369 protein-coding genes, 8 tRNA genes, 6 rRNA genes, 4 pseudogenes and 2 riboswitches (1 of these 389 only partly in view) are annotated in these 461,373 nt (G+C 42.1%); of the genes and pseudogenes, 225 read left to right on the top strand and 162 right to left on the bottom strand.

The genetic code is table 11. From position 1 onward, the window contains the following. The 12 genes from K6V30_RS02345 to K6V30_RS02290 form a co-directional block, all read left to right on the top strand. On the top strand, positions 1-2,380 hold the 3' portion of the coding sequence (locus K6V30_RS02345; protein ID WP_055269539.1) for an efflux RND transporter permease subunit. It extends 779 nt beyond the left edge of the window; the window shows 2,380 of its 3,159 coding nt (coding positions 780-3,159); its start codon lies beyond the left edge, outside the window; it ends in the stop codon at positions 2,378-2,380. 12 nt (positions 2,381-2,392) lie between these two features. Further along, positions 2,393-2,686, top strand: coding sequence for a PG0541 family transporter-associated protein (locus K6V30_RS02340; RefSeq protein ID WP_008762066.1), 294 nt, complete (start codon positions 2,393-2,395; stop codon positions 2,684-2,686). A gap of 222 nt (positions 2,687-2,908) precedes the next feature. Next, complete coding sequence (locus K6V30_RS02335) at positions 2,909-4,303, top strand: SGNH/GDSL hydrolase family protein (protein WP_055269538.1); 1,395 nt, start codon at positions 2,909-2,911, stop codon at positions 4,301-4,303. Next, a complete protein-coding gene (locus K6V30_RS02330) occupies positions 4,290-5,198 on the top strand; it encodes an SGNH/GDSL hydrolase family protein (protein ID WP_055269588.1) in 909 nt (302 codons plus the stop codon). Before K6V30_RS02335 ends, K6V30_RS02330 begins: the two co-directional genes overlap by 14 nt. Continuing rightward, complete coding sequence (locus tag K6V30_RS02325) at positions 5,185-6,672, top strand: MBOAT family O-acyltransferase (protein WP_055269537.1); 1,488 nt, start codon at positions 5,185-5,187, stop codon at positions 6,670-6,672. The genes K6V30_RS02330 and K6V30_RS02325 overlap by 14 nt, the downstream gene beginning before the upstream one ends. Before the next feature lie 186 nt (positions 6,673-6,858). Beyond that, positions 6,859-9,864, top strand: a complete 3,006-nt coding sequence (locus K6V30_RS02320; RefSeq protein ID WP_055269536.1) for a glycoside hydrolase family 2 protein — start codon at positions 6,859-6,861, stop codon at positions 9,862-9,864. A 167-nt stretch (positions 9,865-10,031) separates the two neighbouring features. Further along, positions 10,032-11,045 (top strand): aldo/keto reductase, encoded by a 1,014-nt coding sequence (locus K6V30_RS02315; RefSeq protein WP_055269535.1) that lies wholly within the window; start codon positions 10,032-10,034, stop codon positions 11,043-11,045. A 232-nt stretch (positions 11,046-11,277) separates the two neighbouring features. Next, positions 11,278-11,724: a lipocalin-like domain-containing protein gene (locus K6V30_RS02310; RefSeq protein WP_010535540.1), complete on the top strand. Its 447-nt coding sequence runs from the start codon at positions 11,278-11,280 to the stop codon at positions 11,722-11,724. Between the two features lie 139 nt (positions 11,725-11,863). Continuing rightward, on the top strand, positions 11,864-12,094 hold the full coding sequence (locus K6V30_RS02305) for a hypothetical protein (protein ID WP_074759626.1): 231 nt from the start codon (positions 11,864-11,866) through the stop codon (positions 12,092-12,094). Between the two features lie 98 nt (positions 12,095-12,192). Further along, on the top strand, positions 12,193-12,678 hold the full coding sequence (locus K6V30_RS02300) for a hypothetical protein (RefSeq protein ID WP_029425050.1): 486 nt from the start codon (positions 12,193-12,195) through the stop codon (positions 12,676-12,678). A 21-nt stretch (positions 12,679-12,699) separates the two neighbouring features. Further along, positions 12,700-13,335, top strand: a complete 636-nt coding sequence (locus K6V30_RS02295) for an outer membrane beta-barrel protein (RefSeq protein ID WP_010535537.1) — start codon at positions 12,700-12,702, stop codon at positions 13,333-13,335. 95 nt (positions 13,336-13,430) lie between these two features. Beyond that, a complete protein-coding gene (locus K6V30_RS02290; protein WP_010535536.1) occupies positions 13,431-14,156 on the top strand; it encodes a hypothetical protein in 726 nt (241 codons plus the stop codon). Positions 14,157-14,445: 289 nt separating this feature from the next. On the opposite strand, the gene K6V30_RS25170 is transcribed toward K6V30_RS02290, so the two are convergent. Beyond that, a complete protein-coding gene (locus K6V30_RS25170) occupies positions 14,446-14,574 on the bottom strand; it encodes a hypothetical protein (RefSeq protein WP_255323165.1) in 129 nt (42 codons plus the stop codon). Between the two features lie 821 nt (positions 14,575-15,395). Further along, a complete protein-coding gene (locus K6V30_RS25165; protein WP_258902871.1) occupies positions 15,396-15,530 on the bottom strand; it encodes a hypothetical protein in 135 nt (44 codons plus the stop codon). A gap of 598 nt (positions 15,531-16,128) precedes the next feature. On the opposite strand from K6V30_RS25165, the gene K6V30_RS02285 reads away from it, so the two are divergent. The 12 genes from K6V30_RS02285 (at position 16,129) to K6V30_RS02230 (ending at position 27,539) form a co-directional block, all read left to right on the top strand. Beyond that, positions 16,129-17,657 (top strand): 16S ribosomal RNA (locus tag K6V30_RS02285). A 163-nt stretch (positions 17,658-17,820) separates the two neighbouring features. Continuing rightward, positions 17,821-17,894 (top strand) — tRNA-Ile (locus tag K6V30_RS02280). Positions 17,895-17,972: 78 nt separating this feature from the next. After that, positions 17,973-18,049 (top strand) — tRNA-Ala (locus K6V30_RS02275). 167 nt (positions 18,050-18,216) lie between these two features. Beyond that, a 23S ribosomal RNA gene (locus K6V30_RS02270) occupies positions 18,217-21,096 on the top strand. Between the two features lie 96 nt (positions 21,097-21,192). After that, positions 21,193-21,303: ribosomal RNA gene (gene rrf / locus K6V30_RS02265) — 5S ribosomal RNA — on the top strand. The 16S, 23S and 5S rRNA genes sit together here with 2 tRNA genes alongside, the layout of an rRNA operon. Positions 21,304-21,561: 258 nt before the next feature. After that, a complete protein-coding gene (locus K6V30_RS02260; protein ID WP_010535535.1) occupies positions 21,562-22,005 on the top strand; it encodes a hypothetical protein in 444 nt (147 codons plus the stop codon). A 156-nt stretch (positions 22,006-22,161) separates the two neighbouring features. Then, entirely contained in the window at positions 22,162-22,959 is a 798-nt protein-coding gene (locus K6V30_RS02255) for a MotA/TolQ/ExbB proton channel family protein (RefSeq protein WP_010535534.1), read from the top strand. A gap of 29 nt (positions 22,960-22,988) precedes the next feature. Beyond that, entirely contained in the window at positions 22,989-23,594 is a 606-nt protein-coding gene (locus K6V30_RS02250) for an ExbD/TolR family protein (RefSeq protein WP_010535533.1), read from the top strand. Between the two features lie 15 nt (positions 23,595-23,609). Then, on the top strand, positions 23,610-24,266 hold the full coding sequence (locus K6V30_RS02245; RefSeq protein ID WP_010535532.1) for an ExbD/TolR family protein: 657 nt from the start codon (positions 23,610-23,612) through the stop codon (positions 24,264-24,266). A gap of 26 nt (positions 24,267-24,292) precedes the next feature. After that, positions 24,293-25,105, top strand: coding sequence for an energy transducer TonB (locus K6V30_RS02240; RefSeq protein WP_055268933.1), 813 nt, complete (start codon positions 24,293-24,295; stop codon positions 25,103-25,105). A 1-nt stretch (position 25,106) separates the two neighbouring features. Next, positions 25,107-26,051 carry a PstS family phosphate ABC transporter substrate-binding protein gene (locus K6V30_RS02235; RefSeq protein ID WP_032836523.1) on the top strand — a complete coding sequence of 315 codons (945 nt, stop codon included), beginning with the start codon at positions 25,107-25,109 and terminating at the stop codon, positions 26,049-26,051. A 21-nt stretch (positions 26,052-26,072) separates the two neighbouring features. Next, positions 26,073-27,539, top strand: coding sequence for a tetratricopeptide repeat protein (locus K6V30_RS02230; protein ID WP_055268932.1), 1,467 nt, complete (start codon positions 26,073-26,075; stop codon positions 27,537-27,539). Between the two features lie 91 nt (positions 27,540-27,630). On the opposite strand, the gene K6V30_RS02225 is transcribed toward K6V30_RS02230, so the two are convergent. From K6V30_RS02225 to K6V30_RS02215, 3 genes are all read right to left on the bottom strand, one after another. Next, on the bottom strand, positions 27,631-29,268 hold the full coding sequence (locus tag K6V30_RS02225; RefSeq protein ID WP_055268931.1) for an alpha-galactosidase: 1,638 nt from the start codon (positions 29,266-29,268) through the stop codon (positions 27,631-27,633). A gap of 214 nt (positions 29,269-29,482) precedes the next feature. Continuing rightward, a tRNA-Pro gene (locus K6V30_RS02220) sits at positions 29,483-29,555 on the bottom strand. Between the two features lie 10 nt (positions 29,556-29,565). After that, a tRNA-Phe gene (locus K6V30_RS02215) sits at positions 29,566-29,638 on the bottom strand. A gap of 285 nt (positions 29,639-29,923) precedes the next feature. Between K6V30_RS02215 and K6V30_RS02210 the strand changes: the two genes are divergently transcribed. Next, positions 29,924-31,093: a sensor histidine kinase gene (locus tag K6V30_RS02210; protein ID WP_371441494.1), complete on the top strand. Its 1,170-nt coding sequence runs from the start codon at positions 29,924-29,926 to the stop codon at positions 31,091-31,093. A 193-nt stretch (positions 31,094-31,286) separates the two neighbouring features. Here the strand turns inward: K6V30_RS02210 and gadC are convergent, their stop codons facing one another. Beyond that, positions 31,287-32,987 (bottom strand): glutamine/gamma-aminobutyrate antiporter GadC, encoded by a 1,701-nt coding sequence (gene gadC / locus K6V30_RS02205; protein WP_055268929.1) that lies wholly within the window; start codon positions 32,985-32,987, stop codon positions 31,287-31,289. A 216-nt stretch (positions 32,988-33,203) separates the two neighbouring features. Here gadC and K6V30_RS02200 point away from each other — a divergent pair, with 216 nt between their 5' ends. Continuing rightward, on the top strand, positions 33,204-33,947 hold the full coding sequence (locus K6V30_RS02200) for a potassium channel family protein (RefSeq protein ID WP_010535525.1): 744 nt from the start codon (positions 33,204-33,206) through the stop codon (positions 33,945-33,947). A gap of 66 nt (positions 33,948-34,013) precedes the next feature. On the opposite strand, the gene glsA is transcribed toward K6V30_RS02200, so the two are convergent. The 3 genes from glsA to K6V30_RS02185 all read right to left on the bottom strand — a co-directional run bounded on the left by glsA (position 34,014) and on the right by K6V30_RS02185 (position 37,199). Continuing rightward, positions 34,014-34,979, bottom strand: a complete 966-nt coding sequence (gene glsA / locus K6V30_RS02195; RefSeq protein WP_010535524.1) for a glutaminase A — start codon at positions 34,977-34,979, stop codon at positions 34,014-34,016. Positions 34,980-34,987: 8 nt separating this feature from the next. After that, positions 34,988-36,433, bottom strand: coding sequence for a glutamate decarboxylase (gene gad / locus K6V30_RS02190; RefSeq protein ID WP_010535523.1), 1,446 nt, complete (start codon positions 36,431-36,433; stop codon positions 34,988-34,990). A 262-nt stretch (positions 36,434-36,695) separates the two neighbouring features. After that, the gene (locus K6V30_RS02185) at positions 36,696-37,199 is read right to left on the bottom strand and encodes an RNA polymerase sigma factor (RefSeq protein WP_055268928.1); all 504 of its coding nucleotides are present in this window, start codon (positions 37,197-37,199) and stop codon (positions 36,696-36,698) included. Positions 37,200-37,452: 253 nt separating this feature from the next. Between K6V30_RS02185 and K6V30_RS02180 the strand changes: the two genes are divergently transcribed. Together K6V30_RS02180 and K6V30_RS02175 are read left to right on the top strand one after the other, a co-directional pair. Further along, complete coding sequence (locus K6V30_RS02180; RefSeq protein WP_055268927.1) at positions 37,453-38,685, top strand: MFS transporter; 1,233 nt, start codon at positions 37,453-37,455, stop codon at positions 38,683-38,685. 5 nt (positions 38,686-38,690) lie between these two features. Then, positions 38,691-39,611, top strand: a complete 921-nt coding sequence (locus K6V30_RS02175) for a DMT family transporter (RefSeq protein WP_055268926.1) — start codon at positions 38,691-38,693, stop codon at positions 39,609-39,611. An 88-nt stretch (positions 39,612-39,699) separates the two neighbouring features. On the opposite strand, the gene K6V30_RS02170 is transcribed toward K6V30_RS02175, so the two are convergent. The 3 genes from K6V30_RS02170 to K6V30_RS02160 form a co-directional block, all read right to left on the bottom strand. Further along, positions 39,700-40,092: an HIT family protein gene (locus tag K6V30_RS02170; RefSeq protein WP_010535518.1), complete on the bottom strand. Its 393-nt coding sequence runs from the start codon at positions 40,090-40,092 to the stop codon at positions 39,700-39,702. Between the two features lie 52 nt (positions 40,093-40,144). Then, positions 40,145-40,609 (bottom strand): transcription elongation factor GreA, encoded by a 465-nt coding sequence (gene greA / locus K6V30_RS02165; protein WP_010535517.1) that lies wholly within the window; start codon positions 40,607-40,609, stop codon positions 40,145-40,147. 181 nt (positions 40,610-40,790) lie between these two features. Continuing rightward, positions 40,791-41,942 (bottom strand): TlpA disulfide reductase family protein, encoded by a 1,152-nt coding sequence (locus K6V30_RS02160; RefSeq protein ID WP_055268925.1) that lies wholly within the window; start codon positions 41,940-41,942, stop codon positions 40,791-40,793. A 195-nt stretch (positions 41,943-42,137) separates the two neighbouring features. Here K6V30_RS02160 and pnp point away from each other — a divergent pair, with 195 nt between their 5' ends. Continuing rightward, positions 42,138-44,264 (top strand): polyribonucleotide nucleotidyltransferase, encoded by a 2,127-nt coding sequence (gene pnp, locus K6V30_RS02155; protein ID WP_010535515.1) that lies wholly within the window; start codon positions 42,138-42,140, stop codon positions 44,262-44,264. Between the two features lie 1,566 nt (positions 44,265-45,830). Here pnp and K6V30_RS02145 read toward each other — a convergent pair. The 3 genes and pseudogenes from K6V30_RS02145 to K6V30_RS02135 all read right to left on the bottom strand — a co-directional run. Next, positions 45,831-45,938, bottom strand: a pseudogene (locus K6V30_RS02145) (VOC family protein); the annotation flags it as partial. 41 nt (positions 45,939-45,979) lie between these two features. Continuing rightward, a complete protein-coding gene (gene buk / locus K6V30_RS02140; protein ID WP_055268923.1) occupies positions 45,980-47,041 on the bottom strand; it encodes a butyrate kinase in 1,062 nt (353 codons plus the stop codon). A gap of 18 nt (positions 47,042-47,059) precedes the next feature. Then, positions 47,060-48,013, bottom strand: a complete 954-nt coding sequence (locus K6V30_RS02135; protein WP_010535511.1) for a phosphate acyltransferase — start codon at positions 48,011-48,013, stop codon at positions 47,060-47,062. A gap of 179 nt (positions 48,014-48,192) precedes the next feature. Here K6V30_RS02135 and K6V30_RS02130 point away from each other — a divergent pair, with 179 nt between their 5' ends. From K6V30_RS02130 to K6V30_RS02115, 4 genes are all read left to right on the top strand, one after another. Then, positions 48,193-48,999 carry a glycoside hydrolase family 16 protein gene (locus tag K6V30_RS02130; RefSeq protein ID WP_010535510.1) on the top strand — a complete coding sequence of 269 codons (807 nt, stop codon included), beginning with the start codon at positions 48,193-48,195 and terminating at the stop codon, positions 48,997-48,999. Between the two features lie 9 nt (positions 49,000-49,008). Then, on the top strand, positions 49,009-49,917 hold the full coding sequence (locus tag K6V30_RS02125) for a S66 peptidase family protein (protein ID WP_010535509.1): 909 nt from the start codon (positions 49,009-49,011) through the stop codon (positions 49,915-49,917). Between the two features lie 70 nt (positions 49,918-49,987). Then, positions 49,988-50,983, top strand: a complete 996-nt coding sequence (locus K6V30_RS02120; RefSeq protein WP_055268922.1) for a M20 family metallopeptidase — start codon at positions 49,988-49,990, stop codon at positions 50,981-50,983. Positions 50,984-51,073: 90 nt separating this feature from the next. Beyond that, positions 51,074-51,499 (top strand): SufE family protein, encoded by a 426-nt coding sequence (locus tag K6V30_RS02115; protein ID WP_010535507.1) that lies wholly within the window; start codon positions 51,074-51,076, stop codon positions 51,497-51,499. A 130-nt stretch (positions 51,500-51,629) separates the two neighbouring features. Here the strand turns inward: K6V30_RS02115 and K6V30_RS02110 are convergent, their stop codons facing one another. The 7 genes from K6V30_RS02110 to K6V30_RS02080 form a co-directional block, all read right to left on the bottom strand. After that, entirely contained in the window at positions 51,630-51,845 is a 216-nt protein-coding gene (locus K6V30_RS02110) for a helix-turn-helix domain-containing protein (protein WP_010535506.1), read from the bottom strand. A 22-nt stretch (positions 51,846-51,867) separates the two neighbouring features. Then, positions 51,868-52,524 carry a DUF2975 domain-containing protein gene (locus tag K6V30_RS02105; protein WP_010535505.1) on the bottom strand — a complete coding sequence of 219 codons (657 nt, stop codon included), beginning with the start codon at positions 52,522-52,524 and terminating at the stop codon, positions 51,868-51,870. Positions 52,525-52,542: 18 nt separating this feature from the next. After that, a complete protein-coding gene (locus tag K6V30_RS02100) occupies positions 52,543-53,346 on the bottom strand; it encodes a CPBP family intramembrane glutamic endopeptidase (RefSeq protein WP_055268921.1) in 804 nt (267 codons plus the stop codon). 326 nt (positions 53,347-53,672) lie between these two features. Continuing rightward, positions 53,673-54,632: a bifunctional riboflavin kinase/FAD synthetase gene (locus tag K6V30_RS02095; RefSeq protein WP_055269031.1), complete on the bottom strand. Its 960-nt coding sequence runs from the start codon at positions 54,630-54,632 to the stop codon at positions 53,673-53,675. A gap of 10 nt (positions 54,633-54,642) precedes the next feature. After that, a complete protein-coding gene (locus tag K6V30_RS02090) occupies positions 54,643-55,266 on the bottom strand; it encodes an HAD family hydrolase (protein ID WP_010535502.1) in 624 nt (207 codons plus the stop codon). Further along, positions 55,256-57,964, bottom strand: a complete 2,709-nt coding sequence (locus K6V30_RS02085) for a calcium-translocating P-type ATPase, PMCA-type (RefSeq protein ID WP_010535501.1) — start codon at positions 57,962-57,964, stop codon at positions 55,256-55,258. The genes K6V30_RS02090 and K6V30_RS02085 overlap by 11 nt, the downstream gene beginning before the upstream one ends. A gap of 86 nt (positions 57,965-58,050) precedes the next feature. Beyond that, the gene (locus tag K6V30_RS02080) at positions 58,051-59,226 is read right to left on the bottom strand and encodes a sensor histidine kinase (RefSeq protein ID WP_010535500.1); all 1,176 of its coding nucleotides are present in this window, start codon (positions 59,224-59,226) and stop codon (positions 58,051-58,053) included. A 219-nt stretch (positions 59,227-59,445) separates the two neighbouring features. Between K6V30_RS02080 and rd the strand changes: the two genes are divergently transcribed. Further along, a complete protein-coding gene (gene rd / locus K6V30_RS02075) occupies positions 59,446-59,610 on the top strand; it encodes a rubredoxin (protein WP_010535499.1) in 165 nt (54 codons plus the stop codon). Between the two features lie 423 nt (positions 59,611-60,033). Here rd and K6V30_RS02070 read toward each other — a convergent pair whose 3' ends face one another. The 5 genes from K6V30_RS02070 to K6V30_RS02050 form a co-directional block, all read right to left on the bottom strand. Continuing rightward, positions 60,034-60,936 (bottom strand): BT_3044 domain-containing protein, encoded by a 903-nt coding sequence (locus K6V30_RS02070; protein WP_055268920.1) that lies wholly within the window; start codon positions 60,934-60,936, stop codon positions 60,034-60,036. A 20-nt stretch (positions 60,937-60,956) separates the two neighbouring features. Next, positions 60,957-62,984 (bottom strand): RagB/SusD family nutrient uptake outer membrane protein, encoded by a 2,028-nt coding sequence (locus K6V30_RS02065; protein ID WP_022301527.1) that lies wholly within the window; start codon positions 62,982-62,984, stop codon positions 60,957-60,959. Between the two features lie 20 nt (positions 62,985-63,004). Next, the gene (locus tag K6V30_RS02060) at positions 63,005-66,133 is read right to left on the bottom strand and encodes a SusC/RagA family TonB-linked outer membrane protein (RefSeq protein ID WP_081030760.1); all 3,129 of its coding nucleotides are present in this window, start codon (positions 66,131-66,133) and stop codon (positions 63,005-63,007) included. A gap of 15 nt (positions 66,134-66,148) precedes the next feature. Beyond that, positions 66,149-67,474 (bottom strand): IPT/TIG domain-containing protein, encoded by a 1,326-nt coding sequence (locus K6V30_RS02055; RefSeq protein WP_010535495.1) that lies wholly within the window; start codon positions 67,472-67,474, stop codon positions 66,149-66,151. Positions 67,475-67,600: 126 nt separating this feature from the next. Beyond that, on the bottom strand, positions 67,601-68,692 hold the full coding sequence (locus K6V30_RS02050) for an Sb-PDE family phosphodiesterase (RefSeq protein ID WP_010535494.1): 1,092 nt from the start codon (positions 68,690-68,692) through the stop codon (positions 67,601-67,603). 214 nt (positions 68,693-68,906) lie between these two features. Here K6V30_RS02050 and K6V30_RS02045 point away from each other — a divergent pair, with 214 nt between their 5' ends. Further along, positions 68,907-69,068 (top strand): hypothetical protein, encoded by a 162-nt coding sequence (locus K6V30_RS02045; RefSeq protein WP_022301526.1) that lies wholly within the window; start codon positions 68,907-68,909, stop codon positions 69,066-69,068. Positions 69,069-69,079: 11 nt separating this feature from the next. On the opposite strand, the gene K6V30_RS02040 is transcribed toward K6V30_RS02045, so the two are convergent. Then, on the bottom strand, positions 69,080-70,777 hold the full coding sequence (locus tag K6V30_RS02040; RefSeq protein WP_010535493.1) for a Na/Pi cotransporter family protein: 1,698 nt from the start codon (positions 70,775-70,777) through the stop codon (positions 69,080-69,082). Positions 70,778-70,862: 85 nt separating this feature from the next. On the opposite strand from K6V30_RS02040, the gene K6V30_RS02035 reads away from it, so the two are divergent. Further along, positions 70,863-72,536, top strand: a complete 1,674-nt coding sequence (locus K6V30_RS02035) for a nucleoside kinase (protein ID WP_029425039.1) — start codon at positions 70,863-70,865, stop codon at positions 72,534-72,536. Between the two features lie 201 nt (positions 72,537-72,737). Beyond that, positions 72,738-73,136 carry a hypothetical protein gene (locus tag K6V30_RS02030; RefSeq protein ID WP_010535491.1) on the top strand — a complete coding sequence of 133 codons (399 nt, stop codon included), beginning with the start codon at positions 72,738-72,740 and terminating at the stop codon, positions 73,134-73,136. A gap of 143 nt (positions 73,137-73,279) precedes the next feature. Here the strand turns inward: K6V30_RS02030 and K6V30_RS02025 are convergent, their stop codons facing one another. The 4 genes from K6V30_RS02025 to K6V30_RS02010 form a co-directional block, all read right to left on the bottom strand. Further along, entirely contained in the window at positions 73,280-74,584 is a 1,305-nt protein-coding gene (locus K6V30_RS02025; protein WP_162097083.1) for an acetylxylan esterase, read from the bottom strand. Between the two features lie 149 nt (positions 74,585-74,733). Then, entirely contained in the window at positions 74,734-77,379 is a 2,646-nt protein-coding gene (locus tag K6V30_RS02020; protein ID WP_022301524.1) for a glycoside hydrolase family 78 protein, read from the bottom strand. A gap of 10 nt (positions 77,380-77,389) precedes the next feature. Beyond that, a complete protein-coding gene (locus K6V30_RS02015) occupies positions 77,390-80,845 on the bottom strand; it encodes a glycoside hydrolase family 78 protein (protein ID WP_055268919.1) in 3,456 nt (1,151 codons plus the stop codon). A gap of 204 nt (positions 80,846-81,049) precedes the next feature. Then, positions 81,050-82,423 carry an aminopeptidase P family protein gene (locus K6V30_RS02010; RefSeq protein WP_022301523.1) on the bottom strand — a complete coding sequence of 458 codons (1,374 nt, stop codon included), beginning with the start codon at positions 82,421-82,423 and terminating at the stop codon, positions 81,050-81,052. Between the two features lie 138 nt (positions 82,424-82,561). Between K6V30_RS02010 and rpoN the strand changes: the two genes are divergently transcribed. The 10 genes from rpoN to K6V30_RS01960 all read left to right on the top strand — a co-directional run bounded on the left by rpoN (position 82,562) and on the right by K6V30_RS01960 (position 94,544). Further along, positions 82,562-84,046, top strand: a complete 1,485-nt coding sequence (rpoN, locus tag K6V30_RS02005) for an RNA polymerase factor sigma-54 (RefSeq protein WP_010535486.1) — start codon at positions 82,562-82,564, stop codon at positions 84,044-84,046. A 42-nt stretch (positions 84,047-84,088) separates the two neighbouring features. Beyond that, positions 84,089-84,760 carry a membrane protein gene (locus K6V30_RS02000; protein WP_010535485.1) on the top strand — a complete coding sequence of 224 codons (672 nt, stop codon included), beginning with the start codon at positions 84,089-84,091 and terminating at the stop codon, positions 84,758-84,760. 30 nt (positions 84,761-84,790) lie between these two features. Beyond that, complete coding sequence (gene gcvH, locus K6V30_RS01995; protein WP_010535484.1) at positions 84,791-85,171, top strand: glycine cleavage system protein GcvH; 381 nt, start codon at positions 84,791-84,793, stop codon at positions 85,169-85,171. Between the two features lie 112 nt (positions 85,172-85,283). Next, complete coding sequence (purE, locus tag K6V30_RS01990) at positions 85,284-85,793, top strand: 5-(carboxyamino)imidazole ribonucleotide mutase (protein ID WP_055268918.1); 510 nt, start codon at positions 85,284-85,286, stop codon at positions 85,791-85,793. A gap of 118 nt (positions 85,794-85,911) precedes the next feature. After that, positions 85,912-87,753, top strand: coding sequence for a 4-hydroxy-3-methylbut-2-en-1-yl diphosphate synthase (locus K6V30_RS01985; protein WP_055268917.1), 1,842 nt, complete (start codon positions 85,912-85,914; stop codon positions 87,751-87,753). Between the two features lie 104 nt (positions 87,754-87,857). Continuing rightward, complete coding sequence (locus K6V30_RS01980) at positions 87,858-88,292, top strand: DUF6078 family protein (protein ID WP_010535482.1); 435 nt, start codon at positions 87,858-87,860, stop codon at positions 88,290-88,292. A 706-nt stretch (positions 88,293-88,998) separates the two neighbouring features. Then, complete coding sequence (locus K6V30_RS01975) at positions 88,999-89,556, top strand: YdeI/OmpD-associated family protein (RefSeq protein ID WP_171033344.1); 558 nt, start codon at positions 88,999-89,001, stop codon at positions 89,554-89,556. Between the two features lie 137 nt (positions 89,557-89,693). Continuing rightward, on the top strand, positions 89,694-92,009 hold the full coding sequence (locus K6V30_RS01970; RefSeq protein WP_010535480.1) for a GH92 family glycosyl hydrolase: 2,316 nt from the start codon (positions 89,694-89,696) through the stop codon (positions 92,007-92,009). A gap of 147 nt (positions 92,010-92,156) precedes the next feature. Then, entirely contained in the window at positions 92,157-94,112 is a 1,956-nt protein-coding gene (locus tag K6V30_RS01965) for a heavy metal translocating P-type ATPase (protein WP_055269029.1), read from the top strand. 6 nt (positions 94,113-94,118) lie between these two features. Next, positions 94,119-94,544: a Fur family transcriptional regulator gene (locus tag K6V30_RS01960; RefSeq protein WP_010535478.1), complete on the top strand. Its 426-nt coding sequence runs from the start codon at positions 94,119-94,121 to the stop codon at positions 94,542-94,544. A gap of 93 nt (positions 94,545-94,637) precedes the next feature. On the opposite strand, the gene K6V30_RS01955 is transcribed toward K6V30_RS01960, so the two are convergent. Next, positions 94,638-95,639, bottom strand: coding sequence for a malate dehydrogenase (locus K6V30_RS01955; RefSeq protein WP_010535477.1), 1,002 nt, complete (start codon positions 95,637-95,639; stop codon positions 94,638-94,640). Positions 95,640-95,835: 196 nt separating this feature from the next. On the opposite strand from K6V30_RS01955, the gene K6V30_RS01950 reads away from it, so the two are divergent. The 4 genes from K6V30_RS01950 to K6V30_RS01935 all read left to right on the top strand — a co-directional run bounded on the left by K6V30_RS01950 (position 95,836) and on the right by K6V30_RS01935 (position 99,779). Further along, the gene (locus tag K6V30_RS01950) at positions 95,836-96,675 is read left to right on the top strand and encodes a CvfB family protein (RefSeq protein ID WP_055268915.1); all 840 of its coding nucleotides are present in this window, start codon (positions 95,836-95,838) and stop codon (positions 96,673-96,675) included. A 113-nt stretch (positions 96,676-96,788) separates the two neighbouring features. After that, on the top strand, positions 96,789-97,469 hold the full coding sequence (locus K6V30_RS01945; protein WP_010535475.1) for a proline and serine-rich protein 1 family protein: 681 nt from the start codon (positions 96,789-96,791) through the stop codon (positions 97,467-97,469). 26 nt (positions 97,470-97,495) lie between these two features. Continuing rightward, positions 97,496-98,509, top strand: a complete 1,014-nt coding sequence (locus tag K6V30_RS01940; RefSeq protein WP_010535474.1) for a DUF4476 domain-containing protein — start codon at positions 97,496-97,498, stop codon at positions 98,507-98,509. Positions 98,510-98,522: 13 nt separating this feature from the next. Continuing rightward, positions 98,523-99,779, top strand: a complete 1,257-nt coding sequence (locus K6V30_RS01935; protein WP_010535473.1) for a hypothetical protein — start codon at positions 98,523-98,525, stop codon at positions 99,777-99,779. A gap of 22 nt (positions 99,780-99,801) precedes the next feature. Here K6V30_RS01935 and K6V30_RS01930 read toward each other — a convergent pair whose 3' ends face one another. Then, entirely contained in the window at positions 99,802-101,757 is a 1,956-nt protein-coding gene (locus K6V30_RS01930; protein WP_029425035.1) for a transglycosylase domain-containing protein, read from the bottom strand. A 313-nt stretch (positions 101,758-102,070) separates the two neighbouring features. Here K6V30_RS01930 and K6V30_RS01925 point away from each other — a divergent pair, with 313 nt between their 5' ends. Then, positions 102,071-102,589 carry a DUF3836 domain-containing protein gene (locus tag K6V30_RS01925; RefSeq protein WP_010535471.1) on the top strand — a complete coding sequence of 173 codons (519 nt, stop codon included), beginning with the start codon at positions 102,071-102,073 and terminating at the stop codon, positions 102,587-102,589. A gap of 123 nt (positions 102,590-102,712) precedes the next feature. Here the strand turns inward: K6V30_RS01925 and msrB are convergent, their stop codons facing one another. From msrB to K6V30_RS01895, 6 genes are all read right to left on the bottom strand, one after another. After that, positions 102,713-103,741, bottom strand: coding sequence for a peptide-methionine (R)-S-oxide reductase MsrB (msrB, locus tag K6V30_RS01920; RefSeq protein ID WP_010535470.1), 1,029 nt, complete (start codon positions 103,739-103,741; stop codon positions 102,713-102,715). 83 nt (positions 103,742-103,824) lie between these two features. Further along, complete coding sequence (locus tag K6V30_RS01915; RefSeq protein ID WP_010535469.1) at positions 103,825-105,162, bottom strand: TolC family protein; 1,338 nt, start codon at positions 105,160-105,162, stop codon at positions 103,825-103,827. 10 nt (positions 105,163-105,172) lie between these two features. Then, complete coding sequence (locus K6V30_RS01910) at positions 105,173-106,273, bottom strand: efflux RND transporter periplasmic adaptor subunit (protein ID WP_010535468.1); 1,101 nt, start codon at positions 106,271-106,273, stop codon at positions 105,173-105,175. Positions 106,274-106,328: 55 nt separating this feature from the next. Next, positions 106,329-107,570, bottom strand: a complete 1,242-nt coding sequence (locus K6V30_RS01905) for an ABC transporter permease (RefSeq protein ID WP_010535467.1) — start codon at positions 107,568-107,570, stop codon at positions 106,329-106,331. Positions 107,571-107,575: 5 nt separating this feature from the next. Next, positions 107,576-108,835, bottom strand: a complete 1,260-nt coding sequence (locus K6V30_RS01900) for an ABC transporter permease (protein ID WP_010535466.1) — start codon at positions 108,833-108,835, stop codon at positions 107,576-107,578. A 105-nt stretch (positions 108,836-108,940) separates the two neighbouring features. After that, entirely contained in the window at positions 108,941-109,657 is a 717-nt protein-coding gene (locus K6V30_RS01895) for an ABC transporter ATP-binding protein (protein ID WP_010535465.1), read from the bottom strand. Between the two features lie 178 nt (positions 109,658-109,835). Here K6V30_RS01895 and K6V30_RS01890 point away from each other — a divergent pair, with 178 nt between their 5' ends. Next, entirely contained in the window at positions 109,836-110,816 is a 981-nt protein-coding gene (locus K6V30_RS01890; protein WP_010535464.1) for an ROK family protein, read from the top strand. 99 nt (positions 110,817-110,915) lie between these two features. On the opposite strand, the gene K6V30_RS01885 is transcribed toward K6V30_RS01890, so the two are convergent. The 3 genes from K6V30_RS01885 to rplS all read right to left on the bottom strand — a co-directional run bounded on the left by K6V30_RS01885 (position 110,916) and on the right by rplS (position 112,503). Further along, a complete protein-coding gene (locus K6V30_RS01885) occupies positions 110,916-111,281 on the bottom strand; it encodes a helix-turn-helix domain-containing protein (protein WP_010535463.1) in 366 nt (121 codons plus the stop codon). A gap of 2 nt (positions 111,282-111,283) precedes the next feature. Continuing rightward, entirely contained in the window at positions 111,284-111,577 is a 294-nt protein-coding gene (locus K6V30_RS01880; RefSeq protein ID WP_010535462.1) for a type II toxin-antitoxin system HigB family toxin, read from the bottom strand. Between the two features lie 572 nt (positions 111,578-112,149). After that, the gene (gene rplS, locus K6V30_RS01875; protein WP_005675578.1) at positions 112,150-112,503 is read right to left on the bottom strand and encodes a 50S ribosomal protein L19; all 354 of its coding nucleotides are present in this window, start codon (positions 112,501-112,503) and stop codon (positions 112,150-112,152) included. A gap of 301 nt (positions 112,504-112,804) precedes the next feature. Here rplS and K6V30_RS01870 point away from each other — a divergent pair, with 301 nt between their 5' ends. From K6V30_RS01870 to K6V30_RS01830, 9 genes are all read left to right on the top strand, one after another. Then, the gene (locus tag K6V30_RS01870) at positions 112,805-113,752 is read left to right on the top strand and encodes a tyrosine-type recombinase/integrase (RefSeq protein ID WP_055268914.1); all 948 of its coding nucleotides are present in this window, start codon (positions 112,805-112,807) and stop codon (positions 113,750-113,752) included. Between the two features lie 368 nt (positions 113,753-114,120). Beyond that, the gene (locus K6V30_RS01865; protein WP_050544890.1) at positions 114,121-117,330 is read left to right on the top strand and encodes a collagen-like triple helix repeat-containing protein; all 3,210 of its coding nucleotides are present in this window, start codon (positions 114,121-114,123) and stop codon (positions 117,328-117,330) included. 115 nt (positions 117,331-117,445) lie between these two features. Continuing rightward, positions 117,446-118,540, top strand: coding sequence for an OmpA family protein (locus tag K6V30_RS01860; RefSeq protein ID WP_010535460.1), 1,095 nt, complete (start codon positions 117,446-117,448; stop codon positions 118,538-118,540). A gap of 480 nt (positions 118,541-119,020) precedes the next feature. Next, positions 119,021-119,962: a tyrosine-type recombinase/integrase gene (locus K6V30_RS01855; RefSeq protein ID WP_029425032.1), complete on the top strand. Its 942-nt coding sequence runs from the start codon at positions 119,021-119,023 to the stop codon at positions 119,960-119,962. A gap of 371 nt (positions 119,963-120,333) precedes the next feature. After that, the gene (locus tag K6V30_RS01850) at positions 120,334-123,234 is read left to right on the top strand and encodes a hypothetical protein (protein WP_224207243.1); all 2,901 of its coding nucleotides are present in this window, start codon (positions 120,334-120,336) and stop codon (positions 123,232-123,234) included. Between the two features lie 119 nt (positions 123,235-123,353). After that, the gene (locus K6V30_RS01845) at positions 123,354-124,451 is read left to right on the top strand and encodes an OmpA family protein (protein WP_055271708.1); all 1,098 of its coding nucleotides are present in this window, start codon (positions 123,354-123,356) and stop codon (positions 124,449-124,451) included. 475 nt (positions 124,452-124,926) lie between these two features. After that, positions 124,927-125,730 (top strand): 5'-nucleotidase C-terminal domain-containing protein, encoded by an 804-nt coding sequence (locus K6V30_RS01840; RefSeq protein ID WP_022301642.1) that lies wholly within the window; start codon positions 124,927-124,929, stop codon positions 125,728-125,730. Between the two features lie 118 nt (positions 125,731-125,848). Beyond that, the gene (locus K6V30_RS01835) at positions 125,849-126,652 is read left to right on the top strand and encodes a bifunctional metallophosphatase/5'-nucleotidase (RefSeq protein WP_055271714.1); all 804 of its coding nucleotides are present in this window, start codon (positions 125,849-125,851) and stop codon (positions 126,650-126,652) included. Continuing rightward, positions 126,649-129,654 (top strand): serine hydrolase domain-containing protein, encoded by a 3,006-nt coding sequence (locus K6V30_RS01830; protein WP_055271705.1) that lies wholly within the window; start codon positions 126,649-126,651, stop codon positions 129,652-129,654. The genes K6V30_RS01835 and K6V30_RS01830 overlap by 4 nt, the downstream gene beginning before the upstream one ends. A 71-nt stretch (positions 129,655-129,725) precedes the next feature. On the opposite strand, the gene K6V30_RS01825 is transcribed toward K6V30_RS01830, so the two are convergent. Next, the gene (locus K6V30_RS01825) at positions 129,726-130,352 is read right to left on the bottom strand and encodes a porin family protein (protein ID WP_010535453.1); all 627 of its coding nucleotides are present in this window, start codon (positions 130,350-130,352) and stop codon (positions 129,726-129,728) included. 15 nt (positions 130,353-130,367) lie between these two features. Further along, positions 130,368-131,000 carry a DUF4136 domain-containing protein gene (locus K6V30_RS01820; RefSeq protein ID WP_022301640.1) on the bottom strand — a complete coding sequence of 211 codons (633 nt, stop codon included), beginning with the start codon at positions 130,998-131,000 and terminating at the stop codon, positions 130,368-130,370. Positions 131,001-131,133: 133 nt separating this feature from the next. On the opposite strand from K6V30_RS01820, the gene K6V30_RS01815 reads away from it, so the two are divergent. After that, the gene (locus tag K6V30_RS01815) at positions 131,134-132,438 is read left to right on the top strand and encodes a S28 family serine protease (RefSeq protein WP_055271712.1); all 1,305 of its coding nucleotides are present in this window, start codon (positions 131,134-131,136) and stop codon (positions 132,436-132,438) included. A gap of 138 nt (positions 132,439-132,576) precedes the next feature. Here K6V30_RS01815 and K6V30_RS01810 read toward each other — a convergent pair whose 3' ends face one another. Both K6V30_RS01810 and K6V30_RS01805 read right to left on the bottom strand, forming a co-directional pair. Continuing rightward, positions 132,577-132,942 carry a MarR family transcriptional regulator gene (locus K6V30_RS01810; RefSeq protein ID WP_010535450.1) on the bottom strand — a complete coding sequence of 122 codons (366 nt, stop codon included), beginning with the start codon at positions 132,940-132,942 and terminating at the stop codon, positions 132,577-132,579. 29 nt (positions 132,943-132,971) lie between these two features. Beyond that, positions 132,972-135,446 (bottom strand): FAD-dependent oxidoreductase, encoded by a 2,475-nt coding sequence (locus tag K6V30_RS01805; RefSeq protein ID WP_055271703.1) that lies wholly within the window; start codon positions 135,444-135,446, stop codon positions 132,972-132,974. Positions 135,447-135,573: 127 nt separating this feature from the next. On the opposite strand from K6V30_RS01805, the gene K6V30_RS01800 reads away from it, so the two are divergent. Then, positions 135,574-136,914 (top strand): sigma-54-dependent transcriptional regulator, encoded by a 1,341-nt coding sequence (locus K6V30_RS01800; protein WP_010535448.1) that lies wholly within the window; start codon positions 135,574-135,576, stop codon positions 136,912-136,914. A 24-nt stretch (positions 136,915-136,938) separates the two neighbouring features. On the opposite strand, the gene K6V30_RS01795 is transcribed toward K6V30_RS01800, so the two are convergent. Continuing rightward, positions 136,939-138,252 carry an amino acid kinase family protein gene (locus K6V30_RS01795; RefSeq protein WP_055271701.1) on the bottom strand — a complete coding sequence of 438 codons (1,314 nt, stop codon included), beginning with the start codon at positions 138,250-138,252 and terminating at the stop codon, positions 136,939-136,941. Positions 138,253-138,557: 305 nt separating this feature from the next. Here K6V30_RS01795 and K6V30_RS01790 point away from each other — a divergent pair, with 305 nt between their 5' ends. Next, positions 138,558-141,500 (top strand): discoidin domain-containing protein, encoded by a 2,943-nt coding sequence (locus tag K6V30_RS01790; protein WP_070612891.1) that lies wholly within the window; start codon positions 138,558-138,560, stop codon positions 141,498-141,500. 246 nt (positions 141,501-141,746) lie between these two features. On the opposite strand, the gene K6V30_RS01785 is transcribed toward K6V30_RS01790, so the two are convergent. The 3 genes from K6V30_RS01785 to K6V30_RS25160 form a co-directional block, all read right to left on the bottom strand. Further along, positions 141,747-142,955 (bottom strand): hexokinase family protein, encoded by a 1,209-nt coding sequence (locus K6V30_RS01785; protein WP_055271697.1) that lies wholly within the window; start codon positions 142,953-142,955, stop codon positions 141,747-141,749. 533 nt (positions 142,956-143,488) lie between these two features. Beyond that, the gene (locus tag K6V30_RS01780; protein ID WP_224207242.1) at positions 143,489-143,833 is read right to left on the bottom strand and encodes a hypothetical protein; all 345 of its coding nucleotides are present in this window, start codon (positions 143,831-143,833) and stop codon (positions 143,489-143,491) included. Positions 143,834-143,975: 142 nt separating this feature from the next. After that, complete coding sequence (locus K6V30_RS25160; RefSeq protein ID WP_258902871.1) at positions 143,976-144,110, bottom strand: hypothetical protein; 135 nt, start codon at positions 144,108-144,110, stop codon at positions 143,976-143,978. Positions 144,111-144,709: 599 nt separating this feature from the next. Here K6V30_RS25160 and K6V30_RS01775 point away from each other — a divergent pair. The 5 genes from K6V30_RS01775 to rrf (K6V30_RS01755) all read left to right on the top strand — a co-directional run bounded on the left by K6V30_RS01775 (position 144,710) and on the right by rrf (K6V30_RS01755) (position 149,858). After that, positions 144,710-146,238 (top strand): 16S ribosomal RNA (locus K6V30_RS01775). 163 nt (positions 146,239-146,401) lie between these two features. After that, positions 146,402-146,475: transfer RNA gene (locus tag K6V30_RS01770), tRNA-Ile, on the top strand. A 61-nt stretch (positions 146,476-146,536) separates the two neighbouring features. Then, positions 146,537-146,613, top strand: a tRNA-Ala gene (locus K6V30_RS01765). A 160-nt stretch (positions 146,614-146,773) separates the two neighbouring features. Further along, positions 146,774-149,653 (top strand): 23S ribosomal RNA (locus tag K6V30_RS01760). Positions 149,654-149,747: 94 nt separating this feature from the next. Next, positions 149,748-149,858, top strand: a 5S ribosomal RNA gene (gene rrf, locus K6V30_RS01755). A 112-nt stretch (positions 149,859-149,970) separates the two neighbouring features. Here rrf (K6V30_RS01755) and K6V30_RS01750 read toward each other — a convergent pair. Both K6V30_RS01750 and K6V30_RS01745 read right to left on the bottom strand, forming a co-directional pair. Continuing rightward, entirely contained in the window at positions 149,971-151,761 is a 1,791-nt protein-coding gene (locus K6V30_RS01750; protein ID WP_055271648.1) for a glycoside hydrolase family 15 protein, read from the bottom strand. A gap of 10 nt (positions 151,762-151,771) precedes the next feature. After that, positions 151,772-154,030, bottom strand: coding sequence for a bifunctional alpha,alpha-trehalose-phosphate synthase (UDP-forming)/trehalose-phosphatase (locus tag K6V30_RS01745; RefSeq protein ID WP_010535443.1), 2,259 nt, complete (start codon positions 154,028-154,030; stop codon positions 151,772-151,774). Between the two features lie 453 nt (positions 154,031-154,483). Here K6V30_RS01745 and kdpF point away from each other — a divergent pair, with 453 nt between their 5' ends. From kdpF to guaA, 8 genes are all read left to right on the top strand, one after another. After that, entirely contained in the window at positions 154,484-154,564 is an 81-nt protein-coding gene (gene kdpF, locus K6V30_RS25335) for a K(+)-transporting ATPase subunit F (protein WP_050581211.1), read from the top strand. 24 nt (positions 154,565-154,588) lie between these two features. After that, positions 154,589-156,295, top strand: coding sequence for a potassium-transporting ATPase subunit KdpA (gene kdpA, locus K6V30_RS01735; RefSeq protein ID WP_055271650.1), 1,707 nt, complete (start codon positions 154,589-154,591; stop codon positions 156,293-156,295). 17 nt (positions 156,296-156,312) lie between these two features. Then, on the top strand, positions 156,313-158,346 hold the full coding sequence (gene kdpB, locus K6V30_RS01730; protein ID WP_055271652.1) for a potassium-transporting ATPase subunit KdpB: 2,034 nt from the start codon (positions 156,313-156,315) through the stop codon (positions 158,344-158,346). 16 nt (positions 158,347-158,362) lie between these two features. Continuing rightward, entirely contained in the window at positions 158,363-158,932 is a 570-nt protein-coding gene (locus tag K6V30_RS01725; protein WP_010535440.1) for a K(+)-transporting ATPase subunit C, read from the top strand. A gap of 119 nt (positions 158,933-159,051) precedes the next feature. Next, the gene (locus K6V30_RS01720; RefSeq protein WP_055271654.1) at positions 159,052-159,798 is read left to right on the top strand and encodes a hypothetical protein; all 747 of its coding nucleotides are present in this window, start codon (positions 159,052-159,054) and stop codon (positions 159,796-159,798) included. 98 nt (positions 159,799-159,896) lie between these two features. Then, the gene (locus tag K6V30_RS01715; RefSeq protein ID WP_032836491.1) at positions 159,897-161,024 is read left to right on the top strand and encodes a sensor protein KdpD; all 1,128 of its coding nucleotides are present in this window, start codon (positions 159,897-159,899) and stop codon (positions 161,022-161,024) included. Positions 161,025-161,043: 19 nt separating this feature from the next. Further along, on the top strand, positions 161,044-162,483 hold the full coding sequence (locus K6V30_RS01710) for a HAMP domain-containing sensor histidine kinase (protein WP_055271666.1): 1,440 nt from the start codon (positions 161,044-161,046) through the stop codon (positions 162,481-162,483). Positions 162,484-162,669: 186 nt separating this feature from the next. Then, a complete protein-coding gene (gene guaA / locus K6V30_RS01705; protein ID WP_055271656.1) occupies positions 162,670-163,977 on the top strand; it encodes a glutamine-hydrolyzing GMP synthase in 1,308 nt (435 codons plus the stop codon). A 158-nt stretch (positions 163,978-164,135) separates the two neighbouring features. On the opposite strand, the gene K6V30_RS01700 is transcribed toward guaA, so the two are convergent. Beyond that, a tRNA-Met gene (locus K6V30_RS01700) sits at positions 164,136-164,209 on the bottom strand. A gap of 224 nt (positions 164,210-164,433) precedes the next feature. Here K6V30_RS01700 and K6V30_RS01695 point away from each other — a divergent pair. From K6V30_RS01695 to K6V30_RS01675, 5 genes are all read left to right on the top strand, one after another. Continuing rightward, a complete protein-coding gene (locus K6V30_RS01695; RefSeq protein ID WP_010535430.1) occupies positions 164,434-164,820 on the top strand; it encodes an START-like domain-containing protein in 387 nt (128 codons plus the stop codon). A 76-nt stretch (positions 164,821-164,896) separates the two neighbouring features. After that, entirely contained in the window at positions 164,897-166,795 is a 1,899-nt protein-coding gene (locus tag K6V30_RS01690) for an LptF/LptG family permease (RefSeq protein ID WP_029425015.1), read from the top strand. 5 nt (positions 166,796-166,800) lie between these two features. Further along, positions 166,801-168,015 (top strand): bifunctional 3,4-dihydroxy-2-butanone-4-phosphate synthase/GTP cyclohydrolase II, encoded by a 1,215-nt coding sequence (locus K6V30_RS01685; protein WP_055271664.1) that lies wholly within the window; start codon positions 166,801-166,803, stop codon positions 168,013-168,015. An 82-nt stretch (positions 168,016-168,097) separates the two neighbouring features. Next, complete coding sequence (locus tag K6V30_RS01680) at positions 168,098-169,291, top strand: pyridoxal phosphate-dependent aminotransferase (RefSeq protein ID WP_010535427.1); 1,194 nt, start codon at positions 168,098-168,100, stop codon at positions 169,289-169,291. A 219-nt stretch (positions 169,292-169,510) separates the two neighbouring features. After that, positions 169,511-171,172, top strand: coding sequence for an IS1182-like element ISBthe2 family transposase (locus tag K6V30_RS01675; protein WP_224207241.1), 1,662 nt, complete (start codon positions 169,511-169,513; stop codon positions 171,170-171,172). 89 nt (positions 171,173-171,261) lie between these two features. Here K6V30_RS01675 and K6V30_RS01670 read toward each other — a convergent pair whose 3' ends face one another. Continuing rightward, the gene (locus K6V30_RS01670) at positions 171,262-171,432 is read right to left on the bottom strand and encodes a DUF362 domain-containing protein (protein ID WP_002559159.1); all 171 of its coding nucleotides are present in this window, start codon (positions 171,430-171,432) and stop codon (positions 171,262-171,264) included. Positions 171,433-171,612: 180 nt separating this feature from the next. On the opposite strand from K6V30_RS01670, the gene metA reads away from it, so the two are divergent. From metA to K6V30_RS01645, 5 genes are all read left to right on the top strand, one after another. Beyond that, a complete protein-coding gene (gene metA / locus K6V30_RS01665; protein WP_010535426.1) occupies positions 171,613-172,530 on the top strand; it encodes a homoserine O-acetyltransferase MetA in 918 nt (305 codons plus the stop codon). Further along, positions 172,527-174,356, top strand: a complete 1,830-nt coding sequence (locus tag K6V30_RS01660; RefSeq protein WP_055270490.1) for a peptidase U32 family protein — start codon at positions 172,527-172,529, stop codon at positions 174,354-174,356. The genes metA and K6V30_RS01660 overlap by 4 nt, the downstream gene beginning before the upstream one ends. Then, positions 174,353-175,387: a zinc ribbon domain-containing protein gene (locus K6V30_RS01655; RefSeq protein WP_055270488.1), complete on the top strand. Its 1,035-nt coding sequence runs from the start codon at positions 174,353-174,355 to the stop codon at positions 175,385-175,387. The genes K6V30_RS01660 and K6V30_RS01655 overlap by 4 nt, the downstream gene beginning before the upstream one ends. 44 nt (positions 175,388-175,431) lie before the next feature. After that, the gene (locus K6V30_RS01650) at positions 175,432-175,926 is read left to right on the top strand and encodes a GNAT family N-acetyltransferase (protein ID WP_029425011.1); all 495 of its coding nucleotides are present in this window, start codon (positions 175,432-175,434) and stop codon (positions 175,924-175,926) included. A gap of 373 nt (positions 175,927-176,299) precedes the next feature. Then, positions 176,300-177,199, top strand: coding sequence for a helix-turn-helix domain-containing protein (locus K6V30_RS01645; RefSeq protein ID WP_010535422.1), 900 nt, complete (start codon positions 176,300-176,302; stop codon positions 177,197-177,199). 15 nt (positions 177,200-177,214) lie between these two features. On the opposite strand, the gene K6V30_RS01640 is transcribed toward K6V30_RS01645, so the two are convergent. The 5 genes from K6V30_RS01640 to K6V30_RS01620 form a co-directional block, all read right to left on the bottom strand. After that, the gene (locus K6V30_RS01640) at positions 177,215-179,620 is read right to left on the bottom strand and encodes a TonB-dependent receptor (RefSeq protein ID WP_055270486.1); all 2,406 of its coding nucleotides are present in this window, start codon (positions 179,618-179,620) and stop codon (positions 177,215-177,217) included. Positions 179,621-179,710: 90 nt separating this feature from the next. Next, positions 179,711-180,313, bottom strand: coding sequence for a response regulator transcription factor (locus K6V30_RS01635; protein ID WP_055270484.1), 603 nt, complete (start codon positions 180,311-180,313; stop codon positions 179,711-179,713). A gap of 18 nt (positions 180,314-180,331) precedes the next feature. Next, complete coding sequence (locus K6V30_RS01630; protein WP_055270482.1) at positions 180,332-181,981, bottom strand: NAD(P)/FAD-dependent oxidoreductase; 1,650 nt, start codon at positions 181,979-181,981, stop codon at positions 180,332-180,334. Between the two features lie 65 nt (positions 181,982-182,046). Further along, positions 182,047-183,414 (bottom strand): DNA repair protein RadA, encoded by a 1,368-nt coding sequence (gene radA, locus K6V30_RS01625; protein ID WP_010535418.1) that lies wholly within the window; start codon positions 183,412-183,414, stop codon positions 182,047-182,049. 86 nt (positions 183,415-183,500) lie between these two features. Beyond that, a complete protein-coding gene (locus K6V30_RS01620) occupies positions 183,501-184,538 on the bottom strand; it encodes an asparaginase (RefSeq protein ID WP_055270480.1) in 1,038 nt (345 codons plus the stop codon). 401 nt (positions 184,539-184,939) lie between these two features. Between K6V30_RS01620 and thrA the strand changes: the two genes are divergently transcribed. The 5 genes from thrA (at position 184,940) to K6V30_RS01595 (ending at position 191,897) form a co-directional block, all read left to right on the top strand. Continuing rightward, positions 184,940-187,375, top strand: a complete 2,436-nt coding sequence (gene thrA / locus K6V30_RS01615; RefSeq protein ID WP_010535416.1) for a bifunctional aspartate kinase/homoserine dehydrogenase I — start codon at positions 184,940-184,942, stop codon at positions 187,373-187,375. Between the two features lie 94 nt (positions 187,376-187,469). Beyond that, positions 187,470-188,678: a cofactor-independent phosphoglycerate mutase gene (locus K6V30_RS01610; protein ID WP_055270478.1), complete on the top strand. Its 1,209-nt coding sequence runs from the start codon at positions 187,470-187,472 to the stop codon at positions 188,676-188,678. A gap of 88 nt (positions 188,679-188,766) precedes the next feature. After that, entirely contained in the window at positions 188,767-190,068 is a 1,302-nt protein-coding gene (gene thrC, locus K6V30_RS01605) for a threonine synthase (protein ID WP_010535414.1), read from the top strand. 602 nt (positions 190,069-190,670) lie between these two features. After that, a complete protein-coding gene (locus K6V30_RS01600; RefSeq protein ID WP_055270476.1) occupies positions 190,671-191,381 on the top strand; it encodes a hypothetical protein in 711 nt (236 codons plus the stop codon). 6 nt (positions 191,382-191,387) lie between these two features. Then, positions 191,388-191,897, top strand: coding sequence for a WG repeat-containing protein (locus K6V30_RS01595; protein ID WP_010535412.1), 510 nt, complete (start codon positions 191,388-191,390; stop codon positions 191,895-191,897). Between the two features lie 34 nt (positions 191,898-191,931). On the opposite strand, the gene K6V30_RS01590 is transcribed toward K6V30_RS01595, so the two are convergent. The 6 genes from K6V30_RS01590 to K6V30_RS01565 form a co-directional block, all read right to left on the bottom strand. Continuing rightward, positions 191,932-192,567: a thiamine diphosphokinase gene (locus K6V30_RS01590; protein ID WP_010535411.1), complete on the bottom strand. Its 636-nt coding sequence runs from the start codon at positions 192,565-192,567 to the stop codon at positions 191,932-191,934. Further along, the gene (gene pnuC / locus K6V30_RS01585) at positions 192,564-193,172 is read right to left on the bottom strand and encodes a nicotinamide riboside transporter PnuC (RefSeq protein ID WP_055270474.1); all 609 of its coding nucleotides are present in this window, start codon (positions 193,170-193,172) and stop codon (positions 192,564-192,566) included. Before pnuC ends, K6V30_RS01590 begins: the two co-directional genes overlap by 4 nt. 1 nt (position 193,173) lies before the next feature. Further along, positions 193,174-193,270: riboswitch (TPP riboswitch) on the bottom strand. 140 nt (positions 193,271-193,410) lie between these two features. Then, positions 193,411-194,307, bottom strand: coding sequence for a BT_3044 domain-containing protein (locus tag K6V30_RS01580; protein WP_055270472.1), 897 nt, complete (start codon positions 194,305-194,307; stop codon positions 193,411-193,413). Between the two features lie 54 nt (positions 194,308-194,361). Beyond that, entirely contained in the window at positions 194,362-196,341 is a 1,980-nt protein-coding gene (locus K6V30_RS01575) for a RagB/SusD family nutrient uptake outer membrane protein (RefSeq protein WP_055270470.1), read from the bottom strand. Between the two features lie 12 nt (positions 196,342-196,353). Beyond that, positions 196,354-199,437, bottom strand: a complete 3,084-nt coding sequence (locus K6V30_RS01570) for a SusC/RagA family TonB-linked outer membrane protein (protein ID WP_010535407.1) — start codon at positions 199,435-199,437, stop codon at positions 196,354-196,356. A gap of 16 nt (positions 199,438-199,453) precedes the next feature. Continuing rightward, positions 199,454-200,773: an NHL domain-containing protein gene (locus tag K6V30_RS01565; RefSeq protein WP_016268789.1), complete on the bottom strand. Its 1,320-nt coding sequence runs from the start codon at positions 200,771-200,773 to the stop codon at positions 199,454-199,456. A gap of 361 nt (positions 200,774-201,134) precedes the next feature. Here K6V30_RS01565 and K6V30_RS01560 point away from each other — a divergent pair, with 361 nt between their 5' ends. After that, entirely contained in the window at positions 201,135-205,268 is a 4,134-nt protein-coding gene (locus K6V30_RS01560) for a hybrid sensor histidine kinase/response regulator transcription factor (RefSeq protein WP_055270468.1), read from the top strand. Positions 205,269-205,321: 53 nt separating this feature from the next. On the opposite strand, the gene K6V30_RS01555 is transcribed toward K6V30_RS01560, so the two are convergent. After that, positions 205,322-207,559 carry a TonB-dependent receptor gene (locus K6V30_RS01555; protein WP_055270466.1) on the bottom strand — a complete coding sequence of 746 codons (2,238 nt, stop codon included), beginning with the start codon at positions 207,557-207,559 and terminating at the stop codon, positions 205,322-205,324. Next, positions 207,560-207,656: riboswitch (TPP riboswitch) on the bottom strand. Between the two features lie 131 nt (positions 207,657-207,787). Between K6V30_RS01555 and K6V30_RS01550 the strand changes: the two genes are divergently transcribed. Beyond that, the gene (locus K6V30_RS01550; RefSeq protein WP_022301675.1) at positions 207,788-208,699 is read left to right on the top strand and encodes a mechanosensitive ion channel family protein; all 912 of its coding nucleotides are present in this window, start codon (positions 207,788-207,790) and stop codon (positions 208,697-208,699) included. Positions 208,700-208,796: 97 nt separating this feature from the next. On the opposite strand, the gene K6V30_RS01545 is transcribed toward K6V30_RS01550, so the two are convergent. Next, positions 208,797-209,036 (bottom strand): hypothetical protein, encoded by a 240-nt coding sequence (locus K6V30_RS01545; RefSeq protein WP_008763772.1) that lies wholly within the window; start codon positions 209,034-209,036, stop codon positions 208,797-208,799. A gap of 60 nt (positions 209,037-209,096) precedes the next feature. Next, positions 209,097-210,383, bottom strand: coding sequence for an O-acetylhomoserine aminocarboxypropyltransferase/cysteine synthase family protein (locus K6V30_RS01540; RefSeq protein ID WP_055270464.1), 1,287 nt, complete (start codon positions 210,381-210,383; stop codon positions 209,097-209,099). 178 nt (positions 210,384-210,561) lie between these two features. On the opposite strand from K6V30_RS01540, the gene K6V30_RS01535 reads away from it, so the two are divergent. Further along, positions 210,562-211,032 carry an Lrp/AsnC family transcriptional regulator gene (locus K6V30_RS01535; RefSeq protein WP_010535401.1) on the top strand — a complete coding sequence of 157 codons (471 nt, stop codon included), beginning with the start codon at positions 210,562-210,564 and terminating at the stop codon, positions 211,030-211,032. On the opposite strand, the gene K6V30_RS01530 is transcribed toward K6V30_RS01535, so the two are convergent. Together K6V30_RS01530 and K6V30_RS01525 are read right to left on the bottom strand one after the other, a co-directional pair. Beyond that, positions 211,029-211,886, bottom strand: coding sequence for a 23S rRNA (adenine(2030)-N(6))-methyltransferase RlmJ (locus K6V30_RS01530; protein WP_055270462.1), 858 nt, complete (start codon positions 211,884-211,886; stop codon positions 211,029-211,031). The two genes, K6V30_RS01535 and K6V30_RS01530, sit on opposite strands and share 4 nt — an antisense overlap. Before the next feature lie 77 nt (positions 211,887-211,963). Beyond that, positions 211,964-212,536, bottom strand: coding sequence for a Crp/Fnr family transcriptional regulator (locus K6V30_RS01525; protein ID WP_070751572.1), 573 nt, complete (start codon positions 212,534-212,536; stop codon positions 211,964-211,966). Positions 212,537-212,796: 260 nt separating this feature from the next. Between K6V30_RS01525 and K6V30_RS01520 the strand changes: the two genes are divergently transcribed. From K6V30_RS01520 to K6V30_RS01505, 4 genes are all read left to right on the top strand, one after another. Next, positions 212,797-213,420, top strand: coding sequence for a CatB-related O-acetyltransferase (locus K6V30_RS01520; protein ID WP_010535398.1), 624 nt, complete (start codon positions 212,797-212,799; stop codon positions 213,418-213,420). A gap of 175 nt (positions 213,421-213,595) precedes the next feature. Then, positions 213,596-214,969: an MATE family efflux transporter gene (locus K6V30_RS01515; protein ID WP_055270460.1), complete on the top strand. Its 1,374-nt coding sequence runs from the start codon at positions 213,596-213,598 to the stop codon at positions 214,967-214,969. Positions 214,970-215,270: 301 nt separating this feature from the next. Further along, positions 215,271-216,227 (top strand): bifunctional helix-turn-helix transcriptional regulator/GNAT family N-acetyltransferase, encoded by a 957-nt coding sequence (locus tag K6V30_RS01510; RefSeq protein WP_055270458.1) that lies wholly within the window; start codon positions 215,271-215,273, stop codon positions 216,225-216,227. Continuing rightward, positions 216,224-216,685 carry a DUF3795 domain-containing protein gene (locus K6V30_RS01505; protein ID WP_010535396.1) on the top strand — a complete coding sequence of 154 codons (462 nt, stop codon included), beginning with the start codon at positions 216,224-216,226 and terminating at the stop codon, positions 216,683-216,685. Before K6V30_RS01510 ends, K6V30_RS01505 begins: the two co-directional genes overlap by 4 nt. A gap of 22 nt (positions 216,686-216,707) precedes the next feature. Here K6V30_RS01505 and K6V30_RS01500 read toward each other — a convergent pair whose 3' ends face one another. Both K6V30_RS01500 and K6V30_RS01495 read right to left on the bottom strand, forming a co-directional pair. Next, positions 216,708-216,911 carry a hypothetical protein gene (locus K6V30_RS01500; RefSeq protein WP_029425004.1) on the bottom strand — a complete coding sequence of 68 codons (204 nt, stop codon included), beginning with the start codon at positions 216,909-216,911 and terminating at the stop codon, positions 216,708-216,710. A gap of 77 nt (positions 216,912-216,988) precedes the next feature. After that, complete coding sequence (locus tag K6V30_RS01495; protein WP_055270456.1) at positions 216,989-217,417, bottom strand: DUF3788 domain-containing protein; 429 nt, start codon at positions 217,415-217,417, stop codon at positions 216,989-216,991. A 147-nt stretch (positions 217,418-217,564) separates the two neighbouring features. Between K6V30_RS01495 and K6V30_RS01490 the strand changes: the two genes are divergently transcribed. Continuing rightward, a complete protein-coding gene (locus K6V30_RS01490; RefSeq protein WP_010535393.1) occupies positions 217,565-219,520 on the top strand; it encodes a DUF3857 domain-containing protein in 1,956 nt (651 codons plus the stop codon). Between the two features lie 6 nt (positions 219,521-219,526). After that, positions 219,527-221,089, top strand: a complete 1,563-nt coding sequence (locus K6V30_RS01485) for a DUF3858 domain-containing protein (protein ID WP_010535392.1) — start codon at positions 219,527-219,529, stop codon at positions 221,087-221,089. A 181-nt stretch (positions 221,090-221,270) separates the two neighbouring features. Here K6V30_RS01485 and K6V30_RS01480 read toward each other — a convergent pair. After that, a pseudogene (locus K6V30_RS01480) lies at positions 221,271-221,553 on the bottom strand (AraC family transcriptional regulator); the annotation flags it as partial. A gap of 122 nt (positions 221,554-221,675) precedes the next feature. Between K6V30_RS01480 and K6V30_RS01475 the strand changes: the two are divergent. Beyond that, the gene (locus K6V30_RS01475; RefSeq protein WP_010535390.1) at positions 221,676-222,299 is read left to right on the top strand and encodes a hypothetical protein; all 624 of its coding nucleotides are present in this window, start codon (positions 221,676-221,678) and stop codon (positions 222,297-222,299) included. Positions 222,300-222,319: 20 nt separating this feature from the next. Here K6V30_RS01475 and K6V30_RS01470 read toward each other — a convergent pair whose 3' ends face one another. Together K6V30_RS01470 and K6V30_RS01465 are read right to left on the bottom strand one after the other, a co-directional pair. Continuing rightward, positions 222,320-222,721, bottom strand: a complete 402-nt coding sequence (locus tag K6V30_RS01470) for a GNAT family N-acetyltransferase (protein ID WP_010535389.1) — start codon at positions 222,719-222,721, stop codon at positions 222,320-222,322. A 12-nt stretch (positions 222,722-222,733) separates the two neighbouring features. Further along, on the bottom strand, positions 222,734-223,609 hold the full coding sequence (locus K6V30_RS01465) for a helix-turn-helix domain-containing protein (protein ID WP_010535388.1): 876 nt from the start codon (positions 223,607-223,609) through the stop codon (positions 222,734-222,736). A gap of 231 nt (positions 223,610-223,840) precedes the next feature. Between K6V30_RS01465 and K6V30_RS01460 the strand changes: the two genes are divergently transcribed. Further along, positions 223,841-224,146 (top strand): hypothetical protein, encoded by a 306-nt coding sequence (locus K6V30_RS01460; protein ID WP_010535387.1) that lies wholly within the window; start codon positions 223,841-223,843, stop codon positions 224,144-224,146. A 551-nt stretch (positions 224,147-224,697) separates the two neighbouring features. Next, positions 224,698-224,922, top strand: a complete 225-nt coding sequence (locus K6V30_RS01455) for a winged helix-turn-helix domain-containing protein (protein WP_010535386.1) — start codon at positions 224,698-224,700, stop codon at positions 224,920-224,922. 210 nt (positions 224,923-225,132) lie between these two features. Here K6V30_RS01455 and K6V30_RS01450 read toward each other — a convergent pair whose 3' ends face one another. From K6V30_RS01450 to K6V30_RS01425, 6 genes are all read right to left on the bottom strand, one after another. After that, a complete protein-coding gene (locus tag K6V30_RS01450; RefSeq protein WP_010535385.1) occupies positions 225,133-226,281 on the bottom strand; it encodes an acyltransferase family protein in 1,149 nt (382 codons plus the stop codon). A 109-nt stretch (positions 226,282-226,390) separates the two neighbouring features. After that, entirely contained in the window at positions 226,391-226,954 is a 564-nt protein-coding gene (locus tag K6V30_RS01445; RefSeq protein WP_010535384.1) for a Crp/Fnr family transcriptional regulator, read from the bottom strand. A 263-nt stretch (positions 226,955-227,217) separates the two neighbouring features. After that, entirely contained in the window at positions 227,218-228,711 is a 1,494-nt protein-coding gene (locus K6V30_RS01440) for a RagB/SusD family nutrient uptake outer membrane protein (RefSeq protein WP_010535383.1), read from the bottom strand. Positions 228,712-228,744: 33 nt separating this feature from the next. After that, on the bottom strand, positions 228,745-231,822 hold the full coding sequence (locus K6V30_RS01435) for a SusC/RagA family TonB-linked outer membrane protein (protein ID WP_055270454.1): 3,078 nt from the start codon (positions 231,820-231,822) through the stop codon (positions 228,745-228,747). Positions 231,823-232,064: 242 nt separating this feature from the next. Further along, positions 232,065-233,897, bottom strand: a complete 1,833-nt coding sequence (locus K6V30_RS01430) for a RagB/SusD family nutrient uptake outer membrane protein (RefSeq protein WP_055270502.1) — start codon at positions 233,895-233,897, stop codon at positions 232,065-232,067. 18 nt (positions 233,898-233,915) lie between these two features. Continuing rightward, on the bottom strand, positions 233,916-237,002 hold the full coding sequence (locus tag K6V30_RS01425; RefSeq protein ID WP_055270452.1) for a SusC/RagA family TonB-linked outer membrane protein: 3,087 nt from the start codon (positions 237,000-237,002) through the stop codon (positions 233,916-233,918). A gap of 329 nt (positions 237,003-237,331) precedes the next feature. Between K6V30_RS01425 and K6V30_RS01420 the strand changes: the two genes are divergently transcribed. The 3 genes from K6V30_RS01420 (at position 237,332) to K6V30_RS01410 (ending at position 240,685) form a co-directional block, all read left to right on the top strand. Next, positions 237,332-237,721, top strand: a complete 390-nt coding sequence (locus tag K6V30_RS01420; RefSeq protein ID WP_010535380.1) for a helix-turn-helix domain-containing protein — start codon at positions 237,332-237,334, stop codon at positions 237,719-237,721. 43 nt (positions 237,722-237,764) lie between these two features. Then, positions 237,765-238,175: a helix-turn-helix domain-containing protein gene (locus K6V30_RS01415; RefSeq protein WP_011108252.1), complete on the top strand. Its 411-nt coding sequence runs from the start codon at positions 237,765-237,767 to the stop codon at positions 238,173-238,175. A gap of 1,112 nt (positions 238,176-239,287) precedes the next feature. After that, the gene (locus K6V30_RS01410) at positions 239,288-240,685 is read left to right on the top strand and encodes a bacteriophage abortive infection AbiH family protein (RefSeq protein WP_055270450.1); all 1,398 of its coding nucleotides are present in this window, start codon (positions 239,288-239,290) and stop codon (positions 240,683-240,685) included. Between the two features lie 230 nt (positions 240,686-240,915). Here the strand turns inward: K6V30_RS01410 and K6V30_RS01405 are convergent, their stop codons facing one another. The 12 genes and pseudogenes from K6V30_RS01405 to K6V30_RS01350 form a co-directional block, all read right to left on the bottom strand. Further along, positions 240,916-241,284, bottom strand: coding sequence for a DUF6463 family protein (locus tag K6V30_RS01405; RefSeq protein ID WP_010535377.1), 369 nt, complete (start codon positions 241,282-241,284; stop codon positions 240,916-240,918). Positions 241,285-241,365: 81 nt separating this feature from the next. Then, on the bottom strand, positions 241,366-242,169 hold the full coding sequence (locus K6V30_RS01400; protein WP_029424999.1) for an AraC family transcriptional regulator: 804 nt from the start codon (positions 242,167-242,169) through the stop codon (positions 241,366-241,368). Positions 242,170-242,617: 448 nt separating this feature from the next. Continuing rightward, positions 242,618-243,235 carry a hypothetical protein gene (locus K6V30_RS01395; protein ID WP_010535375.1) on the bottom strand — a complete coding sequence of 206 codons (618 nt, stop codon included), beginning with the start codon at positions 243,233-243,235 and terminating at the stop codon, positions 242,618-242,620. Further along, entirely contained in the window at positions 243,226-244,728 is a 1,503-nt protein-coding gene (locus K6V30_RS01390; protein ID WP_055270448.1) for a transglycosylase domain-containing protein, read from the bottom strand. Before K6V30_RS01390 ends, K6V30_RS01395 begins: the two co-directional genes overlap by 10 nt. Before the next feature lie 297 nt (positions 244,729-245,025). Beyond that, a pseudogene (locus tag K6V30_RS01385) lies at positions 245,026-245,749 on the bottom strand (DUF5712 family protein); the annotation flags it as partial. A 4-nt stretch (positions 245,750-245,753) separates the two neighbouring features. Then, on the bottom strand, positions 245,754-246,338 hold the full coding sequence (locus tag K6V30_RS01380; protein ID WP_010535373.1) for a BfmA/BtgA family mobilization protein: 585 nt from the start codon (positions 246,336-246,338) through the stop codon (positions 245,754-245,756). Between the two features lie 284 nt (positions 246,339-246,622). Then, positions 246,623-246,955, bottom strand: coding sequence for a helix-turn-helix domain-containing protein (locus tag K6V30_RS01375; RefSeq protein WP_010535372.1), 333 nt, complete (start codon positions 246,953-246,955; stop codon positions 246,623-246,625). Positions 246,956-247,084: 129 nt separating this feature from the next. Then, on the bottom strand, positions 247,085-247,429 hold the full coding sequence (locus tag K6V30_RS01370) for an RteC domain-containing protein (protein WP_010535371.1): 345 nt from the start codon (positions 247,427-247,429) through the stop codon (positions 247,085-247,087). A gap of 43 nt (positions 247,430-247,472) precedes the next feature. Then, complete coding sequence (locus K6V30_RS01365) at positions 247,473-247,700, bottom strand: hypothetical protein (protein WP_022302429.1); 228 nt, start codon at positions 247,698-247,700, stop codon at positions 247,473-247,475. Between the two features lie 120 nt (positions 247,701-247,820). Beyond that, complete coding sequence (locus K6V30_RS01360; protein WP_010535369.1) at positions 247,821-248,471, bottom strand: HAD family hydrolase; 651 nt, start codon at positions 248,469-248,471, stop codon at positions 247,821-247,823. Continuing rightward, positions 248,468-249,073, bottom strand: coding sequence for a sugar O-acetyltransferase (locus K6V30_RS01355; RefSeq protein WP_007485298.1), 606 nt, complete (start codon positions 249,071-249,073; stop codon positions 248,468-248,470). Before K6V30_RS01355 ends, K6V30_RS01360 begins: the two co-directional genes overlap by 4 nt. An 11-nt stretch (positions 249,074-249,084) precedes the next feature. Then, positions 249,085-249,594 carry a nitroreductase family protein gene (locus tag K6V30_RS01350; RefSeq protein ID WP_022302430.1) on the bottom strand — a complete coding sequence of 170 codons (510 nt, stop codon included), beginning with the start codon at positions 249,592-249,594 and terminating at the stop codon, positions 249,085-249,087. A 109-nt stretch (positions 249,595-249,703) separates the two neighbouring features. Here K6V30_RS01350 and K6V30_RS01345 point away from each other — a divergent pair, with 109 nt between their 5' ends. The 8 genes from K6V30_RS01345 to K6V30_RS01310 all read left to right on the top strand — a co-directional run bounded on the left by K6V30_RS01345 (position 249,704) and on the right by K6V30_RS01310 (position 257,965). Beyond that, positions 249,704-250,546, top strand: a complete 843-nt coding sequence (locus tag K6V30_RS01345) for a helix-turn-helix domain-containing protein (RefSeq protein ID WP_010535367.1) — start codon at positions 249,704-249,706, stop codon at positions 250,544-250,546. Positions 250,547-250,742: 196 nt separating this feature from the next. Continuing rightward, positions 250,743-251,057 carry a helix-turn-helix domain-containing protein gene (locus tag K6V30_RS01340; protein WP_010535366.1) on the top strand — a complete coding sequence of 105 codons (315 nt, stop codon included), beginning with the start codon at positions 250,743-250,745 and terminating at the stop codon, positions 251,055-251,057. Continuing rightward, positions 251,044-251,247: a DUF3876 domain-containing protein gene (locus tag K6V30_RS01335; protein WP_010535365.1), complete on the top strand. Its 204-nt coding sequence runs from the start codon at positions 251,044-251,046 to the stop codon at positions 251,245-251,247. Before K6V30_RS01340 ends, K6V30_RS01335 begins: the two co-directional genes overlap by 14 nt. Positions 251,248-251,373: 126 nt before the next feature. After that, entirely contained in the window at positions 251,374-251,712 is a 339-nt protein-coding gene (locus K6V30_RS01330; RefSeq protein WP_010535364.1) for a helix-turn-helix domain-containing protein, read from the top strand. Further along, entirely contained in the window at positions 251,693-253,771 is a 2,079-nt protein-coding gene (locus K6V30_RS01325) for a toprim domain-containing protein (RefSeq protein WP_055270446.1), read from the top strand. Before K6V30_RS01330 ends, K6V30_RS01325 begins: the two co-directional genes overlap by 20 nt. Beyond that, positions 253,768-254,151, top strand: a complete 384-nt coding sequence (locus K6V30_RS01320; RefSeq protein ID WP_010535362.1) for a helix-turn-helix domain-containing protein — start codon at positions 253,768-253,770, stop codon at positions 254,149-254,151. The genes K6V30_RS01325 and K6V30_RS01320 overlap by 4 nt, the downstream gene beginning before the upstream one ends. A gap of 368 nt (positions 254,152-254,519) precedes the next feature. Next, positions 254,520-256,271: an SIR2 family protein gene (locus K6V30_RS01315; RefSeq protein ID WP_010535361.1), complete on the top strand. Its 1,752-nt coding sequence runs from the start codon at positions 254,520-254,522 to the stop codon at positions 256,269-256,271. Between the two features lie 38 nt (positions 256,272-256,309). After that, positions 256,310-257,965: an ATP-binding protein gene (locus tag K6V30_RS01310; protein ID WP_010535360.1), complete on the top strand. Its 1,656-nt coding sequence runs from the start codon at positions 256,310-256,312 to the stop codon at positions 257,963-257,965. Positions 257,966-258,172: 207 nt separating this feature from the next. Here the strand turns inward: K6V30_RS01310 and K6V30_RS01305 are convergent, their stop codons facing one another. Then, entirely contained in the window at positions 258,173-258,802 is a 630-nt protein-coding gene (locus K6V30_RS01305) for a hypothetical protein (RefSeq protein ID WP_022302434.1), read from the bottom strand. 473 nt (positions 258,803-259,275) lie between these two features. On the opposite strand from K6V30_RS01305, the gene K6V30_RS01300 reads away from it, so the two are divergent. Further along, complete coding sequence (locus K6V30_RS01300) at positions 259,276-259,506, top strand: hypothetical protein (protein ID WP_010535359.1); 231 nt, start codon at positions 259,276-259,278, stop codon at positions 259,504-259,506. 871 nt (positions 259,507-260,377) lie between these two features. Here K6V30_RS01300 and K6V30_RS01295 read toward each other — a convergent pair. Next, positions 260,378-260,854 carry a hypothetical protein gene (locus K6V30_RS01295; protein WP_055270444.1) on the bottom strand — a complete coding sequence of 159 codons (477 nt, stop codon included), beginning with the start codon at positions 260,852-260,854 and terminating at the stop codon, positions 260,378-260,380. A gap of 123 nt (positions 260,855-260,977) precedes the next feature. Beyond that, complete coding sequence (locus K6V30_RS01290) at positions 260,978-261,499, bottom strand: hypothetical protein (protein ID WP_055270442.1); 522 nt, start codon at positions 261,497-261,499, stop codon at positions 260,978-260,980. A gap of 80 nt (positions 261,500-261,579) precedes the next feature. On the opposite strand from K6V30_RS01290, the gene K6V30_RS01285 reads away from it, so the two are divergent. The 19 genes from K6V30_RS01285 to K6V30_RS25265 all read left to right on the top strand — a co-directional run bounded on the left by K6V30_RS01285 (position 261,580) and on the right by K6V30_RS25265 (position 272,051). After that, a complete protein-coding gene (locus K6V30_RS01285; protein ID WP_055270440.1) occupies positions 261,580-261,840 on the top strand; it encodes a hypothetical protein in 261 nt (86 codons plus the stop codon). A gap of 10 nt (positions 261,841-261,850) precedes the next feature. Next, the gene (locus K6V30_RS01280; protein ID WP_055270438.1) at positions 261,851-262,033 is read left to right on the top strand and encodes a hypothetical protein; all 183 of its coding nucleotides are present in this window, start codon (positions 261,851-261,853) and stop codon (positions 262,031-262,033) included. Between the two features lie 594 nt (positions 262,034-262,627). Next, positions 262,628-264,718: a DDE-type integrase/transposase/recombinase gene (locus K6V30_RS01275; RefSeq protein WP_055270500.1), complete on the top strand. Its 2,091-nt coding sequence runs from the start codon at positions 262,628-262,630 to the stop codon at positions 264,716-264,718. A 38-nt stretch (positions 264,719-264,756) separates the two neighbouring features. Continuing rightward, positions 264,757-265,650, top strand: a complete 894-nt coding sequence (locus K6V30_RS01270; protein WP_055270434.1) for an AAA family ATPase — start codon at positions 264,757-264,759, stop codon at positions 265,648-265,650. Further along, complete coding sequence (locus K6V30_RS01265; protein WP_055270432.1) at positions 265,650-266,276, top strand: DNA repair protein RadA family protein; 627 nt, start codon at positions 265,650-265,652, stop codon at positions 266,274-266,276. The genes K6V30_RS01270 and K6V30_RS01265 overlap by 1 nt, the downstream gene beginning before the upstream one ends. Positions 266,277-266,290: 14 nt before the next feature. Continuing rightward, entirely contained in the window at positions 266,291-266,755 is a 465-nt protein-coding gene (locus K6V30_RS01260; RefSeq protein ID WP_055256286.1) for a hypothetical protein, read from the top strand. Beyond that, positions 266,752-267,342 carry a helix-turn-helix domain-containing protein gene (locus K6V30_RS01255; RefSeq protein WP_055270430.1) on the top strand — a complete coding sequence of 197 codons (591 nt, stop codon included), beginning with the start codon at positions 266,752-266,754 and terminating at the stop codon, positions 267,340-267,342. Before K6V30_RS01260 ends, K6V30_RS01255 begins: the two co-directional genes overlap by 4 nt. Beyond that, positions 267,335-267,637, top strand: coding sequence for a hypothetical protein (locus tag K6V30_RS01250; protein WP_224207240.1), 303 nt, complete (start codon positions 267,335-267,337; stop codon positions 267,635-267,637). Before K6V30_RS01255 ends, K6V30_RS01250 begins: the two co-directional genes overlap by 8 nt. Positions 267,638-267,672: 35 nt before the next feature. Then, positions 267,673-268,197 (top strand): host-nuclease inhibitor Gam family protein, encoded by a 525-nt coding sequence (locus tag K6V30_RS01245; RefSeq protein WP_055270428.1) that lies wholly within the window; start codon positions 267,673-267,675, stop codon positions 268,195-268,197. Then, positions 268,163-268,381: a hypothetical protein gene (locus K6V30_RS01240; protein ID WP_055270426.1), complete on the top strand. Its 219-nt coding sequence runs from the start codon at positions 268,163-268,165 to the stop codon at positions 268,379-268,381. Before K6V30_RS01245 ends, K6V30_RS01240 begins: the two co-directional genes overlap by 35 nt. 20 nt (positions 268,382-268,401) lie before the next feature. After that, positions 268,402-268,881, top strand: a complete 480-nt coding sequence (locus K6V30_RS01235; protein ID WP_055270424.1) for a DUF4494 domain-containing protein — start codon at positions 268,402-268,404, stop codon at positions 268,879-268,881. A gap of 4 nt (positions 268,882-268,885) precedes the next feature. Continuing rightward, the gene (locus K6V30_RS01230; protein WP_224207239.1) at positions 268,886-269,077 is read left to right on the top strand and encodes a hypothetical protein; all 192 of its coding nucleotides are present in this window, start codon (positions 268,886-268,888) and stop codon (positions 269,075-269,077) included. Next, positions 269,074-269,310: a hypothetical protein gene (locus K6V30_RS01225; protein WP_055270420.1), complete on the top strand. Its 237-nt coding sequence runs from the start codon at positions 269,074-269,076 to the stop codon at positions 269,308-269,310. The genes K6V30_RS01230 and K6V30_RS01225 overlap by 4 nt, the downstream gene beginning before the upstream one ends. Positions 269,311-269,358: 48 nt before the next feature. Continuing rightward, positions 269,359-270,336, top strand: a complete 978-nt coding sequence (locus K6V30_RS01220; protein WP_055270418.1) for a site-specific integrase — start codon at positions 269,359-269,361, stop codon at positions 270,334-270,336. 49 nt (positions 270,337-270,385) lie between these two features. Continuing rightward, positions 270,386-270,682, top strand: a complete 297-nt coding sequence (locus K6V30_RS01215; RefSeq protein ID WP_055270416.1) for a hypothetical protein — start codon at positions 270,386-270,388, stop codon at positions 270,680-270,682. Between the two features lie 13 nt (positions 270,683-270,695). Then, positions 270,696-270,968, top strand: a complete 273-nt coding sequence (locus K6V30_RS01210) for a DUF7352 domain-containing protein (protein ID WP_070101326.1) — start codon at positions 270,696-270,698, stop codon at positions 270,966-270,968. Positions 270,969-270,996: 28 nt separating this feature from the next. Further along, positions 270,997-271,428 carry a hypothetical protein gene (locus K6V30_RS01205; protein ID WP_055270411.1) on the top strand — a complete coding sequence of 144 codons (432 nt, stop codon included), beginning with the start codon at positions 270,997-270,999 and terminating at the stop codon, positions 271,426-271,428. 10 nt (positions 271,429-271,438) lie between these two features. Then, positions 271,439-271,807 carry a hypothetical protein gene (locus K6V30_RS01200; RefSeq protein WP_055270409.1) on the top strand — a complete coding sequence of 123 codons (369 nt, stop codon included), beginning with the start codon at positions 271,439-271,441 and terminating at the stop codon, positions 271,805-271,807. A gap of 10 nt (positions 271,808-271,817) precedes the next feature. Continuing rightward, on the top strand, positions 271,818-272,051 hold the full coding sequence (locus K6V30_RS25265; protein WP_081030892.1) for a hypothetical protein: 234 nt from the start codon (positions 271,818-271,820) through the stop codon (positions 272,049-272,051). A gap of 77 nt (positions 272,052-272,128) precedes the next feature. On the opposite strand, the gene K6V30_RS01195 is transcribed toward K6V30_RS25265, so the two are convergent. Next, on the bottom strand, positions 272,129-272,323 hold the full coding sequence (locus tag K6V30_RS01195; protein ID WP_055270407.1) for a hypothetical protein: 195 nt from the start codon (positions 272,321-272,323) through the stop codon (positions 272,129-272,131). A gap of 181 nt (positions 272,324-272,504) precedes the next feature. Here K6V30_RS01195 and K6V30_RS01190 point away from each other — a divergent pair, with 181 nt between their 5' ends. Then, positions 272,505-272,744 (top strand): hypothetical protein, encoded by a 240-nt coding sequence (locus tag K6V30_RS01190; RefSeq protein ID WP_055270405.1) that lies wholly within the window; start codon positions 272,505-272,507, stop codon positions 272,742-272,744. Here K6V30_RS01190 and K6V30_RS01185 read toward each other — a convergent pair. The 7 genes from K6V30_RS01185 to K6V30_RS01155 form a co-directional block, all read right to left on the bottom strand. After that, positions 272,726-273,184, bottom strand: coding sequence for a hypothetical protein (locus K6V30_RS01185; protein WP_055270403.1), 459 nt, complete (start codon positions 273,182-273,184; stop codon positions 272,726-272,728). The genes K6V30_RS01190 and K6V30_RS01185 overlap by 19 nt on opposite strands. 11 nt (positions 273,185-273,195) lie before the next feature. Next, complete coding sequence (locus K6V30_RS01180) at positions 273,196-273,768, bottom strand: phage virion morphogenesis protein (RefSeq protein ID WP_055270401.1); 573 nt, start codon at positions 273,766-273,768, stop codon at positions 273,196-273,198. A gap of 87 nt (positions 273,769-273,855) precedes the next feature. Next, positions 273,856-275,082 carry an LPD3 domain-containing protein gene (locus K6V30_RS01175; protein WP_055270399.1) on the bottom strand — a complete coding sequence of 409 codons (1,227 nt, stop codon included), beginning with the start codon at positions 275,080-275,082 and terminating at the stop codon, positions 273,856-273,858. Next, positions 275,082-276,410 carry a phage portal protein family protein gene (locus K6V30_RS01170; protein ID WP_055270397.1) on the bottom strand — a complete coding sequence of 443 codons (1,329 nt, stop codon included), beginning with the start codon at positions 276,408-276,410 and terminating at the stop codon, positions 275,082-275,084. The genes K6V30_RS01175 and K6V30_RS01170 overlap by 1 nt, the downstream gene beginning before the upstream one ends. After that, positions 276,407-276,832, bottom strand: coding sequence for a DUF1320 domain-containing protein (locus tag K6V30_RS01165; RefSeq protein WP_055270395.1), 426 nt, complete (start codon positions 276,830-276,832; stop codon positions 276,407-276,409). Before K6V30_RS01165 ends, K6V30_RS01170 begins: the two co-directional genes overlap by 4 nt. 2 nt (positions 276,833-276,834) lie before the next feature. Continuing rightward, entirely contained in the window at positions 276,835-278,364 is a 1,530-nt protein-coding gene (locus tag K6V30_RS01160; protein ID WP_055270393.1) for a hypothetical protein, read from the bottom strand. Then, positions 278,361-278,804: a helix-turn-helix domain-containing protein gene (locus K6V30_RS01155; RefSeq protein ID WP_055256302.1), complete on the bottom strand. Its 444-nt coding sequence runs from the start codon at positions 278,802-278,804 to the stop codon at positions 278,361-278,363. Before K6V30_RS01155 ends, K6V30_RS01160 begins: the two co-directional genes overlap by 4 nt. A 221-nt stretch (positions 278,805-279,025) precedes the next feature. Here K6V30_RS01155 and K6V30_RS01150 point away from each other — a divergent pair, with 221 nt between their 5' ends. The 10 genes from K6V30_RS01150 to K6V30_RS01110 are packed head-to-tail and all read left to right on the top strand — an operon-like array spanning position 279,026 to position 283,761. Next, positions 279,026-280,057: a head maturation protease, ClpP-related gene (locus K6V30_RS01150; RefSeq protein WP_055270391.1), complete on the top strand. Its 1,032-nt coding sequence runs from the start codon at positions 279,026-279,028 to the stop codon at positions 280,055-280,057. Between the two features lie 18 nt (positions 280,058-280,075). Further along, positions 280,076-280,207, top strand: coding sequence for a hypothetical protein (locus K6V30_RS25155; protein ID WP_256375777.1), 132 nt, complete (start codon positions 280,076-280,078; stop codon positions 280,205-280,207). Between the two features lie 22 nt (positions 280,208-280,229). Next, positions 280,230-281,189: a hypothetical protein gene (locus K6V30_RS01145; RefSeq protein ID WP_055270389.1), complete on the top strand. Its 960-nt coding sequence runs from the start codon at positions 280,230-280,232 to the stop codon at positions 281,187-281,189. Positions 281,190-281,201: 12 nt separating this feature from the next. After that, positions 281,202-281,495: a hypothetical protein gene (locus K6V30_RS01140; protein ID WP_055270387.1), complete on the top strand. Its 294-nt coding sequence runs from the start codon at positions 281,202-281,204 to the stop codon at positions 281,493-281,495. Then, the gene (locus K6V30_RS01135) at positions 281,473-281,871 is read left to right on the top strand and encodes a hypothetical protein (RefSeq protein ID WP_055270496.1); all 399 of its coding nucleotides are present in this window, start codon (positions 281,473-281,475) and stop codon (positions 281,869-281,871) included. Before K6V30_RS01140 ends, K6V30_RS01135 begins: the two co-directional genes overlap by 23 nt. Before the next feature lie 16 nt (positions 281,872-281,887). After that, positions 281,888-282,370, top strand: a complete 483-nt coding sequence (locus K6V30_RS01130; protein ID WP_055270384.1) for a hypothetical protein — start codon at positions 281,888-281,890, stop codon at positions 282,368-282,370. Then, the gene (locus K6V30_RS01125) at positions 282,321-282,644 is read left to right on the top strand and encodes a hypothetical protein (RefSeq protein ID WP_224207238.1); all 324 of its coding nucleotides are present in this window, start codon (positions 282,321-282,323) and stop codon (positions 282,642-282,644) included. Before K6V30_RS01130 ends, K6V30_RS01125 begins: the two co-directional genes overlap by 50 nt. 15 nt (positions 282,645-282,659) lie before the next feature. Continuing rightward, on the top strand, positions 282,660-283,124 hold the full coding sequence (locus K6V30_RS01120) for a phage tail tube protein (RefSeq protein ID WP_055270382.1): 465 nt from the start codon (positions 282,660-282,662) through the stop codon (positions 283,122-283,124). 27 nt (positions 283,125-283,151) lie between these two features. After that, positions 283,152-283,454 carry a hypothetical protein gene (locus K6V30_RS01115; protein WP_055270380.1) on the top strand — a complete coding sequence of 101 codons (303 nt, stop codon included), beginning with the start codon at positions 283,152-283,154 and terminating at the stop codon, positions 283,452-283,454. Then, on the top strand, positions 283,414-283,761 hold the full coding sequence (locus K6V30_RS01110) for a hypothetical protein (RefSeq protein ID WP_055270378.1): 348 nt from the start codon (positions 283,414-283,416) through the stop codon (positions 283,759-283,761). The genes K6V30_RS01115 and K6V30_RS01110 overlap by 41 nt, the downstream gene beginning before the upstream one ends. On the opposite strand, the gene K6V30_RS01105 is transcribed toward K6V30_RS01110, so the two are convergent. After that, the gene (locus K6V30_RS01105; protein ID WP_168166744.1) at positions 283,736-283,897 is read right to left on the bottom strand and encodes a hypothetical protein; all 162 of its coding nucleotides are present in this window, start codon (positions 283,895-283,897) and stop codon (positions 283,736-283,738) included. The genes K6V30_RS01110 and K6V30_RS01105 overlap by 26 nt on opposite strands. 28 nt (positions 283,898-283,925) lie before the next feature. On the opposite strand from K6V30_RS01105, the gene K6V30_RS01100 reads away from it, so the two are divergent. The 7 genes from K6V30_RS01100 to K6V30_RS01070 are packed head-to-tail and all read left to right on the top strand — an operon-like array spanning position 283,926 to position 299,791. Further along, complete coding sequence (locus tag K6V30_RS01100; protein ID WP_055270376.1) at positions 283,926-287,081, top strand: phage tail tape measure protein; 3,156 nt, start codon at positions 283,926-283,928, stop codon at positions 287,079-287,081. Next, a complete protein-coding gene (locus tag K6V30_RS01095; protein WP_055270374.1) occupies positions 287,081-289,261 on the top strand; it encodes a hypothetical protein in 2,181 nt (726 codons plus the stop codon). The genes K6V30_RS01100 and K6V30_RS01095 overlap by 1 nt, the downstream gene beginning before the upstream one ends. A gap of 14 nt (positions 289,262-289,275) precedes the next feature. Then, a complete protein-coding gene (locus K6V30_RS01090; protein WP_055270372.1) occupies positions 289,276-290,187 on the top strand; it encodes a hypothetical protein in 912 nt (303 codons plus the stop codon). Between the two features lie 4 nt (positions 290,188-290,191). Then, positions 290,192-296,680 carry a CotH family protein gene (locus K6V30_RS01085; RefSeq protein ID WP_055270370.1) on the top strand — a complete coding sequence of 2,163 codons (6,489 nt, stop codon included), beginning with the start codon at positions 290,192-290,194 and terminating at the stop codon, positions 296,678-296,680. Next, complete coding sequence (locus K6V30_RS01080; RefSeq protein WP_070101325.1) at positions 296,677-297,060, top strand: hypothetical protein; 384 nt, start codon at positions 296,677-296,679, stop codon at positions 297,058-297,060. Before K6V30_RS01085 ends, K6V30_RS01080 begins: the two co-directional genes overlap by 4 nt. After that, positions 297,048-299,324: a hypothetical protein gene (locus K6V30_RS01075; RefSeq protein ID WP_055270368.1), complete on the top strand. Its 2,277-nt coding sequence runs from the start codon at positions 297,048-297,050 to the stop codon at positions 299,322-299,324. The genes K6V30_RS01080 and K6V30_RS01075 overlap by 13 nt, the downstream gene beginning before the upstream one ends. 35 nt (positions 299,325-299,359) lie before the next feature. Then, positions 299,360-299,791: a hypothetical protein gene (locus tag K6V30_RS01070; protein ID WP_055270366.1), complete on the top strand. Its 432-nt coding sequence runs from the start codon at positions 299,360-299,362 to the stop codon at positions 299,789-299,791. 471 nt (positions 299,792-300,262) lie between these two features. On the opposite strand, the gene K6V30_RS01065 is transcribed toward K6V30_RS01070, so the two are convergent. From K6V30_RS01065 to K6V30_RS01055, 3 genes are all read right to left on the bottom strand, one after another. Then, positions 300,263-300,335: transfer RNA gene (locus tag K6V30_RS01065), tRNA-Lys, on the bottom strand. Positions 300,336-300,429: 94 nt separating this feature from the next. Next, the gene (locus K6V30_RS01060; RefSeq protein WP_008763838.1) at positions 300,430-301,563 is read right to left on the bottom strand and encodes an AI-2E family transporter; all 1,134 of its coding nucleotides are present in this window, start codon (positions 301,561-301,563) and stop codon (positions 300,430-300,432) included. An 18-nt stretch (positions 301,564-301,581) separates the two neighbouring features. After that, positions 301,582-302,181: a thymidine kinase gene (locus tag K6V30_RS01055; RefSeq protein ID WP_008763837.1), complete on the bottom strand. Its 600-nt coding sequence runs from the start codon at positions 302,179-302,181 to the stop codon at positions 301,582-301,584. A gap of 141 nt (positions 302,182-302,322) precedes the next feature. Here K6V30_RS01055 and K6V30_RS01050 point away from each other — a divergent pair, with 141 nt between their 5' ends. The 6 genes and pseudogenes from K6V30_RS01050 to K6V30_RS01025 all read left to right on the top strand — a co-directional run bounded on the left by K6V30_RS01050 (position 302,323) and on the right by K6V30_RS01025 (position 307,980). After that, on the top strand, positions 302,323-303,042 hold the full coding sequence (locus tag K6V30_RS01050; protein ID WP_055270492.1) for a hypothetical protein: 720 nt from the start codon (positions 302,323-302,325) through the stop codon (positions 303,040-303,042). A gap of 6 nt (positions 303,043-303,048) precedes the next feature. Next, entirely contained in the window at positions 303,049-303,723 is a 675-nt protein-coding gene (gene rsmI, locus K6V30_RS01045; RefSeq protein WP_008763835.1) for a 16S rRNA (cytidine(1402)-2'-O)-methyltransferase, read from the top strand. A 34-nt stretch (positions 303,724-303,757) separates the two neighbouring features. Next, a complete protein-coding gene (locus tag K6V30_RS01040; protein ID WP_008763834.1) occupies positions 303,758-304,612 on the top strand; it encodes a Cbp1 family collagen-binding glycoprotein adhesin in 855 nt (284 codons plus the stop codon). Between the two features lie 102 nt (positions 304,613-304,714). Beyond that, a complete protein-coding gene (locus tag K6V30_RS01035) occupies positions 304,715-305,407 on the top strand; it encodes a YjjG family noncanonical pyrimidine nucleotidase (RefSeq protein WP_055270364.1) in 693 nt (230 codons plus the stop codon). Positions 305,408-305,468: 61 nt separating this feature from the next. Further along, positions 305,469-306,128: a MarC family protein gene (locus K6V30_RS01030; RefSeq protein WP_010535335.1), complete on the top strand. Its 660-nt coding sequence runs from the start codon at positions 305,469-305,471 to the stop codon at positions 306,126-306,128. Between the two features lie 190 nt (positions 306,129-306,318). Beyond that, positions 306,319-307,980 (top strand): annotated as a pseudogene (locus tag K6V30_RS01025) (IS1182-like element ISBthe2 family transposase). Positions 307,981-308,074: 94 nt separating this feature from the next. Here K6V30_RS01025 and K6V30_RS01020 read toward each other — a convergent pair. From K6V30_RS01020 to K6V30_RS01010, 3 genes are all read right to left on the bottom strand, one after another. Further along, complete coding sequence (locus K6V30_RS01020) at positions 308,075-309,484, bottom strand: RagB/SusD family nutrient uptake outer membrane protein (RefSeq protein ID WP_055270601.1); 1,410 nt, start codon at positions 309,482-309,484, stop codon at positions 308,075-308,077. 19 nt (positions 309,485-309,503) lie between these two features. Further along, positions 309,504-312,410, bottom strand: a complete 2,907-nt coding sequence (locus K6V30_RS01015) for a SusC/RagA family TonB-linked outer membrane protein (protein ID WP_262903700.1) — start codon at positions 312,408-312,410, stop codon at positions 309,504-309,506. 821 nt (positions 312,411-313,231) lie between these two features. Beyond that, positions 313,232-314,422, bottom strand: coding sequence for a site-specific integrase (locus K6V30_RS01010; protein WP_010539501.1), 1,191 nt, complete (start codon positions 314,420-314,422; stop codon positions 313,232-313,234). A 451-nt stretch (positions 314,423-314,873) separates the two neighbouring features. Here K6V30_RS01010 and K6V30_RS01005 point away from each other — a divergent pair, with 451 nt between their 5' ends. The 10 genes from K6V30_RS01005 (at position 314,874) to K6V30_RS00960 (ending at position 332,307) form a co-directional block, all read left to right on the top strand. After that, positions 314,874-318,065 carry a SusC/RagA family TonB-linked outer membrane protein gene (locus K6V30_RS01005; RefSeq protein ID WP_224207237.1) on the top strand — a complete coding sequence of 1,064 codons (3,192 nt, stop codon included), beginning with the start codon at positions 314,874-314,876 and terminating at the stop codon, positions 318,063-318,065. A 12-nt stretch (positions 318,066-318,077) separates the two neighbouring features. Then, positions 318,078-319,574 carry a SusD/RagB family nutrient-binding outer membrane lipoprotein gene (locus K6V30_RS01000; protein WP_055270593.1) on the top strand — a complete coding sequence of 499 codons (1,497 nt, stop codon included), beginning with the start codon at positions 318,078-318,080 and terminating at the stop codon, positions 319,572-319,574. Between the two features lie 27 nt (positions 319,575-319,601). Beyond that, entirely contained in the window at positions 319,602-320,294 is a 693-nt protein-coding gene (locus K6V30_RS00995) for a BT_2262 family domain-containing protein (RefSeq protein ID WP_022301463.1), read from the top strand. A gap of 10 nt (positions 320,295-320,304) precedes the next feature. Further along, positions 320,305-320,805, top strand: coding sequence for a lipid-binding protein (locus K6V30_RS00990; RefSeq protein WP_055270591.1), 501 nt, complete (start codon positions 320,305-320,307; stop codon positions 320,803-320,805). A gap of 467 nt (positions 320,806-321,272) precedes the next feature. Beyond that, positions 321,273-324,173 carry a SusC/RagA family TonB-linked outer membrane protein gene (locus K6V30_RS00985; protein ID WP_055270589.1) on the top strand — a complete coding sequence of 967 codons (2,901 nt, stop codon included), beginning with the start codon at positions 321,273-321,275 and terminating at the stop codon, positions 324,171-324,173. Between the two features lie 19 nt (positions 324,174-324,192). Then, positions 324,193-325,653 (top strand): SusD/RagB family nutrient-binding outer membrane lipoprotein, encoded by a 1,461-nt coding sequence (locus tag K6V30_RS00980; protein WP_022301465.1) that lies wholly within the window; start codon positions 324,193-324,195, stop codon positions 325,651-325,653. Between the two features lie 105 nt (positions 325,654-325,758). Beyond that, a complete protein-coding gene (hflX, locus tag K6V30_RS00975) occupies positions 325,759-327,018 on the top strand; it encodes a GTPase HflX (protein WP_055270586.1) in 1,260 nt (419 codons plus the stop codon). Positions 327,019-327,075: 57 nt separating this feature from the next. Next, complete coding sequence (locus tag K6V30_RS00970) at positions 327,076-329,067, top strand: DUF4954 family protein (protein WP_029425720.1); 1,992 nt, start codon at positions 327,076-327,078, stop codon at positions 329,065-329,067. A gap of 311 nt (positions 329,068-329,378) precedes the next feature. After that, the gene (locus K6V30_RS00965; protein WP_055270584.1) at positions 329,379-331,013 is read left to right on the top strand and encodes a fumarate hydratase; all 1,635 of its coding nucleotides are present in this window, start codon (positions 329,379-329,381) and stop codon (positions 331,011-331,013) included. A gap of 133 nt (positions 331,014-331,146) precedes the next feature. After that, entirely contained in the window at positions 331,147-332,307 is a 1,161-nt protein-coding gene (locus tag K6V30_RS00960) for an acyltransferase (RefSeq protein ID WP_055270581.1), read from the top strand. A gap of 132 nt (positions 332,308-332,439) precedes the next feature. Here the strand turns inward: K6V30_RS00960 and pelA are convergent, their stop codons facing one another. From pelA to K6V30_RS00940, 4 genes are all read right to left on the bottom strand, one after another. After that, positions 332,440-333,534 carry a pectate lyase gene (pelA, locus tag K6V30_RS00955; protein WP_055270579.1) on the bottom strand — a complete coding sequence of 365 codons (1,095 nt, stop codon included), beginning with the start codon at positions 333,532-333,534 and terminating at the stop codon, positions 332,440-332,442. Between the two features lie 150 nt (positions 333,535-333,684). Further along, positions 333,685-335,031, bottom strand: a complete 1,347-nt coding sequence (locus K6V30_RS00950) for a TolC family protein (protein ID WP_010539462.1) — start codon at positions 335,029-335,031, stop codon at positions 333,685-333,687. After that, positions 335,028-338,060, bottom strand: a complete 3,033-nt coding sequence (locus K6V30_RS00945; protein ID WP_008759587.1) for an efflux RND transporter permease subunit — start codon at positions 338,058-338,060, stop codon at positions 335,028-335,030. The genes K6V30_RS00950 and K6V30_RS00945 overlap by 4 nt, the downstream gene beginning before the upstream one ends. Before the next feature lie 15 nt (positions 338,061-338,075). After that, complete coding sequence (locus tag K6V30_RS00940; protein WP_010539461.1) at positions 338,076-339,158, bottom strand: efflux RND transporter periplasmic adaptor subunit; 1,083 nt, start codon at positions 339,156-339,158, stop codon at positions 338,076-338,078. A gap of 551 nt (positions 339,159-339,709) precedes the next feature. Here K6V30_RS00940 and K6V30_RS00935 point away from each other — a divergent pair. From K6V30_RS00935 to K6V30_RS00900, 8 genes are read left to right on the top strand one after another with little or no spacing between them, the layout of a single operon-like run. After that, a complete protein-coding gene (locus K6V30_RS00935; RefSeq protein WP_022300904.1) occupies positions 339,710-340,648 on the top strand; it encodes an ABC transporter ATP-binding protein in 939 nt (312 codons plus the stop codon). Between the two features lie 25 nt (positions 340,649-340,673). Then, positions 340,674-342,968 carry a Gldg family protein gene (locus K6V30_RS00930; RefSeq protein ID WP_055270577.1) on the top strand — a complete coding sequence of 765 codons (2,295 nt, stop codon included), beginning with the start codon at positions 340,674-340,676 and terminating at the stop codon, positions 342,966-342,968. A gap of 32 nt (positions 342,969-343,000) precedes the next feature. Further along, positions 343,001-343,924, top strand: coding sequence for an ABC transporter ATP-binding protein (locus K6V30_RS00925; protein ID WP_010539458.1), 924 nt, complete (start codon positions 343,001-343,003; stop codon positions 343,922-343,924). A gap of 28 nt (positions 343,925-343,952) precedes the next feature. Then, on the top strand, positions 343,953-346,277 hold the full coding sequence (locus tag K6V30_RS00920) for a Gldg family protein (protein WP_055270575.1): 2,325 nt from the start codon (positions 343,953-343,955) through the stop codon (positions 346,275-346,277). A gap of 56 nt (positions 346,278-346,333) precedes the next feature. Further along, positions 346,334-349,459: a SusC/RagA family TonB-linked outer membrane protein gene (locus tag K6V30_RS00915; RefSeq protein WP_022300901.1), complete on the top strand. Its 3,126-nt coding sequence runs from the start codon at positions 346,334-346,336 to the stop codon at positions 349,457-349,459. 6 nt (positions 349,460-349,465) lie between these two features. Continuing rightward, on the top strand, positions 349,466-350,896 hold the full coding sequence (locus tag K6V30_RS00910; RefSeq protein WP_010539455.1) for a RagB/SusD family nutrient uptake outer membrane protein: 1,431 nt from the start codon (positions 349,466-349,468) through the stop codon (positions 350,894-350,896). 24 nt (positions 350,897-350,920) lie between these two features. Beyond that, a complete protein-coding gene (locus K6V30_RS00905; RefSeq protein ID WP_010539454.1) occupies positions 350,921-351,631 on the top strand; it encodes a DUF4843 domain-containing protein in 711 nt (236 codons plus the stop codon). Positions 351,632-351,643: 12 nt separating this feature from the next. Beyond that, positions 351,644-353,266 carry a PKD-like family lipoprotein gene (locus K6V30_RS00900; RefSeq protein ID WP_010539453.1) on the top strand — a complete coding sequence of 541 codons (1,623 nt, stop codon included), beginning with the start codon at positions 351,644-351,646 and terminating at the stop codon, positions 353,264-353,266. A 120-nt stretch (positions 353,267-353,386) separates the two neighbouring features. Here the strand turns inward: K6V30_RS00900 and rsgA are convergent, their stop codons facing one another. The 4 genes from rsgA to K6V30_RS00880 all read right to left on the bottom strand — a co-directional run bounded on the left by rsgA (position 353,387) and on the right by K6V30_RS00880 (position 357,172). Beyond that, positions 353,387-354,319, bottom strand: coding sequence for a ribosome small subunit-dependent GTPase A (gene rsgA, locus K6V30_RS00895; RefSeq protein ID WP_010539452.1), 933 nt, complete (start codon positions 354,317-354,319; stop codon positions 353,387-353,389). A gap of 17 nt (positions 354,320-354,336) precedes the next feature. Continuing rightward, a complete protein-coding gene (gene frr / locus K6V30_RS00890; RefSeq protein WP_055270571.1) occupies positions 354,337-354,897 on the bottom strand; it encodes a ribosome recycling factor in 561 nt (186 codons plus the stop codon). A 50-nt stretch (positions 354,898-354,947) separates the two neighbouring features. Further along, positions 354,948-355,859, bottom strand: a complete 912-nt coding sequence (locus K6V30_RS00885; RefSeq protein ID WP_010539450.1) for a DMT family transporter — start codon at positions 355,857-355,859, stop codon at positions 354,948-354,950. Between the two features lie 221 nt (positions 355,860-356,080). Then, positions 356,081-357,172 carry a GntR family transcriptional regulator gene (locus K6V30_RS00880; protein ID WP_055270569.1) on the bottom strand — a complete coding sequence of 364 codons (1,092 nt, stop codon included), beginning with the start codon at positions 357,170-357,172 and terminating at the stop codon, positions 356,081-356,083. A gap of 284 nt (positions 357,173-357,456) precedes the next feature. Here K6V30_RS00880 and K6V30_RS00875 point away from each other — a divergent pair, with 284 nt between their 5' ends. From K6V30_RS00875 to K6V30_RS00845, 7 genes are all read left to right on the top strand, one after another. Beyond that, positions 357,457-358,944, top strand: a complete 1,488-nt coding sequence (locus K6V30_RS00875; protein WP_055270567.1) for a family 43 glycosylhydrolase — start codon at positions 357,457-357,459, stop codon at positions 358,942-358,944. A gap of 319 nt (positions 358,945-359,263) precedes the next feature. Then, positions 359,264-362,398 (top strand): SusC/RagA family TonB-linked outer membrane protein, encoded by a 3,135-nt coding sequence (locus K6V30_RS00870; protein WP_070101332.1) that lies wholly within the window; start codon positions 359,264-359,266, stop codon positions 362,396-362,398. A 12-nt stretch (positions 362,399-362,410) separates the two neighbouring features. After that, positions 362,411-364,387, top strand: coding sequence for a RagB/SusD family nutrient uptake outer membrane protein (locus K6V30_RS00865; protein ID WP_055270562.1), 1,977 nt, complete (start codon positions 362,411-362,413; stop codon positions 364,385-364,387). A 30-nt stretch (positions 364,388-364,417) separates the two neighbouring features. Then, positions 364,418-365,692 carry a DUF4959 domain-containing protein gene (locus tag K6V30_RS00860; RefSeq protein ID WP_081030898.1) on the top strand — a complete coding sequence of 425 codons (1,275 nt, stop codon included), beginning with the start codon at positions 364,418-364,420 and terminating at the stop codon, positions 365,690-365,692. A 21-nt stretch (positions 365,693-365,713) separates the two neighbouring features. Then, positions 365,714-366,442 carry a DUF4998 domain-containing protein gene (locus K6V30_RS00855; protein ID WP_055270558.1) on the top strand — a complete coding sequence of 243 codons (729 nt, stop codon included), beginning with the start codon at positions 365,714-365,716 and terminating at the stop codon, positions 366,440-366,442. Positions 366,443-366,525: 83 nt separating this feature from the next. Continuing rightward, positions 366,526-368,145, top strand: a complete 1,620-nt coding sequence (locus K6V30_RS00850; protein WP_055270556.1) for a glycoside hydrolase family 172 protein — start codon at positions 366,526-366,528, stop codon at positions 368,143-368,145. A gap of 63 nt (positions 368,146-368,208) precedes the next feature. Further along, positions 368,209-370,272, top strand: coding sequence for a glycoside hydrolase family protein (locus tag K6V30_RS00845; RefSeq protein WP_055270608.1), 2,064 nt, complete (start codon positions 368,209-368,211; stop codon positions 370,270-370,272). A 590-nt stretch (positions 370,273-370,862) separates the two neighbouring features. Here the strand turns inward: K6V30_RS00845 and K6V30_RS00840 are convergent. The 6 genes from K6V30_RS00840 to K6V30_RS00815 all read right to left on the bottom strand — a co-directional run bounded on the left by K6V30_RS00840 (position 370,863) and on the right by K6V30_RS00815 (position 379,761). Continuing rightward, a complete protein-coding gene (locus K6V30_RS00840) occupies positions 370,863-372,464 on the bottom strand; it encodes a glycoside hydrolase family 172 protein (protein ID WP_055270554.1) in 1,602 nt (533 codons plus the stop codon). Further along, positions 372,465-373,775, bottom strand: a complete 1,311-nt coding sequence (locus K6V30_RS00835; protein ID WP_055270552.1) for a sedoheptulokinase — start codon at positions 373,773-373,775, stop codon at positions 372,465-372,467. It lies immediately after the preceding gene. Between the two features lie 10 nt (positions 373,776-373,785). Further along, a complete protein-coding gene (locus K6V30_RS00830; protein ID WP_055270550.1) occupies positions 373,786-374,946 on the bottom strand; it encodes an MFS transporter in 1,161 nt (386 codons plus the stop codon). 39 nt (positions 374,947-374,985) lie between these two features. Beyond that, a complete protein-coding gene (locus K6V30_RS00825) occupies positions 374,986-377,058 on the bottom strand; it encodes a glycoside hydrolase family 32 protein (RefSeq protein WP_168166739.1) in 2,073 nt (690 codons plus the stop codon). 598 nt (positions 377,059-377,656) lie between these two features. Continuing rightward, positions 377,657-378,367, bottom strand: coding sequence for a UMP kinase (pyrH, locus tag K6V30_RS00820; RefSeq protein ID WP_010539449.1), 711 nt, complete (start codon positions 378,365-378,367; stop codon positions 377,657-377,659). Between the two features lie 74 nt (positions 378,368-378,441). Next, on the bottom strand, positions 378,442-379,761 hold the full coding sequence (locus K6V30_RS00815; protein ID WP_055270546.1) for an MATE family efflux transporter: 1,320 nt from the start codon (positions 379,759-379,761) through the stop codon (positions 378,442-378,444). A gap of 111 nt (positions 379,762-379,872) precedes the next feature. Between K6V30_RS00815 and K6V30_RS00810 the strand changes: the two genes are divergently transcribed. After that, complete coding sequence (locus K6V30_RS00810) at positions 379,873-380,556, top strand: tetratricopeptide repeat protein (protein ID WP_010539447.1); 684 nt, start codon at positions 379,873-379,875, stop codon at positions 380,554-380,556. Positions 380,557-380,596: 40 nt separating this feature from the next. Here K6V30_RS00810 and K6V30_RS00805 read toward each other — a convergent pair whose 3' ends face one another. The 4 genes from K6V30_RS00805 to K6V30_RS00790 all read right to left on the bottom strand — a co-directional run bounded on the left by K6V30_RS00805 (position 380,597) and on the right by K6V30_RS00790 (position 383,886). Next, the gene (locus K6V30_RS00805; protein ID WP_055270544.1) at positions 380,597-382,300 is read right to left on the bottom strand and encodes a S41 family peptidase; all 1,704 of its coding nucleotides are present in this window, start codon (positions 382,298-382,300) and stop codon (positions 380,597-380,599) included. A 65-nt stretch (positions 382,301-382,365) separates the two neighbouring features. Next, positions 382,366-383,130: a biotin--[acetyl-CoA-carboxylase] ligase gene (locus tag K6V30_RS00800; protein ID WP_055270542.1), complete on the bottom strand. Its 765-nt coding sequence runs from the start codon at positions 383,128-383,130 to the stop codon at positions 382,366-382,368. After that, on the bottom strand, positions 383,114-383,470 hold the full coding sequence (locus K6V30_RS00795) for an MmcQ/YjbR family DNA-binding protein (protein ID WP_010539444.1): 357 nt from the start codon (positions 383,468-383,470) through the stop codon (positions 383,114-383,116). Before K6V30_RS00795 ends, K6V30_RS00800 begins: the two co-directional genes overlap by 17 nt. Before the next feature lie 50 nt (positions 383,471-383,520). Further along, positions 383,521-383,886, bottom strand: a complete 366-nt coding sequence (locus tag K6V30_RS00790) for a YraN family protein (protein WP_055270540.1) — start codon at positions 383,884-383,886, stop codon at positions 383,521-383,523. Between the two features lie 67 nt (positions 383,887-383,953). On the opposite strand from K6V30_RS00790, the gene K6V30_RS00785 reads away from it, so the two are divergent. Together K6V30_RS00785 and K6V30_RS00780 are read left to right on the top strand one after the other, a co-directional pair. Beyond that, the gene (locus tag K6V30_RS00785; RefSeq protein ID WP_008759602.1) at positions 383,954-384,187 is read left to right on the top strand and encodes a hypothetical protein; all 234 of its coding nucleotides are present in this window, start codon (positions 383,954-383,956) and stop codon (positions 384,185-384,187) included. A 2-nt stretch (positions 384,188-384,189) separates the two neighbouring features. Then, positions 384,190-384,630 carry a nucleoside deaminase gene (locus tag K6V30_RS00780; RefSeq protein WP_055270539.1) on the top strand — a complete coding sequence of 147 codons (441 nt, stop codon included), beginning with the start codon at positions 384,190-384,192 and terminating at the stop codon, positions 384,628-384,630. Between the two features lie 6 nt (positions 384,631-384,636). Here the strand turns inward: K6V30_RS00780 and K6V30_RS00775 are convergent, their stop codons facing one another. The 3 genes from K6V30_RS00775 to K6V30_RS00765 form a co-directional block, all read right to left on the bottom strand. Continuing rightward, complete coding sequence (locus K6V30_RS00775; RefSeq protein ID WP_010539440.1) at positions 384,637-384,936, bottom strand: DUF4834 family protein; 300 nt, start codon at positions 384,934-384,936, stop codon at positions 384,637-384,639. A 66-nt stretch (positions 384,937-385,002) separates the two neighbouring features. Continuing rightward, positions 385,003-385,710 (bottom strand): CDP-diacylglycerol--serine O-phosphatidyltransferase, encoded by a 708-nt coding sequence (pssA, locus tag K6V30_RS00770; RefSeq protein ID WP_010539439.1) that lies wholly within the window; start codon positions 385,708-385,710, stop codon positions 385,003-385,005. Between the two features lie 10 nt (positions 385,711-385,720). Further along, positions 385,721-386,407: a phosphatidylserine decarboxylase family protein gene (locus K6V30_RS00765; RefSeq protein ID WP_008759606.1), complete on the bottom strand. Its 687-nt coding sequence runs from the start codon at positions 386,405-386,407 to the stop codon at positions 385,721-385,723. A 161-nt stretch (positions 386,408-386,568) separates the two neighbouring features. Here K6V30_RS00765 and dnaE point away from each other — a divergent pair, with 161 nt between their 5' ends. The 4 genes from dnaE (at position 386,569) to K6V30_RS00745 (ending at position 393,652) form a co-directional block, all read left to right on the top strand. Next, positions 386,569-390,372, top strand: a complete 3,804-nt coding sequence (gene dnaE / locus K6V30_RS00760) for a DNA polymerase III subunit alpha (protein WP_010539438.1) — start codon at positions 386,569-386,571, stop codon at positions 390,370-390,372. Positions 390,373-390,440: 68 nt separating this feature from the next. Beyond that, positions 390,441-390,755 carry a thioredoxin gene (trxA, locus tag K6V30_RS00755; protein ID WP_008759608.1) on the top strand — a complete coding sequence of 105 codons (315 nt, stop codon included), beginning with the start codon at positions 390,441-390,443 and terminating at the stop codon, positions 390,753-390,755. Between the two features lie 43 nt (positions 390,756-390,798). Then, the gene (locus K6V30_RS00750; RefSeq protein WP_010539437.1) at positions 390,799-391,134 is read left to right on the top strand and encodes a hypothetical protein; all 336 of its coding nucleotides are present in this window, start codon (positions 390,799-390,801) and stop codon (positions 391,132-391,134) included. Between the two features lie 181 nt (positions 391,135-391,315). Then, a complete protein-coding gene (locus tag K6V30_RS00745; RefSeq protein ID WP_070101330.1) occupies positions 391,316-393,652 on the top strand; it encodes a right-handed parallel beta-helix repeat-containing protein in 2,337 nt (778 codons plus the stop codon). Between the two features lie 103 nt (positions 393,653-393,755). On the opposite strand, the gene K6V30_RS00740 is transcribed toward K6V30_RS00745, so the two are convergent. Next, positions 393,756-394,481: an RDD family protein gene (locus tag K6V30_RS00740; protein ID WP_010539435.1), complete on the bottom strand. Its 726-nt coding sequence runs from the start codon at positions 394,479-394,481 to the stop codon at positions 393,756-393,758. A 100-nt stretch (positions 394,482-394,581) separates the two neighbouring features. On the opposite strand from K6V30_RS00740, the gene K6V30_RS00735 reads away from it, so the two are divergent. Genes K6V30_RS00735 through K6V30_RS00710 form a run of 6 tightly spaced genes read left to right on the top strand, consistent with a single transcriptional unit; the run spans position 394,582 to position 400,706 of the window. Next, entirely contained in the window at positions 394,582-395,544 is a 963-nt protein-coding gene (locus tag K6V30_RS00735; protein ID WP_055270607.1) for a stage II sporulation protein M, read from the top strand. After that, positions 395,525-396,460 (top strand): hypothetical protein, encoded by a 936-nt coding sequence (locus K6V30_RS00730; RefSeq protein ID WP_055270535.1) that lies wholly within the window; start codon positions 395,525-395,527, stop codon positions 396,458-396,460. Before K6V30_RS00735 ends, K6V30_RS00730 begins: the two co-directional genes overlap by 20 nt. An 18-nt stretch (positions 396,461-396,478) precedes the next feature. Beyond that, complete coding sequence (locus K6V30_RS00725; RefSeq protein ID WP_055270534.1) at positions 396,479-397,093, top strand: DUF4129 domain-containing protein; 615 nt, start codon at positions 396,479-396,481, stop codon at positions 397,091-397,093. Beyond that, complete coding sequence (locus tag K6V30_RS00720; protein WP_055270532.1) at positions 397,090-398,364, top strand: DUF4350 domain-containing protein; 1,275 nt, start codon at positions 397,090-397,092, stop codon at positions 398,362-398,364. Before K6V30_RS00725 ends, K6V30_RS00720 begins: the two co-directional genes overlap by 4 nt. A gap of 11 nt (positions 398,365-398,375) precedes the next feature. Then, positions 398,376-399,350 carry an AAA family ATPase gene (locus K6V30_RS00715; RefSeq protein ID WP_055270530.1) on the top strand — a complete coding sequence of 325 codons (975 nt, stop codon included), beginning with the start codon at positions 398,376-398,378 and terminating at the stop codon, positions 399,348-399,350. Between the two features lie 45 nt (positions 399,351-399,395). After that, positions 399,396-400,706 (top strand): DUF58 domain-containing protein, encoded by a 1,311-nt coding sequence (locus K6V30_RS00710; RefSeq protein ID WP_055270528.1) that lies wholly within the window; start codon positions 399,396-399,398, stop codon positions 400,704-400,706. Between the two features lie 35 nt (positions 400,707-400,741). Here K6V30_RS00710 and K6V30_RS00705 read toward each other — a convergent pair whose 3' ends face one another. The 4 genes from K6V30_RS00705 to K6V30_RS00690 all read right to left on the bottom strand — a co-directional run bounded on the left by K6V30_RS00705 (position 400,742) and on the right by K6V30_RS00690 (position 402,733). Next, positions 400,742-400,978: an immunity 17 family protein gene (locus K6V30_RS00705; protein ID WP_010539428.1), complete on the bottom strand. Its 237-nt coding sequence runs from the start codon at positions 400,976-400,978 to the stop codon at positions 400,742-400,744. After that, positions 400,975-401,388, bottom strand: a complete 414-nt coding sequence (gene tsaE, locus K6V30_RS00700) for a tRNA (adenosine(37)-N6)-threonylcarbamoyltransferase complex ATPase subunit type 1 TsaE (RefSeq protein WP_008759702.1) — start codon at positions 401,386-401,388, stop codon at positions 400,975-400,977. The genes K6V30_RS00705 and tsaE overlap by 4 nt, the downstream gene beginning before the upstream one ends. A 14-nt stretch (positions 401,389-401,402) precedes the next feature. Then, a complete protein-coding gene (locus tag K6V30_RS00695; RefSeq protein ID WP_055270526.1) occupies positions 401,403-402,212 on the bottom strand; it encodes a metal ABC transporter permease in 810 nt (269 codons plus the stop codon). A gap of 86 nt (positions 402,213-402,298) precedes the next feature. Continuing rightward, complete coding sequence (locus K6V30_RS00690; RefSeq protein ID WP_010539425.1) at positions 402,299-402,733, bottom strand: YidH family protein; 435 nt, start codon at positions 402,731-402,733, stop codon at positions 402,299-402,301. 111 nt (positions 402,734-402,844) lie between these two features. On the opposite strand from K6V30_RS00690, the gene K6V30_RS00685 reads away from it, so the two are divergent. The 3 genes from K6V30_RS00685 to K6V30_RS00675 all read left to right on the top strand — a co-directional run bounded on the left by K6V30_RS00685 (position 402,845) and on the right by K6V30_RS00675 (position 406,207). Beyond that, complete coding sequence (locus K6V30_RS00685; RefSeq protein ID WP_181950779.1) at positions 402,845-403,948, top strand: leucine-rich repeat domain-containing protein; 1,104 nt, start codon at positions 402,845-402,847, stop codon at positions 403,946-403,948. Positions 403,949-404,020: 72 nt separating this feature from the next. Next, positions 404,021-405,166: a leucine-rich repeat domain-containing protein gene (locus K6V30_RS00680; RefSeq protein ID WP_010539423.1), complete on the top strand. Its 1,146-nt coding sequence runs from the start codon at positions 404,021-404,023 to the stop codon at positions 405,164-405,166. A 39-nt stretch (positions 405,167-405,205) separates the two neighbouring features. Further along, positions 405,206-406,207 (top strand): M28 family metallopeptidase, encoded by a 1,002-nt coding sequence (locus K6V30_RS00675; RefSeq protein WP_010539422.1) that lies wholly within the window; start codon positions 405,206-405,208, stop codon positions 406,205-406,207. A gap of 202 nt (positions 406,208-406,409) precedes the next feature. Here K6V30_RS00675 and K6V30_RS00670 read toward each other — a convergent pair whose 3' ends face one another. Continuing rightward, complete coding sequence (locus K6V30_RS00670) at positions 406,410-406,838, bottom strand: hypothetical protein (RefSeq protein ID WP_010539421.1); 429 nt, start codon at positions 406,836-406,838, stop codon at positions 406,410-406,412. Between the two features lie 1,657 nt (positions 406,839-408,495). Between K6V30_RS00670 and K6V30_RS00665 the strand changes: the two genes are divergently transcribed. The 5 genes from K6V30_RS00665 to K6V30_RS00645 all read left to right on the top strand — a co-directional run bounded on the left by K6V30_RS00665 (position 408,496) and on the right by K6V30_RS00645 (position 414,994). Continuing rightward, positions 408,496-410,295, top strand: coding sequence for a transglutaminase domain-containing protein (locus K6V30_RS00665; protein ID WP_010539420.1), 1,800 nt, complete (start codon positions 408,496-408,498; stop codon positions 410,293-410,295). A gap of 30 nt (positions 410,296-410,325) precedes the next feature. Beyond that, entirely contained in the window at positions 410,326-411,381 is a 1,056-nt protein-coding gene (locus tag K6V30_RS00660) for a hypothetical protein (RefSeq protein WP_010539419.1), read from the top strand. Positions 411,382-411,388: 7 nt separating this feature from the next. Further along, positions 411,389-412,873 (top strand): hypothetical protein, encoded by a 1,485-nt coding sequence (locus tag K6V30_RS00655; protein WP_055270520.1) that lies wholly within the window; start codon positions 411,389-411,391, stop codon positions 412,871-412,873. A 4-nt stretch (positions 412,874-412,877) separates the two neighbouring features. After that, positions 412,878-413,321 carry a hypothetical protein gene (locus tag K6V30_RS00650; RefSeq protein WP_010539417.1) on the top strand — a complete coding sequence of 148 codons (444 nt, stop codon included), beginning with the start codon at positions 412,878-412,880 and terminating at the stop codon, positions 413,319-413,321. Between the two features lie 311 nt (positions 413,322-413,632). Then, entirely contained in the window at positions 413,633-414,994 is a 1,362-nt protein-coding gene (locus K6V30_RS00645; protein WP_010539416.1) for an O-antigen ligase family protein, read from the top strand. A gap of 64 nt (positions 414,995-415,058) precedes the next feature. Here K6V30_RS00645 and K6V30_RS00640 read toward each other — a convergent pair whose 3' ends face one another. The 3 genes from K6V30_RS00640 to aroA form a co-directional block, all read right to left on the bottom strand. Continuing rightward, positions 415,059-415,775: an SDR family NAD(P)-dependent oxidoreductase gene (locus K6V30_RS00640; protein ID WP_055270518.1), complete on the bottom strand. Its 717-nt coding sequence runs from the start codon at positions 415,773-415,775 to the stop codon at positions 415,059-415,061. 73 nt (positions 415,776-415,848) lie between these two features. Beyond that, the gene (locus K6V30_RS00635; RefSeq protein WP_022301578.1) at positions 415,849-416,418 is read right to left on the bottom strand and encodes a Crp/Fnr family transcriptional regulator; all 570 of its coding nucleotides are present in this window, start codon (positions 416,416-416,418) and stop codon (positions 415,849-415,851) included. Positions 416,419-416,431: 13 nt separating this feature from the next. Next, positions 416,432-417,661, bottom strand: a complete 1,230-nt coding sequence (gene aroA / locus K6V30_RS00630; protein ID WP_055270605.1) for a 3-phosphoshikimate 1-carboxyvinyltransferase — start codon at positions 417,659-417,661, stop codon at positions 416,432-416,434. A gap of 199 nt (positions 417,662-417,860) precedes the next feature. On the opposite strand from aroA, the gene K6V30_RS00625 reads away from it, so the two are divergent. Then, positions 417,861-418,916 (top strand): winged helix DNA-binding domain-containing protein, encoded by a 1,056-nt coding sequence (locus K6V30_RS00625; protein ID WP_010539412.1) that lies wholly within the window; start codon positions 417,861-417,863, stop codon positions 418,914-418,916. A 140-nt stretch (positions 418,917-419,056) separates the two neighbouring features. Here K6V30_RS00625 and K6V30_RS00620 read toward each other — a convergent pair whose 3' ends face one another. Further along, positions 419,057-419,722, bottom strand: coding sequence for a DUF1349 domain-containing protein (locus tag K6V30_RS00620; protein WP_010539411.1), 666 nt, complete (start codon positions 419,720-419,722; stop codon positions 419,057-419,059). An 87-nt stretch (positions 419,723-419,809) separates the two neighbouring features. On the opposite strand from K6V30_RS00620, the gene K6V30_RS00615 reads away from it, so the two are divergent. Continuing rightward, positions 419,810-420,583 (top strand): response regulator transcription factor, encoded by a 774-nt coding sequence (locus K6V30_RS00615; RefSeq protein WP_022301581.1) that lies wholly within the window; start codon positions 419,810-419,812, stop codon positions 420,581-420,583. A 35-nt stretch (positions 420,584-420,618) separates the two neighbouring features. Here K6V30_RS00615 and K6V30_RS00610 read toward each other — a convergent pair whose 3' ends face one another. Continuing rightward, positions 420,619-421,314 carry an HAD family hydrolase gene (locus K6V30_RS00610; RefSeq protein WP_055270516.1) on the bottom strand — a complete coding sequence of 232 codons (696 nt, stop codon included), beginning with the start codon at positions 421,312-421,314 and terminating at the stop codon, positions 420,619-420,621. Positions 421,315-421,504: 190 nt separating this feature from the next. Here K6V30_RS00610 and K6V30_RS00605 point away from each other — a divergent pair, with 190 nt between their 5' ends. Next, complete coding sequence (locus K6V30_RS00605) at positions 421,505-422,569, top strand: DUF2027 domain-containing protein (protein ID WP_010539408.1); 1,065 nt, start codon at positions 421,505-421,507, stop codon at positions 422,567-422,569. A 123-nt stretch (positions 422,570-422,692) separates the two neighbouring features. On the opposite strand, the gene K6V30_RS00600 is transcribed toward K6V30_RS00605, so the two are convergent. The 8 genes from K6V30_RS00600 to hemW form a co-directional block, all read right to left on the bottom strand. Then, positions 422,693-423,301 carry a LysO family transporter gene (locus K6V30_RS00600; RefSeq protein ID WP_055270514.1) on the bottom strand — a complete coding sequence of 203 codons (609 nt, stop codon included), beginning with the start codon at positions 423,299-423,301 and terminating at the stop codon, positions 422,693-422,695. Next, a complete protein-coding gene (locus K6V30_RS00595) occupies positions 423,298-423,585 on the bottom strand; it encodes a LysO family transporter (protein ID WP_010539406.1) in 288 nt (95 codons plus the stop codon). Before K6V30_RS00595 ends, K6V30_RS00600 begins: the two co-directional genes overlap by 4 nt. Before the next feature lie 45 nt (positions 423,586-423,630). Then, the gene (locus K6V30_RS00590; protein WP_055270512.1) at positions 423,631-424,647 is read right to left on the bottom strand and encodes a DUF4249 domain-containing protein; all 1,017 of its coding nucleotides are present in this window, start codon (positions 424,645-424,647) and stop codon (positions 423,631-423,633) included. A 6-nt stretch (positions 424,648-424,653) separates the two neighbouring features. After that, positions 424,654-427,347 carry a TonB-dependent receptor gene (locus K6V30_RS00585; RefSeq protein ID WP_055270510.1) on the bottom strand — a complete coding sequence of 898 codons (2,694 nt, stop codon included), beginning with the start codon at positions 427,345-427,347 and terminating at the stop codon, positions 424,654-424,656. Then, positions 427,348-428,226 (bottom strand): FecR family protein, encoded by an 879-nt coding sequence (locus K6V30_RS00580; protein ID WP_055270508.1) that lies wholly within the window; start codon positions 428,224-428,226, stop codon positions 427,348-427,350. It abuts the gene before it with no gap. A gap of 23 nt (positions 428,227-428,249) precedes the next feature. Next, positions 428,250-428,684 (bottom strand): hypothetical protein, encoded by a 435-nt coding sequence (locus K6V30_RS00575; protein ID WP_022301588.1) that lies wholly within the window; start codon positions 428,682-428,684, stop codon positions 428,250-428,252. Positions 428,685-428,833: 149 nt separating this feature from the next. Then, entirely contained in the window at positions 428,834-429,382 is a 549-nt protein-coding gene (locus K6V30_RS00570; RefSeq protein WP_055270506.1) for an RNA polymerase sigma-70 factor, read from the bottom strand. Positions 429,383-429,400: 18 nt separating this feature from the next. After that, entirely contained in the window at positions 429,401-430,531 is a 1,131-nt protein-coding gene (gene hemW / locus K6V30_RS00565; RefSeq protein WP_010539400.1) for a radical SAM family heme chaperone HemW, read from the bottom strand. 388 nt (positions 430,532-430,919) lie between these two features. Here hemW and K6V30_RS00560 point away from each other — a divergent pair, with 388 nt between their 5' ends. The 3 genes from K6V30_RS00560 to rprY all read left to right on the top strand — a co-directional run bounded on the left by K6V30_RS00560 (position 430,920) and on the right by rprY (position 435,601). Beyond that, the gene (locus K6V30_RS00560; RefSeq protein ID WP_010539399.1) at positions 430,920-433,076 is read left to right on the top strand and encodes an elongation factor G; all 2,157 of its coding nucleotides are present in this window, start codon (positions 430,920-430,922) and stop codon (positions 433,074-433,076) included. A 265-nt stretch (positions 433,077-433,341) separates the two neighbouring features. Further along, the gene (locus tag K6V30_RS00555) at positions 433,342-434,898 is read left to right on the top strand and encodes a sensor histidine kinase (protein ID WP_010539398.1); all 1,557 of its coding nucleotides are present in this window, start codon (positions 433,342-433,344) and stop codon (positions 434,896-434,898) included. A gap of 1 nt (position 434,899) precedes the next feature. Next, positions 434,900-435,601, top strand: coding sequence for a response regulator transcription factor RprY (gene rprY / locus K6V30_RS00550; protein WP_005678712.1), 702 nt, complete (start codon positions 434,900-434,902; stop codon positions 435,599-435,601). 75 nt (positions 435,602-435,676) lie between these two features. On the opposite strand, the gene K6V30_RS00545 is transcribed toward rprY, so the two are convergent. Next, positions 435,677-435,853 (bottom strand): hypothetical protein, encoded by a 177-nt coding sequence (locus tag K6V30_RS00545; protein ID WP_010539397.1) that lies wholly within the window; start codon positions 435,851-435,853, stop codon positions 435,677-435,679. A 139-nt stretch (positions 435,854-435,992) separates the two neighbouring features. Next, a complete protein-coding gene (locus tag K6V30_RS00540) occupies positions 435,993-436,439 on the bottom strand; it encodes a MarR family winged helix-turn-helix transcriptional regulator (RefSeq protein WP_008759738.1) in 447 nt (148 codons plus the stop codon). 160 nt (positions 436,440-436,599) lie between these two features. Here K6V30_RS00540 and rpsF point away from each other — a divergent pair, with 160 nt between their 5' ends. From rpsF to K6V30_RS00500, 8 genes are all read left to right on the top strand, one after another. Continuing rightward, a complete protein-coding gene (gene rpsF, locus K6V30_RS00535) occupies positions 436,600-436,944 on the top strand; it encodes a 30S ribosomal protein S6 (RefSeq protein ID WP_055270504.1) in 345 nt (114 codons plus the stop codon). 2 nt (positions 436,945-436,946) lie between these two features. Next, positions 436,947-437,219 (top strand): 30S ribosomal protein S18, encoded by a 273-nt coding sequence (rpsR, locus tag K6V30_RS00530; protein ID WP_008759740.1) that lies wholly within the window; start codon positions 436,947-436,949, stop codon positions 437,217-437,219. A gap of 14 nt (positions 437,220-437,233) precedes the next feature. Continuing rightward, on the top strand, positions 437,234-437,677 hold the full coding sequence (gene rplI, locus K6V30_RS00525; RefSeq protein WP_010539395.1) for a 50S ribosomal protein L9: 444 nt from the start codon (positions 437,234-437,236) through the stop codon (positions 437,675-437,677). Positions 437,678-437,756: 79 nt separating this feature from the next. Further along, positions 437,757-439,403, top strand: coding sequence for a DUF6377 domain-containing protein (locus K6V30_RS00520; RefSeq protein ID WP_055270603.1), 1,647 nt, complete (start codon positions 437,757-437,759; stop codon positions 439,401-439,403). A 252-nt stretch (positions 439,404-439,655) separates the two neighbouring features. Next, positions 439,656-440,774: a Gfo/Idh/MocA family protein gene (locus K6V30_RS00515; RefSeq protein ID WP_022301592.1), complete on the top strand. Its 1,119-nt coding sequence runs from the start codon at positions 439,656-439,658 to the stop codon at positions 440,772-440,774. Positions 440,775-440,781: 7 nt separating this feature from the next. Beyond that, positions 440,782-442,257 carry a Gfo/Idh/MocA family protein gene (locus K6V30_RS00510; protein WP_010539392.1) on the top strand — a complete coding sequence of 492 codons (1,476 nt, stop codon included), beginning with the start codon at positions 440,782-440,784 and terminating at the stop codon, positions 442,255-442,257. 52 nt (positions 442,258-442,309) lie between these two features. Continuing rightward, positions 442,310-443,182 (top strand): 3-keto-disaccharide hydrolase, encoded by an 873-nt coding sequence (locus K6V30_RS00505; protein ID WP_055269526.1) that lies wholly within the window; start codon positions 442,310-442,312, stop codon positions 443,180-443,182. A gap of 138 nt (positions 443,183-443,320) precedes the next feature. After that, the gene (locus K6V30_RS00500) at positions 443,321-444,241 is read left to right on the top strand and encodes a sugar phosphate isomerase/epimerase family protein (protein ID WP_029425709.1); all 921 of its coding nucleotides are present in this window, start codon (positions 443,321-443,323) and stop codon (positions 444,239-444,241) included. Positions 444,242-444,355: 114 nt separating this feature from the next. Here the strand turns inward: K6V30_RS00500 and K6V30_RS00495 are convergent, their stop codons facing one another. Together K6V30_RS00495 and K6V30_RS00490 are read right to left on the bottom strand one after the other, a co-directional pair. Then, positions 444,356-444,577, bottom strand: a complete 222-nt coding sequence (locus K6V30_RS00495; protein WP_008763944.1) for a hypothetical protein — start codon at positions 444,575-444,577, stop codon at positions 444,356-444,358. A gap of 159 nt (positions 444,578-444,736) precedes the next feature. Beyond that, positions 444,737-446,410: a long-chain fatty acid--CoA ligase gene (locus K6V30_RS00490; RefSeq protein ID WP_055271540.1), complete on the bottom strand. Its 1,674-nt coding sequence runs from the start codon at positions 446,408-446,410 to the stop codon at positions 444,737-444,739. Between the two features lie 109 nt (positions 446,411-446,519). Here K6V30_RS00490 and mtaB point away from each other — a divergent pair, with 109 nt between their 5' ends. The 4 genes from mtaB to K6V30_RS00470 are packed head-to-tail and all read left to right on the top strand — an operon-like array spanning position 446,520 to position 450,294. Continuing rightward, entirely contained in the window at positions 446,520-447,851 is a 1,332-nt protein-coding gene (gene mtaB, locus K6V30_RS00485; RefSeq protein ID WP_055271539.1) for a tRNA (N(6)-L-threonylcarbamoyladenosine(37)-C(2))-methylthiotransferase MtaB, read from the top strand. Next, positions 447,841-448,734 carry a lysophospholipid acyltransferase family protein gene (locus K6V30_RS00480; protein WP_055271542.1) on the top strand — a complete coding sequence of 298 codons (894 nt, stop codon included), beginning with the start codon at positions 447,841-447,843 and terminating at the stop codon, positions 448,732-448,734. The genes mtaB and K6V30_RS00480 overlap by 11 nt, the downstream gene beginning before the upstream one ends. 2 nt (positions 448,735-448,736) lie before the next feature. Beyond that, positions 448,737-449,765, top strand: coding sequence for a glycosyltransferase family 2 protein (locus tag K6V30_RS00475; RefSeq protein ID WP_081030962.1), 1,029 nt, complete (start codon positions 448,737-448,739; stop codon positions 449,763-449,765). A gap of 4 nt (positions 449,766-449,769) precedes the next feature. Beyond that, complete coding sequence (locus K6V30_RS00470) at positions 449,770-450,294, top strand: methylglyoxal synthase (protein WP_010539386.1); 525 nt, start codon at positions 449,770-449,772, stop codon at positions 450,292-450,294. Positions 450,295-450,679: 385 nt separating this feature from the next. Here the strand turns inward: K6V30_RS00470 and folB are convergent, their stop codons facing one another. The 5 genes from folB to K6V30_RS00445 all read right to left on the bottom strand — a co-directional run bounded on the left by folB (position 450,680) and on the right by K6V30_RS00445 (position 458,835). Beyond that, positions 450,680-451,048, bottom strand: a complete 369-nt coding sequence (gene folB / locus K6V30_RS00465) for a dihydroneopterin aldolase (RefSeq protein ID WP_022302028.1) — start codon at positions 451,046-451,048, stop codon at positions 450,680-450,682. 82 nt (positions 451,049-451,130) lie between these two features. Then, on the bottom strand, positions 451,131-452,102 hold the full coding sequence (locus K6V30_RS00460; RefSeq protein ID WP_055271534.1) for a glycosyltransferase family 4 protein: 972 nt from the start codon (positions 452,100-452,102) through the stop codon (positions 451,131-451,133). Between the two features lie 94 nt (positions 452,103-452,196). After that, entirely contained in the window at positions 452,197-453,210 is a 1,014-nt protein-coding gene (locus K6V30_RS00455) for an acyltransferase family protein (RefSeq protein ID WP_010539383.1), read from the bottom strand. 274 nt (positions 453,211-453,484) lie between these two features. Then, positions 453,485-456,166, bottom strand: coding sequence for a 4-alpha-glucanotransferase (locus K6V30_RS00450; protein WP_010539382.1), 2,682 nt, complete (start codon positions 456,164-456,166; stop codon positions 453,485-453,487). A 131-nt stretch (positions 456,167-456,297) separates the two neighbouring features. Beyond that, complete coding sequence (locus K6V30_RS00445) at positions 456,298-458,835, bottom strand: adenosylcobalamin-dependent ribonucleoside-diphosphate reductase (protein ID WP_055271532.1); 2,538 nt, start codon at positions 458,833-458,835, stop codon at positions 456,298-456,300. Between the two features lie 285 nt (positions 458,836-459,120). On the opposite strand from K6V30_RS00445, the gene K6V30_RS00440 reads away from it, so the two are divergent. Beyond that, positions 459,121-459,861, top strand: a complete 741-nt coding sequence (locus K6V30_RS00440; RefSeq protein ID WP_010539380.1) for an NADPH-dependent oxidoreductase — start codon at positions 459,121-459,123, stop codon at positions 459,859-459,861. Positions 459,862-459,963: 102 nt separating this feature from the next. Here K6V30_RS00440 and dnaA read toward each other — a convergent pair whose 3' ends face one another. Next, on the bottom strand, positions 459,964-461,373 hold the full coding sequence (dnaA, locus tag K6V30_RS00435; protein WP_010539379.1) for a chromosomal replication initiator protein DnaA: 1,410 nt from the start codon (positions 461,371-461,373) through the stop codon (positions 459,964-459,966).

The raw sequence follows: 461,373 nt of genomic DNA, 5'->3' as shown, positions 1-461,373 counted from the left end.
TGTTGACACAGTAGAAGAACGTGCGCAGGAGACTTACAATAATGGTGTGCAGGGGGCAATGATTGTAGTTCAGAAGCAGTCGGGAGCCAATTCTGTAGAAATCTCCCGTAAAGTAGAAGAAGCCCTTCCGCGCTTGCAGAAGAATCTGCCGAGTGACGTGAAGCTGGGAGTGATTGTAGATACTTCCGATAACATCCTGAACACGATTGACAGTTTGGCAGAAACTGTAATGTACGCTCTGTTGTTCGTTGTGATTGTCGTGTTCCTTTTCTTAGGACGCTGGCGCGCGACGTTGATTATCTGTATCACGATTCCGCTTTCATTGATTGCCTCTTTCATATATCTGGCAATTACCGGAAATACGATTAATATTATTTCGCTTTCGTCTCTGTCTATTGCCATCGGTATGGTGGTGGATGATGCGATTGTGGTACTTGAGAATGTGACGACGCATATTGAGCGTGGCTCGGACCCGAAACAGGCTGCAGTGCATGGAACGAATGAGGTGGCGATTTCCGTAATCGCTTCTACACTGACCATGATTGCCGTGTTCTTCCCGTTGACAATGGTAAGCGGTATGTCCGGTGTACTTTTCAAGCAGTTGGGCTGGATGATGTGTGCCATCATGTTTGTGTCTACTGTGGCGGCATTGTCACTGACCCCGATGCTCTGTTCGCAATTACTCCGCCTGCAAAAGAGACCGTCGAAAATGTTCAAGCTCTTCTTTACTCCGATTGAGAAGGCGTTAGACGGACTCGATACCGGGTATGCGAAGATGCTGAACTGGGCAGTTCGTCATCGTCCGATTGTGATTGTGAGCTGTATCGCTTTCTTTGTTGTCAGTTTGCTTTGTGCAAAAGGCATTGGTACGGAGTTCTTCCCTGCACAGGATAATGCCCGTATCGCTGTTCAGCTTGAGTTGCCGATCGGTACACGAAAGGAAATAGCGCAGGAACTTTCAGAGAAACTGACTAATCAGTGGCTGACGAAGTATAAGGACATCATGAAGGTATGTAACTATACTGTAGGTCAGGCAGATTCCGATAATACTTGGGCTTCTATGCAGGACAACGGTTCGCATATCATTTCCTTCAACATCAGTCTGGTGGACCCGGGCGACCGTGATATTTCGCTGGAAACAGTCTGCGATGAGATGCGTCAGGACTTGAAAGCTTATCCGGAGTTCAGTAAAGCACAGGTTATTCTGGGAGGTAGCAATACCGGTATGTCTGCTCAGGCAAGTGCCGATTTTGAGATATACGGATATGATATGACGACGACCGATAGCGTGGCCGCCCGTTTGAAACGTGAATTGCTGAACGTGAAAGGTGTAACTGAGGTTAACATCAGCCGTAGCGATTACCAGCCTGAATATCAGGTTGATTTCGACCGCGAGAAACTGGCGATGCACGGACTGAACCTGGCTACTGCAGGTAATTATTTGCGTAATCGTATCAATGGTGCCGTTGCTTCCAAATATCGTGAGGATGGAGATGAGTATGATATCAAAGTGCGTTATGCACCCGAATATCGTACCAGTCTGGAAAGCCTCGAGAATATCCTTATTTATAATGCAAAAGGAGAATCAGTACGCGTGAAGGATGTCGGAAAGGTAGTAGAACGTTTCGCGCCCCCTACCATCGAACGTAAAGACCGTGAACGTATCGTTACTGTGTCCGCCGTTATTTCGGGAGCTCCGTTGGGTGACGTAGTAGCAGCCGGAAATAAGATTATCGATAAGATGGAACTTCCGGGGGAAGTGACCATTCAGATTTCCGGTTCGTTCGAGGACCAGCAGGATTCGTTCCGTGATTTGGGAACACTGGGTATTCTGATTGTCATTCTTGTGTTCATCGTAATGGCAGCACAGTTTGAGTCACTGACTTATCCGTTCATTATCATGTTCTCTCTGCCGTTTGCATTTAGTGGAGTCTTGATGGCATTGTTCTTCACAGGCAGTACGTTGAGTGTAATGAGTTTGCTGGGAGGTATCATGTTGATTGGTATTGTGGTGAAGAATGGTATTGTGCTCATTGACTATATCACCCTCTGTCGAGAGCGGGGTATGGCAGTCATCAACTCTGTGGTGACATCCGGCAAGAGCCGTCTGCGTCCGGTATTGATGACGACAGCCACTACGGTTTTGGGTATGATCCCGATGGCTATCGGTGGCGGACAAGGTTCTGAAATGTGGAGTCCGATGGCGATTGCCGTTATCGGTGGTCTGACAATATCGACTATTCTTACTTTGATTCTGATTCCTACCTTGTACTGTGTATTTGCCGGAACCGGTATCAAGAACCGACGTCGTAAACTTCATCGTCAGCGCGAGTTGGATGTTTACTTCCAGGAACATAAAGACGAAATTATTAAGAAATAACAGAAAAGAAATATGAAATCAGTATTGATAACATTCGACCAGGCTTATTACGAACGGATTATGGCATTGCTCGACCGTCTGAACTGCCGTGGCTTTACATATTTGGAAAAGGTGCAGGGACGTGGTTCAAAGACAGGTGATCCGCACTTCGGCAGCCATGCCTGGCCTAGCATGTGTTCTGCTATCCTTACGGTAGTTGATGACAATAAAGTTGACCCGTTGCTGGATACACTGCACAAGATGGACTTGCAGACCGAACAGTTGGGCTTGCGTGCATTTGTATGGAACATTGAACGGACGATCTAGCGCTCGTACTGTGAATAAATAATCAGAAGGGAGAATCTATAAATAATGTAGATTCTCCCTTCTTTATTCTCTCTTTTGTCTATCTTTGTAGCCCGAAAACGTTTGGCACCGATGAACTTGTGCTCCGGCACCGATGAAGACCTCCTCCGGCACCGATGAAGGGGTGGTTCGGCACCGGGTAAAAAACAAGAACGAAAAGGAGAGCCTATATCTATTTATAAGATGAAGATTATCAAAAACTACCTGAAATATTCGTTATGGTTTGTACTGACAGTGTTTGCAGCGCTGCTCGGACTTTATTGGCTTCCGGCTATAACAATCGACGGACACACGATGAGGCGTGTCGATATTTTAAGTGATCTTCGCTATCCGAAGCAAGAAGTGGCGGCAGCCGATTCTGACAGTATACCTTTACCTCCGGTTGTAAAGCCGGCTTTTGTTGATACATGTCGTGCAGGCATGACTTGTATTGAAGATTACGGTGACTCCACCCGTTGTGGTATGGCTTCTTTTTATGAAGCACTCGATCGTACTTCTTCTTCGAATCCGGAGGATGACGGACTGGTGCGTATAGCCGTTTTCGGTGATTCTTTCATAGAGGCGGATATATTCACGGCTGATTTGCGCGAAATGCTTCAGAAACGTTTTGGAGGTTGTGGTGTGGGATTTGTCACGATTACTTCGATGACGAGTGGCTATCGTCCTACTGTGCGCCATACCTTCGGGGGATGGTCCAGCCATGCGGTGACGGACAGTGTCTATTTCGATAAAAAGAAGCAAGGTATTTCCGGACATTACTTTATTCCCCGTGAAGGGGCATACGTCGAGTTGAGAGGGCAAAGCAAATATGCTTCGCTTCTTGACACTTGCCAGCGAGCTTCGATTTTCTTCTACAATAAAGATTCCGTTTATCTTACTGCACGTGTGAACCGGGGAGAGAATAAGAACTACTCTTTAGCACCTTCCGGTGATTTGCAAAAGATTTCTGTAGAGGGGCGTATCGGCTCTGTACGGTGGACGGTAGATCGTGCCGACTCCACCCTTTTCTACGGATTGGCCATGGATGGAAAGAAAGGAATCATTCTCGATAACTTTTCTTTGCGCGGTAGTTCCGGCTTGTCATTGCGTGGTATTCCGCAACAAATGCTCCGTCAGTTTAACGAGCAACGTCCTTATGACCTGATTATTCTTGAATACGGATTGAACGTGGCTACCGAGCGTGGACGCAATTATGATAACTATCAGAAAGGGCTGCTTACTTCTATCGAGCATCTGAAGAACTGTTTTCCACAGGCGAGTATTTTGCTGTTAAGTGTCGGTGACCGTGATTATAAGACTGAAGACGGTGAACTTCGTACTATGCCGGGAGTCAAGAACCTGATTCGCTATCAGCAGAACATTGCTGCCGAGAGCGGCATTGCTTTTTGGAATATGTTCGAAGCGATGGGCGGCGAGGGCAGTATGGCGAATTTGGTACATGCCAAACCTTCGATGGCGAACTATGATTATACGCATATCAACTTTCGCGGAGGCAAGCATCTGGCCGGATTGCTTTATGAAACATTGATATACGGTAAGGAACAATATGACAGGAGGCGTGCTTATGAACAAAAGTAGCCTGTTGCGTATCTTTATCTTAGTCTTTTCCGGAGTTTTCTCTTTTCTTCCGGAGGGAATGGCGCAAGACCGTATCCCTGCTTGTCCTTCATTGGGGAAGACCTTGAAGCACATAAAGCCTTTGCGGGAAATGAACTGGGCAAATGACACGATCCCGGTGCAGACATCTTTTCCCTCCGCTTTCCGCGAAACCGGTAGGAATGAGATTATCGACAGCATTGCTTTGTTGACACCCGTATTTGAACGGCTTCGTCAGGTGCGTGCCGGCCTTTCCGAAGATACGGTGCGTATTCTTCATATTGGTGACAGCCATATTCGGGGGCATATCTATCCGCAAACTACGGGAACGCTGCTGAAAGAAACGTTTGGGGCTGTCTCTTATACGGATATGGGAGTGAACGGAGCCACTTGTCTGACGTTTACCCATCCGGGACGTATTGCGGATATTGTAGCCTTGAAGCCCGAATTGCTGATTCTCTCTTTTGGAACAAACGAGAGTCACAATCGCCGGTATAATGTCAATCTGCATTATAACCAGATGGACGAGTTTATCAAACTGTTGCGTGACAGCCTTCCCAATACCCCCATTCTCCTGACCACTCCTCCGGGTTCTTACGAAAGTTTCCGGCAGAGACGGCGGAAACGGACATACGCCATCAATCCCCGCACAGTTACAGCGGCAGAAACGATTCGTCGCTACGCTAAAGACCACCGCCTGCTCGTTTGGGATATGTACGATGTAGTAGGGGGCAAGCGACGTGCCTGCACCAACTGGACGGAAGCGAAACTGATGCGTCCCGATCATGTACATTATTTACCCGAAGGATACATCCTGCAGGGAAATTTATTATACCAGGCCTTTATCCAAGCTTATAACGATTATGTTTCCCATTGATATTGACTTCAGCCGTTTAAAAGATGTGCTTGCCTACGATCCGCAGGCACCGATGATATTCAGTAGTGGTATCTTCCTCTGGCTGTTTGCTGCCTTTATGGTAGTATATGCACTGTTGCAGCGTAAGTATACAGCCCGTATCCTGTTTGTAACGCTTTTCTCTTATTATTTCTATTATAAGAGTAGTGGTACATACTTTTTTCTGTTGGCTTTGGTCACGGTTTGCGACTTTCTGCTGGCGCAATGGATGGACCGTACCGAAGGGCGTTGGAAGCGTAAGGGGCTGGTAACGTTGAGTCTGGGAGTCAATCTGGGACTTCTTGCTTATTTTAAATACACTAATTTCCTGGGAGGGGTGATTGCCTCGCTGATGGGAGGAGAGTTTACCGCACTCGATATATTCTTGCCTGTGGGTATCTCATTCTTCACTTTCCAGTCATTGAGCTATACTATCGATGTTTACCGGAAAGACATCAAGCCTTTGACAAACATACTGGATTATGCGTTTTATGTATCTTTCTTCCCGCAGTTGGTGGCAGGGCCTATCGTACGCGCCCGTGACTTTATCCCGCAAATCAGGAAACCGCTTTTCGTCTCTCAGGAAATGTTCGGGCGAGGAATCTTCCTCATTCTTTCCGGCTTGTTCAAGAAAGCTATTATTTCCGATTATATCAGTGTCAATTTTGTAGAGCGTATCTTTGACAATCCCACCCTTTATTCCGGTGTTGAGAATCTGATGGGAGTATATGGTTATGCTTTGCAGATTTACTGTGACTTCTCCGGATATAGTGATATGGCTATCGGTATTGCTCTATTACTGGGCTTTCATTTCAATCTCAACTTTAATTCTCCTTATAAGTCTGCTTCTATCACCGAATTCTGGCGGCGGTGGCATATTTCATTGTCCAGCTGGTTGCGCGATTACCTGTACATCTCCTTGGGAGGAAACCGGAAAGGCAAGTTTCGCCAATATCTGAATCTGATTATTACCATGTTTTTGGGTGGACTGTGGCACGGTGCTTCCTGGAACTTTGTGCTTTGGGGGACCTTTCACGGCATCGCTTTGGCGTTGCATAAAATGTGGATGTCCATCACCGGTCGTAAGAAAGGAGAGCAAAGTCATGGCTGGCGTCGTGTATTCGGAGTCATTATCACTTTCCACTTTGTCTGTCTCTGCTGGATTTTCTTCCGTAATGCCGATTTTCAGAACTCGATGGACATGCTGAGGCAGATATTCACCACCTTCCGTCCGCAACTTTTCCCACAGTTGATTGAGGGTTACTGGCGTGTGTTTGCTTTGATGCTACTCGGCTTTTTACTCCATTTCACCCCGGATAGTTGGGAAAATGCTGCTTGTCGTGGAGTCATTCGTCTGTCGTTTTTAGGGAAAGCCCTGCTGATGGTAGCTTTGATCTATCTGGTTATCCAGATGAAGAGTTCGGAGATTCAGCCGTTTATTTATTTCCAGTTTTAAATGAATGAAGAATGATGAATGAAGAATTACTTTGCAGCGTGATAGCGCAGCCAATTCTTCATTCTTCATTCATCATTCTTCATTTCTATGCTTTCTGAACAAATCTCTATGCAATCTGTATTTTAGTCTATGGACAGGTGTGGTATTTTGCGCTAGCTTTGCCACGAACAGATAAATAGACATACTATGAGACATAGAATCCTCTTTTTCTTTTTGGCTTTTATTGGAATAAGCCAGTTCGTGACATCGTCCGATGTCCGTAATAAATATAATTTCAATTCAGACTGGTTGCTTTATGTGGGTGATACTCCGGAAGCAAAGCAAATACGTTTTTCTGATTCGGACTGGAAGAAAGTGACTTTGCCGCATGCTTTCAATGAAGATGAGGCTTTTCGCTTAAGTATTGATGAACTGACCGATACGATTATGTGGTATCGGAAGCATTTTCGTCTGCCGGGCGATAGTAAAAACAAGAAGGTCTTTGTAGAGTTCGAAGGAGTTCGTCAAGGGGCGGATTTTTATATCAATGGTCATCATATCGGTCTGCACGAAAATGGCGTGATGGCTGTCGGCTTCGACCTGACTCCTTACATTAAGTATGGACAGGAAAATGTAATAGCACTTCGCATCGACAATGACTGGAATTATAAAGAACGGGCAACAGGTACGAAATATCAGTGGAGCAATAAGAATTTTAATGCCAATTATGGAGGCATTCCGAAAAATGTATGGTTGCATGTCACCGACCGTCTGTATCAGACCTTACCTTTATATAGTAATCTCAAAACGACCGGAGTCTACGTCTATGCTGAAGATATTCGTGTGAAATCACAGAAAGCTGTCATTCATGCGGAGTCGGAAATCAAGAACGAATATAATCGTGATAAGCAAGTATCTTATCAAGTGGAACTGATAGACCGTGACGGGACATCCGTCAAGACATTCGGAGGAACACAAGCGGTGGTGAAACCGGGTGAAACAATCACACTGAAAGCGGCATCTGAGGTAGACAACCTGCATTTCTGGAGTTGGGGATACGGTTATCTGTATACGGTAAAGACAAGTCTGTGGGTAGATGGCAGGAAAGTAGACGAAGTCGCTACCCGTACCGGATTCCGTAAAACGCGTTTCGGTAAAGGAATGATCTGGCTGAATGATCGCGTTATTCAGATGAAGGGCTTTGCACAGCGGACGAGCAATGAATGGCCGGGAGTCGGGATGAGCGTGCCTGCCTGGTTGAGCGATTATAGCAATCATCTGATGGTAGAGGGCAATGCGAATCTTGTGCGCTGGATGCATGTCACTCCGTGGAAACAGGATATCGAGTCGTGTGACCGTGTAGGATTGATTCAGGCTATGCAGGCCGGTGATGCCGAGAAAGATTGTGAAGGACGTCAGTGGGAACAGCGTACGGAATTGATGCGTGACGCTATCATTTATAACCGCAATAATCCGAGTATCCTGTTTTATGAATGTGGCAATGAGTCTATCAGTCGTGAGCACATGATAGAAATGAAAGGAATCCGTGATCTGTATGATCCTCATGGCGGCCGTGCAATCGGTTCCCGCGAAATGCTGGATATCCGTGAAGCGGAATATGGCGGCGAAATGCTTTATATCAATAAAAGTGCGCATCATCCGATGTGGGCTATGGAGTATTGCCGTGACGAGGGGTTACGTAAATATTGGGATGACTATTCTTATCCTTATCACAAGGATGGAGAGGGCAGTAGTTCTTATAAATCTACTGTCACCAATAAGGTACAGAAGAAGGTGGATGCGCGTGTCTACAACCGTAATCAGGATTCCTTTACTGTCGAGAATATCATTCGCTGGTTCGATTATTGGCGGGAACGTCCGGGAACGGGAGATCGTGTCAGTTCGGGTGGTGTGAAGATTATCTTTTCCGATACCAATACGCATTATCGTGGAGTCGAAAATTATCGTCGTAGCGGGGTGACTGATGCCATGCGTATCCCTAAAGATCCTTTCTTTGCACATCAGGTGATGTGGGACGGCTGGGTAGATACGGAATGTCCCCGTATTTATATTGTCGGCCATTGGAACTATGATGATACGGTAGTGAAACCTGTATATGTCGTATCGAGTGCCGATAAGGTAGAGTTGTTCCTGAATGGGAAATCGTTGGGGAATGGCGAACGGGGCTACCATTTTCTGTATACTTTCAGAGATATCGCTTTTGTGCCGGGCAAGTTGGAAGCTGTGGGATATGACGAAAACGGAAAAGAATGCTGCCGCACTCAATTGCAGACGGCAGGTAAGCCGGAACAAATCCGGTTGAGCCTGATTCAGAGTCCTGAAGGATGGAAAGCGGATGGTGCGGATATGGTATTGCTTCAGGTGGAAGTGATGGATAAAGAAGGGAACCGTTGTCCGCTGGCAAATGACTTGATCCACTTTGAGGTGGAAGGGCCTGCCGAATGGCGAGGCGGTATCGCACAAGGAGAAAATAATTATATTCTTTCAAAAGATTTGCCGGTAGAGTGTGGCATCAATCGTGCGTTGATCCGTTCGCTCACCACTGCCGGAACAGTTCGTATCACGGCGAAGGCTACCGGATTGAAACCGGCAGAAATTAGCTTCGCTTCTATGCCTGTTGAAGTAAAGAACGGTTTGAGCGATTATATCCCCGGTGATGAGCTGGAAGGCAGGCTGACTCGTGGGGAGACTCCGCAAACTCCTTCATACAAGGTGTCAAAGGTCGATGTCGGCATTGTCTCTGCCATAGCAGGTGCCAATAGCGAGTGTGCGGTTAACAGCTTTGATGATAATGAACTGAGTGAATGGCGGAATGACGGGAAAGCGGGTACTGCATGGATAACCTATCAGTTGGAACGTGCCGCACGTGTGGATGAAGTCTGTCTGAAGTTGACCGGATGGCGTATGCGCAGCTATCCGCTGGAAATTTATGCGGGTAAAGAATTGATTTGGAGCGGAGATACAGACAAGAGTCTGGGATATGTCCACTTAGATGTGAAGCCTGTGTTGACGAATGAAATCACTATCCGGCTCAAGGGTACAAGTAAGGAAGGAGATGCTTTCGGGCAAATAGTAGAAGTAGCTGTCCCTGTTGCTAATGAACTGGATTTGTTTAAAGCAAAGGATGGCGATAAAACCGGGCACGAATTACGCATTGTAGAAATAGAATTCAAAGAGAATTTGTTGGAGTAAGTTTCTTTAGGGGTTGTTTCTTGAACTGTTGGAGGATGTATCTCTGTGTGAGACATACATTCTCCAATATTTTACGGTTATCTTGAAGAATGAAATTTAGAGTGAATAGAATAATCGTTATTGAAATATTTTCTTTTTCTTTGTAGAAAGAAAAATCATTGACTCTTATGGACAATTATCAACCGGCTACTGGTCGTTATGATCAGATGAAATATAAGTATTGTGGTAAAAGCGGATTGCAACTGCCTCTTATTTCTTTAGGATTATGGCACAACTTCGGTAGTGTTGATGACTTTGCCGTGGCAACGGATATGATTAAGTATGCCTTTGATCATGGGATCACCCATTTTGATCTGGCAAACAACTACGGTCCTGTTCCGGGGAGTGCCGAAGCAAACTTCGGGCGAATTCTGAAGGAGAATTTTCACGGTTACCGGGATGAAATGATAATTTCCTCCAAGGCCGGACATGATATGTGGGCGGGGCCTTATGGCGGAAACAGTTCCCGTAAGAACCTGATGGCAAGTATCGATCAGAGCCTCCGTCGTACGGGGCTGGAGTATTTTGATATTTTCTATAGCCATCGCTATGACGGAGTCACTCCGGTAGAAGAAACGATTCAGACCTTGATCGATATTGTCAGACAAGGAAAAGCACTGTATATCGGAATCTCTAAATATCCTCCTCAGCAGGCACGGTTTGCTTATGAAATGATGGCAAAAGCGGGTGTTCCCTGTCTTATCAGCCAGTATCGTTATAGTATGTTCGACCGTGCAGTTGAGGCTGAAAATCTTCCGCTGGCTGCCGAATATGGTTCCGGCTTTATAGCCTTTTCTCCTTTGGCACAAGGATTACTCACGGATAGGTATTTGAATGGTGTCCCCGAAGGTTCGCGTGCGGCACGTTCTTCTACTTTTCTCCAACGTTCGCAGGTGACACCTGAAAAAGTGGAGGTCGCCCGGCAATTGAATGAAATCGCCCGTCGTCGTGGGCAAACACTGGCAGAGATGGCATTGGCATGGGTGTTGAGAGACGAACGGATGACATCGGTGATTGTAGGAGCTAGTTCAGTAAATCAGCTGGCTGATAATTTGCAAGCTTTAAACCATCTGGAGTTTACTGCTGAAGAATTAAATGAGATAGAGCAAATACTTTCATCGTACAAATCTTACATAAAATAATATGTTCTGACATTCTTGAAGAGAAAAACAATAAATAGGGAAATATTTATCAATGCTCTCCGGTTTTGCGCTTAAAAAATATGCATAATAAACATCTTTTTAAATAGAATGATCATCCCTTTTAGCCGTTTAATCATAAACAGATATTTTGCGTAAAAACGCCAATAATAATTTTATATATATTTGTGACCTATATCTTAATAGATAAGAATATTAACTAAAATTATTGTGTATGAAAAAGTTTATAATGAGGTCCAGTTTTGCGCTGGTCATGTGTTGTCTGCTTTTTGCAGCGTGCAGTAAGGATGATAATACGGATGTAAACACCGCATCCGTCACTGGATATTGGGTTTGTTATTATCAGTGTTGGAGTGAGGATGGCGAAACATGGGAGAGTAACTATAATGGTGATGACTATTACATTAACTTCAGTAGTCACTTGGCAGATGGTAAGTATGAGGGGGATATAGACAGTGGTAGCGACCAACTTTTGGAACTGATGGGACATTACTCTTTTGCCTGGACTATATCTGGTAACAAAATCAAAGTTGCATTGAGTGATAGTTGGACTGAAGAATGGCAGGTCAAATCTCTCAAAGGTGATGAGATGACACTTCAATGGAAAGACGAAGAAGTTGACTATACAATTATTGCTAAATTTAAAAAACAACCTGAGTAGTTAATATGAATTTGGTTAATAATGGGAAGAAATAGAAAAAATAGAGAAAGTATGATTGCATCGGTGTTCTTGCCATTCGTGCAAAGAGCATAAGACCAGATAGTTATTTGTTCTTGAGATGTGTATAGATAAAAATAGTATGATTCATGCAGGACGACTTATTGAACGCACACTTCACGACCAAGGGCGTACGGTCACTTGGTTCGCTGAACAATTGTGTTGTACACGTCCAAATGTCTATAAAATATTTCAGAAAGAAAATATTGACATTCATCTCCTTTGGCGTATCTCCTGTATTCTCGAACATGATTTTTTTCGTGACCTCTCTGATAGCATTGATGTTCGGGTTTCTTTGAGTGTCTCCAAATAGGACACAGTTTTGTATCGCTCTTGGAACTATGTTTTTCTCTACAAGTATACTCCTTTAGCATATCTTTGCGCTGTATTAACATATAATCACAAAAGAAAATGAAAAAGCTATTTCTAATTATCATGCTGGCTTTTGGTTGTGCAATCGGGACATATGCACAAAAGACTGTCTTCAAATTTCGTGATGCACAGGCACGTGCAGGAGATGCAGTGACTGAGGTTTGTGTGAAACCCACAGTTGTTGAGGTGAAAATACTCGAAGAAAAAGGGCGTATAAAGGATGAATGGACACTGAGCAAAGAAGAAGTGGAAGTTGCCATGAAAGGGGAACTTGATAATATCCGTGCATGGGGAACTTATTTGTCCACTATCAAGAATGACTGTGATGTGATCATGGGAGCTACTTTTAAGATAGAAGACGATGAAAAATCGGGAGGATATACGGTTACGGTCGTAGGTTATCCGGGAGTGTTCACAAACTGGCATACTGCTACGACAGAAGACTACGAATGGATACGCATTCAAAAACTTTCGGGTGCTGATGATAGAACGAAAATAGCCCCCGTTATAAAGAATAAGAATTAATAACTAAAAACATAGACAATAATGAAAAAAGTATTATCAATTGTTGCTGCGCTTTTGTTGTGCGTAGGAACACAGGCACAGATTGTATCATCCAGAAGCACAATCGTTAAGACTCAAAAGCAAGCTAGTAATACACAATGGTTCTTGCGTGCAGGCGTGAACATGATGAACCTTAGTGGTGACGGAATTGATGGAACAGATTCAAACATCGGTTATAATGCGACATTAGGCTATCAGAAGTCATTGGGTGGTGCAGGAGCTTATTGGGGAATGGAGTTCGCTCTTGGTTCTCGTGGATTTAAAGTTGACGACATGAAATGTATCGCACACAATGTTCAATATTCACCGTTTACTTTCGGATGGAAAATCGGAGTAGCAGATAATATTAGTATTGATCCGCACTTAGGAGTTTTTGCAAGTTATGACTATACCAGCAAAATGAAAGAAGATGGAGAAAGCATTAGCTGGGGAGATTTTGCTGATGCTCTTGAAGTAGATTATAATCATTTCGATGCAGGTATGAATATTGGTGTAGGCGTATGGTACGACCGTTTCAATCTGGATCTTACTTATCAGCGTGGATTCATTGATGTATTTACCGATGCTGATGGCATTAAGACTAGCAACTTTATGATTCGTCTGGGTATCGCTTTTTAATTGAAACAACCTTTTTAAGCATATAAATTTCAGCATTCACGTCTTTTCTATAAAAAGAAAAGAAAGTGAATGCTGTTTTCTTAAAATAACAGAATATGATAACAAGACTGAGACTTTTGGCAATTGTATTTTTATTGGGTGGGATATTACCCTCTTTGATTGCACAAACTTTTACAGAACAAAAGAAAACTTATCCGGTCAGTGCAGATGGTAGTAAATATGTAGTCAATGGATTCATTCCTTTCAGTCCGATGAGTGATGAAAATATTTATGCCAATGCTCTGTTATGGACTATCAAAAACGTCTGTTCCGTACAGCGTGAGGGAATAACGGAAGTAAGCGTTCCTGCCAAGAGTTTTAGTTGCAACCTGGTGCTTACTTCTCAAGCGGATGCAAAACAAAAGAATACATATTATTGTACAGCTCAGTTTCAGGTAAAAGACGGAAAATTGGTTTACTATCTTTCCAATATTCAGATAGAATCATTGGTTGTTGTAATGAAGAAATTGACTCCGATGGAAAAACTACAGCCGGAGAAGAGGACTTCTCATAAGGAAACAATGGATGATTTTGTGCATATAGAATCGCAAATGCTGAATAAGATGTTTGACTTTGTTAGTACTAACCAACTTTCTCCTATCAGCCACTGGAATGAGATAAGCATCGGAAAACCGGTAAAGGGCATGACAGAAGATGAATGTTTGCTGGCTTTTGGTAAACCACAGACAGTTTCAGAATCAAATGGAGAGGTGCAGTGGATGTATTCTAGTTCTTTTTATCTTTTTTTCAAGAATGGACATGTAGAAACAATCATAAAGTAAAATTGATACTCCTTTCCGGCTCTCGCATTCTTTTGTTTGTAAAGAGGGGGGAAGGAGTTTCTTTTAGAATTGTGATTTTTACTCTGTGAAATCTCACTTTTGTTTATTCCGTAATAATTCGAAATAGCTACATAGACCCGTTATCTGGAATTAGATATATACCTAATTCTTTTGGACTGTCTCATTTATAACTTGAATTCAGCGAAAGATGAGTTTTTTCATCTTCTTCTCTCTAAAATTATATTTCTACACGATATTCTCAATCAACTGTCTCATTTATGACTTGAACTTAGGATTTCTCTCCAAGTGAATTAAACATAGATTTTGCTCCCATGCTCTCACTTTTTGCTTGTATCGGTTTATTCATCGTTGTTACAGCTGTGATAGCAGCTGTGGTAGCAAGTGTGGTAGCAGGCATTTGCTCTCACTCTATATTCATGCTTTAATACACATTTTTCTTGATGTTGTAATCTTGTATTCAGTATGTTAACCTCTTATCTGTCAACTATTAATAATTGACGTCCCATCTGTTAATAATTGATATATCAGGTATTAAGATCTGATACTCCCTCTATTATTGTGTGATAAATGCTTTTTTCGCTTATGTCCATACTCCTGTTCTTCCTAAGAGAACAGGTTAATCGGGACATTGTTATGGTCGGGTTGGTTGAATCGTGCGGTACTTTTACTCCACTCGTGCGTTCATTTCACTCCAATCATGCGTTCCTCCTTATCCACTCATGCGGTCCTCTGCTCCCGTCTCCGGTTGTTTCCTGAAGTTTCTTGCCTCTTGAAACTCCAGTTCCAGATGGTTTGAAACTTTAGTTTCCCCTGCTTGAAACAACAGTTTCCTCCGCTTGAAACTTTTAGTTTCAAGGTATGAAACTATTGTTTCCAATGCTTGAAACTAGAGTTTCTCCTATATGAAACCTTTGTTTTCCCCGCATGAAACTAATCCCTTGCCTGCATCCCCGTATTTCTTTATCGCTATCAGTATACTTTCGGAGTTTCTTCTTTCCTTTCAGCCGCCACTTTCCCATGAACACCCCTTGAATATCTGCGGTAATCTGTTCCCCAAAAAGTGACAATACGCTCACATGCTTTTCCTATTGTCACCCTGTTATCACCTCTATTATCACCTTATTGTCACTCTTAATCCATTGATAAATAACAGTTTGACTTGAAAAGTGACAAGTGACAATAGAAAAACCCTTTTCCATGAGAGTTTCTTCTCCGCTTTTAGTCCATCCATACTGTCTTCATGAATGACTCACCGCTATCCTTCCCTTCCTTCCTGTTGAAATCTGTTCCCTTCGCGCCCGCATCCGCGTGTGTGAATATAATAAGGTGTGTCCCTTTCCCCCTTTCTGCCATCCCCGGTAAATTTATGTTCTACAACATCCTTCTGAATCAGCCCCTTAGCATGGATATCCAAAAATAATTCAAAAAAACAGTCCGATAAGTTTGGAGCATAAACTGAAAGCTACTACTTTTGCACCCGCTTTCCAAGAGAAGAAAGCCTTGATAAGTTGACTTAGTGTAAAAGCGTACGGCAGCTTAAAATAAGAACAAAAAAACTTCCGGAAAGTTTTGGATGTTATTGAATAAAGTTCTTATCTTTACAGTCCGATTCGCAAAGAAACGCGGTTTGTTTTTCTTCTTTACCTTCTTTCCCTTTCGCAAGAGAGCCTGAGAAACGATATAAAAAGAAAAATTAAAAAAAACTTCCGAAAACGTTTGGCAATTAAAATAAAACCCCTTACCTTTGCACCCGCTTTTGAAACGAAAGCAACCAAGTTCTTTGAAATATTGATAAACAATACAAGTAGTACAAGAAAAAATAGAACCGTCAATGCTTGTTGGATGCATAGCAGTATGTATCTGATGACAGGTATTAATGAAGTCAATAAATTGTACGGCATCCTGAACAGAGCAAATACCATTCTTTCATAGGAATGATAACAATACTTTTACAATGAAGAGTTTGATCCTGGCTCAGGATGAACGCTAGCTACAGGCTTAACACATGCAAGTCGAGGGGCAGCATTCCAGTTTGCTTGCAAACTGGAGATGGCGACCGGCGCACGGGTGAGTAACACGTATCCAACCTGCCGATAACTCGGGGATAGCCTTTCGAAAGAAAGATTAATACCCGATGGCATAATAGAACCGCATGGTTTGATTATTAAAGAATTTCGGTTATCGATGGGGATGCGTTCCATTAGGCAGTTGGTGGGGTAACGGCCCACCAAACCTTCGATGGATAGGGGTTCTGAGAGGAAGGTCCCCCACATTGGAACTGAGACACGGTCCAAACTCCTACGGGAGGCAGCAGTGAGGAATATTGGTCAATGGACGAGAGTCTGAACCAGCCAAGTAGCGTGAAGGATGACTGCCCTATGGGTTGTAAACTTCTTTTATATGGGAATAAAGTGGTCCACGTGTGGATTTTTGTATGTACCATATGAATAAGGATCGGCTAACTCCGTGCCAGCAGCCGCGGTAATACGGAGGATCCGAGCGTTATCCGGATTTATTGGGTTTAAAGGGAGCGTAGGTGGACAGTTAAGTCAGTTGTGAAAGTTTGCGGCTCAACCGTAAAATTGCAGTTGATACTGGCTGTCTTGAGTACAGTAGAGGTGGGCGGAATTCGTGGTGTAGCGGTGAAATGCTTAGATATCACGAAGAACTCCGATTGCGAAGGCAGCTCACTGGACTGCAACTGACACTGATGCTCGAAAGTGTGGGTATCAAACAGGATTAGATACCCTGGTAGTCCACACAGTAAACGATGAATACTCGCTGTTTGCGATATACAGTAAGCGGCCAAGCGAAAGCATTAAGTATTCCACCTGGGGAGTACGCCGGCAACGGTGAAACTCAAAGGAATTGACGGGGGCCCGCACAAGCGGAGGAACATGTGGTTTAATTCGATGATACGCGAGGAACCTTACCCGGGCTTAAATTGCATTTGAATAATCAAGAAATTGGTTAGTCGTAAGACAAATGTGAAGGTGCTGCATGGTTGTCGTCAGCTCGTGCCGTGAGGTGTCGGCTTAAGTGCCATAACGAGCGCAACCCTTATCTTCAGTTACTAACAGGTCATGCTGAGGACTCTGGAGAGACTGCCGTCGTAAGATGTGAGGAAGGTGGGGATGACGTCAAATCAGCACGGCCCTTACGTCCGGGGCTACACACGTGTTACAATGGGGGGTACAGAAGGCCGCTACCTGGTGACAGGATGCTAATCCCAAAAGCCTCTCTCAGTTCGGATCGAAGTCTGCAACCCGACTTCGTGAAGCTGGATTCGCTAGTAATCGCGCATCAGCCATGGCGCGGTGAATACGTTCCCGGGCCTTGTACACACCGCCCGTCAAGCCATGAAAGCCGGGGGTACCTGAAGTACGTAACCGCAAGGAGCGTCCTAGGGTAAAACTGGTAATTGGGGCTAAGTCGTAACAAGGTAGCCGTACCGGAAGGTGCGGCTGGAACACCTCCTTTCTGGAGTGATGCCGTTACAATGACTTTCATCGGTTCTATAATTGTACTACTGGTACTTGTTTATTTATAACATATAGATCAACCATCTATAGAAGTATAGATAGAGATAAACAAGAGAAATAAAGAAGCCGAGTCTAACATATCAGGTAGACAAGGTTGAACTAGTCCTATAGCTCAGTTGGTTAGAGCGCTACACTGATAATGTAGAGGTCGGCAGTTCAACTCTGCCTGGGACTACTTCGAGAAAGAAAATGAAAACTGCAGTGATCGGCATATATCCTTTTCCTGCGTCCTTGTTCATTCTTCTTTATCTTCGGGGGATTAGCTCAGCTGGCTAGAGCATCTGCCTTGCACGCAGAGGGTCAACGGTTCGAATCCGTTATTCTCCACCATCTCTGAACATAGAGAAACGATCTTTGACATGATGTACAAAAAGTAAAATTTAGTAAAGAGCTAAAAGTATATATCGAACCGTACGTAACAGATATGGTACATGGCTGTTGAGAATGCAGAAGCATTTTCGAAATTCCATTCTCCATCATCGGTTAAGTAAGTTTGAAAGAAAGTAAGCAAGGGCGCATGGCGGATGCCTTGGCTCTCGGAGGCGATGAAGGACGTGATAAGCTGCGATAAGCTCTGGGTAGGTGCAAATAACCTTTGATCCAGAGATTTCCGAATGGGACAACCCGGCATTCTGAAGGAATGTCATCCATCTTTGATGGAGGCTAACGCAGGGAACTGAAACATCTTAGTACCTGTAGGAAAAGAAAATAATAATGATTCCCCTAGTAGTGGCGAGCGAACGGGGAATAGCCCAAACCACCCATGTTACGGCATGTGTGGGGTTGTAGGACCACGATATCGCAAGACATCTGATGAATAGAATCCTCTGGAAAGTGGAACCATAGACGGTGATAGTCCTGTATATGAAGTCAGATTAAGCGTAGTGGTATCCTGAGTAGCGCGGGACACGAGAAATCTTGCGTGAATCTGCCGGGACCATCCGGTAAGGCTAAATACTCCCGAGAGACCGATAGCGAACCAGTACTGTGAAGGAAAGGTGAAAAGCACTTCGAACAGAAGAGTGAAATAGTCCCTGAAACCGTGCGCCTACAAGCGGTCGGAGCTGCGTAAGCAGTGACGGCGTGCCTTTTGCATAATGAACCTACGAGTTACTTTTTCCGGCAAGGTTAAGCATCTTGAGATGCGCAGCCGAAGCGAAAGCGAGTCTGAACAGGGCGTCGAGTCGGAAGGAGTAGACGCGAAACCAAGTGATCTACCCTTGGTCAGGTTGAAGGTTAGGTAACACTAACTGGAGGACCGAACCGATAAGCGTTGAAAAGCTTCCGGATGAACTGAGGGTGGGGGTGAAAGGCTAATCAAACTTGGAGATAGCTCGTACTCCCCGAAATGCATTTAGGTGCAGCCTTGTGAGTTACTAATGTGAGGTAGAGCGACTGATAAGATGCGAGGGCTTCACCGCCTATCAAGTCTTGATAAACTCCGAATGCGCATTAGTTCTATCACAGGAGTGAGGGCATGGGTGCTAAGGTCCATGTCCTAAAGGAGAAGAATCCAGACCATCAGCTAAGGTCCCGAAATAAACACTAAGTTGAACTAACGAAGTCAGATTGCTAAGACAGCTAGGATGTTGGCTTGGAAGCAGCCATTCATTTAAAGAGTGCGTAACAGCTCACTAGTCGAGGAGTTTGGCGTGGATAATAATCGGGCATCAAGTGTTTTACCGAAGCTATGGGATCCGTAAGGATCGGTAGGGGAGCATTCCACTCAGCGTCGAAGGTGAAGCGTGAGCTTTGCTGGAGCGTGTGGAAAAGCAAATGTAGGTATAAGTAACGATAAAGGGGGTGAGAAACCCCCTCGCCGAAAGACTAAGGTTTCCTGATCAACGCTAATCGGATCAGGGTTAGTCGGGTCCTAAGGCTCAGCCGAACGGTGAGGCCGATGGCAGAACAGGTTAATATTCCTGTACTACCTTAAGGAGTGACGTGGAGACGGAGGCGTGACAGCGCCGCGGACTGACGGAATAGTCCGTTGAAGGGTGTAGATGTTGATTATCCCAGGCAAATCCGGGATAAGAGTCGAACCTGATAGTATGGAGCGTTCTTCGGAACAATCCAATAGTGCGTGTAATCATACTCCCAAGAAAATCCGCTAAACTTAATCCTTAAGGTACCCGTACCGCAAACGGACACACGTAGTCGGGTTGAATATACTAAGGCGCTTGAGTGATTCACGGTTAAGGAACTAGGCAAATTGACCCTGTAACTTCGGGATAAAGGGTCCCAACGAGAGTTGGGCGCAGAGAATAGGTCCAGGCAACTGTTTAACAAAAACACAGGGCTGTGCGAAATTGAAAGATAATGTATACAGCCTGACACCTGCCCGGTGCTGGAAGGTTAAGAGGAGATGTCATCGCAAGAGAAGCATTGAATTGAAGCCCCAGTAAACGGCGGCCGTAACTATAACGGTCCTAAGGTAGCGAAATTCCTTGTCGGGTAAGTTCCGACCTGCACGAATGGTGTAATGATCTGGACACTGTCTCAACCGTGAGCTCAGTGAAATTGTAGTATCGGTGAAGATGCCGATTACCCGCGATGGGACGAAAAGACCCCGTGAACCTTTACTATAGCTTAACATTGAATTTGGGTAATTGATGTGTAGGATAGGCCGGAGACTTTGAAGCGCAGACGCCAGTTTGTGTGGAGTCGCTGTTGAAATACGGCCCTTTGATTATTTGAGTTCTAACTCGTTGATACGAGGACACTGTTTGGTGGGTAGTTTGACTGGGGTGGTCGCCTCCAAAATAGTAACGGAGGCTTCTAAAGGTGCCCTCAGGACGATTGGTAACCGTCCGCAGAGTGTAATGGCATAAGGGCGCTTGACTGGGAGACTTACAAGTCGATCAGGTAGGAAACTAGAGCATAGTGATCCGGTGTTTCCGTATGGAAGGGACATCGCTCAAAGGATAAAAGGTACTCCGGGGATAACAGGCTGATCCCTCCCAAGAGCTCATATCGACGGAGGGGTTTGGCACCTCGATGTCGGCTCGTCACATCCTGGGGCTGGAGAAGGTCCCAAGGGTTGGGCTGTTCGCCCATTAAAGTGGCACGCGAGCTGGGTTCAGAACGTCGTGAGACAGTTCGGTCTCTATCTATCGTGGGCGTATGAAATTTGCGTGGCTCTGACACTAGTACGAGAGGACCGTGTTGGACTGACCGCTGGTTTACCAGTTGTGCCGCCAGGTGCATTGCTGGGTATCTAAGTCGGGATTGGATAAGTGCTGAAAGCATCTAAGTACGAAGCCAGCCACAAGATTAGATTTCTTAGGGTCGTTAAAGACGATGACGTTGATAGGATGCAGGTGTAAAGGTGGTAACATCAAAGCCGAGCATTACTAATTGCCCGTCCACTTTCTTCCGGCTTTGTACGGATTGGATATATACGTTTAGCGTATCATTAATATGATATTACTTGAATTTTACTTTTCATCATGTCATAACCTTATTGAATTCATTCAGGTGGTTATAGCACGAGGGTTCCACCTCTTCCCATTCCGAACAGAGAAGTTAAGCCTCGTCACGCCGATGGTACTGCGTAACAGTGGGAGAGTAGGTAGCCGCCGTTTTTAAAGAAGCCCTTCCGGTAGAAATACCTGGAGGGCTTTCTTGTTTTTGATACCTTAGGAATATCCCTTATTTATCTATAAACGTCTTTTAACACATAAAACTCCAAAACATGGGAACAAAACACTTTGTACATTGTTTCAATAATAGAGTCAAAGTTTTATGCTTAAATGATGTGAATAACGACAAACGAATATATTTAATTACTAAATTTGTCGCCGAAATGCGAGAATTCGATATAAACAACTGAAATAAATATCATGAAAGGTTCTGTGAGATTCATATTAGCGCTTGTTCTGCTGATGCTATCATATAGTATGGGTGGAAATGCTATGGATATCACTTCATGTGTTTCTAAGAGTGAAAGCTCTTGCCAGTTGTCGGAATCGAACGCCGATACCAACTCTAATTCTTCATTTAAGACCCGTTCGTTGGGTTTTGACAGATCATCCCAGTCTTTGTCTATTTCCGACGTAGAATTGGGCTTTAAATCAGTTACAGAAACATCTTCTAATAATTATCGTCTGCGTAGAATCATCGAAGCGAATGATTCTCTTAAAGACGTTATGCATAAGTTTTTCTTGTTAAGAGAAAACTCACTTGTATTAGATCAAAGTAAATCCTATTACTCGGATAAGGATCCACATTACTCCATTATCTGTAGCGACTACTATGTGTTCGCTCTAAGACGTATCCTTATTTAGTTTATTACTATTCCCATCTTATTTACTTTTCGTACCCTGTATGAAGCTGTGTGACTTTCATTCTCTTGAAAAGTCACAGGGTCTATAGCGCAGTGTATCTAATCATTTGAAATTTTCTAAATAACTAAAATTAATATCTTAACAAAAAAACTTATTATGGAAACTACTAAAAAGTCTCAGATCGTAGGCATAAAGAATGCCGGTATTGTAATCATCTGCTGTTTCATCGTGGCAGTGTGTATTTATCAGTTCCTGTTGGGAAATCCGTCTAACTTTATGAACAATGATCCTAACAACCATCCATTGAACATGTTGGGTACTATTTACAAAGGTGGTGTTATTGTGCCTGTTATTCAGACACTGTTGTTAACTGTACTCGCTTTGAGTATTGAACGCTATTTTGCGCTTCGTTCTGCTTTCGGTAAAGGTTCGTTGGCTAAATTTGTAGCTAACATCAAGGAAGCCCTGGCTACCGGTGACCTCAAAAAAGCACAAGAAATCTGTGACCAACAACGCGGTTCTGTTGCCAATGTAGTTACTGCTACTTTGCGCAAGTATGAAGAAATGGAAAAGAACACAGCTCTTCCTAAAGAACAAAAGCTGCTGGCTATCCAGAAAGAACTGGAAGAAGCAACTGCTCTGGAAATGCCTATGATGCAGCAGAATCTTCCGATTATCGCTACTATCACCACTTTGGGAACATTGATGGGATTGCTCGGTACTGTAATTGGTATGATCCGTTCATTTGCCGCATTGTCTGCCGGTGGTGGTGCTGACTCTATGGCTTTGTCACAAGGTATCTCTGAAGCCTTGATCAATACGGCTTTCGGTATCTTGACAGGTGCGCTGGCTGTTATTTCTTACAACTACTACACTAACAAAATTGATAAATTGACTTACGGACTCGATGAAGTCGGATTCTCTATCGTGCAGACTTTTGCAGCTACTCATTAATTTGGCGAACCCTTTAAAATCTATTAATCATGGGTAGAGCGAAAATTAAAAAGAAAGATACGTTCATAGATATGACAGCTATGAGTGACGTAACTGTATTGCTTCTGACTTTCTTTATGTTGACATCAACATTTGTGAAGAAGGAACCTGTACAAGTTACTACTCCGGCCTCCGTATCGGAAATCAAGATTCCGGAGACGAATGTACTCCAGATTCTGGTTGATCCGGAAGGAAAAATATTTATGAGCCTCGACAAGCAGCAGGATATGCAGGCTGTATTGGAGAGCATGGGTGAAGAGTATGGCATAAAGTTTACTCCGGAGCAGGAAAAGCGTTTTACACTGGCTACTACTTTTGGAGTGCCCATTAGAAGTATGCAGCAATTCCTTGACCTCCCGGAAGACCAGCGGGACAAAGTTCTGAAGAATGAAGGAATTCCGTGCGATAGCACCGATAATCAGTTTAAGTCGTGGGTGCGCAATGCACGTAACGCTAACGCTGATCTCCGAATTGCTATTAAGGCAGATGCTTCCACTCCATACTCAGTGATAAAGAACGTAATGAACTCACTTCAGGATTTGCGGGAGAATCGGTACAATCTGATTACTTCTCTCAAAGCAGAATCTGAAAATTAAAAGGGAGGAAAGACAATGAGTGCTGAAGTACAAGAGAGCAGCGGAAAGAAAAGAGGTAAGGGCAAGCAAAAGAAAATGACTGTCCGGGTAGACTTTACTCCGATGGTGGATATGAACATGTTGCTGATTACTTTCTTTATGCTTTGTACCACGTTGAGCAAGCCTCAGACGATGGAAATAAGCATGCCGAGTAATGACAAAGATATAACTGAACAACAAAAGAGTATGGTGAAAGCCTCTCAGGCAATTACATTATTGCTGGGAGCTGATAATAAGCTCTATTACTATGAGGGAGAACCTAACTATAGGGATTATACTTCATTGAAAGAGACTACTTACGGAGCAAATGGGCTGCGTGCCGTACTTCTTCAGAAAAATGCTGCGGCTGTTAATCAGGTGAGAGCCTTGAAGCAGCAGAAGCTCGATCTGGAGATTACAGATGACGAATACAAAAAGAAGGTTTCCGAAATTAAGAGCGGAAAGGATACACCGACCGTTATTATCAAGGCGACGGATGATGCTTCTTATATGAATCTGATTGACGCATTGGATGAGATGCAGATATGTAACATAGGTAAATATGTGATAACGGATATTGTCGAAGCCGATGAATTCTTGATTAAGAATTACGATGCTAAGGGAGAGCTGTCACAGAACCTGGCTGATAAATGATGTAACACCTAAAAAAAGAAAGTAAAATGGCAAAATTAGATTTAGCTTCTTCGGAATGGTGTCAACAGATTTTTGAAGGCAAGAATCAAGCGTATGGCGCATACAGAATGCGTGCCAATTCACCTAAACGGCATACGGTTGCGATGCTGATTGTGGTGGCGATAGCAATCGTCGGATTTACTATCCCTACGCTGCTTAAGTTGGCAACTCCCGAGCAAAAGGAAGTGATGACAGAGGTTACGACTTTGTCAAAATTGGCAGAACCGGAAATCAAACAGGAAGAGATGAAACGGGTGGAACCGGTTGCACCTCCCCCTCCTGCATTGAAAAGTTCTATTAAGTTTACGGCTCCTGTCATCAAGAAGGATGAAGAGGTGAGCGAAGACGATGAAATCAAGAGTCAGGAAGAATTGACTTCTACCAAAGTGGCTATCTCCATTGCCGACGTAAAAGGTAATGATGAAGTTAACGGAGCTGATATCGCTGACTTGAAACAGGTAGTGACACAAGCAGCCGAACCGGAAAAAGTATTTGATATGGTAGAACAGATGCCGACGTTCCCCGGCGGACAGCAGGAACTGATGGCATATCTGGGAAAAAATATCAAGTATCCGACGATTGCACAGGAGAATGGAACACAAGGTCGCGTTATTATACAGTTTGTGGTAGAGCGTGACGGTACTATTAGCGATGTGCACATAGCTCGTGGCGTTGATCCTTATCTGGATAAAGAAGCTGTGCGTGTGGTACAAAGCATGCCGAAATGGATTCCGGGTAAACAAAATGGTAAAGCGGTACGTGTGAAATTCACCGTTCCGGTAATGTTTAGATTACAGTAAGATGATGAAGAGACAATTTTGGCTGATAGGAATCGTTTTGTTGGCAGTGTTGAGTGCTTGCCGTTCCAAATCGGATGGACCGACGGATACGTATTCGTCTGGGGTGATATCTATTGCGGCGGATGAAAGTTTTGAGCCTATTATACAGGAAGAAATAGATGTGTTTGAGAGTCTGTATCCTTTGGCTGGAATTGTCCCTCGCTACACGACGGAAGTCGAAGCAATTAATTTACTTCTGAAAGACAGTGTCCGGTTGGCTATTGCGACCCGGACATTGACTGAGGAAGAAATGAATTCCTTCCACAGCCGCAAGTTCTTTCCCCGTGAGATTAAACTGGCCACGGATGGTCTGGCATTGATCGTCAACCGGGGTAATCCGGATTCTTTGTTGAGTGTACGAGATTTCAGCCGTATCCTGACTGGTGAGGCGAAAAACTGGAAAGAGATAAATCCGAATTCGCCACTGAAGAGTATTCAGGTGGTATTCGATAACAAGAACTCCAGCACCGTACGCTATACAATGGATTCCATCTGCGATGGAAAACCACTGGCTACTGACAATGTCAGTGCCTTGAAGACCAATCAGCAGGTGATAAAGTATGTAGCAGAGAACCCCGGAGCAATGGGAGTCATTGGTGTAAACTGGCTGGGTAACCGCAGTGACACCACCAATCTTTCTTTCACCGAGGAAATCAGAGTAATGGCAGTGAGTGCGGAGGATGTAGCTACTCCTGCTAACAGTTATAAGCCTTATCAGGCTTATCTGTATTACGGTAACTATCCATTGGCACGACCAATTTATGCATTACTGAATGATCCTCGCAGTGGGCTGCCTTGGGGATTCGCTTCTTTTATGACATCCGATAAAGGGCAGCGGATTATATTAAAATCTGGACTTGTGCCGGCTACTCAGCCAGTGCGTATTGTCCACGTGAAAGACGAATAATAACTAAAATTAGTGACTATCATGAAAAGAATACAAATGTTTTTAGCTGGAGCGTTTATAGCAGTTGGGTCGCTCTATGCGCAATCATCTGATGCCGAATGGCAGGCAGGAGTTGCCAAATTGAAAGAAATCATTCAGACGAATCCGGCTCAGGCCAATGAGGAAGCTGAACAGTTGATAAAAGGAAAGAATAAAAAGAATGTGGAACTTCTGGTGGCGATCGGTGAGGTATATCTGAAAGCCGGCAAACTTCCGGAAGCACAGGAGTATGCTGCTCTTGCCAAAAAAGCGAATGGTAAATCGGCTCTTGCTTCTGTATTGGAAGGAGATATCGCTTTTGAACAGAAAAATGCAGGTCTGGCATCTCAGAAATATGAAGAGGCTATTTATTTCGATCCGCATTGCACGGAAGCATATCTGAAATATGCAGATACTTATAAATCTGCAAATGCAGACCTTGCTATCGAGAAACTGAATCAGTTGAAAGCACAGGAACCGTCCAACATAGCCGTAGATAAAAAACTAGCCGAAATTTATTACTTAAAGAATGATTTTAGTAAAGCTGTCGAAGCTTATTCGAATTTTGCAATGGGACCGACAGCTACAGAAGAGGATTTGGTGAAGTATGCATTCGCTCTCTTCCTGAATCATGACTTTGAGAAGTCGCTTGAAGTGGCGAATATGGGATTGAAAAAGAATGCTCGTCATGCAGCGTTCAATCGTTTGGCAATGTATAACTATACAGACCTGAAACGCTTTGATGAAGCAATAAAGGCGGCAGACGCTTTCTTTACCCAGTCAGACAAAGCTGATTATTCTTATCTGGACTATATGTATTACGGTCATTTGCTTGATGCTCTGAAGAGATATGACGAAGCTGTAGGCCAATATGAGAAAGCTATACAATTAGATCCGACAAAGACGGACTTATACAAGAATATTTCTACTGCTTACGAGCAGAAGAACGATTATAAAAAGGCAATCAGTGCTTACCAGAAATATTATTCATCCCTTGATAAGGAACACCAGACTCCGGATTTGCAATTCCAGTTTGGCAGACTTTATTACGGTGCAGGTACGCAGACTGATTCGCTGACAATCAATGCTGAAGAGCGCAAACAGGCGCTGATGGCTGCTGATTCTGTTTTTCATACTATTGCAGAAGCAGCACCGGAGAGCTATCTGGGCAATTTTTGGAGAGCACGTGCCAATTCTGCACTTGACCCCGAAACGACTCTTGGATTAGCGAAACCTTTCTATGAGGAAGTTGCTGCTTTGCTGGAAAGCAAGAATGATCCTCATTACAATTCAGCTTTGATTGAGTGCTACAGTTATCTTGGATATTACTATTTGTTGGCTATTGAAAATCCGGCACTGAAAGCGGAAGCGATGGCTAATAAGGAAAAATCCAAAGAATATTGGAGCAAAATTCTGGCTATAGACTCCACTAATGCTACTGCTAAAAGGGCATTGGATGGCATCAAATAGTGAATAATTTTAGTTGTTTGTCGTGACAGGAGGAGTGGAGAGTGATCTTAGCTCCTCCTTTTTTATAGTCACGTTTTACATGATGGGGCTGTTACATTGCTTTGGCTAGTGTGAAGCAGTCGATATCCGGTGCCCAGTTGTAGCTGTTACCCATACGGATATGATTATAACCGGCTTTCAGATCTACAGGAATTGTGATCTGGTTGTGTTTGTCGTCTTCTCCCAGTGAATCCACTTTGGTAACAATGCCATTGACATCTATTTCCAGTTGGCGTCCTTTGCCGAATGAGTAATGAATGGTCATCTCGTAACGTCCGCCGTCTGCGCTATATACTTCCGGCCATTCTGCATAGTTTTCCGGGTGTCCGCCCAAAAATCCTACCTTCATTTTTCCGGAAGCTTCCTGATCGGCAGCATATAGGATGCCTTTCGGGTTTTTGCCGAGATCATTGAACATGGGGAGATAAGCCCATTCCGCTTCATACAATGTCGGTTCCAGACGTGTTTCTCCTTCCATGCGGAGGAACATAGCACTGTGTGCGGGGAGTGTCTGCTCAAAGACATTGGAGAAACTTCCCAGATCACTGCGTTTTGCCAGATCGCGTACTTTCACATTTCCGCTAAATTCAAGTGCCGAGAAAGGTACGGAGAAGCTGCACACGGTGTCCGATGGATTATAAAGTGCGACAGCACGTACGTTACCACGTTTTTGTTCGATGTCTTTTACCAGTACATAGCCTTCGTTTTCATGCTGCACTACGTATGCCTGCAAGCCCAGCGGGTCTTGATTAAGAGCGATTAATTCTTTGTTGGTCAGCAGTTGAAGGGAAGATTCGGGCAGGCTTTCCAGATTACATCCGATCAACAGAGGCGAACTCATGATACACCACAGGCCGAAGTGGGCTTCTTCTTCTGTCGGGGTAAGTCCGTTTCCGCCTACTTTGCTGTTATTACGGAAACCGATGACCATCATATCCATATCATTATAATGTCCGTCTTTGGCGTAAGCGGACAGATATAGGTTTTTGCCGACTACATATTTCAATGAGCCCCAATGCGCATTGATGTCACCGCTGATACGCCATGAAGTTGCTACATCTTTAGCCCACGTACCGGGGAAAGCCCAGCGGCAGATATTGACAGAGACGTCCTTGTTTACTTTGTCGATACTGTTTCGGATAGAAGTATAGCGTTCTTCTTCATCCAAGCCCAGCAGGTCTCCGCCACAATAGTCTATCTTGATGAAGTCGAATCCCCATTCGTCGAAATAGAGTTGGGCATCCTGTTGTTCATGTCCATGAATGCCGGCTCCTACTCCTGCGTGATCGTTGTCCGCGATAGAGCCGCAGGTGTTGTTACCCGCATCTGTATAAATACCGGCTTTCATGCCAAGGCTATGTATATGGTCGGCGACAGGTTTCATACCGTTCGGAAAGCGACTCTTGTTGGCCTGCATTTTTCCATTGCCGTCCCGTTCGCCAAAATATCCGTCGTCAATGTTGATATAGCGGTATCCCACGTCTTTCAGACCTTTTTTGACCATAAGGTCAGCCTGATTTTTAATAATATCTTCACTGATATCTACCCGGAAAGCATTCCATGAGCTCCAACCCATAATAGGAGGGTTGACCGCTTCTTTACTACCGGACTGGGAAACCTGAGTTTCTGCACAACTAACACATAATAGGGAAACTATCGCTGTGGTTAAGAGGTGGAATCTGTTTTTCATGATGTAATTAGGTTGATGAATAAATGAGATTAAATAAATTTTTGGTAACAAAGATATAAATGAATCTATTGGCGTGCAAATAAATTGAACAAAAATGGCTGGGTATCGAATGAAAAAGAAATATAACTTCTTGAATTACCCACTGGATTATCAACGTATTATAAAGGCGTATAAAGCAAAAAGCGACAAATGATAAAATCATTTGTCGCTTTTGTCGGAATGAGGCGACTCGAACGCCCGACCCCTACGTCCCGAACGTAGTGCGCTACCAACTGCGCTACATTCCGCTCTCGAAAGTGGTGCCACCAGGAATCGAACCGGGGACACAAGGATTTTCAGTCCTTTGCTCTACCAACTGAGCTATGGCACCTTTCTCGTTTGCGGGTGCAAAGATAAGTATATTTTTTAATACTGCAATAACTTGAAGGGAATTTTTCGTCTACTTATGAGGAAAGAGAGAAACTTTTCTTTTGGGGAAGAATAAATAGGCAATGCGGCATCACTTATTCAGTATATTTTATACTTTTACGAGTCTAAACAATCCGGACACTACAAACAATATAATATGATTCCTATGGCATTACAGTTTATTACAATTATTTTGTTAGCTGCATTCATTTATGTACTGGTTAAATATCAGACGGTGAAGAAAGATATGAATTCGATGGCAGCTGTAATGTTGCATGAATCTAATGAGTTAACTTCCATATTGCAGAACATAAACGTCTACTATCTGCTGATTGACAGGGACTTTGTCGTTCACAATACCAACTATTATGCTTTGAACCATTTGACACCTGTGGAGGGAGAAAGGAAAAAAGTGGGAGATTTATTGCATTGCAGAAATGCGATAGCTGCCGGAGAATGTGGAAAGCATGAACAATGTAAATTGTGCTGCATACGTACATTTATCGGCAAGGCTTTTTATGAAAAGAGAGGTTTTAAGAAACTGGATGCTTCTATGAAACTTTTAAGTGACGATGGAAAGTCCATTATTTCCTGTGATGTTTCTGTTTCGGGCGCTTATCTGCTGCATATCAATGGTGAAGAGCGTATGGTGCTGACAGTCTACGATGTAACGGAACTTCGGAATATACAGCGATTATTAGATGTAGAAAGAGAAAATGCGATTTCCGCCGATAAACTCAAGTCTGCCTTTATAGCCAATATGAGCCATGAAGTTCGCACTCCGTTAAACGCTATTGTCGGATTTTCCGGCCTGATGGCTACAGCTACCAGCGAAGAAGAAAAGAAGATGTATACCGATATAATCTCAGAAAATAATGAGCGGTTATTACGGCTGGTAAATGATATTTTTGATCTTTCGCAAATAGATGCAGGCGTGTTGAACTTTGTATATTCAGAGTTTGATGCCAATGATTTGCTGAGGGAACTGGAAGGTGTTTTCGGAATGAAGCTGAATGAGAATCCTTTGGTGGCATTAATATGTGAGGCACATCTGGAACCGATTATGATGCATTCGGAGAAACAGCGCATTATTCAGGTATTGACCAATCTGCTTCATAATGCGATGAAATTTACTAAAACAGGGGAAATCCGTTTTGGATGTCGTATGGAGGGTACAGATGAAGTCTGTTTTTATGTCTCTGATACTGGCATTGGTATTCCGGAAGAGGAGCAGGAGAAGATATTCTCCCACTTTACGAAACTTGACCGGGAGGTGCAGGGAACAGGACTCGGATTGACGCTTTCGGAAACAATTATTCATAATCTGGGAGGAAGAGTCGGAGTAAAATCGGAACTTGGAAAGGGCGGTACTTTTTGGTTTATATTACCTTTAATCACGAAGAAAGGAGTTGCTTGATTGAAAAATAAAACTGTCAGATAAAGCAAGAATTGATTTACTGAAGGAGAAAAAAGAAGAAAAGAGAAGTGTGAAAAAGAAATGCCCTGAAAGAAATAATAGGGAATGAATAATAAGAAATGAATAATCCCACCCTGGATACTGATTGGTTCAAGGTGGGATTATTGATAGATGTTAACTATATGTTTAGCTTTTAAGATTTAGGTATACCTTCATCTTTATTTCCGGAATTTGGCGATCCGTTACTTGCAGTGGTATTTCCACCAGAAGAAGCCGGATTGCTTGTCGGAGCAGAGCTGGAGGTTGCAGAGCCGGCACTTGCGGGGTTTGCAGTGGCGGGACTAGCCGGATTGGCAGACGATGTTGAAGCAGAAGTCGGACGAGCAGTACTTGAGCTGTTGGCAGTAGCACCGGCAGTAACACCGGCAGTAGCAGCCTGTGGTTGTACTTCCCAATGGAACGGCTCGAAATTGGAATTAGGATCTACCCAAGACGGTTTTTTGGATGCGTAGATGATAAACGGAGCAATGACTACGATCAATGCGCCGATAATCAATACAGAGAACCATACAGTATTACTACCGGTAGAAATCTGGCTGGGCGGGATGAAGCTCAGGATGAATGCGAGCAATGATCCGCAGAAGCCAAGACCTCCGATGAACCACATCAAACCGTTACCGGATTTACCGATACGGAACGGGCGGTTCAGTTTCTTCATCTTATAACGTAGTGCGATAGCTCCGGAGAACATCAACAAGTACATGATAAGGTAAAGAATAACTGTCAACTGTGACAGAATCTGATAGAAACTCTGTACGGAAGGCATGACAACGAACAACAAACTCAATACTGTAACAGCGATACCTTGTACGAACAGGATATTCTTCTGTACACCCAGCTTGTTTGTTTTCTGGAAGAATGGAGGCATATAACCAGCTTTACCTACAGCAAAGATACCTTTGGACGGACCTGCTACCCATGTCAGTACGCCGGCCAATACTCCGAATGCAAGAGCGATAGCGATGATCGGTGACAACCAGGAGGCGTGAATGTATCTGAAGTAATTGTCGAAACCAACGAGCAAACTTTGAGTCAAGTTAATATCTTTGGCAGGGATGATAACACCCAGTGCGAATGTTCCCAATACGAAGATAAGAACAGTGATAAGTGCACCGATAAATACGGCTTTCGGGTAGTTCTTAGATGGATTTTCTACGTCCTTCACGTGGATACCACCCATTTCCATACCGGCATAAAACAAGAAGATACTGGCCGCAAGAACAACATTATCGAAGTTGGTAAAATCAGGGAAGAAGCTGCTGTGGAAATCCATGTTGGATTGTCCGCCGGTTGCCAGATAAATGATGCCCAGGATAATCAGCAGGGCAGCCGGGATAATTGTACCGACCATACCACCGACCTTGGCTACCTTACCTACCCAGCTCATACCTTTCAGCGAAATGAAAGTTGCCAGCCAGTAAATGATAAGAACTACGACGAGGGTGTAATACTTGTTGTTTGCTAACGACATGTCATGTACATCGTTCATACCGATGAAGGCAATGGATACGGCACCGAATGTCAATACGGTCGGATACCAGATGGTACTTTCAATCCATTGTACCCAGATGGCGAGGAATCCCAGTTTCTTGCCGTAAGCTTCGCCTACCCACCGGAACACACCACCTTGCTTATCCTGAAACATAGCTGCCAGTTCGGCTGCTACGAGCGATGTCGGAATCAGGAAGACGATAGCTGCGAAAAGATAATAGAAAGCCGAACTCATTCCGTATACGGCCTCGGCTGGTAGTCCACGCAATGATACTACTGCCGTAACGTTCATGATAGCCAGGGTGAACACGCCCAGCTTCACTGCATTTTTAATATTTGCCATAAGTTAAGGTTTTAAGTGAAAAATATTTTAAAGTCAGTGTTATAACAACATTTTGCGCGAGATGTTTCCGCAATCTCTTTCAAAGTTCGTTAATTAACATCGCTAAATTGATAGATTGTATATCTCAATCCCCTTGTTCCGAAACAATCGCTTTATCAGATTGTTTCTAAGCATTATAAATTACATAAGAATCATTTTATTATAAATTAAGCAGTTATGAAATCAGCACTTTCCGATTTTATCTTAGGGAAAAAAGGGATTTATGGTATTCTCCACATTATTATATTATTGATGTCCCTTTTTCTGGTCATTAGTATTTCGATAGATACATTCAAAGGGATTCCTTTTTATACGCAGTCTTCGTACATGAAAATCCAGTTGTGGATTTGCCTCTGGTTTCTGTTTGATTTCGTATTGGAGTTTTTTCTGGCAAAGCATAAATGGCGTTATATACGGACGCACTTTATCTTTCTGCTGGTGGCAATCCCTTACCAGAACATTATTGCCTATTATGGGTGGACATTCTCTCCGGAGGTCACTTATCTGCTTCGGTTTATTCCTTTGTTGCGGGGAGGATATGCACTTGCTATCGTAGTAGGATGGCTTACTTACAACCGGGCTTCGAGTTTGTTCGTCTCTTATCTGACGATGTTGCTGGCAACGGTCTATTTCGCCAGTCTTGCCTTCTTTGTACTTGAGCATAAAGTGAATCCGCTGGTGACTGACTACGGAGACGCTTTGTGGTGGGCATTTATGGATGTGACTACCGTCGGATCGAATATAGTTGCGATGACGACTACCGGTAGGGTACTCTCTGTGCTGCTGGCAGCTTTGGGAATGATGATGTTTCCTATCTTTACAGTCTATATTACGAATCTGATTCAGCAGTCTAATGAAAAGAAAAAGCAGTATTATGCGGAAGAAGAAGAGAAGAAAGCGCCGGCACAGGGGACAACATAGTCTACAAATAGAAAAGGTTACTATCCGCGGATAGTAACCTTTTGTTTTTCTCATAGAGCGAATAAACTAGTCGGCTACGATCAAGTGATTATCACTGAATACGTTCAATCCTAGTTTATTCATAACATATTGGATAGCCAATTGTGCCTTTACAGAATTGCCGGCACCATCCAAAGGAGGAGCAAATGCGGCAATACCGAACTGTCCGGGCAATACACCCATCACACCACCACCTACACCGGTTTTAGCCGGGATACCGGAGGTGTACATCCAGTCGCCTGTATGTTCGTAGAAACCTACGGCGGCAATCATGGCAGTTATTTTAGGAGCCAGGCTGGCATCGAAAACTTCTTTCTTGGTCACCGGGTTCACACCGCCATTGGCGATAGTTCCGGCTGCAACAGAAAGCTGTAATGCGGTTACTCCCAAGGAGCACTGACGGGTATAAAGGTCTAACGCCATATCCGGATCATCATAGATACGGTTGTAGTTTTTCAGCAACCATGCAATAGAACGGTTGTTAAAGTTCGTATCCGATTCAGACTTATATAATTCGTCAATCAGTTGGGGAGCGCTGCCGCACAAATCAGTCACGTTCTCTACGATGGCATCCCATTTCTTGGCAGAGTCACCGATCGGTTTTACCATACTACAGGCAGAAATGGCACCGGCATTTACCAATGGAGTAGATGGGTGGTCATTTTCCAGCAAGATAGCGATGATTGAGTTGAAAGGCAATCCTGTTGCGTCAGCTCCGATTTTTTCTAATATTTCCTTAGCACCATATTGGCGCAGAGCAAGGATAGCCGTATGCACTTTGGATACGGATTCGATGCCGAAGCGGTAGTCGGTATCTCCCACATGGATGGTCTGCCCGTTGAGCAGGCAGACACTGATTCCAAAGAGATCTTTATTGACATTTGCCAGGTAAGGGATATAGTCGGCGTTCTTGCCGCCTGTATTTGTCTTTACCTGATCGTATGCCTCCTGTACCACTTCTTTCAATTGAGCGAGTGTTACTTTTTTATCCATAGATCAATTTATTTTTTTACGGTTTTATGACGACGACCACCGTGATTGAACATCTTGGCTTCTACCGGAAGATTCTTTTCCTGAGCCATGCGGGTAGGAGTCGGGAAGTCCAGTTTTTCCAGTTCGGCAATTGCGTTCTTGATGTCGCCCAGCAACATGTCTGCCATGTCGCGGCTGAATCCCTGACGCACAACCACACGCATCACTACATAATCTTCCAGTTTAGAAGGCAATGTATAAGCCGGAACCATCCAGCCGTGTTGAGACAGCTTATCCTGCAAATCGTACAATGTCCATTTGGCTGTTTTTGCATATTCCGGTTTCAGATACCAGATGAACAGTGGGTTCACTACATTTTCGGAGTAGTTAACGAACGGAGCCATCTTGGCGATTTCATCATGAATGTATTTAGCAATCATCAAAGAGTTGTACTGAACTTCTTTGTAACCTTGGAATCCTAAACGGATGAATTGATAATACTGTCCCAGAATCTGGGCAGCCGGACGAGAGAAGTTCAAACCTACCTGAGTAATGTTAGCACCCAGATAATTGACGCTGAATGCCATTTCTTCGGGCAGATATTCTTTGCCTTTCCAGCAAACCCAGCCAAGACCCGGATATACCAGACCGAACTTGTGACCGGATACACTGATAGACAATACCCATTTCAGACGGAAATCCCACTTCGTATCCGGATAAAGGAATGGAAGAATGAAACCACCGCTGGCGGCGTCTACGTGGATAGGAATGTCATAGCCTGTTTTTGCATTGTAAGCGTCGAGCGCTTTATCCAATGCTTCAACGTCGTCGTTCAGTCCTGTCCATGTAACACCTTGGATAGGTACTACGCAGATGGTGTTTTCGTCACACATCTTCAAAGCTTCTTCGGGGTCGAGAGTGGTTTTATCGAGAGTCAAAGGTACTTCACGCATTTCGATCTGCCATAACTGTGCAAACTTTTCCCATACAACCTGAAAACCTGTTGAAATAACGAAGTTTGGTTTATCAAACGGTTTGCCCTGAGCTTGTCTTTTTTTACGCCAGCGCAGCCATGCAGCTACACCGCCCAGCATACAAGCTTCTGAAGAACCGATAGCCAGCGCACCTGTTTTCCATGTGTCTTTCTCCGGAGAGTTCCACAAGTTGGCAACGATATTGATACATTTACCATTCATTACAGCGATACGAGGATATTCAGTTTCATCAATATAGTTGATGTTGATTGCTTCGTTCATCAGTTTGGTAGCGTAATCGTCCATATAAGTGGTAACGAAAGTTGCTAGGTTCAAACGTGGCTGAGTTTGGGCAAAGGTTTCATCTTTAACCATTTGGTAAGCGATTTCAGGAGTCGTTGGTCCTTCAGGGATTTTTTCTACCGGAGAGGGTTGTAACATTCTGTCTGAACCGAATACGTCGGTTTTTGCATCACCTTTTCTGAAATTTAAATCTTCCATACTAATTTGTTTTTTTAAAGGTTTAGGGCGATGGGGATTTTCCCCGTCGAATTTCCCTCAACAACAGCAGATAGTTTTGAAAGTTTTCAGGTTTTACATTATTTGGCGTTTATTAAGGGGGCGGACTTTTTGCCAATGGAAGGCGGGCGGAATATAAATAACCAAAGGCAAGAAATAAATAAATCCTTCTTGCCTTTGGTTGTGTGAATAGTAGCCGGTTGCTATCGTTATCTTGATACCTATTGAAATGTGTCGTTAAAGTCTAGCGGAAGTCTTTCAGTTCTTCCTGCAGTTTTTGGCGAGTGAAGAAAATGCGGCTCTTTATAGTACCTAGCGGAAGGTTCAGCTTTTCTGCTATTTCACGATACTTGAAGCCGGAAACATGCATGGCGAAAGGTACTCTGTACTCTTTGGGTAATGCATTGACTACCCGATGCATTTCTTTCAGGTCGTAGGCGTTCTCCGTACTTTCAAAACCTGCGTCCTGCGGTAAATTCAAATGGTAAAGATTGTCCGTACGGTCAATAAATGTCTGGTCGCGAACTACCTTGCGGTAGTTGTTGATAAAGATGTTGCGCATAATCGTGTACATCCATCCTTTAAAATTTGTGTCAGGTGTGTATTTATCTTCATTATCTAATGCTTTTAATGATGTTTCCTGCAACAAATCGTTTGCTTCTTCGCGGTCGGTTGTCAGCTTATAAGCGAAACGGAGCAGTTCTTCCTGTACTCCTACTAAATCTTTTCTGAAGCTTAAACTTTTCATATACGTTGCTTTTTAAATTGTGAGTATTCTTTGTTAAATTTCGATGATGCAAGTTTACGGGATTTTTTTAAGTTCGTTGGGGGAGAAACTGACGGAATTTGACCTAAAAACTGTCCACGGATAGTTTTTAGGTCATAAACTGATAGTTTATGGGTGTTTTTCACTCAGTTTTGGAGTATTCAATAATGCCTCATTTGAACTTTATAAGGTCATTGTTGTTTTCATCAGACCTAAACTTTTAACGAACCGGTATATGAAAATACAGACGGGAAGGGGTACCATACCTCTCATCACTTTACTAGCTATCTGGTCTATTTCGGCACTGACCTCTCTGCCGGGGCTGGCTGTTTCTCCCATATTGGGCGACCTTACTAAAATATTTCCGGAAGCGACGGACTTGGATATTCAGATGTTGACTTCGTTGCCGTCGTTGCTGATTATCCCTTTTATCCTTCTGGGCGGTAAACTGACGGAAAAAGTAGATTTGGTCCGTATCCTGAAGATCGGACTCTGGCTTTTTGCGGCAAGCGGCATTTTATATTTGATTTCCAACAGAATGTGGCAACTGATCGTGGTGAGTGCCATGCTGGGCATCGGAGCCGGATTAATCATTCCCTTATCTACCGGACTGGTGTCGAAATACTTTGTGGGCGCTTACCGGGTGAAACAGTTCGGACTGAGTTCCGCTATCACCAATTTTACATTGGTAATAGCTACAGCCGTCACGGGTTATCTGGCGGAAGTTAGCTGGCATTTGCCGTTTTTGGTTTATCTGCTTCCTCTGCTTTCGATTCTGCTGGTCGGCCATCTGAAGGATCGTCAGGATGAATCGGTTGTCCGGCAGCCTGAATCAGAAACTTCCTCTCCCGAACAATCAGCTTCTGTAGATACAGGAGGGAGTAAATATGGAATCCATGCTAAGCACTTGTTTCAGATTATGCTTTTCTACGGGGTGACCACCTATATTGTGCTGGCAGTTATCTTCAATCTGCCCTTCCTGATGGAGAAGCACCATTTTACCAGCGGTGATTCGGGACTGATGATATCGCTTTTCTTTTTGGCGATTATGGCTCCGGGATTTTGTCTGGATAAGATTGTGGACGAGCTGAAAGAGCGTACCAAAGCTTACAGCTTACTATCTATGGCTGTGGGGCTGGCTCTGATCTGGATTGCCCCGATCGAATGGATGATTATTCCGGGGTGTCTTTTTGTCGGGTTGGGATATGGAGTTATCCAGCCTATGCTTTATGATAAAACGACACATACGGCACTTCCTCAGAAGACGACCCTGGCGCTGGCTTTTGTGATGATGATGAATTATCTTGCCATACTGCTATATCCTTTTATTGTCGATTTTCTCCAGAAGTTGTTTCACACTCAGTCGCAGGAGTTTCCTTTTATTTTCAATTTATTGATAACGGTCGTTACTTTCTTCTGGGCCTATCTGAGACGCGATTCCTTTTTGTTTAATGATCAATTGAAATAATAAAGATGAAGAATAAGAAACTGGAAGCCAATCTGAGTATGGCTGTATCAAAAATATTCAGCGGTTTAAATATGAATGCCTTGAAGTATCTGCTTCCCTTATGGATGAGCCCGTTGACGGGTGCGACGCTTCGTTGCACCTTTGCCGCCGTTGCATTCTGGGTGATCGGATGGTTCATGCCGCCGGAGAAGTCATCTACTAAAGATAAATGGTTGCTTTTCCTGTTGGGAGCATTCGGACTGTATGGCTTTATGTTTCTTTATCTGGCCGGACTGAGTAAAACAACTCCGGTGTCCAGTTCCATTTTTACCAGTCTTCAGCCTATCTGGGTATTTCTGATTATGATCTTCTTTTATAAAGAGAAAGCGACATGGAAGAAGATTCTCGGGATTTCGATCGGTTTGATCGGTGCGCTGGTCTGTATCCTGACACAGCAGAGTGATGATCTGGCATCCGATGCTTTCATGGGGAATATGCTTTGTCTGGTCAGTTCTGTCGTTTATGCAGTTTATCTGATACTTAGCCAGCGTATCCTTTCTTCCATCGGGGCGATGACCATGTTGAGATATACATTTTCCGGTGCGGCAGTCTCTGCTATTATAGTTACATTTATTACGGGATTCGATGCACCGGTGTTTTCTATGCCGTTCCATTGGACACCTTTCCTGATTCTGATGTTTGTACTTGTATTTCCAACAACGATCAGCTATATGTTGCTTCCGGTCGGTTTGAAATATCTGAAAACGACAGTTGTGGCAATATACGGTTATCTGATTCTGATTGTTGCGACGATTGCTTCTCTGGCTTTGGGGCAGGACCGTTTTAGCTGGACGCAGACAGCCGCTATTATTTTTATCTGTATTGGTGTATATCTAGTTGAGGTAGCCGAAAGTAAAGATAAGTCGCCGGACCCTTTGAAGAAGTAGTTGTATATACATCAGAAAATGACGGTTATGATACAAAAAAGCGGGCGCCTTTCTCAAGGTGCCCGCTTGCTTATGTCATCATCATGTTTTATAGAGAGGAGTTGATTGCTTGCGCAATGGATTTGAATTCTTCATCCGATAGTTTCAGTTTCGGATTGGAGAACAACATATCCGATTCCTTCTGAATAGGAATTAAGTGGATATGAGCGTGCGGTACTTCCAGACCGATAACCGCTTCGCCTACCTTTTTGCAAGGGAAAGCTTTTTCGATGGCACGGGCTATCTGTTTGGCAAATACGTGCATGGCTGCGAGGTCTTCGTCACTTAAATCGAAGATATAGTCTACTTCCTGTTTGGGGACTACCAGTGTATGTCCCTTTACCAACGGATTGATATCAAGAAAAGCAAAAAAACGATCGTTCTCCGCTATCTTGTAGCAAGGAATTTCGCCTGCGATGATTCTACTGAATATGGTTGCCATAACTTTTGATAGATAAAAGAAGGCAAGCCTCACACGGAGACCTGCCTTACTGTTAAATGGATATGTTTACTACTTCTAATGCAATTTTACCCTGCGGTACGGTAATTTCTGCAACATCACCCACCTTCTTGCCAAGCAAACCTTGTGCGATCGGGGTGTTAACGGAAATCTTGCCTTCCTTCAGGTTGGCTTCACTTTCGGAAACGATGGTATAAGTCATCTTCATACCATTCTTTACGTTCTTCAGTTCCACCTTGTTCAGAATCTGTACAGAATCTGTCTTTAGTTTGGATTCATCTATGATTTTTGCATCTGCGATGACCGCTTTCAATTTGTTGATGCGCATTTCCAGCATCCCCTGTGCTTCTTTGGCTGCATCATATTCTGCATTTTCCGACAAGTCGCCTTTATCTCTGGCTTCGGCGATGGCCGCAGAGATCTTAGGGCGTTCCACTGTTTCCAGTTCTTTCAATTCTGCCATTAACTTTTTGTAACCTTCTTCTGACATATAAGCCATGATGTTTTTCCTCCTTTTTATTTAAAATGGTCATATAAACAAAAAAGAATTCCAACATGGCACATGTTGGAACCCTCTTCTCAATTATTTCTTTGCAAAGATAGCCTTTTAAGTGATATCTGTCAAGTGAAAAAAGATGCTATGTAACATATTTAAATGAAATATGCTAAATTATAACAACTTAGAGCAGTGACTTGACGGATGCTTCAAGGTCTTTGATATCTTCGCCACGAAGCTTCAATTCGTTGTTTCTGTTGATCAGGAAGATGGACGGTACCTGACGAACATTATATACAGCTACGTTGGTAGAATAGACACCGTTTCCGTCGCGCACACAAACCCAGGGCAGGTTGCCGGCAGCTGTTTTCCAGTAGTGTTCGTCTGCGTCGAGAGATACCTGATAAATTTCCAGTCCTTGCGAAGCATACTTGTTATATAGTTCACGAAGCATCATATTATGCGGTGCTCCTGCCGGTGACTGGAACACGGAGAAATCCAGCAATACTACTTTTCCTTTCAGGTCAGTCAGTTTGCGGGTATTTCCTTTTACGTCACGCAGAGCAATGTCGATGATGCCTGTTTCTATGATCTTGTCTTGTGGAATTTCCAGAGACTTGCTTTGTGGCTGGCGGGTATTCTTCATACCTTTGATCACGATGTTATACAAATTTTTCGAACGTACGGCGTTCGGATATGCATTGTTGAGGCTGGTAGCAACAGCCGCAAAACATTTCACGTCCTCTTTATTGTTCAGCGGATCGAAAATCAGATAATCATTCAATTTCTGGAACAGGGCGAAGTAAGCAGCTGACGTGTTGGGAGCGGCGAATATATAATTCACTTTTACGTCCTCTTTATAATTTTTCAGTAACGTTGCCAGGTTTTCTTCGAACGTGTCGTGTCCCAGTTTATTGGCACGCAACGCATTCAGTTGGTCGTTTACGTTCTTTTGAAGATTGATTTGTTTCAGTGTCAGTTCCTTAATCTTGTTGCTGTTGTCAGATCCTTCTACCGTGTAGGCAGTAGAGAAATCGACGTACGGAGCTTTGATCTGTATCGTTTCGATAGAATCCACAGAAAAGTTGATGACTTTGTCGTCTACCCGCAAGCGGTAAAACTCAGGCGATTCGGGGCGGGGCTGTTTGAATTTGAATGTACCTTCTCCTTTCAATTTTACCGAATCAAGCGGGACAATACCTTCCAGACCGGAAGCTTCGAGATAAAGCATTTTCCCGTCGGCTCCTGATACGTCTCCGTTCACTTCAAACTCAGGACCGGAACTACAAGCTGTAATGGTAAGTGCGGCAAGCGCTACAAAAGTTATCTTTTTCATATCTCGTGTGTTTTTTAAGAGTTGCAAATATACGTCTTTTCGAGATTACTCAAAGCTTTTTGCCTGCTTCTTCACCTCTATTTTGCAAAAAAAACATATAGTATCTAACTTTTTAGCTCATTTCCACCTGATTACAACGATAAATGTATATCTTTGCAGGAATTTTGAAAGAAAAGTATAGATAAAACAATTTTTATGATTAACCCAATTGTTAAGACGATCGAGTTACCTGATGGAAGAACCATCACACTCGAGACGGGAAAGTTGGCAAAACAGGCAGACGGTTCTGTAATGCTACGCATGGGAAACACCATGTTATTAGCTACTGTTTGTGCCGCTAAAGATGCAGTTCCCGGAACAGATTTCATGCCTTTACAGGTAGAGTACAAAGAAAAATTTGCGGCATTCGGCCGTTTTCCTGGTGGTTTCACCAAGAGAGAGGGTAGAGCTTCTGATTATGAGATTCTGACTTGCCGTCTCGTAGACCGTGCTCTCCGTCCACTATTCCCTGATAATTATCACGCAGAAGTATATGTAAACATCATCCTTTTTTCTGCTGACGGTATAGACATGCCGGATGCACTGGCCGGACTTGCAGCTTCTGCAGCACTCGCTGTTTCAGATATTCCTTTCAACGGACCGATTTCTGAGGTACGTGTAGCACGTATCGATGGTCAATTTGTAATTAATCCTACTTTTGATCAACTGGAAAAAGCTGATATGGACCTGATGGTAGCCGCTACTTATGATAACATCATGATGGTAGAAGGTGAAATGCACGAGGTATCCGAAGCTGAATTGCTGGAAGCAATGAAGGTGGCTCACGAAGCTATCAAGGTTCATTGCAAGGCTCAGGTGGAGTTGATGGAAGAAGTAGGAAAGACGGTGAAACGTGAATATAATCATGAAGTAAACGACGAAGAATTGCGCAAGGCAGTTCGTGAGGCTTGCTATGACAAGGCTTATGCCGTTGCTGCTTCTGGAAATAATAATAAGCACGAACGTTTCGAAGCTTTTGATGCTATCCGCGAAGAGTTCAAGGCTCAGTTCTCTGAAGAAGAACTCGAAGAGAAAGCTGCGCTGATCGACCGTTACTATCATGATGTAGAGAAAGAAGCTATGCGTCGTTCTATTTTGGATGAAGGCAAGCGTCTGGATGGTCGTAAGACTACGGAAATTCGCCCGATCTGGTGCGAAGTTGGCCCTCTGCCTGGTCCTCACGGATCTGCTATCTTTACTCGTGGTGAAACTCAATCTCTGACTTCTGTCACTCTGGGTACCAAGCTCGACGAAAAGATTATCGACAATGTATTGGAACATGGAAAAGAACGTTTCCTGTTGCATTATAACTTCCCTCCTTTCTCTACAGGTGAAGCAAAGGCACAACGTGGTGTAGGCCGTCGTGAAGTTGGTCACGGTCATTTGGCTTGGCGTGCTTTGAAAGGACAGATTCCTGCTGACTATCCGTACGTAGTACGTGTTGTTTCAGAAATCCTCGAATCTAACGGTTCTTCTTCTATGGCTACCGTATGTGCCGGAACACTGGCATTGATGGATGCCGGTGTGAAGATCAAAAAACCGGTATCAGGTATCGCTATGGGATTGATCAAGAATCCGGGCGAAGAAAAATATGCAGTATTGTCTGACATCCTCGGTGACGAAGACCACCTCGGAGATATGGACTTCAAAGTAACCGGAACAAGAGACGGTATCACAGCTACTCAGATGGACATCAAGGTAGACGGTCTTTCTTATGATATTCTGGAACGCGCTTTGAATCAAGCTAAAGAAGGACGTATGCACATCCTCGATAAGATCACTGAGACTATCGCCGAACCGCGTGCTGACCTGAAAGACCATGCTCCCCGCATTGAAACAATGACTATTCCTAAAGAATTTATCGGAGCTGTAATCGGCCCTGGTGGAAAAATCATTCAAGGTATGCAGGAAGAAACCGGTGCAGTGATCACTATCGAAGAAACAGATGGTGTAGGACGCATCGAAGTTTCCGGAACAAACAAGAAATGCATTGAAGACGCTATGCGCATGATCAAGGCAATCGTTGCTGTTCCCGAAGTAGGTGAGGTATATAAAGGTAAAGTTCGCTCTATCATGCCTTACGGTGCATTCATCGAATTCCTGCCGGGCAAAGACGGTTTGTTGCACATTTCCGAGATCGACTGGAAACGTCTGGAAACAGTAGAAGAAGCCGGAATTAAGGAAGGTGATGAGATTGAAGTGAAACTGATCGACATCGATCCGAAGACAGGAAAATTCAAACTTTCAAGAAAAGTGTTGATGCCAAGACCGGAAAAGAAGTAAAAAAGCAGATCGCTTTTAGATAATGGAATAGCCCGATTACTAAGTATTCGGGCTATTTTTTTGTCTGTTATTTTGCTTTTCTGCGAAAAGATGTGTTCTTTAAATACATTTTGCAGGGGAAGTATAAAAAGTCTATTCTGCCTTTCTATGATTATCTGCGTTGGTGGGAAGGCTTATATTCTTTCGACGGTTCTTCTTTCAACTGCACTCTTACTAAATTGGAGAAATGTATAATGTGAAGATTACAGTAGAGAATCTAAAAGTACTGAATGATCGTTGCACGGGTAAGTTCAAAATCTTTAAAAACATAATGATTATGAATATGATAGTTTACCCATACAAAAAAGAATCGGAAAGTACCCCCATACTTCCCGATTCGAAACAGTCAAAAATCGACCTTAATCAATTTATTAACTTAACACGTTGCAAAGATATGAGAAAAATTTCTTTGAAAGGGCTTTTTTGCCCAAAAAGTTTAGAATCTAAGCAAATAATACTGGCTATGAGGATTATATTATTCTTTTTTTTGTTCGTAACTGATAAGGAATGAATGTACAATCAGCCATTGAGAGGGGTATAACATCCAATACACAAGCTATATATACCCTGTACATTGGATCTATATATCCTGTACATTGGATTTATATCTCCTGCGCGCTGGAACTATATCCCCAACTACTATTCATTCTTGAGGCTCCTTGGAGTCAAATCTGGGCTGAACACAGCCCTCTCCAATAAAGTGTTGACATTTCGCATTCAGCCCTTTCAGCCTTGCTCGCAAACGCTTTGATGGAAGGCGATAGCGGCTGAAAGCACTATTTTATACCCCGTCTCTGGTGTATGCTGAGAGGGGTAAGTAACTTCAGCCCTTTCAGCCGGAAAAAGAATTGATTCAAACGCTAATAATTTCCGATTCAACAGAGCCTGTATTTATTCCAAACAGAGTCTCTGTTCGGAACAAACAAAGGCTCTGTCCGAGGTAAACCGACCCTCTGTTTTTTTCTGAACTATTGATCCATTGATTGATTTGAATAAGCCGGTATTCCACCAGCTTTCATCTCGGTGGTGAGTCGTTTTCATCTCGGTAGTGAGTAACCTTTATCTCGGTGGTAAGTGAAGGCCATCTCCGGGCTTACAGAATTCAGTCCGTGTGTTGAGTAACTATAACTTGTCAGCAGAATAGCTATAACCAATCAGCTTTGGGGTTTATGTACGACCGAGGCTGAAAGGACTGAAACTACCCCTCCCCACTCAGAATGCCCTTACACTAGGGTGTAAAATAGTGCCTTCAGCCGCTATCGCCTTCTATCAAGGCGTTTGCGAGCAAGGCTGAAAGGGCTGAATGCTGAGAATACCCATAGAATAGTGTGAACTATAAAGGTGGTACATCTTTCACTCAGATGTTGTACATCTTTTACTCAAATGTAGTACTAGAGTCAGGCAACTTAAGTACTTGTCAGAAGCAAGTCTTGTACTTATAGGGAAGTTTTCTAATATAAGATTGAATCATTCAATGTCGTTTCCCCGGTTCACTTGTGTGAACTCATTTCTTCTTGGCAATATTCCTTATTGAAATTTCTTATCTTCTTCGAGAAGTTCCTGGCTACATTGTTCCGGTGCCAGAGGGGTAAAGAACTCTATCAGATTTTTTTCAGGATCGCGCAGGTACAAGGTGGCATTCTATCGGATGAAAAGAATACGGATGCTTCCGGCAATTACTTATAAATTTGCACCGGCAGTTCTCCTTTTAACGCGCCTAAAGCATTATAAGCCAACGATTCCATTTCTCCTTCCCCGGGATAGACATGTATGGGAGCTAAAAAAGAAATTCGTTTTTTCAATCTTGAGATAATATAATCCGAATAGGCAATACCTCCTGTCAGCAGAATGGCATCCACTTTTCCGCAAAGTACGGTAGCGGCTCCGCCGATTGCTTTTGCCACGTTGTAGATCATGGCGTCCAATATTAGTTCCGCTTTCTTGTCGCCTTCTTCTATAGATTTAATGATGGCGGGCACATCGGTTGTCCCCAGATGGGCTGTCAATCCGGCACGACCGGAAATACGCTTTTTCAATTCGTCTTTGGTAAGCTGCCCGCTATAGCAAAGGTCGATCAGCTGTCCGGCAGGGAGCGTTCCTGCACGTTCCGGTGAGAAAGGACCTTCACCGTCCAATGCATTGTTGGCGTCAATGGCCCGTCCGTGCTGATGGACTGCTACGGAAATACCACCTCCCAAATGGCAGATAATCAGATCCAGCTCTTCATACTTCGTATCTTGCTCTTTGGCAAAACGACGTGCGATGGCTTTCTGATTCAAGGCGTGCCAGATCGTGATTTTCGGCATGAGCGGCGAGCCTGTGATGCGTGCTACCTCTTCCAGTTCATCCACTACTCCGGGATCGGCGATATAGGCGGGACAATGGGGAAGGGAACTGGCGAGTTCTTCTGCAATCAGTCCGCCTAAGTTACAGGCATGGGTTCGCATGGCGTGTAGCGTATCACGTTTCATTGCTTCGTTGACCTCATACACTCCTCCGGGAATAGGCTTCACCAATCCGCCGCGTCCGATGACGGCATCGAACTCGAAGGGTATCCCGTTTGCTTCCAGCTCCTGAAGGACCAGGTTCTTCCGAAATTCAAACTGGTCTATCACCTGCGGATAAACGGATAATTCTTCCACCGAATGTTTGATATTGCGAACCAGTAACGGGGTTTCATTCTCGTAGACTGCTATTTTCGTTGATGTGGAGCCGGGGTTGATGACCAGTATTTTCATAGAATCTATTTTTAGGAATTACGAGTTACGACTTTTGTTAAATTCTTCCCTGCATTTGCAGTCTCCTGCTACTTGCAGGCAGGCCATTGCGATGCTGTAATATTTCGACAATCCGGAATCGCTTCGTGAAGGAAGAACCACCGGGCAGATAGGGCCTTGCAACAATCCTGCCATTTCCGCATTGGCAAACAGGGAGACGGATTTGTAGAAAGCGTTTCCTGATTCGATATTCGGGAATATCAGCACGTCTGCCTGTCCGTTGATAGGGGAAACAATGCCTTTGATGTCTCCGCTTGCCTGTTCGCAGGAAGTGCGTACGTCCAGCGGACCGTCAATGATTACATTCCCGAATTCTCCGGCTTCGGCCAGCTCTACGATATTCACATAGTCCAAAGAGTGCGGAAACTTGGCGCTGACTTTCTCGGTGCAGTGTATCAGTGCGACACGGGGCTGTTCAATGCCGAAATGACGGCAGGTGCAGATGGCATACCAGATCATTTCTATGCGTTGTTGCAACGTTGGACGTGGAATCACTGCGGCATCGGAGAAGAACAGCAGTTTATGGTAAGTCGGAATTTCCATCACGGCCAAGTGTGTGAGGATTTTCCCTTTGGGAAGCAGTCCTTTCTCTTTGTCGAGGATGGCGTGTAGCAGATTGTCCGTGTTGATGATGCCTTTCATTAAAATATCCGCTCCTCCTTCACGCACGATGCGGACGGCTTCGCGTGCCGCTTCGTCCGAATCTTCGATGTGAATGGTTTTCACATAGTCAGGGTATTGTTTCAGTGCGGGATATTTTTCCAGAATAGCCGAGTCTCCAATCATAAGGAACTCTGCAATTCCTTCCTCCAAAGCACGGGTGATAGCATATTCCGTATTGGGATCGTTGGCGCAGACTACGGCAATGCGTTTTCTGCGATTCTGTTCTTTAAGATGGGCTGTTAGCTGGGCAAAGTTCTGAATAGGTTCCATAACGTTAGATTTTTAGCAAATATCAGAAAAATCATTGAGAAAATAATACTTGCAACCCGAAAAGTTACGCCTGTTATGTAACATTTTGTTATATTTCAGTTGTTTTACTGTGTAGATATACACCGAACCGTTTTTTCCTGTATTTTTGCAAATAAATCCCCCTTAAACTTTAAAACAAAATGAAACAGTTCAAAAACCTATTGTTTATTAGCACATTACTCCTTTGTTGGATGCTCGTTTCCTGTAAAACGACGGCTAGAATTCCTGCCGGCTGGTCGCTGGTGTGGGAAGAAAACTTTAATCAAAGGAAGGACTTTGACTCGCAGGTCTGGAGTAAGATTCCGCGAGGGAAATCCGACTGGAATAATTATATGACGGACTTTGATTCCTGCTATGCCATGCGTAAAGGCAAACTGGTACTGAGGGGTATTGTCAATCAGACACTGCCCAATGATACGGCACCTTATCTGACAGGAGGCGTTTATACCAAAGGTAAAAAGGCTTTTTCTGACGGACGGATCGAGATCTGTGCCAGGCTGAATGCCGCAAAAGGTGCCTGGCCTGCTATCTGGATGTTGCCCGAAAATGCCAAATGGCCGTCGGGAGGCGAGATAGATGTGATGGAGCGTCTGAATGATGACTCTATCGCTTACCAAACGGTTCATTCTCATTATACGTATACTTTAGGTATCAAGAATCATCCCAAGTCGCACTCCACAGGAGTGATCCATCCCGATCGTTACAATGTTTTCGCTGTCGAAATGTATCCGGATAGTCTTTCGTTCTTTGTCAACGATGTACATACGTTTACTTATCCCCGCATACGGACGCAGAAGGAGGGGCAATTCCCGTTCAATCAGCCGTTCTATTTACTGATTGATATGCAGTTGGGCGGTTCATGGGTCGGAGCAGTCAATCCCAAAGACCTTCCGGTAGAAATGGAGGTGGACTGGGTACGTTTTTATCAACGGAAATCATTCAAATAGAGCATAAATATGAAAATTCAACTTCCTCCTTTTTTACAGAAGGGCGATAAAGTAGTCATAATATCACCTTCCAGCAAGATCGACAAACAGTTTCTGAAAGGTGCAAAGAAACGGATTGAATCGTGGGGCTTGAAAGTCGCCATAGGAAAACATGCCGGAGGGTCTTCCGGACGCTATGCGGGGACGGTCAAACAGCGGTTGAGCGATTTGCAGGATGCGATGAATGATCCGAAGGTGAAAGCCATTTTTTGCAGTCGTGGCGGATACGGTGTTGTACATTTAATTGATAAGATAGATTTCACTGCCTTTCGCGAACATCCGAAATGGTTGTTGGGGTTCAGTGACATCACTGCCTTGCATAACCTGTTTCAGAAGAATGGTTATGCCTCTTTGCATTCGCTGATGGCACGCCATCTGACTGTGGAACCGGAAGATGATCCTTGCGTGGCCTATCTGAAAGATATCCTGTTCGGTAATCTGCCCGCTTATACATGCGAAAAGCATAAACTGAATAAACAAGGTACTGCACAGGGAACTCTGCGAGGCGGAAACATGGCAGTGGCCTATGGACTGCGGGGAACTCCTTATGATCTTCCGGCAGAAGGAACGGTCTTGTTTATCGAAGATGTGAGCGAACGCCCTCATGCGATTGAGCGTATGATGTACAACCTGAAGCTGGGCGGTGTACTTGAAAAGTTATCCGGACTCATTATCGGGCAGTTTACCGAATATGAAGAAGATTGTTCGCTGGGTAAGGAGCTTTATGCAGCATTGGCAGACCTGGTGAAAGAGTATGATTATCCGGTTTGTTTTAACTTCCCGGTGGGGCACGTGACGTATAACCTGCCGCTTATCAATGGCGCAAAAGTGGAATTTACCGTCGGAAAGAAGAATGTCGAGTTAAAGTTTATTTGTTAATAATCTATTCTATCTGAACGATACTGTGCTGAAAATGACTAATTTTGGAGCCTCAATAGATAAAAGGACGATGAAAAAGAAACCTATGATAGTATTGGCAAGTGTCTTTATGATGTTTTCTGCCTTTTCTTGTGGTGGAGGCAGTAAGACAAGTAGTGCGAACGAGCAAAATGAAAAAGTGGTGGTCAATGTACCTCAATTTGACGCTGACAGCGCTTATCTGTATGTGAAGAATCAGGTCGATTTCGGTCCCCGTGTTCCGAATACGAAAGAGCATGTCGCTTGTGGAAATTATTTAGCGGAGCAACTGGAAGCCTTTGGTGCTCAGGTTACTAATCAATATGCGGACCTCATAGCTTATGACGGTACCCTGCTGAAAGCGAGAAATATTATCGGTTCTTATAAGCCGGAAAGTAAAAAGAGGATAGCATTGTTCGCGCATTGGGATACTCGTCCGTGGGCGGATAATGATGCTGACTCAAAGAATCATCATACTCCTATTTTGGGGGCAAACGACGGTGCCAGCGGGGTAGGTGCTTTGTTGGAGATTGCCCGTCTGGTCAATAAGCAGCAGCCGGAACTGGGTATAGATATTATCCTGCTGGATGCAGAAGATTATGGTGCTCCCCAATTCTATGAAGGAAAGCATAAAGAAGAATTCTGGTGTCTCGGTTCCCAATATTGGGCACGTCATCCTCATGTGCAGGGATATAATGCACGTTTCGGCATCTTGCTGGATATGGTAGGTGGCGAAGGCAGCGTATTTATGAAAGAAGGTTATTCCGAAGATTTTGCACCGGATATTAATAAGAAAGTATGGAAAGCTGCCAAGAAACTGGGTTACGGAAAAACTTTCATGGACGGTAACGGCGGATTGGTAACGGATGATCATCTGTTCATCAACCGTCTGGCGCGTATCAAGACGATTGATATCATTCCCACCAGTCCGGATGGTGATTTCACCCCGACTTGGCATACTGTCAATGATACTATGGATCATATCGACAAGAATACCCTGAAGGCTGTCGGACAGACGGTATTGGAAGTAATCTATAATGAAAAGTGATCTTGTTAGTCCGCTTCTTTGTTACTTCAAAGACCTGACAGCTTTGTGCTGAATTAATAAATTGTTAAACAGTAAATCGTAAATATCATCATGTCAATTAATGAATTACAAGACGAAGTAATTGCTGAATTCAGCGACTTCGATGACTGGATGGATCGATACCAGCTGCTCATAGACTTAGGAAATGAACAGGAACCACTCGATGAAAAATATAAAACCGAACAGAATCTGATCGAAGGCTGCCAGAGCCGTGTGTGGCTTCAGGCGGACGAGGTGGATGGAAAGATCGTATTTAATGCGGAAAGTGATGCTTTGATTGTAAAAGGAATTATTGCTTTATTAATCAAAGTCCTTTCAGGACATACACCTGATGAAATTCTGAATGCTGATCTTTATTTTATAGATAAGATAGGGCTGAGAGAACATCTGTCTCCTACACGTAGCAACGGTTTGCTGTCGATGGTAAAGCAGATACGTATGTATGCGCTGGCATTTAAGGCGAAAGAAGGAAAATAATAAGCATATCATTTTAGGCACGGATAACACGGATTTACGCGGTTTTAAGAGATTATAAGCAACTAAAAACAGCGTAAATCCGTGTTATCCGTGCCTAAAATCAAGTAAACAGCTGTCTTTCGTACTCCTTTCATTTACTAATTTCTTCCTGATACTCCAATATATCTGCCGGTTGGCAGTCAAGTACTTTGCAGATGGCCTCCAGCGTGGAGAAGCGGATTGCCTTTGCTTTTCCGGTTTTTAATATAGAAAGGTTGGCGGGAGTGATATCGATTTTCTCCGCCAGTTCGCCCAGAGAGATTTTTCTGCGCGCCATCATGATGTCAAGGTTTACTATAATTGCCATAATTCTATTTTCTCGGTTTGAGTTAAATCGTGAGCTCCTGTTCTTCTTTCATTTTCAGTCCGATAGCGAATGTCTCTGCTACAATCAGACAGCCAAGTCCCAATAATAAATCAGTCGCTTGTAGCGCCAGGGGAGCAATGATGTATTTGTCGAGTGCGAATACTTCTTTTAATCCCCAGTAATTGACAACTTGAGGAATCAGGTAAAATAGAAAGGAAATGATCAGCAAACTGCCCAGCCAGCGCAGGCGGCGTACATTCTTCCATTCAAATATCTGTGATTTGTTGATGCTCAGAATCAGCATGACAAAGATGATGAGTGCTGAAATGGTGAGCAATGTATTCATTAATGAGCAGGAACTACTGATAATCAGGTAACTGTAATTCACGTCTTTCCCAATGCGCACAGCCATTTGCGTATACATGACGGGCACTTTCTCTTTGCTTTGGGCATTGATGATCGTGTCCGGTTTGATCATAGCGATTGTAGGTACGACATCTACAAACCGGAAATCACCTGCCAGCATGGTACCGTCGCATTGCTTCGGCTCTTTGTGCTGTTCTTTGGCCAGACTCATGCCGGCTTTCATACCTGTTCCAAACTGGTATCCTGTGGTATATAGGGAAAGTCCCAAAACTATGAATACCAATATGCAGAGAATGTTCAAACGTTTTTTCATCGCTGTCTTTTTATTATTTTAGTCTGTGATATTTGTTTCTTCTTTCCAGGGGTAGGGGATGGTTGTTCGGCGCATTCCCCAGATTACTCCTGCAAGTATCAAAACTGCTGCAAAAATAACCATTAGATAAGTGCTGGTATTCATCAGGTCACTCATGTTTTCAGCTTCCGGATATTTTATACTGAGAAATACGGATAAAGAATTGTTCAGTACGTGCATCAGTATACAAGGGATGAGGCTGGCAGTCTTATAATAAGTCCATGCAAACAGGATACCGATCAGAAATGCCGGAAGGATCTGGGCAGGATTGATATGAAAAACGCCGAACAGAAGTGCTGAAAGCAGAATTGCTTTCGTCGGGCTGTACTGTTGCAGCAGTGCCTTGGTGATGGCTCCGCGGAACAACAACTCTTCGAGTACGGGACCTATGATGGCTATGGCAAGAATGCCGCCCCAGCCGGACTGGAGAATATCGAAAGATTGTTCCATGATATTGGGAATCCAGTCCATCAGTTCTGTTAACGCAGATACCACAAAACCGCAGGTAAGGACGGCCAGTGCACTGAAAAAGAGATAAGAGGACGAAACAGGCGACCAGGTTGTTTTCTTTGTGCTGATGTAGCCGGCCTTCCATAAATAGACACCCATCATCAATTGCCCGGCCAGTTGCGCCGGAATCATGAGCATGGTGATAAGCGCATCTTTGTCTAAATTTCCGGTAGTGGCTACCAGATAAATCACACAGGGAATCATGACCAGGATAGGAGCAATGATTTGTGCAATAAGTAGATTCAGTAATATCAGTTTAATAGCAGTTCTCATATTCGTAGTGTTCTTAGCTGAGATACAAAGATAATCGTTTGTTATTTACTGGCAATAAAGCTGCACAGAAACATGGCAATCATTGAGACGGATACTACCAGTATCGATATGCTCATTAGTGACTTTTTCATAAAGTGTTATTTTTTAATAGATGATTGAATGGAAAATAGTTGTTTTTCGATGATTATTTATCGTTTATCGATATGCAAATGTAGAGGTAAGTTTTGAGTTAACAAAGAAAAAGGAGAAAATATTTATCGAAAAACAATAAAAAAGATATGTTTTTCGATATTATTTGTGCTGATGATGGAGGAAGGAAGGGTTATTTACCTCCGTTTGGCAGCAAAGAGGATCGTTTCTGTTTCTTCTGCATCTTTGTGGAGTTGGGTGATTAGCTGGTCGATGCTATCGTATTTTAGTTCGGGCCGTGTCCGCTTCACGAAAGTAAGCCGGATAAATTTGTCATAAATGTCGGAGTGGAAATGAAGGATATTCACTTCGATGGTACGGTTGGGACCATTGTTGATAGTGGGGCGGACACCTATATTCAGCATGCCCATATAAGTTTTTCCGTCGAATGTAACCCATACGGCGTAGACTCCGTCTGCGGGAATCAGTTTGTCCGGATCGTCCACGCTTAAATTGGCAGTGGGGAAACCGATTTTTCTGCCTACCTGATAACCTCCTACTACGGTTCCGTCCAGAAAATATTCGTATCCCAGACAGCGGGCAGCTATATCCACGTCTCCCTGATGTAGTAATTTCCGGATTAAAGAAGAACTGACCGGAACGCTTTGGGAAGCATCTATCCGGATATCGTTTGTGTAAGCTTGTGCACGGATAACATCGATGCCGATAGATTGTCCGTAGCGTACATAATCCTCAAACCCTTCGCTGCGGTTATGGCCGAAACGGTGGTCGTAGCCTATCACCAGATACCTGACCTGATAACGTTCCTTCAGCACCTGAGTCATGAATTCTTTGGCTGTCAGCCGGGAAATGTCGGGCGTAAAATCGAGCATCAGGCAATAATCTACTCCCGTACCTGCCAGCAGGTTTATTTTCTCTTCGGGGGTAGTCAATAATTCCGGATGATAAGTGGCGTTCATCACTTTGCGCGGATGAACAGGGAAGGTTACTAATGCAGAACGCAGACCTTTGGCTGCCGCTATCTCTTTCACTTGTTGAATCAGATAGCGGTGCCCCGTGTGTACACCGTCGAAGAAGCCGATGGTAGCTACACATGGTTCGGGGATCATAGCCGATGTATCATTTATAATCTGCATGTTTGCCATCTTATTTTTTTCTGAAAAGATGGCTCCAGTCTTCACCGGCTTTCGGTGTATAGGTCGAGATACCCAGTTCCTGAGCTACTTTACAGTTTATTTCGGAATCATCAATAAAAAAGGTCTCCTTCGGATCGATACCCGCATCTTCAGTCACTGCTTTGAATATCTCCGGTTCGGGTTTGGCCATTTTCATTTCATAAGAAAGATAAGTCTTTTCGAAGTAGTCCTCTACTTTGAATGTGCGATAGGGGAAAGCGTTTTGGCAAACCCATTGCCAGTGGATGTCATTCGTATTGCTGAGCAGATAGACTACGTATTTCTCGCGTAGTTTGAGCAGCAGATCGAGTTTATATGCAGGGATATCTACTAAAAAACTGTTCCAGGCTGCATCAATCTGCTCATCGCTTACTGCTTTTCCCATCATATCCCTGATGCCGTCGCGGAATTCAGCAGGAGTGATCAGTCCTTTCTCCTGCTGCAAGAAGATTCCGTCTAACTGGTGGGTGCAGAATTTTTCTTCTACATGCTGGAACCCAATCTTTTTAAAGTTCTCAATACAGCGTTCGCGGTCCAGATTTATCAATACACCGCCTAAATCAATAAGTAAGTTTTTAATTCCTTTACTTTTCATTATTTTCTCTTTTGTGAATGATACGTTGAACAAGGCGAATAAGTTCTCCAACCCATAACACCATGGACGAAACGCCTATAATCAGAAGCCACGTCTGCCAGTCGAGCGGCACCGTGCGGAATACAGCTCCACCGAACTGTACGATCAGAAATTGGCCGATCAGGATAGCCAGCACAATTAACTCCATGCCATACGATTTGGAAAGTCCCTTGAATGCTGAGTCGGTAGTGCCGAATACGCGGGCATTGAACAGGTTCCAGAATTGCAACATGACAAAGAAAGTGAAGAAAATGGTGAGGTTGTGTACGTCCATACCTTGCGCGCTGTGGTCGAAATAATAAATCATTCCGAGCAATACGACAAGGAAGAGAGTGCCTACACCTATTATATTAGTACGCATCGCTTTGCTGATGATGAAATCAGTGCTGCGGCGCGGTTTCTCCTGCATGACGGTTTCGCTGGGAGGAATGGAAGCCAGAGCCAGAGCGGCAAAGGTGTCCATGATCAGGTTAACCCACAACATTTGTGTCACGGTCAATGGAAGTTCTGTTCCGATCATTGAACCTAACAGTACGATCAGCAGAGCAACAAAGTTGATTGTTAACTGAAATACGATGAAACGCTGGATATTCTTATACAGAGAACGTCCCCACATAACGGCAGTGCCGATACTGTTGAATGAGTCGTCGAGCAACGTGATGTCACTGGCTTCTTTGGCAACGGAAGTACCTGTACCCATTGACAAACCTACTTGCGCATGGTTCAGAGCAGGTGCGTCATTCGTACCGTCTCCGGTTACAGCGACTACGGCTCCTTTCTGCTGGAGTAGCTGCACAAGACGTTGCTTGTCCGTCGGACGGGCACGCGACATGATTTTGAGATCCATTACGCGGTCCAGTGCTTCTTCGTCACTAAGTTCGGCAAAGGCAACACCGGTGATACGGTTCCGTTCGGTATCTGTTTCCGGTTGCCACAGTCCGATCTGACGGGCAATCTCCGTAGCTGTTCCCGGAGTGTCACCGGTAACAATCTTAATACCGATACCTGCCGACTGGCATTTGGCTACAGCAGCGGGTACATCCGGACGAATCGGATCTGAGATAGCTACGACCCCTAAGAAATTCAGGTCGTTGGCAGATACCAGTTCCGCACAGTCGTTCGGTTCGTTTTCTCCTACTATTTTGAAGGCGAATCCGAGAGTACGCATCGCCATATTCTGATAATTCAGTAACTGCGCTTCTACCGTCGAACGATATTCGACTGCATCCACCCGTCTTCCGTCCAGCACGACTTCCTTACATTTGCCGAGTACGATTTCGGGTGCTCCCTTGATATAGAGTACTTTCTTTCCGATGATCGGAGACTCGACGAGAGTCGCCATGAATTTGCGTTCGGTCGAGAATGTAAGCTGGTCGAGGATATGAGCCTGTTCACGCAGTTCGAGGTAATTTTTGCCTTGACTGTTGAGCCATAATAACAAGGCGACTTCTGTTGGATTGCCCACCCCTTTGGGTTTTTCCCCGGTGGCTGCTTCTTCGAGGAAAGCGGTGGAGTTGGCACTGATTCCCTCTGCGACGAGAGCACTGATATCATCATCGGCCAGATGACCGCCATTTTTGATTCCGTAGAAATTAGGTTCGTGTACCTGCATCAGGTTTTGCGTCAGTGTACCCGTTTTGTCGGTACAAATCACGGTGATAGCTCCCATGGTTTCACAGGCGTGCATTTTTCGTACCAGGTTGTTGGTCGAGAGCATGCGGCGCATATTCAGAGCCAGACTGAGCGTTACACTCATCGGTAATCCTTCGGGGACGGCTACTACAATCAAGGTTACTGCCATCATGAAATATTTGAGGGTCCGCTCGAAAACCGGAAGCCACTCGTGCCAACCGTTCAGCGAACTGAAATCGTAGAACAGCAGTACATCTTTTACAAAGAAAATAAGGAAGGCAAGTCCGGCAACGGTAAATCCTATCTTTCCGATCAGGTTTGCAAGCTTGGTCAGCTGTATATTCAGAGGGGTCGGCTCCAGATTTTCTTCGGTGCTCTGACGGGCTACCTTACCGATCTCCGTAGCGTCTCCTACATGCAGTACGCGCATGGTGCCGTGTCCGTCTACTACTGTCGTACCACGCATCACCAGATTGGAGGCATAGGTTGCTTCTTCATCAAAATCCGCTTCGATTACGGTCTTATTGATCACCGGTTCTCCGGTCAGGTTGGACTCGTTTACTTGCAGTGAGATAGCTTCCAGTAACTGTCCGTCGGCGGGAATCTCTTCGCCTGTTTCCAATATGATAATGTCGTCTACAACGACGTCTTTGCGTGGAATTTCCTGTACATGTCCGTTACGAATCACCTTTACGAGTGTTTCTTCGTTGACAGCGTTCAGTAAGTCGAATTTCTTATTGGCATCGTATTCGAAAAAGAAACCGATACCGGTAGCCAGCAGGATAGCTGCTATAATTCCGATCGTCTCGGCATATTCATTCTCGATAATGGAAATGACTAGTGAGAATATGGCTGCTACCAATAATACGCGTACAACCGGGTCTTCGAATTTTTCGAGGTAAAGCTTCCAAAGGGAAGGGCGCTTGGGGGGTGTTAACAGATTGACACCGTTCTTTTCTCTGCTTTGCAGGACTTCATTGTCCGTAAGGCCTGAATGATAATAATCGTCTTTTTTTGTAGTACTCATGCAGATACATGCGTTTGGTTAGGACCGCAAAAATACAACATAAAATTGTGATAAAATGTTTAATTAAAACTTTTTATGAAGTAACTTTATTCAGGACGGCCACAAGTGCGATAGGGAATCGTAAACCAGAACGTTGATCCTTTGCCCTCTACAGAGTCTGCGCCAATTTGTCCCTCCAGTTTGTTTACGATGGTTTTGGAGATAGAGAGTCCCAGTCCTGTCCCTTTCTTTTCCTTGTTCAGTTTCACAAAGCGACCGAAAACTTCCGGTAGTTTGTCAGCGGGAATTCCGGTTCCGGTGTCTGTGACATAAAAATAAAGTTCGGTGTCTCTTGCCTTGTAGCCTATACGGACATTTCCTTCTTGAGTGAATTTAATGGCATTGGTCGTAAAATTGGAGAGTACCTGTGCAACCCGGTTCCGGTCTGTCTCTATGGTACAGGAGGGAAGCCCCGGCTCTGCTATTATTTGAATATTTCCTCCTGCCTCGTTGACTCTCATTTGGAAAAGTTGTTGCAAGTCGGATAGCAACAGATTGATATCTACTTTGGTATATACAAATTCCAGTGTACCTGCTTCTATTTTCGACATATCGAGAATATCATTCACCAGTTGCAGCAGCAAGTCGGCATTCATTTTGATAATTTCCTGATATTGCGCCTTCTCTTCTTCTGTGTTGGCACTGGCCAGTATTTCAGCAAATCCGGTAATGGCATTGAGGGGAGTGCGGATTTCATGGCTCATGTTAGCCAGAAATGCTGACTTTGAAATATCGGCATTTTCAGCTTTCTCTTTAGCCAGTGTCAGTTCCTTTTCAGCTTGTTTGAGTTGGGTGATATCATGAACGGTGAGGACCATGTTTTCTTCTTCATTAAGGAGAAAATAGGAGCCGGATATGACGGCGTCACATGCTACGGATTTTTTTTCGGCAGTCAGTACGTTCAGGGTTGCTTCCAAGTCAGTGAAGCCTCTTCTTTGCTCGAAAGCCTGACGGATGGCGCAACGTATGGGGCAGGAACCGCAGTAAGCATGTGTACCACAACCGCCCTCTGCTGATAATGCATTGCGGCACTGCAACAAGTCGCCTACTCTCTTTTCTTCCAGGCTCTTTTGTGTTCCTGTCAGTTGGTAGTAATTGGTTTTTAATACTTTGAAGTCGTTATCTATTAATAGAATATAGGCATGAACATTTTTCAGAATAGCACTGGCGATGTGACTGGTATGTTCCAGTTTTCTGGATTCCCGGAATAGTCGCTTTTGCATCCGAAGACATTTTCTCCGTTCCCATAGGTAACTGAGCAGGAGAACTGCGCATAAAATGATCAGAATAGATAGCAATGCTATTAGCATGATGTAACTTGTTGGCTTTGTTCTACAAATATGCTACAAAGATAACTTTTTTACTTGGGATGAAAAAGAAGTTTGAACAATTTGCAGCTATTTACGTTATATTATTTAGTAAACCAATAAAAAGCGAACATTATGAAGAAGTACATTTGCACAGTCTGTGAATACATTTACGACCCCGCACAAGGAGATCCTGATAGCGGTATTGAACCGGGAACAGCTTTTGAAGACATTCCAGATGATTGGACTTGTCCACTTTGTGGAGTCGGAAAAGAAGACTTTGAACCGTACGAAGGATAAAAACTAAAAGAGAGAAGAGATTATTACGAGATGACCGGGTGCATTGCATCCCGGTCTTTTTTGATTTCAGCTCATGCTGAGCTTTGTTTTGTCAGTTTATATATTATATATTACTCAGATGGTCTCCTCGTCGTATCAAAATACTAATCCGAACAGATTAATAAAGGTGTGAATTTAAAGCTGTATTTATCATGACCGGTCATCATATCGGGAGTTTCGTAAAGATCATACAGTACGCTCATAAGTTTAGTTTTTTTGTTGTGTATTTAAAGCTTTCATTCCCGTAAACTATGGGATCGGCTTGAATATTAATTTATTCTACTATAACTTACCTTTCGTACCACCAAGATGGTACGAAAGGTAGATAGTACGCAAAAGTAATGATTTAATGGAGAAAAGGGTTAATTTTACAAGTTTTTTGCGTTAACTATTTATTTCCAGACGCAACTCCTCTTGCATAACTCTGCTTTTCCCGTTGATCGTGTATCGGTATGACAATAGAAATACATTATAAGTGTGTCCGTAAGATTCCTCTACCCTGAATATATTGGGATATTTAGAATCACCTTCTATTGGAGTGACATCAATATCCTTGTATGGCTTTATCTTGACGTGGTTGTTTTCTTCTACTTGCAGTATGATGGCGGTTTTGTTGATGTGATCCACATTGCTTTCAAAAGACTCCGTTCCGGCTATCACGCGTACGCTGTTGTGGGTGAGTGGAAACATCTTCTTGTTGCCTGCGGTTGCCATTCCGTCTGCCAGACCGGTCATTGAATAGTAAACGTTTTCGCCCTGAGTTGCATAATCGTTCTTGATAAGTATCTGATATAGAATGGTGTTCTTGCTTTCATTAATCTCGACGCCGGAGATATCCGTAGCTTTTAATCCTACGAAGTAGGTAGAATCCGGTGACAATCCTTCGGGACGTATCTTGATCATGGTTCTGCCTGTCCGTTCACCTGCATTAATCTGAATCTTGTAATCCAGAATCTCGTATTTGTCACTGGGCAGGAATTTAGCATAACAAGCTTCATCGATGTCATAAAGGGACCGGTTGTAGAATTCTAATGAAGTCAGGTCTTCTTCCAGCCTGATGACCATATTCTTTTTCGGAGCATGCGTACCTCCCGTGCAGGCTGCAATATATCCTGTCGCCTCCTCTCCCGTAGGAGATAAGGTGACTACTTCTTCGAAGGTGTTGTAATAGTCACTGCTGATCAGTGCTACAACATTCTTGTACATTTCCTTTTCAAACAGTGCGTCGTCATTGCATGACGAAAGCGCTATAATAAGTGCGAGTATCGTTATAAGATTTCGTTTCATCTTCTTCTTTATCGTTTAATTTAATAACCCGGATTCTGGTCGAGAGAAGGTAATCTTCTCATTTCGTCACGTGGGATAGGTACCCAGACAGACCTTTTATCAACGACTCTTGTCAGGAAAGAGGAGGAACTCGGGATGACACGCTGGTAGTAAGTCTCTTTGGTGGCGCCGTCGGGGTTCATCCCGCGGATAGGTTCCTGTTCCGTTTCTTCATAGATACCCCAGCGGCGGACATCATAGAAACGTCTGTTTTCCCATAAGAATTCTACCATACGTTCACGTTCTATCTGTTTTTGTATTTCAGACGTATTGTCAAGCTGGCTGGTGGTTAACCCCGGCAGTCCGGCTCTATAACGGACTTGATTAAATGCCTTTTTGATTTCTTCTTTATTCCGGTCTACAGTATAGGACTGCCCGTCCAGTTCTACAGTATGGGCACTGGTCAGGTTGTTGAGTGCCTCTGCATAAGACAACAGGATTTCTGCATAGCGGATAATCGGGTAGGCTTTTTGGATATGTCGGGCTCCTGTTCCGGTCCAGGCATCCATCGGATTATTGTACTTTTTGATGACGTATCCGGTGATAGGGTAGTTGGGAGAGGTGGCTGTTACTCCACCCCGACCGTCTTCATCCTGATAGTAGTACTTTGCCGTGTGGTTGTTGAGGGTCGAACTGGACAATGCCTGCCATACTGCCTCGTTGAATCCTACCGATGCATAGAATCGCATTTCGCGATTGGCATACATCTTATATATGCCGGCGTTGAGAGGATAACCGGAAAAGTTACGCGGTTCGGAAGTGAAACCTGTTTCCGAGTAATATCCGTCGGCTGTGGCTTCTTCCTTTGTACGGCCATCGTCCATCAGATAGGCGTCTACCACTTTCTGAGTGACACAGAAACGTCCCCATCCACCCATGGAGGGGGGGAAAGAACCTTTACTGATGGTTTCGTTGATGTATGTCGTGTTTCTTCCCCAGATTAGCTCCGGATTGATGGCTGCCACAGCTTCACCGGTAAAGATGTCCGAATAGGATTTAAAAGGGTCTATTCCGTTGGCTCCGTCCGGATAGTTGTCGTAGAAATGAGGGTCGGAAGTGACTCCGGCAGGAAGTTCCGGGGTGTTGTCGTCTTTCGCATACGTATAGAGCTTGTATGCTCCCATATCCATTACTCGCTTGGCTGCTGCTGCAGCCACTGCCCAGCGGCTTTCGTCATATTGTTGAGATACATAGTGTACACCATCAGTCTTGCGCTTCCAGTTGCCGAAGTAGGCACTGGCAACAGGTCCTCCGTTGAACAACGGGCTGGCATGTATCAATCGCAGGCGGGCTACCAGACCGAGTGCAGCCCCTTTGGTGGGCCGTCCGAAGTCCAGAGTAGAAACATCCTGAGGCAAAGGCAGCAAACGGGCTGCTTTTTCAAACTCTTCACAAGTATAGTTCATTGTTTCGTCATAGGTGGCTCTGGGGCGGTCGTAGTATTCGATAGGCTCATTCGTATTGACTACCTCATCTCCCAATAAGATTGCCGGACCGTAATCGACTAAGATGTTGTAGTAGGCGAAGGCACGGATAAAACGTGTATAGCCTTCCAGTCTGAGCCGGTCTGAGTTCGTCAGGTCCTTCGGGCGGTCCAGATTTTGCAGGATGCTGTTACATTTACGGATGATTTTATAGTATTTGCCCCATTGGTTCAGGTTGGGTGAACCGGAACCCAAGAAATCCTGCGTGATCTTTCCATTGGCGAAATCCATGCCATGATATATATTGGCTGTTCCGCTTCCGGTCAGTCCGTTAAATCCTTCATCGGTGGCCATGGGGCCCGGTGTATACCCGTTTCGGATGGTCTGTGCCTCATCCGGAAACATCGCTGCTGCTCCCCACATATACGCTTCCATATATCGGGCATTGGTAAAAACCGAATCGATGTTGAATTCATCATCAAAATAATTATCTATGTTTAAGAAATTGCTGCAGGATGTTGTTATCATGACTGCCTGAACCAGGACAAACGCTCTGGTTATTATTTTTATTATTGACCTTTTCATTCTATCGGGTGATGTATTTATTAGAAATTGACATATAATTGCAGGGAATAGGTGGATGGTATGGGATATACACGACCGTTCCAACGAGCTTGTTCCGGGTCGAAGAGTTTCACTTTGTCCCAGACATAGAGATTGTTTCCCACAAATTGGATATCCAGTGAAGAGACTCCTATGCGTCTCAGAAATGCCCAGGCAAGATGGTAATTCAGCGTGATTTCCTGCAGGCGTATGTATCGTGAATCGCCTTGCCAGAAGGTAGACAGTTGGCTGTTGTTGCTATTGTTACCGTATTGCAGGCGGGGAAAGCGTGCGTTCGGGTTTTCAGCCAAAGACGGATCGATTCCATGTGCAAGGGCATAATCTCTGGGAATCCATCGGTTGGCGGGATCGGCAGCTAAAGTAAGTACATTGCCTGTGTTACCTTCGAAGAACGGCATATATCCCATTCCGTTCAGGCGGCTTTCGTCGTTTACCGTGGTCTTTTGTCCTACATAGAAAAAGGAAGTCTTGCCGGTTCCCTTGAACAATACACCTAAAGTCAGGTTTTTGTAACGGATTTCCGCCCCCAGACCGTACATCAGTAACGGGTAGGTGCTGTGTGTCAGCGGCACCATATCCAGCTTGTCTACTATACCGTCTCCATTGATATCTTTATACTTGATATCACCGGGCATTACCTCTCCGAAGGTTTGTTTAGGACTGTATTTGATGTCATCTTCGTCCTTAAACAGTCCGATTGCCTGATAGCCGCGGATAGAATTGTACGGGAAGTTATTATACTCCAGATATGGATACTCCAGATAAGCCTGCTCCCAGTTTTGTACTTTATTTTTTGAATACGTGAAATTTCCTCGTAGCGTGAAGCCGAAATCTGGCGTGATGTCCTGCGTGAAGCTGATATTTCCGTCAGCACCGTAACTTTTCATTTTACCCACATTCGCATACGGATTAGAGACAACTCCTACGTATTCGGGCACTTGTACGCGTTGTTGGAAAATTCCGTTGCGCTGGTCGTGGAAGATGTCGACAACGAAATCGAGCTTGTTATTAAACAGCTTCCCTTCAATACCCAGATTGGACTTGATGGCTTTTTCCCAAGCCAGATTGTCGGCTCCGATACGTGTCTCGTTGATGATTTCGATATTCGTGACTCCCCAGGTCGATCCTGTACCCTCATTCACTTTAGTAAGATAAGGGAACCGGACATCGGTAATCCGGTCGTTACCTACCGAACCGTACGAAGCCCTGATTTTAAGATAGTCGAGCCATGGGAATGTTTCTTGTATAAACTTGTAGCCTGTAGGTACCCAGCCTAATGCAACGGACGGGAAGAAACCATATTGTCTGCCGGGCTGAAAGTTTTCTGAGCCGGTATATCCGAAGTTGACGTCGAGCAGGTAAGTGTCTTTGTAACCGTAAGTAAACCGGCTGGATACCCCCTGATAACGCAATGGAATGGCTGATAGATTGCTTGTAGCGTCATCTGTGTCTTTGGAATCACTGATGTAGTAATAGACCAGTGCGGATGTCCGGTGAACTGTGCCGAAAAGACGGTCGTAATTGAGCGTAGCTTCGAAGTGGTATTTGCGGTACTGACGGGTAGACTTGCTGTATGAGGCTTTTTTCTCCTGTACTGTCTCCTGCATGATAAGTGATCCGTCGCTGGCTCTGCCTAAAGCATTGTAGAGGGCAGGTTGCACGCTTCTCCGCTCACTGAAATAGCTATGGATATCGTAAGCTCCCTGAATACGCAATTTAAGTCCGCTGACTAATTCGGAAAAGTCCTGATTGATAGCTAAAGTTGATTTGCCTTTGTATACTTCGTTGGCAGCCTTTCCCGTATGGTTAATCATGACATAGGGTGATGATAGCTCTCCGGCTCCGCGACCGGGCAGCAAACCATTGGAATATTGGGTCGGGATGGACAATGGAGTGAGTCGTGACTGTGCTCCCCATATATATTCGGTATTGGCTACACCGGGCTGATTCAACTGAGACAGGAATCCGTCGGAACCTAAATAAACTTTCGTCGATTTGGTCAGATTTACGTCGAGATTGATACGGTAATTATAAGTGTTATAGCTTACATTCGAGCTATAAATACTATTCTTGTCTACCTTATAAGCTGCACTTTCATTTTTACCGCCTAAGCTCAGGAAATAACGCGCCACATCACTACCGCCACGACCGCTTACATAATAAGTGTGACGCCAGAAGGTTTTGTTAAGTATCTCATCCTGCCAGTTCACATTGGGATACAGGTCCGGGTCCAGACCATCGCGGATGATTCCCATCTCAGTCTCGTCGTACAAGGGAGTTTCATTTCGTATCGTTCTGGCCTCGTTGGCTAACTGAGCATATTCATAAGCTCCTAAATATTCCGGTAAGCGATTGAGGACGGATAGTGTAGTATTGAAACGTCCGGTAATCTGAATTTTACCCGAAAGACCTTTCTTGGTGTTGACCAGTACTACTCCGTTGGCTCCTCTTACCCCATACACGGCAGTTGCCGACGCATCTTTCAGAATGGAGAAACTTTCTACATCGGCGGGATCAATGGTGTTAAGGTCACCTTCCAGACCGTCAATCAGTACAAGAGCACTGCTGTTGGCACCGAAAGTACCGATACCGCGCACCCAGAAATCGGCTATGTTTTGACCGGGCTCACCGCTGCTTTGCAACGAAATGACACCGGCTGCCCGGCCTCCCAGCAGGTTACTGATGGAGGGGGAGGGAGACTGAATATCTTTGGTGCTGACCGTTGTGATGGCACCTACCGAACTGATTTTTCGCTGAACGTTTCCCAGCCCGACAACGACCACTTCGTCAAGTGAATTGTTGTCTTCAAGCAGTGTGATCGTTAAACCAGTTTTGGGCTCGATGGCCACATGCTCCGACGGCTTGAAGCCGATAAAGGAAAATATCATTTTGTCTCCATAAACTACTTTCAGCTTGAAATTGCCGTCGTTGTCGGTCGTTGTACCTTTGGAGGGTTTGTCTTTGATGTATACCGACACACCGGGCATGGATAGCTTATCCTTATCCACTACAGTTCCGGAAATGGTAAATTCCTGAACTTGTTGTGCGAAAGTTGTTGCCGAAAGCAATAAGCAGAACGACATTAAGTATAAAATCTGTTTGATTTTCATTGTAAATTGACTTTGTTATTCAATAACTAATTTGCGAATGCGTGCATTACCCCAGTCTGCGATGTAAATGTCACCTTGTTCATTAACAGCCACTCCCCAAGGATTTTTGAATAATGATTCTAACGGCCCTCCGTCCTTGTATCCGGCAACACCGGGCTGTCCGGCAACTGTCGTAACTATGTTGTCGGCAGAGACCATACGGATGCAATGGTTCCCGTAGTCGGCTACGAACATGTTACCATCGTTGTCGAACTTGATGTCTTTGGGATAATTAAACAGAGCATCTTCAATCGGACCATCACGAAAGGCACTGCCGCCGGGAGCATTGAGCCGTTTGAATCCGCCTGTTCCATCCGGATCACGGAGGTCGAGTACCGAAATTCCTTGTCTGTAGGCGGTAGGAGCATTGGAGTGAAGTGTTATGTACAAAAGCCAGGGTTTGGCAGGGTTGATAGCTTGTCCGTATTGTGATCCGCTGGGTCCTTGATGAATAATATGGCCTTCAAATGTCTCCGGATCAATCTTGGCGACCTTTCCATCACGGTATCGCGTATACAAATATCCGTCGTAGGGACAAAAAGTGATAAAGTTCTTGTACTTATCGGCATCTACTATTGAATTTAAATCGGACTGTGAGTATTTTATGTTGCGCTGGCGCGGATACCAAGCCTCCCGGGGATCGAAGGTAAACGTTACTTCTTTCACTGATTCGTGTGCAGCAGTCAGCATTCCGGTGGCACGGTCCACTGTCAAACCGTTGGCATAAAGTATACGGTCAGCAGAACCTGCTTCAATCAGCGGAGTCACTATGTTTTGCTGCTCGTTTATTCGGGCGATTCCAAATGTACCGCCATCGCGCCACGACATGAAAAGATTACCTTCGGCGTCCAGATCCAGATATTTACCATACACCTGAGCCGTGGAAAGCGTTCCGGCAAGAAAGCTTGTTTCACCGTTTCCGGTAACTGTACTAACTAATGTCTGAGTATGATAAGCATATGTTTCTTCGTAAGTAACGGAGTCTGCATCGACTACCACGGAAATACGGGGATTATCGCCCGGAAGGCGGGGGACAATAGCATAAATGCGGCTTCCACTGGATGAAACGACGGAGGCTCTGGCGTTGTTGAAATACACCTTGATTTTGCTTACGTCGTTTCCGAAATTTTCTCCATCCAGGAGAATTTTATCACGTGCTCCTCCTTCTTTGGGATAGAAGGAGGTCAGTACAATCGGTTTATCGGATTTGTGGATTTTCTCCGTGGACTCATTGTAGCTTTCACAACTGGAGAAATAGAAGAAAGCTCCCAGAAAATAGACTAGTGATAAGTATCGATTCATAAAGTAATAATTTAAAATTAAATGATTGTCTGCATACTGTCCGTTAAGTCTCTGACATTACACAGCTAAATTTGTATATATATTTATTTCGTGTTTCTGATTGTTTACGCTTGGGGTAGTTGGACTTTACAGCTTAATGGTGTAATTCAAGCCTTTGTCGGGGGCTACAATGAAGTTTGTTACCTCAAAATTGCAGTCTCCTCCTTTGATACCATTCTCAAATTTCACAGAAATTGTATGTTGGGTATGTGGCTTTAGTGTCATTTCGCGGAAGTAAACCAGAGAAGTATCATGCGCAGTCTTTTTCAGCTTCAGTACCAGATCGGTAGAATTGGTAACAGAGAGTGTCACTTCTTTATCGGTGCGCTTCACCTCTTTTATTTCTATACATTTTTCAAAGAATGGCCGGAGGATTTCTTCACGCCCAATCACCAATTCGCGGTAGTAAGCGGCAGTACGGCGATTGTCAAGTGCTTCACGGATACCTTCTACAGTACGTTCTTTGGCAAAAACAAATGTCATCGTGCGGTGTTCGCCTTTGGCAAAATCATAATCAGTCTGAATAGGCTGATGGATATCGGAAGTTCCTATCATCGTCAGATTTTTGTCCAGACACCATTGAATGGCTTCGGGCATAAAAAGTCCCCCGTTGGCTACCTCGATGCCGTGCATGCAACCGTCATTGTAAAGTTGTGTATGCTCAGGCCACCACAGTGTAGAATCCGGTTGTTGACGTGCCCAACCCGGGTGATTCCAGAAGATAAACGCATTTTGTTTTTTGGCCTCATTGAAAGCGTCTTTATACCCTTTCTGTTCTAATGGATTAGAGTCGGACAGGAAGATGGCATTAAAATGTCCCGGGGGCATGGAACGGGTAATCTCGCTACCTCTGATTAAAAGTATTCCTAACTTTTTGGCTTGTTTCTGGGAAAGTTCGTAGGAACGGTTATGATCTGCCACAATATCTTTCTTGTGCGGACGGTATTCAATGTGTTCCGTCAAAGAAATGGCGTCCAGTCCTTCCCTGTACGCTTCGTCTACGCGTACGGTAGGCCATACCAGGCCATCGGAAAAAACGGTGTGCATGTGAAAGTCACATTTTAGTGTAGTATACCCATCCGGATTGGGCACTTGAATCTCATGGCGGCGTTGCGCTTGTGCACTCATTAAACATGTTACTGCTAGTGCAACTCCAATCAATACTTTTTTAAATTTCATCTTTTTTGCTTTAAATTAGATAATTGGTTTTCTTAAAAAAGCCTTTGCTTTGTCATTGAAGAATGGTAGTAAACATAGGCTCCTGTGTATTTTGGTGCAAATGTATATGCAAAAACAAGACTTACAATAGGAGCAGTAAAAGCTTAACGGGAACTTCATGGAAAAGAAATGTAATCGTTAATGTCTGTAAAAAAACGTAATACCTTTGTAAACTATGGATGCTTGTATAGACGGGGAGTTGTTTCACTTGTGTGAAGAAGATATTCAGAATGGTATGTTAGGATGGGGGACGAACGGTTCGCCTAAAAACAAAAAGAAATGGATGGTCTGTTTTATGCGTTATAGCATAAAACAGACCATCCATTTCTTAGGTTAGATTTTTCTTTTTCAGGAAGCTTTCTTCTCTTTTACATCACTGCTGGCTTCTACCACATTCACTACATAGTCACCCAATTTTTCGCATTCGGCGATGATATCCATGTAATAGACTCCCATCTGATAATCATATTCCTTGTTGTTAACATCCAGAATATTCTGATTCTTCAATTGGTTGCGGTAGTTATTGATTTCATTTTCAATGTTGAAAGACTTATTGATATCAATGCTTTGATGTTCCGGTTTCTCTACCACCACAATCATTTGTGCAAGAGCATCATCGGTCAGTTTCATCATGAAGTGGATGTGCTCGTATTGCTTTTCGGTAAAGTCCTGATTTGTCTGGCGTTTCCGGTTGATGGTGCGTGCCAGATTATAACAGCTGTCTCCGATGCTTTCAATTTCCGTTACTTCGCGCAGCATGGCACGTATCTGCAACTTACTTTCAGAACTCAAACGACCTTCGGATACTTGATTCAGGTAGTTGGCTATTTCCAGTTCCATGTTGTCGCTGATGTTCTCGTATTTCTCTACCCGGCTAAACAGTTTGTTGAAGTCATCATCCTTGTCGGTATGCAGCAAGTCCTGCACCATCCCGAACATACGATGCGTACGTTCGGCAAACAAGTGAATTTCTTTGCGTGCCTGCAAGATCGAAAGTTCCGCAGTAGAAAGCATACCACCGGTGATAAACCGCAGGCGAGGTTCCTCGTCTTCCTCCTTTGGACGGATTAATGCACATACAGTACGTTCGATCAGTTTCACACCCCATATCAAAAGACATACGTTACAGATATTGAAAATAGAGTGGAAAGCGGAGAGTTTATAGGAAATAGCAACTTCCGGATTATTAGTTTGGAAGAAGGTATCTACCACCCAATTGACAAGTTGTATGAAAGGGTGGAAGATGATTAATACCCAAATAACACCGAATACATTAAAAACAAAATGGGCCAATGCTGCTCGCTTAGCCTGTGTGTTGGCTGTTAATGCGGCAAGATTGGCCGTGATGGTAGTTCCGATATTTTCACCCAATACGAGTGCTGCTCCTAGTTCCAGGCTGATCCAGCCATTGGCGCACATAATTAATGTTATTGCCATGGTGGCAGCTGATGCCTGTACGATCATTGTCAGTATGGTACCGATGAATAAGAACAGGAGGATGGAGAAGAATCCCATATCCGTGTAGTTCTGAACAAAGGCGAGCATTTCCGGGTTGGCGTTCAGGTCGGGAGCGTTTGCTTTCAGGTAAGAAAGTCCCATGAAGAGGAAGGAAAAACCGAAAATGAATTCACCGATGGATTTACGGTTGCTCTTGCCGGAGAAGATGAGCGGAAGGGCGATGGCCAGAAGTGGGAGAGCGAAAGCGGCCATGTCAACCTTAAATCCGAAAATAGAAATAATCCATGCGGTAACTGTCGTTCCGATATTGGCACCCATGATGACACTAATGGATTCGGCGAGAGTTAACAGTCCTGCATTAACGAAACTGACGACCATCACTGTTGTCGCCGAAGAGGACTGGATAAGGGCTGTGATTAACACTCCTGTTAATACCCCCGTTACCCGATTGGTGGTCATAGCTGTCAGGATACTTCGTAACCTGTCACCTGCGACCTTTTGTAAGCCCTCGCTCATTATCTTCATGCCATAAAGGAAGAGCCCCAACGAGCCTATGAGCTTTAAAAAATCATAAAAAGAATATTCCATCTATAATAATTTTAGTGGTTGTTTGTTCTCTATCTGATTACTAAGTATATTTAGTCCCATGTATTCACCTTATAAACAGACTACGATGAAACAGATGTTACAAATATGTTGCAAAAATAATAATATTTATAAAGAATTCCCTATCGGAAGCTCACTTTTGGATATTTATTACGGTTTTAATCTTAATTTTCCTTATCAGGTAGTCAGTGCCAAGGTGAATAACCGCTCCGAAGGACTCAATTTCAAGGTTTATAATAATAAGGATGTAGAGTTCCTCGATGTACGTGATTCGTCAGGGATGCGCACTTATGTACGGTCGCTCTGCTTCGTCTTGTTTAAGGCTGTCAGCGAACTTTTTCCGGAAGGAAAACTGTATGTGGAGCATCCGGTATCTAAAGGTTATTTCTGTAATTTGAGAATTGGACGTCCTATTACCTTGGAAGATGTGACGCGTATCAAGCAGCGCATGCAGGAAATCATAGCCGAAAATATTTCTTATCATCGGATCGAATGCCATACGACTGAGGCTGTACGTGTGTTCAGTGAACGGGGAATGAATGATAAAGTGAAACTGCTCGAAACTTCGGGTTCACTATATACCTATTATTATACGTTAGGGGATACCATTGATTATTATTATGGTAATCTGTTGCCCAGCACCGGGTATCTAAAGTTGTTCGACATCGTGAAATATTACGATGGCTTGCTTTTGCGTATTCCGAATAAGGACAATCCGGATGTATTGGAAGAAGTGGTGAAGCAGGAAAAGATGCTGGATGTATTTAAGGAGTATCTGAACTGGAGTTACATTACAGGCCTTAACAATGCCGGAGATTTTAATATCGCTTGCGAAGAGGGGCATGCTACGGATTTGATTAATGTGGGAGAAGCATTGCAGGAAAAGAAAATAGCCCAGATAGCCGATACTATTTTCCACCGGGGAGAAAACGGTAATCGTGTGAAACTGGTACTGATTTCCGGTCCGTCGTCTTCAGGAAAGACAACGTTCAGTAAACGGCTCTCCATACAGTTGATGACAAACGGGCTCAAACCGTTCCCGATATCATTAGATAATTATTTTGTAGACCGTGAGGAAACTCCTTTGGATGAAAACGGCAACTATGATTACGAGTCTCTTTATGCGCTCGATCTGGAACTGTTTAATCAGCAGTTACAGGCTTTGCTGCGTGGTGAAGAGGTGGAACTTCCCCGCTTTAACTTTTCTCTTGGAAAGAAAGAGTATAAAGGTGATAAACTGAAAATAGAAGATAATACCATTTTGATATTGGAAGGTATTCATGCGTTGAATCCGGAATTGACACCACATATTCCCGAGGAAAAGAAGTTTAAGATTTATGTTTCGGCATTGACTACTATTTCTTTGGATGACCACAACTGGATACCTACGACTGATAATCGTCTGCTCCGCCGCATTATTCGTGATTTTAATTATCGGGGATATTCGGCTCGCGAGACTATTTCCCGTTGGCCCAGTGTGCGTGCCGGTGAAGATAAATGGATTTTTCCTTATCAGGAAAATGCTGATGTCATGTTCAATTCTGCTTTGCTGTATGAATTTGCGGTTCTTCGTTTACATGCGGAACCCATTCTGATGGGAGTACCGCGCAATTGTCCGGAATATTGTGAGGCATATCGGTTACTGAAATTTATTAAATATTTCGTTCCGGTGCAGGATAAAGAAATCCCCCCGACATCTTTGCTCAGAGAGTTTTTGGGAGGAAGTAGCTTCAAATATTAGATAATAATTTTATTTAAGATATTTATTTTGGAATTTATAGTCATTGTATAAATATAAGTTCGTAACTTCGCGCCGCAAAAAACAAGCGTGGCAATAATGTTGTTGTATTCCAGGGAAAGGAAATAACTGTTAGATTAGACTTACTTAGTGAACATTTGTATGTTTTTTCCGTTTATGTTATTACACAACAAAAAAGGGTATATGATATTTTACAACAATTTTTTAGCGAAATGCTTTTTAGGGAAAAAGAAGCATTATTTTATGATAGGAGGGTTATTCTTCACTCGGTATAAGTATCTGGAAGTCTGGGAGGAAATGGAGTTGAGAATACATGCGCGGCAATTCTGGGAATGTTTTTTATTGACTTTAATCCCGGCATTGGCCTTATCACTGTGGTTATCATGGTGGTGGATGATACTTCCGTTCATAGCATATCATCTGTTTTACTGGTTTGAGAAAATGTTTTTTCCTCATTCAGTTTTCGATTGGGAAGCTTTGACTTTCTGTGGGGATGCTATGTATCTGCGAAAGAGGAAGTCTTTTGCCTGGATGAAGTGGTATGGCAAGAAAACTCTTCCTGCGTCGGAGTGGGATGATTAATGGCTAAAACATTTTGTTTTCCTGGAAGCTAATATTTAAGTTATTTACCCCTGTAACAAATTATAGTTGTAACAGGGGCTTTTTATGTTTGGAAGATATCTATGAGTAATCTTGTCTGTTGGTAATCTTGTGATTATTCTGTTTTATCTCAGATGTTTTTTTATCCATAGTAAATGTCCATACTCCGTATCACTGGAAGTCCAGTGCTCGTTGATGGGCGTAATCAGTGATTCCTTCGGACAGTTCAGCATATTGTATACAATATAGCTGGTGGTTGGCGGACATACATTGTCGTTGAATCCCCATGTCATATAGGTATCAGCTTTAATTAGTTTAGCAAAGTTCACGACATCATAATAAGCCATTGTTTTTATTTTTTCGGGCGTATCCATATCTACGGAATTTCTGAAGAAGTGTGGATAACCTCCTGCACGGCCGGCTTTATATCCTGCCATATCACTTAATGCCGGATGATTGGCGACACATGCTGTTACCCGTTGGTCCAGTCCGGCGGTAACCAATGCCAAAGCACCTCCCTGGCTGCCTCCCTGAACAACCACATTCTTTTCGTCCCATTCCGGCAGGGAAGTGAGAAAGTCGATACTACGGACACATGCCAGATATACACGTTTCATATAATAATTGTCGCGGCTGTCCAGACCATTGGACAAATATCCATTCTCTCTGCCGTTGAAAGCTGCGCTGATTTCCCGGAACTCTTCCTCGCTCATTTCCGGATTCAGTCCGTGAATTTCAATTTCGAAACGGATACAACCTTGTTCTGCGTAGTATTTATGGCGTAAAGGCTCTTTGATGGTCTTGATTCCGGCTCCCGGAGGGCATAGCACAACAGGAAATTTGCCTTCCTTTTTCGGATAAAACAAATAACCGTAGATGCTTTGCCCGCGTTGGTTTATCTGGAGTTTAATGAGATAGCAGTCTATTTTATCCGTAGAATACTTTTTCACATGTTCTTTGGTGTATACCAGTGGACATTTAGCCAGTTCAGTTTTTTCTTTCTTCCAGAATTCCTGAAAATCAGCAGGCATAGTAGTGTATGGACGCAGCTTTTCAGGAGAGAAGCCTACTTTTACATGATGAGAATAAGTCTTACCGTCTACTGTGGCTGTCAGGCGACAGTCACGGAAGCCCGGTTCTTTCATGGTACCTATGGGGATTACTGCTTTCCCTTTCTGTAGAGTTACTGTTCCTTTACTGTCGGCGGGCATCATCTCTCCACCTGTTTCATAGTTAACAATGATGTTGTCTCCCGGAATGCCATATTTATAAAATTGCACTTCTACACTTGCCTGTTCTCCGGTTTTGTAAAGCCAGTCGGAGTGGTTGGGGACTGTCACCCAGAATACGTCACTCCGATAGGGGTTGTTCTCGGCTACAGCCAGCAGAGTCGTTAACAATACTCCGACAGACAAACAAAATCTTCTCATATTCATTTTACTATTCAAAATAGATGTCATTAAATGTGTTGTCCTACTTTTCATATTATTAGTTCATTAATTACGATGCAATATTAGGAAAGATTAGAAAGACAGAGGTAGACTAAATGTTCTATTACGGGTAAAAATTAGTTTTGAGGTTAGAATAACTTCCATTCAAACTGATGCTGCCCCGCTTCTAGTTCTATCATACGTTCTCCTTTTACATGATCCGGCAAATATAAAGTAGCACTACTGTTAGCTGGAATAGTAACCACATATACAACACTTTTTTTCTTGCGTTCCCATTTTGAAATGATTTCTCCATAGGGAGAGTGATGTCTGGCTTCAAATTGCTTCAAATCACTCGGGAAATTGGGGCGCAGAATAATGTGTTTAAAACCGGGCTGTTGCGGATCGGGGAAGATACCCCCCAAACCTTTATAGAACCATCCGCCGATTTCTCCGAACATCATGTGATTGTCGGAGATATCACGTGTGGCATTCAAATCCCAATTTTCCAATAGGGTAGTGGCACCGTTGGCTATCCAGCATCCCCATGAAGGATATGTATCTTGTGCAGCTACTTTATAAGCAGTCTCCGCTTCTCCGTTTTCACTCAGAGCGTTCAGTATGGCTTTGGCTCCCAATACCCCTACATCCAGATGGAAACCGGCTTCTTCCACTTTCTTTGCCAGATTCCTGGCTACTTTTGTTTTCATATCTTCGGGAACAACTCCCCACATCAAAGGTACGCTTAACTCTGTCTGGACACCGCTGGCATAGATTCCGGTTTCTCTATTCAGATATTTAGCGTTGATTGCATTCTTTATTTTCTCGGCAAGAGCCTGGTAGTGTTCGTAATCTTCTTGCTTGTTGAACAGTTTTGCCGCGTTTGCCAGTATCTTTGTGTCTACATAGAAGTATACTGATGAAGTCAACTCTTTCGATGAATGGGATTTTACAGGAACCCAGTCGCCTCTTCCCCATGAAGTCAAACCGTTCGGGCTGGTACGATCTACATAATTCACATATCGTTTTATATTTTCATAGCAGTCTGACAATAATTTGCTGTCTCCGTAGAACAGGTAGATATTCCATGGAATGATTGCGATGGTACTTGTCCAGTCCAGACCATTATCCGTGCCATATCCCCAGCCTCCTGTAGGGATGATGTCAGGCAATACTCCATTCGGCTGTTGTTCATCCCGGTGGTCTGCCAGCCATTTTTCATAAACGGTGATTCCATCGTAATTGTATAAGGCGGTTTCAATCGCAAAGTGTCCGTCGCCCGTCCAGCCGTTCTTCTCACGTTGAGGACAGTCTGTGGGATATCCCATCAAGTTAGATAGATAGGCATTGTTAGTAGCCCACCACAAACGGTTGACAAGTGGATTCGACGTACTTATCTCCCCTTTTTGAGGAACGTCACTGTGAACAAAGTAGGCAGTCAGGCTATTTTGCTGTAATTCAATTGGTTTACTGCTTGTCACTTCCACATATCTGAAGCCTTTGTAATTGAACCGAGCCATAAATTCATCTTCCCCTTTTCCGCTAAGGATAAGGATATCTGTCTGGAATGGGTCCGAATCATCTACCGGACGGTGGTATACATCTATATTCGATGTGTTTACCCGTCCGTTGTCATAGAGGCGTTCGCCGTGTTTGAGTTTTACGACCGTTCCCTCTTCTCCGGATACTTTAATGCGGGTAACTCCGGACATATTTCTGGCAAAGTCGAATATATAGGTGGAATCATTTATTTTCTTCCATGTATTTGCAGGTATTGTTTCTACGATACGGATTGGCTGAACCTGTTGGGATACCACATTTTGAGAAGGGGCTCCTCGGTAACCTACTCCGTTCCATTTGGAGTCGTCAAAATCTGCAGTACTCCAGTCTTTCTGCTCCAGACGGACATCATAATGCTCTGCTGTGTAGATGCTGTTGAATATCAATGCGCCAGATGATGTTTTCCAGTCTCTTTCGGAAGGGATAACTTCGACGCTGCCGTCTTCGTATGTAATTCTCAGATCCATGCAGAAGGCAGGACGGTTACGCCACGGTGCACGGTCAAAGTCCCATACTGCCTTTGACTGGTGGTTATACCAGCCATTTCCTAGCAATACTCCAATTGCGTTTTTGCCTTTTTGCAATTGCCGGGTCACATCATAAGTCACATAAAAGTTCCTTCTGTCAAAACGGGTATATAGTGGGTCTAACCGGTGATTACCGATCTTTTCTCCATTTATATACAATTCGTACAAACCAGCCACTGCAATATAGGCTCTGGCTGATTTTATCTTCTTTTGGGTATTGAATGTTTTTCTGAAATACGGAGCCGGCTTATAATTGATATCTCTGTTGTCGCCAATCCAGGCACCCTGCCAGTTTTGCATTCCCATCATTCCTGTTTCAAAGCTGTTGATGTCCGAAGAGACTTTAACTCCGTCCTTGTCCCATACATTTACTTTCCAGTAATATTTCGTAAAAGGCCGGAGATTCTTTTCCGGATAAGTCACAAGAATCTCGTCCGATTCTTTCTTTCCCGAATTCCAGATATCTCCTTTCTCATCGTTTACTTTCAGTGAGTCTGTACTGACTAATAGTTGATAAGCGGTCTGGCGTGCTCCTTGTCGTGTATCGTTCAGCATCCATGACAATCTGGGATTGGCATGATCGATACCTAAAGGATTGACAAGGTGGTCACATTGAAGATTCGCAGGCTTGCACGCTTCTTGCTTTTGGGCAGATATTGATTGCAGGGTACAAAACGCAAGTGCGGTAACTAAATATATATTTTTCATCCTGTTCTATTTATTTTCCTTTTTTAACTACAAACTGATAACTACCGGACTGTAACTCCAATACAGCTTTCCCGTTCATGAAGGTAATCGAAGAAACGCCTTCTGCTTTTACAGCAGCTTTTCCGCTTTCTTCTACCACGTAGTCGAGGGTGGGCAATTGTAAGTGAAGAGTTGCGGTGGTGTTGGCCGGTATGCTTATTTGATAAGAAACCGCTCCGTCATTTTCTTTTTTCCAGCTGCTCTTGATGTCTCCATAACAGGAAGGGAAAGATGCATTGACCCAGTTAATCCGTTCCTGACCGGCGGGAATTTCCGTACGGTTGTCCGGAACCGGCTGTAATACGATGTGTTTGAATCCCGGACGTGTTTCGTCAATATCGATACCACCCATTGTACGGTACATCCATTCGGAAACTGCCCCGTATGAATAATGATTGAACGAGTTCATGGATACAGGGCCAAAGCCTTTCTCCTTAGTATATGAATCCCAGCGCTCCCAGATAGTCGTTGCTCCTTGGTCTATGCTATATAGCCAGGAAGGATTGCCTCGTTGGAGCAATAGGTTATAAGCTGTATCCGATTCTCCGAACTGGCTTAATGTCTGGTTCAGGATGGCTGTGCCCACGAATCCTGTGCTCAGGCGATTGCCGTTACCGGCAATTTTGCGGGTCAGTGTTTCCAGTCCTTTCTTCCTGGCTTCTTCTGTTGGAAACAAATCCTGTTTCAGGGCAAGCAGGTAGGCTGTCTGGCTCTTTTGCTTTAAGTCTCCGTCTGCGTCCACATAGCGTGTCTGGAATTCTTCCTTGATCTCCTGTGCCAGATTTCTATAGGCTTTCGCTTTAGCGGCATAGGCATCACAGTCATCTGTTTTCAGCGCTTCCGAAATTTTGGCCATCAATTGTGCCGTATATGCGTAATAGCATACGCTGACAAAACGGCGTTCAGTATCTTCGTATGATAACCAGTCACCGTAATTTGTTCCGGCACCGTTATAGTTATATCCGTCTCCTTTTTGATGTGACAGGAATTCCATGTATTTTTCCATAGATGCATAGTTGTCCTGCAATATCTTTTTATTGTCGTACATCAGATAGATTGTCCAGGGAACGATGATGCCGGCATCTGCCCAGGCTGCCTGCCCATAACCTACCCATGAGTGAGGGGCTACATCCGGATAGGCACCGTCACTTCTTTGACCGTCGCGCATATCTCTCATCCATTTTTCAAAGAAGGCGGATACGTTTGCATTATAAGAAGCGGCACGACAGAATACTTGCGTATCTCCGGTCCATCCCAAACGCTCGTCTCTTTGCGGACAGTCGGTAGGGATGCTCAGATAGTTACCTCTCTGTCCCCACATGACGTTGCTATACAGCTGATTGATCGAACTGCTGCTGGTGACGAACGAAGCTCCCTCTTCTGTAGCAGAGCCAACTACTTCACCTGTCAGGGAAAGCACCTCGATATCTTCACTAGCCGTTATCTCACAATATTGAAAGCCGAAGAAAGTCATGGACGGATGGAAGGACTCGCCTTCTTTGCTTCCTTTCAGAATATATTTCAATGTTGCTTTCGCACTTCTGAGGTTGGCGGTATATATACTTCCGGCAGGACCATCATCACCGCGTGATTTGTCTCCTGTATCATTCAGCATTTCTCCGAAACGGAGTTTCATCTCCGTGCCCGAAGTACCTTTTACTTTGAACCGAACCCAGCCGACCATGTTCTGACCTAAGTTGTAGATAGCCGTTTCACCTTTCTTTAACCGAATGGGAGCCGGTTTGTCCGTAACACTCAGCACATTGATTTTTCCATCTTTCTCACCTCGGTAAATGGTAGTAGACAGAGGGGTACGGTTCAAATGCGGGCGCACTTGAACGGTTGGTCCGGCAAAGGCGATTAATTCTCCTTTAAAGTGAGGGTTGACAGCTGTTTTATTCCAATTGGCGGTATTATATCCGGGCTTTGTCCATGCACTTTCTTTTCGGGCGTCATACGTTTCTCCGTGGTAGATGTCTCCCATTCGTATGGCACCATCCATGGATGATAGCCAGGAAAGGTCCGTCACTACTGTTTCCGAAGTAGCATCTGTATATTTCAGCAGTATCTTTGCGATGAATCCTACTTCATGACCGCCATATTCTCCGTGACAGACATCGCTGTTCCACCAACCGGAGGATACTTGCGCACCGACCGCATTAGTCCCTTTTTGGAGCAGATGGGTGATGTCATAGGTCAGGTAATGTGCTGTTTTGCTGAAATCTGTCCACTCCGGTTTCAGCTCGTCATAGCGTATGCTGCCATCTTCCAGCTTATTTCCTACCCGCTGTCCATTGATAAATAAATCATAAACTCCCAGAGCCGAACTGTAGATGCGGGCAGATGCGATTTTCTTTTTTGCTTTAAATTCTTTACGGAACATAGGTACTCCGCTCATGGCACCCTGTAACACCCGATAATCACCGGAGCCGGAAACCATATTCAGTTTGTGATTATTTCCCACTGAAACGATTTCGCCTCCTTCAAACAGGGACTGAGGTTTCTCAAAATCTTCTTTCAAAACGACTTTGGCTTCTTCTTTGCCGTCTTTCAACTCATACTCTGTCAGTACAATATTATCGAACATAGCCGTTTCATTGGTATTATTACCTCTGAATGCCCGGAAACCGATATATCCATTCGATAGTTTTGAGTCAGTATCCGTATAAGTATCTACCAGTACTCCGTCAATAGAAGTCTTAATCACTCCCTCTTTCGCTTCAATTGCCAGATGATGTTCTTTATTCAGTAAATCGGATTTGGAAAAGAACTTGCCTATGGGGGTGTCTGAGCTTTGCAGCCGTCCTCCTTCGTAAATATGTCTTCTGATTAGAGGCTCTTTTTCGTTATCCAGTGTATTGACAGACCACATGAATACATTGGAAGCATCACGTGCGCCAAAAAGAACGGATGCGTTACCGGAAGTCAGTGTAACATCCATTTCCAGTAACATGCGTGCTTTGGCCTGTTTTTTGTCTTCCGGATTGATTTTAGAGTTTTTGTTTATTTGAGTAGCTTTGATCCATTGTGCTCCCGACCATCCGTCGGATAATAATCCTGTTTCGAAAAAAGCCTTTTCTGTTGAGGCTTCTTCACCGGTTTTATTGTTCCATACGGTTACTTTCCAATAATAACGGGTGGAAGGTGCGAGAGCCGGTCCTGCATAGCAGATGTTCAGTGATTTGTCGGATGCTACCTTTCCGGAAGTCCAGACTGTATTTGAACAGGCTGCATCAGTTGCTACGGTAATTTGATAAGCTATTTGTTTCACTCCTCTTTCTGCTGATTCCAATTGCCAGCTGAATCGGGGAACTGTAATGTCCAGCCCGATAGGATTGGTAAGGTATTCGACCTGCAATTTTTTGACAGATGCGTTTACAGGCAGTAGAAAAAGAATAGACAAAAGTAATAAAGTAGTTCGTGCCATTAGTTTAAAGTATTAATAGTTTGTTATGATGGGGATATTGGCAAATATAGTGCCTATTGTCGTGTATAAGGATAAGAATTATGACACTAATACTTAAAAAAATGACCGTCCCCCTGAAATGATAAATGCCTATACTTGATTATAGTACAGGCATTTATCGTTTTCTTATGTGATTTTTAGTGCCTTGTTGAGTAAAGCAGCCGGTTATCTTAAAGCTTCCACTTCTTCCGGAGTCAGCGGAATCTTTTTGCCGAGCCGGCGGGCGCCTGTCTCCGTGATGAGATAATCCTCTTCGTTGCGGATACCGCCGAAGTCTTTGTAAGTGACTACTTTATCGTAATTGATGAAATCGGCGAACTTATTTTCCGCTTTCCACATTTCGATCAGTTCGGGGATGAAGTAGATACCCGGTTCCACTGTATGTACAAATCCCGGTTCCAGTGGGATGGCGAGGCGTTGAGACTTGCGTCCGAACTGTGTACTCTTCGGCTGACCGTTATAACCTACCCATACTTCACCCAGGTTCTCCATATCATGAACGTCCAGTCCCATCATGTGGCCTAATCCGTGCGGGTAGAACAAAGCGTGTGCTCCTTCACGAACAGCATCTTCCGTATTTCCCTTCATCAGTCCGAGAGCTTTCATTCCGTCTACCATGACACGGGCGGACAAATCGTATACATCCATATAAGGGATGCCCGGACGAAGTGCCTTGACAGATTCCAGATGCATTGCATTCTGGATTTCGTAGACTTCGCGCTGGCGGGTTGTGAATTTCTTATCCGCAGGAATGGTGGACGACATGTCACCGGCATAGCCCGATTCCACTTCCGCACCTGCATCAATCAGGAACAAATCGCCCGGTTTTACTTTATTCCCGTGATAATGGTTATGCAGGGTCTGCCCGTTGATAGTGGCAATCGTAGCGAAAGACAGCTCGCAGTTATTAGACTCTGCCACCCGGTTCATTTCCGCTACTACTTCATATTCATACATTCCCGGACGAAGAACTTTCATGGCGGTGATGTGCATATCGGCAGTCACGTCACAGGCTTTCTCTATTTCTACGATTTCTTCTGCTGATTTATAGTTACGCTGAGCTATTACAGCACGGATGAAAGGTACGGAACCTTCCTGGCGTGCAGGCGGTATACCCAGCCAGTCCATCAATTTCAGTTTATGTTCAGGGCGGTAAGGAGGAAGATAATGAATTGCTTTACCACTCTGGACACATTTGTGCAGATAACCTACTATATCGGCGGAAGCCATCTGCTCCTTGATGCCGACACGTTCGCATTTTTCGCGTAATGTAGGTTGTGAACCCATCCACACGATGGCATCGATAGACAATTCGTCACCGAAAATAATTTCTTTATCTTCGTCAATATCAATGATAGCCGATAGTCCGGCACACGAAAGACCGAAATAATAAAGAAAGGTGGAGTCCTGACGATAACGGAACGTGTTATCCTCATAATTCAGCCCGCACTCGTCATTTCCAAGAAATAACAAAACTCCGGAGCCTAAATTCTTTTTCAGCAGGGCTCTGCGCTGCATATACGTCTCTTTGGCAAACATACTGTCCTAATTTTTAAGTTCGTGCAACAAAGATAAAGATTTTTGTGTTATAGGATTAAAAATAATCCCACTAATCTGTGTAATCTCTCGTTAAAAAGTTACTTTTGTAGCGAGAAACAGTAGAAAGCAAAAACGAATATGGCACAAGGTTCCCGTCAAATACAATCGCAGGCGCAACAGCAGATACAAACGCTCTCGCCACAGCAGATTCTGGTCGTGAAGCTGTTGGAGCTTCCCGCAGTCGAGCTGGAAGACCGTATCCATGCTGAACTATTGGAGAATCCGGCGCTTGAAGAAGGTAAAGAAGACACTGCTGCCGATGAATATGCAGAAGATGTCAACTCGGAAGAAGGCATGGATAACGATGCCAACGATTATGATTCATTAAGCGATTATCTCACCGAAGACGATATTCCCGACTATAAATTGCAGGAGAACAACCGCTCGCGGGACGAGCAGGCGGAAGATATTCCTTTCTCCGATACAACTTCTTTTTATGAAATTCTGAAAGAACAACTTCGTGAACGTAACCTGACCGAACATCAGTGCGAACTGGTAGAATACCTGATCGGTTCGCTGGACGACGACGGACTGCTTCGCAAATCGCTGGAGAGTATCTGCGATGAACTGGCTATTTATGCCGGCATCGAATCTACGGAAGAGGAACTGGAAGAGGCTCTGTGCATCTTGCAGGATTTTGATCCGGCAGGTATCGGAGCACGTAGTCTTCAGGAATGCCTGATGATACAGATCCTCCGGAAAAAGAGCGAGGAGAAAAAGCCGGCACCGATACTGGACTTGGAAGAACGTATCATCAGTGATTGTTATGAAGAATTCACCCGAAAACACTGGGAGAAGATCATCAAGAAACTGGATGTGAAAGAAGAAACTTTCAGTGAGGCGATTGCCGAGATCACCAAGTTGAATCCCCGTCCGGGTGCTTCGCTCGGAGAGGCTATCGGAAGAAGCTTTCAGCAAATAGTTCCTGATTTTCTGGTGGACACCTATGACGACGGAACCATTAACATAAGCCTGAATAACCGTAATGTTCCCGAACTCCGTATGAGTCGTGACTTTACCGAGATGGTGGAGGAACATACCAAAAATAAGGCAAACCAGTCCAAAGAGTCGAAAGAAGCCATGATGTTCCTGAAGCAGAAGATGGATGCCGCGCAGGGATTTATTGATGCGGTGAAACAGCGGCAGAATACGCTGATGACCACTATGCAGGCGATTATCGACTTGCAGCGTCCTTTCTTCCTGGAGGGTGACGAGTCACTGTTGAAACCGATGATTCTCAAAGATGTGGCAGAACGTACCGGACTGGATATTTCCACGATTTCCCGTGTCAGCAACAGCAAATATGTACAGACTAACTTCGGTATCTATCCACTTAAATTCTTTTTCAGTGATGGTTACACGACGGAGGACGGAGAAGAGATGTCCGTACGTGAGATCCGTAAGATTCTGAAAGAATGCATTGACGGGGAGGACAAAAAGAAACCGCTGACAGATGATGAACTGGCAGATATCCTGAAAGAAAAAGGCTATCCTATTGCCCGGAGGACGGTGGCAAAATACCGTCAGCAGCTGAATATACCGGTGGCAAGGCTGAGGAAATGAGTTTTAAAGTATTAACTATAAAGTATTAACTATTAGGTGCTGATGGATAAAGAAAGAGAGCATATCATAGCGGATAAAACAATGTTGCGGGTGGCACGGGTTACCTCCATCGTGTTTACTCCATTTTCTATCCCGTTTTTGGCGTTTCTGGTGTTATTCCTGTTTTCTTATCTCCGTATCATGCCGATACTCTATAAGGGGATTGTGCTGGGAATCGTTTATTGCTTCACCATACTGACGCCTACCATTACCATTTTCCTGTTCCGCAAGATTAACGGGTTTGCCCGTCAGGACCTGAGCGAACGTAAGAAACGTTATGTACCTATCTTGCTGACTATCATTTCTTACGTATTCTGTCTGTTGATGATGCGGAAACTGAATATTCCCTGGTATATGACAGGAATTATTTTTGTTTCTCTGGTAGTATCGATCATTTGCATTCTGGTCAATCTGAAATGGAAACTGAGTGAACACATGGCAGGAATGGGAGGTATTATCGGTGGACTGGTGTCGTTCAGTGCACTGTTCAGCTATAATCCGGTGGTGTGGTTGTGCCTGTTTATTCTGATTGCGGGCATATTGGGCTCTGCACGGATTGTTTTGGGACATCACACTTTAGGCGAAGTGCTTTCCGGTTTTGTTGTCGGCTTGGTATGCGCCTTTTTGGTACTCCATCCGGCGTACAACTTTATGTTCAGAGTTTTTTTATTTTAAAAACAATATAAATCCTAAAAACTAATTATTATGAACTTTCCACAGAATTTAAAGTACACGAATGAACACGAGTGGATTCGTGTAGAAGGAGACATCGCTTACGTAGGTATCACAGATTATGCACAGGAACAACTGGGCGATATCGTATTCGTTGACATCCCTACTGTAGGAGAAACGTTGGAAGCCGGAGAGACTTTCGGAACCATTGAAGTGGTAAAAACCATTTCCGATCTTTTCTTACCGCTGGCCGGCGAGATACTCGAACAGAACGAAGCTCTGGAGGAAAATCCGGAGTTGGTAAACAAAGATCCTTATGGCGAAGGCTGGCTGATCAAGATGAAACCTGCTGACGTGAAAGCTGCGGAAGACCTGTTGGATGCCGAAGCATACAAAGCAGTCATCAACGGATAAACTCCTTATCAGACAACGAGCCTCGCAGATACCGGCGTACCGGCCTTCATGCCCGAACGTCCGTATCTGAACAGTAAAATAGTAAATAGTAAATCGTAAAATTGTAAATCAAATGACTCCAATTGTAAGTATCATCATGGGTAGCACGTCCGACCTTCCTGTTATGGAGAAGGCTGCGCAACTGCTGAATGATATGCATGTACCGTTCGAAATGAACGCCCTTTCTGCTCACCGCACGCCGGAGGCTGTGGAAGAGTTTGCCAAGAATGCCCGTAGCCGTGGCATTAAAGTAATCATTGCTGCTGCCGGAATGGCTGCTGCCCTTCCCGGTGTAATTGCAGCCAATACTACGCTGCCGGTGATCGGAGTACCTGTAAAAGGGTCTGTGCTCGATGGTGTAGACGCTCTTTACTCTATTATCCAGATGCCTCCCGGAATCCCGGTAGCTACGGTTGCCATCAATGGAGCGATGAATGCAGCTATCCTTGCTATTCAGATGCTTGCTTTGAGTGATGCGGTTTTGGCTGAGGCTTTTGCTGCTTACAAGGAAGGTCTGAAAAAGAAAATCGTAAAAGCAAACGAAGAGCTGAAAGAAGTTAAGTTTGAATATAAAACTAATTAATTGACAATTGACGATTGACAATTGACAATGGGCTGGCGCTTTGGGCGTTTTATTGAGCCGGTTGTTGATGCTCGATTCTCAATTGTCAATTGTCAACTGTCAATTGTCAATTGAAAAAATGGATTTATTCAATTACTCTCGAAGAGAAACATCAGAAGTAAATATTGGGGCTGTGCCGTTGGGCGGCCCCAATTCCATTCGTGTCCAGTCGATGACAAATACGTCTACACAGGATACGGAGGCTTGTGTGGAGCAGGCCAAACGCATCGTTGATGCAGGTGGAGAATATGTCCGTCTGACTACGCAGGGCATTAAAGAAGCGGAGAATCTGATGAATATCAATATCGGACTGCGTAGCCAGGGATATATGGTTCCGTTGGTGGCCGATGTACATTTTAATCCGAAGGTTGCCGATGTCGCAGCTCAATACGCAGAGAAAGTGCGGATCAATCCGGGCAATTATGTAGATGCGGCGCGTACTTTTAAAAAACTGGAATATACCGATGAAGAGTATGCGCAGGAAATACAGAAAATTCATGATCGTTTTGTTCCGTTTCTGAATATCTGCAAAGAGAATCATACGGCTATTCGTATCGGAGTCAATCACGGCTCTCTATCAGACCGTATCATGTCCCGCTACGGAGATACTCCCGAAGGAATGGTAGAGTCTTGTATGGAGTTTCTGCGCATTTGTGTAGAAGAACATTTTACAGACGTGGTGATCTCAATCAAGGCGTCCAATACGGTGGTGATGGTGAAAACCGTTCGCCTGCTTGTTGCTGTTATGGAACAGGAAGGTATGTCATTCCCTTTACATCTTGGGGTGACAGAAGCCGGAGACGGAGAAGACGGACGCATCAAATCGGCTTTGGGTATCGGTGCCTTGCTGAGTGACGGGTTGGGAGATACTATCCGTGTGTCTTTGAGCGAAGCTCCCGAGGCTGAGATTCCGGTTGCACGTAAGTTGGTGGACTATATCTTGTTAAGGCAGGACCATCCGTTTATTCCGGGAATGGATGCGCCGGAATTCAATTATCTGTCTCCTTCACGCAGAAAGACACAAGCCGTCCGCAATATCGGAGGTGAACATCTTCCTGTAGTCATAGCCGAGCGGATGGATGGAGGCACGGAAGTAAATCCGCAGTTCACGCCGGATTACATTTATGCCGGAAGAACATTGCCCGAGCAGCGGGAAGCAGGTGTAGAGTATATCCTCGATGCGGATGTATGGCAGGGAGAAGCCGGTACATGGCCTGCTTTCAATCATGTGCAGTTGCCATTGATGGGCGGGTGTGATGCTGAACTAAAATTCCTGTTTATGCCTTACATGGCACAGACGGATGAGGTGATTGCCTGTCTGAAGGCACATCCCGAAGTAGTTATTATTTCTCAAAGCAATCATCCGAATCGTTTGGGCGAGCATCGCGCTTTAGTGCATCAGCTTATGACGGAAGGGCTGCAGAATCCCGTTGTCTTTTTCCAGCATTATGCAGAAGATAATGCCGAGGATTTGCAGATCAAGTCTGCTGCAGATATGGGTGCATTGATTTTTGATGGTCTTTGCGATGGTCTTTTCTTGTTCAATCAGGGAAGTTTGAGTCATGCGGTAGTGGATAGCATCGCTTTCGGAATCTTACAGGCGGGTCGTCTCCGTACTTCTAAAACTGAATATATTTCTTGTCCGGGCTGTGGACGTACGCTCTATGATCTGGAAAAGACGATTGCCCGTATCAAGGCAGCTACTTCGCATTTAAAAGGTCTGAAGATTGGTATCATGGGATGCATTGTGAATGGTCCCGGTGAAATGGCGGATGCAGATTACGGTTATGTAGGTGCAGGACGCGGGAAGATTAGTCTTTATAAAGGCAAGGTTTGTGTGGAGAAAAATATTCCGGAAGAAGAAGCAGTGGAAAGACTGCTGGAATTTATTCGGAATGACCGGAAAGATATAGAGCTTTAATTAGAATATTTTTTATAGTTAAGACAGGAGTTGCCTTAAGTTTGCTTAGGGCAATTTCTGTCTTTTCTTTTATCATTAACATAATATCAAACATGAATAAAATAATGGAAGATGAATTTAATTATCAGGCAGTGCCTTATGGATATACCCACTGCTTCAATGCCTGCTGTCCGAAAGGAGAGAAATGTTTGCATCGTTTGGTGGCGGTGCATAGTACTAATCAATATCCTACACTGTCAGTAGTTAATCCGAACTGTATTCCGGAGGACGCGAAAGCTTGTCCTTTCTATAAGTCTATTCGCAAGATACGTGTGGCATGGGGTGTCCGGGCTTTGCTGGATGATGTGCCTCTCAAAGATGCTGTATCCATTAAAGACCGTCTGCTCCAACATTTCGGACGGTCGCTATACTATCGCTTTTATCGTAAAGAATACTCGATTGACCCTGAACAACAGGAATTTATCCGTCGATTGTTTCGTCAGAAAGGTATCAAGAAAGAGCCGGCATTTGAGTACTACACAGAAGAATATAAGTGGTAATTATCTGCCATCTGTAACAAATCGTGTGTATTGTGTTGATGTATAATGAATTATACGGTTGCAGATAGTATTGTAGATTAAGATATCTGCAATACTGTCTGTTGTTTTAATACTACCTTATATTACACATCCTGTTTCTCCATACTTCGTCCCATATCACTGTAGGTGAAGGCTATTCACTTTGTTTGTCCTCCTTTTCTGCATAGAAGTAACGGTAAAATGAATATTTTGCTATATTGCTATAAGTCGTTGGTATATAGATGATTTCTGCCTGATATTTGTTTCAGGCAGTTTCAAAAGCTTGAAACACTTTGTTTCACCGTACGAAACACTTTGTTTCAAGGCATGAAACACTCTGTTTCAAAGCATGGAACACTTTGTTTCATCGGTTGAAACAGATATTGAAACTGTACTTCTCTAATATGTGGACGCTAACATCTACTGTCTATATCACTTTTCATTGTTTAAATAGCAATGTTTTAAGAGGTAACTTGGGGGTGTTCTTCTAAGATTTAGTACATTTGGCAGATGTAAGCCTTTGCATCGTTGGATACCAGTGTGTTCGATCGGATGTTTTTCGTAACAAAAAATATGAGTTCTATATAGCAGGGACAGATGCTGTTTATGATAAAAGGAAAATTGATGAAATGCTTCGTTATGAAAGTAAAGGCAGTAAAATTGTTCGTTTAAATGACTTGTTATGTCAATGGAAATAAAATATTTTGAAGACAGAAATGATTGGCGAAAGTGGCTGATTGACAACTTTGAGACTGCCAATGAAATTTGGTTTGTATTTCCCGGCAAATCTTCGGGAAAGAAAAGTATTACATACAATGACGCTGTGGAGGAAGCCCTTTGTTTTGAGTGGATTGACAGTACAATAAAGTCGCTTGATGAAGAACATAAAATTCAGCATTTCACACCTAGAAACCCTAAAAGCACATACTCACAAGCCAACAAAGAAAGACTTAAGTGGTTATTGGAAAATAAAATGGTGCATCCTAAGTTTGAGGATAAAATACGAAATGTTTTGTCTGATCCTTTTGTCTTTCCAGATGATATAATCGACAGATTGAAAGAAGATAAAATAATATGGGAAAATTATCAACGTTTTTCTGATGCATATAAACGTATTCGAATAGCATATATTGAAGCAGCGAGGAAACGACCTGAAGAATTTGAAAAGCGATTAAATAACTTTATCAATAAAACGAAAGACAACAAAATAATAGCAGGATTTGGTGGAATTGACAAATACTATTGATTCAGATTAGATGCCGGCGTCTAACTGACTTGTATCATAATATTTACTGTTGTTCTGTTTGAATAGCGTAAAAAATAAAAAACTCTATAATTAGGCTTGTCCAACTTGAAGGTCTTAAAGACATAATATACTTTATAATGAATAAATATATTTCTATATTCTTCTGTGTACAGATTATTGCATTAAATTTATTTGCGATGCAACCGAAAGTAACCCCTGTCGATTATGTGCGTCCTCAGATTGATACTCACAAATCGAGATGGTTCTTTTTCTCTTCGGCTTCCCGCCCGTTTGGAATGGTTAGTCTGAGCCCGGATACATGGACGGAAGGAAGCTGGAATTCAGGTTATCTGTATAACTCCAAGGAGATACGTTGTTTCAGTCACGTACATTGCTGGCAGCTTGCCGGTGTCCCGGTGATGCCTACAACCGGAGAGGTAAAGGGACACAAAGGTATGGATGCCTATAAATCAACCTACTCTCACGAGACGGAAATAGTGAAACCCGGATATCATAAAGTAGAACTTGATACTTATCAGATAAGAGTGGAACTGACCTCTACATCCAGAGTCGGTATGCATCGGTATACTTATCCTGCAGGAGAAAAAGCAAATGTACTTTTTGATGTTGGTGCTCTTCTGGCACATGGAAAAACAGAAAAGGCCGCTATTCACCGGATATCATCAAAAGAAATCGGAGGATATTCTGTTCTGGCACCTACATCACGTCGCAAAAAGCCGGTGACAGTCTATTTTGTGGCCCGGTTCAATCAGAATATGACAGCATTCGGAGGCTGGGAGAAGGAAGGCAAGGAGAAGAAACTGGTACATAAAAACTCAATTGAAGGAGCAGATATCGGAGGATACGCTTCGTTTGGAAAACTGAAAAAACAAACTTTGTTGATGAAGGTGGGCATATCCTATGTCAGTGAAGAGCAAGCTCGCATCAATCTGGAAAAGGAACTTGCCCACTGGAATTTTGACCGTGTGAAAGAGGATGCTTTTGCCGAATGGAATCGTGAACTAGGCAAGATAACCGTAGAAGGCGGTAGTGAAGAGGAAAAGATTAAGTTTTATACAGACCTTTGGCATTCTCTTCTGGGCCGTCACACGTTTTCGGATTTCAATGGAAAATATATAGATAATACAGGCGAGGAGCCTGTAGTGCGTCAAGTTCCTTTGGATAATGGTACACCGACAAGAAATACATATAATTCGGATGCTTTTTGGGGAAGTGAATTTAATCTGAATATATTGTGGTCGATAGCATATCCGAAAGTAATGAGTGAATTTGTCTCTACTTTAGTGGATTATTATACGAATGGCGGGATGATTGCTCGCGGCCCCAGTGGTGGTAATTATACTTATGTGATGGTGGGTGATCAGGCCACTCCTCTCATTGCGGCTGCCTATAATAAGGGAATCCGCGATTTTGATATAGAATCCGCTTATCAGGGTTGTTTGAAGAATTCTGAGCCGGGTGGTATCCGTGATTATGTAGGCTATAAGACAAATCCCGGTAATTTTATGCAGCAATACGTTGATAAGGGATTTGTGCCGGAGCCAACGACTAAAAGTCCTCATGCGGAGGGATGTGCGATGACTCTTTACTTCGCTTACGAGGACTGGTGCATGGCACAGTTCGCCAAAGGACTGGAAAAAGAAGATGTATACCGGAAATACTTGCAACGCTCGTTCAACTACCGCTATGTGTACGATAAACAAAGCGGATGGATGCGTCCGCGTACAACGGATGGTTCTTGGATGAGGAACTTCTCACCGATTGGGAAAGGATTCAACATGCCGGGATTTGTGGAGAGTAATGCTGCTATTTTTACCTATTATGTACCCCATAACATCAAAGATCTGATTTATTTAATAGGGGGAAATGAGGCTTTTGTCACGAAACTCAACCAACAGTTTGAACTGGCTTCACAGGATAACTTCATAAGTAAGCATGGAGAACATGCTCACAACTGGATTGATTATGAGAATCAGCCCTCTCTTCACATGGCGCATCTGTTTAGTCATGCCGGTGCACCTTGGCTTACGCAATATTGGGTGAGACGCATCAAGAAAGAAGTTTTCGGTGATATTACTCCGTTTGGAGGATACAATGGAGATGAAGATCAGGGACAGATGGGGGCATTGGGTGTATTGATGGCTATCGGTCTGTTTGATGTGCAGGGAGGTGCCTCCACTACGCCACAATATGAAATAACATCTCCGATATTCGATAAGATTACCATTCAGCTTGATAACAGATATTATCCGGGCAAGGAGGTTGTTATTGAAACGGTTAATAACTCTCCGAAGAATGTTTATATTCAGAGAGTAAGCTGGAACGGAGTGGAACACTCTTCTTTTCAGTTGGCGCATGAAGAATTAGTTAAAGGAGGACATCTGGTGATTGAGTTAGGTGATACTCCGAATAAATCATGGGGAGTTAATTGAGCAGGAAACCTGCACAAATGCTTTGATTTATTTTGTTTATACACCAAGTGTCGTTGCTGAAATAAACCGCCTTACAATTGCAACGTTTGCAACTTTGTTGCACGAATCATTCGCTACCTTTGCAACAGATAAAAAGAAAGGATGATTATGGGACATTGTAGTTGTTGCGCACATACACATGAATGTGCACCTGAAAAGCATATAGAAAAGCAAGAATCGATATTCTCTGAATATTGGAAAGTGGGACTTTCATTTATTCTGCTGATAAGTGGAATTGTAATGAATGCTTTGGACTTCACTTTTTTCCGTGAAGGATATTTTTCCTTGATATGGTATATTGTAGCATATCTCCCGGTTGGCTTACCCGTAATGAAAGAAGCATGGGAGAGTATAAAGGATAAGGATTACTTCAGTGAGTTCACACTGATGTTTATAGCTACGCTTGGAGCTTTTTATATTGGCGAATATCCCGAAGGAGTAGCAGTTATGCTGTTTTATTCCATAGGAGAACTGTTTCAGGAAAAGGCTGTTGATAGGGCAAAACGTAATATCGGGGCACTATTAGATGTCAGGCCGGAAGAGGCGGCAGTCGTCAGAGAAAATGGGGTAGTTGTCGAGAATCCTAAGAAGGTAAAAGTAGGAGAAACGATTGAAATAAAAACAGGTGGCCGTGTACCTTTGGACGGAATGATGCTGAATGATGTAGCAGCGTTCAATACGTCAGCACTGACAGGAGAAAGTGTACCCCGTAGCATACGCAAGAATGAGGAAGTACTTGCCGGAATGATTGTTACCGATAAAGTAATCCGGATAAGAGTGACCAGGCCTTTCGATAAGAGCGCCCTTGCCCGTATCCTGGAACTCGTTCAGAATGCATCGGAACGTAAAGCTCCGGCAGAATTGTTTATCCGTAAATTTGCCCGTGTCTATACACCTATTGTTACGGGTTTGGCGGTTCTGATCGTTCTGCTTCCATTCCTTTATTCATTGATAAGTCCTCCGTTTGTGTTTGCTTTTAATGACTGGTTGTACAGGGCTTTGGTTTTTCTGGTGATCTCGTGTCCGTGTGCTTTGGTAGTAAGTATTCCGCTGGGATATTTCGGTGGTATCGGAGCGGCCTCTCGGTTGGGAATCTTATTTAAAGGAGGGAATTATCTGGATGCCATTACAAAAATAAACACAGTGGTCTTTGATAAGACCGGAACCCTTACGAAAGGTACATTTGAGGTACAGTCCTGTAAATGCGAACCCGGTATTTCCGAGGAAGAGCTTGTCAGATTAGTCGCTTCGGTAGAGCGTGACAGTACGCATCCTATTGCTAAAGCTGTTGTGAACTATGCAAAGCTGCGGCATATAGAACTCTCACCACCCGTTACTGACAGCAAAGAATATGCGGGACTTGGTCTGGAAGCGACAGTGGGTGACGTCTCTGTCTTGGTAGGTAATTGCCGTCTACTTGCTAAGTTTCAGATAAAGTATCCGCCCGAACTCCTTTCTATCACAGATACGATTGTTGTCTGTGCGATAGGGAACAGTTATGCCGGTTATCTGTTGTTATCAGATACTTTGAAAGAGGATGCAACGGCAGCTGTTCAGAACTTGAAAGCGCTGGGAATCCAAAACATTCAGATATTATCCGGTGATAAACAAAGTATTGTTAGTAACTTTGCAGAGAAGCTGGGCATCTCGGAAGCTTACGGTGATCTGCTTCCTGATGGAAAGGTGAAGCATTTGGAAGAATTGCGCCGGCATGCCGAAAATCAGGTTGCCTTTGTGGGCGACGGCATGAATGATGCTCCGGTACTGGCTTTAAGCAACGTAGGTATTGCCATGGGTGGCCTGGGCAGTGATGCAGCTATTGAAACGGCTGATGTGGTAATACAGACTGACCAGCCTTCTAAGGTTGCTGAGGCGATAAAGGTAGGAAAACTGACGCGCAGGATTGTATGGCAGAATATTTCACTGGCATTTGGGGTGAAATTGCTTGTGCTGATATTGGGAGCCGGTGGACTGGCTACACTTTGGGAAGCTGTCTTTGCGGATGTCGGTGTGGCGCTGATTGCCATCATGAATGCTGTGAGGATACAGAAAATGATAAAATAAAAGAATATGGAAGAAAAAGTTTATTTGGATAAGTTGGCAAAAAGAGACATCAAGCCGACGGCAATAAGACTTCTCATATTAAAGAGTATGATGGAAGCGGGACGTGCAGTGTCTCAGCTTGATCTTGAAACGTTGCTGGATACGGTTGATAAGTCGACTATATCCCGGACAATTACACTTTTCCTGTCTCATCATCTGATACACAGTATAGATGATGGAAGCGGCTCATGGAAATATGCAGTTTGTGATGATGCTTGTAATTGTGTGCTGAAAGACCTGCATTCGCATTTTTATTGCGAAAGATGCCATCGGACATTCTGTCTTGAGAAGATTCATATTCCGGTGATCGACCTGCCGAAAGGATTTACTTTGAATAGTGTGAATTATGTAGTAAAGGGAGTTTGTGCAGGATGTTCCAGAGTGGGGGATTAATAGCAGATTGATAAGAATAAATAATAAAAAACACCGGAATCCGAACTGAAAAATATCATCGAATTCCGGTGTTTATTATTTAATGATTACTGGTTAGTCAATATTGGGATTCAAGGCATGCCAGTCTTTGATGGCTGGAATGATACCCATTTCGATCACTTCATCACGAAGCTTGCACAAGTGTTCGTAGCTCTTTTCCAGTTCTTCCTGTTCAGAAGGAGATCCGGCCACCTCTTTATAAGTAACGCCATCTTTAGTAATGGAAGTTTCCATAGCCATCATGATGTGATTGAACTTATCATTGGATACGTAGGTACCGGCAGGCCAGCGGAACGGTTGTCCGCCCATAGCGGCAGCGATCATTTCAATGGAAAGATAAGCCGGACTTTGGAAGGAAGAACGGCCGCGCAGGTCGATGATATGTTTACCACCCTGTATTACACGCACTTTCAAAGCTTCCCATTCAGCCAATGGAAGGCGGGTAGTTCCGATGAAATCAGTCAGCGGTTCTCCTTTTATTTTAGTGGTTGAAGCGAATACTGCCATCTGTTCTCCATGTCCACCATACGTACGGCAGTTCTGAATGTCGGAGGCGGGGATATGGAAATATTTCACTAGCTCATTCTGCAGACGGGTACTGTCCAATGCTGCCAGTGTAGAGACCTGCGACGGTTTCAGACCGGAATAAAGCAATGTGATCAGTCCGGTGATATCAGCAGGATTAAAAATAACAACAATGTGTTTTACGTTCGGACAATATTGGCGAACATCTTTACCGAACTGAGCAGCGATTTCAGCATTTCCTTTCAACAAGTCTTCACGAGTCATGCCTGCTTTACGGGCTGCACCACCTGAAGATACGATATAAGAGGCCCCCGTCAGTGCTTCTTTGATATCGGAGGTATAAGTTAGATTCACACCTTCGAAACCACAGTGATATAACTCTTCTGCCACACCTTCCAAAGCGGGAGCAAAAGGATCATATAGACAAATGTTCGGGGTAAGTTTCATCATCATGGCAGTTTGAGCCATATTAGAGCCGATCATTCCGGCTGCTCCTACGATCGTAAGTTTCTCGTTGGTTAAAAATTCCATAATTATATATGTTTATAAGGTGAATAATCAGTTCTGGTTTGTTGTCGCTACAAAGATAACGCCTTAATCGTCAGATTGTTCATAGAAAATAGTTTTCCTTAATAACGAAAAGTTATATCTGTGCATGAAAGGGATGTGCGTAAAATAGATTATCTTTGTTCTTTATAAAGATATGGAATATATAATAAATAGAAGTATGAATATAGAATTAGGAAAGTTCAATCAGCTCGAGGTAGTAAAGGAGGTCGATTTCGGTCTGTATCTCGATGGAGGAGAAGAAGGAGAAATTTTGTTACCTACCCGTTATGTGTCCGAAGGCTGTCAGGTAGGGGATATGCTGAATGTATTTCTCTATCTGGATATAGATGAGCGACTGATTGCCACTACATTGACCCCGTTGGTGCAGGTGGGACAGTTTGCTTGTCTGGAAGTTGCTTGGGTAAATCAGTTCGGAGCATTTCTGAATTGGGGACTGATGAAAGACTTGTTTGTTCCGTTCAGTGAGCAAAAGATGAAAATGCAGGTTGGACGGAAATATGTTATTCATGCACATCTGGATGATGAAAGCTATCGTATCGTAGCTTCGGCAAAGGTAGAACGCTATCTGTCGAAAGACATACCGGATTATGCTCCGGGTACAGAGGTGGATATATTGATATGGCAGAAGACAGATTTGGGATTTAAGGCGATTATAGATAATAAGCATAGCGGATTGCTATATGAGAATGAGATATTCTGTACGTTGGAAACAGGTATGCAGATGAGAGCTTTTGTGAAACAAGTGCGCGAAGATGGTAAGGTAGACTTGATCCTTCAGAAGCCGGGATTCGAAAAAATAGATGATTTCTCGAAGACACTGCTGGATTATATCAAAGAGCATGGTGGACGAATCCATCTGAACGATAAAAGCCCTGCGGAGGATATCTATGATACTTTTGGCGTTAGTAAGAAAACATTCAAGAAAGGGGTGGGCGACTTGTATAAGAAGCGGTTGATTTCTTTGCAGGAGAATGGCATCACTTTGGCGGAATCCTAAACAGAATAGGGAAATCCCTATACAAGAATAGAGAGAATCATTGGGGTGGGGAGTTTTCTCACCCTATTTTTGTGATATCAGTTAAAGATAATAATTTCAAAACTAGATAAGTTATGCGTAAGATAATAATAAGTTTCTGCATTTTGCTCGCTGCTCTTTCTTTAAAAGCGCAGTCTATCAGTGGAATCAGGATTGATGGAGGAGACACTCCGATTCTTGTTTATTTTGGAGGAAAACAGATGTGTTACCCTACTACCACTTGTTTCGTTGCCAATTTGAAACCGGGAAATTATACGATTGAGGTGTATGCTTCCCGTTCTACCCGTCCGGGAGAACGCGTTTGGAAAGGAGAAAGATTGTATAATGAACGTGTTTACTTTAACGGAAATGGAGTACATGATATCGTTGTAGAAGAACCTGGAGATATCCGTCCGGGAAGGCCCGGCAGACCGGGAACGGGACAAAGTGGACATCGTCCGGAGCATGATCGCTATGATAGAGTGATGAGTGATCAACTCTTTAAGAAGTTCCTTGATAGTGTGAAGAATGAGCCTTTTGATAAAGATCGTATGGGGTTGATAACTGCTGCATTGACTAATTCAGATTTTACATCAGAACAATGTCTCCAATTGGTGAAGTTCTATACTTTTGATAATGAACGATTGAAAATAATGAAAATGATGTATCCCAATATTGTGGATAAAGAGGCTTTCTTTATGGTGACCGCTACTCTTACATTCTCTAAGAACAAGACTCAAATGAACGATTTTATCAGGGAATACGAAGGACGCTGATATAATTAACTAAAAACGATACGGTTATGAAAAAGATACATATAATCCTGTTTTTTACGTTGTGGGTGATCGCCAGCAGCTGCTCTACTTATTACGTGTCCAACAAGCAAGTGATGGAAGTGCAGCAAGGAATGTCTCGCCAGAATGTGGAAAGAATATTGGGTAAACCGGATTACAGACGTTTTGATGGCAACACCGAAGAATGGGAGTTCCATCGGGTCTCTTCAGTACTTTACGGAAACTCGATTAAGATTATAGTATATTTTGCAGATGGAAGGGTGACAAGTATGGATACATTTAACGGTGATGAAATTCTGCTGCCGCCTCCGGTAATGATGCCTCCTTCTGTTGTTGTAACCAATACGCCTCCGGTCTGCCCTCCACAGTATGAAGAAACATCCCGTCGCAGAACTCTTATGATGCACGACGAATTTGATCGTTTTCTACGTGATTTCCGGATGGTGATCATGCCTACTGAACAAATTAAGTATATAGACGACGTTTTGTTGGAATGCAACTTTACTTCTGCACAGTGCGGAAAGATTATAGATCAGATTAATAGCTCAGATACTCAGATGACTGTGATGAAGCGTATGTATCCGCAAATTGTGGATAAAGAAAATTTCAGTCCGGTTGTCAATAAGCTCTTTTCTTCTTTTGACCGTGACAGCATGAAAAAATATATCCAGGCTTATCATGGTGAGCAACGACCGGGAGATGCAGGATATGTACGGCCAAGAGCTATGAGCGCAGCTGAATTTGATCGTTTTTTCAATGAATATAGAGGCAAATCATTTGAGTCTGACCGGACCCGAATGCTGGATGAAGTCGTACCTCCTTCGGGATTCACTTGCGCCCAATGTCGTAAATTGGTGGATATGTGTACCTTTCAGACAGATAAGAAGAATATGATAAAGAAGCTTTATCCGAAAATCGCAGATAAGAAGAACTTCTCGATACTAACGGATGTTTTCACTTTTGAGATGGATAAGAGGGAGATGAGAGAGTTCGCGGAATCTTACGATAGCAGACGTAACTAAAAAAAATGAAATCATGAAAAGAATTCTGTTTATATTATTAGTAGTGACTGCCAGTACCACTGTAATGGCGGGAATGAGCACCAGTAAGGTGCGTAAGGAGACACGTTTCCTTACTGATAAGATGGCATATGAGTTGGACTTGAGTAATCCGCAGTATAATGATGTGTATGAGATTAATTATGATTTCATCTACTCTCTTCGTAATATTATGGATTATGTAGTGCGGGGTGACGAATGGGCGTTGGACGATTACTATGAGGCCTTGGATATTCGTAACGATGATCTTCGCTGGGTATTGAGTGATGGGCAATATCGCAGGTTTCTGGGGGCTGATTATTTTTATCGTCCGATTTACGTGACCGGAGGAAGATGGAATTTCCGGATTTATATTAATTATCCGAATCGTAGTTTATTCTATTTTGGTGTACCTTATCATTATCGGACTTACTGTGGTGCACATTATCGTCCGCATATTCATCATGTGAGCTATTACCGGGGAAGATACAATAACGTTGTCCATTATCCTACTCCATACCGGGTAAGGGATCAGAGAGTATTCCATTCTTATCGTCGTTCGGATTTCGGTTCTGTACGCTTCCGCCCGAATACTTCTGTTCGTCCGCATAATGCACCTGCCCGTCCCGGAGTTTCGGGACGTCCGGGAACATCATCACGTCCTAATTCATCGGGACGGCCTGGAAATTCTTCCCGCCCCCGTCCGGAATCGGGACATAGACCTTCAAATTCGGGAAGACCCTCTGCTTCGGGCAGACCCTCTACAACTGAACGCCCGTCGAGTCCAAGCAGACCAACGACTCCAGGCAGACCGTCTACTCCTTCCAGAGACGATAAACCGAATAAGGAGACAACTCCGGGCAGAAATAATAACAGAGGTGAAGGAAATCATCATTCCGGAAGTCGTCCGGGAACAAGTACAGGTTCTTCGAACTCTGACCGTCGTCCGACAGGTGGCAGCACGAACCGCGAAAGTGGACGTGGCAGCAGTTCTTTCGGCAGTTCAAGTAGAACAAACGGCAGTACAACGAGCAGCCGGAATCATGATAGTTCGAACCGGGGAAGTAGTACTTCCGGCAGAAGTAGCAGTTCCGGTAGTACTTCCAATCGGGGCAGCAGTAGTTCCGGCAGCAGTTCCAGTAGGGGTAGCGTTTCCAGATCGACCGAAAGAAGCTCATCTTCAGGAAGCACGAGTAGCAGTAGCCGAGGCTCTTCTTCCCGTTCTTCAGAAAGAGGAAATAGCTCAAGAAGATAAAACCTATTCCTTTATTAATAAGTCATTGCTCCTCAGCGGTAGGAGAACTAGATTCCGGCGTATCGCCGACTAAACTATTCAGGGCGTCGCCCGTAACTTGGATATCGGGGCGGATAGTATCCGCCTCGATTTCACTTATCAGCCCCTTTTGAGCCAGACGTCCGGCAATCAGTTTATAATAGCCTTCCATATTCTTTTTCAATTGTCCGTTTTCTGCGAAGGAATTGCGGAAGTGTTTTGGTTTTGGGATAATGGAAGCCAGAAAGATACTCTCTTCGGTCGTGAGTTGGGAAGGCCGTTTATTGAAATAATAAGCAGAGGCTTCCCGGATACCGTAAATCAGAGGTCCCCATTCGGCAATATTCAAATACACTTCGTACATACGTTCTTTAGACGTCAGCCTCTCTGTCTCTATTAGCCATACGATCAAGGCTTCTTCCAGTTTGCGGGCAAAGTTTTTGTTCCGGTTGAGGAATACATTTTTCACTAGTTGCATGGTGATTGTACTGCCTCCTCTGGCAAAGCGTTTGACTTGCAGGTCGTAAATCAATGCTTCACGTATGGCATCGGGCAAGAATCCTTTGTGATAGAAAAAGGCCCCATCTTCACTTTGCATGACGGACATCCGTAGCAGGGGAGAGATACTGTCTAATGGTGTGAAATGTTCCCAAGAGGGGCCGATAGGGAATGACCTGACAGGCATGCCATTCTCATAAGCAGTGTAAGTGAACTCTTCGCTCATCTTGGAAAGAGGTGTCGCACCATATTCCATGATCCGGAAATCTTTTTCTTTTAACTCCGATTCAAATCTGAGGCTGTCTAATTGAGCGAAATCGATGTCCAGCAGAAAATGATAAGCCAACTCACCTCTTGTCTTTATTCCTTCCAGATTGCTGAATAACCCTTTGGGGAGAGAACCGAATAAATCGTCAGCCGGGAACCAGGATTTATCTATGGCAGCTGTGAAGTGCCATTGAGCTTCTTTCTTTTCTGCTCGCAGATAGGGGTGGAATTGTATTTTGTTGAATAGAACTGTAGTGGTGCTATCCAACTCCAGCGTATGATTGCCGATATTCATCTGATACGTAAGCTGTCCTCGATCCAGATGGATAACTTCCGGCGAAAGGGCTTTGTGGAATATATCAAGACCGCTGACTCTGGCTTTACCGTTCAGTCGTAGCTGATTATTTGCAAGATTTTCTTCGGTCATGCTATAATATAAGGTGTCGAAAGTAACTTCTGCCCCAAAGCGGCGGTTGATATAAGGCAGTGAGATTTTCTTTTTCCCGGTAGCGAAAAGTTCTGTTTTCAACATCCGGGCTTTTCTGTTCAGTTCGCCTGTGGCTTTCCATTGTTGTGTCAGGGTATCTTCCTTTATCTTGATGGCCGACTGAAAACGATTGTCTTCAATCGTGAAGGCGGGGATGCTTAGGGCAACAAAATTGTTGTCTTTCCGTTCGGTTATATTGAGTTGAGTCAGTTGTCCGTTTTCGGGCAGAAAGCCATATATTAAGTTCAATATCCGGTCGATACGATGGCTGTAGTTGCTTTCGGTGGCAGGTTTGGTTGTGGCTTCCGATTGGCATTGGCGTTTGGAGAATAGAAAATCATAGTTTGCTACGCTGTCCCGTTTGATAAAAGCAATCGTTAGTCCGTCCATACGGATATTGCGTACTTCAAAGTTTCCTTTCAGTAGTTTCCAGGGGGTCAGTTTGACGTTGACAGTTTGCAGCGTAAGGAGAGTATCCCTTTGCTCGGGAACTACAGAAAGTCCCTGAATGGAGACTTCATTCAGACTACACATTTCCAGATTCTCATAGTGAATGTGCAGCCCGTATGTTTGTTCGATGTGAGTAGTACGTTTATTGGCTATACTCCGTAGAAGAATGCTACGGCTTAGATAGACACCGACAAGGCAGATAAATAAGATTCCTCCAATTGATAACAGGAGAATACTTTGTTTGCTGTTCTTTTTCATCATTTGCCTTTAAATAAATTATTGGATGCAAAGGTAGATAATATTCTGTTCAACCGGATATAAGTCGTTCTTTTTTAACATGATGTCCGTTTATGAGCGAACAACTGTTCATTTTCGTACATCTGCTTATACCTTCTTTGTTCTGATTATTAGGTGTTTACTGTTTTGGCATACCCCTTGCATTTATATAATCGAAGGCGGGCAACTGAAAAATGAAAAAAAGTTCAGAAAGTTGCAACCATTCAATATAGATGTTCCGTCTAATAAACAGAAGAACAAAAAAGAAAGTTGAACAAATAAAAAATATACAATTATGAAAACTACAGTATTATTCAGAATGATGGTTTTAGTAGCAATGGTATTTGCCGGTATCGCTAATGCAGAGTTGAAAGCACAGAACAATAACTTCATTACTAATGAAGAGAAAGTGGATGATGTTGTTGTATCGAAGGTTATTTACAGACTCGATGGCTCTCTCTATCGTCACATGAAATATGATTTTACGTATGATGAACAAAAAAGAATGGCGTCCAAAGAAGCTTTCAAATGGGATTCATCCAGCGAAAAGTGGATTCCGTATTTCAAGATAGATTATACTTATTCTTCTAATGAGATCACATTGTTATACGCACGCTGGAATAAATCACATAAAGCTTATGACGACTCTGTAGAAAAGAGCGTTTATGAACTGAACGATGCTAATATGCCGATTGCATATATGAACTATAAGTGGAATGACTACAAGTGGATTGAAGAATCGGCAGGTAACTGGGCAATGAATATACAGACTCCGGTAATAGATGAAGCAGACCTGCTGCTTGCCGGAAAATAACGATACTCAGGGGATTGTGAAATTCTCTTTCTCTCTTAAGGTTAACAAACGAAAACGGTGGATTACCCGGACAAGGAATCCACCGTTTTTTATTGTATCTGTCTGGAAACAATGTAAGTTATTCTATTTAATAAGTGACAGGTATTCTTCGTATCCTTCTTCTTTCATTTTCTCTTTGGGGATGAAACGTAGTGAAGCGCTGTTGATGCAGTACCGCAGTCCGCCTTTTTCTTTCGGACCGTCAGTGAATACATGTCCCAAATGGGCATCACCTGTTTTACTGCGTACTTCCGTCCGTATCATTCCGTGAGTTGTATCTTTCTTCTCGGCAATCAGTTCTTTTTGGATAGGCTTGGAAAAACTAGGCCATCCGCAGCCGGAATCGAATTTATCAGTTGAAACAAACAAAGGTTCTCCGGTGGTGATATCTACGTAGATACCGGGTCGGTGTTCATTCCAGAATTCGTTATGGAAAGCAGGTTCTGTTGCATTCTTCTGAGTCACGGCATATTGTTCCGCAGATAATTTCTTACGGAGAGTTGCATCATCCGGCTTTTGATAGTTTTTGGTTTTAGAAGCATTGGCCTTGCGTGCCATTTCAAATAATGCCGGATTGATGTGGCAATATCCGTTCGGGTTCTTATCCAGATAATCCTGATGATAGATTTCTGCCGGGTAGAAATTTGTCAGTGGCTTTACCTCAATAGCAATTGGTTTTTGATATTGAGTGGACAATACTTGAATAGCTTTATTGATGGCAGATATATCGGCTTGGCTGATATAATATATACCTGTTCTGTACTGCGTTCCACGATCATTTCCCTGGCGGTTGAGGCTGGTGGGATCTATAGTCTGGAAATACAGGTTGAGCAATAAGTCCAGACTTACTTCTTCGGGATTATAAACGACTTTTACTGTTTCGGCAGCATTCGTTTTGCCCGAACATACTTGTTCATAACTCGGATTGGCAACATTGCTGTTGGCATATCCTACCTGGGTGCTTTCTACTCCCCTGATTTGTTTCAGAAAGTGTTCTGTTCCCCAGAAACATCCTCCTGCAAGATAGATTTCTGCTTGATTCTTCATTGGCTTGGCTATCCCTAAAAATACATTACTGATGATCAGAATGACAGCGATAATTAAATGCTTCATATCCGTTGGTTCTTTCTATAATAACGAATGAGCCAACGGATATGTTTTAAAATAACTGTTCTTTGACAGGGCAGAAACTCTTTCTATTCAATAGCCTGTCCTTTATAGAAATCCAGTATCTTGGTACGGAACAGATATTCGTATTTAGCCTGTAACTTGTCTGAAAGAGCTTTGGTCAGATTCAGTTTGGCCTCGTTGTATTCAACAAAAGTAGCTTTTCCGTTATTGAACTTTTCGCTCATCAACCGGAAAGATTCTTCATTGGATTTCACTGCGACTTCGCTGGAGTTGTATTTGCTTTCCGCAGCTACGGCATTATACCATGCCTGCTGTATTTCTTTATAAAGTACTTTCTTGGTGTTATCCAGTTGTAAGGCGAGATTTGCTTGTTGCAGGCGGGCGGTACGTACCCGGTTGCGGGTAGTAAAACGGTTGAAGATCGGAACACTTAGGTTGAAAGAAAGGGATTTGCTCAGATTGTTTTTTAATTGGCGTCCGAAACCGAATTCCGATTCACCGTTTAGTGTATAGTAGCTGCTTCCTAATCCTGCACTGAAAGAAAGTTGCGGATAGAAGTCACTTTGGGCAATACGAATATTTTTCAAGCTGCCTTGTAAGCGATATTCTGCTGCCTTAATCCCCGGCTTATATGCAAGTGCCTGAGTATAAATGTCGTCTGGTGCCGTTAGTGGTTCGAACTCCAGCTCTTCTTTAGGATTTTCAAGGATGAAACCTTCCGGTGTGGGCAATTCTAATAACTGGCTTAAGTTTAGTAATGACAATTTATAAGTATTGTCTGCTTGTACAGCTGTCATATTATCTTGTGCTACACGAGCCTGTGCTTCTGCTACTTCTGCAGGTGAGGCCTTACCTACTTCATGCAGTCCTTTAATACGTTTCAGCTGATCTTTGCTAAGGTCTACCTGACTTTGTGCTACCTTGTTCAATTCCAGATTGAAGAGAACCTGCAGATAGGCAGAGGTAACATTGATTGCAATATCCTCTTTTGCTTTATTCAAATCTTCGATAGCCGCTTGTAAATTGAGCTTGGCAAGCGAATATTGATTGGATAATTGCAAGCCCGTGAAAAGAGGTACATTGGTACTCAAGTTCAAACCTGTACTGGCACTGTTAGTGTCACTATATGAGTTATCTTTGGGAGAAGCTGTACGGCCCCAGCTCCATCCTTGGCTGACACCACCATTCAAGTTCGGGAGACGTGCCCATTTAGCAGTGTTTACACTTATTTTATTTTGTTCGGCTTCATTGGCTGTCTGACGAATGTCGATATTGTGCTCAATGGCATAGTCGATACATTGCCGTAAAGTCCAGGCCTGCGAGGTGGTATTCTGTGCTTGAATGGAACCGATACCGGTTCCGCTCAACAGAACAATTGCTATAGTTTTATAAATTGCTTTCATTCGGAATCAGTTATTTATCTTTTTTCTCAGCACCGCGTAGCTTGTCTTGAGCGGTTACACCTTTCTTTATCTCAATTTTGATACCGTTACTCATTCCGGTAGTCACCTGTGTACGTTTAAACTTCTGTTGTGGCACGGAATCCGTCATGATATATACGAACGTAGAATCACCATTGAACTCGATGGTACTTTCGGGTACTGCCAGCACTTTGTTGGCACGTTGCAATACAATTTCTGCATTTGCAGAATAACCGGAACGTATTTGTACGGTATCCGGCACCGTGATGGCTGCTTTAATCTCGAACTGGTTTGCTCCGTTGGTCTCCACTCCTTTGGGAGAGATATATTCAAGAATAGCATCGAAGGTCAGGTTCTGCAAAGCACCGATTGTCAGTTTGATCGGCATTCCCTCGTGGATACGTCCTACTTCGGTTTCGTCGATATTTCCCCGGAAAATGAGGTCGTTCATGTTTGCCACTGTAGCAATGGTAGTGCCGTCATTGAAGGTGTTACTCATGATTACGGAGTTACCGGCTTTCACAGGCACATCCAGAATAAGCCCGTCGATGGTAGAACGAATCATGGTACTACTGAATGAAGCGCTGTTTTTAGTGATTCCTTCTTTAATAATTTCCAGGTTATCTTTGGCAGTCTGATTTTCCTCACGTGCCTGTTTTACTGCCACTTCCCCTTTTTCAAAGTCTTCGCGGCTGATCAGCTGATCCTCGTACAGTTTTTTTATACGGGCAAAATCGGTTTCTGCTTGCTTTGCATTGATTTCTGCCAGACGAACACGGCTTTCTGCTGAATTTAGCTGTCCGAGTTCGGGGATTACTTTTACTTTGGCGATTACTTCCCCTTTTCTTACGCTTTGACCTGCTTCTTTAAAAACCTCGTCAACAATACCGGAAATTTGAGGCTTAATTAGAATTTCATCTCTTGGCTCCACTTTTCCGGTGGCTACTGTCGTTTTTTCAAGGTCTGTCACTTCTGCTGCCAATGTTTCATAAACTATAACCTTTGGCTTGGATTTCTGATAAAGAAATACAAATGTTCCGACAAGGATTATGGCGATAATTACCAATAACGTGATTTTCAGATACTTTTTCATCTTGAATATATATGTTTAATTTTTAATTCTTTGTTCTTCATTTATCATTCCACTGCTACTCATCTCTGATTGCTTCAATCGGCTTGATAGCCATTGCACGGTAGGCGGGTGCCAGTCCTGCCAGCATACCCAATGCGATTAGCAGTGCGCAGGTTCCGACTGCCAGACCGAAGCTGACCTGAAAATGTGCGTCTCCCCCGTCTGAGTTTGCTCCCATTTCAACCAGTTGCAATACCATGACGGCAAAAGAAATACCGAACATTCCGGCAATCGTAGTCAATACCATGCTTTCAGATAAGATTTGTTGGAGGATATCTTTGGGGCGTGCGCCGATGGCACGGCGTATACCGATTTCTGTAGTACGTTCTTTCACGGTGACCATCATGATATTCGACACTCCGATAGCTCCTGCCAGCAGAGTGCCCAGACCTACCATCCAGATCAGAATATGGATACCGTTGAATAAATTGTCTACCATGGAAAACATGGCTTCGGCATTCAGGTACATAAGCGCTTGTTTATCGTTAGGTGCAATGTAGTGTGCGGCTTTGATGATGGACTCCATTTGAGGTTGTACATCAGATACTTTCACACCATGTTTGACGGTGAAACAGATTACGTCAATTTGCCCGCCCAGATTGTAAGTCTGCTGCATGGTGGTAAATGGAAGGGTGACTGCTTCCGAGGCACGTCCCTGTATGTTCATGTTTCCTTCGGAAGAAGACATACCGATGATTTGATAGTAGATGCCGTCTACCCGTATATATTTGCCACACGGATCTTCTCCCGGTTTGAACAGGCTTTCGTAAACACGCTTGCCGATGACGCAGACTTTACGTGCTTCACGGATGTCTACGTCGTTGATAAAACGTCCGTATGCCATTTCCTGTGATTCGATGTGGAGATAGTCGGGATATAATCCTTTCACGCTACAGTCGTATTTCTTGTCTCCATATATTGCGTTGGACCCCCAGCGGGCAACAGAAGGAGTAATGACTTCCACTTCCTTCACTTGGGAGCGAAGACGTTCGATGTCAATGGCCTCCAGATCCCACCAGCGTCCTTTACGGAATCCTTTATAGGCTTCTCCCGTTTTTTGGGCGGCGAGGAAACCGGAGTTGGTGGCAAATCCTTCAAAGTTCTTTTGCATCATATCCTGCAATCCCTGTCCGCCGCCGATAAGAGCTACGAGCATGAAGATTCCCCAGAATACGCCGAATGCCGTCAACAGGCTTCTCGTTTTATTTCTTGTGATGGTGATGAGGATTTCCTCACAAGTATCTATGTCTATTCTCATAATCTTTAATCGGCTCTAAGTGCTTCAATCGGTCGGATGCTGACTGCTTTTCGGGCAGGGAACAATCCGGCTAATGTTCCGGCTATTACTAATGTGAGTGTAGCTTGAATGGCGATTCCTATATCGACCGTCGGATTCAGGAATACCGTTTCGGACCATATACCGTTATCCATAGTCTGGTTTCCGAAGGTATTGTTCATCCATTCGGTAGCACCGATGCCTGCAACCATGCCTATGTAACCGAATATGGTGGTAATCGTGACACTTTCTACGATAATCAGCCAAAGGATGGAAAGAGGTTTGGCTCCGAGTGCTTTGCGGATGCCAAATTCGCGGGTACGTTCTTTTACAGTAATCAGCATGATGTTCGAAACTCCGACAATCCCGCTTAATAAGGTAAAAATACCAATTACCCAGATAGCGATACGGAGCATTGCTGACCCCTGTTGCTGTTGCAAGTAGTTGGTGAATCGGTTCCATATCCAGATAGCACTATGGTCGGTCGGGTCAAAACGCTGGTTGGCACCGATCACTTTGCGATAGTGAGCTTCGAATTCTTCATTAGATTCTATTGTTTCCAGATTCTTGGTAGTCATAATGAGGTTGTTCAGCTTGTCTCCTTTATTATAAATGGTTTGCAGAGTTGTAAATGGAAGGTAAGCATCGCTGTCGCCGCTGTCTCCTTTGTCGTTGTACAGACCTACTACATGATAGACAACATTACCTGCATTCACGAATTGTCCGATGGGATCGGTATGTGTTTTGTCAAACAGGATTTCGGCAGTCTTTTTGTGGAGTACGATTACTTTCCGTCGTTCTTTAATATCGATTTCATTGATGAAACGCCCTTTAAAGAGTTTTACCACTTCCACTTCTGTATGATTGGGGTATACTCCGGAAAGATTCAGATTGACATATTCCGATCCGAAGCTCAGGTTTACGCCTCCCTGATATACAGTGGCTCCGGCTTTGATAACATGATCCGGGAAATTCTTATTGGTCGTATTCAGGTCTTTGTTGTCCAGTCGTATCCGTCTTCCTTCTTTCAGGCCGTCGTATGATTTGCTGGTCCATCCCGGATAGATTTTGATAGAGTTCATAGCCCGTTCGGAGGCCGACTGCTCGAATGCGTGAATTAGTCCGTTGCCGGCGCCCAACAGGACGATGAGCATGAATATTCCCCATGCGACGGCAAATCCCGTGAGAAAAGTCCTCAACTTATTGCGTTTGATGGTACTATATATTTCTTGCCAGATATCAATCATTTTTTTGAGTAATAAGTGATTAGTAATAAAATAAATAATAGGTATTAAGTATTAGGCTGCGTTGTGACCGCATGGAATTAATATTTAATACTTATTACCTAATACTTATTTCATGATTCCGTTCTGACCAAATGGAGAGGCATCGTGGTCGAGATTTTCTTCGATCCGTTCGATAATCCCATCTTTGATATGGATAATTTTGTCAGTCTGGTTGGCAACACCGCTTTCATGAGTTACGACGACGATGGTCATTCCCATTCGGTGCAAGTCTTTCAGTATCTGCATTACTTCTACAGATGTTTTGCTGTCCAGAGCACCCGTCGGTTCGTCGGCAAGGATTATTTGTGGTTTGGTGATTAATGCACGGGCAATGGCTACACGTTGTTTCTGCCCTCCACTCATTTCATTCGGCATGTGATGTGCCCACTCCTTCAGTCCCAGGCGGTCGAGATATTCCAGAGCGAGTGCATTTCGCTTTTTGCGGCTTACACCTTGGTAAAATAAGGGAAGGGCCACGTTCTCTACGGCATCCTTGAATGATATCAGATTGAATGACTGGAAGATAAATCCGATCATACGGTTTCGATACTCGGCAGCTTTCGTTTCGCTCAAGTCTTTGATAAGAACGTTGTTCAGATAATAATCTCCGGTATCGTAATTATCCAGTATCCCCAATATATTTAGTAAAGTAGATTTGCCCGAACCCGAAGCTCCCATGATGGAAACAAACTCACCTCGCTGAATGTCGAGATTGATGCCCTTGAGTACATGGAGAGGTGCTCCGTTGTTGTAGGTCTTGTTAATGCCTGTTAGTTTTATCACAATTTCCCTTATTAAGTTTCTTTTTCCTTTTAGTTTTTCACTATTAGACGCACGAAAGATACGAAAAGTTGCAAACAGAGTGAACTTTTTTGAAAAAACATTTTGTAGACTCAATCTTCTTTACGTAATTTGTGTGCAGTAAACTTTATAATTAACTAACCCTTTTAAATAAAGTATCATGAATTCAAACATGGAGAAACCCTACGTAGTAGGTATTGACATAGGCGGAACAAACACCGTCTTTGGGATTGTAGACGCACGCGGAACTATTATTGCCAGTAGCTCAATTAAAACAGCCGGCTATCCGACTGCTGCAGAATATGCGGATGAGGTATGCAAAAACTTGCTTCCGTTGATCATTGCTAATGGTGGTGTAGATAAGATCAGAGGTATCGGTGTCGGTGCTCCTAATGGTAACTATTATACCGGAACTATTGAATTTGCTCCGAACTTGCCTTGGAAAGGAATTCTTCCGTTGGCTGCTATGTTTGAAGAAAGATTGGGTATTCCTACCGCTTTGACAAATGACGCTAATGCTGCCGCTATCGGTGAAATGACTTACGGTGCTGCCCGTGGTATGAAAGACTTTATCATGATTACTCTGGGTACAGGTGTAGGTAGTGGTATCGTTATCAATGGTCAGATGGTTTATGGTCATGATGGTTTTGCCGGAGAATTAGGACACGTAATTGCACGTCGTGACGGTCGCATTTGTGGTTGCGGTCGTAAAGGTTGTCTGGAAACTTACTGTTCGGCTACCGGCGTAGCTCGTACAGCTCGTGAATTCCTGGCTGCCCGTACTGATGCAAGCTTGCTTCGTAATATTCCTGCTGAAAACATCACTTCGAAAGACGTATACGATGCAGCGGTACAAGGTGATAAGCTGGCACAGGAAATCTTTGAATTTACAGGTAATATTTTGGGTGAGGCTTTGGCAGATGCTATTGCATTCTCTAGTCCTGAAGCTATTGTTTTGTTTGGTGGTCTGGCAAAATCGGGTGATTATATCATGAAACCGATTCAGAAAGCAATCGATGACAATATTCTGAATATTTATAAAGGCAAGACTAAATTGCTTGTCTCCGAACTGAAAGATTCTGATGCTGCGGTGCTGGGTGCCAGTGCTTTGGCTTGGGAATTGAAAGATCTGAAAGAATAATATCGATTTTTTATAATAAAGGTAATTGAATCCCCGGGGGCGTTGAGTTTCCGGGGATTTTTTGTGTTTTCAGATATGCTAAAAAGATTGCATCGAATTTTATATTCCTAATACAATATTGGCATCAATATTCAACTTTTTACTGATTTCACGAGCCACTTTCAAGGTTGGCTCACTTCTGCCGGTAAAATAATCACTGATACGAGAAGGGCTCACTCCAAGCAACTCTGATAGTTTGGCTTGGCTAAGTCCCATTTCATACATACGAAGTTTCATTATATCAGCCAAAGATGGGCTTTTTATTGGATAATGCTCATCCTCATACTCCTCTACAAGCCCTGACAATAAATCTAGTTCAATAAGATTTTTGTCAGACAAAGGAGTATTATCATCAACTAATGGAAGAAGTTCTTCTATTCTTTCCATTGTAGCTTTATAAGCTGTCTCATTCTGAATCTTTGTCATATCTATATGTTTTTAACATCTATTTTATCATAATCTGCATGAGTGCCAATAAATCGAATTAAAATCGTTTTAATTGTGAACTTGATCACTACTATTAGCCTGTAATTATTACCCTTGATATTGAAAACATAATGTTGATTGCCTACATTATCGACACTATTAAATGTCTTTTTCATGTCGGCGAAGTTATTCCACTCTGTCAGTTTTGTTTTGTGATACCAATCTTCAAGGGCTATTTCAGCCTCTGGATTTTCGGTGTAATAATCAACGATTTTGCTTTTAGCTATTATTCTCATGTTTGCACTCTTTTATGCAAAGATAATTATTTCGTTTTGAAAAACAAAATAATATTTTGCTTTTCAAAACACAAGAGATGGAATAGGAGTAACTACTTTATTTTAAAAATCGATTCTTTTTTTGAAGTGGACATTCAGGACATTTTATGCATCTGGAATTGCAATAAAGTTATCAATCCTTATATTCCTTACGAATAGGCGATAAATTTTGCATTTATGATTCTCTTGATGTTTTTGTATTATGTGTTTGTTGTTGATTTAGATATGTTTTTGAGATGATTGTTAGCTTTTTACTCTAATTTATTTCTTGTTTTAAATAAAATGATATTTGAAGAATGTTGGGCATCTGAGATGAAATAGAATTTCAATCGCTTGAAAGTTGATAAAATTACGATGTTCGGTGAGCAAACTGAGCTTGGTTTTAAAGAAATACTCCGTTCCTTTAAAACCAAGCTCATATTCCTTTAAAACCAAAACTGTTTCTCATTTTTATGCTGAGAATTTGGCAATAAAAAAGAGGAAATCCCGTTACCGGAACTTCCTCTTTTTTATTTCGAATCTCAGAGTTCAGCTTAGTTGTTAACTCTTTTTTCTTTGATTCTAGCTTTCTTACCGGTAAGAGCACGCAAGTAATACAATTTAGCGCGACGAACTTTACCTACCTTGTTCACTTCGATGCTATCGATAGCCGGTGATTCGATTGGGAAAATTCTTTCTACACCTACAGTACCTGACATTTTACGTACAGTAAAACGTTTCTTGTCTCCGTGACCGGCGATTTTGATAACAACACCACGGTACAACTGTACACGTTCTTTGTTACCCTCGATGATACGATATGCTACTGTTACAGTGTCTCCTGCCTTGAAGCTCGGGTGCTGTTTACCGGTAGCAAATGCTTCTTCTGCAATTTTAATTAAATCCATTGTTGCTATTATTAAATTGTTTTATCGTTACAACGCAACATACCAAGTATCTCTTCTCTTGACAGCGATTGCGCGAAAGCGGTGCAAAGTAACGAATTATTTGTCAGATAGCCAAATGTTTTGGAGAAAATGATCGGCTGGGAGCTGGTATCGAATGTTTTTGGGGTTACATCAAACAAATGTGGCAATAGATTTGTATCTTTATGATTGGGAATAGGAAAAAAGGCGCTGCCGGGGAATGTGGAGAAGGGTTCACTTCTCTTTGGCAGCAGCCTTTATTGATCATTTTAAACAGTAAAAAATGGGGAATTTAATTTCATTTATGAAGAAGGTAGCCGACGGGCTACGGGAAAGTGGGAATTATGGGACCGCCCATATTTACAGGAGTAGCATGAGTGCTGTCGTCGCATTCAATGAAAGCAGTAATCTGCCTTTCCGAAAAGTGACTCCGGAGTTTTTGAAAAGTTTTGAAGCGTATCTGCGTGGAAGAAATTGTAGCTGGAATACGGTTTCTACTTATATGCGTACGCTGAGAGCTGTGTACAATCGGGCAGTAGACCGACGCATTGCACCTTATGTACCGCATCATTTCCGGTATGTCTATACGGGGACACGTGCCGATAAAAAGCGTGCATTGGAAAAAGAGGATATGGAACGTCTTATGAAAGATATTCCGAAACAGCTGCACTCGGGAAACAGGGAATTGCAGCGTGCCCGTGGTTTTTTCATATTAATGTTTTTGCTGCGTGGTATGCCTTTCGTCGATCTTGCTTATCTGAAAAAACATGATATAGACGGAAATGTCCTTACTTATCGTCGGAGGAAAACAGGCAGAATGCTGACTGTGACTCTTTTGCCGGAAGCGGTGAAATTGATCAAACAGCATATGAATACCGATCCTGCTTCTCCTTATCTCTTTTCGTTGATTTCCAGCAAGGAAGGAACGGAGGAGGCATATAAGGAATACCAGTTGGCATTGCGTAACTTTAATTATCAGCTGATGATTCTGAAACAAGTGCTGGGACTGACTACGGATCTGAGTTCATATACAGCGCGTCACACATGGGCTACGATGGCTTATTATTGTGAGATACATCCCGGTGTCATTTCAGAAGCAATGGGACATTCATCTATCACTGTCACAGAGACTTATCTGAAACCTTTCAAGAATAAGAAAATTGATGAAGCGAATGTAATGGTCTTCTCTTCCTTTAGGAAGTCTTTCTCGGTAGGTAATTATTTGAATTAAAGCCTGTTACTTTGTAGGTAACGGGGAGATAATACGCTGCAAAGATGAACATATTTTGGAAAACATGCAAACAAAAAAGATATTTTTTCTGATAAACTACTAAAAAAAGGAAATACACCAAACAAAACTGCGGATTTTTTGTGAAGAACACACCATGCTCTCTTATTATTGCAAAAGATTTCCCTCCCCTCTGCTGCTATTCTAAAGCAGGGGTTAAATATATTTTGATACTTATGTTTCTTGTCTACCCTTTAGACGCTTCTTCAGAAGTAGCTACAGGCTGTTTCCTGTTACCTACAAAGTAACGGGCGAATATTATTTGAACTTAGTGTTTAATAATATATTATTAATGTAATTTTTAAGTAGTTATGAAGAAAAAAATTATTAGAGTGATGTTTTTCGGAGCATTGGCGCTAACCACATTTTCATATGTAGGTTGTAAGGACTACGATGACGATATCGATCGGTTAGAGCAGAAGATAACCGAAAATGCCAACGCTATTGCGGAAATCAACAAGCTGATCGAAGGGGGATCTGTAATCACAAAAGTTGAGAACATTACCGGTGGTGTGGAAGTAACATTGAGCAACGGTAAGAGCTTTACCATTAAAAATGGTGATGCCGGAAAAGATGGTACTCAGTGGACGATTGGTGAAGACGGATACTGGTATCAAGATGGTAAGAAAACAGAGTTCAAGGCTAAAGGAGACAAGGGAGATCCGGGTGAACAAGGACCTGCCGGTGAACAAGGAAAGCCGGGTGAACAAGGAGAGCCTGGAATCGATGGTGATACTTATATCCCGGGCGAAGACGGATTCTGGTACAAGAATGAAGTGAAACCGGAGAACAAGACTGATATGACTTGGATTATCCCGGGAGTTGTTTCTGTGGCCGATATGGGAGATTACTATATTTTCAGTAATCTGAGAACTGAAACCGGCGAAGCTACTTCTGCTAAGATTTATAAGTATTCTGCTACTTTCGTATCTTCTTTAGTTCACGTAACTTCTAATATCAATGAAGATTTAGGCGATGTTGTATTCTTGCCGGTTATCGGGTATGATGAGAACTCTACAGGTATTACTAAAGTATATGAATACAACAGTGCTCTTCAGCCATTATACCGCACATTGGTCAATGGATGGGCTGAATATGAGTATAAGCTGAATCCTGCAAACGTTAATCCTAAATATTATGAGGGATTAGGTTTTATTGAACAGACTGCTACTACCACTACCAGGGCTGTTGAAATAGGACTGCCTTTGTCTAAGATTTCGGTAAACTCTCAAGGTAAGCTGGTTGTGAAAGCTTCTGCTGGTAATAATACTGATAATCCGAACGTATTTAAGATGTATAAAGCTTCTGAAGAAACAGAAGAAAATGTATATGATAATCCGGATGGCAAACCTATGGAGGAATCCAGCAAATACGGTGAAGCCGGTAAAGTCAATATGCTTGCTTATCGCGTTAAGAATACGAATGAAAACGAGAAGTTTATTAATGACGGTATTGTTGTTTCTGATTTTGTAGCCACTAAACGTATGGTGGTTGAGCAGGACGATGCAATGATCGGTATAACTATAAAAGATGGTAATTTGAATGATCAGGTTACTACATTTACGGATTTGACTCACATGTATGCTGAGGAGCTTAATGCTGCTCAAAGAAATAGTTACATTGCTAGTAATATTAACGTACCTGTAATCGCCAATGTCTTGTATACTGACCAACCGGTATTGTTAGACTATATTCGTGATTATGCTGTTAAATTCTATACGAATACCGACTTTTCTTCAAAAGACGGACAATACAGACTGGAAGATCTTGGCTTCGAAAATATTACTTTCGAATTTGAAGATGTTCATTATACTGAGGCTGAAGTAGGACAGACTGAACGTTATGTGACGTTTGACTCTAAGACAGGAAAAATGACTCCGATCTTAGTAGATGGTAAAGTTCAGACAGCTTCTATTGGCCGTGAACCGGTTGTTAAAGTTAAAATGTTTGTTGACGGTAAATGGGTAATGTCTAAACTCTTGAAAATCAAGTTGGTTGAAACAGAACAGTTGACTGATACTTGGACTAATGAAGATCTGACAGACCAGGTACTTGGCTGCACTGCACTCGTTGGTGGAGAAGATATGAAGCAGTGGGGTAATGGCGCATTTGCGAATGCTAATGTTGTTGATGGACTTAAGATTGACTTCGATCAGTACTTCAATAAGTTAGGTGTAAGTAAAGAGAAGTTTGTAGAATTGTATGGTGATGGTATTACAGGTGGTACCAACAGTGTGAAGGTATTCTTTACTGATGCACAGACCGGTGTTAGAACCGAATACACGAAGTGGGCTGCATACATAAACAGTGGTTATATCTACAAAGATCCGTCAAAGAACTGGAATCTGATGATTGACTGGGCGAACATCTTTGGAGGTCCGACAACTGAGAATAATTACCTATACTTCGGATTGACTCCGGAAGCTCATGCTGGTAAATATGAAGTGGAATTGAGCTTCTCTACTGAGAGTACGTTAGCTACTTATAAAGCATTCAAGATCAAGGCTGAGTTCAATGTAACTGATCCTGCTGCAGAATGGACTTACAACCCATCTATGTGGGCTGCTGGTAACAACCATATTGCCGGAACAGAATATATGTTGGGATATGGCTATCCGACTGAAGAAAGTAACACTGGTGAAAAACCATTCAGTGGAACGTTTAAAATGAGCTGTAATATTGAAGATGGAATGTTGACTAATAACCTTGCTAAAGTATTACCTTGCGGTACTATTTGCTTCGAATTGGTTAACCCGACTCAATATGGTGGAGATGTTACATTGGCATATAATGAAGAGACTAACAAACATGTATTGACAATCAATCAATTCGACTGTAAATGGCTTGAACAACCGCTTGAAATCAGAGCATATGTTTATGTTGGTAGCTATGGTGTCGATCGTAAGATTCCTATTGCAATACCGGGTGTTACAACTAAGAAAGAGCCTACCGGATTCTATACATTCAATGTACGTTTCGTAGATCCTGTTTCTTATGAAGTAGTAAACAATGGTTCTTGGTACTTGGTTGACGGTGCTGCTGACAATGTAAACGAAGGTCATTATTTGCCGATATATCGTCTGTTCAAGTTGTGGGATACTCACAAGACTACAACCAATGGTTTGATGTGGGATCCGGCTATTCAGAACGGTTGGTTCGTACGCAATGGTTTGAAAATAGGTGAATCATTGTACGAAGTACATAACGTAAACATTAAGTATGCGATCAATGCTGCAGATCAGGTAGAGAATAAAGAATTCGTCGTAACTCACGCATCTATTTCGGATAAGGGTGTTCTGTCATGGAGTAACTTGTCTCAGGAAGGTGGTAGCGCGGTTACTAATGATCAACCGGTTGTCGTGACAGTTACAATTACACATGACTGGAACAAGAATTGTACTTCTAAGGTACTTAAGATTACTGTTCCTGTGAAACGTGCCGACACAGAATATAAGATGCCGTCTGTTGGGTTCTTAAAGAACAACGAGGGTAAGAATGATAAGACTTTAGGATTAAATTAAAGTAAATCTTTAATGAAAATATAGTTTTAGAAGGGTATCTTCATCAAAGAGGATACCCTTCTTTAATAAAATCATCGCAATATCATACTTAACATAGAAAAGAAAGGAGATAAGCATGAATAAAAAGAATTTGTGGATAGCTGTATTTGCCTTATTATTGAGTGGAACATTTGCTTCCGCACAAGAGAGACAAATCAAGGAGGAAGGAAGAACAGAATTTAAGCGTCATTGGTTTATGCAAGTGCAAGTAGGCGCTGCCCATACAGTAGGTGAAGCTAAGTTTACTGACCTTATCTCTCCGGCTGCCGCCATAAATATAGGCTATCAGTTTGCTCCCGCATGGGGTGCCCGTGTGGGTGTCAGCGGATGGCAGGCAAAAGGTAGTTGGGTCGCTCCCCGACAAGACTACCAATATAAATATCTGCAGGGCAATGTAGATATTGTTTCGGATTTGAGTACGCTGTTTTGCGGCTTTAACCCCAAACGTGTATTGAATGGTTATGTTTTCGCCGGCGTAGGTCTCAATCGTGGCTTTGACAATGACGAGGCTGTTGCAATAGACGCAGCCGGATACGAAATGGGCCATCTCTGGACAAAAGGAAAATTCCTAGCAGCAGGGCGCTTAGGCTTAGGATGTAACCTGCGTCTGAATGACCGCCTGTCTATCAACATCGAAGGTAACGCCAACGTTCTGTCCGACAAGTTCAACTCTAAGAAAGCAGGAAATGCCGACTGGCAGTTCAATGCTCTCCTTGGTCTGAATATTAAGTTCGGCAAGGGCTACAAAGAAATTCCGCCTGTATATTACGAGCCGGAGCCTGTGGTAGTAGAACAACCGAAACCTGCACCTGTGGTGGTAGAACAGCTGAAAGAAGAAGCAGTAGTGGTGCAGCCTATGAAGCAAGACATCTTCTTTGCCTTGAATTCGGCAAAGATACAAGACGACCAGCATGCTAAAATAAATATGTTGGTAGAGTATCTTCAAAAGAATCCGTCAGCAAAGGTGAAAGTGACCGGTTATGCTGATGCCAATACAGGTAATCCCAGAATTAATAAAACTCTGTCTGAAAAACGTGCATCTAATGTTGCCGACGCTTTGAAGGCAAAAGGAATAACTGCCGACAGAATGCTTATTAATTCTAAAGGTGACACTGTTCAGCCCTACAACACACCAGAAGAGAACCGTGTGAGTATTTGTATTGCTGAGTAATCAATAAATAGAAATATCGATAAGATATAATAAAAAAGAATCTGAAGAACAGGTTGCTTCCTCGGTACAGTAAGTACCGGATGCGACTTCTTTGCGGTTATCTGTCTCTGTGAAGCGATTGATAGTCGTTTTCCCCACTAAGGATTTCCCCACTATAGTCCTTAGTTTATTTTAGTGAAAAGAGGAAAGGTCTGCACTTGCGAAAGGCCGGACTTTTCGATAACTCTATTCAAGGGACGTTCCTAATTTCCCCTTTTTCCCTGGGAACGTCCCTTTTTTATTTTCCCTGTATAAAACTTAAGATATCTGCAAAAATGTCACACGTTTAATAGTACTCTGGGATTTTGAACAAATATATCCCTATCTTTGTCTTTCAAGATTTAGGGAAATAGAAAGAAAAGGTGTTATGGAAGAAACGTGGGAAAGGGAAACGTTTTCTTCTTAAAACAGCCTTTTAAGTATCATTTAAATTCGTATAAAATGGGGAATTTAATTTCATTTATGAAAAACGTAGCTAATGGGCTGCGGGAAAGTGGGAATTATGGGACCGCTCATATTTACAGAAGTAGTATGAGAGCCGTCATTTCATTCCATGGAAGCGAGAATCTTCCTTTTCGGAAAGTAACTCAGGAGTTTCTTAAGAATTTTGAAACGTATTTGCGTGGAAGAGATTGTAGCTGGAATACAGTTTCCACCTATATGCGTACATTGCGTGCAGTGTATAATCGGGCAGTTGACCGGCATTTAGCGGTTTATGTACCTCATCATTTTCGTTATGTTTATACCGGAACGAAAGCTGACAGGAAGCGTGCATTGGATAAAGAGGATATGGAACGATTGATGGCAAGATTTCCGAACCAACTCCGTTTGAGAACAAGGGACTTGCAACGTGCACGTGCTCTGTTTTTATTAATGTTTATGCTTCGTGGCATTCCATTCGTGGACCTTGCTTATCTAAAGAAACGTGACATAGAGGGGAATGTCCTGACTTACCGCCGAAGAAAGACCGGCAGAATGCTGACCGTAACTCTTCTGCCCGAAGCTATGAAACTGATCAGGCAATACATGAATACTGATCCTGCCTCTCCTTATCTTTTTTCACTGATCGCCAGCAAGGAAGGAACAGAAGAAGCATATCGGGAATATCAGCAGGCCCTTCGTTATTTCAATAGCCAACTGGTGATTCTGAAAGGAGTGTTAGGACTGACTGCTGACTTAAGTTCATATACTGCCCGTCATACATGGGCTACGATGGCATATTATAGTGAAGTGCATCCCGGTATCATTTCGGAAGCTATGGGACATTCATCCATCACAGTAACAGAGACTTATCTGAAACCTTTTAAGAATAAGAAAATTGATGAGGCTAATGCAACGGTTTTCTCTCCCTTTAGAAAAACGTTTTTGAAGATAAGCTGCTGATTAATATGGTGTTACTTCTTAGGTAACGGCAAGAAAATACGCTGCAAATATGGACATATTTTGGAAAACATGCAAACAAAAAAGATATTATTTCTAATAAACTACTAAAAAAAGGAAACACATCGGACAAAACCGCGGATTTTTTGTGAAGCACACGCCTTGCTCTCTAATTTTTGCAAAAGCTTTCCCTCCCCTCTGCCGCCTCTCAAAAGCAGGGGTTAAAAATGTCATAACTTATTTATTGAAAATAGCCCGCAGACGCCTCTGACGGAGTGGGAAAATGCGTTATCCCGTTACCTAAGAAGTAACGGGCAGGTATTATTTGAACTTAGTGTTTAATAATATATTATTAATGTAATTTTTAAGTAGTTATGAAGAAAAAATTTATTAGAGTGATGTTTTTCGGAGCGTTGGCGCTTGCTACCGGTGCATCGTTCGTAGGTTGTAAAGACTACGATGATGACATTGACGCGGTAAATGCCAGAGTCGATGGAATTGAAAAAACTCTCTCGGAATTGCAAGCTCAAGTGGGAGGCTATGTGAAGTCTGTGGTTTACGATCCGGTTACAGGTAAGTTGACTGTGGTTGGTGCAGATACCAAAGAATACACTATTCCGATGCCAAAGGAAATGCCTGAGTACTCTCTTGAGGTCACAAAAGAGGGAAAAGTTATCTTGAAGAAGAACGGAACAGAAGTAAGTTCCGGCAATATCACTTTCCCTGATGATCCAGTAATACCAACGTATGAAGAGTTCGACCCTGCAAAACTGACAATGAATGACAAGGGCGAAGTTTTATATAATGGTAAGAAAACAGGTGTTACTATACCTGCCACACCTACTCCTACAAGCTCTATCGTAGCTATAAAAAATGCGGAAGGTGTTGTTACTGGTTATACGATTACTACCATTGAAGACGGTAAGCCTGTTAATGGTACGTTTTCTATTGTTGATGCTGTTCCCTTGAAGGGATTGACCTTTGCGCCTAGCTGTTTTGTTGGAGGCATTCCTTCATTGAAAGCCAGCAATCTTACTTATAATAAGTGGAATGCTCAGAAATATGATGCTCCTACAGAAACAGGTGAAATCTATAAGGTTGCTGATACGGAGTCTTATATTACTCCGCAGATTTGGGCATATTATCACATGAACCCGGCAAGTGCCTCAATGGATCAGATTGAAACATTGGCGTTCCTTTCAGCTGATAAAGATTATTATCCTGTATCTCGTGCAGCTGAGATGAATCCGATTGCTAACAAAGCAAAATCAAAAGTTGAGACTGAAAAGGACGGACAGCGTTATCTTAAGGTAGCAATGGATGCGGATGCAGAAAAAATACCAGCAATGAATTCGGGTAAGGTAGCTATGTATGCTTTGCAGGCTAAGACTAAGGCAATTGGTGGTGAAGAAGCTAAAGTGATTACTTCTGATTATGCTAGCGTATACAGAGTAGTTATGAAAGATTTTGTCTTGAAAACTTTGGTTGGTACTGACAATAAGGTTCTGTATGGACAGACCACGCCGCGTACTGGTACTACTCCTAATGCTTTAGCGGGTAAAGCAGAAGAAGCCATCACTGCAGCAGAAGATTATACTGTAGCTACTGATGGTAAACTAGAATTGGCTAAGTTGATCACTACTTATTATAAGGAAAATGGTGGTACTGAATTGATAAAGATGGAGAATGTGGAAGACTATGGCTTGAAGTATGTCTTTACTCCTTCTAACTACATTGGAGGTGCTAACAACGAAACAGAGCAGAATACATTCTTCAATGCTGCAGACGCTGCATTAGGTACTATCAATCCTGAATATAAAGGACAAGATTCAGAAGCTACAGAAAATCGCGAACCGCTGTTACGTGTGGAATTAGTAGATATTGCTACTAATCAGGTGGTAGCTGTAGGATGGATCAAGACGAAAATTGTGAAGGGTACAACAGATGGTTTCCCAGTAGAGTTTAATAAGGGTACTTATTACTACGGTTGTGATAACTTCGACAAATCATTGTCCTACATTGACATGAATGATGTTTATGCTAAAGCGAAGTTAAATAAAACTGAGTTCCATAATGCTTATAAATTGAAAGTTGACGGTTCAGGTAATATCGTTCTTGGAACAGGAAGTACTGGTGTAGTAACAGAAATTAAAGATGATCCGGCTACTGCCACTAATGTATTGAATTGGGTTGTAACTCCGGCACAGGCTTTGGCTCTTGTAAAAGCTTCGAAGGCTGAAATGTTCGCTAATGTAACTTACGAATCTGTAGACGGCACTCGCGGAGATATTACAATAACGATGAAAGCAGGCATTGCAATGCCTAATGGTGTGATTAAGAATGATCAGAAGATAACTCAAGCTTGGTCAGCAGATAAGTCTTATGTAAAGGCTGATGTGAAAGAGCCGGTTACTACTGCGGTAACAGACTTCAAGCTCGATCTGTTTGATGTATTTGAAGGTCGTAAGGTAGTTGTTTCTGATGTTAATGATACAAACTTCCCATCATTTGCGAAGGATAAGTTGACTGCGAAGTTTATCTTCTCAGGAGCTAATGTCGTAACTATTGGAACTGATAAGTACACATTCACTGTAACTGCTAACGGTACTCAATTGAATGCTAGCAAGAATGGTGCTGCTGCAACTAAGATTGCTACAATTGATGCTAAAGGTATTATTACTTACAATAAGGTTGACAAGAATGCACAGACATTGCTGAATAAGTCTGCTTACAACGTGGATCCGTTCACTGCAGGCATTGAAATTGTAGTAACTAATAAATGTGATGAAATCTTGCCATTGACTGGTAACAAATTTGATGTGAAGTTCTTGCGTCCTATCAACGTGGTTGACTTGAAGTCTGCTGAACTGAAGGATGCAACTACAGGAACTGCTAAGATCGATATGAGCAAACTGCTTGGTTTGACTGACTGGAGAGGCGAAGCATTTGCTGTTGAACCTATTGATTTCTACACTTATTATGGAATTGAGGGTGCTACTGCAATTTCAATTGATAAGGATAAGATCATGACAACACTGAATGCAAGTGAAGCTGCACCAAAACTGTTGAAGGACGTTGCACCTAACATGTCAATTGATTATGCATGCGATCTTAAGAAATCGGGTAATGATATAACATACGGTGATCTTGTTTATGCAAACGGTAAGTTTACTATAAACGCACCATTCAAACTGTTTATTCCTGTAACGGTTAAATACACTTTTGGTGAAGTAACCAGCACAGTAACATTAACAATTACTCCGACTCACGACTAATCTATACGATCTGTCACGATAGCAATATCGACAAAGATAAGAAGGGTATCTTTTTCAAAAGAAGGATACCCTTCTTTAATAAAGTTAATGCAATATCATATTAGAAAGGAAAGATAAGCATGAACATAAAGAAATTGTGGATGCCTGTATTCGCTTTACTATTAAGCAATACAGTTATTTTTGCACAGGAACAAAGAATAAAAGAAGCAGGTAAAACTGAGTTCAGACCTCATTGGCTTATGCAAGTACAAGTAGGTGCTGCTCATACACTTGGCGAAGCTAAGTTTAGTGATCTTATGTCTCCGGCAGCAGCACTCAACGTGGGTTATCAGTTTGCTCCGGCATGGCGGGCACGTGTTGGCGTCAGTGGATGGCAGGCAAAAGGAGGCTGGGTTTCTCCACAACAGGATTACCAGTACAAATATTTGCAAGGTAACATCGACATCGTTTCTGATCTTAGTGCACTGTTTTGTGGTTTCAATCCTAAACGTGTATTCAATGGTTATGTCTTTCTTGGAGGAGGGCTAAACCGTGGTTTTGATAACGATGAAGCGAATGCATTGGATACACGGACTTATGAGATGGAATATCTCTGGCAAGACGGAAAGTTTCTCGTTGCCGGACGCATGGGATTGGGGTGTAATTTACGGCTGAACGACCGCTTGTCGATCAACATCGAAGGTAACGCCAATGTCCTCTCTGACAAGTTCAACTCTAAGAAAGCAGGAAATGCTGACTGGCAGTTTAATGCTTTAGTAGGTTTGAATATTAAATTCGGAAAAGGCTATACAGAAACTAAACCTGTATATTACGAAACAGAGCCCGTGGCAGTGGAACAACCGAAACCTGCACCTGTGGTAGAACAGCCACAACCCAAGAAAGAAGTTGTTGTGGCACAGCCAATGAAACAGGATATCTTTTTTGCCTTGAACTCTGCACGTATTCAAGAAGATCAGAAGTCTAAGATTGAAATGCTGGTAGAGTATTTGCAGAAGAATCCGTCAGCAAAAGTAAAAGTGACTGGCTATGCAGATGTTAATACTGGTAATTCTAAAATTAATAAAACTTTGTCTGAAAAACGTGCAGCTAATGTTGCAGACGCTCTGAAAGCGAAAGGAGTAACCGTTGATAGAATCATTGTTGATTCGAAAGGTGACACGGTTCAGCCTTACAAAACACCAGAAGAAAACCGCGTGAGTATCTGCATCGCTGAATAAACAGAGATACGAACAAGATATTATAAAGAAGATATTTCGAAGAAAATAGGTTGCTTCATCGGTATGAAGGTGTTTTTGGTGATGCAAAACATCAATGACACTCTAATGCCGAATGCGACTACTTTTCGATTATACGGCTTCTGTGAAGAAGCGGATAATCGTTTTTCCCACTAAGGATTTCCCCACTATAGTCCTTAGTTTATTTTAGTGAAGAGAGGAAAGGTTCGCACTTGCGAAAGACCGGACTTTTCGATAACTCTATTCAAGGGACGTTCCTAATTTCCCCTTTTTCCCTGGGAACGTCCTTTTTTTAATTAAATCAACTCTGCCTCAGAATACTTTCAATTAACATTTTTAAGTGCATTTTGCAGCTAATTCTCCTTGAAATAGGACTAAACTTGCTATAAGTTTCTTCTTCTTCCGCATGACTTTAAAATATAAAATGTACATTTGTAGCATAAACAAAAGAAAGAAGATGAAACGAAATTACGTAAAGTTTACTTCGGGAGTCATTCTGACAGGACTATTCCTATTCACTTCCTGCCAATCTCCCCGTGAAGTTCAGGCAAATTATGAAGTTGCCCAAATAGAAGGAACCCGGATTTGCATAGATTCAATTTGGGATACTCATCCCGATGAAAAGGCTGCTGCCATACTGAAACCTTATAAAGAAAAAATAGATGAAATGATGTATGAGGTGATTGGCGTCAGCGAGGCGACGATGGACAAAGGACGTCCGGAGAGCTTACTTTCTAATTTGGTAGCCGAGGTGTTGCGACTTTCTGCAGATCGTGTACTGAAGCATTCCGCAGATATCGGAATCATGAATATGGGAGGCTTGCGTAACATTCTCCCACAAGGTGACATCACGGTCGATGCTGTTTTTGAAATACTTCCTTTTGAAAATTCTCTCTGTGTACTGACAATGAAGGGTACGGAAATGAAAAGACTGATGGAAGTAATAGCTTCTTTGCATGGCGAAGGACTGAGCGGAGCACACCTGGAAATAACCAAGGACGGAAAACTACTGAAAGCGACTGTACAGGGAAAAGAAATAGAAGATGATAAAGACTATACCGTAGCTACAATAGACTATCTGGCAGATGGAAACGACGGACTCACTCCCTTGGCAAATGCAGATAAACGTGAGTGTCCGGACGGAATGACATTGCGCGGACTCTTTCTCGATTATGTAAGACAACAAACGGCAGCGGGCAAAAAGATCACCTCTAAACTGGATGGACGTATCACCGTTGTGCCGGCATCTGACCAGAAATAAAGAAATAAAAGAGAATAAATAACGAAGGCTTACAATGAAATTTTAGTATTCTATGACAACTCATAATCATATAACTTCTATTTTGAACATATTCAAAGGAAGAACCGGAAAACGGCTGATGCTTTTCCTTTTTTTAATTCCTGCATTGGCAATCGCTCAAGAAACAAAAAAGATAATCATACTGCAAACCAGTGATGTGCACAGCCGGATTGAACCTATGACTCAGGAAGGTGACCGGAATTATGGTCAGGGCGGGTTTGTCCGCCGGGCCACTTTCCTGCAACAGTTCCGCAAAGAAAATCCGGATGTACTGCTATTCGACTGTGGCGATATCTCTCAAGGTACTCCTTATTACAATATGTTCAAGGGTGAAGTAGAAGTCAACCTGATGAATGAAATGGGATACGATGCGATGACAATCGGTAACCATGAGTTTGACTTCGGTCTGGACAACATGGCTCGTCTGTTTAAATTAGCCAAGTTTCCGGTAGTATGTGCCAACTATGATCTTGACGCTACCGTGCTTAAGGACTTAGTAAAGCCTTACGTCATTTTGGAACGTTTCGGATTGAAGGTCGGAGTTTTTGGATTGGGTGCGAAACCGGAAGGATTAATACAAGCCAATAAGTGCGAAGGAGTAATCTATCAAGACCCGATTGCCATATCCAATGAAATAGCTGAGCAACTGAAAGAAGAAGGATGTGATGTTATTGTATGTCTGTCACATCTGGGCATCCAGATGGATGAGAAGTTAGTAGCCAACACCCGTAATATTGATGTCATTTTGGGCGGTCACTCACATACCTTTATGGAAAGCCCCAAAAATTACCTGAATATAGACGGGAAGAATGTCCCCGTTATGCACACTGGAAAGAATGGAATTTATGTTGGACGACTGGACTTGACCTTGAATAAAAAATGAGATTATTGACATATATACTGGTTATTCTGCTACTTCTTCCTGTCAAGGCCAAGGGAGAAGGGGCAGATACTCCTGTAGAACCTTTACTTCTTTATAAAGCTAAACAAGATGTCCGTTGTCATCAATGGGTAGACTCCATCATGAATAAGCTGACTCTTAAAGAGAAAGTCGGTCAGCTATTTATATATACGATTGCTCCGGTAGACACCAAGCGTAACCAATTACTTCTGAAGGATGCCGTCGATACCTACAAAGTCGGAGGGCTGTTATTCTCCGGTGGGAAGATGCAGACCCAGGCGGAACTGACGAATCAGGCTCAACGCATGGCTAAGCTACCGTTAATGATAACTTTTGATGGAGAATGGGGACTGGCAATGCGTTTGCGTGGCACACCCGTTTTCCCTCGAAATATGGTACTCGGATGTATTCAGGACAATAAATTGATCTATGAATACGGGCGTGAGATGGCTCGTCAATGCGCTCAACTGGGGGTACAAGTTAATTTTGCTCCGGTAGCGGATGTAAATATCAACCCCAAGAATCCGGTGATCAATACCCGATCCTTCGGTGAAGACCCTGTGCGGGTAGCGGATAAAGTGGTAGCTTATGCTTCCGGTCTGGAAAGTGGCGGCGTGCTTTCGGTATGTAAGCACTTCCCCGGACATGGGGATACGGATGTAGACTCGCATAAGGCTCTTCCGGTACTTCCTTTCACTCGTGAACGGCTGGACACTGTAGAGCTTCATCCTTTTAAAGAAGCCATTCGTGCCGGATTGAGTGGTATGATGGTCGGACACTTGCAAGTGCCGGTTATTGAGCCGGTAGGCGGGCTTCCTTCTTCTCTGTCCCGTAATATCGTTTATGATTTGCTGATAGAAGAGTTTGCTTTCAAAGGACTGATTTTCACGGATGCACTTGCCATGAAAGGTGTTTCGGGCAATGGAAATGTCAGTCTGCAGGCACTGAAGGCGGGGAATGACATGGTGCTGGCTCCCCGCAATCTGAAGGAGGAGATATCCGCTGTACTCGAAGCTATCGACAAAGGTGAACTGACACGGGAAGATATTGAAGAAAAATGTCGCAAGGTGCTGACCTATAAATACGTGCTGGGATTAAAAAAGAAACCTTTTATTCAGCTCTCCGGGCTGGGACAACGGATTAACACTCCCCAGACGCGTGATTTAATCCGCCGGTTGAATCTGGCTGCGATTACTGTGCTGAATAATGAAAATCATGTTCTTCCTTTGCATGCGGACAAAAAAGAAGCGATGGCATTGCTTGAAGTCGGTGACGCAGGCGAAACTGATGCCCTGGCGGAACAGTTGTCAAAATATACTTCTTTGTCGCGTTTCCGTCTTCGTCCCGGCATGACAGAAGAAACAAACCAACGGCTAAGGGATTCATTGGCTGCATATAGACGGATTATTGTAGCGGTAAGCGAGCAGAAACTATCACCCTATCAGCCGTTCTTCAGCAAGTTTACTACTGACACTCCGGTGATCTATGCTTTCTTTACGCAGGGGAAAATGATGTTGCAGATACAGCGTGCGGTTGCCCGTGCTTCGGCGGTGGTGCTGGGACATAGCCCGAATGAAGATGTACAGAAACAAGTAGCGGATGTCTTATTTGCCAAAGCCTCGGCAGATGGAAAATTATCAGCCAGTCTCGGAGAACTCTTTCAGGCAGGAGACGGTATAACGATTACTCCGAAAACTCCTTTGCACTTTATCCCGGAGGAACATGGACTTTCATCTGTCGCCCTGCAACGGATTGATTCTATTGCTTTGGACGGAGTGCGTCAGGGAGCCTATCCCGGTTGTCAGGTGATTGTGATGAAAGATGGTCACGTGATGGTAGACAAATCGTTCGGCACTCACACCGGAACGGGAAGTGCACGTGTACAGCCGACTGACATTTACGATCTGGCCTCGCTCTCCAAGACTACAGGCACGGTGCTTGCTTTAATGAAGCTTTATGATAAGGGACGCTTTAACCTGACAGACAAGATTGCAGACTATCTTCCTTTCCTTCAGCGAACTAACAAGAAAGATATCACCATTCAGGAACTCCTTTATCATCAGTCCGGTTTACCGCCCGGAATTGCTTTCTATCGGGAAGCCATCGATGAAGATAGTTATGAAGGCAGACTGTTCATGTCCCGTAAAGATGCACGGCATCCGTTGCAGTTGGGAACTTCCACATGGGTGAATCCTAATTTTGCATTTAAAAAGGAATATGTTTCAAAGGTTAAAACCGGAGATTACACCTTGCAAATCTGTGATAGTCTGTGGCTGAATCCTTCTTTCTTCAAGGAAATGGAGAAGAAGATTGTAGACGCTCCGATGAAGCCAAAGACATATCGATATAGTGATGTAGGTTTTATTCTGCTGCGGCTTTTGGTGGAGAAGCTTGCAGGCATGCCGATGGATGCTTACTTACAACGTGAATTTTACGAACCGATGGGGCTGGAACGTACGGGTTATCTGCCTTTGCGCCGTTTCCCGAAGTCGGAAATCGTTCCCTCTTCTGTCGATCGCTTCTTGCGTAAGACTACGCTTCAGGGATTTGTGCACGATGAGGCGGCTGCCTTTCAGGGTGGAGTCTCGGGAAATGCCGGATTATTCTCGAATGCACGTGAAGTGGCACAAGTCTACCAGATGTTACTGAATGGTGGTGAACTGAACGGGCAACGTTATTTGAGCAAAGAAACCTGTCAGCTATTTACAGCGGAAGTCTCTAAAATCAGTCGTCGCGGGCTTGGATTTGACAAGCCGGATACCCGTAATCAGGAAAAGAGTCCTTGCGGAACGCATGCACCGGCGAAAGTATATGGTCATACTGGATTTACCGGGACGTGTGCCTGGGTAGACCCTGATAATAGATTGGTATATGTATTTCTGAGCAACCGGATTTATCCGGATGTTACGAACCGGAAATTAAGCCGTCTGGAGATTCGCGAACAGATACAGGATGCAATCTATGATGCCATTCAAAACAAATAAAAAGTGAAGAGCCCCTCTGCCGAAACAGAAGGGCTCTTGCTTATTAATGTAAAATCAAGTAGTTGCTCGGGTTAGAATGAAACACCTACGCGGAAACCGAAGTTGTTCAGTCCGTCTACACTGTAGTGCAGTACATCAGCTTTATTGGTACCATAGCTGTAGTACAGAGCAAAGTGCAGACCCGGTCCGTAAACCCAAGGGAATACATTGACACCTACTTCAGGAGAAGCGTAGAATCCCCAGCTGTTTTCTCTGGCTTCCAGCATGTTGAAGTTGGAACGGATTTTAGCATATTCAGCACCTAATTTAGCACTGACATAAGGTTGTACAGATCCACCACGATTCCACTGGTAGCGGGCAGCGGCACCGAAAGGCAACTGGAACATAGTGTGTTGCTGATCGGTAGTAACGTCACCTGCACCCAATTTGAATGTTTCACGAGGAATATATTCATGGTTGCTGTGATAGTTCAGGAAAAGACCCAGACCCAAGTTGGGAGTGACGAAATAACCACCTTCAAAGTTCATACCCCAACCGCTGGCTTTGTCTGCGAAATTGTTGCTCAATGGAACATTGAACTGCCAGTCTATATTAGCATATCCATTGTCTGATAGCTGTGCCTTAGCCGGCATGGCAAAGGCGATGGCAATGGCTGCTAACGCCACTACCTTGAAATATATATTCTTTCTTGTTTTCATAACAGTTGTAGTTGTTTATTTGTTAGTAAGATAAGGTGACTGAGTGAATGATTGGTTCACTGCTTCAATGGCAAGAGTGCGGTTGATAGCTTTAGAGCCTGTTTCAAATCCGGTCAGATAGCTTGTCCAGATTACAGGAAGTTTTTTGCCTTCACCTTCATCTGCTTTCAGGTTCACCATTTCTGTAATGAATGAGTTGGTACTATAACTGTAAGTCACAGCATACGGGTAGTACCATCCACCCCAGTTACCCCAGTAGCTAGGTCCCCAGTATCCGGGATATCCCCACCACCATTCAGGTTGAGTGTAGCCGGTGAAATAATAAGTACTTGCGATGTAGCTTACCTGAATACCAAGATCGGCACTTTCTTTATCGGCAGCCGGTTGATAACCTTTTGCTTCCATATTTTCTGTATAAGCAGCCAGAATTTGCTCAGCGCCTTCTCCTTCGAGATATTCCGGTTCTTTGCTGTCAGAGATAACCAAGATTTTGTCAGCCAGGTAGAATGTGCTGAAGTCTTTGAAGTTGGCTTGCTTGTCGTAGTTAGTGTATACCAGATAGTTGTCATCCAGCTTACCCATGTCCGGGTCTTTTTCGCAAGAAGCGAGTGCAAAGACCGCCAATAAAATAGGAATTAATTTCTTCATATCTTTTATAATGTTTAGGTTATATAAAAATCACGCCCTGGTACCTTGGGGCTTTTGTTACAAACAACAAGAAATGTGTAAAAAGGTTCGTGCAAATGATTATCTTTGCGAGAAAATTAACACTCAAATGCTTATGAAACATATTCGGATGCCTCTTTTCGTATGGTTCTCTATCGTGCTGCTGATCGCAGTTGCGCCTATCTCGTTGTCGGCACAGGAATCGTTTATTCAGAAGATCGAAAAAAATAATTCCGTCAGCGGAATAAAGTCTCTCGATACGAGCCGGTTCCCCGAAAAGTATGTAATGTACCTCACTCAACCGCTGGATCATCGGCATCCCGAAAAGGGAAGTTTCCGTCAGCGGGTGATTGTAGGGCATGTCGGTTATGACCGTCCCACAGTGATTGTTACCGAAGGATATGGGGCGGCGTATGCTCTGCGCCCCACTTACCGGGAAGAACTTTCAGACTTGTTCGATGCGAATATGATCTTTGTAGAACACCGCTACTTTCTCGAATCCACTCCCGAACCATGCGACTGGCAATATCTGACAGCTGCGAATTCTGCCGAAGATTTGCATGCCGTGAGGGAAACCTTCAAGGCCTTGTATCCGGGCAAATGGATCAGTACGGGGATTAGTAAAGGCGGGCAGACTTCCTTATTATATCGTGCTTTCTTTCCCGATGATGTGGATGTTTCCGTGCCTTATGTGGCCCCTCTCTGCTATGCCCGCGAAGACGGGCGGCACGAACCTTTCCTCCGCCGGGCAGGTACGGAAGCCGATAGGAAAAAAATAGAAGATTTCCAGTTGGAAGTATTGAAACGAAAGGCCCGTTTGTTACCCCGTTTTGAAAAAATATGTGCTGAAAAGAACTATACATTCCGGGCTCCTTTAGAGGAGATTTACGATTTCTGTGTGCTGGAATACTCTTTTTCTATCTGGCAATGGGGAACGGACATTCATAGTATCCCCGAAATATCCGCTTCTGATGATATACTTCTGGATCATTTGCTGGCAATCAGCGGCCCTTCTTATTTTATAGCAGACAGTCCGACTCTTTCTTTCTTCGTGCAGGCTGCCCGTGAATTAGGGTATTATGGATATGACATCAGTCCCTTTAAGCCTTACCTTTCTATAAAGACCAGTAAGGATTATCTGCGCCGGCTGATGCTGCCGGAAGACCTGAAGAATATGAAATTCGATAAAACACTGAGCAAACAGATTGTACGATTTCTGAAGAAGAACGATCCGAAGATGATTTTCATCTATGGCCAGAATGATCCTTGGACGGCTGCCGGAGTGACTTGGCTGAAGGATAAAAAGAATATTCATGTTTTTGTAGAGCCGGGAGGCAGTCATCTGGCACGCATCGGTACGATGCCCGAAAATCAGAAACAAAAAGTGATGTCACTTCTTAAAGGATGGCTTGAAGAATAAGGATACGCGCGTATATCCGATAAGAGTAATACGCGGTAATGGATAAATAAGAAACGGTGAACAACCTGTAACATAACTACAGAGGGTTCACCGTTTTATTATTTAGCGAGTCGATATTTAAAGTATCCGACTGCCTGATTAATCTGTCGATTCGAACAGTGGTTTCAGTAATTCCGGTATTTCCACTTTTTCGAGTTCTAATTCTCCGACTAGCTTTTTACCGTTCTGACTGAGATGGAATTGCATCAATCTTCGGTCTACTTCTCCGAGAGTTCTGACGATCAGTTCTTTTTCTTCCAGAATCCGGAGCATTTTTGAAGCGTGTGAGGGTGTCAGTTCCGTCCGTTTAGACAGGCTTGTAGCTGTCATATTCTTTGGCGAGGCTTCTTGCAGGGCACATAGGATCATCGCTTCATTTAAGGATATCTTATATACTTTTTCAAATGAATCTTCAAATCTTGCCATTGCTTTGAATACATCGCGCATTACACATATTGTTTTCATATACTGCTTGTTCTTTTTGTTTGTTCTTTTTATATAAACAGATTGATATTTGCATTATCGGCCCGTTCCATGTATGTTGCCACTCCACCTATTGTCACTTCATCCAGAAGTTCTTCCTGTTTTACTCCCATGACATCCATAGACATTTGGCAGGCGATAAATTCTACACCGTTCTCAAGAGCCTGCTGGCGTAAAGACTCCAGCGAGTCAATTCCTTTCCGGTTCATGATGTACCGCATCATTTTTCCTCCTATTCCTCCCATGCTCATTTTAGAGAGTTTCAGTTTTCGGGAGCTGGAAGGCAGCATCATTCCGAACATTTTTCCGAAGATATCTTTTTCTACGTTCGGCTTGTGCAGTTTCTTGATAACATTCAGTCCCCAGAAAGTGAAAAAGATCGTTACCTTCTGTCCGGTGGCAGCTGCTCCATTGGCGAGTACAAAGGTAGCTAAAGCTTTGTCTAAATCATCACTGAACATGATAAAAGTTTTCCCTTTGCCTTCACAGGAAGTAACAATGTTGCAGGATTTAGGTTCGCCTTTTTCTATCACGACCACAGATTTTCCTCCTGTCGCCTCTTTGGAGATCAATTGGTTTCCTGTCGAATTACACCATGCGGCGGCATCACGCGGAAATCCCGGATCGGTTGAGGTGATTTCTACCCGGTCTCCTGAAGCCAGCGTGTCCATCGTCTTTTTCATTTTCAGAATCGGACCCGGACATTGCAGTCCGCAGGCATCTACACGGATTGTTTTCACGGCTTCGACAGGCGATACGGTAGGAGTTGGCTGTTGTATGCTTGCCTTCGGCTGTGCAGGTGCTTCCTTTATTTCGTTGTCATTATCTTCCCTCAGGATGATAGGTGCTGTGGCAGCACGGTATGTTTTCAATCCTCCGGAAAGGTTGCGTACTTTTTCAAATCCATGTTGTATCAGGATACGATAGGCAAGATATCCTCTGAGGCCGACAGCACAGAATGTATAAATCATCTTGTCTTTCGGCAGTTCGTCCAGCCGGTCGCGTAGTTCGTCCAGGGGAATGTTCACTGCACCCGGCAGTGTGTTGAGCGAGAATTCGTCGTGTGTACGTACATCCAGCAAGAAATTGTTTTCCATTTCGATATCCCTTAGCTGTCTCCAATAGACGGGTTGTACTTTCCCTGTGATGATGTTTTCGGCTACATATCCTGCAACGGCTACCGGATCTTTGGCTGAAGAAAATGGAGGAGCATAAGCCTGCTCTACTTTCATCAGGTCATAGACCGTACCTTCATGCTTGATGACGAGTGCGATTTCGTCAATTCGTTTGTCTACACCGTCATAGCCGACAATCTGTCCGCCGTACAGTTTGCCTGTCTTCGGATCGAAAGTGATTTTGATACTCATCGGCATGGCATCCGGATAATATCCTGCGTGAGAGGCCGGATGAATGGTGGAAGACATATAATTGATTTCTGCCTGCCGCAATCGCTTGCCGGGGAGGCCGGTAGAGGCAACCGTCATATCGAACACTTTGGCGATAGAAGTCCCGATGGCTCCTTCATAGGGGATGTGTGCTCCCAGAATATTGTCTGCTACAATTCGCCCCTGACGGTTGGCAGGGCCGGCAAGGTAGTTAAGCCACGGTTTTCCGGTGATCGGATGGCGGAATTCGATTGCGTCACCGATGGCGTAAATCGATTCGTCCGAAGTTTGCAGATAGTCGTTGACGGCAATTCCTCCTGCTTCGCCGATTGTTAGCTCTGCTGCACGTGCCAATGTCGTTTCCGGGCGGACGCCGATGGAAAGGATGACAATGTCGGCAGAGATAGACTCTCCGTTCTTAAAGATCACTTTCAGTTCTTTTCCGTCTCTTTCGAAGGATGCCACAGCCTGTTCCAGATACAGGTTCACTCCTTTGTCCATCAAATGTTGGTGTACAAGAGATGCCATCGAGAAGTCGATGGGGGCCATCACCTGATTTCCCATTTCCACAATAGAAACTTTTGCTCCTTGCGCGTGCAGGTTCTCTGCCATTTCCAGCCCGATAAATCCGGCTCCGATGACAACAGCCTTTCGGGGAGCATGGCTGTTGATATATTCTTTGATTCGGTCTGTGTCTGTAACGTTTCTCAGTGTGAAGATTCCGTTCAGGTCGATACCCGGCAGGGGAGGTCTTACAGGAGAAGCTCCGGTTGATATCAGTAATTTGTCGTAGCTTTCTTCGTACGAGTCTTCACTGCTTTGTCTCACTGTCACTGTCTTTCTCTTCCGGTCGATGAAGATGACTTCATTTTCAGTTCTGACATCTACACGGAAGCGCGTAGAAAATGCTTCGGGTGTTTGTACAAACAACTTTTCCCGTTCTTCAATCACACCTCCTATATAATAGGGCAGCCCACAATTGGCATAAGAGATATACTTCCCTTTTTCTAAAAGGATAATTTCAGCTGTTTCATTTGTGCGTCTGATCCGGGCAGCAGTGGTAGCTCCTCCGGCAACGCCTCCAATAATAATTATCTTCATAATTTTATCACGTAAATAGTTTCCTATGGAAATAACAATAAAGTGGAGAGAATTGTTCTCGGATCATAGAAAAAAGACTTATATTTGCGCACCCTGTTTGTCTTTCTTCATTTTTTATAAATTAATTATGAGTAAAATTCTTATCATTGACGATGAGGTTCAGATTCGTAGCCTATTGGCTCGTATGCTCGAACTGGAGGGCTATGAGGTATGTCAGGCAGGTGATTGCAAGGCAGCTATCAGACAGTTGGAAATTCAACAGCCGGATGTGGCTTTGTGTGATGTCTTTCTTCCCGATGGAAATGGAGTCGACCTGGTCTTGAATATTAAAAAGACAGCCCCGAATGTAGAGGTTATTCTTCTTACTGCTCACGGTAATATACCCGACGGGGTGCAGGCAATCAAAAACGGTGCATTCGATTATATCACGAAAGGAGACGATAATAATAAGATCATTCCTTTGATCAGCCGTGCCGTCGAAAAGGCGAAGATGAATGTACGGTTGGAGAAACTGGAAAAGAAAGTCAGCCAGCTATATTCTTTTGATTCCATTCTGGGAGAATCGAAAGTACTGAAAGAGGCTGTTATGCTGGCACAGAAAGTATCGGTGACTGATGTTCCGGTTTTATTGACCGGGGAGACGGGAACCGGAAAAGAAGTATTTGCTCAGGCTATACATTATAATAGTAAGCGGAATAAGCAGAACTTTGTTGCCGTGAACTGTTCGTCTTTTAGCAAGGAACTGCTGGAGAGTGAAATGTTCGGGCATAAAGCAGGATCATTCACCGGAGCTTTGAAAGATAAAAAAGGACTGTTCGAAGAAGCTAATAATGGAACCATCTTCTTGGATGAAATCGGTGAAATGGCTTTTGAACTGCAAGCCAAGTTATTGCGTATCCTCGAAACCGGCGAATATATAAAGATAGGAGATACGAAACCTACCCGGGTGAACGTGCGCATCATAGCTGCTACCAACCGTAACCTGGCAGAGGAAATCAAAGCGGGACGTTTCCGTGAGGATTTATTTTATCGGCTTTCCGTATTCCAGGTACATCTTCCGGCTCTCCGTGAGCGTACCGGTGATATAAGAATCCTTGCTACTGCTTTTGCCAAGAGCTTTTCTGAAAAACTGTCGTATGCAATCAGCGAAATGACTCCGGCTTTTCTGCAAGCACTGGAGCAACAACCGTGGAAGGGCAATATCCGCGAATTGAGGAACGTAATTGAACGCAGCCTGATTGTTTGTGAAGGTGGACGTCTGGATGTGTGTGACTTGCCTCTTGAAATTCAGAATACTCATTATGAATGTTCGGACGATAGCATGGGCAGTTTTGAACTGGCTGCAATGGAGCGAAGGCACATTGCCCGTGTTTTGGAATATACAAAAGGCAATAAGACCGAAGCTGCCCGTTTGTTGAAGATAGGTCTCACTACTTTATATCGTAAGATCGAGGAGTATAAGATCTGACAAAGTGGGATGTCTGGATTGAAGTCAGGTAGCAAACTCGTTCTCAAAGAAATGGGCGGCCAGCAAACTGATAAGTCTGTTTTTATCCGTGGTATGTACAGATAAGGTGAAGCACTGGTCACTTCCTCCATAAGAAATCTGTGAAATGGGGATATCCTTGATAGTGTTCATTATATGACTTTCTACTTGGGTACGCTGCCAATGGAGCGAACCAATGATATGTATCACAGACATATTTTCGTCAATAACCATTTCGGCATACTTGTGGAGCTCTTTTTGCACAATCCGCAAAGTGTCAGGGCTGGCTGATATCACCATAGAAATGGATACATTCGATGATGCCATTGAAATGACATTGATCTTATATTTGTTGATTACTTCCAGCAATTTGCCCACTAGTAAATATCCGGGGAGGACATTCAATGATGTAAAACGTACAAATGTGACAGAATCCTGAAAAAGTATTGCTTTGACGCTGTTGCCCGTGTCGTGGGATGAGATATAAAGCCGTTCCGTTGTCAGGTCATGAGTGTCCGTCAGCCGGATAGTTATATTGGAATGTGCCGCTAAGCTGATGCAGTCGGCATAGAGCAAGTATACTCCGCTGTTGATCAGTTGTTCGGCCTCTGTATATGTCAGTGAGTGCTGTTCTCTCCGGCTGTTACGGTTTGCATAGATATGGTTGATCTGGGTAGATAAGAGCAGTTCGTCTGCTCCGAATGCGGTGGCGAGTACTGTGGCGTAGTAGTCGTTACGTTTTTCATTCATGAAATCTGTTTCGCCATATACATTTTTACAGAGGGAAAGTGGAGCGATGAAAATATCGGCATCCCGTTTTTCGCTGATGTACTGTTGAACAGACTCCTTGATATATGGAATATCCGGTTTCCTTTCGAGGTTGATTTGCATGAACTTTCCGGTATCCAGAGTTTGTGCACGAAGCCCTTGCTGACGTAGGCAGCAGGCAAATAATTCATTGGACAGTCCGTATACTTCGGCTTTTATTATTTTGTCGGTCAGTAAGTCTGCCTTATCTTCCACCAAGACCTGTATCTTTTCTATGCATTTCTCAATTTGGACTTTCATGTATTGATTCAGTTTCCGGTCTGAAATGAGACGGTCGGTCAGAGTACGGCAATATTCCTCAATGGCATTAACTATCGTATGAGACGTTTCATCTTCTTCATGAAACCAACTGACGGAAATAGCCTGTAACCATTCCTGCAATTGTGTCAATACAGGAATGACGGCTACGTAAGGATGCTCTTTCTGTATGCAACCGATTACTTGCTTGACTTCATCCTCATTATTCATTCTTTCAAATTTGCAAACTTTCATTGTCATCTGATAATTTATGGGTTCTTACTCTTTTCAAAATGATATGCTTTTTTCAAAAAGGAGAGGTGTGCAAAGCTTAACCTATTCCTCTGAATCTTATTATATCATTAACAATCATATTGTTAGCTTCGGTGCCTGTACTTTTAAGACAGCTCCTTACTATAAGTAATCTGCTAATACCATACCACATACAGAGGATTCGTGAGTCTATAATCAACTTTCTTTTTTTAGTAGTATTTGAGTGTTCAATCGTCCTAATACTAATTGTTTATTAGTAAAAGAAGAAATATTAATCATAGAAGAGCATGAATATTTGGAAGATTACACTGATACTTACATTACTGTTATCAAGTATCACGTCTCAAGCGCAAAAGGAAAAAATATCATTGAATAGCGAAGGAAATCTGGCTGTCTGGAGAGTGAAGGCACAGGCGGAAGTTGCCGATCCTTCGTTGATTATGTCCGTCCGGTATAATACGGAAGGCTGGGTGAAGGCAACGGTGCCGGGAACTGTTTTCGGTTCGTACGTTTCGGAAGGGTTGGAGTCCGATCCGAATTTTGGTGATAATGCGTATACGATAGATAAATCGAAGTACGACCGCAATTTTTGGTATCGCACAGAATTTCTTTCTCCCAAAGTGGAAACTGGAGAAAAAGTCTGGCTGAATTTTGAAGGAGTGAACCGCAAGGGAGAAATATTCTTCAATGGAACACGCCTGGGGTTGCTTGATGGTTTTATGCACAGAGGAAACTTTGATGTAACGGACTTATTGTCAAAAGAAGGCAAGAATGTACTGGCCGTTCTTGTACATTGGGTTGGAACGCCGGTTCCCAACTATGCAAGTCCTACTTACGTTTCGTGTGCAGGCTGGGACTGGATGCCTTATGTACCGGGACTTTTAAGTGGCATAACCGATGATGTCTATTTGACTAAGACCCGTGAAGTGTCCATGATCGATCCATGGATACGTTCGAAGGTGCCTTCCAGGGACGAAGCGACCTTAAGCCTGCAGCTGGAACTGAGAAATAATACAGCGGTCGATCAGAAAGGAATACTGAAAGGAGTGATCCGGCCCGGTAACATTGAGTTTTCGGAAGAAATGGAAATTGAAGCGGGCAAGCAACGTGACTTCCTGCTCGATAACACGAAATTGAAGCAACTGGTAGTCCGTAACCCTGCCTTGTGGTGGCCTAACGGCTACGGTGAACCGAATCTCTATACGTGTGAGCTGACATACTCTGTCGGTGGAAAAGTCTCAGACAGACAGCTGCTTACATTCGGTATAAGGGAATATGGTTATGAAATGGTGGATGGCATACTTCATCTCAAAATAAATGGTGAACCTGTATATCTTAAAGGTGGCAACTGGGGAATGAGTGAATATATGTTACGCTGTCGGGGGGAAGAATATGATTTGAAAGTGAAGCTTCATCAGGAGATGAATTTCAATATGATACGGAATTGGATAGGTTCTGTTACTGATGACGAGTTTTATCAGGCCTGCGATAAATATGGTATCATGGTTTGGGATGATTTCTGGCTGAATTCAAACTCCAATCTCCCTGATGACGTCTTTGCCTTCAATATGAATGCTGTTGAAAAGATAAAGCGTTTACGCAATCACGCCTGCATTGCTGTGTGGTGCGGAGATAATGAGGGTTATCCGTTACCCCCACTCAATAAATGGCTGGAAGAAGATGTGAATGTTTACGATGGAGGGGATAGGGCATACCATGCCAATTCGCACAGCGATGGGCTTTCCGGTAGCGGCCCCTGGATGAATTCTCATCCTAACTGGTATTTTACGAAAGCTCCTTATGGGTATGGTGCTAATATCACCCGAGGGTGGGGACTTCGTACGGAAATTGGTACGGCAGTTTTCACTACTTTTGAAAGCTTCAAGAAATTTATTCCTGAAAAGAACTGGTGGCCGCGCAATGAAATGTGGAATAAACATTTCTTTGGTAACTCCGGAGGTAATGCGGGACCTGACAAATATTTCTCTACGGTGGAGTATAATTATGGAAAAGCTAAGGGAATCGAAGATTTCTGTCGGAAAGCCCAGTTGGTGAATGTAGAAGTGAACAAGGCGATGTACGAAGGTTTCCAGCATCATATATGGGACGATGCATCCGGCATCCTGACTTGGATGGGACAGTCGGCTTATCCTTCTTTGGTGTGGCAGACCTATGATTATTATTATGATCTGACAGGAGCTTACTGGGGAATTAAGAAGGCGTGCGAACCTGTTCACATCCAGTGGAGCTATGCTGATAATAGTGTGAAGGTTATTAATACTACTTTACAAGATTTGCAGGGACTGAAAGCAACCGCCAGAGTCTACAATCTGGATGGGAAAGAAATGGGACGTTACACTCAGAATGTCACATTGAATGCAGCTGCCAATAAGGATTCTTATTGTTTCCATCTGAATTTTACTACGGACAATCTTGCTTTTGGTAAAAAAGCGTTTGCTTCTTCCGTCTCTAAAGATGCCGGTGAGCCCGGGGCCGCTATTGATGCCAGTGACGGCAGTCGCTGGGCGAGTGAGCCTCGTGATGATGAATGGATTTATGTAGATTTGGGCGAACCTGCGGAAATAGCCACCATTGCGTTGAACTGGGAAGCAGCTCATGCCAAGTCCTATAAACTGTTGATCTCTGATGATGCGGCGCATTGGAAGGAAATTTATTCCAATGAAGATTGTAAAGGCGGACTGGAAGAAATAAAGATAAAGCCTGTACGTACTCGCTATGTAAAAATGCAGGGAGTGAAATGCGCTACTATGTGGGGGTATTCACTCTATGAATTTGAACTGTATGGCAAGAAAAAGAAACCGACGGATTTGTCTCCGGTTCATTTTATAAAACTGGAATTGAACGATGCGAATGGAAATCTGCTTTCTGACAACTTCTATTGGCGTTCCAACAAGCCGGGCGACTATAAAGCATTGAATACTTTATCAAAAGCGAAGCTGAATGTGACATCTCAGCTAGTGAACCGGACGGATCATGGAGACAAGAAAGTGATAAAAGCTACGATTAAGAATGTAGGTCCATCAGTCGCTTTTGCTGTTCACGTGCAGGCCGTCCGTTCGTCAGACGGAGAACGTATATTACCTGCGCTGATGAATGATAATTATTTTACATTGCTGAAAGGTGAGTCTAAAGATATTGAAATCGAATTTGATTCGGAATTGTTGCCTGACGACAATTATCGTTTAAGCGTTATTCCATATAATAAATAGTGCCGGGCAGATAAGGGGCAAAATGAATATTGGCTTGCTAATAGACCTAATTTGGGCACAGATTATGCGGATTTCACAGTTCCAAGAGATTATATAGACTACTGGAAACCGTGTTAATCCGCATAATTCGTACCCCAAATAATGATACAGACATATTGATCCCCTTATTGCGAGTCCCGGTCTCACTTTCCTGTCGATTTCAGCACATCATGCATATACGATGTGAAGCAAACGATGCCAGGGGCATTAGGATAATGCTGCAATTCCAGTTCCTATCAGGTTCGCGTTATTCATGCTTTTGATATCCACTTCGACATCTTCCAGGTTGAACAGCTTGAAAAGTTCCCTTAATTTCTCCATAACAAGAATGTTATAGTTTTTATCTTTCCTGTTTTCACTCCAGAAAAGGCTGCCTTCGGCTACCAGACAAACTTTTCGCATGTCTTTATTGTACGATTTCAGCAGCATGACAAGTCCTGTAAGTGAGGCGGCAACCAATTGTGCAGATCTGCCATATATCCATTGTGCCACCTGCACATATACATCTTTGTATATATCCGGATAGTTCATAATGGAAGTCAGTTTCTGAGCATCGAATTTCTCTTCGAACTCTTCCAGTGGAAAAGCCGTTTTCAAAATGTCTCCCAAGTACATGCCGGATACCGCTTTCTCAAAGCGTTGCTTTCCCGGGTTACCGGAGATTGCATCGACGGTGTCATCTACTGCAGTGAGGAAGGGTGGATGGAAATTGCCTGATTCCAGATTTACCGGTATCATCCCCTGTGCGTTGTATGCCGGATTTAGTTTTTGTATTTTATCAGCAGGGATAAAAGTAGCCATATTGGTTCCTGTCCCTACGATGAGGCCGATGTATGCATCGTAACTGCTGTCCGTGAGACCGGCGAATAGACTGGCTATAGTATCGTTGAGTACTTTGATATCTGTAAACTTGATCTTATTTCTTTCATTCAGATAGTCAAGCAAAGGTTTTCCGATAAATTCTCCGATCATTTCTTTTATATCTACCCCTTTGGTCCAACGCAACAGTTTGGCGTCTCCACCCGGTACAGATTCGGCTGGATAGGAAAAACAATAACCGATGGGTATTTCTTCCTCACGCTTTATTCCTACAATCATGTCGGCCAGTTCTTTGAATAACTCTTCGCGGGTATATCCGGCAGACTTCATGATTGACATATCTTTCTTCCAGCCATTATTCGGATGAACGGTAGGGGCTGCTTTATTGAAATCTACGATCGCCACTCGATAATTGGTTCCTCCCAGGTCGAGTACCAGTGATTTACCATTGATATGATTTGTTTGGGGAGTAATGAAAGTCGGAATACATTGTATCTCTGCATTTTCTGTCTTTAACCCTTCTTCTATTTTATCACGAAATGAGCATGCAATCACTTTGAGCTGTTCATTATCTAACTTAAAAATGTTTTTTTCCATGACATTGACTTTTTATTGTATAATATATCCTTGTTTTTGAATAACAACTGGAGGTGGATTTTGCTCGGAGATGCTCAATCTTTATTTGGCTGCATCTGATTCAGCCTCCTATTGATTTAGTATAGATTTTGCTCCCATGCTCTCACTTTTTGCTTGTATCGGTTTATTCATCGTTGTTACAGCTGTGATAGCAGCTGTGGTAGCAAGTGTGGTAGCAGGCATTTGCTCTCACTCTATATTCATGCTTTAATACACATTTTCTTGATGTTGTAATCTTGTATTCAGTATGTTAACCTCCTATCTGTCAACTATTAATAATTGACGTTCCATCTGTTAATAATTGATATATCAGGTATTAAGATCTGATACTCCCTCTATTATTGTGTGATAAATGCTTTTTTCGCTTATGTCCATACTCCTGTTCTTCCTAAGAGAACAGGTTAATCGGGACATTGTTATGGTCGGGTTGGTTGAATCGTGCGGTACTTTTACTCCACTCGTGCGTTCATTTCACTCCAATCATGCGTTCCTCCTTATCCAATCATGCGGTCCTCTGCTCCCGTCTCCGGTTGTTTCCTGAAGTTTCTTGCCTCTTGAAACTCCAGTTCCAGATGGTTTGAAACTTTAGTTTCCCCTGCTTGAAACAACAGTTTCTTTCGCTTGAAACTTTTAGTTTCATTGCTTGAAACTAGAGTTTCTCCTATATGAAACCTTTGTTTTCCCCGCATGAAACTAATCCCTTGCCTGCATCCCCGTATTTCTTTATCGCTATCAGTATACTTTCGGAGTTTCTTCTTTCCTTTCAGCCGCCACTTTCCCATGAACACCCCTTGAATATCTGCGGTAATCTGTTCCCCAAAAAGTGACAATACGCTCACATGCTTTTCCTATTGTCACCCTGTTATCACCTCTATTATCACCTTATTGTCACTCTTAATCCATTGATAAATAACAGTTTGACTTGAAAAGTGACAAGTGACAATAGAAAAACCCTTTTCCAGGAGAGTTTCTTCTCCGCTTTTAGTCCATCCATACTGTCTTCATGAATGATTCACCGCTATCCTTCCCTTCCTTCCTGTTGAAATCTGTTCCCTTCGCGCCCGCATCCGCGTGTGTGAATATAATAAGGTGTGTCCCTTTCCCTCTTTCTGCCATCCCCGGTAAATTTATGTTCTACAACATCCTTCTGAATCAGCCCCTTAGCATGGATATCCAAAAATAATTCAAAAAAACAGTCCGATAATTTTGGAGCATAAGCTGAAAGCTACTACTTTTGCACCCGCTTTCCAAGAGAAGAAAGCCTTGATAAGTTGACTTAGTGTAAAAGCGTACGGCAGCTTAAAATAAGAACAAAAAAACTTCCGGAAAGTTTTGGATGTTATTGAATAAAGTTCTTATCTTTGCAGTCCGATTCGCAAAGAAACGCGGTTTGTTTTTCTTCTTTACCTTCTTTCCCTTTCGCAAGAGAGCCTGAGAAACGATATAAAAAGAAAAATTAAAAAAAAAACTTCCGAAAACGTTTGGCAGTTAAAATAAAACCCCTTACCTTTGCACCCGCTTTTGAAACGAAAGCAACCAAGTTCTTTGAAATATTGATAAACAATACAAGTAGTACAAGAAAAATAGAACCGTCAATGCTTGTTGGATACATAGCAGTATGTATCTGATGACAGGTATTAATGAAGTCAATAAATTGTACGGCATCCTGAACAGAGCAAATACCATTCTTTCATAGGAATGATAACAATACTTTTACAATGAAGAGTTTGATCCTGGCTCAGGATGAACGCTAGCTACAGGCTTAACACATGCAAGTCGAGGGGCAGCATTCCAGTTTGCTTGCAAACTGGAGATGGCGACCGGCGCACGGGTGAGTAACACGTATCCAACCTGCCGATAACTCGGGGATAGCCTTTCGAAAGAAAGATTAATACCCGATGGCATAATAGAACCGCATGGTTTGATTATTAAAGAATTTCGGTTATCGATGGGGATGCGTTCCATTAGGCAGTTGGTGGGGTAACGGCCCACCAAACCTTCGATGGATAGGGGTTCTGAGAGGAAGGTCCCCCACATTGGAACTGAGACACGGTCCAAACTCCTACGGGAGGCAGCAGTGAGGAATATTGGTCAATGGACGAGAGTCTGAACCAGCCAAGTAGCGTGAAGGATGACTGCCCTATGGGTTGTAAACTTCTTTTATATGGGAATAAAGTGATCCACGTGTGGATTTTTGTATGTACCATATGAATAAGGATCGGCTAACTCCGTGCCAGCAGCCGCGGTAATACGGAGGATCCGAGCGTTATCCGGATTTATTGGGTTTAAAGGGAGCGTAGGTGGACAGTTAAGTCAGTTGTGAAAGTTTGCGGCTCAACCGTAAAATTGCAGTTGATACTGGCTGTCTTGAGTACAGTAGAGGTGGGCGGAATTCGTGGTGTAGCGGTGAAATGCTTAGATATCACGAAGAACTCCGATTGCGAAGGCAGCTCACTGGACTGCAACTGACACTGATGCTCGAAAGTGTGGGTATCAAACAGGATTAGATACCCTGGTAGTCCACACAGTAAACGATGAATACTCGCTGTTTGCGATATACAGTAAGCGGCCAAGCGAAAGCATTAAGTATTCCACCTGGGGAGTACGCCGGCAACGGTGAAACTCAAAGGAATTGACGGGGGCCCGCACAAGCGGAGGAACATGTGGTTTAATTCGATGATACGCGAGGAACCTTACCCGGGCTTAAATTGCATTTGAATAATCAAGAAATTGGTTAGTCGTAAGACAAATGTGAAGGTGCTGCATGGTTGTCGTCAGCTCGTGCCGTGAGGTGTCGGCTTAAGTGCCATAACGAGCGCAACCCTTATCTTCAGTTACTAACAGGTCATGCTGAGGACTCTGGAGAGACTGCCGTCGTAAGATGTGAGGAAGGTGGGGATGACGTCAAATCAGCACGGCCCTTACGTCCGGGGCTACACACGTGTTACAATGGGGGGTACAGAAGGCCGCTACCTGGTGACAGGATGCTAATCCCAAAAGCCTCTCTCAGTTCGGATCGAAGTCTGCAACCCGACTTCGTGAAGCTGGATTCGCTAGTAATCGCGCATCAGCCATGGCGCGGTGAATACGTTCCCGGGCCTTGTACACACCGCCCGTCAAGCCATGAAAGCCGGGGGTACCTGAAGTACGTAACCGCAAGGAGCGTCCTAGGGTAAAACTGGTAATTGGGGCTAAGTCGTAACAAGGTAGCCGTACCGGAAGGTGCGGCTGGAACACCTCCTTTCTGGAGTGATGCCGTTACAATGACTTTCATCGGTTCTATAATTGTACTACTGGTACTTGTTTATTTATAACATATAGATCAACCATCTATAGAAGTATAGATAGAGATAAACAAGAGAAATAAAGAAGCCGAGTCTAACATATCAGGTAGACAAGGTTGAACTAGTCCTATAGCTCAGTTGGTTAGAGCGCTACACTGATAATGTAGAGGTCGGCAGTTCAACTCTGCCTGGGACTACTCCGAACAAAAGTTGTCTGTTTTCATTGTCCATTGTCAATTGTAACAGTCAATAACTCTTGGGGGATTAGCTCAGCTGGCTAGAGCATCTGCCTTGCACGCAGAGGGTCAACGGTTCGAATCCGTTATTCTCCACCATCTCTGAACAAGAGAAACGATCTTTGACATGATGTACAAAAAGTAAAATTTAGTAAAGAGCTAAAAGTATATATCGAACCGTACGTTTTAAGTACCGCGATATTAAGTGTTCGGGTTTAATACCTGACACTTGATATTTAATACTTGAAAGTAAGTTTGAAAGAAAGTAAGCAAGGGCGCATGGCGGATGCCTTGGCTCTCGGAGGCGATGAAGGACGTGATAAGCTGCGATAAGCTCTGGGTAGGTGCAAATAACCTTTGATCCAGAGATTTCCGAATGGGACAACCCGGCATTCTGAAGGAATGTCATCCATCTTTGATGGAGGCTAACGCAGGGAACTGAAACATCTTAGTACCTGCAGGAAAAGAAAATAATAATGATTCCCCTAGTAGTGGCGAGCGAACGGGGAATAGCCCAAACCACCCATGTTACGGCATGTGTGGGGTTGTAGGACCACGATATCGCAAGACATCTGATGAATAGAATCCTCTGGAAAGTGGAACCATAGACGGTGATAGTCCTGTATATGAAGTCAGATTAAGCGTAGTGGTATCCTGAGTAGCGCGGGACACGAGAAATCTTGCGTGAATCTGCCGGGACCATCCGGTAAGGCTAAATACTCCCGAGAGACCGATAGCGAACCAGTACTGTGAAGGAAAGGTGAAAAGCACTTCGAACAGAAGAGTGAAATAGTCCCTGAAACCGTGCGCCTACAAGCGGTCGGAGCTGCGTAAGCAGTGACGGCGTGCCTTTTGCATAATGAACCTACGAGTTACTTTTTCCGGCAAGGTTAAGCATCTTGAGATGCGCAGCCGAAGCGAAAGCGAGTCTGAACAGGGCGTCGAGTCGGAAGGAGTAGACGCGAAACCAAGTGATCTACCCTTGGTCAGGTTGAAGGTTAGGTAACACTAACTGGAGGACCGAACCGATAAGCGTTGAAAAGCTTCCGGATGAACTGAGGGTGGGGGTGAAAGGCTAATCAAACTTGGAGATAGCTCGTACTCCCCGAAATGCATTTAGGTGCAGCCTTGTGAGTTACTAATGTGAGGTAGAGCGACTGATAAGATGCGAGGGCTTCACCGCCTATCAAGTCTTGATAAACTCCGAATGCGCATTAGTTCTATCACAGGAGTGAGGGCATGGGTGCTAAGGTCCATGTCCTAAAGGAGAAGAATCCAGACCATCAGCTAAGGTCCCGAAATAAACACTAAGTTGAACTAACGAAGTCAGATTGCTAAGACAGCTAGGATGTTGGCTTGGAAGCAGCCATTCATTTAAAGAGTGCGTAACAGCTCACTAGTCGAGGAGTTTGGCGTGGATAATAATCGGGCATCAAGTGTTTTACCGAAGCTATGGGATCCGTAAGGATCGGTAGGGGAGCATTCCACTCAGCGTCGAAGGTGAAGCGTGAGCTTTGCTGGAGCGTGTGGAAAAGCAAATGTAGGTATAAGTAACGATAAAGGGGGTGAGAAACCCCCTCGCCGAAAGACTAAGGTTTCCTGATCAACGCTAATCGGATCAGGGTTAGTCGGGTCCTAAGGCTCAGCCGAACGGTGAGGCCGATGGCAGAACAGGTTAATATTCCTGTACTACCTTAAGGAGTGACGTGGAGACGGAGGCGTGACAGCGCCGCGGACTGACGGAATAGTCCGTTGAAGGGTGTAGATGTTGATTATCCCAGGCAAATCCGGGATAAGAGTCGAACCTGATAGTATGGAGCGTTCTTCGGAACAATCCAATAGTGCGTGTAATCATACTCCCAAGAAAATCCGCTAAACTTAATCCTTAAGGTACCCGTACCGCAAACGGACACACGTAGTCGGGTTGAATATACTAAGGCGCTTGAGTGATTCACGGTTAAGGAACTAGGCAAATTGACCCTGTAACTTCGGGATAAAGGGTCCCAACGAGAGTTGGGCGCAGAGAATAGGTCCAGGCAACTGTTTAACAAAAACACAGGGCTGTGCGAAATTGAAAGATAATGTATACAGCCTGACACCTGCCCGGTGCTGGAAGGTTAAGAGGAGATGTCATCGCAAGAGAAGCATTGAATTGAAGCCCCAGTAAACGGCGGCCGTAACTATAACGGTCCTAAGGTAGCGAAATTCCTTGTCGGGTAAGTTCCGACCTGCACGAATGGTGTAATGATCTGGACACTGTCTCAACCGTGAGCTCAGTGAAATTGTAGTATCGGTGAAGATGCCGATTACCCGCGATGGGACGAAAAGACCCCGTGAACCTTTACTATAGCTTAACATTGAATTTGGGTAATTGATGTGTAGGATAGGCCGGAGACTTTGAAGCGCAGACGCCAGTTTGTGTGGAGTCGCTGTTGAAATACGGCCCTTTGATTATTTGAGTTCTAACTCGTTGATACGAGGACACTGTTTGGTGGGTAGTTTGACTGGGGTGGTCGCCTCCAAAATAGTAACGGAGGCTTCTAAAGGTGCCCTCAGGACGATTGGTAACCGTCCGCAGAGTGTAATGGCATAAGGGCGCTTGACTGGGAGACTTACAAGTCGATCAGGTAGGAAACTAGAGCATAGTGATCCGGTGTTTCCGTATGGAAGGGACATCGCTCAAAGGATAAAAGGTACTCCGGGGATAACAGGCTGATCCCTCCCAAGAGCTCATATCGACGGAGGGGTTTGGCACCTCGATGTCGGCTCGTCACATCCTGGGGCTGGAGAAGGTCCCAAGGGTTGGGCTGTTCGCCCATTAAAGTGGCACGCGAGCTGGGTTCAGAACGTCGTGAGACAGTTCGGTCTCTATCTATCGTGGGCGTATGAAATTTGCGTGGCTCTGACACTAGTACGAGAGGACCGTGTTGGACTGACCGCTGGTTTACCAGTTGTGCCGCCAGGTGCATTGCTGGGTATCTAAGTCGGGATTGGATAAGTGCTGAAAGCATCTAAGTACGAAGCCAGCCACAAGATTAGATTTCTTAGGGTCGTTAAAGACGATGACGTTGATAGGATGCAGGTGTAAAGGTGGTAACATCAAAGCCGAGCATTACTAATTGCCCGTCCACTTTCTTCCGGCTTTGTACGGATTGGATATACGTTTAGCGTATCATTAATATGATATTACTTGAATTTTACTTTTCATCATGTCATAACCTTATTGAATTCATTCAGGTGGTTATAGCACGAGGGTTCCACCTCTTCCCATTCCGAACAGAGAAGTTAAGCCTCGTCACGCCGATGGTACTGCGTAACAGTGGGAGAGTAGGTAGCCGCCGCTTTAAAGAGTCCCCGCCGGTCTTTATTGACTGGCGGGGATTTCTGTGTTTTGGCGGTTTAGGAAATGATTTCATTGCTTTCTTCAACGCTTCTTTAGAAGAAACAGGATTTAAATTAAGGGCGGATAAAAGCCAGTCTTTTCTCTTCTTCTGCAAATAAAATAGCAGTATTCACTAATGCCAGATGTGAATAGGCTTGTGGAAAGTTTCCTAATTGCTCTTTTGTGTCGAAATCAATATCTTCACTGAATAATCCCAGATGATTGGAATATTTCAATACTTCATCGAACAAACACCGTGCTTCTTCCTTCTTTCCGGTGACGAACAAGGCTCGTACAAGCCAGAATGTGCAAATAGTAAAGGCGGAAGTGGGTAAACCGAAATCATCTTCATTATTATAGCGATACATCAGCCCTTTGTGGAAAAGTGCATTCTTTACGGACTCTACTGTTTTATGGTAGCGAATGTCATCTGCTTCAATAAATCCATAAGGTTCCATTAACAATAAAGAAGAGTCCATAGCTTGATTGTCATAAGTCTGTGTGAAGCTCTGGAGCTTCTCGTTCCAGCCGTGCTGCATCACGTCTTTTCTGATTTTGTCTGCTTCCTGTTGCCAGCGTTCGCTGTAGTTATATTTATTCAGCATACCTGCGATTTTTGCTCCACGATCTAAAGCTACCCAGCACATTATTTTCGAAGATACAAAATGTTGTTTCTCTCCTCTGATTTCCCAGATGCCTTTATCAGGCTTTTGCCAGTTCTCTATTACAGTTGCCAGAATACTTTTCACCACTTCCCACATATCTTCTATTTCATCCAGAGTGCCGGGCATCAGTCGGTAATATTGATAAATTAAGTCCATCAGATACCCGAAGGAGTCATTTTGCTTTTGGTGGTAGGCATCATTGCCTATTCTCACAGGTACGGAGTTTTTGTAGCCGGACAGATGGTTAAGCATCACTTCTGTTAATTTACGCTCGCCGCGGATGCCATACATTATCTGGTAGTCGTGCTTGGCTACGAAAGTTGCCTGAATGAATTTCATAAAACGTTTGGCTGCACCGGTATGTCCTGTCTGAAACATCGTTTCAATGGCCATAGATGCATCTCGGAGCCAGCAAAAGCGATAATCCCAGTTTCGTACGTCACCAACCGACTCCGGTAAGCTGGTTGTTATTGCAGCAAGTACTGCCCCATTATAATATGACATAAGTTTCAGCACCAACAGGCTGCGTTCAATCACATCATTGTATAAGGTGTATTTTTTCCCCCGGTTTGTCCAGTTTAACCAGTATACAAGGGTACGGCAATATTCGATTTTCTCCCGTTCAATGTCGATCGGAATTACTTTCTCATTATAAGAGAGTAACAGGAATTCATCCTTCTCAAGTATTATCTCTTTTTTTCCGGCAATATCCTGCAATGGCAGGGAGGCATATAGATATTGTCTGTCTTTATTCTCGGAAGAACAATATGTTTCTATATACTGAGAGGTGATGTTGAGAATCACTTTGCCTCGTGCATAGTCAGGAGCTGGTTGATAATTCACTTTGAATCGGGGCTTCCCTTTCAGCCAATGTATATAGCGATATAGTTCTGCCGGCAGATAGTGGCCTGTACCGTCTTTGGAACGATAGCAGGGCATATAATCGAGAACAACGAATTCTCCTTCTCTGGAGGAGAACTGTGTAGAAAGAATATTAGTATGAGGTACATAGCTTTGAGTAATCCGGTAATCATCGGATACCTCGAACCCGAAGCTTCCTCCTTTTTCGCGATCGAGCAGACTCGCGAAGATGGAAGGGGAGTCGAAATCGGGAAAGCATAACCATTCGATATTTCCTGTTTCGGAAATAAGGGCTGCCGTACGGCAGTTGCCTGTTATACCATAATTCAGAGTATTCATAACGGTTGTTTTATTTAGTTTTCAATAAATCCTTGAAGAAGTCGAGAGCGGAGGCAAGCCGTTTTTTCACCGTGCTGTTAGTATTGATACCGCTTCCCTTTTGTCTGCCTATAATGGCTTGCAGGAAAGGAAGTACATCGGTCTGAGACGGTAAATTGTAATTGGCTATTTCCGAAATACTGCCTACTTTGACAGTAACGGCATTTAAGGGCAAAGCCTGAAACATATCATCATCTGTCGTATCGTCTCCCATTGCTATCACAAAGTCGTAGCGCTTGTTGGATAACAACCGGTTTACTTCCGATCCTTTGTTGTAGTCTGGCGATTTGATTTCAATGACCTTGTTCCCCTGCAGGATTTGTAACTTTTGTCTGGTACAAATGGAAATTAGTGCATTGACCAGCTGTTGTGCTCTCAAAGTTCCCAACCAGGCATCACTTTCGCGGTAATGCCATGCCAGTGCCGTCTCTTTTACTTCCAGTCGCGAACGGGGAGTTTTGTCCACAAACATTTGCAGGATGGACTGAAGTCCGGTGCTCCATTCCAATTTCTTTATATTTTTGTGCCATACACCATTTTCCTTATAGAAAGCTCCATGTTCGGCTGCCATGCAGACAGGGAGCGAACCGAGCCATTTCTCTAATGTAAAATGATCCCGGCCACTATTGATGACAATATGGTTGGAGGGATCAGCAGTCATCTGCTGTAAAATAGAAATAAGTTCGGGAGTCGGTTTCGCATCCTCGGGGCGTGTCTTGAGCGCTGCCAGTGTTCCGTCGTAATCCAGTAAGATCAGGCGTTGTTTTGCCTGATTGTATTTCAGCTTGATTTGCGCAATGGTTGCTGCAGTGATACGTTTTTTCCGTAACGAATCGTTCTTCATACAAGTCATGTCCAGGCCATTTACAAAGTCGGCAGCCCATTTATTGACTGTTTGTACGGACAATATCTTCTGCATACGCTGCAAACGTAACTTTTGTTCCTCTGCCGGCATTTCCAGGGCCTGGCAGATAGCATTCTCTATTTGTCCCGAATCATTCGGGTTGATTTGAATAGCATCTGTCATCTCTACTGCGGCTCCTGCCATTTCACTGAGGATAAGTACACCAGTGTTATCGCATTTGGAAGCTACATATTCTTTGGCTACCAGATTCATGCCGTCGCGTAAGGGAGTTACCAGGGCAATATCGGCTACATAATACATGGCAGTAAGTTCTTCTAATGAAAAGCCATGATAGAAGTAACAGACGGGAGTCCAGTTCATCGTGGAGTAGCGCCCGTTGACAGAACCTATTTCTTCATCTATCTTCGTTTTCAGCTCTGCATAACTTCCTACGTGATCGCGGGAAGGAACGATTACCATTGCCAATGTTACTTTTCCATGATACTCTGGATGATGTTCGAGAAAACTGGAAAAGCCATGCAGCCGGTGGAGGATTCCTTTGCTATAGTCCAGCCGGTCTACGGATAAGATTAATTTGTGGTTACCGAAAAGGGTCCGGTTGCGGTCGATGGCTTGCCGCACTACAGGATTTTGGGAGGCATTGTGATAGAGCTCATAGTTGATTCCCATGGGCAGAGCATCTACCCTTACTACTCGGTTACCAATTTGTATTTCGTCCAGTTTGAAGTCGATGTGCAGTACCCGCTCTACGGCACTGATAAAGTGACGCATATAGTCGTGGGTATGGAAAGCGATAAAGTCCGCTCCCAGCAATCCTTTCAGTATTTCGGCACGTTCCGGAAGGATACGGAAAAGTTCGTAAGAAGGAAAGGGGATGTGATGGAAATAGCCGATACAGAGTTCCGGATATACTTTTCTTAGCATGCCGGGGAGTAACATCAGCTGATAATCTTGAATCCACACTTTGTCTCCGGGACGTATCAAGCGGCAAATCTCATCACAGAAAAGTTGATTGACTACTTGATAAGACTGCCAGAAACACTTCTTATATAAGGTATAAGCATAAAAGTAATGGCACATAGGCCAGATAGTACTGTTACTGTATCCTTCGTAGTAGTTTCTGATGTGTGCCTCTGATAAAAAGACCGGATGGAAATTCAGTTCCAGCAGTTTTTCGTTGATTTCCTGTTTGTCTTTTTCCTTATTAACGCATATTCCAGGCCATCCTATCCAATGCTTCTCATAAGATGTCTCAAGAGAATCTAATCCCGTTGTCACTCCGCCTTCACTGCGTGAAAAGACGAATGTGCCATTCGGGTTGGCAACCTTTACGGGTAATCTGTTTGATATAATATATAGTTTCATACCTGCTGAAGGGCAAAGTATATACCAATTAGCCTCTTTTATCCATTAAGCGTTTATTATCAGTGTGTTATCTTTTGATGACCAGTTTGTTTCACCTTTTCAAAATGGGAATACTCTTTCGTTTTGAAAATCGATCCTTACATTTTGTCTGGAAAGCAGTAACCTTTTCAAAATAGGGATGCTTTTTCAAAATGGTAGGGTCTGATGGGAACCTATGAGCAGAATGAATTATTGTATTGCTCTATCAATCAGCTTATTGTTGTTTACTCCATTGTTTTGGCACGCATTTGGCATACTGTCTACCAAGAAATTTTAAAATAATCATTTAAACGAAAAAACATGGAAGTAACACTATCATTTATTTTTTGCCTGTTAAGCGGCTTTGCCTGCTTCTGGCTGTTTTGGAAATGTGTAGACTGGTTTGAAAAGATCTAAAAAGAAGGAGAAGGAATTATGTACACAGCATTATTTGTATTAGGTATTGCAATCTTCGGTTATTTGATGTATGTACTCATCAGACCCGAGAAGTTTTAAAGTTATACAGTTTAAGGTAAAAGTATGAATACAGAAATTTTAGGTGTGGTTGCGCAGATCGCTTTGATGGTGATTCTGGCTTATCCACTGGGAAAATATATTGCCAGGGTTTATAAAGGAGAGAAAACCTGGTCGGATTTTATGGTTCCTGTTGAAAGAATCATTTATAAAGTATGCGGAATTGATCCCAAGGAAGAAATGAACTGGAAACAGTTCCTGAAAGCATTACTGATTTTGAATGCTTTCTGGTTTTTCTGGGGAATGGTATTGTTGGTTTCGCAGGGATGGTTGCCTTTGAATCCAGACGGTAACGGGCCGCAGACACCGGATCAGGCTTTCAATACCTGTATCAGTTTTATGGTCAACTGTAATTTACAGCACTATAGCGGCGAAAGCGGATTGACTTATTTCACACAGCTGTTTGTCATTATGCTCTTCCAGTTTATTACCGCTGCAACCGGTATGGCTGCTATGGCCGGTATTATGAAAAGCATGGCTGCAAAGACAACAAAAACAATCGGTAACTTCTGGCATTTTCTGGTATTGAGTTGTACCCGTATCCTGCTGCCGCTTTCTTTGATTGTAGGTTTCATCCTGATTCTTCAGGGAACCCCGATGGGATTTGACGGAAAGATGCAGGTGACTACTCTTGAAGGACAGGAGCAGATGGTTTCTCAAGGACCTACGGCTGCAATTGTACCTATCAAACAATTAGGTACAAATGGTGGCGGTTACTTTGGCGTGAACTCTTCTCATCCGTTGGAAAACCCTACTTATCTTACCAATATGGTGGAATGCTGGTCTATCTTGATTATTCCGATGGCAATGGCATTGGCATTAGGGTTCTATACTCGCAGGAAGAAACTGGCTTATAGTATTTTCGGTGTGATGCTTTTCGCCTTTTTGGTGGGTGTCTGCATCAATGTCAGTCAGGAGATGGGCGGAAATCCCCGTATCGATGCATTGGGAATTGCGCAGGATAATGGCGCGATGGAAGGTAAAGAGGTTCGTTTGGGTGCCGGAGCTACAGCCCTCTGGAGTATTGTGACTACTGTTACTTCCAACGGTTCAGTGAATGGTATGCATGATTCTACTATGCCGTTGTCTGGTATGATGGAGATGCTGAATATGCAGATTAATACTTGGTTTGGTGGTGTCGGTGTAGGCTGGATGAACTATTATACATTTATTATTATCGCGGTATTTATTAGCGGTTTGATGGTAGGGCGTACACCGGAGTTTCTGGGCAAGAAAGTAGAAGCCCGTGAAATGAAGATAGCTACGATCGTAGCATTGTTGCATCCGTTCGTCATATTGGTGTTTACTGCTATCTCAAGTTATATATATACACATCATCCGGACTTTGTAGAAAGTGAGGGTGGATGGCTGAATAATCTCGGATTCCATGGCTTGAGTGAACAACTCTATGAGTATACGTCTTCTGCCGCTAACAATGGTTCAGGTTTTGAAGGACTGGGCGATAATACTTATTTCTGGAACTGGACATGTGGTATTGTGCTTATACTTAGTCGTTTCCTTCCTATAATCGGACAGGTTGCCATTGCCGGTCTGCTGGCTCAGAAGAAGTTTATTCCCGAGAGTGCCGGAACATTGAAGACTGATACGCTGACTTTCGGTATAATGACATTTGTCGTAATCTTTATTATTGCTGCTCTGTCATTCTTCCCGGTACATGCTTTAAGTACAATCGCCGAACATTTAAGTTTGTAATTCTGAATTAGAGAGATATGAAAAATATGAAATCAGCTTCTTTGTTTCAAAAGGAGCAAGTTATAGAAAGCTTGAAACAGTCATTCGTGAAGTTAAATCCACGTCTGATGATAAAGAACCCGATCATGTATACGGTCGAAGTGGCTACGGTGGTCATGTTGTTTGTGACACTTTACTCCATCATAAACCCTTCACAAGGTTCGTTTGCTTACAACATAGCTGTGTTTATCATTCTGTTTGTCACACTGTTGTTTGCCAATTTTGCCGAAGCTATTGCCGAAGCACGGGGAAAGGCGCAAGCCGATAGTCTGCGTAAAACACGTGAGGAGACACCTGCCAAAAAGGTAGAAGGCAATAAAATAGTGACTGTCAGTTCTTCGCAATTAAAGAAAGGAGACGTGTTTGTTTGTGAAGCCGGAGATGTGATTCCGTCCGATGGTGAAATAATCGAAGGACTGGCTTCTATCGATGAAAGTGCGATTACAGGGGAGTCTGCTCCGGTAATTCGGGAAGCAGGTGGTGATAAGAGTTCGGTGACAGGCGGTACGAAAGTATTGTCAGATCATATAAAAGTAATGGTGACCACTCAGCCGGGAGAAAGTTTTCTGGATAAAATGATTGCGCTGGTAGAAGGTGCGTCTCGTCAGAAAACTCCGAATGAGATAGCACTGACTATTCTGCTGGCCGGTTTTACACTTGTCTTTGTCATTGTGTGTGTGACGTTAAAACCGTTTGCCGATTACAGCAATACTGTCATTACCATTGCTTCACTTATTTCTTTGTTTGTATGCCTGATTCCGACAACAATCGGAGGACTTCTTTCTGCTATCGGTATTGCCGGTATGGACCGTGCACTACGTGCGAATGTGATAACAAAATCGGGCAAGGCAGTGGAAACTGCCGGCGATATTGATACCTTGTTGCTGGATAAGACCGGAACTATCACCATCGGTAATCGTAAAGCTACCCATTTTCACACTGCGCCGGGCATTGATCTGCACGCTTTTGTAGAAAACTGTCTGCTTTCCTCTCTGTCCGATGAAACTCCGGAAGGCAAATCAATCGTAGAACTGGGACGTGAATCGGGCATCCGTATGCGCAGCTTGAATACGACCGGTGCGCGGATGATTAAGTTTACAGCCGAAACCAAGTGTTCGGGCGTTGATCTGCCGGATGGAACTCAGATTCGTAAAGGAGCTTTTGATGCTATCCGTAAGATAGTGGAAAGTGCCGGAAATAAATTTCCGAAAGAGGTGGAAGAGGTGATTGCTGCTATTTCAAGCAATGGTGGTACGCCCTTGGTGGTATGTGTAAACCAGAAAGTGACGGGAGTGATTGAATTGCAGGATATCATCAAGCCGGGCATTCAGGAACGTTTCGAACGCTTGCGCAAGATGGGAGTGAAAACGGTTATGGTGACCGGCGATAATCCGCTGACTGCCAAATATATTGCAGAGAAGGCAGGTGTGGATGATTTTATTGCCGAAGCCAAGCCGGAAGATAAAATGGAATATATCAAGAAGGAACAGCAGTCCGGTAAACTGGTGGCAATGATGGGGGACGGAACCAATGATGCTCCTGCTTTGGCTCAGGCAAATGTCGGAGTGGCAATGAATAGTGGTACACAGGCTGCGAAAGAGGCCGGTAATATGGTCGATCTGGATAATGATCCAACGAAACTGATTGAGATTGTGGAAATCGGTAAACAGTTGCTGATGACTCGTGGTACACTGACTACTTTCTCTATTGCCAATGATGTGGCTAAGTATTTTGCCATTGTTCCTGCTTTGTTTATGGTGGCTATCCCCGAATTGGCAGCACTGAATATTATGCAGTTGCATAGTCCTGAAAGTGCGATTCTTTCGGCAGTCATCTTCAATGCCATTATTATTCCGATTCTGATTCCATTGGCTTTGCGCGGCGTTCAGTACAAGCCGATAGGTGCAAGTGCCTTACTTCGCCGGAATCTGTTGATTTATGGGGTGGGCGGTGTGATTGCTCCTTTTATCGGAATCAAGTTGATCGATTTATTAGTAGGTTTATTCTTTTAATTAAAAAACAATAGCGATGAAAACTTTATTTAAATCACTAAAGATAACTCTCGTTTTCTGTGTCTTTTTTTCCGTGTTCTATATTCTTGTTTTGTGGTTGTTTGCACAGGTTGCAGGTCCTAATAAGGGAAATGCTGAAGTAGCCACACTGGATGGAAAAGTGGTAGGTGCGGCTAATGTAGGTCAGATGTTTACGAAAGACATTTATTTCTGGGGACGTCCTTCGTGTGCCGGAGACGGCTATGATGCCACCAGCTCTTCCGGTAGTAACAAAGGACCTACGAATCCTGAATATCTGGCTGAAGTCGAAGCACGTATCGACACTTTTCTGGTACATCACCCTTATCTGAGCCGTAAAGAAGTTCCGGCGGAGATGGTAACAGCAAGTGCTTCCGGTCTCGATCCGAATATTACTCCACAATGTGCGTACGTGCAGGTAAAGAGAGTGGCACAGGCGCGTGGACTGACGGAGAATCAGGTAAAGGAAATCGTTGATAAAAGTGTGGAGAAACCTTTTCTGGGACTTTTCGGAACGGAGAAGATTAATGTGCTGAAACTGAATATAGCACTGGAAGAGAATAAATAATCAAACAGTAGTGGGCAGCGTTCCTGTCCGAATCGTTTTAGTTATTTATTGCGGTTCAGATAAACAGGGCTGGGCAGGGCGCTGCTCTTTTTTAGAAACATAAAATAAAAAAGATAAATATGAAGACTTTTTTTAGTAAGAAGATTGTTTTGGGATCATTGGTTGCAGCAGTCGTATGCGCATTGAGTATAACAGAGGTAAAAGCACAGGAATTTACAGTGCAGGGCGATGTGGTCAGTTCCTATGTCTGGCGTGGTATGTATCAGGGGGGAGGTGCAGCTTTTCAGCCCACACTAGGTTTTGGGATCGGAAACTTTTCTGTTACCGCATGGGGATCTACTAATTTCGGTGGAGGCAACAAGGAACTGGATCTGACTCTTGCCTATAAGTTGGGTGAAGCAGGCCCTACGCTGACTGTTGCCGACCTGTGGTGGGAAGGTGAAGGAGCATACAAGTATTTTAATTTTAAAAGTCATGAAACGGGACATCATTTTGAAGCGGGATTATCTTATACGCTGCCCGTAGAGAAGTTTCCTTTGTCCGTGGCATGGTATACGATGTTTGCCGGAAAAGACAAGAAACTGAATGATAGCGGAGAACTAAAACAAAATTATTCATCCTATCTGGAACTTAATTATCCTTTCAGTGTGAAAAATGTCGATTTAAATGTAACTTGTGGCGCAGTGCCGTATAAGGCGGAGAGTATATACACGAATAGTGGTTTCGCCGTGACTAATATAGCATTAAAAGGAATGACAGAGATAAAAATTAATGATAAGTTTTCATTGCCGATATTTGCACAGGCTATATGGAATCCATGTGTTGAAGATGCTTTCTTGGTTTTTGGCGTAACTTTAAGGCCATAGATATAAACTCATGAATTTTTATTATACAGAGACCCGTGGTGATCGTGATGATTATTACGGGTTGAAATAGTTTATAAACAGGAATTAAATAAATGGATATGGATAGAGAACAGAGTGTACAACATTTTTTGGATCTGATCAAGAAGTCTCACCGAGGCAAATTCAAAGTATATATCGGCATGATAGCCGGTGTAGGTAAATCATATCGTATGCTTCAGGAGGCCCATGAATTACTGGACAACGGAGTGGATGTACAAATCGGCTATATTGAGACTCACGGACGTGCGGGAACGGAGGCACTGATGGAAGGATTGCCTGTTATCCCCCGACGTAAAATTTTCTATAAAGGAAAGGAGTTGGAGGAAATGGACGTGGATACAATAATCCGTATTCATCCTGAGATTGTGATTGTGGACGAACTGGCACATACCAATGTGGAAGGCAGTCTGAATGAGAAGCGTTGGCAGGATGTGATGACTCTGTTGGATGAGGGGATTAATGTGATTTCTGCTATCAATATCCAGCATATTGAAAGTGTGAATGAAGAAGTACAGGAGATCACGGGAATTGAAGTGAAAGAACGGGTCCCGGACAGCGTGCTTCAGGAAGCAGACGAGGTTGTGAATATCGACCTGACAGCGGAAGAGTTGATCTCACGTCTGAAAGCAGGAAAGATATACCGTCCGGAAAAGATTCAGACGGCATTGGATAATTTCTTCCGGACCGAGAATATTCTTCAATTGCGCGAACTGGCCCTGAAAGAAGTGGCGCTTCGGGTGGAGAAGAAAGTGGAGAACGAAGTGGTGATGGGTGTTGCAGTCGGCATCAGGCATGAGAAATTTATGGCTTGTATCAGTAGTCATGAGAAGACACCCAGAAGGATTATCAGGAAAGCGGCACGTCTGGCAACACGGTATAATACGACTTTTGTCGCTCTTTATGTGCAGACACCGAAAGAGAGTATGGACAGGATTGATTTGGCTAGTCAGCGTTATCTGTTGAATCATTTTAAACTGGTGGCAGAACTGGGAGGAGAGGTCGTTCAGGTACAGTCGAAGGATATTCTGGGGAGTATTGTCAAAGTTTGTCAGGAAAAACAGATATCGTCTGTCTGTATGGGAATTCCTAATCTGAGATTTCCTCGTGCTATCTGCTCTATACTTGGATATAGAAAGTTTTTAAATAATTTGTCACAAGCTAATGTAGATTTGATTATACTTGCATAATATTAACCGTATGAACGATATGAATATTAAAACCAAACTGATTCTCGGCATCGGGATGCTAGCGGGAATGATTATTTTATTGGTGACGCTTTCTGTTGTGAATCTTCAGTTGCTGACTGCCACAGAGCCCGACAGTCCTGCTGCTATGCCTGCCTTGGAGCGTGCTCTGTTGTGGATTTCCGTTACCGGCGGTATTTGTATATTGACCGGATTGACATTGCTGTATTGGTTGCCCCGAACAATCAGTAAACCCATCAAGGAACTGAAACAAGGGATTCTTGAAATAGCCAATCATAATTATGAAGAACGGCTGGATATGAGAAATAATCAGGAGTTTTGGGAAGTCGCCGAGAGTTTCAACCGTATGGCGGAACGTTTGGCCGAGTATCGGGCAAGTACGTTAGCGGATATTCTTTCTGCCAAGAAATTCATTGAGGCCATCGTGAACAGTATCGACGATCCGATAATTGGCTTGAATATGGACCGTGAGATTTTGTTTATTAATGATAAAGCATTGAATGTGCTCAATCTGAAAAGAGAAAATGTCATACGTAAATCGGCAGAAGAATTGTCTTTGAAGAATGATCTGCTCCGTCGGCTGATTCGTGAACTGGTGACACCAGGCGATCAGAAAGAGCCGCTAAAAATATATGCCGATGATAAAGAAAGCTATTTCAAGGCTTCCTATATCCCCATCATTAATACGGAAGCCGGAAAGGATGAACCCAGCAAATTAGGGGATGTTATTTTGCTGAAGAATATAACGGAATTCAAGGAACTGGATTCTGCCAAGACTACATTTATTTCGACCATTTCACACGAATTGAAAACTCCGATTGCGGCTATCATGATGAGTCTGCAACTATTGGAAGATAAACGTGTCGGTGCGCTGAATGATGAACAGGAACAGTTGTCCAAAAGCATCAAGGAAAATAGCGAACGCCTGTTGAGCATTACGGGTGAATTGCTGAATATGACTCAGGTAGAGGCAGGCAAGCTGCAATTAATGCCGAAGATAACGAAGCCCATTGAACTGATAGAATATGCGATTAAAGCTAATCAGGTACAAGCGGATAAGTTCAATATCCAGATAGAAGTAGAGTACCCGGAAGAGAAAATCGGCAAGCTCTTTGTCGATAGTGAAAAGATAGCTTGGGTATTGACTAATTTGCTCAGCAATGCGATTCGTTATTCTAAAGAAAACGGGCGTGTCGTGATTGGTGCCAGGCAGGAAGGAGATATGATCGACCTGTACGTTCAGGATTTCGGTAAAGGCATCGATCCCCGTTATCACAAGAGTATTTTCGACCGTTACTTCCGTGTTCCCGGCACCAAAGTTCAGGGAAGCGGACTCGGTTTGTCTATTTCGAGAGACTTTGTGGAAGCACATGGTGGTACACTGACGGTAGAAAGTGAATTGGGTAAAGGAAGTCGCTTTGTGATGCGGCTGAAGGCATAAAAAGAAGTGTTCGGAAAGAGTCCGGATTCTGTCGTTGCGATAAAGAAATGTGGCATTCGGTTTAATTTGAAATGAAACTTTGGGAATCAAGACATTGCAGCGTCTTTTAAAATCTTTATATTTGCAGGCTAATTGAAGGTAAAGTCAAATTTATACAATATAATAACTTAAAAGAACCAGAATCAGATGAAACAGGACATGATTGTTATCCTTGACTTGGGTAGTCACGAGAATACGGTATTGGCTCGCGCCATCCGTGCATTAGGAGTTTATAGTGAGATTTATCCTCACGATATCACAATGGAAGAACTGAAAGCATTGCCCAACGTAAAGGGTATTATTATCAATGGTGGACCTAACAATGTGATTGACGGCGTTGCTATTGACGTAGATCCGGCGATTTATACAATGGGTATCCCTGTCATGGCTGCCGGTCACGATAAAGCAACCTGTGCAGTGAAGCTTCCGGCATTTACAGATGATATCGAGGCTATTAAAGCTGCTGTAAAGTCTTTCGTATTCGATACTTGTCAAGCTGAAGCTAATTGGAACATGGCAAACTTTGTCAATGATCAGATCGAACTGGTTAAGCGTCAGGTAGGCGATAAGAAAGTATTGCTGGCATTGTCGGGTGGAGTTGACAGTTCTGTGGTAGCTGCTTTGCTTCTGAAAGCGATCGGTGACAATTTGGTATGTGTGCACGTTAATCATGGTTTGATGCGTAAAGGTGAGTCTGAAGACGTTGTCGAGGTGTTCAGTAACCAGTTAAAAGCCAATCTTATTTATGTAGATGTAACAGATCGTTTCCTGGATAAATTGGCAGGCGTGGAAGATCCCGAACAGAAACGTAAGATTATCGGTGGAGAGTTTATTCGTGTGTTCGAAGAGGAGGCACGTAAACTGGACGGTATCGATTTCTTGGGTCAGGGTACTATTTATCCGGATATTGTGGAGAGTGGAACGAAGACTGCTAAAATGGTGAAATCTCATCATAATGTAGGCGGTCTGCCCGAAGATCTTCAATTCCAGCTTGTAGAACCTTTGCGCCAGTTGTTTAAGGATGAAGTTCGTGCTTGTGGTCTGGAGTTGGGCTTGCCTTATGAGATGGTTTACCGTCAGCCTTTCCCCGGTCCCGGTTTAGGTGTACGTTGTCTGGGAGCAATTACACGTGATCGTTTAGAAGCAGTACGTGAATCTGACGCAATTTTACGTGAGGAATTCCAGATTGCCGGATTGGATAAAAAAGTATGGCAATACTTTACTGTAGTACCCGATTTTAAATCTGTTGGTGTACGTGATAATGCCCGTTCTTTCGACTGGCCGGTAATTATTCGTGCCGTCAATACGGTGGATGCCATGACAGCTACTATTGAACCGGTAGACTGGCCTATTCTGATGAAAATCACAGACCGCATTCTGAAAGAAGTGAAGAATGTGAATCGTGTTTGCTATGATATGTCACCGAAGCCTAATGCGACTATCGAATGGGAATAAAAGTGTAAAATAGAATTGCCCCCGGAAGCTTTATGGATAGCTTTCGGGGGCTTATTCGTTAATTAGCGTCACCTATAGCGTCACCTGCTACCAATTGATGTAAAAAAGAAAAAGGCACCCAGAAGTGGAAGCCTCCCAAATGCCTTATTCTTATCAAGTAGCGGGACCCGGGATTGAACCGGGGACCTCATGATTATGAATCATGCGCTCTAACCAGCTGAGCTATCCCGCCATCGTTTCTCGATTGCGGGTGCAAAGATAGATGTTTTTCTGTAATCTCCAAAACAATTCATAACTTTTTTGTGTTTTTTCTTTAGAACGAGGTTCTCTTTTTCCTATAAATAGGGAGTTTGAGGCCTTGAAAAGAAATAAGTTTTAAATAAAGTGTCTGATTTATGCCACATAATTAGAAAAAAGTATCTATCTTGGCACACGTAAAAACAATTCGAAATTGCTATGAAAAAAGAAAAGATTCATTTGGAGTATTTGTTGAATGCAACATCTAAAAATATTCTTTGGGCAGCTATTAGCACACCGACCGGGTTGGAGGACTGGTTTGCTGATAAAGTAATATCTGATGATAAAGTCGTAGAATTCCATTGGGGGAAGACGGAACAGAGAAGTGCCGAAATTATTGCAATCCGTTCTTTCTCATTTATCCGGTTCCGTTGGCAGGATGATGAAAACGAGCGCGATTATTTTGAGATCAAAATGACTTATAATGAGCTGACAAGTGATTATGTATTAGAAATTACAGATTTCGCAGAGGCGGACGAAGTAGATGATATGGAAGAATTGTGGGAGTCACAAGTGGCGAAATTGAGAAGAACGTGTGGTTTTTAGTTAACTTTCAACTAAAAATTTTCTATGCTACTTTTTTTGTGCTAATTTTGCGTCTTAATTGCACGAACCTATTAAGATGCTACGCATAAAGAAATTAGATATATTTATCGTAAAGAGCTTCCTGATGCTCTTTGTAGGTACATTCTTCATCTGTCTCTTCATCTTCATGATGCAGTTTTTGTGGAGATATGTAGACGAATTAGTCGGAAAGGGGCTGGATATGAGTGTGATAGCTCAATTCTTCTTTTATTCCGCATTGACATTGGTGCCGATATCGTTGCCGTTGGCAATATTGCTGGCTTCCTTAATAACTTTCGGCAACTTTGGCGAACGTTATGAGTTACTTGCAATGAAAGCTGCGGGTATTTCTTTGCTTAAAATTATGCGCCCGCTGGCTTTCTTTGTCTGTGGTTTGGTTGCTGTCTCTTTTTATTTCCAGAACGTCGTGGGACCTATCGCCCAGACTAAGCTATACACACTGATTATTTCGATGAAACAAAAGTCTCCGGAATTGGATATCCCGGAGGGAGTGTTTTATTCGGAAATACCGGATTATAATCTGAAAATAGCTAAGAAAAACCGAAAAACAGGTATGATGTATGATGTGATGATTTATAATCTGAAAGACGGATTTGAGAACGCACATATTATTTATGCCGATTCCGGACGAATGGAGATGACTGCTGATAAACAGCATCTCTGGCTGCATTTATATAGTGGAGATTTGTTTGAAAACCTGAGAGCACAGAATATGAAATCTCAGAATGTGCCGTATCGTCGTGAAGAATTCAGGGAAAAACATACGATTATTGAGTTTGACTCAGACTTCAATATGGCAGATGCCAGTATTATGAGTAATACATCCGCTGCCAAGGATATGTCAATGCTGCAAGCTTCTATCGACTCTATGAAAATGGTGGGAGATAGTATCGGAAGACAATATTACCGGGAGGTTTCGGAGGGGAATTTCCGTACAACTTATGGGCTGACAAAAGAGGACACGGTTAAGATTATGGAGGCGAATATTACTGAATATAATATCGATAGTCTTTATGAGGTAGCTCCTTTGATGCAAAAGCAGAAGATCATTTCAGCTGCTACAAGTCGTGCGGAAAATCTGAGCAGCGATATAAACTTTAAAAGCTACACAATGGGTAGCCATGATTATAGTATGAGGAAGCATGAGATAGAATGGCATAAAAAGATCACTATTTCGCTTTCTTGTCTGTTGTTCTTCTTCATTGGTGCTCCATTAGGCGGGATTATCCGTAAAGGTGGACTGGGGATGCCGGTTATCGTTTCGGTAATGGTTTTCATCATTTATTATATTATAGATAATACGGGCTATAAAATGGCGCGTGACGGCAGATGGGTAGTATGGATGGGAGTGTGGACCAGTAGCGCTGTGCTTGCCCCGTTGGGTGCTTTCCTGACTTATAAATCAAATAAAGACTCTGTAGTGCTCAACGCCGATGCATATATCAACTGGTTTAAGAAGATTGTCGGTATTCGTAACGTACGCCATCTATTTAAGAAAGAAGTGGTGATTCATGATCCGGATTATAATCGTATACCGGTTGACTTGCAGGTGCTTACTGATAAATGTAAAGAGTATGTGGCTAAAAACCGCTTGATGAAAGCTCCGAATTATTTTAAATTGTGGATGTCGGGTGAGAAGGACGATGAGGTGATGTATATCAATGAAAAGTTGGAAACACTGATAGAAGAGATGTCCAATACGAAGTCTGTGACTTTGTTGAATACATTAAACAATTATCCGGTTATTTCCGTTTCTGCTCATATACGCCCGTTTCATATATATTGGCTGAATCTGGCTGCCGGGGTTATTTTCCCTGTCGGACTATTTTTCTATTTCCGTATCTGGGCATTCCGTGTTCGTCTAGCTAAGGATATGGAGCGGATCATAAAAAACAATGAACAAGTTCAATTCATCATACAGAATATTAATAAATAAGTGTTATGGAAGAGATTAAAATGGATAGAATAGAAGATGCGATTGCTGATTTCAAAGAAGGCAAGTTTGTCATTGTAGTGGATGATGAAGATCGTGAGAATGAGGGTGATTTAATCATAGCTGCCGAAAAGATAACTCCTGAGAAAGTTAATTTCATGTTGAAACATGCACGTGGTGTACTTTGTGCTCCTGTCACTGTGTCTCGTTGTAAAGAACTGGATTTGCCGCATCAGGTCAGTGATAATACTTCTGTATTGGGTACTCCTTTTACGGTGACAATCGATAAGCTGGAAGGTTGCAGTACCGGAGTTTCTGCTTCCGATCGTGCTGCCACTATCCTGGCATTGGCTGACCCGGCTTCTACACCGGCCACTTTTGGACGTCCCGGACATATCAATCCGTTGTATGCACAGGAAAAAGGAGTGCTTCGTCGTGCCGGACATACGGAAGCTACCATTGACATGGCACGTCTTGCCGGACTTTACCCCGCAGGCGCTTTGATGGAAATAATGAGCGATGACGGTACAATGGCACGTCTGCCGGAACTTCGTGCAATGGCTGATGAACATGGATTGAAACTGATTTCCATTCATGATTTGATTGCTTATCGTTTGAAACAGGAATCGATTGTAGAAAAAGGTGTTGAGGTAAATATGCCGACCGAACATGGTATGTTCCGTCTGATTCCTTTCCGTCAGAAATCAAATGGTTTGGAACATGTTGCTTTATTCAAGGGAACTTGGAATGAGGACGAACCGATCTTGGTGCGTGTGCATTCTTCTTGTGCTACCGGTGATATCTTTGGTTCCAGACGCTGTGACTGTGGCGAACAGTTGCATAAAGCGATGGAAATGATAGATGCAGCGGGAAAAGGTGTGATTGTTTATCTGAATCAGGAAGGTCGTGGTATCGGCTTGATGGAGAAAATGAAAGCATATAAACTTCAGGAAGACGGAATGGATACTGTGGATGCCAATGTTTGCCTGGGACACCTGGCGGATGAGCGTGACTATGGAGTAGGAGCTCAGATTCTTCGTGAACTGGGAGTGCATAAAATGAAACTTTTGACAAATAATCCGGTGAAACGTGTAGGACTCGAAGCCTATGGATTGGAGATTGTGGAAAATGTACCTGTTGAAACAGTTCCTAACCCCTACAATGAGCGATACTTGAGAACAAAGAAGGAAAGAATGGGACATACTTTACATTTTAATAAGTAAAATGCCATTTTGTTTTTATATATCGAATATTATCGCTTATTTTGCAACGATTTTCACTCAACAACAATAAAATAGATACAAAATGAATCAATTATCAGACCGTTTGAACAGCTTGTCGCCATCGGCGACACTTGCCATGTCGCAAAAGAGCAATGAACTCAAAGCGCAGGGTGTTGATGTTATTAACTTAAGTGTAGGAGAACCGGATTTTAATACTCCTGATCACATCAAAGAAGCTGCGAAAAAAGCCATTGATGATAACTTTTCTCGCTACTCTCCGGTACCGGGTTATCCGGCTTTACGCAATGCGATTGTTGAGAAGCTGAAAAAAGAGAACGGTCTTGAATATACTGCCGCTCAGATTTCTTGTGCGAATGGTGCCAAACAATCTGTTTGCAACACTATCCTGGTTTTGGTAAATCCGGGTGATGAAGTGATTGTACCGGCCCCTTACTGGGTAAGCTATCCGGAAATGGTGAAGATGGCAGAAGGTACTCCTGTTATCGTTTCTGCCGGCATTGAACAAGATTTCAAGATTACTCCGGAACAACTGGAAGCTGCTATTACTCCGAAAACCAAAGCTTTGATTCTTTGTTCTCCGTCTAACCCGACAGGTTCGGTGTATAGTAAAGAAGAACTGGCAGGATTGGCAGCCGTATTGGCCAAGTATCCGCAAGTAGTGGTTATTGCCGACGAAATTTACGAACATATTAATTATATCGGTGCACATCAAAGTATCGCTCAGTTCCCGGAAATGAAGGAACGTACAGTGATTGTGAACGGTGTATCTAAGGCGTATGCCATGACTGGATGGAGAATTGGTTTTATCGCCGGTCCGGAATGGATTGTGAAAGCTTGCAATAAGTTGCAGGGTCAGTACACTTCGGGTCCTTGTTCTGTATCTCAGAAAGCTGCTGAAGCTGCATATACAGGTACACAGGAACCGGTGAAAGAAATGCAGAAAGCATTTGAACGTCGTCGCGACCTGATTGTGAAGTTGGCGAAAGAGGTTCCGGGATTCGAGGTGAACGTACCGCAGGGTGCTTTCTATCTGTTCCCGAAATGTAGCTACTTCTTCGGAAAGAGTAATGGTGAACGTAAGATTGAAGATTCGGATGACCTGGCGATGTATCTGCTCGAAGAAGCTCATGTAGCTTGTGTAGGCGGCGCTTCTTTTGGTGCTCCCGAATGCATTCGTATGAGCTATGCTACAAGCGATGAAAATATTGCAGAAGCTATTCGCCGAATCAAAGAAGCATTGGCTAAATTGAAGTAAGCAATCTTATATAATAAGAACGGTAGACTTTTTTCTTTTCAGGAAATAGTCTGCCGTTTTTTTATGTGTTTTTCCTTTTGTCCGAAGGAATAAAATAAAAAAGAGGTTGTGTCAAAACGCTGGCACAACCTTTTTTTATGCACAAAGCCCAGACTTTCACAAGCCCGGGCTTTGTTATTACCCAAAGTTTTTGTATCTTTAGGCATAAAGTTTTTCGTTATGGCAAAGTTACATTTTCGTCCTTACCTTCCCAACCAAACAGTTCTTTTTCCCGGAAGAATTGATGAAAACATAGCAGCGAACGATCCGGTTCGCATAGTTAATACTGTTGTTGATAATCTCAATCTTGACAATTTCAAGAAGCTTTATAAAGCAACCGGTCGTTGTCCTTATCATCCTAAAATGATGCTTAAGGTGATTATCTACGCCTACATGAACAATATCTATTCGTGCCGCAAAATAGAGAAGCTTCTCCTACGTGATATTCATTATATCTGGCTTTCCGGTAATGAACATCCGGATTTTATTACCATCAACCGTTTTCGAAACCGTGTAAAAGAGGAAATAAATACCGTATTCACGCAGTTGGTTCTTGTCCTTGCCGACAAAGGTTTCATCAGCCTTGACGTAGAGTATATCGACGGTACCAAGATTGAGTCCAAAGCCAACAAATATACTTTTGTCTGGCGCAAGACAGTCGAAAAGAACCGTACAAAGCTGATGGATAAGATCCGCATTCTCCTGGAGCAGGTGGATGAAGTCATAGCCCAAGAGAACTCCATGAAAGATACACCCGTAGAGTTCACTCCCGCCATGCTCTCAGATATAGTGAATGAACTTAAAGAGGTGCTGGAACACCATCCTGTAACAAAGGACAAGGAACAAAAGAAGGTCATCCGGGAAAAGAAGAAACAGGTCCGGGAACTTGAGGAGTACCGTGACAAGTTGATAGAATACGACAACCATCTTGATACTCTTGGAGAACGCAACTCCTACTCCAAGACCGATCCTGATGCCACCTTCATGCGCATGAAAGAAGACGCCATGAGAAACGGACAGACCAAACCCGGATATAATCTGCAAATAGGTACCGAGAACCAATTCCTCATAGACTTCCGACTGTTTCCCAACCCAACCGACACACTGACCCTCATACCTTTCTTCCACTCCTTTGAGCAACGCTATAACCGCTTACCAACTGTCGGTGTGGCAGACTCCGGTTACGGCTCGGAAGAAAATTATCGGTTCATGCAAGATAATGGGATAGAAGCCTTTGTCAAGTACAACTACTTCCATAAAGAACAGCGTCCCCGTTATACCCCCAATCCATTCCATGCGGAGAGTCTCCATTACAATGCGGGGGAGGATTATTACGTTTGTCCTATGGGGCAGCACATGAACCGTATAGGAACTAGACGTGACAAAACAGCAAGCGGATACATCACCGAAAGTGCCCGATATAAAGCACAAAGATGTGAAGGGTGTCCTTTGTGTGGCAGTTGCTTTAAAGCTCGGGGGAACCGTATGATAGAAGTCAACCACCGGTTAAACCAATACAAACGGCAGGCACGGGAAAGGTTACTCTCGGAAGAAGGCATCAGGCATAGGGGAAGGCGATGTATAGAACCGGAAGCAGTTTTTGGACAAATGAAACACAACATGGCATACAAAAGGTTCCGGCATGTGGGAGAAGACAAGGTTACAATGGACTTTGCCTTCTTTGCTATAGCTTTTAATATCAAAAAGATGTGTACAAAACTACTAAAAGCAGGAAAGAGAAGGAGTGCACACACTATATTTATCTTTATCAGACCACGTGTGACTCAAAATACGACGAATATTAAGCCTTATTACCTAATTACTGAAAAAATAGTCGCATAGACAAAAAAGAGGAACGACTATTTTATATTAAAAAAAGAAGGGGATGTGCCTTAGTTTTGACACAGCCCCATACTCTTTTGTAGATTGTATTATTCAGCCGGGTGAATAGCTTCAGACGGGCAAACGTCTGCGCAAGTTCCACAGTCAGTACATACATCCGGGTTGATAGAATAGATATCACCTTCAGAGATAGCTTCTACAGGACACTCGTCAATACAAGTTCCGCAAGCAATACAATCGTCACTAATTACGTAAGCCATTTTTTTAAGATTTAAATTATTAGTACTAATTCGTTCGGCAAAAATAAAGCTTTTATTCATTACTTGGTATGCTTCTTTGATTAAATTGACTTAATTTGTACGTCTTCTAAATAAGCAACCTCCCTGATATATGCTATATTTTTCGTATTTTTGCAGCCAAATTACTAATATATAGCGATTATGCCTTTAAATTTACCCGATAAGCTCCCTGCAATAGAATTATTGAAGGAAGAGAATATTTTCGTAATTGATACTTCGCGTGCTACGCAGCAGGATATTCGTCCGTTGCGGATTGTGATTCTGAACCTGATGCCGTTGAAAATAACAACGGAAACGGATTTGGTGCGGTTGCTCTCCAATACGCCTCTTCAGGTAGAAATCTCGTTTATGAAGATCAAGAGTCATACTTCCAAGAACACGCCGATAGAACATATGCAGACGTTCTACACAGACTTTGAGCAAATGCGTAACGAGAAATACGACGGCATGATCATCACCGGTGCTCCTGTGGAACAGATGGACTTCGAGGAGGTGACTTATTGGGATGAGATTACCGAGATATTTGATTGGGCACGTACGCACGTGACATCTACTTTATATATATGCTGGGCTGCACAGGCCGGGCTGTATCATCATTATGGTGTGCCCAAGTATCCGTTAAATCAGAAAATGTTCGGCATCTTTGAACATCGGGTGCTGCAGCCTTTCCATTCTATCTTCCGTGGGTTCGATGATTGCTTTTATGTGCCGCATAGCCGTCATACGGAAGTACGCAGGGAGGATATCCTGAAAGTTCCCGAACTGACATTACTTTCCGAATCGAAAGATGCGGGCGTTTATATGGCTATGGCACGTGGCGGACGTGAGTTCTTCGTGACCGGACATTCTGAATATTCTCCTTATACCTTGGATACGGAATATCGTCGGGATCTGGGTAAAGGCTTGCCGATAGAAATTCCTCGTAACTATTACGTAGATGATGATCCAGAGAAAGGTCCGCTGGTACGTTGGCGTGCTCACGCTAACCTCTTGTTCTCCAACTGGCTGAACTACTTTGTTTATCAGGAAACACCTTACAACATTAATGATATTGAATGATCAGGCAGCGTAAAATAGAACTTCTCGCTCCGGCGAAGAATCTGGAATGTGGTATCGAGGCTATCAATCATGGAGCAGATGCCGTGTATATCGGTGCACCTAAGTTTGGTGCCCGTGCAGCAGCTGTGAATTCTCTGGAAGATATTGAAGCATTGGTGAAACATGCTCATTTGTATAATGCCCGTATCTATGTCACCGTCAATACGATTCTGAAAGAAGAGGAACTGGAAGAGACGGAAGAGATGATTCATGCCCTGTATGGGATAGGTGTGGATGCTCTGATTGTGCAGGATATGGGAATTACGAAACTGAATCTTCCTCCGATTCCTCTCCATGCCAGTACACAGATGGACAATCGCACACCGGAGAAGGTGAAATTCCTTTGGGAAGCAGGTTTCCGTCAGGTGGTTCTGGCGCGGGAACTGTCGATTCGTGAAATAAAGAAGATACATGAGACCTGTCCCGAAGTTCCGTTGGAAGTATTTGTACATGGTGCGCTTTGTGTAAGCTATAGCGGTCAGTGTTACGTTAGTCAGGCTTGTTTCGGACGCAGTGCGAACCGGGGAGAATGTGCTCAGTTCTGTCGGCTGCCTTTCAGTCTTGTCGATTCGGACGGGAAAGTGATGGTGAAAGACAAGCACTTGCTCTCTCTGAAAGATATGAACCAGAGTGACGAACTGGAACAACTGCTGGATGCCGGCGCATCATCATTCAAGATAGAGGGCCGTCTGAAAGATGTGTCTTATGTGAAGAATGTCGCAGCTGCTTATCGTCAGAAGCTGGATGCCATCATTGCCCGCCGACCGGAATATGTGCGTGCCTCTTCCGGTACTTGTAGTTTCGAGTTCAAACCACAGTTGGACAAGAGTTTCAGCCGTGGATTTACTCATTACTTCCTGCATGGACGTAGTGAGGATATCTTTTCGTTCGATACTCCGAAATCGTTGGGAGAGGAAATGGGTACAATGAAAGAAGCACGCGGCAACTTTCTGACTGTTGCCGGACTGAAATCATTTAATAACGGAGACGGTGTCTGCTATATTGACGAGCAAGGACGCTTGCAGGGATTCCGGGTCAACCGGGTGGACGGAAACAAGCTCTATCCCCAGGAAATGCCTCGCATCAAACCCCGTACCAAGCTCTACCGCAACTTCGACCAGGAGTTTGAACGTATCCTTTCCCGTAAATCAGCCGAGCGGAAGATGGCTGTGAGCATACTGCTGACAGACAACAACTTCGGTTTCTCTCTGACGCTGACGGATGAAGATGACAACAGCGTTACGCTTGCTCTGCCCCGTGAGAAAGAACTGGCTCGTACTCCGCAGACAGATAACCTGAAGACACAACTTTCTAAATTAGGAAACACGCCCTTCGAAGCGAGAAAGATCGAAGTTTCTTTTTCGGAGAACTGGTTTCTGCCTGCTTCCGTATTGGCGGACTTCCGCCGTCAGGCGATAGAAAAACTGATTGCTGCCCGGCGAATCAATTACCGTCAGGAACTGGCTGTCTGGAAGCCGACTACCCATGCCTTCCCGCAGACTACCCTCACTTATTTAGGAAACGTGATGAATACCCGTGCCGCTTCTTTTTATCGGGAACATGGAGTGCAGCAAGTAGCCGAGGCTTATGAAAAGGAACGGGTAGAAGATGCCGTGCTGATGTTCTGCAAACATTGTTTGCGTTATAGCATGGGCTGGTGCCCTATCCATCAGCGAGTGCGCTCGCCCTATAAGGAGCCTTACTATCTGGTGTCGAATGACGGAAAGCGTTTCCGTCTTGAATTCGATTGCAAGAACTGTCAAATGAAAGTAAAAGCGGCACAATGAAACGATTCCCCGACAGAGATATACGGAATGTTACGGAGTTTCTTTTCGGCAGAGAAAAGCTCCGTACTGCTTTGTGTTGTTCTGTCATGGGGTTGCTGTTGAGTTTGCTGCTTCTTTCGTCCTGTCATTATAGGCGCCCCGATCTTACTTCCGAGGAGTTGTCGGAGAAGACGAAAGACTCTCTGAACTATCTTTATGACCGGCATTATACATGGAATACCAATCTGGAAGTAATCACCGATTCTGTAACGATGGAATGTCTCCCCATAAAGGATACATACATTGCATTGTATAAAGGAGACCGGGTGGTTGTTGCCGAGTTTGCCATCCATCCTGCCGACAGTGTGGACAGTGTCTGGGTGAAGCTGGCACACACACAAGAGGAGCAGGGATGGATACGTGAAGCAGAACTGAAAGAATCGTTTGTACCTACGGACAGCATTTCGCAGGCAATCCATTTTTTCAGCAATACGCATGCTTCTTATTTCATGGTCATCTTCGCGTTGTTTGTCGGAGTCTATCTGTTTCGTGCTTTCCGCCGGAAGCAGTTGCAGTTGGTCTACTTTAATGATATTGACAGTGTCTATCCGTTGTTTCTCTGTCTGCTGATGGCTTTCAGTGCGACGATTTACGAATCCATGCAAGTTTTTGTACCGGATACGTGGGAACATTTCTATTTCAATCCCACTTTATCCCCCTTTAAAGTTCCTTTTATTCTTTCAGTCTTTTTGCTGAGCATCTGGTTGTTTCTGGTTGTCACTTTGGCAGTACTCGATGATCTGTTCCGGCAGTTGACTCCCGCAGCTGCGGTCTTTTATTTGTTGGGGCTGATGTCCAGTTGTATTTTCTGCTATTTCTTCTTTATTCTGATGACGCATATTTATATCGGCTATTTGTTCCTCGCACTCTTTATCTGGGTGTTTGTGAAGAAAGTACACCGGAATATCGGCTATAAATATCGTTGCGGCCATTGCGGGGAGAAGCTGAAAGAAAAAGGTGTTTGCCCCCATTGCGGTGCAATTAATGAATAATTTTCTTTATATCTTGTTTCATTTTCGAATAATACTTCTGAATGATGGAAATCAGACTTACCGAACTGAAAGATCTCCCTTTGGTGATGGAGATTTATGATAATGCCCGTGCTTTCATGCGTGCCAATGGGAATGCAACTCAATGGATTGACGGTTATCCGTCCGAATCATTCATCCGTCAGGAGATAGAAGACGGTCATAGCTTTGTCTGCACGGACGAGCAGGGAGAGATACTTGGGACTTTCTGCTTTATATTGGGCGAAGATCCTACTTATCAGCATATCTACGAAGGTGAATGGCTCAATGATGAACCCTACGGAGTCATTCACCGGATGGCTACCGGCGGCAAAAGGAAAGGTGTATCGGATGCCTGTCTGAACTGGTGCTTTGAACACTCCGGAAATATCCGGGTGGATACACACCGCGATAATAAAGTCATGCAGCACATTCTGACGAAACACGGCTTTCAGCGTTGCGGCATTATTTATGTAAAAAACGGAACAGAGCGTATTGCCTATCAAAGGATACTTGCTCTTTGATAAAGGATGAATCGTCCCTTTATCAAGGCTTGTTGCTTCGAATAATCAGGACATAAGTTGTTTCAAGCAGTTTCAAATGCTTGAAACACTTTGTTTCACCGTACGAAACACTTTGTTTCAAGGCATGAAACATCTTGTTTCAAGGCATGAAACACTTTGTTCCAACGGTTGAAACTGGGATTGGAACTACATGTCTTGATTCATTTCGTCGTACTTCCGTCTTTCCCGGTACTATATGGTCGTACTTCCTCCCGATTAAATATCGGCTCAAGGTCAAAAGGTCTAGCATTTTGGTCAATAGGTCGAATCATACTCGTTTTATGTTTCGGATCGATTACATTTGCTGTCAAATTCTCTAATAATTTAGTAAAATATGGGTCATAATATCTTTTTGCTTGATATTTCTCATCTGACAGAAATGGATATGGTTTCTTTTATAAAAGGGGAGATAGTGTTATCGGATAATATGGAAATCCCTTTCTCCGAACCTTTGGAGCAGTTGCCTCAAAACGATTTTCCTGTTCAGGCGGGAATGTCTATGGTACTGTTTTGTTTGCAAGGAGAGCTGCATGTACGGATTTCTTTGAAAGAATACACGTTGCGTCCGGACATGTTTTGTGTTATAATCACGGGGATGATTTTTGAGGTACTTTCTATAAGTAATGACTTTCGGGGATTTATGATAGCTACCCGGACCAATTTTATGCCTGTCACCGAAAAGACGACTCAGGTAATGTCTTTTTATAAGTGTTTGCAGAGTAGACATTGCTTTGTTTTAGAGGAAAAGGAAGTAATGGCGTTTGTTGGGGTCTATCACTCCATTAAAGCGACTTTGCAGGAGCTGGACCATCCTTACAGGATTCCGATGCTGCAATCTTATGTACAGATATTGTATTATAGAATGCTGCCTATAGTGCTGAAGGAAGAAGAGTCACGGTCAAAGTATTCGCATACACGTCAAGAGGAAATCTTTCAGCGTTTTATTGGTGAAGTAGAAAAACATTATCGGAAGGAACGGAGTGTGAAGTTCTATGCGGACTTGTTGTGTATTTCTCCTAAGTACCTTTCTACTGTCATTTATAAGATCAGTCAGCAACTGGCAGGAGAATGGATCGATGCTTATGTAATACTGGAAGCCAAGACGTTATTAAAATCAGGCAGACTGACTATTCAGCAGATCAGCGAACAGCTGAACTTCTCGAATCAATCTTTCTTCGGGAAGTTCTTTAAGCGCTGTGCTGGTATGTCTCCAAAGGAGTATATCAATAGTTGACTTGGTTATCAGACCTTAGAACCGGCAACGGAGGTCTATGCCGAATTGTGCGGGACGTCCTTTCTGCATGAATCCTTTGTTCATCGTCTCAAAGTAGAAGGCTGCATAGTCTTTGTCCAGGAAGTTACGTGCCCAGAAACTGATCATTGCGTCTCCTATTTCCAGGTTTGCACGCCAGTTGAGGGTACCGTAGAAGGCTTGGCTGACATCGTTCTGCTCGGTCCAGTAGATACGTCCGGCTGCGTTATAGTTTGCTTGGAAAACCACCCGGTCAAAGATAGAACGAGGCTTGCAGGTGATGGCGTATTCTCCTCCGATATTTAGTGTGTGCTTGGGGACGAAGGGGACGTATTTGCCGTTATAGTCTGCTTTCACAGTCAGGTTACCATCTTTATCTTCTTCATTGACAATATAATCGGTAAAGGTGGCATACGTATATCCATAGCTTGCGTTCAGACTGAGTTCGTTTGTCAGGCTGGCACGAAGAGATGCTTCTGCACCGTAGCTACGGCTTTTACCGGCATTGATCGTGATACGTCCCAGGCCGCTTGCCGCAAATTGAGAGATTTGCTGGTCGCGTGTATCCATGTAGAACACAGCGAGGTCTGCCCAAAGTTTTCCTTCCCATAAGGTGAGATGACTGCCTAGCTCGTAGTTCCAGGAGTATTCGGGTTTGTATTGGGTAGCTTTACTCACTTGGGGGAGTTCTTTCTTTTGGCTCTCTATTGTTGCTGCCATCGCACTTAGTTTGGGATCGGCTGCCAATGCCTCAATTGCTGAATTCATTAAGCCTCCCTTTGCCAAATCGGAGAACATCTGTATATTATAACCTCCAGAACGATATCCTTTGGATACGGTTGTGTAAACACTATTTCCTTTCGTCCATTCATATTGTAAGGCAAATTTAGGAAGTAGCTGAAGGTAATCTGTAGATTCTTTCCCTATGAAAGATGCATTTCCTTCCAATCCTTCGCAAGTAAGGAAGGGTTTAGGGGCACCGGGCATTGTGATAGAGAAATCAAAGTTAAGAGGATCGGAAACTGAGTTATAGTCCATCTTTAGCTTTTCATAATCCAGTCTCAAACCAACTGTTGCAGATAGTCCTTTAATAAATAAATTATTAAATGTGGACTGATGGAAGATGGCTCCATTCAAAATTGGTGTATCAAAACTACCTCCTACAGCTAATCCTTGGTTATTGATGTTCATATGCATCTTGGGCGCTCTGGGATTACCGGCTGTGATATTTTCGAATTGCTCATTGGCATTATCTTCTATGACGGATCTGACTCCCTCCTGTCCGAATTGTACAGGTCCTGTAGTATGCAGCCATTGATAAAACCCGGAAACTCCAGTGGCCCATTGCCAATTATTTCCCGGCTTTGATTTGAAAGTGATTTCTTCTGAAATGGTATTTGCTCTTTGTTTTTGTTCCAATGTATAGATGTCTTTTTCTGTGAAATCCTGATCGAGGAACATACGGTCATTCAGGTTCTGATAACCAGTGACAGCGCTGAGAATAAAGTTTCTGGCTTGGTATTCTATATTTATTCCCGAATTAAGTAATCCCCGCCGATAACCGCTGCGCTCGTTATTGGCTATTTTACCAATGTATTCCGGACGTGTCTCTTCTCCTTGAGTGACACCTGTGTATTCATAAGGATAACCGCCTTGGTCACCGTATTCATAGTTTAGTGTCATGTCGATTTTTAGGTTTGATGTTGGCATATAGATACCACGGAAGCGTCCGCCTCCGGCATTACTTTTGTCTACTTTTTCATTATTCCGAGTCATATTTTCGAAGAAACCGCCTGCATGTTCGTAAAATCCTCCGGTAGAGAAAGCGAAGCGATCGGATATGCGGTGATAATGTGTCAATGAAACATTGTAATTATTATAGGTCGCAGCTCCCATTCGGATATCAGTACCTTGATAAGTAAAAGGTGATTTTGTATGTACTTTGATGAGACCTCCCATTGTGTTACGTCCATAGAGAGTACCTTGCGGACCGCGAAGTATGTCAATACGTTCAATATCGGCATAATTGAAGTCGAAAGCTGATTTGTCGATATAAGGGATGTTATCTACGTAGAGTCCCACAGATGGGGTATTGATACGTGAGCCGATTCCGCGAATATAAATAGAAGTAGTCAGCTTCGAACCATAATCCGGAATGAAGAGGTTAGGAACAATACCTGTTAGGTTTTTCACAGATTGTACCTGATTTGCCTGCATGTCTTGTTGTGACAACAGTGTTGTGGCAGTTGGTAACTCGCGTAGTTTACGATTCTCTTTTGGAGCAGCAATCACTACTACTTCTTCGATGTCCACTACTTTTAGAGAATCTTTAGGTAAATCTTCAGCCCATGCTGTCCCTGTTGTTAGGAGTGCGAGGGCAATCATCATATTCTTTGTTTTCATTCGCAGTTAATTTGTCTGGTGCAAAGTAACGGCAAATATATAAGACGGACAATCCTCATTTATTAGGATTATGCCTGATTTTTTAAGAAATCAGATCCGGTCAGCCTCTATGCATCCATTCATTACAGCATAGATAGTCAATCCTGATACCGACTTGATTCCCAGTTTTTCCGTGATATTTTTTCTGTGGGTGATGACAGTAGTCAGACTGATGTTCAACTTGTCAGCAATTTCTTTATTGATCAATCCTTTGGTAATTAATACAAGCACTTCTATTTCGCGGGCAGATAAGATTTCCTGATGTGCTTCCGGCAGGGCAATCGGGGGCATGTCTTTCACTGGATAACCGTTGTGGTGTGCATGTTGATGAAGTTTCAGCAGACTTTTCACAAGCTTTTCTTCTGGCTCATAAATATTGAGTACCGGCACGCCCGACAACTGGAATTGCGGACTGTCACTGGCCAGTACAATTGTTTTTCGTTTTCGGGGAAGGAAGAAGGCATTGTGTTCAACATAGATTTGTGCTGAGATGAAATAATGAGCATACATATCCGGGGTATCATCTATCAGCTCACTGAAACTATGGAAGGTACGAATCGTTGCCATTGGAATAATCTCTTCCAATATACTTTTTAGTCCAAGACAAGTAAGGGTGTTAGATTCAATAATCGCTATTTCGGGTTTATTATTCATCTTATCACAGAGTTTTTATTATTGATTTATATAATTAGCTGCCGCTTCCGCACATCGTTCGCCATCTACTCCTGCCGAGACAATTCCACCTGCATATCCCGCACCTTCTCCGCAGGGGAATAACCCGCGGACATTCACATGCTGTAACGTCTCCTTATCTCGTACGATGCGGACAGGTGAGGAAGTGCGAGTCTCTACACCGATCATGACCGCTTCATTTGTAAGGAAGCCATGACTGCTACGCCCGAACTGCTGAAAACCGAGAGCTAACCGTTTACTGATAAACTCCGGCATCCAGAAATGGAGTGGAGAAGAAATCAATCCCGGACTGTATGAAGATTCCGGTAAATCGTAACTTAACTTCTTGCGGGTAAAGTCCAGCATGCGTTGTGCCGGCGCCGTCTGGCGTCTGCCCCCCTGCAACCAGCATTGACGTTCCAACTCCTCCTGAAAGTGAAGGGGAGTAAGTTGAGCATGGAGAGCCGAGAGTTGGGAACTGCTCAGCAATGGGTTAACGGCCAATAGCCGCTCATTCTGTTGCGCAGCCAATTCTCCATTTTCCATTTTCCATTCGCCATTCATTAAGTCTTCCGGCTGAATCTCTACTACCATTCCCGAATTACTCCAGCGGGAACCACGGTTGGAGGGAGACATACCGTTGACTACCACCTGTTCCGGTCCACTGGCGGCAGGGACAATAAAGCCACCGGGACACATGCAGAAACTATATACTCCTCTTCCTTCTGCCTGTGTTACAAAACTGTATTCGGCAGCAGGAAGGTATTTACCCCGTCCATTCTTATTGTGGTATTGTATCTGGTCAATCAGCGTTGCCGGATGTTCCAGCCGGACACCGACAGCGATTCCTTTGGCTTCCATCGTAACGCCATTGGCAGCCAGCCAGCGATATACATCCCTTGCAGAATGTCCGGTTGCCAGTATTACAGGACCGAGAAAGACTTTTCCTGTATTCGTTTCAATACCTTTGATTTCATCGTTTTCAATGATCAGTGCGTCCATTCTGGTCTGGAAATGTACTTCTCCTCCACACCCGATGATTGTATTCCGCATATTTTCAATCACACGCGGAAGCTTATCTGTGCCGATATGAGGATGAGCGTCGGCTAATATTGAAGTAGAAGCTCCGTGCTGGCAGAATACATTCAGTATCTTGTCTACATTTCCTCTTTTTTTGCTGCGGGTATAAAGTTTACCATCCGAATACGCTCCTGCACCTCCTTCACCAAAGCTATAGTTCGATTCCGGGTCTACGGTATGCTCTCTGCTGATCTGCGCCAGATCTTTCTTTCTTTCGCGCACATCTTTTCCCCGCTCCACAATGACCGGACGTAATCCGAGTTCGATGAGGCGTAAAGCAGCGAATAATCCGCCCGGACCCGCACCGACTACGATAATCTGAGGTTTGCCCTCTACATTATTATATATAGTATGTTCGTATTCATCTTCTTTGGGCATCTCATTGATATATACCCGCACCTTTAAATTGACGAAGATAGTCCGCTGGCGTGCATCAATACTTCGTTTCAGTATTCGGGTAGCGTTGATATTGCGCAGATTGATACCTTTTTCTTTCGAAATGTATTCTTTCAGTCGCTGTTCGTTTGCTGCGATTTCAGGGAGGATGCGGAGTTGGTATTCTTGTGTCATTAGTCTACTGTTTGATGTGTACCTGTTAGTTTGTGAACGGGCAACAGCTGGTTGCCCATCCGGACTTATCCGAAGAGTGCTCTGAATGCTTCTTCTACCTTTCTGACAGGTACTAATTCTATTTTTAGTTTTTGGGTATCAATCCCTTGCAGATTGTATTTAGGAAGCAGGAATCGTTTGAATCCTAACTTTTCCGCTTCTCCGATGCGTTGCTCTATTCGGTTTACGGGGCGTATCTCTCCCGACAGCCCTATTTCTCCCGCCATACAAACTTCCGGTTCGATAGCGGCATCCATATTGGAAGATAGGATTGCGCTGATCACTGCCAGGTCGATAGCGGGATCGTTCACTTTCAATCCTCCGGCAATATTCAGAAATACATCTTTCTGTGCGAGCTTGAATCCGACACGCTTTTCAAGAACAGCCAGCAGCATATTCATTCTTCGTATATCGAATCCGGTTGCCGACCGTTGGGGATTTCCATAAACGGCGGAACTTACCAGTGCCTGTGTCTCGATCAGGAACGGGCGTACCCCTTCGATAGCCGAAGCAATAGCTACTCCGCTCATGCCTTCATGATCCTGACTTAACAGCAGTTCCGAAGGATTGCTGACTTGGCGTAACCCGTCCTGACGCATTTCGTAAATGCCCAGTTCGGCGGTACTTCCGAAACGGTTTTTGATGCTTCGCAAAATGCGGTACATATAATGCTGATCTCCTTCAAATTGGAGAACGGTATCTACAATATGCTCCAACACTTTTGGACCTGCAATGCTGCCTTCCTTGTTAATATGCCCGATGAGCAGGACCGGTGTATGTGTTTCCTTTGCGAAACGGAGAATCGATGCCGAACATTCTCTTACCTGGGCAATACTTCCGGGAGAGGATTCTATGTTTTCAGTGGAAATAGTCTGTATGGAGTCGATGATAACTAAATCAGGATTTGTGTTCTTGATATGAACATAGATATGTTCAAGTGAAGTTTCGCATACGATGAAGCAGTCGCTGGAAACATCAGAAAGACGGTCGGCACGCAGTTTCAGCTGCCGTGCGCTTTCTTCACCGGATACATAGAGAATCTTCTTGTCCGGCATACGCAATACGGTCTGCATGACGAGTGTCGATTTTCCGATTCCCGGTTCGCCACCGATCAAAACCAGGGAGCCGGGGACAAGTCCTCCGCCCAATACACGATTCAGTTCTTCATCATGCATATTGATACGTGGTTCATCATCCGCTTCTATCTCACTAAGGATTATTGGTTTTGCTTTCTGCGTTTCGATGCCCGATACCGGTCGGCGGTTGGTCGGTTCTTTCCGTACGATCTCTTCTACATACGTATTCCATTCTCCGCACGACGGGCACTTGCCCACCCACTTCGGTGAATCCTGCCCGCAGTTACTGCATACATATACGGTCTTTTCTTTTGCCATTGAGATTCCTTTCTTCTTGTAGGGTACAAAAATAGGGATAATTTATTAGAAATAAGTTATCCCTGCCTAATAGAAATAGATGAAGCTTACAGAGTGATCTCTCCCGCTATCGACCGGTTCATGTGATCGCGGACTTCATCCGGTGTATATCCGTGTCCTAATAAGAACATCAGTTTGGTTACAGCTGATTCTGTTGTACTGTCATATCCGGAGACGACTCCTGCCTGCAACAGCTGGTATCCCGTTTCGTAACGTTCCATTTCCACCATTCCGGCGTTGCACTGGGTTACATTTACAATCACAATCCCTTGTGCGCTGGCTTGGCAGAGCCTGCGGATAAACCACTCTTTACGTGGTGCATTGCCGGAGCCATATGTTTCGAGTACGACGGCCTTTAAACCTTTCGTTCCTAAAATCGTGGCTATCACGTTCTCCTGAATACCGGGAAATAGTTTAAGTACGGCTATATTCGTATCCAATAAATAATGTGGCATTAATTCCTGCCTGCTCTTATTAACATGGATATGTACATTATTGTATTTAATGTGAATACCCGCTTCTGCCAGTACCGGATAGTTGAATGAACGGAATGCGTTGAAGTTTTCCGCATTCATTTTCGTCGTCCGATTCCCCCGCATTAGATGATTCTCGAAGAAGATACAGACTTCCGGAACCACTGCTTTCCCGTCTTTATCTTGTGCAGCGGCAATTTCGATACTCGTCATCAGATTTTCCTTTCCATCCGTGCGGAGTACCCCTATCGGAAGCTGAGATCCTGTGAGGATAACCGGTTTATCCAGTCCTTCCAGCATAAAGCTCAGGGCTGAGGCAGTATAAGCCATCGTATCCGTGCCATGCAGGATAACGAATCCATGATAGCGGTCGTAGTTCTCATGAATGATGCGTACCAGCTTTCTCCACATATCAGGTTCCATGTCCGAAGAGTCCATTGGTGGATCAAACTGATAAGTGTCAATCGGGAAGTTGAATTTTTGCAATTCGGGGACATGTCTCTGGAGTTGCTCGAAGTTGAAGCTCTCCAATGCGCCTGTTGCGGTGTTTTCAATCATTCCAATTGTTCCACCGGTGTATATTAACAATACGGAAGTATTTAACGGGGTCATATGCTGGTTTTATGCTGTTGTTTTTGCAAATATAATAATATAAACGATATATGGATAGCAAAATGTCATAAAAGTGAAGGGCTTTTATCGGCTGGGAAAGAGACACGATGTTCTTTTTATCAGAAAAAAACCGAAAAAAGTGATAGATTGAACGTTTTTATTATTACTTTTGCGACACTTATCAAAAACAATGGTAGAAACAGAGACTATGATGAAGTACTATCCACATACAGTCACATCCATGTGTACCATGACCCTTTGGGGTTAATGGATAGTATTTGTGTATCTACGTGATTCACGCCTGTGTAAGTAGGCAAAACTCAATTTTAATTTTTTTCGTAAACAACCAATCACCCTGTAATAACTATACTCGAGGGGATTGTATTTAAATATGTATCTTCATGAAAGTAATGAAATTCGGCGGAACATCCGTAGGTTCCGTGAACAGCATTTTAAGTGTAAAGAGAATTGTAGAGTCGGCCGGCGAGCCGGTAATTGTAGTTGTTTCCGCATTGGGAGGCATCACTGACAAACTGATTAATACATCGAAGATGGCGGCAGCCGGAGATTCGGCTTACGAAGGTGAGTTCCGTGAAATTGTCTATCGTCATGTAGAGATGATTAAGGAAGTGATTCCTGCCGGAGCCGGGCAAGTGGCATTGCAGCGTCAGATTGGCGAATTGCTGAATGAGTTGAAGGATATTTTCCAGGGTATTTACCTGATCAGAGACCTTTCTCCGAAAACATCGGATACCATTGTCAGCTATGGCGAGCGTCTTTCTTCCATCATCGTAGCTGAACTGATTGATGGGGCAAAATGGTTTGATTCACGTACTTTTATCAAGACTGAAAAGAAACATAACAAACATACGATCGATGCGGACCTGACTAATCAGTTAGTAAAAGAGACTTTCCATTCCATTCCGAAAGTATCGTTGGTGCCCGGATTTATTTCTTCGGATAAGGTGTCGGGAGATGTAACTAACCTTGGTCGTGGTGGTTCGGATTATACAGCTGCCATTATTGCCGCAGCGCTCGATGCTAACAGTCTGGAGATATGGACGGATGTGGACGGCTTCATGACTGCTGATCCGCGTGTGATTTCAACTGCTTATACTATTTCCGAACTGAGCTATGTAGAAGCAACCGAACTTTGCAACTTTGGTGCGAAAGTGGTTTATCCGCCGACGATCTATCCGGTATGTCATAAGAATATTCCTATTATTATAAAGAATACATTCAATCCCGACGGAGTAGGAACTGTTATTAAACAAGAAACTTCCAATCCGCAGAGCAAGGCTATTAAAGGTATTTCTTCTATCAACGATACGAGTCTGATCACGGTTCAGGGTCTGGGTATGGTTGGTGTGATCGGCGTAAACTATCGCATCTTCAAGGCCTTGGCAAAGAATGGAATCAGTGTGTTCCTCGTTTCGCAGGCTTCATCCGAAAACAGTACTTCTATCGGTGTCCGTAACGCTGATGCCGATCTGGCTTGTGAAGTGCTGAACGAGGAATTTGCGAAAGAGATCGAGATGGGAGAGATTTCTCCGATCCTTGCAGAGAGAAATCTGGCTACGGTTGCTATCGTTGGCGAGAATATGAAGCATACACCGGGTATTGCAGGTAAGCTTTTCGGTACGCTGGGACGTAATGGTATCAATGTTATCGCTTGTGCGCAGGGAGCTTCGGAAACCAACATTTCTTTTGTTGTCGATTCCAAATCGTTGCGTAAATCTCTGAACGTTATCCATGACTCCTTCTTCCTGTCCGAATATCAGGTATTGAACCTCTTTATCTGTGGTATTGGTACGGTTGGCGGTAGCCTGGTAGAGCAGATCCGTTGCCAGCAGCAGAAACTGATGGTGGAGAACGGACTGAAATTGCATGTCGTAGGTATCATCGATGCAGCGAAAGCAATGTTCAGCCGTGAGGGATTTGACCTGGCTAATTTCCGTGAAGAACTGCAAGTGAAAGGTAAGGACAGCAATCTGCAGACCATCCGTGACGAAATAGTCGGAATGAATATCTTCAATTCCGTATTCGTCGATTGTACGGCAAGTCCTGACATTGCATCGCTTTACAAAGACCTTCTGCAACACAATGTTTCCGTAGTGGCAGCCAATAAGATCGCGGCATCTTCGGCTTACGAAAACTATCGCGAACTGAAAACGATTGCCCGTCAACGTGGTGTGAAATACCTGTTTGAGACAAACGTAGGTGCGGGACTTCCGATTATCAACACCATCAATGACCTGATTCATAGTGGTGACAAGATACTGAAGATTGAAGCGGTACTTTCGGGTACATTGAACTATATCTTTAATAAGATCAGCGCTGACATTCCTTTCAGCCGCACCATCAAGATGGCACAGGAAGAACGTTATTCCGAACCGGACCCGCGTATCGACCTGAGTGGAAAAGACGTGATCCGTAAACTGGTGATTCTGGCGCGTGAAGCCGGATACCGCATCGAACAGGAAGACGTAGAAAAGAATCTCTTCGTTCCGAACGACTTCTTCGAAGGTTCGTTGGATGACTTCTGGAAACGGGTGCCGAGTCTCGATGCAGACTTTGAAGCCCGTCGTCAGGTATTGGAGAAAGAACATAAGCATTGGCGTTTTGTAGCCAAACTGGAAGACGGAAAAGCTTCTGTCGGACTTCAGGAAGTGGGTGCCAACCATCCTTTCTACGGACTGGAAGGCAGCAACAACATCATCTTGCTGACTACGGAACGCTATAAAGAATATCCGATGATGATTCAAGGATACGGCGCCGGTGCCGGAGTAACGGCTGCCGGAGTATTCGCTGACATTATGAGTATCGCCAACGTTTAATTTAAATGAAGAACTAAAAATGAAGAATTACTATGCAGCATAATGGCACAGACAATTCTTCATTCATCATTCTTCATTCTTAATTTCTAAAGAAGTGAAGCATATTATTATATTGGGAGACGGAATGGCCGACTGGCCAGTGAAGTCATTAGGGGACAAGACGCTCCTGCAATATGCGAAGACGCCTTATATGGATAAATTAGCCCGCATGGGGCGCAATGGTCGTTTGATTACCGTTGCCGAAGGTTTCCATCCGGGTAGTGAGGTTGCCAATATGTCTGTGTTGGGGTATAATCTTCCGAAAGTATACGAGGGACGCGGACCGCTCGAAGCTGCCAGTATCGGCGTAGACCTGAAGCCGGGAGAGATGGCAATGCGTTGTAATCTGATTTGTGTGGAAGGAGAGATTCTGAAGAATCACTCTTCCGGACATATATCTACAGAGGAGGCAGATGTGCTGATTCAGTATCTGCAAGAGAAATTGGGAAATGATCGCGTACGTTTTCATACGGGAGTTCAGTATCGACATCTGCTGGTGATCAAAGGCGGTAATAAAGAGTTGGATTGTACTCCTCCGCACGATGTTCCTTTGAAACCTTTCCGTCCGTTGATGGTGAAGCCTTCAGTGCCGGAGGCTCAGGAAACGGCAGACCTTATCAATGACCTTATTCTTCAATCACAGGAATTGCTGAAGAATCATCCGTTAAATCTGAAGCGGATTGCCGAAGGCAAAGATCCGGCCAATAGTATCTGGCCTTGGAGCCCCGGCTATCGTCCGCAGATGCCCACTTTCTCCGAAACTTTCCCGCAAGTAAAGAAAGGAGCTGTTATCTCGGCTGTTGACTTGATTAACGGAATCGGATATTATGCCGGCTTGCGTCGCATCGCAGTGGAGGGGGCAACCGGACTGTATAATACAAATTACGAGAATAAAGTAGCTGCCGCTCTGGAAGCTCTGAAGACGGATGACTTCGTCTATCTCCATATCGAAGCCAGTGATGAGGCTGGACATGAAGGGGATATAGACTTGAAACTTCTGACAATAGAGAATCTCGACAAACGTGCGGTCGGACCTATCTATGAGGCTGTGAAAGACTGGGACGAGCCGGTGGCGATTGCTGTATTGCCCGATCATCCTACTCCTTGTGAACTTCGTACCCATACTTCCGAGCCTATACCATTCCTTATCTGGTATCCGGGTATCGAACCGGATGAGGTACAGACATACGATGAGGTATCGGCATGCAATGGCAGTTACGGTGTGTTGAAAGAAGACGAATTTATAAAAGAGTTCATGAAATAACGCTTCGTCACAGATTATGCAGATTGCCCGCCGGACATTGAAATCTGTATGGAACTGCGTAGTCTGTGATGAATAAAAATATGATCTAATGAAATACTATAGTACGAATAAACAGGCGCCGATGGCTTCTCTGCAAGAAGCCGTAGTAAAAGGGCTTGCCGCTGACAGAGGGCTTTTCATGCCTATGACTATCAAGCCGCTTCCTCAGGATTTTTACGATACGATTGACAGCCTTTCTTTTCAGGAAATCGCTTACCGTGTAGCCGATGCCTTCTTTGGTGAAGACGTTCCCGCTGATACACTGAAACAGATTGTGTATGATACATTGAGCTTTGATGTTCCGTTGGTGAAGGTGGCGGACAACATTTATTCTCTGGAACTTTTCCACGGACCTACACTGGCTTTCAAAGATGTAGGCGGTCGTTTCATGGCACGTTTGCTGGGATACTTCATCAAGAAAGAAGGACAGAAGGATGTAAACGTACTGGTAGCGACCTCCGGTGATACAGGGAGTGCCGTTGCCAACGGTTTTCTGGGTGTGGAAGGTATTCATGTGTATGTGCTTTATCCGAAGGGGAAAGTCAGCGAGATACAGGAAAAGCAATTCACTACTTTAGGACAGAATATCACTGCTCTCGAAGTGGACGGAACGTTTGACGATTGCCAGGCGTTGGTAAAAGCTGCTTTCATGGATAAGGAATTGAACGAACATCTGTCGCTGACCTCCGCCAATTCTATCAATGTGGCTCGTTTTCTGCCGCAGGCATTCTATTATTTCTATGCCTATGCCCAGCTGAAGCGTGCCGGAAAAGCCGATAATGCAGTGATTTGTGTACCTAGCGGAAACTTTGGTAACATCACAGCCGGCTTGTTTGGAAAGAAGATGGGCTTGCCTGTCAAACGTTTTATTGCTGCCAACAATCGCAACGATATATTTTATCAATACCTGCAAACAGGTAAATATAATCCCCGGCCATCCATCGCAACTATCGCTAATGCTATGGACGTAGGTGACCCGAGTAACTTTGCCCGTGTGCTTGATCTGTATGGCGGTTCTCATGCTGAGATTTCTGCTGAGATTTCGGGAACTACCTATACTGACGAACAGATTCGCGAAACAGTGAAGGAAACTTGGAAAGAACATCATTACTTGCTCGATCCTCATGGGGCATGCGGCTATCGCGCTTTGCAAGAAGGATTGAAACCGGGTGAAACGGGAGTATTTCTCGAAACAGCTCACCCTGCTAAATTTCTGGAAACAGTAGAAGGTATTATCGGTGAAGCGGTAGAGATACCGGCCAAGCTGCAGGAGTTTATGAAAGGGGAGAAGAAGAGCTTGCCAATGACGAAGGAATTTGCAGACTTCAAGAAGTATCTGCTTACTATTTGATCCTGTTGCTCAAGCAAATATCCTTAGAAATAATAGATTTTCCGCTGTTACCTATAAGTGTATATCTTCTTAGGTAACAGCGGATTTATTATACTCTGAATCGAACAAAAATTAAATTCTATATCCCTCCTAATGATTTGAAAGCTGTTTTTGCTCTCATTGTAGTGTATCTTCAAAGAGTTTCATGCCTTGAAACAAATGGTTTCAAGTAATGAAACTTTTAGTTTCAAGGCATGAAACACTTTGTTCCAACGGTTGAAACTGATATTGGAATCAGGGCTGATCAATTACTCCATATTTACTAACTTGTCTGTCTGTGTATACGTTGTCGATCTGTTATTATGCTTCATTACGAATCGGAAAAGAATATATTTAGGCACGGATTACACGGATTAACACGGTTGTTTTACGTAATCATAGCACTAAAACCGTGAAATCCGTGTAATCCGTGCCTAATCCTCAATTTATAATTCAGTTCATTTCTGTGCGGAAATGAATCAAATACTTCTATTTTTTGTGACTTGATTTATTGCAAAACCGGTATGGATTTAGTAGCTTTGTAAGTGAACACAAATGGGATATTTTATTCTAAAATAGTTAATATGGATCAAATTGTTGAAGTAAAATACGACTCTCAATTTAATCAGATTGAGAATCTGACATGGTATCCTTGGGTAGGTAAGGACTATGAGGATGGTAAACGTAGGATTTTAATTGTAGGAGAATCTCATTACATCGACGAAGATATTGAAGATGAGGGAAAACTGAGGGAACAGGAGGTAAAAGTAGATAAATATCATACGAGAAATTGTTTGTATGAAGTATTGGTAGATAAATCATGGTGTAATAGAACCTACCCTAATTTAATGGAGGCATTATGTGACCGAGGGATAATTTCTGAAGATAAATTGGTGTTGTCGAAAATTGCATATTATAATTTTATCCAAAGACAATTGGATTATACCACTGCACCTAAGGAACGTCCCAATCTTGATGATTATGAAATAGCTTGGGAACTCTTTTTGAAAATTGTCGATATATTACATCCTACTGATTGTATCTTTGTTGGGATAGAGTCTTCGCAGCTGTTTGAAAGCACGATGGCCAAATATAAGATTCAATATTCAGAGATTGATATATTAGAAAAAATTAATAGAGTTTACCCAAGGAAAATGTCCATTAATATGAACCCTAACTATAGTGTTAATATTGTATTTATGAAGCATTCGTCTTGTTATTTTAGTCCAGGGAAATGGTATGAGTTTCTAACAAAACAAATACCGGAAGCAATGGAATGGATCAATTCAAAATAATTAGAAATGATGATTATCGATACCTATCCTTTTATCAATGGGAAAGCTGTTGTGTGGGTAAAAGATTCTGTATTTACGGAAGATAATTCTCCTGTTGTAGCAAAATGTGGATTAATTAACAATATAGATGAGTTTATTATTCCTCCGATATATGATAATATCCAATATATCGGAACTGATACGGTTGCTGTAAATATTGGTTTCAAGGAAGGGAAAAAATATCAGTATTCTGGAAGATGGGGAATTGTTGATTTGAACAATCAGATTCTTGTGCCCTTAAAATATACGGATATGATATGTTGGGAAGATGGCATAATGTTCTCTGCAGAATATAGGAGGAAGTGGGGTGTCATTAATATAAAGGGTGAAGTAATTATTCCTTTTAAGTTCGACTGGATATCATGGCCTGATAAAAATGGGAATATTCCTGCCTGTAAAGCAGGAAAGTATGGATGCCTTAATATGAAAGGTAATGTCATCCTTCCATTTGTTTACGATTCTGTCACTTTTAAATAGTAAAAGTGCGGCATCGTACAGGAATGAATAAATATTATAGATAATCAGAAATTACGAGGAATACTAAATATTCTCCCGTGCAATAAATGCTAAACTCTTCTGCTATAGCTTCATTCAATGTGCCTTGCCACCAATTAGTAAAGTCACTAAGAGGATAAACCAATCCTTTTCCTTTCAATCCTTTAGCACCGAAATTGATAATAGAGACTTGCTGTCCGGGATGTGAAGCGAAAGTTTGTGTATCTTGTGCAGGAATAAATATACCGTAGTCAGTTATCATCCGTACTTCCATACCACTTCTCATATACTCCATGAGTAGGCTGATGTTTCCTAATGTATGGTCTTCCCGTTTGCCGGTAGCACCTACGATGGCGATTTTCCGTATGCCTTTACTTTGCAGATAATGAACAGCTTTGGTCTGATCATTCGTCTCCTGATCCGGAATTTGATGGATAATAGAAGAAAAACGCTTTTTATATTCTGGTAGAAGCGAGTCTCCGTCTCCTATAATTATATCAGGAGTATGTCCACGCGAAATATATTCGTTGGCGGCTCCATCACAACAAACTACATATTTGGCATCTGCCAAAACTTGTAAAGGGAGTGGATGGACAGGATATTCGCCGTTGGCAAGTATCACGGCTTCGTGTGTATAGTGTTCGTTTATCATTGTATGCTCATTAATTTTTTCCATTTGAAGTAGCCAAAGATAGCTATAATGGAGTAAAGTCCGTACAATACGGAGGTGAAATAGAGATCTTTATAAATATATAGTCCGCAACAGACGATGTCGACAAGAATCCAGGCAAACCATTGCTCAATGTATTTGCGTGCCAGCATCCACATTCCGACAATGCTCAACGCTGTTGTGAAGCTGTCCAGCCACGGAACGTTACTGTCTGTGTATTCGATAAGTATCCAGGCAATGCCGACGAAAGACACGATAAACACTAGAAGCAGTGGCAGGTAACATTTCCATGGGGTATGTACAATCGGAAGGTCTTTCGGTTTCTCTGTCGTTTGCCCGTCAGTTGTCAGTTGGCTTTTCTTTTTCCGGTGTCCCCACATCCAGAAGAACCATCCGTAGATGGCAGCTATCAGATAGTAAATGTTGATGCCGAAGTCGGCATACAGTCCTGCGTCGTAATAAACAAAGATATAAATGGCCGGCATGATGATGCCCGCCAGCCACAGATAGATACTGGCGCGATACTCCAGCCACAGGTAGATAATGCCAATAAACGTACCGAATATCTCCAGATAATTCATTTCCATATTTGCTTATTTATTCGTTCTCTACGCCGGCATTACCCGGATCAGATTCTATGGGTATGTTCTCAGCCTGTCATGTTAGGGCACCCCTATTGCGTGAATCGGCGGTAAAATTACGAATTTAGCAGAAGGAAAACAAGGAATCATGTAAAAACAAGTCTTCCGTTAAAAAACGAAGAGGAGATTTCAACGGCATTTTTGTGATGCCGTGAAATCTCCTCTTCTACTCATTTGTCGTGTATTATAAAACTTCTTTTTCTTTAGTCAGTTGCTCTTCATATATCGTGTTACCGATTGTATATTTGAGGCTGAACTTTTTGGCGGTTGTGTTGTAGGTACTTTCTCCTGAGTCGACAATTGCCGGTCCGTTTTCAGCATCCCATGCTTTGACCGAAACTTTCTTCACATCATTAGTGCCTTCCACTATCTGATCCGTGATGGTCAGTTCTATTGTACCCGTTTGGATATCAGCCTTCTCGTCGCTCTCGTTGTTCATGGCATAGAATAGTCTGACGGTGTTGACTCCGGTAGGCTTAATCGTTTTAGGCTTCTGAATCGTCTTCGGAGTTTCTCCTTCTAAAGTGGTATGTCCACTCATCTGGTAATTGCCCGAATAGTCATTCTTTAATTTTAATAGAACCAACATTTTACACCCGGATGTACTTATCGGATATCCTGTTGTACTTTCTATTTCGACGGGGATGACGTATGACTGGTCAATCTTCAGACTTGCTGTCTTTATCAACACAGGAACTTCGGCGGAAATACCTTCAGCGTGCTTGATTACCGTATTCTCCAAAGAAGGAATGGAATATAAATCAGTATCCAGTGATTTATAATATTTGTCCTCATTCAGAACGGTCCAGTATTTTTTATTGTAAATATCTACCAACTCTTCGTTGATCTTCATTTTTACGTTCACATCTCGGTCTAATGCTAATGTACCGGAACTGCTGACCGTGAAATAAGTTTTCACTTCTTCGTTACTGTAACTTACTTCTGTGGTCCATACTCGGTTGTAAGCACCGATCAGGTAGATTTCTTTCTGATATTGTTCTTTGTCAAGCAGGTCTTTTTCACAAGAAGTGATGGAGAGCGTTAATAAAGAACAGACCACTAGTTTGTATATTGATCTCATTATATGTTCAATTTTATATGATTAATAATCAGTTATATGATGGAAAGGGGAAAGTTACCAATCTCCGAATCCGTCCCATCCTGGATTTTGTTTCAGTTTGGCATTTTTATCCAATACGGCTCTCGGAATAGGATAGAAGTACATCTTCCTGTCAAAGCTGCGTAATGCATACTTATGAACTACATTGACAACAGTATAGAATTGGTCTCTTTCGGTCGTCTTCTTGGTAACGTCCATACCTTGTACCGGTTTGTTTTCTTCTGTTTCTGCTAGTCCCCAACGACGCAGGTCATGATATCTTCTTCCTTCGCACGCAAATTCGATCATACGTTCGCGGATGATTAACTGACGCATCTTCACTTGATCGGCGGCATCGGCAAGGGTGATGCCCGGCAATCCGGCACGGTAACGAATCATGTTGAAGTAGTACATGATTTCCTCCGGATTATACAAAACATGATAAGTGGTGTTATCTGCCGCTTCCGTATATTCCGGTTTTCCTTTCAGTTCATTCAATGCTTCTACATAGTTCAACAGTATTTCCGCATATCTGAATACAGGGAATGTTTTCGGTTTTATTTTAGCACCTGTATGACTGGTACAGTTATCCTCCGGATGGATATATTTCTTTAGAGTATATCCCGTTAAGTTATAGTCTTCTGGATTGGCAGCCTGTTTTGCACAGTTGCCATTCACGTAATATCCTGCTGTAAAGTTAGTCACGTTGGGAGCTTCGGTTCCTGTTACCGAAGTTGCGGGCCAGAAACATTCACAGAATCCGATAGATGCGTAGAAACGCGGTTCGCGGTCCAGATACATTTTGGCAACGGTTGGTCTCAGCTCATATCCTGTGGCGATGGTAGGTACAGTACCCGCTTCTTCATAATAATCAGGTTGTTGCACATAATCTTCTCCATCTTTCATGTAGTAGGCATCTATGAGTTTCTGAGTGATTCCTAAGCCGTTCCATCCTCCCAGTTTCAACGGGAAGGCGATTGAAATGATGTTGTTGTTCAAGGGAGTAGCATAAATAAGTTCAGGGTTTTTCACAGCCAGTGCTTCTCCATTGAACATGTCTATATACGAATGGTAAGGATCGATTCCTCCTACTCCTAACGGAAATTCCGCTTGTGACGCCTGAGAGGATGCATACGTGTTTTCATCGCTGGGTACAGTGTATAATGAGTAAATACCGCTATCGATAATTCTCTTGGAGGCAGCAGCTGATTTCGCCCATTTCACCGGGTCATATTGCTGGGCTATCATGTTTCGTCCGTCGGAAGTGGTCCAGTCGGCATAATATTGATTGCCGTTGTACCACTTGGAAGCTTGGTAAAGCCGGACACGTGACATGAGGGCGGCTGCCGCATATTTGGTAGGACGTTCGAACTGAGTGCTCGGGCGCGTCGGGTCCAGTAGACTGTAAGCTTCTTCGAGGTCTTTGCAGATATATTCCACACATTCATCGTACGTGTTACGTTCGAATGACAAGTTTTCAATGTTTTCATCTACCGACAGCGGCTCTTCGGGAAGGATGACTGCCGGTCCGTAAAGCTCCAACAGATAGAAATAGAAGGAAGCTCTCATGAAATGAGTCAAACCCATAATTTCACGTCTGTCCAATCCTTTCAGGTCTTTGCATTCATCGATGCGGGTGAAGATAGTGTTACACTTACGGATACCTTTGTAGTATTGTCCCCACATGTTGTAGTAAGAATCGTTCTGCGTAATTTTGTCTGCATACAAGTAGGTACCGGCGTACTCAGCTTTCTGCCATGACAGAAGGACTTCATCTACCGCAGTCTCGTAAGGACCGTAGGAACCGGAAAACAAGTTGCCTTGAGCGGGCATTAATGCCGCAGTTCCCCACACATAACGCTCCAGATAATCTTGTCTGGCAAAGATGGAGTCGAGTGGAGTCAGGTCGTTAAAGTATTCATCAACTGCCAGATAGTTGCATGAAGTCAGCATGAACGGGATGATTCCCAGTGTCGTGCATAGAATATGAAGGCTTTTCTTTAATATCTTTTTCATAATAGTTTTCAATTAGAACGTAGCTGTTAACTGTAAAGAGAAGGTACGCTGTAGCGGATATACGGCGCCGTTTTTAGATGCCTGTCCCGGATCCCATAGTTTCACTGAATCCCATACTGCCAGATTCTGTCCGACAAATTGCAGATTCATATCACTGATGCCCACTGTCCTTAGTACTTTATTCGTTCCGATACGATAGGAAATATCCAATGATTTCCAACGCAGGTAAGAACCATCTGCCAGCCAGAAAGTAGAAGCACGGTTATTGTTCTTATTCTCTCCGTAAGTCAGGCGCGGGAAACGTGCATTCGGGTTTTCTGTAGAAGGATCCCCTGAATACCATGCCGGTGTCCAACGATTCTTCGGGTCGTTTACGATGGATAGAATGTTGCCGACTTCTCCGCCTGAGAAGGGATAGAATCCGGAACCGCCGTATAAGAAGTTAACTTTGGCTGCTCCAGTGAATAAAGCACTGATAGTCCATCTTTTATATCTGTACTCCAGTGCAAAACCGTATTGAATTTGCGGTACATTGGAGTGTGCAATAGGAACAATATCGTCATCGTCAATTTTTCCGTCAGCGTTCACGTCTTTATAGCGGATATCTCCGGGGCGTACTTCGCCGTATGTCTGTTTCGGGCTTCGGTTGATTTCATCCTGATTTTGAAATAAGCCTAATGCAACCAAACCGCGCATAACACCATAATTTACATCGCTATACGATTGGTAAGGGTAGCGCACCGCATCTTGGTCCCAATGTACAACTTTGCTGACAGCATATGTCATGTTGGCACGCACCGTGAAAGAGTTGTCTTCGTTTATTTTCTGGTTCAGGTAAATGTTACCATCTATACCGCTACTGCGCATACGTCCTACGTTGGTATATGGGTTGGTCACGACGCCTACTTCCGAAGGCATCATTTTTCTTTCCTGAAAAATATTATCACGAGTGTCTCTGAAGATATCTACCGTTCCACCTATTTTATCATTGAGAAATTGGAAGTCGATACCCAGGTTATATTTCTTGGCTACCTCCCAATGTAAGTTGTTGGCTCCGATTTGTTTTTCTGTCAATCCATTGGAACCCCAACGACTACCACCTCCAAAGTTAATCAACGTCAGATATGGGAACCGACGTCCACCACCGATCTGATCGTTACCAACTTCACCATAAGAAGCTCTGATCTTCAAAAAGTTGAGCCATCCTGCATGATTCTGCATAAATTCGTATTGGGTCGGGATCCATCCTAAGGCTATTGCAGGGAACAAACCGAATTGTTTGCCCGGTTCAAAGTTTTCGGAACCGGTGTATCCTACGTTTCCTTCTATCAGATAAGCATCTTTATAAGAGTAAGTAGCTCTGGCAGATAATGCTTGATAACGTTTGGGAATAGATGAAATTTCATCATTTGCTTCGGTGGTTTCGGTGCTTTGCATATAGTAATGTATCAAACCGGTTACACGGTGTTCCTGATTGAAAAGTCTTTCATAGGCAAGTTGCGATTCGAAGTAATATCTCCGGTCACTGGCAGCACTCTTGGCGAATTGAATGTTGCTGGCTGATACCGTACGTTGTGTCATTAATGAACCGTCATTGTAACGGCCAAAGGCCTTGTATAGGTCCGGCATTTTGGAGCGGACTACGTTGTGTATATTGTTATTGTTATACGAGAACATTCCTCTGGCAGTCAAACCCTTGATCCATTTTCCGAAGTCTTGACGTAAGGTGAAATTGATGTTCATAGTGGTCCGGTTTCCCTTTTTAAATCCGGTATGGTTCAACAAGATATATGGTGAGATTTGTTCTCCGTTTTTCCCATAAGCAGGAAGCATTCCATTGGAATAACGTAAAGGCACCGTCAGGGGAGTCAGATAGGCTTGTGCGGCCCAGAGTGCGTCATTGTTAGTTCCGAATCCCGGTGCTCTGTCTTCTACAATAGCTCCGTCCATAGCCAATCCCATGATCGTCGATGAAGTTAGATTCATGTCTACCTTTGCGCGGAAATTATATTTAGCCCATTTGACATTCGTGTTGTATTTGTTAACTTTGTCTTGCTTGAAGATAGCATCTTTGAATGTACCTCCTACACTGACAAAATATCTGGCAACTTTTCCACCACCGGATACATTTAAATAGTGCTGATGATTAATAGTTACATCTTTCAGTATCTCTTTTTGCCAGTTAACGTTTGGATATAAGTCATTGTCCAGTCCTGCTTTAATAATCTCCAGTTCTGTCGGGCTATAAAGAGGGTCCATATTGCTTACCACTCGGGCTTCGTTTGCCAAGCTGGCATAATCGTATGCTTCCAGATATTCGGGCATACGGGGGGAATAAGAGAGAGTCATACTGCTTTTCCAGGTTACCTTGGTGCGACCTTCCTGACCGGAACGGGTCGTTACCAAAACAACGCCATTTGCACCACGTACACCATAAACGGCTGTTGCCGAAGCATCTTTCAAGATAGAGAAGCTCTCAATATCCGACGGGTCGAGGTCGTTGAGGTTTCCTTCAATACCGTCAATCAAAACCAGCGCAGACTGGTTGGCACCAAATGTGCTGATACCGCGAATCCAGAACTCAGAAACATCCTGCCCCGGTTCGCCGCTTCGGTCAACGGCTATAATACCGGGAACCACACCTCCCAGCATATTGGCTACGGAAGTTGACGGAGCACTGATGGCAGCCGGATTGACACTGGTGACAGCACCTACCACGCTGACTTTACGTTGTGTTCCCATACCTACAACAACTACTTCGTCCAATGATTCTGAGTCGGGCTCCAGAGATATACGCATCTTCTTATCGGTTTGAGCAACCACTATTTCTTTGCTTTTATATCCCATAAATGAAACAATCAGCGTTGTTTTTGGAGCTAATGATTTCATACTGAAGTTACCATCCATATCTGTTATAGTTCCGGTTTTTTCTTTCCCTTTTACAGATATGTTTGCACCCGGGAGCGGATCACCATGTTCATCTAACACGATTCCGGCAATTTGAATTGGTTCTTGTTGGGCCCATATCCCTTGTGTTGCATTTCCTGCCAATAGCAGAAAGAAACACAGGGTTAATTTAAAATATAGTGTTTTCATTTCTATTCCTTATTAATTATTCAATAGCAAGTTTTCTGATGCAGTGGTTGTTTTGATCTGCAATGTAAAGAAATTCATTTTTGTCCAAATATACACCCCAAGGCTGATCGAATTGGGCTTCCAAAGGATCCCCGTCTTTGTATCCTTTCCCGCTACCTGCTATCGTGGTCACGATATTTAACTTGGTGTCAACTTTACGAATCCGATGGTTATTAACATCCGCTATATATAAATTGCCTTCTTTATCAATAGCAATTCCACGCGGCTCATTGAATTGTGCTTCTTGTACATCTCCGTCCCGGAAGCCTGCGCCTGCACCGGGAATATATTCTTCAATGTCTCCGTCTAGAGCTGGCCAACCGTCCGTATCGCGTGTGAGCTTAAAGCGATAAACTGCACTCTTACTATGCAACACACAATAAACATACTTATCAACCGGATTGTAAGCACATAAACCATTGGAGCCTACATTATAGAGTGTACCGATTCGTTTTGCTTTGTTGGGATTTAAGGTTCTTTTATTCTTATCAAAAGGTTGTGTCCACAATTGTCCTGTGTTTTGGCGGTATATCACAAAAGTAGAATCTACAGGGTCGAGAACAACACTATGCATCCATCCTCCGTTGGCTAAAAGCTGTCCCATTTTATCAGCCACCCAGCTCACATTAGCATCGAATAAGAAACAACCGAAGTTGGCATTATCGCATGGACCAAATAGTTGTTTCTTTTCTTTATCGATAAATAAAGGTTGGTCGATTACCATGCCATCCAGTAAAGTGATGGTTTTATTTTGTTCGATGGATGATAAACGCGTTCTTCCATCAGAGTCGAATATGAATACATTGTCATCATTGTCTACAGCTACATACCTTGGAGTATTGAATGTGGTCTCGCCGAGAGTTCCGTCTTTATTGCCACCTTCTTTGGCTTTTCCTACTACTGTAGATACGGAAGAAGTTACAATATATTTGAATGTTTTTTCAGCATTGCTGAGTTCAGCTTCTTTTCCGGCAATCTCCACCCGTACATGGCTTTCTCCTCCGGCTTGCTTGGGCACTTGGGCATAAATAACATCAGGCTTGACACCTAAAACCAATGCCTCCCGTTCATTACCTACTTCATCCTTGAAGTAAACTTTCACTTGGCTTTTGTCTTCTCCGAAATTGGAACCTTTAACAATGAATTTGGTTCGTATGCCACCGGAATCGGGCATAAACTCTGTAAACTTGACTGGTTGATTAGGATCGAAAGCTGTGCTTTTCTTGTCTTCATTACAACCTACTATTAGTAGCAGGAAGCCGAAAACCATCCAGATTAGATTAAATGATTTACGCATGTTTTTCTATAAGATTTTATTAGTTTGAAAAAAGGTCTTTTTAGGCTTTCTATTTAAATAAGGTTTAATAGATTCTAATTGATTTCAATTTGACTTAAGGGCTTTTGGCTTTTTCTCTCATGTGATTAATTGTTTTAAATATTACAGATTCAAAGGTGTAAATGGCTATATATAATTGTGAAGCACACTTTCCGTTCGGTTTTCAGGATACAAACTTAGGGGATTTCAAGGAATCAGGAGCATATGCTTTTATTCATCCATGTATATCTTTTCATTCAAAATTGCTTTTTTTATCATTTGCTTCGCCTTTCTGTTATAATATTGATTATTTTTGTGACACTTAAACTAATATGAATATATAATGAAGCGAACCGTTCGATATACCGTCCTTGTTTTGATTGCTATTATAAATTCTTTAGTTATTACTACTTCTCTCTATGCTGTTCTGCCTTATAATGAACTTCATCAGTTGAATATGAGTAATGGCTTGGTAGATAACATCATTACTTGTATCTATCAAGATCAAGATCGTTTTATGTGGTTTGGATCCAGTAATGGGCTGAGTCGATATGACGGGAAGCAGATTCGCAATTTTAGTGTAGACAATGCGAGGATGTATGTTTCCGATATAAAAGAGACTTCTGATGATAAATTGTGGGTAATAGCTAATGAGTATTTATATTGTTTTGATCGACGGAAAGAGAAATTTGTTCTTCCGTCTTTTCAGGATGGAAAAAAGGCCATTTCTGTAAGTGCTATGGAAATAACGGGGGATTCACTTTTTTGGATAGTAAAAGGCGGACAATTGCAATGCTTGAAACGACATTATAAATTAGTGAAAGGTGACTTACAAATAGAGATGACCGTCGAAGCAGGCTATCCGTTTTTTTTAGATGAGGGGGAATCTTTTTCGAATTTATGTGCTTCACAAGACGGGCATTTCTTGTATTTGGTTACCGATAAGGGAAATTTGTTGTTCTTTGATAAGATTGCAGGTAAAGTGGTCCGGAAGTTCAAATACTCTATTAATCCTAGTGCTAATGCTACTACTATCATGAGTGAAGGGGAATATATTTGGGTTTCTTCTATAGTGGGTGGAGTAACTCGTCTGCATATTCCCACGGGAAAATCTGATTATTATCAGTATAATGAGGATGCCAGGTTGTCTTCTTTATCACATTCAGATGCGTATGGGGTGGTTGCGTTGGATAATGATTCTTACATTGCAGTAACCTGGAATGGATATACTCTGTTAGCTCCTGAAGAAAATGATCCTTCTAAGTTGTCGGCAACGCCTTATACGAATACCTCATTTTTGCAGTACCGGAATGTAGAGACAAGAATGATTTCTGTTTATTATGATAAAGAGGGAATACTATGGATCGGAACTAGAGGAGGAGGGATTGTCTATTTTGATTTTAGACAGCATTCTTATATGCAATATCACAGCAAAAAACATAATGAAATCTCTGCTCAGGTAGCTGACAAAGATGGTCGAATTTGGTTGGGCACTTACCATGAAGGAATTATGCGTAGTGACCAGCCTTATGCTAAATCGCGACCGCTGAACTTTTCTCCTGTGGGCAATCAAAAGGAAGTCCCGGTGTTTTGTGCAATCAAAGATTCATGTTCTAATTTATGGTTTGGAAATGCTTCCGGAAACTTGATTTGTTATGACTGGAGTTCCGATTCTTTCCATATATATCCGCTCAATCATTTAGGGAAAAAGGTAAACTCCTATATAGTGGCCTTAATGATTGACTCCCGTTATCGGTTTTGGGTATGCACTTCTGCCGGATTGTACTTATTTGATCATCAGACAGGTCATTTTGAATTATTCTCATTGCGTGAAGCCTTGAAAGAAGATGCAGAGCCATGGGTCACTGCTATTTGTGAAGATAAACAGCGGAATATCTGGATAGGGACAGCAAAAGGTATTGTACGATTATCACAGGTAAATGTTCGTCCATTAAAGATGGTTCATGGATATGAAGAAAAAGAAAATATAGGAGCTCGTGTAGTTAGTGCTTTACTGACTGGTACTGACGGAACTGTATATGTGGGTTATAAAAATGGATTTGGAATCATTCCTGTGGGCGAAGATAGGATAACGTCTTTTTATACAGTAAAAGATGGACTTTGTAATGATTGTATAGATTGTATAGCGGAAGATGAGAAGAATCGTATTTGGTTGGGGAGTATATCCGGTATCTCAAGATATAGCCGACAGCAACATGTCTTTTACAACTATTATATTTCTAGTAGCAATAAATCTGTGATGTTGTTTAAGAATACTTTATTTTGGGGAAATAATAAGAGTTTAACCTATTTTGAACCGGAAAAACTGACATCTGCCACCATTGCCAGCAAAACTCTTTTGACCGGATTGGAAGTAGATAATAAGCAAATCAATATAGGTGAGAAGATAAAAGGACAAGTTATTTTGAACTCTAATATTGCATCAGTTGATCATTTGGAATTGATCAATGCGAATCGGGATTTTTCTCTTCAATTTAATAATCTGGCTTTTTCGAAAGATTTGCAAAAATATAGTTATCGGTTATATCCATATCAGAAAGATTGGATTGTTTCTGAAGCAGGTAAGGTCTCGTTTACCAATTTATCTGCCGGTTATTATATTTTTGAAGTCAAAACATTATTTCCTAATAATACGGAAGGAGACATCACTGCATTGCCGATAACGATCCTTCCACATTGGAGTCAGACCTTCTGGTTTCGTTTGCTTTTGATTTTCTCGGTTCTATTTTTGATTGGTTATATTTTCTATAGTTTGTTGCGGCGACAGCGTCGTTTCAAAAAAATGATTCAGTTGAAGCATGAACTGACGATTGCTAATTTGGAGAGAAATGCAGAACGGCATATACGGGAAGAACGTGAGAACTTTTTTATGAATGCAGCTCATGAGCTAAGAACTCCTCTTACTTTGATACTTGCTCCTATACATGATATAATGAAGTCCATTACCCCATCGGATAATTGGTTTGATTCATTTAGCAGATTGCACAAGAATTGTCTTTCTCTACAGACATTGGTTGATCGTCTGCTATATGTACAGAAGATAGAGGGAGGCATGATAAAACTTTATCTGTCAGAATCGGATATAAAGGAGATTGTTAGGCGGGTGGCTAATCCTTTCCTGCAAATGGCTATGGTCAAGAAGCGAGAATTTTTAGTCCGGGTCGATACAGTACCTATGCATTTATGGGTGGATGTGGCGAAAATAGAATCAGCTGTTCAAAATTTGCTGTCAAATGCTTTTAAATATACTTCTCAGAATGGACGTATTGAACTGGCTGTGTCAGAGGCGGAAATTGACGGACGACCTTATTGCCTTGTTACAGTGTCTGATAATGGGGTGGGGATACCTGATGATTTGCAACAGTACGTGTTTGGTTCGTTTGTAACAGGAAAACGTGTCCCGCAATACTCCACATCAATAGGTCTTGGATTACATATTGTAAAGCATACGATGGGGTTGCATCATGGATTTGTAACGTTAACCAGTCGTGTTGGAGAAGGAAGCCGGTTCGTTCTGCACATTCCGGTGGGACTTTCTCATTTTGTCCCAGGAGAATATGAAATGGTACCTGATCCGGCGAAGGGAGATTTGTTGGAAGAGTATACGACAGAAGAACGTCCGATGGAAGAAGTAATAGAAGAAAAGAATGAGACTATGGAGGAGACCGTTAACAGAGTGAAAAATAATAAGGAATTTTTGTTGATCATAGAGGACCACGATGAGATGAGAGAATATTTATGCAGTCTATTTAAAGAAGATTATAATGTTATTGAGGCTGGAAATGGAGAAGAGGGGGTGGCTATGGCTGATAAATATATACCTAAATTAATCATTTCTGATATAATGATGCCGGTTAAGGATGGGTTTGAATGTAGTCGGGAGATTCGTGAAAATAAGCGGACTTTTCATATACCGGTTATCTTTTTAACAGCTAAAGCAGAGGATGCTGACCGGTTGAAAAGTTTACGAATTGGGGTAGATGACTATATAATGAAACCTTTTAATCCGGAGTTATTGAAAGAGAAGGTGAAAGCATTGATAGAACAGCGTGATCTGCTAAGAAAACTTTATGCGAAAACTCTAATGATGGATGAAGATGTACTGGAGTCTTCAGAAGATGTTCACGATGTTTTTATGCCTAAAATGCTTCAGATTATAGAAGAGAATTTGTCAAACCGGAATTTTACAATAAAAGTTCTGACAGATAAATTGAATATGAGCCAACCGACCCTTTATCGCAAGGTTAAACAGAAAACAGGTTTGTCGATTATAGAAGTGATTCATGGAGTACGGATGAGTAAAGCTGCATCTATTATCATGAGCAGGCGATATAGCAGTCTGACAGAAGTTGCGGAAATGGTAGGATATGATTCGATGATTTCCTTCCGTAAGCAGTTCGTTGCACAGTTTGGGGTGCTTCCTTCCAAATATATGGAAGAGAAAATGAGGAAATAAGAAGCCGCGTTCCATGTTGGCGGCTTCTGTACTATCTGTTTGAATTGTTATTGTTAAAAACGGAAAGACACATGTCCCATAACGTTTGTTCCCGCCTGAGCAGCATATCCGGCAGAATCTATTCTATGATTCACGTCCTTATCGTATGAACTGGATGCCCAGCCGTTATTCTCATATTCTTCGTTGAAGAGATTATAGACGGTCACACCCAAAGTGATTTCTTTCGCTACCTTGCGGGGCTTGAATGTATAAGCCAGATTCAGGTTGCTTACAAAATACTTATCCAGTGTCAATGCTTCTACTTCGGCGTTTGTCATGTATTGCTTACCGACAAACTGAGATTGAAGAGAGGCTTCGAATCCCTGATACGTAAAAGCGAAACGGTTGTTTAGCAGGAAATCTGGTGAAAAAGCGATTCGGGTACTTTTATGAGAAACGCTTGCGACATCCAATAAGTTCCAGTCATCATCGTATATGGGAATGTTTTCTACAAAATTTTTGATACGGTTTTTGCTCCATGTGGCATTGATATCCCACTGGAACCATTTGCACGGCTTGATGCCTAACATGAGTTCGATTCCCATCCGGTAACTGTCCGGAACGTTTTCAGTCAGAGCTTCACCGATATCATTTAGTGCACCGGTGAGGACAAGCTGGTCGGTATAATCCATGTAGTAAAAATTGGCACCTGCTGTCAGCCAATGAGTGGCAAAGGTATATCCGGCTTCGTAGTCGAGCAGCTTTTCGGCTTTCGGGTAGCTGTCCGGATTGCCATCGGTATAGTTGTTTCTTGTCGGTTCTTTTTGGGCAACGGAGAAAGAGGCATAGATGCGATGGTTGGAGTTGATATTCCAGTTCAGTCCGACTTTCGGGTTGAAGAAGTCGAATTTCTTGTCTATGGCGAGTGGTCGCAACGTGTTTTTATTCCAGTCGTATTTGTCATTTGCCCCGTCGATGGTGTAGTCTATATGCCGGTATTGGAGATCGGCATAGGCACTTAGGCCTTTGGTCAGGTCGTAAGTTGCTTTCAGGTAGATGTTGCCATCGGTTTTCTTCGATTGGTTACGATAGTATTCGTGTTCGGGAGATAATGCGCCGATGTAGTTCTTCACCCAGGTCACTCTTCCAAAGTTGCTGCCCCGGTACTGATTCAAGCCTCCGCCCAAGGAAGCTGTCAGCCGGTGGTTGGTATAATTGAGGGAGAATACACCTCCGCCAAACTTATTGTCCATTTTCTTTTGGCGGACCAGATCGCTTTTCGAAACTTCTTTTCCATCCATTGTAAATGGTTTCAGCCCGTATGTTACCAGATAGCTACTGTCTTTGTACTCTTCATAGTAGCCGTCTCCTTTGGTATAGTGCAAGGCTGCGTTCAGATTCCATGCGGTAGAGAAACTATGATTGAAAATAAGTTGATAGTTCTTTTGTAGATAATTATCTGTCTGGTCAGCATAATAATGTTTCTTTCCGTCGTCTCCTTTATACTCCCCACAGGAATTATAACGTCTTCCGAATTCCTGCATTTCCTCCTTGCTGGCGTAGTTCCACGCATGATAAGTCTTTTCTTTTCCGGCAAATGCGATGAGTTTGACAGATGTGTTTTCTGCAAAATATCCTCCTTGCAGATAGTACGAACTGAGATTGACTGAAGCACGGTCGATGTAACCGTCCGTACCGATATTGGAGAGGCGGGCATCGAATGTCCAGTGGTTGTTCAGCAGTCCGGTTCCCACTTTAACGGTTTCCTTGTGCGTGTTGAAAGAACCATAAGAACCGTTGAATTCTGCATACGGTTTCATAGATGCACCTTCGGTCTGCATATTGACACTGGCTCCGAATGCACCGGCTCCATTGGTCGATGTGCCTGCACCACGTTGTACCTGCATATCTTTTACAGAAGAAGAGAAGTCGGGCATATTTACCCAAAACAGGTTATGGCTCTCAGCGTCATTCATGGGGATACCATTGACGGTGATGTTGATACGTGTGCCATCCGTTCCGCGTACACGAAGTGTCGTATAACCGATTCCCGATCCCGCATCCGAGGTGGTGAGTGTGGAAGGAGTCATACTCAACAGGTAAGGGATATCCTGTCCGAAGTTCACCTTTTTAAGTTCGGCTTTGCCTATATTGGTAAATGCTACGGGAGTTTTTGCTGTAGCACGGGTGGATACTACCTGCACCTCTTGCAGGTTGATTACTTTCAGACTGTCTGATACTGCACTCGTTTGTGCATGGACAGGGAAGCCTGCGCCCAATAAGGCGACGGCCATCATCATATTTTTTTTCATCTTGCTTATTAATTGGTTCTCTACGCCGGCATTACCCGGTTCAGATTCTATGGGTATGTTCTCAGCCCGTCATGTTAAGGCACCCCTACTTTGTGAATCGGTGACAAAATTACAGCTTTTGCGGGAGGAAAGCAAAAAAAACTTTTAGATTTGCTAAAAACAATATAACTTTGTCGTTTGTTAAAATATAGCAAGATAGGGATTTATTCATTTTAATATATATCAATTATGCTACTATTATTTCAAGCGACAGCAACACAGCTTGCTGATTCAACGCAAATCGTCGCAGATAAATTAATGGAAGAGGCGATTGCCAATGCGGATGGACTGGACAAGCTTACTCTTATCACCCAACAATTGGTAGACTTCGGTATCCGTGCCGGAGAACGTATCCTGATTGCAGCCATTGTCTTCACTGTAGGACGTTTCCTGATATCAATGCTCAACAGATTTGTCGGACGTCTGATGGACAGAAGAAAAGTCGATGTAAGTATCAAGACTTTTGTGAAAAGCTTGGTAAACATCCTGTTGACTATTCTTTTAATCATTTCCGTAGTCGGAGCTTTGGGAGTTGAAACAACTTCGTTTGCTGCTTTGCTGGCTTCTGCCGGTGTGGCCGTAGGTATGGCATTGTCCGGAAATTTGCAGAACTTTGCCGGAGGACTGATCGTATTGCTCTTCAAGCCTTATAAGGTAGGAGACTGGATTGAAAGTCAGGGAGTTTCCGGAACCGTGAAGGAAATACAGATATTCCATACGATTTTGACTACCGGAGACAATAAAGTGATCTATATACCAAACGGCGCAATGAGCAGTGGAGTCGTAACAAACTACAATACACAGACTACCCGCCGTGTAGAATGGATTGTCGGAGTCGATTACGGAGAAGATTATAATAAGGTACAGCAGATTGTCCGTGATATTTTGACGTCTGATAAGCGGATTCTGAGTGATCCGGCTCCGTTTATAGCTCTTCATGCGTTGGATGCCAGCAGTGTGAATGTGGTGGCACGAGTTTGGGTGAATACAGCAGATTATTGGGGAGTTTATTTTGATATAAACAAGACTATTTATGAAACCTTTAATGAAAAAGGTATCAACTTCCCGTTCCCGCAACTTACAGTGCACCAGGGCAATTGATTTCTATGCTATATATGCTAAAACGAGAGAGTTTCACTTGGGTGAGGCTCTCTCGTTTTATATGAACAGTTTGTCTGGTGTGATTGGAAAATTTCTTTTATTTTATGCCGAAGTCTTCAGCAAATTCATATCGGTCTTCTTTGATTCCCAGTACATGGTTGATCTTCCTCCTTTTTTCGAGGTCTTTAAAGTAGCTTTCTACGACCTGATAGAGATCAAAATTACTGGTTGATCCTGCGGCAAGATCAAGTGATTCCACCATTTTTTCTACTGCCTGGTGGATTTTTCCTGCGTCTATCAGATGCAGTTCGTTGCTGTGTATTAAATATTTTTCCATAACTGCAATGTTTTAATGTTATATTGTTATAACGTATCACGGTGATGGAAAGTTCAATCCTCAGATTTTGGCAAGTGCCTGATCCAGGTCAGCAATCAAATCATTGATATGTTCTGTCCCGATGGACAAACGTACCGTTCCCGGATAAATTTCCTGTTCCGCAAGCTCCTGTGCATTGAGTTGCGAATGGGTAGTGCTTGCCGGATGGATAACCAGTGATTTTACGTCGGCTACATTAGCCAGTAATGAGAAAATTTCCAGACTGTCGATAAAACGGTGTGCCTCTTCTTGTCCGCCTTTTACTTCAAAAGTAAAGATTGAACCTGCGCCATTCGGGAAATAGCGTTGATAGAGCGCATGATCCGGATGATCGGGAAGTGAAGGATGGTTGACTTTCTTCACCTTTGGATGATTATTCAGGAAGTTCACAACTTTTAGTGCGTTTTCTACATGGCGCTCTACACGCAGTGAAAGTGTTTCCAGACCTTGCAGCAATATAAAAGCATTGAACGGACTGATAGTCGCTCCCGTATCACGTAGCAAAGTGGCGCGGATACGGGTGACGTAAGCGGCAGGACCGGCAGCATCTACAAAGCGTACTCCGTGATAACTTGGGTCGGGTTCTGTCAGTTGCGGGAATTTTCCGGAAGCTACCCAGTCGAATTTTCCGGAATCAACGATTACTCCTCCCAATGAACTGCCATGACCGCCAATGAATTTGGTTGCAGAATGCACGACGATGTCTGCACCATGTTCGATAGGACGAATTAAATAGGGAGTGCCGAATGTGTTATCTATGATCAACGGTATTTTATGGCTGTGAGCAATTGCGGACACGGCTTCTATATCGATAATATTGGAATTCGGATTTCCGAGTGTCTCGATAAATATGGCTTTTGTATTTTCCTGAATCGCTTTCTCAAAGTTGGAAAGGTCGCTCGGGTCAACGAACGTGGTAGTAATTCCATAGTTGGGTAACGTGTGTGCCAGCAAGTTATAACTTCCCCCGTAAATTGTCTTGGCAGCTACGATGTGGTCGCCTGCGCGAGTGATGTTTTCGAAAGCATAAGTAATTGCGGCGGCGCCGGAAGCAACCGCCAGCCCTGCTATCCCTCCTTCGAGGACAGCTACCCGTTCTTCAAAAACACCTTGGGTGGAGTTGGTCAGACGCCCATAGATATTACCCGGATCTTGCAGACCGAAACGTGCGGCTGCATGAGCCGAATTATGGAATACATAAGAAGTAGTCTGATAAATAGGTACTGCGCGTGCATCTGTTGTCGGATCTGCTTGTTCTTGTCCTACATGAACCTGTAATGTCTCAAAGTGTAAATTCTTTCTTTCCATAATCGTATGCTTTTTAAGTTTAATGTTCTCTCTTTATTTTCTTGCAAAGTTATGGAGCGTAGAAATATCGAACAATATATAACTGAAATATAGAAAATAATACTATTTTTGTATCGTTATGCAGAATAAGACGATTGTCTTATTCTTTAAAATCACCTGTTAGAAGAATATTTTTCTTATGGATACTTTTGAGAAATTGGATAAAGTGGATTTGCAGATACTTCGTACTTTGCAAGAGAATGCGCGATTGACGACTAAAGAGTTGGCTGCGCGGGTAAGTCTTTCATCAACTCCTGTTTTCGAACGACTCAAACGTCTTGAAAGCGGAGGATATATAAAGAAGTATATAGCTGTGCTGGATGCAGAGAAACTGAATCAGGGCTTTGTAGTCTTTTGCAGTGTCAAACTAAGGCGGCTAAACAGGGATATTGCGGCTGAGTTTACCCGGATCATACAGGATATTCCCGAGGTGACCGAATGCTATAATATATCGGGCAGCTATGATTACTTGCTGAAGATTCATGCTCCCAATATGAAATATTACCAAGAGTTCATCCTTAATATACTGGGGACTATCGATAGCTTGGGTTCACTGGAAAGCACATTTGTGATGGCGGAAGTGAAGCATCGGTATGGAATCCATATTTAGTTGAAGGGCTTATCTCTGTATAGGCTTCCATCCTTATCCTTGTATGTTGCGTTCTGGTAGAGACGAACCAGCATATCACTATAATCAAGAATAATCTTCTTTGATTGTTGCGATAAGTTTGTAGCCAGAATGCCGCTGCCTATAATACCGGGATTGTATAATACCGTATCTTGTCTGATAGATTTCATTATTAGCTCTACACAAGTATACTCTTTGATTCCTGCATCTTTTAGCCGGGTCATAATGTATGAATTCAGATAGCTTTTATCGTTTAGAGTCATGAAGCCATACCATAATAAGCACTTCATTCCCAATCGGGTAGCTTCTATTAATAGATCCAGATAAGTTAGTCCGGATGTTCCTTTCTTGTCAATCTCATAAGGGTCGATATGAACGAAAGTGTCTTTACGCAGCGAAGGCAGTAGGGCTATGACTCCTTCAAGGGAATCGGTGTGATACAGGTGGACAGAAGGAAGTAGATCTGCTCGTTCCGCAAACAGTGCTACATTATCCAGAGCACTCTTTTCGAGATCAAAGAATATAAATCTTTGTGCCTTCCTTCCTGCTATTTTCATGGCTAAAGCCGGAGAGCCTAAATAGCAGCCTCCCTGCATTTCTGTATATTCCAGCTGAAAGTAAGTGGAGTCTTTTAAATCTTGATTGTCGCCTTCTGCCACTTTTTCTAAGAAATGATAAATGCCATATTGCTGTTCCGGAGTTTGTTTCATCGGATAAATAGCACAGGCAGAATTTGTTTCTACATAGATTGATGAACTCTCTCTGCGAAGAACTTCGCAAAGTACCAGATGTTTCAGTACATCGGGTTGTTTGCCAAAATGAGTATAAGTTGCCATATCTTTGCCAATTTACTGTTTACGGTGGCAATATTAGGGCATATACGACAAGAAAACATTGACCAAAGTCAAGACTTTTATTTAAATAGCTGTTTTCTCCGTATTCTGCTCAATGTTTCAGAGGTGATTCCCAAAAACTGGGCTATTTCTTTCAGGGATAGATGTTTTTGCAAATCAGGACATCGCTTCATCAGAGCTTGATAACGCTGTTCGGGAGTATCGCAGTAAAAACCTAATAAACGCCGGTATATTTCTGCAAACATATTTTCTGCTATTTGTCTTCCCAGACGTTGAGTATCCATGTCTGTTTCCCAAAACTGGTTAAGTCTGTCTGAAGTGAGGAGATAAACTTCGCAGGCTGTAGATGCTTGTATGTTGACTGTAGAATTTGTCTTGCTCATCAAAGAAGGGTAATCGCAGACAAAGTCGTCTTTGAAACTATAGCCGACAATCCATTCATTGGCGTTTCCATCGATGTGTGACAGGCGGAAGATGCCGGATGAAACGAATCCTATCTGACTGTTCTTTTCATTCTGCCGGATCAGATAGTCGTTTTTTTTTAGCTTCTTGCAGATACCTTCTTCCAGAAATATCTTTTCCAGTTTTCCTGTATCTATAGTTGTATTATCTTTTACGTTGAATGGATTCATATATAATACTGTTAGCATATTTAGCAAATATACATGATAATTCTTAGAATGTCGTGCGGGATATGAAAATTATCCAGTACCTTTGTCAGGTGATATGAACCCTATTCTTTTAACGCAATGAAATGGCAACGTTGTAAATAGCTTCGCTTTATATGGACGATGAACAATGGTAAAGTCTGTTGTTCAGGTCTTTTGTGACTTAATAAGTCATATGGTATTTTATTATTTTATATTAAAAACGATATAAAGAAGCAATTACAATGAATACAAATATATATCCGCGAACTAATGATCTTCAGACTATCTATCTGAATGCCGTTATCGATAATCCTGATATAAAGGTAGGTGACTACACTATATACAATGATTTTGTGAATGATCCTGTCCAGTTTGAGAAGAACAACGTATTATATCATTATTCTATCAATGGAGACCGGTTGATAATAGGAAAATTCTGTTCGATAGCTTGCGGGGCTAAGTTTCTGTTTAATAGTGCCAATCATACTTTACGCTCTTTATCGAATTATCCGTTTCCTATATTTTTTGAGGAATGGCAGTTGGACAAGAGAAATATCACTTCAGCCTGGGATAATAAAGGTGATATCGTGATTGGAAATGATGTCTGGATTGGCTATGAAGCTGTTATTATGGCAGGAGTGCATATTGGCGACGGAGCGATTATTGCGTCACGGGCAGTTGTCACTAAAGATGTTCCTCCTTATACAATAGTGGGCGGAACGCCTGCGAAGAAAATCCGGATGCGTTTTGATGAAGATACGATCGCACAGCTGCAGGAACTGAAATGGTGGGACTGGAATATTGATAAGATAGCTCAATATCTACCTCACATAATGAATGGAAATACGGAAGAACTTATGAAATAAATAATGTTGTTTGTATGGAATGTGAATCAGTGGTTGAATCTGATTCGCATTTCTATTATTTAGAATCATCTGTATTCCTCCTCTATTTTATTTCAGAGTCAATATATCTGTCACCTTTGTAAGATTAGCCTGTTTTTCTAGTAACTTTGTACCGGCTTTAGAAAAGAAATGTGGAATGATAAATAAATATGAAGAACGGCTGGGAACAGAACGTATGTTACCGCTTGTTTTTAAAATGGCTCTTCCGGCAGTAGCCGCACAGTTTGTCAATTTGCTTTATAGCATTGTCGACCGTATATACATCGGACATATTCCGGGAATTGGAACCGATGCGCTGGCCGGTGTAGGGGTGACTACTTCCCTTATTATACTGATTTCTTCCTTCTCGGCGATAGTCGGCGGTGGTGGTGCACCGCTGGCTGCTATGGCACTTGGGCAGGGAGACCGTTCACGGGCTGGGAAAATACTGGGAAATGGCTTCGTTTTGCTGATATTATTTACTCTATTAACATCTTTCATCGCATATACTTTTATGGAGCCTATTCTCCTTTTTACAGGAGCTTCTGAAAACACATTGGAATATGCGGTTGATTATCTTTCCATTTATCTGCTTGGAACGATATTTGTTGAGATATCCACAGGTTTGAACAGCTTTATCAATGCACAAGGGCGTCCTGCCATCGCTATGTACTCAGTCTTAATAGGAGCTTTACTGAATATCGCCCTTGATCCTATCTTCATCTTTTGGTTGGATATGGGGGTAAAAGGAGCGGCTTTGGCTACTGTATTTTCCCAAGCGTGCAGTGCGGCATGGGTATTGAGTTTTCTTTTCTCCCGACGTGCCTCTTTACCTCTGGAAAGACGCTATATCAGGCTGGACCGAAAGATTATACTTGCCATCTTTGCTTTAGGTGTATCTCCTTTTATTATGGCAAGCACAGAGAGCCTGGTCGGTTTTGTTCTGAATAGCAGTCTGAAAGGATTTGGAGATATTTATATCAGTGCTTTGACTGTTCTGCAAAGTGCGATGCAGTTTGCCAGCGTACCGCTCACTGGATTTGCGCAAGGTTTTGTACCGATTATAAGTTATAATTATGGTCATGGCGACAAACAGCGTGTGAAAGATTGTTTCCGTATTGTGATGATTACTATGTTCTCATTTAACCTGGTATTGATGCTTTTCATGATTCTGTTTCCTTCAGTTATCGCGTCTGCATTCACCAGCGATGAAAGACTGATTGATACAGTTCGTTGGACGATGCCTGTCTTTTTGGGCGGCATGACAATCTTTGGGTTACAACGTGCTTGTCAGAATATGTTTGTAGCGCTGGGACAGGCCAGAATTTCTATCTTTATTGCTTTATTGCGTAAGGTGATTTTGTTGATTCCGCTGGCATTGATATTACCGCATTTTATGGGAGTGACCGGAGTCTATGCAGCTGAGGCTATATCCGACGCAACAGCTGCCATTTGTTGTACGTTGTTGTTCTTTTGGCAATTTCCTAAAATTCTGGGAAGGATTCAGGAAGGTTCTCTACGTACGGCTTAGAAATTATTTGATTAATCTCTTATGGGTGAGAATGGCACCAGAGTGCAACATGATCTCATTAATCAATATATCTATAAGATTGTGAAGTAGATAAATGAGACCTGATAACAAAAAAGACTTGGAACTTGTTCATTTTCGGTTAAGTTAGGTATAATTCCGCATTCGTGGGATGTAAAAAAAGGATATTATCCAATAAATATGTAATCAGTTACGTATTTGTTGGATAATATTTGTTTGTATAGTCGAAAATATTTATATTTTCGTAATTAATTACGTATTTAATAACGCAAATAATAAAGACATGGACTTTTTTAATCAGACGGGGAAATTAGCTATAGGCAGCCGACTGCGTATGCTGACTGATAAGATCACAGTAGATGCAGCTGCAATCTACAAAATGTTTGGAGTAGACTTGAAACCCAAGTGGTTTCCTGTATTTTTTGTATTATCTCGTGGGGAGGCGAAAACGATTACCTCTATTGCGAGAGAAATAGGTCACTCTCATCCTTCAGTGAGTAATATAATAAAGGAAATGGTGGCTAAAGGATTGGTAAAAGAATCAAAAGACAAGTCGGACGGGAGAAGAAATGTAGTAATGTTATCTGCCAAAGGGAAGAAGATGTCGGATTCTTTTGCTGAGCAATGTGTGGATGTGACGACCGCTATTGAAGAGATAACCCGGCAGACCCGGAATGATCTTTGGAAAGCTATTGAAGAATGGGAAGAACTATTGTCAGATAAATCTCTGCTGCAACGGGTAAAAGAGGCGAAAATGGTGAGAGAGAATCAGGATATCAGAATTGTACCTTATGAACCATGCTATCAGCCGGCCTTCCGGGCTCTTAATGAAGAATGGATAACTGCCTATTTCCGAATGGAAAAAGCCGACTATAAGGCCTTGGATCATCCGCAGGAATACATTTTGGATAAAGGCGGAACTATTCTGGTGGCTCTTTATAAGAATGAGCCGGTCGGTGTATGTGCTTTGTGCAAGATGGATCATCCGCTTTATGATTATGAGTTGACCAAACTTGCTGTCAGTCCTGCAGTACAGGGAAAAGGTATCGGAGTACTGCTTTGTGAAGCTGTCGTGAATAAAGCCAAAGAGTTGGGTGGTAAAAGAATCTTTATAGAAAGCAATACACGGTTGAAACCTGCTATTCATATTTATCATAAACTGGGATTCAAGGAACTTTCCGAATATCACACGACTTATGAAAGGGGAGACATTCAAATGGAATTAATAATAGAAGAATGAAAAAGGCAGATAGCGAATTTATAAAGGGGCGTATTGCCCCTTGTGGTCTGCATTGTGGAAAATGCTTTGCTTTTGCAGACGGAGATATTTCTTATCATAGCAATGAACTTAAAAGGTCACTGGGCAACTTTGATGTATATGCACAGCGTTTTGTAGCTATGCTTGACGAACCTGTTTTTGCAAAGTATCCGGACTTTAAAGAGTTTCTGGATCATTTGTCCGTAGCGACTTGTCAAGGATGCAGGAAAGAAAAATGCAAGTTGTTCAAAACTTGTAATGTACGTGCATGCAGCGAAGAGAAACAAGTCGATTTTTGTTTCCAGTGCAGCCAGTTCCCCTGTGAAAATACAGGTTTCGACGAGCATTTATACAAAAGATTTGTAACCATCAACAGGCGAATGCAAGAGATTGGAGTGGAAAAGTATTACGAGGAGGTCAGAAATATACCCCGTTATTAGGTTGTCAATTCCTCCTCTTATTTCATTCCAGTTCTTGTGCATAAATATTGATGGCGCGCAGTGCCTTTGAAATTTCAGTCGGAGTAATGTTCTGACATCCTATTCTTAATACTTTCTCCCAGTCCTCCAAATCTACATTCCATTTGTAGATTTGAGGACATAGGGTGAAAAGAGTTGCGATATGTTTTATTTTTCTGGTATCAAAAATGTTGCAAGGGGGAATTATTTGTTTGGATAGGGCTTCTTGAAGGGGGCAATATGAGAAATTTATTTTGTGGGATATCGTGCTTTTCCTTAAGAAATCTATATATTTATTTTTCTGTTTGGCTTCCTTTTGATTAGTAGGAGTCGTTCCATATCATTGAATAGTTCTGTGTTTTTTAATTCAAACATGATCCATTTACCATCGTGAAAAGTGGTAGCTTCATCATATATCATCTCTACCTCGTTAGAAAACAGTTCTCGCTGCATTTCGAATTTGGCACGTTCATCTTTACCTAAGATAACCATAAATCCCAAAGTACGTTCTTTGGCATATAGTGCACAAAGAGTTTTACCGCCTTTACGGTATTTGTATTCATATGTCCACGCTTTGCCGCCACGATTCCAAAGTTGCTCCATTTCATAGCTTTGCTCAATGAGTTGGCAGAGCCGGTTCCATACATTATAAAGTTCTGTGCCTATCAGAGTCTCTATGTCTCTGGGAGTCGGTACTTGAAAAGTCTCTTTCATGCTATTACTGTTTTATATCAGATATGTAATGTGTCGCAAAGATCGGAAAATCTTTTAGTGAATCGTTGTCAGATATAGCTATCTTGTGCTGGGTAATCGATTATTTTATTTACATTTGTTTTTATAAATAAAAAGTGAGTGAAAAACATGAGAAAACAACTATTAGTGTCATTCCTTTGTTGCCTTCTTGCTTCGGCCACATCATTGGCTCAAAACTGGAAATCTTATGAAAAGATTGCGAAGGGAAAGACTTACGAAACTTCCGATTGCGTGACGCTGTTGGATAGCACGCTGGTGTCTGTCCAACCTACCGGGCAAGGCTCGTTTGCCGTATGTAAAGTAATTAAGGTACAGACTCCGAAAGGAGCAGTGGACAACCGGGTGATAAAATACGATTATGACCCTTTGACTGCTTATGCTGAGTTTAAACACGTAACCATCTATCGTGCCAATGGTAAGATAGATGAGCTTGATGTAAAAGGAACCTGTGATTATGCTGCTCCTGCCCGGGCTATTTATTGGGGAGCGAGACAAATCATGATCGAAGTGGGTGCTTTGCAGCCCGGTGATGTCGTGGACTACGAAATAGCTAAAAAAGGTTTTACTTATGCGTTGCTTACAGCCGGTGATGAAGACGAATCACGTTTTATTCCGCCTATGCGTGGGCAGTTTTATGATATTGTTCCCTTTTGGAGCAATACTCCTACTGTACGTAAAGTTTATGTAGTAAGTATTCCGATGGAGAAGGAACTTCAATTTCAGTTTTATCAGGGGGAGTGCACCTCATCTATGCGCTATGAAGACGGTTGCAAAAAATATAGTTTTGTGATGAATGATATGGTGCCTTTCGCTAAAGAACCGAACATGGTAGATCTTTTCGATGCGGCTCCCAAACTGATGATGTCTTCAACTCCACAATGGAAAGACAAATCGCTTTGGTTCAATAAAGTGAACGAAGATTATGGGAGCTTTGCCCCATTGCCCGAAGCGCAGAAGAAGGTGGATGAATTGGTAAAAGGTAAGAACACCGAAATGGAAAAGATTGCTGTACTGACTCATTGGGTGGCAGATAATATTCGCTATTCCGGTATTTCGATGGGAAAAGGAGAGGGTTTCACGCTCCATAATACGAAAATGAATTATACTGACCGTTGTGGAGTCTGCAAAGATATAGCAGGTACACTGATTTCATTTTTGCGTATGGCCGGTTTCGAGGCCTATCCGGCGATGACTATGGCAGGAAGTCGTGTAGAGAGTATTCCTGCCGATCATTTTAATCACTGTGTGGCTGTGGTAAAATTGAGTAATGGAACTTATATGCCCCTCGACCCTACGTGGGTTCCTTTCTGCCGCGAGTTGTGGAGTAGTGCCGAACAGCAGCAAAACTATCTACCGGGGGTACCCGAAGGTTCTGATTTGTGTATCACCCCGGTTTCATCTCCCGAAAACCATTATGTACGTATCAAAGCTGATAACCGTCTGGAGGCAGATGGTACACTGCGTGGTACTTTCACTCTTACAGCCGAAGGACAAAGTGACAGCAATATCCGCCGCATTTTTACTACCGGTTTTCAGAGCGAATGGAAAAGTACGATGGAGCGCCAACTGTTAACTATCTCTCCTAAAGCCAGATTGCTGAGCGTAGACTATGGAAAGAATCCCAAAGATTATCAGGCTGCACCTATTAAAATCACTTTTCGTTATGAGATACCCGACTATGCCTTGAAAGGGGAGGGAGAGATGTTCTTCCGTCCGATGGTGATGAATAACCTTTATAATCAGGTACGTTCTTATTTGCGTATCGACACTTCAGTAGAAAATCGCAAATATGGTTTCAAAGATGGTTGTTCCCGTTTGGTCGAGCTGGATGAAATGATTCAGCTTCCGGCGGGATACAAACTGGTGAATGCTGCCAAGAATGAAATGATGCAAGGAGTAGGAGCTGACTTTGAAGGTTCGCTGACACAGAAAGGGAATAAAGTGTTGCTCCACAATAGGCTGGCTTTGAAGAAACGTGTCTATGAGGCTTCCGATTGGGAAAGTTTCCGCAATGCTGTTAATGCCCACAAGGCGTATGGTGAATATTTGGTGATAAAAAAGTAGAGCAGAATGAAAAATACATATTATTATATAGTAACACTGGTGATGCTGATTCTGGCACTCCCAATGAAAGCGGCATCCGAAGCTGAATTTGGAAAACTGAGCAAGACTTATACGTTACACGCTGACGGTAGTCAGGAAATGCGTGTGCAAAAAGAGCTGACTTTATTTACCCATGCAGCGATGAACCGTGTGTATGGAGAGAGTTTTATTATTTACAATCCGGAATATCAGAAACTGGAGATACACGATTCTTATACTCGTCAGAAAGATGGTACTATTGTGAAGACTCCTGAAAATGCGTTTGTAGAGGTACTTCCTTCTGCGGCGGCAGATGCTCCGGCTTATAACAGTTTGAAAGAGATGGTAATTGTCCATACGGGGCTGGAGTTGGGAGCCACTATTTATCTGGATTACTCTGTTGTTACTCGTCCGGGATATTTGCCCGAACTGGATGTGTGTGAGCAGGTGGAAGAGCTTTCCCCAATCAGGGAATATGTATTTTCACTGTCAGTGCCCGAAAGCAAACCTCTGCATTATGAATGGTTGAATGGGAAAATTGCTCCGGTTGTAAAAACTGCGGATGGTATGAAAACGGTGACCTGGACATTGAAAAATGTGCAACCACGTCCTTATTCACTTGACGTATCTTTGCCCGCAGGCAATATACAGGCAGTTGTGGCATCAACTTATGCTTCAAAAGCTGATGCGTTGAAAGTGATAAAACAACAATTAGAAAATAATGGAAAAGATGTTTCCGAATTAGCACAGAAGTTGACTGCCGGTGCACAAACTACAGAACAAAAAAAGGATTTACTCACTGTTTATGTAGAAGGGTTAGGAAATTGCAGTCTGACATTATCACAAACCGGATACCGTTTGCGACCGGCTTTTGAGGTGATTCGTTCCGCATACGGAACTGAAGCGGAGAAAGCAGCTCTGTTGGCTGCCTTGCAGCAGGCGATAGGTATTCGTGCGGAGCTAAAAGCGGCTTTTCCTAAAACTGAAGATAAAGATGCAGCCGGGCTTGCTGCTCTTAGTGGATTGTTTGTGACCAATAATGGGGTTGCTGATATACAAGATTTTATTTCAGTTGTTGATCTGAATGCTCAACCGGTAGCTTTGAAGAAGGTTACTCATGTTATTTCACGGACTGATACATTACGGGTGAGTGATAAAACCGGAAAGATGCTGGCTGGTGGTTATCGGAAAATTGATTTGCCACAGGCTCGCGGTGGGTGGGCAAGTTACGATGGACGTATGACGGCTCTGAATACCACTCGTCCTGTTAATTTGCTTTTGCGGTATTTGCCTGATGAAACTTACACCTATATCGTAAAAATCGATGAAGGAATGAAATCAACGGTTATACCAACTAATAAAAAGATGGAAAATCCTGTCGGTAGCATGGAAGTTGCAGTGAAAAAGGCGGTGGATAAAATAGAGATCATCCGTACTTTGAAACTGAAAAAGCAATTGATAACTCCGGCTGACTATCCGGCATATTATTGCTTGATGGCGGAATGGATGGACATCAATGGCAATAGCCTGTTATTTCAAACTATAAAGTAAATCTGATAATTAGATCGTTCTGATTGTTATGCTATCCAAAACTTGTCGAAGGACTTTTCTTTTCTGATTAGAGGAGAAGAGCTCCTTCGATTTACCCGGTAAAGTAAATTATTCATTAAAGAAGTTTTATCGGAATGCAAATATCGACAATGTGCTTGTTCTCCGGATGAATCTAGTGCCTTAATTCTGTAACAATCTCACTTATCCGCATCTCGTTATGTAATAATCGATCTTCTACTAATTTTAGTTTATAATTTAAAATATCGACCTGGGTAATTTGCCGAAATGCCAAAATGCCTGCTGATAACTTTGGTCTTGATTTTATCAGGTTGGTAGATATTAGTTTGGATATATTGCAGAATATCCAATGCCTTTTCTTCTGAGTATTCGTCTACCTGTCTCGGCAAAAACATGGCAATGTTGCGTGCGACTACAATAATTATCGTATTAATCAACTGAATGATACTTATATGGAAAGATATAGTATAAATGGGTGTTTATTCATTAATTCAGCTTGCGATGATAGTATATTTTCCATATAACCTTTATCTTTGCACTGAATTAGAACAAACAGTCAATTAAAAATATGAAAACAGCAATATTAGCATTAGGAGTTTTGTGCATGATGGGAGGTTGTTCATCAAAGGCAACAAGTTCAAAAGGTGTCGTTTGTGATGCGACTATGAATACAGTAACGATTGTTACAAATAAAAATGATACACTTTCATTCAGTACGATGGATGCGAGTAAAGATGAGGTCAATGGTCTGCTTCTGAATGATACTCTGGAGGTATTCTATACAGGAAAATACACACCGGGAATGCAGGCTTCTAAGCTGGTTCAGTATCCGCAATCTCCGATAGTAGGAGGTGACCGTGATGAGCATGGTTGCATCGGCTCTGCCGGATATGTATGGTGTGAGGTGCAACAGGATTGTATTCGTTTGTTCGAAAAAGGAATCCGTACGGAAGCGGTTGATTGCAATGACGCTTCTGCTTTCATTGTTTTTAGCCCTGATTCTACACGAGTAGAGCTTTTCTTTTCTAATGATCAACCCAATGAAATTCTGGAAAGACGTGGCCTGCCATCAGGAGGTTATGCATGGAATGTGGAAGATGATGATACAAAGAATGTACGGTTCGTAGATGGCGTGTGGACGATCAGCCAGAGAAATAGGTTGATTTATAGCCAAAAATCAGAAATAAAATGATTGGCAGTAAATAATCGTTTTTATAAATGCCTGATTTGCATGGCCGCTCCTTCCTCTAATAACGAGAATCCATGTTTCTCGTAGAAAACAATATTTTTCTTTTCATCCGGCATGATGTTGAGGTAGAGGTAATCTCTGTATTTCTCCTTTACAATATCTAGGAGCTTTCCGGCAATACCATTCCCCTGATAATCGGGGTGTACTAATAAATAATGGAGAAATGCAACCATTTCTCCATCATCCAGTGCACGGATGAGGCCAACTAATTGGGTTCCATCCCATGCGGTTACTACTAATGACGAAGATTTTAATGCTTTAATTAGCCGTTCGGGATATTTCCCCGATAACCATTTTACAGACAAGAATAGTTCTTCTACCTCTTGTTCTGTGAAGTCTTTTGTCTCTTTGTATACTATATTCATAAGTTGTTTAATTTATTCTCTGAATTCTGCCGGTAAATATCCTGTCTGTCGTTTGAAGAATTTTACGAAATAAGATGGATCTTCAAATCCCAGATAGAAAGCGATTTCTTTGATCTTTAGACTGGAATGAAGCAGTTGACGTTTGGCTTCCAGTATCACTCGGTCATTGATAATCTTCAATGGTGTACTATGAGAACTTTCATAAACACAGTTAGTCAGAGTTTTAGTCGATACGTTTAGATAATTGGCATATTCTTTAACTGTGTGTATGTGTCGGTAGTGGTGCTCCAATGTTTGACGGAACTGAACAAAAGTACGATTGGACGAATTGTTGATACACAATGGGATGCCTGTTCCCCTTTGTCCGATACGCTGTATGTAGATCAGGAACATTTTTACTAAATACTTTAGATAGTCTTTATGGGCAAATGTATTTATATTCCGGCTTTCAGTCTCCATTTCTTCTGTAATATAAGCCAAACGTTGGATATTCTCCGGGGTTACATTATAATAAGGAACAGCATCGAAGGCATTGAAGACATTATATTTCAGGAATACATTTTCGCTGCTTCCTTCGTCTGAAAGAAAACTTTCATTGAAATGAATAATCACTCCTTCAGCTTCCTGATTATTGTCGAAATAATGTATCTGGCCGGGTGATATAAAGAACAACGTATTGTCGCTTACCGAATACTCCTTAAAATCAACATAGTGGACTCCTGTACCTTTCTGAAACCATATAATCTGGTAAAAGCCATGTATGTGCGGCTGCTTGGGATTGTCGCCGTTTTCAAAGAAAAAATCCGGCATTTTCATTAGCTCGAACTGAATACTGGCAGGTGTCTTTTCTTCCAAATGATAAAGAGGAAATGTTTCTGTCTTTTTCATTAGCGGATATGGTATTAGTAATACAATTGATGGATATAAGTTTGCTTGCAAAGATAAGTTGTTTTTATGTCAGGTCAATGGTAAAAAAGAGATATTTAATGGTAAATTAAGGAAGTGAGTTTGAAAGTATGAAATAGCCTTCTCAAATTTACCATTCATTTTCTTAAAACCCCATTGAATACCAATGCCGGTAGTTCTAACTTTGCAGTGTTAATTTAAAAACAAAAGATTATGGCAACAGAAAAAACTGTGGGAGCTTATTTGGAAATAACTCTTAAAGTAAATGAGAACGATCGTGCGGCTGCCGCAGCTGTGTACACAAAGTATCGTCAACCGTTTTTGGATACAATATCCGGTGCAGTCAGTAAGCAATTACTTGTAAGGGGGGAAGATGTGCAGGTACTTCATGGTTTTACTTCTACAACAGAGGCCGAAGGGTATTTAGTCTCTGATTTGTTTAATCAGGATGTAGTAGTTGAACTAAAGCCCTACTTTCAGGCAGCCCCTGAAGTGTACATTTACAATGTAGTTGGTTGAATTTAGCAAATCTCTCCCTTCCTCTTGAACCCGGCAAATAAATAGGGCGCTTAAGTGGAAGGGAGATTTGATGAGGAGAGAGACTCTATTGTAGTTGTAATGCTAAGAAATGTGATAAATTAGTAGTCGCAAAGCAAAAAAAAAGGACGAATGTAATCTTTAATATAAAATTTTGCTATATTTGTATAGCCGTTGAAAGGTGCGTTCATTGAGACTAAATATTGAAAAGCGTTCAGCTTTTTTACGTAGTAACGAAACTACCAATTTCTTTACCCTCGGGGTAAATATTACAACACGTAAAAATGGCTGAACGCCTACGCTTATTATACATATACTTTGCGTGGGCGTTCTTCTCATTTGTGTTGTAGGGATTGGTAGTTCCTGTTGCTACATTTGGGAAGAAAAGGCTCACGTTTTTTTATACCTATCCTCGATAATCAAGATAACATTCAAAACAGATGAAAAGATCTTTAGTTTGGGTTTTATAGTGAAAAAGCGTTGTCCCTTAGACGAGTTAGTTTCCCTTTTGTATTAATTCTAAAAAGACTACTATGGATAAGAAAATTGTAGGTGTCAACGCGGGAAAGATTTGGCATGTTCTCAATGAAGTCGATGGAATTTCCATCCCGGAACTTGCCCGAAAAGTAAATCTTAGTGTAGAAAGCACGGCTTTGGCAGTCGGTTGGCTGGCACGTGAAAACAAAGTGTTTATTGAACGCAAGAATGGACTGGTAGAGGTTTATAATGAAAGTCATATGACTTTCTCTTTTGGATAGTTCGTAATACTTATTGATTTAATGGGGAGCATTGCATCAAGCATGGTGTAATGCTCTTTTTTATTGTTTGTTTTGAGTAAACTGCCATTGTTATTTACCTTCTATTTTTCTTTAGTCGGACTTTGCCAAAGATGAGAAAATAGCCTCACCTTGATAAGCATTCTTTCTTATCAAGGTGAGATGATTGTTTCTTTTTAAAAGATACTATTCTTATTTTTTGGCCAGAAACTTCTTGCTCAGCCACTTTCTTACAGGCTCATCATATAGTTTCAGACAAAGATAAGCCAGCAAGATGCTTCCGAAGAACACGACCAGGGCTATCGGCCAGGACTGGGAGAAAGTAATATGTGGTTCTTTACTCCACAACCAGGCATAGAACAGATACATGAAAGGATAGTGGATGATGTATACCGGATAAGATATATCTCCCAGAAATTTACAGATCTTGGCTGTGCCTTTATCTGTAGTTTTTCCCGAAGCACCCAGGTAGACCAGTAGCGGGAAAATAAGAATGGTGCATACAGCATCGTAAATGCCGTTCATCCACTGAGAAGTGTGACCGCCAACGTAGGGCATGGAAAGTAAAACGAGAGTTGCCACGCTGCACATCCAGAAAGCCCCTTTGATGTGGACAGGTTTAAAGATGCGTGACATCAATAATCCGATAGAGAATGCAAACAGCATGCGTAGAAAACCTCCGATCAGGTTATAGTCGATCATCGACCAGCCTACTCCTAAGTGATAGTTGCCGGAAAGATTGAATATCGAGAAGGACGCCAATCCGATTCCTGCTATCACAACGAGTATCGTAAGTGCTTTGGTAGACAGTCGGCGAATAAACAGGGCATACAAAATATTACCGATATACTCGAAGAACAAAGACCAGCTGGGACCATTCAAAGGATACATCTCACCGTTTCCACGGACTTCGGGACCTGTACCCGGAACAGCCGGGATCAGGAAAAGATTGAGGAGCATGGCCAACATGACCATGGATATGGAAACACGGGTGCCATCCCATTGCTCGCAGCCTTGTATACAAAATGTAATAGCGCCTAAAACGGCTCCCATAACAACCATCGGATGCAGACGGATTAACCTGCGTTTGAAGAACTCTTTCTGGGTCATCGTTGTTTTCCAACGGTCGTCATAAGCATAGCCGATAACGAAGCCCGACAGAATAAAGAAGAAATCGACAGCCAGATATCCATGATTGAATTTCTGATCGATGGGACTTGTGGCAAAGCCTTCAAATACATGATACCATATAACCAGAAGGGCCGCAACCCCTCGCAGTCCGTCAAGGAGTACGTAATGGGGTTTAGAGTCTGCAAAGGCAGAAGAAGAGATTTTTTGCATGTTTTAAATTATTGTTCAAATTAGTATTAGTCATTGTAGAAGCCGCAAAAATACGGATTTTATAGGTTTAAAAATTTGTCCTGCATCAAAATCTTACCATGTATGAGAATTATTTGTATGCTCTGAGGCGGCTGAGTGTTGAAAGTGTTATGCCCAGATAAGAGGCGATGTATCCTAATTGTATCCGCTGGCACATTTGAGGAAACTGAAGCTTGAATGCTTCATATCTTTCTTTAGCAGACAGGGTAAGGCGGTCTTTGTGCGAACGGTGCAGGCGTCTGTATTCGTTTTGATGAATCACTCTTCCCCAGTTTGCCAGTTCGATATTGGTTTCAAACAACCGGAGCAGATCCGTCAGTGATATTTTGTATGCGACAACATCCTCAAGGGTTTCCACAAATTCTTCGCTCATCTTATTATAATATAATTCATCCATACTGAAGACAATCGCCCCTTCACATGCAAAAGAAGTTGTTATCTCTTCTCCGTTTACCAGCCAGAAAGAGCGGGTCATCCCTTCTTCTATAAAATAAGCCGATTTGCAAAACTTGTTAGCCTCTATCAGTTGATGTCTCTTTGGAAAATGACATAATACTGTATTTTCTTTTAGTATTTGTATCGTTTCATCCGAAATTGGATACAAAGAGTTCATCTTATCTATAATATTCCTCATAAAGTAGCCCTTAATAATTTTCTGTCAAGTGCAAAAATAGGAAAAACAATTCTGCTCACAATAGATGCAGGTGAAAAAGGGCTTTGTTTTATCGATTCGTTTACTAAGGAGGAAAGAAGCGGGAGAGTGAGGACTGTGTTGAATGGTAAAGAAGGTACATTTCAGTTTTTATGAAATGTACCTTCTTTGATATCAGGGGGACAGGTTAAATATGTGAATATAGCCAGTTTATTCCGGAAATTATATACATCAATAGACGTTGGTTATCTTGGATTCTGCTGTATATTCGGATTGGCATCTATCTCACTTTGCGGGATAGGCAGAGCTATTCTCAGATCGGTAGCTTCTATCTTTTGTGCGTTAAATGCTTTCAGAGTTTCAAGATGCCAACTGCCTTTGCGTTCAATAGCCAGGCCATTGCGTAAGTAGTCATAGAAGATTTCCCCTTCTCCAACCAGTTCCTTGCGGCGTTCTTTAAGAATTCTGTCCAGAGTGAAAGTCTCTGTTGATACTTGTTGACTCGTATCCGTGGTACGGCGGCTGATAATGTCATTCAGATAACTTTGTGCCTCTTCAAGATTCGTTCCTTTTTTCAGTCCCGCTTCAGCCGCATTCAGATAGACTTCGGAAAGGCGGATGATGCAAATGTTATTGGTCTTGGGATCATCTCCGGTCTTACCGGGGAATTTGGCAAGATAGACTTTCTCGTGCCTGGCGGCAGTCGGAAGTCCGGTGTTGTTTTCTATAACAGATTCCTTTGTCAGGCAATGGCGTACATCCTTGGGATCTTCATTCAGCAGGTTGAGAAAATCCTCCGACAAGATCAGATTATTCCAGTCGATTGTTGCTTCGTTGGCATAAACCATCGGAGCACCCTCACCGCCTGTACCTCCAGAGGGTTCGGATAAAGTGATGTAGAGTTCGAATAATGATTCCGACTGGAAATCCTGTCCCCATACATTGGGATATTCCTCATAACTGTAAAGCTGGTAACGTCCGCCATTGTTGTTGATAACATCCGTAGCGGCATCATAGGCTTTCTGATATTCACCCATATTCAGATAGACTCTCGATAGTAATGCCTGAGCTGCCCAGTAGTTGATATAACCATTGGATGTCTCTTGTGTCAATCCGGAGAGTGCATTGCTCATGTCACTGACTACCTGTTCGTAGCATTGTGCTACAGTATTGCGTGACGGTTTATGCGTGGGATCGGACGGGGAGGTTTCGATGGGTACTCCCAATGAAGCCCCCTTGTCATTCGTATAAGGCATTCCGAACAACCGGGTCAGGTTGAAGAGAGAAAGTCCCCGCATGACCAGCGCTTCGGACTTAATGCGGTTCAGTTCTTTGGTATCACTGCTTTGAATACTGCCCGACTCAATTTTCTGTATCAGATTATTCGTCTGTCGTATTACTTTATAAACGGTGTTCCAGGGCAGTACAATATTCAGATTATCGGAAGCAAGCACGTTGTATTCATAATAGGGAGATACGCGTTTTCCGTCTCCTTTGGTTATACGTGCCTGTACATCGGCGGCACGGCAATCACCGTAATACCAATAGTTATCTCCGTAGTAGCTGTGGCCGGATGCCAGACGATAAATTCCGTTCAGAGCGATTTGGGCATCGTCCAGTGTTACGATTGCCTGTCCTGTTTCTACCGAACTGGTAGTGTTAAGGTCTAACCAGTCTGCCGAGCAGGAACTGTTTAGCAAAACCATTGCTGTAAGTATGTATATATGAATTCGTTTCATTATGCTGTTTATTTAGTTAGAATGACATGTGTGTTAGAATGATAATTGTGCTCCGAAACTGAAAGTACGCATAGCAGGAGCCTCACAAAAGACTTCGCCGTTGACGGGTGTTTCGGGGTCATACTGTTTCCATTTGGCCCAGGTCAGCAGGTTGTTTCCCGAGAAATATATGCGTACTTTGTCAATCATCAGTTTTTGCGTCCACTGGTTGGGCAGTGTGAAGCCGAGTGTAAAGTTCTTCAGGCGTAAATGATCGGTACTATGGATATAGCGGGACGAGTTGGTAGAAGTAGCCGATTCGTTATATACAAACCGGGGAATGTCTGTCTGATCTCCGGGATTCTGCCAACGGTTCATCATATATGCGGGTAAGTTGTATCGTGAACTATAGATGGAGCTAGTGCCGTTTTCAATATAAGTTCCCAGTTTGTCGAACGAGTAGCCGCCCAATGAATAAGTCAGCGTAAAAGTCAGGTCTATCCATTTGTAATTCAGAATATTGGTGAATCCTCCCGATACTTTGGGAGTGGCTGTTTTGTACGGAATGGATTCTGCTTTGTCAGCGTCGGTGGTAAGTTCGCGATTGTAGCTTCCGTCCTCATTTTTAGTGTTCAGGTAATATTGGGCATAACCGGTCTGTGGGTCTACTCCGGCAAACTCTTTTACATAAAACGTATGATAGGGGAGACCTACTTTATGGATGAACCATGTTCCCTCAATCGTTTGATCCAATAGTCCGTTGAGTGAAACAATCTTATTTCGGTTATGGCTCAGGTTGAAAACACTGGTCCAGTTAAAGTCGTTGGAAACAACGTTCAGCGTACGCAACTCAAATTCTATTCCCTTGTTGTTCAAGCGTCCGATGTTGCTCAAATAGCTGGTAAATCCGGTAGTGGCGCTGATGGGGAGGCTGTAGAGCAAGTCTTTGGTATCCCGGTTGTAATATTCCAGACTCGCGAAAATACGGTTAATAAATGAAAGGTCGATACCCAGGTTCAAACTGTAATTCTTTTCCCATGTCAACAAATCATTAGGTTGTGACGATTCATAAGATCCGGCTGCCTCCATGTAGTTTTCGCCATAACTGTACAGCCCTTTGTAGCCATAGTATGAGCCGGGTTGATTTCCGTTTACACCATACGAAGCACGTATCTTGACATCACTCAGAACCGGTTTTACGGCTTTCATAAAATTCTCGTTGCCCAAATGCCACATGCCCGATACAGACCAGAAATTACCCCAACGGTTGTTGGGTGAAAGACGTGAACTGCCGTCCCGGCGGTAACTTCCGGCAATGTAGTAGCGGTCGTCATAATCATAATTCAGTCGTGAAAGATATGAAATCATCCGATAGGCCTGAGTGGCAGACTTGAAACTGTTCAATACGGCGGCATTATCCGGTTCTGTCAGTTTATCACTGGGCAGTTTGGACTTTTCACCCGAAGCGTGGTCTGTCTGGTAACTTTCTATTTCATAAGCTGCCAATACATTCAGGTGATGCTTGTGGGCGAAAGTATGCACATAGTTCAGGGAGGTCGATGAAATCAGTTTGCCGTATTCAATAAAACCTTTGGCTGTCTGGGCATCGCTTCCGCTTTTAGGGCCAGCCGAACTCAAAGGGTTATAATAGCGTGAATCCTTCTGGATGGTATAATCATAGCTTAATGTTTCCTTTAGTTTGAGACCTTTGACCGGCTCTATCGCTGCGTAACCGGTTGAAAACATACGTGTCATACGCACGCGGTTGTAATCGGTCAATATATCACGCAACGGGTTCAGGCTGGTGCCGTCATAAGCTCCTACGTAGTTCCCTTCTTCATCACGTACCACCATGGAGGGTGTCATGGTCATAGCTACGCACAGGAAAGGGTTGATAGATGATCCGCGTTCTTCATTCATCTCCTGATTCATTTGTGAGAACATCATATTTGCTCCTACTTCTCCGTATTTGCCGACTTTTTGCGTCATGTTCAAACGTGCAGAGTAACGGTCCAGACTGGAGTTTTTGGCCAATCCTTCCTGACTGTTGTAGCCGAGCGAGGCATAGAATGTAGAACGGTCGTTACCGCCGGAGACGGAAGCTTCATAACTCTGATGTGTAGCGGTGCGGAGCAGTTCTTTTCGCCAGTCCGTGTATCCCATAGCCGGTTTATACGCATACGTGCCGATATTGGAACTGGCATATTCAGCCGGAGACTCCATACCGTTGTCTGTTGCATAATTCAGCAATCCTTCATAAAGAAGTTCTTCACGTTGGTCACCATTCAAGGTAGGGCGGAAGTCGACAGCCGCATGAGAGAAACCGCCTGACACGTTCAAATCCACACGTGCCTTTCCGGTATTTCCTTTTTTAGTTGTAATCAAAATGACGCCATTAGCAGCACGGGAACCATACAGGGAAGCCGCTGCCGCATCTTTGATGACAGTCACATTTTCGATATCCGAAGGATTCAGCGTACTCATGATATTGGTCTTGGAATTGTTCATATATGCTGCATCAGGACCGCCGGAGCTCATACTTCCGGAAGTAACCGGGACTCCATCTATGACAAACAAAGGTTCTTGTGAAGCGTTAAACGATCCCATTCCTCTGATACGAATACTTTGGTTGGCACCCGGTTGACCCGAACTGCTGGTTATTTGCACGCCGGTAGTCATACCTTGCAGTTTTTGCTCAACGCTCATCACTGGCACTTCTTTCAGCATATCTGTACGCAGTGTGTTGGCTGATCCCGTGAACGAAGATTTGGAGAAATTACCATAACCTGTTACTACTACCTCGTCAATATCCATCGTTTCAGGGATAAGTACTATCTTGAGTTCTTTCTCTTTTCGGGGGACGCGTATTTCCTGTGTTTTCATTCCCACGTAAGATACGACCAGCATCTTGGTTCCGGCTTCAACGGACAACTGAAACTGACCGTTGATATCAGTAATCACTCCTTTGGTGGGATTTCCCTTTACACTGACGGTGGCGCCGATAAGTGGTTCATTATCCTCTGATGATATAACAACGCCCGATATGTTCAGTTGCTGAGCGGATGCATACGAAATACTCAACAAACTAAACAGTAAGCTAAAACATAATGTTAACCTTTGATTAATCTTCATACTTTTATATTTAAAAACACATTTGTTGTAAGGTCGATACAAAGTGTATACCAATGGGGTATAAAGAATTTCTTAAAAAGATAAGATACAGATTAACAGCGAAGTTGAAAAATGGATATTTGGGAGGAGGTGTGGAGGAAATGTGGAAAGGTGTGGAAAATATACCCAATCGTTGGTACAGTCAATAGTGTGGCTATATGGATCATTGTACCGATAATGATTGGGTATATGGGTATTATAATTTAATATCCCGGATTCTGATACTCGCTGCCATTAATAATGGTAGCGGTAAAGGTCGTAGAAATGGGACGTAAAGCATAATTCGGATCAAAGAACCGTGCGAGATCCGGGTGAGTATCTTTCAGATAATCGGAACTCTTGAACATCCCTGTCCGTTTCAAATCGTAGAAGCGGCAATATTCACCGCATAGTTCGCGTCCTCTTTCGTCTAATACGTCACGAACCGTCATGTTGCCCGTTAACGGATTTGCTCCGGCACGCTCGCGAACCTTATTCAGGTATTTGGCGGCATTCGCTCCTCCGTTCAGATAAATGTCAGCCTCTGCGGCAATCAGATAGACTTCCGCCATACGCATGATAAACGTAGCGTTTAAGTTTCCGTTTCTTTGTTTGGAGGCGTTTGCAACGTAATAGTTACTGCTGTTGTGCTTGTTTAGTGACGGATAATAGTAACGGAACAGATTCTCGCTGGTACCGTCGTTCTTGTAATTCCCTGTTACATTTGTATACGAGTAGTTCATATTCACATTGTTGTTTCTATCACTGTAGACATGGTTGTAATCAATTAACAAATAGTCGGTCTTGTGCTCATTCTGTTTTTCCGTAGAATAATCCGCATCCTGCGGCATGATAAATTTAATGGCCGGATCACCTTTCTTCAGAGTTTTGCCGATAACTGTTTCGTCTTTGTCGTACATGTGTACGGCACTTTCGTCCCAAGTATAACTTTTATTGGCCTTCCATTGGGTAGTGAATGACTGGTGGAATCTGGGGTCTAACGTGCCGTCATTCTGTACATACAGATTCAGCAAGTGTTGCGTAGGCATGAAGATGCCGCTGACGGAGCCTTCCCATGTCAGTCGTGTCTCCTGATTGTCTTCACGGGCACCGAACTTATTGATGTCACACAGGAAATACTCGTCATTGCGGTTTAACTTGTAGTTACCGTTGCTCGAACCGTGTCCGTCCGTGCCTGCATACCAGCGATGTTTCCAAAGCGCTTCCTTGTTTTCCCAGTTATTGCTTTCTTCGAATACTTCACTGTACGTAGGATACATATAAGTGTTGTATTTCCCGCCACCCGATTCGCAGTCGGAGATCAGCTGCAAGGCTGCGTCGAGAGCTTCCTGCAGGTATTCCGTGCTTCCATACTCGTAGGTCTGCAGACAGGCTTTTGCCAGAAAGCCGAGAGCGGCCTTCTTGGTTGGAGTGGTAGTCGTGGCATGATTCCCGATTGACAGCCATTCGGATGCGAATCTCAGGTCGGGCAGGATGACTTCTTTGTAGATAGTCATCGGGTCGGTGCGGACAGGAGAGTAGTTGAGGCTGGTTTCCGGTTCCGTAAGCATGGTTACCCCTCCGAATTGTTCCACTGCGTTGAAGTAATAGACAGCTCTCATGAAGCGGGCTTCGGCAACTTTCGCATTCCGTTCCTCTTCTGTGGCGTAGGGAGGCTTGTCGCCTAAGGCGATGGCTTCGTTGCAGGAACCTATTCCGTCGTATGTCCCGTTCCACCAGTTATTGGTGTAGGTCGTGTTGGGCGATGTGCCGGCGAAAAACCAGAACCATTCGGTGTAGCTTGTCGATTGGTTAGCCTTGTACGTCCAGAGGTCCGTATCCCCTTCGGTCAGCGACATCCAGTCTGCGGCACCGTAGTAAAACCTTTCCATTGCGAAGTAGCACTGGTTGATCAGTGTTTCGTATCCCTCGGTTGAGGTAGCCAATGTTTCATTGGTAAATGCGCCCGGGTTGTACTCTTCCAGCGAGCAGGAATGTAGGAATAGTGCGGACAGCAGGACAGAGCAAAAAACTGTTTTTAAATGTATACTTTTCATTGTCATTTTCTTCTTTAATTAGAATGTGAGATTAACTCCAAATACAAATTGCCGATAGGTGGGAAACGCGTCCGAACCGTTCGTTTCGGGGTCTGTGTCCTTCAGTTGCTTGTCTTTCACAAAGATGAACGGATTGTAGGCCGTAGCGTAGATGCGGCATTTCTCCATCAATACCTTGCGGGAAATGTTGGCGGGGAGGGTATATCCCAGAGTGATATTCTTGATCTTGATGAAGGAACCGTCGTGTACTCTCAGCGAAGGATATACCGTTTTTTGTTCGTCTCCCGTTCCGGGACGCGGGAAGTATGCGCCCTGATTGTCCTCTGTCCAGTAATCCACGCCTGCCAGCTGATTCTTGGTCACACTTTGCTCTGCGGTATAGTAGCCGAGCAGGTCACTGTTGATTGTCTGCCCGTAGCGTGCCATTGCAAAGACGGATAAATCGAAGTTCTTGTAGGTGAAGGAGTTGTTCAGTCCGATGATCCAGTCCGGATTCGTGTGTCCCAGAATCTGTCTGTCATCGGTGCTGTATTTATGTACTCCGCCGTCTCCGTTTTTATCCACTGTTTCTATCTTGATAAATCCCGGATTTACGCCATACGCATCCAGCGTCTCCTTTGGAGTGTCACTTCCCCAGATTCCTGCATATTTATAGCCGTAAATGGCATGAATCGGTTCACCGGTAAACAGGTTCTCGGAGATCAGGTCACCGTCGGGCAGCTTGTCTATCTTCTCCTTGCTCCAGGTGGCGGACAAGGTCGTGTTCCATGTAAAGTCCTTGTGCTGTATATTGTGGGAGTTCAATATCACTTCCACGCCCTGATTGCTGGTTTGGGCGATATTCTGCCAGATAGACAGAGGAGAACCCCATCCGGTCAGTCCGCTGGTGATGGGCAATATACGCTTGAATAATAATCCTTTGGTGGTTGTTCTGAACCATTCAATGGAACCGTCGATGCGGCTGTTCAGTATGCCGAAGTCCAGACCGATGTTCCAGTTGTACGATTTTTCCCAACCGAGGTCGGCGCTGCCGTAAGTCTCCGAGTATTGTGTGAAAGGAACGATTTTTCCATTGACAGAGACTCCGCTGGCAGAATATACGTAGGCTTGTGTAGTGGTGCTGTAAGCGTCTGTTCCGCCGGAGTTGCCCGTGATGCCGTAGCTGACTCTCAGTTTCAGGTTGTCCAACCAACTTCGTGTCTTTTCCATAAAAGCCTCGTCGGAAATTCTCCAGGCTATGGCGCCTGCCGGGAAAGCATCCCATTTGTGTCCGGCGGAGAATTGTGAGACACCGTCCCAACGGGTGGAGAAGTTGAATAAGTACTTGCTCTTGTATGAATAGTTGAGGCGGAAAGCAAAAGACATTTTCTGTGTCTGTGCAAAGTCCGATTCCACATGTGGGGAGGAACCCGAAGTCAACCGCCAGAACGACCATTGGTCTACCATCTGTCCGCTTGCGGCAGCCATGTTGCTTTCCGACTGGTTCTTGTTCCACGAAGTGATTAAAGAACCTCCTACCGTATGCGCTTTGGCAAGGGTCGTGCTGTATGCCAGAATGTTTTCCCACGTGTAATTCCATGCGTTGTCATTGGTGATGGAGGCGTGAGGCGAACCCGCATAACTCGGACGGTTGGCGTTGCATTGGTTTCCCCAGTATTGTCCTCGTCGGGAATGGTTCAATGTCCCGTTGATCCGGCTGGTGAATGTGAAATCTTTGAGAGGAGTCAGTTCGACATACCCGCTCATATTCAGGTAAGTGGAACGGGTGTTGTTCGCATATTGATTCTCTATAAAATCTCCCATCGGCGAATACTGCCCTGTGATATATTCGTGATTGATCTTGCCTTCCTCGTCGTAGGCATCCCCCAACGGGAAAGCGGAGAGGGAACGGGTAAACGTGTTTTTCACGCCGGAATTCAAATCACGGTACACCAGATTGGAGGTAAAACCGACTTTCGCCCACGAAAAGAGTTGCTGGTCGATGTTGAGCCGTAAAGAGTACCGGTTCAGATTTTCATTGCTGAGCAGGCCTTCTTCCCGGTTGTAGGAGGTCGAAGCGAATATCCTTGTCTTTTCCGTTCCGCTGCTTACCGAAAGGCTGTACTTTTGTGTGGTAGCTGTATTGCCGGAAACCTCGTCTACCCAGTCAATCCATTTTCCGGCATTATACGCATCTGTAAAAGCCTGCTTGCCCAGTAGGGCAGACATATCGGAAGGGAAATCACCGTTCTTATATCGGTATGCCTCTTTCTGGTAAGTCACCCATTCATCCTGGGTCATTCCGTGTTTGTAGTTGGGCGATCCGCTGAAGCCGTAATACGCGTCAAAGTTGATTGTGGCTTTGCCTTCTTTTCCTCTTTTTGTGGTGATAATCACAACACCGTTTGCTCCTGCCGAACCGTAAATGGCGGTGGATGAAGCATCCTTCAGAACATCGACACTTTCAATATCGGAAGGGTTGACCTGACTATAGCTTCCGGGGATTCCGTCGATAATAAACAGTGGCTCGTTATTGCCATATATGGAACGCGAACCACGCAGCAAGATGCTGACTTCACCGCCTACCTGTCCCGATGTTTTGGTGATGTCCATGCCGGGTATCTTTCCTTGAAGAGCTTCCATCACATTACTGGTAGGAGCAGCCAGTACCTCGGCACTTTTGACAGAGGTTACCGCTCCTGTCAGATCCCGCTTTTTGACGGAACCGTATCCTACTACTACCACTTCGTCAATCAGTCGGGCATCTTCCACCATCGTGATTTCCAGTTTGCTTTTATTGCGTGTGCTGACTTCCTGTTCTATGTATCCCATGTAAGATACTTTGAGTACTGCGTTGGGCGAAACACGCAGTGTGAAGAGTCCGTCTACATTTGTAATAGTCCCGTTGTTTGTGCCTTTTTCTACAATATTAGCTCCGATTATCGTCTCCCCCTGAGAGTTTTTCACTACGCCGGAGATGCTTCTGCTCTGCTGGCCGTAGACTTGTGTGGCTCCGACTACCGATATTATTCCTGTTAAAAGGAATAGCAGGTAGAATCTTATCATATAAACTGTCTTTAGGGTAACGTCTGTCCCTATGTTTGTTTTATCAGAAAATGATTTCATGTTTTTTGTTTAATTGTATGTTCACTAATTGGTTTTTGAATAGTTAAATCTCTGAATGATTTAAATCTATGTCCGATTATACCGATTTGATTTACTCCATAGGCTATTAGATTTTATTGGTTAAAACTGCGATTGTACCGTGAATTGACGGTCAATCTCTGAGTGTATGTATTTGATGTGGCGCCACGGTCAATATCAACTTATTTAGACTGATTGGACAAAAGTAGGCATAGAGCGTTGTGGATTGAAAAAAATAAAGTTGACTTTAAGTCAGAATGGGTTGATTTTTACTATCTTTGTCTCAATGTAATCACATAAAGAACAATAATATGGATGTCGAAGTAAAAAATAAAGCAAACAGGAGGCACGTCGGACATAATCTGCAAAAGATCCGTGTTTATTTTGGTATGAAGCAGGAGGCTTTAGCGGCTGATCTTGGTGTAAATCAACAGGTCATTTCAAAGATTGAAAAACAGGAAGAAATCGAAGAAGGGCTTCTAAATCAAATAGCTTCTGTATTGGGGATATCTGCTGAGGTGATTAAGGATTTTGATGTTGAGAAGGCAATATATAATATCAATAACATTAGAGATAACACCTTTGAACAAGGAGCTACATCAATAGCCCAGCAGTTCAATCCATTGGATAAAATCGTGGAATTGTATGAACGTCTGCTGCAAAGTGAGAGAGAGAAAATTGAATTATTAAAGAAAAGGTGATTATTATTAGTTGATTAACTAATTTAACTAAGAAATAAATATTATGGAAACAGAAACTTATACAAACAGTTCACATTTGGGGCGTAAAATAGAAAGAATACGCCGTCTTCGTGGTATGACGCAAACGGATTTGGGGGAGTTGCTAGGGGTGACAAAACAGGCTATTTCCAAAATGGAACAAGCGGAAAAGATAGATGATGAGAAGTTAAAACAAGTGGCTACTGCATTGGGGGTTACAGAAGAAGGCTTAAAGAAATTTACAGAAGAAACTGTATTATACTACACAAGCAATTTCTATGAGAACTGCCATGTAAGCGCATCTAATATAGGGCCTATTACTCATGTGGAAAATCTCAACCATTTTTCAATGGATCAAGCTGTGAAACTATTTGAGGAGTTACTTAAAATCGAAAGAGATAAATATGATAAGGGAAAAGAGGAAAGCGCTAAATAATAATGGGTTTATCCTTTTCCTTATTTAGGGTTCTTAGAAATATATGATAAAGCTCCATTTAGTTGTTCGGACATTGAAGAATAACTAAATGGAGCTTTAATTTGATAGATATCCTATAAATGTGTTCTAATCAAATAATTGATAGAAGTCAGCAATTGAATTATTGCTTCTTGCTTATCATTTAAAATGGGTTGAATGATTTAATAATGGGCTAAATGATTTAACAATGAGCAAACCGGTACAGAAATGAACTACACTGTCTATATATAAATTCAAATCATACAAATCTAAAAGTGGTTTATTGGATAAAGAATTCTTATGCTAAATTTAGCTCCGGCTTGTGCAATGAATAATCCCTTCCAGTGCATAAATTAATTCGTCCGCCTATAGCCGGACGCAAGTTTGCCTATAGCCGACGTTTCGTTTGCCTATAGCCGGATGAAACGTTGCCTATAGGCGGACGAATTAATTTATGCACCCGCGGATATTATTTTTTATAGAGAAAATGTTTATTGTGTTCGTCTGCAATGATTGCAGTAACTCGAAAGTAGATTCAAGAAACATCAATAGAGTAAGTAACTCATAGTCACTTTTTCCCATAATACTCTATTATACAAATGAATACAATGCACCTTCTTTTTTGGGTATTATGTTCTCTCTCTGTATATTTGAATGTCGCAATCATGCTTTTCTATCTATGATATTGATTGGCGCATATAGTGCGATAACTAACTCACATAATGTGCAATAGCTACCGCACATGATATGGATTAGCTATCGCACATTATGTGAGTTAGCTTAAAGGCATAAATTATTTTATAGAATGACAATTTCAAATCAGCAGACTATGTGTTTGTTTACATTAAAAGAATAAGAAGATGCATTGTAACAGGCTGAACAGTTGAATGATAGATGAAAATATGATTTGCTGACGAAGTTTTATTTTATTCATAGCTACATAGCAATAAGTCAAACGGTATGAAATTGGTTAGTTATCTTTGGTCAATGAGACTAGCGAACTTTGAAAATTATTATCTTTGTTACCTTATGTAATGATACAGTTTGGTCTAGAGCAATAGATGCTGTAATTTGTGACCGAAAATTTGATAATTATGAACATTGGCGATAGTGATATTCTATATTCTTTTGATAGAGCTCGTCTAATTGACAGAGCTCGCAATGGATTCATGAGAATAGACGGGATCACCTTTAAACGAGCTAGAGATTATATGGCCAAATATAGTGCTCGTGATTATTTGATGCAATGTCCGCTTGACCTTTCAACGAAAGAATTGGTCAGTGGGATGAAAGATTATTGCCTGCAGCGTAGAGCCGAAATGCTCGAACCTTATCGAAAAAAAAGATATTCAATTAATGGTGATCCCATACATCATCTTTATATTATAGGTAATGGATTTGACAGATATCATGGTGCTGATTCTACTTATATGGATTTTCGCAACTACCTATTAAAGCACAATGATTTTGTCGTAAAGATGTTCGAACTCTTCTTCGGTCCCCGATCTATGATGAATAATTTTGATGATTATAATGATTATCTTTTGTGCCTTCAATACGGACGCAAATTGCCGGCTCCAAAGAACACTTGGGCTAAAGACTATTTATGGAAGGATTTTGAAAAATATCTTAGTGAACTGAACAGGGAACGTATTTTTGATTTTGTTGATGAGAATTTGCCGCGATTATACGAAGATGACGAGAATTTTAGTTATGCTGAATATTTAGGTCCTATAGATATTGTTGCTGATGTTGTTTCTTCTTGTACCTTCGAAATGCAATATCTGTTTCACCGCTGGATTAATACAATACATTATAAGAAAGGATTTAGGAAGAATATGCTGTATCTTGATCCGAACGCTGTTTACCTGAATTTTAATTATACATTGTTTCTTGAAACAGAATATAATATTTCCCGGAAACATATTCTTTATATTCACGGCGATAGAAGGCAGAAGTTTGGCTCTTTGGTTTTAGGGCATAATGTAGAGGATAATGAAGTCGCTTTTGAAGAGTGGGTTCATAAACATAAAAATCGTCGGAGATATCGCCCGAATCTGAAGGATAAGAAGGGTAAATATTTTGCCAATGATAAGTTGGTCTATCTCGCTTTCTTTTTAAAGGATATGAAAAAAGGGAATTGGAAAAATCCAATAAGATATTATGCTGTAGATCATATTGAGGAGCGTTTGGAAAATTATTATGCGAAGAACATAAAACATTCTAATGACATAATAGATCATAACTTGGGCTTTTTTGAGTCGCTGAATGATTTGAAAGAGATTACATTGCTTGGTCATTCGCTGGGTGATGTAGACTTTCCATATTTTAAGGCAATTGTTGAAAATGTAAGAAATGTGGATGATCTGATTTGGAATTTTAGTTATTATAGTGATAATGATATTAAAAATATCAGAAGATTTTGCAGACATCTGAATATTCCCCAAGGAAAAAATGTCCGGCATTTCAAGATGTCTGATATAAAGCGGTAGCCGGACTCACATCATTCGCATACCTTTAATTCTAAACGATCTGTTTGGTGGTGTGTGACTAGTTAATGCTGCTATTATGCAGTGTTCTATTGTATAGGTGTGTACGCTTTCTGCCTTGAGCAGAGTTTCTAAAACCAGAATCGCTAGTAGGTCTTTAAGACTCGAATGTGATTTGTTTAATGGTTATGAGGGCAGGCACAAGTCTGCCCTCTTTTCAAAATTGAAGGATATCACAATCCTCTTTTTTTATTTGAATAAATAATAATAATTGCTTGCGGCAAAAAGAGCCAGAAACCGGAGGCAGGTTCAATAATACAACCGATTATGGTAAGCAGTAAAATAGAGTAACCTAAAAATACGGGTGCCGGTTTTTGTTCTTTTCTGATATAATATTGAAGCGTTTGCCCCAAAAGGATAAGTATTACTCCACAGATCAAGAACCAAAAGGCGAATCCTTGACTATAATTCTCTCCAATAGAGTTTACCAATCCATTTCTGAGCATTTCCGAAAAAGCATCTTTTCCGATAAATAGTGCATAAATCGTATGAATGATTCCTGTCGCTGTTAAAAATGTCCCACTATATTTCCAAAGTTTCATGTTCTTATTATTTATATACTTGGTTAATGCTGCAAATATAAAGTATAATAAGATATGGGTATTGGATGAATTCGACTTTTTTTATTTTGTATAAATGATAGTAGTCTCATTATCGGGGGGCAATGATAAAAAGAAATTTGGAGTACTACCGGATAGCTTTTTCACTTCTCTTGATAAATGAGAAGCATCATAATATCCGGCTTTTACTGCTACTGATAAAAGGTTGTCAGATGATTCGTTCCTCAATATTTTAATCGCATTCTTGAATCTTACTATACTGTTATATTTTTGAGGAGTAAAACCTGTATGTAACTTGAATTTTCGTTCAAAGTGTCGTTGGCACAGATTAACTTCGTTCATTAAATGGCTTATGGATATCTTGCCTTCATGCGCATTAATTTGATTCACAGCATATGCGATTTGTGCATCCATTGTATGGTCGCTTTTATATAGGTGTTCTTTCAGATAGCGTTCTATTAAATTAATCTTGCCCTGAATACCCTGTTCTTCGAATAACCTTTCAGCAAAAGAATCGCTGAAAATAGTATCTAAGTCATTCACACTTAATCTTATATTTGTCAATTCGCTTAGAGAAATTTTCATAAAACGGGATAGTCCGCATGGACGAAAGCGAACTCCAAATGTATTGATAGTACCTGATGATGTTATTAATGTCGAACAGATGTTCATGGGACCAATAAAATAAGAATGATAAGGTTGCATCATAATGCCGTGATTAACTGTACTTTCTAATATAAACATAAAATCTGTACATCCATCTGTAGATAATTTTATTTGCATACCTTGTTCTGTTTGGCCTTTGAATTCCCAATATCTATCAACATAGGGAGCAAGTATATGGCATGGTAAGTATTCTTTGTACATATTTAGAAAGGGTATCTGTTGAAAAACGATCTGATAGTACAAATATAAGCAATCGTATAGGATTCCTATTGTACGATTTCGACATTTGTATTTGTTTTAGATTCTTTATAATAGGAAATTTAATTCCTTATTGTGCTGCTTTCGGGTAGACATTGAGTATGTCTCTTTATTCTTTTTACCATCATCCTTGGTTTAAGATATTGCACATCTTGCGTTATGAAAAAGAGCAACTCAAAAAATAACTTTGAATTGCTCTCTTATTTTAGTGATCCGCCTGGGATTCTCCTAAGAGAGTTACCATGCTGATATTTAAAACTTTATATTTTTAGCTTCAAGCATATCCCATGATTTAACCCACTAATTTGCTACGTGCTTTTGCGGTAGTTTGCTCATGGAGAATACTGGGAACAAAGATATGCAATTCATTTGCATTATTAAAAATATGTAGCTATATTATATATTTCTCAAGAATCAACATCACAGCAAATATGAATATACAGCAAAATATAATCCATACAACAGATAAAAAGACAATACTTTTTATGAGATAGAAAATAGCAATTAGGATAAATACTATAAAGCTTATAGCTTTAATTAGTTGTATAAAATATGCTATTACTCTTTTATAAGTATTAGTCGTGTCATGTTTTAGAAAATATTGATTTTCTTTTCGAATTATCTCTGCACATTTATCAATCGTTTCTCTTAGCTCCTTTCTTGTGTCTAACACTAATCTTTCATTAGTCACTTCTTTAAATGCAATCTCTATAATATTTACAATTATCTTTTCATCAACATAAGCCAGTTTGTCTGATAGAATTATTTTTTGTAGTTCTTCCTTTATATTTGTCTCTTGAGGAAATAATGCAATTATATTTATATAATTGTACAGTTCTGACAATATGCCAATCCTTTTTTCTGTTACTTTGAAAAAAGTTTCTCTAGATTGTCTCATAGGTGTTTTGATTAATTCTTTACATATCCAAGCTATGAAACCTACTAAAAGCGTAATTAATATACTTAATATGTCTTTATTCTCAGATATGAAATTATTGATTACATCCATGTGTACATTTTTTTTTGGCTAAAAATATTTCGAGCAATATTTTTAATAGAGTTAATAAAGCTTCCATCTTTAGAATAATCATTTATAGAGTTTTCTTGCCTCATTATCCCTAAGACAATCTTTTCATTCCCTAAAATTGCAAATCTTTCTTTATTTCCATTTGTAGTCCCTGTTTTTAAAAATAAGTTATTTATATCTATTCCTAGTTTTATTTTTGCTATTTGACATAATAGTTGCTTGCATTCATTTTTAAAAGGATCATCATTGTTTAGGAAAAAATCAGCATATAATTTAGTGAGCTCAAATAAAGAAATTCCATCGCTAGTTGCTCCAAGAATGCTAGATGGGTGTATATTGCTCTCTTCTTTATTTAGTAAACTAGCTATGAATTTTAAGACGTTATTCATGCCTATTTTATTGGCAGCATTTATAAAAGCGTTGTTATTTGATGTCAAAAGTGCTTCTTGTATATTTAAGACAGACTTGCTGGGTAGTTCTGCTTCCTTTACGTTCCATTTTTGATTGTTAATTGTAGTTATGCAATTAAATGTTTCTTCTTTTGAAACCCCATTTTCTCTATAAAAAGTATATAAAAAAGGTTTTAATGTAGAGCCTATATTAGAATGAAAAGTAAGAGGATAATCTATTCCATATTTACTATTAATACCGATTATTTTCCCATCTTGTAAAATAACAATTGATATGGGATAAGGAGATTTTTCTATAGTGTAATTAATAAAATTCTGTAAATCAAAATTGAGGCTTGTTAGTATGCTTGATTTCTTATTATTGATAGATTTTGTGATATATGGTATTACAGATGGAGGAATTATTGACAGTTTATTGTATTCAAAGTTGTATGTCCACATTTTATTATTCTGATAAACATTCTTACTTATAATTCCTTTTTTAAAAAGAATTTCATTAAGAAGGTTGTATCTTTTCATGCATAAATCAGAGTGTCTTATATAATAATTTGGTCCTCTTAATATGGTTAATAGTAATAGTTGTTCTTGTTGTGATAAGAGATAAGGCTCTTTGGCAAAATAGTATAAACTTGCTGCTCTTATTCCATATAAGTTTTTTCCCCAATAAATATTGTTAAAATATAAATCTAATATCTCTTCTTTTGTGTGTTCTCTCTCTAAGGACATAGCATACAGTATTTCTTTTATCTTTCGATGAAAGGTTATAGAATGGTCTTCGAATAGATTGCGAGCTAACTGTTGTGTTATGGTGCTTCCTCCTTGTATGATTCTTCGAGCTTTGATATTCATATATAAGGCTCTTGATATTGATTTTATATCAATTCCTAGGTGTGAAAAGTAGCGCTTGTCTTCAATTGCTATCAGATTTTTTCTTATTTTCCTACTATAATGCGTTACAATGGCTTTCTGTTTGTAAGATTGTGAAACTATACCAAAAGGAATTTTTCGGTTCCTTTTGCCTTGTGTGTACGTAACAAAACCTATATATTCATTATCTTGAAACATAATTCTTACTTTTTTGCAAAGATACAACATTAATGAGTATTTTAAAAATTGAAAGGTGATGATTTATAATGGTTTGGTAATCTTAGGCATGAGTGTACTACTTTTATAATTTATATTCTCTTTTGGCGTCATACTTGTTTTTTGAAATTAAAAATTTCGTATAGGTGCTTTTGGTGAAACGAAATTGATGGAGACAACTTAATTTTCTTATAATCTATCAGACCTGTTTCTTCTATAGACTATCTGATTGTTTGTTTCTTTGTTTTCAAGACTGATAAATAGCAAATTTTCTTGATTATTATCTTGATTGATTTTTGTTTTTCTTTCACTGGATTGAAGTTCTTGTTTTTGTAATTTAAGTTGGTCGATTATATTGCCGTTCTTCATCATGTTCTGATAATCAAAAGATTCCAATTGTTGGCGCTCGTAACCAAACAGCTTATCAAAGCCTTCTTCCGCTTGTTGGAATAGGTTCACACGATCAAATCCACCTTTAATTACTCCGTTCTTGGTGCTCTTATGATTGGTTAGTGGGGGATAGCTTCTTTTTATTTGCTTGGTCTTTCCGGCTCACAATCAAATGGCAGTGCATATTCAGTTCATTATCGGAACGGTTGCGGCTAAAATGAATCTTACCATAAAATTTTATATCCGAAGCGGATAGTTCCTTATTGAAGTTCTTGGCATATTCAGGAATAAACACTTCCCGGATATACCGCTTCATGGATTCGGCTTGTTCATGTTCTGTATTACCCATTGCTTGAAGTTCCTTTTTCGATGGGCTGACATGAATAGCATAAAACTTAGCATCCGTTTTTAGGAGTTGCCCAATATTTGTATCTATATCCTTTATGACTTTTGATTTATATATATTATCATCTGTAAGATTGAAAAAGCCTTCAGTATAGATGCCTTTCTCCATTCGTTCTAAATCTTCATGCTCTAAATAATTAGCTAGCTGTCGGCTACTTCCTGCATTGTTATATGTTCCGTTTGATGGTGGAGCAAAATCTATGTGCATAATCCTATGCATTTATTAGATTACTGATTTCAGTCTTCAAGTTTTCCTTCCTTTTGCCATCCATCACACCACAAGCGGACAACTCTGAATAGAGTTGTATCAGTTGAAGTAGCTTCTTATAATTTCGTTGGTATATCTGGTAAAGTGTATTAATCTTTTTGGACTGGTTGTTTATCACATCGGCATGATTACAAAACTGTTCACTTAACTTTTTAAGCACGACTGTTTGTCTCTCCTGGCTGGCTTCCTGTTGAGAGAGAATACGAGTTTCTAGAGTTTTGGCAATAGCATCGAAACGCAAAGCAATAGAATTTGTTGCCCGTATCATGGGATTCAGTTGTTCTTCCTCGTAGTGACGGATGAAACGGATAATATCATCCTGCCTCTTATTTATTTTCGCCAGTTCTGATTTTACGGATTCTGGTGCTTCGGATGGGTTGATATGTGCCTTATCTATATACCCAAAAGCCAGCTTTACAACTTCACTCTTTTTCAGTGAATAGCGTTTGCATATTTTTTCTACCAAAGTTGCCGTTTCCTTGTCAATGGAAATGGTCGTGAATATCGTTTTTCGACTGCTGTTTGGCATAGTAATTACTTTTTTATAGAAATATGAATGGATAAATACCTGATAATAAGCGTTGCAAAGAAAATGCTTATTACAGGTGTCATTACAGTGTGTTCTTGTAACACGCTAAAGCCGAAGGCTTTGCCTCGCAGAGCAAGAGGGAAGAACAGGACTTGTCCAGTTCCCTCTTGCTCGATTTAGCGAAACGGGCTGAACCGATAGGTGAAGCAGTTTCTGTTAAATCGAGGTGACAACACAAAGAAATAGCCCGCACACAGGCTTCTTCCCTCTACTGCGTTTTGCTATCAGGGCTGATTTGTCAACTGATTGTCTTTTTCAAACCGTTTGTAGGTTTGGGAATCGGCACGTTCACGAACAAAAGCTCGAATATCTACAGCCCGATAATAGGTTTTCCTTCCGATAGTGAAATAAGGAAGTTGATTATTTACTTTGTAGCGTTGAAGAGTTCGGAAAGATACTTTCAGGAGAAAAGCTAAATCCTGATTATCAAGAATCTTCTCATTATCATCTAGTACTGTATCAGTATTGATAAGAGATTTCAAATCTTGTCCGATTACGGTGAGCTTTTTGGATAGCTTTTCCATCCACTTCTCGAAGTTTTCATTGTCTATATACATTTTGCTTCATTTTTTAGTTCAACATTATTGTTTTCAATCGATTGATGAAGCAAAGTACGGTAAATGGATACAAATAAGTTAGGGGTGTAGTATATCTACTCCCCTAACAATTGTTGGTAAGTTCCTGATTTATAGATAACCTTTCTTTTTACTTTCTTCAGCAATAGCTTTGCGAAGTGTATCTAAAAATTCAGTTACTTTAGATGGCTTTCGCTTTATGACGCTTTCGTGTTTCTTGTGAACATCTCCTAATTTGATATTAAAGAGGTGTTCAAATGCTCTCCCAATTTCTGTTAATGGTGATTTTGTTCCGGCATGGGTTACTACCCTTTGTGATAGGAATAGTCCACTAATCAACTCCATGATTTCAACTAAGTTGGTATTGTCGGTCAAATAGAGTGGTGAAGGTGGAAGGCTGTTTATTCTATTTTGAAATTGGCTGGGATACTGAATTTTTAGATTCAGCAGTTCCATTTCTGCGGTAACAGTAGCCTGTACCTTTTGTATGAACAGCTTTTTAAGCGCATTTTTCCCCCTGCCCGTAAAGAGGTATTGTCTCAAGTAAAGCTATCTCGATACGGGTAGCTGCAAGAATTCGATAAGTAGTTGAATAATCATTTCCATTACTTATAGTTCTAATCTGTTCAACAAATTCGCCATAGGCTTCTTGCATTTCACTATTAGTTACTTCTTGTGAGGTTTCATAGAATAGTCTGAACATCCTCATGTTTAACAATACATTCATAAGCATAATTTTAATGGTAAGTATTATATAGAAAGACTTTACGTCTGATTTCATGCTTTTATATTACCAATAAATATCCATTATGCCAGAAAATACTAAAATCAATCTACGAATATGAATCTAAACTAAATGAGCTTCTTTCTTTAGAAAAGAATGAAGTGATTTGATAGAACTAAACACATATCCTTGATTTTCCTTTTCTAATTTCTTCATTTTTGAGAGTGAGGCTATCCATGCAGCAGATAAGCATTGTATTCCAACTTTACTACAAGCGGTAATATCGGAAAATTCATCTCCAACATATACCATTTCTGCTGGTTGGATATTATATTTTGACATTAGTTCTGCCATTGATTCCGCTTTTGTGTTTCTATCTGGAGATCCGATTGAAATACTGTCAAAAAGAGCTTCCATTTCAAAATGGTGAAGCGTAATATCACAACTCCTTTGACCTTTACCTGTTATTAAAGATACAATAATTGAGTTCTTCTTCAATTCTGTTATCAATTCTCTTATCCCCGCAAATGGTTGAATGTAGACTGTGTGCATTTCTTTGTATTTCACATAAAAATCAATCAGAGCTTTTTCCCAATCTTCTGAAACGACCTCTTTAATCATTCCCTCTTCATTAAGTCCGAATGTTTTCACAATATCATCTTTTGACAATATTTTTGATGCATAGGGAGATACTGCCTGCTTAAAGGCTTCGATACACATTGGGATTGTATCGGCAATTGTACCATCCAAATCAAAAGCGACCAATTTTATCATAGTTTCTTAGTTTGATTGATTTGACGTATCACTTTACATGGATTTCCAACAGCTAAACTATTTGCCGGAATATCTTTTGTAACAACACTACCTGCTCCAATTACACTACCGTACCCAATTGTTATTCCGGGAAGGATTATTACACCTCCACCAATCCAGCATCCATCCTCAATTGTAATAGGCAAAGCGTAAGTGCGGCGAACTCGTTTTATTCCATCTTCTGTTTCAACAGGCGCTAGCCGTTCATCTAAATCAATAGGGTGAGTTGCTGTATAAAGCTGAACATTAGGGGCAATAAGAACATTACTTCCGATAGTGATTTTATTACAATCCACAAAGGTACAACCGGTATTTACAGTAACATTATCCCCTATATGTATATTGCAGCCATAATCACAGATAAACGGACTGGCAACCGAAACTTTCATTCCGATACTACCTAGCATCTTTTTTAGCAAGCTGTGTTTTTCTTCTTTATCCTCATAAGGTAATGAATTATATTTCATCAATAACTTATGTGTTCGGGTCTTTAAATCCAAGAAAACTTGATTATGACAATCATACCATTCACCAGCTAGACATTTTTCCATTTCTGTTTTCATAATTGTTACGTTTATAAGATTGAAACTATTTCGATTATATCTTTTCTTTTAGATGATTTTTCAGGTGGTTGTTTTACATAACCTAATGAAATAATTGCCACAGGGTACATATTGGAAGATAAATGAAGATTATCCTTTAGCATATCTGGATCGAAATTACATACCCAGCAGCTACCTAATCCTTGTTCTGCTGCGGCTAAACAAATATGTTCAGTCGCTATTGCTGCATCAATATCTGCATGGTTCTTATTGTCTGATTTTCTCACCCAAGAAATTGAATTATCAGCACAAACTACAATATAGAGTGGAGCTTCGGTAAACCATTCACGTGGATAAGATTGTTGAATCAGTAGTTTGGGCTTATTGCTTTTTACGACAAAAAAGTGCCAAGGTTGATAGTTTACAGCAGAAGGAGCAAAAGGGGCACATTCTAAAATGTAGTCGAGTTTTTCTTGCTCAATCATATCAGAAGAATAGTTTCTTGCTGAATAACGTTGTTTTGATAGTTCTAAAAAGTTCATAAGTAATCTAATTTTGATTTGTGGCAAAGTTATACCTATTTTATTTCAAATATAGGTATATATTTTCGCTATATTGGTATAATTCCGCTTTATGTGTTATATTTGAGGTATGAAAAAAGAAAATCTTCATCAACCATTTGAGATCAGCTTTAACGAGCATAATGAATCGTTATTAACTGAGCATGAGCATACTTTTTTTGAACTAGTCTACATCTTAACAGGAACAGGTATTCAATGGATTAACAATAATATGTTCCCATATCATGATGGACACTTGTTCTTGATAACTCCAAATGATTCTCATTCCTTTGAGATTCACACAACTACAAAATTCATTAATATCAAGTTTAATGACATCTATATACATTCAGCCATATTTGGTTCAGAGAATATTCAGAGATTAGAATTTATTTTGCAACATGCAAATCATCAACCGGGTTGCATCCTTAGAAATAAGGTGGATAAGTTATTAGTGAAACCAATGATTGAAGCAATTATTCGGGAGTATGTAAATAGGAATCTGTATAGTAAAGAGATTATCACGCAGTTGATAAATACTATAATTATTGTTGTGGCAAGAAATATAGCTATGTTTTTACCTCAACAAGTCGATGAATGTTCAGATGATAAGTCTCTCGATATTCTTCAATATATTCAAGCAAATATCTATCAAACAGGTAAAATTAGAGCAAAAGAAATCAGTCGGCATTTTGGTATATCTGAAAGTTACTTGGGACGTTATATAAAAAAGCACACCAACGAAACAATGCAGCAATACATATTAAGCTATAAACTAAAATTGGTCGAAAGCAGATTGTTACATAGTCAAATGAGAATAAATGAGATTGCCGAAGAACTAGGATTTACCGATGAAAGCCATTTGAGTAAATTTTTTAAAAAAAACAAAGGCTGTAGTCCTTCAAGTTTCAGAAAAAGTAATAAGACAATATGATGCGTATCTATTCTTAATCTAATATATTTCAACGATAACATATATACTACTTATCTGTTTTCTTATTTCAATAAGAAGCCAGCAATAGTCAAATTCCACCACTTCCAGACAGTTTTTAAAACGTCTCTTGATTCTTCTTTCATTTGCCGATGAAAATAGAATCAACACGTTTTATAAACCATTTAAAAGAGAAAGTATGGAAGTAGTAACCATTGAAAAGAGAACCTTTTCGTATGTCTGCGAACGGTTCACCGAGTTTGCCAAACGAATAGAAAGTTTGTGCAGCACTCATACCCAGAAAGTAGAAAACTGGCAGGATAGTCAGGAAGTGTGCCTGTTGTTAGGCTTTAGTAAGCGAACGCTGCAATATTACCGAAGCAGTGGACGGCTGGCTTATTCTCAAATCGGCAGCAAGATTTATTATAAGTCTTCCGATATTGAAAGAATTATTGCGGACAGTGAAACACAAAATCAATCATCCAAACAAACCACGTCTTATGAAAAGAACTAAAGAAGATTACCCGTCCTTCAACCTGTTTTCTATTGTCGGCACATGGGAAAGCGTTAATCTGAATCCTACGGTTATCATCTACCGGAACGATAAAGAGTATCTTCTTTCTATTATATATGTATCGGAAACCACCAAACAGGCTTCGCTCGCTACTTATGAAATCCAGTATTCCAAAATGCGAAGATATTGAAAAGATGGTTATTAGGTTAAATTTATTAGGTATTTCTTGAAAAGTTATGCCAAGTTGGTAACAAGTTGGCAAATGCTCCGGCACTATTGGATGAACTTTGCAGCAAATTAAAATGATAACTGTAATATGGAAGTAATAACAATGGATAGCAAGGTGTATAAAGACCTTGTCGGGAAAATTCAACGAATTGCCGACTTCGTGGCAAAGGCACAGGTTATGCCCAAAGAGGAAAATGAGGTGTGGCTGGATAGTAATCAGGTGGCGGATGCCCTGAATATAAGTACACGCACATTACAACGATTGAGAAACGAAAACCTGATAAGTTACTCTATGCTGAGAGGGCGGTGTCTTTATAAACTTTCGGAAATAGAACGGGGACTGAATGAACGCATCATCAAATGCAAACCACAGGATAGGGAGAATTTTCGGAGGAATTATTTCTTGAATGATAACGAGAACGAATAAAGAGGATATTCTTCTGCTAACGGATAAGGGGTTGGCGGTTTTCAAGTATTATATCCCTTTCTCTTTTAAACTCGGACGTAATTTCTTAAATCCGCTGTACAAAGATAGCAAGGCTTCGTGTAATGTGTATTTTGACCGGAGAAACGGAATGTACAAAATGAAGGATTTCGGAAATGATGATTATTCGGGGGACTGTTTTGCGTTGGTCGGCAAGCTAAACGGACTGAATTGTAAAGAACCTAAAGACTTTGTGCAAATACTGGCTATCATTCGGGATATGCACTTGGGCTTATCTGACAAGTCCGAAATGAGAATTTCCTCTACTACATCTGTTCCGGTGATTGCGGAAGTTACACATGTACCGAAAAGGAAGAAAGCAAGGCCTTATACGTTGGCGCAAAAGAGCTTTACGGCTGCGGAACTTGCCTTTTGGGGAGAAAGTGGTATCACGCAAGAGGTGCTGAAATTGTTCCAGGTGGTTTCGTTGAAGAAGTTCAGCAGCGAGAATAACGAAGGGAAACCGTTCAGCATTGTGGCGACGGATAAAGAACCGGTATTCGGATATACTGCAAAGCAATATGTGAAGGTGTACCGCCCGCACTCGGAGATGCGCTTTTTATATGCGGGGGATTTTGGGGAGAATTACTGCTTTGGGCTGGAACAGTTGCCTGCTAAGGGGGATTTGCTCTTTATTACAGGCGGTGAGAAGGACGTGATGAGCCTGACGGTTCATGGGTTCCATGCTATCTGCTTCAATTCGGAAACGGTGACTATTCCCGTGGGGATTATTCATAGACTCTCTTTCCGGTTCAAACATATTGTCCTGCTCTATGATGTGGATAAGGCGGGGCTGGACAGTTCGGCAAAACAAGAACTGGCGTTGAAGAACTACGGGGTGAAACGATTGTTGCTGCCACTGGAGGGAACGAAGGTGGAAAAAGATATTTCGGACTTTTTCCGTTTGGGAAACAGTCGGGAGGATTTGATTAAACTATTTCTGGATTATCTGGATACAATATACAGCGAAACTATGTCTGCTCTGAAATCTTGTGAGGTGGATTTTAATAATCCGCCACCCGTGGCACAAATGGTTGTGTCGGTGAATGATGTGCCGTTAGGCACGCAAGGGAATATCCTCTGTATTACCGGTGGTGAGGGAACCGGAAAAAGTAATTATGTGACGGCATTGATAGCCGGTGCCATCGGACAATCCGACAATAATAAGGATAAGGTGATGGATACGTTGGGGGTGTCGGTTTGTGAAAACAGCAAGCGGAAGGCGATTCTGTTCTATGATACGGAACAGTCGGAGGTGCAGACGTACAAGAACATTACAAACCTTTTAAGGTGTTGCGGACGGGAAACGATGCCGGAATACCTGAAAGTGTATTGCCTGACGGGAATGAGCCGGAAAGAACGCTTGCAGGCGATTATCCAAAGCATGGATAAGTTTCATTATCAGTTCCGAGGGATTCACATGGTGGTGATCGACGGGATTGCGGATTTGATAAAGGGTGCGAATGATGAAACGGAAAGTATTGCCGTGGTGGAGGAATTGTACCGGCTGACGGGGATTTACAATACTTGTATCGTTACTATCCTGCATTTTATTCCTTCGGGGCTGAAGTTGCGCGGGCATCTGGGTAGTGAGTTGCAACGAAGGGCGGCGGCTATCCTCTTGATAGAGAAAGATACTGATCCGTCGGTGTCGGTGGTGAAGGCGCTGAAGGTGCGTGACGGTAGCCCGCTGGATGTGCCTATCATGCAGTTTGCATGGGATAAGGATGCCGGGATGCACGTGTATCTGGGGGAAAAGCCGAAAGAGGAAAAGGAGAAGCGGAAAGAGGATGAACTCGTGGCGGTGGCACGGGATATTTTCGGACGGCAGGACTTTATTACTTATGTGGATTTAGCGGAACAGATTCAAGCGATACTGGACGTGAAGGAACGCACGGCGAAAAGTTATATCAAGTTCATGCGGGAGAAGGAAATCATACGGAAAGACCCGTCGAACCAGAGTTATTATATCATCGGGAACTTAAAACAGGCGGGATTATGATACCATTGGATAAAGAAACATTCGAGGCGTATATGGAACGGTTGCTCGAACAAGTGGAAAGGGTTGTAGGCACACTGGACAAGAAGAACAAGAAGCCGCAAAATTACCTGAACGGGGAACGGCTGTACGATAACCAGGATGTTTGCCTGTTGCTGAACATCAGCAAACAGACGTTGCAACGGTATAGGGATAATGGACTGAAATATCACACGATCCTGCATAAGACGTATTATAGGGAGAAGGACTTGCACGAGTTTATACGGAGGTATTTCGATGGAGAGAATGTAGGGAAAGGCAAAACGAAGGAATGTAAGGAAGATGAACGTACAGAGGATGGTATGTTGTCCGATGATGAGAACGAAGTAACAGAAGATATTTAGGTTGTTATAATTTCCATTTAAGCAGATTTAGCCGATAACCTGACGTTGTGTGTAGCACGTACTGTCGTGATGATAGGACGGGATATTTTTTCAAAATTTCGGCAGTAATAAGATAATACTGCCGAAATTTTGATGTATAGCCCAATCAAGTAGTTTTGATAAATATGACAGCTTAATGTTTGAAAATTATATAATTCGATTTATTAATATGTTTGCTATGAGTAAAAATAATCTTATATTTGCATGTACCTCAATAGCATGATTGTCAATGGCACTTTATAACAAGAAGACAAATATTGCTATGTTACATAACTAATAATAAAGAGAAGGTCTATTTTAATTCGCTTTCTTGCAAACAACAATATAACATGAATAATTTATTAACAACATTATCATTCTCCATATATTTTAATAAAGGAGTTTATGCCTTACTATTAGGATCTGGAATTTCTCGTTCAGCAGGAATACCAACAGGTTGGAATATTGTAACGGATCTTATACACAAACTTGCGGTGCAATATGGAACGAGTAACATTGATAATCCTGAAAAATGGTTTGAAGAACAATATGGTGAATCCCCCAATTATTCGACAATCTTATCTAAGTTAGTCCATACTCAAACAGAACGGGTTAATTTACTAAAACCGTATTTTGAACCAAATGAAGAAGAAATAGAAAACCACTTGAAAGAACCGACAAAAGCACATAGGGCTATTGCACAATTGGCAAAAGATGGTTATATAAAATTAGTATTAACAACTAATTTTGACCGATTATTAGAGAAAGCATTAGAGGACGTTGGTATTATTCCACAAGTAATTTGCCATTCTGATGATATAGATGGTGCAATCCCACTTGTACATGCAGGATTTACAATCGTAAAAATAAATGGCGACTATATTGATTGCAGATTTCTAAATACCGAAGATGAACTTGCTGATTATCCTGATAAATTAAAAGACTATGTGTTACGTATAGTAAACGAATTTGGGGTTATTACATGTGGTTGGTCTGGAGAATGGGATAAGGGCTTGGTAAATATTATCCGAAGTTCAGAAAATCGAAGATATGAAAGCTATTTTACGTATTGCAATAAATGCGAGAATACTTTGAAAGAGTTAGCCACGTTCCGTTGTGGAAATGTATTGGCTATTGAAAATGCCGATTCTTTTTTTACAGAACTGGCGGAAAGAGTTATGGCTTTATCCTCTTTAGAGGGGAATCATCCTCTGAGTAAGGATATTGCAGTTGAAAGATTAAAAAGATATATTGTTAAATCAGAAAAGATTATTCTGTATAATGATTTGTTTGAAAATGAGGCAGAAAGAGCTTGTAATAAAATTATACAGTATTATAATTTCCCGCTTAATTCTCAAACATTTAACGAATGTTTAAAACGTCATTTAAATGCTATTGATACATTACTTCCGATGTGTATCACTGCAGTTCGTTGGTCAAAACCAGTTCATGAACAAGCTATATTCGATATGTTAACTCGTTTTGTTGAATTTCCCATAAAATGTGGAGGTAGTTACCAGTCGGAAACAGTTAAATTGCACTATCTTTCCGGATTATTACTAATGTATGTAGTAGGTATTTCATGTATCAAATATGATAAGTATTCTTTTTTGAATAAAATACTGCACATATCTGCACGTAATTCAATTCATGATGATAAAGTTAATATTACAGGAATCATTCATCCTTGTATTTTTGATAGGGACATTGCAAATAACTTTATTGGACACGGAAATAAATATACGCCTATAAGCACATTAATTCATAATAAGATTAGGAGCTTATTTAATTCTATATTAAGAGAAGACTTGGATTTTGATATAACATTTGATATTTTTGAATATTTATATTCACTGAATTACCTGTATCTAAACGGAGAAGAATTTGGGAGAGTATGGGTACCGTGGGGAGAATATAAATGGAGAGCTATAAATTACACGAGAATGACGAATGACCCATTTAATAGCTTTTTCGCTGAAGCTGATAAATTGCGAGATAACTGGTTACCCCTAAAAGGGAATATGTTTGACGGGAAATACTCAACTTATACAGAAACAAAACAAAAGGTTGACGAATTTCTTAAAAAAATATATTTGCATTAATTTTTATAGTATCATTTTGTAAAAACAACAATAAGAATATGAGTGAAATATCTGAATTAAAGATACTCCGGGAAAGTGAAGACCGAATTGAATTTAAAGAGGCTAAAAAGAATTATCCTTTTGCCGGAGGAAGTCATAGTGACCCAACTGAACGCAGGCGTTGTGTATTAGGCTACGTGGTAGCATTAGCCAATGAGGGCGGTGGACGACTTGTTTTAGGTATGGCTGACAAACTTCCACATGAGGTTGTTGGAACAGACTTCGCCAATGGTAAAACCGGTGCTTTAGAGGATGAAATTTATAATCGGTTAAGCATTAGAGTAAAAACGGAGGAATTGTTTGAAAATGAGAAGAGAGTACTTATCATAAACATTCCATCCCGTCCAATAGGTAAATTATTAAAGTTTGAAGGCGTTCCTTTAATGAGAACCGGAGAAAGTTTGCGGGAAATGTCAGACCAAGAAATTTTTAAAATATTATCAGAGCAGGAACCTGACTTCTCTGCTAAAATCTGTGATGCTTTAAAAATTGAGGATTTGGATAAAGATGCCATAAATCTTTTGAAACAGAAATACGCAGAAAAACAAAATAACAAGTCATTCCTTACTTTACCCGATGAACAGATTCTATCAGACCTTGAATTATTGAAAGACGGGAAACTTAATTATGCTGCTTTGATTCTGTTAGGCAAGAAAGAAAGCATAAAAAAGTATCTGCCACAATGTAATATTGTTATTGAATATCGGCTCAATCATTCCATGATTCCTTATACAGCAAGAGTGGAATATCAAGAGCCTTTATTTATCGGAATAGATAAAGTCTGGTCATATATAAACCAACCGGCAAGCAATCCATTATTGCATATCAGTGAAGGTCCATATATTTATGATGTACCTTCCTTTAATGAAGAAGTTATCAGAGAGGCTATTTTAAACGCTGTTGCCCATCGCAGCTATCAAATACAGAGTGATATTGTTATAAAACAATATCCTGATGAAATTACAATATCTAATGCAGGAGGTTTTCCTATCGGAGTAGATATAAATAACATCTTAACTGTGAATAGTATCCCAAGAAGCAAAAGACTAACAGAAATCCTTCAAAAGACGGGATTAGTTGAGCGTTCAGGACAAGGGGTGGATAAGATGTTCTATTATTGTATAATGGAAAGTAAACCACTACCCGATTATTCAAAAACAGATGCTTATCAGGTCAATTTGACCTTTCAGGCAGCCATTCAGGATAAGGCTTTTTTATTCTTTATGAAAGAAGTACAAGAAAGTAGGGCTGAAAAACTGAATGTTTTTGATTTGCTTACATTGGACAAAATACGTAAAGGTATTAATGATAGTTTAGACCCCAATATCATTGAAAAGTTAAGAAAAGAACAGCTTATTACAGTAAATGAGGGAACTACTTATTCATTAGCGGATAAATACAAGCAATTTATTCCTCGTAAGGAAAGTATTAAAGGAGTCACCTCACAACAATTGCAGAAAGTCAATGAGTGTTTTAAAACTCACGATAGCATAAGTAAAAGTACACTTATGGAAACTTTTAATGGAGTACTCACAGAAAAACAAGTGAGGAATCTTATTAGCAGGATGGAGCAATCCGGAATCATTAAAAGGATAGGTGTCGGTAAAGCTACTAAATACATTAAGGATTGGGACAAATTTAAGAAATATATATAATAGGGCTGTATTTTTCTTTTTAGGGCTGTATTTTTTAAGATACGAATAGAAATTCCTGTATTTCAATCTGTTATGTTTTGATGTCTAATTGGGCTGCAAAAAAGAAATAGAGGGCTAAACAAAATAGGAACTAGTAACTTTTTACTTTAAATAGTAGCTTTGAGTAATAGCCGCCATCACTTCGTACATGAAGCATGGCGGCTATTTTTAGTTATAACTTAAAGCCTTTGGGCTTGTTGGTATAGGCGGTGTCTGGGTCGTCCTTATTGCCGGGCTTGGGGATAAGTCGGTGCGAGAGGGATGCTGTTCAACGGACTGCTGTTCGGCGGGCGGTTGTTGTGCGGATTGTTGTTGGAAAGCATCGACAAATACTCCGGTTCCGCTCGACGGGTCGAGGAAACAGGACGGGGCAATTCCGTAGTTGCCCAATTCGGAAGCAAGAACTGATACAATGTCCTGCGGCGTGTAGAACGCCGTCAGGACAGAGTTTTTCAAACTGGAAAAGTAACGCTTGTATTCCGCTTCGTCTTTTGAATGGCTGCGGATGACGCTGTGGAGTTGGGAAACAAATGGGAACAACTCGCGGTCGCTCTTTGTCCAACGGGCAACGTCGGCAAGGCTGGAATAGGGGGCACAGAACGATGTGTGTAAACTACGGCGGCTGCAAAAACATGTTGGATTGCCGATGAATAAAGGGGTTGAATCAATTTCCATAAAATGGGAGAAACAAAACGATGCGTTACATTGCTTGGCATTTGAGTTACATTCCAGTATTATTTGAACAGTTTGAATACTATGGGAGTAACTTTGAGCTAATATGATGGAGTAAATAGCCATTGAATTACTAATAAAGACCAGCTAGGGGACTACTTGTAGCCTATTTCTGTGCATTGAGCAGAGGTAGGCTACATTTATATTCAAGCATTTGAGAAACTGTTTAAATAGGTTGGTTATTGGTATTGGCCGGCAATCTGCATTGGAAAGTTTGATTTGATGATGATTTGTTAAAAACATAGTTGGGGATACTGTTGGGGATACAGTTGGGGATACCGGATTTTGCACGATAGGTATCGTATTTTAAAAGTTGGGGATACCTTTTCGGGACATTTTTAAGTGTGTTCGAATATACATAACGCCCAAGTTAATACCCTTTTTGCTGCTTTTTTGCGTTTTAACAGGGGGATAATACCAAATTTTTTATGATTATTTGAGATATAAACATGAGATAAATCGCTGATTTATAGTGTGTATGTTGGATGAAATATGTATTTTAGCGGTGAAAAAGTGTGTGTGGATTAAAGATTGTACTCATGATAATTGATATATCTATAATTAAGTGGAATGATATGGAAACTCTTCCAGAAGAGCATAAACCTGTTTTATTGCTATGGTTTGATGATAAGTATAATGAGGTCCATGGCTCTTCTGCTATGTATGATAAAGATGATAGAGGCTTTATTGATTCTGATGCTTTTGATATTCCTCGTGTTTTTGATAATGCATTAGCTTGGGCTGAATATCCTCAATTGGTATTGTTTTAAATCACTTAAAGAAGAATCAAGTAGGGGGCACAGAACGATGTGTGTAAACTACGGCGCCCGCAAAAATATGTTGGACTGCCGATGAATAAAGGTGTTGAGGTGATTTTTATAAAATGGGAAAAACAAAACGATACGTTACACAGATTGTCTTTTGAGTTACACATGCTTGTTATTTGAACGGCTTGAATGCTATGAAAGTTACTTTGAGATAATATGATGGTGCAAATAACCAATGAATCAATAATAAAAACCCCTAGGAGGCTATTTATAACCTATTTTTATGTATAAAGCAGAGGTAGGCTATTTTTATGTGCAAGCATTTGAGAGACTGTTTGAATAGGTTGATTTCCAGTGCTGATCAATAATCTACATAGGAAAGTTTAATTGGATTGAAATGTGTTAAATTGGGATTTAGGGATACCATTAAAGATACTGTTTAGGGATACTATATTTTTCCGTAAATTGAAGGAATTATCAAGTTTAGGGATACCTTTTCAGGACTTTTATTTGCGTGTTCGGATATAGGTAATGCCTAAATTAATACCTTTTTTGCTGTTTTTTTGCGCTTTAACAGGGGGATAATGCCAGTATTACGACTGTCTTTGCAATGGCAAATCTGAGATAATATCCTGATTTATAGTATGTATATGAGGAATAAGATATATCTTAGCGGTGAAAAAGTGTGTGTGGCTGCCTTATGTTGCACAATAGGACGGATTGGCACCCACATTGGTCTCTATTAATTCACCTAAAACGTATAATAATGACACTTAACGAGTGGTTTGATAAATCAGGGATGTTTAAAGGGGTTATGATAGGCTGTGCATTCGTAATTTCGTGTAGATGCTCAATGGCTATACCCGAGATAGCCTTAAAAGCTGTAAAAATCGAACAGAGACTTAAATCGATCGAAGAGAAACTCGATAAACTTATAAAGGAAAGGAGTGAAAATAGCAAATATCCAACCACCAACTTTCCATAGATTTTGCCGAGTTTTTTCTTTTTCTAATTTATCATCTTCCTCCTTTTGGAGAGCAGTGAAGCCACCATACTTTTTAAAAGTGTGTCCTTTGGGAGTAAGAATAAATGTGATTCCTTCTTTTGATACTCTGAGTTTTACCAAACCTTCATTTTCTAGATAGTAAGCAAATGTTTCATTTACATGCTTATCCCCTGGGATGGATATAATAGAGGTATCTTGCTCGATAGTTCCTGCGGACAGGACTTTATCTAAATCTTTAGCTTTATATATAAGTTCTGCTTTTACTCCGCTATTCCTGTCTAATCTGCTTTTTATACCTTCAAGAGCTTTCACTATTTTATTAAAATCGTATTCGCTTCTTACCATAATGTGCTGTTCATATGTTTTTAATTTGAGATATACTCTTTTATTCCAATATTGCAGGCTTAAAGACTATTTAGAGGTTGTATATCTAGTTATTTTCTATATATATTCTCTTAAGTTCTTTTTTCATGGGGCAGTGACAGAGATCACATTGTCGGCATTTGGCGAAGAAGGTTTCTTTGTAGAAGCATTCTTCACAGAGTCTAAACCCTTAAGATTATCTTTGCTAACTTCTGGCTGCGATTCGTATTGAGCGAGTTTAGCTTTTAAAGCACCTATTTGTTCTTTGAGCATGCCTACTTCAGCATCTTTTTTTTCGTATAACCTATAATATGCAGCAGCTTCGCCCGATAATTCTTGTTGAACTGTCGACTGCAATGATTCTGATTGTATTTGATGGTCATCACGAAGCATGGAACCTTCACCAGAGAGCAACCACTTTAAATCTATTGTATCAGAATATTCTGATGTAGAAAAACGTCGAAAGAAGTCATAGCTTGGTGCAGACTTCATATTCATGACATCATAAACCGTTTGGGCACGTTCGTATCCAAGCTTAACAGCGAAGCCGTTACGCGTATCACCTGTATATTGCAAGATTTCCGCTATTCTTGCAGAAATTTCTGCATTTTTATTTTCTTTGTTCATATCAGAATATTCTGTAAGTTTGCAGCATGTTTAAGTGAAACAGCCTCAAAGATAAGAATAATTTTAATCAGAGTTTATATATGGAAAAGAAAATCAGACAGAAGATTGAACTGAATGCTACAGGTAAGGCTAAGTTGGCCAAGGCATTCGGTGTAACTGTACAGAATGTAAGTCAAGCACTACTATTTAAAAGGAACAGTTCACAGGCTTGCCAAATTAGGGAAGCCGCTCTGATCAATGGCGGGTCGTTGGTACAGATTATCGATGTGACCGATGAACTAAAAAGAATAGTCAAGGTACTTGACTCTAAAGGAAACGTGAAGGAAATTATAAACTCATAAAAAATTAGATATGAAAGTAATTAGATGGATTCAGAATGTGGCCGCTACAGCTGCGTTTATTATGGCTCTCAATTTGGTTGACGGGCTTGGCGTTTCAATAAAAGATGCTTGTACGGCTGGTGTATTGTTGATTCTTTCGGTGGCTATGTTGCTGGGACGGGTTTTGGAAGAGGAAGAAAGGAGGGCTGAGTGATGGATGACGAAAGAATGATATATCGAAAGAATTTAGAGGAACACATTGAGGAACTTACGATTCTAAGGAATGAAACCGAACTATCACTACTAAAAGCAGGCTGTTTGGAATCAATTAACGAGATGACTAACAATTCGTTTTTATGGATATCTCTATTATGCCAGGAACATCCTTCTTTATATTATCAGAAAGCGATACAAGACTCTTCAGCAGAGCCTTATCTTCGGTTAGCCGGTCTTTTGGAATTCTTACTAAAAAATTCAACTCCAAAGGAACTCCTAATGCAGGGGTTGACCATCCGGATTCAGGAAAATAAATGTCACTACTGTATCTCAGGTTCAATTTCCTTAGATGATCTTTATAAATTGTGCGAACATCATCAAGTGGACCTCGACAGTACGAGTAAAAAATAATAGAGAAATAGTTCATGATTATATAATTTATTGGTTTTGATAGCTACAAAGGTAGCAAAACTATTTTGGTTCGGGATGAATAGGAATAGTGTTTTTCTCACATGCAAGATTAGAACTTTCACGAGTGGCTTACGGATTCGGGTCGGTGCCGGATGCTTGTGCAAATTTAAAATGTTTGATTATGGAAATGTTTGGTAATATACGGTGCGTGACTTTCGCTGAGTTGGTGACTCAGGGAGGAATCCTGAGTAAACCGAACTATAAGAAGAAAGTGCGTGAAGGGAAAATTCGGGTGCTTCGTCCTGGAAAGGGAAAAGGTTCTTGCGCTCTTATTGACTACGTTTCCCTTTATCGTCCCATCAAGGAGGCTTACGACACCAAGTATCCGGATGCAGAACAAAAGTTGAAAGAACAAATCAAAGAAGAAACCATGAGTGATACACTAAGAACTGATAGCAAAGCTATTGTATTCTACCGTGATAAATTTACATTATCCGATGGTAGTAGCTTGACAGATGTGAAGCAGGCAGAATATGTACTGAATGCCCAAGTGATGAATGAAATGATCCGTGTGGAGAATGAAATGAAATCGCTGCACAGGAAGAGTGGTTATTCGCACTCCAAGGAAATTTGGGAGGCTGTAATGGGTACTTGTGAGAAGCTTCGTTCGCTGTATCAGCATACGCTTCCCGGGAATGCTGCCCGCCTGCGTGAAAAGTACAATGCTTATAAGAATTATGGGTATGAGGTATTAGTCAGCGCTAAGAATGGTAACCAAAACACTCGAAAGATCGGGCCGATGGAAGGGCGCTTGCTGTTGAAACTGAAACGTAGTAAGTTTCCTGTCTATACTGACTCTCAGATATTTGAGGAGTACAATCGTCAGGCGATAGAACGTGGATTGAAACCTATCAAGTCCATGACTACTCTTCGCAATTATCTGTATGATCCCGCTGTGATGCCACTTTGGTTTGCTGCCGTATATGGGATGCAGAAGTGGAAATCGAAATACTCTTCTTTATTGAAGACACAACTTCCGCAGATGCGTGATGCTCTTTGGTATTCCGATGGTACTAAGCTGAACCTGTACTATAAAAATGCGGATAATAAAATGTGTACCACTTCTGTTTACGAAGTTCTTGACGCTTATAGTGAGACGCTAATAGGCTACGATATCGCTCCGAAAGAAACTTTTGACAGTCAGTACCGGGCTTTCCGGCAGGCAGTAGAATTCGCTGGTGTTCGTCCCTATGAAATTGTAAACGACAATCAGGGTGGACATAATAAGCTGGCGGCGCGAGGATTCTTCGACAAGATTGCTATCCTTCATAAACCTACCATGCCATACAACGGTCAGAGCAAAACAATAGAAAGCGTCTTCGGACGGTTCCAGCAGCAGATACTTCATAAAATATGGTATTTCACCGGGCAGAACGTGACAGCCGTAAAGATGAACAGCAAGCCCAATCTTGAATTCATAGAAAAGAATGCTTATGCTCTTCCTACTTTGGAAGAAGTGAAAGAAATATACCGTCAATGCCGTGAGGAATGGAACAATGCCGCTCATCCGGCTACCGGTATCGCTCGCATTGACATGTACCGCATGAGTGAGAATCCGGAAATATCACCCGTGCAGCCGGTTGAACTGATTCAGATGTTCTGGCTCACAAGTGCCAAAGAGGTGACCTACATCAATGCCGGGCTGAAAATAGAGATCGACAAGCAGAAATATGAGTACGAAGTCTATGGCGAAGACGGGCTTCGTAATGAACAATGGGCGCTTCGCAACATAGGACGCAAGTTCCGTGTGATGTATGATCCGATGGATATGACCCGTATTGAACTTTGGGAACCGACCGCTTCCGGATTGAAATACAGTATAAGCGCAACTCCGCGGACCGTCATCAACCGTGACACACAGACTCGAACCGCTGATCAGACTTCCTTCATGCGTCGAACTGTCGACCAAAATAAGGAGACAATGGCGCTGATCCAACTCAGCACAGAAGATTTCGATCTGGACGAATCCATCGCAGCCGAACTCTTTAACCTCTCTACTCCGCAACCGAAGAATGTGAGCGAAAAGAAAATGGAGGAAGTACGTGAGAAATATGAAGCTGGAACGCTACAGTCCCCCATATCCTTGCCGGAAAAACTGGCGATTGAGGAAGAGGATGACGGCACGGAACTGGCATATTCCACTACCGGAGAATATACCAAAGTGACTTCCAATCTCACATTTGATGATATCGACTGCCTTGAACGCTATTAGAATGACGAAAAATAACAGTTTAAACAATATACGAAACAATGAAAGAATTAAGCCTTGAGCATAAGAATGCTATCCGTGACGCACTGAGTGCCTACTGTGACAACTACCTGTCCCGTAACCGTGCGGCTGAAAGCCTGAACGGTGTGAGTGCCGCCACTGTATCTACCATAGTGAACAGTAAATATACCAATATCTCTGACGACATGTTCATTCGCATTGCCACGCAGATCGGATTCAGTTTCGATTGTTGGGAGATTCACGAAAGCGTAGCCTTCAAAGAAATATCCTTCATGATGACTGATGCACAGATGTATAAGAACGTCACATGGATTGTAGGGGATGCTGGGTGCGGAAAGACTACCGCTGCTATCGACTATCGCAAGAAGCACCGGAACGTTTTTTATATCCTTTGCTCCGAAGACATGAAGAAAAGCGATTTCGTACGTGAGATATCCAAACAGGTGGGCGCTCCTACCGATGGGACCAATCTTCGGGATATGCTGGAGTATGCCATTTCCATGATCGCCTTTTTAGGTAATCCGCTTATTATTTTCGACGAAGGCGACAAACTGACGGATAGTGTATTCAACTACTTCATTTCCATTTATAATCGTTTGGAAGGTCATGCGGGAATCATTTTCCTTTCTACCAACTATATCAAACGTCGCCTGGAGAATGGGCTCCGTTATAACAAGAAGGGTTATAAGGAAATATACAGCCGTATTGGCCGTCGTTTCTTCGAGGTAAAAAGCACGACCCAAAACGATATTCACGCCATCTGCCAGGCTAACGGGCTGACGGACGAAGCGGAAATAAAGAAAGTATTGAAAGACGCAGAGGCTAGCGAGAACGACTTGCGACGGGTGAAACGCTGTGTACATAGCCGCAAACGTATCATGGATGCACGTGCCAGGAAAGGAGAAGCGGAATAATGGGGAGAGCCAAATCGGTGAGCGAGTTATTGGCTACGAAGATTGAGACTTTCCCTTTTCGGGATGAATGGTATGACGCTTTCGGCGAGCCTGAACGGAAAGGTATCTGGATAGTCTGGGGAAACTCAGGAAATGGAAAGACCACTTTTGTAGTGCAGCTTTGCAAATACTTGTGTCAGTTTGAACGGGTAATTAATGATAGTCTTGAAGAGGGAGTCAGCCTGACAATGAAAAACACACTGTTACGATGCGGAATGCTGGAAGTGAACCGTCGGTTTCTTCTTCTTGACAATGAGCCGATGAAAGATTTGAGTGAACGACTGTTGCGACGAAAATCTCCGGGAATTGTGGTGATTGACAGTTTCCAGTATACGCAGATGACGTATAAGCAATATATCACCTTCAAGGAAAAGCATAAAGACAAGCTGATTATTTTCGTAAGCCATGCGGATGGAAAGCTTCCTTCCGGGCGTAGTGCCCGTAGCGTGATGTACGATGCTTCCCAGAAAGTTTACGTAGAAGGATACAGGGCTTTCAGCAAGGGGCGGTTCAACGGACCAAAAATGCAGATTGACGTATGGCCAGAAGAAGCTGAAAAATACTGGGGAGATAAATATCAACGATAATAAAAGTTAGAGTTATGAGAACAACAAAAGATAAAGCAATCAGTCCGCAACAGATGAAGGCTTTGCACGCTACTTTTCATCGAATTGGTATGGACGATGATGCTCGTCACGACTGCATTTCTTCTTTTACGGACGGGAGAACGCAGAGCAGCAAAGAGCTTTCTTTCGATGAAGCTCGCAGATTATTAGCATCACTCAACGAGGATCAGGCTGAAAAAGCACGTGAGGAAGCGAAGAAGTTGGTAAAGGCTATTTTCTGTTTGTCTTTTCAGATTTCCTTTCTAAATAAGGGATACACAAATGATACACAGGAAGAATTTCAAATGAATATCGCTAAGCTGAATGTCTTTGCCCGCAGCAAAAGTGCCTCACGAAAGAATGTGTCTGAGATGTATCCGTCTGAGTTAAAAGCATTCAAGAAACAACTGGAAGCCATCGCATATAACGAAAACAATAAATCTAAAAACAAAAGATCATGAGAAAGAATCAGGAAATAAATAAGGCGGTTGCCATTCTTCGTAAGAAGGGTGATCTCGTTAGCCTGGAACAGGCCTCGGTTCTCAGTGACAGACTGAATGAACGAAGTGTCTTCGATAAGTATGTAGCAGGTGTGGCAGAAGCAGACCGTAGTGAAGGTATTTATTATGCTTGTCGTGACGCAGCACGATTCTTGAAAGGAGAATTGACGCTGGACGAACTAATTCCGGATCATGAACAGGAAGATGATATTGAACCGGTAGAAGAGATGATCACTATAACCGCTTCAGAATTTAGGGAGTTGTTGAGACGTGTGGAACGTCTGGAACGCCGTGCAGGATTACAGAAAAAAATATCTGCAACCAAGCGGAAAAGAGTTGAAGACATCTCTACTGATGATTTGATTTCGCAGATAGATGCCTGCAAATATATCGGATGCAGCAAGACTACTATCAAACGTTGGGCGGACAACGGATTTATAACGGGATATCAGAAGGGACTGAATGTTTATTACAGCAAGCGTGAACTGAATCGTAGTGTTGTAGTAAAAGAACATAGGCTAAACAGAAAGGAGGCGGAACATGAATAATGAATCCGACTACTGCATGTCCTACCGCATGTCGGAGGCACAGCGACTTGAATTACAGATCATCCGGGATGAAGAACGGTGGAGTACCCTCTTTGATACTCTGATGGAACGCGACCTGATAGAGCCTTCGAAAGAGACAGACAGACTGCTGGAAGATTGGAATAATCTGAATACCCGTATCGAAATGAACCGTACCCGTCTTGCTCTATTGAAATCCTCCTCGGAACTGACGGAAGAAGAAAAGAAACGTCGTCCCGGACCGGGCGGCAGCGAAAGATTTAATATAAAGTACTGAATCAACATAGTATAAACGATCAAAAAACAAGTTTTATGGCAAAGACAAGAGTTAAAAAAGTAGTGATCTCCGGCATTACATCGGAGCAGGCGGAAATCGCCTTCAGTGAATTTGCAACGGCGGATGCCAAGGTGCAGAATATCCAGAGTAAAATGGATATGGAGATCACCCGTATTCGTGACAAATATGCGGATATATTAGCAGAACAACAGGCTATCCGGGAAAAGAACTTCGAGATCATGCAGACATTCGCTACGGAATATCGTGAAGAGTTGTTCTCCAAACGTAAAAGTTACGAAAGTGCTCATGGGACATTCGGTTTCCGTACAGGAACTCCGAAACTTAAGAATGTCAAAGGCTTTACCTGGGCATCTGTCACCAATCTGGTGAAGGAATTTCTTCCCGGTTATATCCGGGTGAGTGAGGAACTGGCAAAGGATCGTCTTCTTGCTGATCGTGATAAGGAGGAAGTTGCCGGGCAATTATCCAAATGTGGTATGGTTGTAGTACAAGACGAAACATTCTATGTGGAACCAAAGAAAGAAGATCAGGCGTCCTAAATACTCATATGCTCCCGTCGGTAGCCGGTGGGCAGTTTATCACTGGTTGGAGATAGGGGATATCGTCACGGTAGACAAGGTTGGTGAATTCCCCACCAGTGAAGAAGCACGCAAAGAATGCTACCGGCTTAACGGCTGGAAATATGAGGAACCTGAAAAGCGAAAGAATAACCTCAAGTATTAATAATTAAACAATTTATAATTATGGGAATGCACACATGGTTTGAATGTCGTATCCGTTACGAAAAGGTAATGGAGAACGGAATGCAGAAGAAAGTAACGGAACCTTATCTGGTGGATGCTCTCAGCTTTACAGAAGCGGAAGCACGGATTATCGAAGAGATGACTCCATTTATATCCGGAGAATTTACAGTATCGGATATAAAACGTGTAAATTACAGTGAGCTGTTTCCAAGTGATGATGAAGCTGATGACATTTGGTTCAAATGCAAATTAAGCTTTATCACATTAGATGAAAAGAGCGGAGCAGAGAAACGCACCTCTACTTATGTATTAGTACAGGCTTCTGACTTGGGGCGTGCAAAGAAGAACCTTGATGCTGGAATGAAAGGCACGATGGCAGAATACCAAGTTTCATCGGTGACGGAGACGGCTATCATGGATGTCTATCCTTATACTGCACCGGAAGAAAAATCCGAGTTCAAGGATGAAAAAGCGAACTGATGAAATGAGACTTGTGCCACCGTTGGCATCCGCTTTGGTGGCACAAGTTTATGAGAGCAAACTTCCGGTTTCGCTCATCATCCATCGGAAAGATCACACGGGTATGATTCCTGTAACGGCAGAATATGAAGATGGATATAATGATGCGTTTGATCAACTAGTGACAGATGTCGCACGAAAATTGAAATCTTTATGAGCAAGAAACAACAAACCTTATTGATTACTCCACCTTTATTGTCAAAGGAACATCCTTATGAAATGGAGACATTTACCGGATTTGAGTGCAGTAACTGTCACGGTAACGGTTGGATTCTAGCATTGGGAGAACGTAACGAAACAGTGAGAAACACGTGCCCTGTCTGTGGAGGTAGCGGAAGATTAAAAGCGGTGGTAACCACAAAGTGGATACCGGATAAGAAAGAAGAATAACTAATGACATAAAAATGAACAGCCAAAGCAGTATTAGCAGTATCACATTTGGTCCGTGAGGCAAAGCCAAGAAAGGACTATATCAATCACTTCCGGCAATCGAAGCCTCTTGAAGGAATTTATCTTTCAGACTTTATCCGGGAAACAGTTGAAAGGAAATCACGGCGCAAGCCGTCAAACTCACTGGCTGTTTACAGTGCCCTGATAGGACATATAAACAGTTTTTCCGCAGAATACGATTGTGACATATTCACCAATTCCGTCACAGAAGAGTTCATTGAAGATTTTATCATTTACCTTGAGAATGTTGGTTTGCGGCATAACACGATTGTAGGTTACATTATGAAATTACAATCTATGGTTCGCAAGGCTTCACAGTACAATTATGCCGTCGACCCTACTTATAATCAAATAGACTTGCATCTGGAAGATACTTTTGCAGTCTTCTTGAGCATGAATGAGATTACGCGCATCTATTATTATAAGTTCAGGAAACAGGATAGCAGAAGGGCGAAGGAGAAGATACGTGATCTGTTCGTTGTTGGTTGCTTGACAGCATTGCGTTATTCGGACTATTCAACGCTGACGCTTGACAACTTCCAGAACGATTTTATCGTGAAGCGTACAAAGAAGACCAATGTCACCGTGAAGGTTCCAATGCATGATTATGTTCGCGAGATTATAGCCAAGTATGGTGGTAATATCCCTAACGGACTTTGCATTCAGTACTTTAACAAATATCTTAAACTGATCATGCGCGAAATTGGATTGACAGATAAGATTACCTACTCATACACAGTAGGTGGTAAAATAAAGACTGTGACAAAAGAGAAGTGGGAACTAATCTGTAGTCACACCGCACGTCGTTCAGCCGCGACAAACCTTTATTTGACAGGAAGAATGAAGACGCTAGAGATAATGCGACTTACAGGGCATAAGACAGAACAGAACTTCTTCAGGTACATTCGCTTGACGAATGATGATACGGCAAGATCAATAAGCGGAGATATGTTTTTTAGAAAGTAATAACCGGACGTTTGCCTGCCATCAGGCAAACGTTTAAATAAATACAATAATGAATAAAGATAATATTATTCCATCGATGACGCATCCTTATGGGATGTGTTGGCAACAGCCGCCAACCTACCTGATACTAATTGATGATACTCATGCAGTGATGAGTAGACTTGATTTTGAAATACTCATGGATTATACTCGTTCTCAACCGTCAGCTCTCTATAATGGTAAAATGTGGAAAGCACAATATGAGGATGAAGGTACGTTGAAATGGTTTCTTTGCTATTGTTTCAATGAGAATGAGAAGACGAATGAGATAGACATTGCATACCGGGAAATTTTGATAATTGATTAATAACGAAATAGACATGAGTAAAAGAATCTTTAAATATCCTCTAAAAGTTGAGGATGAGCAAATTGTAAAAATGCCGCTTGGATATCAGATACTAACTGTTCAGATTAAAGATAATGTTCCTTGCATTTGGGCAATAGTAGATGATAAAGAAAAACAAATAATTGATTGCAAGATTAGGACTATCGGGACTGGTCATTATTTTGATAATCATCTATTGGATTATATAGGTACTTACCAGCTCAACCAGCTTGTTTTTCATGTATTCAGCAATAACAGTCCATTTTAATCATAACAAATCAAAAAGGAATAATAATATGGCAAAGATTTATGTAGCAAGTAGTTGGAGAAATGTATTTCAACAGGACGTTGTAGCTATTCTCCGTGATTTAGGACATGAGGTCTATGATTTTAAGAATCCCCCACATGGGAATGGTGGTTTCCAATGGTCTGATATAGACCCTGATTGGCAGAACTGGACAACTGAACAATATCAAGAAGCACTTAATCACCCAATTGCGCAGAAAGGTTTTGATTCAGATTTTAATGGTATGCAGTGGGCTGATGTCTGCGTTATGGTTCTTCCTTGTGGCCGCTCGGCCAACACAGAAGCCGGATGGATGAAAGGTGCAGGTAAAAGGGTAATGGTTTATTCTCCCGAAAAGCAAGAACCAGAACTGATGTATAAAATATACGATTTTGTGAGTGACAACATATTTCGTATCAACGATAAGATAATTGGAGTATAACAAATCAAAAATGAATAGAATACAGAAATTAGAAGCTGAAATACAGAAGCTAAAGAAACAGGAATCCGATAAAAAAAAGGCAAAATATCAATATCTCGTTGGAAAATGTATTCACATGGCGCATACTTCTTACGAAAAAATTACAGCAATAGTTAGGGTAAATTCTGATGAAATCGGTGATGAAGTAGTATATGATTGCATCCATGTATATTTTGATAACAGAGAAGATGTAAATAATAGTGATTCAAGTATCCAACTTGCATCTTACGCAAGTGAATACGTGGAACGGATTGAGAAAAATATCATAAGTCAAGAAGCTTTTGATAAGGCTATGGATGATTGTTTTGCGCATATTAAAAAAATGTCTATTAACGAATAACAATGGAGATATGACTATAGATACGGAATTTAATGTAGGTGATAGTGTATGCTATCTAAGTGGAGACGATATCTGTTATTCTACTATAAGCAAAATAACTATTGAAATATCTTATGCAGATCGCAGTTTTTTGATGTATTATAAGCTGTCTGACGGTTTAAGTGTACCGAGAAACAATTATCCACAATGGGATAAAAGACTTTTTAGGGACAAGGAAAGTTTAATAAGATATTTATCAGAATAAATATATAAATTAATGGAAACCGAAATAGTCAGATAAAAGAAAAGCCGCTGCAAGTATAAATGTAGCGGCTTTCTTTTTTAATGTTTAGACACCGCACCTATTTTTCTTACCAAGGTATCGTAATGTTCGTCAACCTCTATATCCTCCAACGATCCTGAAGCGAACCTGATTATGCATTGATTACTGTCTGTGACTGGTTCGATCATTTGCACCTGAAACAGGTTGATCATCACCTTGTTTCCATTGGACACTGTTTCGATAAATTCTACCATAATATTTATGTTTTAAATTAAAAAGTGTACAAAGGTAATTTATAAACCTGCAGATTATTCTTCCAAGCACTTATTTATTATTCCTCCGGCTAATTAAAACCTTGTTTTTGCACGGATTTATTTGTGCCCAAATGCTATTATCATTATTTTTGTATCAGATAATCAATCAGTATTTCGGGATATGAAGAAGAATCGGACAAAAATCACAGGTTGCAGCTATGCGTTCAGGGTGGAAGACATTGTGCGGATCTATGACGAACACGCCCGAAGCGGTCTGAGCAATCGTGAAATACTGCGCCGCTACATCTGGCCGAAATACCATATCTGCGAAAAGACTTTCTACAATATCATCAACGCTTCCGTTGATCCGCGCATTATCCGTCGTCAGGAGGAGATGAAGCGTCAGCTTTCGTTGTTCTGAATTTCATCCGCTACTGTTGTAGTATATTCCATTTCATACACTTTAATGCCTCCCGGTTGTGAGAACTGGCGGCTTGTGCGACGTATCAGGACGGTGGCGCATTCGTCGAACCTCCAGCAGTGCAAATAGGAGTTTAAGCGTCCGGCCAAAGCCATGCGTTCCGCCGCGTGCTGCTCTTGCGAACTTCCGTAGTGGGTATCATCGTAGCAGTCGAAAGCCAGGCGGACGGTGAGAGTGGTTTTTCCATGTTGGATTCCGGATTTCATCGTTTCCCAGATGGTTTCGGGGATACCGATGAGCACGCAGGGAAAGGTGACGGGGTACTGGTCTTCACCGTTGGCGAGTGCTTCCAGTTGCCCGCAGTCTTCGTCGATGAGGGTGATGGTATCGCCCATTTTAGTGGCGATTTGTTGCTGGATGTCGTTGAATAGTTGTTCCATACTGCTGTATTTTAAGTATTGATAATTCTTTTTAGTTCCTTCAAAAACCTCTCATCCACCTTCCTGGCCAGTTCCGGTCCCGGTGTGGACGTGGGCATGAACTGTCGTTGTGGAATTTGGATGTTCAGTTTGGTTTTCTTTGTCAGGGCAAGGCGCTTCCAGAAGGTGTCTTTCTTCTTGTCTTTGCCTGCTTCCCTGTAGTGCTGCGCCCAGGCGAAGCGTCGCATCTTAGGAGTGACAGAAGGATGCAACGTTCCTCCCCTGTTATGAATGCCGGCGTATGACACACGGGTGAAAACGGTAACTTGTCTATCTCCCGGTGTATATTCGATGCTCCTTGCCAGATGGCTCCTACCGGAAAGCAACGGGCCGTAGCGGGAACCGGCTCCCTTTCCTCCGCTTTTCTGTCGCTTGGTTTCCTGCCATTTGTGGAAGCCGTTGTCGGTGAATCCCCCCTTACGGAAGTCTTCTTCAATGTGCCGCTTGGCAATGTTTCCGGCAATGACAGGCATCTTGCGTCGCATCAGGTCGGAGAGTTGCTTCTGCTTTTGCAGGATCCGGCGGTTAAATTCTTGGATATTCATTGTTTATTCAATAAATAGATGTATATTGTGGTATGAGAGTAGTCTTTAAGCCTATGCTGGATTGTATTTCCAGCCGTGATTTAGAGGCTACTTTTCTTTTAGCTGATTTAATATGTTCGGGCTGTCCGAAATACTGTACAGGATTTTACTTCCATCTTCATATTCTTTCACGATGATCCAGCTCTTGTCTCCAAGGATTTTAATTTCAAACAAATGCACCCATTTGGAACCGGGTTTTGTGCTTGCATCCTTTCCATATCCCAGATATTTAGCCTTCTTGAGTACATTACCTATTTGAAAAATCAGTTCGTTCTTATGGGCGTAGTGCTCATGAGGCTGATTGGTCCATTCATCAATACTACGGCGGGAAATGGTTATTTCACCCTGAAGTTTCGGATGCGCGACTGTTGTTCCTTGAAGCGCTGTTCTTGCTTCCTTCTTGATTTCCTTCGTACGTTTCGAATACTTTCCGTCCTGATTGTGCCGTGGTTCCACCTTCACCTTGGCATAGTCCGGTAACCGGTCTTTGAGGAATGTCTTCACCGCTTCCTTAGCCCCCTCATACACATGAGCGATATACGGATGCGTATCACTGAACAATTTCCCGTCTACCCCTGGATTATTATCCAATCCCGGTGATGGTTGGTCTTTGGGTTCATTGCTGCCACGAGGTGCTCCGGTGGGCGGTTCGTTGGTGGCCGACAGGGAGCATTTGCAGTTCCAGCGGTCGCCCGGGCGATGGACACTCCAGAAGGGATGATTGATTGGCAGGATCGTTCCCCAAAACACGATGTGGTCGGCTCCCGGATTCGCGCTGGTGCTGGGCATCCATTCCAGGTTAGGCAGGATATCGGCGTATTGTTCAAACCGTTGCCAGTCTGCCGCCTGGTGTGCACGGATGACGGCGGTGTCGTACTCTGTCCGCAGCCAATGTTTTACATGATGATCCAGCATCGGGTGTACGTCGTTTTTCCACTGTTCGAATGGTTTTAGATCACCATTCGAATCGAAGAGTTGTGTGGCAATATCGTTTTGCATGCGGTGTACTTTGAAAGCGGAGAATACAGCGTTGCTCCAGTCTATTTTCTGCCGGAACTCCACAGGAAGTTCTGCTCCGGATTCACTGATACCTTCATCGGTGGCTTCAGTAAAAATGCGGAAAGTCTCATTGAACAGGCTTTCCTCTATCTCCGTCATGGGATGAAAGTCCTTTTCGTAGATATGCTTCAAGGCACGCTTCAGGGTGTTGTCGTCGAATGTGAAAGCGGCGCTTACTTCGTCATCAGCGGCAGCATCCCGGTAGAGTTCATCCATTACCACTCTAAAGCCCCGTTTCTGTCCGGGGCTTGCCCGAAAAAAGGCACACGGTTCTTAGGCTGCGTATTATTTCCAGCAGGTATTTGTCCCAGCGACGCAAACGGATTATCCGCCTTTTTCTTTTCTTCCATTTCCGCTTTCAACTGCTCATAATTGTCGGGCTTTTCTACGTTCAGTTGCTCATACAGGTAGTCATCATCCAGAGGCAGTCCGAACACCGTTACAGCTTTTTCCAGCAATTCGGCACGGGTCTTTACCTGCTCCATGTCCGCGTCCTCCACATAAACGAACTCACCTCCTTTAGTATTCACTCCCAAAAATGCAAATATGTCTGTCATATCATAATTCAGCAGGTTCAGGATGGAAAGGGCATCCTGCTCTTCCAGTTCCTGCTCTATGTCCTGATGCACGGTACCCAGTGCCTGTGTGCCTGTCTCACTGGCTTCGGTGGTAAGGGTATTGCCAAGTACAGCCTTGCTCATTTCAGCATTACAGCGTTCCACGAGACTGCTGTACAGTTCACTGCTGCCTGTTGTGTTTCCTGTTTCCACAAATTCCAGGTTAGATCCTTCCGGACAAAAGAAATCCATTCCTCCGCCTTGTTCCCGTGCAGCTTCCATTGCATTGTGCAAAGCTTCCGGGTCCGCCGCATCGTATGTATATTTACGTACCGGCATGCCGAAAATCTCGGAGAATTGCGCCCAGTCACCAATAGTTCCACGCTTATAGATAACGTATGGAGCCGTACGCGCTAGAATCCCCAGCGGTTCTTTGCCCCGTATCATCAGCAGGTTTCCATAATTATCAAAACTTTCACCGTTGATGTCTTCTTGCCGTGTTTTGATGATGCGCAACACTGGATCTATGTGTTTGCGTGGTGCCAGATAATAATCTATCCAGCCTTTGGTATTGATATAGAACTGAACGAGCGTAAATCCCCAGTATTCCGCATCCAGTGCGTCACTGATAAATCGGAGGAACCAGGGTGATGATATCTGCTCATTCACTTTATCATCGGGTATGCCGTTACGGCGAAATTCAATCTTCCTGCTTAGTACTCCGCTTTTCCGTTTTTGTACCACGCTGAACAGATGCGGGTCCATCAGGCTTTCGCTATAGATGTCATATAGCCTGACACGTCGTGTGAAATCTACGTTTTCAGCACTGCGGATAGCCTGCATATAGTCCCCCAGACCTATTCCGAAACGTTGTGGCTGTGTCAGTATCACCGTTGCTCCGGGACGGGTTACGTTACTCCCTTCGGTGATGCGTTTACTTTTTGCGGCTTTGTTCCGGAAAACCGGAAACCTGTCTAGTATATTCATAAATGATTGGTGCGTTTAGGGTTACTACTCATTAGCCAGGGGCTGTTCTTTTTCTGCTCCTCTTCCGGGAGCTTCGGTGCGCCGTCTATCGTTATTTTAAATGTCGCCACCTGTTTCAGCCATTCCATTGCACGGTCGTAGCGATCCTTGCGTATCTGCGACATCTTCTGAGGATTGTGGATACTGAACAAGTGATACACGGCGATATCTACTGCCATCATCAGGACAAGCTCATTGCGTGCCGCGCCTTCAGCATTGAAAATGGCATCAGCGTCATAGCGGGCATTGAGATATCCGCGCATTTCGGCAATGGCACGGTCCTCACAGATCTCGATGATGGCGTCATCATTGCGGGTCAGTGCATCCAGTATTTCACGATGGATGCTGGCATCGTAATCTTGCGGAGTTATAAATTTGCTCATGGCTATAATCGTTTGGGGTTCCGGCGGTCATTACGATGTATCACAGTCACCGGTACCAGTTGTTGGATCTTCTTTTTGATGATGCAGTAACCGCCTTCCACGCAATCGGGACCGTCGGCGGGAAACTTCAGTCTCAGGGTGAACAGCCTGAATTGGTCGTCCAGACGTTTCATGTGCGGGTTGTTTCTTTCGGCTTCGTTGAAGATGAGATTTCCTTCCCGGTTCAGAGGCTCCAGATTGGCTTCGATACGTGTAGCCTTATCGGTTTTTCTAGCTTCGTCAGGTTGAATATAGAGTTGAATATTCTTTTCACGCCGTGCTTTACCCACCAGCGGCTTGAATACCTGCTGGAAGAAAGGGTCTTGCAGTTTATTGTTCTCCATGTAGCAATACACGGGAACTTTTCCGCCCACGTATTCCAGCAACTGCACATACCAGTCAATGAATTCTGCGTTCAGTCCACGGTCCAGACATGGCTTGATGATATAGAGTTTCGGACCGATCATGCCCATCAGGATACAGCTCTTTGTACTGCTGTTCTTGCTTTTGTTCTCACCGGGTGCCGGGTCGCCGTAAATGACGAGGAACTGGAACTTCTTCAGGTCAGGTACTTTGCCGTAAGTGATCTCCTTAAATACTTCGCCTTCCGTCACCGGATTGTTGAAGTATTCCGTCTGCTGGGCGGCAGTACTGATTTTGGACAGAGCGATATCAATACTTTCTTCCGTATTTTTAGACGGCCAGGTGCTGTATCCTTTTTCATCACGGATGTTCACTACATCCCAATGATCAGCCATGTGCCCGGCACGTACCACACAGCAGTCACGGGCAATGATATTTCCACAGAAAACAATCAGTGTTTTTACTGCCGTATCACGTGTTCCGTACAGCGCTTTTTCCCACCATGTCCAGTTCTTGTCTATCGTGTCCGGATTCCGGCAGCCTTCATCCGTATCGAAGTCATCCACCAGCAGCACATCCGGACGGACAGCGCCGTTGCGGCTACCACGGGGAGCGTTTCCGGCACCGACAGCACGGAATGAACAACCGCATTTAGCGACGAACTCTTCGGCACACCAGTTGCCAAGATTCACCTGCACACCATAATAAGCACGTATCAGGGCATTCTCTTCAAGCTGTTTCTTATAAGGATCGAGCAACCGGACAGCACTGTCCTGTGTGGCGGAAGCCATCATCACGTTGCACTTCTTTTTCGTAAGCGCAAGGTACATGACGATAAACATCACCGTCGTACTTTTCGCCAGTCCCCGTGCCCATGACAATACTTCGAACCATTCCTCGTGTTTGATACAGCGCCTGATGGCCTTTATCTGGAACTCTGCAAATTCAAACTTGCAGTATTCGGGGAAAAAGAACCTGATCCATTCTATCGGGTCGGCTTCCAGCCGGGTACGGTCCTTGGCAATCTGCGCCTGCGTCAGATTGACGTCGGAATTTTGGCGGCGAAGTCCGGATTCATAGAATACTGCCCATTCCCTGAGCGCATCACGGTCTTTCTGCGTCTGTGTCATAAGCTATCCTTTATAAAAGCATCCCACAACCGAAGAAACTCCTTGCTCTTATCTAGATCGAACGGTCGCAGCCAGTTGATGAATTTCATACCTACACTGATAATGTCAGCAACACCTACATCTGTTTCCATCTTCTTAATAGCTGTCGCCAACTTGTTCAGTGTGTCGGCCTCGGCGGCATTGGCATAGCGTTTTCCCTCTTCGCGCTCACTGATCACGCGGTTGATCTCTGCCACTTGCCGGTGCAGGCTGGCAACCTGCTGTTCACGGGTGAGTGTCATGCCTACCTTCATTTCCTCCCATTTCTCCGCTGCTATCCAGCGGTTGATGGTGTTGCGTGATACGCCTACCTTGTCCGCGATCTCCTGTTGCGTCAGGTTATCTTTCAGATATAATGTGCGGGCATAACCCTTTTTCTGTTGTGTGGTCAAATCTGCCATGATGATAAGTCGTTAGAATTTACACAAAGGTCATTATCCCGGAGGTGAACAGAAAAAAAGCGCAAAGGGGTTACAGACAATGCCACAGCGCCTGCATACTTGCCCGTAAGCGTTACACACTTTTTTGTACGGTTGCCCCTGTCACCATAAGTTTGTGACAGATTCAAAGCCGGAGACGTAAATTGCATCGCCGTCCGGCACTATATCCTAAATGCTGAAATATGATTCTTTTTAAATCCATACTGAATGAAAAGACTGCCAGTCTGCTGCTCTACGGAGAAATCAGTGACGAAGGCGGTGACGGCAAGATAGCCAGCCGTGACATCGTGAACGAACTGATGTACATGGACGGCAGTTATGAGAATCTGAATATCCGGATCAATTCCATTGGTGGCGATGTCTATCCCGGTATTGCCATTTTCAACGCCATCCGGCAATGCAGGAGCAACGTCACTATCTACATAGACGGTATTGCCGCCAGCATTGCAGGAGTCATAGCCCTGTGCGGAAAACGGGTGGAAATGAGCCGTTATTCCCGCATGATGCTGCATAATGTCAGTGGCGGATGTTACGGTAACAAAAAGGATCTTCAGGACATGATCTCAACGATCGAAAGTCTGGAGGATACCATTGTCGAAATTATTGCCGGACGTTGTGGCAGGGATAAGGAAGAAGTGAAGAACGCCTATTTCGATGGTACCGACCACTGGCTGAAGGCGGACGAAGCTCTGGCCCTCGGACTTATTGACGCCATCTACGATGTGGAAGCGGTACCCGAAGAAAGTACCACAGATGATATATACCGTATATTTACTAATCGGCTGGTGCTGGAGCAACAGCCACAAAACTCAGATAAGATGAAATTGGAAGACTTTAAAAAGATTCCCCGTTTTGCCAACTGTACGGATGAAGCAGCAGTGATGTCCATACTTGGTGAGACTGCCCGGAAAGCTGACAAGGCCGATGACCTGGAAAAGGAGAACGGTGAACTGAAAGAACAGCTTAGCCGGCAGGAAGAGGAACGGATCGAGACAGCTGTAACGGATGCTGTAACAGACGGACGCATTGGTGCCGATCAGAAAGACACCTATAAGAACCTTCTGAAAGCTGACTTTAAAAACGGTTTGACTGCACTGAAGGCGATGAAGCCTAAAAAACTACTAAAAGACAAGTTTGAGAACCAGGAACTGCAAGCCGGTGAGAGCCCCTGGGAAAAACGTCAGAAGGAAATACGTGAGAATATCCGGAAATAATCTGTAATACGCAAAGATATGATACCGATTAAAAATCCAAAGAATGCTAAGTTAGGCGGTTCGTCCTACTTTGGCAAGAATGTCGGGAGCAGCGTACGCAGTGCCGGCAGTGCCCCACAGATACGCGGGCGACAGAAGGTTAAATACTAACAACTAATAACTTACAAGGACAATGGCAATTCAAGGATTGAATACTACCAACTATTCCGGCGAAGTGCTGGAAAATGTACTGACCCTTGCCACTACAGGCAATGAGTTGGTCAGCAGGGGACTGATTATGGTTATCCCCGGAGTAAACAGCGCAATCAGCATTCCGCGCGTTAAGGCGGGAAAGATGTTGCAAAAACGAAAGGAAGACCCGACGAAAGCTGACAGCAAGGGGGACTTTACTTACAGTGAAAAGAAACTGACGCCTAAGGATATGATGGCCTTCACGCTCTTCAACCCCCGCGCGTTCGAACATATTTGGCGTCCGTTCCAGCCTTCGGGAGACCTGGTGTTCCGCCAGTTACCCGGCAATGTGCAGAATATCCTGTTGCAGGAACTGCTGAAACAGGTAGGACACGAACTGGGCTACCAGTACATCAATGGTACCTACGAAGATGGTTCGGACGATGCGTTGTTGATGGACGGTATCCTGACACAGGCTGCCAAAGACGCGGATATCGTGAAAGTGAAAACCGTGGGAACCACGATGCTGCAACGCCTTAAAGAACTGCGTACGGTGATTCCGGTGACCATGCGTAACAATCCCAACCTGCGCATCCTGATGAGCGTAACGGACTTTGATACGTATGATGACGAACTGACGCAGCTTGCGAATAAAGGTGCGGCTCCTACGGACATCAATCAGGAACGTTACAAGGGCATTCCGTTTGAAGTGTTGACGCAATGGCCGGAAGGCTTGATGGTAGCCACCATTTGTGATAGCGGCATGAACGGCAATCTCTTCGCTGCCGTCAATCTGCAGAATGACGAAAACGTGATTCAGATTGACAAGTGGGCGAATGCCAGCGAGCTTTATTTCTTTAAGATGCTGATGAAGGCGGACACGCAAATCGGCTTCGGTGAGGAGTTTATCGCGCTCGACTGGCGTGTTGACGGTGCGTTCAAACCAACTGTTGAAGGATAAGGAGAACGGGCGATGGCAAAGAAAGAAAAAGTAACGGTGATTGTTCTGGAAGAGTTTCAGGATAAGTTCGATCATAAGACTCTGTACCCGGTGGGAACAGAACTGGAAGTGGACAAAGAACGCGCTGACGATCTGGTAGGCCGCAAGCTTGCCAATATCAAAGAGGTGAAAGCTCCCAAGGAGCTGAAAGAGTCCGAGAATTCCAAGGAAGTAATGACTGAAACCGCAAAGGCTGAAACAGCAAAAACTGAGGCAGAGAAACCTGAAGAAAGAGAAAAAGATGATGACAAGGGAACTGAGAAATAATAATCCACTGAATATTCGCCTCTCTGGCACTACGCGCTGGCAAGGTGAAGTCCGACCATCACAGGATCGTTCTTTCTGTCAGTTCGAGAGCATGGCTTACGGTTATCGTGCCGGATTGAAGTTATTGCAAAACTATCGGAAATTGAACGGATGCCGCACGATATCGGACTTCATCAACCGCTGGGCACCATCTGTAGAAAACAATACTTCAGGCTATATCAGCCGGGTATGCAGGGAAATGCAGGTACCTTCCAGTTATGTTCCTGATGTGAACGACAGGGGAACCATGTGTGCCTTTGCAGCAGCCATGTCACAAGTGGAAAATGGCATTCCTGTGGTGATGGAAGACGTGCAGGCAGGATGGGACCTACTCTAAATTAAGGAGGAATAAGATGGATACACTTGAATACATGAAGCTGGTTTGTGGTATCCTTACGGTTATCATCACCTACGGAGGATTCAGGATGTATACCGACAGACGGAAATACATTCAGGAGGTAGAAAAGCTGAAGGCGGAAGTCCGTGACGCACAGGTAAACACCCGTGGCAGCGAACTGGACAACGTTCAGAAAGCGATGCAAATCCTGATGGATGAAATTGTGGAACCTTTAAAGCAAGAAATAAATGCGATTCGAAAAGAACTCGGAAAACTTCGCCGGGCTGTTGAGAAGTCCAACAGTTGCCGTTTTGCTACTAACTGCCCTGTGCGTGATGAGTTGCAAAAGCCCGAAAAGACTGGAGAAGACTACCTCCCTAGACAGCCTGTACAGCGCAAGAGGATTCGTTCTGATACAGCAGCCGGTACCTCCGAGCATTGCAAAAACAGTGTTTCTGGCAGGGACACTGAAATCGATACCGATAGGAACAGGCTTTAGTACCCGCAGCGGACAGGCAACCGTCAACGTGACGCGGGTATCGGAAGATTCAGTAGAGGTTCGCGCCACTTGTGACAGCCTGGCACGTGAAGTAATCTACCTTCGTGAAGAACTGACACGCATCCGCAACGAGACTGGTGAGGAAGTGGAAGAACCTCCTCCGCAGATTGTGAAGGAACCGACCGGATGGCAGTGGTTCCAGATATGGACAGGACGGATGGCCGTTGCCGTACTTGTTCTAATAGTGATCAAACGGCGATTGAAACGTAATTAAATAATAAGGAAATTTATGGCAGAACTAGGATATGTGCATGGCAGTGACATGCTTGTCGGATTAATGGTTGAAGAAGCTTTTTCTCCACTGGGGCATTCAAAGACTTGTACCATTAGTAATAAGGCAGAAACCAAAGAGCGTGCAGTGAAGCCGACTCTGGCGGAAAAGGCAAAGGCGGCTAATGCCGGCAAGTGGAAAGAGAAATCAGTGAGCGGTCTGTCCGTCGAAATCAGTTCCGAAGGATTCCGGTTCTACGGAGATGAGATGGGATATGACAAGCTGCTGGAACTTTGGGAGAAGAGTGAACCTGTAACAGTACGTTATGCGCAACGTGGAGAGGAAAAGACGAAATACCGTGAAGGAAAGTTCCTTATCACAAGCCTGGAAGAGACATCTCCTTCGGATGACGACTCTACCTATACTATCTCTTTGGAAAACTCCGGTCCGGTTGAGACCAAGACTGTAGCTCCACAAGGATAATGTATCACCTTTAACTTGTATCATCCAATGAATAAAGTAATCATTTGTGCGAAAGAATACCCTTCCCGTGTGACCATGGGGGCAATGATCGACTTCAAACGCGAAACCGGCAGGGATGTAAACGAAATCGGTGCTGATGTGGAGCAGCTGACCATGTTCATGTATTGTTGCGTCCGCAGTGCTTGCCGTGCTGATAAAATCGACTTTGCGCTGACTTTCGAACAGTTTGCCGACGGCATCAACCTGGAAGACTTTACCGCCTTTCAAAACGGAATGTCAACGGAAGAAGATGGATCAAAAAAAAGAAGGGGACGAAAGTGTAACGATTGAATCTCTGATGGGACTGGCGATGGGGTGTGTCGGGATGTGTCTGAATGACTTCTGCCGTCTCACCCCGTTGGAGTTTACGGCCGTCTTCGAAGCCTGGCAACAGAAAGAGACGTATGCAGAGCGCAGAGGGTGGGAACAGGCACGTTTCCTGGCATGCAGCATACTGAAACCTTATAGCAAAAGGAGTCTGGAATTGACAGACGTATGTCGGTTCTCCTGGGATATGAAGCCTGCAAAGGAAGCGGAGGAAGAACCCAGTACACAGGAAAGGTTCGATGAGATCAAGGCTCTGTGGAATGTGGATTGAGGTTTTTCTTTTCCTCTTCCAGTTCGTGGATGAGTTCATCAATGTCCTCTTCGGTGATGGTGCAATCATCTTTCTTAAAGAGTCCGTACAGACCGATAACGACGAATAATACTATAAAGAAACCTCCGATAGTCATAACTGTTTGATTTTTACTTCACAAATATATGGAAAAAGTTTCATTCGACATCATACTTAACCTGAAAAATAATATTTCGAGAGGATTGGTTAACGTTAAAAAGCAATTCGACGCTATAGATAAGGCCGGGGAGCAGGCGTCTGCTACTACCACTCGTTTCGGGAATATTTGTAGCAGGTTGAAAATGCCTGACCTGAATGCGTTTTTGGGAGTAGCCGAGCGATTGGGTGGTGTGCTGGGTGACTTGTCTCAAGGCGGAATGAACTTTGGACAATCCATGGCAGATCTCAGTTCTATTACCGGCATTGCAGGTGATGATCTGAAAGCTCTTGGCGAGAATGCGCGTAAGGTGGGACAAGACTCCGGTCTGGGAGCTGGTACGGCGGCACGCGCATATGCGATCCTCGCCAGTCAGATTGATGTTGCCGTCATTGGTATGGCGGGTCTGAACAACTTACAGGAAAAGAGTGTAACACTGGCACAAGCATCCGGAATGAGTATCGATGCCGCCGCAACATCATTAGCCGGTACAATAAACCAGTTCGGACTATCGGCAAATGAGGCGGAACGGGTTATTAATGTGCTGGCGGCAGGAAGTAAATATGGGGCAGCCGAGATAGAAGAACTTTCTCAAAGTTTTAAGGTTGCAGGTTCCGCTGCTTCTGTCATGGGCTTGACTGTAGAACAGAGTGCAGGGGCACTTGAAGTTTTATCCAAGGCAAATCTGAAGGGCAGTGAAGCCGGGACAGCACTCCGGAACATTATCTTGAAGCTGAATACGGAACTAGGTGTCGATCTGAGCCGTACATCTTTGTCTACAGCGTTGGATGCGTTGAAACCAAGGCTGACGGATGCCACTTACTTGAGTAAAATTTTCGGCATGGAGAATGTTGCCGCTGCGCAATATCTGATACAAAATTCATCGGCTGTCGAAGAAATGACCCGGAAGGTGACAGGTACCAATGTGGCACAGGAACAGGCAGCTGTTCGCACGGATACAACAGCACACAAAATGGAAATACTGCGTGCAAAGGTGGATGATATCAAAATCAGTTTTGCCAACTCACTGGGACCCATGTCTGCCTATGCTTCCGTAGTAGGTGAGAATGCGGTTGTGCTGGCTTCGTTCTATCAGCTAGGTACTGGTGCCATGTCCATGCTCAGTAAATATCATATTGCGGCAAAAACGGCAGTGGTTGCTCAGATGGCTTTTAATTCTATATTAAAATTTGGGAAAGCTACAGTACTTTCCTATGCCATGAATGTGAATCTGGCTCGTAATTCAATTGTGGCAACTACTGGAGCCACAAAACTAATGAATATTGCAATTGCAGCTAGTCCGTATATGCTTGCTGCTGTGGCTGCCGTGGCGTTGGGTGTGGCTGTTTATAAAATAGCGACGCGTAGCAATGAAGCGGAAAAGGCGCAGAACAGGTTAAATGAGGCAATGGCAGGTATGCAGAAAGAAGTCACGGAGGAACGCCTGAAACTGGATGCTCTATTTGCTCCATTGTTGAATGCGAAGGAAGGGACAGATGAATGGAAACGGGCCCGTGACCGTATACAGGAAACCTATGGCGATTACTTGCAACAGTTAGGCATAGAAGAAATAAAGGTAGATAATGCCCGTAAGGCGTATGATTTGCTGTCTGAAGCGATCATCAATACGGCAAGAGCACGTGCCGGGGAAAAAGCATTGACTTCTGCGGGGGATTCGTTAGCCGGTAAAGAAAGCGAGATGCTGACTAAAATGCGTAGTATACTCACTCAAAAGTTTGGTGAGGAAACTGGTGCACGGGTGTTTGATGGCATAGCTAACAGCATCCGTAAAGGTGAGAAGGAAATACCTGAACGGTGGGCGAAATTTATTAAGAGACTGGATGTCACAGAAGTTTATGGACAGGCGGGGGAAGTAAATACCACTAACCCGGTCATGACGTATGTCAATGGAATCAAACAGGCAAGAGCCGATTACGAGAAAGAATATAACCGTATTGTTTCTGTATTTGGCAAAGCTATTCCTGAGCCTAAAGTTCCTCAGAAAACGGTAAAAGGTGAAGGGAATAAGGAAGATGACAATCTACAACAAGAGTCGCTTACTCTGGCTGATATTAAAAGGAAAATAGAAGAACTCCAGTCTGTGCAACAAACTGCATCGGATGAAGAGGGACGTAATATACAAATTCAGATCAATCAGCTGGAATCTCTTAAAAAGGCTAAGGAAAAAGCAATGGGCATCGGTGGAGACCCGGCTTTCATGAATGGCAGCATTGATGCCATGAAAAATGAACTGGCCAAATATGAGAAAGAACTATCCGGCAAACCAATAGGAGAAGCCTCTATTGACTTGCAGATTAAAATTGATAATCTGAAAAATCAAATAGAAGGTGTCAAAATATGGATAGAGAAAGAAGCATTCAAAGATACTCATGGTGAAATTAAAGTAGATGTAATTCCTTCTTCCAGCGCCGGACGTAATCTTGGACAAATGGCGGAAGATTTTCAAGACAAGAGGAGCAAAAAGAACCCGGATAGTGAGCAGAAAATACTGACGCATGATGCCATTAAAAAGATGAAGCTTCCCAAAATTGAGATGCCCAAGATTGATCCCAAGAAGAGCGGCTTTGAAAAATGGAACGAAGCGGTAGACACTGCTTATAAAAAGAATCAGGATTTTATCGAAGGTATGAGCGGCATCGGAAGCGTGATGGGCAGTCTGGGACAAGCTGTCGGAGGTGCTGCCGGAGAATGGCTGAACTGGGCTGCGAATGTGGTACAGGCTGTTGCAGCTGCGATCCCTCAAATCACATCACTGTTGGGGTTGCAGTCAACACAAGTGGCGACAAATACGGCTGTTGCCGGTTCCGGAGCGGCTGCTTCCACCGCAAGTATTCCGATTGTTGGTCCTATACTCGCAGTTGCGGCTGTGGCAAGTGTCCTGGCAGCTCTCGCTAATCTTCCCAAGTTTGCCAATGGGGCAATAGCATATGGTCCTACAATGGGACTTTTTGGAGAATACTCCGGAGCGCAGAATAATCCGGAGGTCGTTGCTCCTTTAAATAAACTCCGTCAATTGATACAGCCGGCAGGTGGCATGGGAGGCATTGTAGAATTCAGAATTGACGGCAGAATGCTCCGTGGGGTATTAAATAAGGTAGACCGATATAACCAACGTACAAGATAATGGAAAAGCAGTTAAGATATCAGGGAGAGTTTTTCAGCGTAGCCGGTGTGCTGTGGCGTGTGGAGATATGGCAGGATGCGGACACTCCTTATCCGGTAGTCGGTGAATTACGTTTCCCTTCGGATACTCCGTTATCATTTGAATGGTTTGAAACTGACAAGCTGGAACCTGTGCAGGGAAGCGGTGCAACGCTTCAGATAGTAAGCAAGGTGGACCGGCAATACAAGGATATGTATACCGTTGAAGCCGGAAGTATACGTATGGATGCATACAGGAACGATGTTTTGTATTGGAGCGGAACGCTGGATACAGAAACATACGAGGAACCTTTTTCATATGATAATGAATATGAAGTGAAGCTGACGTTCAGTGATTTTTCCTTGCTTGACCGTATGAATTTCTCGTTGAGTGGGGCACGGTCCATCGGCAGTCTTATTGAAACCTTTATAACAGAGACGAAAATCAAACATCGGGGATTTGAAAAATATATATCAACTACATGCGATTCGGTTTCCGGTGAAATGCTGTATAACGTGGGAATAAGTTGCGAGAACTTCTATGATGAAGAAGGAGTGCCGATGACGATGCGGGAAGTTCTTGAAGAAATACTGCGTCCGTTTGCTTTGCGTCTTATACAACGTGCAGGAAAAGTATTCATATACGATTTGAATGCCGTACAAACGGCATTTGAACCTCAAACGGTACATTGGGAAAGTGATGATGCGGTACTTGGGGTAGACAGGGTTTATAAGAATGTGACATTGACAGTCAGTCCATACCCGCAAAAAGAACTGTATACATCTACATTGACAGAAAAGATGTTGGATGAAGGGACTGAACAGTATTATGTAGCGAAAGACACAAGCAAAAGTCCGTTTGATACAAACAATATTGGCTTCATGATCGAATTGAAAAAGAGTTCCGGAGTAAGCGGAGAAATAGAGATTGATACGGACAATACCAGACTGTTTAAAATCACTCCTGTATTCTCCGGGAGCGAGTCTTTTGGCATCGCTGCGCGTGTAAGAGATGTTTTTAAATCTCCTTTCTCCGGGATGGAAACCCCAATAAATGCAGATGGACATGCAACACTCCTGCACAAACCATTATTTACGGTGCGACGTATGTTGTCATTACCGGAAACACGCTCTGTTTTTAATGGCTATACTCCAGATGCAATTGATCCACAGGCATGCCTTACAAATGTTATGTTACGCCTAAAAATAGAAGCGTTAATCGATGCACGTTTTAATCCTTTTGAAGACGCGACCGGAACTAACAGGAAAAATGAATACGAAAAATTCCAGGGAATAAGTGAATATAACGTATCATATATACTGCGTATTGTTGATACAAATGGAAAAGTCAAGATGCATTATGCGAACAGATATAATGACGGCAGTGCACATAATGATTTTTATGCAACTCAATATGTCGAAATGAATGGAAAATGGATTGATGGAGACGGTGTATCGAATAGTAAAACGACACTGAGATATTATGACCGTTCAGGATATACAGGCTGGAAAGGAGGCTGGCAATCTAACAACGTAGGATATAGAAACTCATATGTCCCCAAAGAGTCTGCGGGAGATGGAGATTTGATTCCGATACCTCCCGGATGTCAGGGATGTGTACTTGAATTATCAATCTTGAATTTCTTCGGTCCTGTCCGAAGCCGAGGTGAAAATCCGACACCTTTTATTGATTTTTATCCTAATTGGGTATTATTCAAGATTCCCGAACTGACTTTGGTCAACTCCTATGGCAAGGCAATAGACGGAAATGATATCGAATATAAATCGTGGCTTAATTCTTCAGCTAAGGAAGAAAAGAAAATAGAAACGATTGTCGGTACTCCACGCACTTCGGCAAATTTCGGCATGGGGATGCTGATGGATGTGTCATCGCGTACTACATTGAGCATGTTTACTCGTGCAGGCGTAACCGCTCCTTTGGAAAAACTATTGATAGGCACTTGGTATAGTAACTACAGCAGGCGGATGAATATGCTTTCGGGAACTGTACGGCTATTGGATGGCTTTGGCACCTATACAGATGCGAACGAGACCGATACCTATTTAATGGTGTCGGAGGTTCAGGATGTGCAGCAGGATGAGAGTAATGTGAAGTTAGCTGAAATAGCACCTGATAATTTCGAAGGAGTAGAATATGAATAAAATCATGAAGGAATATGAAGAAGCAATATAATATACTCATTTCAGAACGGAAGTCCGTTCCACGCAGCAAAAGGCTACGTGAAGCCGGACAGTCCGCTTCGTCTGCTGCTGTCCCTGTGTCAGGCAATGCTGGAGGGGCTGGAATTGGAAATGGATCAGATACAGGTATAAGTAGAGATATCCGTGTCAATTCACCATCTGTGGGACATATTATAACAGGCAGTGTTCTGCCTAGTGGAATGAGATATGAACAGATATTCCGTAAAATGCTTTATGCGCCTATTCCGGCAACATTGGCAGGTAAACTCTCAACCGCTAATGATGTTGAGTTTGGATCAGCTAAGGGTACTCTGACTTATACCGCTACCCGCAATGATAATGGTCCGATGACTAAAGCATATTATGACAATCAAGAAGAAAACGTACTGGAATTTGCAGGTGATGATACTGCAATCCAAATCGCAACAAGGCAGTTACAAGGCAATTATACCAAAGGGGAAACTTATACTGCTACGGTCGTATATGCCGCTTCTGACGACGGAGATATAAACGAAACGATCTTGACCAATAAGATCAGCGTGAACGTCAAACGCAAATGGTTCGCAGGAGTATGTAACTCAATTCCTCAGACATCTGCCGATGCGCGGGCATTAGGCACAAGCGGATTCTATACCGGTCCCGGTACCTTTAAGTTTCCTGCATCCAACTGGAAAATAGTAGCTGTATGTGTTCCTTCAGGCACACTATCAGAACTATCTTTGACTTCTTACCCTGCCAACTTTGCAGAAGATAAAGAATATTGCATAGGTCCTATCAAAATATCAGTAGAAGGCGCAAACGGTAGCGAAGCTATTGACTACAACATGTGGTACTTACAAACCGGTGGACTCAACGACCCGGATACATTCACTTTTAAAATAGTATAAGGATATGGTAAAACTGAATATAAAAGGTTCAAGCTTCGCTGCTCAATATAGAAGAACAACCGGACGAGCTATCGACTCAACTGATAACTGGGAGTCAAAGGAAGAAGCTGACCGTTACGCGCAGAATCTTGAAGAGGAGGCATATTTCCCTTATGACGGTCAGATAATAACAGTCAAAGAAAGCGGAAAGACAAACTTGTACACCCTTGTGGTTGACGAATCAATCACCATTCAAGACGGTAAGAAACACTTTAAACTGGAACCGGTCGCCTCTCAATCTTATGCTGATGACAGATATCTTCAAAAAGGCATCAAGGATACATTAGAAAAAGGCGTCACTTCCAAAGGGGACATTGACATCGAAAGCGGTGGCTTGAACGTCGAAAAGTTGACCCGTCTAAAAGGCGGTGTTGTGGTCATGGCCGATACCGATTACGGAGTAACAGAATCAGAAAAAGAAAATCCCGAAAATAATAATGTTATGGCAATAGGATTAACAGAGGTTCCTAAAAACAGTGGATTCGGTTCTACCTCACTAGGTGAGATGGATAACACAGATGAATCATTCGATCTAGTTCCCGACGGCAACTACATAATGCAAAAGCGTGCCGGCGTGTTCTATCCCGTGAAAGCTGCTGCAGGCGGTGGAGGAACAAAGCTCACTCTTGCTTTTGTCACTCCGTCAAACATGACCGCCGTTCACGGCAAGGAGGCACTGATCAAGTACACATACTCATCTACCTTGTCCGGAGAAGAGACGGGAGAAGGCATTGCCACCTACACCCTAAACAGTAAGCAGGTGGCCTCTGAAACGATCAATCAAGGCGAAGTGAGTTTCAACATCGGCAAATACCTGTCACTCGGTGATAACGTACTCGTCGTACAGGTTACTGACAGCTACGGAGCTACTCGCAAACTGACATTCAAGATCAGCGCAGTAAGCATCTCTGTAACGTCTACCTTTGACGATTCGAAGGCTTATACCGGAGCGGTCTCATTTGTCTATACTCCCGTCGGATCACTAACCAAAGTGATTCACTTTAAGATCGACAGCAAGGAAATCGGTACCATTGAGACCGCTATCAGCAACCGTCAGCAGACATACAGCATTCCGTCACAAGCGCATGGTGCACATACATTAGAGGTATATGCAACCGCTACCGTTGATGAAACAAACATCGAAAGCGAGCATCTGCTTTACGATATTATCTGTATATCATCGGGAAGCAATACCCCTGTCATCGCATCCTCTTTCCGCGTTACAGAGATTGAACAATACGATACATTACTCATCCCGTTCATCGTTTATTCTCCCGCTTCATCCAATAGCGAGATCACATTATCCGCTAACGGTAAGATCATATCCGGTCAAACCGTAGACCGAACACGGCAGTCATGGAGCTACCGGGCTAACGATGCCGGTACATTAACTCTGACAATCACCTGTGGAAGCGTCTCGAAAACCTTTAATATAAATGTCACCGAATCACCTATTATCGTAGAACCGGAGACACAGGATCTGGAACTCTATCTCACTTCACAGAACCGTAGCAACTCCGATACCAACAAGGAAGAATGGAAGTTCAACGAAATAGCAGCGGTATTCTCAGGATTCAACTGGAAAAATAATGGCTGGGTAAAAGATGATAACGGTTATTCCTGCCTCCGTGTCAGTGGTGGGGCATCGGTAACTCTTCCGTTACACCTATTCGCCTCCGATTTCCGGGCAACCGGTAAAACGATAGAATTCGAGTTTACCGTACATGACGTATATAACTACGATACTCCTGTCATCTCCTGCTGGTCCGGGGATCGTGGCATTCAGATCACATCTCAGACAGCCTTGCTTAAATCAGAGCAAAGCTCTATTGACACACGATTCAAAGATGAAGAACGCATCAGGCTGGCCTTCGTCGTAGAGAAAAGAGCGGATAACCGGTTAGTAGGCATCTACGTAAACGGCATCAAGTCCGGCTCCATGCAATATCCGGATGCGGACAACTTCATGCAGTCTGTTCCTGTATATATCACCATCGGCTGCTCTGACGCCACAATAGACATCTACAACATCAGGTCGTACAACAATAACCTGAACCGGTACCAGCTGCTTGATAATTACATTGCCGATATGGACGATGTAGAGAAGAAGCGTGACCTGTACCTGCGTAATCAGATCTACGACGACTACGGCAGCGTATCCTTTCAGAAAGTAAACAAGATGATCGACTGCCTTGTATTCGAAGGTGACCTACCACAATACAAGGGAGACAAGAAAACGAATAAGGTCTATCTGTTCTCTTCTGTCAATTCTTCGTTAGACTGGATCGCAGACATAAAGAACAATGTTCAGGGTACATCCTCACAGTATTATCCCCGCAAGAATAATAAGTTTGAATTTATAGACGGGATCACCTACACAGAAACCGGAATGAAGGAGGATTCATACCAGGTAACCGACGACGTCCTGCCGGCAGCCGTATTCTGTGTCAAAACCGACTTCGCGGAATCTTCCGGAACGCATAATACGGGTGTGGCAAATATGATCGACACCATGCTTAAGGAAATGAACATCCTGACTGATGCACAAAAAGCCAATCCGAAGGTTCGTACGACAGTTGCCGGGCGTCCATGCTTGTTATTCCACAAGGAAACGGCAGATTCCGAACCTGTATTCATCGGGAAGGTGAATCTGAATACGGATAAGGCTGCTGAGAATACTTTCGGTTTTAAAGAAGGTGATGAAAGCTGGGAGTTTCTGAACAATACTTCCGACCTTACTCTATTTAAAACCGGTGATATGACCGGATGGGAAAACAATATTGAAGCCCGGTATCCGGACGGCAATACTGATATAACCAATGTCCGGAAAGTATTTGAATGGGTACATAGCTGTAAGGGTAACGTAGAGAAATTCAAGTCTGAGTTCAGTCAGTACTTTGATAAGGACAATGTTGTTTTCTACGCACTCATCACCCTTGCACTTGGTATGACCGACCAGCGTGCCAAAAATATGTTCCTCACCCGGATTGGTAACGGCAAGTGGTCGTTTATCTTCTATGATAACGATACCCTTATCCCTATTAACAACGAGGCCGTAATTGAGTTTCTTTATAATGTAGAGATACAGGATACGATTGGCAATAAGAATGTCTGGAATGGCGCTGACTCGGAATTGTGGAAGCTCGTTGAGGAAGCGTTCGCCGACGATATCCGTGAAATGTACTATACAATGCGCCAGCGTGGCATTTTTTCGTATGACAAGATGATAGACTGCCTGTATACCCGGCAGGCGGAGAAATGGAGTGAAGCGATCTACAACGAAGACGGCTATTTCAAATACGAACAACCGCTTATTGAAGGCTATCTGGATTACTCTCAATCGCATGAGAATCCTCAGATTGTCAAGACCGGGGCATATCTTTACGCTCTTCAGGGAAGCCGTGAATTATACGGTAAATGGATATGGAAAAACCGTTTTCTGTATCTTGACAGCAAATTCCTTGCCGGATCAATCCTGAGTGATACGGCTGTATTCCGAACCTATACTCCATCTGTCTGGACCGGAGTAGCACCATGCGCTGACCTCACCCTGACTTCATTCAATGCGATGTACTTCAATGTCAAATGGGGATCGGCCACCAGATCACAGCGTGTCGGATTCAACGAGAGTTTCAAAATGGTCGCTCCACAAGGCATGACTTTCAATGATACAGAAATGATCATCTATGGAGCTTCATTGATCACTTCTTTGGGTGATCTGTCTGCCCTGTATCCCGGTTCGGTTGACGTATCAAAGATGACCCGTTTAAAGGAACTCGTCATCGGATCGATCGTTGAAGGGTATCAGAACCGGAATATGACAGTACTGTATGTCGGTAACAACCGTATGCTTAAGCTGCTTAACATAGCGAACTGTCCGGGTTACACGCAGCCTATTGACGTATCCGGATGCGATAACATTGAAGAACTGTATGCGCAAGGTACTTCAACAACTGCGGTACTTCTGCCGGCTGCCGGGAATATGCGTACAATGCACCTGCCGGAAACCGTTACCAGCCTGACAATACTTAATCAGATCAATATTACTGATGCAGGATTGATCCTTGACGGGGTACAGAACCTTTCAACAATCAGATGGGAGAACACCAACAAGGCTAGTGTATTATCTATCATTGACAGATGCTTTGCTTTAGATGATATGAAATTAGAGCGTATCCGGCTGATTGGAGTAGACTGGTTACTGCCTACTTTAAATTCGATCATAAAGCTAATGAGTTTGAAAGGAGTTGATGAAAATGGCAACAACGTAGATATGGCAGTTATTACCGGTAAATGCTATGTCTCCGTAGCTACTGACGCGCAAATCAATAAACTGAAGGTGGCATTTCCCGAATTGGCTATCACATACGGTCAATTGAAACCTGCTCCTGTGACGACTTTTACCTTTAAATCTTCTCAGAGCAAGTCTCTTATAAATTCAACTTTGGAATGTGACTATGAAGTGGAGAAGATAAATGAATATACATACAAGGTAACTTCTGAAGATAATATAACAATTGATTTCACATTCAAATGCGATAATCACGAAGATTATAAAGGCTCATATCTTGTAGCCGGTACGCGTTCTCAAAGTTATACTGTGACATATATTCCACTGCGAAAGATTCAGGTGAAAGTTTATAACCAATCGGTATATGTTCAAGGTGCTACTGTTACAATTGGAGATCAATCATACATCTCTGATGCAGACGGATATGTTATTTTACCTCGTGGGGGTACTGCTGTATCCGGAATCGTATCAGCTTATGGCTATGCAAGCAATACCTTCTCATTTGGTGCCATAACATCTGATACAACAAACACTGTATCTGTGTATGGTGTCGTGGATGTTAAATTCATCGTAAAATACAATTCACTACTCATAGAAGGTGCTGTCGTAAAATGTAATGGAATAACAGGAGAGACCAACCAGTACGGTGAATGTACTTTATCATTGGGAAAAGGAACATATCAGTATTCTGTTACCCATGACACATATTATGAAAATACGGGCAATATAACTGTCGGGACGTCTGCAACATCCTTAACTGTATATGTAGAACCAAACACGGTCGAAGTTAAATTCATAGTAAAAGACGGTACTGTACTTCTACCGGGAGCTACTGTTCAATGCGATGGAAAAACAGGAGTTACTGACGCGTCTGGAGAAGCTGTATTGGTAATAGGAAGTAAGAAAACTCATGAATACACTGTATCTAAAGGCGGATACTTCAACGTTACGGGTAGTGTTACTGTTAACCTGACCAATGCGACAGTCAATGCCGGCATGACATTAGACATTGAATCATTCAAGCCGATAGAAAATGGGAATATTCAAATGTTAGTTACCGGGGAAAGCGTCTCTCTTGATGTCACATCAGATACTACTGATTATATTATTTCATGGGGAGATGGGACGGAAGACAATGCATCCGGGACAGGAAAACAAACCTGTGCACATACATACAATACTTCAGACTTTCATCAGGTAGAAATAAAAAACTGTAGTAATGTGACCTATGCAAATACAATAAGCAAGCTATCTCTTGTTGCATATTGGAGCATAGGAGACAGCAATGTAAATGGCTTAGAATTCTCCGGGTTTTCAATGTTGAAATATGTAGGGCTTATATTGAAGAATGACACTGAAAGAAATTATTTTTCCAGTTGTTTCAGTGGTACAGGTTTAACATCTATTCCGCAGGGGCTGTTTGATAATTGTGTAAAAGCATTTATTTTTAATAATGTATTTTATAGTGTTCCAATAACATCAATCCCTGTCGGGCTGTTTGATCACTGTACGGAAGCACGAGAATTTAAGGGTGCTTTTGAAAAAACGTTATTATCTTCAATACCAGAGGATATATTTAAATATAATGTAATTGCTTCTAATTTCAATTTATGTTTTGCCAGCACGAAGATCACTTCAGTTCCGGAACGATTATTTTACTATTGTTCAAATGCGGTAGTTTTCGGGGGATTTGATAACTGGGGTAAAGCACAAGGTTGTTTTTCTAGATCTTTACTAGAATCGGTTCCGGCGAATCTATTTATTAACAACAAAAAGGCATCAAACTTTGATGGCTGCTTTCAATATTCGAAAATAAAAGATTTGCCTGCCGGATTAATTGATAATTGTCCGGTCACAGCAATGAATTATTTCTGTAACGAATGTAAAATGAATAGCGTAGTACTTCCGTCGATATCATCGAGTTTAGGCCGGTATTCGTTTGACAGTCTAGGGTTTGACTTGAAGTATATCATTTCAAATTCGGCTATACCTCAAACTATAGAAACGACCACTTTTAGTAACTCGAACATCTATCGTTATTCTATCTATGTCCCTGACGAATCAGTAGACGCCTACAAAACAGCAACCAACTGGACCGTGTTAGCGGGCAGAATTAAGCCTATGAGTCAATTTGCAACCGATTTCCCGGAGGAAGAAATATGAAAATAGATAAATTAAACAATAGACACATTCTTGCGGACGAAGGCAAAGTACTCCGTAGAATTAGTGACGGGCAACTGTTCGGTAATGAAATCTATCTCGGATACACCTACTATCTGTCAGGTGAAGAACTACCCGAACCACTCTTGGAACTTCCGGAACATTATGAAGAAATAGATGATCCTACTGACGAAGAAACCATTCTTATCGACGAGGATACGCCACTAGAAGACACAGATATTGAAGAAGCGATAACCATCGAGGATGAACCGGAATCTGATGTAGAACAAAAAAAGAGAATCACCGTAGCTGACTACCATAGACTGGAAAAGCAGGTGGCACTCTTAACTCAAATGATAGGAGGAACAGAATGGCAGGACTAATCAACACCGGTATCTGGGGATTCATCTCCTCAGCAAAAGCAACAGGGAAAAAGATCTTGAATGCTGCCGGGGAAGAAGTAGATGAATGGGTAAGCACATTCGTCTCAGGCGTATCGGGCTGGATAGTAGACAAGCTCGGTAACGCAGAGTTCAAGTCAGTCTTCGTTCGTGACAAGTTCATCACGAATGAGTTTGTCCACAACCGAATCCGGGTAACAGAAGATGAAGAGATCATATCAAGCAGTATCAAGATAGCCTCCAGCATAGACAACGGAGACGGGACATTCACCGTTTATCCTGATCTGAGAGAGGGTGACTACAATCCGCTTGCCGAAAATGACCTGTTGCTAGGGTATTATCACAATCCCGCCAACAGCGGTGTAATCTACTCCGTCCAGAAGCTTACTGCCATCTCTGATCCGTCAAGCGGTGACCAATCCATTCTACTCGAAGCGGAAGGCGATTCAGTTCCTTACCAGCACATGATCATTGTGCGCGTAGGGAATATCACTGACGAAGAGCGTCAATCATTCATCCGTATCTCATCGAAAACCAACTGTCAGTACTTCTATGACGGAATCGACAGCTGGGCGGCTTATTCTGATCCGGAGCATGTAAAATGCGTCCTTGGACATGCGGATATCGGTCTGATTCCCGCGTGGGCAAAAGAAGCTGTAGGGGGTGTGAAACGCTGGTTCGGCTTGATCGCTGACGGTGTGATCATCCGGGGTACATTTATTCTTCATAATGACAAAACAATCGAAGATGAGTTGAACAGTCGTGAAATTCAGATACGGGGTGACTTCCAGATTCGAGAGGATGGAATTACCGGCAAATGGCAGGAAGTGATCAAGTACGCGAAGGAAGCTTCTGATTCTGCTAGCTCTGCTGCCGGATCAGCTACCACCGCAGGTGAACATGTGACCAAAATCGAAGAACTTTCTTCTGAGTTTAATGTCAATTATGAGAAGTTGTCTGCTGACTTTACCCATAAGGTTAATACCGAAACGACGAATGCTCTGGGTGCTATCTCAACAGCAACGGAAGAAGCAACCGGTACGCTTCAACTCACAGCCAAGGACTTTATACTTGCATTTACCAACCTGGTAGATACTAAAACAGAAGAGGCAACCGGTGCGATATCCGAAGCAAAGAAAGCCGCTGAGTCATCATTAAACATGACTGCTGAGCAACTTGATCTGCAATTCAAGAAAACAGTAGAAGAAAAGACAGAAGAGGCTACCGGTGCGATCACTAATAAAAAGGAATCGGCTGAATCAGACATCAAGGCATCCGCTGAAGCATTAACAGTAACCTTCAACAAGAATGTAGAGGAGAAAACAAAGGAAGCTGACGGGGCGATCATTATCTCTAAGAATACGGCCACATCAGAAATTGAAGCAACTGCGAAGAACCTGACAACCAAGTTCGAAGAGAACGTTCAACAGAAAACGATACATGCTAACGGAGAGATTGATGCTACAACTGAAAGTCATAAGTCTGAGCTCAATCAAACTGCGGAAGAACTGACTAGTAAGTTCAAACAGTCAGTTACAGATGCTGAAGGGGACATCATTAAAGAAATAGGCACCCAGGTAACTCAGAACGCAAAAGAATGGAAAGTGGAGGTCATGGGTGAAGATAAGGACGGTAATCCAAATACAATCCTCGCCGCTATCAATGCCGACGCATCAGGTATCAAGATTGAAGGTGAACGTGTCCAGATTAGCGGTCAACTTTTAGTTGAAGCTATCATGACCACCGGTATCAACATTGATGATAAATTCATTGTATCGGTAGAGGATGGAAAAGCAAAAGTCAAAGTGAACGGTGAAGTTAATGCTGATAGCGGAACATTCTCCGGATACTTAAAAATCCCATTCAAGACATTCGGAGAAGGAGCTGTTCAAGATCCTGTCACTAAAGAGTATACTGTATCCGATTCCTTTAATCTACAATCCGGAGGGGACTTGACTAAATCATATCTATATGTAATCAACTTGCCGACTGATGGAAAATACGTCGGTACAGTTCTTACAATATATGATTATTCGGTTAAAACAAGAGCCTCTCCTGTCGTAAAGATAAAAGGGAAGATGTATCATCCGCTGAATATCGGTGATTACGGATTAAAACTAACGACTGAAATAGATATGGGGAGGGGAGGAACTATACAATTTCTTGCTGTAACTGAAGCATTGGATAGAAATAATTGCACATGGCAGGTTTTATCAGATTGTACATCCGGAGGTTCGTTTAGTTAGGAAATCGATTATTTATTATAGAAACAATAGAACTTATGAAAAAGGTATTTTACAGGAGCTGGATTGCAAAACATTTATTGTTTGCCGGCTACTCAACTATCACGCTGCTTGCGTGGGTGTTTACGAAATGGTCAAAAACTGAGGCCAGGCAGTCAACTATCAATCATGAATGTACTCATGCCCGGCAGTGGATTGAACTGACTGTTGCATCCGGATTGCTTATCTGGATCGTAATGCTAATCTGGAATTACTCGGCATGGTGGTTGATCTGTTCCGTGGCTACGTTCTATGTATGGTATATCCTCGAGTGGTGTATCCGTAAGATGATCGCTAGTGTTCTCGCTGACTGCCGGGAAGATTACGATGCCTATCGGCTGATTTCATTTGAACGGGAAGCCCGACTGTCGGAGAAGGATAGTAACTACTTAGAGAATAGCACGTACTTCGCTTGGATGCGCTTCTATTAAAAAGAAAACCGCCTGCTCATCACGAGTTAGCGGTTTAATAACACAAACAAAACAAAATAAAGGGAAAGAATCCCTTAGCTTTTGAGTGAACAAAGATAGTATTAATAATTAGATAGAAGAAAGGAATATGGGATAAGATTGCGTTTTATTAAAATATAGGATGATTATAATATTTGTTTAAGCTATGATTAAGAAGAGTATTTCTATTCAAAACGCACATTTCGTTTTACGTTAACAAGAATAAAAACGTCACAAAATGATTTGGGAAACTCTAACAAATCGTTTTGCCGTTTCTACAAGCATACAGAAAGATGCGAATTCGTGGGACTTTTTTGAACTAAATTTTAGTCCCACGATTTATCCACCAATAATATGCTTGAAACGGCTATTTTCTGCTACCTGCCAGAAAAAAGAAATCCCTGATAATGTATGATTATCAGGGATTTGCTTGATTTTTTCTTTTGTTTTCAGTGATCCGCCTGGGGCTCGAACCCAGGACCCCAACATTAAAAGTGTTGTGCTCTACCTGCTGAGCTAGCGAATCAATCCTTATTTGCGAATCAGTTATTTCCTGATTGCGGGTGCAAAGGTAGTTACTTTTATTTAATTTGCAAGTGTTTCGTAGAAAAAAGTTCCAATTATTTTTCCTCTTTATCGCTTGTTTCTTGATTATCAGTAGTTTCTACTTCATCATATTTTATTCTTTCTTTGTTGATAATAAAGCGTTGATAGTAGGAAAGCATCAAAGTGGTCAGAGGCAAGGCAATGATCATACCCAGCATTCCCATTAATGAACCCCAGATAGAAAGGGATAAAAGGATGATGGCGGGATTCAGTCCCGTAATCTTTCCCATGATTTTGGGGACGAGGAAAGTATCCTGTATAATTTGGACGATAGCGAAGACTGCCAGTGCGCATGCTATAATAATCCAGAAATTCTCTCCCGTATCGGCAGCTTTAAGGATCGCCAATAGGACCGTAGGGAGGAAACCGATGATTTGCAGGTAAGGAACCATATTAAGCGCTCCAATGAAAAGCCCTAGAGCGATAGCCATCGGAAAATCGATAATAAGGAAGCCTATACTGAACAGAATCCCCACACAAAAGGCAACCAGTGCCTGACCACGGAAATACCGATTCATGCCGTCCTGTACATCATGTACGAGGTTGGATGCGAAGGTACGATACTTGTTGGGCAGCAGATGCAGCCATCCTTCGGCTATGACTTCATAATCCAGCAATATAAAGATTACATATAATAATATGATAAAGGAGGCGAGAATGCTGAACAGGATATTGAGCGATTCCGCAAGCAGGGCCCACACTCTGGGCACCGTATCTTTGATGGCTGCAAGAATATTCTCTTCGCTTAATATACGGTTGAGCGCCTGAAGATCAATATTCTCATGAATGAATTCGGAAAGATTCTTGGGTACATTATTCCCGGCTCCATTGGTGAGGTAGGTTACCAGTAAGTCATTCATCCTGCCTATTTCCGAAACCATGGGAGGCACCAACAAATAGAATAAGGATATTCCGACAAGAGTAATCAGAAACAAGGCGCAGAAGATAGAAACAATACGGCTCTTTAACCGTAGCTTATACTGGAAAAACTTGACTAACGGATAAACCATGTAGGCGATCAACCAGGCTATAAAGAAAGGTAATAACACTCCGCTGAGCCGTTCCACAAGCATTAGTATCCCTACCACCAGTACACATCCGATGGAACCACGTATAAAACTGTCGAATGTTATCTTCTTTCTTTCCATATATGTTTTAAATAGAGTTTATATCTTCTGTCCGTCCTCTCCCCGTGCACGGAGGTAGCACTCCCTGCAAAGCGGCTCGTATTCGGCTGTCTCTCCTAAAAGTACCTGCTTGTCATTCTTGACGGTACGATGAGAGAAAGATGCCAGATCACCGCACTTCACGCAGATAGCATGAACCTTGGAGACCTCGTCGGCAATGGCACATAATTGAGGCATCGGTCCGAAGGGATTCCCTTTGAAGTCCATATCCAGTCCGGCGATGATGACACGGATACCGTTATTGGCAAGCTGTCTGCATACGTCAATCAGTCCGTCATCAAAGAACTGTGCTTCGTCGATGCCTACTACATCTATTTCAGAAGTGAACAACAGGATACTTGCCGATGAATCGATAGGGGTGGATGCGATGGAATGACTGTCGTGTGATACCACGTCTTCTTCCGAATAACGGGTGTCGATGGCCGGTTTGAATATCTCTACACGCTGGCGTGCAAACTTGGCTCTTTTCATTCTGCGAATCAGCTCCTCCGTCTTTCCGGAGAACATTGAACCGCAGATTACCTCTATTCTACCTCTTCTTCTGGTCTCTTGTATGTGGTCTTCTGAAAATAATACCATGTGATTTTTGTGCTTTCTTGATTTAATAAATGAATGGACAAAGGTAAACAATTCGATGTACAAGAACTGTTAAATTATCCATTATTTTAAGTTATTGCATAAATTATTCCTACATTCGCACCATAATAACAATGGATGGAAATGAAACAGAAGCTATTAACAGATATTGAGCTGGATGTTCATGAGCTGAAGTTCCTCATGGATACGTTTTCTAAAGAGCCGACTCAGACTTTGTCTGAACTGTTGAAGCGGAGCATCCTGCGTATGCAGGATCGTTTGGAGCAGTTGTCGGAAGAGATAGAAGCTGTCCCGGTGGAAGATTCGCCTTCCGCTATAGCGGAAGTGGAAAGTGAAGTCCCCATTGTTGAAGAACAAGCTCCTGTAATAGAGGAAATTGAATATCCGGTAATAGAAGAGAAGGTCGTGGAAGAGAATGAAGCGACAGCGCTGGGAGAAGATGAACCTGTGATAGTACAGGAACCGCAGGCTGTTGTGGAAGAAACAGTAATTGAGGAACCTGTTGTCGAAGACGAAATGGAAGAGAAAGAAGTGGAAGATGAGTCGGAAGACGACGAATCGCTTCTGATAGAGGAGCCGAAAGCTGCCGTATTGGGCGAAAGCATAAAGATGGCTGCCGGATTACGTCATTCCATCAGCCTGAATGATTCTTTCCGTTTCTCACGTGAGATATTCGGCGGAGACCCTGAACTGATGAACCGTGTTATCGAGCAGATATCAGTCATGAGTTCTTATAAGACTGCCGTGGCATTTCTTGCCTCGAAAGTCAGCGTAAACGAAGAGAATGAGGCGATGACCGACTTTCTGGAGTTGCTAAAAAAGTATTTTAATCAATCAGCATAAAAGTTTATGGGAAAGTTATATGTAGTACCTACGCCGGTAGGAAATCTGGAGGACATGACCTTTCGGGCAATCAAGGTGCTGAAAGAGGTCGATCTGATTTTGGCAGAGGACACACGTACTTCCGGTATTTTGCTGAAACACTTTGAAATAAAGAACGCAATGCAATCTCACCATAAATTTAATGAACATAAAACGGTGGAAAGTGTTGTTAATAGAATAAAGGCAGGTGAAACCGTGGCATTGATTTCGGATGCCGGAACACCCGGGATTTCTGATCCGGGATTTTTGGTAGTCCGCGAATGTGTGCGCAACGGTATCGAAGTGCAATGTTTGCCGGGAGCGACAGCTTTTGTTCCGGCACTGGTAGCATCGGGACTGCCGAATGAAAAGTTCTGCTTCGAAGGGTTCCTCCCTCAGAAGAAAGGACGACAGACACGACTGAAGGCATTGGCAGAAGAACATCGTACGATGGTGTTTTATGAATCGCCTCACCGCTTGTTGAAAACGTTGACACAGTTTGCCGAATATTTCGGCACTGAACGTCAGGCAACCGTGTCTCGCGAAATTTCCAAACTCCACGAAGAAACCGTTCGGGGAAGTTTGGCGGAATTGATAGAACACTTTACCGCTACCGAGCCCCGGGGCGAGATTGTGATAGTATTAGCAGGAATAGACGATTAAAATAACTTCATTTAAAAACGTAAAACGTAAACGTATGAAAAAGTTAGCAGTTTTATTTATGTGCGCAGCCATGTTGGCTTCGTGTGACTTTAAAGGTGGAAGCAAAGACCTTAAGGCTGAAAATGACTCTCTTTTAATGGAATTGACACAGCGTAACGCTGAATTGGATGATATGATGGGAACTTTCAATGAAGTGCAGGAAGGATTCCGTAAGATCAATGCTGCCGAAAGCCGTGTGGACTTGCAGCGTGGTACTATTACCGAAAATTCAGCCAGTGCCAAGCAACAGATTGCTTCTGATATCGAATTCATCTCCAAGCAAATGGAAGAAAACAAAGCTCAGATTGCAAAACTGGAAGCTCAGCTGAAAAACAGCAAGTATAACTCTACTCAGATGAAGAAAGCTGTAGAAGCTCTGACTGCTGAATTGAAAGCTAAACAACAACGTATCGAAGAACTTCAGACTGAACTGGCGTCTAAGAACATTCGTATCCAGGAACTGGATGCAGCTGTCAGCGACCTGTCTGCTGCCAAAGAATCTTTGGCTGCCGAAAACGAAGCGAAAGCTAAAACCGTTGCCGAACAGGATAAGAGTCTGAATGCCGCATGGTTCGTATTCGGAACAAAATCAGAGTTGAAAGCCCAGAAGATTCTTCAGAGCGGTGACGTGCTGAAGAGCGCTGATTTCAACAAGGATTATTTTACTCAGATCGATATCCGTACAACAAAAGAAATCAAGTTGTACTCCAAACGTGCTGAGTTGTTGACTACTCATCCGACAGGTTCTTATGAACTGGTGAAAGATGACAAAGGTCAGCTGACTTTGAAAATTACTAATCCTGCCGAATTCTGGAGCGTATCCAGATACTTGGTTATTCAGGTAAAATAAGGTAGACATACCTGGTTAGAATTGCCAATGTGCTGATTCCTGAATTCAAGAAATTAGCACATTGGCTTTTTTATTTCTCATATTATATATATCACGGAGCCAATGAAATATAAAAATCTCTTTTTTGACCTGGATGACACCATCTGGGCTTTCTCACGAAATGCACGCGACACCTTTGAAGAAGTATATCAGAAATATTCATTTGACCGCTATTTTGATTCATTCGATCATTATTATACACTGTATCAACGACGCAATACCGAACTCTGGCTTGAATATGGAAAGGGAAAGGTGACAAAGGAGGAACTGAACCGCCAGCGTTTCTTTTATCCCTTACAGGCAGTAGGAGTGGAGGATGAGGCTTTGGCAGAACGTTTCTCGGAAGATTTCTTTGCCATTATTCCTACCAAAAGCGGTCTGATGCCCCATGCCAAAGAAGTGTTGGAGTATCTTGCGCCGCAGTATAATCTGTATATCCTTTCCAATGGTTTCCGCGAACTGCAGTCGCGCAAGATGCGTTCGGCAGGAGTAGATCGTTATTTTAAGAAGATCATTCTTTCGGAGGACCTCGGCATATTGAAGCCTTGGCCCGAAATCTTTTATTTTGCTTTATCTGCCACCCAGTCCGAGTTACGCGAATCGTTAATGATCGGTGACAGTTGGGAAGCCGATATTACCGGAGCGCATGGGGTAGGGATGCATCAGGCTTTCTATGATGTGACGGAACGAACCGCTTTTCCTTTTCAACCTACCTATCATATCCATTCACTGAAAGAATTAATGAATTTATTGTAGGTTTTATGGATTAAGTCGTATTTTTGTTGTATTTAATAAATGTATAAAATACGATAACATCATGGATAGTACGCTTCTGCCATTTGCCTTACTTTGTTTTACTTCGTTCTTTACGCTGACCAATCCTTTGGGGACAATGCCGGTCTTTCTGACCATGACACACGGAATGACAGATAAGGAGCGGCAGGCTATTGTGCGCCGTGCCACCATCGTGTCGTTTATAACGTTGATGGTGTTTGTCTTTGCCGGGCAGTTCCTTTTCAAATTCTTCGGTATCTCTACCAATGGTTTCCGTATTGCCGGTGGAGTAATTATCTTTAAGATTGGTTTTGATATGCTTCAGGCACGGTATACTCCGATGAAACTTAAAGACGAAGAGATTAAAACCTATGCCGATGACATCTCCATTACTCCTCTTGGAATTCCGATGTTGTGTGGTCCCGGGGCTATCGCTAACGCCATCGTTTTGATGCAGGATTCTCATACTTATGCAATGAAAGGTATATTGATCGGAACAATCGCCTTGATTTATCTGCTGACGTTCTTCATTCTCCGTGCTTCCACCCGACTGGTGAAAGTACTGGGAGAGACCGGAAATAATGTGATGATGCGTTTGATGGGATTGATTCTGATGGTGATTGCAGTGGAATGCTTTGTGAGTGGAGCGAAGCCGATATTGGCGGATATTGTGAGAGAAGGGCTGAGCGGTATCTGCAAGTAGAAGTCTGTATTGTGGGGAGGAACGGATAAGATTACTTTCATGTGTAAATTCGGAAATGAAAAATAAAAAGCGAGAGGTTGTGTCAAAACGCTGGCACAACCTTTTTTTATGCACAAAGCCCAGACTTTCACAAGCCCGGGCTTTGTTATTACCCAAAGTTTTTGTATCTTTAGGCATAAAGTTTTTCGTTATGGCAAAGTTACATTTTCGTCCTTACATTCCCAACCAAACAGTTCTTTTTCCCGGAAGAATTGATGAAAACATAGCAGCGAACGATCCGGTTCGCATAGTTAATACTGTTGTTGATAATCTCAATCTTGACAATTTCAAGAAGCTTTATAAAGCAACCGGTCGTTGTCCTTATCATCCTAAAATGATGCTTAAGGTGATTATCTACGCCTACATGAACAATATCTATTCGTGCCGCAAAATAGAGAATCTTCTCCTACGTGATATTCATTATATCTGGCTTTCCGGTAATGAACATCCGGATTTTATTACCATCAACCGTTTTCGAAACCGTGTAAAAGAGGAAATAAATACCGTATTCACGCAGTTGGTTCTTGTCCTTGCCGACAAAGGTTTCATCAGCCTTGACGTAGAGTATATCGACGGTACCAAGATTGAGTCCAAAGCCAACAAATATACTTTTGTCTGGCGCAAGACAGTCGAAAAGAACCGTACAAAGCTGATGGATAAGATCCGCATTCTCCTGGAGCAGGTGGATGAAGTCATAGCCCAAGAGAACTCCATGAAAGATACACCCGTAGAGTTCACTCCCGCCATGCTCTCAGATATAGTGAATGAACTTAAAGAGGTGCTGGAACACCAGCCTGTAACAAAGGACAAGGAACAAAAGAAGGTCATCCGGGAAAAGAAGAAACAGGTCCGGGAACTTGAGGAGTACCGTGACAAGTTGATAGAATACGACAACCATCTTGATACTCTTGGAGAACGCAACTCCTACTCCAAGACCGATCCTGATGCCACCTTCATGCGCATGAAAGAAGACGCCATGAGAAACGGACAGACCAAACCCGGATATAATCTGCAAATAGGTACCGAGAACCAATTCCTCATAGACTTCCGACTGTTTCCCAACCCAACCGACACACTGACCCTCATACCTTTCTTCCACTCCTTTGAGCAACGCTATAACCGCTTACCAACTGTCGGTGTGGCAGACTCCGGTTACGGCTCGGAAGAAAATTATCGGTTCATGCAAGATAATGGGATAGAAGCCTTTGTCAAATACAACTACTTCCATAAAGAACAGCGTCCCCGTTATACCCCCAATCCATTCCATGCGGAGAGTCTCCATTACAATGCGGGGGAGGATTATTACGTTTGTCCTATGGGGCAGCACATGAACCGTATAGGAACTAGACGTGACAAAACAGCAAGCGGATACATCACCGAAAGTGCCCGATATAAAGCACAAAGATGTGAAGGGTGTCCTTTGTGTGGCAGTTGCTTTAAAGCTCGGGGGAACCGTATGATAGAAGTCAACCACCGGTTAAACTAATACAAACGGCAGGCACGGGAAAGGTTACTCTCGGAAGAAGGCATCAGGCATAGGGGAAGGCGATGTATAGAACCGGAAGCAGTTTTTGGACAAATGAAACACAACATGGCATACAAAAGGTTCCGGCATGTGGGAGAAGACAAGGTTACAATGGACTTTGCCTTCTTTGCTATAGCTTTTAATATCAAAAAGATGTGTACAAAACTACTAAAAGCAGGAAAGAGAAGGAGTGCACACACTATATTTATCTTTATCAGACCACGTGTGACTCAAAATACGACGAATATTAAGCCTTATTACCTAATTACTGAAAAAATAGTCGCATAGACAAAAAAGAGGAACGACTATTTTATATTAAAAAAAGAAGGGGATGTGCCTTAGTTTTGACACAGCCCCTCGTTATTAAAATGGTTTCAGTGTATTAGTAGCCTTCGTTTTGTTTCAGCTTACCGTTAGATACATTGATCTCGGAAACCGGAATAGGCATTACGGTACGATAGTCGTCATAGTTGATCGGACCGGCCGGAACTTGGGCATTCGTTACTGCCTTTTTGTTTCTCCATGTATCCCAGGCGTTATGACCTTCACCATAAAGTTCCAGTCTGCGTTCTGTCAGAATATCATCGATAGTAACAGAAGCAACGTCTTCATAGCCGGCTATTCTTTGCTTACGCAAGTCATTGATATAGTTGGCAGGATCAGCACCACCTGCTTTTAATGCAGCTTCTGCGGCAATCAGATATACTTCGGACAGGCGGATTACTTTCGGATTATTTACATATATTTCTCCGTCGCGTCCCGGATACTTCTGGATATACCAGCCTTCGTTATCTCCACCGTCGCTTTCTTCAGCAATCAGAGTGCTGCGAACATCTTCCGGACGTTCTTGAAGGAAAGTTTTGAATGCATCGGTGATACCGGCTTCTGCATAACCTTCGGCATGTGTGTAGAATCCGAGAGAGTTACGTTGTGCATTGTAGAGTGAGGTAATCAGGAACTCGAAAATGCTTTCACTGCTTCCAACTTTGGTCCATACTGTTTCGTATTCATCTCTGGTGTACAGCTTGTATGGAGATTTTTCGATTACATATTTGGCATCCTCAAGTGCTTTACTGTTCTCATTCATGTAGAGATATGCACGGGCTCTCAGTGCACGGGCTCCCCAATAGTCGATATGACCGGCAGTTACTACCTTGCTGGTTTCTGGGAGATTATCCAATGCAGTCTTCAAGTCATCCAGGATGGTTTCGTAAGTTTTCGCAATAGTAGCTCTTTCTGCTGTATATCCGGATTCGAAAACTTCTGTAGACAATACGATGCCCGGATCGCTGGCCTGTGCATTGCAAGGAAGTTTAGCGAACAAGCGGGCCAAGTCAAAGTGGAAAAGTGCCCGTAAAGCATACAATTCACCTACCTGAACATCAACTTCAGCTCCTTCCAGACCGGATTTCTTAACTCCCTCCAAAACTTTGTTTATTCTTGCCAGAGAAAGATAGAAGCGTTTATAGAAATAGTATGAATCAGAACTATTCTTAGTAGCTTGGTAAGCATATACATCGACAGTTTGTTTATTACTACCGATAGCTTTGAAGTCGCTACCTCTTTGGTCGGCGTACAAGAAGAAATCACCTGCGTAGCTGCCACGTGGATTAGTTCCCGCGTCTATAGAAGAAGTTTGAGACTCATAAACACCGTTAACTGCAAACTGTAAATCTTCGAGAGTCTTAATAGCACCTTCTGAAGGCCATTCACTGGAAGGCACTTTGTCGAAAGTATCGCATGAGGATACTGCCAACGTCAGTAATAGAATGGGTAAATATATTTTTTTCATTATTCAGTCTGTTTATAGATTATAATTTGATATTAATGCCGAATACACAGCTTCTCAATGCCGGTGTATCTGCCTGACGATAACCATTGATCGCTACATCCGGGTCAATGTTTTTAGTCTTCGACCACAACATAGCCAGATTGTTTGCTCTGAAGTAGATGCGGAAGTTGGAAATGTGCTTCTTCAATACCGGCAGAGTATATCCTACTGTCATTTCTCTCAGACGAATATTGTCAGTCGATTTGATTGTGCGGCTTGAGAATCTGTCCCAACGATAAGGGTTGGCATAGATAGGCATCGGGTTGTCTACTTTATCACCCGGATTTTTCCAGTAGTTTCCGGCTACATCTTCTGACAGGTTCATGGAACCGATTCTTACGCCATCATGATGAGAGAAATATCCCGGATAATCGAACATGTCACCACCAAACTGATAAGTGATCAGGAATGACAGGTCAAAGTCTTTGTATGTGAAAGTGTTGCTGAATCCACCGATAACATCAGGCAATGCTTTTCCTACAATTCCCTTACCTGCTTCCGAGTAGTCATTTACCACTCCCTTTGAGTGATCTTCAGGATCTAACCAGAATTCTCCCAGACCTGTTTCAGGATTTACACCTTTCCATTCGGGCAGATAGAATGTGTACATTGACTCTCCCTCACGGTGCAGATACATTTCTCCGTCTCCATACTGGATATCTTTTCCTTCAGGAAGTTTGTCTACCAATGCACGTTGGTAAGTCAGGTTGAAGTTTGAAGTCCATGTAAAGTTCTTGTTGCTGATATTTTTAGAATTGAGTTCCAATTCGAAACCGTCGTTCTTCAATGCACCCAAATTTTCCCAACGGGAGTCAAAGCCGGTGATTAATGAAGTAGGTACTTCGAACAGCAAATCCGTAGTCTTCTTATTGTAATATTCCAGAGACAGATTTACGCGGTCGTACATATTCCATTCAATTCCCATATTGAAGTTCTTGGATTTTTCCCAGCTTAATTTGTCGTTAGCCATTCTTGACCAGTAAATGGCGGGAGCACTTCCGTATCCGGAACCTGTATACAGGTCCATGTAACCATAGTAATCTGAGGGTAAGTTACCGTTTGTACCATAAGATGCTTTGATCTTGAAGTCGGTAAATAACGGCATATCTTGCATAAATCCTTCTTTACTCATTCTCCATGCACCGGATACAGACCAGAAACTAGCCCAACGGTTGTCTTCACTCAAACGTGACGAACCATCACGACGGAAACTGGCAGAAAGATAATACTTGTTATCATAGTTATAATTGCCACTTGCGAAATATGACATCATGCCGGCTCCCAAGGTTGAACTTGCAGCCTGGTCCGGTTGTCCGTTGGCCAATTCGGGATAGTGGCTTGAATAACGTTTGGCAACAGTTACAATCTGCAGCAGGTCTCTGTTTTCAACTTCGAAACCGGCCATCAAGTTCAGATTGTGCATATCTTTAAAAGTATCCGTGTAGTTTAATGTAGAAGAGCTGGTAGCTACGCGGCTTTCGAAGGTATAACGAGAACCCATTCCGCTGACGGAACCACCGTTAACGCTGTTGCGATCCCAATATTCAAAGTGCTTGTTGTCTACATAGTCATAACCAAAGATAGAGTTAAGTGATAACTTATCACAGAATTTGATTGTTACATCTGCATTGGTCATGCTACGGAACATTTTGGTCTGAATCCACTCCAGAGCTGTATCGCTGTCTTTACCACCTAGCATCAGATGCGGGTTGGTAACTTTACCCCATGCTGCATTTTTATTATATGAACCATCTTCATTCTTTACCGGAGCAGTCGGGTCCATTGCGAATAAAATACCTATCGGAGAAGAAGTACCCATTCCTTGAGCCTGGTCTCCCTGATCGCGGAAACCATCTTGCGATGTAGCGGCTATCATTTGCTTGAGAGCTACGTTCAGCCAGTTATTTACTTTGTGATTAACGTTCAGACGACCGGAGATACGTTCGAAGTCACTACCAAGAACGATACCCTCGCTCTTATTGTAGCCAACTCCGGCATAGAACTGAGTCTTTGACGAACCGCCGTTGATAGATACCTGGTGATCTTGAGTGAAAGCAGTACGATAGATTTCTTTCTTCCAGTTCGTATTTACTTTACCGGATGGATCATGGATAAAGTCAGCAACAGTAGCCGGTGAGTCGAGCAGAGGAATGAACATATCACCTCCGTTATCGATGTTGTTCAATGCTGCTTGTTTGCTATCTGTTATTCCGTAAGTAACCAGACAGTTGGCTAATGATTCGCGTGTGTAGTCAATCAAGTCGGCTGATCCCATCATATTGAAAGCATTTACAGCCATCTTGTTCCAGCCTACTTCACCTGAATAGCTGACATTCGTTTTTCCTTCTTTACCTTTCTTTGTGGTAATGATGATAACACCGTTTGCGGCACGTGAACCGTACAATGAAGCAGCGGCAGCATCTTTCAGAACAGTCATGCTTTCGATGTCTTCAGGATTCAGTGTACTCAATACGCTTTGAGTCTTACCGTAGTAGTTCATGTCGTCGTCAGCCTTCGTTACAACACCGTCAATAACATACAACGGGCTTTTAGAAGCACTGATAGAACCGACACCGCGAATGTTGATTTCGGCCATAGAACCTGGGTCACCAGTTGCTGAGGCTGTGCGCACACCTGCCATTTTACCGGACAGCGCTTTGTCAAAAGACTCTTTAGAACCGGAAACGATTTTATCTGCCTTAATGACAGCAGCTGATCCTGTGAATGAAGACTTCTTCGCAGTACCATAAGCTACAACAATAACCTCATCAAGATTTTGTGCATCAGATTTCAGCACAACTTTCACAGTTGGTCTGATAGCCACTTCTTGTGTCTGCATACCGATATACGAAATCTGCAAAGTCTTTGCAGAACTAATTTTTAATATAAAATGCTGATTATTACAATAATGAGAAATATAAGCCTAATCATTTTACATATTATTGTATCCATATATAAACATGATAATCAATTATTTATCAGTATCAAAGCTACCCTTTTCTTTAACGGATGATACCCTGTTTCTATCCGTTTTTATCAACTAAGTAATTTATTATAAGCAAGTTGCGTCTTTTTTTATTTATATGAAGCGCCATTAATGAATACTATTTTTATATTTATTGGATATTTCTCACCACCAATCATAATGAATGATTACTTTTTGCATAATAGTAGAAAAAGAACAAATCTGAATAAAAGCATATTTAGTTATGGTATAATTCAAAATATGCAAGACTAGCTTGTGGTAGTAACAAAAATCGGCAGAATTTTAAAACAGCAGATCTGCAGATGAAATATATCTGTCTACTATTGTCTCCTTGTGATATGCGATTGTTTGTATCAGCTTGCACCTTTAAATATAAAAGAAACGTTTAGTTTCGATATGATATATTCCCCTGTGACAAAAAAACTATCAGTTAGAACAGATTTAGAAATTAAAACTACTTTTGACTCTTCCTTTTAAAGCAATTAGATGTTTCTCGGTGAGTAACGATCTGTTCCTTTTAAAGGAACGGATCGTCCCTTTAAAAGGAATGAGTCCTGACATTGCACTTATTATGTATATTACAGTCATTTATATGCGACAAATCACTTGTAAATTGCATATTCTTACATTGATTTATGCATTATTTCTGCCATATTGTTAGATTCTGAATCAATTTTATTGAAACCAATCTTAAAAACAGGACATTCTTAGACAATCAATGTCTAACCTTTTTGTCTATTAGCTAATTTTGAATGGGCCGCTTTCTCAAGATCATGCACAATGGTCATATCCATGATATTGGCATACACTTGAGTTGTCTTCACGCTTTTGTGCCCCAACAGTTTCTGTACAGTGGTTATATTGGCACCACTATATATTAATAAGGTAGCATTTGTGTGACGTGCTGTATGAAATGATATACGTTTATCCATTTTTGCCAACTTAGCTAATGCATTCAAGTCTTTATTTACATTAGAATTATCTTTCAATTTAAAGAATCCATCCAGATCCTCTTTATAGTGCTCCAAAACCTTAAGACCTTTACCTTCAAATAATAAATATAAAGGTAGACGCACATCAATACCTGTTTTAACGGATTTGTAAATCAACCATGTCTCCTGATGGAGTTCAACAATATTTGCAGCCGTCAGATTTATAAAATCAGAATACCGTAAGCCGGCATAGCAGCAAAATAGAAAGGCATCCTTCGATTTTTGCAACTTCGTAAATTTCCCTTCCAAAATCAAATTTTCCATTTTATTCAGCTCTTCCGGAGATAGGTGCGTATGATTTCCTTCTATACTTTTTATTTTATATTTTCTAAAAGCATACTTCTGAATATCCATGTATTCCTTATTTATAGCCACATTTACATACCGCTTTAGATGCTTCATATGTTTGGCAATGGTATTGAGATGATACCCTTTAGATTGCAAATAGTTATCAAACGAAGACACAAATTCAAATGTCAAATCAGTGAATACAATGTCTTTTTTATACTCTTGCAACAATTCTAAAGTGGATAGATGGTTCTGTTTGGTGCTTTCTTTTAAAGAAGAGTTGTTGACTTCTTCTTTAAAAAACGTCAGAAATGAGTTTCCACTATTTTCCGGTTTGTCAATAGAGTCTTTCAACGAATCTAAAGATATCGATCTTCTCTGTTGCCATAATCCAAGTTCTTTCTGTTCGATGTCAGCTATAAAATCATATAGCATTCGATTTAAAGCATCTGAATTAGGATGGTTCTTTACCATCCTTCGCTTTACGTCCCATTGTTCTGGTTTAAGGTATACCCTGGTTGAAAAATACATTTTTCTCCTGTTTAAGTAAGCCTCTACTTGTACCAATGCCATTCCCTTTTTGTTCAGCTTCTTTTTTCTGTTAAACACGAGGCTGTAACTAATCTTCTTCATTCTATAATCTTTTAGTTAATACTAAGAACAAATTAAACTAAGTTCTGTGCTATAATTAAGGTTGAACCTGCATTAATTTCTGCAAAAATTAAAATTCAATAATTAAGTATTTACATAACTTTAATTTAAATGCTATTTTTTTATCGCCATTTCTTTATAATAAATCAAAAAGAAACGTGTATGGGTGAGTTTTATGTCCAAAAACAAGCAAACAGAATGTTAATTAGTACACTTTGTCTTCACAAATTGACATTTAATGCTTGATAATTCGGAATATTCAAAGCGAATAAAGATGTTTATCAGCATGTTTTTTGATGTTATAAATAACAATATGTTATATATACAACCTTTTTTTATCAAATTAATTGTTAGTTTCATATTTATTAATAATTTTGCAACTTGTTAGAGTATAGAGACAATTAATGTAAAGTTGAACTTTAAGAGAGAATTTATGAAAAGAAAATTAATGCTGTTATTGGCATGCCTTTTTGTAGGCATAAGCCTAGTAACCGCTCAAACTCAGAAAGTCACAGGCGTTGTGATTTCTGAAGAAGACGGGCAACCAGTTGTTGGAGCCTCTGTGTTGGTAAAAGGTACTACTCAAGGTACAATCACAGACATCGATGGTAATTTTAATTTGGCGAACGTACCAAGTTCTGCAAAGACTTTGCAAATTTCGTACATCGGTATGCAAACTCAAGAAGTAGCGATTAAGCCTAATTTAAAGGTAGTACTTAGGTCGGATGCTCAACAGATCGATGAAGTTGTTGTTACAGCAATGGGTATTAAAAGATCTGAAAAAGCATTAGGTTATGCTGCGACCTCAGTGGGTGGAGAAAAAATTGCGGAAAGCCGTACATCTGATGTGATGTCAAGCTTGGCAGGTAAGATTGCAGGTGTACAGATTTCCAGCACTTCATCTGACCCCGGAGCCTCTAATTCGGTCATTATCCGTGGAGTCAGCTCACTCTCCGGTACCAACCAGCCACTATATGTCGTGGATGGAGTACCTTTGAATAACTCTACCGTATACTCTACAGATGGTTTGAATAGCGGATATGATTTTGGAAACGGTGCCAACGCTATCAATCCGGATGATGTGGCAAACATGACTATTTTGAAAGGTGCTGCGGCTACTGCTTTGTATGGTAGCCGTGCCGCCAATGGTGTAGTCATGATTACTACCAAAAGTGGCCGGAAAGAAAAAGGAGTTGGAATCGAGTATAACGGTGGAGTTCAGTGGTCAACTGTTCTGCGTCTGCCGGAATTTCAAAATGAATTTGGTATGGGATGGAACGGCAACCATACAGAATTGGAGAACGGTTCCTGGGGACCTCGTTTCGATGGTTCCATGCAGCTGTGGGGGAATGTGTACAACAACTCTCAGAAACTGAAACCTTATGTGGCAATGCCTGATAACATCAAAGACTTTTTTGATGCGGGATTCAGATATAGCAACAGCCTTTCATTCAATGGAGCTACAGATAAAAGTGATTATTATGTATCATTCTCTCAGATCAGCGATGATGGTATGATCCCGACAGATGCTGACAGCTACGATAAATATACTTTTTCTGCACGCGGCAGCCATAAGGCAGGAGTGTTGACATTCTCTTCTTCACTGAATTACGCTTATCAGAAGAATAACTTTGCTACTACGGGACAAGGTTTGTCCATGCTAAACTCTTTATATCAGACACCAAGAGATATCAGCATAATAGGACTGGAAGACCAGAATGATCCGTTCAACACTCCGGGATATTATTATACCCCCTACGGAGTTATGAACCCTTATTATATTTTGAATAACTATTTGAATGAATATGAATCTGAAAGATTCTACGGAAAATTTCAATTGGATTATGAATTCCTGAAATACTTCAAGTTTACGTACCGTATGGGCTTGGATACTACGACAGGACAAAGTGACAAAGGAAAACCGAATCTGTACGCTCTTTATTATGAAGGTACTCCTAATGGAGAAGGTCAGGGCTCCAGCAGTCCTTTCTCTGGTGAAACCGGACAATATTCCGAGCAGATAACCCGTCGTCGCGAGATAAACCAGGATATTATGGTTAATTTCAATATGCCGGTTAACGATTTTAATGTCAATGCACTGGTCGGTTTCAATGGCAATGAACGTAAAGTCTCTTATCAATATTCAGAAGTTAATGATTTAACGATTCCTACATGGTTTAATCTGAAGAACTCCGGCAAAACTCCTATAGTAGAACAGCACATGGAACTCAGACGTCTGATGGGTGTTTTCGGACAGTTTGAAGGTTCATGGAAGAATATGCTCTATTTAACGGTAACTGCCCGTAATGACTGGTCTTCTACTCTTCCGAAAGAAAATCGCAGTTTCTTCTATCCCGGTATTACCGGTAGTTTTATTTTCAGCGAATTATTGAATGACAATCTGCAGGATGTGATAACTTTTGGTAAGATACGCGCCAGCTGGGGTAAAACAGGTAACGATGCTGATGTGTATATGGTTAATCCTGTGTATGCACAATCTTCCAATAGAATACCTTTCGGTTCTCTGACTTTCCCTCTAGGAGGTGTCAACGCTTACTCTGCAGGAAATGTACTCGGAAGTAATACATTAAGTCCGGAAATGACCACAGAATCTGAAGTCGGTTTAAATATGGCTTTCTTCCAAAACCGCCTCTCTTTTGACGTATCTTATTATAACAGGAATACCGATAAGCAGATTTTCTCTTTGGCTATGGACCCTGCTTCAGGCTATACAGCACAGAATATGAACTTGGGTAAGATTCGTAACCGTGGTATAGAACTCCTGATCAGCGGTACTCCGATAAGAACAAAAGATTTTAGTTGGGAACTGACATGGAACTTCACAAAGAACTGGAGCAAGGTGATCAGTTTGCCGGAAGAATTGGGTGGCATTACAACGATTTATGGTCTCAATGGAGGTACCAGTATGTACGCTATAACAGGCATGCCTGTTGGTGTTTTCAAGGCTCAGGTAGCCGAACGTGATCCGCAAGGACGTATTGTAGTAAATTCATCAACGGGTCTTCCGGTTGAAGCCAGCGAATTCGGAATCTGCGGAGATATGAATAACAAATATCAAATGGGTGTTTCTACTAATTTAAAATATAAAGGCATAAGCTTAGGTATTGATTTTGATATCCGTCAGGGGGGAGTAATGTATTCACGTACTAAAGATATAAACTATTTTACCGGTAACGCAATACAGACTGCCTACAATGACCGTAATCCTTTGATTGTTCCTAACTCAGTAAATAAAATAGTGAATGGAGAAAACGTTACTTATGTAGAAAATACAACTCCTATTACTAGTTCTAACATTTATAAATACTGGGGTGACGGTGGCTCTGATATGGGAAGCTGCTTCCTGGTAGACAAATCATACGTCAAGCTTCGTTCTGTTGTATTAGGTTGGGACCTCCCCAGAAGATGGTTGGCAAAAACTCCTTTCCAGGCAGTAAAAGTGTCTGCATATGGCAATAACTTATTTGTCTGGACTCCATCCAGCAATACATTTATTGATCCCGAAATGACTTCATTTGGTAATGACCTTGAAGGTAACTATGGAGAATACACAGCTAATCCCAGCTCACGTCGTTTCGGTTTCAACTTAATGGTTAAATTTTAAACAGGAATAAAAATGAAAAAAATATTATTATATGCATCATTAGCAACAACAGCATTGTTTGCAGGTTGCGACCTGAACATCAATGACGACCCGAACTACCCGATGAATGATCAGGTGACGGCGGATTTGATATTCCCCTCTATCAGTGCTTCCATTGCTTCGGCGGTAGGCGGAGAAATTTATAATTACGCTGGCTTTTTCGCTCAGTACTATGAACAGAAACCGGAGTCGAATCAGTATAACACTCTATGTGAATATACATTTACCGAATCTTCCCAGCAAATGGATTATTCTTATAGAATCCTGTTTGCAGGAGCTTTGGAAGATGCAAAGCAGGTTCTGGAAAAGACTACAAACCCTGCCAACCGCTTCGCCACTACCATACTAAGAGCATATGCCTTTCAGATAATGGTAGATAATACCAGTGACTCACCTTATTCGGAAGCTCTGCAAGGTAATGCCAATGCCACACCTAAATGGGATACAGGTGAAACAGTATATAAAGGTATATTAGGTGAGATCGATGCAGCAGAAGCTGCTTTGGATGGAAGCGGTATGGATGTGCCGGATTTGATATTCAACAAAAATATCGCTCAATGGAAAGGTTTTGCCAATGCTCTTCGCCTCCGTATGTATCTGCGTTTCATTGATGCCAATATAGATGCGGCTTTGTATACAGAGAAAGTGAAGACCTTGGTACAAAACAACGAATTCTTTACCGGTGACGTGAAACTGGATTGTTTTTTGGATGAAACAGACAAACGGAATCCATGGTATAATACAAATGCGGTCGGATTGACCGGTAATCATTGTGCTGCTTATCCATTAATTTCTTATTTAAGCAGTACGGGAGATCCTCGAATCGCCTATGGTATTAGTAAAACAGATGCGGATGGAAAGTATGTCGGTCAACTTCCCGGAGGAAAAACACATATGCAAAGCATTCTGGGTACTGACAACTGGAAAAATAAAAACGTGAGTGCGATTGATTACTCTATCGGGGCTACAAAACCTGTCTATTTCTTTACTCAGGCTGAATTACAATTCCTGATAGCAGAGGTATATGCTCGTTTCCTCAATGATGATGCGAATGCAAAAAGTGCTTATGAAGCAGGTGTAACTGCTGACTTTGCCGTTCGTGGATTTACAGGTCAAGAAAGCACTATTCTGGAAGGAGAGTGTGCATGGTCTGCTGCCTCTACACTGGCAGACAAGCTAAACTTGATTTATATGCAGAAATGGGTAGCTCTTTTCTATATGGATCACATGGAAGCATGGAGTGAGATTCGTCGTACGGATTGTCCGAAACTATCTTCTTATTCAGCAGCTCAGATACAAGCTAATGAGGCAGTATACACTCCGGGAGAGTTGGTTGCACCATGGACTAATGGTCTGGAAGCAGGCGGACTGATGAAACGTATGACTTATCCATTAAGCGCACGTCAGCAAAATGTAAATACTCCTGCAGGAGTACCGGGAAGTACTCCGGTTTGGTGGGATATCAAATAGTAACCAATAACTTAGTAAGTTTTACGTATGAAAAATATAATATACAGCATATTAGTATGTTTGCCGTTTGTCTTTGGAGCTTGCGACAAATCAACAGATGATACTTCTAAAGTCACCTATTTTGTAACGTTGGAAAGAGAAGGCGATGAAAAGATCGTTTTAGAAAAAGGACAACCCTTTGTGGAGCCGGGATATTATGCGGAAATGAATGGAGAGGATATAACTGAATCAGTTCAGATAAAAGGAAGTGTTGATGTCAACACTCCGGGAATCTACAATTTAGTATATGCGGCATACAATGAGGACGGTTTTGCCAAAACATTCACGAGAACAGTATATGTAGCAGATGATACTGCTTCTCCTTTGAAATCCGGAATTTATACTATAGCCGAAGGAAGCAAGCGTACCGCCCCTTCTGTGGTAGCTTTCAGTGGATATGAGATTGTGATTTTGCAGATGGAACCGGGAATATTTTATATCAGCGATTTCTTAGGAGGCTGGTATGACCAGCGTGCTGGCTATGGACCAGATTATGCAATGGTTGGTAAATTCGAATTGAATGATGATAATACCATTACTCCTCTGGAAAGTTATGTTGCAGGTTGGGGAGATTCCATGGATCAAATGACTAATACATTATTAGATCCTGCGACTGGGACTCTGAAATGGACTGTTGCTTATGCCGGTCAGCTATCTTTTGACATTATAGTAAAACAATAAAAATACGATTATGAAGAAATATATGATATTACTTTTAGTTTCACTGGCTTTTACATTCGTGGCATGCGACAACGATACAGAACCAGGTGGTACTGCTATTGAAAAAATGGCAGGAGACTGGTGGGTGACAGTGAATGCATTTATTGACGGGAAAGAAGTAGAAGATCCCTTTGGAGCAGGACATCTGCAAATGAGTACTTACAATACAGCCAGCAACAGTGAAACTGAAATGTGGCTGGACGATTTAGGAAATTTCTGGGAATATAAACTGAAAGTAAACGTGAATTATGCAACGAGGACTTTCTCGACAACGGGCTTTGTGGATAATGTAACATATGAGTCCAAAGTGAAGATAACTGATGGTAAGGTACTGGAAAAAGCTGCCACAACTCCTAGCGGTATGCCTGCTGACAGTATCGTATATATGGTACAGTTCGACGACGATGAAGATGGATTAACTTATAAGGTTTCAGGTTTTCGTCGAACAGGTTTCCCTGCTGACGATTTTTAACAGAAGAGTTTAAATATGGAGAGGGCTGTTCCGCGAGTGGAACAGCCTTTTTTGCAATCTAACTTCAAATAAGACAGATCAATATATGGCAGTCTCTAATATTTACAATAATTGCTTGCCTTTAAAAGAAAAATGAATGGGATAATGTTTTTAATTAATAATATCCATTACCTGATTAATTGTATACAAATGAAGGCGCCTTTTATAACATGATACTATTTTTTTATTTATAATAGCTACCTGTTTTACAGATATAATATTGATTATAAGATAAATACTCCTCATTTCGGTAGAGAAATGGTATTACAAAGAGAGAGTAGATCATAAGCTGAATTTTGCTAACTAACTGTCAAATAGATGTATAGGCTATTTCTGTTTGATAAAATATCGACCTGTGTTACTGATTTGCACTCTGTATATCTTTCTGATTATCAGTTATATATAAATTTATTAGTTCTGCAAAGACTTTGCAGATTTCGTATATCGGTATGCGGACACAAGAAGTTGAAATCAAACCAACTTTAAAAGTCGTATTAAAGTCTGATTCTCAGAATCTTGATGAAGTTGTAGTAACAGCTATGGGTATCAAGCGATCTGAAAAATCTTTAGGTTATGCTGTCTCCAGTGTAAAAGGAGATGAGATAACTAAGGCGCGTGAAAGTAATGTGCTTAATTCGTTGTCCGGTAAGATTGCAGGTTTGCAAATTGCACAGTCGTCCGGAACAGTAGGTGGTAGCTCAAGTATACAGATTCGTGGCGCTTCTTCCATTGGTACAGTTTCTTCTCCTCTGTTTATTATTGACGGACTTCCTATTGATAATGGTTCTTACAATCCTGACAGAACCAATGGTATAGTCGATGTGGGTAACCGCGCAGGAGACATCAACTCTGACGATATTGAATCTATCAACGTATTGAAGGGTGCAGCTGCAACCGCATTGTATGGAGCGCGTGCAAAGGATGGTGCAATTGTTATTACCACAAAGAAAGGAAAAAAGAACTCACCGGTCTTTGTTACGGTGAATTCCTCAACACGATTTGAAAATGTACTCAAATTGCCTGATTTCCAGAATGAGTATGCACAGGGTAGTTACGGAGTGTATAATGTAAAGATGTTGAATGGATGGGGACCGAAGATTTCGTCGGTACAAGATCAGCAATTTACAGATTATAAAGGAGATAAAGTGACTTTGAAGGCAAATCCTGATAATGTGAAGGATTTCTATGAAACCGGAATGAGTTATATTAATAATGTATCAGTAGCCGGAGGTGGTGAAAAAGCTGATTTCCGTTTGAGTTTTACCTCTACCAACCAGACGGGTGTTGTACCTGGTTCTGACTATAATAAATATGCTTTTTCTGTGAATGCAGGTATGAACTTTACGAATAACTTTACAGGACGTATTTCTGCTCAATACATACGTTCTGATTCAGAAGGTCGTCCGGCACAGGGAGCAAATGATAGTAACTTGTTGATTCCATTGATCAATGGATTGCCAAGAACCATTGATATTCATGACATCAAGCAGAATTGGATTGATGAAAATGGTAAACAAATTACGCTAGACCCGGAAGGTAAAAGTAATAATCCGTACTGGATTATTAATAAGAATAAGTTTACCAATAATCTGGATCGTATGATCGGCAATATCACATTGACTTATAAACCGATTGAAGGATTGACTATTACTAATAATGCCGGAACGGATTTCTATACAGAAGGAAGACGTAAAGTTTATGCAAAAGGTACTGTAGGAGCCTTGAACGGTAAATTCCAGACTTGGAATTTGTATAAAAGAATTATAAATAATGACTTAATGGTTTCCTATGAGAAGACTTTTGCCAATGATTATCATTTTAAGGCTATGATAGGTCACAATCTCTATCAGGAAGAATGGAAAAATGAGAATGTACAAGCTCAGAATCTCGTAGTTGACGAGTTATATACATACACTAATGCAAAGTCTACTACTCCGGTGAATTATTATGAAAAGAAACGTCTTGTGGGTTTGTATGGAGATATTAGCTTGGGATATAAAGATATGCTTTTCGTTAATGTAACAGGACGTAATGACTGGTCGTCTACTTTGCCTGTCAATAATCGTTCTTATTTTTATCCGTCTATCAGCGGTAGTTTCATTTTCACAGAGTTGATGGAGAATAAAGACATTCTGAATTATGGTAAGGTTCGTTTAAGCTATGCGAATGTGGGTAGTGATGAAGACCCATATAATTTAGCATTTAAATATACTCCTGCCAGTACTTATTTCTTGCAATATTTGGGCAATGTTAATACTTTCCCACATATGGGACTGGTTGGTTTTACCGGCCCTCGTGTATTGCCGAATGAAAATCTGAAACCTCAGAATCAAAGTTCATTCGAAGTCGGAGCTGATTTACGTTTCTTCGGTGGAAAGATTCGTTTGGATATGACTTACTATAGTAACATTACAAAGAATCAGATTGTAAGTATTGATGTCCCGTTATCAACAGGTTACTTTGCTAATAATATCAATGCCGGAAAGATTGCCAATAAAGGTGTCGAAGTAACTCTGGGTTTGACACCTGTAGAAACACGTAACTTTAAATGGGATCTGGATGCAACGTTTGCTTCTAATAAGCAGACTGTGGAAGAATTGGCCGAAGGACTTGATGAATATACATTAACAAGCGGATTGAGTGGTCTGCAGATTAAGGCTGCGAAAGGTGATTCGTTCGGTTTGTACGGTACTGCCTGGAAGCGTGATGATCAAGGCAATTATGTGATCAATTCTAAGACAGGTTTGAGAGAAACTGTCAATAACGTACGCCTGGGAGATGTTTATCCTGATTTTACAATGGGTATTAATAACACACTTACTTATAAAGGATTGACCTTCAGTTTCTTGATTGATATTCGTCATGGAGGGTCTTTGTATTCAGAAACTGTTGCTAATTTAAGAAGCAGCGGTTTGGCTGCAGAAACAGTAGCTCATCGTGAAGATGCTTCTTTTATCGAACCGGGCGTAATCCTTCAGGATGACGGAACCTACAGACCTAATGATGTGCCGGTGAAGAGTATGCAGGATTACTGGCAACATGTGTCCAATTCTAGTAATAATGAAGGAAATATCTATAATGCATCATTCGTGAAACTTAGAGAGGTACAACTGTCTTATAGTTTCCCACGTAAATGGTTCAAGAGTTTCTTTGTTAAATCATTGGATTTAGGCTTCGAGGCACGTAATTTATGGATCATCAAAGACCATGTGCCGCATATTGATCCGGAAGCAAACTTTTTTGGTCCCTCTCAAATCGGAGGTGGTGTAGAGTTTAACAGCATTCCTTCTACCAGAAGTTTCGGATTTAATCTCAGATTAACATTGTAAGAATTAAACGAAGATGATTATGAAAAAGAAAATATTAGTATATGCATTAAGCGCTTTGACATGTGGGCTGTTTACCTCATGCAGCGACTGGCTTGATATTAACCATGACCCCAATACTGCCGAGAAAGTTGATCCCGGATATTTATTTAACTATGCAGCTGTAAACTGGGCCGGAACACGAACAGGTGGTGACTTCTATATTCCTTTATCTATGAGTTCACAGTGTCAGGTTGACGGTGGACTTGATTATGGTGGATGGGATGAATCAGTATATACCATTTCTCCCTACAGCACAGGAAACGTGTGGAAACATTATTATTCTGTTGGTGGCAACAATTTGATGCTGGCTATTAAAAATGCAGAAGAATCAGATCCGGTGAATCACAATGCTATTGCACAATGTAAGATTCTGCTGGCTGAACATATGTATGAAGCAACCATGTTATGGGGAGACATACCTTTCACCGAGTCATGGAACGGAACAATCAAATATCCGAAGTTTGATTCTCAGGAAAGTGTGCTGAATGGTGTTCTGTCGTTGCTTGATGAGGCATTGCAGGTAATGGATCTGAATGATGCTAATGCGATTGATGAGTACGATATCTATTATAAAGGTGACATGAACAAATGGATGACTCTGGCAAAATCGTTAAAGTTCAGGACACTGATGGTCATGGTAGACAAAGATCCTTCTAAGGCTACTGCTATTGGTACGATGTTGCAGGCTGGAGGAATGGTTTCATCAGCATCAGATAATTTGGTATTCCCTTATTCTACAGACCCGGGCAATCAGAATCCTAAATATGAACTTATAGAGTTGGTCGGTGGTACGCAGATTTTGTTTTTTGCCAGCAATTATATGCTGAAGCCGATGCAGGAACGCAATGACCCCCGTATTCCTTGTTATTTTGAGCCGGGTGCCGATGGTGTGTACAGAGGGTTAGGCAACCGTGAGCCTGCTGAGACAGATGACAAGGATAATATGTTATCATCTGTTGTGAGCAGCTATCTTTTCAGGAAAGATGCGCCGGAGCTGATTTACTCTTGTCAGGAACAGCTGCTTCTGGAAGCGGAAGCTTATGCTCGCGGTTTGGGAGTTGCTCAGAATCTGTCGAAGGCTAATGAATTGTACAAGAAAGGCGTTCGGGAAGCATGTGCATTCTATGGAGTAGCTGAAAACGATATTGATACATATGTTACAGGTTTGCCGGAATTGACAACAGTGACTCCGGAGAATGCATTATATGAGATTCATATGCAACAGTGGATTGATTTGATGGACCGTCCGTTCGAGGAGTTCGTGCAGTGGAGGCGTTCCGGAACTGCAGGCAATGAAGTTCCAACTTTGCAAGTACCGGAAGATGCAACTTCAAAAGAACTGATCAGAAGATGGGAATATAGCCCCGAAGAGATGACGGCTAATATCAATGCTCCGAAAGAATCTCCGAAGATCTGGGAAAAATTATGGTTTGATTTATAATCGAATTATTATAAATGGTTACGAAAAAGAGGACAATACAACATTGTCCTCTTTTTTTTTGTTATATTTGCGACCATATTTAGATTTATATATCAGAAGAAAAGAATGAAAGAATTTATAATATCCGAAGCCAAAGTAGAAACAGCAGTACTTGTCGGACTCATTACCCAGACGCAGGATGAGCGGAAAACAAACGAGTATCTCGATGAATTGGCTTTCCTTGCTGAGACGGCTGGGGCGGAAGTAGTAAAACGATTTACACAGAAATTGCCGACTGCCAATTCGGTAACTTATGTCGGAAAAGGGAAATTGGAAGAGATCAGACAATATATACGAACGGAAGAGGAAGAAGAACGTGAAGTAGGAATGGTTATCTTTGATGATGAACTTTCCGCGAAACAAATACGTAATATTGAAGCCGAACTGAAAGTGAAGATACTGGACCGTACTTCATTGATTCTCGATATATTTGCGATGCGCGCTCAGACTGCCAATGCGAAGACGCAGGTGGAGCTGGCTCAATATAAATATATGTTGCCACGTCTGCAACGGCTTTGGACTCACTTGGAACGCCAAGGTGGTGGATCAGGTAGCGGAAGCGGTAAAGGAGGCTCTGTGGGACTTCGCGGACCGGGTGAAACGCAGCTCGAAATGGACCGCCGTATCATCTTGAACCGTATGTCATTGCTGAAAGAACGTCTGGCTGAAATTGATAAACAGAAAGCTACCCAGCGTAAAAATCGAGGACGTATGATCCGTGTCGCACTGGTTGGCTATACCAACGTTGGAAAATCGACAATCATGAACTTACTGTCAAAGAGCGAAGTTTTTGCAGAAAACAAGCTTTTTGCTACACTGGATACAACGGTACGTAAAGTGATCATCGATAACCTGCCGTTTCTCTTATCTGATACAGTCGGATTTATCCGTAAATTGCCTACCGATCTGGTGGATTCATTCAAATCGACTTTGGATGAGGTGCGAGAAGCAGATTTATTGTTACATGTAGTCGATATCTCTCATCCCGGATTTGAAGAACAGATTGAAGTGGTGAACAGGACACTGGCCGACATTGGCGGCGGCGGCAAACCCATGATACTTATATTTAATAAAATAGACGCTTATACCTACGTGGAGAAAGCGCCGGACGACCTTACCCCCCGAACAAAGGAAAACTTAACACTCGAAGAACTGATGAAGACGTGGATGGCAAAGATGGAGGACAACTGCCTCTTTATTTCCGCCCGCGAACGAATCAATATAGACGAACTGAAAGATGTGGTTTATCAGCGAGTGAAAGAATTGCATGTTCAAAAGTATCCCTATAACGATTTTCTTTATCAGACTTACGAAGAGGAAGAATAATAATCAATGTACCGCTTACTGATTGGGGGAGGCGGTACATATCTATTTTTTATCTATATGAAAGACTATCGTAAACTGACTGAAGACGAAGTGCTTCAGTTGAAGAGCCAGTCGTGTCTGGCTGATGATTGGGGGAATGTTTCGGTTGCTGAGGGCTTTAACTGTGAGTATGTTCACCATACTCGTTTTTCGGGTGAAGTGAAATTAGGCGTATTTGATGCCGAATTTACGCTGCCCGGAGGAATCAGGAAACACTCGGGACTCCGTCATGTCACTCTGCACAATGTAGTAGTAGGGGATAACTGCTGCATTGAAAACATTCAAAACTACATTGCTAATTATGAAATTGGAAATGATACCTTCATTGAAAATGTAGATATCATTTTAGTAGATGGGCTGAGCACCTTTGGTAATGGGGTAGAAGCAACAGTGCTCAATGAAACGGGGGGGCGTGAAGTGCTGATTAATGATAAGCTGTCGGCACACCAAGCGTACATACTGGCCTTATATCGCCACCGCCCGGAACTGATTAATCGCATGAAAGCGATTGCTGATTATTATTCCAATAAACATGCTTCTGCTACAGGCAGTATAGGCGACCATGTGATGATCCTTAATACGGGATCTATCAAGAATGTGAGAATCGGTGATTATTGCCATATCTGTGGTACTTGTCGTTTATCAAACGGTAGTGTAAACAGTAATGTAACAGCACCTGTACACATCGGACATGGAGTAATATGTGATGATTTCATTATTTCTTCTGGTTCTGAAGTGGATGACGGTACAATGTTGACCCGTTGTTTTGTTGGTCAGGCATGTAAGTTGGGGCATAACTACTCAGCTTCCGATTCCTTGTTCTTTAGTAACTGTCAGGGAGAGAATGGAGAAGCATGTGCTATCTTTGCAGGACCTTTTACAGTGACTCACCACAAATCGACTTTATTGATTGCCGGAATGTTCTCGTTTATGAACGCGGGATCGGGCTCCAATCAGAGTAACCACATGTATAAATTGGGACCTATCCATCAAGGAACAATGGAAAGAGGGGCTAAAACGACTTCAGACTCGTATATCTTATGGCCGGCACGTGTCGGAGCTTTCTCTCTGGTAATGGGACGACACGTTAATCATGCCGATACTTCTAACCTTCCTTTCTCTTATCTGATTGAGCAACGAAATACGACTTATTTGGTTCCGGGAGTGAATCTGAGAAGTGTAGGTACCATTCGCGATGCTCAGAAGTGGCCGAAACGTGATAAGCGGAAAGATCCGAATCGCCTGGATTATATCAATTATAATCTTCTGAGTCCATATACTATTCAGAAAATGTTCAAAGGACGCTCTATTCTGAAGGATCTTAAACGGGTATCCGGGGAAACATCTGAAATCTATTCTTTCCAAAGTGCAAAGATTAAAAATTCTTCTCTGAACAACGGCATTCGTTTTTATGAAATTGCTATTCATAAGTTTTTGGGGAATTCAATCATAAAGCGCTTGGAGGGTATTAATTTCCAAAGTAATGAAGAGATACGCCAGCGTCTGAAACCGGATACGGAAATCGGAACTGGTGAATGGGTGGATATGTCCGGACTGATCGCTCCTAAAAGTGAAATAGACCGCCTGCTCGATGGTATCGAGAATGGTTCAGTCAACCGATTGAAATCCATTAATGCCAGCTTTGCGGAAATGCACGAGAATTACTATACGTATGAGTGGACTTGGGCTTATAACAAAATTCAGGAGTTTTATGGCTTGAATCCGGATGAGATAACAGCGCAGGACATAATCTGTATCGTGAAAACATGGAAGGAGGCAGTAGTGGGTCTCGATAAAATGGTATATGATGATGCCCGTAAAGAGTTCTCATTGTCTTCAATGACAGGATTCGGGGCGGATGGGTCTCATGATGAAATGAAGCAGGACTTTGAACAAGTACGCGGTGACTTTGAAAGTAACACATTTGTTACAGCGGTATTAAAACATATCGAAGATAAAACGGCCCTTGGAAATGAACTGATCAAAAGAATTGAGTCCATTCAAGACTAAATGATAAAGCTGGCTTATTCTTTAATTCATTCATTTATAATAGCTTTTGTTGTACAGAGTTCTCGGCTAGTTTTCATCTTGATGAGAAAAAAATCTCACCTTGATGAGAAAATTTTCTTATCGCAATGAGAAAAAAAACTCATCACGGTGAGAATAAATTCTCACTGTAACAAGAAACTATTCTTGTTGCAGTGGGCATTGTTCCTTTCTCCGTTATTCATTCTTAATTCTTCATTCATCATTCATCATTCTTCATTCTTAATTGCTACCTTTGCCTCACTAACTAACATTACGTAATAAAAAAAGAGATTATGGCAACACCTCCGTTTAAGTATCAGCCCATGTTTGAAAAGGGAAAAGATACAACTGAGTATTATCTGCTTACAAAAGACTATGTATCGGTAAGCGAGTTTGAAGGACATCCTATCCTGAAAATTGAGAAAGAAGGTTTGACTGCGATGGCTAATACTGCTTTTCGTGATGTGTCATTTATGCTTCGTCGTTCGCACAATGAACAGGTTGCTAAGATTCTGAGTGATCCGGAAGCTAGTGAGAACGATAAGTACGTAGCATTGACTTTCCTGCGTAATGCAGAAGTGGCAGCCAAAGGGGTACTTCCATTCTGCCAGGATACCGGTACCGCTATTATCCACGGTGAGAAAGGACAGCAGGTATGGACTGGCTATACGGATGAAGAAGCTCTGTCACTGGGTGTTTATAAAACATATACTGAAGAGAATCTGCGTTACTCTCAGAATGCGCCTCTCAATATGTATGATGAGGTGAATACACAATGTAACCTGCCTGCACAGATTGACATCGAAGCTACTGAAGGAATGGAATACGAATTCCTCTGTGTTACTAAAGGTGGCGGTTCTGCCAATAAAACATATTTGTATCAGGAAACAAAAGCAATTCTGAATCCCGGTACACTGGTTCCGTTCCTGGTTGAAAAGATGAAGACTTTGGGAACAGCTGCTTGTCCTCCTTATCACATTGCTTTCGTTATCGGCGGTACTTCTGCCGAGAAGAATCTGCTGACTGTGAAACTGGCTTCCACTCACTTTTACGATAATCTGCCGACTACAGGAAATGAGTATGGTCGTGCTTTCCGTGATATTGAGCTGGAAAAACAAGTGCTGGAAGAAGCTCACAAGATTGGATTGGGCGCACAATTCGGTGGTAAATATCTGGCGCATGATGTCCGTATTATTCGTCTGCCTCGTCACGGCGCCTCTTGCCCGGTAGGTTTGGGCGTATCTTGTTCTGCGGATCGTAATATCAAATGTAAAATCAATAAAGAAGGTATCTGGATTGAGAAACTAGATTCAAATCCGGGCAGTCTGATTCCGGCTGAATTGCGCCAGGCTGGTGAAGGTGATGTAGTGAAAATCGATCTGAACCGTCCGATGGCTGAAATTTTGAAAGAACTGACTAAATATCCCGTATCCACTCGTTTGTCACTGAGCGGTACAATCATTGTTGGTCGTGATATTGCTCATGCTAAACTGAAAGAGCGTTTGGATCGTGGAGAAGATTTGCCTCAGTATATCAAGGATCATCCTATCTATTATGCCGGTCCGGCCAAAACTCCGGCTGGTATGGCTTGCGGTTCAATGGGACCGACAACTGCCGGACGTATGGACTCATATGTTGAGTTGTTCCAGAGTCATGGTGGCAGTATGGTTATGCTGGCGAAAGGTAACCGTAGCCAGCAGGTTACAGATGCTTGTCAGAAATATGGCGGCTTCTATCTGGGGTCTATCGGCGGACCGGCTGCAATCCTAGCTCAGAATAATATCAAGAGCATTGAATGTGTTGAATATCCGGAATTGGGTATGGAAGCTATCTGGAAAATAGAAGTAGAAGATTTCCCGGCATTTATTTTGGTAGATGACAAAGGAAATGACTTCTTCAAACAGATTAAACCACGTTGTGCCAAATAATAAGTAACAAGTAATAAGTAATAGCAAGTAATTCTTGCGGTTGATTACATAAACATTCATTTTAGGGATACCTGTCAGTTTTCGTATGGGCATCCCTTTTTTATAAACTTGCTTATCTAATAATTAAAACACCATGAAACCACTAGTGATGAATTTATCCAATCAAAAGAACCAGCATATTGTTTGGCTGGATGTCGTTCGTTTTATTGCGATGTTTACAGTTGTCTGCTGTCATTGCACCGATCCGTTTAATTTTTATCCCGGTACGGCTCCGAATATCGGAGAAATAAAACTTTGGGGTGCTATCTACGGATCTGTACTGCGTCCGTGCGTGCCTCTGTTTGTGATGATTACCGGTGCATTGCTTCTGCCTGTAAGAGGTGATACTTCTACTTTTTACAAGAAACGTATTCCCCGTGTCTTTTATCCGTTCCTGATATGGTCGGTGCTATATAATCTGTTCCCTTGGATTACAGGCCTGTTGGGACTGAATCCTCAGATTATTCTTGATTTCTTCCCGTATGCGGGAGAGGAAGTGATGCAGCAATCATTCTCTGTATCTTTGAAATATATTTTGATGATTCCGTTCAACTTCTCCATTTTAGCCGTGCATATGTGGTATATTTATCTGCTTATCGGGCTGTATCTGTATTTGCCGGTTTTCTCAGCTTGGGTAGAGAAGGCTTCGGAACGTGCCAAACTGATGTTTCTGCTGGCTTGGGGGGTAACTTTGCTGCTTCCTTATTATTATCAGTTTGTTTCTAATTATTTATGGGGAACCTGTTCATGGAACTCTTTTGGAATGCTGTATGCTTTTGCCGGTTTCAATGGCTATCTGTTGTTGGGGCATTATCTGAAAAATCTGGAATGGAGCTTGAAGAAAACGTTGGCGATTGGCATTCCGATGTTTGCAGTCGGTTATGCGGTGACATTCTTAGGTTTCAGGCATATAACCGCATTGCCGGAATATACGGATGAGATGCTGGAACTCTTCTTTACCTATTGTTCTCTTAATGTTGTAATGATGACGATACCTGTGTTTATGCTGGCAAAGAAAGTAAAAGTGAACTCGGAAAGAATGAAAAAGGCATTGGCGAATCTCACTGTATGCGGATTCGGTATTTATATGATACATTATTTCTTTACAGGGCCGTCGGTCGTGCTGATGAGAGCTATTAATATGCCGATTGGTTTGCAGATACCTGTAGCCGCTATTCTTGCTTTCGCCGTTTCATGGGGATTGGTATGGCTGATCTATCGTGCAGGAAAGGTTGCTAAATATATAGTAGGATAATAAGTTATAGAAAATAGAAATAGATGAGAGGTTATCAAAGGTTAATAGTAACTGGATTATCCTCCTTCCTGAAGGAGGAGAGTTTAATTACTATTGACTTTTGACATCCCCCTCTTATCGTTTCTTCCGATATTATTTTTTATTTAATTCCTTCTTCCATTTCTCATATTTTGCCAGTACTTTGCTGCCATCTTTGTTGTACCAGCTATATCCGTTCCGGCGTTCATGTCCGATTTCCGATATGTCATATTTCTTAATTCCGTCGCGGTCGGAGAAGAAAGGACGATTAGTATCCAGTTCATAAAAACGTGCCCATAGTATGGGGCAATCTTCGCAAGGGATCATCCGGTAATCTCTTTTTCCGTCACTGTTGGTGAAGTATTCTTTTTGTATTCCTTTTATTTCGGATTTCTTGAACCATTTGACGGCTGATTCTATCGATTCAATTACTTTTTCCGATGGATGGGGGAGAGACATGAGCAAAAGCACGATATTGTCGGATTCTTGTCCGCTCAATGAAGGTAACTCGTATGCACGTGCCTTGCAGGGCTCCAGTGTGATGCGGTCATGCTGTGCACACCATACTGTCAGGTCCCCGTTTTGGCGAACCTGTGTCCGGAGGATACATTCTATTCCTTTGTCAAAGGCTTTACGTGCTTGCTGGCAGGTTTCATCGGGGATGAAAGTATAAGGAGACTGCTTTTCGTAGATTTCCCGTAACTGCTGCATGACTCTGACCATTGCGTTGTCATTGTATGTGATTTGGACATAGTATCCTGTAGGACGCGGGTAGAACTGAGGCCATCCGCCGTTGTCATATTGCGCTTTGAGTAGATATTGGATGCCTTTCAGTACTCCTTCTTTGTATTTCTCTTTTTGTGTAGCTTGATAAAGACGGGCCAGATATTGGATTTCAGTTGTCGTGGCGTTGTTGTCAATGGTACTTTGGTTGACGTCTCCTTTCGCATTCCATGCTTTGGTGTATTCCTGCTCTGTCAGTTCTGCCGGCATGTAAATGTTTTTGGGCCAGCCTCCCGTGACTTGCTGATACAATAATACATTGTCTCCGATGCGTTGTGCTTCTTCTGTCCGGAAAAAGGCATCATTGAACTTGGGAGCGAGGTGTACCCATTCTTTGTAATTCTGTTGTTTCCTGTAATCTGTTGCTTGGGCTGAAACTCCGGTCTGAATGAAAAGTAACAGAAAGAAAAAGGCTGTTTGTCTCATGACTTCTATTGTTAAGTGAATGTTATGGTGTGTGCAAATGTAGAAGAAAAGGTCGGGAATGAAGGGTAATATCTGTTCTTAATGGCATAAAAATTGGGCTAATCGCTTTTATCAGATGATTAGCCCAATGAAAACAGGAGAATCAATGTTTTATTGCTCCAGATATTTGGTGATTTTTCCGCTGATTTGCAGTAGTGAGATTTCGCAAAGTTTGGTGTTGTATTCTGCCGAGAGAATACGTTCTTCGGCATCCAGCAGACTCTTTTGTGCCTCGCGTACTTCAAAACCGGAAAGGTCTCCCTGTATATAACGGTCCATGGCGATATCATGATTGTCTTTGGCAGTCACAAGATTCTGCCGTTCCAGATTCAGCAGCTGAAGATTATTACGGTATGCTTGCCACAAGTTGCTGAGATCGGAACGAAGGGCTAACTCCAATTCCTGTCGTTCCAGACGACGATTCTTGAAGGCAAGGGTTGCGTTGCGCTTTTCACGGCGGCGGTTGCCGTCGAAGATATTAAAACCGACAGTAACTCCGGCATTAAAGCCTAAGTTGCCTCTTCTGCTATTTGCATTGATATCATACTTATTAAAGGTGTATCCATAGCCGGTATTCAGTTTGAGGTATGGATAGTTGCGGGAGTTGATCTTTTTGTAATCCAGCTGTGCCAGTACGGTGTTCTGGTCGGCTTTCAGCAAAGAAGCATTGGTGGATAAGGTAGCATTCCATAAATCGTCGAACAGTAAGTCACTGTGTACGTCAATGGTAGAATCTTTGATGACGATAATCTGATTTACATTATTGTTAGCCATCAATTCATTAAGTTGGATGCGTGAGGAGTGCAGCAATTCCTGTTGCTTGATGTATTGGGCACTGTCCGCATTGAAGTCCACTTTGGCTTGCTGATAATCCAGACCTGAGAATTTACCGACAAGATGGCTCGCTTCTGCTATACGCAAGCGTTCTTTGGAAAGTGACATCGCATAATGAAAGTTCTTCAAACGGATCTTTTGCTGGATGAAGTTGTAGTATTCCGAGGCAAGATCGGCGATGAAGTCTTCAATGGCAATGCGGGTATTGATTTCGCCCTGCCGTTCCAGTTCCTTTAGTTGCTTGTACGTAGTGCTGATATTGAATCCGTCGAAGATGGTCCAGTTGAGGTTGAGGCCGACGTTAACTGTCTGGTCGTAGACTCCATTATTTTTGGTGACCTCTCCGGTGGCACGGGCTTTCGTCTCGATGTTGTCCAGGTTTCCGGTATATCCGGCAGAAAAGTCCAAAGTAGGCAGATAACCTGCATTTCCGAGTGTCGCGTTATTCTTGCTGATCTGTTCTTCGTTATGGACGATGCGCAGAGAATAATTGTTTTGCAGCCCTTCTTCCAGACAGTCTTTTAAGGAATAGATTCGCTGTGCCTTCACTGGAGAAACTGATATGAAGACACATGTGGTAACTATGTATATGATTTGTTTCATGCAAATACTTTTCTGTTTCATTCTTTTGTTATTTTGATTCGGTTAGTCGAAATATAACTGTAGATGGCCGGCACGATATACATAGTAAGCAGTGTGGAAACAACCATACCACCTACTACAGCTGTACCCATGGCGATGCGCTGATTGGCGCCTTCTCCGCTGGCAAATGCCAATGGAATAAGTCCCAGTACAGTAGAAGCACTTGTCATTAGAATCGGGCGCAGACGCTGTAATGCGGCATCTTTGATGGCGCTCATTTTATCCTCGCCTGCTTCTTGTTTCTGATTGGCGAATTCCACGATCAGGATACCGTTTTTAGCCACGAGACCAATCAGCATGATAATACCGATCTGACTGAAAATATTCATTGTGATATCTCCGAAATACATGAATACCAAGGCTCCGGCGATAGCCAAAGGCACTGTTAACATGATTATTAACGGGTCCTTGAAACTTTCAAACTGTGCTGCCAGGATCAGATAAATCAGAAGGATAGCCAAAATAAAGGCAAACATCAGGCTCGAAGAACTTTCACGGTATTCCTTGGAGTCTCCGGATAATGCGGTACGGAAAGTATCATCCAATGTTTCTTTGGCAATCTTGTCCATTTCATCCAGTCCTTGTCCGATGGTCTTTCCGTCAGCCAGTCCGGCGGAAATTGTGGCTGATACAAATCGGTTGTAGCGGTACAGTTTGGGTGGAGCGATACCGTTTTCCAGCTCAATCAGATTATCCAGTTGTATCATATCTCCATTGCTGCTGCGGATGTAGATAGCTTTCAGATCGGCAGGCTTGTTTCGTTGCTGGCGGTTGATTTCACCCAAAATTTCATACTGCTTTCCGTTCATATAGAAATATCCCATACGTTGGCCGCTCAATCCGTATTGCAGCGTTTGGGCGATGTTTTTGGTACTGACTCCCATTACACTTGCTTTGTCACGGTTGATCTTGATGCGGGCTTCCGGTTTGCTGAACTTCAAGTCTACGTCTGCCATTTGGAAAACCGGATTCTCATATACTTTGGCCATGAACTGCGGTAATACCTCCTGCAGTTTTTCAAGATTGGTAGCCTGAAGTACGTATTGGACAGGCATACTTCCCCGGCGTCCGCCGAAAGAAGACTGCTGTTGTACGAACGAGCGTGCCATGGTCTTTTTCTGAACTGCCTTTGATATCTTTTCCGCAACTTCCATCTGCGTGTAGTCACGGTCTTTCATGTCTTTCAGTGTAATGCGTACGTTTCCGCTACCACTGGATACACGTGCTGTCACCGCTTCCGCATCCGGCAGAATAGAATCTACAAGCTGGTTGATATCTTCGGTATAGTCCCGGATATATTCATAAGTGACACCCTCCGCACCTCGGGTGTTGATAGAGATTTGCGACCGGTCTTCAAGCGGTGCCATTTCTGCCGGAATAGCATTCCATAAGAAGCCGATCAGGCAGATGGTTATAAAAGTGAACGGAAGTGCCAGCCAGCGCTTGCGCAAAAAAGCAGCGAGCGAACGGCTGTACCATCGGTTCATCCCTTCAAAAAACGGTTCTGTTTTAGTGTAGAACCAGTTTTGTTTCTCACGTTTGATGAGTAACTTTGTGGCCAGCATCGGTGTGAAGGTCAGTGCCGCAAATGAAGAGATAATGACAGAACCCGAAATTACAATACTGAATTCCCGGAACAAACGTCCTGTCATACCTTGCATAAAGACAATCGGGAAGAATACTGCAACCAGTGTGATGGTCGTTGAAATAACGGCAAAGAAGATCTCTTTGGCTCCTTCTATTCCCGCTTCTTTCGGACTCATTCCTTTTTCAATACGGATATAGATGTTCTCCGTCATTACGATGGCGTCATCCACCACCAGTCCCACGGCCAGCACAATGGCAAGCATGGAAAGTACGTTAATGGAGAATCCGGCAAGATACATGACGAAGAATGCTCCAATCAGCGATACGGGAATTACGATGCACGGAACCAGCGTCACCCGCCAGTCGCGTAAGAAAAGGAAGATGATGATGATAACCAGAATAAAGGCTACATATACAGTCTCTTTTACCTCATTGATAGATGCCCGGATAAATTTGGTATTATCAAAACCATAGCTATACGTCACATCTTCCGGCAGGTCCTTCTTCATCTGTTCCATGCGTTTGTACACAGCATCGGCAATTTCGATGTGATTGGCTCCCGGCTGTGGAATAACAACAACACCTACCATGGGTACACCGTTCATTTTCATGTAACTTTTGATGTCGGCAGGCCCAAGTTCTGCGCGTCCGATATCGCTGAAGCGGACGATACGGTTATTGTCTTCTTTTACAATAAGATCATTGAACTCATCGGCGGTATGCATTAATCCCAACGTACGGATTGTCAGCTCAGTTGTGTTTCCTTCAATACTACCCGAAGGAAGTTCGACATTCTCATTGTCTACTGCATTCTTTACATCAATCGGAGTGATACCGTATCCCGCCATCTTGACCGGATCGAGCCAAAGGCGCATGGAATAACGCTTTTCACCCCAAATGGATACACTACTTACATCAGAGATTGTCTGCAATTGCTCTTTGACAGTCAGGTCCGCAATCTCACTTAATTCAAGCAGTGAGCGTTTGTCGCTTTGGAGGGCAACCATCAAAATGGGCATCGCATCGGCATCCGCTTTTGATACAGTCGGTGGGTCACAGTCTCGGGGCAGATAACGTTGGGCACGGGAAACTTTGTCACGTACGTCATTTGCTGCAGTTTCCAGGTCGACTGAAAGTTCAAATTCTACTGTAATACGGCTTTGTCCCTGCTGGCTGACGCTGGATAGAGACCGGATGCCCGGTATACCATTAATATTTTGTTCCAGTGGCTCGGTTATCTGGTTTTCAATTACGTCGGCATTGGCCCCCGGATAAGAACAACTGACAGAAATGATCGGGTTGTCCACTGATGGATATTCACGGACACCCAGATAACTGTATCCGATGAAGCCAAAGAGGAGAATAATGATTGTCAGTACCGTAGCTAATACCGGACGGCGTATACTTAATTCAGATATATTCATAAGGCATGGCAGGTATTAGTCAATATTGTCCAATGTAACAGGAAGTCCCAGACGAAGTTGCAGTGTTCCTGATGTAAGAATGGTATCTCCTACTTGAAGTCCTCTTACAATTTGTACTTCAGCATCCGTACGAATGCCTGTTGTTACTTCTACAGGCTCAGCTTTTCCTGATTTATACAAGAAAACTTTATCCTTTCCCATCTCCGGTACAATAGCTTCCGTCGGGATGGCGATCGCATTTGGAATTTCTTCTTTTTTCAATTGTATACTTGTGTATCGACCGGGAAGCAGGGCACGATTGGTATTGGGATAAAGTGCGCGTGCTGTGTATTGATGCAGGTTAGGGTCAATCGTTGACTCTACTGCATATACCTTTGCGCTGAAGGCATCTAGTTTTCCTTCAATTCTGAAATTCAGGTTCGTCCCTTTCTTAATCTGGCTTGCATAGCGTTCCGGTACTGAGAATTCAACTTTCAACGGAGTAATCTTTGTCAGTTTGGCAACAATGGTTGTCGGCGAAGCATATGAACCGACACTGATTTGCCGGAGACCAATGATTCCGTCAAACGGAGCGCGGAGTTCAGTCAGGGCAATGTTTGCTTTCACTATTTCTATATCAGCATTTAAAGTTGCCAGGTCAGTTTTTACCTGTTCATAGGCTTCTTTACTGACTGCGTCCCGTTTGAGCAGGGCATCTTGTCGGAATACTCGGTCCTCTGCTAATTTTAGTTGTGATACCAACCTTTGTAGCTGTGCCTGTAACTGCCGGTCGTTTACCTTGGCAAGAAGTTGACCTTTCTTTACGGGCGTTCCTTCTTCGAAGTTGATTTCGACTACTTTTCCGGAGGTTTCAAAAGATAAATCGACTTCCTCGTCCGGTAAAAGTACACCGGTAGTGGTGTATTCGTCTGTTAATAGTTGAGGTTTTATGACTTTGGCATTGACGTTCAGAATTTTCTTCCCATTCTTTTGGGTGTTTTTTACCTTGTCAGCAGCAGCCAGTTCGTCGTTAGTTTTAGGTAACTGTGAGTAAATTCCTCCACCGATAATTCCGGCACCGATAAGAATAATGATGCCCCATTTAGTTTTTTTATTCATGGTTTAGTATAGTATATAGCACGTTATATAATATCTTCTTGTGATTAGACGACACCTGAAAGAAAAGGTTTAATAGCAGATAGATTAAAAGAAAGTTAACGGTATGTGTGGCTTTGATAACAGAAAAAAGAGTAAACAGGATCGTTTTATCTGTTAAATGCTGTTTAAATTTTAGAATCAATTCATTAAAACTCGTAAAACTTTGCTTAATGTTTAAATAAGGTTAAAATTGAATTTGTAACTGTTTGACTTTTAGAATTGAAGTATCTGAATAATGTCGCTTTTTTAAATAAATACTAGGCTATTATTGCGAATTCAGAGTAGATAATGCTGACTTTATGTCATTTCTTTCGTTTTTTGTCAAATCGCTCATAGAAAATGTCTTCCTGAAAAATTTGCGTATAAATATAAAGGTTTATAATTTCGCAAAGTTTTTTAGGAATTTATAAACAAGAACATCACAAGGTTAAAACACGTATTCTTTTTTTATAATAGCCTAATTAAACCTGTCGTGAGTTTAATTTTTATTAGGGTATTTAACTTTTTAAATTATGGATGAACCTATAGTGAGGGTAGAGCACCTTTCACATCGCTACAGCGTACAATGGGCTATCCGGGACATTAATCTGGAGATCAAGAAAAAAGGAGTTTTTGGTCTGTTGGGGTCTAATGGCGCAGGAAAGTCAACCACTATGAACATCATGTGTGGGGTACTGAACCAAACAGAGGGTGAAGTATTTGTAAATGGTATTAGTTTGAGAGAAAATCCGGTTGAAGCCAAGAAGTTTATAGGCTTCCTTCCTCAAAAGCCTCCTTTGTATGCTGACTTTACGGTAGATGAGTACTTGGTCTATTGTGCACAACTCAGGCACATGGAGTCTAAAAGTATCAGGGCTGCCGTTGATTGTGCGAAAGAAAAGTGTGGAATAATGCACTATAGCAAACGTCTCATTAGTAATTTGTCTGGTGGATATCAGCAGCGTGTCGGTATTGCTCAGGCAATCGTACATAATCCGCTTTTCGTTGTTTTAGACGAACCCACCAACGGACTTGATCCGAATCAGATTGTCGAAATCCGTCACTTAATAAAAGAAATAGCGGTAGACCGTGCAGTGATGCTGTCTACTCATATCCTGTCGGAAGTACAAGCCACTTGTGATGAAATTAAGATGATTGAACATGGAAATGTTGTATTTTCCGGAACTATCCGTGATTTCAATAATTACATGGCTCCCAGTACTTTGGTGACTATCCTGGAGAATCCTCCACAAACTGAAGAATTAGAGAAAATTCCAGGTATCCTTAAAGTCGAAAAGCTGACTGCTACTCGTTTCCGTTGTCATTTTGATGGAAACGATCATGGCATGACACGACGTATAACGGAAATGGGCGTGGAGAAAGGGTGGCGCCCCAGCGAAATTATTCTTGAACGGGACTCATTGGATACTGTTTTTGCACAGTTGTCCGGAAAAGGAATAAAAATCGATTAATCACAAAATATAATAAAACATTGATATGAAAACTACATATCGGATAGCTATTGCCGAATTGCGTTCCTTATTTTGTTCCCCGGTGGCATGGCTTATTCTAGTTATTTTTGCTGTGCAGGTGGGTGTGGCTTTTGGAAATGCGTTCGATCGTCAGGTACAGGGACAAGCATTAGGATATACTCTTTGGGATGTGACAGCCTCTATTTTTACAGGTTGGATGGGAATCTTTCCGGGCTTCCTGCGTAACCTTTATCTATATATCCCTTTGTTAACAATGGGGTTGATGAGTAGGGAATATAGTAGTGGTTCTATAAAACTGCTGTTCTCATCTCCGGTTACTGACAGCCAGATTATCTTTGGTAAATACTTGTCGGTGTTGATTTACAATTTAGTATTGATTCTTCCCTTATTAGTTGTTGGGGTATTTTGTGGCATCACTATTACGAATGCCGATTTAGGCTTACTCTTTACCGGAATATTGGGTATATACTTGCTGATTTGTGCTTACGGGGCTATAGGTTTGTTTATGTCCAGTATTACTTCTTATCAAGTAGTAGCCGCTATGGGAACTTTGGCTGTATTGGCTGCATTGAATTATGTTGGTGAAGTTGGACAGGATTATGCTTTTGTGCGCGATGTCACATATTGGTTATCTATATCCGGACGTGCGGATGAATTTATAAACGGATTGATTTGCAGTGAAGATCTGTTGTACTTCTTATTAATTATTGCATTGTTTTTAACTCTTTCTGTATTGAAACTGCGTGCCGGACGTCGTAAAGAATCTCGTGGGAAAACATGGGGAACTTATGGTGCTGTGGTTTTATCTGCTTTATTGGTGGGGTATATTTCTACATTACCTACTTTGAAATTATATCATGATTCAACAGCAACAAAGCGTAACACACTGACGAAAACGAGTCAGGATATTATGAAGCAAATAGATGGTGGTTTGAAAATAACCAGCTACATGAATCTGCTGGATGATAATTATGCTATTGCTTTGCCAAGTCAGCTGAAGAGTGATTATGAGAGGTTTGAAAAGTATATTCGCTTCAAACCGGATACAAAGATGGAGTATGTTTACTATTATGATGAGGCTAATTCTCAATTGGATTTCCGCCTTGAAGGCTGTAATACTCTTGAGGAAAAAGCTCAAAAAATGGCAAACATTTTGAATTTGAATATTAATATGTTTTTGACTCCGGAACAGATTCGTGAGAAAATAGATTTGCGGAATGAAGGAAATCACTTTATACGTGTTGTAGAACGGGATAATGGTCAGAAGAGTATTTTGCGTTTATTTAATGATAATGAAAAGCATCCGTCGGAAACCGAAATTTCTACAGCTTTGAAACGTTTTGTGGTACAATCACCGAAAGTTGCTTTTCTTACTGGTCATGAGACGCGTGATATTTATAAAACGGGCGATCGGGACTATAATCAATTTGCGGAGAATCAATATTTCCGTTACTCTTTGAGAAATCAGGGATTCGATGTAGTAACCTTGTCTTTGGAAGATCAGGAAGTACCGGAAGATATAGATATTGTAGTGATAGCAGATATGAAAACGCCTTTCAATGAAGTTGAAAATGATCGTTTGAATAAGTATATCGCTCGTGGAGGAAATCTTTTCATTTTAGGTGATGCCCGTCGTCAGGAAATAATGAATCCCATAACTGAACAAATGGGAGTGACTTTTATGTCAGGAACATTAGTTGAAATGAAAGAGAATGATTCTCCGTCATTGATTGCCGGGCATATAACTAAAGAAGCTGCGCAGCGTTTTAAACCTTATACCCGTCCATATGAGTTCAGATCTGTCATTACAATGCCTGATGCTGTTGGTTTGGTATTTGACCCTTCTAAAGGTTTCAATGCCTCTCCGGTGATTGTTACAGACTCTTTATGTTGGAATGAGTTGCAAACAACAGACTTCTTAGATGATAAACCGCAGTATAACCCTGAAACGGGTGAGAAGCAAGGTATTATTCCTACAATTTTGGCGCTTGACCGTAAAGTTGGTGATAAAGAACAACGTATCGTCATAACAGGAGATGCGGATTGCGTAAGTAATGGAGAAATGAGCAAAAGTCGCAATGGTTATTCATCTAATAATTTTACAGTAATTACCGGAACTTTTAAATGGCTTTCTTACGATGAATATCCGTTAGATACAGAGCGGATTAATCCGGAAGATAATGCAGTATCTATAGGACGTGATGCTCGTAAAATGGTGAGATATGGCTGCTACGCACTTTTGCCGCTAATCTTTGCCGCTTGCGGAATTACGATCCTTGTTCGTAGAAAGAGAAGATAATAAAGAGTATCCTTATAAAATACAAACACATCATGGAAGAAGCTATTGTCAGAGTAGAGCACCTTTCTCACCGTTATAGTGTAGATTGGGCTATCCGCGATATAAATCTTGAAGTAAAAAGTAAGGGAGTTTTCGGTCTGTTGGGTTCCAACGGCGCCGGTAAGTCCACAACTATGAATATTATATGTGGGGTTTTGAATCAGACAGAAGGAAATGTCTGGATTAATAACATCAATCTGCGTGAGAATCCGGTAGAGGCAAAGAAGTTCATAGGTTTTTTGCCTCAACGCCCGCCTTTATATCCGGATATGACAGTTGAGGAGTATCTTACTTATTGTGCAAATCTTCGTCTGATGGAACCCATGGAGATTGGGAAAGCCGTAGAGCGTGCTATGGCTCGTTGCGGAGTAACTCATTTTCGTTCACGTCTCCTGCGTAATCTGTCCGGTGGTTATCAGCAGCGTATTGGCATTGCACAGGCTATTGTTCATCATCCGCAATTTGTTGTGCTGGATGAGCCGACAAATGGTCTTGATCCTAATCAGATTGTCGAAATTCGTAATTTAATTAAGGAACTTGCTACCGATCATGCAGTAATGCTTTCCACGCATATTTTACCGGAAGTTCAGGCTACTTGTGATGAAATTCGTATGATTGAACATGGAAAGGTCGTTTTCTCTGGAAGTATGGATGATTTTGATAATTATGTTGCTCCTACTTCTTTCACTGCAACATTGGTTAATGCTCCGGCAATAGAAGAACTTGTCAAGCTTAAAGGTATTACTTCTGTCGATTGTTTGGGGGATTGTCACTACCGCTTTCATATAGCTGAAACGGATGGAATAACCGAGAAAATGATTGCTACTAGTGTCGCTAATGGATGGCAACTGGAAGAGATTCAGTTAGAACGTCTTTCTTTGGATGAGATTTTTGCCCGTCTTTCTGGAAAGAAGTAAACACAAACTTAGAAAATAAAGATTAAGTATGAAAACTATATGGAAAATAGCAAAGGCTGAACTGAATACTCTCTTTTGTTCACCTATTGCATGGTTGATCCTTATCATATTTGCATTTCAGGCCGGACTGACATTTTCCGACTTGATTTCCGATCAATTACGTTATTTGGCACTAAACTACCGCCCTTATAACCTGACCAGTGCTTTATTGTTAGGATACAGTGGTGTTTATTCAAGTATGCAGGATAACTTGTACCTTTATATACCATTACTTACAATGGGATTGATGAGTAAGGAGTATAGCAGTGGTTCCATCAAGCTGCTGTATTCTTCCCCTATTACCAATATACAGATAATTCTAGGTAAATATATATCTATGTTGGTATATGCATTGATTCTGGTTGCTATCTTGTTTGCCTATTTTATCTATAGTGCATGTATTGTGGAGAACTTTGATTTTCCGTTTGCTTTGACCGGGATACTTGGAATCTTTTTGTTGGTATGTGCTTATGCAGCTATAGGTTTGTTTATGTCTACTTTGACTGCTTATCAGGTGGTTGCGGCTGTTGGAACATTGACTGTTCTTGCTATTCTTAATTTTATGGGTAATATTGGACAGGACATTGATTTTGTTCGTGATCTTACCTATTGGTTATCTTTGGCAGGACGCTCGGACAAGTTTCTTCATGGTATGATTTGTAGTGAAGATGCATTCTATTTTATTATTGTGGTTGTACTGTTCTTGTCACTTTCTGTTTTGAAATTGAAGTTCGAACGTACTACAGCCAATAGTTTAAGTAAGATGGTGCAGTATATCGGTGTGTTGTGTGTTACATTATTGGTCGGTTATGTGACTTCCCAACCTAAGTTAATGTGTTACTATGATGCAACTGCAACTAAGGCAAATACTTTGACTCCTCCAAGTCAGGAAGTAATGACGAAGCTGGACGGTGGATTGACTCTTACGATGTTCGTTAACCTGCTGGATGATAATTTCAACAAGGGAATGCCGAAAAACAGGAATTGGGAAATGCGTAAGTTTGAAGACTATATCCGTTTCAAACCGGAAATGAAGATGGAGTATGTGTATTATTATGACCATACGGATAATCCTCGTCTTTATGCACAATTCTCCGGATTATCAGACAAAGAAATAGCTCAGCGTTTGTGTGATACTTATGATTTGGATTTTAATATGTTCCTTTCTCCGGAAGATATCAAGAAAGTAACAGACTCCAAAGGTATTAATCTGGAAGAAGAAGGCAATCGTTTTGTTTATCTTTTCGAACGTGAAAATGGTCAGAAAGCTTTTTTACGCATTTATGATGATAATCAGCGTGATCCTCGTGAATCTGAAATTACGGCTGCCTTGAAAACGATGGTTGTCAAGTCTCCACAGGTTGCCTTTATCACAGGACATGGTGAACGTGATATTTACAAAGGCGGTGAACGTGATTATAGTGCATTTGCAAAAAATCTCACTTTCCGATATTCTCTGATCAATCAAGGGTTCGGAGTGAGTGTTTTGGATTTGAAGGCGGATTCTATGACAACAGATATTGCTGATAACATTGATATTATCGTTATAGCAGATGTACGTGAAGCATACACACCGGATGAGATAGCTAAAATACAACGTTTTATAGCTCGCGGAGGTAACATGATTATAGCTTGCGAACCACGGCGTCAACCATTGATGAATCCATTAGTTGAAAATTTGGGTATTACATTTATGCCAGGCATTGTAGTGGAAGAGACAGAGGGATATGCTCCCAATCAATTATTTGTGAATCCTACAGAAACAGCTATAACAGAGAATAAAGGTTATTATACAATGGGGCGATATGGCTCTAAACTTTCTATGCCTGGAGCTGTAGAATTAGTACTTAATGATAGTTGCGGCTTTAAGTCTTCAGTCTTATTTGCTACCACTGCAAAGGCTTGGAATGAACAGCAAACAACTGATTTTGTGGATGACAAACCGGAAATCAATCCGGAAACAGGTGAAAAAGCTGATTCTATTCCTTTGGTGGTGCGTTTGATTCGCCAAGTAGGTGATAAAGAACAGCGTATCTATGTATGTGGTGATGCTGATTGTATGGCGAACAGTGAATTGACTACTAATCGGAATGATTTGAGCACTTCTAACTTTACGCTGATTACCGAAGCTTTCCGTGAATTGTCTTATAATCAATTCCCCGTAAATGATGATCGTCCTCATCCGTATGACGATAAACTGTCTATTTCTGGTCAGGGAGCTTTAGTTTTGGTTCGCATCTTATTTATGGGAATTATTCCTGTAGGATTGTTAGCGGGATATATCATCACTTGGTGGCATCGTCGTAAAAAATAATAGATAAAATAAATTTTGTTGGATTACAATATATAACTAAACACAACACAGCATTTATGAAAAAAAAGCGAAGTTTTATTATGGGCTGCTTATTATTGGTAGCTATGCTTCCGTACACTTTCTTTGCTAGTGCACAGACTAAGGTTACTGTTAAAGTAGAGGACAATAGTTACCGGGTTATTAGAGGTAAGGTTACAGATGCGGAAGGCCATTCCTTACCCGGTGTGAATGTAAGGGTAAAAGGTGTGCAGGGAGGTACAGTTGGTGACATTGATGGGAACTTTATGCTTAGTGCCCCACGGGAAGATGTCGTATTGATAGTCTCTTATATCGGAATGGTAACTCAGGAAGTTACAGTAAAGGGTAGTCAGAAAAAAGAGATTCAAATTCATATGAAGGAAGATGTGAATGAGGTGAGTGAGGTTGTAGTAACAGGGTATGCAACTTTGAAAAAGGAAAGTTTTACCGGAAATACTATAACTGTTAAAAAAGAAGAATTGCAAAAGGTTTCCAAAACCAATGTGATTGCTGCACTTCAGGCTTTTGATCCATCTTTCCGTATTGCGGAAAATAGTATGTGGGGATCTGACCCTAATGCTCTTCCTGAAGTATATTTGCGTGGTAAGTCTGGGATTGGAATTAAAGAATTAGATGTGGATGTAACTTCTAAATCCTCTTTGAAAAACAATCCGAATCTTCCGACTTTTATAATGGATGGTTTCGAAATTAGTGTTACAAAATTGTATGACATGGATCCTTCTCGTATAGAAAGTGTTACAATTTTGAAGGATGCTGCAGCTACAGCTATGTATGGTTCACGTGCCGCTAATGGGGTTGTAGTAATAACAACTGTAACTCCTAAACCGGGGAAATTGAATGTTGCTTATAGCTTAACTGGTGAGGTGGAAATGCCAGACTTGAGTGATTATAACCTGATGAATGCAGCGGAGAAATTAGAGGCTGAAAGATTAGCTAATTGTTTTGTTGATAACGAAGGTGAACATAAGTTTCAGGACTTCTATAATAAAAAATTGTATAATGTAAAGAATGGTGTAGATACATATTGGTTAAGTAAGCCATTACAGACTTCTTTTAATATGAATCATAGTCTTTATGTTGATGGAGGTTCTGATAAATTACGTTTTGGAGTGGAATTGAGTTTGAACAAAAACGATGGTGTAATGAAAGGCTCCAAACGAGATGTATGGGGGGCCGGTGCATATATACAGTATACAATCGGAAATCTTGTTGTTCGAAATCATTTTACGTATGATGTGAATAGCTCTAAAGATTCACCTTATGGTTCGTTTTCTGATTATACCACTCAATTACCATATGATGTTTATGAGAATGAAAATGGTGAGTATATGAAGGAATTGACTAGATGGGGGAATAGGACAGTTACTTATAACCCATTATATGAGGCAACTTTAGGTAGCTATAGTAAATCTTCTTATGAACAAGTTATAAATAATTTGAGTGCACAGTGGAATATTTCTAAATATTTATTGTTTAAAAGCACACTTGGGCTTACACGTCAGTTTAGTAACAGTGAAAATTTTCTTGATCCCAATTCAATGAAGAATGATCCGATTTTGAGTAATACAAATCTTTCTGCCGGTACATTGGCTACTGGTTCCGGTGATAGCTTTGTTCTTGATTGGCAGGCATCTTTAGCTTATAACCGCTTCATTGGAAAACATAATATCAATACTTCAGTTGGGATGAATATTATGGAAAGTAAGGAAAAGAGTCTTTCTGCTAATTATAAGGGTTTTCCTTCAGGTAGTTTACATTCACCTAATTATGCAGAGGAGATTGTAAGTAAACCAACACAGAGTGAAGAACATTCGCGTCTGATGGGTTTGATCGGTTTGGTGAATTATAGTTATGATAATATTTATTTGTTTGATGCTAGTATTCGTATGGATGGCTCATCCAAGTTTGGTACTGATAGAAAATATGCTCCATTTTGGAGCTTTGGTACCGGTGTGAATTTACATAATTATAAATTCTTTACGAACATGGATGTTTTTGATTTGTTGAAGCTCCGTGCTAGTTATGGGCAGATTGGTAAGGTGAATTTTGCATCTTATGATGCAAAAACAACATATCGTATTCTTTCTGATCAATGGTACAAAACGGGTTATGGGGCTGTATTATATGCTTTAGGAAACAAAGGGTTGACTTGGGAAACAACCAATACATTAGATGTGGGTATGGAAGTCAGTTTGTTTAAGCGTTTGTTGTATTTGAGAGGTAGTTATTATATTAAGAGAACTGTTGATTGTATTAACTCTGTTACTATCCCTAGTCATTCTGGTTTTACTACTTATATGGATAATATTGGTGAAATTGAGAATAAAGGATTTGAGTTGGATGTACGTGTCAATTTTATTCGTACAAAGGACTGGAATCTTACTCTCCTTGCCAACTTGGCACATAATAGGAATAAAATTGTGAAAATTGCAGAGAGTTTAAAAGCCTATAATGATAAAGTAGATGCATTTTTTAGTGATCCAGCTAATTCCAATACCCAAGTGGCGTCAAAGAGCTATAAAAAATATTCGGAAGGTGTATCGCAAAATGCAATTTGGGCGATGAAATCACTTGGCATTGATCCTGCTACTGGAGAAGAGCTCTTCCAAAATCCGGATGGAACTGTTACTAAATATTGGAATTCTGCTAATCAGGTTGTTGTTGGTAATGAAGAACCTACTGCGCAGGGGACTTTTGGCTTAAACTTGACTTGGAAACGTTTTAGTCTCTACACTACTTTTATGTATGAGTTTGGAGGACAACGTTATAATAGAACTTTGGCTGATAAGATAGAAGGTGTAGATATTGCAAATGATAATGCAGACAGAAGAGTATTGACTGAACGTTGGAAAGAACCGGGAGATCTGGCCTCTTTCAAGAGAATTCAAGTGAGTAACCGGGAAACTGTTGAGGTAACCAAGCCTACTTCACGTTTTGTGCAAGACTATAATTGGGTGAGTCTTAATTCTATAGCATTGGAATATGATGTCAATCCAACGTTAATCAAACATATTGGATTAAGTATGTTGCGTTTTGGTGTTGGCGCTAATGAACTGGCACGCTGGTCCTCCGTTGAGTTGGAGAGAGGATTGAGTTATCCATATTCAAGAACTATTAATTTTTCATTAAAAGCAAGTTTCTAATAGATTATGAAGGAAATGAAAATATATAAATTAATAATATCTATTTTTCTGTTTGTCGGGCTTAGTTCTTGCAACGATTGGTTGAATATTGAGCCTAAAGATACCACAACAGAAACAGATCTTTTTGCGACCGGTGATGGATATCGTGTAGCTCTGAATGGTGTATACGCACAGATGGCTGAGTCAAGTCTTTATGGACAACAATTAAACTGGGGATTTCTAGATGTAATTGCTCATATGTATATGCTTTCTGAGTTGTCTAGTGAATATGCACTTTCTGCAAAATATAGTTATACAGATGAGAAGGTTAAAAGTATCATTGAGGGTATTTGGTCCAAAGCATATAATAATATAGCTAATTGCAATAATATAATCCAGCGTATTGACAATGAACCTGCTGGAAAGTTTGCTGAGGGAGAAATAGAGAAAAATGTGATAAAAGGTGAAGCGCTGGCATTGCGTGCCTACCTTCATTTGGATATACTACGATTATTTGCTCCTTCTATGATGAATGTGGAGGAAGATAAGCAATTGTATATACCTTATGTGACAACTTATCCATGTACATTTCAACCTTATACCAGTAACCAAGATGTGCTTAATAAAGCAATTGCTGATTTAAAGATTGCCAAAGAGTTGGTAGGGAGTTATGATTTAGCAAATATAGTTCAATTAAGTCCTATAAATCGCATAGAGAATGGAGGAGCGGATGATATCTTTTTTGCTTACAGAGGGTATAGAATGAATTATTATGCCGTTTGTGCTTTGTTAGCAAGAGTTTATAATTATGCAGGTATGCATCAGGAAGCTTTCAATGAAACAGAAATTGTTATTAATGCTTTGTGTGATAGCTATGGAAGTAAATGCTTTACTTTTACTCCTTCTTACACTCTTCGTAATGGCAATACAAAATTGTATGAAGAAATAATATTCTGTTTGTCTAATGATCAGCTATGGACAATTTATAAACCTTATTATGGTGGTGAAATGTCCCTTTATTTAAATGCTTGGAGTGCAGACGATTTATTTGATGATAATTCGGATATTCGTAAAAAATTAGTTACGACATTAAATTATTATCCGGTTAGTATAAAGAATGTTGAGGCTAGTGGAACACTTGCAAATTATTCGAAAGATATAATTCCTATGATTCGTTTAGGGGAAATGTATTATATCCGAGCTGAGTATTATAATAGTAAAGGACAGACAGATGTTGCTTTTGAAGAGATGGATGTTTTGCGTGCGGGACATAGTTGTACGAAGGGAAGATTATCAGGTGATTTTAATCAGGCTTTAGTCAATGAGGCACGTCGTGAATTTATAGGGGAAGGACAATTGTTTTTTTATTTTAAGAAATTCAATATCTATCCAAATTCTAAGTATATGACGTCAGAGTTGCAATTTGTTTTGCCGCGTCCGGATAACGAAAACTTATAACTACAAACCAAATATTAACGATATATGAGGAAATACATATTTATATTAGGTATAATCATTCTTTCTTTATGCGCTTGTAGCAAGGAAGGATTGACACAATATGATGCTGCAAAGAATTATCTTTATATTCCGAATGATAAATATATGGATACTACCTTCGTTACATTTAAACATCACCCTGGAATAGATGATTATGATGTTTTTTTTGAAGTACGATTAGTTGGAATACAACTCATTGAGGACAAATCGTATTCTATAGAAGTTGTGAAGGATAAAACAACCGCCAAGGTTGAAGACTATACTTTGGATACCGAACAGATATTTCATGCTGGAGTATTGAAAGATCAATTAAAAATAACCTTGCATAATACAGCTCATCTGCTTAATGAAACGGTACGTGTTACACTTCGTTTGACTCCCAATGAGAACTTTGGCGTAGCTGATTATTTAGGAGAAAGTGAGTCACGTGCTCAGAGTCTAACGGCATCTGTTACTTTTGATAACCAAATCAGTAAGCCAACTTGGTGGAATAGCGATATTGAAATGAATTATTTAGGTGAATGGACACCTATTAAATATGAGAAATTCATTGAAAGTTGTGGTGGAGAGGTGCTTGATTTATCAGAATATGAAGGGTATCAGATAATGGAGTTAGCAGTAAAGTTCAAAAATGATATTGAGAAATATGGTTGGAAAGATAAAGATAATGAGTTGATAGATCTTCCTATTTATTAAAATTGAAAGAATATGAAAAATAAGATATTTCTATTTATATGCTGTGTCACTTTTTTATGCTCTAGTTGTTATGAGGATAAAGGAAACTATGACTATAAAAATCTGTCAAAGATCGAAGTTGAAAAATTTTTGAAAGAAGATGGTACTAGTATTAATGTAAATTCCAGTATGAGTGTAACTATAGGAGGAATGGTGTCTGTTCGTCCTGTATTGACTATAGTAAATGAAAGACCTAATATGAATTTTAATTATACTTGGACTTTCAAAGATCAGATAATTGGAACTGATGAAACGCTAAGTTGGAAAAGTGATATATTGGGCAGTGGAGCTGTATTGCTTGATATAGAAGATATTGAGAATGGAACTCATTTTATTACAGCTTTTTATCTTACAGTAGGCGAACCTTATCAGGCGGAAGGTTTCTTAATCTTAAGTGAGAAAGATGGAATACCTTGTTTGAGTCTTTTAAAAGGAATATATTATGACGATGTTTCTGATTATGAACTTTTGACAGGATTGTATCAAAAAGAAAATGGGAAATCACTGCCGAATGATGTGTTTAAGCTTCATGAGCATTTCTGTAAAGGGAGTTATGGTTCTCAAATAATGGCTGTTTGTAAAACTGATCTAGTAGATATTAATGCCTATACTTTTAAAGAGGCAATGAGAGCTGAAACCATTTTTTCAGGTGAAGTACCTCAAATTAGTGATGTAATGTTTATGCAATGGCTTGATTTAGTGACTGATAAAGATGGATGCCTTTACCAACGTAGAAAAACAACCAATGAATTATTTCATTCTCAACGTTTTCTTTCACAACCAATGATGTTTAAGGGTGAAACGTTGAAGAATATTCGTATCATACCGGATGATTTTTCTAGCTATAGAAATTTCTTGTTATTATATGATAATCATAAGAAGCGCTATCTAGTTATATCAGACTTAGTCGGTACTAATTGGTCGGCTAGTTCAGATGTTACTACCATTGGCAAAATAGAAGAAGCTAATTATTCAGGCGATGAATGGCCGGAAAAATTTACTCCATTGAATAATATGAAAGAATGTAATGTGATCCACACAGGATTTTTCCGGGATAATCGTAACACATATGTCAATTGGTTCTTTTCTATTTTTGAAAAGAATAGTAACTATTATTATCAAAAATTTATGATAGAGCGAGCGTATACAAGTGATGGTACCTTTAAAACTAGTGTGAATGAGGGGCAAGAAGGAAAAGTACCAGCTTTATTTGGAAATATATTCAATGAGAAGAGTATTATAGCGGTTTTGGAATATTCTGAAGGTTATGGATTAGATTCATCACATCCCTATACATTTGTTTCAAGTGGAAATAGTTTATATTTATACGATATTGACAATTTGGATGAGGATATTAGCTTTAAGAAATTGTTAGATTTTGATAGTCCTGTGACAGCTTTGGATACATCGTGTCCAGGTGGTAATTACTTGGGTGTAGGCTTAGAAAATGGAGAATTTTATGTTTTAAGAATGAATCAGGCTAAAAATCATTGTGAGGATCAAGACTATCTTGTTCGTTGGCATGTGCCTGCTGGAGAATTAGGTAAAATAAAGTCTGTACGTTATAAGACAGATGGTAATGGAACACAGTTCTAAAATCATTATATAGTTCTTGGTTATTCAAAATAATCAAGAACTATATCAGTTATTCATTCTATCAGGTGCTATCTTGATAGAATATTTTTATATATGCAGCGGTGTTTGGAAAATGATTGATTAGTATGCTGCCCTATACTTTCCTTCCTCCCTATCTTCCAGCATATTCAAGTAAGAAGTATAGCGTGATTCGCTGATAAGATGTTTCTCTACCGCTTCACGTACAGCACACCCCGGTTCGTGTCGATGTGTACAATTTCCATATTTGCAATCGGCAGATACTTTGAATATTTCAGGAAAATAATGTCCGATCTCTTCCTCTTCCATATCGAATGTTCCAAATCCTTTGATTCCTGGAGTATCGATAATATATCCATCTCCGTCGACAGAGAACATTTCAGAGAAGGTAGTCGTATGCATACCTTTATTATGATAGGTTGAAATTTCACCGGTCTTCGTTTCAATTCCCGGTAGAATAGCGTTAATAAGAGTTGATTTCCCCACTCCGGAATGTCCGGAAAAAAGGGTGATCTTTCCTTCTAACTCTTTTTTAATAGTGTCAACTCCGGTTCCTTTCTTTGCGGATACTTTGAAACAAGGATAGCCGATATGAGTATATAAGTTAATCAGAGCATCCAGATAATGGAGTTCATCTTCGTCATAAGCATCCACTTTATTGAATACCAATTTGACGGGTACGCGATAAGCTTCGGCAGAGGCAAGAAAACGATCAATAAAGATGGTTGAAGTTTCGGGGTAATTGATAGTTACTACCAACATACATTGGTCAAGGTTGGCAGCAAGAATGTGAGATTGTTTAGAAAGATTGGAAGAACGGCGAATGATGTAGTTCTTCCTATCTTCTATTTCATTGATAAAGGCAGTACCTTCTTGGTTGAGTATAATCTGAACACGATCTCCCACAGCTACGGGATTGGTGCTACGAATACCTTTTAACCGGAAATTACCTTTGATTTTACATTCAATAAATTGTCCGTCGTCGGTTTTCACTTGATACCAACTACCCGTGTTCTTGATTACTAATCCGTGCACTTTATCTTTTTAGTTTATTAAACGGTCATGATTTCTTTATCCTTGTCGGCAAGCATATCTTCAATTTGTTTGATATACTTATCGTGGATCTTTTGTAGCTTGGTTTCTGCATTCTTCTGTTCGTCTTCTGCTAGTCCGTCCTTTACAGCTTTCTTCAGAGCGTCGATACCATCACGACGAGCGTTACGTACACTCACTTTGGCTGTTTCGCCTTCAGCTTTACACTGTTTGGCTAGTTGTTTACGACGTTCTTCCGTCAAAGGAGGGATACCAAGACGGATAATTTCACCATTATTTTCAGGCATAATGCCAAGGTCAGAGTCGATAATGGCTTTTTCGATGACACGGAACATGCTTTTGTCCCATGGTTTGATGGTGATACTACGAGCATCCGGAGTGGATAAAGCAGCTACGTTGCTGAGGGCTACCATACTTCCATAAGAGTCTACGCGGATACCATCCAACAGTCGGGTACTCGCTTTCCCAGCGCGGATATGTGCCAATGCTTCTTCCAGATACATTATGGCCATATCCATTTTTTCTTGTGCATTGTCAAGGCAAGTCTTTACGTCTACCATATTTTTGATATTTAAAGTTGCTATTTGGTTGATTGATTAGCAAAAGTATACTATTTTTTGTTTATCTGCAACAGCATACTCATCTTTTTTATAAGCGACTTGCCGAGGATAATCAAGGTAACGGCAGTGATAATCATTAAAATGCCGGCCATTAATCGTGGAGTCAGTTTTTCGTGAAACAGGAGGACTCCGAAAAATAGTGCTGTTACAGGCTCCAAAGCACCTAATATAGCGGTAGGAGTGGAACCTATATAATGGATCGCTAATGTTGTGCAAATTAGTGATACAGCAGTGGGAAGAATAGCCAAAGCCAATACATCTGCCCACAATAATGGGGATGGTATCATCTGTAATTCCGTGCAGAAATTTAAGCGGACTATATAAACTGATAGTCCGAATAGTATCGCATAAAACGTAAGCTTGGTGGTCGGCAGTGTCTTTAACGAAGACCGGTTGACTCCTACGATATAAATGGCATAAGAGAGGGATGACAGTAAAACAAAGATAATTCCTATGGTGGAGAGTGGCTTATTCCCATCACCCTGGTAGAGTAGGGCAATGCCCGAGAGTGCCAGTAAAATAGAGAAGACAGTAATTGCGGAAATTTTCTCTTTGAAAAATACTCCCATAATAACAGCTACCATTACCGGATATACAAATAGAATGGTAGAAGCAATTCCGGCATCCATATAATTATAACTCATAAATAAAAGCAGAGATGAAAATGAAAATAGTAGCCCCATGATTACCAAAGGAAGGATATCTGCTTTCCGGAGGGCGAAAGGCTGTCCTTGCAGTTTCATTAAAATACCGAGTACGATCGCAGCAAGCGCATAGCGATAGAATAAAACAGTATCAACGCTCATGCCAACTGCATAAAGCGGGAGTGCGAAGAGAGGATTCATGCCGTAGCTTGCAGCGGCGATAGCTCCATAGATAAAACCTTTGGTCTTGTTATTCATTTATGTATGCTTTCTAAAAAAATAGCGTGCAAAAGTACGAAGTTCGCAGATGATAAACAAGTATTTAGTGGGTTGATAGTATAATTTAATTCTTCGTAGGCGAGAAATAGTCTTTAGTTATGCTAGGGGAAGTTTAAATTGGGCCTATCTTCTTATAAAAATAGGCATCTCACATACACGGAGATGCCTGTCTTTAAAGGTTTATCATATCTAGATCGTAATTAACCAAATTTGCTTGAATCACGAATTACTATTTCTCCTGCAAGATTTACTGTAACCGGGAAGGCGTTAATACGATTGATTCTTCTGAACATAAGCTCTACACTGACATTGGCTATCTCTTCACACGGTTGTTTGAATGATGTCAGTGAGTGTTTTAAGTGCATAGAATATTTCATGTTGTCATAGGCGCATATGAGCAGGTCTTCAGATATTTGCAAACCAATATCTGTTAAAGTTGACATTAAAACAGCAGCTGTAGAATCATTCGCACAGATGATGCCTGTCTTACCGGATATGATTTGCATCTGTTTTACAAAGTTGATGTTTTCCGGATTACCGCAATGCACATTATTCGTATCGAATGGGAGTTTGTTCTGCTGTACCATTTCTTTAATTCCTGATAAACGCATGTTTACGGAATTTGCGGAGTCAGGTCTGTAGAAAAAGTGAATATGAGTACATCCTTGATCTATTAAGTGTTGTGCCATAATACAACCTGCGCTAAAGTTGTCTAGGCAAACAATATCGAAATTACTTCTTTTGGGGAAATTATAGATATCTCTGTCAATAAGGATAAGCGGAATACCGGCTTTCTCTATTTTATCGCAGATTCGAATATTGATCTCGTCTGCGTTGGCTACTCTTTCCAGTGGAGAAAAGAATATGCCGTTTACCCCTTTCTTTATGTAATTGTCGCAACAGGTTTCTATCAACTCTCGTCTTATATCTGCATTGCTTGCGGTGGCGCCTTCCCATAAACAGTTAAATTTACCTGCTTCCGATTGTTTCAGTAACTGGTCATTGATAATAGAGAATATTTCGGACTCTCCAGCTCCGGGAAGTAATAATCCGAATGTCAATGTGGTGGCAGTATGTTTGTGGTTGACGATAGTACCCAGTCCTTTTTTTTTCGTAATGTAACCTTCGGCTTGTAATTGATTGTAAACTTTTGCTATAGTTGGTCTTGATACAGAATATTGATCGGCCAATGTAAGCTCAGTTGGCAATAGCGAACCGGTAGGATATACCCCATCTAGAATATCCTTTTTTAAGATATCATAAATCGATTTGTAACTTGGTTTTGTATTCATTACTTGGAGTTATTTGGTAATAGGATGCAAATATAATAAGAAATAGTGGATTCTCTCTCTTGTGCTATTGAATAAATGTAATAACTGTCATTAAGCTTATTCTTAATATGTGATATTCTGTATGTAACTTTGATGGTTTACATAAATGATATGTATATTTGTTTATTATGCTGCTAAAATATTGCATATATATTTGCATTTAATAAAAATATAGTTTATGTTTGCAAAGTAAATACGCACATATATAGAATACCTAGTTAACAACTATCTAAAATAACGCTATTATGAAAACAAAACTGCTATTAGTTTTTATCTTATTTTCTACCAGTGTTTTTGCGCAAGTAGTAAAGGACTACGATCCGCAAATTCAGAGGACTACGAACCTACAGTATTTTAAACCTGTAGAAAAACATCTTTTTACAGGTGACTGTATGCCTTATTATCACAAAGGTACATTCTATATTTATTGGTTGTTGGATGAAGGTCACCATGCCGGGTTGGGTGGACTGGGTGGACATCAATGGGCATTAAGCACTTCTAAGGACCTTATTAATTGGACACATTATCCAGTAGCTGTCGGTATAGATGAAGATTGGGAGAAATCCATTTGTACCGGTTCGGTGATAGCAGATAAAGGAAAGTTTTATGCGTTTTATTCTACTCGGGTGAAAGATGCCAAAGGAGTACACGAACAATTGAGTTATGCGATGAGTGAAGATGAAGGCAAATCTTATGTGAAACAAAAACCGAATCCTTTCTATTATGCTCCTCAGGAGTGCGTTAGTCGTGATTTTCGTGATCCAAAAATTTTTAAAGATAGAGAAGATGTGTATCATCTCTTTATTTCAGGTTATAAAAAAGAACCTGAACTAGATGGTTTCGGTGGTTATCTGGTTCACCTGATATCTAAAGATTTAAAGGATTGGAAAGAAATTGAATCTCTGTTGACAGGACAGGTAGCTACTCCGGAGTGTTCTGATTATTTCCAATGGAATGGTTGGTACTATTTGTTGTATAGTACGGGGGGAGACACTTATTACGTTAAATCGAAGAAACCTTACGGACCTTGGGAATATCCTAGTACACAGGCTTTTGTAGAGCAGTGGGCTAGCGTCTATAAAACGGCGGAATATAAAGACAACCGTAGAATAGCAGTAGCATACATGCCTTGCAGAAGTAATAATAGGGATTTTGATGGTCCGATTTGGGGTGGAAATATGTTGTTGAGGGAAGTTGTGCAAGGATCAGATGGTACGCTCTATACAAAATTCCTTTCGGAATCTCTCCCACAGATGTCTCTCCTTCAAATGCCGGAAGTTGAGATTCCTGTTGGTAGCAAAACTGTTTCGTATTCGGATGGAAAACTAATTATAGATTCTCCGAATGGTACCAGTGTTGCCTCTATATCTGATTTGCCTGTCAATTATCGGATTACGATGGAAATACAACCCTTAAGCAATTATGATGAAATCGGTTTGTTTGTGCGAGCTACAGATAAAAGAGAGCGTGGATATAAAATCGAGCTGAATGCTAATAAGGAAAGTGCTTTCATCTATAATACCGGCATAAACACGGTGAAAGATATGAGAAAGACAATCATTCTGGACTTGATATTGAAAGATGAATTTATTGATATGAATATAAATGGTAAGCGGTCTGTTATCAACCGATTGCCAGAAAAGAAAGGGCAGAAGCTATTCTTCTTCCTGAAAAATGGAAGTGCAACAATTAAAAATATTAACATTTATCAGTGGAATGACAAATTATGGTGAGATTATCTATAGTTTGTTTGATGTAAAAGCTTGTGTTTGTTTGGATTATATGCTCTGGTGATGTAATGTATATGTTAGGATAATGTATCAATTTTGATAGTATTTGAAATGAAAGTTACACTTATGTATGTGTAGTTTTCATAGATTTGCAATATGTTGATCAATTAATAATAAAAACTCTTATTATTGATAATACTTAAATCTTTATTAAAAATAGATATTGATTAGTTTAGCATAGAAAAACAGGAACCTTCTATAGTGGAAGGATTATATGAAATTTATATTTGTAAACCTATTGTTAATTATTAAATGTAGAATTATGGAACATTCTAAAAACACACAAAGAGAACCGAACGGGATTCTTAAAATGTTTTTGTTGTTGCTTTGTATCGTAGGAACTTCTGTCTTTAATCAGGCATTGGCGGTTGTTGATCAAAGTCCGATAAAAGTAATAGGAGTAGTATCTGATGAATTGAATACTCCTCTTCCAGGAGCCGCAGTTCAAGTTGATAAGTCCACTAAAGGTGTTATAACTGATTTGGATGGAAAGTTTGAGATTGAAGTGTTATCGACAGACAAATTGCTTATTTCTTATGTTGGGTATGAGACGCAAGTTATCACTATCGGTGATAAAAAAACTTTGTATGTAAAAATGACACCGAAGACAAATGAACTACAGGATGTAACTGTTGTTGCATTTGGTAAACAGAGAAAAGAAAGTATGACTTCGGCTATTGAAACCATTAATCCAAAAGAATTAAAAATGCCTACTGGGAACCTGACTGCAGCTTTGGCTGGGCGGTTGGCAGGAGTAATTTCCTATCAAAAAAGTGGAGAACCAGGTAAAGATAATGCTGAATTCTTTGTACGTGGTGTGACGACTTTCGGTTATTCATCATCTCCTTTGATTTTGTTGGATGGATTTGAAATCTCTGCTAATGATTTAGCCCGTATACAGCCTGATAATATAGAACAATTTTCAATATTGAAGGATGCAACTTCTGCTGCTCTTTATGGGTCAAAAGGAGCAAATGGTGTTATCATGGTGACTACGAAGAAAGGGCAAGAAGGAAAACCTCGTATTTCTTTCCGTCATGAATCACGTTTTTCTACACCTACTAAAATTCCCAAGACAGTGGATGGTGTCACTTACATGAAGCTGTATAATGAGGCGCAGTTTAATGACAATCCTTTGTTGCCTCCTTATTATGAAGCACAAAAAATACAGAACACGATTAATGGGGTTAATTCATATGCTTATCCCAATGTAAATTGGTATGATGAGCTGTTTAAGAATCTCACATATAATCAATATTATTATTTGAATGTAAGTGGAGGTAGTAAGGATATCCAATATTATTTAGCAGCAGCCTATACGAATGAAACTGGTATCTTGAAGAATGAACAAATGAATAACTTCCAGAATAACATCAATATTGGTACGTATGATGTGACGGCAAAGGTGAATATACAATTGACTAAAACGACTTCTTTTGAGGTAAATATGAATTCTCGTTTTCAGAATTATACAGGTCCTTCGGTGGAGGCTAATGATATATTTAACCGAGTGATGGATGCTAATCCTGTAGAATTTCCTAAATATTATTTACCGGATGAGAAAAATGTTTATACTAAGCATGTGCTTTTCGGTATGAATCCTCGTAATAGCATGGCTAATCCTTATGCTGATATGGTGAAGGGGTATAAAGATGGATTCTCCAGTAATATATTGTCCCAATTTTCACTTAATCAGAAATTGGATTTTCTGACTAAAGGACTTAACTTTCATGCTAAAGTATCTATTAAAACAGATAGCTCTCATGATAGTAATCGTTCGTATGCTCCATTCTTTTATAATATAAAGGATTATGATGAATTGGCTGATGTTTATAGTTTGTCGGAGATAGTGAAAGGTTCTGATGTGCTGGGAGAGCCGGTTAATACCCGTTCGGCAAATAGCCATTTTTATTTTGAGGCAGGGCTCAGTTATTCTAATGTGTTCAATGATGATCATGAACTAGGAGCGGTTGTTATCTATACGCAGGAAGAAAATAAGAATACGGCAGCGGAAGGAAGTATTCAAGTGACATTGCCGCAACGTAATCAGGCTTTACGTGCCCGTGCAAATTATGCTTATAAATCTAGATATTTGGTTGAAGGTAGTGTTACATATAATGGTTCCGAGAAGTTTGATGCAGACCATCGCTGGGGCGTTTTTCCTGCGATAGGTGCAGGGTATATGATTTCAAATGAAAATTTCTGGCGTCCTTTATCTAAGGTGGTTGATAAATTTAAAATTCGTTATTCGTATGGTTTGGTGGGTAATGATAATATTTCAGATCCCAAGGATCGTTTTTACTTCTTGTCGGATATCGGTAGAGAAGGTGGCTATACTTGGGGAAAAGATTTTTTGACGTCTTATTCTGGATTGAGAGTAAAACGTTATGCTAATCCGGAGATTACGTGGGAAATTGCCCGTAAACAGGATATTGGTGTAGAATTCAATTTATGGAGAGTATTAGATGTACAATTGGATTATTTTCATGAACGACGTGAGAAGGTATACGAAAAACGTGCGCATATCCCATCTACTATGGGGTTGACCAGCGATATTTGGGGAAATGTAGGTGAAGTGAAATCGTGGGGTTGGGATGGATCTGCCGATTTGAACTATGCCATTAATAAAGATGCTTGGCTTACAGGACGTTTTAATTTCACTTATGCGAAAAATGAGGTTACAGAAAGAGAAGAGCCTGCTTATCGGGATGAATATCGGAGAACGATTGGTTGGCCGGTTAGACAACAGTGGGGATTAATAGCAGAACGTTTGTTTATCGATGAGGCAGATGTTGCCAATTCACCTACGCAAGGATTTGGAACAAATGTTCAGCCAGGAGATATTAAATATAAGGACATTAATAACGATGGAATAGTAAACGATAATGATATGGTACCTATTGGTTACCCGTCGGTACCTGAATTTAGTTACGGTTTTGGGCTCTCTGCAGGATATAAGAACTGGGATATTTCTTTCTTCTTCCAAGGGCAAGGACATAATTCATTTTTCATTGATCCGAGTAGGATAGCGCCATTTATGAATTATCGGAATGCTGTTTCTTATATTGCTGACGATCATTGGAGTCCCAACAATCCGGTGAGCCATGCATTCTGGCCTCGTTTGAGTACTGAAAATAATGCTAATAACTATAAAAAAGAATCAACTTGGTGGTTGCGCGATGGACGTTACTTACGTTTGAAGACTATAGAACTTGGTTATTCCTTGCCTAAAAACACCTTGCGTAAGGTGGGATTGAGTAATCTACGTTTCTATTTCTCAGGTTTGAATTTGCTGTGTTTCAGCTCATTTAATTTGTGGGATCCAGAAATGGGGGATAATGGTTTAGGGTATCCATTACAGCGTGTATATAACATAGGTGTTCAATTTGATTTTTAAAATGTAATAACAATGAAATTTAATTTAAAACATATTATAACGGCAGCAACTTTTATCATAGGGATGAGTAGTTGCGATTATCTGAATATTGTTCCGGATAATACTATTGAGTTGGAAACAATGTTTGAAACACAGGAGCAAGCTTATGGTGCATTGTCGACTTGTTATGAATATATGCCTAATTGGGGATGGTTAAACAATTCGATGAGTCTTGCCGGAGATGAATTTATCGTACGTTTGGATGGAGGTGAATCTGGTAATCCGGATCGTATGCCAGGTGAAAAACTAATGAAAGGGTGGAACAGCGCTCAGAATCCTTATTTGTGTTATTGGAACGGAGGCAAGAATGCGTCAGCTTTGTATGTGGGCATTCGCTATTGTAATCTATTTCTGGAAAATATTGACAAGGTGAAGGATATTACGGATGAAGATCGGAAAGACTGGATTGCACAAGTAAAGATACTAAAGGCTTATTACCATTTTTATTTGGCTCGTTTGTATGGACCCATTTGTATTGTTGATAAAAATCTGACTCCTTCCGCTTCGCCAAGCGAGGTACGATTGAAGCGCCAACCGGTAGATGTTTGTTTTCAGTATGTGGTAGATTTGATTGATGAGGTATTGTATGACGAGAACGGAAATGAAAAGACAGACTTGAAAGATGATCGTCCTAATGAATTTTTGGGAATGGTAGACCGTACTATTGCCAAGGCAATCAAAGCAGTTGTGTTACTGACCCAGGCCAGCCCGTTGTTTAATGGAAATGCAGAATATTATAGTAATTTTAAAAATGTGGACGGTGAACTACTTTTCCCGATGGAGAAAGATAATGAAAAGTGGAAGAGAGCATTGGATGCTACGAAAGTAGCTATTGATGCCGCTCACGCACGGAACAAGAAATTGTATAAATATAATGCTGATGGTGGAGCGAATATCGAATTCTTTGATAAAGATGTCTGGGGTAAGTCCGAGATTGTTGAATATTGCTATAATAATCGTTATTCCATTCTTGATCCGTGGAATGATGAGTTGATATGGGGATATTCTAATGTAGGTAGTTTTGACCAAGGTACTTTTCAACATGCTTCCCAATGTCGTCGTCCGGATAATCAGTCAGTGTCGGATTATAGTTGGCAATGGTTATGTGCTTCCTATCGGATGGGTGAGTTGTATTACACAAAAAACGGGGTACCTATCAATGAAGATCAAACATTTGATTATGACAATCGGTTGGATATAGTTACTATCCCGAATGACACTTATCATTTAGGGTATATGCAGCCGAATGAGAAAACAATCAAGTTATATTTGAATCGTGAACCACGTTTTTACAGTTGGATTGCTGTTGATAATTGTTATTGGCGCAATCAACAGACTAAACTTGAGATGCACATGAAGTATGATGAATTCCCGGGCGGGCGTTATAGTACGAAGCAAGATGACTTCTATTGGTCGGGCATTGCAATAAAGAAGCTAGTGCATCCGGAGTCATTGAATGAGCATGCAGTGCGAATGGTTCGTTATCCGAATCCGATTATTCGCTTGGCGGATTTGTATCTGATGTATGCAGAAGCATATAATGAATATTATGGCCCCGATGCGGAAGCTTATCGTTATTTGAATGAGGTACGTAAAAGAGCGGGACTGCCTGATGTAGAAACAGTTTGGAGCGATGGGACTATTGTGAAAAACATCAACAAGCACCAGACGCAAGAAGGGTTGCGTGAAATAATACAGGCTGAACGATTGATTGAGCTTTCATTCGAAGGACATCGGTATTTTGATCTTTGTCGTTGGAAACGTGCAGGCGAGTTCTTCGTGTCATCAGTGAAAGGGTGGAATGCACGTTCAGGTCGTACTTATGAAGACTTTTATCAAGTGACAGAGTTGCAGGCACGTACATGGGAAACTCCTAAAAATTATTTATTCCCGATTCCTTTGGATGACATTAACAAGAATCCTAGTTTGGTACAGAATCCGGGATGGTAGTAATTATTCACTTAATTAGAAAATAGGAACATGAAAAAGATATATTATAGCTTAATGTTACTTTTGGGCGGAATGTTTATGATTAATACGAGTTGTTCGGATGACGACGAAAAAGATACGATGGCTCCGGGACAAATCTCCAATGTGCGATTTGTTCCCAATTATGGTGGAGGATATTTCTTGTATGATATCCCGGAAGATCCGGATTTCTTGTATGTGCGTGCGGATTATACGGTAGATTCTGGCGAGAAAGTTTCTAAAACGAGCAGTACATACAATGATACATTGTTTGTGGAAGGATTCGGTCAGGTGAAAGAATATGAAGTGAAACTTTATTCTGTGGATCGCAATGAGAATGTGTCTGCTCCGGTAGTGCAGGTTATTACTCCGCTAGAGGCAAACACAAATACAGTGGCCGCAACATTGACAGTTCGCCCGGGCTTCTCTGCATTGATTGCTGAGTGGACTAATGAGTTGCAGCAGACGGTAGATGTATATGTACGTTTGAGTGATGGAGAAACTGTTGCCGAGAAAGTACTTTCGTCTAATTCGAAAGATGGATTTTTCTTGGTAGAAAACCTGCAGAATAAGGATTATACCGTTTCAACTTATGTGAAAGATCAATATGGAAATATATCTTCGGTGCAGGATTGTGGGATACTGAGACCATTGGAAGATGCTCCATTGAATAAATCATTATGGGCTTTCCTTCCCAATCAACAATTATATGGCAATCGCTGGAACTATGATAGTGACCCGAATCCGGATAATCAGCAGCCTTATGATGAATATATGGGAGCTTTTACAAAAGACAGTTTAAGGAATGCACCTTCTGCTGCGTATGAGGGACGTATTGAGAAGTTTTGGGATAATATCACCTATCAGTTGAATCCGGAGAATTATAACATTTTTAATACGGGAGAATGGGGGTATCCTTATTCTTATTTCATAGATATGGGACGTACGGTCAAAGGAAGCCGTGTACGATATTGGCAGCGTCTGTCCGATAAATATGGCAATGAAAATGTGCAGACTTTCCAGCTTTATATTAGCGATGATGACGACCCGACGGATGGTGTGACTGACTGGGAATTGGTAGGAACGTATAAGATTGTGAAACCGGCTGACTCGTATGAAGCTGATCAGGAGGCAATAGCCGGACATGAGTTTATTTTGTATCCGAAAGAAACAAAATATACCAAGCCATTCCGCTATCTGAGATTTAAGGCTCTGAATGGATTTACAGAAAGAATGGTATCTGTAGGCTCTGAGATTACATTATATGGTTTGGAGGTTAATGATTGATCTAAATAAAAACAGATAATTATGAAACGTAAATATATTTATATAGTTGGTTGCTTATTGTCGTTCATTGGTATGATTGGTTGTGAAGATATGGATGATAATTATAAACAGTATTTGGAGGAATATAATTATTCCGGTAAAGTTACGTCAGTGCGGAGTTATCTTGGATTCGAACGGGTGGCATTGGCCTGGGATAACCCGAAAGATCAAAAGTCAAAACATATTTTGATTGAATATGGCGTTGATAAACAGCAAAAAATATTTGATTATTTAGTAGACTCTGTGGTGATCGACGGACTTGATACAGGGACAGGATTTGATTTTGCTATATACACATTGGACAATGCGGGTAATCGTTCTGTACCTGCTACTATTACAGCTTTACCTATTTCTCAGACAATGGTAGATAATTTGGTTCCTCCTACTTGTTCTTATGTTAAAGTAGATGGAGTACCATCGGTTTATTGGGCTGGACTGTCGGCGGTAAGTATGGCTTATTGTAAGTATAGCTATATTGATTATAAAATAGTCTCAGAGGATGGAGATAAAGTGATCACTGAGGGCTGCTTGGAAAATGAGAACGTAACAAGTTTAGATCGTGTGAATGAATTAACATTGCCCGCTCCGGAGTTAAGCAAAGGATCAACTTATTATGTAAACTTTACAGCCTATGTATATCCGGTTTCAAGTGATATTGTTACAATGGATTCGGTTCCGGTGAACGGAAGAACCCGTATTATCATAGAGTAAGTAATTAATGAAAAGAGTATATTGAAAAATTGGTATATTTGTACTACTTTTGATATACTCTTTTTGATAATAGAATATTAGATATGAGAATAATTATAGGATTATGTGTAGTGGCCTTTCTGTGTTTTGAAAGTCCTTCTATGGCATCAGATAAAGTGATGGTAAGTACTTTGTTGGATGAAATGATTTCATTTGAAAAAGCAACAGAGTTTCCCGAACCTTATTACACTTGTAAGATGGTAAGTAGTTATGACCGCCGGACTGTATCACCGGATAAAGATTGGTGGTATGCTAATGATGACGGATTTGGTTGTATGCGAGTGGATACTGTTCAGGGGCGAGTAGAAAAAGTGATGTTCGATTATGATGGACCGGGGGCAGTAACACGTATTTGGATGAGTGCTCATGCCAAAAATGGTATCCTCCGTTTTTATTTTGATAACGAAGAGAATCCTCGTATTGTGATTCCTGCGTATGACATGACACGCATTCCATTTAAAGTTGGAGATGCGCTCTCTTTAATTCATACGAATTATACTCCTGAAGGTTTGGGAGGGAATACATTTATGTTTCCATTTCCATACCAGAAAAACTGCCGGATAACGTTTGAAGAACTTGATAAAAACAGGAATACTTGGGGACCGCGTTATTATGAAATCGAATATCGCACCTATGTATCTGGAACTGAGGTTGAAACATTTGATGTCGGACAAGTGAATACGCATACAATGCAGGAAAAAATACAAGATGTAAACAAGACGCTTTGGAATCCTTCAACCTTTAAAGGTGGAAAGCGTTGTGAGTTTGCAATGGATATTGCTCCTAATCATACAAGTGCAATAGATCTTCCTCTTGGGAATCATGCTATTCGGTCACTACTTATTGATGTGAATTGCCGTAAAGGAGATTATGCAAAGATGATGAGGCAGTTGATACTGAAAATAACTTTTGATGGAAAAGAGACAGTATGGGTGCCGTTGGGAGATTTTTCGGGGGCAGGACTGGGAGCTCCTGAAGTGAATAGCTGGTATATGGATACGGATGGTCGCGGACATATCGTATCGCGTTGGGTAATGCCATATAAAAAGAATGCCAAAATAGAAATTGAGAATTTGTTTGAGTTTCCGGTTTGGATGAATGTCAGAGCGCATGTGTCAGAATGGGAATGGAGCAAAAATACACTTTATTTTCACACGACTTGGAAACAGGAAAGAGGCATTGAAATAACGAACCGATATGATGATCATAAAGGGAATCATATGTGGAATTATATAACAATTGATGGAAGAGGGGTATTTAGGGGAGATTTGCTTTCACTATTCAACTATGCTCCTGATTGGTATGGAGAAGGGGATGAAGTAATATGGGTTGATAATGATATATTTCCTTCACATCATGGGACGGGGACAGAAGATCATTACAATTGTTCTTGGGCACCGGTAGTTCCTTTCCATACTCCGTTTGGAGGTGCGCCACGGGCCGATAATCCTTCTTCTCATGGTTTTAACGCTTTTGTACGTACTCGTAATTTAGATGGTATTCCTTTTCAGAAGTCATATAAATTTGATATTGAAATGTTGAGCTGGAATCCGGGTAAAGTAGATTATGCTGTGACAAATTATTGGTATGGAGATTTGAATAGTAAGGTAAAGCAGTCTTCTGGTAAAGAAGAAATTCTGTCCCAGTTGCCCTATCTTATGTAGCTGAGACTGAAGAATATGCTATGGATTCAGTTTGAATTCGATTAAATACAAAGTATGAAATATATGAATAAGAAATTGCTATTAGGATGCTTGTTTGTCGGAATACTGTTGAGTGGAGGACTGACCTCTTGCCAGCAGGAAATGCAGGAGCCTGCCCGTATAACATTGCTGAATAATTCGTGGAACATGAATTTGCCTTTAATGGCTCAGGCAAAGTTAGGCGGTGCTGTACAGGCAGATTCATTGCCTGTTATTAAAGAAGTAGAAAAAGGATTTGCCATCTCTTTCACCGTGAATCTGGAAATACCGACATTCGACCGTCATATTCTCGAGATCCCGGGAGTGCTGGATGTTTGCCTTCGCCAGCATAATCCACTAGACCGTAATAAACAGAACTATCCTGCTTATAAAATGCCGGACGGATCAGTTCCGGTGCTTGAAGCCGGACTGGAATTGAAGTCTCCTGTTGACGGGCACATGGAACGAATGATAATCGGTATTCCATTGGCTATGTTAAATCAGCCTTTGGGAGAGCACGAAGTAATATTGAATTTCTCTGGTGTCCGCTGGACCATGTACGTAGACGGCAAATTACTGGATAATGATTTTCCATTAGGCTATCCTCTTCCCGAGAAAATGAAAAACTGGAAGATTGATTCTCACTTTGTGTCACAAGCAGCTATCTATTATCCTTCTCTACACCCCGAACGCGCGGAAGGAGCTACAGTCGGATTACAACCACAAGTACAATTCTGGACTCCGACCGGACATAATGCGTGGGTAGGAGATGTGGTCAGTCTTTATCACGACGGAACCTATCATCTTTTTTACTTGTACGATCGTCGTGGACACCAAAGTAAATTCGGTCGCGGAGGACATTATTTTGAACACCTTTCTACAAAAGATTTTCGTCATTGGACCGAGCATGAAGCAGCCGTTCCTATCGAAGAACAATGGGAAACGTTCGGCACCGGTACTCCTTTTATTTTCAACAATCAGCTTTGTATCAGTTATGGTTATCATACTACCCGCATTTATCCGCGTGAGCAGACTACTCTTCCTGAATTGTATGAGTACTTGGATAAACATGGATATACAGGGTCTTTCAACCGTCATCAGATGTCCGGCGTGGCTGCCGGTTCTTCTTATTCGGTCAGCGATGATGGTATCCATTTTCGTAAGACAGGCATTTTATTTCATCCCTGTGAGAATCCAAGTATCTATGTCGATCCGAAAGGAGATTTGAAAATGCTGGCTAATTATGGAGCTCGTGGTACGTGGGCTTCTGATTCAGTCAGTGGTGGCTGGCACTGTCTGGACGAAAATTTTCCTTTGGGTGGTGATTGTACTTTCTTCTTCCATTGGGGAGATTATGATTATATTATTGGTGGTTTTACACGTCTGTGGGCTAAAGAGACCGTTCAGCCGGATTCCGTATATCAGGACGTTGTGGCAGAAGGACTCGATTTTTATAACGGTTCTTGCGTTCCTACTATAACTGAGATCTCAAACAATCGTTTTGTTATGGCAGGTTGGATGTGGATGAAAGCTTGGGGAGGCCCGCTGGTAATTCACGAAATGGTACAGTTGCCGAAAGGACGCATTGGTACGAAGTGGATGGATGAGTTAGTGCCTGCCGTTTCGCCGGATGCCATTACACTGTCGGGCAGTTCTGATAAGATTGAAAAGATACCGTCCGGCTCTTTCTTGTTGACTTTCGAGGTTACGCCTGTCGGCCCTGACGGCAAATTGACTGTCAACTTATTGCCTTCTGCCGATAAAGGAACGCAAGATGCGTGCGAATGGAAGTTGGATAGCGGAGAGAAGCGTGCACAATATGCTTTTGTCGGTGATAAAGACAGTCGTGAACGCTCTTTGCGTGAAGGAGGTGCTCCGCAACAAGGTCGAAATTATGCAATTGAAAATCTGATAGATACAGACAAAACGTTTACTGTACGTATGGTAGTGAAAACGTCCGATAAGTTTGATGGCTCTTTGGTGGATACGGAGATAGCCGGAAAGCGTACGATGGTCTCCTATCGTGAGAAGTTAGCTGTAGAACGTTTGCAATTCCACTATGAAAATATGGAAGTTAAAAATGTCCGTTTATCTCTTTTGACAGAATAAAGTTGTATTTACATAAGTGCCCTTCACCCTTCACTTCGCCCTATTCATAGGTGATAGAGGGTGAAGGGCATTCTTTCACCATTCTACATTAGTTCGGTTCTCCTTTATTAATAGAAAAGTTACTCATATTGCCTTATAAACTTATTAATCTCTGATAGTAAATTTGTTTTTGATACCATGTAATCTATAATTGCAAGCTTTGATTATAAAAACAAAGCTTGCAATTATATAAATGAAACCTTCATTTATAAAAACAAAGCTTGCGTTTATAGATTGTATCGGATGGTTGGCAAGTTTACTCTTGGATCATAGTAACTTTAGCATCAATAAAACAGAACTTATCTATTAATACATCAGACGGCAAATATTAGCATACTTGGGAATGATAAGCGTTGTGTTTGTTTATACTTGTTATGTCGTTATCTTCAATAAAAGTTGGGCAGATTTGTAGTTTAAGTACGAATCTGCCCGAAAAGAAATATATCGGTTCCTGTGGAGAGATAGTGACAGGGATGGTGAAGGGAGCCCCTTCACCATCAAACATTGATGGATAAACGGGTGTGAAAGGTGAATCCTTAACTATGTATTACTTATTTTTCTGTATAGATGGCGGGAGGAAGGGCATATAAAGCTTCTTTGCTATCAGAGATATTCGTCATTTTTGTCTTTAAATCACCATACCAGAATAAGGTGGAGGCATAATCTACCTGTCCGCCGTCCCAGCTGATCAGCTCAAAATCGAATTGCAAACGTTCGTTGAAAGGTACAATGTCTAGATTTCGTGTGCGGACAAAGGTGTTGTAGCCTCTCGAAGCCTCATCATCTTCCCGGGGGGCACCGCCGAAGGGATTAAAATAGGGATGAATGGGCGCGAAAGTTGTATTATAGTAATCTTCTGTGCCACAACCGAAGTGAGAAGGAAACTCTTCGTGATCGATCCAGATATGTTCGTCACCTTCGCCATACCAGCGTGGGCAGTGGTTATACAAAGAGAGCATATCACCTTTAAAAATACCCCTTCCTTGCAAAGTTCCCATATTGTAATCCAAACCGCGGTTAGTCTCCAATCCGTTTTCCTGTTTCCATCCGGCATGGAAATATAGGGTATTGGCATACCACTTCCAGGTAGAAATACAGGCTTCTATTTTAATATCGGCAGAGTTTTCGGAAATGTTTTCGACCTCTATATGCGCCTCCCGTTGGTAGGGCATGACAAAACGTAGTTTCGAATGTCCTTTTCCATCCGCTTCCAGGTAATAGCTGCGGACTGCGGGTGCTCCCATACCGGCTCCTGTCAGGTCACTTAATGGTACACAAACTGTTTGAACACCGTCGAATGAGATTTTGACTATCAAATTGCGCATGAATGAAGCGTAGCAGGCGGAATCAATCTCCGATACGTGGATCGAAAGGCTTCGGATCGCTTTCTCTCCGTCAGGAAGTTTCATCCTTAAAGACGACCGGGCGGTCAGTCTGGCCTCTTTTGTTTCAGGGTTTTCAGTATATGTTTTGGGGTACATGAGTTGCTCGCTAAGTTTTTGCGCTTTATCTTGCAATGCTTCTCCATCTTTGAGAGTAAAAGTCTGAACTTTGGTCCCTTTAGGATATGTGCGGCAAGAAGTATGAAAAAAGTAATCACGGTCTACATTATCTACCGTTATCTTACAGCTTTGCGCATAAGGGAGGGGATAGTAGAAACTGCTTCCTTGTGTGGTAGAATAGTGTTCGTGCTTGTACAATAGCCCTTCAGGGATATCTAGCGGAAATAAAGAAATGTCATAAGCGGGAAGAAGGATACTGGCTTCCTTTTCTCCGTCAAAATAGATGCGGAGATTGGCGCCGTCGGAACCGCCGGTAGTCAGTATTCGGGTAAGTACGCCGGGACCTTTTTCATCGAATAATACTTTTTCTACCCGTCCGTTGTTGGCTTCGTAACGGACGAATCCTGTATTGTCACGGTTGGCATGCCAAGAAGGTGTGCCCGGTATCACTGACCTGCGATCATAACTGGATACGTGTTTGGTCGTAAAAAACGGGACAGGAAAACAAGGTTCGGCTTCTACGGAAACCATTTCTTCCATCAGTGATTCCAAGGTAATCGGATTTTTACCTGAAGAATAAATAGGTTCCTTGCAGGAGTAGACTGACAGTATTGTCGCAAGACTGCATATATAAAATAGAGTAGTTCTCATTCATTTCTGATTTTTGAGGTTAATACAAGCTCCGAAAGCCGCTTCTTCCTGAATATGGGATAATTGTACCGGATGCCCGAAACGTTCTTCGAGTGCTTTATGCAGCAGTGGATTCTTTTTGATTCCGTTACCGGACCCTACCAGACTTGTTTTATTGGTTTTGAGAAATTCTGGCAGTAGCTGAAAGTAATGATAAAGTCCCTCACTGATTCCTTGAACAAATCCGATAATTAGATTTTCCGGGGTAAAGTTGGAGGTGGATATATGAGTGATCTTTCCTCTTTCATTTGGATTTGAACGCGTACCGTCAAAAAGAGTGTCAACGATTAGATTGCCCTTTGTATTTTTGGGGTAGGGTATGGATGTCATTATTTTATAGAGGTCGGCATTAGACAGTTCTTTTTCAGTGAAAAGTTTTAAAGTATCATTGAAAAACTTTCTTAAAAGAGCATAGGCATATCCTCCACATAAGGCAGCTCCCACCAAAAGGTATCCGCCACCGGGCAAGGGGCGGGTATCCAGTGAATCAATTTCCATATATCGGTCGGTATAGATAGAAATCTGACTGCTGGTTCCTACGGTGATGTGAATAGAGTGATCTTTATCGCGTACTGAACCCAAAAAGCTAGCCTGATTGTCACCGATAGCAGCATACACCGGTATCTTTTCAAAGTAACCGGCTATGGAGGCCGATGGCATGATTTCCGGTAATATTGTTGGTTCAATGCCTGCTTTCTGTATAGCTTCTGTGTCGAAAATGAGCTTCTCCTTGTCGAAAATCCCCAGACTGGCAGCATTGGAGGGGTCTATCAACGGAGTGTTGTTTCCGGAGAGTTTCATTACGGCATAATCCATAATTGTACAAAGTTTGAAAGCATCTGCCGGGACCAGTCCGTTTTGTATATTATAATAGTGAGTAACCAGTCCGTATCCGCTTGCTGCCGGATAGCCTGTGATATTTTTCAGATGAGTGGCATAATTCAGGTTGTCCTTGTAACGGAGATTTCCTCTGCCGTCTTGCCAGGTGTATAACGGGCTTACTGCATTTCCTTGAACGTCAGTATATACTATGCCATGCATCTGGCCAGTGATTCCTATTCCTCCAATATCTTTATATCGGGTCTGGAATTCGCGGACTATATCCCATACAATATTTATAATAATGTCTGCATCCTGCTTTTTCTCCCAATTATCGGGCGAAGAGATGTTGGCACAGTTTTCTTTAGTGACGGAGATGACGCTTTGAGTGGACGGATGATAAACGACTCCGCAGATAGAGCTTGTTCCTATATCAATTCCTATAAAGTGCATATTTTCTTTTTTAAATGTGGTTAATCTTTTTCATTTTGGTCATCAGGAATAACAAGTAGCATGCGCAAATCGTTAATACGATCACCGCACCAGTTTGTCCTCCCATTGTGTCGGAGGCAACTCCCATCAAAACAGGGAAGATGGCACCTCCTATGATTCCCATGATCATTAATCCGGAGATTTCATTATGCCGGGTCGGCATATAGCTTAGTGCACTTGAGAAAATAATAGGGAATATATTGGAGTTACCGAAACCAATGAGTCCTATACATATATAAATGGCAAGCAAGCTTTGGCTAAAGTATAGTCCTATGATACCTGCCATAATCATGGATACACTGATTGTGAAAAACTTGACAGGTGAGAACCATGCCAGAATAAATGTTCCGGAGAAGCAGCCGATGGTACGTAAGAAGAAATATAGGCTGATTACATATCCGGCTTCTGAGAGTGAGATACCTGCTCTTTCTTGTAGGAGTTTGGGAGCTGTAATGTTAACTCCTACATCTATGCCTACATGAACGAGGATTCCGAGGAAAAATAGAACGATAATGATGTTACCTAGCAGACCGATGCATTCGCGGAACGAAGAAGATTGTTTCTTTTCCGTCGATTCTTTGATCGGAGTACTCATCAGATAAATGATAGCAATAATATCTACTATGGCAAATACGACAAAGAGTAATTTCCAGTTCCCATAGTAGATGGCCGCTTTGGCTGCAAGAATCGGTGCGATGGCGGAGGCTATGGCCTTAACGAATTGCCCTAATGTGAGAAAGCTGGATTGCTTCTCCGGATTTACCATATTGGCTAATAGAGGATTGAGGGATACCTGCATGATTGTATTTCCGATTCCTATAAAAGAAAAGGCAACGAACATGCTGATACTATCGTAAATTAAGTTGGGGATAACAAGTCCGGCAAGTGTCAGAGTCATGCTTAGAAGGACAGTTTTCTTTCTTCCTATCCTGTTCATCAGCATACTTGTAGGTACCGAGAATATCAGAAACCAAAGAAATACCGTGACCGAAAAAGTGTTGGCTACTGTATCGGATAGCGTAAAGTCTTCTTTTACGTGATTGGTCGCTATTCCTACTAAGTCTACAAACCCCATCGTGAAGAAGGCAAGCATGATAGGAATGATCTTGTTTATGTTTAATTTGTTTTCCATGATGATGTGATAATTAGTTTTGTATTGATTTTATGGGCATTAATTGATGTTCCAGATTGATTTTAAAGAATGGATATCGGCTGATATTATCTTAATTTGTTTATCTGTGGAGAGAGAATAAGACCGATGGAGCAAATCGGGCATAAAGTTAGAGGTAATGACTATTTCACCGTCATTGCCGAAGATCTCAATGCTTGTCCGATCTACTAAGATACGCAGTTTTACCTTGCCGTCGATACTCTTTAATGTGGCTCTGCCTAAATCTGCCCATTTATTGTCCACTGTCGGTCCGTTACAGGAAATTTCTTGTTTATCAGCATTATAGCATATGTTAGCGCCACGAATACCAATCGTGAAAGAAGAAGATTGAGTCATGTCGAATTCGAATTGCATATCGTATAAGTCGCCTTTCAATTTGCTTAATATATTATTACCGGGCGTAATCGTTTTATTCTTCCATCTATCATGTCGGTCATAGAGATTACTGATTTCCCGGACAGGGATTCTGTATACTCTCAATCCATTTGGCGTAGTGCGCAGAGTCAGTTCTGTCGGGAAGTTCATTTGTTGCTCAAACGGCATGTCCGGATAGCGTCGTGTAGGCATCCACGCTAAATGCAGACATCTGCCGTCGGGGACATTACTCCATGTCATCGCTGCATAGAAGTTCTTGCCAAAATCTCCTTCCAGTATTTCTGTTTCTGGTTGGAAGTGGGTACCGTCGAACGAACCGATTTTATATTTGCCATTAGCACCAAAGAATAGCCATTTGATATTGTTATTGTCTCCGTCGGCCGGGACAGGTAGAAATCCGGGACATTCTGTTACCCCGTCGAGAGTCAGAGTCGACAGTTGTCTCCAATCTTTTAGATTGTTGGAAGCAAACAGACCGAATTCACATTCTTTATCCATATAAAGAGACATTATCCATTGTTTGGAGTTCGCGTCCCATACCACTTTGGGGTCACGGTTGGCATTGTGAATGTTTCGTATGACAGGGTTCTTATCATAGTAAGTGAAGGTTTTGCCGGCATCCGTACTATAGGCGATACATTGAGTACACATCGGCCCTAAGCCATCATTAGGATGTCCACCATTGGTAATGAATGCGATGATCGGTTTTTCATCTCCGTTTTGGAAGCCGGTTACATTGTGTTCATCTACTACTGCAGAGCCGGACCAGCAGCCTGCCCACACCTTATGCGGAGTAATGTGATTTGGAATCTGTTCCCAATGAATCAAGTCTCTGCTAATGGCATGCCCCCAGTCTTTGTAGGCTCCGGGGCGGTGCGGCGGCATATATTGGAAGAACATGTGATATACTCCGTCGTAATAAACCAAACCGTTAGGGTCATTCAGCCAGTTCTTTTTGGCAGAGAAATGAAACTGTGGGCGATAAGCTTCTGTATAATATTCAGGTCGCCCATCCTTCAGATTCTGTACTCCTGAAAGTTGCATGATCTCCTTGTCGGACAGATATCGATCCCACAATCCGATGTGATCGATTAAGCCGTCGAAAACAAATTCTGGTGAAGCATTGAAACTGTCGGAGTATCCTTCTCCATCCCTGTACTGACCACCAATCATTAGCGGACGTCGGTTCCAGTCGCGAATATCGCCTACTGTTATTTCATCATCCCGGAGCTGTCCGTCCACATACAACTCTGAAATTTCTCCATTGAAACGGAAAATGATATCGTGCCATAGCGTAAGTTCCTCTTTGGGCATTTTATATTTTAAAAGGTGTGCTCCCGCGATATCATCACTCCCCAATAATATTTCCAGATAAATGTCTTTTCCTTGGGGATTGAAAGCTACATTGTAGGCGAGGCTTTGGTCATTACCTGCTTTTGTTAGGATAGGGGTGTAGCCGGTGATGTGATTTGCTTTTACTCTGGCCAAAATAGATAGAAATTTGCCGTTGAAGTTCAGCTCATTGTCTGCTCCCTGTCCTGCAATCAGACAACTACCATTGAATTTTGCTACTACTCCATCCCCTCCCCGGATTTTGGAAGCATCGGCTTCTTCCCCTTGCAAGGTAATGAAGGAAATGTTTCCATTCTTTTTGAGTCTGCTGTTTTCTTGCGTGGCATCATTTAAATCAGAGAACATCCATATGGCAATTGCCCCTTTTTTGAAAGGATGGTCCGCGCCAGTTTCTAAACAAGGGTTTCCATGAATAGCATGACTAAATGAAAACAGGCAGATATATGTCATTATTACATATCTGCTGCATTTTTTTCTTTTGATTTTGGCGTGTTTCATATGATATATTGCTAAAGGTGTTTATTCTTATCAGGTTAAATAACATCGCAAATATAATATTTTGTTTTCTATATGCAAATAAAATAGATACATATTTGATCTAATTATGCTAATTTTATTGTTTACATATAGGTGCAGCAAAGGAAATGATATGTATGTGAAAAGAATGTCTGTCTACTAATAGCAGATTTTTTATTCGGGAGAAAATGTGATATTATTCGCAAAACGTCTCTGTCTGATAGCTTATGGGGAACTGTCGCAATGGATAGAATGCGGTTGTTATGTGTATATGGATACTTATTGGTTCGAAAGTGTACTGTATATAATTATAGTTCGGCATTAATTTTCAAAGACGAAAATCAATGCCGAACTATGTAATCTGTCAGAAAGAGGTTTAACGATATATTTCTGACAAAGGTATGTATGCGTATGACGGAGTCAGAGCTTAGTTGTGCACTACTGTTCCGATTTCTTCTCCGCTGATTACTTTTTTCAGGTTACCTACCGTATCCATGTCAAAAACGACAATCGGCAGATTATTTTCTTTGCACATGCAAGTAGCGGTCAGGTCCATTACTTTCAGACCACGTTTCAGAACTTCATCATAGGTGATGTCGCTGAATTTGGTTGCAGTGCGGTCTTTCTCGGGGTCGGCAGTATAAATGCCATCTACACGGGTACCTTTCAGCATAACGTCCGCTTCGATTTCTATTCCTCGTAATGAAGAGCCGGTGTCTGTAGTAAAGAAAGGATTTCCCGTACCGCCGGACATGATAACGATTTCACCGTTTTCCATACATTCGATTGCTTTCCATTTACTGTAAAATTCACCGATTGGTTCCATACGGACTGCTGTAAGTACACGGGCTTTCACTCCGGCTGCTACTAATGCAGAACTGAGTGCAAGGCTGTTGATAACAGTTGCCAGCATACCCATCTGGTCACCTTTCACACGGTCGAAGCCTTTGTTAGCCCCACTTAATCCACGGAAGATATTTCCGCCGCCGATAACGATACCAATTTGTACTCCCTGTTCATGGATTTCCTTGATTTGTGCGGCATATTCCGCCAGTCTTTTTTCGTCAATGCCGTATTGTTTTTCCCCCATCAGGCTTTCTCCACTGAGCTTCAGCAGAATTCTTTTATACTTTGCCATAATCTTTTTACATTTAGTTTACTGCAAATATAGAGATAATTTGTTGGATAGACCTCATAGTTGTGCGATAACTTTCATATCGCTTTCTTCACAATTTCTCTTCCAATGAAGGTTTGTACGATTCCCCTCAATGACAGGTAAGTGATGAAAGCCAGCCATAAAGCATGGTTTCCCAAAAGATTGTGGAAAGCGTAGTAGATAATAAAAAAGCTGACGGAAGCAACTAGCATTGAATAAAGCATCTGCCGGGTTGCAGTGGCGCCAATGAATACCCCGTCCCATAAAAAAGCGGAGAAACCTGCCAATGGAATAGCAAGTGCCCAATAAAAATAAGTATCCGAGGCATTGATTACTGAAATATCATTTGTCAGTAACCCGAGAAACCCTTTTCCGCCTGTTGCGTATAAAAGGGTGAATGCAGCAGATAGTCCGATGCCCCAATAGAAGAGATGGTTTACTGTATTGTGGAGAGCCGTTTGATTTCGTGCACCGATATAGCGTCCGGCCAATGCTTCTCCTGCATAAGCAAAGCCGTCCATGATATAAGAGAAAAGCGTGAACAGCTGCATCAGTAGTGTGTTTACTGCCAGTACGACTTCTCCTTGTGCCGCTCCAGCCGACGTGAAGAACATTGTCACAATCACCAGACAGAGAGTACGGAAGAATATATCACGGTTTACTCGGAAGAAACGGTACATCGCCTGCTTTTGTATGATGTCTTTCCATATGATACGTTTTCTGAGGGTACTGTAATAACGCATATATAATAGTATGGCCATAAAAAAGCCTGCATACTGTGCGATAAGAGTCCCGGTAGCCACTCCTGCCACTTTCATATCCAGAAGGTAGACAAAAGACAGACTGGCAATGATATTGACTATATTCTGTGTAATGGCAATATACATCGGGAAACGTGAGTTTTGCATTCCGATAAACCAGCCTGCAAATCCGTAAAGGCCCAGCATTGCCGGAGCTCCCCAAATGCAGATATAGAAATAGGTCATTGCCAGTTGCTTGACTTCTTCCGTAGTTTGTATAAGCGTAAATGCCAGATGAAGAATGGGGTATTGGAGAATCAGCAAGCAGACAGCAATAAATAGTCCGACACCAACAGAGCGTATCAGTAGCCGGTTGATCTCGTTTAAGTCATGCTGGCCGTATGCTTGTGAAGTCATACCGCTTGTTCCCATGCGCAGAAACCCAAAGATCCAATAGATGATATTGAATAACATTCCTCCCACGGCAATCGCTCCGATGTATGCCGGAGAACCGAGATGCCCCACGATAGTGACATCGATAAGTCCCAGCAATGGTACAGTAATATTCGAAATAATCGATGGTACGGCAATCTGTAATATTCGTCTGTTTTCGGAGGTAGTTTTCTTCTTTATCATCTTGTAGAAACACTTTTGTTAAATAGATTGTTCTTTTTGCGGACAAAGGTACATCTTTTATTTTTTTATTGTATATTTGCGTGTCACGAACTAGAAACAATGTAACTGATTATGAAAGCCTTAACTATTCTTCTTTTTTCTTTGTTTTCGTTGCCGCTGATGCTGAATGCACAGACGGTCGATGAGATGTTGCATAAAGTTTCGGCGGCTATTGAAGCTGGTCAGCATGGACAGGCGGTTAGCTATTTCCGCCAGGCTATCAGTCTGAATATAGACCGATCGGAAATGTTCTATTGGACGAGTATAGATAAGAGCAGTGATATTAGCTCGAAACTCTCTAATGAGTTAGCTCTTGCCTATAAGAAGAATCGGAATTATGATAAAGCCTTTTTGTTTTATAAAGAGCTGTCGCAGAAGACCCCTGATAATGTAGATTATCTGGAAGCCGTTGCCGAAATGCAGGTATGTCGTGGGCAGGAGAAGGATGCGTTGCGTCTGTATGAGAATATATTGAGGTTGGATGCTGATAATCTGGCAGCCAACATTTTTCTCGGCAATTATTATTATTTGATGGCGGAGAGAGAGAAGAAAAAACTGGAGAGTGATTACAGAAAGATTTCTTCGCCGACGAAGATGCAGTATGCACGTTATCGGGATGGGTTGTCGAAACTGTTTGCTACCGGATATGAAAAAGCACGAAGTTCCTTGCAGAAAGTAGTGTTGAGGTTTCCATCGACGGAGGCTAAAAAGACATTAGATAAGATCTTGTTGATAGAGAAAGAGGTGAATCGCTGAGCGGTTCACCTCTTTCTCTATAATAACAATGTATGCAATCTTATTTTATCATACCGATGCGGTTCAAATTAGGTGTAGCTATTATTTGTGCTTGTTCTTTAGCTTGATTTGCTGCCCTTGTAGGGGTAGTGGTTACTAAGTCCGTTCCTGAAATCAAACTGATTGCTTTGGCATATAAAGGATCACTTTCTGTACCAAAGTCTCCATACCCTTCGAAATATTCTCCGTTAGGCTTATTTTCATTTATTTCGTAGTCAGGTGTAAAACCGTTCTCAAAGTCTCCAAAGCCTTTAGCATTGTATGCCTGGAAAGTTATAGGGAAAAGCAGATATTTGTCTGTATCAACAGTCAGTTCTACTCCTTCCATTCCTACGTTTTTCCCATGTGTAGTAGTGCCGATTAGAACAACTTCGATATCAATTCCTCTCAGTGCATTGATTACTAATTCACTTGCAGATGCAGAGTCGTCGGTAACAAGGCAGTAGATTTTCCGTAGATTTAAACCTCCGTCAGAGAGAGAAGTATTTAAATTGTCATACAGAGAATATACAAATTTTTGAATAGGACGTTGATTGTTAAGGGCTTTCATGCGCCCATCATTATATCGGTATGAAGCGAATGTCTTTCCAATGCAAAAATCTCCGGCGATGCAACTGGATATGAGATTGGCTGATGTAACATCTCCTCCTCCGTTGTAACGGAGATCTAGAATTAACTCTTCTATACCTTGGTTTTTAAATTCTTTGAATACATCGAATAGTTCCTGATCAAAGCCGGATTCAAAGGCCGAATATACCAAATAACCGGTCTGTCCGTTGACTTGGTGATGAATGATTGGATTTACATAAATAGGTCCGGAGTCTATTGTATATACTTTTCCATCTTTGTCTTTAACTTCTATAGAAGTTGGAGAGGACGGCTGCATCAATTTAGAGTAATACGTTTGCACATTAGACGTTGTTATCTTTTGATTGTTTATTTCGGCTATTTCCATTCCACGTTTTAGCCCTGCTTTATCGGCAGATGATCCTTTATGTACTCCTTGTATGACAAAAACAATATTGGAAGTATTACGGGTTTGAACGGCTACAAAGTTTACGAACCCATAATTATACTCTAAGTTTTTTTTCTCCTTGGCACTTCGGGAAGATTGTAAATCCGGATCTAGCTTTTGGATAAATGAAAATAATGAATAGGTACCATTACTATTGCGTTTTTTGTCCAATGTATTAGTAGTCATGCTTAGCAATGTGTTTCTTAAAAAGTCATCATAAGCTTGCTTGAAATTGGGAGTTAGTAATTTATAATCATCATTCCACAAGTATTTTTCCTTCAAATATTGATCTACGCTATAGTTGATTTCGTATCCTTCTACATTATCATTACTCAACTGGATTTTTATATTGCTGGTAGAGGAATATCCATTTACTTTAATCGTAATGGTACCTTGTTCCTGAGAAGACTTGTGTACCGTAATTTTTATGGTGTTTTTCCCGGAGTTTCCTGCATCATTATCTAATGATAATAATGCGGCAGAACTGTTTTGAGCAGTCCAGCTGGACAGAGTTGTGAAAGTAAAAGTGAGGGTTTGCTCTGCTGAGGCAAAATATGTTTGGTTAGTAGACCAGCTTTGTTCTGTAATTCCACTACCTCGCAGTAGAGTGTCATCATCTTTACATGATATGTTGAGGAGTAATAAAACGGTCAAAAGACCAAGTAACTTGACATACTGTATTTTCTTCATAAAATTAAAGGTGTTTTTTATATAGCAAACTCAAAGGTAATGTTTTCTTCTTTAGGATGTATGTATTATATCAATAAATATTCTACCTCTTTAAACATATAGCCTCTTTTTCTCAGCGTTTCGTCTTCCAGTATGAGTCTTCCTTCGGGCTCTACACAAACAATTCTCGCAAAGAATTCTCCATCAGGGTCTTTATATCGATGCATCCCTTCTTTTCTGAAAAGCGCTTTTTCATATCGGTTGGCTATAAATTCAGTATCATCGTTTCGGAGTAATTCATAATAAGATTGAACGCGGAGCATGATATTTCTGAGAATCCCGAAAATTTCATATTGTTTTCCTGTGATTTGTTGAAGCGAAACCGGGTTTGGGGCTGAACTGTGGAATGCTTCCTGGTTCACGTTGATTCCGATGCCGGAAATGCTTTGTCTGATAGTACGTCCCATCAGATCATTTTCGATCAGCATGCCACATATTTTTTTATTTTTCCAGTAAATGTCATTCGGCCATTTGATGGAAATATCGTCCGTATAGCTATCCAGTTCCTCTTTAATAGCCAGCGACACAACTTGGGAAATTAAAAACTGCCGGCGCGCTTCCAGAAACTCTGGAAAAAGAACAAAACTGAAAAGAAGATTTTTCCCGGGCTCAGACTCCCACGAATTGCCACGTTGTCCACGTCCGGATGTCTGGAAGTCGGCAACTACCGTCGTGAATTCTGCAACTTCCTGCTGTTTGGAACAAAGAGTCTGCAGATAGCTGTTTGTAGAGTTTGTCTCACTGATATGAATCAATGGAACAGGAAATAGTGTATCAAGGGAGGGCATCATATTCAGCACGCAGTTTTTTAGTGAATTTTTTGATGACCTCTTCATAAGAATGATCAACGAGTTCTTTGATAAGTTTGTCATCCGCATCCATACCGAAGTTGATTCTATTCCAGTATTTCTTGTTGAAATGGCTGGCACCTTCGATACTTGTATAATAGTCACGCAATTCGATGGCACGTTCCGGGTCACATTTCAGTGCGATAGAGTTTGCTCCTTCCAAGTCGATGAGGGCAAACATTTTATTCATCACCTTTATTACAAGTGATACGTCATCGAATGGAAATGATTCGGTTGCCCCTTTTTTGCTTAAACAGTACTCCCTGATAGTTTCTACATTCATAAGTCTTTCAATTCTATGTTTTTGCTCTTTATTAAAATACTTGTTCTATATTAAAATAAAGGAGGATAAAAAGCTTCCTTTATATGGTCTATTCTGAAATTTCCGTTCTCACCGATTACAGTTATAATATCAAAGCGTACCGGAACATCTATTTGAAACAGTTTCATGTAGGTGTCTGCTGCACGCACCGTTCGTTTAATCTTTGGTAAATCTACCGCCTCTTCCGGTTGGGCAAACAGAGTATTACTGCGTGTTTTTACTTCTACTATCACCAGTTCATTCTTTTTAGCAGCTACGATATCCAGCTCAAGGTGTCCCTTTCTCCAGTTCCTGTGGCGGATAAGATAACCATGTTCTTCGAGATAGGCTACTGCGGCATTTTCCCCTGCTTTCCCTAATTCATTGTGTTCAGCCATCTTTTTTTGCAAATTTACAGCTTTTATTCTTTGTTTTTACAGAAGTAAAAGTAATTTTGCAGAAGATATGAGAAAAAGGAGCAAAAAGTGCCTGAAAATGCATGCTGAGTATACCAAACGGGAACGGCGAATGAGCATTTTGTTAAGCGAAGACGAGCAGCTGATTGTCGATCGTTATCTGGAAAAATATAAGATAACGAATAAGTCGCGCTGGCTTCGTGAAACGATTCTTATGTTTATCCATAAAAATATGGAAGAAGATTATCCTACCCTCTTCGGAGAACATGATATGAGACGCTGATTATGACACTGGACGATACTTATTTTATGAAACAGGCATTGATAGAGGCAGGCAAGGCTGCAGAGCGGGGAGAAGTTCCTGTAGGGGCAGTGGTTGTCTGTAAAGAGCGAATCATTGCCCGTGCCCATAACCTGACAGAAACATTGAATGATGTGACAGCCCATGCCGAAATGCAGGCTATTACTGCTGCGGCCAATGTGCTTGGCGGAAAGTACCTGAACGAATGTACACTGTATGTCACCGTAGAGCCCTGTGTGATGTGTGCCGGTGCTATTGCCTGGGCACAAACGGGAAAACTTGTTTTTGGTGCGGAAGATGATAAACGCGGGTATCAGCGATATGCGGCACAAGCGCTGCATCCTAAAACGGTAGTTGTAAAAGGTATCCTTGCAGACGAATGTGCTGCACTGATGAAGGAATTCTTCGCATCCCGAAGAAAATAAATTGCATTATTTTACTTCCTCAAAATCCACGTATTCACCATCATCCTGAGTGAATATTTTCTTATGTTTGGTTCTCGGTCTGTTTTCAGAGAAAATTTCTTCTTCGTTATCTGTACGGTTATCGATGTTCTGAGTGTAGCCGGGACGGCTTTGCTGCTGGTTGTTTTGTCCACTATCCGTCTGCTTCGTCCGGGAAGACGAACCACGACCAAGCCCGAAGATGGCTCTTAATATAAATCCGACAATCGAAAGGCCAAATATGACAATGGCAGCCAGAAAAAGAAGTAAAAATAAAAATATATGCATTGGGCGATGATTTTATGTTGTAACTTCGATGAAACTCATAGTACAACAAACGTGCCAAGAGATTGTTTATTTACTTTTTCTTGTAAAAAGTGAAAGTAAAATATACCAGACAATGATTGCTGCGAAGCTGCTAATACCCAAGAAAATGAGGAATGGGATACATACAATCAAGAAAATGAAACTGATTTTATTAGTACTCCATGAAAGATTCTTAAACTTCAGCGAGAACATCGGTATCTCTGACACCAGTAACCATGAAAACAGACAAACCAATAGAAGAATGTAGACAGGATGGCAGTTTTCGGAGACCAAGAAGTCATGTGCTCCCACGACGAAAGAACCCCAGAACAAAGCGTTTGCCGGAACAGGGAGGCCAATGAAAGAACTGGTCTGGCGGGTATCATTGTTGAACTTTGCCAGTCGCAACGCTGAGAATACGGAAATCAGGAAGGCTGCATAAGGCAGGTAAGGAGCTATGAATTCCATACTTGCCGGATAGTACATCTCTTTTAATAAGGAGAATACAATCAGCGAAGGGGCCACACCGAAACTTACATCATCAGCAAGTGAATCCAAGTCTTTTCCGATGATTGAGTGTGCATTCAGAACACGAGCCAGCATGCCGTCGAAGAAATCGAAGACAGCGCTCAGAATAATAAAAAGCAGTGCCAGGTCATATCGGGCTTCGAAAGCCATGACACAAGCGATACAACCGGAGAAAAGGTTCAGGCAGGTTACTGTATTCGGAATATTGTTCTTTATAACATTTGTCATTGTGACCGAATTATTTAAGTTTGGCGATAACCGTTTGGTTACCGGTCGTTAGTTGTCCCATGTTGACACAGACTTCCGTGCCGAGGGGCAGATATACATCCACACGGGAACCGAATTTGATGAACCCCATGTGTTCGTCGATATAGCATTCTTCTCCTACTTCAGCGTAGGTGACAATGCGGCGTGCCACGGCTCCCGCAATTTGTCGGGTCAGCACTTCCACTCCTTCCGGAGTTTCTATAACTACTGTAGAGCGTTCGTTCTCCGTACTTGCTTTGGGCAGCCATGCTTTCATGAAATTACCGTTGTGGTGGGCTACTTTTTTAATAGTGCCGTCCACCGGGTACCAGTTCGCATGTACGTTTACGATGCTCATGAAGATAGAGATCATCAGTCGACGGTCATGAAAATATTCGTTTTCGTCTACTTCTTCAATGACTACGATTTTGCCGTCGGCAGGAGCAACGACTATTTTCTCCGTATCCTTCCCGAAAAGTCGAATCGGACAGCGGAAGAAGTTAACCATCAGCAGATATACTGCAATACTGGCTACTGCTACCACATAAAAAGGAATTTTGCAATCTATTCCCCAGTAAAGAGCCGCATTGATCAGTAGCAATAGCAAAAAGCTAGCCCATAATATATGTGTTCCTTCGCGGTGAATACGTATCTTTTTTAATTTCTTTAGTCGGCCCATGAATGCTGTTTAATGATATTGTGTGCAAAAATATACTTATTTTAAAAAAACAGCAAGTAAATGAGCAGAGAAATGCGAGTGTTGATAACTTTTTGAGGATTATTTTTGTTTATAACGCGGGAGGTAGTAATTTTATGCCTTCAAATTAACTACTTATCATTATGCAGGATTTCGTTCATTTACACGTTCATACGCAATATTCTCTACTGGATGGTCAGGCAAGTGTCGCCCGTCTGGTAGATAAAGCCATGAAAAATGGGATGAAGGGTATTGCCGTGACCGATCATGGAAATATGTTCGGCATCAAGGAATTTACGAACTATGTCAATAAGAAGAATAGCGGTCCGAAAGGGGAAATCAAGGATCTGAAGAAGCGGATTGCAGGGATTGAAGCCGGCACAGTGGAATGTGAGGATAAGGAGGCGGAGATAGCTGCCTGCAAGGCGAAGATCGTGGAGGCGGAGAACAAGCTCTTTAAACCGATTATCGGTTGTGAGATGTACGTCGCCCGCCGTACGATGGACTTGAAAGAAGGGAAGCCGGACCAAAGCGGTTATCACCTGATTGTACTTGCCAAGAATGAGAAAGGTTATCATAACCTTATTAAATTAGTATCGCACGCGTGGACGCGCGGGTACTATATGCGTCCGCGTACCGACCGCAGTGAGCTGGAGAAGTATCACGAAGGTCTGATTGTCTGCTCGGCGTGTCTGGGTGGCGAGGTGCCGAAGCGTATTACCGCAGGGCAGTTTGCCGAAGCCGAAGAAGCGATTCAATGGTATAAGAACCTGTTTGGTGATGACTACTATCTGGAGATGCAGCGCCATAAGGCGACTGTACCCCGTGCCAATCATGAATGTTATCCGCTACAGGTAAATGTGAACAAATACTTGCAGGAGTATGCCCGGAAGTATAATATCAAGCTGATCTGCACCAACGACGTCCATTTTGTGGATGAAGAGAATGCCGAGGCGCACGACCGTCTGATCTGTCTGAGTACAGGCAAAGACCTGGATGACCCGACTCGTATGCTGTATACCAAACAGGAATGGATGAAGACCCGTGAAGAGATGAATGAACTCTTTGCAGATATTCCCGAGGCACTAAGCAATACGCTGGAAATTCTAGATAAAGTCGAATATTATTCGATTGACCATGCACCTATCATGCCTACCTTCGCTATTCCCGAAGACTTCGGGACAGAAGAAGGATATCGTGCCAAATATACGGAGAAAGACCTGTTCGATGAGTTTACACAGGACGAAAATGGTAATGTGGTGCTGAGCGAAGAGGAAGGACAGGCCAAGATCAAACGTCTGGGGGGATATGAGAAACTGTATCGTATCAAACTTGAAGGCGACTATCTGGCAAAGTTAGCATTTGACGGTGCGAAAAGAATATATGGCGACCCTTTGTCGGAAGAAGTGAAAGAACGGCTCAACTTCGAGTTGTACATCATGAAAACGATGGGTTTCCCTGGATACTTCTTGATAGTGCAGGACTTTATCAATGCCGCACGCTCGGAACTGGGCGTATCGGTAGGGCCCGGACGTGGTTCGGCTGCCGGTTCGGCAGTGGCTTACTGTCTGGGTATCACCAAGATCGACCCTATCCAATACGACTTGCTGTTCGAGCGTTTCTTGAATCCGGACCGTATTTCGTTGCCCGATATCGATGTGGACTTCGATGACGACGGTCGTGGTGAAGTGCTTCGCTGGGTAACCAATAAATATGGTCAGGAAAAAGTAGCGCATATCATCACGTATGGTACGATGGCTACCAAACTGGCTATCAAAGACGTTGCCCGTGTACAGAAACTTCCTCTCTCGGAGTCCGACCGTCTGGCAAAGCTGGTTCCGGATAAAATCCCGGACAAGAAGTTGAACCTGCGGAATGCCATCGAATACGTCCCCGAACTGCAAGCGGCTGAGGCATCGTCCGACCCGTTGGTGCGAGACACTCTTAAGTATGCCAAAATGCTTGAAGGTAACGTTCGTGGTACCGGTGTGCATGCCTGCGGTACGATTATCTGTCGTGACGACATTACCGACTGGGTGCCTGTAAGTACGGCCGACGATAAGGAAACGGGCGAAAAGATGCTCGTTACCCAGTATGAAGGTTCGGTGATCGAGGATACCGGATTGATCAAGATGGACTTCCTCGGATTGAAAACATTGTCTATTATTAAGGAGGCGGTTGAGAATATCCGTCTGAGTCGTAGTCTGGAGATAGACGTAGACCAGATCGATATTACCGATCCGGCAACTTACAAATTATATAGTGACGGACGTACCATCGGAACATTCCAGTTTGAATCTGCCGGAATGCAGAAGTACCTGCGCGAATTGCAGCCTTCTACCTTCGAAGATTTGATCGCTATGAATGCCCTCTATCGTCCGGGTCCGATGGATTATATTCCGGACTTCATCGACCGTAAGCATGGCCGTAAGCCGATTGAATATGACATTCCGGTGATGGAGAAATATCTGAAAGATACGTATGGCATTACGGTCTATCAGGAACAGGTGATGCTTTTGTCACGTCTGCTGGCGGACTTTACCCGTGGTGAGTCCGATGCTCTTCGCAAAGCGATGGGTAAGAAGCTGCGTGATAAGCTGGATCACATGAAGCCTAAGTTTATCGAAGGCGGACGCAAGAACGGGCATGACCCGAAAGTACTTGAAAAGATTTGGACCGACTGGGAAAAGTTTGCCTCTTATGCGTTCAACAAATCGCACGCTACTTGCTACTCTTGGGTAGCTTATCAGACAGCCTATCTGAAAGCGAACTACCCGTCGGAATACATGGCGGCTGTCATGAGCCGAAGTTTGTCCAACATTACCGATATCACGAAGCTGATGGACGAATGCAAGGCAATGGGTATCCAGACGCTCGGTCCGGATGTGAATGAGAGTAACCTGAAGTTTACGGTCAACCATGACGGTAATATCCGTTTCGGACTGGGAGCGGTGAAAGGCGTAGGCGAAGCCGCTGTGCAAAGCATTGTAGAAGAACGTAATGCCAACGGACCATTCAAAGGTATCTTTGATTTCGTACAACGTGTCAATCTGAATGCCTGCAATAAAAAGAATATGGAATGTCTGGCGTTGGCGGGAGGTTTCGACAGTTTCCCTGAATTGAAGCGGGAGCAGTATTTTGCCGTCAACTCTAAGGGCGAAGTATTCCTCGAAACCTTAATGCGATACGGCAACCGCTATCAGGAAGACAAGAGAGCTGCCATCAATTCATTGTTCGGCGGAGCGAATGTCGTCGATATCGCCACCCCCGAAATTCCTCAGGGAGTAGAGCGCTGGGGCGACCTCGAACGTCTGAACAAGGAACGCGACCTGGTAGGTATTTACCTTTCCGCCCATCCGCTGGATGAGTTCGCGATTGTGCTGGATCACGTCTGCAATACCCATATGGCAGATTTGGAAGATAAAGCAGCTCTGGCAGGCCGGGAGATTACAATGGGGGGCATTGTGACCAGTGTCCGTCGTGGAGTCAGCAAGAATGGTAATCCGTATGGTATTGCCAAGATCGAAGATTATTCGGGCTCTACGGAAATACCTTTCTGGGGAAATGACTGGGTGACTTATCAGGGATATCTGAATGAAGGCACGTTCCTGTATATCAAAGCCCGTTGTCAGGCCAAGCAATGGCGGCAGGACGAGCTGGAAGTCAAGATCACTTCAATGGAACTTCTGCCCGATGTGAAAGAAGAATTGGTGCAGAAGATCACCATTATCATTCCTCTGTCAGTGTTAAATTCGGGACTTATTACCGAGCTGGCGACTTTGACCAAAGAACATCCCGGTAATACAGAACTCTATTTCAAGGTGACGGACGATACGGACAGCCGTATGTCGGTCGATCTGATTTCCCGTCCGGTCAGGCTTTCGGTAGGCAGAGATTTAATAACATATTTAAAGGAGCGCCCCGAACTTGGATTCCGTATAAATTGATTATCTTTGTAGCGCAAATCTACAAACGAAGTAATACATAATAATTAATACTTAATACTTAAAAAGAAATGGCTTTAGAAATTACAGACAGCAACTATAAGGAAATCCTTGCAGAAGGAAAGCCTGTTGTGGTGGATTTTTGGGCTCCCTGGTGTGGCCCTTGTAAAATGGTGGCTCCTATTATTGAAGAATTGGCTGCGGAGTTTGAAGGACAAGTCATCATCGGTAAATGCGATGTGGATGATAACAGCGATGTGGCTGCCGAATACGGTATCCGCAACATTCCTACTGTTTTGTTCTTCAAGAATGGTGAGATTGTAGACAAGCAGGTAGGCGCAGTCGCCAAACCGGTATTCGTGGAAAAAGTGAAGAACCTTCTCTAGACTTTGTCTAATATTTAATACTTATTACTTAATACTTACAACCATGGGACTGGAAGATGATTTTTTATTAGAAGATGCCGATGACGAAAAGACCGTCGAGTTTATCAAGAACTATCTGCCTCAGGAACTGAAAGAGAAGTTCGAGGATGATGAACTGTACTATTTTCTCGATCTGATAGACGAGTACTATTCAGAAAGTGGCATTCTTGACGCTCAGCCCGATAACGACGGCTACGTAAACATCGACTTGGAAGAGGTCGTAGCTTACATCGTGAAAGAAGCCAAGAAGGACGACATGGGAGAATATGATCCCGAAGAAATCCTTTTTGTAGTTCAGGGAGAAATGGAATATGGAAACTCTCTGGGGCAGGTGGACTAATTGTCGCTAGTCACCACTGTAGATAAATGAAAGGAATAATAGCCTGAAAGACGTGAATCTTTCAGGCTATTTCTTTTTGTCTTTACTATTTGAAATTTCAATATTTTAATATAAAAAGGAACAAAGTTGTGTTTTTATTAATACCTTTGTTCTATATCGTTTTAACCAATAATCTCGCCTTATGAAGATAAAATTGCTGACATTACTACTTTTTATGGTAACTTCCGTGACAGGACAACAAACTTATTTTATCTCTTCCTGTGGAAATGACTCTGCCGACGGTTCATTGGACAGTCCCTTATTGCATATTCATGAAGCTATCGAAAGAGGAGAGAATTCCGACGATCAGGAGATTCATGTCTATATTCGGGAAGGAAAGTATTATTTGGACACATCCTTGGTTATTGATGCCGATAAGTGGAAGAATAAAAGACTGACACTGTCAGCTTATAATAATGAATCGGTTGTTCTAAGTGGAGCCAGGAAACTTTCCCTCAATTGGGTGAAACAGAAAAACGGAATATGGAAAAGCAAGACAGAAGCCGGTAAGGGTGATCAACTGTTTGTTGACGGAGAAAAAAGGATTCTTGCCCGTTATCCTAATTTTGAAGAAGGTGCCATTTTTAATGGAACGGCTGCCGATGCGATTGCACCAGCCCGTGTCAAGAGATGGAAATCTCCCGAAGGTGGTTTTATCCATACGTTACATGCCAGAGACTGGGGGGATATGCATTATGTAATTACAGGAAAAGACGACAAAGGTGTTCTTTTTGAGGGCGGATATCAGAATAACCGTCCGTCAAATATGCATGATAAGTATCGGTTTGTGGAAAATATATACGAAGAACTCGATGCACCCGGAGAATGGTTTCTAGATGGAAAAGCCGGATATTTGTACTATTATCCTTATTCGGATGAAAATATAGATGATGCGGTGTTTGAAATAGCTGAAATTCCAAGTTTGATTAAAATTAAAGGGGTTGAAAATGAGTGGATTAGTGACGTGACGATAAGAGGAATTTGCTTTAGCCAGACCTCCCGTACTTTCATGGCCGACTATGAGCCGTTATTGCGTAGTGACTGGGCAATTTATCGGGGAGCAGCCGTTTTTATAGAGAATGCGGAGCGTTGCCGTATTGAGGATTGCGAATTTACCGGTTTGGGTGGTAATGCCATTTTTCTTAGCCGTCACATCGACGACTGTGTTGTCAAAGGGAACTATATTCATCAGATTGGCGCGAGTGCGGTATGTATCGTAGGAGATACTTCTACTGTACGTTCGGGAGTGTTTAAATATGAACACTCCGTTCCTTATGAGTTGATGGATAAAGTACCCGGTCCGAAAAATGAATTTTATCCTCGCCAATGTCTTGTGGAAGACAATCTTATCCATGATATTGGACTGATAGAGAAACAGGTGGCCGGTGTTCAGATTCAAGTGGCAAGAGGAATCAATGTACGACACAATACCATATACCGAGTTCCGAGAGCTGCTATCAATATCGGAGACGGTTCGTTCGGAGGACATGTTATTGAATATAACGATGCGTTTGCCACTGTATTGGAAACAAGTGATCACGGGGCATTCAATTCGTGGGGAAGAGACCGTTTCTGGCATCCTTCCTATGAAAAAATGAGCTCCATGGTTGCAGAGCATCCTGAACTGATTTTGCTGGATGCCCTTTTCACTACTTATATCCGTTATAACAGGTTCCGTTGTGACCACGGTTGGGATATCGATTTGGATGATGGCAGTTCGAATTTTCATATATACGGGAATGTCTGTTTGCATGGAGGAATTAAATTGCGTGAAGGTTTCAATCGTGTTGTGGAGAATAATATCTTGATCAACAATACTCTGCATCCCCATTTATGGTTTCAGAATTGCGGTGATATTGTCCGGCGTAACGTGTTTACACAAGCCTATCTTCCCATTGAGTTAAAAAGTTGGGGGAAGATGGTCGATTATAATTTTTTCTCTTCGGAGAATGCTTTGAAGCAAGTGCAAAAAGATGGCACCGATGCACATAGTACAAGCGGAACACTCCTTTTTGACGATTATCAACATTATAATTTTGCTTTATCGAATACTTCCAAAGCCTTTGAAATTGGTTTTGAGAATATTCCCCAGAATGTTTTCGGAGTGTATTCTCCTCGTTTGAAACGGAAGGCTGAAAAGCCCGAACTTTCCGAGCTGCTTGTTTCAGATTCTGCCAATACCAATCAGACCTATTTGTGGGAAAAGACCGAAATCCGATTGGTCAATGGTTTGGGCGATCGGTCAGCTTATGGTTTGCCTGATGAAAAAGGATGTATTATATTAAAAATGAATAATGCAGTCAATATACAGGATGCAGGATTGAAAGAAAATGATGTAATTTATTCAATTTATGGAGAAGTTATTGATTCTGTAGAAACATTGGTACGGTTGACTAATAAATATAAATGGAGAAAGGCACTACTATTGGAGTGTTTTAGAAATCAGCAGAAGTTGAAGGTTTCTTTAGTTTTAGATTAACTGTTTTTTGAGCTGGAAATTAAAGAGGGATATTCTCAAACTGCTAGAAATAAGACAATTCATTCGTTATGTGGAAAGACGACAGCTTGTGTAAGTTCTTATTTTAAATTTCCTCCAACGCATAATACTGATAATCCCTAAGTACCGTTTGAAGGAACTTTTCCTGATTATTCTCTCGTGGGGTAACAGATAAGATTTCCTGTACCTTTTTGGCGAGTAATGTGACGCGCCTTACCCGATCCTTTTCACCGGATTCCAATGTCCGGGTGATCACATTCACCTGTTCCAGTGATAAATCGGCAGATTGTGGATACGTTGGGTGATAATTTTTAGTCAGATAATCAAATTCATCGAGGCTGACGTGTATCTTGCGATAATTCTTCTCTTTAATCACCATCGTTCCGGCTGCCAGGTCACCCAGTCTCTGACTGTTTTTAGTCAGCAGGACGACTAAGAGCCCCAATCCTCCTGTAGCAGGACCATCAATAATGAATAGAAGCCAACGCAACAGATAAGCACTGATGCTGGGAGTAGAACCGTCTGATTTTACGACACGTATATTCATCAGACGTTTCCCGAAACTTTGTCCGTGATTGAACATCTCACAGAGAAACGAGTAAAAAAGTACAGGCAAATAGACGAGACACAGAAAGAAGACCGTGCCGACTCCAGAGGATAAGTGCAGTTTGACAATGAGTGTCGTTACAGAATATAGATAAATCACGATCAGAAAATAATCGATGACCAAAGCCAGCAATCGTTCGCCGATACTGGCGGGCGTTTGGCTGATTCGAACAAACTGACCGGTAATAATTGTAGATTCTGCCATTCTTGGTTAAACATTTTTAGGTTTAAGTTGCAAATATATCATAATTCTTTTACTTTTGCTTCCGGTTTCGGACAAAACTTATCCGAAATCTCTGAAAAGCATGAAGGAAGTAACGTTTATCCGTCGGAATATCGAGAAATGGAAAGAGACCGAGAAGGTGGTGGAACAGGCTGCAACTCTGTCCCCTGACCAACTGGCCGACGCCTATACGGAGTTGACTGCCGACCTTGCTTTCGCCCAGACTCATTTCCCGACTTCCCGCATTACCATTTATTTAAATAATCTCGCTTCAGCCCTGCATAATGAAATCTATCGGAGTAAACGCGAGAAGTGGACACGGATTATCACCTTTTGGACGCAGGAAGTGCCGCAAACCATGTATGATGCCCGCCGGGAGTTATTAACTTCCTTTATTATCTTTGCGGTCTGCATGCTGATCGGGGCTGTTTCTGCTGCCAACGATTCTGAGTTTGTGCGTCTGATATTAGGAAACAGGTATGTGGATATGACGCTGGATAATATCGCCAGAGGTGAGCCGATGGCAGTATACAATGGCTCTCCCGAAGCTCCGATGTTTCTGGGCATTACAATCAATAATGTGAGAGTATCTTTCCTGTGTTTTGCATCGGGCATATTGACCAGCTTTGGTACAGGCTTCATTCTCCTTCAAAATGGAATCATGGTAGGGGCATTTCAGACGTTCTTTCATGAACATGGTCTGCTCAAGGAGGCGGCTCTTGCTATCTGGTTGCACGGGACGCTTGAAATATGGTCGATTATCGTAGCCGGTGCTGCCGGACTTGCTTTAGGTAACGGCTGGCTGTTTCCCGGAACCTACTCCAGGCTGGAATCGTTCCGCAGAGGAGCGAAAAGAGGGTTGAAGATTGTGATCGGTACGGTACCTGTGTTTATTATGGCAGGATTTATCGAAGGCTTTATCACCCGCCACACCGAACTTCCCGATATGTTGAGGCTCGGAATCATCCTGACATCCCTTGCATTTATTATCTTTTACTATATTTACTTACCAAATAGAAAAAAACATGGAATCACAGAAACCTAAGGTTGCAATGTATGTGAAACGTTCCTTTGGTGAAAAGTTGAACGCTTCTTTTGACTTCATAAAAGAGAACTGGAAACTGTTGTTGAAGTTCATTACTTATCTGCTTTTGCCGGTAAGCCTTATTCAGGCATTGAGCTTGAACGGGCTGATGGGAGGAGCGCTGAAAATATCTGCAGTGGCCAGTACTACTGCCATGGCTGCCAGTCCGAGTTCCTTAGTGGGATTCATGTCCTATTACGGTCTATATATGCTTGTCTTTATGATAGGGACTATCTTATTGACTTCCTTGATCTATGCAATGATCCGGACTTATAATGAACGGGAAGAACGATTGGAGGGAATCACATTGGGAAGTTTGAAACCTTTGCTGTTTCACAATATAAAGAAATTGCTTATACTGACACTTTTCGGTATCCTGCTGGTACTCATCGTGGGGGTTGTGATAGGTGTCCTCGCTGCTTTATCACTGTTCACTTTGTTTCTGACCATTCCTGTTATTATTGCATTCACCGTGCCGCTTGCTTTATGGGCGCCCATCTACTTGTTTGAGGACATTACCGTGATGGAGGCTTTCAAAAAAACATTCCGACTCGGGTTTGCCACATGGGGAGGCATCTTTCTGATCTCTTTAATAATGGGAATCATAGCCAATGTATTGCAGAGCGTTACCATGATGCCGTGGTATATCGCTACGCTGGTGAAATATTTCTTCTCTATGAGTGATGCGGGAAGTGAGACGACCGTATCGGCTGGATATAGTTTTCTCCTTTATCTGCTTGGCATTGTTCAGGCATTCGGCGCTTATGTTTCGATGATCTTCACCTATGTCGGATTAGCCTATCAGTATGGGCACGCTTCGGAGGTAGTAGATAGCGTCACTGTAGAAAGTGATATCGATAATTTTGATAAACTCTAAACTAATATTTAAGAATAGATGCTGACATCCCCGGCTGATACATTGGTTTGCGACACCGTGCAGATTGCCAAATGGCAATCCAACCCGGCGTATGACTACAATCGTGAACTGATTACGCCTGAAATTAATGTCTTTGAATGGCTGAGTAGGCGGTTTGGGGAGTTGTTGAGAAAGATATTCGGCAGCCGTTTTGCCGAAGAATATTCCGGACTTATATTGATCTGTCTGGCCATTGTTATTTTGGTGCTTATTATATGGTTTCTTTATAAGAAGCGTCCGGAGTTATTCATGCGTTCGCCTAAAAATAAACTCCCTTATGAGGTAGAGGAAGACACGATTTACGGTGTCGATTTTCCGGGAGGGATTGCCGATGCGCTGTTCCGTTCCGATTATCGGGAGGCAGTGCGGTTACTTTATTTGCAGACGTTGAAGCGGCTTAGTGATGAGAAACGCATTGACTGGCAGCCCTACAAAACACCGACACAATATATCAATGAAGTACGGATACCCGTATTCCGCCAGTTGACCAATCATTTCCTGCGGGTGCGTTACGGTAATTTTGAGGCTACGAGGGAACTTTTTGACTCTATGAAGTCTTTGCAGGAAGAAATAGGGAAAGGGGGTAACTCATGAAGGGGAGCCGTTGGTTTATCATCTTTATAGGTGCTTTTCTGCTAGTGATGTTTGCCATAGAATATCACTTGCCGAAGAAGTTTGTATGGACACCTACCTTTAGCCACTATGATGAGCAGCCTTTCGGATGTGCTGTGTTCGATAGCCTGCTGACTGTTTCTTTGCCTTCGGGATACACGCTGTCCCGAAAGACCTTTTATCAGTTGGAGCAGGAAGATACAGCCCATCATAAAGGAATACTTCTGATAGCCAGTAACCTGCCTTTCAGTAAGGTCGATATTGATGCTCTGCTCAAAATGGCAGACCGGGGGAATAAGATCATGCTGGTAAGCAGCTCTTTTACTAAGCTTCTGGAAGACACCCTGAAGTTTGATTGCACTTATTCTTATTTCAGATCGGTCGATTTGAAGAAATATGCCGCTTCGTTATTAAAGCGGGACAGTATATATTGGATCGGTGATCCGGAAGTCTATCCGCAACAGATATTCCGTTTTTATCCGCAGTTCTGCAAATCCTATTTTCGTCAATATGACTCGTTGCCGGTACGGAAATTGGCTGAGATTGATTTGGCAAAAGATATGGGGAATGCATTGGATGAACTGGACTCTGCGATAGTTTCCCGCAATTATCATCCGTTGGTAGCTATGGTTCGTCCGTGGGGGAAGGGAGAAGTCATTTTGGTTTCCACTCCTTTGCTTTTTACCAACTACGGAGTGCTGGACGAGAAAAATGCGACTTATATATTCCGTATATTATCGCAGATGGGAGAGTTGCCTGTCGTCCGTACCGAAGGATATATGACAGAAACTGCTCAGACGCAGCGATCTCCTTTGCGTTATTTTCTGTCGCAAAGACCGCTTCGCTGGGCGATATACCTGTCGATGTTTGCCATATTACTCTTTATGGTGTTTACGGCGCGAAGGCGGCAGCGGGCCATACCCGTAGTGCATGAACCGGAAAACAAATCCCTTGAATTCACCAAGCTGATAGGTACGCTTTATTACCAAAAGCATGACCATGCGAATCTGGTTCATAAGAAGTTTACCTATTTTGCAGAAGTGTTGAGGAGAGAGATTCAGGTAGATGTGGAAGAAGTGGCGGATGATGAGCGCTCTTTCCATCGGATTGCTCAGAAGACGGGGATGAGTGTGGAAGAAATCAGTAAGTTTATCCGCGAAATCAGACCGGTGATTTATGGAGGACGTGTCCTTTCCGGTGAGGAAATGAAGGGATTTATTGACAAAATGAATGAAATAATCAATCATATTTAAAGAAGATATTTATGGAAGAGAATACAGAACAGCGAGTAGATTTAACTCTCTTTTCCGAGAAGATACAGGAATTGAAAGATCAGATTGCTTCCGTTATTGTGGGTCAGGAACAGACGGTGGATTTGGTACTGACGGCAATCCTTGCCAATGGTCATGTGCTGATAGAAGGAGTGCCGGGAGTGGCAAAGACATTGCTTGCCCGCCTGACAGCCCGCCTGATTGATGCGGATTTCAGCCGTATCCAGTTCACACCGGACTTGATGCCGAGTGACGTGTTGGGTACCACTGTGTTCAATATGAAAACCAATGAGTTTGACTTTCATCAGGGACCGATCTTTGCTGATATCGTACTGGTGGACGAGATCAACCGTGCTCCTGCCAAAACACAGGCAGCCCTGTTCGAGGTGATGGAAGAGCGTCAGATCAGCATTGACGGTATTACTCATAAGATGGGAGAGCTTTATACCATTCTTGCTACACAGAATCCGGTGGAACAGGAGGGAACCTATAAACTTCCCGAAGCGCAGCTCGACCGCTTTTTGATGAAAATAACGATGGATTATCCTTCGCTGGAGGAGGAAGTAAATATTCTGGAACGTCACCATACGAACGTTTCATTAATTAAGCTGGACGATATCAAGCCTGTCATCACCAAAGAAGAGCTCTTGTCACTGCGTGCTTTGATGAATCAGGTATTTGTAGACCGTACATTACTCCAGTATATAGCATTGATTGTGCAGCAGACGCGTACCAGCAAAGCCGTATACCTTGGTGCTTCTCCGCGTGCTTCTGTGGCGATGCTGCAATCTTCCAAAGCGTATGCCCTTTTGCAGGGACGCGACTTTGTGACACCGGAAGATATTAAGTTTGTTGCTCCGTATGTACTTCAGCATCGTCTCATTCTGACGGCAGAAGCGGAAATGGAAGGATATTCTCCGGTAAAAGTAACCCAACGTTTGATCGATAAAGTAGAGGTTCCCAAATAATAACCGGATCTCTATAATTCGTAACTTAAAACTCAGAACCCGAAATTGTACTTAACCCGTCGTTTCTATATTGCCCTTATTCTGGTTATCCTGTTGTTGGGTAGCGGATATCTGTTTGCTCCGTTTTTTGGATTCGGGCAGTGGGCGCTCTTAGCCTTGTTACTATTGGTGTTGGCAGATGGATATGCTCTCTATCAGACCAAAGGGATTCAGGCATCCCGTCGATGTGCCGATCGTTTCTCCAATGGGGATGATAATGAAGTGAGTATCCGTGTCGAAAGTACTTATCCGCGTCCGATCTCGTTGGAGATCATAGATGAAATACCTTTTATCTTCCAGAATCGGGATATCAGCTTCCGGACGACTCTCCAGCCGGACGAAGGGAAAACGATCCGTTATCATCTTCGCCCGACCCGTCGCGGCGTTTACTCTTTCGGACAAATCCGCGTATTTGTAACCGGCAAGATCGGTTTGCTTTCTCGTCGGTACACGTGTGGGAAGCCACAGGATATCAAAGTATACCCTTCCTACCTGATGCTTCACCGGTATGAATTGCTGGCAATGAGTGATAATCTGACCGAACTGGGTATCAAGCGTATCCGCCGGGTAGGTCATCAAACGGAATTTGAGCAGATTAAGGAATATGTAAAAGGAGACGATTATCGGACTATTAACTGGAAAGCGAGTGCCCGCCGGCACGAGTTGATGGTGAATGTTTATCAGGACGAACGTTCTCAACAGATTTACAGTGTGATAGATAAAGGCAGAGTGATGCAGCAGGCTTTTCGGGGAATGACTTTGCTTGATTATGCTATCAATGCTTCACTGGTACTTTCGTATGTAGCGATGCGGAAAGAGGATAAAGCAGGGTTAGTGACCTTTGACGAGCATTTTGATACTTTTGTTCCGGCTTCCAAACAGCCCGGCCACATGCAGACGCTGCTTGAAAAGCTGTACAGCCAACAGACTACTTTCGGTGAAACGGATTTCTCGGCTCTTTGCGTGCATTTGAACAAACATGTCAATAAGCGTAGCCTTTTGGTTCTATATACCAACTTTGCCAGCATCAGCAACATGAACCGCCAGTTAGCTTATTTGCAGCAGCTTAATCGTCAGCATCGTTTACTGGTTGTTTTCTTTGAGGATGCCGACTTGAAGGCGTATATAGAAAGTCCGGCCCGAGATACAGAAGATTATTACCGGCATGTGATTGCAGAAAAGTTTGCTTTTGAGAAGCGACTGATCGTTTCTACATTAAAGCAGAACGGCATTTATTCGCTGTTGACAACTCCCGAAAATCTGTCGATTGATGTAATCAATAAATATCTGGAGATGAAATCGCGGCAATTGTTGTAGCAGAGTTTCGTCTCAAATTACTGGTGATTTCTTGTTTAAAAAGGGGATTGTCCCATTGCCTTTCGGGTTTCTACAAAGAAGAATACAGCCATCCCTATGATAATGACTCCCAATATGCCGTAGAAAAGCCGTGCTCTGCCACGTCCTACATTCCTGACAATTGTTTGGGCGTTGCGTGTGGTGAAGAACCAGTTCCAGTTCAATAATGAGGCTAGCAGGGAGGTGATTCCCGCTAGCGCAAAAATAGCTTGTACGATGTATTGTCCGGTCATAGTCTGATCACTCTGCTTCCGTCTTCCAGTTCTTCAATCGTAACCTTTACAGCATCCCCCGGCAGCAATTCTTCCACCAGTTCCGGCCATTCGATGAAGCAGAGGGCACCGCTGTAGAAATAATCTTCGTATCCCATGTCATACACTTCGCTTAACTTTTTGATGCGGTAAAAGTCGAAATGATAGATCAATTCTCCGGTTTCGTCCGAACGATATTCATTGACGATAGCGAAAGTAGGAGAACTGATGACGTCTGATACACCCAGTTCCTCGCAAAGAGCTTTGACGAATGTTGTTTTGCCTGCTCCCATTTTGCCGTATAAAGCGAAAACAGTGTTATCACCCATAGCAGCGATAAATTCGCGGGCTGCTTCGTGGATACTTTCCAATGATTGAATCTTGATTTCCATATACTATTCTATTATTATGACTGTTTCTTGCAACAACTCTTTCCGATCTTGCAAACGGCATAAATCAGGATGGAGAAGAATATAATCGAGGCTCCCGAAGGAACTTTCCAATGATAAGAGATAAACAGACCGCCCAGACATCCCAGAAAACCGATACCTATGGACAGCCAGATGATTTTTTTGAAACTGTACGTGAAGAGGTTTGCCGTCATTTGCGGAATGGTGAGCAGTGAAATGGCCAGAACGATGCCGACCATGCGCAGACAAGCAACGATGGTCAGGGCGATAAACATCATCAGCACATATTCGAATACCTCTACCGGAATCTTTTGAGAACGGGCAAACTCACGGTCGAATGCGATAGATACGATTGGACGGATAAACAGATAAAAGAATCCGGTCAGTATGAATGCCAGTGTGCCGAGCATCCACAGGTCCGCCTGATTGATGGTCAGGATATTACCGAAAAGATAGGCTGATAAGTCCGGAGCAAATCCCGGTGACAGGAAGCTGAACATGATTCCTAAAGCCATTCCTAATGTCCAGAACACCGCGATCGCGGAATCTTCGCGCATATCTTTCCGCCGGCTCAGCCACTCCACGCCGAATGCGGATAATACGGAGAAGACAGCGGCTGACAATATGGGAGAAATTCCCGCGAACAGTCCCAGCCCTATTCCTCCGAAAGATGCGTGAGTAATTCCTCCACTGATAAATACCAGGCGGCGGGTGACAATGTAAGTACCGATAATCCCGCAGGCGATGCTTGCCAGTAAGCTGCCTAGCAGAGCATGTTGGAAGAATGTATATTGTAGTAAATCCACTTCTTTAGTTATTGATTACAAGTTATATGATAAATAACAAATTCCACGCGGCTACTATCGACCGATGACAGATGATGTGCAGGCGGTCAGGCCTCTTTGTGTCCTGCGGTTCTTCTTTCTCCGATGATCAGAAAAACTTCATCTTTGAGGTCATCCGGCAGTTCAATGCCGCGAAGCTGTAAACTGCGTACCCAGCCTGCTACATCGATATCCTGCATAGTATATAACACATCCCTGAATTGGTTTGTTTCTTCTTCCGTATAAGCATCCGCCTCTTTTCCGATGAACAGATCCAGTTCTTCGTCATCGTAGTACTCTATTTTTTTGCTGACAGCAGCCAGCAGGCTGTCCTTTTCGCACACTTCGTGTTGTCCGCAGCATTCTGCATCTACTTCTTTCACTTCCGGCATGTGATCCAGTTCGCCTCTTTCTATTTTCTTTTTCAGTCTGTTGTTGCGGATATAGCCGGCTATCAATGCAATGATACCTAGCAACACTAGACCTATAATAAGTATCCACATAGTCTGTACTGATTCAAATTTCTGCAAAGTTACTTATTAATTTGCATTCTATCATGGATGGTATCTATTTCTTTTCTTACTTTTGTGCGTTACTAACTTAAATATACATAGATGGTGAAGCATAGAAAGTGGATGATTTGCATATTTATAATATGTTTGATTGGTGGACTTTCTTCTTGTGCGGAAGATAGAAGTGTGATTGGGGATGATTTTGAGATACCAAAGTTGACAGACGAAAATACGATTGAATTTACTGTAGATGTTCTCGGTGAGTGGACGCAACTGGAAGTATTTGGCGGTGGCGGCAGAATGGCTATCGAGTGGGGAGACGGAAGACTGCAGAAGATCGAAGATCCCGAAGCGGGACTGATTACATATAAATATGGCAACAGAAGAAGTTACCGGGTGAGAATATGGGCGGAAGAGCTGGATTATTGTAATCTGGGAAGTTTGCTGCTTCCCGTAAAAGACCTTCGTATAGGGAACTTGCCTAAAATGAGAGATTTGGCTCTTACCAGTTTTGCCAATACCCGGAAAATTGACCTGAGTCGTTCCTGTCCCAATGTGGAGAATGTGAACATAGGCAATTGTGCTGATCTGGAGTATGTTGATGTAAGTCAGTGTGATAGCCTGAAGTCGGTATTGATTGGCGGAAACCCGAAACTGACATCACTCGATGTGACTGATAAATGTAAACTTAAAAATCTGAATTGCTCCGGCAATCAATTGAGTTCTCTTTCGCTTAAAGACTTACCCCAGTTGAACAGTCTCGATTGCAGCTACAATCCGGAATTGAGCAGGTTGGAATTTGATGAGAAAATGGAGATTAGCACCTTGTTTATAGGTCATTGCAACTTTCAGAATCTGGATTTCCTGGACAGGCTGCCTTTGTTGCTGGAGTTTGTCTGCCGGAACAATCAATTGAAAGAGCTGGAATTGCCGGAATCTCTTTGGATAAAGTATCTGGATTGCAGCAATAATCAGCTGACTCGTTTGTCTATTTCGGAAAACTGGTTATTAACGAGGGTCGATTGTCATTCCAACCGGCTGGACAAAGAAGCATTGAATCAATTATTTGAAATGCTGGGTACGGCCAGTGATTATCCTCATTCTAAATCATATCTTTCTTACTATGATAATCCGGGCGAGTATACTTGTAATCAGGAGATGCCCGTAAGAAATGGGTGGACTATAGAAGAAAAGGATGCTCAATAAAATATCTGTTTAGAGATAGATTCTGCGTTTTTTTTCTATTTTTGTATCATAGACTCTAAATGATACATCACGATGAAACAAAGTAAGTTATTGTTGGGCTTAATAGGAATATGTCTTCTGTTTGGATTCAGTTCTTGTGAGGGAGAAGATAAGAGTGTATTCGGTGATGATTTTGAAATCCCTGAATTGACGGATGCGAATACTATTCAGTTTACGGTCGATGTTACTGGTGAATGGAAAGCGCTACAAATAATTGTTGGCGGTGGAAGGATGGCTGTCGAGTGGGGAGATGGTCGATTGCAAAAAGTAGAAAATACAGATGCCAACCCTGTGATACACTATAAATACGGTAATAGTAAGACATACCGGGTGAGAATATGGGCAGAAGAACTGGAGTTTTGTAGTGTCGGAAATGAAGCAACTCCTTTTAGTGATCTTCGTTTGGGGTATTTACCAAAGATGAAAACTCTGAATCTTAATAGCTTCTTGGATACTCCGGAATTGGACTTAAGTACTTCTTGTCCGAATGTGGAAACCATTAATATTGGAAATTGGGCAGATTTGGAACGTATAGATTTGAGCCAGTGTGTGAAAATTCAAACAATAGATGTTTATTCCAATCCTGAATTAACATTACTAAAATTGGGACAACTTCCCGCATTGAGATCATTGAAGTGTATTTTTAATGATGCGTTGGTTTCTCTTTCCTTCAAGGGGCTAACTAACTTGAGTGATGTACAATGTGGTTCTAATCCGCAGTTGTCAATCATTGAAACAGGTGAAAAGATAAATGTGAGAAGTCTGTCAATAGGTGATTGTGCTTTCCGGTCCTTAGAATTTATAAATAGCTTTCCTTTATTACAAGAGTTGAGTTGTAGCTCAAATAATTTAACCTCTCTGGATTTATCGGAACTTCCACTCTTACGATCTGTTGATTGCAGTGATAATAAAAAATTGGTTCACTTGCAAATACCGGAGCAAAATTCGGTTAATCCAATATTGCAGAATTTGGATTGTAGTTTTTGTTATTTGGATGAGAAAGAACTGAATGCGATTTTTTGTGTATTACCTGTTGCTCCGAATCCCTATCCTGAATATCCAAGTGGCTATGGCATTACTTTCAATGGTAACCCGGGATCGGAAAATTGTGATCGGAAGCTTGTTGAAGATAAAGGATGGAATATTTTCGTCAATCCGGAAGATTTGATCAATAGATAATTGTGAATTGTTTTTTGCCTATTTAAAATCATGTATATTATGAAAAAGCAGGTTTTACTTTTTTCTTTGTTATGTGGCGTAACATCATTCGTGTGTGCCCAACTTCCTGTAGAAAAAGGCTTGAACACTATCAGCCGTTCTTCCGCCGAAGCGACTATCGGCTTTTTGGCAAGTGACGAATTGCAGGGACGTGAAGCCGGATTCCACGGCTCCTATGTCTCCTCCGAGTATATAGCATCTTTATTGCGATGGATGGGAATACAACCTCTGAATGAAAGTTATTTCCAGCCTTTTGATGCTTATCGCAAAGAACGTCAGAAGAAAGGGCGTTTAGAAGTGCATCCGGACTCTATTGCGAAATTGAAACAGGAAGTTCATCAAAAACTGTCCATGAGAAATGTACTGGGAATGATTCCCGGTAAAAATACGAAGGAGTATGTGATCGTCGGCGCCCACTTTGATCATTTGGGAATAGACCCTGCGCTTGACGGAGATCAGATTTATAACGGAGCGGATGACAATGCTTCCGGCGTATCAGCGGTACTGCAGATTGCAAGAGCTTTTGTTGCCAGTGGACAACAACCGGAGCGGAATGTAATCTTTGCCTTTTGGGATGGAGAAGAAAAAGGCTTGCTTGGTTCTAAGTACTTTGTGCAGACCTGTCCTTTTGTCTCGCAAATCAAAGGATACCTGAACTTTGATATGATAGGTCGTAACAATAAACCGGAACAACCGAAACATGTTGTCTATTTCTATACAGCTGCTCATCCCGCTTTTGGCGACTGGCTGAAAGAGGATATTAAGAAATATAGTTTACAGTTAGAACCGGACTATCGCGCCTGGGATAATCCGGTAGGAGGGAGTGATAATGGAACTTTTGCCAAAGCAGGCATTCCTATTATCTGGTATCATACGGACGGACATCCCGATTATCACCAACCATCCGATCATGCCGACCGATTGAACTGGGATAAGATAGTGGAAATCACTAAGGCTTCTTTTCTTAATATGTGGAAGATGGCAAATGAGGTGTCATGGTAGAGCTTTTTTATTTAATAGGCTGTCGCATGCACTAATATATGTTGCGTTTTTATTCACATACTCTTCCATGTCTTTGGGTTTCAAATGAAAAAAAACAGGGGCAATTGGAGCTGTTTTATTCTCAGTTGAGATGATCATAACTTTTGATCTCTGTTGATTTTATTTGGCTTTAAGTCTGTTTTCTTACGTTGATTTATTGTTTCTACTTGCTGATCAATGACCATAGCTTCTCCAGCCACCCTTTTTCTACTTTGGAGAGTATCTCGGTCGTTTTTTTGATTGTCTCCTGACTCAACTTGTATTGTTCGATTATTGCAGCCTGTTGTTTTTTCAATAGTTCGATTGTTTTTGTCTTATGCTGAAGGTCTTGTTTTTGCAATTCGATGACTTCTAGATAAAGTTTACAGATTTCAGCCTGATTGTTACAGAGTTGTTCCAGTGTATAAATGTAATCTTCCGTGCGAAAAGTCTCGTGCCAGCGCAAGAATTTCTGAAGGCTCTCTTCGTCAATGATAAGAGTTGTCTCTGTAAAAGATGCAGTGATTGCTTTCGTTTCTGCCCACAAACAGAGGTCTTCTTCCTTGACTTCGTATTTGTGTATGGCTCTGTCTATGCTAATCCATTTCGGCATAGTGTTTCTTTGTTTATGTGTTTAATAAAAAAGAGTAAATAACTCTTGGCAAGTGTGGTGCAACAAGCATCCCTGCATTTTGCTTTCCGGTCGGAGGGCTGTGGGGTATGGGGATGATGCGGGGAACCGACCGGATACAAAATAGGCATGGATGCTGTTGTACCATTATCCGGTTTCGAGGTCTTAGCAAACCCTTTAGAAAGATAATGATAACAACAGACATCCACGCCAATCGTTTATATATAACACATCTTTAACTGATATGTTGATATACAGCTATCCACGTGGAGTATCTGTTGTATCATCTCTCTTCTAAATGAAATTGCTAAGTTTCGAAACCGAGAGACAATACGTTACTTACTCCGATATGAGTAATAAAACCACTTTCTGTCTTTTTACATCTCGCTGATGTGCAGAAAGTGTATGACAAAGATATATGTTTTTTTCGGAATAGTATGGAAAAACGGAAATAAATAAAAGAAGTTTGGCACTTAATCTGTTTCTCGTCTGATCATTGCATTGATAACTCAAAACTCCTCCATAGTAATTGGACAGCTGTTTTGCTCTCATGCTCTCACTATTCGTCTGTATCCTTTTATTCATCGCTGTTACAGCGATGAGAGATCCAATGGTAGCAGAGTGAGAGCAACTGCTTGCTCTCACTCTGCATGCGTTCGTTAATACATAATTATCTTAATGTTATGGTTTGATTTTCAATATGTTAATGTCTGATGTCTCAACTATTAATGATTGACGTATTAGTTATTAATAATTGAGAAATCAGGTATTAATGGTTGATGTCTCATACATTATTGGCTTGTCATAACCTGACTTAGGTTGACTCTTTAGTGTCTTATCCCTGTTTTTGGTTGACAGATTTTATACTAAACTCTATATTTGGTTGACTCTCTTTTGTCTTAAGCCTAAAAGCGGTTGACCTTTTTGTTTTTTACTTGAAATGATAAAATTATTGGTTCTTTTTGAAAGAACAGGTGGATTGAAACTACTGTTACGACCGGGTAAACCGGAATCATGTGGTTTATTAAATTTAGACGATCGGTGTTTCAAGAAGTTTCAAACGCTTGAAACACTTTGTTCCAAGGTTTGAAACACTTTGTTTCATTACTTGGAACACTTTGTTTCAAGGCATGAAACACTTTGTTCCAATGGTTGGAACTGGTCTTGGAACTACAGCTTGATAATGTTTCGTCCGATGATGATTGAAACTAGTTGTACTTGGAAGTGACGGCAATAACTGCCATTACCTTGCTGTCACGATGCTATGTGTTGATTATAAATCTGTTATCTCGATATAGTGATGGGTGACGGTAATATTTGAATAATACCGATATCGTATTAATAGCTTATATCAACGCAAATATAGGTTGTATCATTTGTTAGATTGATTGTGTGAAATGATTAATTATTAGAAATACGACTTATGGATGGGTATTTGCTGAAATTATTTATGTTGAAATTCGAATACTAGTAGTTTTTATGTTTGTTATGAGAATAGAAAAGTATATGCAATATATTGTTTGGCATGTTGTAAAATATATATTGTTTTGTTGATTTTTTGATTTAGTATTTGTATATTGCACAAAGTTTATAAAATAATAGCCTACACTCAAAAAAGACTACTAACCTTAAATTTAATATGCAAACAAAACTATTATTATTTATAATTGTAATGTGTAGTTGCGCTTCTAATAAATATGAGCGAAAAGCATGGGAAACATTAGAGAACTCAGATGCCAATAAGGTTGAGTTAACTAATTTTCTTAAATACTATAAGGCTGCCGGTGATAATGAAAAATATGAGGCAGCATGTTATTTAGTAAGTAATATGCTTGGTAAACATACTACTGATCAGGATCTTATTTATGATATAAAAGTTATAAAGGCGGATTCTCTCGTTTGGTCATTAGAGAGATCCTTTGCATTGCGAGAAGAAAGTAAATTCCTGAAGGATTATAGTTTCGATCAATTTATAGAGTATATTCTCCCATATAGAATCGCTGATGAGCCTTTAGAGTTTTATTGGAAAGAAGACTGTAGGAAAAGATATATACCAAATAGTGATACTGATATTATAGCGGCTGCCAAATCTATAAATGAGCAAGTTAAGTTAGAACTTTCTCCAGATAACTATGGTGATCTTCCTAAATCGTATTCTTTTCTAACTTATAATGGATATGGTAAGTGTAATGATCGTTCCACTTTGTTAGTTATGGCTTTAAGAGCGAATGGAATTCCAGCGGCCTATGAGTTTGTACCATATTGGGGAAGTAGCAATAATGGACATTCTTTTGTGTCAGTAATTTTGCCTGATGGAAAGATTTATCCATTACAAAATACTAATAAAATAACTAATGACAGTTATATTTCACGGAAAACGCCTAAAATATACCGTCGAATGTATAAATTGCAGTTACGCGAAGAAGCCATTGTTGATCTTCCGGAATTATTTAAATACAATGATATAGCTGATGTGACAGAATTGCATGGGATCGGTTCTCGTGATGTACAGATTTCCCGAAATTTGACTGATAAGACAAGTGTTTATTATTTGTCTGTTTTCTCACCTGCTGGCTGGATACCACTAGCAGCTTCTTCATCAACCAACTTCTCTTATGTAGGAACTGGTACAAATACTATGCAGGATAAGACTAAAGAGGCTCTTGATTTAGGAGATGGCATAGTCTATTTACCTATACAATGGACAAATGATGATATAATACCTGTAGGTGCTCCACTCATTGTGTCAGATCATAGTGTGGTGGCGATAAGCACAGATAGTTCACAGAGTGAGAGGGTTGTATTAAAACGAAAATATCCATTAAATCTGCGAATAGTAGATTTTGCTAAGTTGATGGTTATGGGTATTTTTGAAGGAGCGAATAAAGCGGATTTTTCTGATGCTGAAAATCTGTATACAATAACTGATATTCCTAAAAGTAAAATGCAAGTTATAGAAATTTCAACGGAAAAGAGTTTTCGATATGTGCGTTATATAAGACCAAAAGGTACATTTAGTATTGCAGAGTTTAGTTTATATCATTCAAATGGGGAGCCTCTACCTTTTCTTCCTATTGCATGTGAGGCTATACGTGAAGATCCTACTATGGTGAATGTATTTGATCGGAATCCTCTTACATATTATCAGGTTGCTGGAGGCGTAGATATGTGGGTTGGTGCTGATTTGGGCAAGCCTGTGAAAATAAGTAAGATTGGATTTGCACCACGTAATGATGATAATGCTGTAGTTTCAACAGATACTTATGAATTATTCTACTGGCAAGACGGATGGATAAGTCTGGGAAAGAAACAACCTGATGGTGATAGTGTCGTGTATGATAATGTTCCTATAAAGGCTTTATTATGGCTTCGTGATTTGACAAAGGGCCGTGAAGAACGTCCTTTTACTTATGAGAATGGCAAACAAATATGGTGGTAGTGGTATTTTAATTATTAAAAATTTCATTTTATGAGAAGAACTCTTTTATCTTTATCCTTACTTTTAATAGGAAGTATAGGCTATTCCCAAGTTGATATTCCGGACGTTGACATAAGTAAACGTAAGGAATATGTGATGAAAAACTATAATGTTGACAGCAAAAAGGCTGACAGATATGAGGATATACTACATTCTTTACAACAAGAGAAGGAGCAACTGAGAAATACAAAAATCAGTTCTATCCAGTTTAAGGCTGATCAAAGAAAGCTTTATAAAAAGTATGGGACTTTTATTAATCAAGCATTTTATGATGGGAAAGATAGAAGGTGGAGCTTTTGTACACAAGAATTAGAACATTATCATGTGTTTAGTGAAAGCAAGTTTATTCCTTATGAGCAAATGCGTGCCTTATTTGATACAGAGAAGGTGTGGCTGAATAAGCGTGAACGGATGTCTAAGGAATCAACAGATGAATCAAAAAAATATGAGAACAATGAAGCTTTGCTTACTGAACTTAATAAAAACATAAAGCAAATACTAGGAGAAGAAAATGGTAGCTGGTATATTGCTTATAAAAGAACGGTTAATAGAGCATTGGGTAACATGGATAAGTATGGAGCGTCGTATAATGAAGCTTTCGCAATAGCACAGATTGAAGAAACTTATAAACAGAAGCGAGTGGATATACTTAATAGCAGTAAAAAACATGCTGATAAGGAGGTCGAAATGATGAAAAATGATAAGGAAATGTCGAAGCAAATAGCTGTTGCGGTTCCCTTGGTTTTTGAAAAATGGAAGAAGGTGAATAATGCAATGTTGGACTATACATTGATATCCAAGTATGGATTAAGCCAAGAAAAACTGGCAGATTTTAAGAAAGCATATAGTAAATATGCAATAGAGGAATACAAAATTTTGAATCAGAAGAAACTATCTGATGCTGATAAATATATTGAATTATCCAAATTGAGTGAAGAATTCTGTAAAACGGTTACTTCTTTGTTTAGTGCTGCTAATTATACAAAATGGAGTGGTTGGTGGAAGTATAATTTTGAGAGAAAAATGAAGAGAAAAGGACTAAAATAATAAATATATGAGAAGGTTAACTTACATTTATGCAATTTTATTCATAATGGCGATTGTTTTTGTTGTAGTAAACTGTACTGATGAAGATTTAGTAAAGAATGGACAAGAAAATATGGAGGAGTTCAGTATACAAGAAGCTAAAGATTATTTTCAAGTGCAGATGGCCGAGAATTTAATATTGAGTCGTTCTTTAAGCTCTGAAGATAATAAAACTGTTTCTCCTGGTGATTTTATCCCTGACTGGGATATAGCCGTCGGTGCTTCGATGAATGAACTTGCGAGTTATAGCATTCCTATCACTCCAACGTGCCGATTTAAGGCAATTTATGTAGACATATATAATGGTATACCTTCAGTTGGAAAAGTCAATGTATATCAGAAATTAGTAATAGTGAAGGACACTAAAAGTAAGAAGCTGTCTCAATACATCCTTACATTAATACCATCGAAAACGCATGATAGTAAATATGGAAAAAAAATATGTGACAATTTTGTAAATTGTGCTGGCAAGGGTGGCTTTACAGGTGTTGCAATATATTCTAGTGTTTATTCTCAGGTTACTGTACGAATAAATATCTATAAAAATGGCACGAAGATGAAGGGTGTGTTTTTATTAGACAATTCTGTAAAAGATATATCTTCGGAAAAAATAGAACAGGCTCGAAGTCTTGTTTCGATGGTAGCTATACAAAAAATGAATACGGTGTCAACACGTGGAGAGGATGCAGGATGGGATATTGATTATGGGTGGCTTGATGAAGTTGTTATTATCCCAGACCCTGATTGGGACGCAGGAAATGATCAATGGCTAGAAGATACACGTCCTGGAGAAGTAGTGGATCCAGACCCTGAGCCGGATCAAGGACAACCAGAAGAAGACTTGGTTGATAATGGACAGGAGAATAACCCAGACGAAAATATACTTCCTTTGACAGAACTGGAGAAGCAGATGGTAAACAGAGTTTTGTTAGAGTTAGAAAAGTTGAAAAATGTCAATGTTCAGAATTATCAGATTCAAAAAATAACTTTCTGTCATGTTCCTGCTAAAACAATGAATGGAATTCTATTACTATGTGAAATGTTTTTTCAATCAGCTCAGTTACAGGATATTGATAGGATGGCTATAATTTGGCATGAAATACATCATATTGATAAGAAACACTATTCAACTTCGCTGGAGTCACATCAAGTCATAGGTGATCCTATCATTTTAAATGTACCTCCTGAGATTGAGCAAATAATAAGAGACAGAATGGCGCAAGAATTTGAGGGTACTAATATGACTCCGGCGACCATAGAGGCGTGGTATCAACAGTCTATTACTGTTACCCATTTTAATTCTCCTGAATATTATGAGAATGAAATTGAGACGCATAGAAATGAACGAGAGAACTTTCCAAATGTTTCTGAGTTCTATGAGAATGAAAGAACCTATTTGGAATGGTATTATGAAGAAATGCTGAGAATAGCCAATGAACAATTAAAAAAATAAGTTTATGAATATGATTAAGTATGTGGTATTTAGTTTGCTGTTGCTAGGGATTCCTGTAATAGGCCAAGGGCAAGATGTGAAAATAAGCATGATGCATATAAAGCAGAATAATCTTTTGATTCTTAATTTAACTAATAATACAGATAAAGAAGTAGTAATAATGAATCAAAGTAGTTTAAATGAATTAAGCGGAAGTCGTATTACAATTATACAAAATATTGATGGAAAGCGATTTGAAATATTGTTCCCTTTATTTGATACGGAAGAGGGCAAAAGAGTACCAGTTAAAACTTTAAAGCCCAAAGGGAAATTATCGGTTTCATATTACTTTAATAAAATGAATTTAAGTAACGTGAAAAGAGCCGAAGTGCAAGTAGTGGTATTTTTCAAGGATGAAAATACGGGTAGAATGATAGCCAAAAATTATTATAGTGAACTAAATTTATAGTAGGGAATCAATTCTCCCTTCTGTATAATCATATAGAAGGGAGAATAAATTAAGTTTTTTATAATTCTATTAGAATGAATAATAGTGTATCTAGGACAATGTGCATACCTGTAAGAGTACATGATTTATTTCTGATATTATTTTGTCTTTTATTCATTATTAATAGGAATATTCCTATTGATATTTCATCATTGTGGAGGTTCTCATTATTGTGTATTGTGTATGTAATATCACGCATAATTCCTATAAGATATTATAAGTTCCTATTTTTCATCCTCTGTTTTTGGGGCGTTGTGGAAGTTGCTTTCTCTATGTTGCAAAAAGCGTTATGGTTAACGAGCAATCATTTTGATTTTACAGTAACTGGAACATTTGGTAATCCAGGACCTTTGGGATGTTTGCTAGCTGTGTCTTGTCTTATTCCTCTATATTACATTGGTAAATATCTGCAAGATAAAAAATATAATTTGGTTCTGCTGTTTCTCATTATAGCTTGTTTTATCTTGTTTGGAATATTTCAAACAGGATCACGTGCGGCATTAGTGTCTATATTTACCGGTGCTCTGTTTTTATTCTACCCGTATCTCATAAAGGATGGGCGTTCTGTACTAGGTTCTATTCTGGTAAAGATTCTTATTCTGTTAACTATATTTGTTTTAGTTGCAGCTGTCTATTTTCTTAGGAAGGATTCTGCAGATGGTCGTTTCTTGATATGGTACAATACAGCTTGCATGATTAAAGATTATCCGTTTTTGGGTTTTGGATCAGGAGGATGGTTGGCTAATTATATGCATTATCAGGCTGATTTTTTTATTAATAATCAGGATTCGACATATGCGATGTTAGCGGATAATACTTTTTACCCATATAATGAATTTCTGTACATGATGGCTGAACAGGGATTAGTAGGTATGTTGCTTGTATTGTCAATTATTTATGTTTTAGTTAACAATAAAGAGGTTAGTCCTATTGATCGTGTTTTGAAGTCTTTGTTAGTAGCTTCTCTTTTCTTTTCGTTCTTCTCCTATCCTGCAAGTATATTTTCATTATGTATCGTTTTTACTTCTATAATAGGAATGCTGAAAAGCCCCATAGTCAAATGTATTATACTGTCATCCTTTAGAGTGTATGTGTTAGCTAGTCTTTTTGTTGTTTTGGTAGTCGGGATTTCTTCCTGGTCTTATTCTATCTATAATAAGGCTTATAAGAGAATTTTAGTATTGGCTAATAATGAACAGACTCTTGATCATTGCTCAGATTTAAATAAATTATTTCCATTGTTCTGCTATAATCCACAATTAATGTATCTTTATTCACAAGTATGCAAAGGTAAATGTTCTTTAGATCAAGAATTGTCATTATTACAAGCTGCGTCCAAAGTTGCACCAACAAGTGATCTTTATTATAAAATCGGAGATATATGGAGGAGTAAAGGAGACGTTTATGAAGCGGAAAAGTTTTATAAGTTATCAATTTCGATGATTCCACATCGCATCACTCCAAAATATCGACTTTTCTTGCTTTATATAGAGCAAAAAGATATGGATTCGGCAGTAAAGCTAGGTAATATTATATTAAGGCAGCCTGTAAAGAAGGAAGGGACTAAAATATTACGTATGAAAATAGAGGTTCAGGAGTACTTAGATAGAGCGTATCATAATGGTTTTATATAATTTTTATATATACTCCTCTGTTACCTTTTTCCGAAAGTAAACTCTTTGCAATATTCTTCTATATTTACATTCTGCAATAAAGAGCAGAAGGAATCAGTCTGAATAACCCTGCCACATATCTCCATCTTCTGGAGATGAAGGCTATCTTCTTCTTTTTTGATATCGCTCTTTTTATTTGTTTCACTGCTTTGTCGACAGGAGTAACCCAAAACAATCCTTCTCCTTTCGCCATTGCTGTATCTACAAACCCCGGACGGATGTCTGTTGTGTAAATGGGGAAGGGCAGCTTTGCCGCTTTTTGCCGAAGTCCCTCCATATAGTTGATTTGATATGCTTTAGAGGCATTATAAGCCGGGGCAACACCGCTGCCGCGTGTTCCGCCTACGGAGGAGATCGTAATCAGATGCCCGCCCTTTTGTTGTTCAAAATACCGGAATCCCCAATCGGCTATATTGGTAAATCCTACCACATTGGTCCGTAAAGTCGGTTCTTCGAGCTGATAGGAGAGTTGCGGATTCAGCTCCCCTGTTCCGGCACTGATAATCAGCATATCCATGCCTCCCATTTCTTGCACAAGCGTTTCCAGCGATGAAATGGTAGTTTCTGTGTGAGTGATGTCACATACCTGATAGAATCGTTTATCTTTATCTTGTGCGCAAATCTCTTTTAACAGATTCTCACGGCGGCCAGTGATGCCGATAAGGCAGTCTTCGCAGGCATATTGTTCTGCCAATCCGCGACCAATGCCGGAGGTTGCACCTATAATTATTATTTTCTTCATAAATCCAACAGACTGTGTTTGCCTGCAAAGATAGGAGAGGAGCATGAATAAAATCTTGATTGAAATCAAGAATTTACTTCTGAACTACTTTTCTCCGGATGCGGCTCAACGTTTCCGGACGAATCAGGAGGTAGGAGGCAAGCTCCTTTAAAGTAATCAGTTTCAGTAAGTCGGGACAACGGTTGATAATATCAAGATAGCGTTCTTCCGGTGTCAGACTGTACATGGAAATCATCCGGTCATAGATTTCCCATAAAAGAGTTTCCGCTATTCGGCGTCCCAGTTTTTGGTGGTCGTTATTGATATCGTAGAAGTCAGCCAGTTGGGGATGGCTGATCACATATACCGAACAGTCACATAGTGCTTGAATATCTACATTTGATTTGTCCTGTAACTGAAAAGCCGGATAGTTTCCTACAAATGAATGGTCGAATGTATATCCGACAATGCTGCTTTCGCCTGAACTGTTGGTGCAGCAATAGCGGAAAGAACCGGAAACGACAAACCCCATTATCTTACAGATTTCTCCTTGCCGGACAAAGTATTCTCCTTTTTTATAAGAAATCTCTTTCCCTTGCTGTAATACGAAATCTACAATAGGGGAATAATTGATATGGGAAGTATATTTGTTGAAATCTTCCACAGCTTAGCGGCAGTTAGCCTTCGTTTATGACTTGAAATCCGGCCTGTTTCAGATCTTCCCAATAACCGGGATACGATTTGGAAACGACTTGCGGGTCGGCAATCAACAGGTTGGGGCAGGATATGACTGCCGGTGCGAATGCCATCGCCATCCGGTGGTCTTCGTAAGTTGCAATCACAGGAGTCTCTTCCGGTTCGCAACGTTCGCCGTTCCACATCAATACGCTGTCATTTTCTTCTTCGATGAGGTAGCCCAGCTTTTTAAGTTCGGTTCTCAAAGCGGCGATGCGGTCCGTTTCCTTTATTTTCAGACTTTGCAAACCCGTGAAGCGGAAAGGGATATTCAATAAGGCACAAGTGACAACGAACGTCTGTGCCAGGTCCGGGATATCAACGAAATCTTCTTCCAGTCGTTCCGGTGCCTTGCCTGTCTTTTTTATCTTCACTCCCTGAGGGGTAAATTCCGTAGTTACTCCCAGACGGGAGAAAACCTCTGCTCCCCGACTGTCTCCCTGGTAGCTGTTGTGGAATAGTCCCGGCAGTTCTATCTCTGCTTCGCGAGATAAAGCAGCGATCTGATACCAGTAGGAGGCAGCGCTCCAGTCACTTTCTACGGTGAAGGGAACACTCTGATACGGCTGCGGAGCTACGGAAATGCTGCTGGGCGAAGTCCATGCAGCCTTGGCTCCGAAGTCCTGCATTAATTGCAGTGTCAGATTGATATAAGGACGGGAAATGATTTCTCCGGTCAAGTGTAATGTCAGTCCGTCTTTCAGTACCGGGCCTATCATCAACAAGGCAGATATGTATTGGGAACTGACATTTCCCTTTAGCGAGATTGCATTTCCTTTCAGTTCTGCACCTTTGATGCGGAGAGGAGGATATCCTTCGTTGTGTACGTATTCTATTTCAGCTCCCAATTCGCGAAGGGCATTCACCAGAATCTGTATCGGGCGTTGCTGCATACGTGCGGTGCCTGTAATGGTCCGCTCTCCCGGAGTTGCACTCAGATAAGCAGTCAGAAAGCGCATGGCGGTGCCGGCTGCCATGATGTCAATCGTTTCTTTTCCTTCGGTCAGGGCTTTTATCATGACTTGGGTATCATCGCAATCGGACAGATTTTCCGGCGGATAAATACCTTTGCCCAGCGCATTGATGATGAGTGCACGGTTACTGATACTTTTAGAAGCCGGCAACTGGATCGTCGCCTTTACCATCGAAGGGGAAATAAGTTTATAGAGCATCATTCTAAGTATATTCTTTGTTATAAAGTACAAAAGTAGAGATTTATTCGGAGACTTCCAACTGCTTCCTGCTCTTATCAAGTGAGTTGAAGTAATATCGGTATCGGTGTTTCTGCTGATCGTTTGCTTATCAGTTAATCGTTTTATGATGATTTGTAGCAAAGAAACTTTATATTTGTAGCAAATAAAATAATCAACTATGAATATACCGAATATTCGTTTGCTGAACCAGCAGTTAGTAAATCCGCTTTTCCACGAACCAAAAGAGTTGGTGTCATGGATGGGAGCTATGCAGGCACAAAATTACCCCATGGTGAAGTGGGCAGTGGGAATGCGTTTGAAATCAGCTACGATTCAAGCGGTAGAGAAGGCTTTGCGCGAAGGGGAAATTCTGAGAACTCATGTGATGCGTCCCACGTGGCATCTGGTGGCGGCAGAGGATATCCGCTGGATGCTGAAACTTTCGGCACAACGTATTATTTCGGCCAATGATTCTTTTGCGAAAGGATACGATCTGGATATCCCTGATGAACTGTATGCAAAAGGTCATCAACTGTTGGAGAAGATTCTGTGTGGAAAGAAAAGTCTGACAAAGCAGGAAATCGCCGAACACTTTAACCGTTCGGGAATTTTGGCGGATAACCACCGTATGACCCGCTTTATGGCACGTGCGGAGCAAGAAGGCATTATTTGTAGTGGAGAAGATAAAGGAAGTAAATGTACGTATGCGCTTCTGGAAGAACGGGTGCCGCCGATGCCCGAGTTAACGAAAGACGAGTCTTTGGCACGTTTGGCACGGAGCTACTTCCGCAGTCACTCGCCTGCTGTTTTGCAGGACTTTGTCTGGTGGTCGGGGCTGCCGGTTTCGGATGCAAAGCAGGCTATTTATCTGATAGCATCGGAACTGACAACTGAGCAATGGAAGGAGCAGACATGGTATATTCATGACGCTTGCCGGACTCGCGGCAAACTGACGGATGATATACATCTTTTGCCTTCTTATGATGAATATTTGTTGGGATATAAGGACCGGACGGATGTTTTACCTCTTGAACATTACCCCAAAGCGTTTACCAACAATGGACTATTCTTTCCGATTATCCTTCATAAAGGGCAGGTTGTCGGGAACTGGAATAAATCGGCAAAGAAGAAAGGACTCGATTTGGAATATTCGTGTTTCAGGCAGGAAGCCGATATGGATGAAGCAATGTTGCATCAGGCAAAGCAGAAGTTTGCTCAATTTCTTGGGAAATAGCTTTATTCTTCATAAGAAAAGATACTGTCCGGGAAAATAAAAGAAGGTAATCTCTATTCTTTCATTTTCTCGGACAGTATCTTTGGGAATGTGACAGAAAGGGTATTCCGCTATGTTATCCTTTTATTGGTTCTTCTTACCTATTTACTTGCTTGTTTTTTAGCCCATTCCAGTCTTCGTTGATCTGCCAGCGGAGTTACCTTGAACTCTTCGAATATAGCCGTGAATCCTTTTCCATCCGGACAAGCTCCCATCAGCCCTACCATGACCGGACAGTTATCCTGTAACCAGCAAGTACGCATCATCGTGTACTCCTTATCGTCACGGGAGAAGAAGATTTCCACTGCATCCAGCCGGCGGACTGCCTTGATCCATAAGGAACGCGGGGCATCCGGTAGTTGCACTACGCTCCAGTCGCTTGTGTGGTGTGTAACTACAGCGCTGACATTCTGCTTGCCGTCTACGTATTCAACTCCTGCCTTTATCCAGTTCTCGTGGTCGATGCGCAGCATCAATCCCATTTGGTCGAATGTGGTCACATAGTTGCCCGTTATCTTCACCTTTACTTCAAACTCCCCACCGTAAGTGGCATAGTAGAAAGGCCCGTCATCTACCGTAAATCCATAGTGGGAAATCCGCCAGAAGTCCGTCTTGGCAGGTACGTCCATCACCAAAGTTTTGCCTTCCTTTATTTCCCATTGTTGAGGCTCATTCAGCCAGTTCATTTTATTCAGACTTTGTCCCATAGAAGAAGTTGTTGCTGCCAATAACGCGATTGACATGATTTTGATTTTCAAATGTTTCATGGTCGTTTCTTATTTATTTATCTTTGTGGTGCAAAGATAGGCCATACCTGTTCGTGCGACAATACTGAATAATAACCATTTTATACGATGGACGTACTGCAAAAAGAAATAGATGAAGTTTATGCCACGCAACCGACAGCACATGAAACGCTGGATTACGGGGTAGTGGAACAACACCAGCGGTTTATCCGTTCACTGACGGAGATTAATGGAGGATGTGCCGTCATTTCCGATCTTTCGAACCGGAAGAGCTACGTTACTGTTCATCCATGGGCTCATTTTCTGGGACTCACTCCCGAAGAGGCTGCTTTAAGCGTAATTGATTCGATGGACGAAGACTGTATCTACCGGCGTATTCATCCCGAAGATTTGGTGGAGAAGCGTTTGCTGGAATATAAGTTTTTTCAGAAGACTTTCTCCATGTCTCCCGATGAACGGCTCAAATACCGGGGAAGATGCAGATTGCGCATGATGAATGAGAAAGGCGTTTACCAGTATATTGATAATCTGGTGCAGATTATGGAGAATACTCCTTCCGGAAATGTATGGCTGATCTTCTGCCTTTATTCCTTATCTGCCGACCAGCGACCGGAACAGGGCATTTATGCTACTATCACACAGATGGAAAGTGGAGAAGTAGAAACATTATTCCTTTCGGAAGAGCACCGCAATATCCTTTCGGAACGCGAAAAGGAAATACTGCGCTGCATACGGAAAGGACTGTCGAGCAAAGAAATAGCTGCGACTTTTTATATCAGTGTAAATACTGTCAACCGCCACCGGCAGAATATTCTGGAGAAACTTTCTGTCGGCAACTCGATAGAAGCCTGTCGGGCAGCGGAATTGATGAAATTGCTGTGATACTCTATTCTTTCAGGATTTGTCCGGCAGCGTATTCATCCAAGCAAAGGTAGTAAGTCATCGAATCTTTTCACCTGTTTCAGGCGCTCATGCGTGAACGTGTCTGTCATTTCGTGCTTCCACATCACTTCAAAAGGAATATGTACTCCGTATCCGCCCAGAGATAATACAGGCTGAATATCTGATTTAAAGGAGTTTCCCACCATCAGGAGTTCGGAAGGGGCTATTTGCAGGATATTCAGCAACCGGAGGTATTCTTTCTCCGTTTTATCGGACATCACTTCGATGTGGTCAAAGTAAGGGGAAAGTCCCGAACGTTCCAGTTTATTCTCCTGGTCCAGCAAATCTCCTTTGGTGGCGACCACTAGCTTGTATTTTCCCGTTTCTTTCAGTGCTTTCAGTGTTTCCTTTACCCCCGGCAGCAGTTCGATAGGCATTTTCAACAAAGATTTCCCTAAATCGACAATTTCTTGAATGATGTCGGTGGCAATCTCCCGGTTGCTGATTTGTAGTGCCGTCTCAACCATCGAAAGGGTAAAAGCCTTGGCGCCATATCCCAGAATTTGCAGGTTGTTCATTTCTGTTTGAAATAAAGCTGCTGAGATTTCTTTGGGAGTGCCATAAGATTTCAGTAGATGTGTATATTGTTTTTCTACTTCCTGAAAGAAAGGTTCATTGCTCCACAGCGTATCGTCCGCGTCAAAAGCTATGACTTTAATAAGTTCATTCATCGGTTTTGTCATTAATAGAGAACTAAAATGAAATGATCTGCATTCCGTTAATATTTTGCGGACAAAGTTAATATAAAAGGGGGAATAAAGGCACTCATTTTGTTTTTAGAACCGAATCTTCCTGTTTTTTCATATAAATCCCTATCTTTGTTACCCATTTTAATTTTGAATTTTAACAGGAGATACAATAATGAAAATAGGAGATAAAGTACGCTTCCTCAGTGAGGTAGGCGGTGGAGTCGTAACAGGATTCAAAGGAAAAGATTTTGTATTGGTAGAAGATGCGGATGGTTTTGACATTCCGATGCCGATACGTGAATGTGTCGTGATTGAAGCGGATGATTATAATATAAAGCGTAAACCCGGTGCGACAGCTCCGAAGCAGGAGGAACCTGTGAAACCGGTAAAACCGGAAATGCCGGTTATACAACGCCAGCCGGAGGTGCGTGGCGGAGACACGCTGAATGTGTTTTTGGCTTATGTGCCCGAAGATGCCAAGGCGATGATGACTACTCCTTTTGAAGCCTATCTGGTGAATGACAGCAACTATTATCTGTACTACACATATTTGAGTGCGGAGGGAAAGGCCTGGAACAATCGCTCGCATGGACTGGTAGAACCGAATACCAAACTGCTATTGGAAGAGTTTACCAAAGATGTGTTGAATGAGATGGAACGGGTAGCTGTCCAGCTGATCGCTTTCAAAGACGGAAAGCCTGCTGCCATCAAACCTGCCGTTAGTGTGGAGCTGCGGATCGATACGGTGAAATTCTATAAACTGCATACATTCAGTGCTTCTGACTTCTTCGAAGAGCCTGCTTTGATTTATGATATTGTGAAAGATGATGTGCCTGCCAAGCAGGTATATGTATCGGCAGAAGAGATTCAGTCGGCTTTATTGCAGAAAAAGTTTGTCGATAAACCGAAGTCACAGCCTATTGTAAAGCCGAATCACGGTCAAGGCGGGAGAAATGGAATTATTGAAATCGATCTTCATATCGATTCTTTGTTGGATGATACGAAAGGCATGAGTAACAGTGAAATACTGAACTATCAGCTGGATAAATTCCGGGAAGTGATAGAAGCCAATAAAGATAAGCGTGAACAGAAAATTGTGTTTATCCACGGAAAAGGAGACGGAGTACTGAGGAAAGCTATTCTTGATGAGTTGAAACGGAAGCACAGCAATTACCGTTATCAGGATGCGTCTTTTCAGGAATATGGTTTCGGAGCTACTATGGTAACTATTAAATAATATCGGTATACTTGCCGGAATACAGTCTGACAGGTGGGATGAGATAAAAAAAGAAGGGTGGGGAGCTCAGTCGGCCTCCACCCTTTCTCTTATTATATAATTCAGTCTGAAGGAATATTGCTGTTAAAATGATATTGAGCAAAGAAAGGTGACCAGAAATGGGACACTGAAATCAACGACAAAACCATGAAAGATAGAAATGATTACGAATTCTTTTCCGGAACATCGGGTGATAATAGGAAGAGTAGTGTCCATGGTGGTAGCTCCGCCTACGGAGATAGGAGCCAGTTTACCGAAATACTTCACAAGTAACGGGGCACCCAGCAATGCTATAATTTCACGCATGATATTGGATAGCAATGCGATTGTTCCTAATTCCGGGCCTTTATATTCGGTGATGAATATACTGGAGAGGGAATAGTAACCAAATCCGGCTCCCACTGCCATACAGTCTAAAGAGGTTCTTTGACTCATGAAAATCCCCGCTACGGCACAACCTGCCAGCGTTCCCAGTATCGTCATGACAGGAAGAAACATCAGGCGGGGATTCAGGAAACGGAAACTTTTCAGTGTATTGGGGTCATTACCGATACTGATGCCTACGCAGAACATCAGTCCGCAGAGGGCATAATAACTTAGTTTGCTATCGGTAAAGTCATAAGGAATCAGATGGTAAAATCCACAAAGAGTACCAATGATAAAAAATGAGACGATAATCAGACTTCCTTTCATGCTTCTGTCTCCTTTCTCCTGTTTCTTATATATAACAGGTACCAGAGTCCCCATGCACACAGGACACTGCCAGTCACTGCTGCCAGTGTGATAATGATTGCTTCGAGTCCCAATGTATGTAATCCTTTGATGATAGCCTCGTTTCCTCCCACATCAATTCCGAGGAGAAAGAGCAGGGTCCATATCAGGAGAGTGATTATCTTATGTATCCATAATAGCCTTTTATTACGCAACAGGTAGCCGACGAGCATCCCGGTTAGCATAATTCCAATGATAATAAACATAGTAAAACGTCAGTTTTTGATTTTGCTGCGAAGGTAGTAAAATAGTTAACGCTGCCATGTCCTGATCCGTACTTTTTTACTGACTTCCGTGCTGACTCCTACCATTCCGGTACCTCCATGTACATTACTGGGGTATCTGATGGGTTCGTTGATCGTTTCATCGTAAACATCAGAATCTACTAAATTGAGAGCTTTCAGGTAGTAATATTCCGTTTCTGTGATGCTTAATAAACGGATGATGACATCCAATGAATCATAATATCCATATCCGTCGGAACCAGAACTGCTATTAACACTGGGACTGTTGTAAACCGTCATGGTGTAGGATGAGTTTCTGAACCGTGAATCATCAAATACGCCGTAAATGTTTTTGGCTGTGTCGAATAGTCCGTTGTCTTCGTCATCTCCTGTTGACGGTTGTCCGTCTGTCAGCACAACATCTTCGCGACCGATAAATGAATAGCCAAGCTGTCTTGTCCAATAAATATAGTCCTCTCCTCCTTCCTCATGGTTGTATCCCCATAGTGTCAATTGCTTGTCTACTACTATACGGTAGTAATTCTCTTCGTTGGGACGATCGCGGAAAGTAATTTTGTAACGCATGTAGTCTTGAGTGAAGCCATTTTGTGTTAAGGGGACAGTGAGCGTATCAATGTTTTCTATTTCATCAAGACGCTGTGGCACGGTAACTTCTGCCCAGGCATGATATTTTCCGTCATCTGTAAGGGCATCGATGCGTACCACGTCACCGGGAGAAAATGTCCCGTTCATGTTGAAACGGCATTGCTGGTCATAATCTGTTTCCGGAGGGAGAGGACGCAGGGTCTCTCTGATTTGTCCGTTGACGCGCACTTCAACTGTGGCATTTTCAATGTGGGTGCTATTGTCTTTTCCCGTAAGGTTGAGAAATAAGACATTGGTCAGGCTGTCGGCATTGATAAAGGCATTCATTACCAACTTGGGAGGATTATCTTTTATATTAAAAGGAAGCTCGTTCTCACAAGATACTGTTGACAGTATGATAACTAATAGGATAAGTGGATGATATGTATAAGTTCTCATGTTGGTTCAGAATTTATAAGTGTAGGTAAAAGACGGAATACAGGGCAATAGGGTGTATTTTTTGATGACGGCTTTTCCATCATAATTATATGCACGGTATACCCATGCCGGATTCATGGAGTTGTATGCATTATATAAGCTAATATTCCAGATACGCATTCCGTGTTTGGTCTTTCTGTTGAAATTGATTCCTATATTCAGTCGGTGGCTTGCCGGTAACCGGTAATTATTGCGATGTTCTACATAATTAGATTCTCCGATATTGGGAGAGTTGTTGTAAGCAGGATTGTAGTAGTCCTCGTATCCTGGAGTATAACCATTGTTTGCCCCATTGCCGGGACGGATTATGGCGGTCTTTTCTTCGGGAATGGTACTTGTCCCTCCCGTATAAAATACCCATGAAGCACCGATGTCAATGCGTTCGTTGAATTTATGATTGACTGTCAGGTTTATGTTGTGGCGGCGGTCGTATTTGTATGGAAAACGTTCTCCATTGTTTATGCCGCCTTTGGCAAATTTGCGGTCGCTTTTGGATAAGGTGTATGACAGCCATCCTGTTGTCTTTCCAAGTGTTTTCTGTGCCATTAACTCAATTCCTACCGAGCGGCCTTTCCCCATTTCCACTTTGTTTTCCCATCCGGTGGAGGACCCGAAGAAGCTGACTCCATCTTTATATTCCAGCACATTGCGCATATCTTTGTAATATCCTTCCACCGAGAATTCCCAACCTTTAATTCCTGTATAATATCCTCCCAGAGAATATTGATGAGATTGCATCGGCTTTATTTCTTTTGTTACAGGAACCCACAAATCAGTCGGCATAGCTATCGGCATGGATGAAAGTAAATGTACATACTGACTCATTTTGGTATAAGATGCTTTTAGCGTTATGTCATCCGTCAGTTGATAACGGGCTGATATGCGTGGCTGTAGCGAAAAATAGCTTTGTTTTTGTACATGAAATAAAGAAAAATGCAGTCCGAGATTCAGGCGGAGGCGACTGCTGATCTTTAGGTTATCTTCTGCATAGGCGGATACTTCGTGTGCGTAAATCCGGCTATTATTCATGTTATGGTAAGTGGTGTCACGGTATGTCTGATCATCTGTCCTGTCAGAAATCTTGGAAGTCATTACTTCCGGACGGAAACGATGATAGATGTATCCGGCACCAAACTTGACATGATGTACGGGCGAGGGGTTGTAATCAAAGTCTATCTGATAGTTCCAGTCGTTAATGCCGGAGCGGTAATCGGAAGAATATCGGTTGGTAAAGGTTTCGTCATTGCCGAGAGCATATTGATTGCTCGTATATGCGTTAATGTCGAATAAGTAGTTGTTGTAAGAAACGGTTGTATTGCTAAACAGACGGTTATTGAAAATATAGTTCCATCTGGCGGAAATGATTGTGTTCCCCCAATTCATCTTACTGCCGTCCTTATAATCTGTATTGCTGTCGTAGTCAGCAGCAAAATGGTCTTTTCCATTGTAAGCACTTAAATAGAGGCGGCTTCGGTCGGAAAATTTATGGTTGATCTTTGCATTGATATCATAAAAGTAATAACTGTATTTCTCGTCATCGGGCATGAATGGTTTGGCTATTAAATCTGCATACGAACGTCTTGCGGATATGTTGAATGACGTTTTGTCTTTCACGATCGGCCCTTCCAGATTTATCTTGCTGGTCAGTAAGCCGATACTGAGTGTTCCATGATACTTTTTCATATCTCCATCATTGGTTCGTACATCAATGACAGAGGAGAGACGCCCGCCAAAACGTGCAGGAAAGGAACTTTTAAACAGAGTAACCTTTTTGATAGCTTCGGGGGTAAAGACGGAAAAGAATCCGAACATATGATCTACGTTATATACCGGGGTCCCGTCAAGTAATATCAGATTTTGGTCAGGACTGCCACCGCGTATGTATAATCCCGCCGAACCGTCTACGCCTGCCTGTACTCCGGGCATTAACTGGATAGCTTTCATTACATCTGCTTCTCCCAGTATGCTTGGAGTGTTCTTGATCTGAACCATTGGTATTTCAATTGATCCCATCTGTGTAGCTACTGTACCTGCTTCTGCTTTATCCGAAACGACTACTACTTCCTGTAATTGTGCGTTTCCTCTCATACGGATATTCAATAGTGTATCTTGTGAGAGAGTGAATTTATGTGTCTCTGTGGCGTATCCCAAATAGGAGAAACGTAATTCCGTTTCTCCTTCGGGTAAAGTAATACTATAAAAGCCGTAAGGATTGGTAGTAGTGCCTTGATATTGATGACTCTCAATGATATTAGTACCAATCAACGTCTCGGAAGACGTTCCGTCGGTAACATATCCGCTGATAGTAAACTTGCGGCTTACCGGCTTTTGCTTTTTCTTCTTTTGCAGGAGGATATAGCGCTCGGAGAACTGATAACTTATCGGTTCATCTTTGAATACGAGATCCAATATTTCATGCAAAGGCATATCTTTCACTTTCAGGTTGATTTTATGACTGATGTTGATTTCTTCGCCATAGATAAAGGAATATCCTGTCGAGTTCTCGATCCGCTTAACGAACTCCTTCAATGTAGCATTTCGCAGCGTGAGCGTGAGTCGGGCATTGGCATTTTGTGCGTATGCCTGTGCAGTGATAAGGATCACCATACCTATCAGAACGAGTGTTCTGACAGGCAGGTGTCTTTGAGGAATAGTTTTCATTTAGTCTAGTTTTGGAGTAATAGTAATCTGTTGAGTGTTTCGTGAATAGTTAAAATAACCGGCATTGTGCAATACAGACAAAATCGTTTCCAGATCTTCTCCATTGCGGAATCGTGCTGTGACCCGATAATTTCGCAAGGTGGAATCGGTGATGTGGATAGTTGTTCCGAACGAGTTGGACAGTTCGCGGGCAATCTCCTGTAGAGGTAGATCGTCGAATATAAACTCTCCGTGGCGCCAGGAAATTTCGTCTCCGGCATTTTCCAGTACCTTGCAGGTAAGCTTTTGTTCCACCTTATTATATATAGCTACTTCGTTTGGTTTCAAAACCATGTGTACTGAGTTGTTTTTATTGCTGACCGCTACCGATCCCGTCAGTAAAGTCGTCTTTACATCCGGATTGTCAGGATAGGCATCGACATTAAAATGAGTACCCAATACTTGAACGTCAATCGTTTCAGTCTGCACTATAAACGGGTGTTTTTTGTTTTTGCTTACCTCAAAATAGGCTTCTCCGCTCAGCTCCACTTCCCGGTTATCCGATTTGAACTGTTTCGGATAGGAAAGGGAAGAATAGTGGTTTAGCGTGACAGAAGTACCGTCGGGCAGAAGGATGGTACGTGTTTCTGCCAGGGTGGTAACTGTCTGTATGGATACCGGTTGCATATATAGATAAGCTGTCCATACCGATAGACAAAGTAAGACTACTGCTGCCGCTGCCGCAAATGTGCGTACCGGATATAACCGGCGATAATGGAATTTCAGCTTCTTCTCCAGTTGCGGATAGCTGGATGCTGCTGAAAAACGTCCTCTCGGTGAGCGGGTGGAAGCTATGAGCTTGTTCAGTATTTCTTCTAATTCTCTATCGGTATATTTCATATTTTTTCTATTTAGCTTTCTTTCTACTTTCGTTTTAGCAGAATTGTCAGTTTGCTGATACCGCCCTCTTTCCATTGGGGAGTACAGGATAAGGTAACATTCTGTTGTTTCAGTATCATCTTTTGGGGATAAAACTTGATGGTGGTCATAGCTGATTTCTGTCCCGCCTTGATGGTTACTTTGTTTTCTGTCAGTTTCATGATAGGTGCCTGTCCCGCAGGAAGAGCAGGAGTAGTGAGCAATACTGTCCTGTCCTCTTTTGATTTGTCGGCAGCTATAATTTTAATCTGCAACTCACTTTCGGATTGATTCTTGTCACACTCAATGGTTCGGGTGGATTTCTCAAATCCTACATAATCCTTGGGGAAGTTGTCATTGTCGTTGTTGCAGGAAAACAGACTCAGACATGTTGTTAAGAGGACAAAGAGCCCAACGTTTGTGTCATTAAACTTTTTCATCATTTCTGTCTTTTTTAGTGATTAATAGGTTTGTTTGCTGATAAAGACAGGGGATTGACAGAAACTCCCTACGCACTTTTTGCAAATAAACGTTAATATAAAAAGAACCGGTTTAATAACGTGCAACTGGGGGTGGTTGGCTGTTTTAATCATCCACTTGACAGAATCATCTCTTTCAGTCGGGTAACAGCTTTCTGGAGTTGGGTATCCACCGTCTTTATGCTGATATCCAGTTCTTCCGCTACTTGTGCATAGCTTTGCTTCTCTTCACGAATACGGATAAATACTTCCCGACAACGTTCCGGAAGCCGGTCGAGTGCTTTCACATAAATTGCAAACAATTCTTCGCTGATTAATGACTCTTCCGGAGAATAGCTTTGTTCCTGTGGTTCCGGCAAAGAATCGGAATGAATGGTGGTGTACTTTGATTCTTTTTCCAGATAATTGAGAGAAGCGTTCTTGACCAGAATAAAACAATAGTCCTCGATGTTTTTTACATCAAGGAGGGTGTCGCGCTGCTTCCATAGTTTCAGGAAGATATCGAGCACGATTTCCTGCGACCATTCTTCCTGTTTCACGTAATAATAGGCTATGCGGAAGAGTCGGTCGTAAGTCATGTTATAGAAGTCGCGGAAGGCTGTTTGTGAGTCCAGTTCCTTCATTTGCCGTAATAACTTTCTTACTTCTGATTCGGTCATCAGCTGATCTTTAATATTTTAGTTAACCCAAAGCAAGTCGCTCATAATACTGTCGGAGATGAAAATTCCTTCTCGTGTCAGGCGTAAGGCCCCTTCGTGCATTTCCAGTTTCCCATTTTCCAGATAGGGGGCAGACATCTTCCGGCAATATTCCCACAGTTCATTACCGAACTCTTGTTTTAGTTTTTCTATAGGGGTACCCCATACGGTGCGTATGGTGGTAATGATAAATTCGTTGTAACGGGTCGTCTGATCCAGATTTTCTGTTTCAAAGTTACGCCGGTCTCCTTCTATACCTTTTATATATAGGTCGATGGAAGACACGTTCCATTCGCGTGTTGTTCCATTGAACGAATGTGCAGACGGTCCGCAGCCCAGATATGGTATTCCTTTCCAGTACGAGGTATTGTGACGGGAGTATTTGCCGGGACGACAGAAATTGGATATTTCATAATGCTCGTATCCCGCTTCCTGCAAATGTTCGATCAGCAGTGTAAAGAACTGTAAGCTGGAATCTTCATCTACTTCCTCTATCTGGTGCTGTTTCAACATATTATATATAGGTGTATCTTCTTCGTAAGTCAGATGGTAGGCGGAAATGTGCTCTACGTTCAGGCTGGTGGCTTGGCGGAGATCATTTTCCCAACGTTCTTTGGTTTCTCCGGGCAGTCCGTATATAAGGTCGATACTGATGTTTTGAAACCCTGCCTCTCTGCATCTGTGGACTGCCTCGATGGCTGTCCGGGAAGTATGGCGGCGTTTCAGCAATTGGAGTGTCGTATCGTCGAATGTCTGTATTCCCATACTGATACGGTTGAATGGGAGGGAAGCGAGCATTTTCAGATAGTCCGGTGTCAAGTCATCGGGATTGGCTTCTAAGGTTATTTCCCGGCAATGTTCCATTCCATATTGTTCGCGGATGACATCAAATATAAGTATGAAATCTTCTTCTTCCAACTGGGACGGGGTACCTCCTCCGAAATAAATGGTTTCTACATATTCTCCTTTCAGGTATTTTTTTCGCATTTCCAGTTCACGGCAAAGGGCACGTACATAACGTGTCTTCAATTCGCTGCGGGTAGTGGAATAGAAATCGCAATAGATGCAGCGGGTTTTGCAAAAGGGAATATGAAGATAAATACCTGCCATAATTGCATTGTTTAAGAGTTCTAGCTGGCAAAAATAAGGCTATTTATTGGATAACTTAGTATTTTTTCAGGCATTTGTTTGTTTTTGAGTCGTATTCCGGAATTCGTTCCATAGTTGTTTCCCTTTAGTTCCACTATTGTTATCCTTTCGTTCCATAGCTGTGGAACGAACCGACTGCTGTGACTTGAAGAAATGAAGTATGCGATGGTGGATAATTAGGTATCGGGGGTGATTGTTTATTTTGTTCAATAAGGGGTTATGTTACATAACATTGTTTAGTAACACTGTCATAAATATTGCTTTTCCCCCAATAAATCCCTAATTTGCGCGTCACTAAATTAATGGTATGTGAGAAACATACTGAGTAATTACTAAAATCTTATATATTATGAAAGTATATCAGACTAATGAAATCAAGAACATTGCCTTGTTGGGAAGTTCTGGCTCTGGGAAAACCACTCTCGTGGAAGCAATGCTTTTCGAGAGTGGTGTTATAAAACGTCGCGGATCTGTTGCCGCAAAAAACACAGTTAGCGATTATTTCCCTGTTGAACAAGAGTATGGTTACTCCGTTTTCTCTACCGTTCTCCACGTAGAATGGAACAATAAAAAACTTAATATTATAGACTGTCCGGGATCGGACGACTTCGTTGGCAGTACGGTAACTGCACTTAATGTGACCGACACAGCAATTATACTTCTCAATGGTCAATACGGCGTCGAAGTCGGTACGCAAAATCACTTCCGATATACTGAAAAATTGAATAAGCCAGTTATTTTTCTAGTCAACCAGCTTGATAATGAAAAATGCGACTATGATAATATCCTTGAACAACTGAAAGAGGCATATGGCTCTAAAGTGGTTCCTATCCAATATCCTATTGCTACAGGTCCGGGCTTTAATGCTTTGATTGACGTATTGTTAATGAAGAAATATTCGTGGAAACCCGAAGGTGGTGCTCCTACGATTGAAGATATTCCGGCAGAAGAAATGGATAAGGCTATGGAAATGCACAAAGCATTGGTAGAAGCTGCTGCCGAAAACGATGAAGGTCTGATGGAGAAATTCTTTGAACAAGACTCTCTGACAGAAGATGAAATGCGGGAAGGTATCCGTAAAGGTTTGATTGCCAGAGGTATGTTCCCGGTGTTCTGCGTTTGTGGTGGTAAGGACATGGGCGTTCGCCGTTTGATGGAATTCTTGGGCAACGTTGTTCCTTTCGTCTCTGAAATGCCGAAAGTCGAAAATACAGACGGTAAAGAAGTGGCCCCGGATGTTAACGGACCGGAATCTTTGTATTTCTTTAAGACGAGTGTCGAACCGCATATCGGTGAGGTATCTTACTTTAAAGTAATGAGTGGCAAGGTTCGTGAAGGCGATGACTTGCTGAACGCTGACCGTGGTTCGAAAGAACGTATTGCTCAGATTTATGTCGTAGCCGGTGGTAACCGTGTGAAAGTGGAAGAACTTCAGGCCGGTGATATCGGTGCTGCTGTAAAACTGAAGGATGTGAAAACAGGAAATACACTGAACGGTAAGGACTGCGATTATAAATTCAACTTTATCAAATATCCGAATTCTAAATATTCCCGTGCTATCAAACCGGTGAATGAAGCGGATGTAGAAAAGATGATGACTATCTTGAATCGTATGCGCGAAGAAGATCCGACATGGGTGATTGAACAGTCGAAAGAGTTGAAACAAACACTGGTTCACGGACAAGGAGAGTTCCATCTGCGTACATTGAAGTGGCGTCTGGAAAATAATGAGAAACTTCAGGTGAAATACGAGGAACCGAAGATTCCGTATCGTGAAACAATTACGAAAGCTGCCCGTGCTGACTATCGTCATAAGAAGCAATCCGGTGGTGCCGGCCAGTTTGGTGAAGTTCACCTGATCGTGGAACCTTATAAAGAAGGTATGCCTGTGCCCGATACTTATAAATTCAATGGACAGGAATTCAAGATTACCGTGAGAGGTACCGAGGAAATTCCATTGGAATGGGGTGGTAAACTGGTATTTATTAACAGTATCGTAGGTGGTTCTATCGATGCCCGTTTCTTGCCTGCTATCATGAAAGGTATCATGTCTCGTCTGGAACAAGGTCCGTTGACTGGTTCGTATGCGCGTGATGTGCGTGTAATTGTGTATGATGGTAAGATGCACCCGGTAGACTCAAATGAAATTTCCTTTATGCTTGCCGGACGTAATGCCTTCAGTGAAGCCTTTAAAAATGCCGGTCCGAAGATTTTGGAACCGATTTATGATGTGGAAGTGTTTGTTCCGTCTGACAGAATGGGGGATGTGATGGGAGATCTTCAGGGACGTCGTGCCATGATTATGGGTATGAGCAGCGAAAAGGGATTTGAGAAACTTGTTGCTAAAGTACCTTTGAAGGAGATGTCTTCTTACTCGACAGCACTTAGTTCACTCACCGGTGGACGTGCTTCATTTATCATGAAGTTCGCTAGTTATGAACTTGTTCCGACAGATGTTCAGGAGAAGTTGATTAAAGATTTTGAGGCTAAACAAACGGAAGAATAAACAATAATTCTCTCAAAACTGTTAAAACCGTTGCCTTTTTTAAGTAAAAGGTGGCGGTTTTTGTTTAACTATGATTAATAAAGATGGAAAATCGCAAGGAAAAGATTTAATTTTTTATTAAATTTGCAAACCAAAGAAGGAGTTATATTGTTGTAGTAATCAGAATACAACCTAAATAGCTCTTTACGGTTAATTTCCGGGAACTTCCGGTTAAATCAAGTTAATGTGCTAGGAGTGTTAATTAGGGAGTGTTAATTTTGTTGCTATGAAGAAGTCAACAATTTGGATATTAAGTATTGTAATGGGGCTTTCTTTCCTTAGTCTGTTGTATCTGCAGGTCAGTTATATAGAGGAAATGATGAAAACCCGGAAGGAACAATTTGATGCGGCTGTGCGCAACAGCTTGGATCAGGTTTCCAAGGATGTGGAATATGCAGAAACAAGACGCTGGTTAATCGAAGATATTTCAGAAGCTGAGAGAAAAGCGTTGACTGCGAACAATTCTTCCATACAACAAAACAATTTGATTCAGCAAACGCAACGTTTTACAGTAAAGTCAAAAGATGGCAGAGTGTATTCGGACTTTGAACTGAAAGTGATGACTACCAAACCATCTGAGCTTCCTAAAGCTATGATTTCTCCTTATAGAGGCTCAAAGACGATTCCGGAAACTTCGCGTTCACTGGTAGAAGCTATTAAAAACCGATATATGTATCAACGGGCATTGCTGGATGAAGTAGCCTGGCAGATGATTTATCGGGGAAGCGACAGGTCGATTGGCGATAGGGTACGATTTGGAGACTTAAACGGGTATCTTAAATCGAATCTATATAATAATAGTATAGATCTGCCTTTTCATTATTCTGTGATTGACAAGGATGGACGTGAAGTCTACCGTTGTGCGGATTATGAAACAAAAGGAAGTGAGGAGTCTTATCAGCAGGCATTGTTTAAAAACGACCCGCCTGCAAAGATGAGCATTCTGAAAGTACATTTCCCGGGAAGGAAGGACTATATTTTCGATTCGATCAGTTTCATGATTCCGTCGCTGATATTTACGCTGGTGTTGTTGGTGACATTCATCTTTACGATTTATATCGTATTTCGACAGAAGAAGTTGACGGAGATGAAGAATGACTTTGTCAATAACATGACGCATGAATTCAAGACTCCGATATCAACTATCTCGTTGGCAGCGCAGATGTTGAAGGACCCCGCGGTAGCAAAATCACCGCAAATGTTCCAGCATATATCGGGAGTTATTAATGATGAAACCAAGCGCTTGCGCTTTCAGGTAGAAAAGGTGCTGCAGATGTCAATGTTTGACCGGCAGAAGGCAACGCTGAAGATGAAGGAAATCGATGCGAACGAACTGATATCGGGAGTGATCAATACCTTTGCACTGAAAGTGGAACGATATAATGGTAAGATAACATCGAACCTTGAGGCTGCCGATCCTGTTATATTTGCAGATGAAATGCATCTTACCAATGTGATCTTCAATCTGATGGATAACGCGGTAAAATATAAAAAAGCGGAAGAGGATCTGGAACTGAAGGTGAAAACGTGGAATGAATCGGGTAAACTGATGATTTCGATACAAGATAACGGTATTGGTATCAAGAAGGAAAACCTGAAAAAGATATTTGAAAAGTTCTATCGTGTGCATACGGGTAATCTGCACGATGTGAAGGGGTTTGGATTGGGATTGGCTTATGTGAAGAAAATTATTACCGATCATAAGGGAACCATTAGAGCGGAAAGCGACCTGAACGTGGGAACTAAATTTATTATTGCATTACCTTTATTAAAAAATAATTGATATGGACGAGAAACTGCGTATTTTATTATGCGAGGATGACGAAAATCTTGGCATGCTTTTAAGAGAATATTTACAGGCAAAAGGTTATTCTGCTGAGTTATATCCTGATGGAGAAGCCGGTTATAAGGCTTTCTTGAAGAATAAATATGACTTGTGCGTGTTTGACGTTATGATGCCTAAAAAGGATGGCTTTACGTTGGCACAGGATGTCCGTGCTGCGAATGCTGAGATACCTATTATCTTCCTGACTGCAAAAACGCTGAAAGAAGATATTCTGGAAGGATTTAAGATTGGTGCGGATGATTATATCACTAAACCATTCAGTATGGAAGAGTTGACTTTCAGAATTGAAGCTATCTTGAGACGTGTTCGTGGAAAGAAGAACAAAGAAAGCAACATCTACAAAATCGGTAAGTTTACCTTTGACACTCAGAAACAGATTCTGGCTACAGAAGGCAAGCAGACCAAGTTGACTACCAAAGAGTCTGAACTTCTCGGACTGCTTTGTGCACATGCTAATGAGATTCTGCAACGTGACTTTGCTCTGAAAACTATCTGGATTGATGATAACTACTTCAATGCCCGTAGTATGGATGTGTATATCACGAAGTTGCGTAAGCACTTGAAAGAAGATGATTCTATTGAGATTATCAATATCCACGGAAAAGGCTATAAGCTGATTACACCGGAAGTTGAATCTTAATGAGTATTCGGATAACCACAAATAAAAAATCCCGGAAACATTCGTTCCCGGGATTTTTTATTGATTTCTAATAAATTAATCAGCGATCTTCTTATTAATGATAATATAAGAAATGAGTCCCAGTACTACAAGGAATACTGAACTGCCCAGAACCGCGTTGTTGTTTACATTGCCGGTAAAGGAACAAGCCAACAGGATGACCACTCCGATCAAGATTAATATCAATCCCAAATTCTTTAATAAGCCTTTCATGCGTGTGTATTTTAATAGATTATAATATTCCAGTCACAAATTAAAGCATAATTCTTTAACGGGCGAAATAATTTAGGTGAAAAATCCATTATAAAGACAGATTTAGTGGATTTTATGAATTAAATGATTGCTTTTCTGCCTAGTCCTTGGTATTGTAGAATACCTTTTTTAAGACTTCCTGTCCAATGCTCAGTTCTTCCAGGGTAATGCCATGAAGAGCTTCCTTCAAAGTCTGTCCTGCAATGATGCGCGCTTTTTCTTCCAGTTCTTTTCCGTCTTTTGTCAGGTGGATCAGATTGGTACGGCGATCTTTTTTGTCAGAAATGCGCACTACAAGATGCTGCCGTTCCATGTTGTCTATGAGGCGGGTCATGCTGGGTTTGTCTTTAAAAGTTGCATTGCACAACTCTTGTTGCGTAACGCCGTCCTTCTCCCATAGAAAGATGAGTACCGTCCATTGCTCAGGGCTGATTTCCAGACCGTTCTGACGGAAATTACGATATAGCTTCCGGTTGATTGCAGCGGAAACCTTACCATTTAAGATGGCGAATATAAGCCGGATATCGAAATTAAATTGCTCTATCATGAAATTATTGTTTAAACAACTTTGCAAAGGTAAGCCTCTTCCCGGATAATTCCTACATTCGGATACAAAAAAAGATTAAATATTTGTAGTTCAAAATAAAATGCCTAACTTTGCACCCGCAATTTAAAATAAAATAAATTATTTATTTAATTAAACGAGTATGAATCAATACGAAACCGTTTTCATTTTAACTCCCGTTTTGTCTGATGTTCAGATGAAGGAAGCGGTAGACAAATTCAAAGGTATTCTTCAAACTGAAGGTGCTGAGATTATCAATGAAGAAAACTGGGGACTGAAGAAATTGGCTTACCCAATTCAGAAGAAGTCTACAGGTTTTTATCAATTGGTTGAGTTCAATGCAGATCCTACTGTAATTGACAAGTTGGAACTTAACTTCCGTCGTGATGAACGCGTTATCCGCTTCTTGACTTTCAAAATGGACAAGTATGCTGCGGAATATGCTGCTAAAAGAAGAAGTGTTAAATCAAACAAAAAGGAGGATTAATCATGGCACAACAGACTCAATCAGAAATCAGATATTTAACTCCGCCCTCAGTAGACGTTAAGAAGAAAAAATACTGTCGTTTCAAAAAGAGCGGTATCCGTTATATCGACTACAAAGATCCTGAATTCTTGAAGAAATTCTTGAACGAACAAGGAAAAATTCTTCCACGTCGTATCACTGGTACTTCTTTGAAGTTCCAACGTCGTATCGCACAAGCTGTGAAGAGAGCTCGTCACTTGGCATTGTTGCCTTATGTAACTGACATGATGAAATAAGAAGGAGGAAAAGTATGGAAATTATATTGAAAGAAGACATCGTAAACTTGGGTTATAAGAACGATATCGTAAACGTGAAATCCGGATACGGTCGTAATTATCTGATCCCGACTGGAAAAGCTATCATCGCTTCTCCTTCTGCAAAGAAAATGTTGGCTGAAGACTTGAAACAGCGTGCTCACAAACTTGAGAAGATCAAGAAAGATGCTGAAGCACTGGCTGCTAAGTTGGAAGGCGTTTCATTGACTATCGCAACAAAAGTTAGTTCAACAGGTACTATCTTCGGTTCTGTTAGCAATATCCAGATTGCTGAAGCATTGGCAAAACTGGGTCACGAAGTTGACAGAAAGATCATCGTTGTAAAAGACGCTGTGAAAGAAGTTGGTAACTACAAAGCTATCGTAAAACTTCACAAGGAAGTTTCTGTAGAAATTCCTTTCGAAGTAGTTGCTGAATAAGAGCAAATTTACTTCTTATATAAAAAAGCGATTTGTTCTGATGGATAAATCGCTTTTTTTTATCATCTTTGCTGATAATATGAAATTCAACCGTTGTTATCTGAAGAGAATCGTTTTGCTGCTCCTGGTCTCTCTGGGAATTGGCAATGCTCTTTATGCGAATAACGAATTGAAAATACTGGCTGACTCTCTGCATAAAATGATAGATGCGAAGCCTCTATTTGTGCAGAAGAAGGAACAGCGGATTGCCCGAATTAAATGTTTGTTGAAAGACTCCGGGCTGACTCCCGATCGGGAATACAAAATTAATCTTCAATTATACAACGAGTATAAGAAATTTAATATTGATTCTGCCATTCATTATGTCGACCGGAATCTTGAAATTGCTCGTCAGCTAAACAGAAACTACCTGAAATACCAGTCGTCTTTACAACTCAGTCTCGTATATTCTATGTGCGGCAGGTATAGGGATGCGGAATTACTCCTCGAAAATATAAAACCATCAGAACTTCCTCGTTCATTATTAGCTACTTATTATGATACATATGCCCGTTTTTGGGAGTATTATTCGATTTCTGCTACCAATAATCAGTACGGAAAAAAACGGGAAGCCTATCAGGATTCACTGTATGCTCTTATGGATCATACTTCCTTTGACTATAAATTGTCACGGGCTTATTCTTATACAGGACGCGATTCAACAAAGGCGATCAAGATTTTGGATGAGTTGCTGAATGCTGAGGAGGTAGGAACTCCTAATTATGCGATGATTACTCATTCGTATGCCATGCTGAGCCGCTATTTGAAGAGAGAGGATGATGCAAAGAAATACCTCATGATGTCTGCCATTGCTGATATTCAGAATGCCACACGTGAAACGGCCTCCTTACAGGCACTTGCACTGATACAATATGAGGAAAATAATTTGGCGGATGCTTTCAAATTTACACAGTCGGCTATTGATGATGTAGTTTCCTCCGGTATTCATTTCCGGGCAATGGAAATCTATAAATTCTATTCTATTATTAATACAGCTTATCAGACGGAGGAAGCCAGATCTAAATCGAATCTGATTACCTTTCTTATCTCAACCAGCGTTTCTCTTTTTCTTTTAGTCGTATTGGTGGTGTTCATTTATATTCAGATGAAGAAGACACTGCGGATGAAGCGGGCGTTGGCACAAAGTAATGAGGAACTTTTGAGATTGAACGACAAGCTCAATAGTATGAATAGTGAGCTGAATGACAAGAATGATGAACTGTCTGAGATTAATAATATAAAGGAGCATTATATAGCTCAATTCTTCGATGTATGTTTCAGTTACATCCATAAAATGGAGAAATATCAGAATATGCTTTATAAGATAGCCATTAATAAGTGTTATGAAGAACTGATTAAAAAGCTGAAATCATCTGCGCTGATTGATGATGAACTTGATGCTTTATATACTCGCTTCGATAGAGTCTTTTTGAATTTATATCCGACTTTTGTTTCAGATTTCAATGCCTTGCTGAAAGATGATGAGAAAATTATTCTCAAGCAGGATGCATTGTTGAACAGGGAGCTACGCATTTATGCTTTGTTGCGTCTGGGTATCACAGATAGTGGTAAGATCGCCAACTTCCTCCGTTGCTCTACAAGTACTGTCTATAATTATCGTACTAAGATGCGAAACAAGGCTGCGGTAGACCGGGATGAATTTGAAAATGAAATTATGAAAATCTGACCAGTATAGACGATTTTGTGCCATTTCTAAGGAAAAGCCCTTTCCAAACTATCTACATTTTTTAGATAGGTAAATATAGATAAGTGTTTGATATATAGAGGTAAATGTGTTTTTTGAATCTACATAAAGTTGTGTAGACTCCATAAAGCGTTATTTATTTGGCTAGTTTTGCGATATCGGTTTTCAGACAATTTGCGAACGGATGAAAATCGGTATCTTATATATTGTTTGTACTTAAATTCGCCATGTTTTATGAATACACAATTTTCACTAGACACAAAAATAAAGGTAGGAATAATCGGTTTCGGTAGAATGGGAAGATTCTATTGGGAGGCGATGCGAAAGAGTGGGCGATGGGAGATTGCCTATATTTGTGATACGGACCCTACAACACGCGAACTGGCAAAGAAATTATCTCCCGAATCTCGTGTAATAGATAATGATCAGAGAATTTTTGAAGACGAGAGTATACAGGTTGTCGGACTCTTCACATTAGCAGACTCAAGACTTGAACAAATAGAAAAGGCTATTCGATACGGAAAGCATATCATTGCGGAAAAACCCGTTGCAGATACAATGGAAAAAGAGTGGAAAGTAGTAGATATGATAGAGAATTCAAATGTACTTTCTACGGTGAATTTATATCTGCGAAACTCCTGGTATCATAATTTGATGAAGGAATATATTCAAAAGGGAGAAATTGGGGAGTTGGCTATCATCCGTATCTGCCACATGACTCCGGGACTGGCACCGGGTGAAGGGCATGAGTATGAAGGACCGGCTTTCCACGATTGCGGAATGCATTATGTTGATATTGTCCGCTGGTACGCTGAAAGTGAATATAGAACATGGAATGCCCAAGGCGTGAACATGTGGAATTACAAAGACCCTTGGTGGGTACAATGTCACGGAACTTTTCAAAATGGTATAGTCTTTGATATCACGCAAGGCTTTGTCTATGGGCAGCTATCCAAAGATCAGACACATAATTCTTATGTAGATATTATAGGTACAGAAGGTATTGTGCGTATGACGCATGACTTCAAAACCGCTGTTGTTGATTTACATGGAGTGCATCAGACACTTCGTGTGGAAAAACCTTTTGGTGGGAAGAATATTGATGTACTGTGCGATTTGTTTGCTGATTCAGTGTTGACCGGTAAACGAAATCCCCGTCTGCCGTTAATGTACGATTCGACTATCGCATCCGAATATGCGTGGAAATTCTTACAGGATGCGCGTATGAATGATTTGCCGGCTATCGGTAATTTACAGACTCTTGAGCAGATACGCGAACGCAGAAAAAACATGAAAAATGGATATGGGTTGCTACATAGTAATCCACCACAAATAACTAACTCCTTAAAATAATAAAACCATGTCAGACTTTTCAAGAAGAAAATTCCTTAAAACGGGAGCCGCCGCTTTAGCAGGCATCACCATTGCTCCCAGCTCTATCTTAGGTATGAGCCACGGGCACGTTTCACCAACCGACAAACTGAACCTCGCAGCCGTAGGTATCGGAGGTATGGGACACGCCAACATCAACAATGTGAAGGGCACCGAAAACATCGTAGCCCTCTGTGATGTGGACTGGAAATATGCCAAAGGCGTATTCGACGAGTTCCCCAAAGCTAAGAAATACTGGGACTACCGCAAGATGTACGACGAAATGGGCAAATCCATTGACGGTGTCATCATTGCCACTGCCGACCATACTCACGCCATTATCACGGCAGACGCCATGACAATGGGCAAACATGTATATTGCCAGAAACCGCTGACACACTCCGTATATGAATCCCGTCTGCTGACCAGACTTGCCGCTTCCACCGGAGTAGTAACCCAGATGGGTAACCAGGGAGCATCAGGCGAAGGTACCGACCTTGTTTGCGAATGGATCTGGAATGGAGAAATCGGTGAAGTGACTAAAGTGGAATGCGCCACCGACCGTCCTATCTGGCCGCAAGGACTGAATGCACCCGAAAAGGCGGACCGCATCCCCAACACATTGAACTGGGATCTTTTCACCGGACCTGCCAAACTGAATCCGTACAACAACGTTTATCATCCCTGGAACTGGCGCGGATGGTGGGATTACGGTACAGGTGCATTGGGTGATATGGCCTGCCATATCCTGCATCAGCCGTTCAGAGCTCTGAAACTGGGTTATCCTACCAAAGTGGAAGGTTCTTCTACATTATTACTGAGTGCCTGCGCTCCTCAGGCCCAGCATGTGAAAATGATTTTCCCCGCCCGCGACAATATGCCGAAAGTTGCCTTGCCGGAAGTTGAGGTACACTGGTATGACGGCGGTATGATGCCGGAACGTCCGAAAGGTTTCCCGGAAGGAAAACAGCTGATGGGCCCCGGTGGCGGTCTGACCATTTTCCACGGAACAAAGGACACATTGATTTGCGGCTGCTACGGAGAACAACCTTTCTTGTTGTCAGGCCGTGTGCCCAACGCACCGAAAGTATGCCGCCGTGTCAAATGTTCCCATGAAATGGACTGGGTACGTGCTTGCAAGGAAGACAAATCCAACCGCGTGATGCCGAAAGCGGATTTCTCCGAATCGGGACCGATGAACGAAATGGTAGTAATGGGTGTATTGGCTATCCGTCTGCAAGGCTTGAACAAGACACTGGAATGGGACGGCGCCAACATGTGCTTCACTAATATCGGTGATAATGAAACACTCAGAACCTGTATCAAAGACGGATTTACGATTCATGACGGTCACCCGTCCTTCAACAAGACCTGGACAGATCCGATCAACGCGAAACAATTCGCAGCCGAACTGGTGAAACATAATTATCGTGAAGGCTGGAGACTGCCCGATATGCCACGATAACACGATAAAAGTAAGTTAGGAATTAAAGATTAAAAAATAAATAGCAATTATTATGAAGAAAGTATTTTATCCATTAGCTTGTTGTCTTGCAGCGGGAGTTCTGGTTTCCTGCGGTGGTCAGAAGAAAGCCGGAACAGCTCAGGAAGAGCAGTCGGCAAACGAAGTAGCATTGTCATATTCAAAATCATTAAAAGCGGCAGAGACGGACAGCCTGCAATTGCCGGTAGATGCGGATGGTTACATCACCATCTTTGACGGAAAAACATTCAACGGATGGCGTGGTTACGGTAAGGACAGAGTGCCTTCCAAGTGGACTATCGAGGACGGCTGTATCAAGTTCAACGGTTCCGGCGGCGGTGAAGCGCAGGACGGTGACGGCGGAGATTTGATCTTCGCTCACAAATTCAAGAACTTCGAACTGGAAATGGAATGGAAGATTTCCAAGGGCGGTAACTCCGGTATCTTCTATCTGGCTCAGGAAGTGACTTCCAAGGACAAGGATGGTAACGATGTACTCGAACCGATCTATATCTCCGCTCCCGAATATCAGGTATTGGACAATGACAATCATCCGGATGCCAAACTGGGTAAGGACAATAACCGTCAGTCGGCTTCTTTGTATGACATGATTCCGGCTGTTCCCCAGAATGCGAAACCTTCCGGCGAATGGAACAAGGCTAAGATCATGGTTTACAAAGGCACTGTTGTTCACGGACAGAATGACGAGAATGTTCTTGAATATCACCTGTGGACAAAACAATGGACTGATATGTTGCAGGCCAGCAAATTCAGCGAAGACAAATGGCCGCTGGCTTTCGAACTGCTGAATAACTGCGGTGGTGAAAACCATGAAGGATTTATCGGAATGCAGGATCACGGTGACGATGTTTGGTTCCGCAATATCCGCGTGAAAGTTTTGGACTGATCGCGTAAATAATTCAAAGAGAGGCTGTGTTGAAAGTAAAATCAACTGGCGTTTAGTTCTGAATGACAGAATGATATGCCCGACGAACTTCTGACACAGCCTTTTCATTTTAATACTTGAACCCCTTTATCTACAAACATGAAACTCCAAATAAATTTATGTGCGTTGGCTCTTCTTTTAATGATTCCGTTTACAGCCATGGCACAGTCTAAAACAAAAGCGAAAGCAAAAGCTAAAAAAGAAGTAGCGATTCAACTCTATTCTGTCAGAGATATATTGAATAAGGTAGACAATAAGGATGGTAAATGTGACGCCGCTTATATTACTCTTCTGAAGAACTTGGCGAAAATGGGATATACCAGTGTGGAAGCCGCCAATTATAATAATGGAAAGTTTTACGACAGAACTCCCGGTCAATTTAAAAAAGATGTTGAATCTGCCGGACTGAAGGTTTTATCCTCACATTGCACAAGAGGATTGTCGAAAGAAGAATTAGCTTCCGGTGATTTTTCAAGTTCACTTCAATGGTGGGACCAGTGTATTGCTGATCATAAAGCTGCCGGTATGAGTTACATTGTAGCTCCTTGGATGGATGTGCCTAAAACACTTAAGGAGTTGGATACATATTGTGCTTATTACAATGAAATAGGCAAACGTTGCAAACAGCAGGGGATGTCGTTCGGATACCATAATCATGCTCATGAATTTCAGAAGGTAGAAGATAAAGTGATGTATGATTACATGATTGAGCATACCAATCCTGAATATGTTTTCTTCCAGATGGATGTTTATTGGGTAGTTCGCGGGCAAAACAGTCCGGTCGATTATTTTAATAAATACCCCGGTCGTTTTAAAATGTTCCATATCAAAGATCACAGAGAAATCGGACAGAGCGGAATGGTTGGTTTCGACGCTATTTTCAAGAATGCAAAGACGGCTGGTGTGAAGCATCTTGTTGCAGAGATAGAAAGCTACAGCATGCCTGTGGAGAAAAGTGTCGAGGTAAGTCTGGATTATTTGCTGGATGCTCCCTTTGTGAAAAGCTCATACGCTAAATAAGGATTGATCTTCGGAATCTCCAGCAATAGCTTTGTTGCTTGAGATAAGGCATAAAAAAAAGTCTGTGCATGCTTTAGCATGTCAGACTTTCAATTCTCTCTAGGCTGTTCTGAATTATTCAGCTACAGCTTCAGTTGCAGTGCTATCTGCATTCAAAGAGTCAGCTGCCTGAGCTGCTGCTTGTTCTGCTTCAGCTGCTGCTGCTTCTACAGCTGCAATTGAGTCAGCGATGCGGATAGAATCTTGTTGAGCTTTTGCTGCGTCAGCTGCTTTGTTACCACAAGATGCGAATGATACTGCTACGATAGCTACGGCCATCAAAACTAATTTTTTCATTTTCTTTGCTTTTTAAAAACGTAATACAATCAATTGCTTTATTAAAACGCTGCAAAGTTATGTACTTTTTCAATACGTTGTTCTCGAAAAGCCAACTATTTTTATATTTTTTTTTAGAAGCTTGTTATATTACGCCTTTATTCCATGTTTTAAAACATACTAATCGACAGCTATACTGTTATATAGATACCTTTTGATGCTTCTTTTCGGGGTCTTCTCAAATTCCGTGGGATAAAGCTGAATCTTGCTTACTTTCTCATAAGCAGCTACATTATTATTTAAGTTTTTCAGATTCTCATCCATAATGGTTTTCAGGTTATCCGGGTTGTTCAGTCCGAGGGAGTCCAATGCTTCGTAATCTGCATAAACCAGTGCTACCAGCTTCTTGTTACGTTCGATAACGAGGCTTTCAAGGATAAATGGCAGGTTGTTGAGTTTGGCTTCCAGTTCTTCGGGGAAGATATTCTGTCCGCTCGAACTCAGGATCATGCTCTTAAGTCGTCCGCGGATGAAGATATTTCCGCTGGCATCCATCGTGCCGAGGTCGCCGGTGCGCAGCCATCCGTCTTCGGTGAATACTTCCTGTGTGGCTTCCGGATTCTTGTAATACCCTACCATCACGTTTTCACCGCGTACTTGAATTTCTCCGGTTTCCGCTTCCGGGTTTTCCTTGTAAATGCGTGCCTCCATAATATCCAGTACTTTGCCTGAAGATCCCAATACAAATTCATTCCAGGGGGCATAGCTGATCAGCGGTCCGCATTCAGTCATACCATAACCGATGGTGAAAGGGAATTTTATTTTGTAGAAAAACTCTTCCACTTCCTGATTCATGGCAGCGCCTCCGATAATGATTTCCTTGAAACGACCGCCCAGGGCATCTATCAGTTTTTTGCGTATCTGATTGTAAATCTGGGTGTCGAGCAAAGGAATACTTAGTGCCCACTTCATACCTTTTTTATTTATGAGTGGCTGGATGACATTCTTATATATTTTCTCGATCACCAGCGGAACTGTGATGATCAGGTTCGGCTTGACTTCTTCAAAAGCCTTCATGATAATTTTGGGAGAAGGCGTTTTACCGAGCAGGGTGACATGAGTTCCGACGGCGGTTGCGGTCAGGAAGTCGAAGGCACAACCGTAGGCATGTGCCAACGGCAGAAAAGAAAGTACTTTATCTCCCTTTTTAAGTAACTCGGTACGGATGCCGAAAGTGACATTGCCGGCAAGATTGTTGCCTGTCAGCATTACACCTTTACTAAAACCGGTGGTTCCCGATGTGTAGTTCAGCAGCATAACCTTGTCATTGGACAACGTCGTGTATTGGACGTCTTCGCGCGTGAATCCTTTCGGATATGCAGCGTGCATTTCATCGTTGAGGTGTACCAGAAACTTCTGGATGGTTTCTCCATCCCGCTGATAAAGACAGCGGAAGTCGGTGAGCGAAAAGACTCCGCGCAGTCCGGTCAGCTTTTCTTCTTCCAGGTTTTCCCAGATATTGTCGCTGGTAAACAGGAAGACGGATTCGGAATGATTGACGATGTGGTGCACATCGTTGGGCGTAAAGTCCTGTAGAATAGGGACGATGATGGCTCCGTAGGTGATGGTTGCCATATAGGCGATACACCAATGGGCATTGTTTTTGCCGATAACGGCTATTTTATCTCCTCTTCGCAGGCTGCAATATTTGAAAAGCAGGTGTATGCGGGCGATTTCTTCGGCTACCTGGCCATAAGTATAATGAACGGATTCACCATAATCGGTATAGCAAGGTAAATCCCAATTTTCCCGAAAACTATTTTCGTATAGTTTAATGAAATTCTCTTTAATCATTGCACGTTTTTTAGTGAATTGTGCAAAAATAGGAATAAACTTTCGTATCCTAAAGTGTTTTACTAATAATAATGTGTAACTTTGCAGGAAATATGCGTTATAACAGATTATGATAGATACCACTGTATTTCAAAATAAGACAGCCGTTTATTATACGTTAGGCTGCAAATTGAACTTTTCAGAGACTTCAACTATCGGAAAAATCCTGCGGGAGGCAGGAGTCCGGACTGCACGTAAAGGGGAAAAAGCAGATATCTGTGTGGTAAATACCTGTTCGGTGACGGAGATGGCAGATAAGAAATGCCGTCAGGCTATTCACCGTTTGGTAAAGCAGCATCCCGGAGCTTTTGTGGTAGTGACCGGCTGCTATGCACAGTTGAAACCCGGTGACGTGGCAAAGATAAAAGGAGTAGATGTAGTGCTGGGTGCCGAGCAAAAAGGAGACTTGCTTCAGTATTTGGGTGACCTTCATAAGCATGAAGAGGGAGAGGCATTTACTACTACCACCAAAGATATCCGTTCGTTTTCACCTTCGTGTTCACGTGGCGACCGTACCCGTTTCTTCCTGAAAGTACAAGACGGATGCGATTATTTCTGTTCCTATTGCACCATTCCTTTTGCCCGTGGACGCAGTCGTAACGGTACCATTGCCTCTATGGTGGAGCAGGCGGAACAGGCTGCTGCCGAAGGTGGAAAAGAAATAGTGCTGACTGGAGTGAATATCGGAGACTTCGGTAAGACTTCCGGCGAAACTTTTTTTGATCTGGTGAAAGCACTGGATCAGGTGGAAGGCATTGAACGCTACCGTATTTCCTCCATCGAACCTAATTTGCTGACCGATGAAATCATCGAGTTTGTTTCCCGTTCCCGTAGATTTATGCCCCATTTCCATATTCCCTTGCAGTCAGGTTGCGATGAAGTGCTGAAGTTGATGCGCCGTCGTTATGATACAGCCCTCTTCGCTTCTAAAATAAAGAAAATCAAGGAAGTGATGCCCGATGCTTTTATCGGGGTCGATGTAATAGTAGGTACGCGCGGAGAGACGGAAGCGTATTTTGAACAGGCTTATCAGTTCATTTCCGGATTGGATGTGACACAGTTGCATGTGTTCAGTTACTCCGAACGTCCGGGCACACAGGCTTTGAAGATAGATTATGTAGTTTCGCCGGAAGAAAAACATCAGCGTAGCCAGCGGCTACTGGCGCTTTCGGATGAAAAGACGCAGGCTTTTTATGCCCGTCATATCGGGCAGACCATGGAGGTATTGATGGAAAAATCGAAAGCGGGTACCCCCATGCACGGGTTTACCGCCAACTATATCCGGGTGGAAGTAGAGAATGATGAATCATTGGATAATCAGATGATTAACGTTCGGCTGGGAGAATTTAATGAAGAGATGACAGCGCTTAAAGGCACAATTCTGATGAATGATGAAGTCTAGATTTATTTATTGGCTGGTATATAGCGGGATGTGGCTGTTTTCGGCGCTTCCCTTCCGCATGTTGTACATACTTTCGGATTTTAACTACCTGTTGATGTATCGTGTAGGAAGGTATCGGCGGAAAGTAGTGCGGGAGAATCTGAAGAAGTCTTTTCCCGAGAAAAGCAAGGAGAAAAGATTGCAGATAGAACGTCGTTTCTACCGTTACCTTTCGGACTATATGCTCGAAGACTTGAAAATGCTCCACATGTCACCCGAGGACCTTTATCAGCGGATGACCTATAAGAATACGGAACAATATCTGGAACTGACCGAGAAATACGGCGGAATCATTGTGATGATTCCTCATTATGCCAACTATGAATGGCTGATCGGGATGGGAGCGATCATGAAGCCGGGAGATGTACCGGTACAGGTCTATAAACCTTTGAAAGATAAGTATCTGAACGAGTTATTCCAACGTATCCGTTCCCGTTTCGGAGGATATAACATTCCGAAACATTCGACGGCACGCGAAATTATCAAGTTGAAGCGCGAAGGCAAAAAGATGGTAGTCGGCTTGATTACGGATCAGTGGCCCAGCGGGAATGAAAAATACTGGACGACCTTTCTGGGTCAGGAAACCGCCTTTCTGAATGGGGCGGAGCGTATCGCGAAGATGATGAACTTCCCTGTGTTCTATTGTGACCTGACAAAACCCGGCAGGGGGTATTGCATAGCTGAATTTAAGTTGATGACAGAAAAGCCGAAGGAAACAAGCGAAGGAGAAATCACGGAAATGTTTGCCAATTACCTGGAACAGACGATTCGCAGGGAGCCGGCTTATTGGCTGTGGTCACATAAACGTTGGAAAGCTTCTAAAGCTGAATGTGAAAGGGGGTGATGATGAAAGTATCGGTAGTTATTCTGAATTGGAACGGGCGCGATATGCTTCGTACTTTTCTTCCGTCTGTGGTCCGCTATTCGAAGAGCGGGCAAGTAGAAGTCTGTGTAGCCGACAATGGCTCTACGGATGCTTCTGTGGAGATACTCCGGGAAGAATTTCCTTGTGTCAGAATCATTGTGCTCGATCAGAATCATGGCTTTGCGGATGGATATAATCTGGCTTTGCAGCAGGTCGAAGCGGAATATGTGGTACTTCTGAACTCCGATGTTGAAGTGACGGAACATTGGCTCGAACCGATGATCTCCTATTTGGATGCTCATCCGGAGGTAGCCGCCTGTCAGCCGAAGATCCGAAGCCAGCGGCAAAAAGAGTATTTTGAATATGCCGGAGCAGCCGGAGGATTTATTGATAAGTACGGCTATCCCTTCTGTCGCGGGCGCGTGATGGAAGTTGTTGAGAAAGACGAGGGGCAGTATGACACAATCCTTCCGGTTTTCTGGGCGACGGGGGCCGCCCTGTTTATCCGCCTTGCAGATTATCGTGAAGCAGGAGGACTGGACGGACGTTTCTTTGCTCACATGGAAGAGATTGATTTATGCTGGCGGTTGCGTTCCCGTGGTCGGAAAATAGTTTGCATTCCTCAGAGTACGGTCTATCATGTCGGCGGGGCAACTCTTAAAAAGGAGAATCCCCGTAAGACTTTTCTGAATTTTCGTAATAATCTTGTCATGCTCTATAAGAATCTTCCGGATGAAGAGTTAAATAAAGTGATGCGTATCCGGGCTTGTCTCGATTATGTGGCAGCATTCACATTTCTGCTGAAGGGACAGTTGGACAACGCCCGTGCGGTGATGCGCGCCCGGAAAGAGTATAGGCAGATTTGTCCTTCATTTTCTTCTTCCCGTAAAGATAACTTGCGAAAAACTTCTTTGAATCCAATCCCTGAACGGATAAAAAGTAGTATCTTGTGGCAGTTTTATGTGGGAGGGTGCAAAAGATTCTCTCAATTGTCGGATTTAAAAGGATAACAAAATGGAATCAAAAGTAAGAAGAGGCATCGGGCTGGTAGCGCATGATGCTATGAAAAAAGACCTTATCGAATGGGTACTGTGGAACTCGGAACTGTTGATGGGAAATAAATTCTACTGTACAGGTACGACGGGTACTCTGATTCTGGAAGCACTGAAGGAGAAGCATCCTGAAGTGGAATGGGATTTTACTATTCTGAAATCGGGTCCTTTGGGCGGTGACCAGCAGATGGGATCGCGTATTGTGGACGGTCAGATTGATTATCTTTTCTTTTTCACTGACCCTATGACACTGCAGCCGCATGATACGGATGTAAAAGCGTTAACCCGTCTGGCAGGTGTTGAAAATATAGTTTTCTGCTGTAATCGTTCTACTGCGGATCATATCATTTCCAGCCCTCTGTTTATGGACCCCGATTATGAACGTATTCATCCGGACTATTCCGGCTATACGAAGAGGTTCGAAAATAAATCCGTGGTAACGGAGGCGGTAGAATCGGTGAATAAAAGAAAAAGAAAAAAGAGATAGGTCGCTTGTAGACTGAAATCATACTTATAGTGCAAGGCTGCTTCATTGTTTTGAGGCAGCCTTCTTGTATATGGACCTGATCTTCTGGAAAGTAAGCGCAGCTCGGGACTTGCTGTCCTTTAATAAAGTGTGTCCTTCCGATCGCTATTATCGTAGATGAGAATCCCCCTATATAGGAGGGCAGAGAAGGTCGCTGATGCCTTGCTCGTGCCACGCCTTTGGCACAACTGTGCCATCGCGGTGTCACAACTGTGCCAAGCGCTTGGCACAACCGTTCCCTATGGGTTGGCACAACCATTCCCATAGGTTGTCACAGTTGTTCTATCAAGTTGGCACAATCGTTCCGCCAGATTGACACAGGCGGTTCAATTATAGGTAATCGTGATTATCTGCTGCAATGCAGTTCTACACCGGCTGAGTCTATATCTGCCCCCATCGGTGGATTCCGTTTGGAAAGGCGAAGTTCTATTTCTTCGATAGCAGGAAATTCTGTGAGCAGTCTTTGGGCTATTCGTCCGCATACATGTTCCAGCAATTTGGAGGAGACGGACATTTCCGCTTTCACAGCTTCGTGTATGTCGGCATAGCTGACTGTATCCGATACATTGTCTGTTTGGATAGCCTGGCTGATATCTACCTTCAATCTCAGATTGATAAGATATTCATTTCCAATGATATTCTCTTGTGGCGCTACTCCATGATAGGCGAAGCAGCAGATGTCTTTCAGCAAAATATAGCTGTTGTTTATCTTCATGTCTTTTTATTTTATAAAAAAGTAAAGGTATGGCTTTATCTGTGAGAATCTAGTCATCAACCATGTTAGGTGAATGCGGGTTTTAGTCCCATGGCAGACGTCGTGCGATGTCTATGACATGGGGAACCTCTTTATTCAAAGGTTCGCCGTTCAGTACCGTTTCATATTTCTTTAAATAGGCTTCTGCCATTACGCTTGAATTGAATAAATCTCTGGCATATTCGTGGCAGACTTTCGGAGAATACTGTGCTGACTGTATATGTTCCGCCATTTCCTGTCTGTGAGTAGTGAGAAAACCTACTTCCGGTGGAACAAGTTCGGGCAGTGCCCCGTAGGGAGTGCCGAAGACGGGAGCTCCGAAATAGAGAGATTCTGTTATAGCCAGGCCGAAAGGTTCGTGCCATGTGACGGGGAAGATCAGTCCTTTCGATTGTTCAATAAATCCTTTTTTCTTCGAATCGTCTACCATTCCATGAAAGTGAATTCGTGGATTCCACGTAAAGCGGAAGCCCATTTTGAGGTTAAGGCGATAACCGCCTAAAACGTCCAGCTGTGCATTTTTTATACTTTCGACGACGGCGATGGCTCCTTTCATGTTTTTGACCTTCCAGGCTGCTTTGCCCAGAAAGTGATAGTTCTTTCTGGAGAGGGTGAGATTGGCGGGGCCATAATCGTCCCAGTCCAGTCCGTTGTATACGAATGATTCACTTCCAAGTCTTTGCGCATGGTTGCGTGAGACAAAAACAATGTTCCGGTCTGCATTGGCAGGGATTCCATTGCCGTGGATGGTCAGTAGGTGTGGCTTGGTAATTCCATCGGGAACGGGAATGTTGAAATGCACGAGGTCCGTATCTGCGGGGATTTGGGCATTTAAGTTTCCGGCAGGATCGAGTTCTATTACTTTTGCAAAAGGACAATAAGAGCCTTTTCCTGCGATGAAGGTAACTTTGTGTCCGCGTTTATCCAGTTCCTTGCCCAGATACCACATTACTCTTTGAGTTCCGCCGTATTTTATTGATGGAATCTTATCTCCTAAGACAATTGTAATATTCATTTGTTTTTGATCTATAGTTCTTTGGAGCAAAAGTAGTAATTTATTTGATAATTGAACTTAGAGTTAATAAAACTTTGGCTTGTACTATGTTTTATTATTTGACTTTTAATAAATCCTTCTGTGCTACCAGCTGTGGAATAATCTTAAGCAGGATAGGAGTAAAGAGAACACAAATGGCGAGTGTCAGCAGGAGCAGTACGCTTGCTTCTGCCCAGCCATTATGGATATAGTGCGAAACCACCGGGCTTACAAAATGTATAATCGGACCATGAATGCTGAGCGTGATTATGGAGTATCGTCCCAGATAAGAAACGATGCTCATTCTTTTTATTTTCTTACAGATCAGCATAATCATAAAGATTCCGGCAAAGGCAGCGGTGTATACCTGAAATATGTTTCCGGGGTAATTGTTGGTTCGCATTCCCGGTGTGGTAGCGGTGAAGTACATCACGACCAATGCCAGCAGAACAAACACAGGGATCGTCTTGTCGAACCGATGGCTGGGAAACAGGAAGAAATTATACCGGCGAATCCAGAAACCTGCCGCATAGAAGGGGAGGGCAGTCATCGCAACATCTATATATAGAGGAAGTTCTATGTGCAGTTTGCCTAAAAAGAATCCCGTACATCCGGTCAGTATAGTCGCTGCAAACATAAGGGGTAAATGCCTTTCACGCAGATAGTGAATCAGATAGAACAGGATATTGCAATTGAACAGAGCCAGCAAAAACCAGATGGGGGGATTGAACTTGATAAGGTCGTGTCCGTGAAAGACAAACAGTAATTCTTTCCACGATACGGGTAGGTGGAAAGTCCCCGGTGCGATTTTCCAGACAATATATTTTAGCAGGAAGGCGCTGACATAAAAGAAGATAAAGGGAATGATTAACTTATTTATCTTTCTGACAGTGAAACCGGATAATCCCTCGTAAGGCTTGAAGAAAATTCCTGAGATAAAGAAGTAGAGAGGCATACGGAAGCAGGATAACATAGAATGCTTGTCAAGCTGGTCGAAAGCGCCTCCGATATGCGCCATCACTACCAGAATAATGCAGACTCCCTTGGTTAAGTCTACAAAATCCATACGCTGATTCTGATTATCTGTCATTTATCTTGCTTTGCGTTTCTGCGCTGCAAAGATACTTGAATAATTGGAAAAAGAGGAATGAAGGGAAATAAACAATCGTCTTATGGAAGAGAAAGGGATGTGGCAAAATGCTCATCTGATTTTTTTCAGGCACGGACGACACGGATAGACACGGTTTTAAGAGATAGACTATCAAAACCGTGTTCATCCGCGTCATCCGCGCCTGAAAATATCATCATCATGAATCGTTGATTCTGTTTTTTGATTCTTTCTACAGACAGTGGAACTTCTCTCTTTATTTCTTAGGAGCCCTTCCGGTGTATTTTATCAACTCTCGTATCTTATCATTGAGTCCTTTTGCTTTCATCAACTGCTCCAAAGTAAGATGCATCCGGTAACGCCAATAATTGCGCGGATTGGATGGTACATTAATCCGTTCTTCCTGGACATTCGGATTTCTCCATTTACCGTCAATACTCAACCAGTCTTGCAGTGACAAAATACAAAGAATGGAATTGCTTTTCAGATGATTGCGTACTATCTCTTCGCACAATTCGGGAGTGGCAACTGTCGGTGCAGTTCCGTAATGTCCAAGCATCGTGTTATAATAACGCTGTGTCTGCAAATAATCTTCTTCCCACCAGCCGCGCAAAGTTGACATGTCATGAGTGGAGATAGTGCAGACAGACCGATATGGATATTCATTTAAATATCCGAACTCGTGCATCGGATTCTTAGGCATCCGCTGAATCTCCAGACTGAGGATACGAAGGTCATTCATGACGGATGGAACGCAGTCCGGAATCATTCCTAAATCTTCTCCGCAAACCAGCATGCGTGTCGATTGTGTCAGTTGTGGCAACTTCTTCATAGCCTGCTGGCGCCAGAATTCATTGTGGCGATGGTAATAATACTGATCGTATAACTTGTTAAATGCATTCTGTTCCTGCTCACTAAGTGAACGGAAAATAAAGTCGCGTTGTATTCCGATGCGGGGATGATATTTATCTTTTTCCTTTGTATCCGGCACGAACAGGACATCACTGATCAATGTATACAGCCCATCCCGAATCCAGATACTGTTTTCATCATTCTTTCCTGCAAAGAAGCTTTCCACCTTCCGTTGAGTTTCGAATTCCGGTTTCATGTGATAGACACCGGATGTCTCGGAAGGACTGAGAAATGTTTGTTTCACATAATCGGTATGCGGGCCGAATATCTGTCCGAGAAAGGATTCATGAATATAGGGCATCAGATATTCCTCCCGGAAGGGAAGGCCGTAACTTTCGATTTCTTCCTTACTCATAGGGATGGAGGGAACGAACTGTCCCAGCAATCCATGCACGGCATGCATCGGGATTTCCCAAATACGGAAGAAACCAAGAATATGGTCAATCCGGTATGCATCGAAGTATTCCGCCATTTTCTGAAAACGCTTCATCCACCAACGATAACCATCCTTTTCCATAACGTCCCAGTTGTAGGTAGGAAATCCCCAATTTTGTCCGTTTACAGAGAAGTCGTCGGGAGGGGCGCCCGCTTGTCCGTTGAGGTTGAAGTAATGCGGTTCTGTCCATGCTTCCACACTATTGCGGCTGATACCGATCGGAATATCTCCTTTGAGTGCGACACCGTGTTCGCGGGCATATTTCGTAGCGGCTACCAGTTGCAGGTGCAGATGAAACTGAATATAAAAATAGAGTGCGATATGCGGATAATCTACAGATTCCGGCTGACACATCTTCTCTATATCTTGAGCATTATAAACAGCATGTCTGGGCCATTCGCGGAAATTAGGCGTCTGGAAGGCGTCGCGCAAATAACTGAAAACCGCATAAGGCTGTAGCCATTCCTTGTTGGCTTCAAAGAATTCTCCAAACTCTTTGGAAGCCAATACTTTTTTTCCTTCCTGCTTGAAGATCAGGCGGAAGTACTCCCATTTGGTTTGATTGACAGCTTCATAATCAATCGCCGGCAGACTGTTAAGTTCTTTCTGTCTTTGATTGAACTTGGCTGAGGCTGCCTTATCTTTTAATGTCCCCATCTGCTTTATATCCGCATACATCGGATGGAAAGCATAAATGGAAATACTGTTGTAAGGATAAGAATCGGTCCATGCATGAGTCATGGTAGTATCATTGATCGGTAATATCTGTATTACCTTTTGTTGGGTACTTACGGCCCAGTCAATCATACGTTTCAAGTCTCCGAAGTCTCCTACTCCGAAACTTTTCTCTGACTTCAGTGAAAAAACAGGAATCGCTATACCGGCTCCCTTCCAGACTGGAATATCGAAATAAGCATATCGGTCGGAGATGACCAATGTCTCATTTGTTTTTAACTCCGGGTCGGCAAGATAACGGTTGGGATTGTTTTCCCAGCAGTCCGCTTTCTTTTCTTCTTTATGATAGAGTATGAACTTGTATTCCAGCGGGAATTTCAGCTTACTTGCATCCAGTTCGATCTGCCATTCCGGAAAGTTTGCGTCGCTCATAGGGATAGCTTTGTCCGGGTCCCAGTTTCCTAATGCTTTCTGGTTTCCGCAGATAGCCAGGCAGTAGTCTTTGTTGATGCGTGGGGCGTATGCCTTGATCACCAGCCCTTTTTTATGGCAGGGAGGAACCTCCGCTCTGTCGGGATGAGCTAGTAAGGCTTCCGTAAAGGCGGAACTGTAGAAGTAGACTTGCTCGGGGATATTTTTCCAGCAGTCTTTGATCTGATACTTCTTTTTAGAGACACCGGATAAAAAGAGGCGTCTTGGAAAACTGTCCCATTCTTTACGGATGATGAGTTGGTTTTGTTCTATCTGGTAGCTGTAATTGATGGTCATTCCTTCTTTGGGAACTTCCAGTTCCACGTCTGCCGTCCAGTATATGCCGTCTGTGGTATGCATGGGGACGGATTCCGGCAGTAGCCCGGCAATCCTGACTTCTTCTCCCCAACTGGTACGATATTCGATATTAAATGATACAGTCATATATATTAGATTTTGATTGGATACTAATGACTATGCAAGTATAAGACATTTTTTTGGATAAAAAATAAAAGGAGCCGTTTTCGGACTCCTTTTAATCTTTTGTTTATATATTAATTAACATACGACCGATGTTAACCGCATCTGGAAGCACCACAAGTGGTACAGATCAGACAGCCTTCCTGATAGACCAAAGTTTCATTGCCGCAATTCGGACATTTCTTCCCTTTGGCTTCCGTTCCGTCCTGGATATATTTCTTCAATGCACGTTCTACACCGTTTTTCCAAGTATTGATACTTTCACTGTTCAGTTGCAGAGAACCTACCAGTTTGATCACCTGTTCAATCGGCATCCGGTAACGGAGTACGCCGGAGATCAGCTTCGCATAGTTCCAGTATTCTTTGTTGAACTTCTCTGACAAGCCTTCGATAGTTGTCTTATATCCGCGTTTGTTTTCGAACTGGAAGTCATAACGCTTGGTTCCGTCTTCGTCTACATTCTTGATGATACGTCCGGTAGTCACGCTCTTCGGCAGCAAGATACCTTCATCGTCATCCTGCAAACCGGTGAATATCTCGTAAGGATGTCCGTCCAGCAGTCCTACGAAGGCCACCCACTTTTCTTTGTTGTTCTGGAAACGGACCACGTCAGCTTCCAGTACTCTTGGGCGTGTCTCCACTACCGTAGGCGGTTTGCAAGGAGGAAGTTCGGCTTTCTTTTCCGATTTGGTTGAAATCAAGACTCCCGAACGTGAACCGTCGCGGTATACCGTACATCCTTTGCAGCCGGATTTCCATGCTTCCACATATAAGCGGTTGACAAGGTCTTCGTCTACATCGTTCGGAAGATTGATGGTTACGCTGATAGAGTGGTCCACCCATTTCTGGATTCTTCCCTGCATCTTCACTTTCATCAACCAGTCTACATCATTGGAAGTAGCTTTATAATAAGGTGACTTGGCTACCAATTCATCAATTTCTTCCTGAGTATAACGTTTGGCGGGATCGTATCCGTTAGCTTCCATCCAAGTCACGAACTTGTGGTGGAATACGATATATTCTTCGAATGCGTCGCCTGTCTCGTCAACAAAGTCAACATGTACGTTCGTATCATTCGGATTTACTTTTCTTCTACGCTTGTAAACAGGCAGGAAAACCGGTTCAATACCGGAAGTCGTCTGTGTCATCAGACTGGTTGTTCCTGTAGGAGCAATCGTCAGACAGGCAATATTACGACGACCGTATTTCTTCATTTCTGCATACAGTTCCGGATCAGCTTCGGCCAGACGCTGAATGAACGGGTTGTTCTGTTCGCGTTCGTTGCTGTATATTTCGAAAGCACCACGTTCTTTAGCCATTTCAACAGAAGAGCGATAGGCACCGAGAGCAACTGTTTTGTGTACTTTCTCTGAGAATTCGGTCGCTTCTTCCGTTCCGTAACGCAATCCCAAAGCAGCAAGCATATCGCCTTCCGCAGTGATACCTACACCCGTACGACGGCCTTGAGCGCTCTTCTTGTAGATTTTTTCCCACAATACACGTTCGGCACGTTTCACTTCTTCGTTTTCAGGATCGGCGTTGATCTTATTCATGATCCGTTCGATCTTCTCCAGTTCAAGGTCGATGATATCGTCCATGATGCGCTGAGCTAAAGCCACGTGTTTGTGGAATAGATCGAAATCGAAATAGGCATCCGGCTTGAACGGATTTACTACATAAGAATACAGGTTGATGGCCAGCAGACGGCATGAGTCATAAGGACACAATGGAATCTCGCCGCATGGATTGGTCGATACCGTCTTGTAACCTAGGTCTGCGTAGCAATCGGGCACAGACTCACGGATGATGGTATCCCAGAACAGGACACCGGGCTCTGCTGATTTCCATGCGTTATGCACAATCTTCTTCCATAGCGTGGAAGCATCTATTTCTTTAGTGACAGTCGGATTTTCCGAATCGATCGGATATTGTTGTATATAAGGTTTCCCTTCAACGGCAGCCTGCATGAAAGCATCGTCCAGTTTGACGGAAACATTGGCTCCGGTTACTTTACCTTCCGTCATCTTGGCATCGATGAAAGCTTCCGAATCCGGATGTTTGATAGACACACTCAACATCAATGCACCGCGGCGACCGTCCTGGGCAACTTCGCGGGTAGAGTTGGAAAAACGCTCCATGAACGGAACGAGACCGGTAGAAGTCAGTGCTGAATTTTTAACGGGAGAACCTTTCGGACGGATATGAGATAAGTCGTGACCTACTCCTCCACGTCTTTTCATGAGCTGTACCTGCTCTTCGTCTATTTTGATGATAGCGCCATAAGAGTCTGCTGCGCCGTCTACTCCGATTACGAAGCAGTTGGATAGTGAAGCGACCTGATAGTCATTACCGATACCCGTCATCGGGCTTCCCTGTGGAACGATGTACTTAAAGTGATCCAGCAGATCGTACAGTTCCTTGGCTGTCAATGCATTCGGATACTTTGCTTCGATACGCGCTACTTCATTGGCAATTCTCCAATGCATGTCTTCCGGGGATTTTTCATAGATGTTTCCGAAAGAATCCTTTACTGCATACTTGTTTACCCAAACCCTTGCAGCAAGCTCGTCGCCTTGGAAATATCGTAAAGATTCTTCGAAGGCTTCGTCATAAGAATAAATTTGTTTTTCCACGATCCAATGTGTCTTAGATTTTATTATTTAATAAGTAATGTGTAGAAGTTTACTTATCACTAACAAATGTGGTTGCAAAGCTAAGAATGTTTTTTCATCTATCAAAATAAAAATGAAACATTTTATCAACAGACTTTAAGTTTTCCGTTTGTTATTGTTAAGTAATTGATTAACAGTTGAATTTGTGTTTTGTTCACGGCTTTAAGTTTTCCAAAAAGAAAATTAGAATCTTTCATTGGATATAGCGAAATAATATTTCTTTTTATATCTTTGCAAAAAAAAGATATGTTTGAGACCGTAAAGAACAGAAGGACAGTCAGGAAATACTTGCAGAAAGATATTGCTCCTGATTTGTTAAATGATTTGCTCGAAACCTCTTTCCGTGCTTCTACGATGGGAGGGATGCAACTTTATAGTGTTATTGTGACCCGTGATGCGGAGATGAAAGAGAAACTTTCTCCCGCTCATTTTAATCAGCCGATGGTAAAAGGAGCGCCTGTCGTGCTCACTTTTTGTGCCGATTTTCGTCGCTTTAGTAGATGGTGTGAGCAGCGAAACGCTGTTCCGGGCTACGATAATTTAATGTCTTTTATGAATGCGTCAATGGATACTTTATTGGTGGCGCAGACTTTCTGTACCTTGGCAGAAGAAGCAGGATTGGGGATTTGCTATCTGGGCACGACTACTTACAATCCGCAAATGATTATCGATACGCTTCAATTGCCTGAACTGGTGTTTCCTATTACGACTATCACAGTAGGTTATCCGGATGGTACTCCGGTACAGGTAGATCGTTTACCTCTGGAAGCTGCCGTGCATCAGGAAGTCTATCATGATTATACTCCCGAGGACATAGACCGCCTGTATGAGTACAAGGAGTCGTTACCGGAAAATAAACAGTTTATAGAAGAAAACAAGAAAGAAACTTTGGCTCAGGTATTTACGGATGTACGTTATACAAAGAAAGATAATGAATTTATGTCTGAGAATTTACTGAAAGTGCTTCGTCAGCAAGGATTCTTATAATAAGTATTAGGTATTAAGTATCAGGTATTATCCATGCGGATTGCTCCGCTTTGCTTTATGCAGCTACGGTTAATACCTGATACTTAATACCTGATACTTGAATTATTTCTTCTTCAGTAGTGATTCTATTTCCTGTACTTCAGCCTGGAAACTCTTGTCTACTTCCAGTTGACCTTTCACGGTTTTGCAGGCATGCAGTACTGTTGCATGGTCTTTGTTGCCAATGAACTTACCGATCTTCGAAGTCGAGAAGTCCGTATAATTTTTAGCCAGATACATTGCAATCTGACGTGCCTGAACCACTTCTCTTTTTCTGGATTTGGTGTGAATAGCCGAAGCTTCCAGGTCAAAGTGTTTGCATACAACTTTCAGAATATCGTCAATGGTTACTGCTTTTGTTTCGTTGTGAACTACGCCGTGTACAATATGTTGGGCTAAATCCAGGTCTATTTCTTTATTGAAAATAGTAGAACGTGCCATAATGGCGATAACGATACCTTCCAGGTCACGTACACTCTCATTTACATTTTCAGCGATATAGTCGATCACTTCCGGTGGGAATTGTAGACCGTCGCGGTGTATTTTGTTCCGCAAAATGTTTTTGCGGAGTTCGACAGTCGGTTTTTCCAGTTCCGCCACCATTCCCCATTTAAAGCGCGTTAACAGACGTTCTTCCATTCCCTGCAATAATACCGGAGCACGGTCAGAAGTCAGTATAAGCTGCTTTCCGTTTTGATGTAAGTGATTGAAGATATGGAAGAATGTATTTTGAGTTTTTGTTACTCCGGCAAATTCCTGAATATCATCAATGATTAATACATCAATCGTTTGGTAGAAGTTGATAAAGTCGTTAGTCGTGTTGTTACGTACAGAGTCTGTATATTGCACTTGAAACAGATGCGCCGAAACATACAGTACTCTTTTATCGGTATATAATTCTTTAATTTTAGTACCGATCGCGTTTGCCAGGTGTGTTTTCCCCACTCCGGATGCTCCGTAGAGGAACAATGGATTGAAGGCAGTACCTGCTGGATTTTGCGCAACCGCTTCTGCTACGCTTCTTGAAAGTTTGTTGCTGTATCCTTCTATAAAGTTCTCGAAATTGTAATTCGGATTCAAGTGCGGGTCTAAATCCTGAACAGCCGGAGCTTTCAGAAAGCTGGGCGCCTTGTTGCCGTTGGTGATACTTTTAGGGGTAACAGCTGTAGAACGATTGCTTGCTTCGAGATTCACGGTTTGATTCGGAATCGAAGTCTTGTCGACCATGACGTTATACATCAACTTGGTGCCTTCGCCAATAGCTTTGTACAATGTCTTTCGTAGCAAATCCACGAATTTCTCTTCCAGTATTTCATAGAAAAACTGGCTCGGGATCTGTACGATCAATGTTTTGTCCTCATATTTTAATGGAACAATCGGAGCAAACCAAGTATTATATGTCGTCTCTGGAACATTGTCTTTAATCACTTCGAGACAGCGGTTCCAAAGTACAACATGATTTGATTCAATCAT

This window comes from Bacteroides faecis (genome assembly GCF_020091505.1).
GTDB lineage: Bacteria > Bacteroidota > Bacteroidia > Bacteroidales > Bacteroidaceae > Bacteroides > Bacteroides faecis.
Note: the sequence above shows the minus strand (reverse complement) of the source record. Positions and strands in the feature narration are given on the sequence as shown.

Coding starts and splice junctions, on each gene's coding strand:
- gadC (WP_055268929.1), bottom strand. CDS start 32,987: ATGGCAAATATTAAAAATGCAGTGAAGCTGGGCGTGTTCACCCTGGCT.
- K6V30_RS00605 (WP_010539408.1), top strand. CDS start 421,505: ATGAAAATAGGAGATAAAGTACGCTTCCTCAGTGAGGTAGGCGGTGGA.
- K6V30_RS01515 (WP_055270460.1), top strand. CDS start 213,596: ATGATAAATAAATATGAAGAACGGCTGGGAACAGAACGTATGTTACCG.
- K6V30_RS01305 (WP_022302434.1), bottom strand. CDS start 258,802: ATGGCTATTTACTCCATCATATTAGCTCAAAGTTACTCCCATAGTATT.
- K6V30_RS02040 (WP_010535493.1), bottom strand. CDS start 70,777: ATGGAATATTCTTTTTATGATTTTTTAAAGCTCATAGGCTCGTTGGGG.
- K6V30_RS01925 (WP_010535471.1), top strand. CDS start 102,071: ATGAAAACTACAGTATTATTCAGAATGATGGTTTTAGTAGCAATGGTA.
- K6V30_RS02065 (WP_022301527.1), bottom strand. CDS start 62,984: ATGAAAAGGTCAATAATAAAAATAATAACCAGAGCGTTTGTCCTGGTT.
- K6V30_RS01055 (WP_008763837.1), bottom strand. CDS start 302,181: ATGGTATTATTTTCAGAAGACCACATACAAGAGACCAGAAGAAGAGGT.
- kdpA (WP_055271650.1), top strand. CDS start 154,589: ATGAATACAGAAATTTTAGGTGTGGTTGCGCAGATCGCTTTGATGGTG.
- K6V30_RS01670 (WP_002559159.1), bottom strand. CDS start 171,432: ATGGCTTACGTAATTAGTGACGATTGTATTGCTTGCGGAACTTGTATT.
- K6V30_RS01550 (WP_022301675.1), top strand. CDS start 207,788: ATGCTACTATTATTTCAAGCGACAGCAACACAGCTTGCTGATTCAACG.
- K6V30_RS00540 (WP_008759738.1), bottom strand. CDS start 436,439: ATGATAGAGCAATTTAATTTCGATATCCGGCTTATATTCGCCATCTTA.
- K6V30_RS01080 (WP_070101325.1), top strand. CDS start 296,677: ATGAAAATAGATAAATTAAACAATAGACACATTCTTGCGGACGAAGGC.
- K6V30_RS01020 (WP_055270601.1), bottom strand. CDS start 309,484: ATGAAAAAAATATATTTACCCATTCTATTACTGACGTTGGCAGTATCC.
- K6V30_RS00825 (WP_168166739.1), bottom strand. CDS start 377,058: ATGTTCTCTGATTTAAATGATGCCACGCAAGAAAACAGCAGACTCAAA.
- K6V30_RS01460 (WP_010535387.1), top strand. CDS start 223,841: ATGGCAACAGAAAAAACTGTGGGAGCTTATTTGGAAATAACTCTTAAA.
- K6V30_RS01790 (WP_070612891.1), top strand. CDS start 138,558: ATGAATATTTGGAAGATTACACTGATACTTACATTACTGTTATCAAGT.
- thrA (WP_010535416.1), top strand. CDS start 184,940: ATGAAAGTAATGAAATTCGGCGGAACATCCGTAGGTTCCGTGAACAGC.
- K6V30_RS00490 (WP_055271540.1), bottom strand. CDS start 446,410: ATGATTAAAGAGAATTTCATTAAACTATACGAAAATAGTTTTCGGGAA.
- K6V30_RS00495 (WP_008763944.1), bottom strand. CDS start 444,577: ATGAAAAAATTAGTTTTGATGGCCGTAGCTATCGTAGCAGTATCATTC.
- K6V30_RS01135 (WP_055270496.1), top strand. CDS start 281,473: ATGACAAGGGAACTGAGAAATAATAATCCACTGAATATTCGCCTCTCT.
- purE (WP_055268918.1), top strand. CDS start 85,284: ATGACTCCAATTGTAAGTATCATCATGGGTAGCACGTCCGACCTTCCT.
- K6V30_RS01005 (WP_224207237.1), top strand. CDS start 314,874: ATGAAAAGAAAATTAATGCTGTTATTGGCATGCCTTTTTGTAGGCATA.
- K6V30_RS01330 (WP_010535364.1), top strand. CDS start 251,374: ATGGAAGTAATAACAATGGATAGCAAGGTGTATAAAGACCTTGTCGGG.
- radA (WP_010535418.1), bottom strand. CDS start 183,414: ATGGCAAAAGAAAAGACCGTATATGTATGCAGTAACTGCGGGCAGGAT.
- K6V30_RS01795 (WP_055271701.1), bottom strand. CDS start 138,252: ATGAAAGTTTGCAAATTTGAAAGAATGAATAATGAGGATGAAGTCAAG.
- K6V30_RS00815 (WP_055270546.1), bottom strand. CDS start 379,761: ATGATAAAGAAGAAAACTACCTCCGAAAACAGACGAATATTACAGATT.
- K6V30_RS00670 (WP_010539421.1), bottom strand. CDS start 406,838: ATGCCGAAATGGATTAGCATAGACAGAGCCATACACAAATACGAAGTC.
- K6V30_RS01145 (WP_055270389.1), top strand. CDS start 280,230: ATGGCAATTCAAGGATTGAATACTACCAACTATTCCGGCGAAGTGCTG.
- K6V30_RS02050 (WP_010535494.1), bottom strand. CDS start 68,692: ATGAAATTTAAAAAAGTATTGATTGGAGTTGCACTAGCAGTAACATGT.
- K6V30_RS01355 (WP_007485298.1), bottom strand. CDS start 249,073: ATGAAAACAGAAATGGAAAAATGTCTAGCTGGTGAATGGTATGATTGT.
- K6V30_RS01940 (WP_010535474.1), top strand. CDS start 97,496: ATGAAAAAGATACATATAATCCTGTTTTTTACGTTGTGGGTGATCGCC.
- K6V30_RS01265 (WP_055270432.1), top strand. CDS start 265,650: ATGGGGAGAGCCAAATCGGTGAGCGAGTTATTGGCTACGAAGATTGAG.
- K6V30_RS00970 (WP_029425720.1), top strand. CDS start 327,076: ATGAAAGACTATCGTAAACTGACTGAAGACGAAGTGCTTCAGTTGAAG.
- K6V30_RS01535 (WP_010535401.1), top strand. CDS start 210,562: ATGGATACTTTTGAGAAATTGGATAAAGTGGATTTGCAGATACTTCGT.
- K6V30_RS01030 (WP_010535335.1), top strand. CDS start 305,469: ATGGATAGTACGCTTCTGCCATTTGCCTTACTTTGTTTTACTTCGTTC.
- K6V30_RS01300 (WP_010535359.1), top strand. CDS start 259,276: ATGATAATTGATATATCTATAATTAAGTGGAATGATATGGAAACTCTT.
- K6V30_RS01245 (WP_055270428.1), top strand. CDS start 267,673: ATGGCAAAGACAAGAGTTAAAAAAGTAGTGATCTCCGGCATTACATCG.
- K6V30_RS02310 (WP_010535540.1), top strand. CDS start 11,278: ATGAAAAAGTTTATAATGAGGTCCAGTTTTGCGCTGGTCATGTGTTGT.
- K6V30_RS02000 (WP_010535485.1), top strand. CDS start 84,089: ATGGATAAAGAAAGAGAGCATATCATAGCGGATAAAACAATGTTGCGG.
- K6V30_RS00855 (WP_055270558.1), top strand. CDS start 365,714: ATGAAACGTAAATATATTTATATAGTTGGTTGCTTATTGTCGTTCATT.
- K6V30_RS00655 (WP_055270520.1), top strand. CDS start 411,389: ATGAGAAGGTTAACTTACATTTATGCAATTTTATTCATAATGGCGATT.
- K6V30_RS02125 (WP_010535509.1), top strand. CDS start 49,009: ATGAAAATTCAACTTCCTCCTTTTTTACAGAAGGGCGATAAAGTAGTC.
- K6V30_RS02130 (WP_010535510.1), top strand. CDS start 48,193: ATGAAACAGTTCAAAAACCTATTGTTTATTAGCACATTACTCCTTTGT.
- K6V30_RS00515 (WP_022301592.1), top strand. CDS start 439,656: ATGAATACACAATTTTCACTAGACACAAAAATAAAGGTAGGAATAATC.
- K6V30_RS01980 (WP_010535482.1), top strand. CDS start 87,858: ATGGAAGATGAATTTAATTATCAGGCAGTGCCTTATGGATATACCCAC.
- glsA (WP_010535524.1), bottom strand. CDS start 34,979: ATGGATAAAAAAGTAACACTCGCTCAATTGAAAGAAGTGGTACAGGAG.
- K6V30_RS00845 (WP_055270608.1), top strand. CDS start 368,209: ATGAATAAGAAATTGCTATTAGGATGCTTGTTTGTCGGAATACTGTTG.
- K6V30_RS01900 (WP_010535466.1), bottom strand. CDS start 108,835: ATGATTGATATCTGGCAAGAAATATATAGTACCATCAAACGCAATAAG.
- K6V30_RS00880 (WP_055270569.1), bottom strand. CDS start 357,172: ATGAATACAAAACCAAGTTACAAATCGATTTATGATATCTTAAAAAAG.
- K6V30_RS00480 (WP_055271542.1), top strand. CDS start 447,841: ATGAAGTCTAGATTTATTTATTGGCTGGTATATAGCGGGATGTGGCTG.
- K6V30_RS01060 (WP_008763838.1), bottom strand. CDS start 301,563: ATGGAAAGAAAGAAGATAACATTCGACAGTTTTATACGTGGTTCCATC.
- thrC (WP_010535414.1), top strand. CDS start 188,767: ATGAAATACTATAGTACGAATAAACAGGCGCCGATGGCTTCTCTGCAA.
- K6V30_RS01380 (WP_010535373.1), bottom strand. CDS start 246,338: ATGCCAAACAGCAGTCGAAAAACGATATTCACGACCATTTCCATTGAC.
- K6V30_RS01950 (WP_055268915.1), top strand. CDS start 95,836: ATGAATATAGAATTAGGAAAGTTCAATCAGCTCGAGGTAGTAAAGGAG.
- K6V30_RS25170 (WP_255323165.1), bottom strand. CDS start 14,574: ATGCCTGCTACCACACTTGCTACCACAGCTGCTATCACAGCTGTAACA.
- K6V30_RS01470 (WP_010535389.1), bottom strand. CDS start 222,721: ATGAATATAGTATACAAAGAGACAAAAGACTTCACAGAACAAGAGGTA.
- K6V30_RS02185 (WP_055268928.1), bottom strand. CDS start 37,199: ATGAAAAGTTTAAGCTTCAGAAAAGATTTAGTAGGAGTACAGGAAGAA.
- K6V30_RS01295 (WP_055270444.1), bottom strand. CDS start 260,854: ATGGTAAGAAGCGAATACGATTTTAATAAAATAGTGAAAGCTCTTGAA.
- K6V30_RS00860 (WP_081030898.1), top strand. CDS start 364,418: ATGAAAAAGATATATTATAGCTTAATGTTACTTTTGGGCGGAATGTTT.
- K6V30_RS01275 (WP_055270500.1), top strand. CDS start 262,628: ATGGAAATGTTTGGTAATATACGGTGCGTGACTTTCGCTGAGTTGGTG.
- guaA (WP_055271656.1), top strand. CDS start 162,670: ATGAAACAGGACATGATTGTTATCCTTGACTTGGGTAGTCACGAGAAT.
- K6V30_RS01130 (WP_055270384.1), top strand. CDS start 281,888: ATGGATACACTTGAATACATGAAGCTGGTTTGTGGTATCCTTACGGTT.
- K6V30_RS00805 (WP_055270544.1), bottom strand. CDS start 382,300: ATGAAGAAAATACAGTATGTCAAGTTACTTGGTCTTTTGACCGTTTTA.
- K6V30_RS01685 (WP_055271664.1), top strand. CDS start 166,801: ATGGAAGAGATTAAAATGGATAGAATAGAAGATGCGATTGCTGATTTC.
- K6V30_RS00675 (WP_010539422.1), top strand. CDS start 405,206: ATGAAAAAGCAGGTTTTACTTTTTTCTTTGTTATGTGGCGTAACATCA.
- K6V30_RS01285 (WP_055270440.1), top strand. CDS start 261,580: ATGGAAAAGAAAATCAGACAGAAGATTGAACTGAATGCTACAGGTAAG.
- K6V30_RS02035 (WP_029425039.1), top strand. CDS start 70,863: ATGAAACAGATGTTACAAATATGTTGCAAAAATAATAATATTTATAAA.
- K6V30_RS00665 (WP_010539420.1), top strand. CDS start 408,496: ATGCAAACAAAACTATTATTATTTATAATTGTAATGTGTAGTTGCGCT.
- K6V30_RS00730 (WP_055270535.1), top strand. CDS start 395,525: ATGGAATCACAGAAACCTAAGGTTGCAATGTATGTGAAACGTTCCTTT.
- K6V30_RS01555 (WP_055270466.1), bottom strand. CDS start 207,559: ATGAAAAAAAATATGATGATGGCCGTCGCCTTATTGGGCGCAGGCTTC.
- K6V30_RS01170 (WP_055270397.1), bottom strand. CDS start 276,410: ATGAATATACTAGACAGGTTTCCGGTTTTCCGGAACAAAGCCGCAAAA.
- K6V30_RS01805 (WP_055271703.1), bottom strand. CDS start 135,446: ATGAAGATAATTATTATTGGAGGCGTTGCCGGAGGAGCTACCACTGCT.
- K6V30_RS02115 (WP_010535507.1), top strand. CDS start 51,074: ATGTCAATTAATGAATTACAAGACGAAGTAATTGCTGAATTCAGCGAC.
- K6V30_RS01280 (WP_055270438.1), top strand. CDS start 261,851: ATGAAAGTAATTAGATGGATTCAGAATGTGGCCGCTACAGCTGCGTTT.
- K6V30_RS00915 (WP_022300901.1), top strand. CDS start 346,334: ATGAAAAAAAAGCGAAGTTTTATTATGGGCTGCTTATTATTGGTAGCT.
- K6V30_RS01000 (WP_055270593.1), top strand. CDS start 318,078: ATGAAAAAAATATTATTATATGCATCATTAGCAACAACAGCATTGTTT.
- K6V30_RS02235 (WP_032836523.1), top strand. CDS start 25,107: ATGATGAAGAGACAATTTTGGCTGATAGGAATCGTTTTGTTGGCAGTG.
- K6V30_RS01185 (WP_055270403.1), bottom strand. CDS start 273,184: ATGGAACAACTATTCAACGACATCCAGCAACAAATCGCCACTAAAATG.
- K6V30_RS01440 (WP_010535383.1), bottom strand. CDS start 228,711: ATGAAACGAATTCATATATACATACTTACAGCAATGGTTTTGCTAAAC.
- K6V30_RS00555 (WP_010539398.1), top strand. CDS start 433,342: ATGAAGAAGTCAACAATTTGGATATTAAGTATTGTAATGGGGCTTTCT.
- K6V30_RS01165 (WP_055270395.1), bottom strand. CDS start 276,832: ATGAGCAAATTTATAACTCCGCAAGATTACGATGCCAGCATCCATCGT.
- K6V30_RS00735 (WP_055270607.1), top strand. CDS start 394,582: ATGAAGGAAGTAACGTTTATCCGTCGGAATATCGAGAAATGGAAAGAG.
- K6V30_RS01120 (WP_055270382.1), top strand. CDS start 282,660: ATGGCAGAACTAGGATATGTGCATGGCAGTGACATGCTTGTCGGATTA.
- K6V30_RS02325 (WP_055269537.1), top strand. CDS start 5,185: ATGTTTCCCATTGATATTGACTTCAGCCGTTTAAAAGATGTGCTTGCC.
- K6V30_RS02200 (WP_010535525.1), top strand. CDS start 33,204: ATGAAATCAGCACTTTCCGATTTTATCTTAGGGAAAAAAGGGATTTAT.
- pyrH (WP_010539449.1), bottom strand. CDS start 378,367: ATGGCAAAGTATAAAAGAATTCTGCTGAAGCTCAGTGGAGAAAGCCTG.
- K6V30_RS01085 (WP_055270370.1), top strand. CDS start 290,192: ATGGTAAAACTGAATATAAAAGGTTCAAGCTTCGCTGCTCAATATAGA.
- K6V30_RS02260 (WP_010535535.1), top strand. CDS start 21,562: ATGAAAGGTTCTGTGAGATTCATATTAGCGCTTGTTCTGCTGATGCTA.
- K6V30_RS01405 (WP_010535377.1), bottom strand. CDS start 241,284: ATGAAACTTTGGAAATATAGTGGGACATTTTTAACAGCGACAGGAATC.
- K6V30_RS01390 (WP_055270448.1), bottom strand. CDS start 244,728: ATGTTTCAAGATAATGAATATATAGGTTTTGTTACGTACACACAAGGC.
- rd (WP_010535499.1), top strand. CDS start 59,446: ATGAAGAAGTACATTTGCACAGTCTGTGAATACATTTACGACCCCGCA.
- K6V30_RS02045 (WP_022301526.1), top strand. CDS start 68,907: ATGGATGCTTGTATAGACGGGGAGTTGTTTCACTTGTGTGAAGAAGAT.
- K6V30_RS01675 (WP_224207241.1), top strand. CDS start 169,511: ATGGCAAAGTTACATTTTCGTCCTTACCTTCCCAACCAAACAGTTCTT.
- K6V30_RS01160 (WP_055270393.1), bottom strand. CDS start 278,364: ATGACACAGACGCAGAAAGACCGTGATGCGCTCAGGGAATGGGCAGTA.
- K6V30_RS01260 (WP_055256286.1), top strand. CDS start 266,291: ATGAGAACAACAAAAGATAAAGCAATCAGTCCGCAACAGATGAAGGCT.
- K6V30_RS00690 (WP_010539425.1), bottom strand. CDS start 402,733: ATGTGGATACTTATTATAGGTCTAGTGTTGCTAGGTATCATTGCATTG.
- K6V30_RS01985 (WP_055268917.1), top strand. CDS start 85,912: ATGGATTTATTCAATTACTCTCGAAGAGAAACATCAGAAGTAAATATT.
- K6V30_RS00950 (WP_010539462.1), bottom strand. CDS start 335,031: ATGAAACAGAAAAGTATTTGCATGAAACAAATCATATACATAGTTACC.
- K6V30_RS01785 (WP_055271697.1), bottom strand. CDS start 142,955: ATGGAAAAAAACATTTTTAAGTTAGATAATGAACAGCTCAAAGTGATT.
- gcvH (WP_010535484.1), top strand. CDS start 84,791: ATGAACTTTCCACAGAATTTAAAGTACACGAATGAACACGAGTGGATT.
- K6V30_RS01840 (WP_022301642.1), top strand. CDS start 124,927: ATGAAACGAAATTACGTAAAGTTTACTTCGGGAGTCATTCTGACAGGA.
- K6V30_RS00500 (WP_029425709.1), top strand. CDS start 443,321: ATGAAACTCCAAATAAATTTATGTGCGTTGGCTCTTCTTTTAATGATT.
- K6V30_RS01880 (WP_010535462.1), bottom strand. CDS start 111,577: ATGAGAATAATAGCTAAAAGCAAAATCGTTGATTATTACACCGAAAAT.
- K6V30_RS01310 (WP_010535360.1), top strand. CDS start 256,310: ATGAGTGAAATATCTGAATTAAAGATACTCCGGGAAAGTGAAGACCGA.
- K6V30_RS02340 (WP_008762066.1), top strand. CDS start 2,393: ATGAAATCAGTATTGATAACATTCGACCAGGCTTATTACGAACGGATT.
- K6V30_RS01800 (WP_010535448.1), top strand. CDS start 135,574: ATGAGTAAAATTCTTATCATTGACGATGAGGTTCAGATTCGTAGCCTA.
- K6V30_RS01215 (WP_055270416.1), top strand. CDS start 270,386: ATGAATAAAGATAATATTATTCCATCGATGACGCATCCTTATGGGATG.
- kdpB (WP_055271652.1), top strand. CDS start 156,313: ATGAAAAATATGAAATCAGCTTCTTTGTTTCAAAAGGAGCAAGTTATA.
- K6V30_RS01105 (WP_168166744.1), bottom strand. CDS start 283,897: ATGACTATCGGAGGTTTCTTTATAGTATTATTCGTCGTTATCGGTCTG.
- K6V30_RS01955 (WP_010535477.1), bottom strand. CDS start 95,639: ATGGAATTTTTAACCAACGAGAAACTTACGATCGTAGGAGCAGCCGGA.
- K6V30_RS01945 (WP_010535475.1), top strand. CDS start 96,789: ATGCGTAAGATAATAATAAGTTTCTGCATTTTGCTCGCTGCTCTTTCT.
- K6V30_RS01345 (WP_010535367.1), top strand. CDS start 249,704: ATGAAAAAAGAAAATCTTCATCAACCATTTGAGATCAGCTTTAACGAG.
- K6V30_RS00685 (WP_181950779.1), top strand. CDS start 402,845: ATGGTGAAGCATAGAAAGTGGATGATTTGCATATTTATAATATGTTTG.
- K6V30_RS02060 (WP_081030760.1), bottom strand. CDS start 66,133: ATGAAAATCAAACAGATTTTATACTTAATGTCGTTCTGCTTATTGCTT.
- K6V30_RS01400 (WP_029424999.1), bottom strand. CDS start 242,169: ATGTACAAAGAATACTTACCATGCCATATACTTGCTCCCTATGTTGAT.
- K6V30_RS01320 (WP_010535362.1), top strand. CDS start 253,768: ATGATACCATTGGATAAAGAAACATTCGAGGCGTATATGGAACGGTTG.
- K6V30_RS01680 (WP_010535427.1), top strand. CDS start 168,098: ATGAATCAATTATCAGACCGTTTGAACAGCTTGTCGCCATCGGCGACA.
- K6V30_RS01040 (WP_008763834.1), top strand. CDS start 303,758: ATGAAAAAGTTAGCAGTTTTATTTATGTGCGCAGCCATGTTGGCTTCG.
- K6V30_RS02010 (WP_022301523.1), bottom strand. CDS start 82,423: ATGTTTGCCAAAGAGACGTATATGCAGCGCAGAGCCCTGCTGAAAAAG.
- pnuC (WP_055270474.1), bottom strand. CDS start 193,172: ATGGAAATGAATTATCTGGAGATATTCGGTACGTTTATTGGCATTATC.
- K6V30_RS01570 (WP_010535407.1), bottom strand. CDS start 199,437: ATGAAAACACTATATTTTAAATTAACCCTGTGTTTCTTTCTGCTATTG.
- K6V30_RS01100 (WP_055270376.1), top strand. CDS start 283,926: ATGGAAAAAGTTTCATTCGACATCATACTTAACCTGAAAAATAATATT.
- greA (WP_010535517.1), bottom strand. CDS start 40,609: ATGGCTTATATGTCAGAAGAAGGTTACAAAAAGTTAATGGCAGAATTG.
- K6V30_RS01530 (WP_055270462.1), bottom strand. CDS start 211,886: ATGGCAACTTATACTCATTTTGGCAAACAACCCGATGTACTGAAACAT.
- aroA (WP_055270605.1), bottom strand. CDS start 417,661: ATGCTCTATAAACTTATTTCCCCTTCGATGGTAAAGGCGACGATCCAG.
- K6V30_RS02055 (WP_010535495.1), bottom strand. CDS start 67,474: ATGAATCGATACTTATCACTAGTCTATTTTCTGGGAGCTTTCTTCTAT.
- K6V30_RS00990 (WP_055270591.1), top strand. CDS start 320,305: ATGAAGAAATATATGATATTACTTTTAGTTTCACTGGCTTTTACATTC.
- K6V30_RS00800 (WP_055270542.1), bottom strand. CDS start 383,130: ATGATGCCCTCCCTTGATACACTATTTCCTGTTCCATTGATTCATATC.
- K6V30_RS01745 (WP_010535443.1), bottom strand. CDS start 154,030: ATGAAACTATATATTATATCAAACAGATTACCCGTAAAGGTTGCCAAC.
- K6V30_RS00785 (WP_008759602.1), top strand. CDS start 383,954: ATGAGAAAAAGGAGCAAAAAGTGCCTGAAAATGCATGCTGAGTATACC.
- K6V30_RS01010 (WP_010539501.1), bottom strand. CDS start 314,422: ATGAAGAAGATTAGTTACAGCCTCGTGTTTAACAGAAAAAAGAAGCTG.
- K6V30_RS01070 (WP_055270366.1), top strand. CDS start 299,360: ATGAAAAAGGTATTTTACAGGAGCTGGATTGCAAAACATTTATTGTTT.
- K6V30_RS01810 (WP_010535450.1), bottom strand. CDS start 132,942: ATGAAAACAATATGTGTAATGCGCGATGTATTCAAAGCAATGGCAAGA.
- K6V30_RS01430 (WP_055270502.1), bottom strand. CDS start 233,897: ATGAAAAGTATACATTTAAAAACAGTTTTTTGCTCTGTCCTGCTGTCC.
- K6V30_RS00680 (WP_010539423.1), top strand. CDS start 404,021: ATGAAACAAAGTAAGTTATTGTTGGGCTTAATAGGAATATGTCTTCTG.
- K6V30_RS01250 (WP_224207240.1), top strand. CDS start 267,335: ATGAATAATGAATCCGACTACTGCATGTCCTACCGCATGTCGGAGGCA.
- K6V30_RS02295 (WP_010535537.1), top strand. CDS start 12,700: ATGAAAAAAGTATTATCAATTGTTGCTGCGCTTTTGTTGTGCGTAGGA.
- K6V30_RS01395 (WP_010535375.1), bottom strand. CDS start 243,235: ATGGATGTAATCAATAATTTCATATCTGAGAATAAAGACATATTAAGT.
- K6V30_RS01505 (WP_010535396.1), top strand. CDS start 216,224: ATGAAAAAGGCAGATAGCGAATTTATAAAGGGGCGTATTGCCCCTTGT.
- K6V30_RS00780 (WP_055270539.1), top strand. CDS start 384,190: ATGACACTGGACGATACTTATTTTATGAAACAGGCATTGATAGAGGCA.
- K6V30_RS01370 (WP_010535371.1), bottom strand. CDS start 247,429: ATGGAACTGCTGAATCTAAAAATTCAGTATCCCAGCCAATTTCAAAAT.
- K6V30_RS00875 (WP_055270567.1), top strand. CDS start 357,457: ATGAAAACAAAACTGCTATTAGTTTTTATCTTATTTTCTACCAGTGTT.
- K6V30_RS01090 (WP_055270372.1), top strand. CDS start 289,276: ATGAAGAAGCAATATAATATACTCATTTCAGAACGGAAGTCCGTTCCA.
- K6V30_RS01290 (WP_055270442.1), bottom strand. CDS start 261,499: ATGAACAAAGAAAATAAAAATGCAGAAATTTCTGCAAGAATAGCGGAA.
- K6V30_RS02175 (WP_055268926.1), top strand. CDS start 38,691: ATGAAGAATAAGAAACTGGAAGCCAATCTGAGTATGGCTGTATCAAAA.
- K6V30_RS01375 (WP_010535372.1), bottom strand. CDS start 246,955: ATGTATATAGACAATGAAAACTTCGAGAAGTGGATGGAAAAGCTATCC.
- K6V30_RS00810 (WP_010539447.1), top strand. CDS start 379,873: ATGAAAGCCTTAACTATTCTTCTTTTTTCTTTGTTTTCGTTGCCGCTG.
- K6V30_RS01645 (WP_010535422.1), top strand. CDS start 176,300: ATGGGTCATAATATCTTTTTGCTTGATATTTCTCATCTGACAGAAATG.
- K6V30_RS00935 (WP_022300904.1), top strand. CDS start 339,710: ATGGATGAACCTATAGTGAGGGTAGAGCACCTTTCACATCGCTACAGC.
- hemW (WP_010539400.1), bottom strand. CDS start 430,531: ATGGCAGGTATTTATCTTCATATTCCCTTTTGCAAAACCCGCTGCATC.
- K6V30_RS00570 (WP_055270506.1), bottom strand. CDS start 429,382: ATGACCGAATCAGAAGTAAGAAAGTTATTACGGCAAATGAAGGAACTG.
- K6V30_RS01820 (WP_022301640.1), bottom strand. CDS start 131,000: ATGAAGAAATTAATTCCTATTTTATTGGCGGTCTTTGCACTCGCTTCT.
- K6V30_RS00840 (WP_055270554.1), bottom strand. CDS start 372,464: ATGAGAACTACTCTATTTTATATATGCAGTCTTGCGACAATACTGTCA.
- K6V30_RS00460 (WP_055271534.1), bottom strand. CDS start 452,102: ATGAATATTACAATTGTCTTAGGAGATAAGATTCCATCAATAAAATAC.
- K6V30_RS01960 (WP_010535478.1), top strand. CDS start 94,119: ATGGAAGAAAAAGTTTATTTGGATAAGTTGGCAAAAAGAGACATCAAG.
- K6V30_RS02015 (WP_055268919.1), bottom strand. CDS start 80,845: ATGGCACGAACTACTTTATTACTTTTGTCTATTCTTTTTCTACTGCCT.
- K6V30_RS01750 (WP_055271648.1), bottom strand. CDS start 151,761: ATGAATACTCTGAATTATGGTATAACAGGCAACTGCCGTACGGCAGCC.
- K6V30_RS01830 (WP_055271705.1), top strand. CDS start 126,649: ATGAGATTATTGACATATATACTGGTTATTCTGCTACTTCTTCCTGTC.
- K6V30_RS01175 (WP_055270399.1), bottom strand. CDS start 275,082: ATGGATGAACTCTACCGGGATGCTGCCGCTGATGACGAAGTAAGCGCC.
- K6V30_RS00440 (WP_010539380.1), top strand. CDS start 459,121: ATGTTTGAGACCGTAAAGAACAGAAGGACAGTCAGGAAATACTTGCAG.
- K6V30_RS00645 (WP_010539416.1), top strand. CDS start 413,633: ATGTTGCAAAAAGCGTTATGGTTAACGAGCAATCATTTTGATTTTACA.
- K6V30_RS25160 (WP_258902871.1), bottom strand. CDS start 144,110: ATGGCAGAAAGAGGGAAAGGGACACACCTTATTATATTCACACACGCG.
- pnp (WP_010535515.1), top strand. CDS start 42,138: ATGATTAACCCAATTGTTAAGACGATCGAGTTACCTGATGGAAGAACC.
- K6V30_RS00660 (WP_010539419.1), top strand. CDS start 410,326: ATGAGAAGAACTCTTTTATCTTTATCCTTACTTTTAATAGGAAGTATA.
- K6V30_RS01860 (WP_010535460.1), top strand. CDS start 117,446: ATGAATAAAAAGAATTTGTGGATAGCTGTATTTGCCTTATTATTGAGT.
- K6V30_RS00510 (WP_010539392.1), top strand. CDS start 440,782: ATGTCAGACTTTTCAAGAAGAAAATTCCTTAAAACGGGAGCCGCCGCT.
- K6V30_RS01725 (WP_010535440.1), top strand. CDS start 158,363: ATGAAAACTTTATTTAAATCACTAAAGATAACTCTCGTTTTCTGTGTC.
- K6V30_RS25265 (WP_081030892.1), top strand. CDS start 271,818: ATGACTATAGATACGGAATTTAATGTAGGTGATAGTGTATGCTATCTA.
- K6V30_RS00560 (WP_010539399.1), top strand. CDS start 430,920: ATGAAAGTATATCAGACTAATGAAATCAAGAACATTGCCTTGTTGGGA.
- K6V30_RS02320 (WP_055269536.1), top strand. CDS start 6,859: ATGAGACATAGAATCCTCTTTTTCTTTTTGGCTTTTATTGGAATAAGC.
- rplS (WP_005675578.1), bottom strand. CDS start 112,503: ATGGATTTAATTAAAATTGCAGAAGAAGCATTTGCTACCGGTAAACAG.
- K6V30_RS02305 (WP_074759626.1), top strand. CDS start 11,864: ATGATTCATGCAGGACGACTTATTGAACGCACACTTCACGACCAAGGG.
- K6V30_RS01545 (WP_008763772.1), bottom strand. CDS start 209,036: ATGGAAAAATATTTAATACACAGCAACGAACTGCATCTGATAGACGCA.
- K6V30_RS01720 (WP_055271654.1), top strand. CDS start 159,052: ATGAAGACTTTTTTTAGTAAGAAGATTGTTTTGGGATCATTGGTTGCA.
- K6V30_RS01340 (WP_010535366.1), top strand. CDS start 250,743: ATGGAAGTAGTAACCATTGAAAAGAGAACCTTTTCGTATGTCTGCGAA.
- K6V30_RS01425 (WP_055270452.1), bottom strand. CDS start 237,002: ATGAAATCATTTTCTGATAAAACAAACATAGGGACAGACGTTACCCTA.
- K6V30_RS01825 (WP_010535453.1), bottom strand. CDS start 130,352: ATGAAAACAAGAAAGAATATATATTTCAAGGTAGTGGCGTTAGCAGCC.
- K6V30_RS00575 (WP_022301588.1), bottom strand. CDS start 428,684: ATGAAAAAGTTTAATGACACAAACGTTGGGCTCTTTGTCCTCTTAACA.
- K6V30_RS02255 (WP_010535534.1), top strand. CDS start 22,162: ATGGAAACTACTAAAAAGTCTCAGATCGTAGGCATAAAGAATGCCGGT.
- K6V30_RS01325 (WP_055270446.1), top strand. CDS start 251,693: ATGATAACGAGAACGAATAAAGAGGATATTCTTCTGCTAACGGATAAG.
- K6V30_RS01410 (WP_055270450.1), top strand. CDS start 239,288: ATGAACATTGGCGATAGTGATATTCTATATTCTTTTGATAGAGCTCGT.
- K6V30_RS01520 (WP_010535398.1), top strand. CDS start 212,797: ATGAATACAAATATATATCCGCGAACTAATGATCTTCAGACTATCTAT.
- K6V30_RS00720 (WP_055270532.1), top strand. CDS start 397,090: ATGAAGGGGAGCCGTTGGTTTATCATCTTTATAGGTGCTTTTCTGCTA.
- K6V30_RS02095 (WP_055269031.1), bottom strand. CDS start 54,632: ATGCAGATTATAAATGATACATCGGCTATGATCCCCGAACCATGTGTA.
- K6V30_RS01420 (WP_010535380.1), top strand. CDS start 237,332: ATGGATGTCGAAGTAAAAAATAAAGCAAACAGGAGGCACGTCGGACAT.
- K6V30_RS02025 (WP_162097083.1), bottom strand. CDS start 74,584: ATGAGAAGATTTTGTTTGTCTGTCGGAGTATTGTTAACGACTCTGCTG.
- K6V30_RS01210 (WP_070101326.1), top strand. CDS start 270,696: ATGAGTAAAAGAATCTTTAAATATCCTCTAAAAGTTGAGGATGAGCAA.
- K6V30_RS01155 (WP_055256302.1), bottom strand. CDS start 278,804: ATGGCAGATTTGACCACACAACAGAAAAAGGGTTATGCCCGCACATTA.
- K6V30_RS00455 (WP_010539383.1), bottom strand. CDS start 453,210: ATGACAGATAATCAGAATCAGCGTATGGATTTTGTAGACTTAACCAAG.
- K6V30_RS00900 (WP_010539453.1), top strand. CDS start 351,644: ATGAAAAATAAGATATTTCTATTTATATGCTGTGTCACTTTTTTATGC.
- K6V30_RS01445 (WP_010535384.1), bottom strand. CDS start 226,954: ATGAGGAATATTATAGATAAGATGAACTCTTTGTATCCAATTTCGGAT.
- K6V30_RS01270 (WP_055270434.1), top strand. CDS start 264,757: ATGAAAGAATTAAGCCTTGAGCATAAGAATGCTATCCGTGACGCACTG.
- K6V30_RS02245 (WP_010535532.1), top strand. CDS start 23,610: ATGAGTGCTGAAGTACAAGAGAGCAGCGGAAAGAAAAGAGGTAAGGGC.
- rplI (WP_010539395.1), top strand. CDS start 437,234: ATGGAAATTATATTGAAAGAAGACATCGTAAACTTGGGTTATAAGAAC.
- K6V30_RS02210 (WP_371441494.1), top strand. CDS start 29,924: ATGAATTCGATGGCAGCTGTAATGTTGCATGAATCTAATGAGTTAACT.
- K6V30_RS01540 (WP_055270464.1), bottom strand. CDS start 210,383: ATGGAAAGAAAGAATTTACACTTTGAGACATTACAGGTTCATGTAGGA.
- K6V30_RS00470 (WP_010539386.1), top strand. CDS start 449,770: ATGGAATCAAAAGTAAGAAGAGGCATCGGGCTGGTAGCGCATGATGCT.
- K6V30_RS02080 (WP_010535500.1), bottom strand. CDS start 59,226: ATGCAAAAGCGACTATTCCGGGAATCCAGAAAACTGGAACATACCAGT.
- K6V30_RS01195 (WP_055270407.1), bottom strand. CDS start 272,323: ATGGTAGAATTTATCGAAACAGTGTCCAATGGAAACAAGGTGATGATC.
- K6V30_RS02105 (WP_010535505.1), bottom strand. CDS start 52,524: ATGAAAAAACGTTTGAACATTCTCTGCATATTGGTATTCATAGTTTTG.
- K6V30_RS01930 (WP_029425035.1), bottom strand. CDS start 101,757: ATGAAAAAGAACAGCAAACAAAGTATTCTCCTGTTATCAATTGGAGGA.
- K6V30_RS01660 (WP_055270490.1), top strand. CDS start 172,527: ATGATCAGGCAGCGTAAAATAGAACTTCTCGCTCCGGCGAAGAATCTG.
- K6V30_RS02300 (WP_029425050.1), top strand. CDS start 12,193: ATGAAAAAGCTATTTCTAATTATCATGCTGGCTTTTGGTTGTGCAATC.
- rpsR (WP_008759740.1), top strand. CDS start 436,947: ATGGCACAACAGACTCAATCAGAAATCAGATATTTAACTCCGCCCTCA.
- K6V30_RS02110 (WP_010535506.1), bottom strand. CDS start 51,845: ATGGCAATTATAGTAAACCTTGACATCATGATGGCGCGCAGAAAAATC.
- K6V30_RS00940 (WP_010539461.1), bottom strand. CDS start 339,158: ATGAATAAAAAAACTAAATGGGGCATCATTATTCTTATCGGTGCCGGA.
- K6V30_RS02315 (WP_055269535.1), top strand. CDS start 10,032: ATGGACAATTATCAACCGGCTACTGGTCGTTATGATCAGATGAAATAT.
- pelA (WP_055270579.1), bottom strand. CDS start 333,534: ATGAGACAAACAGCCTTTTTCTTTCTGTTACTTTTCATTCAGACCGGA.
- K6V30_RS01365 (WP_022302429.1), bottom strand. CDS start 247,700: ATGAATGTATTGTTAAACATGAGGATGTTCAGACTATTCTATGAAACC.
- K6V30_RS00595 (WP_010539406.1), bottom strand. CDS start 423,585: ATGTTTATTATCATTGGAATTATGCTAACCGGGATGCTCGTCGGCTAC.
- K6V30_RS01035 (WP_055270364.1), top strand. CDS start 304,715: ATGAAATATAAAAATCTCTTTTTTGACCTGGATGACACCATCTGGGCT.
- K6V30_RS01935 (WP_010535473.1), top strand. CDS start 98,523: ATGAAAAGAATTCTGTTTATATTATTAGTAGTGACTGCCAGTACCACT.
- K6V30_RS01965 (WP_055269029.1), top strand. CDS start 92,157: ATGGGACATTGTAGTTGTTGCGCACATACACATGAATGTGCACCTGAA.
- buk (WP_055268923.1), bottom strand. CDS start 47,041: ATGAAAATACTGGTCATCAACCCCGGCTCCACATCAACGAAAATAGCA.
- K6V30_RS01510 (WP_055270458.1), top strand. CDS start 215,271: ATGGACTTTTTTAATCAGACGGGGAAATTAGCTATAGGCAGCCGACTG.
- K6V30_RS02160 (WP_055268925.1), bottom strand. CDS start 41,942: ATGAAAAAGATAACTTTTGTAGCGCTTGCCGCACTTACCATTACAGCT.
- K6V30_RS01200 (WP_055270409.1), top strand. CDS start 271,439: ATGAATAGAATACAGAAATTAGAAGCTGAAATACAGAAGCTAAAGAAA.
- K6V30_RS00775 (WP_010539440.1), bottom strand. CDS start 384,936: ATGCATATATTTTTATTTTTACTTCTTTTTCTGGCTGCCATTGTCATA.
- K6V30_RS01905 (WP_010535467.1), bottom strand. CDS start 107,570: ATGAGAATAGACATAGATACTTGTGAGGAAATCCTCATCACCATCACA.
- K6V30_RS02090 (WP_010535502.1), bottom strand. CDS start 55,266: ATGAAAAGTAAAGGAATTAAAAACTTACTTATTGATTTAGGCGGTGTA.
- K6V30_RS01095 (WP_055270374.1), top strand. CDS start 287,081: ATGGAAAAGCAGTTAAGATATCAGGGAGAGTTTTTCAGCGTAGCCGGT.
- K6V30_RS00830 (WP_055270550.1), bottom strand. CDS start 374,946: ATGGAAAACAAATTAAACATAAACAAGATCATTCCTATCATGCTTGCC.
- K6V30_RS01600 (WP_055270476.1), top strand. CDS start 190,671: ATGGATCAAATTGTTGAAGTAAAATACGACTCTCAATTTAATCAGATT.
- K6V30_RS01150 (WP_055270391.1), top strand. CDS start 279,026: ATGATTCTTTTTAAATCCATACTGAATGAAAAGACTGCCAGTCTGCTG.
- K6V30_RS00790 (WP_055270540.1), bottom strand. CDS start 383,886: ATGGCTGAACACAATGAATTAGGGAAAGCAGGGGAAAATGCCGCAGTA.
- K6V30_RS25155 (WP_256375777.1), top strand. CDS start 280,076: ATGATACCGATTAAAAATCCAAAGAATGCTAAGTTAGGCGGTTCGTCC.
- K6V30_RS01490 (WP_010535393.1), top strand. CDS start 217,565: ATGAGAAAACAACTATTAGTGTCATTCCTTTGTTGCCTTCTTGCTTCG.
- K6V30_RS00850 (WP_055270556.1), top strand. CDS start 366,526: ATGAGAATAATTATAGGATTATGTGTAGTGGCCTTTCTGTGTTTTGAA.
- K6V30_RS00980 (WP_022301465.1), top strand. CDS start 324,193: ATGAAAAAGAAAATATTAGTATATGCATTAAGCGCTTTGACATGTGGG.
- K6V30_RS01855 (WP_029425032.1), top strand. CDS start 119,021: ATGGGGAATTTAATTTCATTTATGAAAAACGTAGCTAATGGGCTGCGG.
- K6V30_RS01235 (WP_055270424.1), top strand. CDS start 268,402: ATGGGAATGCACACATGGTTTGAATGTCGTATCCGTTACGAAAAGGTA.
- K6V30_RS02020 (WP_022301524.1), bottom strand. CDS start 77,379: ATGAAAAATATATATTTAGTTACCGCACTTGCGTTTTGTACCCTGCAA.
- K6V30_RS02290 (WP_010535536.1), top strand. CDS start 13,431: ATGATAACAAGACTGAGACTTTTGGCAATTGTATTTTTATTGGGTGGG.
- K6V30_RS00945 (WP_008759587.1), bottom strand. CDS start 338,060: ATGAATATATCTGAATTAAGTATACGCCGTCCGGTATTAGCTACGGTA.
- rpsF (WP_055270504.1), top strand. CDS start 436,600: ATGAATCAATACGAAACCGTTTTCATTTTAACTCCCGTTTTGTCTGAT.
- K6V30_RS01870 (WP_055268914.1), top strand. CDS start 112,805: ATGGGGAATTTAATTTCATTTATGAAGAAGGTAGCCGACGGGCTACGG.
- K6V30_RS01865 (WP_050544890.1), top strand. CDS start 114,121: ATGAAGAAAAAAATTATTAGAGTGATGTTTTTCGGAGCATTGGCGCTA.
- K6V30_RS01075 (WP_055270368.1), top strand. CDS start 297,048: ATGGCAGGACTAATCAACACCGGTATCTGGGGATTCATCTCCTCAGCA.
- K6V30_RS01690 (WP_029425015.1), top strand. CDS start 164,897: ATGCTACGCATAAAGAAATTAGATATATTTATCGTAAAGAGCTTCCTG.
- rsmI (WP_008763835.1), top strand. CDS start 303,049: ATGGGAAAGTTATATGTAGTACCTACGCCGGTAGGAAATCTGGAGGAC.
- K6V30_RS02250 (WP_010535533.1), top strand. CDS start 22,989: ATGGGTAGAGCGAAAATTAAAAAGAAAGATACGTTCATAGATATGACA.
- K6V30_RS00870 (WP_070101332.1), top strand. CDS start 359,264: ATGGAACATTCTAAAAACACACAAAGAGAACCGAACGGGATTCTTAAA.
- K6V30_RS00750 (WP_010539437.1), top strand. CDS start 390,799: ATGGGACTGGAAGATGATTTTTTATTAGAAGATGCCGATGACGAAAAG.
- K6V30_RS00925 (WP_010539458.1), top strand. CDS start 343,001: ATGGAAGAAGCTATTGTCAGAGTAGAGCACCTTTCTCACCGTTATAGT.
- trxA (WP_008759608.1), top strand. CDS start 390,441: ATGGCTTTAGAAATTACAGACAGCAACTATAAGGAAATCCTTGCAGAA.
- K6V30_RS01890 (WP_010535464.1), top strand. CDS start 109,836: ATGAATTCAAACATGGAGAAACCCTACGTAGTAGGTATTGACATAGGC.
- K6V30_RS01255 (WP_055270430.1), top strand. CDS start 266,752: ATGAGAAAGAATCAGGAAATAAATAAGGCGGTTGCCATTCTTCGTAAG.
- K6V30_RS01360 (WP_010535369.1), bottom strand. CDS start 248,471: ATGATAAAATTGGTCGCTTTTGATTTGGATGGTACAATTGCCGATACA.
- K6V30_RS01475 (WP_010535390.1), top strand. CDS start 221,676: ATGAAAACAGCAATATTAGCATTAGGAGTTTTGTGCATGATGGGAGGT.
- gad (WP_010535523.1), bottom strand. CDS start 36,433: ATGGAAGATTTAAATTTCAGAAAAGGTGATGCAAAAACCGACGTATTC.
- K6V30_RS01485 (WP_010535392.1), top strand. CDS start 219,527: ATGAAAAATACATATTATTATATAGTAACACTGGTGATGCTGATTCTG.
- tsaE (WP_008759702.1), bottom strand. CDS start 401,388: ATGGAAATCAAGATTCAATCATTGGAAAGTATCCACGAAGCAGCCCGC.
- K6V30_RS01450 (WP_010535385.1), bottom strand. CDS start 226,281: ATGCAAAAAATCTCTTCTTCTGCCTTTGCAGACTCTAAACCCCATTAC.
- K6V30_RS01850 (WP_224207243.1), top strand. CDS start 120,334: ATGAAGAAAAAATTTATTAGAGTGATGTTTTTCGGAGCGTTGGCGCTT.
- K6V30_RS00600 (WP_055270514.1), bottom strand. CDS start 423,301: ATGAAAGGAAGTCTGATTATCGTCTCATTTTTTATCATTGGTACTCTT.
- K6V30_RS00475 (WP_081030962.1), top strand. CDS start 448,737: ATGAAAGTATCGGTAGTTATTCTGAATTGGAACGGGCGCGATATGCTT.
- K6V30_RS01415 (WP_011108252.1), top strand. CDS start 237,765: ATGGAAACAGAAACTTATACAAACAGTTCACATTTGGGGCGTAAAATA.
- K6V30_RS01140 (WP_055270387.1), top strand. CDS start 281,202: ATGGCAAAGAAAGAAAAAGTAACGGTGATTGTTCTGGAAGAGTTTCAG.
- K6V30_RS00910 (WP_010539455.1), top strand. CDS start 349,466: ATGAAGGAAATGAAAATATATAAATTAATAATATCTATTTTTCTGTTT.
- K6V30_RS02225 (WP_055268931.1), bottom strand. CDS start 29,268: ATGAAAAACAGATTCCACCTCTTAACCACAGCGATAGTTTCCCTATTA.
- K6V30_RS00610 (WP_055270516.1), bottom strand. CDS start 421,314: ATGAATGAACTTATTAAAGTCATAGCTTTTGACGCGGACGATACGCTG.
- K6V30_RS00725 (WP_055270534.1), top strand. CDS start 396,479: ATGCTGACATCCCCGGCTGATACATTGGTTTGCGACACCGTGCAGATT.
- K6V30_RS00795 (WP_010539444.1), bottom strand. CDS start 383,470: ATGAATGTAGAAACTATCAGGGAGTACTGTTTAAGCAAAAAAGGGGCA.
- K6V30_RS01455 (WP_010535386.1), top strand. CDS start 224,698: ATGGATAAGAAAATTGTAGGTGTCAACGCGGGAAAGATTTGGCATGTT.
- dnaE (WP_010539438.1), top strand. CDS start 386,569: ATGCAGGATTTCGTTCATTTACACGTTCATACGCAATATTCTCTACTG.
- K6V30_RS00885 (WP_010539450.1), bottom strand. CDS start 355,859: ATGAATAACAAGACCAAAGGTTTTATCTATGGAGCTATCGCCGCTGCA.
- K6V30_RS02180 (WP_055268927.1), top strand. CDS start 37,453: ATGAAAATACAGACGGGAAGGGGTACCATACCTCTCATCACTTTACTA.
- K6V30_RS02330 (WP_055269588.1), top strand. CDS start 4,290: ATGAACAAAAGTAGCCTGTTGCGTATCTTTATCTTAGTCTTTTCCGGA.
- rpoN (WP_010535486.1), top strand. CDS start 82,562: ATGGCACAAGGTTCCCGTCAAATACAATCGCAGGCGCAACAGCAGATA.
- K6V30_RS02100 (WP_055268921.1), bottom strand. CDS start 53,346: ATGAGAACTGCTATTAAACTGATATTACTGAATCTACTTATTGCACAA.
- K6V30_RS01435 (WP_055270454.1), bottom strand. CDS start 231,822: ATGAAGATTAATCAAAGGTTAACATTATGTTTTAGCTTACTGTTTAGT.
- K6V30_RS00740 (WP_010539435.1), bottom strand. CDS start 394,481: ATGGCAGAATCTACAATTATTACCGGTCAGTTTGTTCGAATCAGCCAA.
- K6V30_RS00590 (WP_055270512.1), bottom strand. CDS start 424,647: ATGAGAACTTATACATATCATCCACTTATCCTATTAGTTATCATACTG.
- rprY (WP_005678712.1), top strand. CDS start 434,900: ATGGACGAGAAACTGCGTATTTTATTATGCGAGGATGACGAAAATCTT.
- K6V30_RS01975 (WP_171033344.1), top strand. CDS start 88,999: ATGGAAATAAAATATTTTGAAGACAGAAATGATTGGCGAAAGTGGCTG.
- K6V30_RS01620 (WP_055270480.1), bottom strand. CDS start 184,538: ATGACCCCGTTAAATACTTCCGTATTGTTAATATACACCGGTGGAACA.
- K6V30_RS01915 (WP_010535469.1), bottom strand. CDS start 105,162: ATGAAAGCAATTTATAAAACTATAGCAATTGTTCTGTTGAGCGGAACC.
- K6V30_RS01970 (WP_010535480.1), top strand. CDS start 89,694: ATGAATAAATATATTTCTATATTCTTCTGTGTACAGATTATTGCATTA.
- K6V30_RS01495 (WP_055270456.1), bottom strand. CDS start 217,417: ATGAAAGAGACTTTTCAAGTACCGACTCCCAGAGACATAGAGACTCTG.
- K6V30_RS01350 (WP_022302430.1), bottom strand. CDS start 249,594: ATGAACTTTTTAGAACTATCAAAACAACGTTATTCAGCAAGAAACTAT.
- K6V30_RS00705 (WP_010539428.1), bottom strand. CDS start 400,978: ATGACCGGACAATACATCGTACAAGCTATTTTTGCGCTAGCGGGAATC.
- K6V30_RS00905 (WP_010539454.1), top strand. CDS start 350,921: ATGAGGAAATACATATTTATATTAGGTATAATCATTCTTTCTTTATGC.
- K6V30_RS00580 (WP_055270508.1), bottom strand. CDS start 428,226: ATGAAATATACCGATAGAGAATTAGAAGAAATACTGAACAAGCTCATA.
- K6V30_RS00450 (WP_010539382.1), bottom strand. CDS start 456,166: ATGACTGTATCATTTAATATCGAATATCGTACCAGTTGGGGAGAAGAA.
- metA (WP_010535426.1), top strand. CDS start 171,613: ATGCCTTTAAATTTACCCGATAAGCTCCCTGCAATAGAATTATTGAAG.
- K6V30_RS00995 (WP_022301463.1), top strand. CDS start 319,602: ATGAAAAATATAATATACAGCATATTAGTATGTTTGCCGTTTGTCTTT.
- pssA (WP_010539439.1), bottom strand. CDS start 385,710: ATGACAAATGTTATAAAGAACAATATTCCGAATACAGTAACCTGCCTG.
- mtaB (WP_055271539.1), top strand. CDS start 446,520: ATGATAGATACCACTGTATTTCAAAATAAGACAGCCGTTTATTATACG.
- K6V30_RS01335 (WP_010535365.1), top strand. CDS start 251,044: ATGAAAAGAACTAAAGAAGATTACCCGTCCTTCAACCTGTTTTCTATT.
- K6V30_RS01240 (WP_055270426.1), top strand. CDS start 268,163: ATGTGGAACCAAAGAAAGAAGATCAGGCGTCCTAAATACTCATATGCT.
- K6V30_RS25165 (WP_258902871.1), bottom strand. CDS start 15,530: ATGGCAGAAAGGGGGAAAGGGACACACCTTATTATATTCACACACGCG.
- K6V30_RS01050 (WP_055270492.1), top strand. CDS start 302,323: ATGAAACAGAAGCTATTAACAGATATTGAGCTGGATGTTCATGAGCTG.
- K6V30_RS02085 (WP_010535501.1), bottom strand. CDS start 57,964: ATGAGTACTACAAAAAAAGACGATTATTATCATTCAGGCCTTACGGAC.
- K6V30_RS02030 (WP_010535491.1), top strand. CDS start 72,738: ATGATATTTTACAACAATTTTTTAGCGAAATGCTTTTTAGGGAAAAAG.
- K6V30_RS00765 (WP_008759606.1), bottom strand. CDS start 386,407: ATGGGCCGACTAAAGAAATTAAAAAAGATACGTATTCACCGCGAAGGA.
- dnaA (WP_010539379.1), bottom strand. CDS start 461,373: ATGATTGAATCAAATCATGTTGTACTTTGGAACCGCTGTCTCGAAGTG.
- K6V30_RS01315 (WP_010535361.1), top strand. CDS start 254,520: ATGAATAATTTATTAACAACATTATCATTCTCCATATATTTTAATAAA.
- K6V30_RS01190 (WP_055270405.1), top strand. CDS start 272,505: ATGAAGAAGAATCGGACAAAAATCACAGGTTGCAGCTATGCGTTCAGG.
- K6V30_RS01815 (WP_055271712.1), top strand. CDS start 131,134: ATGAAACATATTCGGATGCCTCTTTTCGTATGGTTCTCTATCGTGCTG.
- K6V30_RS02070 (WP_055268920.1), bottom strand. CDS start 60,936: ATGAAACGAAATCTTATAACGATACTCGCACTTATTATAGCGCTTTCG.
- K6V30_RS01845 (WP_055271708.1), top strand. CDS start 123,354: ATGAACATAAAGAAATTGTGGATGCCTGTATTCGCTTTACTATTAAGC.
- K6V30_RS01640 (WP_055270486.1), bottom strand. CDS start 179,620: ATGAAAACAAAGAATATGATGATTGCCCTCGCACTCCTAACAACAGGG.
- K6V30_RS01205 (WP_055270411.1), top strand. CDS start 270,997: ATGGCAAAGATTTATGTAGCAAGTAGTTGGAGAAATGTATTTCAACAG.
- K6V30_RS02135 (WP_010535511.1), bottom strand. CDS start 48,013: ATGGAACCTATTCAGAACTTTGCCCAGCTAACAGCCCATCTTAAAGAA.
- K6V30_RS02120 (WP_055268922.1), top strand. CDS start 49,988: ATGAAAAAGAAACCTATGATAGTATTGGCAAGTGTCTTTATGATGTTT.
- K6V30_RS00625 (WP_010539412.1), top strand. CDS start 417,861: ATGAATATACCGAATATTCGTTTGCTGAACCAGCAGTTAGTAAATCCG.
- K6V30_RS00920 (WP_055270575.1), top strand. CDS start 343,953: ATGAAAACTATATGGAAAATAGCAAAGGCTGAACTGAATACTCTCTTT.
- K6V30_RS02240 (WP_055268933.1), top strand. CDS start 24,293: ATGGCAAAATTAGATTTAGCTTCTTCGGAATGGTGTCAACAGATTTTT.
- K6V30_RS00520 (WP_055270603.1), top strand. CDS start 437,757: ATGAAATTCAACCGTTGTTATCTGAAGAGAATCGTTTTGCTGCTCCTG.
- K6V30_RS01110 (WP_055270378.1), top strand. CDS start 283,414: ATGGATCAAAAAAAAGAAGGGGACGAAAGTGTAACGATTGAATCTCTG.
- frr (WP_055270571.1), bottom strand. CDS start 354,897: ATGGTAGACGTAAAGACTTGCCTTGACAATGCACAAGAAAAAATGGAT.
- K6V30_RS02170 (WP_010535518.1), bottom strand. CDS start 40,092: ATGGCAACCATATTCAGTAGAATCATCGCAGGCGAAATTCCTTGCTAC.
- K6V30_RS02230 (WP_055268932.1), top strand. CDS start 26,073: ATGAAAAGAATACAAATGTTTTTAGCTGGAGCGTTTATAGCAGTTGGG.
- K6V30_RS00930 (WP_055270577.1), top strand. CDS start 340,674: ATGAAAACTACATATCGGATAGCTATTGCCGAATTGCGTTCCTTATTT.
- K6V30_RS01230 (WP_224207239.1), top strand. CDS start 268,886: ATGAGACTTGTGCCACCGTTGGCATCCGCTTTGGTGGCACAAGTTTAT.
- K6V30_RS00650 (WP_010539417.1), top strand. CDS start 412,878: ATGAATATGATTAAGTATGTGGTATTTAGTTTGCTGTTGCTAGGGATT.
- folB (WP_022302028.1), bottom strand. CDS start 451,048: ATGAAGATAAACAACAGCTATATTTTGCTGAAAGACATCTGCTGCTTC.
- K6V30_RS00585 (WP_055270510.1), bottom strand. CDS start 427,347: ATGAAAACTATTCCTCAAAGACACCTGCCTGTCAGAACACTCGTTCTG.
- K6V30_RS01225 (WP_055270420.1), top strand. CDS start 269,074: ATGAGCAAGAAACAACAAACCTTATTGATTACTCCACCTTTATTGTCA.
- K6V30_RS00960 (WP_055270581.1), top strand. CDS start 331,147: ATGAAACCACTAGTGATGAATTTATCCAATCAAAAGAACCAGCATATT.
- K6V30_RS01650 (WP_029425011.1), top strand. CDS start 175,432: ATGGAAATCAGACTTACCGAACTGAAAGATCTCCCTTTGGTGATGGAG.
- K6V30_RS00615 (WP_022301581.1), top strand. CDS start 419,810: ATGGACGTACTGCAAAAAGAAATAGATGAAGTTTATGCCACGCAACCG.
- K6V30_RS00965 (WP_055270584.1), top strand. CDS start 329,379: ATGGCAACACCTCCGTTTAAGTATCAGCCCATGTTTGAAAAGGGAAAA.
- K6V30_RS01695 (WP_010535430.1), top strand. CDS start 164,434: ATGAAAAAAGAAAAGATTCATTTGGAGTATTTGTTGAATGCAACATCT.
- K6V30_RS01885 (WP_010535463.1), bottom strand. CDS start 111,281: ATGACAAAGATTCAGAATGAGACAGCTTATAAAGCTACAATGGAAAGA.
- K6V30_RS01910 (WP_010535468.1), bottom strand. CDS start 106,273: ATGAAAAAGTATCTGAAAATCACGTTATTGGTAATTATCGCCATAATC.
- msrB (WP_010535470.1), bottom strand. CDS start 103,741: ATGAAGCATTTAATTATCGCTGTCATTCTGATCATCAGTAATGTATTT.
- K6V30_RS02335 (WP_055269538.1), top strand. CDS start 2,909: ATGAAGATTATCAAAAACTACCTGAAATATTCGTTATGGTTTGTACTG.
- K6V30_RS00640 (WP_055270518.1), bottom strand. CDS start 415,775: ATGAAGAAAATAATAATTATAGGTGCAACCTCCGGCATTGGTCGCGGA.
- K6V30_RS01580 (WP_055270472.1), bottom strand. CDS start 194,307: ATGAGATCAATATACAAACTAGTGGTCTGTTCTTTATTAACGCTCTCC.
- K6V30_RS01595 (WP_010535412.1), top strand. CDS start 191,388: ATGATGATTATCGATACCTATCCTTTTATCAATGGGAAAGCTGTTGTG.
- K6V30_RS01635 (WP_055270484.1), bottom strand. CDS start 180,313: ATGAATAATAAACCCGAAATAGCGATTATTGAATCTAACACCCTTACT.
- K6V30_RS01655 (WP_055270488.1), top strand. CDS start 174,353: ATGAAACGATTCCCCGACAGAGATATACGGAATGTTACGGAGTTTCTT.
- K6V30_RS00715 (WP_055270530.1), top strand. CDS start 398,376: ATGGAAGAGAATACAGAACAGCGAGTAGATTTAACTCTCTTTTCCGAG.
- kdpF (WP_050581211.1), top strand. CDS start 154,484: ATGTACACAGCATTATTTGTATTAGGTATTGCAATCTTCGGTTATTTG.
- K6V30_RS01565 (WP_016268789.1), bottom strand. CDS start 200,773: ATGCGTAAATCATTTAATCTAATCTGGATGGTTTTCGGCTTCCTGCTA.
- K6V30_RS01710 (WP_055271666.1), top strand. CDS start 161,044: ATGAATATTAAAACCAAACTGATTCTCGGCATCGGGATGCTAGCGGGA.
- K6V30_RS01575 (WP_055270470.1), bottom strand. CDS start 196,341: ATGAAAAAGATATTAAAGAAAAGCCTTCATATTCTATGCACGACACTG.
- K6V30_RS01180 (WP_055270401.1), bottom strand. CDS start 273,768: ATGAATATCCAAGAATTTAACCGCCGGATCCTGCAAAAGCAGAAGCAA.
- K6V30_RS00545 (WP_010539397.1), bottom strand. CDS start 435,853: ATGAAAGGCTTATTAAAGAATTTGGGATTGATATTAATCTTGATCGGA.
- K6V30_RS01115 (WP_055270380.1), top strand. CDS start 283,152: ATGAATAAAGTAATCATTTGTGCGAAAGAATACCCTTCCCGTGTGACC.
- K6V30_RS01715 (WP_032836491.1), top strand. CDS start 159,897: ATGGATAGAGAACAGAGTGTACAACATTTTTTGGATCTGATCAAGAAG.
- K6V30_RS01835 (WP_055271714.1), top strand. CDS start 125,849: ATGCTTTTCCTTTTTTTAATTCCTGCATTGGCAATCGCTCAAGAAACA.
- K6V30_RS01465 (WP_010535388.1), bottom strand. CDS start 223,609: ATGAAAAAGACAGAAACATTTCCTCTTTATCATTTGGAAGAAAAGACA.
- K6V30_RS00745 (WP_070101330.1), top strand. CDS start 391,316: ATGAAGATAAAATTGCTGACATTACTACTTTTTATGGTAACTTCCGTG.
- K6V30_RS00865 (WP_055270562.1), top strand. CDS start 362,411: ATGAAATTTAATTTAAAACATATTATAACGGCAGCAACTTTTATCATA.
- K6V30_RS00620 (WP_010539411.1), bottom strand. CDS start 419,722: ATGAAACATTTGAAAATCAAAATCATGTCAATCGCGTTATTGGCAGCA.
- K6V30_RS01630 (WP_055270482.1), bottom strand. CDS start 181,981: ATGACACAAGAATACCAACTCCGCATCCTCCCTGAAATCGCAGCAAAC.
- hflX (WP_055270586.1), top strand. CDS start 325,759: ATGAAAGAATTTATAATATCCGAAGCCAAAGTAGAAACAGCAGTACTT.
- K6V30_RS00835 (WP_055270552.1), bottom strand. CDS start 373,775: ATGCACTTTATAGGAATTGATATAGGAACAAGCTCTATCTGCGGAGTC.
- K6V30_RS00505 (WP_055269526.1), top strand. CDS start 442,310: ATGAAGAAAGTATTTTATCCATTAGCTTGTTGTCTTGCAGCGGGAGTT.
- K6V30_RS01560 (WP_055270468.1), top strand. CDS start 201,135: ATGAAGCGAACCGTTCGATATACCGTCCTTGTTTTGATTGCTATTATA.
- K6V30_RS01525 (WP_070751572.1), bottom strand. CDS start 212,536: ATGAATCCATTCAACGTAAAAGATAATACAACTATAGATACAGGAAAA.
- K6V30_RS01590 (WP_010535411.1), bottom strand. CDS start 192,567: ATGATAAACGAACACTATACACACGAAGCCGTGATACTTGCCAACGGC.